Here is a 461,373-nt window from a genome sequence, read left to right on the forward strand (position 1 = left end):
TACGTCATCCTCGACCGCGCCGTTCCGCATATCGACGACGGCTTGAAGCCCGTCCAGCGCCGCGTGCTCCACACGCTCTGGGACATGGACGACGGCCGCTTCCACAAGGTCGCCAACGTCGTCGGCGCCACGATGAAGCTCCACCCGCACGGTGACGCCTCCATCGGCGCCGCGCTCGTCGGTATCGCGCAGCGCGGCTGGTTGATCGAGCCGCAGGGCAACTTCGGCAACACGATGACCGGCGACGAAGCCGCCGCCCCGCGTTACATCGAGGCGCGCCTCACGCCGTTCGCGCGCGAAGTGCTCTTCAACCCGAAGACCACCACCTGGCAGCTCAGCTACGACGGCCGCGCCAAGGAGCCCGTCACGCTCCCGGCGAAGTTCCCCATCGCGCTCCTCGAGGGCGCCGACGGCATCGCGGTCGGTCTCGCGACGAAGATACTCCCGCACAATTTCAACGACCTCTGCCGCGCCGCGATCAATCACCTCCAGGGAAAAACGTTCCGCATCCTCCCCGATTTTCCGACCGGCGGCACCGCCGACTTCACCGAATACAACGACGGCGAGCGCGGCGGCAAAGTGAAGGTCCGCGCCAAGATCGAAGCGCGCTCGAAATATCTCCTCGCGGTCACCGAGCTGCCCTTCGGCGTCACGACCGAGTCGCTCATCGAGTCGATCCTCTCGGCCAACGCCAAGGGCAAGATCAAGATCAAGCACGTCGACGACAACACCGCCGACTCCGTCGAAATCCTCATTCACCTCCCGCAAGGCTCCGAGCCCGAGAAGGTCATTCAGCAGCTCTACGTGTTCACCAGCTGCCAGGTGCAGCTCAATCCCGCCGCCTGCGTCATCGTCCGCGGCGAGAACGGCGAGGATAAACCCCAGTTCCTCGGCGTCCGCGAAATCCTCAAGCGCTCCGCCGAAGCCACCAAGGAGCTCCTGAAGCGCGAGCTCGAGATCAAGCTCGGCGAGCTCGAACAGCAATGGCACTGGGATTCCCTCGAACGCATCTTCATCGAGAACCGCATCTACCACCGCATCGAGAAATCGAAGACCTGGGAAAGCGTGCTCGAGGAAATCCGCACCGGCTTGAAGCCCTTCGTGAAGACGCTCCGCCGCGAAGTCACCGACGAGGACATCACGCGCCTGACCGAGATCCGCATCAAGCGCATCTCCGCCTACAACCGCTTCCAGGCCGACGAAGCCATCAAGAAGATCGAGGACGGCATCAAGGAGACCAAGGCCAACCTCAAGAACCTCACCGGCTACTCCGTCGCGTGGTTCGAGATGCTGCAGGAAAAATACGGCAAGGGCATCAAGCGCCGCACCAGCTACGACGAGATCGAGCAAATCGACGCCTCCGCCGTCGTCTCCGCCAACCAGCGCCTCTACGTCAACCGCGACGACGGCTTCATCGGCCTCAACTGGCGCCAGCACGAATTCGTCACCGAGTGCACGATCCTCGACAGCGTGCTCACGATCATGGGCGATGCGTCGCTCAAGGTCACCAAGGTCGCCGACAAGGTTTTCATGGGCCGCGACATCCGGCACATCTCGATCTGGCCGAAGGACGGCGACCAGAAGTTCTACACCATGGTCTACCGCGACGGCCCCGATGGGAAAACGTTCGCGAAGAAATTCCAGATCGGCGGCCTCAGCCGCGACAAGCTCTACCCGCTCGCCAAGAGCGAAGGCTCGAAACTCGTCTGGCTCCACGTCGCCGACAAGGAGAAGGACATGCCGAAGCAGATCCACGTGAGCCTCGACGGCCGCAGTGGCGCGCGCGTGCGCGAGCTCGACTTCGACCTGACCGCGATCCCTGTCTCCACCCGCACTTCCAAGGGCCTGACGATCACCAAGTGGGCCGTGAAAGAAGTGAAGCCGAACGATCTGGAGCTGAAGTAGATCGAACGGAGAGCAACGTGAACGCAGAAGAATTCTTCCGCCTCATAGTTGCGCTCGGAGCAGAGTGTGTGGCTCCAGTTTGGGCAAGTCGTGCTGGCGGTGAACCGCCCAACTTCGTCGATCACAACGGGACGATTACCTTTGTCGATACCGGCAAGCGACTCATCGGCGTCACTGCCCGCCACGTGCTGGAGCGGTATCGGGCAATTGCGGAGTTCCCGACCGCTGCATTGGCCATCAACCTCGGCCGAGGTGTGACGCCCGGTTTCATCGCCCTGGATGTGATTGATGAAAGTGCAGAAATGGACATCGCAACCATTGCGCTGCCTGACGTTCGCGAATTCAGAGGAAGCACGAAAAAATACTTTCCGGTCAGCCATTGGCCGATCCCGAAGCCGTCGCGGGGCGAACCGGTAACGATTGTCGGCTTCCCGGGAGTTGACAGAAAAGCCACCGAAGAGCGGGGCACTTTCACGTTACAGGGCATTGGCATGACGGTTTCCAACTCGCCGGGAAGGAACGTCGCTCTCGTCGACGAACAAGGCACGCTTCAAGTCACGCGCGACGGGAAAACGCGAGCCCAAGGGCTCGAGCCTGGGGGCCTGAGCGGTGCACCAGGCTTCTTTTTCCGCGATGGAAGATTCCACCTAGCCGGATTCGTTTATGAGGGAACGGATCGCATTCTTTTCTTGGCCCCCGGTGCGCTGCTTCAGCCCGATGGTCGACTCAGACTCGATACGTTTAGCGGTTAGGTTTTTTAAGGCCTACGTGAAATCCCATCTCCTTCGCCGGCACCGGCGGTGGGTTCAGCAACGGACGCATTTTCTCGTAGACGTCGCGCAGGATGACGTCGTGCGTGACGAGCTTCTTGTCGATCTCGGCCAGCCGTTTGAAAACCGTCGCGTGTGCCAGCAACTCCTCCCGCATCTGCACGAATGCACGCACGACAAACAAACTCATCTGCACTGCGCGCGGACTGTTGAGCACCGTTGCCGCCATCAACGCGCCGTGCTCCGTGAAAGCCCACGGCAAATACGCGGCGCCGCGATGTCTTCGCTTCGATGAACTCATCGCAATTTGCGATGAGTCCGACGCATCCAATGATCCATCAACATCTTCGGGATTCGATATCGCAATCTGCGATCTCAAACGCGCGTATTCTTCCCGCGTGAGCTGAAAACGAAAATCGGCCGGGAAGCGTTCGACGTTGCGCTTGACGGCTTCGTTGAACCGGAACGTCGGCACGCCATACAAGCCTGCGAGGTCGCTATCGATCATCACGCGCTGTTTGCGGATGCTGTGGATTGGCGGGAGCTGTTCTTTCATGGGCCGATAAGTCCTCGCTGCTAGCGGCAGCAACGTGGCCCGGAGCGATGCAGCCACTTGCTCACGCCCCTCACGAGTCTAAATTCTCCCCGCTTGCCTAGCCGCACGGCGTTCGCGCGGCGGCTGGTTTTCAACCGACCCGCCGTTTGCGCCGATAGAGTTTCTGTCCGCCGGCCCTTTCAGGAAACTTCTCAGGTATTCCATCCCGATCCATGCCGCTGCGACCACGCCTCAGTAGTCCACGCCCTTCGCGGAGCTTACGCGGTGACGGATGCCGGTCGCCAAGGCTCGGCCACCGAATTGGTCAACTGGCTTGAACGAACTGGCGGACACTTTTCTTTATTTCCCGTTCGCGACCGCAGTGCCGCTGGACATCGCCGATCGGTCGCCCGCCACTCGGACCGGCACTGCTCACCCGCGCCCGTATCTCCGCTCCTCCCCTAGCTTCGGATGCTCGGGCGGTTGCAGCCAGCCGCGTGCGGCGCGCACGAGCCACGGCATCAGCAACCACGTCAGCAACGCCACGACGCCCGCCGCGACCGCGCCGGCGAACAGCACCGCCGGCAACGTCGCGCCGAGCAGCGGTTGCAGGACCGCGCGCACCGCGACCGTCGCGGGCCACACCGCCGCCCACGTCAGCAGCGCCATCTTCCAGCGCGCCGGCGCGTTCTGCGGCGATCGGAACCACGCCTCCATCCCGTGCAATTGCCGCGACGTCCAATCGTCCTCCGCGAACGGCGCCACGGTCCGGTTCCACTCCTGAAACAACGGCGAGGCGTAGAACGCATCGCGATCGCGCGCGCTCGCGAACGTCCGCAGGATGCCGAACTCCGTCGAGCCAGAGCCCGGCGGCGGCACGATCATGCTGGCGCCGAGCACGCCGTCGTGCGCGAAGGAGCTTTGGAAAAACTTCCTCAACGCCTCCTGATACTGCGCCTCGCACCCGGGCCGCACCCGGCGCGTGATCACCACATGGATCGGTCCGCCATCGTCGCTCGCTGTCACTTCAGTGTTCATGGTTCATGCTTCCCCGAGGAAGAACGTCACCCTAATCCCGCGCTCCGCCCGAAGGAAAGAGCGCAACCGCCGCCCGCCACTTCGCTGTGCGCGGCACGGTGCCGAAAGTTTCACCCGCCGGGAGTAATCTCGCGGCTTGATTCGCCCTCGCACGCTGTCTTCGTGCCGCCCCACGGGCCACTGCACCTCTCGGTGCGGCGGCCCGTTTTTCTTTGTCCGCAAACCCACGCCCCATGTCCACGCCTCCCCTCCCGCCTCCGTTCCAGATTCCCGCTAATCTGATTTCCGCGCCCGCCTCGATCGTCATTCCGCTCCACGCCATCCCGCTCGGCGGCCCCGCCACCGCGCCGCAAAACTACAAGCTCGGCCTGCTGGTCCAAGCCACCGACGACCAAGGCCACGCGTCCGCAGCGCAGCTCTTCGAATTCGATACCGGCGGTCAGGGCTTCTGGATGCACCCCACCGGCTCGTTGCCCAAGCCCGCCATCGCCGACTGCACGCTGCAGATTTCCTACACCAGCGGCATTTCCTACCTCGCCCAGCCCGTCACGCTGCGCCTGACGTTTCCCGAGGCGACCGCCACGCTTGGCACCACGGTCACCGTCGGCGTGATCGGCAAGATCGAAAACGCGCAGTTCCCGATTTTCGGCGCGTTCTACGGCGATTTCGGCGCGGCCCTGCAAGCCTTCACCGGCGACGCCGCGACCCCCGGCAGCCTGCTCACCGCGCTCGCGCAGCTCCCCTCGCCCTACAACAACGGCTTCATCGTCGACGTTGGCGGCTATCCGCCCGGCTCGCGCTCCGCCGGCTCCGGCGCGCAGCCGCGCGTGATCGTCGGTCTCACCGACGCGTTGCGCGCCTGTTTCCCGCAAGCCGTGCCGATGAACGCCGCCGCGCCCTACGCGGGCCAGAGCGGTCCGGTGAACACCTTCGCCGAGACGCTCATTCAAGCGATCCTCACCGTGAACGGCGCCTCGACGCCGCCCATCGGCGTCGTGTTCGACACCGGCGCGCCACAAGCCCGCGTGCACACCGGCAACGTCGTCGGTGACCAGTTCAAGCCCAACACCGGCGACACCGTCACGCTCGTCCCGGTGCCGCCCGCCGGCGCCGCACCCGTGCCGCCGTTTGCGGTGCTGGATTTCGTCGTCGGCAATCCGCCCAACGGTGCCGGCTCCGCCAGCCAGGGCGCCCTCAACATCCCGGCCGGCTACATCAACACCGGCCTGAATCCCTTCTACTCGTTCCCCCTCATGTTCGATCTGCAGAACGGCCTCGTTCGCTTCCCCGCCCTCTCCAACTCCTGACTCTTCTCCGCCATGCCTGCCTCGTCTCCCGTCATTCGCGTTCCGCTCACCCATCCGCCCTTCCACGGTCAGGCCACGGGCAACAGCTACAACGTCACGCTCCAAGTCTCGCCCTCCGCGCCGACGCCGAGTCCGATTCATCCCTGCCAGGTCGACACCGGCTCGTGCGGCATCGTCATCCCCGCGTCGCTGCTCTACGCCAACGGCTCCGTCGGCGGCACGCTTCTCCCCGGCGTCACGCGCGGCGTGGCCGCGCCGCCGATCCGCTACCAACCCTCGAACAAGGAATTCCAAGGCTGGTATTACACCGTCGCCGAACTCGCCATCGGCGCCTCGCTCGATCACCCGCCGGCCTTCATCGCGCAAAACATCACCGTCGTGGGCATCGACGACCCCGACCCCGGCGTCGGCATGATGGGCGTCGGCTTCGGCCGCCCCACGCAATACGGCTCCAACGTCTTCCTCAGCGCGCCGGGCATCAACCCGTCCTTCCTGCTCACGACCGATGGCATCTGGCTCGGCTACACCGCGGCGACGCTGCCCAACGCCGCGGCCTTCGGCTTCCAACAGCTCACGCCCACGCTCACCGGCGACTGGAATACTCCGGCCGCGACCATCACCGTCACGACGCCCGACGCCGCGCTGCCCGCCTTCCCCGGCAACGCCCTGCTCGATACCGGCGTCACGCTGATGATGCTCGGCGTCACGCAACCGCTCACGCCCGCACTGCTCACCGGCAGCACGATCGAGATCGCCTGGCCCAATACCGACAACACCGCGACGATCCTCAGCTACAGCTTCCAGGTGACCGGCCCCGCCACCGACGCCACGATGCCCGGCCAATATCTCGTCAGCGGCGACTCCGTCATGAATCCGAAGTGCCTCATCGCGCTCGGTGCCAAGTCTCCCGCCTTCGTGAACACCGGCATCAACGTCATTCGCGGCGCGGATATCTTCTTCGACTCCGCCGCCGGCTGCATCGGCTTCCGCCCCACCGGTGCGACCTGAGCGACTCACCGCGCACCCGCGCGCTTTTCTCGTCAAGCCCCGCACCGCATGCGCCGATATACTCCATGTCCGCCGGTTCTTTCAGTAAACTCATCAGGCATACTATCCCATACATGCCGCTGCGATCACGCCCAAGTAGTCCCACTCCCATCGCGGAGCCTAAACGGTGACGAATGCCGATCGCTAGGGCTTGGCCACCGAATTGGTCATCACGCCTGAAAGTCCGGCGGACAATTTAATCTCCGCGCGCTGAAGACACGCGCAGTCGCACCGCCATCGGTCCGCTCCCGGCCCTCCGTCCTCCGACTTCAGGCGTGCCTTTCGCGGGCGTCGTGCTTCGATTGGCGGAGCCCCACCACCCCATGAGCAGCTCCGCGCCCCTGAGCTCGTTTCGTGTTCGCCCGCGTTTTTCCGAGACGGTCCCCACCCATCGCGACGAAACGAAAAAACTGATCCTCGCCTCGCTCGCCCGCGAACCGTCCGGGACCTTCGAGCTGCGGCCATTCGATGAATTCGTCGGCATCCACATCGCCGAGGGAGATCGCCGCTACTATTCGCCGCGCCTGATGCTCAGCCTCTACGACTGGCCCGAGGGCGGCACGCTGATCGAGGGCACCTTCGGCCCCGAAATCGAGGTGTGGTCGATCTTCCTCTACGGTTACATCGGCACCGGGATGCTCGGCACACTCTCGGCGATCTACGGCGGCGCGCAGCTGTTCATCGACCAGGAACCGGCCGCCTTCTACGTCACCGGCTCGATGGCCGTGGTCGCCTGCGCGCTCTACCTCGCCGCGCAGCTCGGCCAGAAATTCGCCGCGCACCAGACCTTCAAGCTCCACGACGCCTACGAACGCGCCATCGGCCCGCTGCGCGCCGGCTTCGCCTCCTGAGTGCCGCTTCGCCGCCCGGCATCGCGTTCGCTCACGCCCGCTGCGCGACGAAGAACACATGCAGCTCCGGCCACTGGTCGAATTCGAAATGCCGCAGCGTCACGCCCGCCTCGCGCAGCGCCCGCAGGATGTTCGGCACGCCCGGCGCCGCGTGATACAGCGGGACACCGTGACAGGGATTCGTGACCTCGCCCGGCTGCTCGACTCCCCCGCTGGTGAAAACCAACACGCCGCCCGGCGCCAGCGCCGCGCACAGTTTCGCGACGACGCCCAGCTGCCGGTCGAGCGGCACATGCCAGATGCTGTCCCACGCCGTGATGAAATCGTAGGCACGCGGCGGCGACCACGCGCAGATGTCTGCCTCGTGAAACACCGTGTCCGGCTCGGCCCGTCGCGCCAGCTCGAGCATCCGCTCCGAAATATCCACGCCTTCGACCGTGAAGCCGTGCCGGCGCAGCAAGGCGCGCAGCCGGCCGTTCGCCCCGCAGCCCACGTCGAGCGCGTGGCCGCCGCCCGGTCGGCGAAATACCAGCGCTCGCTCGTGCGCCGCGAGACCGTTGGCCGCGTGGAAATCCGATCCGATCCAGTGCTCGCCGATGCGATTGTAGACGGCGGCGGTTTCGCGTGGCTCCATGCGGCGACAAAAACTCCGCCGCGCCACGACGCCAAGCGTCTTCCGGCGAGATTTGCCGTGCGCCCGCGGCCCGCGCGTGTTTGGTGAGTCCCGCATGCCGAAAGGTGCCCTGCCCTCTTCCCGCCCGCCGCTCGCGCGGATGCTGCGCATCCACGAAATCCTGCAGGACGGCCGGCAGACCAACTGCACCAAGCTCGCCGAGCAGCTCGAGGTTTCCACGAAGACGATCATGCGCGACCTTGCGTTCATGCGCGACCAGCTCGACCTGCCCTGCGAATACGACGCCCAGACTTTCACCTGGCGCTACGCCTGCCCGGTGAAGAATTTCCCGACCGTGCAGATCAGCGAAGGCGAGCTGCTCGCGCTGCTCGTCGCGCGCAAGGCGCTCGAGCAATACAAGGGCACGCCCTACCACGCGCAGCTCGCCCACGCCTTCGACAAGCTCTCCGCCGGCCTCAACGATCGCATCAGCTTCTCGCCCACCGGCACGCTCGGAAACATCTCCTTCCACACAGCCGGCCTCGGCCGCTCCGACCTGAAACTCTTCGAGCGCCTCTCGCGCGCCGTGAACGAGTCGCACGAGGTCGCCTTCGACTATCGCAAACCCGCCAGTCGCGCCGTCGAACAGCGCCGCGTCCAGCCCTACCACCTCGCGAACCGCGAGAGCGCGTGGTATCTCGTCGGCCATGACCTCGAACGCGGCGCCCTGCGGACCTTCTCGCTCGCGCGCATGCAGGCGCTCACCGTGACCGAGCGGCGTTTCGAGCGCCCGGCCGATTTTTCCGCCGAGAAGTTTTTCGGCAAGGCCTTCGGCGCCTTCGTCGGCACCGGCGACTACCGCGTCGTCGTGCGCTTCGCCGCCGCCGTGGCGGACCAGATCCGTGAACGTTTCTGGCACGAATCGCAGGAAACGCGCGACCTCCCCGGCGGCGCGGTGGAATTCACGGTCCAGCTCGGCGGCCTCGACGAGATCGTGCGCTGGCTGCTGGGCTGGGGCGGCGACGCCGAGGTCGTTTCACCGCCCGAGCTCCGCGAACTTGTGCGCGCCAAAGCCGCCGCGATCGCGCAACGCTACGCGACCCCGCGCGGCAAAAGGTAATCCACAACCTCCGGGCGCGGGTCGGAAAAGCGCGACGCGCAATGGAGGGCGCGGCTACTGCCGCGCCGTTTGCCGCTCGTTCGCTTCCGCCATTTCTTCGCCTTACGCCGCCAGCGGCCGCACCAGCGCCGGCACGAGTTCCGACAACATCGACGGTTTGCGCCCCGCCGGCAGACGGCGGCGCACCGGCGCCGGCTTCGGCCCGAGCGCGACGACCAGCCGCTGCATCAGCAGCTCGATGCGTTGCGCGGAGATTTTCCAGTCCGCGCCGGCCGGGTGATACCACTCGAAGCCGAACGACACGCTGCCGTGGCCCGCGCCGTAGCTCACCACCGGGTGGCCCTCGACCGCCATCTCGTGGAACAGCTCGATGCCGCTCGTGAGCAGGCGCTCCTCGGCGAGCGAGATGAAACACTTCACTTGCTGGCCATGCGGCCGGCCACCGAGCGACAGGCGGAATTCGCCGTCTTGGCCGACGTGGATGAGTTCGTCGAAGTCTTCCTGGGTGCGAAACCCGAGGAGCGACAGGGCGGAGCGGCATTCGATGAGGGGAGTGCGAAGGGAGATCGTGTTCATGGGTGGAATTGTGGCTCCACTCTAACACCCGGGGTCGGACACGCGCCGTCCTACCCTGTGGACCCGCACGATATTTTTCGCCCTCCGCCCGCGAGCCCACCTCGCCCGAGGCGCGCGCCCCATGGCGCACATCCCCGGAGAGTGGCTGCGGCCCGATGCAGAGCCGCGTTACGACCGAAGCCGCGTCAGAACTCGAAACGCACGCCGGCCGTGACATCGCGGCCGGGCAGCGGCGCGATGTCCTTCAGGAACGACGTGGCGACGCGCGCCGTGGCATCGGTGAGGTTCGTGCCGCGGAGGAAAAGCTCCGCGTGGACACCGCCCAGTTTCACCCGCCGCGTGACCGAGGCATTGACGAGCGCGTAGCCCGCCGTGGCGGTCTCGTTCTCCGCCGTGCGATTCTGCCGAGCCGCCGTGCGCACCTCCGCCGTGAACGACCACGGCCCGGTGCTCCAGTCCGCCGCGACGCCGAAGCGCGACGGCGGGATGCGCGGCAGCGGGCGATCCGCGTCCAGGTTGTCCGCGCGCACGGTGTCGGCGGTGAAGCGCAACTCGGCGCGCGACGTCTTCGTCTCGAGCAGATGCGTCGTGAGTTCGAGTTCCGCGCCCACAAAACGCGCTGCGCCCTGCTGGAAACGATAGATCGGCAGACCCGTTGCCGTGTCGTCGGCGCCGGTCGCCTGCTCGAAGATGAATCCGTCAAAGCGGTTCGCGAACACCGTCACCGCACCGGTGAGGAAGCCCGCGCGCTTCCGCAGGCTGAGGTCCACGCCGCTCACTTTTTCGGGCCGCAGCGCCGCATCGCCGATTTCGAATGCATTCGTGCCGACGTGCGGCCCGTTGGCGAACAGCTCCTGCGCGTTCGGCGCGCGCTCGCTACGCGTGACCGAGACCGCGAGCGCGTAGTCGTGCGGCAGCCGCCAGACCGTGCCGCCGGAAAAGCCCACGAGCGTCTCGTCGCGCTCGGCGAAGCCGCTGGCGGCGTCCGGCGCGATCTTCTGTTGCTCGACGCGCGTGCCGAACTCCCAGGTGACACTGTCGCGCCGCAGTTCCTCGTAGACAAAGAGCGCACGATTGGTCGTCACCGATTGCGGCAGAAACGCCTCCTCGCCGATCGCTTGGAAATCGCTGCGCGAGGCCTGCAGGCCGATCGCACCCGTGAGCGGGCCGACCGGCGCGTGCAACAGCTCGAGGCGGCCTTCGTAGCCGCGGTTCTTGAACACCGTGCCGACGTCCGCGCCCTCGAACTCGGTGTGCTGGTAGTCGGCGACGCCGAGTTGGAAATTCGCCGCGCGCAGCCACGCCGCGGGCTGCAACAGTTCCGCATGCGCGTCCCAGCGGCGCTGGCGCAGCTCGATCCTGACATCGGGCTCGGCCACGGTGCCGTAGCGGGAATTGAGTCCGCTGTAGGACGCGCCGACGTGCCCCGCGGCACCGTTTTCGCCGAGGAAACGGGTCAGACCGAAGCCGGCGCCATCGCTCTCGGTCGCGCTGTTGATCAGCGTGCCGTGCGAAATCGGTTCGCCGGCGGCTTCCATCTCCTCGCGTCGTTCATCCGTGGGCCCGAAGCCGGGAATCTTCACGTCGTCGGTCTTGCGCGTGAAGCCGTCGAGGCGCCACGCCCAGTCGCCCGCTCCGCCGGTGAACACGCCGGCGCCCGACCGCTCATCGGCGGCGGAGCCGAACCGCGTTTCGACGCGGCCTTCGAGCGCGCGAGCGGGCTTTTCCTCGAGGATGCGCGAATCGATCACGTTCACGACGCCACCGATCGCCGAGCCGCCGTAGAGCAGCGTCGCCGGACCGCGCACGAGTTCGATGCGATCGACGAGCAAAGGATCGACGCTCACCGCGTGGTCGGGACTGACCACCGATGCGTCCATCGTGCCCACGCCGCTCGTGAGCACGCGGATGCGGTCGCTGCCCATGCCGCGGATGACCGGACGCGACGCGCCCGGTCCGAAATACGTCGACGACACGCCGGGCTCGCCCGCGAGCGTCTCGCCGAGACTGGATTGCCGCGCGACATCGAGCCGCGCGCCGCCGAGCACGGAGGCCGGCTGGGCGATTTCGTCGACCGCCCGGTCCAGCGCGCTGGAGGTGACGACGAATTCGCCGAGTTTGACTTTGTCCTGCGGCGCATCGGCCGGAGGGACGGATTGGGCCGTCGCAAGCGCGACGCTGCCCAGGAACAATGGGAAAAGGGAAAGGGATTTCATGCTGAACGAACGAACGCGTTCCGCAGCATTTCGCTGCGAAACGAAGGGAACCAGACGGAGGACGGCCAGCGGCGCGCCCGCGTGGGCGCCCGCGTTTCAGGATCGTTGGTTCAGCAGTGCGGCGGCCCGCAGGCCGGTCGCAGACGGTAGTCCGGCGCGCTCCAGTCGTGCGACAGGGGCAGCGCCACGCGCCCGATCTCGCGGGCGTCGGAAAGGGATTGCAGCACCGGCGCGCCGCCGAGCGACTCCACGCCGTGCGCGAAAAGCGTGATCGCGCACTCGTGCGAATGCGCGTCGCTGTCGTGGTGCAGCGTCGCGTGCAGTTCCGGGCTGGCGGCGAACACGCCGAGCGCCCACACCACGACCGCCAACGAAGCCGCCAGCCAGCGCGTGGCGCGCGGCAGGGGAGTTTCGTGGCGGCGATCGGACATGCCCGCGAAGGTTGCCGGCGTCCGCCGTTCGTCAAGCGTCGGCTGGCCAGCAGGCGCGGCGCAGCGACGAACGCGGCGGTAAACCGGTTGAGTTTTCCCCCGCGCACCGCACTGTGGCCGGATGCAAAGACGCCTCGTCGCGCCGGCGCTGGTGGCCGGCCTGTCCCTCGTTCTCACCAGTTGCGTCAACCCGCCCTCGCGCACGCCCGACCGCACCGCGCCGCCCCCGGCCGCCGCGACCGCTCCCGCCGAGCCCCACAACCTTTACCTGCTCAAGCAGGAACTCAAAGCCTACGTCGACAGCGGACGCTACGAAGCCGGACTCGCCGCCGTCGCCGCCGAGGCCAAGCAATGGATCGAAACGCGCGCGCCCCAAGGCGGCGGGAAACTCGCCATCGTCTTCGACCTCGACGAAACGCTGCTCTCCAACCTCACCCACATGCTCGCAATGGACTACGGCTACGTGCCGAAGAAGTGGGACGAGTGGATCGAGGAAGCGCAGGCGCCCGCCATCGCGCCCGTGCGCGAAGTCTACCTCGCCGCCCGCGCCCACAACGTCGCGGTGATCTACATCACCGGCCGCCGCACGAAGGATCAACCCGGCACGGAAAACAACCTGCGCAGCGCCGGCCTCGGCGGCTACACCCGCATCTTCTACAAGGCCGCGGACGATCGCGGCACGACCGAGGCGTTCAAGACCGCCACCCGCCGCAAACTGGTCGAAGAGGAAGGCTACACCATCATCGCCAACATCGGCGATCAGGTCAGCGACCTCGCGGGCGGCTATTCCGAGCGCACCTTCAAGCTGCCGAATCCGTTCTACCTCGCGAAGTGAGACCCCCAGCGCACTCCGCGCCGTCACCAGCGAGCGGCTGACCGCGAACGCACCGCGCCTCTTTCCCTGCTCCGAGCTCCCCGCTCCCCCGTGCCGCTTTACGCCCTCACCATCTTTCTCGGCGCGTTCCTGCTGTTCCTCGTCCAGCCGCTCATCGGCAAATACATCCTGCCGTGGTTCGGCGGCGGGCCGGGCGTGTGGACCGTCTGCCTGCTGTTTTTCCAGACGCTCCTGCTCGGCGGCTACGCCTACGCGCACTTCACGTCGACGCGCCTGAAACCCCGCACGCAGGCCCTCACGCACCTCGTGCTGCTGGCGCTCTGCCTCGTCTGGCTGCCGATCGTCCCCGACGCGGCGTGGAAACCGGGTCCGGGCGACGAGCCGACGAAACGCATCCTCCTGCTCCTCACCGCGACGCTCGGCCTGCCCTACCTCCTGCTCTCCGCCACCGGCCCGCTCCTGCAACGCTGGTTCAGCCTCTCGCATCCGGACAAATCTCCCTACCGCCTCTACGCGCTCTCGAACGTCGGCTCGCTGCTCGCGCTGCTCGGCTACCCCTTCGCGATCGAGCCGCTGCTCTCCCGCTCCGCGCAAGCCTGGGCGTGGTCCGGCGCGCTCGTGGGCTTCGTCGTGCTGTGCGGCGTGTGCGCCTGGCAAATCCACCGCGCCGATCCCGCCGCGCCGGCCACGGTTCCCGCAGACAACGGCGCGCCGGAGGACGACAAACCTACGCTCCTGCAAAAGTTCTTCTGGGTCGCGCTGCCGGCCACGGCGTCCGTCCTCCTCGTGGGCACCACGAGCAAGCTGTGCGTCGACGTCGCGGTCATTCCCTTTCTCTGGGTGCTGCCGCTCGCGATCTACCTCGTGAGCTTCATTCTGAGCTTCGACCACCCACGCTGGTATACGCGGGGATTGTTCGCCGCGCTCTTCGTCGTGGCGGGCACGGCGGTCGCCTACTTCGTGTCGCTCGGGCTGCACGCGCCGATCCTCGTGCAGGTCGTGGCCTACACCGCCTCGCTCTTCGTCGCGTGCATGATCTGCCACGGCGAGGTCTACCGTCTCCGGCCATCGCCGCGGCACCTCACGAGTTTCTACCTGCATCTCTCGTTCGGCGGCGCGCTGGGCGGCATCTTCGTCGGCCTCGTCGCGCCGGTCGTGTTCAACGACTACTACGAGCTGCATCTCGGCTACTGGGCGCTCGCTTACCTACTCGCCTCGCTCTGCCTTGTGCAACGCAGCCGCGCCATCGCACTCGGCACCGGCGCCGGCGCGCTGGCCGGCATCGCGCTGCTGCCCGCATTTTTCCTCAACCACGCAACGGAGTCCGGCTGGTTCGCGCCCGTGAAAAACTACGCGAACACCTACTACGCATTCTATCTCGAGTATCGCTGGTGGGCCGTGGCCGTGCTGCTGATGCTGCTGTGGTCGTTGCGCGGCGCGCTCCAGGCGCGCTTGCCCGAGGACTGGCGCGTGCGGTTCTCGTTCCTGCCGCTGTCGCTCACCGCCCTGCTCGGCGCGGTGTTCGTCATCCAGATCACCGGCACGAACGCGGGCATGATCGAATCCTCGCGCAACTTCTACGGCACGCTGAAGGTGCGCCCTTACGGGGAACCCGACTCCATTTCCTACAGCTACCTGCTCAGCCACGGCGTCACCACCCACGGCCTGCAACTCGCCCGCCCACCCTACGACAAGTGGGCCACGACCTACTACGGGGCCCACAGCGGCATCGGCCTCGCCCTCGCGCACGCCGAGCCCACGAAAGGCGGACGCCAGTTCGGCTTCGTCGGCCTCGGCGCGGGCACGCTCGCCGCCTACGGCCTGCCCGGCGACACGTTGCGCATCTACGAAATCAACCCCGCCGTGCTGCGGCTGGCGCGCGAGCGGTTCACCTTCCTCGCCCAAACTCCCGCCGACGTAAAAATCGTCCTCGGCGACGCGCGTCTCTCCATGGAGGACGAGCTCGCGCACGACGCGCCGCAACACTTCGACGTGCTCGCGCTCGACGCCTTCTCGAGCGATGCGATCCCCGTCCACCTGCTCACCGAGGAAGCGTTCGCCGTCTACCTGAAACACCTGAAACCCGGCGGCGTCATCGCCGTGCATATCTCGAACCGTTACCTCGACCTGCGCCCGGTCGTCGAAGGTCTCGCGAAACACTATCGCCTCCACCTCGCCACGATCTCCGACCACCCGAAGTCCGAGGATTGGTGGCTCTATCGCACCACATGGATGCTGCTCAGCGCCGACGCGACGAAGTTCGCCCACCGGGATTTCCAGGACGCGATGGACGACCCGTCGGACGCAACCGCCAGGACAATCCTCTGGACCGACGACCGCGCGAGCCTCGCCGGCATCCTGCGCTGAACGCGGCGCAGAAATCGTGGAAAATCGAAGCCGTCTGATTGCGTGGCGGAAGCCGTGAGGCTTTCGCCGAACCGCCGCGCGTGGCGAAATTCTCGCGAATTCCGCTACGGCAACAGTCCGCGAGAAAGCACGCGACTCAGGTCTTCGGCGCTTCCGCCGCGGCGGCCGGCTGCGCCGGTGCCGCGGGCGCTGGGCGATCCTGCCAGAAGTAGCGCGCGTGACCGTTCTCGTCGGCGTGCTTTGTCGCATCCCAGCGGATCCATATCGCCGCGCCCGCCGCGAGCAGGAACGCGCACCAGAAAACCGTGAGCCGCTTCCGGCGCGCCGCCGCCTTGTCCTCGTAGGGATCCTCGAGCGACACGCGCGAGCCGGCGGGCTTCTTCGCCATCTCGGTGAGGGCGGAGCCGAACGGGATGTTGATCTTCACGCGGCCGTTCACGGCCCAGCCGTTGGCCTCGAGCAGCGGCCCGAGCGTGCGCTGGCGGAGCTTCAACCACGCGATGGCCATCGACGGCAGCGAGATCACGAGCATCACGCCGACCAGCACGAGCGGCAACTGCCACGGCGCGAGCTTGGCGAGACCGGTCGCGATCGCGCCGAGAGCGCCCATGATCGCGCCGGCGGCGACGCCCAACGCGGCGACCGTGCCCACGTCGATCTTCTTCGGCGGCGCGCCGTGCGCGGGTGCGTTCTTGTCGACGTTCGCCGTCTGCTCGGCGGCGGTGGCGAGCTTGGCGCTCGAAGCGGACTCGGCGGCCGCGGCGCGCTTGGCCACCTGCTCCTCGATCATTCGGATGAATTTCTTGTAGGGCGACCAGAACGCCTGGCTGATGCTGATCGGATTATCGACGATGCTGGTGATCACCGCGTCCCAGTCGTTGCCCGCGCGATCCCAGAACACGCCGTGGCGGCCGACGAAGAGGTAATCGCTGTCGCCCTGGGTGAAACACGCCGCGATCGCCATCGTCTTCCCCTGCCGCGTGCACGTGCAGTAGGCGATGTAGGTCTTGCTCATCGCCGCGAGCGGACTCGGGCCGTCGACGCGCACGCACAGCTCCGTGCTGCGGCTGTCGAGATAGAGCGTGCCGGCCTGGAAAATCGCCCAGCGGTCGCGCGAGTAGAAATCGGCGAAGTTGACGAAATTGTGCAGCAGCGCGCGCAGGTCGCGGTGGTAGCGCGCGAGCCGGTCGACGTCGCTCAACGCCTTGAACTGCGGCTCGAGCGCCCTGTCCTTCGCCACGAGCTCGGTGAGCTTCGCGCGGCCGTCGCCGGCGAGGATTTCCTTCAGTCGTGCGAGGCCGAGCTTCTCCACGGCGCTGCCGCCCTTCGTGCCGAGCCAGGTCTCGTAGCCGGCGAACTGCGCGGTGAGCGCGCTCCACTCTTCCTCGGTGAGTGCGGTTTTCCCGGTGCCGTGCAACGGGGCGACCGCCGCGCGGTGCAGCGTCGCGAGCGCGGCGGCCCAGGCGGGGTTGACGCCGACGAGCAACGGCAGCGGCTGCGCGGGCGCGATGCGCGCGAGCGGGAAGCCCGCGACTTCCTCCGCGCCGATCTTCATATCCTTCGCGGCGACCGCGAGGTAGTCCGCCTCGGCGCGGTTCAACGCGCCGATCGCGCGCGCGTCGAACGCGGCGAGCCGACAGCGGGCGAAATAGTCCTCCACCTTGGCGCGCACGGTGCGGATCGCTCCGACGGCGGCCTCGGTATGCTCGCCGAGCACCGCGATCTCCTTGGCGGAGCTCTGGCCGATCCAATCGAGATAGGCGGCGATCGCGGCAAAGAACTCGTCGACTTTTTCGCTCGTGACGCCCTGCGCGCCGGTGCGATCGGCGGCGCCGCCGACGGTGGCGAGGATGTCCTTGATCAACGCCTGCACGGCCGCGTCGTCCGTGGCGTCGGGCGGGATGACGCCGTCGCCGTTGACCGCGCTGCTGGCGAAAATCTTCGCCGTGTCGCCGGTGTCGGCCGGGGTGATGGCCGCCGCGGCGGACTGGCCGAGGTTCGCAAGGATGCGCCGCGCCGACCCGAGCAGCGCCTGCCCGTCCGGTGTCGCGTCGTTGATGCCCGCCAACGGCAGCGCGGCCGCGCCCTGGAGGAGCGCCGCCGGGTCTTTCAGGCGAGCGGAGGCCCATTGCACCGCCGCGAGCAATTCGGGCACGCGGATGCGGCCGTCGCCATCGGTGTCGATGAGCGCGAGCGTCTTCTCGTCGAGTTCGAGTCCCTTCACCGGGCAGCTCAGCGCAACCCAGAGTTTCGGGTCGAGCTCCGCGAGGCGCTGGAGGTCGGCGGCGGTTTCGAGGGCGACTTGGTCGAGTCCGCCGGTGCGGAAGAATTTCCAGCTGTGGGGCGCGGGGGCGTTTTCCATGGGCGTCGGTGTGTGTCCGGGGAGTTTCCGCGCGGCGGCGCGGTTGGCAAACGCGAAGCGGCGCGGCGCACCCGGACGCGGCTCGGGGAATCTACCTCGTCTCCCTATCGCACATCCCACCGCAAAATCTGCGGTGCGAAAGCGCGCCGACGGGAGGATAATAGGGCATGAAAACATTCCTCGTCCCAATCGATTTCTCCGCGGTGACCGAGGAAGTGATCGACACCGCGGTGAGCTTTGCCCGGGCGTTCGAGGGCAAGGTCGCGTTGATCCACGTCGTGCAACCGCCGGTCGTGACCAGCGAGTTCGCGCTGCCGGTGGAGGTGCTGCAGGAGGCCGTCGCGTCCGGCGAGCGCGCCGCCAAGGCCAAGCTCGACACCTATGCGGAGATGTTCCGCACCGCCGGCATCGCCTGCGAGGCCAAGGTCAATCACGGCCCGCCGGTCACGATGATCCGCGAGGAGGCCGAGCGCGTGGCGGCCGACTACATCATCATGGGGTCGCACGGACACGGGAAACTCTATGACTTCCTCGTCGGCAGCACGGCCAGCGGCGTGATGAAGAAGGCCGACTGCGGCATCGTGATCGTGCCGCACAAAGAGTAACCGAGCGCGGACCGGCGTCGCGTAGCGGTGCGATCCTCACGCAGGGCGGCGAGTCCCTTCGCCGCCGCCGCGCCGTTCAGCTTGTCATCGTGAGAGGCGCGTAAACGCACCGTGGCGATCCAGCGGGATTGTTTCGTCGCCATGCTCCTCGCAATGACAGGCACGAGTCATGGTCCTTCAGGGCGGCATCTGCGCCGCGTGCGGACTTGCGCGGCGCGGTCCGGTGGGCTTGGTTGACGTGTCCGCTCGGGCCAGCGGACGCCCACCTCCCGTCACCTCGTCACCGACGCGCTCGCGCGTCGCCGCACCGCATGCATCGCGAAATTCACACCTGGCACTCGCCACGCCTCGACAAGAACATGGAAGTCGCCGTCTACGGCCACTACGGCTTCGCGCTCCTGATGTTTCCCACCGCCGCCGCGGACTTCCTCGAATACGAGCGCTTCCACGTCATCGAGTCCATCGCGCCCTGGATCGACGGCGGCAAAGTGAAGGTCTTTTCGATCAACTCGATCAACAGCGAGAGCTGGCTCAACCGCCACATGCAGCCGCGCACGAAGGCGATCCGCCACCAGCAGTTCAACGCCTACGTGGCCGAGGAAGTCGTGCCGTTCATCCACGCCCATTGCCGCAGCCGCGTGTCGATCATCACCGCGGGCGCATCGTTCGGCGCGCTCCACAGCGCGAACACCCTCTTCCGCCGCCCCGACCTCATCGACGGCTGCATCGCCATGAGTGGCGCCTACGACCTCAAGGACTACACCGACGGCTATTGGGACGAGGACGTCTACTTCAACTCGCCGCTCGATTACCTGCCGAAACTCGACGACGAGGCCATCCTCGCGCAGCTCCGCGCGAAGAAGCACATCCACTTCGTCGGCGGCCGCGGTGCCTACGAAGCCCCCGAGTCCGCCGAAGCCATCGGTCGCGTCCTCGCCAGCAAGGGCATCCCGCACGAGATCGACCTCTGGGGCCCCGACGTGAACCACGACTGGCCCTGGTGGCGGAAAATGCTGCCGCATTATCTGGGGACGAGATTTTGACGATGCGCACGATTCTACTTTTATTCGTTCTTAGTCTAGCGGCGCAGGGCAGTGAGTATTCGCGCCATATCAGGTTCGTGGTCGAGCAACTGCGTCAGATCGAAGACCTGGATCGAAAGCTACCATTTATCGGCGGCGCAGCGGTGGGCTATGCCGGCGAACCAGGAACTTTCTTTCTTCTCTATCCGTTTTTCGAACATCGTGCATCGCTCGAAGATATCCGAGCGATGCTAGCCGATAAGAGTCCTGCTGTGCGGCTCATGGGAGCAAAACTGGTTCTTCACTCAGACCGTTTCGGCGATCTCACGAAGCAAGTCGATTTACTGCTGAAGGACGAATCCATCGTGATTCTTGCCGAGTGGGGATGCGTGATTGAACGCGTCTCGGTTGCCGAGGTGGTCAGGCGCATGAAAGCGGATGTGAATTTCTTAGGGGACAATCCCAAAGACAAAGAACCGATCTCCGTTTCGCCCCCGCCTTTTGAACCGAAAAAATAGACTCGAGTGGGGCCGTCGGGACGGCGGCACCCACCTTGCGCTTCCGTGTATTCCGTGTGTTCCGTGGGCTGATCGCCTGGCCTGACCCGCCGCCTCAGTCCCCGAACTTGATCCCCTGCGCGAGCGGGAGGGCGTTGGAGTAGTTCACGGTGACCGTCTGGCGGCGCATGTAGGCTTTCCAGCTGTCGCTGCCGCTCTCGCGGCCGCCGCCGGTTTCCTTTTCGCCGCCGAACGCGCCGCCGATTTCCGCGCCGCTCGTGCCGATGTTCACGTTGGCGATGCCGCAATCGCTGCCGCGCGCGCTGAGGAATTCCTCGGCCTCGCGCAGGTCGGTCGTGAAGATCGCGGAGCTCAGGCCCTGCGGCACGCCGTTCTGCAGCTCGATCGCCTCGGCGAGCGTGCGATAGCTCGTCACGTAGAGGATCGGAGCAAACGTCTCGTGCTGCACCACCGGCCAGTCGTTGCGCGCCTCGATGATGCAGGGCGCAACGTAGTTGCCGCCGGGATACTCCTTGCCGGTCAGTCGCCCGCCGCCGCAGAGCACCTTGCCGCCGGCCTTCTTCGCCTCGGCAATCGCAGTCTGCATCGCCTGCACGGCGAGCGCGTCGACGAGCGGACCGACGAGCGTGCCGGACTTCAACGGACTGCCGATCGGCAACGATTCGTAAGCGGCGACAAGCGACGCCACGAACTCCTCTTTAATGGACTCGTGCACGATGATGCGGCGCGTCGTGGTGCAACGCTGGCCGGCCGTGCCGACCGCACCGAAGAGGATCGCGCGCTTCGCGAGCTTCAGGTCGGCGGAGGGCGCGACGATGATCGCATTGTTACCGCCGAGTTCGAGGATGGTGCGGCCGAAGCGCTTCGCGACGACTTCGCCGACGCGCTTGCCCATGCGCGTGGAGCCGGTCGCGGAGACGAGCGGCACGCGGCGGTCGTTGGTCATGAGTTCGCCGATGCTCGGGCCGTCGCCGATCACGAGCGCGAAGATCGCCGGGTCGATGCCGTTGGCGCGGCAGACTTTCTCGGCGATCTTGATGCACGCGATGGCGGTGAGCGGCGTTTTCTCGGAAGGTTTCCAGATCGTGGCATCGCCGCACGCGGCGGCGAGCGCGCTGTTCCAGCACCAGACGGCGACGGGAAAGTTGAAGGCCGAGATGATGCCGACGACGCCGAGCGGGTGCCACGTCTCGCGCATGTGGTGGCCCGGGCGCTCGGACGCGATCGTGAGGCCGAAGAGCTGGCGCGAGAGGCCGACGGCGTAGTCGCAGATGTCGATCATCTCCTGCACCTCGCCCTCGCCCTCGGCGAGGATCTTGCCGGCTTCGAGCGAAACGAGGCGGCCGAGCTCGGGCTTCAGCTCGCGCAGGGCGTTGCCGTATTGGCGGACGATCTCGCCGCGCTTCGGCGCCGGCAGGTCGCGCCACGCGAGGAAGGCCTTCTGCGCGGCGGCGACCGCGCGCTCGTAGTCGGCGGGCGTCGCCTGCTTCACGCGGCCGACGATCGTGCCGTCGATTGGCGAGCGTTTCTCAAGGATCTCACCCGCGCCGCCCCACTCGCCCCAGAACGCGCCGGAGTTGGCGGCCTTGGCGGAGAGCCCGAGCTTCGGGAAGATGGTTTTGACGGTGGTGGAAACGGAAGGTGCAGAGGCGGTGGCCATGGAAGATGCGGGACTAATTCAATTTAACACAGAGGACGCAGAGAACACAGAGAAGCGCAAATCCGAGACCTCCGTGGTCTCTGCGTCCTCTGTGTTTAAAGAACTGGAATTACTTGCCGTAGACTTTGCCACCCCACTGGGTGGCGAGGAAATCCTTCAGCGAAACGGATTCCTGCTTCACGAAGCCGGGACCGAGTTTCTTCTTCGCGAAGAGCTCGAGCACGCCGACGATGCCGGCGGCGGTGGTGAGCTGGATGGCGTTGAGCTTCCGCCCCTGCACGACGTCGCCGTAGAGTTTCTTGATGAAGCTGCGCTGCTTCAACGCGCCGTGCGCGTCGCGGCCGACGACGTTGACGTAGAACACCACGACGTCGTTCTCCGTGAGCGGCACTTCCTGGTCGAAGATCTGCGTCACGAGTTCCTGGCGCGGCGCGAGGTTCAGGTCGTGCAGGAGAAACTTCATCAGGTCGCGATGGCCGGGGTAGCGCATCGTCTTGTAGTTCAGCTCCTGCACCTTGCCGGCGAAGGTCTCGCACATCGTCGCGACGCCGCCGGAGGTGTTGAACGCCTCGTATTCCGTGCCGTCGATCGTGATGCGCTCCATGCCGTCGAGCGGCATCGTGGTGACGTGCTTGCCGCCGAAGAGCGCCTCGCCGACCTGGCAGTATTCGTTGATCAGGCCCGCGGTGCTCCAGCTGAGGTAATACTTCATCTGGTTGCTCGCGTCGCCCGGCAACGCGCCGACGCGCATCTCGCACAGACGCACCTGTTCGAGCGACGAGGCGAGCGAGCCGCCCACGATGTTGATCGCGCCGGGGGCGAGGCCGCATTGCGGCATGAAGGTCGCCTTCGATTTCTTCGCCAGCTCGCGGATGAAGTTCGTCGTCTCGACGTCTTCGGTCAGGTCGAAGTAGCTCACGCCGGCCTTCGCGCAGGCGGAAGCGATCGTCTTGTTGAGGAAATACGGCGCGGCGCTCACGACGGCGTCGACGCTCTTCACGAACGCGGCGAGTTGGACGCCGTCCTTCACGTCGACGTGCTTGAACTTCGCCTTCTTCAGGCCGCTCAGGTCGATGTTCTCGCGGGCGTCGGCGAGGACGATGCCCGAGCAGAATTTGCAGGATTCGAGGAGGGTGGCGATGGTGGCACCGACTTTGCCGGCACCGACGATTCCGATCTTCATTTGCGTGTGAGGAGGGAAAAATCCGGCACGACACGCGGGAGGCGTGCCGGGCGGAATTTCGGGGTTCGTGTTGGCGCGAGTTAACTGGCGCCGCGTGCGCTATCCAAGCCGTTTCGCCTTCGCCTTTCGGTCATTAAGGCGCGTGCGGGCGCGTTAAGACAGATTTGTCCCGGCGCGTTCTCGCCAACGCGCGCGCGCTCGTCTACGACTCGCGACCTTCATGAGCGCCGGAGTCTCTGCACCTCGAATCGATCTCACCGCCCTCGCGCCGCGCCTGCACGGCGAACTGCACCGCGACCACCTGATGCGCACGCTCTACGCGACCGACGCCTCCGAATACCAGGAGATGCCGCTCGCCGTCGCGTTCCCGCGCGACGAGCACGACGTGGGCGAACTCGTCCGCTTCGCCCACGAAAACGGCATCGGGCTCATCCCGCGCGCCGCCGGCACCTCGCTCGCCGGCCAAGTCGTCGGCCACGGCATCATCGTCGACTCCGGCCGGCACATGAACGCCATCCTCGCCACCGACGTCGCGCGCCGCCGCGTGCGCGTGCAGCCGGGCGTCGTGCGCAACAACCTCAACGTCGCCCTCGCGCCGCACCAACTTCTCTTCCCGCCCGAGACCGCCACCGCCAACCGCGCGATGATCGGCGGCATGGTCGGCAACAACTCCTGCGGCGCCAACTCCATCGTCTACGGCACCACGCGCGAGCACCTCGTCTCCGCCCGCGGCTTCCTCGCCGACGGTTCGCTGGTCACCTTCGGCCCGCTCACGCGCGCCGAGTTTGACGCCAAATGCGCCGGCCCCGAGACGTCGCTCGAAGCGACGATCTACCGCACCGTCCGCGACATCCTCAGCGACGGCAAGAACCGCCAGCTCATCCGCGACCACTACCCGAAACCCACCGTCACGCGCCGCAACACCGGCTACGCGCTCGACCGCTTGATGGATTGCAACGTCTTCGACGCCGCGAGCGACAAGTCCTTCAATCTCTGCCAGCTCATCGCCGGCTCCGAGGGCACGCTGTTCTTCGGCACGGAATTCGAGCTCAACCTCGAACCGCTCCCGCCCGCCGGTGGCCTGCTCTGCGCGCACTTCAAGACGATCGACGACTCCCTGCGCGCCACGCTGATCGCGATGCGCCACCGGCCGTTCGGCTGCGAGCTCATCGACCGCCACATCCTCGAGTGCACCAAGTCGAACCTTGAGCAGACGAAGAACCGCTTCTTCGTGCAGGGCGATCCCGGCGCCGTGCTCGTCATCGAGATCCGCCACGAAGACCGCGCGTTCATCGAGCGCGAGTTCGCCGCCATCGAGGCCGAGTGCCGCGCCGCGGGCTACGGCTACGCGTTCCCGACCGTCTGGGGTGCCGACGTGAATCGCGTCTGGGAACTCCGCCGCGCCGGCCAAGGCATCATGAACAACGTCGAGGGCGATGCGAAGCCCCGCGAGGTCGTCGAGGACACCGCCGTCGCCGTCGAGGACTTGCCGGACTACATCGCCGAGTTCGACGCGATGCTGAAATCGAAATACGGCGTCAGCACCGTCTACTACGCGCACGCCGGCGCCGGCGAACTGCACACGCGCCCGCTCTTCGACCTGAAAACGCCGGAAGGCCTGAAGATGTTCCGCGGCATCGCCACCGACGTCGCGAAGCTCGTGAAAAAATACCGCGGCTCCCTCTCCGGCGAACACGGCGACGGCCGCCTGCGCGGCGAGTTCATCGAGTTCATGGTCGGCCCCGAGTGCTACGCGATGATGCGTCGCATCAAGGAGACCTTCGACCCGCAGGGCATTTTCAATCCCGGCAAGATCATCGACACGCCGCCGATGGACAGCTCGCTGCGCCACTCGCCGGGCCACGCGCAACCGCACTACGAGACGTTCTTCGACTTCGCCTCCTCGCAGGGCGTGCTCGGCGCCGCCGAAAAATGCACCGGCGTCGGCGAGTGTCGCAAGGCGCACTTCACCGGCGGCACGATGTGCCCGAGCTACATGGCCACGCGCGACGAAAAGAGCTCCACCCGCGGCCGCGCCAACACCCTCCGCCACGCGCTCTCCCACCCCGAGGACCTGACCAACCCGTGGGACAGCCCCGAGATCGCCGACGTCATGGATCTCTGCCTCTCCTGCAAAGGCTGCAAGGCCGAGTGTCCGTCGAACGTCGACATGGCCCGCCTCAAGGCCGAGTGGGCGCAGCACTATCAGGACGCGCACGGCGTGAAACTCCGCTCGCGCCTCGTCGCGAATTTTTCGAAGAGCATGCGCCTGGCCTCGCTCTGGCCCGCCGCCTACAACTGGGTGCTCACGCAACCCGACCTCTCGCTCTGGATCAAGAAATTCGCCCGCTTCCACCCGAAGCGCAGCATGCCCGAACTCTCGCCCGTCACGCTGGCGAAGTGGCACAAGAAAAACGCGAACCGCCTATCGCCTGTGGGCAGCGCGCTCGCGCGCGCCGAATCACCCGCGAAATCCGAAGCGCGAGCAAGCTCGCTGCCTACCCCCGCCTACCCCAACGGTCGCGTCTACCTCTTCTGCGACGAGTTCACGAACTACAACGACGCCGACGTCGGCGCCGCCGCCACCGAGCTGCTCAATCGCCTCGGCTACGAAGTCGTCATCCCGCAACATGTCGACTCCGGCCGCGCGCACTTCTCGAAGGGCCTCGTCCGCGAGGCCAAGGAATTCGCCATCCGCAACGTCGAATTGCTGAAAGACGTCGTGACCACGCAGACGCCGCTGATCGGCCTCGAGCCATCCGCCATTCTTGGTTTCCGCGACGAGTATCCCGACCTCGTGCCCGCCGCGCTGAAGCCCGCCGCCAAGACGCTCGCAAAGAACGCGCTCCTCATCGACGAGTTCATCGCGCGCGAGGCCGACGCCGGCCGCATCAAGAAGTCCGCGTTCACGACGCGTGCGCAGACGATCAAGCTCCACGGTCACTGCCACCAGAAGGCCCTCTCGTCGCTCGTCCCGTCGGTGAAGATGCTCGAGTTGCCCGCGAACTACAAAGTGCAGCTCATCCCCAGCGGTTGCTGCGGCATGGCGGGCTCCTTCGGCTACGAGGAGGAACATTTCGAAGTCTCGCAGCAGATCGGCGAGCTCGTCCTGTTCCCCACGGTGCGCAAAACGCCCGACGACGTGATCATCGCCGCGCCGGGCACGAGCTGCCGTCACCAGATCAAGGACGGCACCGGCCGCAAAGCGCTGCACCCGATCGTCGTCCTGCGCGACGCGCTCGCCTGAGTCCGCACCCGCCGCGCGCGGAAAGCACGGCCCCGGTCGCCCGGTGCCGTGCCGATTTTCCGAGCCGGCCGAAGCCGGAATTCAGGAGACCGTGACCGACGGATCCCAGAAGTAGTAACCGAACAGGTTCTGCGTCTGGCCATCGGCGCTCAGCGTGTAGAGGGCGAAGAGCACGTAGAAGTTCTCCTTGCCGGAGCGCGCGACGCGCGTGTCCAGCGACGTGAAGTTGATGCTCGCCTGCACGGCCGGCAGCCCGTTCGACGTGTTCGTGTTCGGCATGACCGCGCGCTGGCGGTTCACGAGGTTGGGGACGAACTGGTTGAACACCTGGACGCCGCTCCAATACTTGATGCCGTAGATGATCACGGCGTCGTCCGAGTTCTGGTAGATCGACGTGCCGCGGAACGAGACGAAGTCGCCCGCGTTGGCGCGGAAGTTCAGATCGGCCGTGCCCTGGCCGCCGATGATGCCGCGCGGGTCGGTGCAGATCATGAACTGGCTGTTGTGGTCGATGCCGGTGGGGTTGTTCGGATCCTGGCTGGGATTTGGGTAGTGCGACTTCACGTATTCCGTGTCGATGACGATCAGGACGTCGATGGAGGCCGCGCTGGCGGCTTCGGTGGATTGCATGGTTTTCATGACGGGTATGGTTCTGGTTGGGACTGACGTGTGTGGGCCAGTTGGGGTAGCGGCCGGCCAGGCGCCGTTGCTGCCAAAGCGGTGGTGGCGGCTCCACGGGACGGATCGGATCGGACTCGGAAAATCATCGCATCTCCCCACCCGTGGCCTCCCGGGCGGGAAGCGCGCCATCGGCGTAATTCGCCGACAGCAGTCCCGGAGTTCCCGCTGGGCCGGTTTTCCGAAGAGGGAACCGGTGGCGGCAGCACTAGGATGCGCATCTACCAATGCGGAATCGGCACCCCGATTGTGTCACGGTTCCTGCGATTTCATTCCAACCGCGCCGCGGGACTTGCGCGCGCCGTGACCGCGGCGTGACTTTCGTCACATATCGCCCCAGCTTCCCATCTGGTAACCTGTCCCCATGAGGCTGCCCTGCCCCGATCCCAACAACCCGCACGCGCACCACCGCACCGATCTCTACGGCGCCTTCGCGTTCGGCTGCGTGATCCTGACGTGCTTCATGCAGTTCGTCGTGACCAATCGCATCTACGGTTCGGTCCCGCAGGTCACGCTCACGTTCGTGCTCGGCGCCCTCTACGCCGCGCTGGGCATCTTCAACGACGCGATTGCCCTGCGCTACGGCATGCAGTGGCGCGATCGGGTTTTCGCGCTGATGGCCGCGATCGTCACGACCCTCCTCTTCGTGAGCCCGCTGCGCGGCTTCTTCGCGATCATCGCGCTCCCTCTCCTGAGCCAGGCCATCTTCGACTACTCCACGCGCCGGGCGCTCGCGATCGGGCTCTATCTTTACGGCGTCACGATCGGCGTCGTCGGCTACTACTACGGCCTCCGCGCCGTGCCCGAAGCGCTCGTGAGCTACCTCGCGGCATTCGCCTTCACGACTGCCTTCACCGTCATCACGAAACAGGCGCTCAACGCGCGCGACCGCGAGCAGCAACTGCGCGCCGAGCTCGAGACCGCCAACGAAAAGCTCCGCGTCTACGCCGCCCAAGCCGAGGAACTCGCCACCACCCGCGAGCGCAACCGCCTCGCCCGCGAAATCCACGACGGCGTCGGCCACTACCTCACCGTCGTGAAAACCCAACTCGACGTCGCCTCCGCCGTCTGCGCCACCAATCCCGCGCAAGCCAAGGCCAACGTCGAGAAGGCCGCCAAGCTCACCGCTGAAGCCCTCGACGACGTCCGCCGCTCCGTCGGCACGCTCCGCGCCGACGCCACGCGCCCGCCGCTGCCCGACGCACTCAGGCAACTCGCCGCCCACGGCGAACCCGTTCCCGCCGTCGCCATCGAAGGTGCGCCGCGCCCGCTCCCGCCCGCCGTCGAGCACGCGCTCTACCGCGCCGCGCAGGAAGGCCTCACCAACATCCGCAAACACGCCCGCGCCACCTCCGCGCTCGTGCGCCTCGATTTCCGCGACGCCCAGCGCGTGCACCTCGAACTCTCCGACAACGGCGTCGGCCGCGCCGCCGCGACCGCCGGCGGCTTCGGCCTCACCGGCATCCGCGAGCGCGTCGAACTCCTCGGTGGCTCCGTCAGCGCCGCCAACCGCCTCGAAGGCGGCTTCGCCCTGCGCGTCGAAGTGCCGGCATGATCCTCCGACCGACCTGCATCTTTGGAGGGCGCGGCTACCGCCGCGCCGCGAACGTCCATGCCGGTCTCGTCGCTCTCTTCGGCTCGGCCGTAGTCGAGCCCTCCGGAGTGCATTTCCCGATTTCTCTTCCGTGACAAAGAAACTCCGCATCCTCCTCGTCGACGATCAGTCGCTCTTTCGCGAAGCGCTCCGCGCGCTGCTCGCGCTGCAACCCGATTTCGAAATCGTCGCCGAAGCGGAAAACGGCGAGCGCGCCCTCGCCCTCGCGCGCGCCCACAAACCCGACGTCGTGCTCATGGACCTCCGCATGCCCGTCATGGGCGGCGTCGAAGCCACCCGCCGCATCATGCAGGCCGTGCCATCCGCCCGCGTCGTCGTGCTTACCACCTTCGACGAAGACGAGGAAATTTTCGAAGCCATGCGCGCCGGCGCGCTCGGCTACCTGCTGAAAGCCTGCTCGGCCGACAAACTCTGCGAATCCGTCCGCGCCGCTGCGAAGGGCGCCTCCGTCCTCGAGCCGAGCGTCGCCGCCAAGATGATGGCCGAGCTCACGCGCCTCAGTGCGCGCGAAGGCAAAAAAATTTCGCAGCCGCTCGCCGAACCGCTCTCCGCCCGCGAGCTCGGCGTCCTCCGCCTGCTCGCCGCCGGCCGCAGCAACAAGGAAATCGGCTCCGAGCTCGGCATCACCGAAGGCACGGTGAAGAACCACATGACGAACGTCCTCGGCAAACTCGGCGTGCTCGATCGCACCCAAGCCGCCCTCCGCGCCCGCGAGCTGGGATTGATCTGAGTAGCGCCGGGCTCCGACCGGCGAAGGTGCCCACGGAATACACAGAACCCACGGAAGTGTCCCAATCAGAGGACCCACGAATCACACGAAAAAGAACGAACCACCCCAACCTGTCATTCTGGGCGGAGCGAAAAATCCAGAGACACGCCCGTTGCGTCCACGATTGGATTCTTCGCTCCGCCCAGAATGACAGGCAGCAGTAATCGCGTCTCTTTCGTGTGGTTCGCGGGCAATCCCTCCTCGGCCTTCTTTCCTTCCGTGTATTCCGCGTGTTCCGTGGGCATCTCCTTCGACTCCGTGCGCCGTGACCCAGGTCATGCCGCGGCATGACCACGACCCTGACCTCCGGCCCATCCGCCACGCCGCGCGCTCTGCTACGCTGCGGGCATGTCCTCCGCGATCGCCGACCTCGCCGCCGCCTTCCGCTCGCTCCGCCGCGCGCCCGGTTTCTCCGCCCTCGCCCTCGCGATGCTCGCGCTCGGCATCGGCGCCAACGTCGCGATCTTCTCCATCTTCCGCTCCATCGTCCTCAACCCGCTGCCCTATGCGAAGCCCGAGCGTCTGGTCGGCTTCACCTCGATCAACGCCGCCAAGGCCGTCACGATGCCCGCGCTGTCCGCCGCCGCCGCACGCGACTTCCGCGAACGCGCCAAGTCCTTCGAAAAACTCGGCGCGTTCCGTCCCGACTTCGCCTCCTACGCGCCCGCCGCCGGCGAGCCGATCCAGCTCGTCGCCACGCACGTCAACGAGGACTTCTTCGCCGTCTTCGGCGTGAAGCCGGCGCGCGGCCGCGCGTTCAACGCCGACGAGTTCAGCATCGGCTCCGCCCGCACCGCCGTGCTCAACCACGCCGCGTGGCGCCGCTATTTCGGCGAGCGCGCCAGCGTGATCGGCGAAACCATCACGCTCAACGACGTGCCGACCACCATCCTCGGCGTGATGCCCGAATCGTTCCGCGAACCGGAGTTCGCCGAGATCTGGCTCCCGTTCCCGCAGGAATCGCCCGAATACTTCGTCCGCGACTCGCGTTTCTGGAGCGCCGTCGGCCGGCTCGCGCCCGGCGTGTCGCCCGGCGCCGCACAAGCCGAGGTCGCCGCGATCGCCGAGGGCTTCGCGCGCGAATTCGCCGCCACGGAAAAGGGTTGGGCCGTGCAACTCCAGCCGCTGCTCACGTTGCGCATCGGCGACATGCGCCGTTCGTTGCTCCTGCTCGTCGGCGCCGTCGGGCTCGTGCTGCTCGTCGCCTGCGTCAACCTCGCCAACCTCATGCTCGCGCGCGGCGTCTCGCGCTTGCAGGAACTCGCGGTGCGCCTCGCCCTCGGCGCCACACCGCAATGCCTCGCCCGCGCCGTGCTGACGGAGAGTCTGCTTCTCGCCCTGCTCGGCGGCGCGGGCGGGGTCGCGCTCGCGTGCCTCGGCCTTCCGTTGCTCACGCACCGGCTGCCGGGCGGACTCGTGCCGCGCTCGCACACGATCGCGGTCGACGGCGGCGCGCTGCTCTTCGCCCTCGGCGCGGCCGCGCTCACGGGACTCGTGTTCGGCGCGCTGCCCGCCTGGCAAGTCCTGCGCACCAACGTCAACGAGACGCTCAAATCCGGCGGCGCCAAGGGCGGCACCAGCCGCTTCGCCGCACGCGCCCAGGCCGCACTCGTCGCCGGACAGGTTGCGCTGACGCTCGTCGTCCTCTCGGGCGCGGCGCTGTTGATGAAAAGTCTCCTCAACCTCCAGCGCACGCCACCGGGCTTCGACGCGCGCGACGTCCTCACCGTCCGGCTCGCGCCGCCGCAAACCAAGTGGGAAACCTTCGCCGAACTCGCCGCCTACTACGACCGCGCCATCGACGAGGTCCGCCGCGTCCCCGGCGTCCAATCCGCCGGCATCAGCTCCAGCGCCCCGCTCTGCGGCATCTCGCTGCGTTATCCGCTGACGGTGCAGGGCCGCGCCAAGACGGACGGCGATGCCGACGAAGCCGTCTTCAACAGCATCACGGCCGACTTCCTGCGCACGCTCCGCGTTCCCATCGTGCAGGGCCGCGGACTCGAGGAACGCGACGACGCGCGCGCGCCGAAGGTCTGCCTCATCAACCAGACGCTCGCGAAGCGCCTTTTCGGCGAAGCCAATCCGCTCGGCCAGCGCATCCAGACGCTGCCGTGGCTCGCGCGCGAGTATCGCGAGATCGTCGGCATCGTCGCCGACGTGAAGCAGGACAATCTCTCCGATCCGCCACCGGCGCAGATCTACGTGCCCTCGCCGCAAAGCCCGTGGTTTTTCACCACGCTCGTCGTGCGCGCCCAAGGCGGCACGGCGCTCACCGCCTCGATCCAGGCCGCGCTGCGCCGCGCCGATCCGACCGCGTCGATGACGATCCGTTCGCTCGAGGAAAACATCGCGCGCACCGCGTCGTTGCCGCGGTTGCGCACGGCGCTGTTCGCGCTTTTCGGCGCGGTGGCGCTCGGCCTTTCGGCCTTCGGCATCTACGCGAGCATGGCGTTCACCGTCTCGCAACGGCTCCGCGAGATCGGCGTCCGCATGGCGCTCGGCGCCAGCCCGGCGCGCGTGCTCGGCGAAACGCTCGCCCGCGCGGGACGGCTCGTGGTCGGCGGACTCGTGGCCGGACTGCTCGGCGCTGTCGCACTCGCGCAGCTGTTGCACGGTCTGCTCTACGGCGTCGAGCCCACGGATCCGTGGGTGCTCGGCGCCCTCGCCCTCTTCGTGCCGCTCGTCGCCCTCGCCGCGAGCGCGCATCCCGCCATCACCGCCGCCCGTCTCAATCCGGTCCAGGCCCTCCAACGCGAGTGAATCGTCTGAGGCAATTTGCCGTATTACGGCAAATTGCCTCCGCCTCCCTTTCCATGAAAATCCATCGTTCATTCCTCACCGCCCTCGCGGCGCTCATCCTCGCGGTCGCCGCTCCGGCTCAGACCGCTCTTGAAACCGCCACCGTCGCGCTCAAAAACGGCGACCTCGCCGCAGCGGACGCCGCCCTCGCACCGCTGGTCGCCGCCGAGAAGCCCGATCCAGCCGCGCTCCATCTGCTCAGCCAGGTGCGCCTCGCGCAGAAGAACACCAAGGAAGTGGCCACGCTCGCCGAGAAGGCCGCGCAGCTCGCCCCCACGAACGCCGACTACCACGCGCAATTCGGCGTCGCGCTCAGCGCCCGCATGCCGGAGCTCGGCTTCATGCAGCAGGCGATGGTCGCCGGCAAGATGCGCAAGGCTTTCGAGAAGGCAGTCAAGCTGGACCCGAAAAATCTCAGCGGACTCATCGGCCTCGCGCGCTACTTCGCCAACGCACCGGAGATCGCCGGCGGCAGCCTGGTCAAAGCCGCGGAATTCGCGACCCGCGTGAGGGAGATCGACGCGTTCCTCGGCGAACTCGAACTCGGCCGCATCGCCGAACGCGGCGAGAAATTCGCCGACGCCCTCGCGCACTTCCAAGCCACCGCGCAACTCAAGCCCGAAGCCGCCGGCACCCATTTCAACTGCGGCCGCATGCTCGCCAAACTCGACCGCAAGGACGAGGCGCGCACTGCCTTCGCCGCTGCGCTCAAGCTAAACCCGACTTTCGAGGCGGCGAAAAGAGCGCTCGCCGAGCTCGACGCGCCTGCCGCGAAGAACTGATGCCGCACGCGTCGCGCGTTGACCCGCGCGGCACCCACGGTCTTGCTCGGGGCGTCCGGTCGCTGTGCGCGGACGCCTCATGACTTCGCCCATCGCCCGCCTGCTCCTCGTCTTCGTCCTCGTCGTCGCCGTCCGTGCGATCGCCCAATCGCCCACAGAGCGCGCCGCCGAGTTGCTCGACCAAGGCCAATTCCTCGCCGCCGAGCGGCTCATCGAGCCGCTGGCCCTCGCCAAGAAACCCGACCCGGTCGCGGTCTGGGAACTCAGCCGCGTGCGCGTCGGCCAGCAATTGACCGAGGACGGCATGAAGCTCGCCGAAAAGGCCATCAAGCTCGACCCGAAGCAGGCGCGATTCCACGCGCAGCTCGGCTCCGCCGTCATGGCGCACATGGCCAATGCCGGCCGGCTCGACCGCAGCTCCTACGCGGGCAAGATGCGCAAGGCCTTCGAGAAGGCGCTGCAACTCGACCCGAAGAACGCGACCGCGCTCGCCGGCGTTTCGCGCTATTATTGGAATTTCGGCACCTCGAAGGAAGACCACGCCAAGGCGGTGGAATACGCCGAGGCTGCGCGGAAAATCGACGCCTATGCGGGCGAGTTCGAACTCGGATCGATCGCGGCGCGCGGCAACGACATGCCGGCCGCACTCACGCATTTCGAGGCCGCCATCGCGGCGAAACCCGACAGCGTCGAAGCGCAGACCGCATGCGGCCTCGCGTTGCTCCGTCTCGGGCGGCGCGACGAGGCGCGCGAGCGGTTTCAGACTGCCCTGAAAATTTCCCCGGCATCCGAGATGGCGCGCGATTCCCTGCAAATCCTCGACAAGGCCGAGGAACTCGACGCGAAGAAGCGTTGAGCGCCGGCGCGGCACCGCGTCGCGCCCGCATGTGCCTCGGCTCCGCGCCGCCGCGCCTCCGCGCTTTCCCTGCCGCGGGATTTGTGTCTCTTTGGACGGCAACCCCATTTTCCTCATGAGCGTCGACTACTCCGCCCGCCGTGCCCGCATCGTCTCCGCCCTCGGCCTGAAACCGGACGAGCTCCTGCTCGTCGGCGCCGGCCATCCGATCCCGAAGCCCGAATTGAGCGAGCAGCACCTGCCCTTCATCGCGCACCAGGAATACTATTACCTCGCGGGCCATGCCGACGCGCCCGGCGGCATCGTCGCCTACGACCCGCAGGCGAACGCCTGGACGTCATTCGTGCCCGAAGTGACGGAGATGGAGCGCGTGTGGGACGGCGCGGTGCAATTGCCCGGCGAATTCCTGAGCGACTTCGGCGCATGGCTGGCCGCGCGCAAAAATCGCCGCGTCGCGCTGCTCGGCATGCCGATCGATGGCGTAGCCGCCGATGAGGCGCTGACGGCGCGGGTGCGCGATGCGCTGCGCCATGTGCGGCGGCCGAAGGATGCAGCCGAGGTCGAGTTGATGCGGCGCTGCGCCGCCGCCACGGCCGAAGGCTACGCCGCCGTGCAGCCGTTCCTCCGCGCGGGCGTGAGCGAGCGCCGCATGCAGATCGAACTCGAAGCGGGATTCTTCCGCGGCGGCGCCGACAAGACTGGTTACGACAGCATCGTCGGCGTCGGCAAGCAGGCGGCGGTCTTCCACGGTTCGCCATCGCCCGATCGCATCGCGCGCGAGGGCGACTTCATCCTCATCGATGCCGGCGGCGAGTTGGATCGTTACGTGATCGACGTCACGCGCACCTACGTGGCCGGCGGCAAACCGAGCGCGTTCCAGCGCGATCTCTACGCCGCGGTGAAGAACGCGCACGCGCGCGCCTGCGCGAAATGCGTGCCCGGCGCGGAGTGGAAGGACATCCATTTCGGCGCGGCGGTCGACATGATGGGCAGCCTCGTGGACATGGGAGTGATGAAGGGCGATGCCAGCTCGCTCGTGGAGCAGGAAGCGCACATGCTGTTTTTCCCGCACGGCATCGGCCACATGCTCGGCCTCGGCGTGCGCGACGCGGGCGGACTCGAGCCCGGCCGCACGAAGGACCCGCGCCCGTGCCTGCGCAGCCTGCGCATCGATCTGCCGCTGCGCCCCGGCTACATCGTGACGGTGGAGCCCGGCCTGTATTTCATCCCGGCGCTGCTGAACGATCCCGTGCGCCGCGAGAAATACCGCGACTGCGTGAACTGGTCGCTGGCCGAGCAACACCTCGGCCTCGGCGGCGTGCGCATCGAGGACAACATGCTGGTCACCGATGGCGCGCCGGTGAATCTCACGCAGGCGATACCGCAAGCGTTCTAGGAACGACGCGCAGGCGACACCGCGAAGAAACCCGGAAAGGTTCGCTTCGGGTCGGCGCGGCGTCACGCGCACGAATGCCGCCGCGATCCGCACTGCGGCGGATCGCCCCTCAGGAGCCGTTGCCGGGCTGTTCGGGTCGGCGGGACATCAACCCCGGCGCGAAGACCGAGACCAGCAACCCCACGATCAGCACCGCCATGATGAACACGGCGGCAAGACCGGCGAGCAACGGCCAGCCGGCGAAGGCGAGCAGCAGGCTGCTGAAGAAGCGCGAGTCCTCCGCATAGCGGTCGCGCAGGTGGCGGCCCTGCTCCTGCACGAGGTCCGCGGCGTCATCGAGCGCGTTGAGGTAGGTGTCGTAGGCAGGACGCAGCGTGTCGTTGTTGTAGCGGTTCGCCTCGTCCAGTTTCTTGTCCCGGGCGAGCGCGAGGAAGGCATCGACGCGCTGATCGTAATCCTTGCTGAGGCGCTCGATCGTCGCACGCAAGGGCGAGCTGGTCAGCGATTCGGCAGTGGCGAGATCAATGGCGTGCGCTTTGGCGAGGTCGCTGGCCTCGCTCATCTGTGGCAGCAAATCGGCCCAAGCGCGCTCGTTGTCGGGGTCGACGATGCGTCGCGCCAGGCGCTGCACACCGCTCAGCTCGCGGGTGAGCGTGCGCAGGGCGTTGAGTGTCGGCACGCTGCGATCGAGCAGGTTGGCGTAACCCCGATTGACGCTGCGAAGCACATAAAGACTGAGGAGACCGACGGCGAGATTCGAGACCAACAGCCCGATCATCAGCCAGAACTTGAGACGACTAAGCATGGAGTGCCCCGAGGCGTAGGGGAAAATGCCGTCACTTGCACGAAAAAAGCCCCCGGAAAAATCCCGGGCAAACGTGCGGCAAGTGGCCGCCAAATGTCTTTTCCCGGCGCCCCGCCCGCGCTAGAGAGTATGCGCCCCCCGTGAACGCCACTGCGCCCTCCGCTCCTGTTGCGATCCTGCCGCCGCGCCTCGTGCGCCTGCGCGATGGCCGCGACTACCGGCTGCGCATGCTCGGCCCCGCGGATGCCACACGCGTCGCCGAGATGTTCGCCACCCTGTCGAGCGAGACCATCCGCGCGCGCTACGGCTACCTGATCCACGACATGACGGCGGAGCGGGCGGCGCGCCTGGTGAGCGTGGATCCGGCGCGGGAAGCGCCGCTGGGAATCTTCGAACACGGCCCCGACGGTCGCGAAGGACGCTTGTGGGCGATGGGCCGGCTCGTGCATGCGCCGGACAACTCTTCGGCCGAATGCGCCTTCCTCGTGCACGACAGCCAGCGGCGGCTGGGCATGGCGTCGACGCTGCTGAAATACCTGCGCATCCTCGGCCGGCGGCGGGGCCTGCCGCGACTGTTCGCGCAGGTGCGGCGCGAAAACAAGTCGATGCTGAACACCTTCATCCAGAACGGCGCGCGGCTGCACTTCTCGGCCGACAGCGACGTCGTGGAGATCGATATCCCGCTCCGGCTGCCGAAGATTCTATTCGACAAAGCTGCGCCCGCTCCTTCGATTTCCCGGATGTCCTCGCCGGAGAAAAAAGGTTTTTCGCTCGTCGCACTCGTGGTCGACCTCGTGCTCGTCGCCGCGTTTTTCACCTTCTTCTACTACGTGCTGCAATCGCACGTGCCGTCGAACGACCCGACGATGATCCGCTTCTGGTCGACGATGGCCGCAGCGTGCATGAGCGGCGTGTTCTGGCTGGCGTTGCAGATGCTCAAGACGGTGTTCGCGTTCCAGCGCGCCAACCGCAAGTAACGCCGACCGTCGCGGCCCGCCGCCTGTGGCCACCTCCGCTTCCCGCCCCCGCACTTCCGTCGCCGCGGAGGATTACCTCGAAAAGATCGAGCAACTGATCTCGCGCAAGGGCTACGCCCGCGTGGTCGACATCGCCGCGGAGCTGAAAATCTCGCAGGCCAGCGTCACGGCCATGGTGCAGAAGCTCGATGGCGAGGGCTTCGTGAAATATGAGAAATACCGCGGCATGGTCCTGACCAGCACCGGTCTCGAGGTCGCGCGCCGCATCGCGCACCGCCACCAGTTGCTCACCGAGTTCCTCCGCGTCATCGGCGTCGCCGACGAGAAGGTGATCTACGACGACGTCGAGGGCATGGAACACCACATCTCGCCCGAGACGTTCGCCGCCATCGAGGCGCTCACCCGCTACCTCGAGAAAAATCCGGGCGTGATGACGAAGGTCGCCGCCGCGAAGAAATAGGCCGCGGCGATTCGCGCGGAAAAGAGGTGGTAGCCGCCGTCCTGGCGGCGACAACGAACGCGGCACCGTCTGGCCACGTTCTCAGCGCCGGCAGGGACGCCAGCGCCCGTCTTGACGCACCGCTCACCCACGGATCTTCCGTCGAGCCGTGATGCGCGAAGCCACGAGGATCGCGATCTCGTAGAGGAGAATCAACGGCAGCGCGAAGAGCGTCTGGTTGAACGGATCCGGCGTCGGCGTGACGACCGCGGCGATGATGAAGATGACGACGATCGCGTGACGGCGGAATTTGCGGAGCGTCGCGACCTCGATCAGCCCCATGTAAACCGCGAGCACGACGAGCAGCGGAAACTCGAACGCCGCACCCATGCCGAGCACCATCCACATGAGCAGCGAGTAGTATTTGTCCGCCGTCCACATCACCGTGTAGCCGAGCATTTCGTTCAGCTCGAAGGCCACGCGAATGGTGTTCGGAGTGAGAAAATAATAACCGAACGCTGAGCCGCCAAGGAAGAGCGCGAACGCCGACAGCCCGGTCGGCACGATGACGCGCAGCTCCTTTTCGTTCAGGGCGGGCGAAATGAATCGGCCCAGAAAGTAGATCCAAAACGGCAGGGCCAGCACGATGCCGCCAATGAGGCACATATCGATGATGACCGTGAACACGCCCATGGGGCTGTTCGTCACGAGGTCGGTCTTCATCTTCGGGAACTCCGCCTTCACCTGTTCCAGCGGCCAGTTCAGCAGCGTCGACGCGTCCTCCATGCGGTAGGCGATCACGGTCACGAAAATCGCGAACACGATCGCGCACTTGATCAGCGTCCAGCGCAGCTCCTCGAGGTGGTCGAGAAACCCCATCGGCTTCTCGCGCGGGCTCGGCGCGGGCTCGGTGTCAGCCACGAGCTGGCCTTCGTCGTCGTAGGGGGAATTGGGTGGCGTGTCGCTCAAGGCGGGTCAAGAGAGGCTCTTTTTCGCCACGGCGCAATCCCGGCTTCGTTCCGAGGCTTGCCGAAAGCGGCGCATGGGCGGGACTTCGGCGGAAAGCCGACCGGAAACGGCATCAGCCCGCCCCCGACCACGGGCGTTTTCCCGTATCGACCGAACCACGCGCGCATTGGGTCGCCGCGCAAGAAATGACACGTATTTGGCAAGCGTGCGCCGTTGACACATTTCGCGCTTGTGACTGCGATAGCTCCCTCTGTTCCGCGGTCTGTTATCACCCGAAATTTCAACTCACATGGCCAAGAAAACTCCCGCCAAGAAGGCCGTTAAGAAAACGGCTCCTGCCAAGAAACCCGCCGCCAAAAAAGCGGCTCCGAAATCCGCCGGACGCGCCAAGGCAGCGTCCGCCAAAGGCCCGAAGTATGTCTATACTTGGGGCGCCGGCAAAGCCGACGGCGACGGCTCGATGAAGCCGCTCCTCGGCGGCAAGGGCGCCAACCTCGCCGAGATGACCCGCATCGGTCTGCCCGTTCCTCCGGGATTCACGGTCACGACCGAGGTCTGCACTTACTACTACGCGAACAAGCGCACCTATCCCGCCTCGCTGCAGGCGCAGATGGAAGCCGGCGTCGCGAACATGGAAAAGATCATGGGCACGAAGTTCGGCGCCACCGAGGGCATGCCGCTCCTCGTCGCCGTCCGTTCCGGTGCCCGCGACTCGATGCCGGGCATGATGGACACGATCCTCAATCTCGGCCTCAACGACCAGACCGTCGTCTCCCTCGAGAAGGCCACCGGCAACGCCCGCTTCGCGTGGGACTGCTACCGCCGCTTCATCCAGATGTATGGCGACGTCGTCCTCGGCGTGCAGAAGCGCCCCGACGAAGATCACGAGCCGTTCGAAACCGTGATCCACGGCTTCAAGCACGAGAAGTATCACAAGGACATCGTCGACTCCGAACTCACCGCCGAAGATCAGGCCGAGCTCGTGAAGCGCTTCAAGGCCCTCGTCCTCGAGCGCACCGGCAAGTCCTTCCCGAACAATCCGTGGGACCAGCTCCGCGGCGCCGCCGGTGCCGTGTTCGGCTCCTGGATGAACGACCGCGCGATCGTCTATCGCCGCAAATACAACATCCCCACCGAGTGGGGCACCGCCGTCAACGTGCAGGCCATGGTGTTCGGCAACACCGGCGAAAACTCCGGCTCCGGCGTCGCGTTCACCCGCAACCCGGCCAACGGCGTCAACGAATTCTACGGCGAGTTCCTGATCAACGCTCAGGGTGAAGACGTCGTCGCCGGCGTCCGCACGCCCGAGCCCGTCGCCCAGCTCAAGAACCACCTCCCGCAGGCCTACGCCGAGCTCCTCAAGGTCCGCAAGACCCTCGAGGCGCACTTCAAGGACGTGCAGGACGTCGAGTTCACCATCCAGGACGGCAAGCTGTTCATGCTCCAGACGCGCAACGGCAAGCGCACCGCCGCCGCCGCGCTGAAGTTCGCCGCCGACATGGTGAAGGAAAAGCTCATCGACTGGCAGACTGCGGTGCTCCGCAACCCGGCCGACCAGCTCGAGCAGCTCCTCGCCCCGATCTTCGACCTCGCCGAGGTCAAGAAGGCCGCCGTCATCGCCACCGGTCTCCCGGCCGGCCCCGGCGCCGCCACCGGCAAGATCTACTTCAACGCCGATCGCGCCGTCCAGGCCGCCGACAAGGGCGAAAAGGTCCTCCTCGTCCGCGTCGAGACCTCGCCGGAAGACCTCCGTGGCATGATCGCCGCCGAAGGCATCCTCACCGCTCGCGGTGGCGTCTCCTCGCACGCCGCACTCGTCGCCCGCCAGATGGGCAAGGTCTGCGTCTGCGGCGCTTCCGCCGTCAACATCAACTACGACGCGAAGACCGCCACCATCGCCGGCCAGACGTTCGCCGAAGGCGACTACCTCTCCATCGACGGCACGTCGGGCACGGTTTACGCCGGCCAGATCAAGACCGCTCCGTCGGAAATCATCGCCGGCCTCGTCAACGGTGACGCCGCCGCGATGGCCACGGAGAAGTTCAAGAACTACACCCAGCTCATGAAGTGGTGCGCGCAGGCCACCAAGCTGTCCGTCCGCACCAACGCCGATACGCCCGAACAGGCGCGCATCGCCGTCGCGTTCGGCGCGGTCGGCATCGGCCTCACCCGCACCGAGCACATGTTCTTCGAAGGCGACCGCATCGACGCCATGCGCGAGATGATCCTCGCCGACACCGTCGCCGGCCGCGAGGCCGCCCTCGCCAAGCTGCTCCCGTATCAGCGCGGCGACTTCTACGGCATCTTCAAAGCGCTGAAGGGCTTCCCCGCCACCATCCGCTTCCTCGACCCGCCGCTGCACGAGTTCCTCCCGAACTCGAAGGAGCAGCAGGCCGACCTCGCCAAGAAGCTCGGCATCGCCGCCGAGAAGATCGAGCACCGCGTGCACGAACTCCACGAGTTCAACCCGATGCTCGGCTTCCGCGGCTGCCGTCTCGGCATCAAGTATCCCGAGATCACCGCCATGCAGGCGCGCGCCGTCATCGAGGCCGCCGTGCAGGCCAAGAAGGAGGGCATCAAGACCAAGCCCGAGATCATGATCCCGCTCGTCGGCTTCAAGAAGGAGCTCGATCTGCAGGTCGCGATCGTCCACGAAGTCGCCGCCAAGGTGTTCGCCGAGCAGAAGACGAAGGTCGACTACTCCGTCGGCACCATGATCGAAGTCCCGCGCGGTGCCCTCACCGCCGACGAGATCGCGCAGACCGCCGAGTTCTTCAGCTTCGGCACGAACGACCTCACGCAGACCTGCCTCGGCATGTCGCGCGACGACTCCGGCTCGTTCCTCGGCGCCTACCAGGAAGCCGAGATCTTCAAGAAGAACCCGTTCGCCTCCGTCGACCAGAACGGCACGGGCCAGCTCATGAAGATCGCGATCGAGAAGGGCTCGAAGACCCGCCCCGGCATCAAGCTCGGCATCTGCGGCGAACACGGTGGCGATCCGGACTCGGTGAAGTTCTGCCACAAGATCGGCCTCACCTACGTCTCGTGCTCGCCCTATCGCGTGCCCGTCGCCCGCCTCGCCGCCGCCCAGGCCGCGATCGCGGACGCCAAGGCCGCGAAGAAGTAAGCCTTCGGTAGGGGCGGTTGCCCTCAATCGCCCTCGCACTCTCGAGCCCCGGCCTCACCGCCGGGGCTTTTCTTTTCGCGCCCCGAAACCTCAGGAATCCGGGCTCGTCATCGCAACACGGTTGTCGTTCTTTCGCCACATGCCAGTCAGACTCACGCTGCGTTCATTTAAAGCCGAAGCCTCGGCCTTTGCTCGCGCGCAATCGAAAAAGCTCGTGCCAGACCTGTATGCCGTGACCGACGGTAAAGCCGTTGGCACATACATCGAACACGCGTTTATCGCCCACTTACGCGAGAGATTCTCCTTCTCCGGAGGCAACTCAGCTAAAGGGATCGACATTCCCGAACTCGCGGTGGACATCAAGGTGACGAGCATTCGCCAGCCGCAATCCTCCTGTCCGTTCACGAATGCACGCCAGAAGATCTACGGGCTGGGATACTCCCTCCTCATCTTCGTCTACGACAAGACCGACCACCGGCGGCCGCGCGCGGCTCGCCTGAACATACTCCACACTATCTTCGTCTCTGCAGCCCAAACGGGTGACTTCCAGACGACGACGGGGCTGCGTCGTATTATCAAATCCCAAGCCAATCGAGATGACATCCTCGCTTTCTTCGAGGAGAGACTGCTGCCAGTAGACGACATCGAAGCATTGCGGCTCGCCAAAGAAGTTCTGCGCCGTCCGCCTGCGGTCGGATATCTGACGATTTCCAACGCTCTTCAGTGGCGGCTACAATACGGCCGCGCCATTGAGAAGGCCGGTCGAGTTGCAGGCGTCGCGCGGCTTGGCCAATGAAACCGGCCACCAAAATCGAATTCGGCGACTTCCAGACACCCGCGCCGCTCGCGGATGATGCTTGCACCTGCCTTCGACGCCTCGGCATGAAGCCCAGTAGGATCGTCGAACCGACATGCGGCATCGGCGCATTTCTCGGCGCGGCGACCAGATCCTTTCCTGGTGTCCCTCTCCACGGATTTGAGATCAACCCCGACTACGCTAGCCACGCGCAAACCCTGCACGCAAAATCCGTGGTTCGGGTGGCCGATTTTTTCGCGCACGACTGGGATGCTGAACTATCCGCTGACGCTGACCCGCTGATCCTCGGAAATCCACCTTGGGTCACGAACGCCGCCGTCGCCGCCGTTGATGGCGCGAACCTTCCCGCCAAGACCAACATCTACGGCTTGCGTGGATTGGCTGCCAAGACCGGCAAAGCCAATTTCGACATCGCCGAGTGGATGATCCTGCGATTGCTCGCCGCGCGGCGCGGGCGCCCCGCCACGCTCGCCGTGCTCTGCAAGACCGCCACCGCGCGAAAAGTCTTGCGTCACGCGTGGCGCGGACACCTCCCGATCACGCAAGCTTCCCTCCACCTGATCGACGCGGCCGCTCATTTCGGCGCGGCGGTCGATGCATGCCTGCTCGTCGCACGGCTCGGATCCTCCGGCCCTTGTGCTGCGGCTGTTTTCGCCGATCTGGAGAGCGATGTCCCCACACATCGATTTGGGCTGGCCGGAGCCGATCTGGTGGCGAATCTTGGCGCTTACGAGCGGATGCGCGCCTTCGAGGGACTGTTCCCGTTTCAGTGGCGTTCCGGACTGAAGCATGACTGTGCTTCCGTCCTTGAGCTGGAACCGGACACTGAAGATCGATGGCGCAATCAGGCAGGCGAACTCGTGTCCGTGGAGGCGGAAACGATCTACCCTTGGTGCAAAAGCACCGACCTCGCGCGACGCTCCGGCACACCAACGCGCGCCATCCTGCTTCCGCAGGCCTCGCTGCGGGAGCCTGCCGATCTGCATCTGTCCTCCGCACCCAAGGCGCTGGCCTACCTTAATCGTCACGCCGCCGCATTCGCCGCACGCAAGAGTTCCATCTATCGGCGCGGAGGGCGTTTCGCTGTGTTTGGCTTGGGTGAGTATACTTTCGCGCCATGGAAGGTTGCGGTCTCGTCCTTGCATCGTCCGGTGAAGTTCATCGTGGTCGGTCCTTGGCAGAGTCGTCCGGTGCTTTTCGACGACACTTGCTACTTCCTGCCCTTCGCCACCTCCGCTGAAGCCACGCTCGTTGCGACAGTGTTGAATTCGCGCACGGCGATGGAGTTCATGGACACGCTGATCTTCCCGGGTGCCAAGCGGGCAGTCACCGTGGAACTCCTCAGTCGGCTGAACTTCCATGCGATTGCTGAAGCGGAGCGCATCGTGCTGCCGGCAACCGCCGAAACTGCTGCGGGCAACCGCACACAACTGGAGCTACTAAAATTCGGCTGACGGTGGCGATCCGGACTCGGTGAAGTTCTGCCACAAGATCGGCCTCACCTACGTCTCGTGCTCGCCTTACCGCGTGCCGGTCGCCCGCCTCGCCGCCGCCCAGGCCGCGATCGCGGACGCCAAGGCCGCGAAGAAGTAATCAGCTCACAGCGATCAGCTGTCAGCCTTCAGCTCTCCGAGCCCCGACGCGAAAGCGCCGGGGTTTTTTCTTGCCGGTCAGTCGCCTTGGTGAAGGCCGGGCCCCTCGTCCAAATCGCGAGCGCTGACGCGTGGTGCGCACAGAATCAAACCCGTAGGCAGCGTGCTTGCGCGCGCCTCATGCCGGGATCTCGCTCCCACCTCATCGCCAAAGCTTCCTGGTGGTCGCCGCCGCCCCGGCAGCAACGAGCTGCGTGAACTCGCGCCGCACAGCTGCATCAATCGGCCAACACCTCAAGCCGCGCGTTGGTGCCACCGGCGTCGCACCAGCACCACCGCCAGCGCAGCCGCACCGGCGATCGCCGCCCAAGTCGCCGGCTCCGGCACGGCGCTCACATTCGAGAGGACGATCGCGTTGATGATCGCACCATCCTGATTGCCGGTGCCGCCGTAATCTCCGGACTGCACCGCCCGGAACGAAATCTCGCCGCTCCCATTCGCCGTCGCTTCGAAGCTCGTGTAGCTCGCCGTCGTCTGCGACACAGTGGCGAGCGTGATCAGCGTGTTGTTCGCGAGGAAAGCCTGCTCGCGCTCCGCGAACTCGCCCGAGAAGTAGAGCACCGTCAGCTGATACGTGGCGCCGGCCGTAAGGCCTGCGAACGTGTAGTTGATCGGGCTGCCGCCGCCGTCGTCCCACGCGAGCGTCTGCAGGATGCTCCGCAGCGCGTTGTCGTCGGACGAAGCTTGCCCCGCGAAGGGGTCCGCGGAGGTCTGGTCAAATGTCGGGTCCTGCACGCCAAGCGTCAGCCCGGTGAACGCCACGCCCTGCCACGTCACGCTGCCGCCGTTGATGTTGTAGGCCTGCACGACATTGCCGGGCGTAAGCGCGAGCCCATCGCCCGCGTCGCCGCCGGTGAAGGCTACGGTGGTCTGGGCCGCAGCCGAAGACCAAATGAAGAAGGCGGCAAGGCAGGCGCCGCCCAAACGAAGAACGACCGGCGTGGAAGAGGTCATCGAAGGGTGTGTTCGATCAGACTCATCGGCCGGTTTGGCAACCGCTTAAGCCAAGCCTGCCCCAAAATCGCTCGCCCGCGCAGGACACGCGAAGCGGTCCCAGACGCGCGCCGCCACGCGACTTTCGGGCTATGCCGCGCCGCGCTTTTCTTTTTGCGGCCGTCCCGAGGCGTGGATTGGTTGCTCTCACCCTATGAAAATCCGTTCGCTGCTCGCCGCGCTCGTGCTCGGTGTGTTCCCCCTCGCTTCGCTCCACGCGCAGGACGCCGCGCCCGCCGCGCCCGCCGCGGCCCCCGCTGCCTCCGCCAAGGCCGATCTCGACGCCTTGGTGGCTAAGATCAGCGGCAAGCTCCGCGCCGGCCAGCGCACGCCCGACGCGCTCAAGGCGGAGATCGCCGAGTTCGACGCGCTCCTCGCCAAATACCCGGCGAAAAACGACGAAACCGCCAACATCGCGATGATGAAGGCCGCCCTCTTCCTCCAAGTCTTCGGCGACGAGGAAACCGCCAAGAAACTCTTCTCTTCCCTGAAAGCCGACTTCCCCGGCACGCAGGCCGCCACCGCGGCCGAGCAGGCGCTTTTCTCGCTCTCCGACGAGGGCAAGAAACAAGCCGCCGCCCAGGAAGCCGCCGAGGAAGCCAAGGTCGCCGCCCTCGTCGGCCAGCCCGCGCCCGAGATCAGTTTCACGTGGTCGTCGAAGGGCGAACTCAAGAAACTCTCCGAGCTCAAAGGCCAGATCGTCGTCCTCGATTTCTGGGCCACGTGGTGCGGCCCGTGCGTCGCCTCCTTCCCGAAAGTTCGCGCGGAAGTCGCGCACTTCAAGGATTCGCCCGTGAAGTTCCTCGGCGTCACCAGCCTCCAGGGGCACGTCCACGGCATCGAGTCCAAGCCGATCGACACGCGGGGCAATCCGCAGAAGGAATACGACCTCATGCCCCAGTTCATGAAGCTCAAGGAAATGACTTGGGACGTCGCCTTCAGCGAAGCCAACGTCTTCAACCCCGACTACGCGATCCGCGGCATCCCCTACGTCGCCATCATCGACCCGAAGGGCGTCGTCCGCCACGCGGGCCTCAACCCGCTCGTGCCCGACGCCGACATCGAGGGCAAAGTCACGGCGCTGCTCCAGGAATTCAATCTGCCGGTGCCCGCTGCCAAAGCGGAGAAATCCGAATAACCCGGTCCCCATCCGTTGCCTCCCCCGCCCCGGCCGTCGCGCCGGGGCTTTTGTTTTCCCCGCGACGATTCCGCTCAAGCCCGCCGCCCGACGGGCCGATTACCCGCTGGTATCGTTTTCCCCCAAGTCTTTCCGCATGGCCGCAGCGCAGCAAATCACCGACGCCCTCATCCAAGAATCGATCGCGAACGCCATGCAGAACGTCTGCCGCACGCTGCTGCGCCACGACGCGAACCTGGTCGACCGCGTCGCCACGTCCACCTACGAGACCGACCCGATCAAGTTCCAGCTCATCGGCAACGTCGGCTTCGGCGGCGAGGCCAACGGCGTCACCTACCTCTGCATGAGCGACGACTTCGCGCTCTTCGCCGTCAGCACGATCCTCGGCATGAGCCGCTCCGAGGTCGAGTTTCACGGCCCCGACGTCCTCAAGGACGCCATCGGCGAGTTCACGAACATGACCGTCGGCGGCTTCAAGAACGCGCTCTGCGACATCGGTTTCCCCTGCAAGCTCACGCTGCCCACCATCGTCCGCGGCAACAACCTCAGCGTCTCCTCGCTGAAAGGCACCGCGCGCCACGTCTTCCGCTTCAGCTGCGCGACGCACGTCGTCGTCGCCGACATCCAGCTGAAAACCGAGTGAGCCACGCCGCGAGCGGACAACCGCGCGGTTTTTCTCCTCAGCCCGCGCGCTGCGCCGTCCACCACGCCCGCGCCTCCGCCATGCCCTCGGCATAGCTGCGCACCGGCGCGTAGCCGAGTTCGCGTCGAATGCGCTCCGCCGGACAATGCGCGATGAACCGATCCGCGCGCGTCACCTTTTCAAACGGAATCACCGGCGCCGGCAACGCATCCGGGAACCACGCACGCATCTCGCCGACGAAGTCGCGCCACATCACCTCCTCGTCGACGACGTTGTAGGCGCGTCCCAGCGCGACCGGATTGCCGAGCGCGAGTTCGGTCGCCCGCACCACGTTGGTCACATGCGTCATCGGCATCAGATCGGCCCCGTCGCCGCGCAACGGCACCTGTCCGGCCCGCACCTTCACCGGCACCTTCATCACCCACACCGAAGTCGGATGCACGCCGAGCACCGCTCCGAGCCGCAGGATCGTCGCCGGCAATCCGCGCTCCATTTCCGCGCGCAACGCCCGCTCCGCCTCCGCTTTCGCCAACCCGTAATGCGGCGACGCCGCCGGCGAGTGCGCGTAGGCGCGACCGAGTTCGCGCAACGGCGCCTCCTCGTCGAACACCTCCCGCTCCGCCTGAAAGTCGTAGACCGAAAGCGTCGAGATGTGGATGAACTGCCGGCAGCCCGCCGCGCGCGCCGCCGCCGCCAGCGTGCCGGTGCCGCTCGCGTTCACCGCCAACGCATCCGCCAGATCCTTGCCGACCGTCGCCGCCGCATGCACGACGAACCTCTGCCCCGCACAAACGCGCGCCGCCGTCGCCGCATCGACGAACTCGCCCTCGACCTGCGTGACATTCGCCGCTTCGAGACCGCGATGCGGACCGGCCTGACGCACGATCGCCGTCACCTTCGCCCCCTGCTCCGCCAGCCAGCCGGCAATCGAGCCGCCGACAAATCCGCTCCCACCCGTCACCAACACCGGCACGTCGCGTAGATTCATCGCGCGAGCTTCCACGTCGTGACACGTCGTGCAAGGCTGGGTCGTTGACTCGATGTCCGCGCGACGTGACGCTCGCGCTGCATCCCATGAAGCTGCGCCTCTCGCTTTGCGTCCTTCTCCTCGGGTTTCCCGCACTGGCGCACGCCCTCGATGCCCGTTACGCCGCCACGCTCCAAACGCTCTGCGATTCGCTCGTGGCCACCCAAATCACGGAGCGCACCTCGCCCGACTTCGGCGCGCTCGTCTGCCCGAGCCGCAACCCGCAGGAACATCCGCTCCACTCGCGCGCCGCCGAAGCGGTCTACCCTCTCGCCGTCGTCTATCGCACGACGCGCGACGCACGCTATCGCGAGGCCGCGCGCCACCTTGCCGATTGGCTCTTCGCCAAACAGCAACCCAACGGCGCGTGGGGCGAGGATTGGCCGAAACACGACGGCTGGAACGGCACCACCTACGACCAACTCATCTCGCTCGCCGGCGCCTATCCGATCCTCGCGCCCGAACTCGATACCACCGAGCGCACTCGCTGGCTTCGCGCCATCCGCTCCGCCGCCGAGTTCACCGCCGCCAATCCCGCCATCGCCAACATCAACTACCACCCGACCGGCGCCGTCGCGCTCGAACTCGCCGCCCGCGTGATCGAAAACCCGCCGCCCCGCTGGCGCGTGCGCGCCGCCGAACTCATCCGCCTCACACTCGCCTCCGTCAACGCCGACAATCTCATCGTCGGCGAAGGTCAGGGCGTCGATCTCGGCTACAACCTCGCGCAATCCATCGGCTACCTCGCGCTCTACGGCTTGCTCACCCACGACGAGCCGCTGCGCCACCGTGCGGGCGAACTGCTCCGCGCGCACGCCGCGTTCGTCTATCCCAACGGCTCGATCGACAACTCCTGGGGCACGCGTTCCTTCAAGTGGACCTACGAGAGCGGCACCAAGACCGCGCCGGGCGTCTATTTCAGTTTCGCGCTGCTCGGCGATCAGGACGCGCGCCTCGGCGAACTGGGCGACCGCTGCCTCGGCTATCTCGTGCGCGATAACCTCGCCGATGGCCTCGTCACCTACGGCCCGCACGCCGCGCGACACGCCTCGACGCAGCCGCCGTGCCTCTACTCGACGTTCGTCCGTGCGCAGAGCCTCGCCACGGTGATCGAGTTCGCACCTTTCCTGCCATCCGTCGAAATCGTCGCCCCCCGACTCGCGCCGCCACCGGTTCGGTTCTTCCCCACCGTCAACGTCGCCGTCGTGCGCACCGAGAAGATGATGGCCACCGTCTCCGCCTACGGCGGCATCGCCCGCTACGGCCGCGAGCTCGTCAGCCGCGGCGGCAGCCTCACGAATCTCTGGCTCGAAGGCTTCGGTCCGCGCGGCTTCGCGCAAACTTCCTCGGCCACCCGCTACCAACGCCCCGAACCCGCGCACATGCCGATCGAAGGCGACCTCCTTCCGCTCACGCCGCGCATCGAGTGCACGATCGATGGGGTCCGCTACACGAATCTCTTCGAGGCGAACGGCACAATGCGCATCGACCGCGTCCCCGACGGTTTCGCGGTCACGGTCGCCGGCCAGCTGCGCGACGCCACCGGCCACACGAGCGACATCGGCTACGTGCTCACGCACCGCTTCTACCGCGACCGCCTGGTGAAACACTTCGAGCTAACGAGCTCGCACGACCGAGCCGTCACGCTCGTCGAGCCGTTCGTCAACGACCCGGACACCACCTTCACCCGCCGATCAGCAACCGAATTCGAAATCCATCCGCCGGGCTCCGCGACCTGGCGGCTCACCGCGCGCGACGCCAACTTGCGCGCCGGCGAAAATCCCGAGCGCTACTGGTGCCCTTTTCCCGCCGTGGAGTGCTATCCCATCGTCGCCGACGTGCAGTTGCACGCCAACACGCCGACTGTCGTCGAACTCGAACTCGCGCCGCGCTGATCAGCCCTTGCGCGCCTCGAGTTCTTCCCAGCGGGCGAACGCCGCGGCGTGTTCGCGTTCGACGGTTTCGAGCCGCGCCTTCACCTCGGCGAACTTAGCGCCGCCGGTTTTGTAGAAATTCGCATCGCCGAGCTTGGCGGTGAGATCGGCCTGCTCCTTCTCGAGCGCCTCGATCCGCGCGGGCAACGCGTCGAGTTCGGCGCGCTCTTTGTTCGAGAGCTTCTTCAACGATGATCCCACGTTCGCTGAATCCGCTTTTGGGGAGCGAGCTTGCTCGCGACGATCCTGGTCGCGAGCAAGCTCGCTCCCACGACCACGCGTCGCCTGTTTCTTCAGCTCTGCCTGCCAATCGCTGTAGCCGCCGACGTAGTCGCCGATCTGGCCGTCGCCCTCGAACACCAGCGTGCTCGTCACGACTTCGTCGAGGAACGCGCGATCGTGCGACACGAGCAGCAGCGTGCCTTGGAACTCCACGAGCAAATCCTCCAGCAGATCAAGGGTCTCGGCGTCGAGGTCGTTCGTCGGTTCGTCGAGCACGAGCACGTTGGCCGGCTGCGTGAAGAGCTTCGCGAGCAGCAGGCGGTTACGCTCGCCACCGGAAAGCACGCGCGCCGGCGTGCGAGCGCGCGTCGGCTCGAAGAGGAAATCCTGCAGGTAACTGATCACGTTGCGCGTGCGGCCCTCGATCGTGACGGTCGGGTTGCCGTTCGCGATGTTGTCGGCGACGGTCTTGTTGTCGTCGATCTGCGCGCGGAGCTGGTCGAAGTAGACGACCTCGAGATTCGTGCCGTGCTTGATCACGCCGCTGGTCGGCTGCAGCTGACCGAGCAACAGTTTGATCAACGTCGTCTTGCCCGCGCCGTTTGGCCCGAGGATGCCGATCTTCTCGCCGCGATTGATCGTGATCGAGAAATCGCGCAGCACCGTCTTCCCTCCGGCCCACGTGTAGTCGACCTTCTCCGCCTCGACGACCTTCTGGCCGCTGCGCTCGGCTTCGGCGAGTTTCAGGGTGGCGTTGCCGACGCGCTCGCGGCGCGCCTTGGCCTCGGCCCGCATTTCCTTCAGCGCGTTGATGCGCGCGGTGGCACGCGAGCGCTGGGCCTTCACGCCGCGGCGAATCCACTCTTCCTCCTGCGCGAGCTTCTTGTCGAACGCCGCGCGCTGCTTCTCTTCCTCCTCCAGCACCTGCTGCTTGCGGACGAGATAGGTGTCGTAGTCGCACGCCCAGCCCGCGAGCCGGCCGCGATCGAGCTCGACGATGCGCGTGGCGATCTTGCGCAGGAAGGCGCGGTCGTGCGTCACGAAAAACAGCGTCGGCTTCGTTTCGAGCAGCAGTTCCTCGAGCCAGAGGATCGATTCGAGGTCGAGATGGTTCGTCGGCTCGTCGAGCAGCAGCAAATCCGGCTGCCCCGCCAGCGCTCGCGCCAGCAGCACGCGACGCTTCAAGCCGCCGGAGAGCGCCGAAAACTCCTGTGTCGGCGGCACGCCGACGTGGTTGATCAAATCCTCCACGCGCACATCGCGCTGCCAGTCCTCCTCGTGGTGATCGTCGTTCGGTCGCAATCCGCTCGCGACGATGTCGTGCACGTTGCCGGTCACGTCCGTCGGCACCTCCTGCGTCAGGCGCGCGTAGAGCGAGCCTTGCGGGCGGAACACGTCGCCGGTGTCCGGCTTCATCTCGCCCATGATGACTTTCATCAGCGTCGACTTGCCCGCGCCGTTGCGGCCGACGAGACACACGCGCTCACCCGCCTCGATCTGAAAATTGATGTGGTCGAGGATGGCGGGACCGCCGAAAGCGAGGCTGACGTCGAGGAGATTGAGGAGCGCTGGCATGCGTGAAGCCGGCCACGTTGCGTGACGGCTGCGCGCAGTTCAAGGACGGGTTTTTCTGGAGGTGACCATCGGTGCACAGTGCATCTTCGGCGCTGTGCCGCATCCCGCGCCACGCCAACCTCAAAGGAGAAACATCATGAAAGATTCGCTCACCAAAGACCAATTCGTCGCCGTGCTCGAAGCCGCCGGCATCGACGCCACTCTGCGCACCCGACTCCACCGCGAGTTCGAGCGCCAGCAACCGGCCGCCCACGAGAAATTCCTCGCGTGGCTCGGCCTGACGCCGACGGAGATCGCCCGCATCCGCGAGCATTCCCGCGCGACGAACTGAGCCTTCCCTCGCGAGCCCGGCGCCGGCAATCTGGCTTCGGGCTCGCCCCTTTCCTGCATGACGACCATTCGCCAGCTCGCCGCCGAGTTCGGCCTCACGCGCAGCACGCTGCTTTATTACGATCGCATCGGCCTGCTGCGCCCGGACTACCGCACTGCCGCCGGCTATCGGCTCTACAACGCCGCCGACCGCGCGCGCCTCGCCGCAATCTGCCGCTACCGCGCCGCCGGCCTGACGTTGGAGAAAATCGCCGCTGTGCTCGACGCGTCCGAAAAACCGAAATCAGCCGTCAACGCCGCACTGCACGCGCGTCTCACCTCCCTCAACCGCGAGATCGCTGCCTTGCGCCGCCAGCAACAGATCGTCGTCGACCTGCTCGGCCCGCAACGCGGCGCACGCCGCACGCGCATCATGAACAAGGAACGCTGGGTCGCGCTCCTGCGCGCCGCTGGCATGGACGAACCCGAGATGCACCAATGGCACATCGCCTTCGAGCGCCAGTCGCCGGAAGCGCACCGCGACTTCCTCGAGTCGCTCGGCATTCCGGCTGCGGAGATTCGCCGCATCCGCCGGGCCTCGCGCACCCCGCATCAGCCGCGCTGAAATTGCGTCGGGCGGGAAATTTCCTCCGCACTAGCACTACTCAACTAGGTCTCTCTTTTCGCTCGGAAAACGCGAGGTAGCCCGGCCTCTCCGAGGACGGGTCCAACGCACCCGCTACCTGGCAAGCGCACCTACCTAACGGAGTAGTGCCGTAGGCTATCCGAAACACGCTTTGTCGGAACGGCGGGCAGCGGCCTTGGCCGCGCCCCAGGGAGCAACGGGCGCGTGCCAGCCCGCCGCTTACGGTGGAAACCCGGTTTTCGGATCGCCGCTAGACAAACGGCGTGCGCGGCGGCGCTTGGGCTGAGTCTCGCCGCACTGCACCCCACCGCACCATGGATCTCCTCGCCTCCGCCCTGCGCGCTTTGCGCGCGCACAAGCTTTTCAGCGTTCTCATCATCGGCCTGCTCGCGCTCGGTATCGGCGCGAACACCGCGATCTTCTCCGTCGTCCACGCCGTCCTGCTGAAGCCGCTGCCCTACCCGCAGCCCGGCGAACTCGTGCTCGTGCGCAAGCCGCCGCGCGACGCCTCCCTCAATCTTCCCGGCGGCGGCGACCAGATGCCCGACAACGAATTTCTCGGCTGGACCGAGGCCGTGCCGAAAACCTTTCGCGCCCTCGCCGCCTACCGCAACAGCTCCTCGGCGCTCCAACGCGGCGACGGCGCCGTGCGCGTGCCCACCGCCGCGGTCACCGGCGAATTCTTTCCCATGCTCGGCGTGAGCGCGTGGCGCGGCCGGCTCTTCGACGCCGCCGATCTGAAACCCGGCGCGCCGCTCACCGCCGTCCTCAGCTACAGCGCGTGGCAATCCCGCTTCGAAGGCAAGGACAGCGCCCTCGGCGAAGTCGTCATGCTCGACGACGCGCCGCACACCATCGTCGGCGTGCTGCCGCCCGCGTTCGAGTTCACCGATCCCGTGCAATTCTGGCGCCCGCTCCAACTCACGCCCAGCGCGCCGGGCCAGCTCCGCATCCAGATGGTCCGCGTGTTCGGCCGTTTGATGCCGGGCACGAAGCACGAAACCGCCCAACGAGAGCTCGACGAAATCTCCGACCGGTTCTGGACGACTCTGGCGACCGGTTTCGTTGACGGCGGCCCCAACGCCGACCGCCGCGCCGCTCCGCCGACCGCCGCCGCACCGGCAAACGCCACCTCCGCTCCTGCTGCCGCAAACTCCGGTGCCGAACGAGCCGCCGCGCCCGCCAGCCCCGCGCCCGACGCGACACCTTCGCTGCCGCGCGGCGTGAGCCTGCAGCTGCCGCCCGGTGCCAACCCCAACAACCCGGCGGTGCAAAAGGCCATCGCCGACGCGCTCGCCCAGCGTCAGGCCGCCGGTGGAAGCCAGACGACGGTCGCCACGCCGCGGGCCGACATGCCGACATCCGGCGTCGTCGCCGCGCCCGCTTCCGCGCCGAGCAATTCAGCGAACCCGACACCCGCTGCCGACGAACGCCGCCTCGGCCCCGCCGGTGTTCCTCCCGCCGGTGGACCGCCGCGTCTCCAACTTCCCTTCGTCGGCTCCAAGGCGCAGCTCGTGACCTTGCAGGAACAGCTCGCCCGCCAGTCGCGCGCCACCTTGTGGCTGTTGCTGTGCGCCGTCGGCTTCGTGCTGCTCATCGCCTGCGCGAACATCGCCAACCTCCAGCTGGCGCGCGCCGCCACACGCCGACGCGACGTCGCCGTGCGCGCCGCCCTCGGTGCCTCGCCCGGGCGCCTCGCCGCCGAGGTGCTCGCGGAAAACCTCGTGTTGGCCCTGCTCGGCGGGCTGGCCGGCACGGCGCTAGCGTGGGCTTCCTCGCAGGTTCTGCAAAGATGGCTCGCCGATTACCTGCCGCGCGTGAATCCCGTGGGCGTCAACCTCACGGTGCTCGCCTTCGCCTTGCTGCTCGCATTCGTCGCGGGTTTGGCCTTCGGACTCGCCCCCGCCTGGCAAGGCGCGCGCGTGGACCTGCTCGACACACTCAAGGAAGGTTGCGCGCAAGCCTCGCGCGGCGGCTCGCGCTGGCGGCAGGCGCTCGTCGCACTGGAGTTCGCTCTCGCTCTGGTGCTGGCGATCAACACCGGCCTGCTCATCCGCAGCATCTACCAGCTCTACTCGACCGACCTCGGCTTCCGGGTGAGCGACGTGCTCACCGCGAACCTGTCCCTCCCGCGCCGCTACAGCACGCCGGCACAGCAACGCGACTTCGCGCGACGCTGGCTCGAGAACATCCGCGCGTTGCCGGGCGTAAAGTCCGCCGCGATCACCGACCTGCCGCCGCTGTCGCCCTACTCCCAGATCGTGCTCTCCGCCACCGTGCAGGGCGGCACCGGCAATGCCAACGCCTCGGTCAATTCCGCGCCGCAGCAGATGGCGATCACGTCCGTGACGCCGGACTTTTTTCCCGCCACCGGCATCGCTCTGCGCCAAGGGCGCCTTTTCACCGAGCAGGACGGCGCGGACGCCCCGCCCGTCGCCCTCGTGAACGAAGCGTTCGTGAAACAGTATTATCCCAAAGGCCTGACGCTCGGCGCCCAACTCGCCGTGCCCGGCCTCGGCGGCCCCGGCAGCGGTCCGCCCTCCCGCAATCGCCCGCCGCCGACCGCCGCGATCGTCGGTGTCGTGGCGGACGTCCGCCCGCGCGGTTTCGAGAGCGCCGCGCAACCGCTGGCGTATTTCCCCTTCGAACAGCAACCGCGCGCGCGGATCTCCGCCGTCGTGCAGTTCACCGGCGACGCCGCCACGCTCTCGCGCCTCGTCACGCAAGCCACGCACAAGATCGACGCGGGCCTCGCCCTCGATCATCCCTCCACGCTCGAGGCGCAGCTCAACCGCCAGAACGCGCCGCGCCGCATCACGCTCTTCCTCACCAGCGCGTTTGCCGCCACCGCCGTGCTGCTCGCCGCGCTCGGCATCTTCGGCGTCATGAGCTACACGGTGACGTTGCGCACCCAGGAGATCGGCGTGCGCATGGCGCTCGGAGCCGACACCGCGACCATCCTGCGCTGGATGCTGCGCTACGGCGCGGTCGCCATCGCTGGCGGCTTGGCCGCGGGCCTGGGCCTGACGGTCGCGACGAGCCGGTTGCTGAGCAGCTTCCTCGTCGGCATCACGGCGCTCGATCCGCTCGTGGTGACGTGCGGCGTGGTGGCGCTCGTCCTCGTCGGACTGATCGCCTGCTGGCTGCCCGCCCGCCGGGCGACGCAAGTCAACCCCGTCGAAGCGCTGCGCAACGAGTGAAATTCACCGCTGCGACGTGGGCTCGCGCAGCCACGCCCCCAGTTCGTGCGCGGTGAAGCGCTCGAATCCCACGTCGCCCAGCTGGGTGTGCGCGCGCTCGCGGGCCGTCGCGCGCAATTGCGCGACCGCCTGATTCTCCTGCGTCTTCGTGATGCTGCGATCCATGAGGAGTTCGTGCTTTGCCCGGCGCAGATCGCAAAAGGCGAGATAGACGCGCAGCAATTTCTCCGGACTCAGCGCGGCATCCTCGCCCAGGACCTGGCACCAGTAATCGAAATCCGCATCCGCACGCCGCACGTAGGTCGCCGTGGTTGACTCCTCGAGCACCATCAACGCCGTGCGCACCCGCGTCAGCCGCGCCGCGTCGAAGTCGACCGCCACCGGCACGCGCCGATCCGCCGCCGCCCGCGCGCGGGCATTGCACTCGATCCACTGCCGCTCGGCCTCCGCCAACCACAGGAGTTTCTCGTCAGGCACGCCCAAACCCCACGCACGTTCGCGCACCTTGGCCATGCCCGGTGCGGCGCGGAAAAGATACTCGCCCCTCTCGTCCGCCGTGAGCAACGCGCCCAGTTGCGCCGCGAAATCCGCGTCCGCCTTGGCGCGGAGCGCATCGGCTTCCGCGCGAGAAATGCGCCCGATGAGCCGGTCACGCCACCAGGAGCGGCGCGCACATTGGCGCGTCAATTCGAGCGATTTCACCGCCTCCGCCTTGGCCGGAGCGAGGTTCGTGACGTCCGGCGCGCCCTCATCCCACCAATGCAGCACATGCGCGAGCACGAGACTGACCTCGGCCGACGGCGCCCCGGCGCGTTTGAGCCGCTCGACGTTTTCGGGCAGCGTCTGCTGCGGATCGAGCAGTTGGAGCGTGTCCGCCTGCGGATATTCCGCCGCCCAGCCCGCCGCCCAACCCAGTGCAAGGCACAGCCCAAGGTGGATTTTCATGATGCGAGACGGCCCTCGATTTCCATGCGCCAAACCCCTCGCGCCGACTAGTAACTTCCCTCCGAGCGCTCGCGCGCCCACCGCCGAAATCTGCATCACGAAAAGTTGTGACCCGTCAAAATCCCGTCCCGCCAGTAGCCGGCGTGTTTCCGGACGCCGAAAACCCGGGCATAATCCCGCCAAATAATGCACACACCTCGCCAAGTCTTGGGATGACGCCGAAGCCGAGTGCGGGCATCTTTCCAGTCATCTACCTATGGTTAGCCCCAACTCGTCCACGCCGGGCGGACAACCCGGAAGCGCAGTCGCTTCGTCCGCCGATAAAACCACCATTCCGGATGTCGTCATTCGACTAGCCGGCAACTCGCAGGACGGCATCCAGTCCGTCGGCGGCTTCCTCGCCCGCCTCGCGGGCCGTAGCGACCAGGACGTCATGACCTACATGACGATCCCCGCCACCATCTCGGGCGGTCCCTCGATCTTCCAAGTCCGCATGGGCACCGGCGACATCCTGTCGTCGGGCGACCAAGCCGACTTCCTCGTGGCGTTCTACCAACACAGCTACGAATCGCACATCAGCGCGCTCCGTCCGGGCGGCGTGCTCATCTACGACACCGACCACGTCAAACCGAACCCCGAGGACCGCCGCTTCACCAACGTCGGCATCCCGATCACCTCTGCGACCGTCGAAGCCGTCGGCGGCACCGGCAAGGACAAGGGTAAGAACATTTTCGTGCTCGGCCTGATCGCCCGCATCTTCGACCTCGATGTGCCGAAGCTCTCGCAACTCATCAAGGAGCGCCTCGGCGGCCGCGGCGAAGAAGCCGTGCGCAACGCCATGATGGCCTTCGACGCCGGTTACGCCCACCCGGTCGAGAATCTCCTCGGCCACCTCTATCGCTTCGCCCGCGCCACTTCCACCGGAGCCACCACCTCGCGCCCCGCCGTCACGATGGACGGCAACACCGCGATGGTTTACGGCCTGCTCGCTGCCGGCGTCCGCTACGGCGCCGCGTATCCGATCACGCCGTGGTCCTCGATCATGGAAATGCTCCGCACGGAGCTGCCGAAATACGGCGGCCTCTTCGTGCAAGCCGAAGACGAGATCGCCGCCGTGTCGCACGCGCTCGGTTTCGCCTACTCCGGCCACCTCTCCGTCACCGGCAGCTCCGGCCCGGGTCTCTCCCTCAAGATGGAAGCCCTCGGCTGGGGCAGCATGGCGGAAATCCCGCTCATCTGCATCAACGTCCAGCGCGGCGGCCCTTCCACCGGCATGCCGACCAGCGTCGAGCAATCCGACCTCCTCCAAGCGCTCTACGGCTCCCACGGCGACACGCCGCGCGTCGTGCTCGCCCCGAAGGACGTCGAAGATTGCTTCTACATCGCCATGGAGGCCGCGCGCATCGCGAAGGAATTTTCCACGCCGGTCATCATCCTCACCGACCAGGCGCTCGCGACACGCATCGAGGCGTTCGAAGAACCCGACCTGAAGGCTCTCGTCAAAGAGCCCGTGCTCGACCTCACGCCCGCGCCCGTCGACTACAAGCCCTACCCGCTCGAAAAATGGCCGAAGCACGTGCCGCCCGGCACACGCATGCTCTCGGGCAAATACCCGACCGTCACCGGTCTCGAGCACGATGAAGCGGGCCATCCGTCCGCCAGCCCGGTCGTGCACGCGAAGATGAACGCACGCCGCCGCGAAAAGATCAAAGCCGTCGCCGCCACTCTGCCCGCGCACGAGATTTACGGCGACCAATCCGGCGACGCCCTCGTCATCGGCTGGTGCTCCACCTACGGCCCGATCCGCGAAGCGGTGAATCAGCTCCGCAGCGGCGACCAGCCGATCAAGGTCGGCCAGCTCCACCTGCGCCACCTCGCGCCGTTCGCGCCCGGCCTCGCCGAGATCTTCGCGCGCTACAAGAAGGTCGTCGTGTGCGAAATCAACGACGAGGGCCTGCACGGCTACGGTCAGCTCGCCATGCTCCTGCGCGGCGCGTTCGCCAACCCGTCGATCGTCAGCGTCACCAAGACCGACGGTCTCACGTTCAAGGTCCGCGAGATCGTCGCGGGCGTCCAAAAACATCTCTCCGCCTGAACCCACCCCACGCCATGAGTTCCGCTCCCGTTTCCGCTCCGCTCGCCGAAGCCCCCGCCATCGGCGGCCCCGGCCGCGCGCCCCTCGCCAAGAAAACCCTCGTCTCCGATCACCCGACCTGGTGCCCGGGCTGCGGCGATTTCGCCGTGCTCGCGTCGTTCTACCGCGTGCTCGAGAAGCTGAATTACCCGCAGGAAAACATCGTGACGTTCGCCGGCATCGGCTGCTCGTCGCGCTTCCCCTACTTCGTCAACAGCCACGGCGGCCACTTCATCCACGGCCGCTCGCTGCCATTCGCCGCCGCCATTTCGCTCGGCCGCGACGACCTGCACGTCTTCGCCTTCGGCGGCGACGGCGACGGCTTCTCCATCGGCGGCAACCACCTCTTCCACGCCGCCCGCAAGAACACCAAGATGACCTACGTCATCATGGACAATTCCGTCTACGGCCTGACCAAGAAACAGACCTCGCCCACCTCGCCCGTCGGCTTCAAGTCGAAGACCGATCCGTGGGGCGCGATGGAGCAGCCGGTCAACCCGATGAAGACGCTCCTCACCGCCGGCGCCACCTTCGTCGCCCGTTCGCACGCCACCCAGGTCAACCACATGACCGAGATGATGCTCCGCGCCGCGCAGCACGACGGCTTCTCCGTCGTCGAGATTCTCTCCGAGTGCGTCGAGTTCAACGAAGGCGCCTTCGACGCCGCCAATCCGCGCAAGGGCGGCAAGTGGCAGCAGATCGAACTCAAGAAGAACGACGGCACCCCCGAGGACGCCGCACGTCACGACCCGACGGACGAGTTCTCCGCCATGAAACTCGCCCTCGCCGACGCGCCCGGCTACTTCGGCGTGTTCTACGAGGTGAACCGCCCGACGAAGAACAAACTCGAACGAGACCTCATCGCCCGCACCCGCGAAAAGACCAAGGGCGCCTCCGCGCTCCAGCTCCTCGAGAGCACGTTCGTGAAGATGCGCTGAAGATTTGCTCTAGTTATACCCAGGAGCCGGCGGCTGCTTGCGAGCACCGCCGGCTCTTCCTTTTTCCGCCTGCAACCCGCGCCCAGCATTGCGCAACGCCGGCCCAGCACACCTCGCCGCACCGGCGCATAATGGGCGCGTCCCTTCGACGCCCGCCATGAACCTGCAGCACGATCGCTCGGCTTGGTTGCATGGGCCACAGCATGCGTGTCAAACCCCGCCGCCGCACGTCGATCCCCCGCGTCGGCTGCTCCTACTCGGCGCCCCCGGCGTCGGCAAAGGCACCCAAGCCGCACTCCTCTCGGCCGCACTCGGCGCGTGCCATCTCTCGACCGGCGATATCTTCCGCCTCGCCCGCACCGCGCATCACGACCAGCTCACACCCGCCATGCGGCTGGCCGTGGAGCGCATGAGCCGCGGCGAGCTCGTCTCCGACGAGACGGTGCTCCAACTCGTGCGCGAACGCATGACCTGCCTGCGCTGCCGCGGCGGGTTCATTCTCGACGGCTTCCCGCGCACCGTGCCGCAGGCTGCCGCCCTGCAAGTGCTGCTCGAAGCCGAGCGCGTCGCCGTCGACGCCGTCGTCAGCTACGATCTGAGCGAGCCCGAACTCATCGCGCGCATCGGCGGCCGCCGCACCTGCCCCGTCTGCAAGGCCGTCTACCACGCCGAGCTGCGCCCGCCCAAGGCCGAGGGCCTGTGCGATTTCTGCGGCACGACGCTCGTTCTGCGCGAGGACGATCGCCCCGAGGCCGTGCATGTGCGCCAGCAGGCCTATCTCCAAGCCACGGAGCCGCTGCTGGATTTCTACTATGAACTCGGCCAGCTCGTGCACATCAGCGCCGCCGGCTCGCCGGAGGAAGTGTTCGCGCGGACGTCCGCCGCCTTGGCGGCCCGCTGGCGCGCCTGAGCCGCGCGCCGATCATTTCTTGTCGAAGCTGAACTTGCCGGCACCCGCGATCAGCAGCGTGAAATAGCCCGCGAGATAGAGGTAGGCGACCTCGCCGCTCATCGGGCCGCTCAGCTTCATGCCGTGCGCCATGAAGAACGCCACGGCCATCGTCACGACCATGAAAAAACTCGCCAGCCGCGTCCACAGCCCGATCGCCACCAGCAGCGCGCAGGCGAATTCCGCGAACGTCACGAGGGCAAACTCCGGCCAGGCACCGAGCCCAAGGATCGGCTTTTCGAACATGTTTTTCCCCGCCACCAGCGCCGCGACTTTTCCCCAGCCATGTAGAAGCGCCATCGAAAGGCCGAGCCAGAGACGAAGCACGAGCAACGCGAGATCCGCACTGCGGGGGATGAATTCGAGCTGAAGGATTTTTTGCATGGGACGAAACGGGACGCCCCGACCGTTGGGCGCAAGGCCGGGGCTTGGCAAGCGATATAGTTGCACACACAATTATTTTGCCTTCCCCGCTCTTCCGCGCTTTGTTCGCCGGATGAAGACCTCTCCCGCCCTCGACGCCGGCGTCCGCATCGGCCACGTGCACCTGAAGGTCGCGAACCTGGAACGCGCCCTGGACTTCTACTGCGGCGTGCTCGGCTTCCAACTGATGCAGCGTTATGGCACGCAAGCAGCCTTCATTTCGGCGGGAGGCTATCATCATCACCTCGGCCTCAACACCTGGGAAAGTCTCGGCGGCTCGCCGCCCCCGCCCGGATCGACCGGTCTCTATCACACCGCCATCCTCTACCCGACTCGCCGCACATTGGCGGACGCGTTGCGCCGGCTCGTCGAGGCGGATTGGCCGCTCGACGGCGCGTCCGATCACGGTGTCAGTGAGGCGCTCTACTTGCGCGATCCGGACCAAAACGGCGTGGAGCTCTACCGCGACCGGCCCGAAGCCGACTGGCCGCGCACACCTGCGGGCGAACTCGCGATGGTCACGCGCCCGCTGGACCTGCACGGTCTGCTCGCAGAACTGAAATAGCGCTCACGCACACAAGCGTCGCGCCGCATCGGGCCAGCGCTCGGCCAGACTCGCCAATCCCGAAGCCAAGGCATCGCGCTGGCGCTCGAAGGTGACGACGTCCTGTCCGGGCGCCTGCACGAGGTGGCAGCTCACGAGCGTCGCCCCATCCGGGCGCGCCCAAATTCGCAGCGGGATCGCCGCCAGCGGCTCGGCCTCATCGCCCACCCGGATGTCGATCACTCCAGTGTGCGCGTCGGATTCCAGCTCGAGGAACAGGTCGCCGCACGCGGTAAACGCCCGCCAGCCGCGCCGCGAAATCTCCAGCCGATCGCAAAACGCCTGCGCCCAGCGCGGCAGATTCTCCACGTCGGCGAGGAAACCGAACACTTGATCGCGACTGGCGGCGACTGTCACGTGCAACGGCGCGACGAGCGCCTGGCTGGTGGGGGAATAATGTCGGCTCATGGGACGTGGCGTTGATGAATACACAACGAATTGCCATCCGGGTCGCAGACAATCGCCATGCGACAAACCCCGCTATCCATCGGATCAACGACGAATTTCACCTTGGCCGCCCGTAACGCCGCGATGGCGGCCTCGAACTCCGCCACCTCCAGCGCCACGGCGGGACCGTCGGGCGACGGCTTCCATTTGTCCGCAGACATGTTGCTGATCGCCAGTGTGCCGGGGCCGATGTCGTATTCGATCCAGTGCTTGCCCTCGTGCTCGAAGACCGCGGTCGATTGCAGCCCGAGCACCTGCTCGTAGAACGCGCGGGCGCGCGGGATGTCGGTGACCGGATACCCGGTGAAGGCGATGGCGGTGACTTGGAGCATGCGCTTCAGGCGTTGGACTTGCGTTGGTGAAGATAGATCGCGTTCCCGTCGGGGTCCTGAATCGCGAAACTGCGGCAGGGCGGGAAGTCGTTCGGGCCCCACACCAGCGGCACGCCCGCCGCGCGGAGGTTCGCCAGCGCGTCGTCGAAATTCGTGATCTCGAGCGCCACGCCGGGACTCGGCCCGCCGCTCAGGCCCGGCATCGAATAGGTCGTCAACGCGAGCGCGCTCTCGCCCGTGTCGTATTCGATCCACCACATGCCCGGCGCGAATTCCATCTCCGCGCAGAGAGCGAGGCCGAGTGTCTTGCCGTAAAACTCACGCGAGCGCGCGGGGTCCTTGATGTTGAAAACGGTGAAGGCGATTCCAGTGACTTTGAGCATGGCGATGCAGGGTTGAGGTTTGATCCCACCGCTACCGGACAGCGGCGGGATCGAAATGCGGATTGAAAATCAGGCCGAGAGTGTTGCCGAACGGATCGACGACGGACGCGACCACGATCCCGCCACCGACCTCGTTCGGGGCTTCGAGCGAAGTCGCTCCCAAGCGCACGAGTCGCTTGTGCGCCGCGGGCACGTCGTCCACTCCCCAATAGGCCACGCCGCCGCCCGGACCGGACGCGGCGCGAGCATCGGGAATCAAACCCAGCTCGAAGCCACCGACCGCGAAGCCGACGTAGAACGGCTCGTCGAAATAGGGCGCCTGACTGAGCGCGCGTGAATACCAATCCTTGGCGCCGGCCAGATCCGGCGCCGCAAGCAAGTGAGAGCGAAGTCCTTTGAGCATGGGAGTGAGGATTAATTGTTCTGCTTCGGCTCCGTCGGCAGCGGCAGCGAGGCCTGGCCGAAGACGTATTTCCATCCGGACGGCGTCCGCACGTAGGTGTCGCTAAACCAGACCTTGAAATCGAAGGACTGGCCGTGCGTCGCGCCCTTGCACCAGAGCAACGCGGTGACCACCGCCGTGTCGCCCCACACCCGCACTTTCTGCGAGCCCGGCTCCTCATCCTGCTTCTCGTAGACGCGCTCCTTCGTCCGCGCCGCGACGATATGGTCTTCGCGCGTGTAAACCCGGCCGCGACCGGTGATCAGCACCATGTCGTCCGCCAGCGTCCGCACGATCGTCTCGGCATCGTTGTTCTTCACCGCGAGTTGGAAGGCGGTGTCGAGCGCCGCGACGGCGGCGGCGTCCTCGTCGACCGACGCCGAGGCCGCGGGCACCGCAGCGAGAAACGCACCGGCGGTCAGGAGACTGAGTAGTGGGGTGGAACGGAGCACGTGGCGGGGAATCATGCCCCACTCTACCAAGGCCCCCTGACAGCCCTATGTCAGGAACGTCAACCTGCACCCCGACAGGACGAAGCCCCGTGAGGCGGGATCAACGGTGCCGCTGCGCGATGCGTTCGGCCTCGGCGCGCACCAGAGCGCGCAACTGCGGCGGCTCCAGCGCCTCCGCGCTCGTGCCGAACGACAACAGCCACCGCGCCATCCATTCGAGCGACATGGTGTAGAGCGAGAACTCCGCTCCGCCGTCGCGTTGCTTCCCCTCCACGAGCGTGGCGTAGCTTTCGCGGCGCGCTTTTTCCTGCACGAATTTCGAGAACCACACGCGCGCGGGGATCATCTCCTGCTCCGCGCCGCCGTAGGTGCGCATGTGCTCGGCGAGGTTGAAATCCGGCCGCGGCTCGAACCGATCGCTCCGCAATTCGAGCCGCTTGATGCGGTCGATGCGGAAGTGCCGCAGATCCGTCCGCAACCGGCACCACGCCACGAGATACCACGAGCCGCCGTAGAACACGACGCCGAGCGGCTCCACGTCGCGCTGCGTCTCGTCGCGCGCGTTGCCCCGATACGTCATCCGCAGCACGCGCCGCTGCACGACACCCTGCTGCACCGGCAGCAACATCGGCTGCGTCGCCGGATCCTGGTTCGGCCCGAAACCGCGCCCCACGACGAGCGTGCCGCGCACGAGCTTGTCGACGTGATCCTGCGACTCGCGCGGCAGCACCGCGCGGAGCTTGTCGAGCGCCGTCGTCATCGGCACGTGCAGCGACGGATCGGTGAACTGTTTCACGAGTTCGCCGCCGACGAACAGCGACGACGCTTCCTCGCCCGTGAACATCACCGGCGGCAGGTGATAGCCCTTCATCAACGTGTAGCCCACGCCCGCCTCGCCTGCGATCGGCACACCCGCCTCGCTGAGCGCGGAGATGTCGCGGTAGACCGTGCGCTCCGTGACCTCGAAATGTTCCGCCAGCTCGCACGCGCGCACGACGCGCCGCCCTTGCAGGTAAAGCACCATGGCGACGAGGCGGTCGGTCCGATTCATGTCCGGTCAACTTGCCGCGCCCGACGCGCCCCGGCCAGAATTTTCCCTCGCGCCGCCGCCACCGCGCATCGCTCCGCCCGGCCAACTCGATTTGGCGTAATACGCAAAATCGCCCGCACGCCACTCCGGGCAATTTGCCGTAATACGGCAAATCGGGCGCCGTGCGACCGGACGGAGACCCAGCGAGCGCGCAACCTCGGTTTACGCGGTTGCGCGCGGGCAGAACCGCGCGTTGGATCGCCGCGCATGTCGAAGGTCTATTTCTACTATTCGGCGATGAACGCCGGCAAATCCACCGTGCTGCTCCAATCGAGCTACAACTACCGCGAGCGTGGCATGCACACGCTGCTCTTCGTCCCCGCGATCGACACGCGGGCCGGCACGGGCCGCATCCAATCGCGCATCGGCCTCGCCGCCGACGCGATGGCGCTGCAGGCGGATGAAGATGTCTTCGCGCACGTGAAGGCCGCGCACGCCGCGCAGCCGGTCGCGTGCGTGCTGATCGACGAGGCGCAATTCCTCACTCGCCCGCAAGTGGAGCAACTCACCGACGTCTCCGACCGCCTCGGCATTCCCGTGCTCTGCTACGGCCTGCGCACGGATTTCCAGGGACAACTCTTCCCCGGCAGCGCCGCGCTCCTCGCGCTCGCCGACAATCTCATCGAGCTGAAAACCATCTGCCACTGCGGCCGCAAAGCCACGATGAACCTCCGCGTCGGTCCCGACGGCCGCGCGGTGAAGGAAGGCGCCCAAGTCGAGATCGGCGGCAACGAACGCTACGTCGCGATGTGCCGCCGCCACTACAAGGACGCTCTGGCGCAAGCCTGACTCCCGGCGCCGCGCAGGGCCGTTCGTCCCATTTTTTGGCCGGTGCGCAGGGATTGCTCTCATTAGCCCGGGAAATATATCCGGAAAGACCGGAGCGTGCGTCCGTGCGGGTCGTGGCACGCATCCCGTTGGGTGCGTTTGACTCCGGAATGTGCTTTGGCCGGTGCTCCACTCGACGAGCCCCAGCTGTCGGCCGCAACGATCAAGCACACCTACAGTCCTGCTCCTTCTGAACCGATACGGGGAAAAACTCCGCTTCTCGCGCTCCATTCTGTTCATGAGAAACCTCACCATTCCTCAACGGATTCTGGCCGGCTTCGCCATTCTGCTCCTCGCCGCCGTCGGTGGCGGCGTGTTCGCCTACGTGCGCCTCCTCGAAGTCCGCGACGTCACCACCGTCGTCACGCGCGACGCACTGCCGACGATCGACCTGCTCCGCCAGATCCAGAACAACGTCCAGGCCAACGTCACCAACACTTACCAGCACGCGATCACGGACAACTCCGACCAAAAGCGCTTCACCGAAATCGAAGCCGAGATGAAGCGCGGTAGCGCCGCGATCACCGAGTGCTACCAGAAACTCGACCCGCTCCTCACCAGCGAGGAGGACAAGGTCTCCCTGCAGAAGATTCTCGCCGCCCGCGGCCGCTACACCGGCACCCGCGGCGAGCTTCTCAAGAAGAGCCGCGAGCTCAACGGCGACCAGATGGGCCGCCTGCTCGACGAGCAGCTCGTCCCTCGCCGCGACGAATACCTCGCCGCCATCGACGAGCTCATGCAGCGCAAGTCCGCCCTCGGCCAGAGCGCCAGCATCACCGTCGACAACACCGTGCGCAGTTCCACCCGCCTCATCGCCATCGGCGTCTTCACCGCCATCCTCGCCGGCGGCCTGATCTCGTGGTGGATCATCCGCCTCACCTCGCGCGCTCTGCGCGAGATCGCCACGCAGCTCGCCAGCGGCTCCGCGCAAGTCGCCACGGCGGCCACGCAGGTCAGCAGCTCCGCCCAGAATCTCGCCGCCGGCTCCAGCGAACAAGCCGCCTCGATCGAGGAAACCAGCGCCTCACTCGAGGAGATTTCCTCGATGACCAAGCGCAACGCCGAGTCCGCCGCCCAAGCCAAGCAACTCGCCAACGGCACGCGCCACGCCGCGGAAACCGGCGCCACCGACGTCACCGCCATGACCGACGCCATGGGCGCGATCAAAGCCTCATCCGACAACATCGCGAAGATCATCAAGACAATCGACGAAATCGCCTTTCAGACGAACATCCTCGCCCTCAACGCCGCCGTCGAAGCCGCCCGTGCGGGCGAAGCCGGCGCCGGCTTCGCTGTGGTGGCCGAGGAAGTCCGCAACCTCGCCCAACGCTCCGCCACCGCGGCGAAGGAAACCGCCGAGAAGATCGAGGACGCCATTTCCAAGAGCGCCCACGGCGCCGGCATTTCCGAACGTCTCGCCAAGTCCCTCGACGAAATCGTCGGCAAGGCGCGCAAGGTCGACGACCTCGTCGCCGAAATCGCCCAGGCTTCGCAGGAGCAATCCCAAGGCATCGGCCAGGTGCTGACCGCCGTCACGCAGATGGACAAAGTCACGCAGTCCAACGCCGCCAGCGCCGAGGAAAGCGCCGCCGCTGCCGAGGAGCTCAACGCCCAGGCCCAGTTGCTCGACGAGGCCGTGGCCCAGCTCGAAATCCTGGTCGAGGGCGAACGCCACACCACCGCGTCCGCTCACAAGTCCGCCGCCGCGTCGGTCGCCGCCCGGTCCGCCACCGCCGCCCCGAAGCGCGAGCTGGCCGAGACGCACTGAGCGTCTGCTCTTTCCGCCCGTTGCCGCCGCCGGCTCCGGCGGCGCACCATGAAAAACGCGAGCGCCGTCACCGGTCGCTCGCGTCGCAATGGCAAATGGGTTCGCGCGTCAGCTCGACCACTTCACCTGGCGCATGTCGCCCTGCTCGAGGTAGGCGAGGTGCATCTTGAATGCGTTGTGCAGCGTCTGCGGCACGTGGCCCTTGGCGGAGATGCGCAGATACTCGCGCAGCGAGTCGCGATACTCGGGATGCACGCACTTCTCGATCATCAGCGATGCGCGCTCGCCGGGCGATTTGCCGCGGAGATCGGCCACGCCGTGCTCGGTCACCACGACCTGCACCGAGTGCTCGCTGTGGTCGAGGTGCGTGACGAGCGGCACGATCGTGCTGATCGAGCCCTTCTTCGCCACCGACGGGCAGGTGTAGATGGAGATCTGCGCGTTGCGAGTGAAGTCGCCCGAGCCGCCGATGCCGTTCATCAGGTCGCGGCCCATGACGTGCGTGCTGTTCACGTTGCCGAAGAGGTCGACCTCGATCGCGGTGTTGATCGTGATCAGGCCGAGGCGGCGGACGATCTCGGGGCTGTTCGTGATTTCCTGCGGACGCAGCACGACGCGCGAGCGGAAGAACTCGAGGTCGCCGTAGAACTGCTGGAGCTGCTGCGGGCTCACCGTGAGCGAGCAGCCGCTGGCGAAGGTGCACTTGCCGCTTTTCAGCAGATTGATGACGGAATCCTGGATGACCTCCGTATACATCATGAACGGCGGAATGCCGGGGTTGGCGCCGAGCGCGCCGATGACGGCGTTGGCGATGTTGCCCACGCCGGATTGCAGCGGGAGGAACGACGACGGCAGGCGGCCGACCTTGATCTCGCTCGCGAGGAATTGCGCGACGTTCTCGCCGATCTTGTTCGTCACTGCGTCGGGTGCGTCAAAACCACCGGACTCGTCCGGCGTATTCGTCAGCACGACGCCGGCGATTTTCTTCGGGTTGACCTTGATGAAGCTCGCGCCGACGCGGTCGGTGGGCGCGTAGATCGGAATGGCGCGGCGGAACGGCGGATCGGCCGGCTCGAAGAGATCGTGAAAGCCCATCAGGTCGCCTGGGTGGTAGGCGTTAAGCTCGATGATGATCTTGTCCGCGAGCCGCGCGAAGGTGTTCGCGCAACCCACCGAGGTCGTCAGCACGATCTCGCCCTGCGCGGTCACATGGCTCGCCTCGAGAATGGCCCAGTTCATCTTGCCGAACACGCCGCTGCGCACCGCCGGCTGCACGGCGGAAAGGTGCAAGTCGAAGAACTGCGTGCGGCCCTCGTTGATCGATTTGCGCAGCGTCGGGTCGGACTGATACGGCGTGCGCCAAGCGATGGCCTCGGCCTCGGCGAGCGCGCCGTCGAGCGACTTGCCGGTCGAGGCGCCGGTGATGACGCCGAGCTTGAAGGGACGGCCGGCCGCGTGCTCGGCCTTAGCGCGAGCCGCGATGGCGAGAGGCACGACCTTGCACGCGCCGGCGGCCGTGAAGCCGCCGAAGCCGATCGTGTCCTTGTCCTGCACCAAGGCCGCAGCTTCCTGCGGTGAGAGCGTGGGGAACGGATAGTTCATGGGAAATCGTGAGAGTGGAAAATGCGCCAATTGGGCGAGTTTTACCATGTCAGGTTTGCGCGCCAGCCGCTGTGCAACACTTGGCACGCCGCACGCGATTCTTGCGACTGACACTGAAAACTCCGCCGACCCTCTCTCGCCCCGGCCCGGGCAGAACAAAATCCGGCCAAAGCTCCCCACGGGACGCGCAGGGTGTCCCGTTGCCGGGCTTATGACAAAACCGCTACGCTCGCCGGCAAATGAAAAACCCCCGCCCCGACTACCGCACTCAGGCGATGTCCGCCGAAGACGTGGTGAAACTCATCCCCAGCGGCGCGCGCTGCTTCCTGCACGGCGGCGCCGCGACGCCCACCGCCCTCGTCGACGCGCTCGCTGCGCGCACCGACGTCGAAGGCGTGCGCGTCTACCACGTCCACACCGAAGGCCGCCTCGCCATCGTCGACAAAGCCTGCGAAGGCCGCGTCCGCTCGATCTCGCTCTTCAGCGGCGCCGCCACGCGACCGGTCATCGCCGAAGGCCGCGCGGACTTCATGCCGGTGTTCCTTTCGGACATCCCGTCGTTCTTTCGCAGCCGCCAGATTCCGCTCGATGTCGCCATCGTGCAGCTCTCGCCGCCGGACGAGCACGGCTGGTGCACGCTCGGCACCTCGGTTGACGTGGCACTCGCCGCCTTCGAGAGCGCCACGACCGTCATCGCTGAGATCAACGAGCAGATGCCGCGCACCCGCGGCGAGTCGTTCGTGCCGTTCTCGCGTGTCAACGCCTTCATCGCCACCAACCGCACGATGCACCAGCATCCGCCCGAGCCGGAGAGCCCCATCGAAGGCCGCATCGGCGAAATCATCTCCGACCTGGTCGAGGACGGTTCGACGCTGCAAATGGGCATCGGCGCCATCCCGGACGCCGTGCTCGCGCGCCTGCACCACAAACGCGACCTCGGTATCCACACCGAGATGTTCTCCGACCGCCTCGTGCCGCTCGTCGAGTCCGGCGCCGTGACGAACAAGTTCAAAGCCGTCTTCCCCGGCCGCATCGTCACCGCCTTTTGCGTCGGCACGCAGAAGACTTTCGACTTCGTGCACGACAACCCGTTCGTCACCTTCTCCGGCTCCGACCGCACGAACGACACCGCCGCCATCCGCAAGAATCCCAAGGTCGTCGCGATCAATTCCGCCATCGAGATCGACCTCACCGGCCAAGTCTGCGCCGACTCGATGGGCCACGCGATCTACTCGGGCATCGGCGGCCAAATGGATTTCATCCGCGGCGCCGCGCTCTCGCCTGGCGGCAAACCCATCATCGCCCTCCCCGCCACGGCGAAGAACGGCACCATCTCGCGCATCACCGCCGAGCTGAAACCCGGCGCCGGCGTCGTCACCACGCGCGGCCACGTGCACTGGGTCGTCACCGAATACGGCGCCGTCAACCTCTGGGGCAAGACGCTCCGCGAGCGCGCCAACGCCCTGATCTCGATCGCGCACCCGGATTTCCGCACCGAACTCCGCCGCCGCGTGAACGGCCTGCGGCACTTCAACTTCTCCGAGTAACCGCTCCGCCAAGGTGGTCGCCGCCGTCCCGGCGGCGACAAAGCGTATCCCGTCGTTGCGGCGCCACTGCCGACCACGGCACCCGCCTTCGCCATGCGTCCAAGCCGCGCGTGCGCGATTGCACCCCGCCGCCGAATCGCTTCTTTCGTGCGCGCCTTCTCCACGCCATGACCACGACCGTCGCCTTCTTCGACACCAAGCCCTACGACCGCGAGTATTTCGCGCCCGCCAGCGAGAGCGGCGACCTCACGCTGCGTTTTCTCGATCACCGCCTGACCGAAAACACCGCCGCCACCGTCATCGGCGCGGACGCCGTTTGCTGCTTCGTCAATGACCGCCTCGATCGCTCGCTCCTCACGCACTTGAAAAACGCCGGCGTGCGCCACGTCGCGCTCCGCTGCGCCGGCTTCAACAACGTCGACCTCGCCGCCGCCAAGGAACTCGGCCTCGCCGTCACGCGCGTGCCCGCCTACTCCCCGCACGCCGTCGCCGAGCACACGCTCGCACTCCTGCTCACGCTCAACCGCAAGATCCACCGCGCCCACAATCGCGTGCGCGAACAGAACTTCTCCCTCGCTGGCCTCGTCGGCTTCGACCTCCACGGCAAGACCGCCGGCATCGTCGGCACCGGCAAGATCGGCCGGATCGTCGCCGAGATTCTCCGCGGCTTCGGCATGCGCGTGCTCGCCTGCGATCCGTTTCCCGATGCCGTCTGGGCCGCGCAACACCGCGTCAGCTACGTCTCGAAGACGGACCTCTTCGCGCAGAGCGACGTCATCTCGCTCCACTCGCCGCTGACGCCCGAGACACACCACCTCGTCAACGAGCCCACGCTCGCCGCCATGAAGCGCGGCGCGTTCATCGTGAACACCAGCCGCGGCAAGCTGATCGACACCGCCGCGCTCATCGACGGTCTGAAGTCCGGCCGTGTCGGCGGCGTCGCCCTCGACGTCTACGAGGAGGAGGAAGGCGTCTTCTTTGAAGACCACTCCGACCGCGTCCTCGCGGACGACGAGCTCGCGCGCCTGCTCACGTTCCCGAACGTCCTCATCACCGCGCACCAGGCTTTCCTCACGCGCGAAGCGCTCGGTGAGATTGCCCGCGTGACCTTGGAAAATCTCCGCCGCGGCGCAGCACGCACGCCGTTCCTCGACGGCACGCAACTCGCCTGAGCGTCGCCCCGCGCGCCAACCCCTCCGCCGCCTGTTTCTCCCCGTCAACCGCACTGGAGCCTTCATTACGTAATACGTAATGTTCTCCGCCCGCCACTCCGCGCTCCGCGGCCGCCCTCGGTCGCTATCACTCAGCGTGCGCTTGCCATCCCGCCGGCGCTCGCGTCCGCTCCCAACTCCGCCTCGCAATGTCGTTTCTCGCACCCATGTCCGCCGCGCTTCTCATCTTCGTCGGAACCTACACTCCCAAAGACGGCGCGAGCCGCGGCATCTACACCGTGCGTCTCGACCCGCAGACCGGCGCGCTCAGCCCGGCCGAACTCGCCGCCGAGACCCCGAACCCGACCTTCCTCGCATGGCGCCCGGACGGCAAAATCCTCTACGCCCTCGGCCCAGGCGATGATCCTTCCGGCAAGGTCTCGGGCGGCGCCGTCGCATTCGCCTTCGATGCCGCGACGACGCGGCTCACGCCCCTCGGCGGACGCGGTGCCGGCGACCCGACGACGCACCTCGCGATCACCGCCGACGGCCGCATGCTCCTCACCGTCGCCTACGGCGGCGGCACGGTCGCGAGCTTTCCGCTCTCCGCCGACGGCCGGCTTGCAGAGCGCGCGTCGCTGTTCCGGACGGCCGGAGAACTCGGGCCCAGCCGCGCACGTCAGGACAAACCGCATCCTCATTCCGTCACGCTTTCGCCCGACGGGCGTTTCGCGTATGTCTGCGATCTCGGCCTGGACCGGATCTTCGTGTTCGCGCTCGATCCCGCGCGCGGGTCGTTCGCTCCCGCGGGAGATGTCGCCGTAGCCCCCGGTGCCGGCCCACGCCACAGCAAGATCTCCGCCGACGGCCGCTTCCTCTACGCCATCAACGAACTGAGCGGCAGCATCACCGCATTTTCGCGCGATCTGGCCAGCGGAGCGCTGCAGAGCATCCAGACGCTCCCGACGCTTCCGGCCGATTTCCACGGTGAGAACACCTGCGCCGAAATCCGGCTGCACCCGAACGGCCGTTTCGTTTACGGCTCGAACCGCGGCCACGACAGCCTCGCCGTCTTCGCGCGCGATCCGGAACACGGCACGCTCTCGCTCGTGCAGATCCTTCCCTGCGGCGGCAAGCACCCGCGCAATTTCAACCTCTCACCTGACGGCCGCTGGCTCGTCTGCGCCAACCGCGACAGCGACAACCTCGTGAGCTTCGCCGTCGATGCCGCGACCGGCCGCCTCACGCCGACCGGCCACACGACCACCGTGCCGCAAGCCGTCTGCGTGCTGTTCGCCGCGGAGTAGCACCAACCACCCTCGTTCTTCCTTTCTGTCATCGCGAGGTGCGCGAAGCGCGCCGTGGCGATCCAGCGGAATTGCTTCGTCGCTGCGCTCCCCGCAACGACAAGGGAGATGCTAAGGAGCTTAGTGAACCGAAGCGGCACCTCCGAGCCCACCGCAACTGACTCTCGGCGCACGCGGCCCTCGCGCCCTACCCTGTGCCTCAGAATACGGTCTCGCCGAGCTTCGGTGTCGGCGGACGGAGCGTCAACAGCAGGTAATACGCGGCCGTCGCGAGCACCGCGGCCACGACGAGAAACCAGTCGCCGTGCTCCGTGTAGAAACTCGGGCGGTTCACCCAGCGCGGATCGCGTGTGACGTTCACCGTCTCCGCGCCGCGGAAATAGACGCTGCCGTTCTCGTCGCGCAGATTGGCGCGGATGTTGCCGAACTCGTCGATCCAGCCCGACCAGCCAGCGTTGCCGACGCGGATCAGCGGACGCCGATTTTCCACGGCGCGCAGCACGGAGTGCGTCGCATGCTGGTAAGCCGCCCCGCCCTCGCCGAACCAGCCGTTGTTCGTCACGACCGCGAGCACCTCCGCGCCGTCGCGCACGCTCTGACGGGCGAGGCCGGGGAAAATATCCTCGTAGCAAATCAACAGGCCAAGCCGCGTGACGCTGCGTCCGGTCGTGAGCGCCAGCGGACGCGCATCCTCGCCCGGCGCAAAATCCCCCGGCCCGAGCGGCACGAACTTCGTCAGCCAGCCGAGCACGGAGCGGAACGGCACGTATTCGCCGAACGGCACGAGCTTGCGCTTCGCGTAGCCCGGCTCCTGCAGGCCCGTGACCGGATCGACCACGAAAGCGCCATTGAACCATTCTTCGGATTCGCCGCTGCCCTGCGTGAAAACGCTCCCGAGCACGATCGGTTTGCCCGTGCGCTTCGAAACATACTCCAGCCACTGTTGCACGGAAGGATCGCGGTGGACCGGCCACGGCACGACCGCCTCCGGCCAGAAGATCGCATCGGGCGCACCGCGCTCGTTGGCGTCGGTCGTGACCTTCTCGATCGTCTTCAACACTTCGCGCGCCTGCTGCGGGTCCCACTTTTCACCCTGCGGAATGTTCGGCTGCACGAGGGCGACACGCGCGAGCTTCTGCCGCTGCTGTCCCATCAGCTCTGCGAGGAACGGAAACGACGAGAGCACGAGCAGCATGAGCGCCGCCATGAATTCCGGGCTGCGCTTGCGGAGCCCAGTCGCGCCCTCGAAGAAAATGCGATGCGCGTAGGCGGCCACACCGCACGAGAAAAACACGAGCACGAACGACACGACCCATGCGCCGCCATAGGAAGCGCTCTGCAGCACCAGCGGACGCTGCCATTGCGACGCCGCCAGCGGCAGCCACGGGAAACCGCCGAACAACCAGCCGCGCAACGCCTCGTTCATCACCCACAAACTCGCGAGTCCACCGATGCCGATCAGTCGGACCATCGCGCGATGTCCGCGCAGTTTCGGCACAAACCACCACGCCGCGAGATACCACAGTGTGGCGAGCGCACCGATGAAGGGCCCGAGCAGGAACGGCGCGAGCCAGTAGGCATTGCCGAGCCACGACAGCAGCCAAGTCCACGCGACGACATTCGCCCCGAGCAGCGTGAGCGCGTAGGGTTTGAAGCGCGGCGTGCGATACGCCCACAGCAACGCGGGCGCCGCGAGCACGTAGCCCGCCTCACCGACCGCGACCGGCGGGAACGCCACGTAGGTCAGCACGACCGTGAGCGCAAAAACCCACAGCCCCCAACCGAGGTGCGGGTGCTCCTGCCAGAAGGTGGGCTTCGGGTCGTAGGGATCGGAGACGGTGCGGCTATCGGCGATCATCACAGGAGTGAATCGGCAGTGGAGGGCTCGGCTACTGCCGAGCCGCAGCGATCACGGCGAAAGGGATTCGCGGCGCGGCGGTAGCCGCACCTCCATTGAAGAAAGCGACGGAAGCGACCGGCGTCACGCGCCGTGGCAGTTCTTGAACTTCTTGCCGGAGCCGCAGGGGCACGGGTCGTTGCGACCGACCTTCGGCGTCTCGCGGCGGATTGTGACCGCCGGGAGCTTGATCTCCTGTTCCGCGGCCGGCGAGGCGGGCGTTTCGGCGGGACCGGAAGTCGTGACCGTCGTCTGCGTGGCGGCGGCGAGCGCGGTGGGCGCGGCGGCCGGGCCCTGCATGCGGGCGGAGCGTGCGAGAATGGCGAAGAGGTTTTCGAACGCCTCGCGGTTCGTGGCGGAGCGGAAGAGCGACGTGCAGATCTGCAGGCGCACGTTGTTCATCAGCTCCTCAAAGAAGCGGAACGCCTCGCTCTTGTATTCGGAGAGCGGGTCTTTCTGGCCGTAGCTGCGCAGGCCGATGGAGCGGCGGAGTTCCTCCATCTCGGTCAGGTGCTCCTGCCAGTGGTGGTCGATGGCGTTGATGACGACGTAGCGCTCGAGGCCGCCCAGCGACTCGGGATCCTCGACGGATTCCTTCAGCGCGTAGGCCTGCTTCACGCGTTCGACGAGGTCCTTGAGCAGCGCCTCGGCGTCGTTCTTGCCCTCGAATTCGGCGATCTTGGCGCTGATCGGGAAGTGCGAGTTCAGCCAGCCGACGAGGCTCTCGATGTTCGCCGTGGTCGGGCCGCCCTTCTCGCCGAAGCCGGCGGTCTCGAGGCGCGCGGCCAACTCCTCCTCGATCATCTCGAAGATGACGTCTTTCGCGCGCTCGGCATGCAGGGCGCCGTTGCGGATGCCGTAGATGACTTCGCGCTGCTTGTTGAGCACGTCGTCGTATTGGAGCAGGCGCTTGCGGATGGAGAAATTCTGCTGCTCGACCTTCTTCTGCGCGGACTCGATGGAGCGGTTGAGCCACGGGTGCTCGAGCTCTTCGCCTTCCTGCATGGAGCCTTCCATGATCTTCGAGGCGAGGTTGCCCTGAAGGAAGAGACGCATGAGGTCGTCTTCGAGCGAGAGGAAGAACTTCGTCATGCCCGGGTCGCCCTGGCGCGAGCAACGACCGCGCAACTGGCGGTCGATACGGCGCGACTCGTGGCGCTCGGTGCCGACGACGAAGAGGCCGCCGAGTTCGCGGACGCCTTCACCCAGCTTAATGTCGGTGCCGCGGCCCGCCATGTTGGTGGCGATGGTGACCGAGCCGCGCTGACCCGCGCGGGAGACGATCTCGGCTTCCTGCTGGTGGAACTTGGCGTTCAGCACTGTGTGGATGACGCCGGCGCGCTTGAGCATGCGCGAGAGAACTTCGGATTGCTCGACGGTCACGGTGCCGACGAGCACGGGCTGGCCGCGCTGGTTGGCCTCCTGGATCGTCTTCACCACCGCGTTATATTTGTCGCGGCGGGTTTTGAAGATGGAGTCGTTCTTGTCGACGCGGATGCAGGGCTTGTTGGTCGGGATCTGCGTGACGGCGAGCTTGTAGATCTCGTGGAACTCGGTCGCCTCGGTCTCGGCGGTGCCGGTCATGCCCGCGAGCTTCTCATACATGCGGAAGTAATTCTGGATCGTGACCGTCGCGTAGGTGCGGGTTTCGCGCTCGATGGTGACGCCTTCCTTGGCCTCAACCGCCTGGTGCAAACCGTCCGACCAGCGGCGACCGGGCATGACGCGACCGGTGTTCTCGTCGACGATGAGCACCTTCCCGTCCTGGATGACGTATTCGACGTCGCGCTCGTAGAGCGAGTAGGCGCGGAGGAGTTGGGAGATCGCGTGGATGTCCTCGGAAACGACTTCGTAGCGCGACTGGAGCTCGCGCTTGGCGGCTTCCTTCTCCTCGGGCGTCTTGGTGGCGTCCTTTTCGAAATCGCTGAAGTGCGTGGCGAGGTCCGGCAACACGAAGGCGTCGCGGTCGTCCGGGCGCAGCTTCAGGCGGCCGATCTCGGTGAGGTCGGCCTGGTGGTTCTTCTCGTCGATGACGTAGAGCAGCTCTTCCTTGAGCTTGTAGAGCTCCTCCTTCTGGAAATCCGAGTGCATCTCGACGTCGGTTTTGTCGAGGAGCTTGCGCCACTCCGGGTTCTCCATGAGGCGCAGCAGCTGCTTGTTCTTCGGCATGCCGAGCTTCACCTGGAGCATCTTCAGCGCGGCGGCCTGGCGGTCGTCGGGCGTGAGATCCTTTTTCTCGAGCAGGTCGGTGGCTTCCTTGACGAAGCGGTTGACCATGCGGAGCTGGTCGGCGACGAGCGAGGCGACGGGCGGCTTGAGGCGCGTGAAGGGCTGCTCGCGCTCGATCGGTGCGGGGCCGGAAATGATCAGCGGCGTGCGCGCTTCGTCGACGAGGATCGAGTCGATTTCGTCCACGATGCAATACCAGTGGTCGCGCTGGACCTGGTCCTCCTTGCGCGTGGCCATGCCGTTGTCGCGGAGGTAGTCGAAGCCGAACTCCGACGCCGTGCCGTAAGTGATGTCGCGCGTATACATCTCGCGCCGCAGGTCCGACGGCATCTGCTGCTGGATGCAGCCGACGGTGAGACCGAGGAATTGGTAGAGATGGCCCATCCACTCGGAGTCGCGGCGGGCGAGGTAGTCGTTGACCGTGACGAGCTGGGAGTTCTTGCCGACGAGGGCGTTGAGGTAGAGCGGGAGCGTGGCGACGAGGGTCTTGCCTTCGCCGGTGGCCATTTCGGAGATGCGGCCTTCGTGCAGCGTGATGCCGCCAATGAGCTGGACGTCGAAATGCACCATGTCCCACGTCAGCTCGTGGTCGCACACGATGACCTTCTGGCCGCAGAGGCGGCGGGCGGCGTTCTTCACCGCGGCGAATGCCTCCGGCAGGATCTGGTCGAGCGTCTCGCCGTTCTTCAGGCGATTGCGGAACTCGTCGGTCTTGGCGCGGAGCTGGTCGTCGGTCAGCGACTGGTAGCCCTTTTCAATCTCGTTGATGCGCGCGACGATCGGACGACACTTCTCGACGTATTTGCGATGGTGGCGGCCGGCGAAACTTTTGAAGAGGAAATCGAACATGAAAGGCGAAAACGATTAGTCCCACCCGGCGGGTTGGCAAACGACAAATCGTTTTTCCGCCACGCCCAAATCGTTGCGCCTCAAGGCCGGCTGCGTTCAGGCCGGCATCGGCTCCGGCTCGACCGTCACGCCGACGCGCGGCGGCGGCGGGGCGGCGCCGGTGAAGACGCCACGCGTCGGACTGACGTCCGCGTAGTCGCGACCTCGCGCCACGACGATGTGGCCGGCGCCAACAAGGCAGGAGTTGGTCGGATCGTAGTCGACCCAGCCGAAATCCGGCACGTGCACCGCCGCCCAAGCGTGCATCGCATCGGCGCCGCGCAAGCGCGGCTGCCCCGGCGGCGGATTCGTCAGCAGGTAACCGCTCACGTAGGCCGCCGGCAGTCCGTGCTGGCGCACGCAGCTCAGGAACAGATGCGTAAAATCCTGACAAACGCCGCGCCGCTGCGCGAGCACCTCGGTCAGCGGCGTGCTCACATCGGTCGCGGCCGCGTCGAACGTGAACGTCTCCGCAAAGCGCCGCCCCAGTCGCTCGATCCATTCGAGCAGCGGCAGCTCCGGCGGTCCGAGATCCGCCGCGAGCGCCGCCGCGGCCGGCAGGAACGGCACGTGCGCCGTCGCGTGCCGGTATTGTTCGAGCGCGTAGCCGGCGCCGCCCACGAGTTCGTCGGTGCGTTGGCGCGCAAGTGCGAGCGGCGGTGTGAGGCCCGCCAGCGGCAGCGGCGGCGCTTCACGCCGCACGACGCTGCGGCAGGTGATTGCGAGCTCGAGGTGCGGCTCGCGCACGGAGAAGAAGTGCCGGCGGTTGCCGAAAAAATCCTCGCGCTCGGCGAGGTCCGGCGCGCCGGGCTCGATCTGCAACTGGAAATCGAGGCACTCCTGCGCGGACTCGGCGCGCGGGCGCAGCTGCAGCATCTGCCACGCGGCGCCGGCGGTCGCGGCGTGCGTGTAGACGGTCTCGTGCGTGATGCGGTAGGTCGGCATCGCTCAGCGCAACGCGGTGTGCGCGAAATAGATTTCGGCGAGCCGCTCGCTTAGCGCGCCGAGGCTCGTCTGCAACTCCGCCGCGACGCCCGCCGCGCGCGCCGGATCGGCGGCGAGACCGTTGGCCTCGGCGAGCCGCGCGGCGCTTTGGAGGCGGAACGCGAGCGCGCGCAAGGCGTCGACCGCGCGCGGCGCGTGGTCCGCCGGGAGCTCGCGCAGGTGTTCGTAGATGCGCTCGGCCTGGAAGCGGAAACTGCGCGGGTTCGCCTCGGAGAGCAGCAGCCAGTCGAGCGCGCCGCTCGTATCGAGCTGGCCGTGGTAGGCGCTGCGATAGGTGAAGAGCGAGTCGGCGAGGTGCAGCGCGCTCTGCAGGCGGAACTCCGTCGTGGCCGCCTCGACCGCGGGGAACAGCAGCATGCGCACGAGTTGGACGATCTGCTGTCCGCGTTCGACGCGGCGGCCGAGGTCGAGGAAGCGCCACGCGGTGTCGCGCGGCATCGCTTCGTTGGAAAGGCTCTCCGCCGCGGAGAGCTGCTGGCGCAGAGCGGCGCACGCCGCCGCGTCGGTCGAGACGCGCCGCTGCTGGAGCTGCCGGAGCAACTGCCAGCCCTCGTGCGGCAAATGCGCTTTCAGCTGCTCGAGCAGGCGCACGAGGTTCGCGAGATTCGCCGCGAGTCCGCCGAGATGCGCGGGATCGGCGCCGGCCTCCTTCAGGCGCGCCACCTGCGCGGCGAGCGGCAGCTCGGCGGGCAACGCCAGATCCTCCGCCCAGGCGAGCAAGCGCACGGCATCGACGGACACGGCCGGGTCGAGCAGCGCGATCTCGTCGCGCAGCAGCGCGTCGAGCTTCTCGAATTTGCGCGCGAGTTGGCTACAGCGCTCGAGGTAACGGCCGAGCCAGAACAGGTCGTTGGCGCGGCGGCTCGGCGTCGCGGCGGGATTGCGCAGGCTGTCCGCCGGGCGCGACGTGACGAACGCCGGCAACGGCGTCGGCGCGCCGTCGTGCAGCACCCACGTGTCCTTGCTCACGCTGCCTTGCTGGAGCGAGACGATCATGTCCTCGCCGCGCGGGTTGCAGCGGGTGAGGCCGCCGGGCAACACGACGTAGTCGCCGTCGTGCCACGTCACGAAGAGGCGCAGCAGAAACGGCATCGGGCGCAGCCGGCCTTCATGCCAGCCGGGCGTCGTGCCGTGGAAGACGCGTTCCTGGCCGCACCATGCGGTCGGCTCGGCGCGGATGCGCTCGGCGAGCGCGGCGCGACCGGCCTTGCCCATCCACGCGCCGTAGCGCGGCGGCGCCGCATCGCGCGTGCGAAACGTGGGCTTGAGCACGAGATTTTCCAGATTCGCGAGGACGTAGTCGCGCGCGCCGGGCTGGCCGCACCACCACGTGGCGACGTTGGGCAGCAGCAGCTCCTCGCCGAGCAAGTGGCGACACAACGGCCGCAGGAACGCGAGCAGGCCGGGGGACTCGAGCGCGCGGGCGCCGGGGAGATTCGCGAGTCCGACACCACCCGCGTGCGCCGCCTGCAGCAGGCCGGGCACGCCGAGCAGTGAGCGCGCGTCGAGCTCGAGGGGATCGCAAAACTCCGAGTCGAGCCGGCGCAAGATCACGTCCGTGCGCTTGAGCCCGCCGACGGTGCGCAGGTAGGCGCGGCCGTCGCGCGTGGTGAGATCCTCGCCCTCGACCAGCGTGTAGCCGAGGTAGCGCGCGAGGTAGGCCTGCTCGTGGTAAGTCTCGTTGGCCGGCCCAGGCGAGAGCAGCACGACGCGCGGCTCCGCTTGCTTTTCCGGCGCGAGCGCCTCGAGCGAGGCGCGATAGTCTTTGAAAAATTGAAACAGCCGGTGCACCGGCGCGCGGTGGAAAACCTCCGGCAATCCCTGGCGCGTGATGATGCGATTCTGGAGCGAGTAACCGAGGCCCGACGGCGCGTCGAGGCGGTCGTCGATCACCCACCAGCGTCCGTCGGGCGAGCGCGCGAGGTCCACCGCGTAGGAATGGAGAAACACGCCGGCACGCGCGCCGAGCCCCGCGCACGCGCGGAGAAAATGCGGATTCGCCAGCGCGAGCGCGGCGGGCAGGCGGCCTTCGCGCAGCACGCGCTGCTCGCCGTAGAGATCGAGCAGCAGCTCGTTGAAGAGATGCGCACGCTGCCGCAGGCCGCGCGTGAGCGTCGCCCAATCCGCCGGGCCGAGAATCATCGGCATCGCGTCGAGCGGCCACGTCTGCGCGCCGGCGCGTTCGCCGCGGTAGACGTTCATGCTGACGTCCTGCTCGACGATCGCGCGGTGGCACGCCGCGTCGGCCGCCGCGAGCGCCTTCGCCGGATCCGGGCCGAGCAAGTCGAAGAACTGCGCCCAGCCCGCGCGCAGGTTGCCGGCGGCGTCCACACACTCGTCAAAGCGCTGCCCCTTACCGGCGTAGCCGAGCGGCGCGGGGCGAACGGGATGAGCGGGCGTGGACATCGTCGCGGTCAGAATCCTCGGCGAACGAAGGCGGCGCAAGCGGCGAGTGGGTCGCAAGCACCGCGCGCACCTGTCAGGCGTTTCACGGGTCGCGCAGGTCCAGCGTGTGCGGCGATTCCGGTTTGCCGGCGGAGGGCAGCTTGGCCGACACGCGGCCGGGCGTATGTCCGTGGGCGAAGAAGCGCGCGAGGCGGCGGCTCTCGGCTTCGTAGGAGTTCACGGGGAACGTCACGTAGTTGCGTCCGCCCTGATGCGCGACGTGATACGTGCAACCGCCGAGCGAGCGCGCGTTCCAGGTGTCGACGACGTCGAAGACGAGCGGCGTGTGCACGCCGATGGTGGGTTGAAGGCATTGCGGCGGCTGCCATGCGCGGTAACGCACGCCGCCGACGCCCTCGCCGTTCGTGCCGGTCGGATGCAGCGGCACGCGATGACCGTTGGCGGTGACGACGAAACGATCACCGGTCAGGCCGTGAACTTTCACCTGCAAGCGCTCGAGCGAGCTGTCGACGTAGCGCACGGTGCCGCCGCCGCCGGGCTCCTCGCCGAGGACGTGCCACGGCTCGAGCGCGGTGCGCAGTTCGACGTGGAGATCGCGCACGGCGAAGTCGCCGATGCGCGGGAAGCGAAACTCGAAGTGCGGCGCGAACCAGTCGTCCTCGAAGCCGTAGCCGCTCGCCTGCAAATCGCGCATGACGTCGGCAAAATCCGTCTGGCAATGGTGCGGCAGCATCCAGCGGTCGTGGATGTCGGTGCCCCAGCGCACGAGGCCGTTGCGGTAGGGCTCGCGCCAGAACTTCGCCACGAGGCCGCGCAACAGCAGGTGTTGCGCGAGGCTCATGCGGGCGTGCGGTGGCATCTCGAAGGCGCGCATCTCGAGCAGGCCGAGACGTCCCGCCGAGCCGTCGGGCGAGAAGAGTTTGTCGATGCTGAACTCCGCGCGGTGCGTGTTGCCGGTCGGATCGATGAGAAGATTGCGGAAGAGGCGATCGACGAGCCACGGCGGGCAATGACCTTGCGCGAGCTGGCGGTCCATTTCGCGGAAAGCGACGTCGAGCTCGCGCAGCGAGTCGTGGCGCGCCTCGTCGATGCGCGGCGCCTGCGAGGTCGGGCCGATGAAGAGGCCGGAGAACAACCAGGATAGCGACGGGTGGTTTTGCCAGTAGCTGACGAGCGAGCGCAGCAAATCCGGGCGGCGCAGGATCGGTGAGTCGCCGGGCGTCTCGCCGCCGAGGATGATGTGATTGCCGCCGCCGGTGCCGGTGTGGCGGCCGTCGAGCATGAACTTCTCGGTGCCCAGCCGCGTCTGGCGCGCCTCGTCGTAGAGCACGGTGGTGCGCTCGACGAGTTCGTCCCAGGTCTTGCTCGGGTGGAGGTTGACCTCGATCACGCCGGGGTCGGGCGTGACGGCGAGTTTGTGGAGGCGCGGATCCTTGGGCGGAGCCTCGCCTTCGATGATCACGGGCACGCCCATCGCGGCGACGGTGGACTCGATGCCGGCGACGAGGTCGAGGTAATCCTCGGTCGTGTTCACCGGCGGCATGAAGACGTGGAGGCGGCCGTCGCGCGGTTGCACGCAGAGCGCGGTGCGAATGATCCACGGCGCGCTCTCGCCGGTCGCGGGGCGGCGCGTGGGATCGAGTTCGGGCGGGGCGTCGAGACGTTGCGCGCGCTGGCCGGGGCCGTGACCGGCGAGTGACGGCGCGTCGCCGCCAAGGAGGAAGCGCTGGCGCGCGAGTTCGCCGGCCGTGGCCGCGGAAGCCGAAGCTCCGGCGCGGGCGCGATAAGGGAATTCCTTCGGCAACGCGCCGAGCGGACCGGACGGGTCCTGTTGCCACGACCACGGGTAATCTTTTTCCGCGGTCCACGGGATCGAGTCGAGCGGCAGGCGCAGGCCCATCGGCGAATCGCCGGGCAGCAGCCACAGCGTCTCGTCGTCGCGCAGGAACCACGCGCCGGACATCCAGCCGGCGCGGCCGTCGACAGTGGTGCGTTTCAACGGCAGCGCGTAGCCGACGATGGAGCCGAGGTCTTCCTGGAAAATCCGCGCGATGCGTTCGCGCTCCTGCTTGTCCTTCAGGTTGGTTTTCTCCGGGGTGACGTTCGATGGCAGGCGGCGCTCCTTCCACGTGTAGTAGAAGGCGTCCTCATAGCCGGCGATGAGGTGGTCGGGATTCACGCCGAGAGTGCGGGCGAGGCGCCGCGCAAGCTCCTTGGCCTCGGGCGCGCCGTGGCCGTAGTTTTTCGATTCGTCGGCGATCAGCGAGTCGTCGCGCCAAATGGGGACGCCGTCCTTGCGCCAATACGCCGCGAGCGCCCAGCGCGGGAGCGGCTCGCCGGGATACCATTTGCCCTGACCGTAATGGAGGAGCGCGCCGGGGGCGAATTGGCGACGGAGGCGCTTGATGAGCTCGCCGGAAAGGAGACGCTTTTTCGGAGAGACGGCGGTGAAGTTCCACTCGGGGCCGTCGGGGTCGTCGAGCGAGACGAACGTCGGCTCGCCGCCCATCGTGAGGCGGACGTCCTGCGCGGCGAGGTCGGCGTCGATCGCGTGGCCGAGCGTCTCGATGCGCTGCCACTGCGCGTCCGTGTAGGGCAGCGTGACGCGCGGCGACTCGTAGATGCGTTGGACCGACATCGCGAAGTCGAATTCCACCTCGCATTCGTCCACGCCGCCGCTGATCGCGGCCGCGCTCGAGGGCTCGGGCGAGCAGGCGAGCGGCAGATGCCCTTCACCGGCGAGCAGGCCGGAGGTCGGGTCGAGTCCGATCCAGCCGGCGCCGGGCAGATAGACTTCGCACCACGCGTGGAGATCGGTGAAGTCCTGCTCCGCGCCGGACGGGCCATCGAGCGACTTCTGGTCGGCCTTGAGCTGGATGAGATAGCCCGACACGAAGCGCGCCGCGAGGCCGCAGTGCCGGAGGAGGTTGACGAGCAGCCAGCCGGAGTCGCGACAGGAGCCGGAAGCTTTCTCGAGGGTCTCCTCGGGTGACTGGACGCCGGGCTCAAGGCGGATGACGTATTTGAGCTCGCGCCAGAGGCGCTGGTTCAGTCCGACGAGAAAATCGATCGTGCGCTGCGGCTGCAGGTCGAGCGCGCCGACGAGGGCCGCGAGCCGCGGCGTGAGCTCGCCTTTGCGCAAATAGGGTGCGAGGTCGGCAGCGATGGCGGGTTCGTAGGAGAAAGGAAATTTCTCGGCCGACGGTTCGAGGAAGAAGTCGAACGGGTTGTAGACGGACATCTCGGCGACAAGATCGACCTCGACGGCAAACTCGGTGACCTTTTCCGGATAGACGACGCGCGCGAGGTAGTTGCTGAAGGCGTCCTGTTGCCAGTTCAGGAAATGCCCCTCGGCCGGCGTGAGCTTCAGCGAGTAACTGAGGACGCGCGTGCGGCAATGCGGCGCCGGCCGCAAGCGGATGGTCTGCGGACCGAGACCGACGAGGCGGTCATAGCGGTAGCTCGTGCGATGGTGGAGGGCGACATGAATGGCCATGGGGCGGAGCCGCGGGCGAACGGCTGTTCTCGCCTAGCAACTGCCGCACCAAACGCGCCGCGGATTATGCCTCTCCGCAGCGGACCGGGGCACGCGCGCCGGCCCCGAACCGGGGGATTTTGCGCGCCGGCGAAGATTTTTTCGCAGTTAGCACGACCTATGCATTGAGCGCTCCATGGTCCACCCCAGTTCGACCGCGACGCCACCGCCTTCCCCCACTCTTTTCGACGGCTACGTGACCGATGATTTCTTCGACGAAATGGTCGCCAGCAGCGGCACCGTCCGCCCGCATTACCAGCGTTTCGCCCGGCGTTTCCAGGGGATCGACGCGGACACCTTCAACGCGAAGCGCCGTTCCGTCGACCTGGCGTTCCTGCGGCAGGGCATCACGTTCAACGTCTATGGCGACGCGCAGGGCACCGAGCGCGTTTTCCCATTCGATCTCGTGCCGCGCATCATCCCCTCGGACGAGTGGAAGCACCTCGAAGCCGGCCTGATCCAGCGCATCACCGCGCTGAACCTTTTCCTCCACGACATCTACCACGAACAGCGCATCATCCGCGACGGCACGATCCCCGCCCACTACGTGCTCTCCGCGAAACATTTCCGCCGCGAGTTCGTGAACACCAAGGTTCCCCGCGACATCTACATCCACATCTGCGGCACCGACCTCATCCGCGACGACAAGGGCCAGTATCTCGTCCTCGAGGACAACGCCCGCTGCCCATCCGGCGTCAGCTACGTCCTCGAAAACCGTCGTGCACTGAAGCGCACCTTTCCGGACATCTACGAAAGCTGCGGCGTGCGCCCCGTCGACCACTACCCGGCCGAGCTGTTGAAGCTCCTCCGCTACGTCGCCCCCGCCGGCGTCGCCGAGCCGACCGTCGTGCTGCTGACGCCCGGCGCCTACAACTCCGCATATTTCGAACACACCTACCTCGCCCGCCAGATGGGCATCGAGATCGTCGAGGGCCGCGACCTCATCGTGCGCGACCAGCACGTCTACATGCGCACGACGAAGGGCCTGCGCCCGGTCCACGTCATCTACCGGCGCATCGACGACGACTTCCTCGACCCGACGGTCTTCCGCCGCGACTCCGCGCTCGGCGTGCCGGGCCTCGTGAACGCCTACCGCGCCGGCACCGTCTCGCTCGCCAACTCCATCGGCACCGGTGTCGCGGACGACAAGGTCATGTATTACTTCGTCCCGCGGATCATCAAATACTACCTCGACCAGGAGCCCCTACTCCCGAATGTCCCGACCTATCTCGCCAGCGAGCCGAAGGATCGCACCTACATGGTCGAAAACCTCGACAAGCTCGTGGTCAAAGCCGCCAACGAAGCCGGCGGCTACGGCATGCTCATGGGCCCGAAAGCCACGCAAGCCGAGCGCGACGAGTTCCGCCAAAAGATCCTCGCCGACCCGCGCAACTACATCGCGCAACCGATGATTTCCCTCTCCCGCCACCCGACGTGGGTCGACGACGAGGGCTTCGGCGGCCGGCACATCGACCTGCGCCCGTTCATCCTCTACGGCGAAAAACCCGTGATCATTCCCGGCGGCCTCACCCGCGTCGCGCTCCGGAAAGGCTCCCTCGTCGTCAACTCCTCGCAAGGCGGCGGCTCAAAGGAAACCTGGGTGCTCTACGGCAACGAATAGCCGCCATGCTCTCCCGCGTCGCCAATTCCCTCTACTGGATGAGTCGTTACATCGAACGCGCCGACAACACCGCGCGCCTTGTCGACGTCAATCTCCAGCTCCTCCTCGACATCCGCCGCCTCGACGACCAGACCCTCGCCGGCCTCTGGATGCCCATCGTCCAAAGCACCGGCGACGACCAGCTCTTCCACCAGCTCCACAGCGGCGCCACCGGCGAGGACGTCACCGAGTTCCTCGTTTTCGAGACCGCGAATCCCAACTCCATTGTCTCGTCCGTGAACCAGGCCCGCGAAAACGCCCGCATGGTGCGCGATCAGCTCACGGTCGAATTTTGGGAGGAACTCAATCGCCTCTATCTTTTTCTTCACTCGCCCGCCGCGCGCCGCCTCTGGCGCAGCGGACCGCACGAATTCTTCCTCGAGGTGAAGAACAGCTCGCTCCTCCTCAGCGGCCTCGCCAACGCCACCGTCGTCCGGAACGAAGGCTGGAATTTCATGCAAGCCGGCTGCTTCCTCGAGCGCGCCGACAAGACCTCGCGGATCCTCGACGTTCGCCACGCCTCGGTCCCGGCCCGCGGCAAACCCGGCACCGTCAGCCAGGAAGACGCCCTCGGCTGGTCCGCCGTCCTCCGCTCCTGCTCCGCGTGGGACGCCTACAAGGCTCTCCATGGCGCCGAGGTCCAGCCCGCCTTCATCGCGGAGTTCCTGCTTCTCTCCGACAACTTCCCCCGCTCCGTCCGCTTCTGCGTCCGCGCGCTCGATGCCGCGCTGCGCCGCATCTCCGGCGTCGCCGGCGATCGCTTCAGCAACGACGCCGAGAAACTCGCCGGCCGCCTCCTCGCCGAACTCAGCTTCAGTTCCGCCGAAGACATCTTCGCCGTCGGCCTCCACACCTACATCGATCAGCTCCAGACGCGCCTCAACGACATCGGCGCCGCGCTCTTCCAAACCTACATTTTCCAAGCTTTCCACACGCTCGAAGATTACGAGCTCCGCCAGCAGGAAGAACAACAGCAGCAACAACGCCCGCGCGCATGAAGCTCCACACGCTGCACCGCACGCGCTACGCCTACGCCACGCCCGTGCGGGAGAGCTTCAACGAAGCGCGCCTCCGCCCCGCGTCGACCGACGGACAGGAGTGCCGACACTTCGAACTCCACGTCGCGCCCGACGCCCGCTCGTCGCACTACTTCGACTTCTACTCGAACTGCGTGCACCTCTTCGAAATCGACGCACCGCACACCGAACTCGTCGTCGAAGCCACCGCGCTCGTCTTCACTCGCGATGAGCCTGTGCTGCCGCCCGGCGCCGAGCCCGCGCCGCTCGCCCGCGTCGACGACTGCCTGCTGCAGGACCGCTGCTACGATTTTCTTCCCGACTCTACCTACGTCGCCATCACCGCGGAAACGACCGCCCTCGCCCGCGCGGCCGCCGGCGGCGCCACCGACGCCTGGCAAGCCGCGCAAGCGATCATGCGCCACATCCACGCGGAGTTCCGCTACGTGCCGGCCTCGACCAACGTCCACACGCACATGCGCGAAGTGCTGAAGGCGCGCCACGGCGTCTGCCAGGATTTCGCGCACGTGATGATCGGCTTTTGCCGCGCCCTGAAAATACCCGCACGCTACGTCAGCGGTTACCTCTACAACGGGCCGCGCGATCAGCTCAAGGGCGCCCAAGCCAGCCACGCCTGGGTCGAAGTCTTCATCAACGGCGCCGGCTGGTGCGGCCTCGATCCCACCAATGCGCAACTCGCGGCGAGCAACCACGTGAAGGTCGCCGTCGGCCGCGACCACGCCGACGTCTCGCCGCTCAAAGGCACCTACCGCGGCACCGATCGGCGCACGATGACCGTCGAGGTTCTCGTCACCGCTACCGACGACGCCCTCCACGCCGAGCCCGCCGCGCGATAGGAGCGCGTCCTCCGATCGAGCCGCCTCCAACCGGTAGCCTCGTATGGCCACCGCATGTTACTATCCGCGAAGGGATCGTGCCCGTTCTTGAGGCTCGGTGGTTCTGATTGCAGAGGCTTCACGCCCCGACGTCCGACACTTGTCGCGATCCGTTCCGCCGCAAATGCCGCTCTCGCGAGTGCTATTTACCACGGATCACGCACTCGGGAGCGCAGCAGCATCCGTGACAATCCGCGCTATCCGTGGTCAAAAAGAAGCGCTCGCGCGCGGCACCATGAGCGTTCGCAACCACGATCGCCGCGCAGGGTTGCCCGCTGATTACAGCCGAGTGGCGCGGCAAGCGCGCCACTCACGATGTTCACAGGCGGCAGCTCTTCACGTCGGCTGCTATGAAGCACGAGGCGAATCGCACGCCCTCAGACCTTGGTCTTGAAATAAGCGATCGTCTTTTTGAGGCCCTCGGCGAGCGGGATGGTGGGTTCCCACTTGAGGTGCTTCTTCGCGAGCGTGATGTCGGGGCGGCGCTGCTTCGGGTCGTCGGAGGGGAGCGGCTTGTGCACGATCTTCGATTTGCTCTGCGTGAGCTGGAGCACCTGCTCCGCGAGCTCGAGCATGGTGAACTCGCCGGGGTTGCCGATGTTCACCGGGCCGACGGTCTCGGTCTGGTTCATCAGGCGCACAAAGCCTTCGATGAGGTCGTCAACGTAGCAGAACGAGCGCGTCTGTTTGCCGTCGCCGTAGATCGTGATGTCTTCGCCTTTCAGCGCCTGCACGATGAAGTTCGAGACGACGCGGCCGTCGTTCGGATGCATGCGCGGGCCATAGGTGTTGAAGATGCGGACGATGCGGATATCGACCTTGTTCTCGCGGTGATAATCGAAGAACAGCGTCTCGGCGACGCGCTTGCCCTCGTCGTAGCACGAGCGGCGTCCGATGGGATTCACGTTGCCCCAATAGCTCTCGGGCTGCGGGTGGACACTCGGGTCGCCGTAGACTTCGGACGTGCTCGCCTGAAAGACGCGCGCCTTCACGCGCTTCGCGAGGCCGAGGCAGTTGATCGCGCCCATCACGGACGTCTTCGTCGTCTTGATGGGGTTGTATTGGTAGTGCGGCGGCGAGGCGGGGCACGCGAGGTTGTAGATCTGGTCGACCTCGAACTTGAACGGGTCGATCACGTCGTGACGGACGAGCTCGAAGTGCGGATTGCCGAGGTGATGGGCGATGTTGGCCTTCGCGCCGGTGAAGAAATTATCGAGACAGACGACCTCGTGGTCGTCCTTCAGGAGGCGATCGCAGAGGTGGGAACCGAGGAAACCGGCGCCGCCGGTGACGAGAATACGCATGGGGAAAAATGGAAAGAGGGCCGGAGCTAAACGGACCCGCCGACCGGGTTCAATGCGCATTCCATTTCCACCGCGAGCAACCGCTACTTCACTTTCTCCGCCGGACGCTCCGCCAGCACCAGCCGCCCGACCTCGGTCCCAACCTCTTCATACAGGTCACGGACGTTGCCCTTGCCGTCAGGATGAAGGCGCGAGGACAGGAAAACGTAGAACGCGTCGCTCGACGGGTCGATCCACACGGCCGTGCCGGTGAACCCCGTGTGCCCGAACGAACCGAGCGGGAAAAAACGCCCGCGCGGCCGGCTGTATTTCGTATCGATGTCCCACCCCAGCCCGCGGCGCTCCGGCACCGTCGCCGGGCTCTGCGTGCTCTGCATCAGGTGCAGCGTCTCGGGTTTCAGCAACCGCACGCCGTCCACATCACCGCGCAGCATCACCCGCGCATAGCGCGCGAGATCGGCCGCCGTCGTGAACAACCCCGCGTGCCCCGCCACGCCGCCCATGCGTCGCGATGTCGGATCGTGCACGATGCCACGCGGCATCGCTCCGCTCTCGTCACGCTCCGTCGGCGCGATGCGCGCGCGCAACTCAGGCGCAGGCCGGAATTCCGTATCCTTCATGCCGAGCGGAACGAAAATCTCCTCGCGCGCGAATACGTCCAACGTCCGTCCGCTGACCCGGCGAACAATTTCACCGAGCAGGATGAAATTCACGTCGCTGTAGCGGAAACTCGTCCCAGGCGCCGGATCGGGCATGCAGGCACAAGCGCGCCGGACGCCCTCCTCGTAGCCGCGCCAGTCCGGCGTGGCAGCGTCGCGCGGGATTTCCGCCGGCAAGCCCGACGTGTGCGTGAGCAGATGCCGCACCGTCACGTTCGCAGCCGCAAACTCCGGCAGGTATTCCCGCACCGGCGCGTCGAGTTTCACCCGCCCGCGCTCGATCAGCAGCATCACAGACGGTGCGGTCGCGACCACCTTCGTCAGCGATGCCGCATCGAAGATCGTGTCCTCCGTCATCACCTCGCGGTGCGGGACGAGCGCGCGGTCGCCCTGCGCCCAGTGCGTTCGCTCGGCGCCTTGCTCCATCCACAACACCGCACCCGGCAATTTGCCGGCCGCCATCGCCCGTCCGATCGCCTCCGCGATCGGAGCTCTACTTGTCGCCGCCACCGCGAGCACAGACGACGTGAACGCAAGCATCAGGGAAACGGCGAGGCGCATGCACGCAAGTTTCGGGAACGCCGGCGCGTTGCCAAGCCGCTTGTCGCGCTCGGCGGCTCCCGCAGGCGGATCAACCGCGTTGCGCCGCCTCGCCCGCTTCGTAGCGCGCGATCCACGCCGCGCTCCATGCGGCGAAGTCGCCGGCCTCGATGTGCGCCCGCGCCTGCGCGACGAGGTCGAGGTAGAAATGCAGGTTGTGCAGCGAGAGCAGAGTGCTCGCCAAAATCTCGTTGGCCATCACGAGGTGGCGCAAATACGCGCGCGAAAAATGGCGGCAGGTGTAGTTGTCCAAGCCCTCGACCAGCGGCGTCTTGTCGGTGCGGTAGCGCTCGTTGCGGACGTTGATGAGGCCGTCGGGCGTGAAGGCCGCGCCGTTGCGCGCCACGCGCGTCGGGTGCACGCAGTCGAACATGTCCACGCCGAGCGCGATCATCTTCAAAATCTGCGGCGGCGTGCCGAGGCCCATCGTGTAGCGCGGCTTGTCGGCAGGCAGGAACGGCGTGGTGGCGCCAACCTGTTTCAACATCTCCGGTTCCGGCTCGCCCACGCTCACGCCGCCGACGGCGTAGCCGGGCAGATCGAGCGCCGCGAGCGACTCGGCGGCCTCGCGCCGCAGGTCGTCGAAGGTCGAGCCTTGCGCGATGGCGAACACGTGGTGCCCGCGCGCGAGGAAGCCGTTGTCCGTGGCGATCTGCTTGCACTCCTTTGCCCAACGGAGGCTGCGGTCGACGGCGCGCTGGCACTCGTCGCGCGTGCACGGCCAGGGCGGACACTCGTCGATCACCATCGCGATGTCGGAGCCGAGGTCCGACTGGATTTGCATCACCTCGCGCGGCCCGAGGAAGTGCTTCGCGCCGTCGATGTGCGAGGAGAACGCGATGCCGTCCTCGCGGATGTCGCGGAGCTTCGCCAGGGAAAACGCCTGGAACCCGCCGCTGTCGGTCAGGATCGGGCCATCCCAACCCATGAACGCGTGCAACCCGCCGAGCTCGCGCACGAGTTCCGAGCCGGGGCGCAGGCTGAGATGGTAGGTGTTGCCGAGGATGATCTGCGCGCCGATCTCGTGCAGCTGCGCGGGCGTGAGCGCCTTCACCGTTCCTTGCGTGCCGACGGGCATGAAAATCGGCGTCTCAATCACGCCGTGGCGCGTCCGCAGACGCCCGCGCCGCGCCGCCGTGGCGGTGTCGGTCTTCAGAAGGTCGAAATGGGCGGGCATATGGCGGAAAAGACCCTACCCGCGCGCTTGACCCCCCTGTCAAATCCCGAGTAATCGGCTGCCGTGCTGCTCGTCATCGACAATTACGACTCGTTCACCTTCAACCTGGTCCAGTATTTCGGCCAACTCGGGGTGAGCATGCGAGTCTTCCGCAACGACGAGATCACGCCCGAGCAAGCCGCCGCGCTGAATCCCGACCGCGTCCTCATCTCGCCCGGCCCGTGCACCCCCACCGAAGCCGGCGTCAGCCTCGACATGTTCCGCGTCTTCGGCGGCAAAAAACCCATTTTCGGCGTCTGTCTCGGCCACCAAGCCATGGGCCAATACTTCGGCGGCAAAGTCATCCGCGCCGGCCGCCTCATGCACGGCAAGATGTCGCCCATCCTCCACAAAAACACCGACATCTTCGGCGGACTCCCCTCGCCTTTCCAGGCCACACGCTACCACTCGCTGCTCATCGAACGCTCCTCGTTGCCCGACTGCCTCGAAATCACGGCCGAGACCGCGGAAGGCGAAATCATGGGCCTCCGCCACAAACAAATGCCGATCTGGGGTGTCCAATTTCACCCCGAATCCATCGCGACCCAACACGGCATGAAGATGCTGACTAATTTTCTCGAACTGAAGTAGCCCGCGGCGCCGACTCCGCGTTTCCGCGCGTTTCTACTCGCTACCCGCTACTCCCTACCCGCTATTCTTCCGAAGCCCATGCGCTGCCCGAAGTGCACTTCCATCGAGGATAAGGTCATCGACTCCCGCATCGCGCGCGACGGAAACACCATCCGCCGCCGCCGCGAATGCCTCGAGTGCAGCCACCGTTTCACGACCAACGAGTCGCTCGTCCGCGATAGCCTCATCGTCGTGAAGCGCGACGGCCGCACCGAGCCGTTCATGCGCGACAAGCTCGTCGCCGCCGTGCGCGCCGCCTGCCACAAGCGCCCGATCGACGGCGAGCAGATCTACATGCTCGTCGAAGACGTGATCGACGCCGTCGAAGCCGGCTACGAAAGCCAGGTGCCGACCAAGGCCATCGGCGAACAAGTCATGCTGCGCCTGCGCAAGCTCGACCAAGTCGCCTACGTCCGCTTCGCCAGCGTCTACAAGGAATTCCGCGACGTCGGCGAGTTCGTCGACGAAATCACGAGCCTTGCCCCGTTTCCCGAAGGCACTACACCGAAGCCGAAGAAATGACGCGCCCCGCTCAACTGCGCCGCCTGCACTTTCTCAACGCGCTCTTCGCGCCGCTCACCGGGCACGACCTCTACCTCGCGCAGCAAATCGACGCCGCCATCGTTACCAGCCTCGAAGCCGAGCGCGCGTTCGCCGGCCAGCACTCCGAAGTCACGCCCGCCGACCCGGCCTTCGTGCAGGCTGCCGCGCAACTCTTCTCCCGCCTCTGCGAGAGCCGCGGTTCCCAGCACGGTTTCTTTCACTGGGACGCCGCCGCCGAGGCCAACGCCGCCACGCCGCTCTTCGCCCGCGCCAACCTGATGGAAGGCCTCAAGCGCCTCGCCGCCTGCCGCGAAGCCACTGTCCTCGTCACCAACCTCCGCCCCGCACTCTGCCCCGACAAGAAGCGCGGCGCCGCCAAGCGAGAGCGCGAATACGACGAAACCCTCGATCTGCTGCGCAACCTCACCGCCGCCCGCACCCGCCGCGGCGCCAACGTGAACCTGCTGTTTCTCTGATGGAGGGCGCGCGTCCCCGCGCGCCGCGGCCCGCGAGGACGCGGGCCCTCCGAAGCAACCTTTCCTGATTTCCTGAGTTCAAGATTCATGAGCAAAACCATCTTCCAACGCATCATCGACCGCGAGATTCCCGCCAAGATCGCGCACGAGGATGAGCACTGCATCGCCATCCACGACATCAACCCGCAGGCGCCGGTGCACGTGCTCGTTATCCCGAAGCAACTCATCGCGCGCGTCGCCGAAGCACAGCCGGCCGATCAAAACGTCCTCGGGCACCTCTTGCTCAGCGCCGCTGCCATCGCGAAGAAACTCGGCCTCGAACCGAACGGTTTCCGCATCGTGATCAACAACGGCCGCGACGGCGGCGAGACCGTCCCGCACCTGCACGTCCACGTCCTGGGCGGCCGTCCGCTCGCCTGGCCGCCGGGTTGACTGTCATCACGCGCGGAACCGCGCGGCGCGATGGAACCGCGCCCGACCGGAGTCGTCTTTATTCGAGCCGTCCCGCGCCCCATGAAAGTCGCTCCGCTCGCCTTCGCCACCCTGGCTCTGTTCGTCGGTATCTGGTCGCCCCTGCACGCCCAACCGACCCGCGGCGGCCGTGCCTCGCACGGGAGCGAACGCACCGAGCGCCGGGACGATGACGAGTCACCGCAAGACGAGTCCGCCAAGGCTGCCGCCGACCCCGTCTACGCCGCACCGGTCGCCCTGGTTTCCCGGTTTGATCGCAACGGCGACGGACGGCTCGACGCCGCGGAACGCGCGGCGGCTCGCGATTTCCTCGCCGCCCAGCCCGCAGCAACCGGCACCGGCGCCAACACCCCGCGCTCCGCCGCGCCTTCCGCGACCGCGCGCACGCTCGAGCCGGTGAAACCCGGGGCGAAAGTCGACGTCGCCGCGTTGCCCGACCTTTCCGCTCGTCCGCTCTACGATCCGGCCACGCTACGCACCATCGCCCTCGCATTCGACGACACCGATTGGGAACGCCAGCTCGCGCTCTTCGCCTCGACCGACATCTGGGTGCCCGCGCGCGTGACGATCGATGGTCGCACCTACCCCGGCGTCGGCGTGCGCTACGCGCCCTTGCCCGTGGCGGAGCCGCGGGACTCCGGCTACAAGCGCACGCTGCTCCTGCGTTTCGATTTCACGGACCCGCAGCAACGCCTCGCCGGCCAGCGCGAGTTGCGCCTGTTGGACGTTTTCGCCGACCCGACCTTCGTGCGCACTTCGCTCGGCCTCGACGTCGCGCGAGAATCCGCGCTGTCCGCGCCGCGCAGCAACTTCGTCACTGTCGCGATCAACGGTGAAAACTGGGGCGTCTACGCGAACGTCCAGCCGTTCGACGAACGCTTCCTGCTCGAAAACTTCGGCACGGCCGCCGGCGCACGTTGGACCGTGGCGGCCGGCGGCGGCCTCACCTACCTCGGCGACGATCCGCAACCGTATCGAGCGATCTATCACCTCGACACCGAGGAGTCGCCCGCCGCGTGGCAAGCGCTCATCAAACTCTGCCGGACGCTCGCGCAAACTGATCCGGAAGATCTCGAGCCAGCGCTCGCCCCGCTCCTCGACGTGAACGGCGCGCTACGCTTTCTCGCTTGGGAAAACGTGCTGATGAACCAAGGCGGCTACCGCGCTCACGGTGGCGGTTACGGCCTCTATCTGGATCCGGCGGGCCGCTTTCACCTCATACCGCTCGCCGCCGAAACCGCGTTTCGCCTCGTCGAGACCGAGACCTACGAACGCTACGGCGGCCGCGCGGGCGCGCGCTTCGGGGACGGAAACCGGGAACGGCCGTCCGGTCGCGGCGGCGCGCGGGGCAACCGCGAAGCGGCGGCAGCGACAACCTCGTCCCCGCCCGCTCCGGCCAGCAATTCTCCCGGCGGCGCCGCGCCCACCAAAACGCCGCGCCAGCAGCAAACCGACCTCGCCATGTTGCTCAGTTACAGCTTCGTCCTGAAAGCCGACCGCGACGACGACCAACGCGTCACGCGCGGCGAGTGGCTCGATTTCGCCCGCGGTTGGTTCACGGTGATGGACGAAAATTTCGCCGGCCAGCTCGGCCGCGCCCAGTTGATCGACAAGTTCCGCTGGTTCGTCACGCCGCCCTCGATGCGCGATGGCAAGAGCCGCCAGACCTACGGGCAGGACGATCCCGCCGAGGTGATCGGCGGCGAGTTCTTCGCGGAAATGGATCAGGATCACGATGGCCAGGTGACGCGAGACGAGTTCGTCGGCGCCTTCGATCGCTGGTTCACACGCTGGATGGGCGCGAAGACCCAGCAGCTCGCTCAACCGCAAATCCAAGCCGGCTTGGAGAAGATGTTGCCGGAATCCGTCTTCGTCGCCGATGCGAACACCGCCGCGAAACGCGACCGCTTCATCGTCAGCGACGAGCGCCCCGACGCCGCGAAGGAACGCGAGGGCGGACGCGGCGGCGAGCGGGGCGGCGGGCGCGGTGCAGGCGGCAGCGGCCTCAGTCTAGGCCTGCCGATTCCGGGTCTGCACGTGGGCACCGACAGCTTCCGTCGCCGCAGTGAAGGCGGCGCCGGCGGACGCACGCTCGTCATCCAACGCGAGCAACTCGACGTGCTGGCCGGCGCGGACAACCCGCGTCGCCCATTGATTCAGAAACTGCTCGCACCGATTATCCTTCGCTGGCGCTACTACGGCTATGTGCACGGGCTGGCGAGCACGCTGACTTGGGAGCGCCTCGGCGCGATGGCCAAACAGCGCTACGAGCTCATCGGCGCCGAAGTGGAGCGCGACACGCACAAACCCGACAGCTACGAGCACTTCATTCAACGGCTCGATCAAGATCTCGACTCGGCCGACGCCGAGCCGAGTCTCAAAAACATCGTCACCGAACGCCGCCGTTTCGTCCTCGATGACGAGTTCGTGCAGCGCCACCCGGACGGGAAATAGCGCGCCTCCGTCCGCCACAAAAAAAGGCGCGCCCCTCGGCGCGCCTTTGTCTTTTTCAGAGGGGAAATCGCCGTTCGCGGCTCACTTCAGGTATTTCGCCAGCCAGCCGCGGACCTCGCCATACCAGTAGCGGCTGTCCTCGCCGCGCAGGATCCAGTGGCCGGCCTCGGGGAAGACGATCAGTTTGCTCGGCGCGCCGAGGCGTTGATTGAGCGCGAACCACATCAGCGCGTTGTTCATCGGCACGCGGAAATCGAGTTCGCCGACCGTGACCAGGATCGGCGTCTTGAAGCCGGTGCCCTTCGCGTGATTGCCGGCCTGCAGCACGGGACTCTGCTCGCGCCACACCGCGCTGTCGCCCCACACCGGGCCGCCGCTGTTCACCTCACGTCCCCAGATGCTGTCGCTCGTGCCCCACTGCATGATGAGGTCTGCCTCGCCCGCGTGGGATATGATGCACTTGTAGCGCGTGGTCGTCGCCTGCAGCCAGTTGGCGAGGTGGCCGCCGTAGCTGGCGCCCGCTGCGGCCATGCGTGTGCCGTCAATGAACGCGAAACGCTTCACCGCCTCGTCGGCGGCCTCGTTCACGTGGTTGCCCGGGCCGCGCAGCGGATCGAGCTGGATCGAACGCGCGAACTCCTCGCCGTAGCCGGTCGAGCCCTTGTAGTCGGTGAGCAGGATCACGTATTCGGTGCCGGCGAGCAGGTGGTAATTCCAGCGGAGGACGAACGTGTCGTGCCACATGTTCGCCGCGCCGCCGTGGATGACGACGAGGAGCGGATACTTCTTCGCCGCATCGAAGCCGGCCGGCCGCACGATCATGTTATGGATGGTCATGCCGTCGCTCGCCTTGAACTCGAAGTGCTCCACGCCGGGCAAGTCGAGCGTGGCGGCCTTCTCGGCGTTGAATGACGTCAGGCGCTTCAGCGCGCCGTTGAAGGCGTAGATTTCCGCCGGATTCGACACGCTGTCCCATGTGCCGACGAGCGCCTTGCCGCCGGCGTTGAGGCCGCCGGTGGTTCCATAGGTCATCGACGGCTCGTCGCGCACATCGCCGCCCGCGTAGCTCACCGAGTGGAGCTGCTCGATGCCCGCGTGCTCGAAGGTGAAGTAGATGCGATCGCTGCCCTCAGGCAGCGCGTAGCGGCCGACCGAGCGGTCGAGGTTGGCGGTCAGGATCTTTTTCTTCGCTGCATCGAACGGCCACGGAAAACTCGCGAGGCGGCTCAAGTCGTAGACCTTGTCGATCGTGTTCGGGTCGGTGACGCAGAAGAGCGTCTTGCCGTCCGGCGAGAACTGGAGGTTGCCGTAGCTGCTCTGGTCGTTCGTCAGGCGCTTCGGTTCGCCGCCGGAGGTCGCGACGAAATACAACTGCGCGTAGACCGGTTCGCGCGCCGCGGCGTCGCGGTTGGTCGAGACGCTGAGCACCACGCCGCTGCTGTCCGGTGCCCATTCCGTCTCGAGGTTCTGGCCGTCGTCGCCCTGCCCGCCGCCGAAGCCGGGCAACTCGGCCAGCTTGCTGCCGGCGAGGAGATCGCGCGCTTTCGCGCCGGCTTTCGCGTCCATCACGAAGAGGTGCGCTTTCTTGTCGTCGAGCCAGGCCATCCAGAAGCGCGGCGGGAATTGCTCGTAGGCGCGCGCGTTGTATTTGCGATCCTTGCGCTCCTTCGCGGCTTTCTTGATCGCGTCCTCGTCATTTGCGCCGGGGAACACGTCGCTCACGAAGAGCAGCTGCTTGCCGTCGGGGCTGAACTTCGGCGAACGCGCGCCCAGCGTCAGGCTCGTCAGTCGCTCGGCTTCGCCGGGTTGGTTGAGATTGAGTCGATAGATTTGCGAAGCCTCGTCGCCCTCGCGGCGCGTCGTGAAGACGATGCTCGCGGAATCCGGCGACCAGTTCACGCCGCCCTCCGGCGCCTTCGTGTAGGTGATGCGGCGCGCGGGTGTGTCGTCGGTCAGCGATTTCAGCCAGAGATCGGTCGACTGCTCCTTGGCGTCGTAGGCGGGCTCCGTCACCGAAAACACCACCCATTTCCCGTCGGGGCTCGGCACCGGCGCGCCGATCCGTTTCATCAGCCACAATTCCTCGTGCGTGATCGGATGCTTTTTCGCCGCCGCCTCGGCGCCAAACACCACCGCCACCGACACGATCCAACCGGCCAACAGTGCGCGAATTTTCATCGCGCGAGTGTCCCGGCCGAGGCGGCTGAGTCAAACGCGTTGCGGCGAAACCAGCCGCACGTGCGACGTCCCGGCGACTACTTCGCGGTCTTCGGCTCGATGAAGAAGCGGAAGAGATTCTTCGGACCGAGATACCGCCCGGCCAGCACATCGAGCTCGGCCGGCGTGGCGGCGGCATAGTCGTGTTCGAGGCTGCGCAGCTCATCGAGACGACCGGGACGCGTCTGCGAATCGTCCAGGGTATCGAGCCAGAATTCATTGCGCGAGAGCTGTTGCCGCGCACCGGCGACCGCCTGGGCTTGGGCGCGGGCGAGTTCCTCAGCGGTCACGCCTTTCTTCGCGAGTTCGCTCGCGATGGCAGAGCCCTGATCGGCGATCTTCTTCGCCGATTTCGTGGCGACATCGAGCCGACAGCGCAGCGACGCCAATCCGGGAAAAGTCTCCGAATAGACCAGCGAGGCATCGAACACGTAGGTCGCGCCTTTCTCCTCGCGGATTTGCACCCGCAACCGATCACCCAGGATTCCGGCCAGCAATCGCAGACGACGGCGCTCGGTCATCGTCAGCACATCGCGCACCGGCCAATCGAGCACCAGCGTCGTCGGTCGGCCGGCGACCGCGGGATAGCTGAAGCGGCGCGTCTCCGGCGGCTGCGGGAGTTTCAGCTTCCGCGCGGCCGTCGGCGCTGGCACCGCTTCACTCCGCGTTGGCAAAGTGCCAAAGGTCTTCGCCACCTCGGCGATGGCGGCGTCGACGTCGAGATCGCCTACCAGCGTCACTTCGATCGGCGACGCTTCGAGCATGGGCTTCAGCCAAGCGGCGAGCGTCGCGAACGAATGCTTCTCGGTCATTTCGCGCGCCGGCAACCCGATCCGCGTGTCGCCGCCGGCGAGAAAAGAAAGGACAGAGGTCTGCATGGCGCCCTCCGGCTGCGAGCGATTCTTCGCATAGACTTCGCCGAGCAGCCGGCGCACGCGCGGCTCGTCGTCCGAACGCCAAGCCGGATCGACGAGATACGCCGTCGCCACCTGCAAAAACCGCCGCAAATCGTCGCCCGTGGTTGCTCCCGTCATCTGGCACGCATCGTCCTCCGCGCGCATATTGAGCGTCACCGCATGCCCGCGCATGGCTTGCCGCATTTCCTCGTTGGTGTGTTTGTTCAGGCCGCCCCCCACGAGTCCGCCAGCCCACAGACCGAGGCCCGGATGCTCGACGGGCTCCGCCGCGCGTCCTTCACCGAAGCGGAGGCGGAAATGCACGCGGCCATGCTCGAACGCGGTGCGCTTCAGGTTCAGGCGCACGCCGTTTGCGAAGCGCACCTGCCACACGTCGAGGTCGGCGACATGCTCGCGTTGGACAACCGCTCCCGCCGGGCCGAAATCCTCGTAGGCAAATTTCGTGTCAGCGAGCGCGGTCGCCGCCGTCACTGGCGCGGTTCGGCTTTGCTCGTAAGCGGCGAGAATTTTCTCGGGCGCCACCTTGATCCACTGCGGCGAAGCTGCGACGAAAATCCGGCGCACGCCGCGCGCCCACTCGTCGCGCCATGCTTTCTGGCAATCCTGCGCCGTGACCGCCTCGAGCCGGGCGAGGCGCGCAGCCAGACGCTCGTCCGGCATCACGAAGACCGTTCCCTCCTCGACCGTGGCCGCGAGCGCTTGCGCGAGCGCCGGCGTCGGCACCGAAGACGCGCGCATCGCCTCCTCGCGCAGCGTCGTGCGCAGATTGTCCTTCGCTCCGGCCAGCTCGGTGGCATCGAAGCCCAGCTCCGCCGCCGACCGCTGCGCCTGTTCGGCGATGCCGAGCAATGCGCTCCACTCCTTCGCATTGCCCGCCACGGAAAGCACCTCGGCCACAAACCGCCCACCCGTGGCGGAGCTATGCAGCCCGAAGCCGCTGATGACCCGGCCACGCGTCTCGACCAAGCGCTGCAAGCGTCGACGAACCATCGCGCGGGCCAGCTCGAGCTGCAGGGCCTGCGCGCGACGCTCCTCTTTGTCCGGCCCATCGTCCCGCAGATGCACCGCCATCAAATCCATTTGCACGCCGTCGCGCATCTCCGCGTGCAACGTCGCCCGCACCTCTGCGCCCGGCGGCAAGTCGCCCGGCACGGGCGCGGGCCGTGACGGACCGTGGACGGCGAGCGCGGCGAACTGCGCGCGCACTGCGGCTTCGACGTCGCCGCTTGCGCAATCCCCGGCGACGATCACCACCATCCGCTCCGGCCGATAGCCCGCGGCGTAGAAGCCGCGCAAGCCCGCCGGAGTCGCCTTCTTGATGGCCGACTCGGTGCCGATCGGCAGGCGGTCCGCCAGTAGTGTGCCGGGAAAAAGAAAACGTCGGACCGCAGTCATGTGTTCCAAATCCAGCGAACGCCGCGTCTGCATCTCGCTCAGCAGCACGCCGCGCTCGCGCTCGACTTCGGCCTTTTCAAAGAGGATCCCGTCGGCGAAATCCCGGAGCACGCGCAGACCGTCGGCGATCGTGGCCGGCGTCGCCTCGGGCAGGTCGATCTTGTAGAGGGTGTGCGTTTCGAAGGTCGTGGCGTTCACGTGCGGCCCGAAGGCGACGCCCTCGCGCTGGAGGAACTTGATCAGCTCGCCCGGCGCGAAACCGCGCGTGCCGTTGAACGCCATGTGCTCGACGAAATGCGCGTAACCGCGCTCGTCGTCGCGCTCGTGCAGCGAGCCGGTGAGCACGAGCAGGCGCAGGCTCACCAGCTTCGCGGGCGTTGTGTTCGGCAGGATGGCGTAGCGCAGGCCGTTCTCGAGTTTGCCCCACGTCACGCGCGGACTGGGCGCGATATCGCTGTGTTCGTGCGGCCAGGCCGGTGCCTGCGCCGCTGCGGACCAAGCCCACAGCATGGACCAAACGATCAACCCGCACACACCAGGTCTTTTCATGGGAAACTCCCTCAGCCGTTCCGGCTTTCGAAGGTGCCGTCGGCGCGCTTCACCACGAGCTTTTTCAACTCGAGCATCATCAACGCAGCGGAGACGACCGGCGAGGATAGTCCGGTCTGCGCCGTAAGCGCATCGATGCCGAGCAGCGCGCCGCCGCGAAAGCACTCGGCGACCTTGCGTTCGTCGTCACTCAGCGCGGCGGCGGTGAGTTGCTCGAGCACGCTGGGTTGATCGGGCGCAGTGGGGATCTTGCCCGGCGCGAAGCCCTGCAGGTAGTTCAGCTCGCTGAGCAGGTCGTCGACGCTCGTGAGCAGTGTCGCGCCGTCGCGGATGAGTTGATGGCAGCCCGCGCTGCTGGGCTGGTCGATGCGGCCGGGCACGGCGAACAACAAGCGTCCCTGCTCGCCGGCGAAGCGCGCCGTGATCATCGCGCCGCCGTCGACGTCGCTCTCCACGACGACGATCGCCTCGCTCATGCCGGACACGATGCGATTGCGCATGGCGAAGCTCTGCCGGTCGGCCTTGCGCCCGAAGGGGAACTCCGAGAGCACCGCGCCGCTCTCGGCGATGCGGCGATACAGATCGAGGTTCTCCGAGGGATAAATGATGTCGATGCCCGTGCCGATGACGGCGGCCGTCTTGCCGCCGACCGACAGCGCGCCCTCGTGCGCCGCCGTGTCGATGCCGCGCGCGAGGCCGCTCACGACGCAGAAGCCGAGGCGCGCGAGTTCGGCGCCGAGTTTCTTCGCCGTGGCCTGACCATAGAGCGTCGTGCGCCGGCTGCCGACGATGGCGATGCAGGGCGCATCGAACACGTAGTCGCCCTTGCGATAGAGGCCGATCGGCGGATCGCTGATTTCTTTCAACAATCGCGGATAACCGGCATCGCGCGCCGTGATGAACGTCGCGCCGGCCTGTGCGAGACGCTCCTCCTCGCGCGCGAGATCGAAGTGCGCCGTCCAGCCCACGACCGCTGCGCTCGTCTCCGGGCCGACGCCGCGCACGCGTTCGAGGCTTTTGCGGTCGGCGCGAAGAATGGCGACGGGATCCCCGCCGAATTCCGCGAGCAGGCGGTTGAGCGAGATCGGGCCGATATTCGGCAGGTCGTTCAAAATCATGAACGCCTGTCGGGGCGTGAGGTCAGGGGCAGGTGTCGTCATGGTCCGCGCAGAGGAGAGCCGGCTGGAGATAATCCAGCAGCTGCGTCGTCTGCACGGCCACCTGGCCCTTGTCGCGGGCGAGCAAATCCGCAGCGAGCCCATGCCACAGGACGCCGCGCGCGGCGGCGAGCAACAAATCGTCCGGCGTCTGCGCCATCAGCCCGCCGATCAGGCCCGCGAGCAAATCGCCGCTGCCGCCGCGTGCGAGCACCGGGCCGCCGAAGAAACTGAAGTAGCTCGCACCGCCGGAGGCCACGCGCGTCGGCGAACCTTTGGCGACGAGCACAGCGTCGCCCGGCCAGACGGACACGATGCGCGCCCACTCTCCGGCATGCGGCGTCGCCACGAGGCGCTCGCCGTCGAGCGATGCGATGATCTCCGGTCGGAGCGCGTCGGCGTCGAGGAGCACCGGGAGGGAATTTGCCGTATTACGGCAAATTGCCTCGATCGCGTCGAGCGTCTCGGGCGCGGCGCCGAGGCCGGGGCCGATGACGAGCGCGGTCGCGCGGGCTGCCTTTTCGATGATGACGTTGACAGCGGCGGCGGCGAGGCCGCCCTGGTTGCCTTCCGGAAACCCGACCCACATCGCCTCGGGGAATTTTGCGGCGTATTCCGGGACGAGCGATGCGGGCACGCAGGCGGTGAGCAGGCCGACGCCGCTGCGCAGTGCGGCTTGCACGGTCATCAGCACGGCCCCGGGATAGCTGCGCGAACCACCGACGACGAGCAGGTGACCGAACGCGCGCTTGTCGGACTGCGCGGGGCGAAGGGCGGCGAGCGGACGGAGGTGCGAGGGCAGCAACACACGCGCCGGCGAATCCGTCGACGACGTGGAGAAGAAGCCCAAGTCGAGGTAGCGCGCGCGGCCGACGAACGCGGCGTTGGCGGGCGCGACAACAGGCGCCTTTACGATGCCCGTGCAGTAGGTGAAATCGGCGCGGAAAACGGTGCCACCGTTCGCGTCTTCCCCCAGCCCACTGGGCAGATCGACCGCGGCGCGGAGGCGGAGGCGCGGGTGCGTGTTCACCCAAGCGACGAGCTCGGCGGTGGCATCGTCGATGGGCGGGTGAAACTGGAAACCGAAGACGCCATCAAGACAGACGTCGTAGGGTGCGAACTCGCGCTTCAGCGCGGCGGCATCGAGTTCGCGCGCGCGGGCGCCGGCAGCGGCGCGGAGCGTGTCGAGCGCGCGGCGCGCGAGCGGACGCAGCGCATCGATGCCGAACACGAGCACGACATCCGCGGTCGCGCCGGGGATATCGGCGAGCAGCATCGCGGCGGCGAGCAGGGCATCGCCGCCATTGTGGCCTTTGCCGGCGAGGACGAGGAGGCGCACGCTGTCGCTCAGGCCGCCGATCTCGCGGGCGTCATCGCGCAACGCGGTCGCGATGGCACGTCCGGCGCGCTGCATGGCGTCCCATTCGGCGGCATCATCGCGGAGCAGTGCCGTCTCTTGCGCCTTGGCGGCGGCGCAAGAGAGAATGGGAGGTGAGGCGCGCAGGGGCATGCTCAACCGCCGGGTCCGGGCTCAAGTGGCCGAGGAGAGCCGTCTTTGGGAGCCGGTTTCAATTTCGGTCTTTCGGGGGTGTCGCGCGGCGGTTGCACCGGATCTTCCAATCGAGCTCGGATCGGCAAGTAGAGCCGCAGCGGCGTATCGTCGGCGGCGTCGGGGTCCCATTGGAAACCGGTGTCGCGGGGCTCCGGGATTTCGCGGAAGCGATAGCCGTTGGCGGTGCGCCGCGCTTCGAAAAAGTAACTGTAAGTGCTGGTGCCGGGATTCCAGTAGGAGAAGCGTGTGCGGTCGTTCTTCCAATGTGCACGGTCGGCCCAGACCGCGAAGATTTCCGGCAAACCGTCCCAGTCGCGGTAATCGCGCAGGCCGACGGATTCGAGTTTCGTAGGCGGGTGTTTTTCTCGCGGCGCCTCGGGGAGCGTTTCGCGCTCCTTGGGCGTCGTGAGATAGAAAAAGGACAACGGCGCGCCGATGACGAGCAGGAGCACGATCCAGCCGAGCCGCACTTTCCAGACGCGCGTGCTCTCGGCAGAGGAGTTCATGGGTTCAGCCGTGTTTGACGAGGGCGGCGACGGCCATCGCGTGAGTCTCGATGTGCGAGAGCGAGAGCCAGACGTGGGTGGCGCCGACTTCGGCGAGGAGTTTGGTGGCTTTCTCGTCGAGGCGGACGAGCGGCTCCTTGCGTGAGCCGTGATAGACCGAGATCGAAGTCCAGTCGAGATGCGGACCGATGCCGGTGGTGAAGCATTTCGAGACCGCTTCCTTGGCGGCCCAGCGAGCGGCGTAGTGCTTGTGCGGGTGGCCGAGGCCGCTGCAGTAGGCGCGTTCCTCCTCCGTGAACACGCGCGAGAGGAAGCGATCGCCGTGTTTCTCGAGCACCTTGCGGATACGCTCGGTCTCGATGATGTCGCAGCCGAGGCCGATGAGGATGCCGCCAGGGGGGAGAACGATGTTCATCTAGAGTGGCCCACGGAATACACGGAACACACTGAAAGAAAACTCAGTTCTCCTTCCGTGTATTCCGTTTGTTCCGTGGGCAATCCGTCAGGGATTCATCCGCGCTTTCATTTCGCGGACGGCCTCCTCGATGCCGGTGAAGAGGGCGCGACTGATGATGCTGTGGCCGATGTTCAGTTCGTGGAGGTGCGGGATGGTGCGGACCTCGGCGATGTTGACGTAGTTGATGCCGTGACCGGCATTGACCACGAGTCCGAACGCGTGGCCTTGTGTGGCACCGACGCAGAGGCGCTTGAACTCGTCGGCGCGCGCGGGGCCGTGGTAGGCGTTGGCGTAGGCACCGGTGTGGAGTTCGATCCAGGGGGCGGAGAGCTTTTTCGCCATGTCGATCTGGTGCTCGTCGGCGTCGATGAAGAGTGAGGTCTTGATGCCGGCGGCGTTCATGGCGTCGGTGACGCGGGCGACCTTGTCGCGGAATTTCACGACATCGAGGCCGCCCTCGGTGGTGACTTCCTCGCGACTCTCGGGAACGAGGCAGACCGAATGCGGTTTGAGGCGCAGCGCGAGGGCGGTCATCTCGGGCGTGCAGGCCATCTCGAGGTTCACGCGGGTGGCGGCGGTCTCGCAGAGGCGTTCGACGTCGCGATCCTGGATGTGGCGGCGGTCTTCGCGGAGGTGAATGGTGATGCCGTCGGCGCCGGCGCGTTCGCAGAGCGCGGCGAGCGTGACGGGGTCGGGCTCGACGTTGCCGCCGACGGTGGCGCCGGCCTGGCGGTAGCGCGCCTGGCGAAGCGTGGCGCAGTGGTCGATGTTGACGCCGAGGAGGATCATGGCGGCGCGGAGCCAAACAGGAATGCGGAGCTCAGGAAATCAGGAAAAAGCTGTGCTTGCCGGTTAGGCGCCAGCCTGAGTTCCTTCGGCTTCCGCCGATGTCCACCGCCCCTGCTCCGAAGCGCGAAAACTTGCTGCTGAATCTCGTGTTCAACATCGCCGTGCCGATGCTGATCCTCTCGAAGCTGAGCACGCGACTCGGCTCGATGAATGCGCTGCTGCTGGCGCTGGCGTTTCCGCTGGGCTACGGCGCCTACGACTTCTGGCAGCGGCGGAGCGTAAACTTCGTTTCGGGGCTGGGCTTCTTCAGCACGCTGGCGACGGGCGGACTCGGGTTGCTGCATCTGCATCCGTTCTGGTTCGCGGTGAAGGAGGCGGCGGTGCCGGGGATCATCGGCGTGGCGGTCTTCGCGTCGCAGTGGAGCAAGCGACCGCTGGTGCGCCAGTTTCTGCTGAACGATCAGGTGATCAATCTGCCGCGCGTGAACGCGGCGCTCGACGAGCACGGGATGCAACCGGCATTCGAGGCGCTGTTACGAGCGTCGAGCGTGTTGCTGGCGGGGTCGTTTTTTCTGAGCGCGTTTTTGAATTTCTCGCTCGCGCGCTACCTCATCACCGCCGCGCCGGACACACCGGAATTCAACGCGCAATACGGCCGCATGCTCGGCTGGAGCTGGCCGGTGATCGTGGTGCCGAGCATGGCGATGATGATGTTCGCGCTGTGGCGGCTCGTGAAGGGCGTCGAACGCATGACCGGGCTGACGCTGGAGCAGATACTGCATTCGCCGGAAGATAAGAAGGCCACGAGTGAGACGCCGGTTCAAACGGCCAAGCCGGACGACACGGCGGTGACTGAGCCACCGCGCGAAAGCTGAGCGGGGCAAAGAAAAAGCCCGCCGGTGGGCGGGCTCGTTGGCGAGGGTGGTGCGGCGCATCAGGCGCGCTGGTCCATCGACGTGTAATCGCGCTTGGGCGTGCCGACGTAGATCTGGCGCGGGCGATAGATGCGACCCTTGGTGTTGGAGGCGACTTCCTTCCAGTTGGCGATCCAACCCGGGGCGCGGCCGATGGCGAACATGACGGTGAACATGTCCGTCGGGATGCCGAGGGCGCGCATGATGATGCCGGAGTAGAAGTCGACGTTCGGGTAGAGCTTGCGGGAGACGAAGTAGTCGTCCTTGAGCGCGGCCTGTTCGAGGTTCTTGGCGATGTCGAGGAGCGGGTCGGATTTGCCGAGACGCGTGAGGACTTCGTCGCAGGCCTTGCCGATGATGCGGGCGCGCGGGTCGAAGTTGCGGTAGACGGCGTGGCCGAAGCCCATGAGGCGGTTGCTCTTCGAGCCGCCCTTGGCGGCTTCGATGAAGCGCGTGCCGTCGTCGCCTTCGTCGTGGATCGCCTGGAGCATCTGCATGACGGCGACGTTGGCGCCGCCGTGGAGCGGGCCGGAAAGCGCGCAAACACCGGCGGCGATCGAGGTGAAGAGATTGGCGCCGCTGGAGGCGACCATGCGCACGGTCGACGTGGAGCAGTTTTGCTCGTGGTCGGCGTGGAGGAGGAGGAGGAGATTCAGCGCGCGGGTGACCTCGGGGATAGGCTGGTAGGCCACATACGGGTCCGAGAACATCATGTGCAGGAAGTTGTCCGCGAAGGGCAGGTCGCGCGGGTGGATGAACGGCAGGCCGTGGCGGTAGCGGTAGATCATCGCCACGATCGAGCGGATCTTCGAGATGGCCATCGCGGCGGACAGGTCGAAGTTCTGCAGGTCCTTCTCGAAATTGTTCGTCGCGAGCTCGGGGTAATAGGCGGCGAGCGAGCTCACGATCGAGGTGAGCATGCCCATCGGCGGCGCGGACTCGGGGAAGCCTTCGAAGATGCGGAGCATCTGGGTGCCGATGGCGGCGTTGTCGCGGAGGCGGCGGCCGAATTGGAGGCGCTGTTTGGCGTTGGGGAGCTCGCCGTAGATGATGAGGTAAGCGGTCTCGACGTAGTCGGAGTAGGTCGCGAGCTGTTCGATCGGGTAGCCACGGTGGCGGAGGATGCCGTTGTCGCCGTCGAGATACGTGATCGCGCTCTCGCAGGAGCCGGTGTTGCCGTAGCCCTGATCGTAGAAGATGTAGCCGGAATCTTTGCGGAGGTTGCGGGCGTCGATGGCCTTCTCACCTTCGGAGCCGATCATCACCGGAAGCGTGAGTTCTTTGCCGTCGACCTTGATCTGGGCGGTGGGTGCTTGCATAGGGCAAACAGCACCGTGGGGAAAACGCGATGGGACGCAAAGCAAAGCCTCGGCGGTGACACGCATCGCCCAATGAATAAGGCCCTGCGCAACTCGCGTTAGAAAAAGTGAAACGCCGGCGGGACGGCCGGCGTGCGAGGGAGCGCGCGTGAGGCGGCGCGGGAGTTACTGCGGCAGGAGCGCAGGCACCGCGAAGTCGTCGGCCGGGAACGACTCGTTCACCTTCACGCTGTCGAACGTGATCGTGGCCGTCTGGCCGTTGGGGCTCTTGTTGATCAACGTGCGGGGAAAGCGGAGGGCGCCGACGCGGAGCTCGCCGTCCTCGCGGATCTCGCCGCCGTTTTCCGTCTCGGTTTTCACGAGGCGGCCGGTGGCTTTTTCGAAGTAGCGGGTGAAGACGATATTCTCGGCGTGGGCGAAGACGAGTTTCACGCAGTCCTTGCCGTCGACGGTCGCCTCGCCGACGAAGTCCACTTTGCCGCCGCGCTTCTCGATGCCGCGGTAGAAGAAGAGATTCTCCCAAGTGTTGGCGCGCAGGCGTTTGACCTGCTGGGAGTCGAGCAGCGAGAGCTGCCATTTCTTGGTGTCGGTGGCGTCGGCGCGGCGGACCCAGGCGTCGTAGCCGTCGAGCGCGGTGGTCTCCACGACGGTGTTCGAGCGACGGATGATGCGCTGCTGGTAGGGCTTCTGGAAAACGATGTCGATCGCGAGGACGAGGGTCTCGTCCTTGGTCTTCGTCGCGTCCTTGGGGTCGGCAATCTTCTCGGTCGTGGTGAAGGTGCCGGTGAAGTGGACGCTTTGGACCGCTTCGATCGCGGACTCCGGGCCGATGGCGGAACGGGCCTTGGCGATCCATTGGTCGATCCGCGCGTCGGCGAAGGTGGATTGGGCCGCAAACAGGAGGGCGCTCAGGGCGACGAGACAGCGGAATTTCATGGGGCTAATTGACCGGAAAGGTGGGCAACGGTGCCATGCGGCGCAAGGGGATTTCCCTGGTGAGAGGTGACGAATGCCGCTGGGTCGGGTGGTCGCCCGGCGTCGCGATGGCGACTCGAACGCGGTGCCGGTAGCAAGAGTTCTCGGCGCCGCCGAGGACGTCGGCGCCCACCTCGCGGCAAGAACTGGAACGTCGGCGCCGCTTTACTCCCACTCGATCGTGGCGGGCGGTTTGGAGCTGATGTCGAGGACGACGCGGCTGACGCCGCGAACCTCATTGGTGATGCGGCTGGAGATTTTCTGAATGAGCTCGTGCGGGAGTTTGGCCCAGTCGGCGGTCATGGCGTCGGTGCTCTCGACGATGCGGAGCGCGATGACGTAGTCGTAGGTGCGCTCGTCGCCGAAGACGCCGACGGTTTTCACCGGCAGGAACACGGCGAAGGATTGCCAGACTTTCCAATAGTAGCCGGAGGCGATCATCTCCTCGTGGAGCACGGCGTCGGCGTTGCGGAGGATCTCGAGCTTATCGGCGGTGATGTCGCCCATCACACGGACGCCGAGGCCAGGGCCGGGGAACGGCTGGCGCCAGACGACTTCGCGCGGGAGACCGAGGGCAGCGCCGACCTTGCGGACCTCGTCCTTGAAGAGTTCGCGCAGCGGCTCGATGAGCTTCAGCTTCATGCGCGCAGGCAGGCCGCCGACGTTGTGGTGCGTCTTGATGAGCGAGGCGGGGTTGCCCTGGATCGAGACGGACTCGATCACGTCCGGATAGAGCGTGCCCTGGCCGAGGAATTCGGCGGTGCGTCCGATGTCCTTGAGCGTTTTCTCGAAGACCTCGACGAAGGTGCGGCCGATGATCTTGCGCTTGGTCTCAGGCTCGGTGACGCCCTTGAGGCGTTTGAGGAACAGCGCGGAGGCGTCGACGACGCGGAGGTCGATGTTGAAGTGTTTGCCGTAAAGTTCGCGGACGTAATCGCGCTCGCCCTTGCGGAGGAGGCCGTTGTCGACGAAGACGCAGGTGAGCTGCTTGCCGATGGCCTTGTGCAGGAGCGCGGCCGCGACGGACGAGTCGACGCCGCCGGAGAGACCGAGGAGGACGCGGCCCTTGCCCACTTTGGCGCGGATGTCGGCGACGGCATGGGCGATGAAATCCTTGGTGGTCCAGTCCTGCTGCGCGCCGCAAATGCCGACGAGGAAGTTGCGGATCATGTCCACGCCGCGCTCGGTGTGGAAAACTTCCGGATGGAACTGGATGCCATAGAACTTGCGCTTGGCGTCCTCGATGGCGGAGAACGGCGAGTTTTCCGAGGTGCCGATGGCGACGAAGCCCGGCGGGAGCTTGATGAGTTTGTCGCCGTGGGAATTCCAGATGCGCAGCTTGCGCGGCAAGCCGGCGAAGAGTTTGCCCGGTTTCTTGATCGTCAGTTGGCCGTGGCCGTATTCGCGAGCCTTCGAGTGCTCGACCTTGCCGTCGAGGAAGTGGCCCATGAGTTGCACGCCGTAGCAGATGCCGAGCATCGGCACACCGAGTTTGAAGATCTCCGGATCGGGGTGCGGCGCGGTCTTGGCGTAGACGCTTTGCGGGCCACCCGAGAGGATGATGCCGACGACGCCGTCTTCACGGAGTTTGGCGGCGGGCGTGGAGAAATGATAGATCTTCGAGTAGACCTCGCACTCGCGGATGCGACGGGCGATGACCTGCGTGAGTTGGGAGCCGAAATCGAGAACGGCAATTGTCTGCGCCATGCGGGAAGCTGGGAAAGTTTCCCCGCGAAAGAAACGAAAAAATCAGGGCGCGCGTGTCACGAGGTGGCGCTGTGCCGGTCGCGATGCGCGCCACCAGTCCGGCGGTCCCGCCTTGCCTCATGCACGGTGACGCACGCTCGCCGCGCAAAGGCGCGTCAGAATTTCAGGCGCACATTCTCGTGGCCGCATTTCGGGCACGGCGCGGTGTCCGTGCCGGCGGTCTGCGTGTAGAGGTGACTGCAACGGATGCAGTGGAACGAGATTTTGCGTCGCCCGGCGTCGTAGAGCGCTCGATCGCGTCGGTCGTAGTAAAACCAGAGCGCGAGGAACAGCCCGATGACGCACAGTCCGTAAAGCAGGACATCGAAGGTGAAACTCGGTGGGACGGACACCTTGGCACGATCGGTCAAACCCCATCGAACGCCAAGGGCAAAGCACGCGCAGTCTTCACTCTCGCGAAGGCCGGCAGCCGGGTGTTGTTTGACGGCGTTGCGCATGAAAATCCCCTCCCCTCTCCGTTTCCTTTTCTTGGCGGCCGGCCTCTGGGCCGTCCTGCCCGTCCGCGGCGACGTCACGCCGGCGCCGCTGTTCCGCGACCATGCGGTGCTGCAACAAGCCATGCCCGTGCCCGTCTGGGGTCTGGCGACTCCCGGCGAGGCCGTCACCGTGTCCGTCGCCGGACAAACAGCCACCGCCACCGCCGACGCGAACGGACGCTGGTTGGCCAAGCTTCCGCCACTACCCGCGGGCGGCCCCTTCGAGCTGGTAATCGCCGGCCGCAACCAAATCACGCTGCACGATATCCTCGTGGGCGAAGTCTGGCTCTGCAGCGGACAATCCAACATGGAGATGCGTCTCGGCCCGGGCAAAGGAGTCAAACCCGTCGTCGGCTGGCAGTCGGCCGTCGCCAGCGCCGATCTGCCGATGATCCGGCATTTTGGCGTGGCGCGGGCGCTCGCGCGGGACCCGGCCGACACGGTGCAAGGCGAGTGGATCGTCAGCTCCCCGGCGACCGCGCCGGATTTCACGGCGGTGGGTTTCTTCTTCGCCCGTGCACTGCATGCCGCCCGCGGCGTGCCGGTGGGCCTGATCCACAGTTCGTGGGGCGGCACTCCGGCGGAAGCCTGGATGAGCGGCGTCGCCCTCGACCAGATCCCCGAGTTTGCCGCGGCGCGCGCGGAGTTGGCGCAGCTGCCCAAAGATCCCGCCGCCGCCCAACTCGTCTACGAAAAACGGCTCGATGCCTGGTATGCGCAGAACGACGCGGGCGAGAAAGCCAGCCCAACTTGGAGCGCGCCGGGCCTGTCGCTTGCAGGCTGGGACAGCATGAATCTGCCCGCCAACTGGGAAAAAGGCGGCTTGGGCGACTTTGACGGGCTCGTGTGGTTCCGGCGCGAGTTCGATCTGCCCGCCGCATGGGAAGGCCACGCCATCGACCTCCATCTCGGAGCCATCGACGATAACGAAACGACCTACGTGAACGGCCAGCGCGTCGGCGCCACCGCCGGTTGGGATACGCCGCGCATCTACCGCATGCCGCCCGGCCTCCTGCATCATGGCAGCAACCTGATCGCCGTGCGGGTGCTCGATACAGGCGGTGGCGGTGGGTTGTGGGGCAATGGCGTGCCCATGCAGCTGACCTGCGCGGACGACGCCGCCCTGCCCCCGATCAATCTCGAGGGACCGTGGCGTTACCGCGCCGCCGGCGAGCTTTCCACGCTGACGCCGCCTCCGGTCAATCCCATCCAGTCCAGCAATGTGCCCGCGGTGCTCTACAACGGCATGATCCATCCCCTCCTGCCCTACGCCCTGCGCGGAGTGCTGTGGTATCAAGGCGAGAGCAACGCCGCCCGCGCCCACCAATACCGTTCGCTCTTTCCAACCCTCATCCGCGACTGGCGTCAGCTCTGGGGCCAAGGCTTCCTGCCCTTCCTCTTCGTCCAGATCGCACCGCACAGCGACATGCCCCCGGAGATTCGCGAAGCCCAGTTCCTCACGCTCCGGCAGGTGCCCAACACCGCCATGGCGGTCACGCTCGATGTCGGCGACGAACAGGACATCCACCCCAACCAGAAACAACCTGTCGGCGAACGGCTCGCTCTCGCCGCCCGCGCCCTGGCCTACGGCGAACAGCTGGAATACTCGGGGCCGCTCTTCGAACGCGCCGAGTTCACCGGCACCACCGCCGTGCTGCATTTCAGCCATCTCGGCGGCGGTCTGGTGGCACCGGGCGGCGAGTTGATCGGCTTCACGCTCGCCGGAGCGGATCGGGTTTTCCATCCCGCCAAGGCCGTGATCAAAGGCGACACCGTGGAGGTAAGCGCCGAAGCCGTCGCGCATCCGGTCGCGGCGCGTTACGCCTGGGCGAATTTTCCGCTGGGCAATCTCTACAATCGTTCCGGCCTGCCCGCATCGCCCTTCCGGACAGACGTGGACTGAGTCGGCTCCACGTCGATGCCGAGCCAGTATCGCAGCTCAAGCACGGCGCAGCGAAAGACAGTCTCCGCCGCCACGAGCGGAGACTGCGGGAACGAGCCGGCCCGGCCGAACGCTTCGCCGAAACGCGGTCAGTAGCTGAATTCGACGCGCACCGGCAATGCCGGCAACTTGATCCGTTTTGCCGGAGCCACGGACTGACCGTCGATGGTCACCTTTTTCGGCGTCTCGTTGCGCGCCGCGACGAGCCAGATGCCGCCGGGGGCGGCGACCTGCCCGGTCACTTGATAGGCATCGGTGTCGCCCTGTGCTGCGGCCTTCAGGCTGATGCGGCCGTAGGCCGTGGGCAGATCCTGCACTTCGATGCCGCGACCGTGCAGCCATTCCGCTGGCACGCCGGAGCAGAACACGAGTGATTTGTCCAAATCCTCCTCGTAGGTGAAGTAGTCGCGAATCTCGCGCACGAACTCGGCGGCGCACCACGTGTGCGGCATGTCGCCGATGTAGACGGGCGCACGAAGATCGTTGAAGACGACCTCCGCCCAGTGATTCCAACCCATCGGGCGCGTGTCCTTGGCGAACCAGCGCATCAGCCACATCGCGCGCTCCTTGTCGCCGTAGCGGGCGAACACGCCGATGTTGCGAAATTCATAGGGCGTGTAGCCGCTCCATTTCGTCGTGCCGTCGGCGCGCGCCACGCAACGGGCGTAGTAGGCATCGAACGTATTCTTCAAGAGATCACGCGGCATGAAGGACATCTCGTTGCACGGATTCACGAGGATCGACACGCCGCTCGGGTCGCCCTCGCCGTAATCGGGGCAGCTGGCGATCTCGTCGATCTGGTAGAACTTGGCGGTGGCCACGATCGAGGCCACGACGTCCTGGCGCAGATCGGCCGCGACCGCCCGATAGCGCGCGGCGGCGTCGGATTGCCCAACAGCCACGGCCAGGTCGGCAGCTTCCTTCAGGCCGAGAATCGCGAAGTAGTTGTCCCAATAAGAGTGGACGGGCGAGCCGTAGCCTTCGTGACTGATCGACGGCGGCAACAGGCCGAAATACAGCGCCTCCTTGCCGGCCGCGCCGCGATAGGCCTCCTGCCCTTCGCGGTGCAATTTCCCGATGTAGTCGGCGACGCGCTGGACGACTGGGAAGTAGCGTTCGGCGAACGCCGCGTCGCGGCTGAATTTCCAGTATTCGGCGACGAGGTAGATGTATTGGCCGAAGGAGTCGCACTCCAACGTGGGCAAAGGCTGGTCGTTCTCGATGATGGCCGGCACGTAGCCGTCCGCGCGGACAAACGGCGTATACCACTCGATGAATTCGCGCGCGGGCTCCATGACGCCGAAGTGCATCATCGCCGCACTCATCAACGCGCCGTCGCGTATCCATGAACGGTTGTAGTTGCGGCTGCCGGGCTGGAGCCGCACGCCGTCGCGATTGATCATGATGTAGGCGAGGTTCGAGCGGATGAGATTCACCAGCCGCTGCTCGCTCTCGGGGAGTTGAATTTTCACCGACGCCAGAGCGCTGCGCCATTCGTCGGCGATCTTGCGCTCGAGGGCGACGGCCTCGGTGGCGGTCTTCGCGCCCGCGTCGGACGGTCCATTCACGCTGTAGCGCCACCAAAAGCTCTTGGATTCGCCCGGCGCGAGGGTGACGTCGTAGGCGGCAAACCCGGACGCGAGGCCGGCGGAGTCCTCCGCGGCGGCGCTACTCGGCAGTTCGCCGAACTGCAACCGACGTCCCATCTCGCCGTCCGCAAAAGTCGTCGCGCCGACTTGATCGGCCGGAGTGAGCAGGAAAATTTTCTGCTCCGGGCCAAAGGACAGCGCGCTCGGCGTCACGGTCAGGTTCTTGATCTCAGATTGGACGCCGCTGTGCTGCCACTCCGGGTTGACCTGAATGGGACGAAGCGCGAGGACCAGCTTGGCCTGCTTCGCGATCGGCTCGTGGTTGGTCAGCGTGTAGCAGGCATACACCGTGCCGCCGGCGTCCTCGGTGGCGAAGCTGGAGACACGCAGGCCGATCGGCCCGGAGCGTTCGACCCACGGCAGCGGCAGATAGTCGTCCAACAGGCCCTGCGTCTCCTCGGTGTTCGCCCAGTGATGGACTTTGCCGTCGACCACGACGAACGGATCGATGCTCGGCTTGCCTTTGGCCAATTCGATTTGGCCGTCCTCGCAGATCAGCGCCTTTTCCTTGCCGCCGCTGTAGCCGACGAGCGTCCAATACGCCTGCTGGTTCAGCAGGTGGCGAAGGTAGTATCCGGGCGGAGACGATTGTGCGGAGGCTTTCAGCAAACCCGCACCGGTGTTGGTCAATGCGGGAGGCAGCAGCTTCGCCCGCTTGAGCCCGATCGCCGCGGAGTGGGCCTTGGCACGGAGGCGAATCACGCGCGCTTCCGCGTCGGGCGTGAACACGAAGTCGATGTTGCGATTCGGCTGCTCGACCGTCCGCGCGAGTTTCCAGGCGGCGCCGTCGATCGACGTGAGGACGTCGTAAGAGACCGGCGCCATGGACGGCTGCCACTCGATCTCGAGGCCGCCGAACTCGATGGGGTTCGCGAAGTGGAGATCCACTTCGGCCTCGTTGACGGGACCGGCCGTCCGCCACGCGTCGTGCGCGGTTGAAGGCACGTTGCTCGTGATCGCCGTGATCGGATCGCCGAATTTGCCGTAGTCGCCCAGCGGAGTGATCGTGAGGCCTGCCAACTGGAGCACGCCCTTCTTGCCGGCACCGCTGGCGGACACGACGAACTCGATCGACTTGAGTTGGCTGAGCTCGGCCGAGGATTTCGGTCCCCAGGCGAATGTGATGAGTCGCTTGCGCAGCACGATGTGCGTCCACTCCTTCGGCCAGCGGTAGGAGTCGCGGCGATACCAATACGTGTTGCCAGTGACGTCCTCCAACTTGATCTCGAGGTTGTTGTCCGGCGAATCCGCCTTGAGCCAGAAGCTGAGCTCGAAATTACCCGACACGGGCAGATCGCAATTCTGGTGGATCAGCGCGAAGTTGCCGGAGATTTGGAAATCGTAGTCGAAGCGCATGCCCGGACCGTGGGGCGTGTCCACGCGGGACAAATTGAGCTCCATGCCCGGTGCTTTCGAGATCCAGGCGTCGAGCGCAGGGAAATCGCGGAGCGATCGGGCGGAAAGTTCGCTGCCCCAAAACGCAGCAGCGATGATCAACGAAGCAAGCAAGCGGATGTGACGTCGGCTCATGACAACGAAAGATGGACCCTTCGCTCTTACGCGAGCGGTCGCCGCGTGACGAGGGAGATTGTTATTCTGACCCACTTGAGCAGGCGCACTGCTACCAGAGCCGATCTAAACGAGCGCATCGCCGCTGGGGCGTGAGCACACCGGAGCTTCCGGGAGAGCGAGGAGTGCGATCGTCGGCAGTGGTCGCCCAAAGAAAAACGCGCCGGCTCGGGAGAGCGCGGCGCGTCGAGAGTGTTTAGCTTTTCGCGAGCTTAAGCCTTGGGGGCTTCGGCGGCGGGAGCGGCGTCGGCAGCCGGAGCGGCGGCCTTGGTCTTCTTCGCCTTCTTGGCGCCCTTGGACTTCTTGTAGCCCTGGTCCTCGGCACCGACGAACTCGATCAGCGCCATCTCGGCGGCGTCGCCGACGCGGCGGGGAGCGAGCTTGTAGATGCGGGTGTAGCCGCCGGAGCGCTTCTCGAATTGGGCGACCTTCTCGTTGAAGAGCACCGTGACGGCACCTTCATCGCGAATGTCCTTCAGCGCGAGGCGGCGCAGGTGGATGGCGGAAGCGGAGAGCTTGCCGTTTTCCTTCGGGAGCGCGGCGGCCTTCTTGGCCTTCGTGATCACCTTCTCGATGAAGGGGCGCAGGGCCTTGGCCTTCGTGAGGGTGGTCTCGATGCGACCGTGCTTGATGAGGGAGGCACCCATGTTGGAGAGCATCGCGGAACGGTGCTCGCGGGTGACGCCGAGGGAGGCGTGGTGTTTATTGTGACGCATTGTCTGGTTGGGTTATCGGCTCCCGATCGGCAATCCGGTCGCAGCGTTGGGCGGCAGCGGACGGCGCGAGAGCCGGGATTAAGTTTTAGGCGCCTTCGACACAAAGACTCGCGGCGGTGGGTCGCGAGTCTTCGGCGGAAAGCGGATCGGCTTAGAGTTCCTTCTTGGTCTCGAGGAGGCGCTCGTCGAACTTCATGCCGAGCGAGAGGCCGAGGGCTTCGAGCTTCTCCTTGATTTCGTTGAGCGACTTCTTGCCGAAGTTGCGATACTTGAGCATCTCCTGCTCGGTCTTCATGGCGAGCTCGCCGACCGTGGTGATGTTCGCGTTGTTCAAGCAGTTCGCCGCACGGACCGAGAGCTCGATCTCGTTGACGGACATGTTGAGCAGCTTGCGGAGCTTGTTCTGCTCTTCGGAGACCTCGGCGGCCTGCGACTCGAACTCGTAGCTCTCCTGCGAGACGCGATCGAACACGTCGAGGTGGTGCTTGAGGATCGAGGCGGATTGCTTGAGGGCGTCGTCCGGCGTGATGCGGCCGTCCGTCCAGACTTCGAGGACGAGCTTGTCGTAATCGGTGATCTGGCCGACGCGGGTGTTTTCGACCGCGTAGCGGACGAGGCGCACGGGCGAGAAGAGCGAGTCGATCGGAATGACGCCGATGGCTTGGTCTTCCTTCTTGTTCTCTTCGCCGGGGCAGTAGCCGCGACCGGTCTTGATCTCGATCTCGGCTTCGAAGGCGCGCTTCGTGTCGAGGGTGCAGATGACCTGATCGGGGTTGATGAGCTTGACGCCAGCGTCGAGCTGGATGTCGGCGGCGGTGACGGGGCCTTCCTTGTTGACCTTGAGGAGGAGCTTCATCGGCTCGCGCTTTTCGGAGACGATGAGGATTTTCTTCAGGTTAAGGACGATGTCGGTGACGTCCTCGACGACGCCGTCGATGGACTGGAACTCGTGGTTCACGCCGTCGATCTTGATCGAGCTAATGGCGCTGCCCTCGATGGACGAGAGGAGCACGCGGCGGAGCGAATTGCCGACGGTGTGGCCATAGCCGGCTTCGAAGGGCTCGGCGATGAACTTGGCGTAAGTATTGGTGGCGCCCTCCTCGACTTTGGTAAGTTTGGAGGGGAGTTCGAATTTTCCGAGACGCTTGGGCATGTGATTTATCTCTGAGTGGAGAAGTTGAGTTGGAGCGACCGGCAAAACAATGGATTAGAAGCGCGAGTAGAACTCGACGATGAGCTGCTCGTTGATGGACGGGTCCATCTCATCGCGCGTGGGGAGGCGGTTGACAACCGCGGAAAGCGCTTCGTCGTTGCGCGTCAGCCAACCGGGAACCACGCGAGCGCGGCTCTCTTCGACGGACTTCGTGACGATTTGGCGGGAGTTGTTCGAGGCCTTGATCTCGATGGTGTCGCCGGCATTGAGCGTGTAGCTGGCGATGTCGACCTTGCGGCCGTTGACCTTCACGTGGCCGTGGTTGACGAGCTGGCGCGCCTGGGCGCGGCTCTTGGCGAAACCGAGGAGGTAAACGACGCTGTCGAGACGCGTCTCGAGGAGCTGCAGGAAGCGCTCGCCGGTAACGCCGCGTTCCTTCTTCGCGACCGCGAAGACGCGGCGGAATTGGCGCTCGAGGAGGCCGTAGATGAAGCGGAGCTTCTGCTTCTCGGCGAGGCCGACGGCGTATTCGGAGAGCTTGCGGCGGGACTTCGGGCCGTGCTGGCCGGGCGGGAAGTTGCGGCGCTCGAGAACCTTGGCAGAACCGAGGACGTAGGTGCCGAAGCGGCGGCTGACGCGAGTGGTGGGTCCGGTATAACGGGCCATGGTAGGAGTTGCTTAAAGGTTGAGGTTAGACGCGACGACGCTTGCGCGGGCGGCAGCCGTTGTGCGGCACCGGGGTGACGTCGATGATGGAGGAAATTTCCAGGCCGATGGCTTGGAGTCCGCGGATGGCGGAGTCGCGACCGAGGCCGGGACCGCTGACGCGGATCTGAACTTCCTTGAGGCCGTGCGCCATGGCGTTGCGGGCGGCGTCTTGAGCGACGACCTGCGCGGCGTAGGCGGTGGACTTGCGGGAGCCGCGGAAATTGCACTTACCGGCGGACGACCAGGAGATCACGTTGCCCTTGGCGTCGGTGATCGAGACGATCGTGTTATTGAACGTCGCGGTGACGTTGGCGACGCCGGAGGTGACGTTCTTGGAACCCTTGGCCTTGCGGACCTTGATGGTGCCGAGCTCTTCCTTGAGGAGGTCTTCGGCGGACGGGGCCTTCGGAACGCCGCCGACGAGTTCGACGGGCTTCGCGGGCTCGACCGGGGCGGCGGGCGCAGCGCCTTCGGCGGCAGCGTCGGCCTTCGGGGCCTTGGGGGCCTTGGCGGGCTTCTCAGCGGCGGGCGCGGCGGCGCCAGCAGCGGCGTCCTTCTTGGGCGCCTTTTCCTTCTTCGGAGCGGATTTCTCTTCGGACATGGAGATGTGTTTTTAGAATTAAGCTTCCTTGGCCTTGGTGACGCCAACGGTCTTGCGCGGGCCCTTGCGGGTGCGGGCGTTGGTGCTGGTGCGCTGGCCGCGGACGGGGAGGCCGCGACGATGGCGGATGCCACGGTAGCAATTGATCGCTTGGAGGCGCTTGAGATTGCCCGCGATTTCGCGGCGGAGATCGCCTTCCACCACCCACTTGTTGTCGGTGATGATGTGGAGGATCTTGTTCAGCTGCTCTTCGGTGAGATCCGAAGCGCGCATGTTGGCATCGAGACCAGCGATCTCGATGATCTGGTCAGCACGGGCAGGGCCAATGCCGTAGATGTATCGGAGGGAATATCCGATCTTCTTTTTGGCGGGGAGTTCGACGCCGAGGAGACGAGGCATGTTGTTAGGAGTTTAAGTTGAGAGTTTAGGTTTAAGTTGGGAAAAATCAGGAGGCGCGCGGGATCGTGAGGATCTCGGGGCCGGAGTCGGTCGTGAGCACGGTGTGTTCGAAGTGCGCGGAGGGCTGGCCGTCGGCGGTGACGACCGTCCAGTGATCGCTCAGCGTGCGGACCGCGTAGCGGCCCATGTTCACCATGGGTTCGATCGCGAGCGTCATGCCGGGCTTGATCTTCTCGCCGGAGTTTTTCCGGCCGAAGTTCGGGATCTGCGGCTCTTCGTGCATCGACTGCCCCACCCCGTGGCCGACCATTTCGCGAACCACGCTGAAGCCGGCGGCTTCGACGTAGGTCTGCACGGCGTGCGAGATGTCGCCGATGCGGTTGCCGACCTGGGCCTGCGCAATGCCGATCGCGAGGGCTTCCTCGGTGATCTTGAGGAGTTCGGCGACGCGCGGGGCGATCGGGCCGACGGGAACGGTGGTGGCGTTGTCGCCGATGTAGCCGTTGTATTCGACCACGACGTCGAGCGAGATGATATCGCCCTGGCGCAGGATGCGCTTGAGCGAGCCGATGCCGTGGACGACCTCTTCGTTGACCGAAAGGCAGGTGTAGGCGGGATAGCGGCTCGCGTGCAACTGGTAGCCGTAACAGGCGCTGCGGGCGCCGAACGACGCGATGATTTCGCGACCGATCTGATCCAAGTCGTAGGTGGTGATACCGGGCCGGACCTGCTCCTTCATCTTCGCCAAAACAGTGGCGGCGATGCTGCAGGCTTCGCGCATCCGACGGACGCCCTCCGCGTTTTTAATGGGGATAGACATCAGGCGGCGATGCGAGCGGCTCCCGTGAGGAGCCCTTGCGTGCGGTAGTGTGTTGCGACCTCCGCGGAAGCGGAGTCGGAGGCGAGGACGGCGGTGAGAATTTCACCGCGGGCTTCGACCCACTCGTCGAACACTTTTGCTTGGAGCAGCGTAGCCGGGAAACCTTCGAGAAGGAATCCCGCATCGGGTTTGCGCGCCCAAAACCACTTGCGGAGGACCGCGAGGGTGAGGTCGTCGCTCAGGCCGGAGCCGGAGCGAGCGAGCGATGCCGCGGCTTTTTGGCCGAGCGTCGTGCGTCGCGAAATCTCCTGTTGCACGAGAGAAGCAGGAGAGACGTGCTCAATTGAGAAAGAACGGGCCTGGTTTAGGAGGTCCGCGTGAAGCAGACCGATTGGACCAAGGAGAACTAGCTTCGCCTTCGCAGATGCGAGGGCGGAAAAGGCGCTGGAGTGTTCAGCCCTTTCCACTGAAGTAAAGCGATTAAAGAGCGAACTTGCGGATAGCCCACGCGCCGAGACCGACGAGCAGGATAACCACCATGACGGCAACGAGCTGCATGACAGTCTTGTCCGAGGCGGCCTCGCCCAGCGCCATCTGCGCGGAGGTGCTGCGGCCACGGATACGGCCCTTCTTGAGGAAGCCGTCGTAGTGACGCTGCAGGAGGAACGTCTCGATCTGGCGCATCGTGTCGAGGATGACGCCGACGGTGATGAGCATGCCGGTGCCGCCGAAGAAGTAGGCGACGCGGGGCGGGACCTTGAAGAAGTTCAGCAGGCCGTCCGGGATGATCGCGATGATCGTGAGGAAAATCGCGCCCGCGAGCGTGAGGCGGGTCATCACGAAGTCGAGGAAGCTCGCGGTCGGCTCGCCGGGGCGCACGCCGGGAATGTAGCCGCCGTATTTCTTCAGGTCATCGGCGACCTGGATCGGCTTGAACATGACCGACACCCAGAAATAGCTGAAGAACAGGATCAGCAGCGCATCGAAAACGTAGTAGCTCCAGTGGCCGCGGGTGAGCGCATTGGCCATCTCGATGAGGATCTTGATGTCGAATGCGGCGCCGAGCTGGGAGAAAATCTGCGTCGGGAAGAGCAGGATGGCGCTCGCAAAGATGACGGGCATGACGCCCGAGTAGTTGACCTTGAGCGGGAGGAACGAGCTCTGGCCGCCGTAGACCTTCTGGCCGACGACGCGCTTCGCGTATTGGACCGGAATTTTGCGCTGCCCCTGCGTGACGGCGATGATGCCCATCGTCACGATGAGGAAGAGCGCGATCATCATCACGGCCTGCGGAAGGCCGAGGCTGGCGGTGCCGACCGGCGCGAAGAAGAGCTGGTAGGTGGACATCGCGGCGCCCGGGATGTCGGCGAGAATGCCGACCGTGATGAGCAGCGAGACGCCGTTGCCGATGCCGCGCTGGGTGATCTGCTCACCGAGCCACATCATGAGGAGCGTGCCGGCGGTCATGAAGACCGTGGAGGTGACGAGGAACCAGCCCTTGTTCACGAGCACGATCGAACCGTAGTGGTTGATGTCGTAGCCTTGGAACAGGCGGGCGGGATTCTCGAGCGCGAGGATGAGCAGCACGCCTTGAACCACGCAGATTGCGACCGTGAGGTAGCGCGTGTATTGCGTGAGCTTCTGCCGACCGACGTCGCCTTCCTGCTGGAGGCGGCTGAGCTGCGGCACGACGGCAGTCATCAGCTGGAAGATGATGGACGCGCTGATGTAGGGCATGATGCCGAGCGCGCAGACGGCACCCTTGAGGAGCGCGCCGCCGGTGAACATGTTGTAGAGCCCCACGAGGGCGCCGCCACCGTTGGCGGTCTGCTCCTCGAAGAACTTGAGGAGCGGCTGCGGGTCGAGACCCGGCAGCGGGATGTGAGCGCCGACGCGTGCCACGAAGAGCAGCGACAACGTGTAGAGGATTCGCGAGCGGAGCTCGGGAATCTTCATCGAGTTCGTGAAGGCAGAAAACATGTCGGTGAGGAAAAACTGGGGCTACTGACTAGACGCAGAAAGCGGACCGGGTAACTCGGGGAGTTCCGCGGTCCGCCATCTTGAGATGCGATACAGCGCTCAGGCGACGATCGCCTGGCCGCCGGCTTTCTCGATCTTTTCCTTGGCGGAACCGGTGAACTTCGCCGCGGTGACCTTCAGCGCGCGGGTGATTTCGCCGTCGCCGAGGATCTTGAGCAGCGCGCCATCGGCGCGGATCAGGCCGGCTTTCACGAGTGCTTCGACGTTCACCTCGGTGACCGAGGCGTCGAGCTTCGCGAGATCGCCGACATTCACGACGGCGTAGCTGGTGCGGAAGTTGTAGTTGTTGAAGCCGCGGTGCGGGAGCTTGCGGTAAAGGGGCATCTGGCCGCCTTCGAAGCCGGGACGGATCGAGCCGCCCGAGCGAGCGGTCTGGCCCTTGCCGCCCTTGCCGGACGTTTTGCCGTGGCCGCCGCCTTCGCCGCAACCGACGCGCTTGCGACGGTGGGTGGCACCTTTGACGTTCTTGAGAGTGTGGAGACGCATTTTCTTGGATTCCTAAGTTTGGGTCGCCGCCCCTCGCCTACTCCGGCGAAGGGCGACTCGGATTAGTTTTTCGATCAGGCGCGAGCGGCCTTGAAGTCTTCGGCCATGCGGAGCTTGCGGAGGCCGTTGAAGGTGGCGTGCACGACGGCGATGTGGTTCTTGGAACCCATCGACTTCGTGAGGACGTTCTTCACGCCTGCGGCTTCGAGGACGGCGCGGACGCCGCCGCCGGCGATGAGGCCGGTGCCGGGGGTCGCGGGGCGAAGGAACACTTTGCCACCGTCGTATTGGCCGAGGACTTCGTGCGGGATGGTGTCACCGCGGAGCTTGACCGGGTAGAGACGCTTCTTGGCGGCTTCGGTCGACTTCTTGATGGCGTCGGGAACTTCGTTCGCCTTGCCGTAGCCGATGCCGACGTTGCCCTTGCCGTCGCCGACGACGGCGAGAGCGGAGAAGCTGAAACGACGACCACCCTTCACCACCTTGGCGCAGCGGTTGATGTAGACGACCTTCTCGATCATGCCGGACTCGGCGCTGTCAGCGGACGAGTTGGCGGAATAGGACCTGTTGTTGTTAGCCATGGGCGGTGTTTAGAATTGGAGGCCGCCTTCGCGCGCGGCGTCGGCGAAGGTTTTGACGCGGCCGTGGAAGCGGCGGCCGTTGCGGTCGAACACGACGGAAGCGATGCCGGCGGCCTTGGCCTTGGCGGCGAAGGCGCTGCCGACGAGCTTGGCGCCGGAGACGTTGCCCTTGGCGTTCTGCTTCTTCACGTCGGCGTCGAGCGTGGAGAGGAACACGAGGGTCTTGCCCGCGGCGTCGTCGATGGCCTGCGCGTAGATGTGTTTGCCGGAGAATTTGACGGAGAGGCGCGGACGGGCGGCAGTGCCGGTGACCGTCTTGCGGATGCGCCACTTGCGCTTCTGGAGGAGCGCGGCTTTGCGAATGGTATTGGACATGGTTATGCGGCCTTTCGGATGGTGGCGTTAGGCGACGGTCTTGCCTTCCTTGCGGCGGACGCGCTCGGCGAACTCGCCGACGAGGCGGACACCCTTGCCCTTGTAAGGCTCGGGCGGGTAGTAGGCGCGGATCTCGGAAGTGACCTGGCCGACGAGCTGTTTGTCAGCGCCTTCGACCTTGAGCTTCGTGCCGTCGGTGACGGTGACCTTGATGCCTTCGGGGATGTCGTGGAGGATCTGATGCGAGTAGCCGAGCGAGAGGTCGAGCTGCTTGCCCTTCAGCGCGGCTTTGAAACCGACGCCTTGGATCTCGAGTTCCTTGAGGTAGCCGACTGCGGCGCCCTTCACCATGCCGGCGATGACCGAGCGGGCGGTGCCATACATGGCCTTGGAGAAACGGGTCTCCTCGGTGGGGGAAACGACGATCGTGTTGTCCTTCTTCTCGATCTTCACGACGGGCGCGAAGGTCTTGGAGACTTTGCCCTTGGGGCCGTCGACGGACACCGTGGTGCCTTTGATGTCGATCTTGACCTTGTCGGGAATCTGAACGGGTTGTTTGCCAATTCTGCTCATGGTGCGGGTGCTCCTTACCAGACGGTGCAGACGAGCTCGCCACCGAGCTTGTTGCGGCGGGCGTCCTGGTCCTTCATGAGGCCCTTGGACGTCGAGACGATGGCCATGCCGAGGCCGTTGAGGACGCGCGGGAGGTCGGTATAGCTGAAATACACGCGACGGCCCGGGGTCGACTCACGCTTGAGGCCGGTGATGACCGGGGTGTTGTCGACGTATTTGAGAGCGACGATGAGCGTCTTGTGGCCGCGCTCGTCGGTGCCGGAAGTGACTTCGCGGACGAAGCCTTCGGCTTTGAGGATCGTCGCGAGACTCTCCTTCATCTTGGAGTGCGGGGCGACGCACTGGGACTGGCCGGCCTTCGACGCATTGCGGAGGCGGGTCAGGAAATCACTGATCGGATCGGTCATGGTTGGATGTTGTTGGACTGGGCCGCGCGGGTCATATCCGACCCCCGTGGGCCAAAGGGTTTACCAGGAGGACTTGGTGACGCCGGGGATCTTGCCGGCGAGCGCGAGCTCGCGGAAGGTCAGGCGGGACACGCCGAACTTGCGGTTGAAGCCGCGCGGACGGCCGCTCATGGAGCAGCGGTTGCGGATGCGCTCCTTGGCGGAGTTGCGGGGAAGCTTCTGGAGCTTCTTCTGGGCGGCGTAGAATTCCTCGTCGGTGGTGGCGGGATTCGAAAGGATGGCCTTCAGCTCGGCGCGCTTGGCGGCGAACTTGTCGGCGAGCTTGATGCGCTTCTTGTTGCGCTCGATGGAGGAGGTCTTCGGCATGGTGCGGGAAGGTTAGGCGGATTTGGCGGCGGCCTGCTCGGTGCGGCGGAACGGCATGCCGAGAAGCTTGAGGAGCTCGCGGGCCTCGTCGTCGGTGTGAGCGGAGGTGACGAGGGTGATGTCGAGACCCATGTGGCGCTTGGCGCTTTCGACGGTGATCTCGGGGAAGATGGTGAAGTCGGTGATGCCGATGTTGTAGTTGCCCTGGCCGTCGAGCTTGTTCGGCACGCCGCGGAAGTCGCGGATGGTGGGCAGCGCGACCGCGAGGAGGCGCATGAGGAAGTGCCACATGGCGTCGCCGCGGAGGGTGACGCTGCAGCCGACGACCTGGCCTTGCTTCAGCTTGAAGTTGGCGATGGCCTTGCGGGACTTGTTGAGGATCGGCTTCTGGCCGGCGATGAGGCCCATGTCGCGCGCGGTGTCGGCGATCTGGTTCTTATCGGCTTCGGCGCCGATGCCGGTGTTGAGGACGATCTTCTCGAGCTTGGGAACCTGGTGTTTGTTCTTGTAGCTGCGCGACGCCATGAGGGCGGGCACGACTTGATCGAAGTAGGCTTTCTTGAGAGGCGGGACGGTGTCTTTGCTCATTTTCGGGTGCCCGGTTTCCAAGCGGGCGAATTAATTAAGAGGCGTTAGGCCTTCTTGGCTTCGGTTTTCTTGGCGCGCTTCTTCGAGGCGTCGAAGCGGGATTGGAGCATGAGATTCGAGACGTGGATCGAACCTTCGCGCTCGGCGATTTTGCCCTGAGGATTTTCCTGCGACTTCTTCAGGTGCTTCTTGATCATTGCCACGCCTTCGACGACCGCGCGGTTCTTGGACGCGAGGACTTCGAGGACTTTGCCGGTCTTGCCCTTGTGGGAGCCGGAGATGACGATGACCTGGTCGTTCTTCTTGATATGGAATTTTTGCATGGTCAGAGGACCTCCGGGGCGAGGGAGATGATCTTCATGTAGTTCTTCGCGCGGAGCTCGCGGGCGACGGGGCCGAAGATGCGGGTGCCCTTCGGGTTGCCGTCATCGCCGATGATGACGATGGCGTTGCTGTCGAAGCGGAGGTAGCTGCCGTCGGCGCGACGGAGGGGCGCCTTGGTGCGGACGATGACGGCCTTGTGGACCTCACCCTTCTTAACCGTGGCGTCGGTGCTGCTCTCCTTGATGTTGACGGTGATGATGTCGCCGACGTGCGCGTAGCGGGTGTTCTGACCGATACGGCCGATCATGGACGCGCGGCGCGCGCCGGTGTTGTCGGCGATGTCGAGAATGGAACGCATCTGGATCATGGTGTTGTTCTCCTCGTGCGGTTAGGCTTTCGGGGCCGCGGCGGCGGACTCGTTGGCTTTGGTGGTCTTGGTCGGGACGACAGCGGCGACGTCCGTCTCGGTGACGGCAGCGCCGATCGGCTGGACGGCGGCTTCGACGACGCGGACGACGCGCCAGCGCTTGAGGCGGCTCATCGGGCGGGTCTCCATGACCTCGACCTTGTCACCGACCTTGGACTCGTTCTTCTCGTCGTGGACGTGGAGGACGGTCTTGCGGTTGATGACTTTGCCGTAAAGTGGGTGCGGCGTCTTGTAGGGGACGGTGACCTTGACGGATTTGTCGCCCATCTTGGAGGTGACAAAACCGATCTCGGTCTTGCGGGCGGCGTGACGTGCGTGAGTAGACATGGTCTTGAGCGGTTACGCGCGCCTTAGGCAGCGGCGGTCTTCTTGGATTTTTTCTCGGTGAGGATGGTCTCGAGGCGCGCGATGTCCTTGCGGAGGACGCGGATCGTGTGCGGCTTCTCGACCTGGCCGGTGTGCTTGCGCAGGCGGAGCTGGAGGAGCTCGTCGCGGGTGGCGCGGAGCTTGGTGGTGATCTCGGCGGGCGAGAGTTCGCGGATTTCCTTGGAAGTCATGGTGACGTTCTCCTGTGGTTAGACGGCCACGCCTTCGCGCTGGATGAAACGGCAGCGGAAGGGCAGCTTGGCGTCGGCGAGGCGGAAGGCCTCTTTCGCGATGGTAGCGGGAACGCCGGCGAGTTCGAAGAGGACGGCGCCGGGCTTGATGGTCGCGGTGTAGTATTCGACCGGGCCCTTACCTTGACCCATGCGCACTTCGGCGGGCTTCTTGGTGACGGGCTTGTGGGGGAACACGCGGATCCAGAGTTTGCCCTTGCGCTTGAGATGGCGGGCGATGGTGACGCGGGCGGCTTCGATCTGGCGACCGGTCATGGGACCGCGGGAGAGGGATTGCAGGCCAAATTCACCGAAGGCGAGCGTGTTGCCGCGCTTGGCATTGCCAGCGCGGGAGCCCTTCATCGCTTTACGGTATTTGGTGCGGGACGGTTGGAGAGCGGACATGGCTTGAGTAGCTTTAAGCGGTAGGCGTTAAGCTTTAAGCTTAGAGCTTAGAGCTTAGCGCTGTTTCGTTAGTTGGATTCGTCCTTTTTGCAGATCCAGCACTTGACGCCGATCTTGCCCCAGACGGTGCGGGCTTCGGCGAATCCGTAGTCGATGTTCTCGCGGAGGGTGTGGAGCGGGATGCGACCCTGGCGCTGCCATTCGCGGCGCGCGATGTCGGCGCCACCGAGACGGCCCGAGCACTGGATCTTGATGCCGTCGGCGCCGAGGCTCATGGCCATCTGCACGGACTTCTTGATCGCGCGGCGGAAGGCGACGCGGCGCTCGAGCTGGAGGGCGACGTTCTCGGCGACGAGCTGGGCCTCGATCTCGGGCTTCTTCACTTCCTGGATGTCGAGCAGGACTTCCTTGCCGGTAATCTTACCGAGCTGGACCTTCATGTTTTCGACTTCCTGGCCCTTCTTGCCGATGACAATGCCGGGGCGGGCGGTGAAGATCTTCACGCGGACGCGGTTGCCGGCGCGCTCGATGAAGATGCGCGGCACGGAGGCCTGCTTCAGTTTCTCCATGAGGGTGTCACGGATGATCTGGTCTTCGTGGAGGAGCTTCGCGAAGTCCTTCTTGCGGGCGAACCAGCGGGATTGCCAGTTGCGGCGGACAGCGAGGCGGAAACCGGTAGGATTGGTTTTTTGACCCATGGTGGTGAGGCGTTAGGCTTTGCTGTCCGAGAGGACGATGCGGAGGTGGGACATGCGCTTGACGCGCGGCTTGGCGGAGCCGCGGGCGCCGGCCTTGAAGCGCTTCAGGACCGGGCCGCACTCGACGAGGGCGCGGTGGACGACGAGCTTGTCGGCCGAGAGGTTGTGGTTGTTCTCCGCGTTCGCGACGGCGCTCTTGAGCGTCTTGGCGAGGAGGCGGGCGGACTTGCGCGGGATGAGGGAGAGGAGGTCGGTGGCCTCGGGCACGGAGCGGCCCTGGATTTCGTTGGCGACCTCGCGCACCTTCTTCGGCGACATGCGCGCGTTTTTGGTGAGAGCTTGAATTTCCATGTTCGGATCGGGTTCGGGTTTCGGCTATGCGCGCAGGTTAGATTTCCTTACGGGTCATGCCGCCGTGCGCCTTGAAGATACGCGTCGGGGCGAACTCGCCGAGCTTGTGGCCGACCATGTTCTCGGTGACATACACCGCGATGAAGGCCTTGCCGTTGTGAACGTTGAAGGTGTGGCCGACGAAGTCGGGCGTGATGGTCGAGCGCCGGCTCCAGGTCTGGATGGGCTTGCGCGCACCGCTGGACTTGGCCGCCTTCTCGATTTTCTCGAGCAGGTGGTAGTCGACGAAGAAACCTTTTTTGATGGAACGAGCCATGTTGGGTAGTCGTTAAGTGGTTTACTTCTTGCCGCGCGGCGGACGGCCGTTCTTGCGGGTAAGGATGAGGGAGTTGGACGGCTTGGAGCGGCGGCGCGTCGGGAAACCCTTCGCGAGCTGGCCCCACGGCGACACGAGGTGCTGGCGGCCGCCACCACCCTTGGACTTGCCCTGACCGCCACCGTTGGGGTGATCGATCGGGTTCATCGCCATACCGCGGACGCGCGGGCGCTTGCCGAGCCAGCGATTGCGGCCGGCCTTGCCGAGCTTGCGCTTGCTGTGGTCTTCGTTGCCGACCTCGCCGATGGTGGCGCGGCAGTTGGCGTTCACGAGGCGGGTCTCGCCGGAAGCCATCTTGAGCTGCGCCATGCCGTTCTCGACGGCGACGAGTTCGACGGAGGTGCCGGCCGAGCGGGCGAGCTGGGCGCCGCGTCCCGGGAGCAGTTCGACGGCGTGGACCTTCGTCGCGGCCGGGATGACGGACAGCGGGAAGCTGTTGCCCGGGCGATAGTCGTTGGTGTCGGTCTTCAGCGCGCTGTAGATCGAGTCACCGACCTTGAGACCCTTCGGAGCGATGATGTAGGCCTTGGTGCCGTCGGTGTAAGCGAGGAGCGCGAGCAGCGCGGAGCGGTTGGGATCGTATTCGATCGCCTGAACCTTCGCGGGCATGTCGAGCTTGGCGCGCTTGAAATCGATGATGCGGTAGAGCTTCTTGTGACCGCCGCCGCGACGACGCGACGTGATGCGGCCGTAGGTGTTGCGGCCGCCGGTCTTGTTCTTGTGCTCAACCAGCGAGCGCTCGGGGCGCTTGTTGGAAATCTCCTCCGGGCGGTTCAGCTCGGTGAAGCGGAGCGCGGCGGTGAGAGGACGGAAAGTTTTGATAGCCATGGCGGGTGTTTCCTCAGACGAGCTCGATCTTGTCGCCCTGCTTGAGGGTGACGATGGCGCGCTTGCTGTCGGACTTCTGCGTCGGGCGGCCCGTGCGGGAACGCTTCGGCTTGCCCTTGATGTTTTGGATGTTCACGCGCGTGACGGTGACCTTGAAGGTCGCCTCGACGGCTTCGCGCACGGTGTGCTTCGTGGCGGAGGGATAAACCTCGAACGTGTATTGGCCGTAGTTGGAGGAGAGCTTGGAGGCCTTCTCCGTCAGGCGCATGTTTTTGAGAACTTTATCGGCGCTGATCATGACTGACCTCCGTTGGCGCGGGCGAGGATGGTCTCGAGCGCTTTGGTGGAGACGACGATCTTCGAATATTGCACGAGATCGAGAGTGTTGAGCTTCGCGGCTTCCGTGGTGGAGACGCGGTCGAGGTTGCGCGCGGCGCGAGAGGCCTCGGCGGTGAACGGGGCGTCGACGAGGAGCACGGAACCCTTCGGGGCGATCGTGCGGACGACCTTGTTCATGAGCTTGGTCTTCGGCTGAGCGGGCGAGAACGCCTCGATCACGTCGACTTCGCCGGCAGAGGCGCGATCGAAGAGCGCGCGGGCGAAGGCGAGGGCCTTGACCTTATTGTTGATCTTCTTGGAGAAGTCGCGGGGCTTCGGGCCGAACACGACGCCACCACCGCTCCAGAGCGGCGAGCGGGACGAGCCGGCGCGGGCGCGGCCGGAACCCTTTTGGTTCCACGGCTTCTTGCCACCGCCGCGAACTTCGCCGCGGGTCTTAGTGGAGCGGGTGCCTTGGCGGGCGTTGGCGCGGTGGGCGACGACGACTTCCTTGACGGCTTGAACGCCCTTATTGCCTTCGAAGGTCGGGACGTTGAACTCCATTTCGGAGGTCTTGCTGGCGTCGGAGCTGTAAACTTTGAGCTTCATGTTGGTTCAGTCTCCTTAGGCTTTCTTGGCCTTCTTGCCGGCGCGGATGATGACATCGTCACCGTTGGCGCCCGGGATCGCGCCGCGAACAAGAATGAGGTTCTTGTCGGCGATGATTTTCACGACGCTGAGGTTCTGCACCGTGCGGCGCTGCGAACCCATGTGGCCGGGCATCGACTGGTTCTTCCAGGAGCGACCGGGCGTCTGGCGCATACCGATCGAGCCGATGCGGCGGTGGAACATCGAGCCGTGTGCGGCGGGACCGCCGGCGGCACCATGCTTCTTCACGACGCCTTGGAAGCCTTTGCCCTTGGAAATGCCGATGACATCGATCGTCTGACCTTCGGTGAAGGCGGTGACGGTGACGACGTCGCCGGCTTTGACCGTGGGAGCGGCGGCGAGACGGACTTCGTTGAGCACGCGGGGCGCGGTTTCGAGGCCGGCCTTCTTGGCGTGCGCGGCTTCGGCCTTGCTCGCGTTCTTCGCCTTGAGGGCGCCGAAGCCGAGCTGGACGGCGTTATAACCGTCGGTCTCGACGGTCTTGACTTGGACAACCGGGCAGGGGCCGGCTTCCACGACGGTGACCGGCACGAGCACGTTTTGTGCGTCGTAGACCTGGGTCATCCCGAGTTTTTTGCCTAATAGAGTAGTGATCATAGGCTAAGTGGTAGGTGGAGGGTTTCCGTTTGGTTTAGACCTACATTAGCAATCCGGCGATTGAAGCCACCGGTGGCTGCTAAAGTGACTGTCTGAAAGTTGAGCGTTAGACGTTGATCGTGATATCGACGCCGGACGGCAGGTTGAGTTTCTTGAGTTCGTCGACCGTCTGCGCGGTCGGCTCGAGGATGTCGATGAGGCGCTTGTGAGTGCGGCTCTCGAACTGCTCCATCGACTTCTTGTCGACGTGCGGCGAGCGGTTGACGGACAGTTTCTCGATGCGGGTGGGCAGCGGGATCGGGCCCGAGACGCGCGCGCCGGAGCGCTTGGCGGTTTCGACGATTTCCAGGGCGGACTGGTCGATCACACGGTAATCGAAACCCTGGAGTTTGATGCGAATGCGTTGGCCTTTCATGGCGGATAAAGAACGTGGGTTTAGGTGCGGGCCGGGGCCTTCGAGGAGGTCTCGACGATCTTGGCCAAAAGGTTGTTCGGGACCTGGGCGAAGTGCGACGGCGTGATCGAGGCGGACGCGCGGCCCTTTGAGAGGGAGCGGATGTCCGTCACGTAACCGAAGAGCATTTCGAGCGGAACGTGGGCGGAGATGATGCACGCGCCGTTCTTGTTTTCCATGCCTTGGATCTGACCGCGGCGGCGGTTGATGTCGCCCATCAGGTCGCCTTGGTAATCTTCCGGCGTGGTGACTTCGACGCCCATGATCGGCTCGAGGAGGATCGGCTTCGCGACCTTCATCGCTTCCTTGAAGGCGAAGATGCCGGCCATCTTGAACGCGAGTTCCGACGAGTCGACTTCGTGGAAGGAACCGTCGATGATGCGGATGATCGCATCGACGACCGGGTAGCCGGCGACGACGCCGTTGTTCGCGCCTTCCATGATGCCGTCGGTGGCGGGCTTGATGAATTCCTTCGGGATGACGCCGCCAACGATTTCGTTGATGACTTCGATGCCCTTGCCCTTTTCGTTCGGCTCGATCTTGACGACGACGTGGCCGTATTGGCCTTTGCCACCGGACTGGCGGATGAACTTGCCGACGCCGTCCGCGGAGCCGGTGACGGTCTCGCGATAAGCAATCTGCGGCTTGCCCACGGTCGCCTCGACCTTGAACTCGCGCTTCATGCGGTCGACGATGATTTCGAGGTGCAACTCGCCCATGCCGGCGAGAATCGTCTGGCCGGTGTCTTGGTCGGTCTTGACGCGGAGAGTCGGATCTTCAGCGACGAGGCGCTGCAGCGCGACGCCGAGCTTTTCCTGGTCGCCCTTCGAGTTCGGCTCGATCGACATCGCGATGACGGGCTCGGGGAAGGACGGGGGCTCGAGACGAATGTCGAAGTCCTCATCGCACAGCGTGTCGCCGGTGATGACGTCCTTGACGCCGACGAGCGCGCAGATGTCGCCCGCATAAGCCAGTTCGATTTCCTCGCGGTCCATCGCGCGCATGAGCACGAGACGGGAGACGCGCTCGGAGCGGCGGGTGCGGGGATTGTAGAGGGACATGCCGCGCTTCACCACGCCGGTGTAGACGCGGTAGAACACGAGCTTGCCGACGAACGGGTCGGTCCAGAGCTTGAACGCGAGACCGGCGAGCTTCGCCTTGTCGTCCACGACTGCTTCAACGGCGTTGCCGGAGCTGTCCTGACCCTTCATCGGCGGAACATCGATCGGGTTCGGGAGATAGTTGACGACGCAGTCGAGGAGACGCTGCACGCCCTTCTTCTTAAACGCGGAGCCCGGGATCACGCCCGTGAATTTCATCGAGACCGTGGCCTTGCGGACGGCGAGGATGAATTCCTCGGTGGTGATTTCCTGGCCTTCGAGATACTTGTTCGCGATGACGTCGTCGAAATCGGAGACGGCTTCGATGAGTTTCTCGCGGTATTCCTTCGCCTGGGCGGCGTATTCGGCGGGGATCGGGCTTGTCACCGGATTCATGCCGAGCTGATCGGTCGTGTCGTCGAACTTGTAGGCGATGTTCTGAACGAGGTCGATGAGGCCGTTGAAGTTTTCCTCCTGGCCCATCGGGATGTAGAGCGGATGCGCGTTGGCCTTGAGCTTCTCGCGCATCTCGTCGACGGCGCGGAAGAAGTTGGCACCGGTGCGGTCCATCTTGTTGACGAACGCCACGCGCGGAACGCCGTATTTGTTGGCCTGGCGCCACACGGTCTCGGACTGCGGTTGCACGCCGGCGACCGCGCAGAACACCGCGACAGCACCGTCGAGCACGCGCATGGAGCGCTCGACTTCGGCGGTGAAGTCTACGTGTCCGGGCGTGTCGATGATGTTAATGCGCTGCTTGATCCCCTTCCAGGGACCGAAGGAAGCGTTCCAGGCGCAGGAAATGGCGGCGGCGGTGATCGTGATGCCGCGCTCGCGCTCCTGCTCCATCCAGTCGGTCACCGTGGTGCCTTCGTGGACTTCGCCCATCTTGTGGACGGCGCCGGAGTAGAAAAGAATGCGCTCAGTCGTCGTGGTCTTGCCGGCGTCGATGTGCGCGGCGATGCCGATGTTGCGCGTCCACTCGAGCGGGAACGGACGGTCCTTGGCGTTGGCCGGGGAGACCTTGGCCTTGTCGGTGACGACGGTGATGTTGATCGGAGAAGACATTGCGTGGAAACCTTACCAGCGGAGGTGAGCGAAGGCGCGGTTGGCCTGGGCCATCTTGTGGGTGTCTTCCTTCTTCTTCACAACGGTGCCCGTGTTGTTGTAGGCATCGATGATCTCGGCCGCGAGCGCCTCGCGCATGGCGATACCCTTGCGGGATGTGGCGGCGTCGACGATCCAGCGGAGCGCGAGCGATTCCTGGCGCTCGAACGAAATCTCAACCGGCACCTGGTAGGTGGCGCCACCGACGCGGCGGCTCTTGACCTCGAGCTTCGGGCGGGCGTTTTCCATCGCGCCCATGAGAAGGTCGACCGGATCGCCCTTCTGAAGCTTCTCGCTCACGCGCTCAAAGGCGCCGTAAACGATGCGCTCCGCGACGGTCTTCTTGCCGCTCTTCATGATCACGTTGATCAGGTGAGTGACGAGCGCGCTGTTGTAGCGGACGTCCGGAACGGTGGGGCGGTGAGTAGCTCTGCGACGACGAGACATGTTGAAAAAGAAAGAACGTGATTACTTGGCGGCCTTCGGGCGCTTGACGCCGTATTTGGAACGGGAACGGCGGCGTTTTTCGACACCAGTGGCGTCGAGCGTGCCGCGGACGATGTGATAGCGGACGCCGGGAAGGTCCTTCACACGGCCACCGCGCACGAGGACGATCGAGTGCTCCTGCAGGGAGTGACCTTCGTCCGGAATGTAAGAGATGACTTCCGTGCCGTTCGTGAGGCGAACTTTGGCGACCTTACGGATGGCCGAGTTCGGCTTCTTCGGCGTGCGGGTCATGACCTGCACGCAGACGCCACGGCGGAAGGGGTTGCCCTGGAGAGCCGGGGCTTTGGACTTCGCGCGGACCTTGCGGCGTCCTTTTCTCACGAGTTGGTTGATGGTGGGCATTGGAGGAAGTTAGATAGGTAAAAGAGGAAAAAGAGCGCGGAACCTACCGGGACGAAAAATCCCGGCAAGCACTTTTTCGCGCTGTGCTGAAAAACGCGAGTTTCAGAGCGGAAACCCCGAAACCGCGGGCGTCAGGTGCACCCACAGTTTTGCTGCGAATGCTGTTTTTTGACGAAAATGGAGGGTGAGCGAACCACGTTCGCATGACGCACTTCAAGCGCGAAGTTTCTCTTTTCTCCCCAAGTTATTCACAGAATCAGTTTCGCTGTCGCAACGAACGTGAAATGGGGTGACGGAAAATCGACGGGGCGAGCTCGCCGGCGCCGTGATCCGTCTTCGCTCTACACCTACGGCTGAAGCCCGGCAGTCGCAGCCAGCGAGCACAAAAAAACACCCGGCCCGTGAGGGCCGGGTGTAACTCGGAAGGAGCTAGGCTCTACCTCCGAGTTTTGGCGGGAGGGATTCGCAGAGTCCCACTTTCAGAGTGAAAAACAAGGCGAAATTCGGTGCTCCCCTGCCCTCTTTTTTGTAAGCCGGGAGCACCTTTTCACGCCATGTTGAGAAAAGAAAAAGCCGCGGATTGCTCCGCGGCTTTGAGAGTGAACTGAAACGTCGAGCTTAGCTCGCTTCGACCGTGGCGGCCGCGCGCGGAGCTTCGTCCATCGGGATCTCGCCACCGAGCGGGAGCGTGACCTTCAGCTTCTTGTAAGCCGGGAGGCCTGTGCCCGCAGGGATGAGGTGACCCATGATGACGTTTTCCTTGAAGCCCTTCAGGCCGTCGACCTTGCCGAGCGTCGAAGCGTCGGTGAGGACGCGGGTCGTCTCTTGGAACGAGGCGGCGGAGATGAACGACTCGGTCTCGAGCGAGGCCTTGGTGATGCCAAGGAGGATCGGCTCAGCCTCGGCGGGTTTGCCGCCGGCGGCGTCGAGGCGCTTGTTCTCGCGAAGGAACGTCGTGCGATCGATCTGCTCGCCCCAGAAGAACTCGCTGTCACCCGGATCCGTGATGCGGACCTTGCGGAGCATCTGGCGGATGATGACCTCGATGTGCTTGTCGTTAATCGACACGCCCTGGAGGCGGTAGACTTCCTGCACCTGGCCGATGAGGAACTCGTAGAGCGCGGTCGGCCCGAGGATGTCGAGGATCTCGTGCGGATCGGCGGAGCCTTCGGTGAGGTGCTGGCCCTTGTGGACGACGTCACCGGCCTGCACAATGATGTGCTTGCCGTGCGGGATCAGGTGCTCTTCCTCGGCGCCGGCTTCCTCGTTGCGGACAACGAGCTTGCGCTTGCCGCGGATCGAGCCTTCGAACGAGACGACACCGTCGATGCGGGCCATCTCGGCGGCTTCCTTCGGACGGCGAGCCTCGAAGAGCTCGGCGACGCGCGGGAGACCGCCGGTGATGTCCTTCGTGGTCGAAGCCTGACGCGGCGTCTTCGCGAGAAGGGCGCCAGCCTGGATGATGTCGCCTTCGTTGACGACGACCTGGGCGCCGGTCGGAATCGCGTAGGCGGCCAGCGGCTTGCCGGTTTCGTCACGGATTTCGATCTGCGGATTGAGGTCTTCCTTGTGCTCGATGACCACAGTCGCGATGCGGCCGGTGGACTCGTCGAGCTCACGTTTGACCGTGACGCCCGGGATCATGTCCTTGAAGTGCAGCGTGCCGGTGCGCTCAGAGAGAACCGGGATGTTATACGGGTCCCACTGCGCGATGGTCTGGCCCTTGGTCACCTTCTCGCCGTCGGCGACGGAAAGAACGGTGCCGACCACGATCGGATAGGCTTCGAGTTCGCGATCGTTGTCGTCGATGATCTGGATGGAGCCGGTCTTGTTGAGGACGATGGCTGCACCTTCCATCTGCACGAGGCGGAGGCCGCGATACTTGAGGATACCGGTGTTACGGACCTTGATCTCGGGGTTCTTGGAACCGGCAGAGGCGACGCCACCGATGTGGAACGTGCGCATGGTGAGCTGCGTGCCGGGCTCGCCGATCGACTGCGCGGCGATGATACCGACGGAGTCGCCGATCTTCGCGACCTTGTTGGAGGCCGGGTTGATGCCGTAAGACTTGCCGTCAATGCCGTGCTCGCTCGTCGAGGTGAGCGGGGACATGACTTTGACGCGCTCGATGCCGGAGTCCTCGATCTGGCGACCGAGTTCTTCCGTGATGAGCTCGCCGGAGCCGACGAGAATCTTCGTCGGATCGAGCGGGTTGTAGATATCGTCGGCGGAGCAGCGGCCGGTGATGCGCTCGGCGAGCGTCACGAGCATCGTGTCGCCTTCGAAGATCGCCTTCTTCCAGATACCGTCACGGGAACCGCAATCTTCCTCGGTGATGACGCAGTCCATGGCGACGTCGCAAAGCTTGCGGGTCATGTAGCCGGCGTCAGCGGTCTTCAGCGCGGTGTCGGCGAGACCCTTGCGGGCGCCGTGCGTCGAGATGAAGTATTCGAGAACGGTGAGGCCTTCGCGGAACGAAGACAGAATCGGGCGTTCGATGATTTCGCCGGAGGGCTTGGCCATGAGGCCGCGGAGACCGCAGAGCTGGCGCACCTGCTGTTTGTTACCGCGGGCGCCGGAGTCCATCATGATGTAGACCGGGTTGACCTCGGGGCGGCCGTCGTTGCCCTCGAGCTTCGCGAAGACGGACTTCGCGATGCGGTCGGTGGCACCGGTCCAGATGTCGATGATCTTGTTGTAGCGCTCGCCGGAGGTGATGATGCCCTTCTTGTATTGGGACTCGACCTCGTCGACCTTCTTGCGGGCGTCGTGCACGATCTCCTTTTTGTTCTCAGGGATGATCATGTCGTCGATGCCGATCGAGATGCCGGCGTTGAAGGCGGTCGTGAAACCGAGCTCCTTCAGCTTGTCGAGCGTCTCGACGGTGACCGTCGGACCCGCCACCTTGTAGGTGTTGAGAATGAGGTCGCCCAGCTTGCCCTTCGGCACGGGGAAGTTGATGAAGCCGAGACCGGCGGGCCAGATCTGGTTGAAGATCACGCGGCCCACAGTCGTGCGGAGCGTCTTGCGCTCCTTGTTACCGAAGACGGTGTCCTTGCCGAAGTCCGGGTTGGGAACGTCGACCCAGTCGTGCACCTTGAGCGCGCCGTCGGCCTTGGCGTATTGGACTTCCTGGAGGCCCGACATGAGCGGCACGCGCTGACCCTTGGCGGGCTTCACGCGGGGCTCGATGCTCAGGTAATACGCGCCGAGGACGATGTCCTGCGACGGCGTGAGGATCGGCTTGCCGCTCGAGGGCGAGAAGATGTTGCCTGAAGACATCATGAGCAGCTTGCACTCGAGGATGGCCTCAAGGGAAAGCGGCACGTGCACGGCCATCTGGTCACCGTCGAAGTCCGCGTTGTAGGCGGTGCAGACGAGCGGGTGGACGCGGATGGCGGAGCCTTCGATGAGGACGGGTTCGAACGCCTGGATGGAGAGGCGGTGGAGCGTCGGCGCGCGGTTGAGCAACACCGGGTGGCCCTTAGTAACTTCCTCGAGGATGTCCCAGACTTCCGGCGACTTCTTCTCGATCATCTTGCGGGCACCGCGGACGGTGTGCACGAAGCCGAGTTCCTTGAGGCGGCGGATGATGAACGGCTCGAAGAGGACGAGCGCCATCTTCTTCGGCAGACCGCATTGGTTGAGCTTGAGCTCGGGACCGATAACGATGACGGAGCGGCCGGAGTAGTCGACGCGCTTGCCGAGCAAGTTCTGGCGGAAGCGGCCCTGCTTGCCCTTGAGCATGTCGGAGAGCGACTTCAACGCACGGTTGCCGGCGCCCGTGACGGGGCGGCCGTGGCGGCCGTTGTCGAAGAGCGCGTCGACGGCTTCCTGGAGCATGCGCTTTTCGTTGTGAATGATGACGTCGGGCGTCTTCAGCTGCATCAGGTTCCGCAGGCGATTATTGCGGTTGATGACGCGGCGATAGAGGTCGTTGAGGTCGGAGGTCGCGAAGCGGCCGCCTTCGAGCGGGACGAGCGGGCGCAGGTCCGGCGGGATGACGGGGAGGACTTCGAGGACCATCCACTCGGGACGGGACTTCGAGGAGATGAAGCCGCCGATCACCTTGAGGCGCTTCGAGAGCTTCTTTTTGATCTGCTTCGAGCGCGTGGCGCGCATCGTCTCGTGCAGCTCGGCGACGGTGGCTTCCATGTCGACCTGCGTGAGCACGTCGCGGACGGCCTCGGCGCCCATCTTGGCGACGAAGGCATCGGCGCCGTATTCGTCGACGGCCTGCTGGTATTCCGTCTCGGTCAGGAGCTGCTTGAGTTCAAGCGGCGTCTTGCCGGCGTTGGTGACCATGTAGTTCTCGTAGTAGATGACGCGCTCGAGCGAGCGGGCAGTCATGTCGAGCAACAGGCCGAGGCGGCTCGGCATGCTCTTGAGGAACCAGATGTGCGCCACCGGAACGGCGAGTTCGATGTGGCCCATGCGCTCGCGGCGGACGCGGGCAATGGTGACTTCGACGCCGCAACGATCGCAGATGACGTCCTTGTATTTGATGCGCTTGTATTTTCCGCAGGCGCACTCGTAGTCGCGCACCGGGCCGAAGATCTTTTGGCAGAAAAGACCACCCGGCTCGGGCTTGAAGGTGCGGTAGTTGATCGTCTCGGGATTCTTGACCTCACCCTTCGACCACGCGCGGATGGTCTCCGGCGCGGCGACGGTGATGGAAACGGAGTCGAAGGGATTCTCGTCGGATCCGAGGACCTGACGGACTTCTTCGCGGGCTTGTTCGGTGCTCATTTTGCGTGATGCTCCCAGTAGTTAAGTTTAGCGGTTGCCACCGAGGGCTTCGGAAAGCGTGGTGCGCTTGCCGAGTTTGATGTCGAGGCCGAGGGCCTGCATTTCCTTCACGAGGACGTTGAAGGATTCCGGCGTGCCGGCCTGCAGGGTGTTGTCGCCCTTGACGAGCGATTCGTAGATCTTGGTGCGGCCGTTAACGTCGTCGGACTTGACGGTGAGGATTTCCTGGAGCGTGTGCGCCGCGCCGTAGGCTTCGAGCGCCCACACTTCCATTTCGCCGAAGCGCTGGCCGCCGTATTGGGCTTTGCCGCCCAACGGCTGCTGCGTGACGAGCGAGTAAGGACCGACCGCGCGCGCGTGAATCTTGTGCGAGACAAGGTGGTTCAGCTTCATCATGTAGATGAAGCCCACGACGACTTGCTGATCGATCTTCTCACCGGTGCGACCGTCGAACAGCGTGGCCTTGCCGGCGGTGGTGACGGTGATGACGCCGCTCTGGTCCTTCTCGACGTCGTTCGCCTGCTTGAGGTATTCGCGGACTTTCTTTTCCGAGATACCGTCGAACACGGGCGTGGCGACCTTGAGTCCGAGCTTCGAGCAGGCCCAACCGAGGTGCGTCTCGAGAACCTGACCGACGTTCATGCGCGAAGGCACGCCGAGGGGGTTCAAGCAGATTTGCACCGGAGTGCCGTCCGGGAGGAACGGCATGTCTTCTTCGGGGACGATCTTCGCGACGACGCCCTTGTTGCCGTGGCGGCCGGCCATCTTGTCACCGACCTCGAGCTTTTGCTTCGTGGCGATGTAGACCTTGACCTGCTTGATGACGCCGGCGCCTTCCGCGTCGCCCTGTTCGATCGAGGCGATCTTGCGCTCACGGTCGCCCTCGAGCTCGTCGAACTTCGACTGGAACGAGCCGATGATCTCCATGATCTTGATGCGAACCGGAGACGGATCGATCTCGATGTGCTTCGCGACGGCCGCGAGCTTGCGGAGGAGGGTCTTCGTGATCTTGCGGTTGGCCGGGATGATGATTTCGCCGGTCTGGCCGTTGATGACGTCGAGCGGGATCTTTTCGCCGAGGAGGATGTTGGACAGCGCCTCGGTGAGCTGCTCGCGCAGCTTGTCCATCTGCGTCTTATAGTCTTCCTGGATCTGCTTCACCTGACGGCGGCGATCGGAAGGCGAGAGTTTCGAACCCTCGGCATCGAGGCGCGAAGTGTTGATCTTCACGTCCATGATGATGCCGTTCACGCCCGACGGGACGATGAGCGAGGTGTCCTTCACGTCCGCGGCCTTTTCACCGAAGATGGCGCGGAGGAGTTTCTCTTCCGGCGCGAGTTCGGTTTCGGACTTCGGCGTGATCTTGCCGACGAGGATGTCGCCCGGCTTGACCTCGGCACCGACGCGGATGACGCCGTTGTGATCAAGGTTCTTCAGGGCTTCTTCGCCGACGTTCGGGATGTCGCGGGTGATTTCCTCGGGCCCAAGCTTCGTGTCACGCGCGGTGACTTCGAATTCCTGGACGTGGATCGAGGTGAAGATGTCTTCCTTCAGCACCTTTTCGGAGATGAGGATGGCGTCTTCGAAGTTGTAGCCGTTCCACGGCATGAACGCGACGAGCACGTTGCGGCCGAGGGCGAGCTCGCCGTGATCGGTCGAGGGACCGTCGGCGATGCACTGGCCCTTCTTCACTTTCTGGCCCTTCTTGACGATGGGCTTCTGGGTGAAGCAGGTGCCGGCGTTCGAGCGCATGAATTTGCGCAGCTCGTAAACGTAGGTGCCGTTCTTCGGATCGGTCTTCGGGTTGCGCGGCAGTTCGCCGGACTCGGTGACGATGATCTGCTTCGCGTCGACGGAGGCGACGATGCCGTTGGCTTCCGCGACCACGACGGTCTTGGAGTCCGAGGCGAGGCGGCCTTCGAGACCGGTGCCGACGAACGGCGCTTCGGTCTGGAGCAGCGGCACACCTTGGCGTTGCATGTTCGAGCCCATCAACGCGCGGTTGGCGTCGTCGTGCTCGAGGAAGGGGATCAGACCGGCGGCGACGGAGACGACTTGCTTGGGCGAGACGTCCATCAGGTCGACTTCGTCCGCAGTGACTTCGAGGAACTCGCCGTCACGGCGCGCGGTGACCTTGCCGATGAAGTTACCCTTCTCGTCGACCTCGGCGTTGGCCTGGGCGATGACCTTGCCCTCTTCTTGGTCGGCGGTGAGGTAAACGACCTTGTCGGTGACGCGGCCCTTTTCCTTGTCGGCGACGCGATACGGGGCCTCGATGAAGCCGAACTCGTTCACGCGCGCGTAGGTCGAGAGCGAATTGATCAGACCGATGTTCGGACCTTCAGGCGTTTCGATCGGGCAGATGCGGCCGTAGTGCGACGGGTGAACGTCGCGGACTTCGAAGCCGGCGCGCTCACGGTTCAGACCGCCAGGCCCGAGCGCGGACAAGCGGCGCTTGTGCGTCAGCTCGGCGAGCGGGTTGATCTGATCCATAAACTGCGACAGCTGGCTGCGCGCGAAGAAATCGCGGATCACGGTCGTCAGCGCCTTCGGGTTGATCAGCTTCTGCGGCGTGATCGAGTCGACGGATTGGTCGTAGAGCGTCATGCGCTCGCGCACCAAACGCTCGGTGCGGCTGAGACCGACGCGGCACTGGTTGGCGAGGAGCTCACCGACGGTGCGCACGCGGCGGGAGCCGAGGTGGTCGATGTCGTCGACGACGCCGTCGTTCTTCTTGAGGCGGACGAGATACTTCGTGGCGGCGACGACGTCGGCGCTCTCGAGGATGCGGACCTCGAGGTCGACCTTCAGGTCGAGCTTCTGGTTGATCTTGTAGCGACCGACACGACCGAGGTCGTAGCGCTTGGGATCGAAGAAGAGGCGCTTGAGGAGGGCCTTGGCGTTCGCCGTGGTCGGCGGCTCGCCGGGGCGCAGCTTCTTGTAGATTTCCTTGAGCGCTTCCTCTTCGTTGCGGGTCGGGTCCTTCTTGAGCGCGCGGATGATCGCGCCTTCGTCGGCGGTGGTGTCGATGACGCGCATCGACTTGATGTCGTGCTTCTCGAAGGTGCGGACGATCTGCTTGGTGAGCGGCTCGAACGCGCGGGCGAGGACGACGCCCTTCTGGGCATCGATGACGTCTTCGACGAGGACGAGGGTCGACACGTTTTCCATGTCGAGCGCCTTGTTCACCTTCAGGTCCTGCACTTCGTAGAAGAGGTTCAGGATGTCGAGATCGTTGCTGTAGCCGATGGCGCGAAGCAGCGTCGTGATGAGGAATTTCCGGCGGCGGCGGCGGCGGTCGAGATAGACGTAGAGCAGGTCGTTATTGTCGAACTGCACTTCGAGCCAGGTGCCGCGGTCCGGGATGATGCGGAAGGAGTGGAGGAGCTTGCCGTTCGGGTGCGTGGCGACCTCGAAGCAGATGCCGGGCGAACGGTGGAGCTGAGAGACGACGACGCGCTCGGCGCCGTTGATGATGAACGAGCCGCGCTCGGTCACCATCGGGATGTCGCCCATGAAAATTTCCTCGTCCTTGATGAAGTCCTCTTCGCGGAGGCGGAGCTTCACGTAGAGCGGGACGGCGTAGGTGGTGCCTTCGCGGAGGCACTCGATCTCGGAGCTCTTGGGCTCGCCGATCGTGTAGGAGACGTATTCAAGCGTGAGGCGCTCGTCATACGAGGTGATCGGGAAGACCTCCTTGAAGACGGCCTCGAGGCCGACGGGCTTGCGCTGCTTCTCGGGCACCTCCTTTTGGAGATACTCGAGATAAGAGCTGATTTGCAGCTCGATGAGGTTCGGCGGCTGGATGACTTCGCGAAGTTTTCCGAAGTTGACGCGTTCGTGTTGAGTGCGGTCGGCCATGTTAGCTCCCGGTGGGTGGATTGAAGAAAAGGGCAGGACTCAGTTCGCGCCACTGAAGGCTGCGGAACCGGCAGTTGGGACGTGGGGATGCGAGGACCTCGTCACGTCAGGAAAGAACGGAGAAAATGCCGAAGCACAGGCCGCGACTTGCACGGCCTGTGCTCGGGAATTGGAACTGAATGCGTGGGTGCGAACCAAGTGGTTACTTGAGTTCGACCTTCGCGCCAGCGGCCTCGAGCTTCTTCTTGATCTCTTCGGCCTCGGCCTTGTTGACGCCTTCCTTGACCGGCTTCGGAGCGCCCTCGACGAGGTCCTTGGCCTCCTTGAGGCCGAGGCCCGTGATCGCACGGACTTCCTTAATGACGCCGATCTTGTTCGCGCCGGCCTCGGTGAGGACGACGTTGAACTCGGTCTTCTCTTCGGCGGCCGGGGCGGCGGCGCCACCGCCAGCGGCGGGAGCGGCAGCGACGGCAGCGGCGGCGGAAACGCCCCACTTGGCCTCGAGGTCTTTGACGAGCGCGGCGAGTTCGAGAATCGGCTGCGCGGACAGCCACTCGATGACTTGGTCTTTGGTGATGTTGCTCATGGTAATCTTCCTGGGAGTGCTAGCGGCGGCGGGAATGCCGTGCGTTTAAGAGACGTATCTCCTAGCTGAACTCCGTTGGGAGTTTTTGGATTCCGCGCGCACCGCCGAAGGAGTGGCGGCGCGACGCGAAAATGGGTTAGGCGGCGGGAGTCTCCTTCTTGACCTTCTCGTTGAGCACGCGAACGAACGCGGCGCCCTGCTGGGTGAACAGGCCGAGGAGCATCGAGCGCAGCGCCTCGAACGAGGGCAGCTCGGCGAGCTTCGACAGCTCGGCGGCGGTCATCATCTTCTTGTCGAGGATGCCGACCTTCACTTCGAGCTTTTGCTTTTCCTCGACGAACTTCTTGAGGACCTTCGCGACGCCGGCGGGATTCTTGCCGCCGACGACGACGGCCGTCTGGCCGGCGAGGGACTTGTCCACTTCGGGCAGGCCGAAGGCCTTGGCCGCGACGCGGAACGAGCTGTTCTTCACGACGTGGAACTCGGCCTTTTCCGGGGCGAGGCGCTTGCGCAGCTCGGCGGTGTCGGCGACGGTCAGTTTCGTGAAGTTGGTGAGGATGACGTAGTCAGACTTCTTCAGGTGCGTCGTGACCTCGTCGATGAGGAATTTCTTTTCGGCTCTCATGGTTACGATGCTCCTTAGAATTTGCTGAACTCGGTCGAGGCGATCTTCACGCCGGGCGACATCGAGGACGAGAGGGTGACGGACTTGATGTAGTGGCCCTTGAACGCGGCGGGCTTCGCCTTGCCGACGGCCTCGAGGACCGCGGCGACGTTCTCGGCGATCTGCGCCGGGGTGAACGAGCGCTTGCCGACGCCGACGCCGATGTTCGCGGTCTTGTCGACCTTGAACTCCACGCGGCCGGCCTTCACGGCCTTGATGCCCGCGGCGACATCGTCAGTGACGGTGCCGGACTTCGGGTTCGGCATGAGGCCCTTGGGACCGAGCACGCGAGCGAGCGTGCGGACCTGCTTCATGGCCTCGGTCGTCGCAATGGCGACGTCGAAGTCGAGCCAGCCGGAGCTGACCTTGGCCATCAGCTCGGCGAGGCCGGCGTGATCGGCACCGGCGGCGAGCGCCTTCTCGGCGTCGTCGGTGAAGACGATGACGCGGATCTTCTTGCCGGAACCGTTCGGGAGCGGCGTGGTGCCACGCACCATCTGGTCGCCTTGCGCCGGATCGACGCCGAGGCGGAAGGACAGCTCGATGGTCTCATCGAACTTGGTCTTCGGGAACTTCGAAAGAATCTCAACGGCTTCGTTGAGCGGATATTCCTTCGACAGGTCAGCGACCTTGATAGCGCTGTTGTATCGTTTGCTGTGTTTTTCCATTTGCGACTCCTTGCGGTGCGAACGCCTCGACGAATCGAAGCTCCCGCGGTGAGCGGTGGGTGGGTGAAACTTAGTCGGTGACTTCGATGCCCATGTTCTTCGCGGTGCCGGCGATCATGCGGATCGCGGCTTCCTCGGAGTTGGCATTGAGGTCGGCCTTCTTGATTTTGATGATCTCGAGGATCTGCTTCTTGGTGACCTTGCCAACCTTGTCCTGGTTGGGTTTGGCCGAGCCGGAAGCGACGCCCGCGGCCTTCTTGAGGAGGACAGAAGCCGGCGGCGACTTGCAGATGAACGTGAAGGACTTGTCCGAGAAGACGGTGATCACCACGGGGATGATCATGCCGTTCTGGTCCTTGGTCTTGGCGTTGAACTCTTTGCAGAACGCCATGATGTTGACGCCCTGGGCGCCGAGCGCGGGGCCGACCGGCGGGGCCGGGTTGGCAGCGCCAGCGGGGAGCTGGAGACGAACGTAGCCTTGAATCTTTTTGGCCATGTTAAGGGATGCTGAGTAGTGGCGGGTTTATGGTGGGCGGCGGATCAGCTTTCAGAGGCGCGCTGGACCTGCCAGTATTCGAGTTCGACGGGCGTAAACCGTCCGAAAATGGAAACGGAAATCTTGAGCTTGCCGCGGGCAGGGTCGATCTCGTCGACGCGGCCGTTGAGGTTGGCGAAGGCACCGTCGGTGATCTTCACTTCCTCGCCGACTTCGAAGGAGACCTTGGGGATTTCCTTGCCGGAGGCGGCCTCGACGCGGGCCTTGATCTCGTCGATTTCCGTCTGACGGAGCGGAGCGGGATGCTCGCCGCCGACGAAGCCGATGACGCCGGCCGCGTCTTTCACGAAGTAGAAGGGCTTGATGATGACCTTGCCCTCTTCGTAGAGCTTCATGTTCACGAAGACGTAGCCCGGATAGAGCTTGCGGGTCTTCGTGGATTTCTTGCCGCCCTTCACCTCGGAGACGACTTCCGTGGGCAGGAGAACCTCATGGACGAAGTCCTCGAGTTCTTCGGCCTTCTTGAACTTCTCGATGTAGGTTTTCACCTTCTGCTCCTGGCCGGAGAGAGTGTGAACCGCGAACCACTGGGCGGTGGGCGTTGAGGTCTGGGACATGGCGGGCGGCGCGGCGATCAGCTCACCCAGCGGGTGAACAGGTCGACGACTTGGTAAAGGGCGAAGTCGCTGATGCTGGTGAACAGACCGAGGAGCAGGCACGCGACGATGACGACGATCGTCGAGTCCTTGAGCTCTTCGCGAGTCGGCCAGCTGGCCTTTTGGAGTTCAGCGACGAGTTCGCTGAAGAAAATACGAGCGCTGCGGAACGGGTTGGCCATGTGAGTCGCTGAACGGTGCGGAAAGTGGCAGGCGCGGAGGGAATCGAACCCCCAACCAACGGTTTTGGAGACCGCTACTCTACCAATTGAGCTACACGCCTGTGGTTAATTTCTTTTAGACGACGCAGCCGGAGCCCCGCAAAGGAGCCCCGGCGCGTGAAGTCGGAATGATTGAAGCGATTATTCGACGATCTCGGTCACGCGACCGGCACCGATGGTGCGGCCACCTTCGCGGATCGCGAAGCGCTGGAACTTTTCCATCGCGATCGGAGCGATGAGCTCGATGTCGATCGTGATGTTGTCGCCCGGCATGACCATCTCGACGCCCTTCGGGAGGTGCGCGACGCCGGTCACGTCCGTCGTGCGGAAGTAGAACTGCGGGCGATAACCGTCGAAGAACGGCGTGTGGCGGCCACCTTCATCCTTCGAGAGGACGATGATTTCGGCCTTGGCCTTCTTGTGCGGGGTGACCGACTTCGGAGCAGCGATGACTTGACCGCGCTCGATGCCGTCCTTGTCGATACCGCGAAGGAGGATGCCGACGTTGTCGCCCGCCTGGCCCTGATCGAGGAGCTTGCGGAACATTTCGATGCCGGTGACGACCGTGGAAACGGTGTCACGCAGACCGACGATTTCAACGGTCTCGTTGAGCTTGACGATGCCACGCTCGATACGACCGGTGGCGACAGTGCCGCGGCCGGTGATCGAGAAGACGTCTTCCACGGACATGAGGAAGGGCTTGTCCACTTCGCGGACCGGCTCGGCGATCTCGCTGTCGATCGCATCCATCAGCTCGGCGAAGGCCTTTTCACCTTCCGGCGTGCCAGCGAGACCGGCGGTGGCGGATCCACGGACGATCTTGGTGTTCTTGCCGTCGAATTGATACTTGGTGAGGAGGTCGCGGATTTCCTCTTCGACGAGCTCGAGGAGGTCCGGGTCTTCGATGAGGTCGACCTTGTTCAGGAAGACGACAATCTTCGGCACGCCGACTTGGCGGGCAAGGAGGACGTGTTCCTTGGTCTGCGGCATCGGGCCGTCAGCGGCGCTGACGACGAGGATCGCGCCGTCCATCTGGGCGGCGCCGGTGATCATGTTCTTGACGAAGTCGGCGTGTCCCGGGCAATCGACGTGCGCGTAGTGGCGCTTGGCGGTCTCGTATTCCACGTGGGCCACGGAGATCGTGACGGTCTTGGTCGCGTCGCGGACGGTGCCGCCCTTCGCGATGTCGGAGTAAGCCTTGACCTCGGCCAGACCCTTGCGGGCCTGCACGGCCAGAATGGCGGCCGTCGTGGTCGTCTTGCCGTGGTCGATGTGGCCGATCGTGCCAACGTTGACGTGCGGCTTCTTGCGTTCGAATGTTCCTTTAGCCATGTGGAGGGATGTTTGGGTGGTTGAAGTTGTTGACCTTTATTAACGTCGGCAGTCGCCCGACGTGTGCCCTGGAGCCCAGAAACGGATTTGAACCGTCGACCTCCCCCTTACCAAGGGGGTGCTCTACCAACTGAGCTATCTGGGCGCACCAAAGCGGAGGCAAAAAACAAAGAGAACGGCTAGGGAATGATTCTCAAAATTGGCCGTCAACTAGAATCTTGCCCTTTAGCGGAAAATTCTACGGGCCGACGACGACGCGATACGCGCCGGGCGCCAATTTCTCGCCCAACCGGAAGCTCTTGGCAAGATAGTCCCGGAAGAAATTGTCGACCTCCTCCACGCCTGAGCCCGATACCAGAAGCGGGTCGCCCACCAGTCCTGCAGGGCTCAAATTTGCCAAGAATTCCATCGGGGCGAAATCCGACCGCGGGACCGGCGCAGCGTTTACAGTCGCCGCAAGTATAACACTCCCCTGCATCGACTTAATCTCGATGAACGCCGCCCTCGCCTCCACACGGTTAGTCGGCTGACTGATCTCCCCGAGCCCGGCAAAAGGGGCCTCATTCGCCCGCGCCATGACCTCCGCCAGTCCCTCCGGCGCGGAAACCACGTCGGTTCCGTAGGGCGGCAGAGTGGCCTGACCGATCCCTGGCTTCGGGGAAAAATCCCTAAACACCTGCCCCGGCTGCGCGATGAGCTTCGCCGGCAGCCCGCCCTGCCCCGCATTGCGCGGCGTCGGCAGGAACAGCGGCGTCGGGTCGAAAAACTCCGAACGCTCCTGCAAGACAAGATCGCTGGCCGCCCGGCCCGCTCCGGACAACCGCACGAACGGTTGTGCTGGCTTCGACGTCGGCTCGCCCGGCCTCACCATAGTGCGTTGCGACCAAATCGCCCACGCCGTCCCCGCCACCACGATCACCAGCGCCGCGCTCAGCACCCGACGCGCATTTGAAGTCGCGTTCATTTCAGCGCGTCGCCGGCACGAAACGCGACGCATCGCCCGCCGCCGGCTCCGCCGCCACGAGCACATTTGCGAAACCCGCCGCGCGCGCCAGGTCGCACAACGCCAGGAATCCCTGCATCGACACCTGCTTGTCCACGCGCACCAGCAGCGAGGCGCCCGGATGCTTCTTCGCGTAGGCTTCGAGCACCGTCCGGAAATTGCCGAACTCGTAGATGCCACCCTCGAACAGGATCGCCTCGTCGCGCCGGTAGCTCACCACCACCGACGCCGCGCCGACCGTCGCCGAGTTCATCTCCGGCAACTCCAGCGCCGGATCCTCCGTGCCCTGCCCCACTCCGACCGGCACGCCCGGCGCGAGCACGAATTGCGATCCCGCCAGCGAGAAAAACAACACCACCAGCGCCGCGTTCGCCCAGAAGAACACGTCGAAATCCCGCGGCGGCGGCCGCAATTTGGCAGCGAGCTCGAGCGGTTGCGTGATCATTTCTTTTCCGGTGCCGGCGCACCCTCGACCGCATCGGTCGCGCGATGTTCGCGCAGCAAATACCGCATCAGCTCGTTGCCCACCCACTCCATGTCGTGCACGAGCGCACGCACGCGTCCGCTGAGAAAATGCCGCCCGAGATGCACCGGGATCGCGATCGCCAGACCCGCCGCCGACGTCAGCAACGCCTCCATCATGCCGCCCGACAGCACCGACGGCGTCGCGTAGTTGCCGCCGTTCCGGAACAGCCAGAACGTCTTGATCATCCCGAGCAGCGTGCCGAGCAAACCGAGCAGCGGCGCCACCTGCGCGATCGCCGCCAGCGTGCCGATGCGCCGCTCGAGGATCGGGATTTCGGTCAAAGCTGCCTCCTGCACCGCAAAGCGCATCGCCTGCTCGTCATCGCCCGCATGCCGCAAACCCGCCTTCACCACCGCCGCGATCGGGCCCGGCGTTTCCTCGCACAACGTCAGCGCCTCCATCAGGCGGCCCTTTTGCAACAGATTCTTGATGCCGTTGAGAAATTCCGTGGAGCGGATCTGCCCGCGATGCAGGAACAACGCGCGCTCCAGGAAAATGACCAGCCCCGCGAGGCCGAGCAGGAGCAGCAGCCACATCACCGGGCCGCCTTGCGCAAAAATGCCGTAGCTGAATGCCGTCATGAAATTTCGCGCGCATCATGCGCCGCGCCTCCGCTCCGTCCATGCGAAACCTCGCTCATGGCTTCGTCGCCTCCGCCGGCGTGCGGAACCGCGCGAGCTTCGCCGCCGCCTGCGCCGCGCCGCCCAGTTTGTTGTCCAGGATCAGCTGATAGGCGCGCTGCGCCTCGTCGAGCTTGCCCGCATCCTCGAGCAGCTGCCCGAGCTCGAGCAATGTCTTCGCCATCCACCAGCGACCATTCGCGCCGAGCTTCGCCGCCTGCGCCGCATCGAGCAGGAACGCGTCCACCACGCCCCAGAGCACGACTTGCGCTTCCGGCACCCGGGCGCGACGCGACAGCGCGAAACCCCACTTGTAACCCGCCTCGACGCGCAGATCCGCCGACGCCGTCGGCAGGTCCCGCAACCGTTCATACAGCGCCGCCGCGCTCTCGTAGTTCGTGACGTTGTTGGCACCCTGCGCAAACAGACTGTCCGCCAGCGCCAGCTGCGCCAGCAACACATCCGGATGCTGCCCGCGATTGTTGATCAAGTCCTCGTAAACCAGCCGCGCCGAGCCGAAGTCGTTCAATTTCCGCAGCAGGTCGCCCTGCTTCAGCCGCGCGTAGAAAACCAGTTCGCTGTTCTTGTAGTCGTTCGCCAGCCGCTCCATCAGCTGATGCGATTCGCGCAGATTGCGATCGAGCCCCTGCTGCTCCGCATAGAGACCCGCCTCATAGAGCGCGAACGGCGCGAACTCGCTCGTCTTGTTCGCGTCCACCATGTCGACCAGCGTCTTCTGTGCGCGCGCCAGCTCGCCGCGCCGGGCCTGCCGCGACGCCTGCACGATATAGGAATAGAGCGCCGCCTTCGAATCGCGGAAGTCCGCGCGCAACTTGTCCAACAACGCCGCACCCTCCGTATCGCGCCCGAGATCGAGCAGCGCCTGTGCCTTCAGCAACAGCGCGGTGCTCGTCACCTCGTTCTTCAACGTCGCCTCGAGCTGCGCGGCCGCCACGGCCGCGATCAACTCGTCGACTTGCGTCGCCGCCGCCTGCGGCGCGCCGTTGTCGTAGGAAAGTTTCGCCCGCAACCACAGCAGCCGCACGCGCAGTTCGCCAGGCACGTTCGCCGTGCCGCCCGCGAGCAATTTCTCCACTCGCGCCTGCGCCGGCGCATTTTGCCCGCGCGCCTGCATCTCGCGGATGAGATTCCACTCGGCCTGCCAGCGATTCTCGACGTCGAAGTTCGGATTGCCCGCCATCTCGTCGAGCAGCACCGCCGCCGCCTCGAGCCGCTCCGCACGAATATCCGAGAGCACGCGCTGAAAAATCAGCACGCCCGTCGGCACCACCTGCGGCGCCGCGTGCACATCGCGCAACATCGCCTCGTAGGCATCGGCCGCGTTCTTGTAGTCGCCGGCCCGGAAATACGCCTCGGCCACCAGCACGCCGAGCTCCGACTTCTCGCGCCCCTCCGGCACGAGCGCGCGCAACTGCGAGGCGAGATCCGCCGCCGCGCGATACAGCCGCAAATCCCACGCCACCGACAGCCGCACACCGAGCGCCGCCGGCTTCAGCGGCGACCCCGGGAAAAACTCGAGCAACAGCCGCGCATCCTCTTCCGCCGCGTTGTATTGCCGGTCCTGCAACGCCAGCTGCGCCCGCACCAGCCGCAGATCCTCGATGATCGGGTGCAACGTCGGCGCCGCGATCAACTCGCTCAGCATCCGCCGCAACTCCTCGCGATCCGCCGGCGTGCGCGAACCGCGCGCGAGCAGATACAGCGCCGTGCGCTGCGTCTCGGGCTTCACTGCGCCGCGCACGAGCTGCGCCAGCGCGCGACGCCCCTCCGGCGTGCTCTCCCCCGCGATCAAACCGAGCATCAGGCGGAATTGATCCGCCGTCTCGCGCTCGCTCGCCGGCAGCACCGACAGCGCGCGTTGCAACGCCGCCTTAGCCTCCGCGTCACGGTTCAGCGCGTGCAGCGCCGTCGCGTAGGTCCGCACATACACGTAGCCCTGCCGCGTCCCCTGCAGTTGCTCCACATTGTTGCGCATCCCCGCGAGCCGCGCCTCGTCGGGCGGCGCGACCCGCAGCTGCGCCTGCGCCTGTCCGAGCGTGAACCGCGCCCGTTGCTGCTCCGACACCGCCGCCTGGATCGCCTGGTCGTAGAGCGAATTCGCACGCGAGATGTCGTTGTCGAGATCCGCGATCTGCGCCTGCAGGAACAACCACCACCCGCGCTCCGCCGCCGTGAGGTGATCCGCATTCACTTCCTTCAATTCGTTCCGCGCCGCATCCCGCCGCCGCGCGTGCGCCGCGAGCAGGCCGGCACGCAGGCGATACGCGCTGTCGCTCGGACCGCCGTAACTTTTCAGCTCCGCCTCCGCCGCCGTGAGATCGCCGCTGTCCAGCAACGCCGTCACGAGCGCGAGCGTGATCCGCGGCCGCGCGTCGCCCGCCAGCGCCGGATCGCGCAGGATGTCCCGGTAAATCTGCGCGGCGGTCGCAGGGAAACCCGCCTGCAACGCCCGATTCGCGCGCCCTTCCGCCACGATCCATTCGCCCGGCGCCGTGGCGGCATTCGTGCGCTCCGCCGCGAGCGGACTCGGAGCCGCCATCTGCGCACGCATCCCGCCCGTCAGCAGCACCAGCATCGCAGCGACACGCACAATTTTTCTCATGGGCGGAGCATCGTGCGTTTGGTGCCGGGCACTGGCAAGCCTCCGTCCGCGGCCTATTCGGCCCGTCCCCAACCGAGATTCCGTCCCAACCCGTGCTAGGGTGAACCTGCGTTTGCGCGCCGCGCCCTCTCCCTCTCAAATCTGCGCCCATCCCGGGTTCCACGCACCCATGGTCTCCCCCTTGCCCGCCAACGAGGCGCAACGGCTCGCCGCCCTGCGCTCCTACGCCATCCTCGACACCGCACCCGAGCGCGAATACGAGGACCTTGTCGCGCTGGCTGCCGATATCTGCGGTGCACCGCTCGCCTCCATCACCTTCGTCGACGAAGCACGGCAATGGTTCAAGGCCCGCGTCGGCTTCGCCGAAGCCGAGACGCCGCGCGAGATTTCGTTCTGCGCCCATGCCATCGTCGCCCCACGCGCTGATGACCTGTTCGTCGTCAACCACGCCGACGCCGACCCCGTTTTCCGCTCCTTCGCCAACGTCACGGGCGCCCCGCACATCCGCTTCTACGCCGGCGCCCCGCTGGTGACACCGGACGGCTTCGCCCTCGGCACGCTCTGCGTCCTCGACCGCCAGCCGCGCGTCCTGACCGAGTCGCAGGCCCGTGCGCTCCGCGTCCTGCGCCGCCACGTCGTCAACGCCCTCGAATTGCGCCGCCTGATCCACGCGCAATCCGCCAGCATCGACGAGCTCCACGTCGCCCAACGCGCGCTCGAGGCCGCCCGCACCTCCGCCCTCGCCGCGACCGAGGCGAAAAGCCGCTTCCTCGCGACCATGAGTCACGAGATCCGCACGCCGATGAACGCCGTCGTCGGCATGACCGAACTGCTCGCCCGCACACCGCTCACCACCGAGCAACACGAAGCCGTCGCCACCATCGGCGCGAGCGGGCAACTCCTCCTGCGCCTCGTCGGCGACATCCTCGACCTCGCCAAGATCGAGGCCGGCAAACTCGAACTCGAGGAAGCACCCTTCGACTTGCGCGAGTGCCTCGAACACGCCTTGCGCCTCGTCCGCCCCGGCGCGCAGGCCAAGCAACTCGCCCTCGACCTCGTCCTCGCCCCCGGCCTCCCGGCCGAAGTCAGCGGCGACGTCACGCGGCTCACGCAAATCCTCGTGAACCTCCTCGCGAACGCCGTGAAATTCACCGCCCACGGCGCCGTCACCTTGCGCGCCTCCGCGCAACAAACCGACGACGCACGCTTCCGACTCTCCTTCGCCGTCACCGACACCGGCATCGGCCTTCAACCCGACGAGATCGCGCGCCTGTTCCAGGAATTCACCCAAGCCCGCGCCTCCACCACGCGCCGCTACGGCGGCACCGGCCTCGGCCTCGCGATCAGCCAACGCCTCGCCGCCCTGCACGGCGGCCGCATCGACGTCGAAAGCACACCCGGCCGGGGCTCGACCTTCACCGCGACCGTGCTCGCACGCCCCGTCGCCGATGCCACCGCCGGCCCGCTCGACGCCTCGTTCGCCCAACGCCACCCCGCGCGCGTGCTCGTCGCCGACGACAGCCCCGTGAACCAACGCGTCGCGCTCGGCCAACTCCGCCGCCTTGGCTACGCACCCGACCTCGCCAACGACGGCTCCGAAGCCCTCGCGCGCTGGCGCGTCGGCGACCACGACCTCGTGCTCCTCGACGTCGAGATGCCCAACCTCGACGGCCGCGAAGTCTGCGCCGCCATCCGCCGCGAAGGGCACGGCCCGCGCCCCGTCATCGTCATGTTGACCGGCCACGCCGGAACCGACGCCCGCGCCGCCAGCCTCGCCTGCGGCGCCGACGAGCAACTCGTCAAACCCGTCCTGCTCAGCGCCCTCGCCCGCACGCTCGCGAGATTCCTCCCGCGGTAACCAGCCTCGCCATGCCGCCCGCGGCCTCCGGCGCGCGTTTTCCGTAGCGGAATTCGGAAAAATTTCGCCCCTCGTCACGCCACTCCTCGCGCCGCCGTTTCCAAGCGCGTCCGCGCGCGCCGCGATCCAATCAAGCCATTTTCCTATAGCGGAAATCCACTCGCGCCCACCGCCCGTTGCGACAAAGCTGCACGCGTCTGAGTTAACCCTTTTCACCATGATCATCGCCCTCCTCGTCCTTCTCGGCCTCGCCGCCGTTTTGCTCTTCTGGGTCGCGGGTTCCTACAACTCGCTCGTCACGCTCCGCAACCGCTTCAAGAACGCCTTCGCCCAAATCGACGTCCAGCTGAAGCGCCGCTACGACCTCATTCCGAACCTCGTCGAGACCGCCAAGGGCTACCTGAAACACGAGCGCGAGACGCTCGAAGCCGTCATCAAGGCCCGCAACGTCGCCTACGCCGCCGCGCAATCCGCCGCCGCGAATCCCGCCGACGCCGGCGCCATGAAAAATCTCCTCGGCGCCGAGTCCGGCCTCGCCGGCGCGATGTCGCGCCTGATGGTCGTCTCCGAGCAATACCCCGACCTCAAGGCCAACCAGAACATGATGCAGCTCACCGAGGAGCTCACCTCGACGGAAAACAAAATCTCCTTCGCGCGCCAGGCCTACAACGACGCCGTCACGAGCTACAACACGAGCCGCGAGACTTTCCCGACGAACATCCTCGCCGGCATGTTCAACTTCGCCGAAGCCCAACTCTTCCAAGTCGACAACGCCGCCGAGCGCGCCGCCCCGCAAGTGAAGTTCAGCTGAGTTCCCGCATCACCTTCACGAAAGGAATCACCATGGGCTGGGGACGCATGTTTCTGCTCGGCAATGTCGGCCAGCAGATGGACATCCACGACACACAGCGCGCGATGCGCGATCTCGCGATCGAAGCCGAGCGCGCGGCCCGCAGCAGCGATCACGCCGCGCGCTCCGTTGGTGAACTCGCGCGCGAAAACGCCGAGCTGAAGCTCTATCTCGCCGCCGTCACACGACTGCTGCTGGCGAAAGGGGTGATTTCGTCTCGCGAGCTCGCCGATATTGTTGACGCCATCGATCGCTCTGATGGCCGTGTCGACGGCGGCTACTCGGGCAGAATTACTCCACCCGGCTAGCCCAAGATGGACTTCTTCGAAGCCCAAACCCGCGCGAAACGCCGCACCAACCGGCTCGTCTTCCTGTTCGCGCTCGCCGTGCTCGGCACCATCGCCGCGAGCTACATCGCGGCCGTAGCGATCGTCCACACCGCCGGCGGCGCCAACCGGCACTCCTATTACGAGGAGCGCGCCCCGCTGGTCTATTGGGACCCGACGATCTTCACCAGTGTCGCCCTCGCCACCATCGCGATCGTCGGCCTCGCCTCGCTCTACAAATGGTCGCAGATGCGTGCGGGCGGCTCCGCCGTCGCCGAACTCGTGAGCGGCCGCCGCATCGATCCGCACACGACCGATCTCCACGAGCGCCGCCTCCTCAACGTCGTCGAGGAAATGGCCATCGCCTCCGGCACGCCCGTGCCCACCGTCTACGTCCTCGACGAGGAGCCCGCGATCAACGCCTTCGCCGCCGGCCTCACCACGTCCGACGCCGTCGTCGCCGTCACCCGCGGCACCTTGGAAAAGCTCACGCGCGACGAGCTTCAGGGCGTCATCGGCCACGAGTTCAGCCACATCCTCAACGGCGACATGCGGCTCAACGTGAAGCTCGCCGCCATCGTCTTCGGCATCCTCGTCATCGGCCTGCTCGGCCGCGGCATCCTCGAAGGCCTCGGTCGCGGCCGCGTGCGCAGCAGCGGTGACAAAAAAGGCGGCGGCATGGCCGTCATCCTCGCCATCGGCGTCGCGCTCCTGCTCATCGGCTACGTCGGCTACTTTTTCGGCCGCCTCATCCAAGCCGCCGTGTCGCGCCAGCGCGAATTCCTCGCCGACGCCTCCGCCGTGCAATTCACGCGCAACCCCGCCGGCCTCTCCGGCGCGCTGAAAAAAATCGGCGGCTACGCGCTCGGCTCCACGCTCACCGACAAGCACGCCCCCGAAATCGGTCACTTCTTTTTCGCGCAAGGCTTCACCTCCTTCTTCGGCGGACTCTGGGCCACGCACCCGCCGCTCGGCGAACGCCTCCGCGCCATCGACCCGCGTTGGGACGGCCAACTCTTCACGCCGCCCGAGGTGGTCGACGTCGCTACCGAGTCCTTCACCAGCGCCGGCCTCGCTGGCTCCGCGCGCAGCCTCGCCGGCTCGCCCCCGCCGATCACGCGCGAGATCGTCCGCGAAGGAGAACTCGCCACGCCCGACCGTGTTCCCTTCGCCCCCGCCGCCGTCACCGCAAGCATCGGCGCGCTGACCGAAGCCCACTTCCGCCACGCCCGCGCACTCCTCGAGACGCTGCCCGCCGGACTCCGCAACGCCACCCGCGCCGCCGACACCGCCCTCCCGCTGATCTACGGTCTCCTCAGCAACGGCGCCCCCGCCAACCGCGAACGCCAACTGGCCCTGATCGCGCAACACTCCGGCGCCGCGCACCGCACCGCCACGCAAACGCTGCTGCCGCTGCTGGCCGACCTCGACGAGGCGGTGAAACTCCCGCTCTTCCAGCTCTGCCTCCCCGCGCTGCGCACGCTCGACGCCGCCGCACTCGCCCGCTTCGTCGCCACGCTCGACAAGCTCGTCCACTCCGACGCGGAAGTGAGCCCCTTCGAGTTCGCGCTGCAAAAAATGCTCCTGCGCCAGCTCTCGCTCGCCCGCGCCAGCTCCCCGCGCGCGCCTGTGCAGTTCAGTTCGTTCCAACCGCTCGCGGCCGACATCGCCGTCGTTCTCTCCGCGCTCGCCCGTGCCGGCGCCACCGAGCCCGCGCGCGTCTCGCTCGCCTTCGCCGCCGGCGTGGGCCAGCTCCCGTTGATCGCCGACCGGCTCGCGCTCGTCGGTGCCGAAGCCTGCACGCTGGAAAAACTCGATGCGGCGCTCGATCGCCTGGCGGGCGCGGCGCTGCCGATCAAGCAGCGCGTCCTCGCCGGTGCCGCCCAAGTCATCGGCGCCGATCGCGTGGTCACCGAACGCGAGGCCGACCTCTTCCGCGCCATCGCCGCCGCCATCGACTGCCCGGTCCCCGTGCTCGCCGCCTGAGCGGCTCAGTGCCGGATTTGGTTGATCACGATCGCGAGCACGATCGAGCCGAACAACAGCGACCGCGCCAGCGTGCGCCGGCGCTTCTCGTCCGGCCACCACTTCGGCTCGCGCACATTCATCCAGGTGAAGAACACCACCGGCAGGATCAGCACATAGAGCCAGTGCACGCCGAGCGCGGCGAGCAGGTGCTTCACGCCGCCGCTGATCGAGAGACCGAGCACGAACGACGCGAACAGCAGCGAAAACGTCACGCTGTGCCCGCGCAACCCGCGCCAAAACCAACTCGCCACGAAGATGTTCACCGCGCCGACCAAAGCGCCGCGCCGCCGCGCTGGCAAGTCGCGCTACGCCCGCCTTGCCACGCGCACGCCCGCCGCGCACGTTGCTCGCGCCGTGACCGTCGCCGAACGCCAGCAGCAAATGATCGCCGATCTCCTCCTCATCGAGGACGCCCAGGAGCGTCTCGCCGCGATCGTCGACCGCGCCCGCCCGCGCCTCGCCGCCGCGCGCACCGAGCACATCGACGACCACCGCGTGCGCGGCTGCATCTCGGCGGTCTGGGTCGTTTGCGAAACCCGCGACGGCCGCTGCTGGTTCCGCAGCGACGCGGAGTCCCCGCTCGTGCGCGGTGTCGTGGCGCTGCTTTGCGATCTCTACAATGGCGGCGAGCCGGCCGACATCGTCGCCACGGAGCCGGCGTTGGTGGAGGAACTCGGCCTCGCCCGCACGCTTTCGCCCACGCGGCTCAACGGCCTGCGCAGCGTCCGCGCCCGCATCCGCGACTACGCCGCCGCGCAACTCGCGGGGCGCTGAGACTCACGCGCCCAGTTGGCGCGGTGCATCCCCGCCGTCCTCGAATTCCTCGAGACCGCCGAACGACGACACCGGCGTGCGGGCCTCGAGGAAGCGGCGACCATGGGCGTATTCCCACAGCCAGCACGCGCCATCCAGACGGTCGTGCAGCAGCATGAATTCCGGCGACGTGTGTTCGGACACACTCCGGATGCTGAACCGCTCGTCCGTGATCCGCTCGATCAGGTCGCGCACACGGCGCAGCAGGGGCACGTCGTCGAGCGTCACCGTCCAATGCCCCGAGACAACCACCGGGTAGGCCCCGGCGAAATAGTAACCGATGAACCGCGTCGGCTCGTAGCGCCCGTAAATGCCCAGGCGGCGCGCATGCTCCTCGACGGCATCGATGAACTTCACCCGCCACGCGAGATCGCGCGGCAGTTTGAGTTCGGGCAAATCGATGATGAGGTTGTCCATCATGGACGAGGTTCCTTCCTTGGTTGCGCTCGTAAACGGCACCAATCGCACCGCCCTTTAGCTTCACCGCTCTGATTCCGCTGTTTTCCCGGCCGACCTCCGCTATCTTCCCTCTGTGCTTCCGCTTTACGACGCCCACAATCACGCTCACGACGACTGGCTCGCACCGCACCGCGAGCGTATCGATGCCGACCTGCGCGCCGCCGGCCTGCGGCGCGCCGTGGTGAACGGCACCTGCGAAGCCGACTGGCCCGCCGTCGCCGACCTCGCGGCGCGCCACGCGTGGGTTTTCCCGAGCTACGGCCTGCATCCGTGGGACGCCGGCAATCGCGCCGAAGGCTGGTTCGACCGCCTCAAGGAGCGTCTCGCCGCCGAACCGCACGCGGCCGTCGGCGAGATCGGCCTCGACCGCTGGATCCTCGACAGCGCCAAACCCGACGACCCGCGCCTCGCCGGCTTGCGTCGCGCTCCGCTCGAGGAACAGGGCGAGGTCTTCATCAAGCAACTCAGCCTCGCCGCCGCCGAAAACCGGCCGGTCACGATCCACTGCCTGCAAGCCTTCGGCGCGCTCGAAGGCCTGCTCCGCCACGTCAACACGCCCGCCCGCGGCTTCCTGCTCCACGCCTACGGCGGCCCGGCGGAGTTGGTCGGCAAGTTCGCCGACTATGGCGCCTATTTCTCTTTCAACGGCGCGTTCCTCGACGCACGCCACTCGGCCAAACGCGAAGTGTTCCGGCGCATCCCGGCCGACCGCCTGCTGGTCGAGACGGATGCGCCGGCGATGCCGCTCCCGGCCGGCCGGGCGACCTTCCATCTGCCGCCCGCGCCCGACGGCAGCACGGTGAACCATCCCGCCAATCTCGCCGCCGCCTACGCCGGCCTAGCCGAGCTGCGTGAGGTGTCGCTCGACGCCTTGGCCGCGCAAGTGGAGACGAATTTCCGGCGATTTTTCGGCGACTGAAACCGTCGCGGCGGCGATTAGCGCCGCTACCGACGCCGAAAGCTGACGTGCTGGGGCGAGCCGCGGCATCAAGTTCCGCCGATCCCGGCCGACTAAAGGGGCAGGAGCGCGCTCTCCGCGCGCATTTTTCATGATGAAAACCATTCGAGCCCTGTCATGTTCGATCGCCTTGGCCTGCGTTGCCCTCGCGATCCCTACGTTCGCCGAAACCGTCGATAGCGTCGCGGACGTTGTCACCAAATTCGATTCGCCGCCGCAACCGGTGAAGACGAAGCCGCCGCAATACCCGCACAAATTGCGCTCGGAAGGCGTCGCCGGCATGGTCGTCGTCACGATGGTCATCGACGAGGGCGGCAAAGTGCTCGCCTGCCAGATCGCCAAATCCTCGAACGAGGCCTTCAACGATCCCGCGCTCGAAGCCGTCCGCACTTGGACGTTCGTCCCCGCCAAGGTCGCCGGCAAAGCCGTCCGCGCCAAGGTCAGCATCCCGCTGAAGTTCGAAGTCGAGGCCTGAGCGGCCCGCGCCTCGCATCCCCGGCCGGGCAACCTCATCGGTTGCTCGGCTCTTTCGCGTCCGGACGCCGGACTCAGCGTGCGTCGGTCGCGATGCGCCGCACCACCTCGCCCGCCGCGGCGAAACCAAACGCGCCCGTCACGAACACCCCCGTGCCGAAACCGCTCGCGCAATCGAGCCGCAGGCTCGTGCCGGGTTCGGGCTCGGTCGAGCACGAGCCATCCGCCCACGGGAACACCGGTTTCTCGTTCGAGGACACGCACGGGATGCCGAAAACCTGTCCCTCGCCGCGCGCGAAACCATGGTCGTTGCGCAGCTTCTTGCGCACCTGGCGCAGCAGGTCGTCACCCTGCGCCTCGCCCAAATCGCCGACGCGAAGGCGCGTCGCATCGCGCTTGCCGCCGGCGCCGCCGATCGTGAGCACCGGCTGGCCGCGCGCGACGCACGTCGCGAGGAGTAGCGCCTTGTTCGACATGCCATCGATCGCATCGACGAGCCAGGTGAACTTCGCGGCGAGCAACCGCTCCGCGCTCTGCGCTGTGAAAAACTCCACATGCGTCGTCACGCGGCAATCCGGATTGATCGCGCGCACCCGCTCGGCGAGCACCGTCACCTTCGGCCGGCCCACCGTGTCCGCGAGCGCGTGCAGCTGGCGATTCGTGTTGGTCACGCACACGTCGTCGAGATCCACCAGCGTCAGCGCCCCGATCCCCGAGCGCGCCAGCGCCTCCACCACCCACGAACCGACGCCGCCCACGCCGACGACGGCGACATGCGCCGCGTGCAAACGCGGCAGCGCCGCCACGCCGTAGAGCCGGCCCAGCGCACCGAAGCGGGAGACGTAGTCGTCGTTCATCGAAACGAACACCGGTAGCCTGCGCCGCGCCCGCCGCCACCCATTTTTTGCGCAAAACTTCGCACACACGCCCTATTAGCGTTCGGGATTTTCGCGAAACCCCCGCGTGATTCCCGCTCGCGCGGCCCGGAAACGTCTGCCCTCCGCGCGCGCCGGCGCTAACCTGCCTCAATCGGCCGAAGCTTTCCGGCCGCATGGAGGAATCCCAAATGACTACAACGCTTCACCTGCACGGCAAACGTGGCGTCGAGCTCCTGCACGACCCCCTGCTCAACAAAGGCACCGCCTTCGGCGACGCCGAACGCGATCTGCTCGGCCTGCGCGGCCTGTTGCCCCCTCGCGTCGCCACGCAGGACCAACAACTCGAGCGCGTCCTCGAAAATTACCGCCGCAAGGAAAACGACCTCGAGAAATACATCTACCTCATCTCGCTCCAGGAGCGCAACGAGGCGCTCTTCTACCGCCTCGTGATGGAAAACCTGAGCGAGATGATGCCGATCATCTACACGCCGACCGTCGGCCTCGCGTGTCAGAAATACGGCCACATCTTCCGCCGCCCGCGCGGCCTCTACATCACGAAGAACGATGCCGGCCGCGTGAAGGGCATCCTGCAAAACTGGCCGCAGTCCGACGTCCGCATCATCGTCATCACCGACGGTGAGCGCATCCTCGGCCTCGGCGATCTCGGCGCCAACGGCATGGGCATCCCCGTCGGCAAGCTCTCGCTCTACACCGCCTGCGCCGGCATCGACCCGTCGCAATGCCTGCCGATCATGCTCGATGTCGGCACCAACAACTCCGCCCTGCTCGCCGATCCGCTCTACCTCGGCTTGCCCGAGCCGCGCCTGCGCGGCCCCGAATACGACGCCCTCGTCGCCGAATTCGTCAGCGCCGCCCAGCAGGTTTTCCCCAAGGCCTGCATCCAGTTCGAGGACTTCGGCAACAGCAACGCCTTCCGCCTGCTCCACCAATACCGCGACAAAGCCTGCACGTTCAACGACGACATCCAGGGCACCGCGGGCGTCACGCTCGCCGGCCTCATCTCGTCCGAACGCCTCACCGGCGTGCCGCTCCCGCAGCAGAAAATCCTCTTCCTCGGCGCCGGCGAAGCCGGCATCGGCATCGGCGACCTCATCGTCGAGGCGCTCAAGCTCAGCGGCGTGCCGGAGCAGAAAGCCCGCGAGCAATGCTGGTTCGTCGACTCGAAGGGCCTCGTCGTCAAGAGCCGCACCGACCTCGTCGAGCACAAGCTGCGTTTCGCGCACGACCACAAGCCGGTCGCTTCGCTGCTCGAAGCCGTCGAGACGCTCAAGCCCACCGCCCTCATCGGCGTCTCCGGCATGCCGCAGACGTTCACCGAGGACGTCGTGAAGGCCATGGCCAAGCTCAACAAGCGCCCGGTCATCTTCGCGCTCTCGAATCCCACCTCGAAGGCCGAGTGCACCGCCGTGCAGGCTTACACGTGGACAGAGGGTCGCGCGATCTTCGCCAGCGGCAGTCCGTTCAGCCCGGTCAACTACCTCGGCGTCACGCACCAGCCGGGTCAGGGCAACAACAGCTACATCTTCCCGGGCGTCGGCCTCGGCGTCATCGCCAGCGAGGCGCGCCGCGTCACCGACGAGATGTTCTACGTCGCCGCCCGCAAGCTCGCGGACCTCGTCACCGAGGAGGATCTCATGGTCGGCCGCATCTACCCCGACCTGAAACGCATCCGCGAAGTCTCCGCCAAGATCGGCACCGCCGTCGCCGAAGTCGCCTTCAACCGCGGCCTCACCAACATGCTCCGCCCGACCGACCTCGCGGCGCACGTGAAGGAAGCGATGTTCGATCCGCACTATCCGAGTTACGTCTGACGCTTCGGCGTCGACGGATTCCCCCAAAACGAAGGGCGGCCGGCCGCGGCCGCCCTTTTTGTTTTCCACGCCGGCTTTCCACTGGAAATTCCGCCGCGCGCGCCTCCGCGCTCCCCGGCGTATTTTTCCTGCAACTCCGCGCCCCGCGCCGGGTCTTGCCTTAGACTATCTAGGTAAAGGCTTGCTTCGGCTGCCTTAGATTATCTAGGTAAGCGCTCATGGCCGACAAAAACGAACTCCTTCCTGGCACCCTCGACCTCCTCATCCTCCGCGTGCTGAGCCGCGGCGAGCTGCACGGCTGGGGCATCACCCAGCGCCTCGAACAGCTCTCGAAGAGCGCCCTGCAAGTCGACGAAGGCTCCCTCTACCCCTCGCTCTACCGCATGGAGGACAAGGGCTGGATCGAAGCCGAGTGGGGCCAGACCGAGAACAACCGCCGCGCCAAATACTACTCCCTCACCCGCGCCGGCCGGAAGCAGCTCGAGAAGGAACAGGAAATTTGGGCACGCATGAGCGCCATCATCACGCTCGTCCTCGAGACCGCCTGAGCGCCCGCCTTTGCCACCCCGGACCTCCAACCGCCCGCCCTTCCCTTCGCTTCGCCCATGAACTTCCGCCGCCGTCTCCGCACCCTCTTCCGCCGCCGCAATGCCGAAGCCGAAATGGCCGAGGAGATGCGTTTCCACCTCGAGCAGCGCGCCGCGGACTACGTCGCCGACGGTCTCTCGCCGACCGACGCCCACCTCGCCGCCCAACGCAAATTCGGCAACACCGCCGCGCTCCAGGAACACGCCCGCGACACCTTCGGCTGGGGCGCGCTCGAGCGCTTCGGCAAGGACGTCGTCCACGCCGCGCGCCAGCTCGTGCGCGCTCCGGGTTTCTCGCTCCTCGCCATCGTCACGCTCGGCCTCGGCATCGGCGCCAACACCTCGATGTTCAGCCTCGTCAACGGCATCCTCCTCAAGCCGCTGCCCTACCAGCGCGTCGATCAACTCGAACGCATCTACCGCAGCACCGCGCAAAACTCCGAGGGCAATCTCTCGCCCGCCGACTTCCTCGCCCTGCGCAAGGCGCAGTCCTCCTACGGCACCGTGATCGCCTACACGCCGGCCAGCGCCAGCCTCTCCGAACCCGGTCGCCCCGCCGAGCTCGCCTACTCGGCGCGCACCACCGCCGACCTGTTCTCCGTGCTCGGCGTCACTCCCCAGCTCGGCCGCACCTTCCGCCCCGAGGAAGATCAACCGGGCCGCGATCATGTCGTGATCCTCAGCCAGCGCACGTGGCGCGGGCGCTTTCTCTCCGCGCCCGACATCATCGGCCGCACCGTGCGCATCGACGGGGTGCCCCACGAAATCATCGGCGTGATGCCGGAATCCTTCAACGACTGGCGCTTCCTCGGCGTCATGGACTTCTTCCGCCCGCTCGCGCTCACGCCCGCCGAAGCCGCCGACCGCCAGGGCACGCGCCTCCGCGTGATCGGCCGGCGCGACGCCTCCCTCACGCCCGCCGAGTCGGCCGGTTTCATCGCCAGCTTCGGCGAGCGCCTCGCCCGCGAGTTCCCCGAGGCCAACCACGGCAGCTCGTGGCGCACCGTCTCGCTGCAAAAGGACGCCGCCGGTTCGAGCGGCCTCATCGTGCTGCCGATGCTCGTCAGCCTTTCCGCCGCCGTCCTACTCATCGCCTGCTCCAACCTCGCCAACTTCCTCCTCGCCCGCACCATGGCCCGCGCCCGCGAGTTCGCCGTCCGCGCCGCCCTCGGTGCCTCGCGCCTGCAACTGCTCCGCCCGCTCTTCGCCGAGGCGCTGCTGCTCTCGCTCGTCGGCGGCGGCGTGGCGATCTTCGTCGCCCACTGGTTCCGTGACTGGGCCGCGCAGCGCTCCACCCGCGACAACGGCGAACAAGTCATCTTCACCGTCGACTGGCACGTCATGGGCTGGGCCTTTGCCGCCTCGCTCTTCACCGCCCTCGTGTTTTCGGTCGGCCCCGCTCTCTTCGCGCTCCGCCTCGACCTCAACGAAACCCTCAAGAGCGGCGGCCGCGGCACCACCGGCAGTCGCGGCCACCAACGTTTCCGCCAGTTCCTCATCGTCGCGCAATTCACGCTCGCGATGGTGCTCCTCGCCGGCGCCGCCCAATTCCTCGTCGGCGTCGACGACGCGCAAAACCGCCGCGCCGGCTGGGAGTCCGCGCCGCTCGCCACCGGCTCCATGCTGCTGCCGGCGGGGCAATACGGCGACGACGCCAAACTCACCGCCTTCCACCGCCTGACCCTGGAGCGCCTCGGCGCACTGCCGGGCGTCGAGGCGGTCAGCCTCTCCGCCGCCACGCCATTCCTCGACTGGAACGACGTGCGCAAACTCATCGTCGAGGGCCAGCCGTTGCCCGCGCCCGGGCAGGAACCCGCCGCGATGTTCAACGCCGTGAGCCCGCAATACCTCGCCACCTACGGCACGCGGCTCGTCTCCGGCCGCACCTTCGATTCGCGCGATACCGCCAACTCGCCTCGCGTCTACCTCGTCAGCCAATCCACCGCGCGCGCCCTCTTCGGCGAGAGCGACCCCATCGGCCGCCGCATCGCGCTCGCGGGCCGCGGCGCGCCCGCCTGGGGCGAGATCGTCGGCGTCGTCAGCGACATCCAAAGCGCCGACCCCGAACCCAACACCGTCACGCTGCGCGTCTACCCCGCGCTCGCACAGGAGCCGACCCGCGCCGTGGTGATCGCCGTGCGCGCCGCCGGCGTCGCTCCGTCCGGCCTGCTCGACTCGATCCGCACCACCATGGCCGATCTCGACTCCGATCTGCCGATCGACCAACTCACCACCGCCGACGCCTCCATTGCCCGCACTTTCTACGAAATGCGCTTCCTCCGCGACATGCTCACGGCCTTCGGCGTGCTCGGCCTCGGCCTCGCCTCGCTCGGCGTCTACGGCGTCATCACCCGCACGACCGCTCAGCGCGCCGGCGAATTCGCCATCCGCCTCGCGCTCGGCGCGTCTCCGCGCGACATCACGCGCCTCGTCCTCGGCGCCGGCGTGCGCCAAGCCCTGCTCGGCTCTCTGCTCGGCCTCCTCGGCGCCTACGCCGTCACCTCGGCGCTCTCGTCCGCGTTCCGCGGCGTCCACGCCAACAGCCCGCTGATCCTCGCCGCCACGACACTCATCCTCATCGCCGTCGCCCTCGTCGCCTGCTGGCTCCCGTCGCGCCGCGCCAGCCGCATCGACGCCATGGCCGCGCTCCGCGCCGACTGAGCGCTCCTCTCTCGGAACCCGGGCGGACCTCCTCCGCCCGACCGCTCGGCGCGCCCACCTTTTCCCTTTCTCGCATGAGACCCGCCCAACTCCCCTTTTTCTCTCCCGCCACCACGCTTCTCGCCGCCGCCTCCGCGCGGCATCGCCAAACGCCGCAGGCCGCATGATCGCCGCGCAACTCGATCACCTGCTCACGCGGCTCACCGCCGCGCGCCGCGAACCGGCCGTCGATGGTCCGCTGCCCACCCGCCGCGTCCGCACCTTCGCCGGCAACGTGCGCGTCTTCGATTCCGGCACACCCGGCCCCTGTCTCGTGCTCACTCCCGACGGACCGAACGTCATCGAGCACTACGAGCAACTCATCGCCTTGCTCGTCCCGCGCCTGCGCGTCGTCTGTTTCGATTTACCCGGCTTCGGCCACTCGTTGCCGTCGTCCGCCTACACCCATTCGCTGGACGACGGCGCCCGCGTCGTGCTCGCGGTGCTCGATGCGCTCGGCATTCCCGCGGCCGCGCTGGCTTTCAGCTGCGCCAACGGCTTCTACGCCCTCCGCACCGCCCAACTCGCCCCGCGACGCGTCACCCGGCTGGTGCTCGCACAGACTCCCTCGGTCGTCGCCATGCACGCTTGGAAGCGCCGCATCATCCCGTGGCCGCTGACTGTGCCCCTCCTCGGCCAAGCCGCGATCTGGCTGCTGCGGGAACGCTCCGCTCGCGGCTGGTATGAGTCCGCGCTGCCCCGCCACGTCCCGCGCGGACCGTTTCGCGCCCGCGCTCAGCACGCCTTCGATCACGGCGCATGCTGGTGCCTCGCGAGCATCACCCAGGGCCTCGCCCGCGAAAACGTGGACGCGCTCCACGGCATCGCCGCGCCCTGCACGCTCGTCTGGGGCGCGAAGGATCGCACGCACCGCCACACCGCCCCCGAGTCGCTGAACGAACTCGTGCCCGGCGTCGAAATCGTCCGCTTCGCCGACTCCGGGCATTTTCCCGAGCTCGAGGCCCCGGACCGCTACGCCCGCTTGGTGATCCCGCTTCTGGAGAACACCTAGCCGCTCGCGCACTGAACCGCACCGCCCTGCCGCGCGCCCACTCGGCGCAGGCCCGGCGAACCCATTTTTCCCATGCCAAACAGAACCCATCCAGAAACCTCGTCCTCCTCAACGTGCGCCTCGCCGCGCGTCGCCCTACCGGCGCCGCCCGCGCCCAATCGCCCCGCAACGCTGCCGCCGGCCCTGCGCCGCGTCCGGTCGCTGTGGCACGATTGTCGCCGGCTGCTTGCGCCGCAGCGTGCACACCGCATGACTCCTCTCTCGATTTCCGCTTCGCTCCGCCCGATCGCGCTCGTCGCCGGCGCGCTCTCGCTCCTCTCTTTCGCCCACGGCGCCACCCTGCGCAGCTCGTTCGCCTGCTCCGGCGGCGGCGACCTCAAGGCTTTTGGTCAAACCTATCCCGAAGTCCGCACGTCGGAGGCCGAATTCTCCTACGGCGCCGACCTCTGGAAAGCGGAGGCCGACCAAGTCTCCTTCACCCTCTCCGCCCGCCGCACGGAATTTCACCGCGACTCCAAGCGCTGGACCGGCCCCGTGACGCCGCAGGTCGGCGTGAACGCGCAGGGCTTCTGGTCCTCACCCTTGCCCGATAAACTCCAGGACCTCGGCGTCGAGTTCGTCTGGCAGCATCAGTTCAGCCCTGAGTGGACGCTGATGGTCCAGGCGCGTCCCGGTTGGCGCACCGCCGGCACCACCTCGCTCACGAGCGACGGCTTCGGCGCGACCGGCGCCACCCTCGCGATGTGGCACATCAGCGATCGCCTGCAATTCGCCTTCGGCGCGGCGGGCGATAGCCTCGCCACCGGCTCGCAGCAACTGCTGCCCGTCGCCGGCCTCGACTGGGGCTTCGCCGAACACTGGCGCCTCTCGCTCGGCGTCCCGCGCACCGGCGTGTTCTGGCAAGTTTCCGAAGCGCTCGAACTCGGCCTCGCCGCCGAGGGCGGTTGGAACACCTACTACGTCCGCCAGCGCGACGCCGCGACCTATCCTTACGGCCACCCGCTCACCGAAACCAAACTGGAGCACGTCGAGGCTCGCGTCGGCCTCCAAGCCAACTGGAACGTCACCAAATTCATCCAGCTCAGCGCCGCTGTCGGCGTCGTCGGCTACCGCCGCCTCGAATATCCCGACCGCAACCTCGTGCTGAAATCCGACGGCACGCAGGCCGGCTACGGTTCGCTCGGCGTGACGGTCAGCTTCTGACCTCGGCCCGCGTGCCCGCTTCCGCCCAACCTCGCCATGCCGTGACGCAGACGCCCTACGGGGCGACTGGTCACGGCTCTCGCGGTGGGCTCGCCCCAGCGATGGCGCCGACGGAATCGCCGGCGCTGCCGCAATACAGCCTTCGCCAAATCCTCGGCATCTGGGCCGCCGCAGCGCTCCCGATGCCGGTGCTGGCCTTCGGCGTTTCGCCAAGCCTCAGCGCCGCGCTCGGGCTGCACCCCGGCGTCGTGCTCTGGGGCCTGATGATCGCAGGCATGGCGTGGCAATTCGTGCTCTCCTGCCTCCTGCTCCGCGCCGAGTCGGCCACGCTCGGCCCCGGCCGCTGGCGCACGCGCCTGTGGCTCCGCGCGCCGCGCGATCCCGACGACGGTCGCCCGCGTCTCGCGTTGCTGTGGTGGATCGTGCCCGTGGCCGCAGGCGCTTTCCTCGTCGAGCAGACACGTCTGGCGCAGTGGCTCGCCGCGCCGCTGACGTGGCTCGCGCCATCCTTGGCCGCCGTGCCGGAGCCGCGCCTCGAATCGCTCGCCGATCCACAGTTCGTCGGCGCTTGGTGGCTCGTCGCGATGGGATTGGTGTCGTGCGTGTTCAACTACGCGCTGGGCGAGGAGCTGCTCTTCCGCGGTGTGCTGCTGCCGCGCATGCGCGGCGCCTTCGGACGCTGGGACTGGCTGGCCAACGCGGTGCTCTTCGCCACCTACCATCTCATCCGCCCGCTCACGATTCCCGCGATCATCGTTTCCACGATGCTGTGGACGTATCCGACACGCCGGTTCCGCAGCGTCTGGTTTTCCGTGATCCCGCACGCCATCGAAGGCGTGGTGCTCATGACGCTGCTCGCCGGCTACGTCGGCGGATTCATTAAACTCTGACGCGAGACGAGCCCCGCGCCGCTGACACACTCCCCGTTTCCCATGCCAACCCCCGTCTCATCCGCCGTGCGCCGCTCGGCCACGGTCGGCGTCGTTGCCCGAGTCGACGCTGCTCCGGTGCCGGGGATCCATTCGCCTGTTCGCCCGCCATGCCCGCACCCATTCTCGATCCTGTTGCCCCTCTCCCGCCCCCCGGAATAAACCCTTGTGGACGGAAATCGGAGAAGTCCGAATTACGCCGCCAACTTCCACCCCTTCCCGTTCTCGCCGCTCCGTTGTCCGCCCTTGTCCATTTGCAACCGATCACCGCGGCAACGCATCCGTGGCGCCGCCGCTGGCTGGGCACGCGCCGCTATTGGTCGGCGCAAATGCTGGGTTGGGGCGGATTCATCCTCCTCGCGACGCAGAGTTTCTTCACCCCCGAGCCGTTCGACAGCCGGGCGTTCATCGAGAACCTGGCTTTGGCGGCGCTCGGAATCCTGATCACGCATACGCTGCGTGTGTTGCTTTTGTTTTTCCGCCGCCGGCCGCTCACTTCGCGCGAATTCATCGCCCGCATTTTCCCCTGCTGGATCGCGGGCAGCGTGGCGATGGGCGGCGCGATGAGCCTCCTCTACGTGCAGCTCTACCGCGCGGAGCTGGCCGCCGGGAAACTCGTCCAAGGCAGCGGGTTCACCGACTACCTCGACATGGTGACGCGCAGCCACTTTTTCATCGGCTTCTGGCTCAGCCTCTACTTCGGCTACCTCTTCTACAACCAGTCCCGCAACAACACCGAGGAACGCCTCCGACTCATCGGCCAGATCCGCGAGGCCGAGCTGCGCGCGCTGAAGGCGCAACTCAACCCGCATTTCCTCTTCAACTCCCTCAACACCATCCGCGCGCTCGTTCCGCGCCATCTGCCCCAGCCGCGCCAGGCCGTCACCTCGCTCTCCGAGCTCCTGCGCGCCGCCCTGCGCCTCGGCGACCGCCCCGTCGTCACGCTCGCCGAGGAGCTCGGCATCGTCGACCACTACCTCGCGCTGGAAACCATGCGCCATGAGCAACGCCTCCGCAGCACCCAGCAGATCGACGTCGCCACCCTCGGGTGGCTCGTGCCCCCCTTCGCGGTCCAATCCCTCGTGGAAAACGCCGTCAACCACGGCATCGCGCCCCGCCCCGAAGGCGGCACCGTCGCCATCACGTCGCGCCGCGTTGGCGACCGGCTCGAACTCACGATCGCGAATCCCGGCCCGTTGCGCACCACCACCCGCTCCACCGGTGTCGGTCTGCAAAACCTCCGCGCTCAACTCTCCCACGTCTACGGCCCGGTCGCGCAGCTGGATTTGATCGAGGAAGCCGGCCAGGTGGTCGCGCGCCTCCGACTGCCGTCCCCGCGCTCCGCCATCCTTCCCTCCCCATGAAAATCGCCCTCGTCGACGACGAACGCCTCGCCCGCGAGGAACTGCGCGGCCTGCTCTCCGATTTTCCCGACGCCCACATCGTCGGCGAGGCGGCCAATGTCCCTGAAGCGCTCCGCCTCCTCGCGGAAACGCGCCCCAACCTCGTCTTCCTCGACATCGAGATGCCCGGCGGCACCGGCTTCGAGCTGCTCGCCCGCCTCCCCGCCCCGCTCCCCGAAATCATCTTCGTCACCGCCTACGACGAGCACGCCCTGCGCGCCTTCGAAGTCAACGCGCTCGCCTACCTCCTCAAACCCATCGTCCCGGCGCGCCTCGAAGCCGCCTACCGGCGCGCCGCCGGCCTCACCGCCGATTCGCCCGCCCCCGCCGACACGACCACCTCCGCCAAGCTCCGCGAAGACGACCAGGTCCTCCTCCGCGACGAGCAGCGCTGCTGGTTCGGCCCCGTGCGGCAAATCCGCCTGCTCGAAGGCAACGACAACCACACGCGCATCGTCTGCACCGAAGGCGAGTTCACGCTCTACCGCACCCTGATCTCCCTCGAGGCGCGCCTCCCCGCCACGCTTTTCCTCCGCGCCAATCGCTCCCAGCTCGTCAATCGCCACTGCATCCGCCACATCGCGCCTTGGTTCAGTGGCAGCCTCAAGGTCACGCTCGACGACGGCACCGAAGTCGAATTTTCCCGTCGCCAAGCGCAGCTTTTCCGCGAGCGCCTTTCACTCTGAAGCCGCCGCACCGCGCGTCGCCAGCGCGCCGCACCTCGCCAGGTGGTCGCCGCCGTCCCCGCAGCGACACGCGGAAGCGATGACGTCGCCCACACCCAGCCCGACGGGCCCGACTCAACGACCGCCGCGCAAGCACTCCTCCACCGCCGCGATCGCCGCCCGCTCGCGCTCCGCCCAGTCGCCGCGAATCCACGCGTAAGGCAGGTGCCGGCGCTCCAGCGCGCCGTGCCAGACGCGCCGGCATTTCTCGCGATCCTCCGGATCGGGAAAACACCGCTGCGGATCCGGCGCGAACGGCACATCGATGTCGAGCAGCAGATAGAGTGCGTAATTGCGGCAGCGTTTCTCCGCGCCACGGCGCAACTCGTCCGGCGTCGTGCCATAGAGCAGATCGCTCCACAGCATCGTCGTCAGCGCATCCGTGTCGCAGATCACCACCCCCGGCCTTTTGTAACCTATTAGGTTACATTCCCCCGTTTCTCCCTCTCGGGGAGAACCAGAGATGTAACCTAATAGGTTACAATGCTCGGCGGCTCGCCGGACCGCTTCGTCCTCGCGGCGCCACTGCTCGCGCGCGATCGGCACCATGTCCTCGAGGCCGAGCACGCCGCCCTGCACATCGCAACGCTCGCGCGCATACTCGGCCACGACCGGTGCGCCGAAATGCGCCCCGAGTCGCGCGGCGAGTTCGGTTTTGCCCGTCGACTCCGGACCGTAGACGGCGATGCGCAACACCTCGCTCACGCCCGCACCTCCTGCGCCAGCGAACGCCACCAGGCGCGCCAGCCCCACACCGCCATGGCCCAGAAGATCACGTAAAGCCCGGCCGTCAGCCGCAGGTCCTTCGCCCAATACACGCCGACCGCAACCGTGTTGATGACGACCCAAGCGGTCCAGTTCTCCAGCACCTTCCGCGCCTGCAACCATTGCGCGATGAGGCTGAACACGAGAATGAACGCGTCCCAATACGGCAGCGCCGCGTCCGTCGTGCGATGCATGAACGCGCCCCACGCCACCGTCGCCAACGCCCCGCTCGCGCACCAGCCCGCGAGCGCGCCGGCCCCAAGCCGCGTCACCGGCAAATCGCTGTGCGCCGCGGTGTGCTTGCTCCGCAACCAATGCGCCCAGCCGTAGGCCTGGATCGCGAAGAAACACGCCTGCAGGATCACGTCGGAGTAGAGCTTGGCGTCGAAAAACACCCAACCGTAGACCGCGACCTGCACGAGCCCGACCGGCCAGCCCCAGATGTTCTCGCGGATCATCAGCCATACGCCGATGACGCCGAGCACGGTGCCGAGGATTTCCCAAACGCTCATAGCCGCGCAGTCGAGCGCAACCGCGCCGCATTGTCGAGGGTGCGCCCTCTGTGGCGCCGGCCCATGACCACCGAATTCGCACGCGCGGTGCCGCGCTCGTTCACTTCTTGGTCGCCGCCAGAAACGCCTCCATCGCCTCGCGCGTGATGACGTGCGCCGCCGCGCAACGCGGACATTGCACATGGATGGATTCCTGTTCGCCGAAAAGTTCCTCGAGCCCGCCACGCACTGCCGGCGCCAGCGCAGCCATGATCTTCTGCTGCGTGCAGCCGCAGTGCCAGCGATACGCGCGCCGCTCGATGCGCGAGACGGTCTCGGTCTGCGCGAGCGCCTTCACGCCCGCGGTGTCGACCTGCTTGAGCCACGCCTCGTCGCAATCCGGGTGCGAGACCAACAGCGCGAACTGGTCCTCGCCGAGATCGAAGTAGCGCGCGATGCGCTGCTCGCTCGTCGCGTAGTAATGCTCCGCCGCCTGGAAGAGGTCGGCGCCGTCGAAATTCACCACGCTGCGTCGCTTTTCCGCGCCGCGCCGCGGCATGAGATCGGAATAGAAAACGTTCTTCTCCGCCTCGCGGACATTCTCGGTGAAGATACGGCCGGTCACGGTGCAGTCCTCGTTGTCGCCCGCGAGAAACAGGTTCACGCGCGGATCCTGCAGGCTGATCGTCCACGCGAGATGCTCGAAGCGCGGCCGCGACGCGCAGTGCAGCGCGAAGGCCGCCATCGCCTGCTTGAGCAACCGGTCGTGCTCCGGCGCGGGCTTCAACTGGTGGTCGGCGAGGTGCAGGTAGTAATCCACGAACAACGGACTCAGGTCCCCGCGCGTGATCAGCACATTGCGGTGCCGCACGAACTCGGTGATGATCTCAGCGCCATTGATCGGCTCAGGTGTGGATTCGGACATGCCGCGGAGTGTAACCGTCGCACCAGAAAGGCAAGTGGACGAATTTTCGGCAGCTCCGTCCTCGTGCGGAGGGTAGTCAGCCGCATGTCCCGCACTCTGCACCTTCTCCTCGCCATCGCCTCATCGCTGCCCGCCGCCCCGGTGGACGCGCCCCGTTTGATGGGCGACGACGGCCCGAAACCGCTGCTTCTGCTGCTCGGCACTTTCCACTTCAAGGACGCCGGCCTCGACAGCTCCAAGCCGAAGCACCCGTTCGGTGCGCTCACGCCCGCCCGTCAGCAGGAGATCGCCGATGCGGTCGCGCGTCTCGCCGCCCTCCGCCCCACGCCCATTGCGATCGAGGTCAGCCCCGAGGACCGCGCCGTGATCGACGAACGCTACACGAAGTTCCTCGCCGGGAAATTCCCCCTGGCCGGGCGCGAGAACGAAATCTACTCGCCCGACTTCCGTCTCGGCCTCCGGCACGCCGCGCTCGCGTCACCCGAAGTCGAACTCGTCGAAGTCAGCGCCGTCCTCGGCCACCAACGCTGATTCACGCCCCTCGGCCCGCGCCACCACACGCTCCAGACAACGGCGCAACGCCGCGCGCTGCGCCGGCGCCGCCTCCAGTCGCTCCGCCGGCCGGCGCACCACCAGCGTGTCGTCCGCCCGCACGAGCAAGCCCCAGCTCGCCGGCACGTCCGCGACGGCAAAAATATCCGGCTCCACGACCAACCAGAGAAAATCCGCGCAGCGGTAGCGCGTCATCCGCGAGAACTTCGTGCCCTCGCGCACGCGGCGTTGCAATGTCGCCAGCTCGCGCCGCACGCGCGCATACGTGCGATGCTCGACGCCGCTGAAGTCGCACGTGTCGAATTCCGGCCACAGCGCATCGCCCGTCCGGCACTCCGGACGATGCACGGTGAGCATCGCTTCCAGCGCGGCCCGGCGCCCGTCGAGGGCCGCGACGGCCGTGCGCGTGTGCGTTTCGTCATGCGCATCCTTCAACAGATCCGCGCGCGACTGCTTGCACTCGAACACCGCCACCCTGCCCTCGCCCGCCGATTCCAGTGCGGCCACATCCGCGCGGAAACCGCTGCGCGGCACGCGCACCTCGCACGCCGCCAGGGCGAAGCCGTTCGCCCGCGCCCAGGCGAGCGCGAGCGTCTTCAGGCGGGCGTGGGATTCCGTTTCTCCGCGAGACACGGGGCGCTTTGTAGGAGCGCGCCGCGACCGCCGGAAGCCAAATTCCGCCACGCGGCTAGCGTGCGGGAAAGCGCTGCGCGAGAAACTCGTCCAGCGCCTGGTAGATCTTCACGCGCGCGCTCTCGTCCTCGATGCCGTGGCCTTCCCGCTCCGGCGCGTAGCGGACGAAGTCCTTTTTCGCCGCGCGCAAAGCGCGCACAAAATCGGCCGACTGCGCGTAGGGAATCAGCGGATCGTTGTCGCCGTAGACGATGAACATCGGGGCGCGAATGCGGTCGACGGCGTAGAGCGGGGAGACCGCATCGAGCGCGGCCTTGTCCTTGTCGGGATCGCCGACCCGGTGCGCCCACAACGCGAAGGCGTAGGCGAACTTAGGGTCGTCGCGAAAATGCGCGATCTGCCGCGCCATGTCGGACGGACCGAACATCGACACACCGACCTTGAACAATTCGGGCTCACGCGTCAGCGCGCGAAACACGGCGTAGCCGCCATAGCTCGCGCCCATGATTCCCAAGCGGCCGGGATCGGCGACGCCACGCGCCACGGCCCACTGCGCCGCGTCAGTCAGATCGTCCTGCATCTTGTGGCCGTATTCGCCGACGGCGAGTTCGTCGAACGCGTGGCCGTAGCCGCCCGAGCCGCGGTAGTTCACCTGTAACACCGCGTAGCCGCGCGTCGCGAGGAACTGCACCTCGGGATTGAATTCATAGTGGTCGCGGATGCCGTGCGGCCCGCCGTGCACCAGCAGGAAGAACGGGAGCTTCTTCGTGCCGTCCGCGCCGGGCGGCAGCGTCAGATAACCGGCGAGCTTCACGCCATCGCGCGCCGGGATCGTGACCGGCTGGCTTTCCGCCAGCTTCCAATCGTTCAGCCACGGACCGCGATAGAACACCGCGGTGAGATCGCCGGTTTGCTGGTCGAACAGATAATAGCGACCCGGCTCGCGGGTCGACCGGCTCTCGATCAGCAGGCGGCGACGCGAGCGATCCCACGAGCTGACGACGTTCACGAACTCGCCCAGCGCCTCGTCGAGCATCGGTTGCAGCTTGGCGAAACCGGCATCGAAGTAGTGCACCTTGGCGCGTCCGTCGGGCACGAGCACCGCGTGCAGACCTGCATCCAAGGGAGAGCCGATCGACTCGCCGAGATCGACGGAGGCGTTTTCAAACACCGGACCGGAAACCGCATGTGTCGTCCGGTCGTAGCGCCACACCGCCGCGCGATCGCCGCCCTGCCGGGCACGGAACAGAAACGACGCGCCGCCGTCCTCCACGCCGATGAGCGCGAACGCCTCGGTGAGTCGGGCGCGAATCTCCGGGATGAGCTCCGCCTTGCCGTCGTCGTCGATCCAGTAGACGTGCAGCTGCGGCATCTGCGCGCGATCCTTCCAGCGAAAGCTCTCGTCGAACGCCGCGCGATCGAGACTCAGCGCCACGCGCGGCTTGCCGCGCCGGTCGCAGAGCCAGTTGAACGTCATTTCCGGATCGGGCACCACGGTGGTCATCTTGCCCGTGCGCGTGTTCACGCGGTAAAGTCCGACCTCGCGGTGCCGGTCCTTGCGCCAATAGGACAACCGGTCGGGCGAAAAATCGAGCGCGAGCGTCTCGCCCATCAGCACTTCGTCCGGTTGATCGATCAGCGGATGCACCACCTGCGCGCCGACGAGCAGCCACGCCGGCTCGAGCCGTTCGAGACGCCCGGGCGGCGCCTGGATTTGCACGCGATCGGAGCCGTCGGCGTTGAGCGCCATCAACGCCGGCCCTCCATCCCAATAACGCACAAGCAGCCGTTCGTCCCCGACCCAGTCGAAGTTGCGCATCCACGCCGACGGGTCGTTCACGAGGACCTTGGTCTGCTTCGTCTCCAGATCGAACACGCCGAGAATCGTGCGGCGGTCGTGTTTGTCGTGCTCGTAGGGAATGATGCTGGCGAGATAGCGGCCGTTCGGGGACAGCTTCATCTCATTGTAACGGTAGAGACGGAACAGCTGCTCCGCCGGCACCGGCGCCAACTTTTTTTCGGCCGCCTGCGCGCAGCCCCACGCGCCGGCGACCGCCACCAAGGCAATCAGGATTCGCTTCATCGGAAGAATTTGGCTCCCGACAAAAGCGATCCGCCTCCCACCACGCAAGCACCCGCGCACCACCCGCGCGCTCAAGCGCACATCAGGAAATCGCGGCCTTCATGCCGGCCGGTGGCGGTCAACTGTGTGCGGATGTAGTCGCGCGCACCGCGCGTGCCGACGTAGCCGAGCACGAAATTCTGTTCGCGCGGCGGCAGATCGGCCGGCGCTATGACGGGCACGCCGCCCACCTTCTTGCCGGTCTTCTTCGCATCGATGTCGATGTAGCCGGCGATTTTCACGCCGTGCTCCGCGAGGTGCGCGGCGCGCTGGCGCGTCGGCCGGCCCGCGCCCCAAATCCAGACTGTCCGCGGCGGCTCGATCTCGCGCTTCAACCACTCCGCCAGCCAGAACGCCTTCAACTTGTAGAACGCCTCCGGCGCGTAACGCGGATCGGTGCGCGAGGCGCGGTCCGGCAAATCATGCCAGGTGAGCAGCGTGTCGGGCAGCTTCGCCATCTTCACGTTCACATCCATCCAGCGCAGCCACAGCTCGTAGTCCTCCGGGAAATCGCCGTCGCGGTAGTTGCCGTGATCGTCGACCAGATGCCGGCGGAACATCACGCTCGGATGCGCGAAGGGCGACTCGACGAAGCGATTCAGCGTGATCTCCTCGCTCGTGAGCAGCGAGTTCACCCACTCCACGTGCAGCGCGTAACCGGCCGCCTTCACCGGATCGCCGCCGAACTCGACGCACGAGCCGACGACGCCGACGTCGGGATTCGCCTGGAGAAAGGCGACCTGTTTCGCCAGCCGCTCGGGCAGCATCTCGTCGTCGGCATCCATGCGCGCGATGAACTCGCCCGCCGCCGCCGCGATGCCGGCGTTCAACGCGCCGGCGATGCCGCTTTTCGTGCGCAACACGCGGATGCGCGGGTCGATCTGCGCCATCTCGATCAGGATGAACCGCGTCGCGTCCTTCGAACCGTCGTCGAGCGCGACGAGTTCCCAGTCGCGAAAAGTCTGACCTTGGATGCTCGCCACCGCGCGCGCCACCGTGGCGGCGGCATTGCGAGCGGGCATCACGACGGAGACGAGGGGCATGGCGCGAAGTTAGATAATTTGCCGCACCGAGCGCCAGCTTTCACGCGTAAGCCGAAAGGAGGAACCGGCGGAAATCGTGGTCGAAGCCTGCTTGCGGGCGAGCCACGGCGTCCGTTTCTCCAGCGGCCAGCCAACTCCTGAGCCTGTCCTCGCGAGCCCGGCGCAGTCGGACGCGGCGATCCATCCTGCTGGATCGCTGCGCGCTGTGCGTCTCGCAATGATCGACAACCTGGCGCCTCGCCCGACCGTCAATTTCCGACCGTGCGCTCGGATGAGATGACGCCCTTCGATTGGAGCTTCTTCACCTTCGGCTTGATCACGAAGGAGCAATAGCCGGCGTGCGGGTTGTTTTTGAAATAGTCCTGGTGATAGTCCTCGGCCGCGTAGAATTTTCCGAGCGGCGTGATCTCGGTGACGATCGGGTCATCGAAATCCTTTTGCGCCGCTTTCTTTCCGGCTTCGGCCGCGGCCTTCTGCGCGTCGTTGGCGTAGAAGATCGCCGAGCGATACTGTGTGCCTTCGTCGGCCCCCTGGCGGTTGAGCGTGGTCGGGTCGTGCGATTCGAAGAAAATCTCGACCAAGTGCGCGTAGCTCACCTCCGCCGGATCGAACTCGATGCGCGTCGCCTCGGCATGTCCGGTGTCGCCTTCGCAGACCTGCTTGTAGGTCGGGTTGGCAGTATGCCCGCCCGTGTAGCCGCTGGTGACCTTCTTCACGCCCGGGACGTGCTCGAACACCGCCTCGGTGCACCAAAAGCAGCCCGAAGCGAAGACGGCGGTTTCAGTCTGGCCGCTCGGCGCGGCCGCGGAGGAGGAATTCGTGGTCATGAGAAAAGCGGCCGCGAGCGCGGCCAGAAGCAGGGGGAGGCGTTTCATGTTGGAAAGGAGAGACGCGAGCTCCTCGTCCTATTCCTTACGCGTCACTTGGCGCGCTGGATGAGTTCGACTTCGTAGCCCTCGGGCGCGTCGATGAAGGCGATCACGGAGCCGCTGCCGGTCTGCGTCGGGCCATCGCTGAGCGCATAGCCCTTTTTCTGCAGTTCCACCGCGAAGGCCGCGAGATCGTCGACCTCGAAGGCGAGATGCATGAGATCGGGCTGCACCGACACGCTCGGCGCACCGGGCGGCATCTGGCAGATTTCGATTTCCTCGTCGCTGTTCGGCGTCGCGAGGAACACCAGTTGCGCGCCGCGCGGCGACGTGTGGCGGCGGGTGGCCTTCAGGCCGAGCGCGTCTTCGTAGAATTTCACGGTGCGCTCGATGTCGTTCACGCGCATCCGGGTGTGGAGAAGCTTTTGGACTGCCATGGCCCGCGGAACGTAGGTGCGCCCCGCCCAAACGCAAACGCAGAGCCGCCCGGCGCAATCTTGCGCAATACGCAAATTTGCCGCGCCCCCACCCATTTCGCACCCGCCACGCGACCGCGCCTTCATTACGTAATACGTAATGACGCCGGAGCGCACCGACCCGCCGGAACGGGCGGCGCACCTGCGCACGAGGCGGCGGAGGAAACCTGCCCGATGGGGCGGCGCGGCGTGGTTTTTGGTGTCTCTTTGCGCCGCTTTATGGCCAACTCAGCGCCGCTCGCCATGTCTCTGGACCTCGCCGCCATCCGCGCTGCCGCCGACCGCATCGCGCCCCACGTCAAACGCACGCCGGTCCTCACCAACGACGCCCTCGACGCCACCGCCGGCGCCTCGCTGTTCTTCAAATGCGAGAACCTCCAGGCGATGGGCGCGTTCAAGGCCCGCGGCGCCGCCAACGCCGTGTTCTCACTGAGCGACGCCGCAGCCGTCCACGGTGTCGTCACGCACAGCTCCGGCAACCACGGCGCCGCCGTGGCACGCGCGGCGCAGCGGCGCGGCATCCCGGGCTTCATCGTCATGCCGCACAACGCGCCGCAGACGAAAATCCGCAACGTCGAGCGCTACGGCGGCCGCATCGTCTTCTGCGAACCGAACCTCACCGCACGCGAAGCCGCGTGCGCGCGCATCGCAGCCGAAACCGGCGCGGTGCTCGTGCATCCGTTCGACGATTACGCCGTCATGGCCGGACAAGGCACCGCGACGCTCGAGCTGCTCGAGCAAGCCGGCGCGCTCGACCTCGTGCTCTGCCCCGTCGGCGGCGGCGGCCTCCTCTGCGGCACCGCCATCGCCGCAAAAGGCGCACGCCCCGGCCTTCGCGTGATCGGTGTCGAACCCGCCGCGTCCGACGACGTCGCGCAATCCTTTCGCGCGAAAAAACCGATCAGCATCGCCCACGCCGACACGATCGCCGACGGCCTCCGCACCAACGTCACCGGCGAGCGCAACCTCCCGCTCATCCTCCAACACGTCGACGACATCGTCACCGTTTCCGAAGACGCCATCGTCACCGCGATGCGCACGCTTTGGGAAAGCCTGAAGCTCGTCGTCGAACCGTCCTGCGCCGTGCCGTTCGCCGCGATCCAGTCCGGCCGCCTCGATGTCCGTGGTCTCCGCGTCGGAGTCATTCTCACCGGCGGCAACGTCGACCTCGAAAAACTTCCCTGGCTGAAAAAATGAGCTCCGTCTTTCCGACCCGATCGTCCTCTTCGCTCGAGCAACTGGCCACGCCCTGCCTCGTCCTCGAACGCGGCAAACTCGCGCACAATCTTGCGCACCTCGCCGCGACCGCCGCCATCAAGGGCGTGCGCTTCCGTCCGCACCTCAAGACGGCGAAGAGCGCCGACATCGGCCACCTCGCCGCCCCGCCGCCCGAAGGTGCGATCACCGTTTCCACACTGCGCGAAGCGGAATACTTCGCGCATCACGGCTGGCGCGACATTTTCTACGCTGTCGGCCTCGGCCCGGGAAAACTGGCGCGCGCGGCGGCCTTGGCGCACGGCGGCGTCGACCTGGCGGTCATTGTCGACCACGTCGCTGCCGCGCACGCGCTGCGCGAATGCGCGCGCACCGAACGCGTGAGCTTCCGCGTGTTGATCGAGATCGACAGCGGGGACCGCCGCGGCGGCCTGCCACCGGAAAGCAACGAACTCGTGCTCGTCGCCCAGGAACTCGGACCACTCTTTGCCGGCGTCGCGACGCACGGCGGATTTTCCTACGCAGAACGCGATGCGGCCGGCTTCGCGCACGCCGCCGCCCTCGAAGCCGAAGCGCTGCGCGTCGCCGCCGCTCGCCTCCACGCCGCCGGTTTCCCGTGCGCGATGCTCAGCCTCGGCTCCAGCCCGACCGCTGTCGCCGTCGCCGACCTCGCCGGCATCACCGAGCTGCGCGCGGGCGTCTACATGTTTTGGGACTGCTACCAGGCCGGCATCGGCGCGTGCCGTTACGACGACATCGCGCTCAGTGTGCTCACGGAAGTGATCGGGCGTCCCGCGCATCGTCCCAACGAATTTCTGATCGATGCCGGCTCGTTCGCGCTCTCGAAGGACACCGCGACCGCCGCACTCTCGCCCGAGAAAAATGCCGGCTACGGCTTCGTCTGCGACCTCGACGGGCAGCTGCTCCCCGGCCTGCGCGTGCAGCGCACGTGGCAGGAACACGGCTTGGTCGTGAGCGATCACCCGCTCGCGCCGGAGACATTCCCGATCGGCACGCGCCTGCGCATCCTGCCGAACCACGCCTGCCCGACCGCCGCCGCACACGACCGCTATTTCGTCGTCAACGGCAGCCGCGATCTCGTCGCCGAATGGCCGCGCGTGAACGGTTGGTGAGAGAATCAGCGTTCTGCGCGCGGAGACAGGTTCCTGTCATAGCCCCAAACGCAGCGTTGACGTGCGCCGCCGTGCCCGTAGTCCTCGTGCACCTTAAATGATTCAGGTCCGCTCCAACGTCTCGCTGATGCTTACGCCGTGGTATAACACCACGTCGAAAGCTATTACGCGAACACTCCCGGGCGCCCTGTAACAGCCAATTTAGATTCCAACCTAAATCCCCTTTCCAAATCACAGGCCGCCCAATCCAGGGCGGCCTTTTTGTTTTCTCCCATGAACACCGCCACCGCTCCCGTCGTTACCCTGAACGCTGAAGCCCCGACTCCCGCCGCGCGCGTGCATCCGGGCTTCCCCCGCCTCTCCACTCGCCCGCAGGCGAACTCGGGCGGACCGAATCACCACCTCTTCAACAACAACGGGACGTGGTTCATTCACTACACGCTGTTCCCGGATCCGTTCACCAAGCAGCGCATCCGCGCCTCGCTGAAGACCGCCAATCTCAACGAGGCCAGACAGCGCCGCGACATGTTCTTCGCCCAGTTGCCGGGCGGCGACGTGATCCTGCGGATGTTCGCCGGCGCCTCGGCCGCCGCCTGAGTTTAGCCATAGGACGCCCCGCCGCGCGTTCGGTGCAGGACGCGCGGCGCGGAGCGTCGGCGCACGCGAATGTCGCGTGCGCCGCGCTTACGGATTTTCCTGCACCAACGGCGCCGGCTTCGGATACGTGCGCTGCAACAGCGCTTCCGGCACGGGCACGATGCAGATGTTCATCGCGCGCCCGTCGGCCGAGAGCATGGCCGACTCGATCTCGATGCGCGTGCCGTCCGGACTGAAGGTCGGATGCACGTGGTCGGCCGCGGTGGCCTTGTGGCCGGCCGTGAGGAGAATCATTTCGTCGTTCGTGCGGTCGATGAGGTAGAGATTGCGGCCGAAGTCGTCGCCCACCGCCCAGCGCCCGTCGGGAGAACCGTGCACATGCCAGAGGCCGCTGCCGCGCTTGGTCTGGCCCGCGATGCGCATCTCACGGGTGCGGAGGTTCACGATGCCGAGTCCGGTCGGGTGCTCGCGCGTGCCGGACGGCCCCCAGGCGTCGTTCGTGCCGGGTGCGCGATGGCCCATCAGCGCGAACGCTACTTCGTCCTTCGTGATCACCGCCTCGTGCGTGACCCAATCCCACGGCGCCTCCGGGAACAGCGGCCGCAGGCCCGAGCCGTCACCGCGCACGGTCCACGTCCGCTGCGGAGATTTGCCGCCGGTTTCCCAACAGAAAACGATTTCGCCGGACACCCACGGGTTCGTCTGCACGTGGCCGATCTGGAACGGCACCGCGACGATGAACTGCAGCGCACCGGTCTTCAGGTCCATGCGCCCGAGTCCAGTCGGACCCGCGCCCATGTTGCGCGGGCCGAAGTTCGGCTCGATCTTCGCGTCGGCCCGCAGGTGCTTCGCCGCCTCCTCCTTCGCGACGCGAAAATACGCCACGTCCTCGGCGGCGTCGATCGCGAGATCGCCACCCGCGCCCCACTCGAGCGGGATCGTGCCGCACACGCGCTCGTAGTCCGCCGCCTGCGTCCCGCGGCCGGCCTCGCTGTCGGCAAAGAGTTTCCCGAGATCGACCTCGACCAGTTGCGACGGCCGCGCCGGACCGCGCTCGCCTCGCGGGCCCGCCTCGCTACCGGCACGACGCTCGGGCGGCAGCCGCACGCCGCCCTCGGGCCGGAAAAAATACATCTTCATCGCATGCTGCGCGAGGCACAGCATGCCGATGTAGCCGCCCTCGGTCACCTGCACGATCACGCCCGACTCCTCGTTCACCGCCATCGCCTCGCCGCGCACGCGATTGGAGCGGAACACGACCCATTTGCTGTCGGCGGTCCATTGGCGGTGCGTGGGATAAATCTTCGAATCCCCGACCGGCGTGCTGGTCAGAAACGTCAGCGGCACGCCTGTGACCGGATCGATCACCACTTTCTTCTCCGAGGGAAAACGATCGCCGATTTTCGCGTGCGCCACGACAGGCATGCACAGCGACGCGGCGACACTGGCCAACAGCACGAAAACGCGAGTCGTCATGGGATAAGGGGTTGGGGTTGCGCGGAATTCTCCGCGCCTCACCGCCGCCCGCCATCGCAAATCCTCGCGAACGAACTGTCCGCCTCAGGAGCTTTTCCCAGCGGCGCCCGGCCGCGGCCGCCGCACCTCGACCTCGGGCAGGAACGCCGTGAGCAACCCGATCAACGGAAACCACGCCGCGAGATCGAACACCGTCGCGATGCTCGTGTGGTCCGCCAGGTGCCCGAGCAGCGCCGAGCCGATGCCGGCCGCGCCGAACGCGAGCCCAAAGAACAATCCGGCCACGAGGCCGACGTTGCCCGGTAACAATTCCTGCGCGTAAACGAGAATCGCCGAGAACGCCGACGCAAGGATCAGACCGATGAAGACCGTCAGCACCACCGTGCCCGCAAGCCCGACGTGCGGCAGCAGCAACGAGAACGGCGCCACGCCGAGGATCGAGATCCAGATCACGCGCTTGCGTCCGATGCGATCGCCCACCGGCCCGCCGATGATCGTGCCCGCCGCCACGGCGAACAGGAACACGAACAGGTAAACCTGCGAGAGCTGCACCGACACGCCGAATTTTCCGATGAGATAGAACGTGTAGTAGTTCGTCAGGCTGATCAGATAGAAATATTTCGAGAAGATCAGCGCCACGAGCACGACGAGCGCCCACGCGACTTTGCCGCGACTCAGCTTCACCGGCACGAAGTCGCCATGCGCCGCCGGCCGCACCTTCAGCCGGTGCATGTTCGCCCGATACCATTGGCCGATGCGCGTCAGCAGCGCGATGCCGCCGAGCGCCACCAACGTGAACCACAGGATGTGCGCCTGCCCGCGCGGGATGATGACCGCCGCCGCGAGCAACGGCCCGAGCGACGTGCCGAAATTGCCGCCGACCTGAAAGAGCGATTGCGCGAAGCCGTGCCGCCCGCCCGAGGCCATGCGCGCCACCCGCGACGCCTCCGGATGAAACACCGACGAGCCCACGCCCATCATGCCGGCCGCGAGCGCCATCAGGGAGAACGTGTGCGCCTGCGACAGCAGGGCCATGCCACCGAGCGTGAACGTCATCCCCACCGGCAGCGAAAACGGCTGCGGCCGTCGATCCGTGAAGTAGCCGACCACCGGCTGCAGCATCGAACCCGTCAGCTGGTAGGTCAGCGTGATCAAACCGATTTGCGTGAACGTCAGGTGATACGAATCCTTCAGCAGCGGGTAGATCGCCGGCAACATCGCCTGGAACGTGTCGTTCAACAGGTGCGCGACGCTGAGCGCGAACAAGACGTTCATCACCGTCGCGTGGGCAGCAGAAGAGGTCAGCGCGCTTTCCGTAGCGCGGGTCGGGCGTGGACTCATGCGCGCCCACTAGCCGCTAGGTCGGCGCCCGAGTCAAGAAACCCGCCTGTTCTAGCAGCACCGCTCCGCGCCGGATTAGCAAGGCACTCAGGGCCGCTGGTTTTCCGTCCTCAGTCTTTCATTCCGAAAAATTGCTCGGGGTGGGACTCGAACCCACACGACTTGCGTCACGGGCTTCTAAGACCCGCATGTCTGCCATTCCATCACCCGAGCGTGCGGCGATTGCGGATTGAGGATTTCGGATTGCGGAAAGACGAAGGCAAGAGCCGTTTCTTCGCCGCACGCCTCACGGCACCTTGGCTGCGGACAAAAACTCCGGCGCGCGCCGCGCGTGCGTGCGCGTCTCGAAATCGGCGGCGAGCGCGAGCAGTTTCGCGTCGTCCCACGCGCGGCCGACGAAGGACGCTCCCACCGGAAGTCCGAACATCTCCGCCGCCGGCACCGTCACGCTCGGATATCCGGCCACCGCCGCCATCGTCGAACTGCCGCCAGCGCTGCTCTCGCCCAGCACATGATCCGTCAACGCCGCCGGACCGCGCGTGAGCATGACAAGCGCGTCGAATTTTCCGGCGGCGAACGTCGCGTCAAGGCCCTCACCGCGCGCGAGGCGGCGGCATGTCGCCAGCGCGTCGAGATAGGCACGCTCGGTGAGTGGTCCGCGTTTCTCGGCCGCGACCAGATCCTGTTGCCCGAAAAACGCCATCTCCTCCGCCGCATGCGCCTCGTTGAAGGCGATCACGTCGGCGAGCATCTTCATCGGCGTCACGCGGCCCGGCTCGGCGAGGTAGCGGTTCAGGCCGTCCTTGAACTCGTAGGAAAGCACGTCGTAGGTCGCGCCGCCGAACTTGCCCAGCGTAGCGATCTTCACGTCGTCGGTCACTTCGGCCCCGGCGGCGCGCAGTTGGGCGACGAGGTGGTCGAGCGCGCCGTCGAGCCGCGCCGGAATGCCGAACGGTCCGCGCACCACGCCGATGCGTGCACCGCGCAGCGCGTGCGCCGGCAATGGCACCGTGAGCTCGGCGAGCGTTGCGCGCGGGATTTCCCGCGTCGCGTCGTCGCGTTCGTCCGGGCCGGCGATCGCGGCGAGCACAAGGGCGGCGTCCGCGACGCTGCGCGCGATCGGCCCGGCCGTGTCCTGCGAAGCCGCGATGGGAATGATGCCGCTGCGGCTCACGAGTCCGACGGTGGGCTTGAAACCGACCACGCCGCACGCCGATGCCGGCGAAACGATCGAGCCGTTCGTCTCCGTGCCGATGGCGAACGCGCACAAATTCGCGGACACCGCCGCGGCCGAGCCGGAGCTCGAGCCGGACGGATTGCGGTCGAGCGCGTAGGGATTGCGCGTCTGTCCGCCACGACCGCTCCAACCGCTGCTGGAATTGTTGCCCCGGAAATTCGCCCACTCGGTCATGTTCGCCTTCCCGAGCAAGACCGCGCCGGCGGCGCGCAGCTGCGCCACGACGTGCGCATCGCGCGGAACCCGCTGGCCGACGAGGGCGAGCGAACCGGCCGTCGTCTGCATGCGATCCGCCGTGTCGAGATTGTCCTTCACAAGAAACGGGACGCCGTGCAACGGTCCGCGCACTTTCCCCGCCCGTCGCTCGGCGTCGCGCTCACGGGCGATGGCGAGCGCGTCGGGATTCAGTTCGAGCACGGCATTGAGTTTCGGGCCGGCGCGGTCGATCTCCGCGACGCGCGCGAGGTAGTCCTGCGTGAGTTGCTCGGACGTTACGCGTCCCGCCGCCATCTCGGCCTGGAGTTCGGCGACGGATTTTTCGGCCCAGCGAAAATCGGCCCGCAACAGCGCGACCGAGGCGAGGAACACCAGCACGAGACGTTTCATGGAAAATCAGCGCGTCGCCACGCCGAGCCGCTCGCCCATCCGCGCGTAGACCTCGAGCTGGCTGGCGCTCTGCTCGACGAGATCGCGGTCGAACGTGATGCGACCCGGCTGGAAGATCGTGACGACGCACGAGCCGCCGAAACGGAACAGGCCCTTCTCCGCGCCCTTCGCGACCGCGCGGCCCGACACGTAGGATTGGAAAATCGTGCCGACCATCGTCGCACCGATCTCGCACACTGCGACGCGGCCGAACGCCGGCGATTCGACGAGCGTGACCATGCGCTTGTTTTCCCAGAGGTAGGCGAGGTTGCGGCGCAGCGCGATCGGCGAGACCGAGTAGAGCCAGCCGTTGATCAGCTGTGCTTCACCGGGCATGCCGCCCACCGGAAAATGGAAGCGATGGTAGTCGACCGGGCAGAGTCGCGAGATGAGCAGCGAGCCGCCGGCAAACTCGCGCGAAAGCACGCGTTTCTCCTCGGGCAGATGCGCTTCGCCGAGGAACGACGCGAGGTCGAACCGCTGGCCCTTCGCGTAGAAGCCTTCCGCGCCGTCGACGTTCTGGAACGCGAGATGGCGCCCGTCCGCGGGTAACACCGCCACACGTTCGTCGTCTGCCGCGGCGATCGGCCGCGCGCCCTCCTTCAGCCCGCGATAAAAGAACTCGTTGAACGATTTGAAAACGAACGGGCTCTTCGCGAACTCGTCCACGTCGAGCCCGTATTCGATGATGAACGGCAGGATGCGGCGCGTGCTGTCCGCCATCGACATCCGCCAGCCGTAGTAGCGCGAGAGCCAGGCACGACGCACGAGGGCGTTGAGCGAGGCGCGGCCGAGTGCGCTCTCGTAGGTCCAGCGCAGCCATTTTTCGCCGTAGACCGTCTCGGTCTCGACGACGCGTTTGGCGCGGTGGAAATAGCGGATGGGCTCCTCGGGCGTCGACGGCATGCGCGGCCACGTTCACCCAAACCCGGCGCGAGGCAAAGGAAGAAAACGCGCTGACGATTGGGGATTGCTTTCCGGGCCCCTTCCCCGGCTAACCTCCGCACATGAGTCTCTGCCCTTGTGGTTCCGGTCTGAACTTCGATGCCTGCTGCGGTCCGATCATCGCGGGCGCTCCTGCGCCCACGGCCGAAGCGCTGATGCGCTCGCGCTACACCGCGCACGTCAAACACGAGATCGGCCACCTCGAACGCACACTGAGCGCCGATCAGCGCAAGACCTTCGACGCTCCCGCCGCCAAGAAATGGTCCGAGGAATCCGAGTGGCTCGGCCTGACCATCTCCCGCACCGAGCAGGGCGGCGCCGACGACAAGATCGGCGCGGTCGAGTTCACCGCGAAGTTCAAGATGCAGGGCGAGGAGCACGAACATTTCGAAATCGCGCTCTTCGGTCGCGAGGACGACCGCTGGGTCTACACCGGCCAGGTCAACGGCCCCGGCACGACCTACCGTCGCGAGCAGCCGAAGGTCGGCCGCAACGACCCCTGCCCCTGCGGCAGCGGCAAGAAATACAAGAAGTGCTGCGGCGCCGCGGCCTGATTTGCCGCTGACGCGCCCGGCGCGTGCCGCTGGATTTCCGGCATGGACACCTCATTTGCCCGCCTCTGGCTGCGTGCGGAAGGCCTCGTTGCGCTCGCGCTGGCGACGGTGCTCTACCGTCACAACCAGCTCCCGTGGCTCTGGTTCGGCGTGCTCTTCCTCGCGCCCGATCTCTCGATGATCGGCTACGCCGCGGGCCCGCGGATCGGCGCACGCGCCTACAACATCGCGCACTCCTACCTGCTGCCCGGCGCCTTGGTCGCGTTGACCTTGGGCCTCGGCGACCACTTTCCTTTTGCACGCGACCTGCTGGGCGTCGCGTTGATCTGGTGCGCGCACATCGGCTTCGATCGCGCCCTCGGCTACGGCTTGAAATCGGTCGAGGGTTTCCGCTTCACGCACCTCGGCCGGATCGGCCGCGAACGCTGACCCTCACGCCGTGGCCGCCGGCGCTGCCGTCGGCGCGGTCGGCGCGCGGCTGCGCAACCGCAGCGCCTCGTAGATCGGCGTATTGCCGAGCGCCTCGGCCACGCCGTAGGCCGTGAGACACGCGACCAGCAGCGGCAGCATGAAGCCGTAGACGCCAGTCAACTCGATCATCAGCACGATGCCGGTGAGCGGCGCGCGGACGATCGCGGTGAACATCGCGCCCATGCCCAGCACGCAGAAAATCGCCGGCGTCAGCCCCGCCGCACCATGCGGCACGACGGCATGCACGCCCGCGCCGAACAACAAGCCGCCCAGCGCACCGAGCCCGAGCAGCGGCGCGAAGATGCCGCCGGCCGCCCCCGAGCTGTAACTCACCATCGTCAGGCAAAACCGCGCCACGATGAACAGCGGCAGCGCGCCCAGCGCGATCTGCCCCGCCAACGCCGCCTGGACGAGCGGGCCGCCCGAGCCGGCCAATCCCGGCACCAGCCACGCGGCCAAGCCGACAATGGCACCCACCGCGCCGCCGATCGCCCAGCCCGACCAGCGCACCGCGCGATCGCGAAAATCGAGCGTCAGCAGCAGCACGCGGTTGAAAAACACGCCGAAAGCTCCCGCCAGCACGCCGAGCAACGCCGCCCACGGCACCGTCGCGACGCCGGGTGCGATCATTCCGCTCAGGTGAAACACCGGCAGCTCGTTCGTCAGCAGGCGTGCCACCACGTCGCCCGACACCGAGGCGAGGAAGGCCGCAACGAACATCACCGGCGTGAAATTTCCGTGCAGTTCCTCCAGCACGAACACCACGCCCGACAGCGGCGCGTTGAACGCCGCGCCGAGCCCCGCGCCCGCGCCCGCGCTCATCAGCGCACGGCGCTCGCCCTCGCCTTCGCGCACCTTGAACAGCTCCGAAACCATGTGCCCGATGCCGCTGCCCATCTGCACGGTCGGACCCTCGCGTCCGAGCGCGAATCCGCTGCCGGTAGTGAGCAGGCCGCCGAAAAATTTCACCGGCAGCAACCGCCGCCACTCCGGCGTCGACTCGCGCAACAGGATCGATTTCAGCTGCGGAATGCCGCTGCCCGACGCGTGCGGCGCGAACCGGCGCACCAGCCAGACGCCGAGCGCTCCCGCCGCCGCGCTCAACGCGATCGACACCGGCAATCCCCACCCGCCCACGCTGGCGACCGCGTGCTCCCGCCAGATTTCCGCCCGCTCCAGCGCGAGGCGAAAGATCGAGGCGAGCACGCCCGCGATGACGCCCACGAGCACCGCCTTCACCACGATGTGACGGCGTTTCACTTCCCCGGCGCTCAAACCGGAACTCTCGTCGGGCGCAAGATGCATGGCGCATTTCAGCGCACCGCGACCTGCGGTTTCAAGGGACAATCGCGCCATGTCACGAAAGACCGGAAAATCTCCCACGCCGCGGCACCCGTGCGGCGCAGCTTGACGGGTTCGCCGTTTGCAACGCGCGCCGTTCGCGCCTAGCCTCCGCGCCATGGAAAATTTCGTCTACCAGAACCCCACACGCATCCTCTTCGGCCGTGGCCAGATCGCCGCACTCGCCACCGAGTTGCCCGTCGATGCCCGCGTGCTCCTGCTGGCCGGCGGCGGCAGCATCAAGGAGAACGGCGTCCATGCGCAGGTCGTGAAGGCGCTCGGCACGCGCACCGTGAAGGAATTCTGGGGCGTCGAAGCCAATCCCGACTACGACACGCTGATGCGCGCCGTGGAAATCGTGAAAGCCGAGAAGCTCGACTGGATCCTGCCGGTCGGCGGCGGCTCGGTGCTCGACGGCGCGAAGTTCGTCGCCGCCGCCGCGCTCTATCCGCACGACCCGTGGACGATTCTCACCGAGCGCGCCGCGCGCGTCACCGCGGCGCTGCCGATCGGTGCCGTCCTCACGCTGCCCGCCACCGGCTCGGAATCGAACGGCGCCTCCGTCGTCTCGCGCCGCGCGATCAAGGAGAAGCTCGCGTTCATCTCGCCGCATGTGTTCCCGCGTTTCTCCGTGCTCGATCCGGAGACGACGTTCTCGCTGCCCGCACGCCAGGTCGCGAACGGCATCGGCGACGCCTTCTGCCATGTCATCGAGCAATACCTCACCTTTCCCGCGCAGGCCGCGGTGCAGGACCGTTTCGCCGAGGGCATTCTTCGCACCCTGGTCGAGATCGGCCCGAAGACGCTGGCCAACCCCACCGACTACGACACGCGCGCGAACTTCGTCTGGGCCGCCACGACTGCGTTGAATGGCTGGATCTCCGTCGGCGTGCCGCAGGACTGGGCCACGCACATCATCGGTCACGAGCTCACCGCGTTGCACGGCATCGACCACGCCCGCACCCTCGCGGTCGTGCTGCCATCGCTGCTCCAAGTCGAACGCGCGGCCAAGCGCGGCAAACTCCTCCAATACGCCGAGCGCGTCTGGGATCTGCGCACCGGCAACGAGGACGCGCGCATCGACGCCGCGATCGAAAAGACCCGCGCCTTCTACGAATCGCTCGGCATCAAGACGCGCCTCGCCGACTACGACGTGCCGGTCGCCGTCGCCGCGGAAGTGTCGCGCCGCCTCGCCGCGCGCGGGCTGTCGGCCTTCGGTGACCGCGGGCTCATCACGCCAGCGAAGGTCGAGCAGATTCTCCGCGCCGCGGCCTAGCTTTTCCCGGAAGCCAGCGCGGCTGCGATCGCCTCGCCGAGCTGGGCGAACGCGAGCGGCTTGTGCAGCAACCGCGTGACGCGAAGCTTGCCGGCTTCGAGTTCCTCCGCGCTGGTGAAAAAGCCGCTCGCGATCAGGACCGGCTGCGTCGGCTTCCATGCACGGATGCGCGCGATCAGCTGCAAGCCGCTCATCCCCGGCATGGTCAAATCCGTGAGCACGAGCGCGAAGTCCGCCGGTCGCGCCTCGAACTCCGCCAGCGCCGCGACCGGTCGCTCGAAAGCGGTGACGCGGTAGCCGAGCTGCACGAGGATTTGCCGCACCGTGCCGACGACCGCCACGTCGTCGTCGACGAGCAGAATCTGTTCGCCCTTGCCGCGCGGGATCTCGGCCGGCGGCCGGGCCGCGGCCTCGGCGTCCGCCGGCGCGACGGGAAAGAACACGTTGAAGAGCGTGCCGCGTCCGGGCTGGCTGAAGACCGTCACCGCGCCGCCATGCTGCTGCATGATGCCGTGCACGACCGCCAGGCCGAGACCCGTGCCATGACCGGGCGCCTTGGTCGAAAAGAACGGCTCGAAGACGCGCGACACGATCTCGGGCGTCATGCCCGGACCGTCGTCCTGGATGCCGATGCGGACATAGCGTCCGGGCGCGAGCGAATCGACCCGCGAGCGCGCGGCATCCGCGATTTCGACGATCTCCGCGGTGAAAGTGACGCGCCCGCCCACGCCTTGCATCGCCTGCACCGCGTTGGTGCCGATGTTCATCAACACCTGGTGCGCCTGCGTCGGATCGGCGAGAATGGCGGGCAGCTGCGCCGCCACATTGTGTTCCAGCTCGATGCCGCCGCGTCCGAGCACGCGGAGGAAATCGATCGTCTCGGCCACCAACGGCAACACCGGCACCGGCTGGCGCGTCGCGCCCGAGCGCCGGGAGAAGGCCAGGATCTGCTGCACCAGCTGGCGCGCGCGGCGGCCGCCGTGAATGATCTGCCGCATCGACTCGATTTCCGGGCGCCCCGCCGGGAGCGACATCAGGCTCAGCTCGGCGTGGCCGAGCACGGCGGTGAGCACGTTGTTGAAATCGTGCGCTATGCCGCCGGCGAGCCGGCCGATGGCCTCGAGTTTCTGTGTCTCGAGCAGACGCTTCTCCTGTTGCGCCAGCTGCTCGCGCGCGCGCACCTGCTCCGTCACGTCCTGGACGGAGACCAACAGCGAACGCCCGAGCGGCCCCACCGACACATGCCACCAGCCGGAGCCCTGCGATTTCTCGTAATGGAAACGGCGCACCTCCGCCGGCGGCGAGGCGCGGCGCACTTCGCGTTCGAGCGCCGCCTCGGCGCCGAGCAACACCCCGAAGCGCATTCCCTCCGCCTGGCTCCCGTCGGGCACGAGCAGCGTGCGCGCCGCCGGGTTGATCTGCCGGATGCGCAACTGCTGCTCCGCATCGGGCTCCAACACCAGCAGTCCGCTGTGCGCGCCATCGAAGACGGCGCGGAATTCCTCCGCCTGACGCGCGAGCCGCGCCTGCAATCGCCGCAGATGCCACACCGTCCACAACGCGAGCGCCAGCGCCACGGTGAGACCGATCGCCACGAACATCGTCACGTCCTGCGCGGAATAGTGGGCCGGCTCGATATGCCCGAACCATTTCCGGTAGAGGCGATCGAACCGCCCCGTGCGCACGAGAATGGCGAGGCCTTCGTTCACCTGTGCCAGCAGGCGCGCGTCGCCTTTTTGCACGGCGTAGCAGTATTCGACCTCGTAGCCCGAGACGTCGTTGTCGACCGCATGCACGTCCGTCAGCCCGAGATGATACGCCAGCGCCGCGCCGCTGAGCCGGCCGACCAGCGTCGCATCGGCCTCGCCGCGCGCCACCGCCTTGAGCCCGTCCTCCACCGAATCGACAATGTAGATCGACGCCTCGAGATTCGCACGCCGCAGGATCGCCTCGCCCAAGCTGCCGCGGTGCACCGCCACTTTGCGCCCGCGACAATCGTCGAGCGTCTCGACGGCCGCGCGCCGCCCGCGCACGAAGAGCGCGCCCGTCATCCGCAAATAAGGCACCGAAAAATCGACCCGGCGCTCGCGCTCGGGAAAGCGCGCATAGGCCTGCAACAACTCGATCTCGCCCGTCTCAAAACGCTGGTGGACGTCCCGCGTGGTGCCAGTCGCGCGCTCGAGCCGCAAGGCCATGACGGACTCGATCTCCGCGGTGAGTTCGGTGGAGAAACCCGTCAACTTCCCGTCCGGCTGGGCGAACGAAAACGGATAGTTGTCCGTCAGCATGCCCACACGCGGCCGCGCGCCAGCGGCGGCGTTATCCGCACGCGCCAAGGCCACGAGGCCAACGAGCGCGCAAATCAGGCCGGCGAGACGGAGGGGAAGCCGCACCACACAAGCCAAGCGGCGCGCGCGCCCGGATTCAATGCGTCATTGCCGGAATTCAGCGGGCCGGCCCGTTCGCGCCGAAGAGCGCCGGGGCTCCGGGCAGGAGTTCGCCGTGGTCGTCGAAGAGCGCGCAGGTGCCGCCCTCCCAGGCGTAATGGCCGGGAAGTTGGATGGATTCCGGGTGCCAATACCAGACGCCGCAACCGAGGCCGTGCGGGATGTCGCGCACGGCTTGGACGACATCGCGGAGGAACTGCGCCTGGCCCGCTGGCGTGAGCGGCCAATCCATGTTCGCCTTCTCGGTCCATTTCTTCGCCGTCTTCCACGGATAACCGGCCTCGACGACTTGGATCGGCTTCTGGAACTCGTCCGCGAGCGCCGCGAGCGTGCGGCGATAATTCGCGAGCCCGCCGTGCCAGTCGGGATAGTAGCTGAGCCCGATGATGTCGTAATCGAGCCCCGCGTCGCGCGCGTGACGGAACCACCAGAGCGATTTCGCCAAGTTGCCGCCGCTCTCGATGTGCAGGATGATCTTCGGCTGACCCGGACCGCGCGGCACGGCGGCGATGCCGGCGCGGAGCAGGCGCGCGAGTCGCGTCCACGCGGCGGCATCCTCGTCGGCGGACGCACCGAAGTTCACGCGACCATCGGGCCAGAGCGTGCCGTTGGTGATCTCGTTGCCGATCTGGACGAACTCCGGCCGCAGCCCCTCGCGCTCGAAGCGCGCGAGCACGTCGCGCGTGTAGGCGCCGACCTGTGCGACGAGCTCGTCGAATGGCAACTGCGCCCACGCGGCGGGTTTGATCTGCTTCTGCGGATCGGCCCAGGTGTCGGAGTAATGCAGGTCGAGCATGAACGTCGCGCCCGACGCCTTCACGCGACGCGCGAGCGCGACCGTGTAGTCGAGCGAGTTGTCGACGATGCCCTCGGCCTTCGGATGCACGAAGAGCCGCAGGCGCACGCCGTTCAATCCCTCGCCGCGCAAGAGCGTCAGTGCATCGGCGGCGCGGCCGGCTTTCGTGAATTTCGCGCCGCGCGCCTCGTAGATCGGCAGCGCCGAAAGATCGGCGCCGACATAGAACGGTTCGGCGGCGAGCGTCGCGACAGCGAGGATAAGAAACGCGAGGCAGCGAAGCGTCTTCATGCGGCGGCGAACGTAGCGCGCCACCCGCGGGAAAACAAACGCGCAGTCGGCCGAGCGCTCAGTGCACCGCCAGCGCCGGGGGCGGCGCGATGGTCTTGCCGACGACGAACTCAGAGCGCAGCAGCAGTTTCGCGCTCAACGCGTGCGGCCGCGGCATGCGGTAGAGCAGCCGGCCGAGCGCGGACGAACCGACTTCCTCGTGCGGCACGCGGATCGACGCGACTTGCGGCATGCCGACGGGCGGCGTGATGCCGTCGTAGCCGCTAATCGAGCAATCCTCCGGCACGCGCACGCCGCGCACGTGCAGGTCGTGGATGAGCGGGTAAGCCTGGTGATCGGCGGCGCAGACCCATGCGGTGACGCCTTCCTCGCGCACGAGGTGCACGATGCGGTCGGCCATTTCCGGCGGGGAGATTTTCGGGACGTCCTTGCGGACGTTGATCGTCCAATCGGGGTTCAGCGGCAGGCCGTGATCGTAGACGCCCTCGAGGTAGGCGGAAAAGCGGCGCTTCGTCCAATGACCGCCGACCGGATAATGCCACGCGGCGAAGCCGATGCGGCGATGGCCGGCGTGCACGAGTTCGTCGACGATGCGCTCGATGCCGGCGGTCTGGTCGGTGTCGATCGAATCGACGCCGAGATCGACGTAATCCTCGAGCACGGCGACCGCGGTGGTCTTGCGCGAGAGGGCGGCGACGGCGTCGTCGGAGAACGGATAGATCAGGATGACGCCGCGCCAGCCGCCGCTGCGGACCTGGCGGAAGACTTCGTTGCGTTTCGCGCCGATGGTGAACTCATCGGGATTCGGAAAGCGGACGTCGATGGCGACGTTTTCCTGCGCGGCGCGGTCGTGAATGCCTTTGAGAATGAAGGGAAACGTCGCGGTGCCCGGCGCGGTGTCGCGCACGCCGACGAGCACGCCGACGGTGAGCGGGCGCGTGGAGGTCTTCTTCCGGCGCGGGCGCGTGAAGTTGTAGCCCATCTCCTCGGCGACCTGGAGGACGCGCGAACGGGTCTCGCCGCTGATGGCCGGATCGTTCGCGAGGGAGCGCGAGACGGTGCCGGAGGAAATCTTCAGCTTCTTGGCGATGAGTTGTTGGCTGACGAAACGCATGGGCGGCGCGAAATTCAGGCGGGAGGGAGAGCGAAGACCCGCACGTAGTCGATGCGGAATTCCTGGGGAAATTTCGTGGTGTCGTCCGGATTGCCCGGCCAGCCGCCGCCGACGGCGAGATTCAGCAGGAGAAAATAGGGACCGTCATCGAACACCCAGCGCGCCTTGCCGGGCAGGCTGGCGGGCGTGACGGTGAAGTAGGTCTGGCCATCGATCTGCCACGCGATGCGGCCGGGCGACCAGTCGACGGCGAAGACGTGATAGGCATCGGCGAACGCCGCGCCGGCGGGGAGCGTGAACATGCCTTGGATGCCCTGCGTGCCGGCGTAGCCGGGACCGTGAATCGTCGCGTAGGCGACGGACGGCTCGCGGCCGAGATTTTCCAGGATGTCGATCTCGCCGCAATCCGGCCACTCGACGGGGCCGGCATCGCGACCGAGCATCCAGAACGCGGGCCAGATGCCTTGGCCGCGCGGGAGTTTCAGGCGGGCCTCGATGCGGCCGTAACGCGCAGTGAATTTGCCCGCGGTGTGCAAGCGCGCCGAAGTGAAGCGGCCGCCGACTTCGCGCTGGGCGCGGAGGACGAGGACCTTGCCGTCGGTGGCCGCGGGATCGTCGGCGATGAAGGAGTTGGCGCGATCGGCGGTGTAGGTTTGCAGCTCCTGGTTGCCGAAGCCGTGGCTGCCGAGTTCGTGGGTCCATTTCGCAGCGTCGGGCGCGGTGCCGGCGGGTTGCGCGAATTCGTCGGACCAGACGGGACGGGCGGGCTCGGCGCGCGCGAACGTCGCGGCGGCGAGGACGGCGATCAGGGCGGCGTGGCGGAACATGAGAACGGCGGGGTGGCGAAAAAAGAGACGCGCATCAGCACCCCTGCTGATGCGCGTCGCAAACCATCATGCAATCTTCGCTCAGAACTTGTAGTCGAACTCGAGACGGTAGGTGCGCGGCGCCGAGTAGATCAGGCCGTAGAGCTTCCGGTCGTCGGTGAGGTTGTCGATGTTCAGCTGGGCGGCGGCGTCGTGGCCGGCGAGCTTGAAGGCGTAACGGGCCATGGCGTTGTAGGAGTAACGGGCCGGCGTCTTGAGGACGACGATGTTGCCGTTCTTGTCCGTGATGCGCTGGCCGCCGCCGTGCGTGATACCGGATTGGTATTCGCGGGGCGACTCGTAGTTGCCGCCGAGGCCGAAGCTCCAGCCCTTCATGGCGCCGGTGGTGAACTGGTAGTTCGCCCAGACGGAGCCCTGGTGCTCGGGCGTGTCGTCCTGCTTCTCGCCGTAGCCGAAGCCGATGCCGGACCAAGTCGAAGAATCATACGGGGCGCGATAGGCCGTGGTGAGCGGCTTGCCGGTCAGACCCCAGTCGGTGTTCGGGAAATACCAGACCGCCCACTTGTCCTGCGGGTAGCCGTATTTGGCGAAGTCGCCGGCAGAGGTGATGATCTTCTGGATGTGGGTGTAGCTCGCGATGACTTGGAAGTTGTTCGTCGGCGAGAACACGAGGTCGGCCTGCCAGCCCTTGCCCTGGTCGGCACCGATGACGTATTCGTTGCCCTGCGGGCTCGAAGCGCGGTCGTTCCACGCGTTGTTGGTCTCGGTGTCGTAGTTGTAGAGCCAGCCCGGCCAGCTCATGCCGTGGGACTTGGTGAAGTCGAACACGGCGTCGAGGAAGGCGGCGCCCGTGGTCTTGGAGGCGTTCACATACCAGTTGGTGCTGCCACCGACGGTCTTCTGGTAGATCGAACCGGCGGCGACACCGGCGTTCCACTGCGCGGCGCTCGCGTCACCGGCACCGTTGGTCCAGCTCGGGCCGCCCGCGCTCTGCGGGGCGAACTCGTTGACTTGGTAAACGATGTCCTTGTTCGGGTTGAAGTTCTTGTAGTTGGACGTCGGGGCCCACCAGTAGAAGAACGGCGTGCCGGAGCGGTTGATCTTGAACGAGCTGACGGAACCGGAAATGCGGCCCTCCCAGAGGTCGAACTTCACGCCGAACTCCTTCGAGCGCGCGATGACGGCGCCGATCGGATTGCCGTTGGTGTCGACGTAGCCGTTGAAGTTGGGCTGCACGCCTTCGGCCTTGAGGGCGAAGAGCGAGATTTGCTTCGTGACTTCGAGGCTGACGCCGCGCTGGTAGGTGCGGACCTTGGCCTTCGGGCTGCGAACCTTCGAGGTCGTGCCGGCGACGCGGTTGTTCGTGTAGACGTAGTTGTCGCTCAGGTCGTCGCGGCCGCCGAGGATGACGAGGACGCGGTCCTGAATGAACTTACCGGAATAGACGACGTAGGTGGATTGGTCCCACGCGAGGTTCTCGTTGTAGGTCTTGTTGACCATCGCCACGTCGGCGGAGCCGTCGCCTTGCTTGCCGAAGGTGATCGGGGAGGCGTCGAGCGGGCTCTTGTAGTTGCGCAGGTTGTCGTCCGTGCCGCGGTCGTCGGAGGTGTTCTTCTGCGATTCTTCGGAGTGGCCGACGAGGATCGAGTGGGTGTTGGAGAGCCACTTGTTGCCGGCGAGGAAAGTGTCCTTCCAGCTGAGCTCGGCGCGAACCTGATCGTGGGTGTTCTCGGTGCGATTGGTGCCCCAGCCGTATTGGAGGATGACGTCGTTCACTTTGCCGTTGACGACATTGGTGTTCGAGTCGCCGCCGTTCTTGTCGAGGGATGCGACGCCGAAATCGACGGTCTTACGGAGCGCGGTCGGGCCGACACCGGTGGTGAGGTTGGCGAACACGTCGCGGGTGTTGAACGTGACGTTGTTGTGGTTGTAGCCGACGAGGAGGTGGAGGCTCTCGAAGATCTGTTGGTCAGCCTGGAGGCGGATGTTGCTCGCCTTGGTCTTGATGTAGGTATCCGGGCCGCTCCAGCGGAAGGTGTAGGGGTCGGTGCCGGGGAGGGTGAAGAAATCGGCGTGCTCGCCTTGGTCGCCGCCGCTGACACCGGTCATGGCGCGAACACGGCGGAAGCCGACGCCTTCGTCGGTCTGCTTGCCGTATTCGAAATCGGCGAGGATTTCGGTCGTCTTCGTCGGGCGGAAGCTGAAGGCCGGGGAGATGAACGCGTGGTTGGACTTGTTGTATTGCGTGTAGTCGCCGCGATCTTCGAGCGCGCCGGTGACACGGTAGTTGAAGTCCCACGTCGGACTGATCGGGCCGGTGGTGTCGAGCGTCAGGCGCTTGAAGTCGTAGCTGCCGAGCGAGAGGCCGACTTCGGAGGACTGCTTGGCCTGCGGAGTCTTCGGGATGTAGTTAACGATACCGCCGAATTCGCCGATGCCGTAGAGCAACGCGGTGGGGCCGAACGCGACTTCGACGCGGCCGATGTTGATCGAGTCGGTCGAGTTCTGGCGGCGGAAACCGTCGCGCAGCACGGCGTCGGTGATGTAGCCGCGGATCTTGTAGGAGGTGGCCGTCTTGCTGGCAGTCGCGCCTTCGGGGTTGTTCACGCCGCCGGGGCCTTGGTAGGCGCCGCCGGGCGTGCCCTGGTCGTTCTGCGACTGGAGCTGGATGGCGGAGGTGAAGGAGAGGGCTTTGCGGAGGTCGTTCGCGCCGGTGTCGCGGACGAATTTTTCCGTGATGACCGCGATGGGCATCGGCAGGTCCTTGATGGACTCGTTCAGGCGCGTGCCGGTCGTGGCGTTGGTGGCCTTGTAGCCATTGTCCTTGTCCGTGGTCACCTTGAAGGGAGACAGCACGTAGGCTTCGTCTTTGTCTTTCTCGGGCGCGGCGGCGGTTTCACCGGCCGGCGCGGGTGGCGTCGATTGGGCATTGGCCAGAGGCCAGAGGCCGAGCAGCGCGATGCCGGCCGCTACGCCGGCGCGAATCGCAGAGGGGGATGCGAGGTGCATTGGGGATCGTCTTGGGTTTGGGTGCTACCCCGAAACCGAAACGTATCGAAACGGAGCCGCGCAGGGCGGCGCTGCCTGAAACGAGGGGTCTTGGGGTTTGGTAGAGTTACAGCCGACGCAGCTAGGGAGATCGCCGCGCTTGCTAGCAGAAATCTTCTTTCTGGTGCATCGCTTGTCAAACGTAGTGTGCATTGACATGTGCACAAACAAATCGAACTACTTACTAATTGCTTCTAATTACAAGACAGATGCTTCCTATTTGGTTTTTTTAAACAAAAACGCCAAATTTCCGGCTTAAATAAATTTTGGTGCACTCATTGGTTCTTGCTTCATGCACCAAATCGGACTTTGTGTGCCGGGCTGTCCCGAACCGCGCCCCGTCCCCCGCCCCATGGCTAAGATCAGTCACGCCGTCATCGCGAAAAAGCTGAACATCTCGCGCGCCACGGTCACCCGCAGCCTCGCAAATCATCCGGCGATCAGCGCGGAAACCCGCGCCCGCGTCATCGCGACCGCCGACGAGCTCGGCTACCGTCCCAGCCCCGGCCGCGCGATGCGCAACCGCGGTCGCGGCGCGCGCCGCCTCACGATCGGCGTGCTCATCGGCCTCGAGGTGCAGCCGGAAAAAGCGGTCCTCACCACCTATCCGCACATTCTCAAGGGCATTCGCGAGCGCGCGGAGATCGAGCGCGTGCATATCGACGTGCACTATCGCGCGCCCGTCGCGTTCCACCCCGAGGCTTCGCCCGTCGAATTCTCGCGGCTCATCCGCCAGGGCGACTGGCGCGGCGCCATTCTCATCTACCCATTCGAGGAGCCCGCCGTCGAAACCATCGCGAGCAAAATTTCCACCGTCGGCGTCCTCGAAAGCTACAACTGCCCCGGCGTCGACGTGATCGACACCGACGACGCGCTCGCCGTCTGCTCGCTCACCGACACCCTGCGCGCCGCCGGCCATCGGCGGATCGGCTTCCTCTCGTGGGATTATCAGGTCGGCGGACACTGGATCGCGCGACGCTTCAGCGGCTACATCGAATCGCTCTTCCTCAACGACCTCGAATTCAACGCCGACTGGGTGCTCAACGTCCGCCCGACCACCGGCCGCGTGCCGCGCGCGCAATTGGCCGACGTCGTCGCCCGCTTCGTGCGCGAGCAACAGGTCACTGCCTGGGTCTGCGCCGCGGACCACCAAGCCTACCAACTCATCCAAGACCTGCCGACGCGCGGCATCCGTGTGCCCGAGGACTGCTCCGTCACCGGCTTCGACGGCCTCGAACCGCCCAACGGCCTGCCGCGCGTCACCTCGATGCGCGTGCCGCACGAACACATCGGCGCGTCCGCGCTCTCACGCTTGATCAGCCGCATCCAGCACCCGACCTCGCCGCGGAGAAAAATCCTCGTCGAGGCGCAACTCGTCAACGGCGTCACCGTCGGCGCACCGCTGGTCGCGGCGATCCGGTGATCCGACCGGATCGACCGCGCCGCGAGTCGCCCGATCTTCCGCTCGGGCAAGCCAGCCCGCAACTCCGGTAGTTGCCGTCCACGACGACTGGCAACTCAACCGCGTGCATGTCCGCCGTTTTTTGGGTTGGCAGGCTTTCATGTATGTGCATATACACTTCTCATGCCCAAGGAGCTCGATCTTTCCCGCACCGAAAACTGCGTCTGCCTCAATCTACGCTGGGTGGCGCGAGCCGTGACGAAGTGCTACGACGCCGAGATACGGCGCCACGGCCTGCGTCCCACACAGACGTCCATCCTGCTCGCGTTGAAGTCCAGAGAGGCGTGGAGCATGGCCGATCTGAGCGACTGGCTCGGGATGGACCGGACGACGCTCGTGCGAAATCTGCAACCGCTGCAACGCGACGGCTTGGTGAACACCAATGGCGGCGGGCGCGGCGCGCGCGTAGAAGTATCGATCAGCGCCAAAGGCCGCCAAAAGGTCGAGGAAGCACTGCCGGCCTGGCGCGCCGCGCAGAAGGCGGCGATCAAGACGCTCGGCGAGCAGCGCTGGAGGGCGATTCTCTCCGACCTCGACACCGCCGCCCTCGCGCTCGGGAAATAATTTCGAAGCAAATCCAATCAAAACAACTCGGCCCTCAGTAGTGCATATGCACATCCCATCATCGAACCCTACCTGGGTTCTCATCACCGGCGCCTCGAGCGGATTCGGTGAGGAGTTCGCCCGCCAATACGCCACACAAGGCCACTCGCTGGTCCTCGTCGCCCGCCGCCTCGACCGCCTGCAAGCGCTGGCCGAAACGCTCCGTCAGGAGCACGGCATCGAAGTCGTCGTCGAGCAGGTCGACCTCTCAGACATCGCCGCGATCGGCCGCCTGCACGAACGGCTCCGCGCCCGCGGCATCGCGATCGACGTTCTGATCAACAACGCCGGCCACGGCCTGCAAGGCGCGTTTGCCGACACTCCCCTCGCCTCCGCGCTGGCGATGATCCAGTTGGACATCGCGAGCCTGACCGCCGTGACCCACGTCTTCGCGCAAGACATGCGCAAGCGGCGTCGGGGCTCGATTCTGCTCGTGGCGAGCCTCCTCGCCTATCAGGGCGTGGAGAACTTCGCCGTCTACGCGGCCGCGAAAGCCTACGTGCTCCGCCTCGGCGAAGCGCTGCACCGCGAGTTCAAGCGCGACGGCGTCACGGTCACTACGCTCTGCCCGGGCGCCTCGGAGACCGGCTTTGCTCAGGCCGCGCGGATGAAAATCACGCCGATGCTGAAGCCGATGCTGATGAAACCCGCGCCCGTCGTGCGGGCCGGCATCCGCGCGCTGCGAGCCGGGCGCATGAGCGTTGTCCCCGGTTTCGCCAACAAATTCCTCGTCGCGTTCACCTGGGCCACTCCGCGCTGGCTGCACCAAGCCGCCATGTCGCAGGCGATGAACGGATGAATCCCCGCCCTCGCTCCATGAACACCTCCTTTCCCACTCTCACCCTCGTCCTCGCCACAGGCGGGCTGGCCGGCTGCTCTCTGCCCGCGGTCGGACCTGATTACCGCCGCCCGGAGACTCCGGTCGCGGCGAGCTATCAAGACGCGTCTGCCGCGACGACCAATCCGCTCGCCAAGGACTGGTGGCGTGAATTCGGCGACGCGGAACTCGACCGCACCATCGCGAAGGCCCTAGCCGAAAACCAAAGTCTCCAAGCCGCGCTGGCTCGCGTCGAACAAGCCCGCGCACTCACCGGCGAAGCGCGCTCCGTGTTCCTCCCGACGGTCGGCGCGGTCGGAATGGCGACGCGCGAGCAAACCTCCGAGACGACGACCAACCGTTTTCCCAACGGCCTCACGACCACCTATCGCCTGCCGCTCACGCTCTCGTGGGAACTCGATCTGTTCGGTCGCGTGCGACGGCTCAACGAAGGCGCGCGCGCCAATCATCTCGCGACGCAGGAGGTCGCCGATGCCACCCGCCTTGAGGTCGCGGCGGAAACTGCTTCGACCTACTTCGCGCTCACGGCCACCGACGAAGAAACGCGAATCGTCGCGCACACGCTGGAGCTGCAAAGGGAAATGCTCTCGCTCGTCGAAGCGCGACGCGACGCCGGCCGCGCGAGCGATCTCGCGCTCGAGCAAGCGCGACTGGCCGTCTCCTCCTCGGAGGCCGATCTCGCCGCCGTCGCGAATCGCCGCGCCGCGCTGAAAAACGGCTTGGCCATTCTGCTGGGGCAAGCCGCACCCGCATTCGAGATCGACGAACGCGCGCCGCTCCGGGGCGCACTCCCCGTCATCCCTGTTGGTCTGCCGAGCGAACTGCTGCGTCGCCGTCCCGATCTCGCGGCCGCAGAGAGCGGCTTGAAAGCGGCCAACGCTCAAGTCGGCGTGGCCAAAGCCGCATTCTTCCCGTCGATCTCCCTGACCGGTTCGGCCGGCGCGGCGAGCGCCGAAATCGACAGCCTTTTCCAGCGCGACAGCCGCGCATGGTCGATCGGCCCGAGCGTCTACCTGCCGCTTTTCCAAGGCGGACGAAACCGCGCCGCCTACCGACGCAGCCAGGCCGCCTTCGAGGAGGCGGCGGCGGGTTTTCGGCAGAGCATTCTCGCCGCAATGCGCGAAGTGCAGGACGCGCTGACCGCCTCGCAGCGCCTCTCCGCGCAGGCCGATGCCGTCGCACGCGCCGTCGTCAGCGCCCGCCGCGTCCGCGAACTCGCCGAAACTCGTTATCTCGCGGGAGCGACGAGCTACCTCGAAGTGATCGATGCGCAGCGCAACGCCCTCGCCGTCGAGCGCAGTGCCACCGCGCTGGCCGGCCAACGCTGGGTCACGCACGTCACCCTCATCCGCGCCCTCGGCGGCGGATGGGAAGCGCCGGCCGCACTCTGATCCGAAATCCCACTCACCAAATCCATTCAACTTCATCCATGAATTTTCGCCTCCATTTCCAGGTCTTCGCTCTAGCCGGCGCCGTCGGCACAGCTAGCCTCGCCTTGCTCGGTTGCAGCCGCAGCGAGGTGAAACCCAATGCCAACGCGCCGCGCGTCGTGCGGGCCGTCCAAGTGGACGCCTCCCGGCAGATCGCGCACGAAACCACGAGCTACACCGGCGTCGTCCGCGCGCGCACCGAGAGCAATCTCGGCTTCCGCGTCGCCGGAAAAATCGCCGAGCGACTTGTGAACGCCGGCGACGCCGTCAAAAAAGGCCAGCCGCTGCTGAAGCTCGACCCGACCGACTACGAGCTCGCGCTGCAAGCCGCACGCGCCGTCCACCAACAGGCCGCCCTCGAACTCGAACGCGTCCGCGTGCTCGTGGAAAAGCGCGCCGAATCGCGCGACGCCCTCGAGCGAGCGAGCGCCGCCGCGGAAACCAGCGCCGCGCAGACCGCGCAAATCGCGAATCAGGCGAGCTACACAACCTTGTTCGCGGATGCGGATGGCGTCGTGATGTCCACTTTGGCCGAGCCAGGTCAAGTCGTGGCGGCCGGCCAACCCGTGCTCGTGCTCGCGAAGAACGGTCTGCGCGAAGCCGCGGTGGATATTCCCGAGAGTTCGCTGGACCGCATCAGTGGCGCAAAAGCCACCGCCCAGCTCTACCTCAACGCGGCGCTGAACGTGCCGGCGACGTTCCGCGAAATCTCCGGCGTGGCCGACCCCGTGGCCCGCACCTACCAAGCGCGCTACGTTCTGGATGGCGACGCGGCGCGCTTTCCACTTGGCGCAACGATTACGGTTCGCATCTCCACGGCCAAAGACGCTGCTCAACCTACGCTGGAGATTCCGCTGGGCAGCTTGCTTGATCGCGGTGACGGCGCGTCGGTGTGGGTCATCGACCCGAAAACGTCGGCCGTTGCGAAGCGATCCGTCACCATCGCGAAGCTGGGCGAGGAAACCGCCTCGATCAGCGGCGGACTTCAGCCAGGCGAAACGATTGTCGGACTTGGTGCCCAACTCCTGCAAGCGGGTGACGTGGTGCGGGCTGAAAAGCTTTCCGTGAAGGACGCCCGATGAACCGCTTCAATCTCTCGGCCTTAGCCGTCAAGGAGCGGGCCATCACGCTGTTTTTCCTCATCGCGATCGCTGCTGCGGGAGTGCTGGCTTTCAGCCGTCTCGGACGCGCGGAAGATCCAACCTTCGTCGTGAAAATCATGACTGTGACCGCGGTCTGGCCCGGCGCCACCGCCGAGGAAATGCAGAACCAGGTCGCAGATCGGTTGGAGAAACGACTCCAGGAGCTCGAGCACTACGACCGCACGGAGACGTCGGCTCGCCCCGGGCTGATGACGATGAAGGTCTATCTCAAGGACAGCACCCCGCCGAAGGAGGTGCCGGAGGATTTCTATCAGGTGCGCAAAAAGCTCGGCGATGAAGCGCGCTTCCTGCCACGCGGCGTGCTCGGCCCCATCTTCAACGACGAATACAACGACGTCTATTTCTCGCTCTACGCCCTCAATGCCCCCGACTTGCCGCACCGCGATCTGGTGCAAGATGCCGAGCGTCTTCGCCAGCGGCTGACCCATGTGCCCGGCGTGCAGAAGGTGAAGATCATGGGCGAGCAAAACCAGAAAATCTTCGTCGAAATCTCGTATCAACGGCTCGCGACGCTCGGGCTCGGCGCCCAGGCGTTGTTCAGCGCGATCGCGAATCACAACGACGTCACTCCTTCGGGTTTTGTGGAGGCCGACGGTCCGCGGGTTTATCTTCGGCTCGACGGCGCCATCACCGACATCGATTCGGTGCGTTCGATTCCTCTGCCGGTGCCGGGCAAAACGTTGACGGTCGGCGATGTCGCCGAGGTGCGCCGCGGCTACGAAGACCCGCCTGCGTTCCGGATCCGCGAAGCGGGCGAACCGGCGTTGCTTCTCGGCGTGGTGATGCACAAACGCTACAATGGACTCACGTTGGGCAAGGACCTCGCGGCTGAAGTTCGCCAGCTTCAGGCTGAGCTGCCGGTCGGGATCACACTCACGCAGATTTCCGATCAGGGATCGGTCATCAAGGCGGCGATCAGCGAATTCATGGTGAAATTCTTCGCGGCGCTCGGTGTCGTGATTTTGGTCAGTCTCCTCACGCTCGGTTTCCGTGTCGGCATCGTGGTGGCCGCCGCTGTGCCGCTGACATTGGGCGCTGTTTTCCTGATCATGCTCGTGACCGGACGTGATTTCGACCGGATCACGTTAGGCGCGCTCATTCTCTCGCTCGGCCTGCTCGTGGACGACGCGATCATCGCAATCGAGACCATGGTCGTGAAGATGGAGGAGGGATGGGATCGGGTGAAAGCAGCTGGCTACGCTTGGACCTCGACCGCAGCGCCGATGCTCACGGGCACCTTGGTCACGATTGCCGGATTTCTACCGGTCGGTTTCGCGCGCTCCACGGCCGGCGAATACGCCGGAAACATTTTCTGGATCGTCGCTTTCTCTCTGCTGGTGTCGTGGTTCGTGGCCGTGATCTTCACGCCCTACCTGGGCGTGAAGCTCCTGCCGAACATCCCGGCCAAGGCGCACGGGCATCAATCGATCTACGGCACGAAGAACTACGAACGATTCCGTCGGCTCATCCGGACTTGCGTGGACTACAAGTGGGTGACGCTGGGCGTTACGATCGGCCTGTTCGGGGCCTCTGTCGCCGGTATGGCAATCGTGAAGAAGCAGTTCTTCCCCAATTCGGACCGGACCGAGCTGACGCTGGAAATCAACCTCCCGGCAGGCTCCGCGTTCTCCGCGACCGAGCAGACGGTTCGCCGGATTGAGAAAGCCATGATGGCTCTGCCCGAGGCGAAGCGCGTGACGAGCTACATTGGCGAAGGCGCGCCGCGCTTTTACATGTCCCTCAATTCGGAGCTGCCGAATCCGGCTTTCGCCCAAGTGGTGGTGCAAACGGAGAACCCGAAGCAACGCGACGTCCTCAAGCGCAAGATTCGCGAATTGGTCGCCGAGGGAAGCTTCCCGGAAGCCCGCGTGCGTGTGACGCAGTTTCTGTTCGGGCCGCCGGTCCCGTATCCCGTGCTTTTTCGCGTGACGGGCGATAACCTCGACGAAATCCGCCGCATCGCGAACGACGTGAGGCTGGTGATGGAGAAAAACCCGCATCTGCGGGACGTGCATCTTGACTGGGGGGAGAAGACTCCGGTGCTGCATCTCGCTTTCGATGAGGAGCGGCTGCACCTCGTGGGGCTGAATCCGCAGAGCGCAGCCCTGCAGCTTCAGGCGATCCTGCAAGGCGCGACGGTTTCCCAGGTCCGCAGCGGCAATCGCGTCGTCGATGTCCAGGTGAGGAGTCCGAAGCTCGAGCGCGACGGTCTCGACGCGATCGGCGACGTCGTCCTTCGCAACGAACAAGGTCGCTCCATCCCGCTCCGCCAAATCGCACGGCTCGAAACCCGGATGGAGGACGCCGTGTTGAAGCGCTACAACCGCGAGCTCTATATCGCCGTGCAGGGTGACGTGATTGACGGACAGCAGCCGCCGGACGTGACCGCCGAGGTCTTGCCGCAGCTCGCGGCGATCAAGGCCTCTCTGCCGGACGGATACCGGATCGATACGGGCGGTTCGGTGGAAGAGAGCGCGAAAGCCAACAAAGCCCTCGTGCTTCTGTTTCCGATCATGATCCTCATCACGCTCGCCTTGATCATGCTTCAGGTGCGCTCGTTCTCGGCCATGTTCATGGCCTTCGCCACGGGGCCGTTGGGATTGGTCGGTGCCGTTCCGACTCTGCTGATTTTTCATCAGGCGTTCGGATTCAACGCGATCCTCGGGCTGATCGGTCTTTCAGGTATTCTGATTCGCAACACACTCATCCTGGTCGATCAGATCCAGCACGACAAAGCGGCGGGCCTGTCCGACTACGAGGCCATCATCGAATCGACCGTGAGACGCGCCCGCCCGGTCGTGCTCACGGCCGTGGCTGCCATGCTGGCCTTCATCCCGCTGACGCACTCGTCGTTCTGGGGCTCGCTGGCCTACGTGCTGATCGGCGGTGTCGGCGCTGGCACCGTGCTGACGTTGCTGTTCCTGCCCGCGCTCTATGCCGCGTGGTTCAAGGTGAAGAATCCCGCCCACTACAAATATCACAAAACGATCCCGTGAGCGGCGGCACCGATCCCGCACCGCAATCAATCGCCCCGCCACCACTGAGTCGCGTGACGCCGCATCGGAGTGACCGAACACGCTCGTCATCCCCGCTCATGAAAACGCAAGCCACCCGTCGAGTCCTGCAGACAATTGTCCGCCGGGACTACGGCGGGTCGCAGGCGGATTTCTCGACGCGCTGCGGACTCGACACCGCCGATACGTCCCGCGTCATCGGCGGCATCCGGCCGGCGACGCCGGGCTTCGTCCGCCGCGCCGCGAGCGCGCTCAGCGCGCGAGCTGCGGCCGAACTGGTCACCGCGTTCCTCGCCGACGTCGCCACGGCAACCACTGATGTGTTTTCAGTGACCGTTGAGGTCTCGGCAAAGCGTCCCAACGCGACGCTGTCGGGCGAGCGTGACGCCCAGGGAAATGGCGCCGCATGATCGATTTCAGTTCGCACTCCGCCCGCACTCTTCTCGCCCTCGCCCGGCGGCAGAGCGGGATCGACTCCGATCGCTGCGACTGCGCCTTCGCTCATCTCCTGGCGGCGGAGCAACTGCGAAGCGACCTCCGCAGCGCTCTCGCCCGCCACCGATTGAGCGATCTCCAATTCGCGATTCTCGTATCGCTGGTCGAGGCCGATCCGGAAACGATCCCGATGGCCACCTTGGCCCACCGCGCCGGTGTTTCGCGTTCCGCGGTGACCGAGGCGTTCGACGCCCTTCTGCGGTCAGGCCTGGCCAATCGCGCCCGTGATAAAAGTGATCGTCGGATCATTTACGGGGAAATCACCACGACCGGACGCGAAACAATCCATCAAGCGATCAACGACTACCTGCGGATCGTGGCCCAGGCGCCAGCACCAGCGCGTCCTTTTCGACCGTGAACGTCACCTTTGCGCCCTCCTCCACTTCGCCCGCGATCAACCCGCGCGCGAGGCGGGTTTCGAGGTGACGCTGCAGAAAACGCCTCAGCGGACGCGCGCCGAAGACCGGATCGTAGCCCTTTTCCGCGACCCAGACTTTAGCCTTCGGATCGAGCACGACGGCATACGGCTTGCGCCGCACCGCCTCGGTGAGCTGGCCGCCCTCGTCGTAGCCGACATAGCGCCGGTGACGCACCGATCACGCGCAGAAAAGCCCGGGACGATGAAACATCCACGGTGCGGCATGCTTGAGGATAGTATCACTCCGGAGCTCGATACTTACCGTGAACAGTCGGACAGGATCTGCATCGCAGCGGTTTTTGCACCACACCGGCCGCAACTGAAATTCAAATCGGTGAATCTCACCGTCCTCGCGTCGGGTCTTGAACTGGCGCCGCCGGTCGGGCATTGGACAGCGAAGTTCCATGGAAACCCACCTCGAGCGCATCGAGCACCAGGAGAATCTGCCGCTGCGGATTTTCGTGCACAGCGTGAGGAACTGCGCGAGCCACTGCCATCGCGATTCGGAATTTCTCCTCGTGTTGCGCGGCCAGGTGATGGTGCAGACGAGCGAGGGCCAGGTCGCGCTCAAACCCGACGACGTTTACTTCATCCCGAGCGGCGAAATGCATTTCACGCACGAGACAACCGGCACCAACCTGCTTGTCGCGCTCCAGATCGACACCGCCTTCGCCACGCGCCTCGATCCCGACTTTCCACGCCGGCGTTTCGCCTACAACCAAATCGGTCGCCGCTTCCCCAACGACCGCCGCTTGCAAGCGACACGTGAGATCGTCGCCGAGATTCTCTGGGAAATGCGCATGCGGCGCGAAGGCTACCGCTTCCAAGTCGAATCCCACCTGCTCCGCCTGCTCACGCTGCTCGTGCGCGACGTGCCGTCCACTCTCGCCGCCCCGCCGAAAGCCGAGCCGCAGAATATCGCCGACGACGCGCTCGGCCAGCGACTCGCGCGCCTCGTCACCTACCTCGAGGCGCACAGCAATGAGGAAATCTCTTCCGCCGAACTCGCCGCGAGCGAATCCGTATCGGTCAGCTATCTCGCGCGGCTCTTCAAGACCCGCCTTGGCTGCACCGTAAGCGAATACGTCAGTATCGTGCGCACGAAAAAATCGCTCCCGCTCCTCGCCCGCCGCGAAACCACGATCCTCGACGTGGCCATGGAATGCGGTTTCCCCAACGTGAAGAGCTACAACACGGCGTTCAAACGCCTCTTCAATCTCACGCCCTCGCAATGGCGCCAGCAGGCGGGTAGCGATATCCCTGGCATTGGCGAAAGTGCCTACAACCGCTGCGACGCCGGGTTCGCGTTCCACCTGCTGAGAAAATACCTGCCCGCTGGCAGTGCCTACGCTTAAGCCTCGCCGTAAACTTCATGGGCAAACGCTCTCCCGCGCTCGCTGCCGCTCCCTTTCACCTCGCCCCGCCCGCCATCCGTTGGGTTGAGGTCTCTCACGCCGGTCTCACGCTCGAGCACAAGCTCGCGCAACTCATCGTCGTCCAGTCGATCGACTCCAGCCGCGAAAATCTCGAGCGCTTCGCCGCGCTCGGCATCGGCGGTCTCTTCTGCCGCGCCGGCGGCCCGATCGACTCGCTGCGCACCGCCATCGAGCATCTCCAATCGCGCTCGCCTGTGCCCGCACTGATTTGCGGCGACCTCGAGCTCGGAGCCGAAGGAGCGATCGGCGGCATCGGCACCGTTTTCCCGAATCAGATGACCGTCGCCGCGACACGCGACGCGCGTTGGGCGGAGCGGATGGCGCGCATCGCCGCGCGCGAAGGCCGCGCGGGGGGCTTCAATTGCTCGTTCAGCCCCGTCGCCGATCTCCCCCTGAATCAGCGCAACGCCCTCGTGAGCACGCGCTCGTTCGGCGACGATGCCGCGCTGGTCGCGCGGTTTTGCGCTGCTTACGTCCGCACGCTGCAGCGCGGTGGTATCGCCGCGTGTGTGAAACACTGGCCGGGCGACGGCTGGGATGATCGCAACCAGCACTTCGTGACCACGCGCAACGGCCTATCGTTCGCGCAATGGGAGGCGACTTACGGTCGTGTTTATCGCAGCGCGATTCGCGCCGGCGCGCTCGCGGTCATGAGCGCGCACATCGCGCTGCCGTCGTTCCGCGACGCCGGCGATGCGCCCGCAAGCCTGTCCGCTGCGCTCAACCTCCGCCTCCTCCGCCAGCGCCTCGGTTTCCGCGGCGTGATCGTCTCTGACGCCAGCACGATGGGCGGCGTCACTTCGCTCGCGCCCCGCTCTAGGTTTGTTCCGCAAATCATCGCCAACGGCTGCGACCTGCTGCTGTTTTCCAACGATCCGGAGCTCGACCTGCATTACTTGCGCGAAGCTGTGCGCGACGGACGGCTGCCGGTTGCGCGCGTCGACGAAGCCGTCACGCGCGTTCTCGCGCTCAAGGCCGCGGTGGGGCTCTGGCGCACGCGCCGGCTGGCCGCGGTGCTTCCCGCAAGCCACCGCCAACGTCATCAGCAATGGGCGCGGGATTGCGCCCGACGAGCGGTCACGCTTGTGAAGGACGAGCAGCGCCTGCTGCCGCTCTCCCCGCGACGGCATCGGCGTGTGCTGTTGATCCAGGAGTGGTCGCGCCACATCCCGAAGCCGAACACCTATGCGCCGGAACTGGAACTCGAACGTCGGCTCGTCGCGAAAGGCTTCCGCGTCGAACGCTTCGCGCCCGACACCGATGTCCATCGCGACTACTACGACGTCGTCATCTACGCGGTCGCCGAGGAGGCCTCGAAAGTGCGCACCGCGATGGACCTGCGCTGGCTCGACCTGCAAGGCGGCTTTCCGCGTGCGATGGACCGCTACTGGCACGACGTGCCGACGGTATTCATCGCCTTCGGTTCGCCGTTCCATCTGCGCGACGTGCCGGCGTGTCCCACGTTCATCAACGCCTACTCGCTCGCCCCGGTGGTCCAGGATGCAGTCGTGCAAGCGCTCGTCGGTGCGATTCCGTTCCGGGGGCGTTCGCCGGTGCGGCTGAGCGAAACGTAGACAAAACGGCGTGGCCGAGGGCGACGCGTTGCACCTGCCGAATCATCAGGGCTGCGTGACCAACCTCAGCAGTTGCCGCGCGTCGGCGCGCGAGGGGTCGATCGCGAGCGCGCGCGCCGCCGCAGCTTGAGCGCCACGGCGGTCTCCCGTCTGCAACAACACCGTCGCGAGCGCATAAGGATAATCCGCGATCGCCGGTGCGGCCTTCTCGGCGGCGCCGAGAGCCGCGACGGCGTCAGCCGCGCGCCGCTGCTGCGCGAGCAGCAAACCGAGGTTATACCACGCCCGGTGCAGATCCGGCACGCGCGCGACCGCCAAGCGCAGGTAGCGCTCCGCATCGCCCATTCGACCGATCTCGGCGAACGCGAGGGCGGCACTCTGCGCCAGCTCACCGTCGTTCGGGGCAAGATCAGCGGCGCGCGCCAACTGCGCGGCGGCTTCGCCCGTTTTTCCGGCGCTCGCGAGCACGAGGCCGAGGGTTTGCCGTAAACCAGGCGAATTCGCATCCCATTCGATTGCCTGGGTCAATTTGCCCTCGGCCTCGTCGAATCTCCCGCGATTCGCCAAATCTTGCGCGAACAGCGCCAGGCCGCCGGGCTGATCGAGACCGAGCGCGAGATACGCATCGAGTTCGCGCCGCGCCGCCGAATCCACGGGCAATTCCCGCGAAAGCACCCACGCCACATCGAGGCGCACCGACCGCACCGGATCATTCAACAGCGGCGCCAACGCCGTGCGCTCATCCGCGCCTCGCCCGACCGTCCGCGCCGCCGCCGAGCGCACCAGCGGATCGGCATCGCGCAACGCCTCGCGCGCGACGGTCGCGACACGCGGGTCGTTGGCGGCTCCCGCCAGCAACTCCAGCATCGTCGCGCGCCACACTGCGATGTCTTCCTTCGGCCAGAGGGTCAGCAACCCGTCGACTGCTTCCGGCCGGCCGGCTTGCGCTGCAACGATGGCGCGCGTGCGGCGGCGCTGGCGGGTATCCATTCGGTCGCCATACCACTTCTCCGCGGCCTCGATCGACCACTCGACTGGCTTGTCCGTGTGACAACGCGAGCAGGCGTCGGGGATGCCGAGTTCGCGGTTCAAAAGCGGATCGGGAATCAGGAAGCCGTGATCATGCCGCGGCGCACGCTGCATGTAGGTGGTCGTCGGCATGTGGCAGGCGACGCAGGAGTTGCCGGTGCTGCCGTCCTTGTGGTGCGAATGCGCCAACGGATCGATCGGCACCGCGCGCACCCCGTTGGGCTGCTCGCGTCCCGGTGCGGCGTGACACTGCAGGCAGAGCTGATTCTGGTCGATCGGCAGGAGCGTCTTCGTCGTGTGCGGATCGTGACAGTCGAAACACGTCACGCCCCCGTGCCCGCCCATGCGGCTCAGACGAAACGAGGTCCAATTGAAATCCTCGTCGCGTTGCTGCCCATCGGGGAAATACGTGTGCGGATCGACCGGGATCACGAGCCGGTGGTGATCGGCGTAAGTATCGCCGGGTTGAAAATCACCCGTCAACGGCTCGCCGCGCGCGTGGCAGGTCGCGCACACTTGCATCATCTTCGTGCGGTCACCGAAAAACGGCCCTGGCTTCGGAGCACCGAGCGGGCGCGTGGTATTCTTCGGCAGGAAGCGGTGGTCGTCGGGCATCGCGCCGTGGCATTGGATGCAGCCGACGCCATGCTCGACCCAGCTCGAGCGGTAACTGTCGGTCGCCGGGTCGTAGTTCTTGCGATAGCCGGTCATGTGGCACGGCGCGCACATCGAGTTCCAATTCATCCCGCGCCCGGTCCAGTGGCCCCATTCGCCCGGTTGACGATTCTCGGCACCGAAGACATTGAACCACTCGCCGCGCTTCACATCGAAGGCCATGTCGGTCGGCTGCCAGCGGCCGCCGGGAGCCGGGACGAGCGGCTGCCAGAGCGGCTTCGCGCCGAGAATAAAATCCGGCGCAAGTTCGCGCGTCGTCCCGTCTGTCCGTTGCTCGATCATCACCGGCCGCCGGTTGTGCGACACGAGCGCGAAGCGCGCTCCGCCGTCCGCGATCTCCGTCGCAATGGAGAACGCCGCGGCATCCCGCACCGGGTCGAGCGGACGATTCGCCTGCGCATGGTCCGTGCCCTGCCAGGCGCGGTAAATCTCCTCGTGGCACTCGCGACACGACGCCGAGGTCTGCGCGACCGCCGCGGCAACCGGGCGCCGCACCGCCGTCGATGGCGTCCGCGAACACCCGCCGAGCGCTCCGGCGAGCATTGCGCCGGTGCCGGCGGCGACGACCAGCGCCGTCGCGAAGCGCTGCATCGGCACGCGCGACCAGCTCGACGATTTCGTTTTCACACAGACGCGACGGCTATCCGCGTTCCCAATCGCAATGCAAACTCCAACTGGTCGGTGCAGCCTCCTTCGGGACAGAATCTTGCCGTTGCGGCGATTTTTGAAGCGCGGTTCACTGCCGGCGTCGCGTGCCCCTCACGGAGTCGTTATGCTCCGGTCGTCGAGCGCGGGCTCTCCGCCGTTCGCCTCACCTCAACCCCGCTCGCCCCGCCTCCCGGCTCACCCGACGCTTCCCATGAAACGTCTCCCGCACTTCCTCACGTTCGTCCTCACGGCCGGTCTGCCTGCGCTCTTGTCCGGCGCCGAGGCTGCGAGCGCGCCGACGCCGACCAAGCGCCCGAACATCGTCTTCATATTTTCCGACGACCACGCCTGGCAGGCCATCAGCGCCTATGGCGACGACCGCAAATTGATCGAGACGCGCAACATCGATCGTCTCGCCCGCGAAGGCGTGCGCTTCGACCGCTGCCTCGTGCCCAATCCGCTGTGCGGCCCGAGTCGCGCCACAATGCTCACTGGGCTCTACAACCACGTGAACGGCTTCGTGAACAACTCGAACAGGGTCTTCGACAACACGCAGACCACGTTTCCGAAACTGCTCCACGCCGCCGGCTATCAGACCGCCGTCATCGGCAAGTGGCACCTCGAATCCGACCCGACCGGCTTCGACTTCTGGCAAATCGTTCCGGGGCAGGGCGACTACTACAACCCGCCGATGGTTCGCAACGGCGAGAGAATCACCGAGCCCGGCTACGTCACCGACATCATCACCGACCGCTCCATCGAGTGGCTCGAACACCGCGACAAGTCGAAGCCGTTCCTCCTCATGACGCACCACAAGGCACCGCATCGCGCGTGGATGCCGGCCCTGCGTCACCTCACCGCCGACGGCGATCGCCGCTACGAGGAGCCGGCGACGCTGTTCGACGACTATGCCGGCCGCGGTGCCGCCGAGCACAGCCAGGACATGATGATCGCGAACACGCTGAACGACGTGGATCTCAAGTTCGCTCCGCCCGCCCGTCTCACCGCCGAACAGCGCCGCGAGTGGGACGCCTACTACGGTCCGCGCAACGAGACGTTTCGCGCCGCCAATCTCCAGGGTCGCGACCTCGTGCGCTGGAAATACCAACGCTACATGCACGACTACCTCGCGTGCATCCGCTCGGTCGACGAGGGCGTCGGCCGCCTGCTTGATTATCTCGACCGCGAGGGCCTCGCCGGGAACACGATCGTGGTCTACTCGTCCGATCAGGGCTTTTTCCTCGGCGAACACGGCTGGTTCGACAAACGCTGGATTTTCGAGGAATCGGCGCGCACACCGCTGCTCGTGCGCTGGCCGGCGCTGGCCAAGGCCGGCGGCGTGGTGCGTGACATCGTCTCGAATGTCGATTTCGCCGAGACGTTCCTCGACGCCGCTGGTGTCGCCGTGCCGGCGGGGATGCAGGGCCGCAGCTTCGTGCCGCTCCTGCGTGGCGAGCGCCCGACGGACTGGCGCACCGCGTTTTATTTTCAGTATTTCGAATACCCGGCGTTCCACCGGGTGCGCCCGCACTACGGCGTCGTCACCGATCGCTACAAGCTCGTGCACTTCCCCGCGCCGCCCGACCGCAACGGCGAGGATTACTGGGAACTTTTCGACCTAGGCCTCGACCCGCATGAGATGACGAGCGTCTTCGGTCAGGAGCGCTACGCCGAAATGCAAAAGGAGTTGATGGCCGATCTCTCGCGTCTTCGCCGAGAACTCAAGGTGCCCGAGAAAATCCCGCACGACTGGTTCGGCATCGAAACGCAATACCCGGCGCATCTCCAGATGGGCAAACCGGTGACCGGTCCAACGGCGGAACCTTCGCACAAGCAGCCGTGAATGCGTCTGGCGCGACTCCCCACTCGGCGACCGCCGCGCTCACACTGACGCGCGCGGAGCTCTACGCCCGCGTTTGGGCGACCCCGATGCTCCGGCTCGCCGCCGAATTCGGCGTGAGCGACGTCGCTATCGCGAAACTCTGCCGGCGCCGCAACATTCCCCGCCCGGCTCCCGGCTACTGGGCCAAGCTCGGGGCCGGTCATCTCGTCGAGCAACCCGCGCTGCCACCGGCGACGCCGCAACACGACCGACCCATCGTCTTCCGCCGCGCGACCGCGCCGAGCGTTTGCGAAGCAACGGCCGTCGCTCCGTCCGTGCTCCACCCCGTCGCCGAACGCGTGCGCCGTTGCCTTTCCCGCTACAAGGCCCGGGCACACGGGCTCGTGCTCGTCAGCGAACCCGGCCTCCCGCGCGTTCTTGCCTCGCCCGCGCAAGCGGCACGCATCGCGACGTTCCTGCACGCGCTGCTCGAAGGCGCCGCCGCACGCCACATTGCGTTCAACACCGATGACGAGCGCGCACCGCTCTTTCAGCGGTCGGAACGCAGCGCGCGCATTCGCATCGAAGAAATGCTGCAGCGCGGCTCGCCCGACGGACGCCTCGTCGTCATTCTGCGCGGACCCGGCGGAGCGCGCCGGGATGTGACGCGCTGGGAGGAATCCGGCGCCCTCTCGCTGGCGCGCATCGAGCGACTCGCCCTCGAAACGCTGCACGCGAAACTCGTGCCGCGACCGGCCGCACCGGCGGTGATTTTTCCGGGCCGCATCCGTATCGAGCGTCCCGCTCCCAGGCGACTGCTGCGCGAGGCGCGGCGCTGGGAAAGCTCAGTGCTTCTCGCCCGCTATATCGCCGCGTGCGAGGCACGCTGGACTCGAGACGAGCCCGGGATGACACCCACCAGGGACGCTTGGCTCGCGTGGGCGAAGAACACCGCGAACGCGCTCTCGCCATTCGATAATCATCCCGCCGACGCGGCTCTTTCTGACGAGGTCGTCATGTCGCCTTCCGAACTGTTCGTCGCACCGGCCTCCCCGCTCCGTCGTCACTCCGGCTGATTCACTCGCCCCCACGCCATCGCATGTCCGCTCCCGCCGACTCCTTCGCTTTGTCGCCAATCGCTGCTCCGCTCCGGCGCAACAATCATCGGGCTGCGCTCTTTGATCTCGACGGCGTGCTCGTGGACACCGCGGCCTTCCACTATCGCGCGTGGCGGCGGCTCGCACAGGAACTCGGTTTCGATTTCCCCGAGTCCGCCAACGAAGCCCTGAAAGGGGTCAGCCGCCAGGAATCCCTGGAGATTCTCCTGCGTCATGGCGGCCGCACCGCCAGCACCGCGGAGAAAGCCGCGATGGCGGATCGCAAGAACCGCTGGTATCAGGAGCTGCTCGGCGAACTCGTCCCGGCGCGCGCGCTACCAGGCGCGCGCGCCTGCCTCATCGAACTTCGTCGCCGCGGTGTAAAGATCGCGCTCGGCTCCGCGAGCCGCAACGCCGCCTTCGTTCTCGAACGCCTCGGCATCGCGCACCTGTTCGACGCGATCATCGACGGCACCCGCGTCTCCGCCTCCAAACCAGACCCGGAAGTTTTCCTGCTCGGGGCGCGCGCTCTCGGAGTGGCGCCGGCGGACTGCGTGGTGTTCGAGGACGCCGCTGCCGGCATCGTTGCGGCGAAACGTGCGGGAATGCTCGCGGTCGGCATCGGCCATGCCGCAACGCTCGATGGCGCCGACATCGTCGTGCCCGGCCTCGCCCATTTTTCCATGAACGATCTGTTTCCGTCCGCCCCAGCGATCGCCGCGCCGAAGATCGATTTCGCCGCAAAACCCTTTCACCTCACGCCCGAGGACATCGACTGGGTTCGCTCCGCCCACGCGGCGATGTCGGTCGAGGAGAAACTCGGACAACTCTTCTGCCTTGTGGTGCGGGAGGACGAAACCGAAGCATCCCTCGATCGCACCTTCGAGTTGCTCAAGCCCGGCGGCTTTATGCTGCGTCCGCGGAAAGGCGCAGTCGCCCAGCGCCTGCACCGGCACTTGCAGACGCGCTCAAGCATCCCGCTGCTCCTGGCGGCCAATCTTGAACAAGGCGGCGTCGGCATCGCCGACGACGGCACACGTTTCTCCGCGCCGCTCGGTGTCGCTGCCACCGACGACGAGAAACATGCCTATCGCCTCGGCCTCGTCAGCGGGCGCGAAGGCCGCGCCGTCGGCTGCAATTGGGCTTTCGCGCCGGTCGCTGACATCGATTTCAACTGCCAAAATCCGATCACCAACATCCGCACCTTCGGCTCGGATCCCGCGCGCGTGTCGCGAATGGTGCAGACTTTTCTCCGCGGCTTGCACGAAGAAGGCCTTGCCGCCTCGGTGAAACACTGGCCGGGCGACGGCGTCGATGCGCGCGACCAGCACCTCCACTCTACCGTCAACAACCTCAGTGTCGAAGAATGGGAGCGCACCTACGGCGAAGTATACCGTGCCGCGATCGACGCCGGTGCGGCCACGATCATGGCCGCGCACATCGCGCTCCCCGCGTATTCGCGGCATTTCGCGCCCGACCTCACCGACGCGCAGATCCTCCCCTCGACGCTCTCGCCGGAGTTGATCCGTCACCTGCTGCGCGGCCAGCTCGGCTTCAACGGCCTGATCGTGACCGATGCGACCAACATGGTCGGGATGACCACCGCCATGCCCCGCCGGCGCGCGGTGCCGACCGCGATCGAGATCGGGTGCGACATGTTTCTGTTCACGGTCGATCTGCAGGAGGATCTCGCGTTCATGCGCGAGGGCCTGCGTGACGGCTTGCTGAGCGAAACCCGCCTCGACGAGGCGGTGCTCCGCATCCTCGCGCTCAAAGCCTCGCTCGGCCTGCACCGCCAGCAGCGGAACGGCACATTGGTTCCGGCGCCGGAGGCGCTGTCGGTGCTGCGCTGCGCGGAGCACGAACGCTGGGCCCGCGAATGCGCCGACCGCGCCGTCACGCTCGTAAAAGACACGCAACACCTGCTGCCGCTCTCGCCTGAGCGTCACCGCCGCGTGCTCATCCATGTGCTCGGCGACAAGGGAGGCTATCTCGATAACGGCGGCGGCAACGCCGCTCGCTTCGTCGAATTGCTCCGCGCCGCCGGATTCGTCGTCGAAGTTTTCGATCCCACGGCGCCGGCCAACGCCACGCTGAAATCCAGCGCCGCGATGCGCGCCGACCACGACCTGGTCGTCTATTTCGCCAGCCTGAAGACCGCCAGCAACCAAACCGTCGTGCGCCTGAATTGGGGGCTGCGTCTCGCCTTCGACGCGCCACGCTACGTCACCGAAGTGCCCACGCTCTTCGTCTCCATCGACAACCCCTACCACCTCCAGGACGTCCCGCAGGTGAAGACGTTCATCAACGGCTACACCAGCAATGGCTACGTCATCGAAGCCGTTGTCGAAAAACTGCTCGGCCACTCGCGCTTCACCGGCGTCAGCCCGGTCGATCCCTTCTGCGGCTATTGGGACGCCAAACTCTAACCCCAACTTCGTTCCGCGATGAAAATCCTCCTCCCGCTCGCCCTTGTCGGCGCCGCCGCCTCGTGTCTTTCCGCTTCCGCCCAACCCTCCGCGCCCTCACCGCGCGCGCCGAACGTGCTGTTCGTCATGTCGGACGACCTGAACAACAATCTCGGCGTTTACGGACACCCGCTCGTCAAGTCGCCCAACATCGATCGGCTCGCGCAACGCGGCGTGCGCTTCGACCGCGCCTACTGCCAGTTTCCGCTCTGCAACCCGAGTCGCGCGTCCATGTTCACGGGTCTTCGCCCGGATCAAATCCAGATCTACGACCTCGATACGCATTTCCGTTTCACGACCCCTGAGGTCGTGACGCTGCCGCAGTTGTTCCGTCGCCATGGCTACGAAGCCGTGCGCGTCGGGAAAATCTACCATTTCGGCGTGCCGGAGGAGATCGGTTCACCCGGCTTCGACGATCCCGTGTCGTGGAACAAAACGATCAACCCTTTCGGTCGCGACACCGCGAACAAGGACAAGCTCATCAACTTCACGCCGCAGATCCCCATCGGCGGCGCGCTCGCCTACCGCATCGACGAGGGCCCCGATGAGGAGCAAACCGATGGTTGGGTTGCCACCATGGCGATCCGCGAACTCGGGCGCCTGAAGGAGTCCGGCAAACCTTTCTTCCTCGGAGTCGGCTTCTACCGGCCGCACCTGCCGTTCGTCGCACCGAAGAAATACTTCGACCTCTACCCGCTCGAATCGATCCCCACGCCCGCAGACCCGACCGCGAGCCTGAAGAACGTGCCCGCGCCCGCGTTCGGCACACCGCTGTTCGCCGGGCTCACGCCCAAGCAGCAACGCCTCATGATTCGCGCCTACTACGCCTCGATTTCATTCATGGACGCGCAAGTGGGACGCGTCGTCGACGAGCTCGAACGCCTCGGCCTCGCGGATAACACCATCATCGTCTTTGTGAGCGATCACGGCTTTCTGCTCGGCGAACACGGCCAATGGTGGAAACAGCGGCTGTTCGAAGAATCGATCCGCACCCCGCTCATCATCGCCGCACCGGGTAGCGCACACGGCACGGCGCCGCACCCCGTCGAGTTCGTGGACATCTACCCGACCGTCGCCGAACTCGCGCACATTCCCGCCCCCGCTGGTCTCGCCGGCCGCAGTCTCGTGCCGCTGCTCAAGCAGCCCGCCACACCATGGCCACACGCCGCCTTCTCGCAGACCGCCACCGGCACCGCCATCCGCACCGACCGGTGGGCCTACCATGAATGGGGCGCGGGCGGCGCCGACGGCAAAGAGCTCTACGATCACACGGCCGATCCCGCCGAGAACCACAATCTCGCCAACGATCCTGCCTACGCCTCGGTCGTCGCCGAGTTGAGCGCACAGCTTCGCGCCGCGCTTCCGCCGCGGCCGGCCATCGGCAAACCCGAGCGCCGTCCGTGGTGGCCGAAACGCTCCCCCGGATACATTCCTGACGAAGACCGCTGAGATGCCCACCTCGCTCCCCCAATCCACGCGGGCCTTCTCCGCGCTCGCCGGCCTCGCCGCTGTCGTCGCCCTCCCGTTCCGCGTCCACGCCCAGGAATCGGCGCGACCCAACATCCTCTGGGTCGTCAGCGAGGACAATTCGCCGCGCTTCGTCGGCGCCTATGGCGATCCACTCGCGCGAACGCCCACCTTGGATCGGCTCGCAAGGAACGGCATCGTCTTCGACAAGGTCTACACCGCGCCGGTCTGCGCACCGTCGCGCAGCACGATCATCACCGGCCGCTACGCGGATGGCCTCGGCACCCAAAACATGCGCAGCACGCGCCCGCTGCCGGAGGGCGTGCGCTTTTTCCCTGAATTCCTCCGCGAAGCAGGATACTTCTGCACCAACAACGCGAAGACCGACTACAACACCTCGACGCCCTGGAAGCGCGCCTGGGACGAGGACGGCGCGCAGGCCCACTGGCGTCACCGCCGCGCAGGCCAGCCGTTCTTTGCGGTCTTCAACTTCATGGAATCGCACGAGTCGGCGCTGATCGGCCGCAAGCCGCTCACCACCGATCCCGCCCAGGTGCGCGTGCCCGCCTACCTGCCGGACACGGCGGTCGTGCGCGCCGATCTGGCGCAATACTACGACGCCGTCTCCACGGCTGATCGCGCCATCGCCCGCGTGCTCGCCAACCTCGAGGCCGACGGTCTCGCCGACGACACCATCGTGTTCTACTACTCCGACAACGGCGGCGCCGTCGCGGGCACGAAGCGCTTCCTCAATGAGGAAGGCACACACGTCGCGATGATCGCGCGTTTTCCGAGAAAATACGCGCATCTCGCTCCCGCGACCGCCGGCACCCGCCTCGACGAACTCGTGCACTTGATCGATCTCGCTCCGACGATGCTGAGTCTCTCCGGCGTGCCACCGACGGCGCAATTTCAAGGCCGCGCCTTCGCCGGGCCAGCGCGCAGCGCGGCACCGGAGTTTCTCTTCCAATTCGCCGACCGCATGGACGAGCGCTACAACCTCGTCCGCGCCGTCACGGACGGTCGCTACCGCTACGTGCGCAACTATCATCCCGATCGTCCGTGGGGCCAGCACATCGACTTCCTCTGGCAAACCGCGGCAATGCGCGAATGGGAGCTGCATTTCAAAACCGGCGCGCTCAACGCGGCCCAACGCGCGTTCTTCGAGCCCTCGCCCGCCGAGGCACTCTACGACTGCGCCTCCGATCCGGACAACGTCCGCAATCTCGCCGCCGATCCGGCGCAGACGGAGCGCGTGCAACGCATGCGCGCGGCACTGCGCGCACATCAACTCGCGATCCGCGACACCGGCTTCATGCCGGAACCGATGATGGTTGAGGCGGCCGCTGGCGGCTCGCCTGCCGTTCTGGCGGCGGACGACGCGCGCTATCCGCTCGCGCGCGTGATCGATTTGCTCGACGAGCTTCAACTCGGCGCACCGCGGGCCGATACACGCCTCGCCGACCTCGCCTGCGATCCGCTTCCGGTCGTGCGCTACTGGGCCGCGGTCGCCACGCTGCGCGGCGGTCCTTCATCCGTGACCGCGACGCTGCTGCACGACGCCGATCCGGTCGTGCGTCTCACGGCGGCCGCCGGCGCGCTGCGCCACGCCGACGCGGCTGACGCCTGGCAGGAATTCGAAAATGCCATCCGTCAAACGCAGCGGCCCGAACTGCGCCTCTTCGCGCTCGATTCGCTGGCACGCATCGAGCGTAACGCGCCGAAGTCGCTCGCCGCGCTGCTCGGGCCGCTGTCCGCTTCCGATGTCTTCGGCGGGTTCGATTACTACAACGCCCGTCTCGCCCGCCTTCTCCTCGCCGACTACGGCAGTTTCTCTTCGCGCCGCGCACCGGCGGCCAAACCCTGAGCCATGTCCATCGCGACCGAAAGTCCCGCCGCCAGCTCCGTCGTCGTCGAGCCGCGCGTCGTCGGCTGGATAGAGAAAATCAGCTACGGCTTCGGTGACACGGCGAGCAATCTCGTCTTCCACACCGTCGGCACCTACCTGCTGTTTTTCTACACGGACGTCTATGGTCTGCCCGTCGCGGCGGTCGGCACGCTGTTTCTGTTCACGCGCTTGATGGACGCGGTCTACGACATCGGCGCGGGCATTCTCATCGACAAGACGCGCACACGCTGGGGCAAATGTCGTCCGTGGTTCCTGTGGTGCGCGCTGCCCTACGCGGTGTTCGCCGTGCTGACGTTCCGCGTGCCGGCCTTAGCCGAAAACGGAAAGCTCGTCTACGCCTACATCACCTACAACGTCCTCAGCCTCCTTTACACTGCGATCAACCTGCCGATTTCCGCCATGCTGCCGAGCATGACGCGCAACAGCCAGGAACGCGCGGAGACGAGCTCGGTGCGGATGTTCCTGGCGATCGCGGGCATGTCGGTCGTCACCTACGGCACGATGCCGCTCGTCGGGTTCTTCGGCAACGGCGACAAGGCAAAGGGCTTTTTCTGGACGATGACGCTCTTCGCTTCGGTCGCTTTCGCGTTCTTTCTTCTCACGTTCCTCAACACCCGCGAGCGCTACCAATCCACCGCGCGCGAAGAGCCGTCGATCGCCGACTCGATCCGCTCGAGCCTGCGCAACTGGCCGTGGGCGATCACGCTGCTCCTGAATTTGATCTACTGGTTCGGCTACGCGATGCGCATGCAGACCGCAGTCTACTACCTGCGCTACAATCTGCACCGCGCCGACCTCGTGCCGACGGTGATGCTGACAAATCTCGCCACACTCCCGAGCGTGGTCATCGGCGCCTATCTCTCGCGCCGCATCGGCAAGCGCAACACGATGCTCGTCGGCCTCGTCGGCATGGCGCTCGGCGTCGTGCTGATCGGACTCGCCGGCCCGCGAGACACGGTGTTGCTCATCGGCGGCAACATTGTCGCCAATTTCAGCAAGGGCTTCTATGTCGGCCTGCTCTTCGCGATGATGGCCGACACGGTTGACTACGGCGAATGGAAGACCGGCGTCCGCGCCGCGGGCTTCCTCTTCGCCGCCGCCACGCTCGGTGTGAAACTCGGCCTCGGTTTCGGCGGTGCGTATTCGGCCTGGATGCTCTCGTCGGCCGGCTACGTGCCGAACGCCGAGCAAGCCGCCCCCGCGCTCGCAGCAATCCGCGCGAACTACATCGTCGCGCCCACCGTCTGCACCGGACTGATGGTCGTGCTCCTTCTGCTCTACCGCCTCGACGGCCAGCATGCGCAGATCATGCGCGACCTCGCTGCCCGCCGCGCCGAGGCTAAGACCTGATCGGCCGAGCAAAACGCGACCGCAGTCACGTTCGCCGCGTTCAAGCTTGGCCTCGTTCGGATTTCGTATCGCCTGAGTCACACGCCGCGCGCAGCGGTCGTTCGCGCCGCGCACTTGCCCCATGTTCTGGAGTTCGCTCTCGCAAATTTCTCGGAGAAAAATCGCTTGGCTGGGGCGATTTTTGAAGCGCGGTTCACTGGCGGTGTCGCGGGAGAAAGCACCCTCGGATATCCTAGCGCTACAAGAGCGGCACCCCGTGCGCTCGTCGTCTACCCAACCCAACCCCACCTCCGCCCCCATGAACTCCGTCGTGTCCTGCCGGCACTCGCGCACGCTGTCGTTTGCCTCTGCGTTGCTCTTTATCACCTCGCTTGGATTCGCCCAAACCGTCTCCTCGACCGAGGAGGCGAATCCCGGACCCGAGGCAGAAAAGAAGGCGGCCTCGGATGAGGCCACGCCCAAGAAGGAGGAAATCCTCACCCTCGACCCCTTCGTAGTCTCAAGCACGATCGCGCCGCGCCGAAAGCTCGATTCGGCGGCCGCCGTGACGACCATCGATGTCGAGCGCATGAGCGCCACCGCCCCGATCGGTCTGCCTGAGCTGCTCAAGCAACTCCCCGGCGTCTATGTGACGAGCGTGAGCGGCGAAGGACGCTCGAACATCTACGCCCGCGGACTTCCGCAAACGGGCGGCTTGGTCTTCGTCGGGCTCCAGCAAGACGGCTTGCCGGATATTTCCGAGATGCAGTTCCGCAATATCTGGCAGGACCTCATGGTCCGACCGAGCAACTTCGTGGAACGCGTCGAGAACGTCCGTGGCGGCACTTCCAGCGTGTTCATGAACAACGTCCCGGGCGGCATCATCAATCTGATCACCCGGGAAGGTTCGGATGTTGCCCGCGGTGAGGTTTTGGTCGGCACTTCCGACTATAATCAGATCAAGGTCGAAGCATGGTCCAGCGGTCCGCTCGCCGATCGCACCACGATGGCCGCGGGGGTCTCCTATCGGCGGGACGACGGCATTCGCTCGCCGGGCTACACGGCCAACAAAGGTTACACTCTGCAGGGCAATGTCACCCATCGCTTCGCCAACGGGCGCGGCTCAGTGAAACTCGCGGCCAAATGGGTGCAGGATTACACGGTCAACATCACCGCGATCCCGCTGCAAAACGCCCAAGCTCCGCAGGCCATCCCCGGCGGTTTCCCCATGGGTGCAGGTATCATCGACTCCGCCGACCTCCGCTACACCGTGCTGCCCAATACGCCGCTCGGCACGATCAACTTGGACACCGGCAAGACCGGCCCGAAGCTGGCGACGATCACAGGCACCCTCGAATATCGCCTCGCGGACACGTGGAAGCTCCAAGAGCGCCTCAAATACAGCAACCTCGTCTACAATTCCGCCACGTTGCTGACCTCGTCTGTCGCAACGCCGATTCAGACGCTGATCAATCAAATCGGTGCCGCCGGCGGCACCCAATACGCCGCAGCCAAGTCGGGAGCGAACTATTCCTATCGCCTCTACTACCCGGGCCAGAACGGTGCGTTGATCCCGGACCCGTCCACACTCAACGGCAACGGACTTGCCTGGACCATGACCAACAACGGCACCTATTCCTTCATCGAAAACTACCAGAACGAATTTCGTGTGATCAAAACGCTGCCGAACGAAGGTGCGCTCGCCCTGGGCCTCTACAATAGCTGGCTCGACATGCCGAAGGCCATCACGATCAACAACACGATGTTGGCGGAGATCCGCAACAACCCCCGCCGGCTCGATGTCGAATTCGTGAACGCCACCTCGGGCGCGTCGCTCGGCTACGCGACCTACCAAGGCATTCGGCAGGCCAGCGTGGCCACCGCCTTCCGCCATTACTCGACGAATCAGAAAACCATGGCTCCGTTCGTGAGCTACGAACAACAGTTCGGTAAATGGAGCATCGATGCCGGTGCCAGATACCAGACCAAGAAGGAAACGATGGTCGTCGGCAATCGCTCGAGCTACAATCTCAACCCGACCGGCAGCAATATTCTCGCGCTGCGCAACGCAGGATTTTCGAACGGCACTTTCACCACCGCCAGCTACGACATTTCCGCCACCGCGTGGTCGGTCGGCGCTAACTACCGCATCAATTCCCGCCTCAGCGCCTACGGGCGCGTGACCAGTGCTTATCGCATGCCGATCAGCGACGACTTCTACTCAGCCGCCGCCGCCGGCTCCTCCGACCCTGGCCCGACCAACAAGGTCTACTCCGCCGAGACAGGCGTGAAATACGCGACCCGCAAACTTTCGATCTTCGGCACGCTCATCGCCAGCAAACTGAAGGACCAGCTCTTCTCGGGCCTGGTCTCCCAATCCGACGGCAGCCTGATCGAGCGCAACGTGCTGCGCGACACCGACAGCTACGGCTTGGAACTGGAAGTTATCTACACACCCGTCAAAAGCCTGACCTTCCGCTTCGTCGGCACCGAACAACGCTCGAAGTTCGCCAACGACGCCTTTGTGGCCGACCCCAACTCCACCACCACCGCGATCAACATCAACGGCAACCGCGTGACGAACATCCCGCAACGCTACAGCACACTGAACACGACTTATCGCCTTCCCGAAACGCCCCTCGGTAAGCCGACCGTCGACTTCACCTGGAACTACACGGGAGACATCATGGTGGACGAAGCCAACCGCGCCAAGGTCGCCGGATACAGCCTCTACGACGCCGGTCTGACATTGAAGGCGAACAAATTCACCTACCGCCTTGTCGTGAAGAACCTGCTCGACAGCGACGCCATCGTGAACGGCGACGCCCGCGTCGCACGACTCTTTGCCGACCCGACCGCCTCCTACGTCAACATGCGCGTCGCGCTGCCCCGCTCGATCGTCGGCTCCGTCAGCTATTCCTTCTGATTCCGACTCATCAGCGATAGCTCTCACGGTGCGCCGGCCTCGCTCGACGCACCGTTTTTTATCCCACTTTTCCCCACGCTTCGTCTGAACCGCCTCCGCAACCTCGTCCCTGCCGCCCTAATGAAACGCGCTCTCTCCGCCGCTTCCGTTGTCGCCGCATTCGCCGCCGGATTCGTCAGTCCGGGCGTCGCTGGAGAAACGCCGCCGCGCCCGAACATCCTCTTCATCACCGTCGACGACATGAACTACGACACGCCGGGATGCTTCGGCGGCACCGTCGCAGGTATCACGCCGAACATAGATCGCCTCGCACGCGAAGGCCGCCGCTTCACGCGCGCGCATGTCGCCGTCGCCGTTTGCCAGCCCAGTCGCGAATGCATGATGACCGGCAGCTTCCCCGCCGTGAATGGTGCAACCGGCTTCTACCCGGTGAAGCCCAACGTCGTCACGCTGCAGGAACGGCTCAAAGAGCACGGTTACCAGCTCGGCATCCTCGGCAAAGTCTCCCACTTGAAACCCGCGGAGAAATTCCCGTGGGACATCCAGCACGACCTGCATGAACTCGGCGCTGGTCGCGATCCCGAGCGTTACTACGCGCTCACCGCCGAGTTTATCGCCCAAGCCAAGGTCAGCGAACGACCGTTCTTCCTGATGGCCAATTCGCATGACCCGCACCGCCCGTGGCCCGGCGCCAACCGCGAACGGGAACTCCTCGGCAAACAAGTCGCGCGCAGTGCCTCCGGCCAATCGGAAGACGCCCGCGACGCCGGCGAGGCCCCGCCCTTCGAGATTCCCACGCCGAGTCGCGTCTATTCGCCGGACGAAGTGCCGGTCTTCGGATTCCTCCCCGACCTGCCGGACGTGCGCAAGGAAGTCGCCCAATACTACACCGGCGCCCGCCGCGCCGACCTCACCGTCGGACGAATTCTCGATGCGCTCCGCGACAGCGGCCTGGAATCCAACACGATCGTCGTGTTCCTCAGCGACAACGGCGTCTCACTGCCGTTCGCGAAAAGCAATTGCTACCTCACGAGCACGCGCACGCCGCTGATCATCCGCTGGCCGGGAAGAATCGAACCCGATTCGCAAGACCCGACCAACTTCGTCTCCGCCGTGGATCTCATGCCCACGCTGCTCGAAGCGGCCGCACTTCCGCTGCCCGACGGCATGCAGGGCCGCTCGCTGTTACCGATCCTGCGCGGCGGCACCCAACCCGACCGTGACCACGTTTTCACCTGCTACAACGACACGGTGACGAAGACCTCCTACATCATGCGCTGCCGCCAGGACGCGCGCTTCGGCTACATTTTCAACGCGTGGGCCGACGGCAAAAAAGCCTACCGTTCCGAATCCATGATCGGTCTGACGTTCGAAGCCATGAAGACCGCCGCCGTCGACGATCCGGCCCTCGCCGCTCGCGTCGAGATGCTGATCCATCGCGCGCCCGAAGAACTCTACGATCTCCAGAACGATCCCGGTGCCCTCCGCAACTTGGTCAACGAACCCAAGTATCGCAGCGAAGTCGAAAGGTTCCGCCGCGAAACACTCGCTTGGATGAAAGGCCTCGCCGATCCCGCCGTGGCGAACTTCGAAGCTTTGCTCCGGCACACCTCGCCCGATAACTGAGTGCCCCGGCGAAACTTGGGCCGGCCGCTTCGACACTCTCCATACTCTCGTTGCCGCGTCCCCCCTCCGCCGACCGCCCGCGCGCCCTTTTACGTGTCCACGAAACGGATCGGCCGCTCTGCAGCCTGAGTTGCTCCTACTGACTATTTCCCTGCCGCGCCGGCATCAGCGAACGCGAGATCGTCGTCCTTAACGGTGAAGGTAAGTTCGGCCCCATCCCCAACTACGCCAGCGATGAGCGCGCGGGCGATCCGGGTCTCAAGGTGGCGTTGCAGGAAGCGCTTCAGCGGGCGGGCGCCGAACACCGGATCGTAACCCTTGTCGGCGACCCATTCCTTCGCCTTTGCATCGAGCTTCACGTTCACCCGACGTTCCGACAGACGCTTGTTCAGATCGAGCAACAGGAGGTCCACAATGCGGCCGATTTCCTCCAACGTCAGCGGCTTGAAAAGCACCGTCTCATCAATGCGGTTCAGGAACTCCGGACGGAAGCCCTGACGCAGATCGGCCATGACGGCTTCGCGCGTGCTCTCGGGGATCTCGTCGCCCTTCACACCTTCGAGCAGGTGGCGGCTGCCGATGTTGGACGTCATGATGATTACCGTGTTCTTGAAGTCCACGGTCCGGCCTTGGGAATCAGTGAGGCGACCGTCATCGAGGATCTGCAGCAGGACGTTGAACACGTCGGGGTGCGCCTTCTCGACCTCGTCGAAGAGCACGACGGCATAGGGTTTGCGCCGCACGGCCTCGGTGAGCTGGCCGCCCTCGTCGTAGCCGACGTAGCCCGGAGGCGCGCCGATCAGGCGCGCGACGCTGTGCTTCTCCATGTATTCGGACATGTCGAGGCGGATGAGGTTGGCTTCGGAATCGAAGAGTTGTTCGGCGAGCGTCTTCGCCAGCTCGGTTTTGCCGACGCCGGTCGGGCCGAGAAACAGGAAACTGCCGATCGGGCGACGCGGGTCCTTGATACCGGCGCGGGCGCGAAGGATTGCCTCGCTGACGAGGCGCACGCCTTCGTCCTGGCCGATCACGCGCGTGTGCAACTCGTCTTCGAGGCGGAGCAACTTCTCCTTCTCGCCCTCCATGAGCTTCGTCACGGGAATGTGCGTCCACTTCGAGATGATCTCGGCGATCTCCTCGGCGGAAACTTCCTCCTTCACGAGCGTGGTCTTGGCGGTCGGCGATTTCTCGGCCTTCGCGAGCTCCTTTTCGAGCTGCGGGATGCGGCCGTGTTTCAACTCGGCGATCTTGTTGAGGTCGTAGGCACGCTCGGCCTTGGCCATCTCGAGGCGCGCGGCCTCGAGCTCTTCGCGGACCTTCTGCACGCGGCCGAGGGACTCCTTCTCCTTCTGCCACGTGGCGCGGAGGGCAGTCGCCTGCTCCTTCGTGTCGGCGAGTTCCTTGCGCAGCGCGTCGAGGCGGCGCTTCGACGCGTCGTCCTTTTCCTTCTGCAACGCGGTGTCCTCGATCTCGAGCTGCATCACGCGGCGCTGGAGTTCGTCCAGCTCGGTGGGCAGCGAATCGATCTCGGTGCGGATCATCGCGCAGGCTTCGTCCACAAGGTCGATCGCCTTGTCGGGGAGGAAGCGATCCGCGATGTAGCGGTGCGAGAGAACGGCGGCGGAGACGAGCGCGTTGTCCTGGATGCGCACGCCGTGGTGCAGTTCGAAGCGCTCGCGCAGGCCGCGCAGGATCGAGATCGCGTCCTCGACTGTCGGTTCTTCGACGAGGATCGGCTGGAAACGCCGCTCGAGCGCCGGGTCCTTTTCGATGTGCTGGCGGTATTCGTCGAGCGTCGTGGCACCGATGCAGTGCAACTCGCCGCGCGCGAGCATCGGCTTGAGCAGGTTGCCGGCGTCCATCGCGCCCTCGGTCTTGCCGGCGCCGACGATGGTGTGGAGCTCGTCGATGAAGAGCACGATGCGGCCCTCGGCCTGCTTGACCTCGTTGAGCACAGCCTTCAGGCGCTCCTCGAACTCGCCGCGATATTTCGCACCGGCGATGAGCGCACCCATGTCGAGGGCGAAGACGGTCTTGTCCTTCAAGCCCTCCGGCACGTCGCCGCGCAGGATGCGTTGGGCGAGGCCCTCGACGATGGCGGTCTTGCCCACGCCGGGCTCGCCGATGAGCACGGGGTTGTTCTTGGTCTTGCGCGAAAGGATGCGGATGGCGCGGCGGATCTCGGCGTCACGACCGATCACCGGGTCGAGCTTGCCCTTGCGCGCCTGCGCCACGAGGTCGACGCCGTATTTTTCGAGGGCGTTGTAGGTCGTCTCGGGATTGTCGGACGTCACACGCTGGCTGCCGCGCAGAGTGGCGAGCTCCTTCAACACGCGGGCGCGGTCGAGGCTGAAGCTCTTGAAATACTTCTTCAGCGCCTCGGGTTTCGCGGTGTGGATGAGCGCGAGAAAGAGGTGTTCGACGCTCGTGAACTCGTCCTTGAGCGCGTCGCGTTCCTCCTCGGCGCGCGTGAGCACTTCGTTCAGCGCCTGCGTCACGTAGATTTTCGAGACGTCCACGGCGCCGCTGACTTTCGGCACACGCTCCAGCTCCCGCTCGGCCGCGAGTTGCATGGCGCTCACGGTCAACCCGAGTTTCTCGACCAGCGCGGGCACGATGCCGCCTTCCTGCGCGAGCAGCGCCACGAGCAGGTGCCAGGTGTCCACCTCGTTGTGCGCGCGGCGGCGCGCCTCGTTCTGCGCCTCTTGCACCGCTTGGCGCGACATGACGGTCATCTTTTGCGGGTCCATGATGGTTGCTCCTTCGCAGTTGGCGTTCCAACGACAACATAGCCGCGCCCGAGTGGAACGCCACCGCCGTGACGCGCTCGCTGTGCCACAACGCGCCGCCCCGCGACACGCCGCGTGACAGTTTGCGTAGCGCCGTCAGCGTTTCCGCTTCGGCCGGTTCTGCGCGTCGAGCAACACCACCGTCGGCACATGCGCTTCCGCCTCCGCGGGCTCGAATTCCGCGTAGGCCGCGATGATCACTTCATCGCCAGGCTGCACGAGCCGTGCCGCGGCGCCGTTGAGCATGACTTCGCCGCGTTTCGGACTGCCGATGACGTAGGTCGCGAACCGCTGGCCGTTGGTCACGTTGTAGATCTCCACGCGCTCGTGGAGCAGGAAGCCCGCGGCGCGCCGCAACTCCGGCCCGATCGCGATCGAGCCCTCATAGTTCAAATCCGCCGCCGTCACCCGCGCGCGATGGAGTTTCGATTTCAGCAAGGTCAGACGCATGGCAAATCACTCCACATCGGCATTCAGCCGCACTGCGTGGCGCAGGCCGAGCAACACGAGCTCCGGCACGATCTCGTCGAACAGCTGCTCGCTCTCGAACATCCGCGCAAAACCGCCCGTGCCGATCACATACGGCCGCGCGCCCGCGAAGCCCTCGGCAGTCAGCTCGCTGAGCAAGCGCTTCACTGCGCCGACGTGCCCGTGATACAAACCCGCCTGGATGCTCTCGACCGAGGTGCGCCCGAGCGCCGACTCCGGACGCTGGATTTCCACCGCCGGCAGCTTCGCCGTGCGCGCCGACAGCATCTCCGCCGAGAGGCCGACGCCCGGCATGATCGCGCCGCCGAGGTATTCGCCCTCGGCCGTCACCACATCGAACGTCGTCGCCGTGCCGCAATCCACCACGATGACATCGCGCTCCGGTTGGCGTTGCGTGGCCGCGATGGCATTGGCCACGCGGTCCGCGCCGACTTCCGCCGGGTTGCGATAGCGAATCTTCAAGCCGGTCTTCACGCCCGCCTGCAGCACGAACGGTTCCGCGCGAAAATACTTCACGCTCGCGGCACGCAGCGGGTAGGCCGCGGGCGGCACGACCGAACAGATCGCCACCTCCGTCACCTGGCTCGGATCGAGGCCGTTTTCGCGCAACACGGCGAGGAAGAACACGCCGAGCTCATCGGACGAACCGAGCGGATGCGTCGACTTGCGGAACTGGAATTTCAGCGCGTCGTCGACGAAGACGCCGCCATGAATCTGGGTGTTGCCGACATCAAGACAGAGGAGCATCGGAATTTTGGATTTCGGGTTTCGGATTTTGGACTGGGACGCGCGGCATCGGCGCATGGTCAACCAACCATTGTTCGAGTGTCGCCGCCAGCTCGGCGCGCGTGGCGCAGGCGCGCAGAACGCCGCCGGGCAGATGCAACGTCGCCGGGAAATCGCCCTCGGCCGCGCCACGTGCGGCGAGGTCGTTGTGCACCACGGCATCGGCCTGCGACCGCGCGAAGATGGTGCGCACTGCCGCGCTCGCCTCCGCGTCCGGTGCGCCGCAGGTCAGCTTGAACGCCACCACGCACAACGGCCCCACCGTGCGCGCCCGCAGCGTGTCGAGCAGCTTCGGGTGCGGACGCAGCCGCAACAGCGGGGGCGCGTCGGTGTCGAGCTTGCCGGCACCGGTCGGCTGCACCCGGCCTGCCGCATCGACAAGCTCGACACCATAATCGCTCACCGCCGCCGCGTGGATCACCGCGTCGAACGGTTCCGCCGCCAACAGCCGCGCGAGCGCAGCGTCGAGATCGGCGAACGTGAAATACGTCTCCTCGCGACAGGCCACCCCCGGCCGCACGGCACCGCGCGCCCGCAGCAGCGTGACACGGTGCCCGCAACGGACGAAATGCTCCGCGAGCAGCGCCCCCGTCGCGCCCGTGCTCGTGTTCGTGAGCACGCGCACGCCGTCGATCGGCTCCGCCGTGCCGCCGCTCGTGATGAGCACGCGCAACCGGCGCGCCGGCCGCACGAGCGCCGCCTCGGTGGCCGCCACGATTCCCGCCGGCTCGCTCATGCGCCCCTCGCCCACTTCGCCGCACGCCGTGCGCCCCTCGGCCACGGGGAGGACGCGCACGCCCCACTCGGTCAGCTGCGCGACGGCCGCGCGCGTCGCCGGATGCGCCCACATCGCGGGATTCATCGCCGGCGCCATCAGCCACGGTTTGCGGCGGTCGTGCGCGAGAAACAACGCGCCCGGCAAATCGTCCGCGAGTCCGGCCGCGAGCCGGTTCAGCGTGTTCGCCGTCGCCGGGCACACCAGCACGGCGTCCGCCCACCGCGTCAGCTCGATGTGTTCGAGCGCCGCACCCGGCGCGAACATGTCCGTCAATGGCACCGAGCCGGTCAGGCCTTCCAGCGTCGCCGGGCCCACGAAGCGCAACGCCGCTTCGGTCGCCACGCAGCGCACGCGATGTCCGCGCTGCACGAGCCGCGAGATTACGTCGCACGCCTTCGCGGCCGCGATCGATCCGGTGAGAACGACGAGGAGATTAGACGCGGACATTGTCGATCAACCTCACTCCTCCGACGTGCACCGCGCCGAGCCGCACGCCATCGCGCTCGGCAACGTAGTCGACGGCAAAACCCGCGCCGCGCAGCGCCTGCTCCGCCGCCGCGGCCGTGCCGGCGCGCAAGAGCTTCGGAAACGCCGCCGCGCGCTGCCGGTCCCCCGGTGCGAGCCGGCGATTGCGCGAGCTGAGCGCCAGACCGTCGACGTCGCGCACGGTCGGACACGCGACAATCTCGCCGGGCAGGAACAGCGCCTCCGCCATGCCGCGCACGAGCTGGAGCTGCTGCCAGTCCTTCTCGCCGAAATACGAGCGCGTCGGCTGCACGAGGTTGAGCAGCTTGAGCACCACCGTGAGCACGCCGTCGAAATGCCCCGGGCGATGCGCGCCCTCGAGCTCGCGGCTGAATTCTGTCTCCGTCACGCGATAGCGATAGCGGTCCTGATACATTGCCGCCGCGGGCGGCACGAACACGTCGGTCGCCAGCCCGCGCGCGAGCTCCACGTCCTCGGCGAGCGTGCGCGGGTATTTCGCGAGGTCGGCAGGATCGTTGAACTGCGTCGGATTGACGAAGACGCTGAGCACGACGCGATCGTTCTCCGCCCGCGCCCGCTCGAGCAGTGCGCGATGGCCCGCGTGCAGCGCGCCCATCGTCGGCACGAATCCGACCGAACAGTCCGCGAAACGCGGCCCCGCCCGCTCGGCGCGCCACGCCGCGATCGATTCGTGAAGGCGCGGCGCGCTCATGCGAGCACCTCCGCGGCCGCCGGGAATCTCGCCGCACGCACGTCGGCCGCGTAAGCCGCGAGCGCCTCCTGCGTGAGCCGCGCACCGTCGGCGTAACGGCGCACGAACTTCGGGCGGAACTCCGGATCGAGACCGAGCAGGTCCGTGATCACGAGCACTTGTCCGGCCGTCTCGACGCCGGCTCCGATGCCGATCGTCGGCACCGGCAGCTCGGTCGTGATCTCCGCCGCGAGCGCCGCAGGCACGCATTCGAGCACCAACGCAAAAATCCCGAGCTGTGCGGCGCGCCGCGCGTCGGCGCGGATGGCCTCCGCATCGTCGAGCGAGCGGCCTTGCACGCGATAGCCGCCGAGCTGATGGATCGACTGCGGCGTGAGCCCGAGATGGCCCATCACGGGAATCCCGCTGCCGACGAGGTGTGCGATCACTTCCTCGTGTCCGGCCACGCCCTCGAGTTTCACCGCCGTCGCGCCGGCTTGGACCAGCGCGCCTGCCGCCTCGACCGCCACCTGTCGCCCGCGCCGATGCGCGAGAAACGGCAAATCCGCCACCACCACGAGGTCGGGCGCGCCGCGCCGCACCGCCGCGGTGTGCGCGATCATCATCTCGAGCGTGGCATGCACCGTGGACGGGAAACCGTGCACCGTCATGGCCACGCTGTCGCCGACGAGCACGGCGTCGATGCCGGCGCGGGCGGCGTGGCGCGCCATCAGCGCGTCGTAGGCCGTCGTCATGACGATCGGCCGGTGGGCGGCGTGGGCCGCGGAAAATTCGAGGATGCTCTTCACGACGCTCCGGCGGTTTTCCGACGACGGAAAACCCGCGGGCGCGGGAGCGAGGGGGACGCGAGTGCTTGTCGCATGGCGATCAGGCCTGAAGGTCCGAGGACGGAGTGGAGGTTGAGAATGTCCGGTCGCGCACGAGTTCGCGCCAGACGCCGCGAAAGGTTGCCGCCGGCGCGGCGCGCGCAAACAAAATCTCCCGCCCTCCGCGTCACGGACACACAAGCCGCGCACAGCGTTGGCCAAGCCCGGCGCAGTCTCCGGCCCGCCCGCCGGGCATACTTGCGTGCTGTTGTCCCCGCCTCGACCGCCTCCCCCGCGCCGATGAATCTCACGACGAACTACCTCGGGCTGCAATTGAAGCATCCCATCATGCCGGGCGCGTCCCCGTTGACCAACAACCTCGCGTCCATCCGCCAGCTCGAGGACGCCGGCGCCTCCGCCATCGTGCTCGCCTCGCTCTTCGAGGAACAGGTGCGGCTCACGCAGACCGAGCGGCTGAAACTCGAAAACCGCCTCTCCGAAGCCGATCCCCTCAACGAGCCCACGCCGTTCTTCGAGGGCAGCGACGCCTACGCCTTCGGCCCCGACGAATACCTCGAGCACATCTACCGCGCCAAGGTCGCCGTCGACATCCCCATCATCGCCTCGCTCAACGCCCGCACGCCCACCACGTGGGTCGACTTCGCGCGCAGCGTGCAACAGGCCGGCGCCGACGCCATCGAGCTCAACCTCTACTTCCTGCCCACCGACACCGACACGACCGGCGCGCGCATCGAGGACCGCATGCTCGAGATCGTCACCTCCGTGCGCGAGAACTCCTCGCTGCCGCTCGCGGTGAAGCTCTCGCCATTCTTCTCGTCGCTGCCGAATTTCACCGAGCGCCTCTACGCCGCCGGCGTGAAAAGCGTCGTCCTCTTCAACCGGTTCTACCAACCCGACATCAACGTCCGCTTCCGCGAAGTTGCACCGAAGCTCGAACTCTCCGACTCCTCGGAGTTGCTCCTCCGCCTGCGCTGGCTCGCCATTCTCAGCGGACGCGTGCCCGTCGATCTCGCAGTGACCGGCGGCGTGCACACGCCAGTCGACGTCATCAAATCGATCCTCGCCGGTGCCGACACCGTGCAAGTCGTCTCCGCGCTCCTCCGCTACGGCCCGCAACACCTGCGCTCGCTCGTCAACGGCCTCAACTCCTACCTCGAGGAGCACCACTTCCGTTCCGTCGCCGATCTCCGCGGCAAACTCAGCCTCAAGAACAGCCCGAACCCCGAAGCCTACGAACGCGCGAACTACGTGCACTCGCTGCTCTTCTGGGACCGGTAGCGCGCGCCGCTCACAGAACGTCATTTGACTCGCGCGAGCCCTAGCGCACGCTCTGCCGCACATGGCAGATTTTCTCACCGACCAGAAAAAGACCACGCGCGCGCTCCTCGTCGGCGTCCAGACGCACGACATGGCCGTCGGCGAAGGCGCCGAGCTGCTCGGTGAGCTGAAGGAACTCGTCGAAAACCTCGGCATCTCCGTCGCGCGCACCGTGCTCGTCACCATGCGCGCCGGCGAGCAACCGAAATTTCTCATCGGCACCGGCAAGACCGCCGAGCTCATCGGCCTCGCCAAGGCCGACGAGTGCGACCTCATCGTCTTCGACAAGGAACTCTCGCCCGCGCAGCAGCGCAACTGGGAGGAGGAATCCGGCCTCGCCGTCATCGACCGCCAGGAAGTCATTCTCGAAATCTTCGCCGACCGCGCGCAAACGCGCGAAGCTGTTCTCCAAGTCGCGCTCGCGCGCATGGAGTATTCGTTGCCGCGCCTCACGCGCGCGTGGACGCACCTCTCGCGCCAGCGCGGCAAAGGCGCGATGGGCGGCGAAGGCGAGACGCAGCTAGAACAGGATCGCCGCCTCGTGCGCGACCGCATCGCGCACCTCAAGCGCGAGCTCGAACAGGTGCTCCAGCAGCGCGACGTCCAGCGCCGCCGCCGCATGCGCAAGCCCGTGCCCGGCGCCGCCATCGTCGGCTACACCAACGCCGGCAAATCCTCGCTCCTCAACAAACTCACCGGCGCGCAGGTCCTCGCGGCCGACAAGCTCTTCGCCACGCTCGATCCGACCACGCGCCAGCTCGCGCTGCCCGACGGCCGCACGCTGCTCATGACCGACACCGTCGGCTTCATCCGCCGCCTGCCGCACCGTCTCGTCGAAGCGTTCAAGGCCACGCTCGAGGAAGTCGTCGTCTCGGATTTCATCATCCACGTCCTCGACGTCGCCAACCCGAACGTCGAACACCACTTCGCCACCACGATGGAAGTGCTCGGCGAACTCGGCGCCGCCGACAAGCCGATGATCATCGCCTTCAACAAAGTCGACGCCACCTCGCCCGAGACGATCGCGCTCTTCCGCGCGCGCCACCCGGAAGCGCTCTTCATCAGCGTGCACACCGGCGAAGGCCTCGACCGCCTCCTCGCGCGCTGCGCCGAACTCGCGATCGACGACCAGATGTCCGCCGAGCTGCTTCTCCCGCACGACCGCTACGACCTCGTCGCCAAGCTCCACCAACTCGGCACCGTCGCCGAGCAGGACACGCGCGACGAAGGCGTCTTCATCCGCGGCCGCTTCCCGCTCAAGCAGCGCGCGCTTTTCGAGCCGTTCCTCGCACCCGCCGCTCCCGCGCCCGCCGCGGCGAAGAAAAAATCTGCGAAGCCAGCCGCCCGCGCGCGCTGAAACGCCGCGCGTTCGCACCATCGGGTGGTCGCCGCCGCCCCCGCGGCGACACGCCCCGCACGCCACCCTCGCCCGCGCGCTCCTTTCGCGAGTAACCAACCGCGGCGGCGCGCGTCTCCCGGAGCATAACGCACCTGTCCGCCATGCGCCTCGCTCCACTGCTCGTCTCCGTGCTCTTCCTCGGCTTCGCCGCCGCCATCGCCGCGCCGACCCCGCCCGCCCAGCCCGCCACCGGCCCCGGCGGCGCCGACTACGCCTACGCGAACGTCGCTTCGCACAGCACCGGCGAAGGCGGCGACGACGTCACGATTTTCTGGCCCGAGAAATCCACTGCGGAAAATCTTCCGGTCATCGTCTTCACTCACGGCTGGGGCGCGATGAAGCCGGAGCACTACCTCGCGTGGATTCACCATCTCGTGCGCCACGGCGCGTTCGTGCTCTACCCGCGCTATCAGAAAAGTCTGCGCGCCCCATCGGCGGACTTCACCCCCAACGCCGTCGCCGGCGTGAAACGCGGCCTCGAGTGGCTTGCGACGCAGAAACAGCTCCCGCGCGCCGATCTCACGCGCCTCGCCACGGTCGGCCACTCCGCCGGCGGCGTGCTCGCCGCCAATCTCGTCATCGCGCTCCCCGCCGCCGGTTTGCCCGCGCCCAAGGCCGCGATGTGCGTCGAACCCGCCGTCCTCGAACGCGACGGCAAACCCCTCGTCCCGTTATCCGACCTCGCCAAAATTCCGGCTACGACGCTGCTTCTCACACTCTCCGGCGATCGCGACACGCTGGTGGGCGACATCGGCGCGCGCCGCATCTACGAATCCGCGACCGCCGTGCCCGCCGCGAACAAGGACTGGCTCGAACTCCGTTCCGACGACCACGGAGCGCCGGCGCTCGTCGCCACGCACCGCGCCCCCGCCGCCCCGCTGCCCGGCTACACGCCACCGAAGCGCGAGGAGCCGAAGGGATTCATCCGGAAGCGCATCGCGGAAAAAGCGAAGGAGCGTCTCGCCGAGCGCGGCCTCGATCTCGACTCCTCGACGCAGGAGCCGCCGGTCACCGACGCACTCGATTACTACGGCACGTGGAAACTCTTCGATGCGCTGTGCGCCTCCGCCTTCGAAAACAAATTCCGCGACGCCGCCCTCGGCGGCGGCCCCGCGCAACTCGACATGGGCAAATGGAGCGACGGCACGCCGGTTAAGCCCCTCGCGCGCCGCAGCGCGCCTCCCGCCGCGCAGTAATCGGGCGGTTTCTTTCTCAAGGCAGGACGCCCGGCGAGTCGCCCTCGGTCCACGGCAAAAAATTCTGCCGACGTCGCGTCCGGCTCGCGCACGCTGAAACGTGCCGTTCGCGCGTCAACCTGCGTAATTTTCCGACGACCGCGTCGCGTGCCTCCGTCCTCCGCCGAACGGCCCGGGCACTCGCATCAATTTCAGATTGCGACCGCCCGAGTTCACGTCGAATTCGCCTCCCGCCCCACGCATTCGCCCCATGCCGACCTTTCGCCTGAACATCAACGGGCAGACGCACAGCGTCGACGCCCCCGCGGACACTCCGCTGCTCTGGATCCTCCGCGACAACCTCCAGCTCACGGGCACGAAATTCGGCTGCGGCCAGGGCCTGTGCGGCGCCTGCACCGTCCACCTCAACGGCGTGCCCGTCCGCTCCTGCCAGATGCCCATCTCCGTCGTCTCCGGCATGCCGATCACGACGATCGAGGGCCTCGATCCCGCCGGAGCGCACCCGCTGCAAAAAGCCTGGTGCGACCACGACGTCGCGCAGTGCGGCTACTGCCAGCCGGGCCAGATCATGACCGCCGCCGCGCTCCTGAAATCCAATCCCACGCCCACCGACACCGACATCGACGCCGCGATGGCGGGCAACCTCTGCCGCTGCGGCACCTATCTCCGCATCCGCGCCGCGATCAAGGACGCCGCGAGCCTCAACACCGCGAGCGCGCCCGCCACGACGACCGCGAACTCAGGAGGTGCAAAATGAGCACCGACACCTTCGCCGTTTCCCGCCGCGAATTTCTCCGCCTCACCGCGCTCGCCGGCGGCGGCTTCGCCCTCGGCTACGTGTTGCCGCGCGATCTCCTCGCCCAGGCCACGCCGCTCGACAACACCGCGCGCGCCTTCACGCCCAACGCATTCATCCGCATCGAGCCGAGCGGCCTTGTCACGCTCGTCGCGAAGAATCCCGAGTTCGGCCAAGGCGTGAAGACCACGCTGCCGATGATCCTCGCCGAGGAACTCGACGTTGAGTTCTCCTCCGTGCGCATCGAGCAGGCCAACCTCGATCCGCAACTCGGCTTCCAGCTCTCCGGCGGCAGCACGTCCGTGCCGACCAACTACCTGCCACTGCGGCGCGCCGGCGCGGTCGCGCGCCACCAGCTCGTCGCCGCCGCCGCGCAGACATGGAACGTCCCCGCCAGCGAGCTCACCACCGACAAAGGCCGCGTGAAGCACGCCGTCACCGGCCGCATGCTCAGCTACGGCGAACTCGCGACCAAAGCCGCGCAACTGCCGCTGCCCGACGAAAACTCCGTGCCGCTGAAACCCATCGCCGATTTCAAGCTCCTCGGCTCGCGCGTCGGCGGCGTCGATAACCCCGCCATCGTCACCGGTCGCGTGCGCTTCGGCCTCGACCAGCACGTGCCCGGCCTGCGCTACGCCGTCTTCGAAAAATGCCCCGTCTTCGGCGGCCGCGTCCGCTCCGCCAATCTCGACGACATCCGCGGCCAGCCCGGCGTGCGCCACGCCTTCGTCATCGAGGGCGGCACCGATCTCGAAACGCTCGTGTCCGGAGTCGCCATCGTCGCGGACAACACCTGGGCCGCCTTCAACGCCCGCCGCCGCTTGCACGTCGACTGGGATTTCGGCCCCGGCGCCGCACAGAGCACCGACGCCTTCGACCGCGAAGCCACCGCGCGCGCCACGCAACCCGGCGCGCCCGTGCTCGTCGCGGGCGATGCCGACGCCGCGCTCGCCACCACCGCGCGCCAGCTCACCGCGAGTTACTCCTACCCCTACATCGCCCACGCGACGATGGAGCCGATGAACTGCACCGCCATCCCGAAGCCCGATGGCGGCCTCGAACTTCTCGTGCCCACGCAAATGCCGCAGCGCGTCGTGGACCAGATCAACGAGGTGCTCAAGTTGCCGAAGGATAAGATCGTCCCGAAGGTCGTGCGCATGGGCGGCGCGTTCGGCCGGCGCTACATGCACGACTACGCGATGGAGGCCGCCGCCATCGCGCTCAAGTGCGGCGAGCCGGTGAAACTCACCTGGACGCGCGAGGACGACATGCGCCACGACTTCTACCGCCCCGCCGGCTGGCATCACCTCCGCGCCGGACTCGACGCCGCAGGCAACTTCGTCGCACTGCACGACCGCTTCGTCACCGTCGGGCTCAACACGAGCGAGAAACCCGGATTCTGCGCCGAGTTCGTCGGCGAGAATTTCCCCTTCAACGCCGTGCCGCACGTCCGCGTCGAGCAGCACATCCTCAACACCAACATCCCGCTCGGCCCGCTCCGCGCCCCCGTCTCCAACACGCACGCGTTCGTCACCGAGTCGTTCGTCGACGAGATCGCGCACGCCACCGGACGCGATCCGCTCGCGCTGCGGCTCGAACTGCTCGGCGCCGACCGCGTGCTGCCGAAAATCAACTTCGACACCGCGCGCATGAAGTCCGCGCTCCGCGGCGTCGCCGACGACGCCAAGTGGGGCCGCACGTTCCCGCGCGGCGAAGGCCTCGGTCTCGCCAGCTACTACAGCCACGGCGGCTACTTCGCCGAAGTCGTGCACGCCAGCGTCGCACCCGATGGCACGCTCAAGGTCCACGAAGTCTGGGTCGTCGCCGACGTCGGTCCGATCATGAACCTCAGCGGCGCGGAAAATCAGGTGCAGGGTTCCATTGTCGACGCGCTCGGCGCTGCGTGGCTGCAGGAGATCACCATCGAGCGCGGCGCCGTCGTGCAGGGCAACTTCAACGACTTCCCGCTCCTCCGCATCGACGCCGCACCGCCGCGCGTCAACGTGCGCTTCATTCAGAGCGACAACCCGCCCACCGGCCTTGGCGAGCCCGGCTACCCGCCGCTGCCGCCCGCGCTGGGCAACGCGATCTTCGCCGCCACCGGCAAACGCATCCGCCGCCTCCCGCTCACGCGCAGCGACCTCCGCTGGACCTGATCCGCGCGGCGCTCAGTCGCCGAACACCGCGTAGAACGCCATCCCGTAGCACTCGCGCAGCGCCAGCTCGGTTTTTGCGAGCGAGCCAGCGTTCGGAATCCAATCGAGATACGGCAGGCCGCGGTTCGGCAGCGCGCGGAAATCCACCGGGAACGGCATCAGCTCCACGCCGGCTTTCTTGAACAACCGCATCGCGCGCGGCAGATGCCAGGCGGAGGTCACGAGCACCACGCGCTTGAGACCGTGTTGCGCCGCGTAGCGCTTTAATTGCGCGGCCTCGTCGGCCGTGTTGCCCACGGCGCCGATCACCGCCGTCTGGTCGCGAGGCACGCCGCGTTCGAGCGCCTCGCGCTGCAACGCCGAGCCCTCGGAACCGCGCGGATCGCCGGTGAAGAGCACCACGCGCGCCTTGCCCCGCTGCACGATCTGCACGCCGGCCTCGAAGCGCTCCACGGCTTCGGACCATTCGGTGACGAGCCCCGGCTCCTTGCCCGGCGACATGACGCCGCCCAGCACGAGCACCGCGTCGCATTCCGGCAGACTGCCGATGCTGCGGGCCGGATAGGCGTTTTCCAGCGAGCGCAGGAGCGCGTTCGCCACCACGCCGGTCGACGAACCCAGCAACACGACCACCGCGAGCACCGCCGCCCAGCGCCACTTCTTCCACGCCGCGAGCAGGATGAGCAGGCTCACGATTCCGATCGGCAGCACGAACGCCGGCAGCAACTTGTTGAAGAAAAGCACGCCGGAGCCAAACCGCGCCGACTCGTCCAAGTCAACCGCCCCGTCTCGACACTAATCCTCAGCCGCTCCTGCCCCGATCCGATCTTGGCTCGATTCGCCCGCGCGGATCGGCCCGGCGATTGGCGGCAATCCTTTCCCCTCTCCGGCGCGGCAGTCGCACTCAGTATTTCACTCCTGTCCGCCAGCCAAATTGTCCTGCAATTTGGCTGCCCGTGGTGGGAGGCACTCCGAACTTTCTGGAGCGAATCAGGGTGTTTTCGCCGGTGTTTCCCCAGGATGTGCACCAGATCGGTCAAATCGCTGGAGCGAATGCGGCGCGGCAACCGCCATTTCGGCGCCGCGGATTCGCTCCATTCGCTTCAAGAATCTTAACCCTAACGGGCTCGTCATCTGCCCCTAACGACCCACGGAAATAGCGAACGGCCTTGTTTCCGAATTATTAGCTTGATGGAAATAAGCCGCTTGCTTGTTTCCACTCATGAAATCCACCTCCGCAGGAAGCCCGTCCGGGCGGTGGGTCAAGACGCTGGAAGGCTACCGAGCCTTTCAGCCCAGTCCGTTGCCCCCGGAGATAGTCTGGACACCCAAGCTAGTTCGGGCGCTCTCCCATGCGGATCGGTTGCTGGGCCGACTCGCGGGCGAGGGTCGGAGGTTGCCCAATCCGCACCTGCTGATTCGTCCGTTCGTGCAACGGGAGGCGGTTTATTCGAGCCGCATCGAAGGCACCCAGGCGACCCTCGGTGAACTACTCGCGGCCGACGCCGGCGTGAGCCCCGAGCGCAGCCCGGAAGACCTGCGCGAAGTAGGCAACTACGTCACGGCCCTGCAGCATGGCCTCAAACGCCTTGAATCGTTGCCGCTGTCTCTCCGGCTCGTTCGCGAACTGCACGAAAAGCTGATGACCGGCGTGCGTGGGGATCACGCGACTCCCGGTCAATTCCGCCGAACCCAGAACTGGATCGGCCGGCCGGGCTGCACCCTGGCCGATGCCTCCTATGTGCCGCCACCGCCGGCCGACCTACTTGATCACCTCGGGCGGTGGGAGGAGTTTCTGCACGACGAGTCGGTGCCGCCGTTGGTCCACGCCGCCCTGATGCACTACCAGTTCGAGGCCATCCACCCGTTCATCGACGGCAACGGACGCGTCGGACGCCTGCTCATCACCCTTTCGTTGTGCGCGCGGGGCGTCTTGACCGAGCCGTTGCTCTATCTGTCGGCCTTCTTCGAGGCGACCCGCAACGACTACTACGACGGCCTGCGTGGCATCACCGAACGCGGCGACTGGGCTGGCTGGCTGGAGTATTTCTTCAACGGCGTCGCGCGGCAGTCGGAAGACGCCTTGAGCCGAGCCGAGCGCATCAACCAACAGCTGGCCGACTGGCGCGAGGCCTTCGCCGGGGGCGGGTCGAAGGTGCCGCTGCAGCTAATCGATCTCGTCGGTTCGAACCCCTTTCTCACGCCCCGCGAGACCGAGCGCCGCCTGGGGGTCGCCTACAACACCGTCATGCGCGCCATCACCGCACTGGAAGAAGGCGGCGTCCTGACCAAGGTCGGGGAAAGCAAGCGTGACCGCGTCTTCTGCGCCCGCGCCATTCTGGACATCCTCGAAGAGCCCGCGCGTCTCGTGCCGGAACCACCCGCTCCGAAACGCCGGGCCACCCGAGACTGATGGACTCCGCGCCACCGCCACGTCAGCAGCGCCTGGGGGAGTTGCGACGCAAGCTCACCGCACTCGCGGCCGAGACGGCACAGACAGAGGATGAAATCGCCGCTTTGGAATCGGATGCTGGCCTCGCATTCGAGGCGCCAAGCTCGACGCCCACACCTCCGCGCACGCCCGCGGAGAAAGTCGCGCTATTTCTCGACCTCTTCGGAACCCGCCGGTCCGTGTATCCGAAACGCTGGGAGAACCAGAAGACGGGCCGCAACGGATATTCGCCGGCGTGTGACAACGAGTGGCGCACCGGGATTTGCGAGAAACCACGGGTAAAGTGCAGCGATTGTCCGCATCAGAAGTTTCCACCGCTCGATGAAAGGGCTATCGAGGCTCACCTGCGGGGCGCGCACACCCTCGGTGTTTACGCCATCGCCATGGATGACACCTGTAGATTTCTGGCGGCAGATTTCGACGGCAGCGACTGGCGTGCCGATGTGTTGGCGTATCGGGAGGCGGCGGAACGCATCGGGATCAAGGTTGCTGTCGAACGTTCGCGTTCCGGAAACGGCGCCCATGCCTGGATCTTCTTTGCACAACCGGTGCCGGCCACCTTGGCACGCCGTTTGGGCACGATTCTGGTGGCCAAGGCTGCAGCGCTTCGGCCCACGCTGTCGTTGGGGGCCTACGACCGGTTGTTCCCCAATCAAGACACCCTTCCCACGGGCGGATTTGGAAACTTGATTGCTTTGCCGTTGGCCCGAGCCCCGCGTGACAGCGGAAACACTCTCTTCTTGGACGCTGATGGGCAGCCCCTGAAGGACCAGTGGATGTATCTCGCGGGATTGCCTCGGTTGAGCCAAGACACTCTCGAACGAACGCTCGCCCGAATCGCGCCGGTCGCCCCGCTTCCATCGTCGCCCCAAACAGAATCCGCGCAGCTATCAGGCGGCGACTTCCTCCTTCAGAGCGACAACGCGATTTTGGACCTATCCCAGCCGCGAATTCGCCCGGGGATGGTGTCGGGTGAAGTCACGGTGCGTCTGGACGCTCAGGTGCATCTCCCACGGTCGCTGCCGGCACCGGTCTTGGCGGCACTACGACGGCTGGCGACTTTCCCGAATCCGATATTTCACGAAAAACTGCGGTTCCGTTTCGCCACCTTCGACACGCCACGTTTCTTGTTTGCTGGGGAATGGCGCCCCGACCGATTGGTGCTACCGCGCGGAGTTTTCGACCGGTGCTTGGGCGTGCTGGACGCAGCCGGCGCAACAGTTGCAGTTCAGGATGCACGTGATGCTGGTGTCCGCATCCATTGGAAATTCGAGGGAGAATTGCGCGCCAATCAAGCGAAGGCGGTTGAAGCCATGCTAGCCAATGACCAAGGCGTGCTGTGCGCTCCTCCAGGCTCTGGAAAAACAGTGATGGGATGTGCAATGATCGCCAAGGCTCGAACCTCGACCTTGGTTTTGGTGCATCGAGCCGTGCTCGTGGATCAATGGCGCGATACGGCCATCCGTTTTCTCGGCTTGAAGCGGAAGGACATAGGAATCTGGCGCGGTCAGGCTTCGAGAATCACGCATCGACTGGATATAGCAATGCTTCCGTCCTTGGCGCGGGCGGAGAAACCCGGTGCCGTGCTCGCAGGATACGGCATGGTTATCGTCGATGAGTGTCATCATGTGCCCGCAGCCTCCTTTGAGGCCATCATGAAGGGCTGCCCTAGCCGTCGCGTTTACGGCCTGACTGCCACGCCCAAGCGAAAGGATCAGCTCGAAAAGCTGATGTTCGCCCAGTGTGGTCCGATTCGGCATACCCTGAATGAAGAGCCCGCGACCAGAGCGCGCCTCGTGAAAGTCCGGGCGACGACCATCGCCCTACCGGCAGGCCCTGGTGAACGTTCACCCCTCCACGAACTATGGGACGCGCTCGTGCGTGACGAGGGGCGTTTAGATGTCATCACCACCGATCTCATGTCGTGTGTGGCTGACGGTCGATCCCCGCTGGTTTTGGCTGACCGCAAGAATTACCTTGAGCGGCTGGAGCAACGCTTCGCCAGCCAGGCGCCCGAAGTCACTCGGTTTCGTTTGGATGGCCTCGTGGGGAAGAAAGCCCGAAAGGATGTCCTGCAAAAGATCGACGGCCACTACAGCGAAGGCCGTCCATTCGTGCTGTTCGCGACGGCGTCCTTGATTGGCGAGGGTTTTGATCTCCCGCAACTGGACACGCTGGTGTTAGCGATGCCTCTCTCGTTCAAAGGAAGGCTGGTGCAATACGCCGGGCGGCTGCATCGCAGCCATGAAGCGAAGCGCGACGCGGTCATTTTCGACTACCTCGACGAGAACCACCCCATCACCCAAGCGATGTTTCGGCGCCGTCTGGCCGGCTACGGCGAAATGGGTTATCGGATCGAAATGCCAGGAACAGTAACGCCGATGGGATTCTGAGTTCCTTGGACTCTGGATCGTAATTATATACAAGCTTTTCAGGGATAGATCCAAGACAGGGTCTGGGAACCCTGAAATAATCGCTCGCGCACCCGGCGCCGCCTATCGCGCACGGCATGCAGAATGCGGTTCCATTCCTCAGCCCAGCCCAGAATTCTCGCGCCGTTGCCGTCGCGATCTATACCCGCGTCTCCACTGATGCGCAGACCGGGCGGCGTTTTGATTCTTGCGAGCACCAGACCGCGGTATGCCGCGAGCATATCGACCGGAAGCGCGCCGAGGGATGGTTCGAGTTCGGGCATTTCAGCGATGAGGCCTACTCCGGTGCGACGCTTGATCGTCCCGGGATCCGTCGACTCATGCATTGTATCGCCGCTGGACAAGTCGAGGTGCTGCTCGTTTACCGGCTCGAGCGAATCCTCCGCAGCATCAGCGAATGGACCCACCTGCAGGACTTCCTACGCGAGCATGGCTGTCGGCTCGTCAGTCCGAGCGATGACCATTCTGACCGGTCGGCATCGGGGCGGCTCAAGAGCAACATGATGATGAGTCTCGCGGAATACGAACGGAGTAACGTGGCCGAGAAAACTCGCTCCAAATTGGAGGCCCAGGCGAAAAGAGGAATGTGGGGCGGCGGCTACGTGCCATTCGGTTATGACTATGATCGCTCCCGCCAGCAGCTCATTCCCAATCCGGGTGAAGCGACCGTCCTGAAACGCATCTTCGACCGCGCCGGTGAACTCGCATCGCTCGGCCAAATCGCCGCCGAATTGACCCATGACGGCGTGCGCAGCGGTGTTCGTTGGCAAAAATGCGGTCTGCGGGAACGCCGTAGCATCGGCGGGCGGGTGTTTCGCACCGATGTTCTCCGGAAAATAATCGGCAATCCACTCTACCGCGGCGTCATTCGCTACGGAGGCAAAGAATACACAGGACAGCACGAACCCCTCGTCGGCAAAGACGCTTGGGAATTGGCCAATGCGGCGATTCTCGAACCGCGAAACAAGCGCGCAATCCGGCTGCGGGACCGCGACACGCATTCCAACCTCCTGAAGGGAATCCTTGTTTGCGAGGTCTGCCAGCAGCCGCTCTTGGGCAAGGCCAGTGGGAAGCCATCGAGATCCGGTTCGCATTATCGCTACTACCATTGCGCCGGGCGAGCCCTGCAGCGTGAAGCAAAGCCGGCGTGCCAGTTGGGCAATTTGCCGGCTCCAGTGCTCGAGGAGTTGGTCGTGACCTTCCTCGGCTTGATCCCGAAGCAGGACGCCACGGCACCGCGCATTACTCTCGACCCTGTAGCTCTCCGGCATCGTCAAGCACCCCTCGACTCAGCTCTGGCTGAAGTCGAGCGGGAGCTCAAAATCGTCCAGTCGAAATTTGATCACTGCACGGAGGTTTTGGCCTGTGGCGGGATCGAGATGTTGCGTCCCGAAATTGTGGAGCGGGCGACGCAACTCACGCGAGAGAGGCAACCGCTGTTGGTGAAACGCGCAGCGATCCGCCAGGAGCTCGAAGGTTGTCGGAATCAAGGATACGATGTAGTCCGCGTGCGCGAGGCGTTCGAGCGATTGAGTCGCGTGTTGCCATCCATGCCGCCTCCCGAATTGCGCTCACTGCTGAGCTCGATTCTCGCACGCATCGACATCCGTGCACTGGAGCGGAGCAATTGGTTCAAAGCCGGAAACCAAGGTGATCGCGTTTTTCGGCTATCGCTCAGTATCCGTGTTGCGAACCTGCTTTTCGCGATGGAGCAAGGCCACGAGGCGGGAACATCGCAACCTACTCGGTCGCCGGCGTCGGAATTCGAGTTCGAGTGCGTCATCGGTCGCCAGCGCCGAGCCATGATCGTTGCTCCTTTCCGAATTGACGTCGGAGAAGTAGTGAAACCTGCACCTGTGGTGGCAACAGGTCACGAACATCCCATTCATCGAGCCACCCGCTGGGGGCAGCGCCACACTGGCGGCACCAGTGTGCGAGCGATCGCCCGAGCGGATCGGGTATCGCCCTCGCTCGTGTCGCTGCACCTCAAGCTCATGCGATTGCCCCCGGAGGCTCAAAGATATCTGCGCGATCTGCGGTCACCCCGGGCCGTTAAACATTTCAGCCTTCGGAGGTTGGCTGCGCTTGTGGCCATGCCGCGCGAAGAACAGGCGAAGGTTTTCGCGAAGCTTCGCGCCGACCTCGTATAGGACGAACGGTCCTACACCGCAGTTGTGCAACGCCCACGGGCGTTGCACGGCACTCGGCTCGCGGAAACACCACAGCTGTGCAGCAAATACAAAAGCCCGTCCGCACCGTTGCACACCGGTCTCCACCGCCGCCTGATTCCCAGCCATTTACGCCGTGTGCAACACCGGCGGTCTGATTTGTATTACAAATCAATTTGGCTGCCCAAGCTGGACAGAATCACGAACTTTTTGGAGCGAATCAGGGCGTTTTCCGAGACATTTCCCTCTCGCGTGGGCCAGTTGTGTCAATTCGCTGGAGCGAATGGGGCGGCTTTCCGGGCATTTTAGCGCAGTGGATTCGCTCCATTCGCTTCAAAAAGCCTCACCCTAACGGAGTCGAACTATAATCCTAACGAGCATACATTCGAAGTCCATGCGGTGCGAGTGTGGACGATGTTGTGGTGGTATCCTCAAATACTTGTGCCCCAATAGGTGTGCGTAGCGCCAGACTCGTAGCGTAGCGGGATTTTGTCGCGGTGCATGTACCGCAAACGCAGCTTCTGCCGAACGATCACCCGAATTCGGATCTTCACTTTGACTCTGATGGATTCCAGCGATGCGGCCCGAGGTGACCTGCTCCCGAGCCGGGTTGGTTGTGAAGTTGGTTTACTGACACAGGATTCGGGTGCAAGTGCAGGATCGCTCCGGTCCCAGGAGCCCCCACCCGGGGGGCTCGCGCGATTTTTGCCGCAAACTCGCTGGGTGTGAGCCCGCGAGGGCTACGCTAACTATTATGGATGCGCGAGTGGTGCAAAGAGAGCGAGCACCGGCAGCCCAGCGGCGTCTGAGCGTTACCGTCGGGGTCGAGCGGGACCGGGCGTCGCGCAGGTGTGGGAGCGGAGCGAAGGCGACAGGCGGGGAGTGGAGGGAGGAGTCGGCGCCGGCGGGAGCGCGGCAAGGCCGCCGGTATCACGACCGGAGAGCCTGCGACCGGGAGCGATCCTGGCGAATGGTCGTGCTCGGACGACGAATCGCCAGAGGCGGCCGTGAGCGCGGAGGCCAAGCCGTCTCCGCCCGCAACGAGTGGTCGGAGCCGCAGTCGAAGCAGAGCACCGGCGCAGTGGCCGGTCCCGCTCGTGCTATCCAAGCCGGCCTTGGTCGGTGTCAGGACGGCGTTCTTTGCAGCGAACACACGTGAGTCGGCACACCTCCAGTTGCTCTTGTAGCAGTCGGCACTTACGCCGCGACGACGCGACCATGAGCTGTTTCCATTGTCTGATACGCAATAGCTATCAGTTCAAAAACCATAAAGTCTCAGCGGTGCAGGGGAAATCGGGTATGCTCCACGCCATGTCGGCCCTGGTAAGCGATCATCATATTAGGGATTCGTTGTTTGAGCTTTCGCGGACGCAGTCGGCTGCCGAGGAACTCAAATGTCGTGCAATTCTGCGGCTGGTGGACGTGTCTCAGGCGTTCGGTGATGAGTTGCGACGGCAGTTGGGTGCCAGCGGCCTCACCGAGGCTGGGTTTCTTGTCTTGGCGCATTTGATCCATGGCGAGCCTGCGGGCGAATCACCCACTGAAATCGGTCGGACCCTTCCTCTTTCCCGTCAGACGTTCCGCGATGTGCTCGGGCGCTTGGAGGTCTCCCGGCTGATCTCGCGCGAACACGTGGCGGGCAATTGTGAGCATTCAATCATCAGCGCCACGGACGATGGGAGGCAGGCATTCCAAGCCGCCACCGAAAGCGCCTTGAAACTCATCAATCTCATGGCCGCAGATTTGGATGACAGGGAAAGCTCCCTTTTGGACCTGACGTGCATCCGACTTAATCAGCAGCTCAGCAAACTCAAGACCACCTAGACTCCCAAGCGACCTCTATGCATCCCTTGCGCATCATCAAGAAGCTCGGTTCCGTTTCTTGGCTCGCCGCCGCCCTCGCCCTTTTTGCCGCCGGCTGCTCTCGGTCGGCTCCGACTCCGCCGCGCCCCGGACCGGTCGAGGTGGAAGCGGTCGAAGTAACCACGGCCCCCGTGGCGTTCACGCGCGAATTGCCCGGCCGGACGGCAGCACGGCGCATTGCCCAAGTGAGGGCGCGCGTCAGCGGCATCATCCTCAAGCGCCACTTCACCGAGGGGGCGGACGTGAAGGAAGGCGAATTGCTCTACGAGATCGATCCCGCTCCCTATGCGCTGAATCTGGCCCGGGCGCAGGCTGAACTCCAGCGGGCGGAATCCAATCTGGCCGCAGTCAGACTCCAGGCCGAGCGCTTCAAACCCCTCGTCGCCACCAACGCGATCAGCAAGCAGCAATACGACGACGCGGTCGCCTCAGCCGGAGTGGGCGAAGCTGCGGTGGCGGCGGCGAAAGCCGCCGTCATGGCGGCGGAGCTCGACCTGGGTTACGCCAAGGTCACCGCTCCGATCAGCGGTCGCATCGGCTTGGCCGAGGTCACCGAAGGCGCCTACGTGCAAGCGGGGCAGGCGACGTTGTTGGCAACGGTGCAGCAAATCGATCCGATCTACGTCAACCTCGTGCAACCGAGCACGGAGATCGAACGCATGCGCCGGGAATTCGAAAGCGGGCGGATGCGCAAGGACGGCGACGGCCTCCCCGAGGTCACGCTGCTGATGGAGGACGGAACGGAATACCCCGTTCGCGGCCAGTTGGAGTTTGCGGACATCACTGTGGACCGCTCGACGGGCTCAGTGACGCTGCGGGCCCTGTTCCCAAACCCCGACAAACGCATCCTGCCGGGCTCGTTTGTGCGCGCGCGCTATGAGGAGGGCGTCAACCCCGCCGCGTTGCTGGTGCCGCAGCAGGCGGTGTCGCGGAATTATCGCGGCGATCCGACCGTCTATGTGGTCGCGGCCGATGGAACGGCGGAACTCCGCCCGTTGAAAGTCAGCCGCGCCTACCGCGACAACTGGGTGGTCGATTCGGGGCTGAAAGTGGGCGAGAAGGTCATTGTCTCCAATCTCCAGCGGATTCGGCCGGGGGTTCCGGTGAAGCCGGTGCCGCTCGCCGCGACACCCGCAGCGCCGGCCGCCAAGGAACGCCAACCCTGACGAGCGCCCTCCGGCAAGCGTCATCCAAATCTGATTCTCCATGGTAAGATTCTTCATTGATCGCCCTGTCTTTGCGTGGGTGCTATCCATTCTCGTGATGGGTGCCGGCCTGCTGTCGATCCGCTCGCTGCCGGTCGCCCAGTATCCGAACATCGCTCCGCCGCAGGTCGCCATTTCCGCCACCTATCCCGGCGCCTCCGCCGAAACGGTCGAGAACACCATCGCGCAGGTGATCGAGCAGAGCCTGACCGGCATCGACAACGTGCTCTACATGCAGACCACGAGCGATTCGGACGGCAACGCGACCATCACGATCACGTTCCGCTCCGGCACCGATCCGGACATCGCCCAGGTGCAGGTGCAGAATAAGCTGCAGTTGGCGATTCCGCTCCTGCCGCGCGACGTGCAGAACCTCGGTGTCAAGGTCCAGAAGTCGGTCCGCAACTTCTTGGTCGTCTATTCGTTTTATTCGGAGTCCGGCGCCCTGACGCGCGAAGACATCTCCGACTTCCTCAATTCCACGCTCAAGGAACCGATCAGCCGCATCCCCGGCGTCGGCGAGACGGTCGTATTCGGCTCCCAATACGCGATGCGCATCTGGCTGAACGCGGACCAGATGACGAATTACGGCATCACCGTGGCCGACATCACCAATGCGCTGGCTGCGCAGAACGCGCAGGTTTCTGCGGGACAGTTCGGCGGCAGCCCGGCGATCCCCGGGCAGAAGCTTAACGCCACGATCACTGCGCGCAGCCGTCTGCAGAGCCCGGAGGAATTTGCCGAAGTGCTCCTCCGCACCAGGCCGGACGGGAGTGCCGTTCGCTTGGGGGACGTGGCAACCATCGCGTTGGGCGGCGAGAACTATGCCATCGACGCATTCTTCAACGGCCACCCATCTTCGGGCATGGCGATCCGGCCAACGGTCGGCGTCAATGCGCTTGAGACCGTCAAGCAGCTCAACGCCTATCTGGCATCGCAGGAGTCGTTTTTCCCGCCGGGGCTGAAATACACCGCGGCATTCGACACTACGCCGTTCATCCGCCTCTCGATCGAGGAGGTCGTGAAGACGCTCATCGAGGCGATCATCCTCGTGTTCCTAGTGATGTATCTGTTCCTGCAGAATTTCCGGGCGACACTCATCCCCTCGATTGCGGTTCCGGTGGTGCTGCTGGGCACCTTCGGGTGCATGGCGGCTTTCGGATTCACGATCAATACGCTGACCATGTTTGGTTTGGTGCTGGCGATCGGCCTGCTGGTCGACGACGCCATTGTCGTCGTCGAAAACGTCGAGCGCGTGATGGCGGAGGAGGGGCTGTCGCCCAAGGAGGCCACGCGCAAGTCGATGAACCAGATCACCGGGGCCTTGGTCGGCATCGGTCTCGTCCTTTCCGCCGTGTTCATTCCGATGGCGTTCTTCGGCGGAGCGACCGGCATCATCTACCGACAGTTCTCGATCACGATCGTCTCCGCGATGGCCTTGTCGGTTTTCGTGGCGCTGACGCTCACGCCGGCGCTCTGCGCCACGCTGCTCAAGCCCATCCCGAAGGGGCATCACGACGACAAGCGCGGCATCTTCGGATGGTTCAACCGGAGCTTCGGCCGGGCCACCAACGCCTATATTTTCGGTGTGGACGTTTCGCTGCGGCGCTGGGGGCGCTCGCTTGTCGTCTATGCCGGCATCCTCGTGGCGATGGGTGTGGTTTATGTTCGCATCCCGTCGTCTTTTCTCCCGGAAGAGGATCAAGGCGTCCTCATGATGCAGGTGCTGCTCCCGGCTGGCGCCACGCAGGAACAGACCAGCACCGTGCTGAAAAAGGTGACCGACCATTTTCTGACAGCTGAAAAGGACTCCGTCGAATCAGTGTTTTCGGTGGCCGGGTTCAGTTTTGGCGGGCGCGGCCAGAATGCCGGCCTCGGCTTCATCAAGCTGAAGGATTGGGAGCATCGCACTTCCGAAAGTCAGCGGGTTGCCGCAGTGGCTCGCCGGGCGATGGGTTACTTCTCGCAGTTGAAAGACGGTCTGGTCTTTGCCTTTCCGCCGCCGGCGATCATCGAGCTCGGCACAGCGAACGGCTTCGAATACCAGCTCATCGACCGGTCGGCCCAAGGGCATGAAGCGCTGATGAAAGCGCGCGGACAAATGCTCGGGATGGCGGCTTCCGACGCGAGGATCGTCAACGCCCGCCCGACGGGCTTCGATGACGTGCCGCAGTATAAGCTTAAGATTGAGGACGACAAGGCGAGCGCCCTGGGCGTTTCGCTCGGCTTGGTCAACCAGACGCTCGCCGCAACGTGGGGATCGTCTTACATCGGCGATTTCAGCCATCGCGGGCGCGTGAAGCGCATCTACATGCAGGCCGACGCGGCCTACCGTATGAACCCCGAGGATCTGAATCGCTGGCACGTTCCGAACGCGGCGGGTGATCCGGTCCCGCTCGACGCCTTCGTCGGCGGGCAGTGGTCGTTCGGTTCGCCCTTGCTCTCCCGCTTCAACGGCCTGCCGGCGATCACGATCCAAGGGCAGGCTGCACCCGGCCGAAGCTCGGGCGAGGCGATGACGGCGATGGAGGAACTCACGCGCAAATTGCCGCCGGGATTCGACTACGCCTGGACCGGTTTGTCCTACGAGGAAAAGCAGTCCGGCGCGCAGGCTCCGGCGCTCTATGCCATTTCGCTCTTCGTCGTGTTCCTGTGTCTGGCGGCTCTCTACGAAAGCTGGTCGGTGCCGTTCTCGGTGATGCTGGTGGTCCCGATCGGCATTCTCGGCGCGGTGTTGGCCGTGTTCATGCGCGGCTTGTCCAACGACGTCTATTTCCAGGTCGGTTTGCTTACGGTGGTCGGTCTCTCGGCTAAGAACGCGATCCTGATCGTTGAATTCGCCCGCGACGGCTACAACCGCGGCATGAGCCTGATCGACGCGACATTGCTCGCCTGCCGCCAGCGCCTGCGCCCGATTGTGATGACTTCACTGGCCTTCGGGCTCGGCGTCCTGCCTCTGGCCATTGCGCGGGGCGCGGGTTCCGGCAGCCAGAACTCCGTGGGCACCGGCGTGCTCGGGGGCATGGTCACCGCCACGGTTTTCGCGATCTTCCTGATTCCCGTTTTCTATGTGGTCGTGGCCCGGCTCTTCAAGGTGAAGCCCGAACCCGCTTCCGACCAAAACTGAAAATCTTCCGACCATGCGTCCATTTGCGATTCTAGCCTTCGGTTGCGCCCTGCTTGCGGGATGTTCGATGGCACCCAAATACACCCGCCCGGAGGCGCCGGTCGCCGCGCGCTTTCCCACGCACGAGCCGGAGACTGCTTCATCGGTTCCGTCGGCGGCCGAGCTGGCTTGGCAGGATTTCTTCCGCGACGAGCGACTGAAGCGCATCGTGGAGCTCGCGCTCGAAAACAACCGGGACCTGCGCGTGGCCGCTCTCAACGTCGAGCGCGTGCGGGCGGTCTATAACATCCAGCGTTCGATCCTCATCCCGAGCGTTGACGCCACCGGACGCATGAGCCGGGAACGCACACCGGCCGAGTTTAGCGCGTCCGGCCAGCCTGTCACGGGCTCGGTCTACAGCGTGGGGCTCGAGATGCCCTCCTATGAACTGGATTTCTTCGGCCGGGTCGCGAGCCTGCGCGACCAGGTGCTCAACCAATACCTCGCCACGGAAGAGGCCCGACGCAGCGCCCAAATCGCTTTGATTTCGGCCGTGGCCCGCCAGTATCTCGCCGCGTTGGCAGCGAGGGAGCAGCTTGAACTGGCGAAGGAAACACTCGCCGCGGCGGAGCATTCCTACGAGCTGAGCCGGCAGGGATTCGAGGGCGGGGTGCGGTCGGAACTGGACTTTCGCACCGCCGAGGGCCAGCGCGAAACCGTCCGCGCGGCGGTGGTGGCGCAGGAACAGCGACTCGCGCAGATCGAGAACGGCCTGGTGCTGCTGGTCGGCGCGCCGCTGCCGGCGGACTTGCCTCCGGCAGGTTCGCTGGCAACGCAGGCGCTGCTTGAAGACATCCCCGCGGGTGTGCCGGCTGACCTCCTGACCCGTCGTCCCGATGTGCGGGCGGCCGAACATGCGCTGCTTGCCGCCAACGCCAACATCGGCGTGGCGCGCGCCGCCTTTTTCCCGTCGATCAAGCTGACCGCGTTCGCGGGCTCGGCCAGCGCTGAACTCTCGGGACTGTTCGAGGACGGCTCAGGCCGTTGGAGCTTCGCCCCGTCCGTGACCCTGCCGATCTTCGCGGCCGGCCGGAACAAAGCCCGCCTCGACGTGGCTTGGATCGAGCAGCGCATCGAGATCGCCAACTACCAGAAAGCCATTCAATCCGCTTTCCGCGAGGTGGCTGACGCCCTCGCAGTGCGCGGGATCATTGGTCGCGCCATCGCCGCGCAGGAGGCGAGGGTGCAGGCGGCCCAGCGCCGGCACGATCTCACGACGCAGCGATTCGACGCCGGCATCGACCCCTATCTGAGCGTGCTGCTGGCGAAGCAGGAACTCTTCGCGGCGCAGCAGGCGCTCATCGACGCTCAACTTGCCCGCTTGTCCAACCTGACCGCGCTTTACGCTTCGCTCGGCGGCGGATGGAAGGACGAATCCTCCAACGCACCACCGAGAAAATAACCCCGTCAGCCCCCAGCAGGCTGCGCGCCCGATTGTGACCAGCCGTAACATCCCCGCTTCCCCCCGTCAGCCAGATTGGCAGACACTCCTGCCGATCTGCATCCGCAAAGCTGGAGTGGCGCAGGCATCCGATACGAGCGCGGGTGAACTGCTGGCCCGGTTTGCCGCTGCGGGCGGGGCGGTGAAGCATGGATTTCACCGCCATTTCGGTCCCTTAGGCTGGACGGACCACAAATTTATTGTGCTGGTCGTCCTGCTCGCGAACGAACCGAAAGCCTCCATCGCATCCGAGCTCGCCCATTATGCGGGGGTTACCCGCGCTTCGATGACGCAGGTGCTGAATCGGCTCGAAAGCGCCCGATGGATCAGTCGTCAACGAGACCGCCAGGACCGGCGTCTGATTCTGGTGGAATTGACCGCGAGCGGACGCCGGGCCATCTGCGCGGCCCTCGCGCAGTATCTGGAACTCGCCACGCGTATCGTCGGTGCACTTCCGCCGGGCGATTTGCCGGCTTTTAGCCGAACCATTCGGCATCTCCACGCGCTCGCAGACACGCTGGGCCACCATACCGCCGCTACACCCGCCAGACCTTCCCCATGAATACCACCGAATTCCTCCAAGACCTGCGCAGCGCCCAACGCCGTGCGGCGCAAGAACAACAGATTCTGTCGGGCCAGGATTTCATCCTGATGGCTGGTTTGGTTCAGTTGGTCAGTGCGCTCCATCCGTTGTTTCTCCTGATCAACCAGCGGGTGCTGGGCTCTGCCACGCGCCCCGGACTCGCTTCGGAGGCGCAGCTTGTTGCAGAGCTGTCCCTCGCCGGTTTGCTCGCCCTGTTGGGTTGGTGGGCACATTACGCTCCGTTCCGCGCGGCGGCTACCGCTGTGGCGGCCTTTGTCCTGGTGCATGGCGGTCTAGGTTTGCTCCAGCCGAGCAGTCTGCTTTCGGGCGCAATCGTCAAATCGCTCATGCTCGTCGGACTGCTGCACGCCGCCCGGACCGGATACCAACGCCACCGTGCACTCTAATATCCTCTCACCCCATGAAGCATCACGATCCATTCAGAACCACCCCGACCGATTCAACCGAGGATTTCGGTCCCCGTTTCCGCGGTGGCCCGTTTGCCTTGTTCATCGCCCTTTTCGGTGCTTTTTCGGCGGGCGGCATCGGCATGATTCTTTGGAATGAGGGATATCGCCTCGCGGCAGGCACGATTGCGCTTTTGCTGGGCGGCGTGGCGTTGTGGGCTTGCTGGATGGTGATTATGCGGCTTCGCGACAGAACTCCTCGCCGCAGTTCTCACGCTGTGCTGGCGGACGTATTGGGTTTCGAAATCCTTTGCACTTGTCGCGATGTCGCCGCCACGACTTTCTTGGTGCCCGACAATCTTCAGCCGGGAGCGCGCACCACTTTGCTGATCTTCGTCGAAAATTACGCGTCGCGCCGGCGGGTGGCCCATCTGGATATTGGCCCGCACCAAGCCCTCGGGCTGGGCGAACGTCAATATGTCAGCTTGGAACTGGCGGCGGGACAAGCTGCCGTCTTCAGCCTCCCCCTGACCTTCACGGCCAATGCCAGTCCCGGAGAACACGATCTTCCCATGACCCTGCAGGTGGAAAGGCCGAATGGAACGGGGTTGCGCCTGCGGGCTTCGCACCGGCATCTCCATGATATTTGGAAAATGCACTTCGCCGTGCCGTTTACACTCGTGCCGCAAACAGGAGCAGCGCCCGATGCTGTCCGATCAATGGGAGAGCCCCGCTTCATTGGCCTCGCATCGCTGAGCGGAGCAGCCCCGACTCGCGATCAGCTCGGAAAGCTGTTGCAGGAGAACCTCGCGCCGACCGTCGGTTAGAGGCTGTAGGCTATCTTTTCCCAGCCACCGCTTCGCTTGGAATCGCTTTCGCCCGATCCCTGCGCAGCCCTCTTGAATTCTTGGACGCATGCTCCTGGAGGACGCTGATAAAATTCTGCACCAGCTTGGATCGCGACCGGTTCCACCACACGGCAACAATACTGATCACCAGATCGTCGCCCTCATCCCTGATCGGCCGAAACACGAGGTGATCCGGCTTGTTCGAAGAGGCGAAGGGCAACAGCAATGAAACTCCGTGTCCGCCCGAAGCGAGCGCCACGAGCGGTTCAAATCCGTTGACCCGCTTGACCGGCCGGTGTCGAATACCTCGCGCTGCGAGGATGGATTCAGTCACTTCCACATGCTGTTGTTGGCTGCCAGGACCGCACACGCACAGGAGCGTCTCGTCAGCCAAGTCAGCCAAAGAAATATCAGTCAAGCCCGCCAGCCTGTGATCCTGCCCCAGGGCCACCACAATCCGGGATGACATGACTTGGGTCGAAGCCAAGTTTGGAGAGCGGTCCAAGCCCTGAGCGGTAGCGAATGCAATTTGAATTACGCGATCCTTCAAGGCCCTGGTTTGCTCGGAAATCGACGCCTCGTGCAGCATGACTTCGACCCGGGGGTAGCGAGCCCGATACGCCGCAAGGACGACTGGTAAGAAACTGGCGGTGACTGCGCCCAAGCTGCCGATGGTCAGGCTGCCGCTCTTACCGGACGAAGCGTCCAGCGCGGCCTTCCGGGCCATTTCCACTCGCTCCAGAATATCACGGGCCTCATCGAGAAACATCATGCCGGCGTCCGTCAGGGAAACCCCGCCTGTATTTCGATTCATCAGAAGAACGCCGAGATCGTTCTCCAGATCCTTGATCTGCTTACTCAAGGCCGGTTGCGACACCCGCAGCGAATCGGCCGCGCGCCGGAAGCTCAGGGCATCGGCAACCGCGACAAAATAGCGAAGGTGTCGCAACTCCATGCGCAAACTGATAGCTGGGAATTATCAGATTGAAAGCTAAAAACTCCCACTGAAACCATGACAATGCTGTATATTCCGCAGCCATGAATTCCACGTTCACGCGCCCCCCTTCTGTCCTCGCGCATGCCAAACTCCAGTCAAACTGTGTCGTGTGCGACGCTCAACGGGCTTCAGGGCAATGAACGCCAGACCACGGGCCTGTGGCATCATGCAGGACATCCCCGCGAATCAGCCCGGAATCCCTCAACATGATAACCGCAGTGGTGATTCTGATACTGCTGGTGATTGTTGTGTCCATGGATTCGGACGGAGGCCCCAGCGAGAACTCCTGACGCGCGCGATTGTTCTGTGGCCACGTCGAGTGCGCCTGGCCGCTTTCTTCGCGCCCTTGCTCACCCTCGCCGGCGTGGCATGGGCCGAGGATCCTCTCCCGCGTCCGCTCACGCACGACGCAGCCGTCGCCTATGCTCTCTCCCACAATCCGGAACTAAAGCGAGTGACGCAGCAGGTCGCTGAGCAGGAAGGGGTGCTGCTGGAGGCCTCCGCCCAACGTCAACCCTCTGCGACAGGTGCAGTCGCCTATGGTTACACCGAAAAGAGTCTGTTTGAGAAATTCCCGGGATTTTCGGATTTTCCATTGCCGGATCAGAATGAGTGGCAGGTCAGAATATCGCTGCGGCAGCGCGTTTATTCCGGCGGTGCCGTCGAGGGTCGTGTTCGCAGCGCCAAAGCACGATTGGAAGCGGCGCGTTCCAGCGTGAGCGCCGCCGTGAATCAAACCGTCTTCCTGGTCGAGAGGGAGTATTTCGGAGTTCTGCTGGCGCGTGAGCAGATCGAGGTCCGAAAGCAGGCGCTGCAAGTGCTGGAAGCGGAATTGGCGCAGGCCAAGGTGAGGCGTCAAGCGGGCACCGGTTCTGATTTCGACGTCCTGCGTGCGGAAGTCGCCGTGGCGAATGCGCGGCCGGCCTTGATTCGCGCTGAAAACAGCTATCGCGCGCAACAAGACGCCTTGCGTGCGGAACTCGGTGCGGAAGTGGCATCGACCGAAGGGGATCAAACCGACTTGGACGTGCAAGGAGTCCTGACGATCCCGCCCGTAACGGTGCGTCTGCCCCAAGCGATTGAAGCGGCCCGAGCGCGGAGACCGGAGCTGATGGCCGGTGCGTCGCTCATCGCGGCGGCGCACGAGGACCGGACGGTGGCGGCGGCGGGCCGCAAACCTCAAGTGAGCATCACGGGCGGTTATGAGGTGCGGAAAGCCTCCTATCCCGCGAGTTGGGGCGAAACTCTGAACGGCTTCACGATTGGCGCTCAGGTCGATTATCCGATCTTTGACGGTCACGCGACAGACGCTCGGGTGCGTCAGGCGGCGGCGCGCGAAGCACAAGCTGTCGCAGCGCGCGAGACGGTGGGGCTGCGCATCGATCTCGAAGTGCGGGATGCGCATCGCGCGCTGACCGAAGCCTCCCAATTGCTTGAATCCGCCGACAAAGTCGTCGTCGAGGCCACGGAGAGCCTCCGGCTCGCTCGGGCGCGATTGACGGCGGGCACGGCAACGCAGCTCGACGTGCTCTCGGCGCAAGCGGCACTGACCGAGGCCCGCTCCAATCTGGCCCAAGCGCAGCACGACTACGCCTTGGGTGCCGCTCGCCTGCGCCGGGCCGTCGGCACGGCTACTCCGATCGACTAACTTTTCTGCAATGGAATCCTCCCACAAGACCCACAAACCGGCCCGCAAGGGCCTCCGCCGAGTTTTGATGCTTGGCAGTCCTGTCGTCGCGATCTTTGCCGGTCTCGTGATTTACCTGCACGGCGGACGCGTCATCTCCAGCGACAATGCCTACGTCCACGCCGAGAAACTCACGCTCACGACCGAGGTGGCGGGCAGCGTCGTAGAGATCGCGGTGCGCGACAACGAAGTGGTAAAGGCCGGGCAGTTGCTGTGCCGGATCGATGATTCCGTTTACCGGAACGAAGTCGATGGCGCTCGAGCGCAACTCGAGGCCGCGCGCACCGAGATCGCGACCCTGCGAGCCAGTCACCGGCAGAAGCTGGCGCAGATCGCCGAGGCCAAGGAGCTGGTCGCCTACGCAGAGCGCGAGTTGACGCGCCAGCAGACGCTCGCTTCCGGCGATGTCGGCACCGAGGCGGAACTCGACAAGGCGCGCCACACCCTGGATGCCGCGCGCAATCGCGTGGAAGTGCTTGAGCAGGACGCCGCCACCGTATTGGCGTCTCTGGGCGGCAGCATCGATCAACCCGACGAAAAATATGCGCGGGTGGCGGCGGCCCAGGCGCGCCTTGCCACGGCGGAGCGCAACCTTGGCAAGACCGTGCTGCGCGCCCCTTTCGCGGGTATCACAACCAACGTCAGCAACATCGCCCTCGGGAAATTGCTCGCGGCCGGCCAACCCGCGTTTTCTCTTGTCGGCACGGAGCGAGCCTGGCTGGAGGCCAACCTCAAGGAGACTGAATTGACTTATGTGAAGGTTGGCGATCCGGTCAACGTCGAGCTCGACGCCTATCCCCGCCATTTTTGGCACGGGAAAGTCACCGCGATCGGCCCCGCCACGGGTGCAGAGTTCTCGCTGATCCCGGCCCAAAACGCCGCCGGCAATTGGGTCAAGGTCGTGCAGCGCGTGCCGGTGCGCATCGAACTCGACACCGTCGATGCCGAGCATCCGCTGCGCACCGGCATGAGCGCTGAGGTAGAGATCGACACGGGGCATGTCAGACACCTCCGCGATCTCCTTCCGAGCCACGTCGGAGGCTGAACGGAATGGCGGCCGTCGCGTCATCTTCCTCGGGCGCCCCGCATGCCCACCGGGGCACGATCACGGTCTGCGTGATGCTCGCCACCATCATGCAGGCGCTCGACACGACAATCGCCAACGTCGCGCTGCCCTACATGCAGAGCGCCCTCTCGGCTTCGCAGGATCAGATCAACCTGGTCCTCACCTCTTACATCGTCACGGCGGCGATCATGATGCCGGCGACGGGCTGGCTTTCCGAGCGGCTGGGCCGCAAAAACCTGTTTCTGATTTCGGTCTTCGGCTTTACCGTGACTTCTGGTCTGTGCGGCATGGCGCATTCCCTCGAAGAAATGGTGCTGTTCCGCCTGCTGCAGGGAATCTTTGGTGCGCCGCTCGTCCCGCTGTCCCAAGCGGTGCTGCTCGACGAATTTCCGCGTGAACAACACGGTTCCGCCATGGCCGTGTGGGGTATAGGCGTGATGGTCGGACCGATTCTGGGACCGACGCTTGGCGGCTGGCTGACGGATCATTACAACTGGCGCTGGGTGTTCTATATCAATTTACCCATCGGCATCCTCACGCTTTTGGGCCTCTCCGCCTACATGCACAGGACCCCGCCGCGGCACGGGCTCGCGTTCGATTGGAAAGGATTTCTGTTCCTGTCGGTCTGCATCGGGTCAATGCAGATGATGCTGGATCGCGGCGAGCAACTGGAGTGGTTCGACTCGCCTGAGATTGTCATCGAGGCCTCCCTTGCCGCGCTGGCCGGCTACTTGTTCATCGTGCATACGCTCACGACCGACCATCCCTTCCTCGATCTGCGGCTTTTCCGAGACCGGAACTTTGTCACCGGCATGATTTTTATATTCATCGTCGGCGTAATCCTTCTGGCGACGCTCGCGTTACTCACCCCATTCCTGCAACTGCTCTTGGCGTATCCCGTCCTGACCGCCGGCATGCTGCTTGCCCCGCGCGGAATCGGAACCATGGCCGCGATGTTCCTCGTCGGCCGGCTCATGCAACGCGTTGACCCTCGTGCGATGGTCGCCCTGGGGCTCGTGCTCACCTCCTACGCGCTGTGGAGCATGAGCCGATTCTCGCTCGATGTGACACCCACGATTATCGTCCACACGGGCATCATCCAAGGATTGGGCCTCGGCTTCATTTTCATTCCCATGAGCGTGATCACGTTTGCGACGCTCCCGCAAGAACTGCGCACCACGGGCACTGCACTCTTCAGCCTTTCGCGCAATCTTGGCTCCAGCATTGGGATTTCGGTGATGATTTATTTGCTGGGGCAAGGCACCACCCGGGCGCACGCAATTCTTGCAGAATACATCACCCCCTTTCGCGCGCCGATGCAGAATCTGCCGGCCCTGCTTTCTCCCGAGACACCCGCAGGCCGGGCCTTGCTGGACGGATTGGTCACGAAACAGGCCGCCCTCATCGCCTACTTGAGTGATTTCTACATCATGTTTCTCGTTACCCTTGCGGCTTTGCCGATGGTGTTCTTCATGCGGTATCGCAAACACAAGCCGACCGATAGTGAGTTGACGGCTGCGGTGGAATGAGACTCTTCCGTTACTGCTTTGAACCCCCCGCGCTGGCCCCAGTGGCCGTGCGCGCTGGGCTGATTCTCTTGGCATGCGCGGGCACGATGCTCGACCATTCTCCAGGTGATGGCATGCGACTCGGATCGGATATCTCCTCGAGTCTTACTCGTTACATTGGGCCCCGAGCCTAAGATCCTATGCTGAGCTAGTCTCCGGTCCTTGAACCCAAAGAATAAATTCTCGCGGCAGTGGAGCTGGGAGGATCTCCGGCCGGAATGGCATGGCATTATCCCGTTCCAATGGCTGTCGCGGATGCGACCGATCGCGTGTCTGGCGCTGGGGACGCTCGTTGCGACGTGCGGGGCCGGCGCGCCTACAGGAGGTGACGACGAAGTGGTTCTATCCTTCGGTGCCGCGCGGCTCCTGTCCGGCCAACCCTTGGCGGCTGGCGGCCTCGAGTATCGCTGCGCAAAGAATTGGCGCGGGGTCCATCCCTACCTCGCGGCGCACGGCGTGGAGGATGGTGCTTTCTATCTTGGCGGCGGACTGCTCTACCGGTGGGAGCTGCCGCGCCGGTGGCGACTGACACTCAGTTCCGGACCTGGCTACTATGATCGTCAGCATAGTCCACGCGATCTCGGGTCCACCCTGGAATTCTATTCGAATGTGGAATTAGCGAGGCGCCTGACGGGCGGATGCCAGATCGGCTTGAGCTTCGGGCATGTTTCCAATGGTGGTTTCGGCAACAAGAATCCGGGTTCAGAGACACTGCGGTTGGTCTTCGTGCAATCTATCGACCGGTGGCGACGGCGGTGGCGGTGACCGCCTTCGTGCCCGGAGAAAAGCAAGCGGCGGCGCCCCGGGTCGATGATCCAGTGACGCCGCCAAGGAGTTGGGTGGGTGGCCTCGCGCGCGGAGCGCGCGATCAGTGGATATTCACGCGCGTTTGCCTCCACAAATCCACCGGATCGGCGCCGAGGGTGAACTGCTGGGCTTGGTGAGAGTGGCCGAGTTTCACGTTGAAGCAGAGGCGGCCCTGGGCGTCGGCGCGCGGCCAGTTGGGCCAGACGTCGATACCCAACTCAGGCGGAGCCTTCACCCAGTGCAGGCTCCCGGGCGCGTAGACCGGCGGCGTGGTGACGGCGACGACGCCACTGCCCTGGAGCGTAAGGCCGTCGCGGGAGACGTCGGTGAGGTAGAGGAATTCCACGACGTCACGCTGCGTGGTGAAGTTCCAACCGAAAATATCGAAGCTCGATTCGATCGCCTGGTAGTCGAAGCTCGCGGGGGTGCCCACATTGGCGGCGAATGTCTGTTCCATGACCGGCAGCGCCTGCTTGAACCAATCGAGAAAATAGTAACCGGAGTGCGTCGCCAGCGCGTTCACCCGGTAGGTGTGGGGGATGCCGAGTGAGAGCATCTTGAGGTTGAACTCGTCATTGAGCGCTCCGACCGCCAATTCCATGGCGCGCGTGGTCGGGTTATCCCCCGGCATGTTGCTGCCGAGTCCGTGGCCGGTCGCATACCACACCGTCAAGGGCCGGAGGTTGTTCATCAGGGTGAATGGATTGCGCCCGTGCCAGAGGACCGCCTGCGACAGGAAGGGGCCCCAGATCTGAGCGGGGTCGATGTTCAACACGGCTGGCAAATTGGCAAACGCGAGGAGATCAGCGGGGACCGCGTCCAATGCTCCTACCAAGGACAGCGGAATATTGTTCACCGCGCCAGAGATCGAGAACACGCCGGCGAACAGATCGGGATGCCGTGAGGCGTAGGTCATGCAACCGAAGCCGCCCATCGACAGCCCGCTGATGGCCCGGCCGCCGCGATCCTGCCGGACCTTGAAGTTCGCCTCCACCCACGGGATGAGTTGCTGGATGTGATAGGTCTCCCAATTGCGCATCGTCCCGCCGGCGGTGGGCTCATACCAGTCGGAATAGAAATCGTTGTCCCCGTCCGGCATCACGAACACGATATTTGCGTTACGCGTATTGGTCTCGAGCGTATCGTTGAGATCGTTGACCGCATTCATGTTCGACCAGGTGGTCTCGCTGCCCGAGAACCCGTGCAGCAGATAGACGACCGGGTAATTCTGCCCCGCCTCATAGCCGACGGGCAGAAGCACGCGCACTTTGGTCAATCCATCGCCCACGGCGGCGTTGTTGAGCAGGTATTCGGTCGTGCGGGGGATGGTGAGGCCGGGCGCCGCCGCGTAAGTGACCGGAGTGGCGGAGACGGTCTCGAGGGCCGGCACGCTGGCTTGAACCGCGAGCGTGGCGAGGAGGCCGGCGGCGAGCGCCAGCCCGCGGCGGGCGACAGCAAGCGCGCCCGCGGAGCGGAGGGGTGCGGAGCACCCGGGGTTTTGGATTTTCATGGGATAAATGAGTTGTGCGCATCGACCGCATCCGCATGCGCAGCGGCGCCAGAGTAGGAGTGAAAAGGCTCAGGCGGCGCGGAGCGAATGCCGGCTGCCTTTCAGGCCATAAAATGCGATGTAGACGTAGCACAGCACGGGGATGAAGAAGGCGTGCTGGATGCCAATCCGGTCGGCGAAGTAGCCCTGCAACAGCGGCACGAGCGCGCCGCCGACGATCGCCATGCACAGGATGCCCGAGCCTTGGCCGGTGTGCCGGCCGAGTCCGTCGATCGCCAAGGTGAATATCGTCGGGAACATGATCGAGTTGAAGAGCCCCACCGCGAGGATAGCCCACATCGCCGCCGCGCCGCTGGACAGCATGGTGAAGACCACCAAGACGACCGCCGCGACGGCATTGAACGCTAGGCAACGGCCCGGAGGGAAGACACGCGTCAGGTAGGATCCTGCGAAGCGGCCGACCATCGCACCGCCCCAATAAAGGGCGACCATCTTTCCGGCACTGGCTTCGCTCAGACCAGCGATCTCCGGCTGGCCGAGGAAATTGACCAAGAATGAGCCGATGGAGACTTCGCCGCCCACGTAGAGGAAAATCGCGACCGCCCCAAGCACCAGATGACGGTGCGACCAGGCGCTCGGCGTCACATCGGCCGCCGAGCCGCGGCCGGCCGCGGCCTCGGCACCCTCGATACGCGGCAGCCTGATGATCGCGAAAACCGCGGCGATCAGCATGAGCACCACCGCCAGGCCGACGTAGGGAACCTGCACCGCGCTCGCCTCGGCCGAGCGGTAGGCGGCGAGTTCCGCCGACGACAGGGCGGCCAGCTCCGCCGGGCTCTTCACCGCGGCGCCGAGGATCAGCATCGAGCCGACCACGGGCGCGACCGTCGTGCCGAGGGAGTTGAAGGCCTGCGTGAGAATCAGGCGGCTCGAGGCGGTCTCCGGGGCGCCGAGAATTGCCACGTAGGGATTGGCGGCGACCTGCAGCAGCGTGATGCCGCACGCGAGGATGAACAGCGCGCCCAGGAACATCGGGTAGGATTGGTAGCCCGCCGCCGGGTAGAAGAGCAGGCAGCCGAGCCCGGCTGTGAGCAGGCCCGTGACCATGCCGCGCTGGTAGCCGACCCGTTCCACCAGCCAGCCCGACGGCAGCGAGGCGACTGCGTAGGCGGTGAAGAAGCTGAATTGGATCAGCATCACGCGCGTGTAGGTGAGCGTGAAGACCGACTTGAGGTGCGGGATGAGAATGTCGTTCAGGCAGGTGATGAATCCCCACATGAAGAACAGCAACGTAAGCACGGAGAGGGCGAACGTCTGGTGGGGAATCGGCGCACGGAGGGCAGTCCCGGAGGACGGCGCGGGGGCGGGGACGGTGGCCATGAGGGTAGCGGGGGCAGTTTTTTTTGGGGGCGTGAAATTTTTCGGCGGAAGTTCAGGCGCTCGCCACGGCCCAGTTTTGCCGTTGGTTGGGCGTGGACTCACTGTCGAACGGCGGCGTTTCCGTGCCCAAGCCGCGCGGCATCCGGGCAAGTTCGTGGCGAGCCCGAGCCAACCATGCGCGGCGGGGCGGGGTCAGCGCGCCGTCGCGCTGCCATTGTTGCTCGCAGGCTTCGAGGTAGCGTTGCACCCGGTCCCGCCGTTCCCATTCAGCAGCCGAAGCGAGCAACTGATCCATGGAAAACCCTCTTGCCTCGGGCTTCGTGCAGGCAAGCGGGGCCGGAGAGTTATCTCGAGCCGAAGAGACGGTGAACAACGCCGGCCGCCCGATCTTGCCCTCCGGCGGTGGCAGCAGCGGCCGCGGCGGCGGCCGGCCCGCCCGGCGCTTGGCCCAGTAGCCGGGAGGAGGACAGGGAATGTTGCGCCGGCGGCACATGCGGCCGAGCGCCACATCGGAAATGCCGAATTCGCGGGCAAGCTGGAGCAAGGGCACCGACCAGACTCGCGCATACAGCTCCTCGCGCGTCAGGAGGATTTTTCTGACTCCGGGGGAATTCATCCGTTCAACGGGCGAGCAACGGGCGGGCGGCTCGGGCGAGATAGTAGTCGAAGCCAGTGAAGTCGTCCGACGCGGCTAGCTGGCCCAGCTGCGGACGGAGGATTTTCGGGGTTGGCAAACCGGAGCGGTCCAGCGCGTTCAACGCGAACAAACGCAGCTCGCGTTGCTCGGTCTGGACGATGGCCTCCTCAATCACCTGCAAGGCGGTCGGATCGCTGCCGCGCCGCAGGATCGCCTCGGCGGCGGCGACGCGCACGGTGGCATCGGCGTCGTGCAGCAGCGGTGCGATGTCGGGAGCGGGAGTGTCGAGACGATCCAGCGCGGCGGTGGCGGCCCAGTAGCGGACGATCGGCAGCGGATCCTTGGCGGCTTCGGCGCGGCGCGCGAGCGCCTCGGCGCCGGTGTCGAGTTGCAGGGCGTCGACCAGGGAGATCAAGCGCGCGAGCGGGTAGCGCGAATCGTCGGCGGCCACCACGGCCGGGGACCCGGTTCCGGCCAGCGCGACCATCATCGGCTCGAGCATGAACCCGGTGTCGCGGATGGCGAGCTGATGCGCGCGGAGCGCGGCGCGGAAGCGCGCCAGACGTTCCGCCTGCGCGGGATCGGAGGCGAGGTTGTGGATGTTATCCGGATCGCGCTCCAGGTCGTAGAGTTCCTCCGCGGCCCTCGGCTCGAAGAAGCGGCGCTTCGCGGCGTCCAGATTTCCCGAGCGGTAGTGGGTTTCCCATTCCTGCATCGACGCCTGCTTCCAAAGATAATCGATGCGCTGACCCAGCGGGCGGTCGGGATAGTAGTTGCGGATGTAACGATAGCGGCCGTCGGAAACGGCGCGAATCATGTCGTAGCGCTCGTCCATGCGGTCTCGGAACATGAAGGCGAACTCAGGGGCGGGCGCGCGCGCGGGCCCGGCGAAGGCGCGGCCTTGGAATTGCGCGGGGGGCTCGACGCCGAGCAGGCTGAAGACCGTCGGGCCGAAATCGACAAAGTTGACCAGCTCCCCATTCCGCCCGCTCGTGGCGGCTGGCGCGAGGTGGGCGTATTTCCTCGGGAGGCGCACGATGAAGGGCACGCGAGTGCCGTTCTCATTGAGGAAGCGTTTGCTGCCGGCGACGACACCGCCGTTGTCCGCCGCGTAGAAGATGATCGTGTCCTCCAGCAGGCCGTCCGCCTCGAGCCGAGCGAGCACGGCGCCGGCGGCGGCATCGGCCTCTTCGACCAGATCGTAATACTGGGCCACGTCCGCCCGCACCACGGCGGTGTCGGGCAGATAGCCCGGCACAGGCACCTTGGCCGGGTCGGTTTTGAGCGGCCGGCGGGTCTGCAGATACTCCTCGTGGCTCTGCATGAAAGTGAAGATGGCGAAGAACGGCTGCCCCGGCTGGCGGCCGCGCCAATCGGCCTTGGCGCTCACTTCGTCGAGGGCGGCCGACCAGTCGCTCGAGGTGTTGTAGTCGGTCTTGACGTTGTTGGTGCAGTAGTAGCCCGCCTCGCGGAGATACTGCGTGAACATCTTCACGCCGTCCGGCAGCGGGCGCGTGCTGCGCATGTGCTGCGTGCCCATGCTCGAGGCGTAGCGACCGGTCGCGAGGGAGTTGCGCGAGGGCGCGCACACCGGCGCCGTGTAGCAGCGGTCGAACACGATACCGTCCTTCGCCAATCGGTCGGCCGTCGGCGTGCGCGCGAGCGGATCGCCGTAGGGCCCGACGAAGTTGGGCGAACTGTCCTCGATCAGCAGCCAGAGAATGTTGGGTCGCGGCGCTTTCTCCTGCGCGGAGACGATGGCGGTCACCAAGACGAACATGATGACGAGCAGGGCGAGGGAGGCGCGGGTGGAACTGGCAACGAACGGAAGACGGAAGCGGCGAAGGAGAGGAGTCATAACACGGGGGACGAAGTCAGGGTTGGCGCGCGGCGGAAATTCACCTTGCGGGCAACCCAAGGACAGATGCTCCCCAGCTCAATCGGATCCGGAGCGCAAGACAACCGCCGCCGCACTTTTACCGTAGTAGTGCCGGGCGGGGCGCCGCCCGGCGGTTGCTCCACAAGGAAGCAGACATCACTGCAGGTGCGTGCGCATCCAAGCGATGGCGTCGTCGATGTATTCCGGAGGCAGTTGATGCCCGCTCTCAAAGAACTTGAGCTGCTTGGCCGTGCCGGGGATCGTGGCGACCATCTCCTCGGCTTCCGCCTTGGTGTAATAGATGTCGGTCGTCCCCATCAGGTAAAGGATCGGCCGGTCGCCGAGCAGCGGGGCGAAATTGCCCGGGGCGACGGCATCCATCCCCGCCAGCGCCGGGCCGGCCGCGAGGCGGGCCTTCCGCGAAAACGGCGGCGCCACGCACGCGACGGCGGCCTTGAGGCGCGGCTCGACGGCCATGAGGTTGTTGAGCGTCACGCCGCCCATGCTGTAGCCGACGGCGCCGATGCGCTTCGCGTCGATCTCGGGGCGCGTCTCCAGATAGTCGAGGGCGCGGCGGTAGTCCACGGCGGCGCGCAGGATCATGTCGCGCAGGCGGACGGGCAGCATGCGAGGCGGCGCCATGAAGGTGTTCGGGTTGTCGAAGTCGCTCATCTGCGTGCGCTCGCCGGAAAACGGAGCGTCGAGCATCATGACCGCGAAGCCGGCCTCGACGAGCCGCGGCGCGAGGTTGCGCGAGAAGTTGTCCGTGCGCCACCATGCGTCCTTCGAGCCGCCCATGCCGTGCAGGAGCACCACGCAGGGCACCGGGCCGGCGGCCTGCTTCGGAAACACGAGCAGGCCCGGCACGCGGTCGCCGGACTGCGAGGTGAAGACGAACTTGTCGCGCGGGTTGCCTGCGACGGCGGATTTCTCGGCAATGCGCACGTTGAGGGGCAGCGCCTTGTCGTAGGCGTAGAACTGGGTCAGCACCTCCGTCGTCTCGGGCGAGAGAGGCGCCGGGGCGGCGGGGTCGCCGCAAACGCCGGATACCGGCAGCGCCAGCAGGAGAGCGAGGAGAGAAGCGCGACGGATAAGTGCGCGAGGAGGGGTGGAGCGGGCGAGGATTTTCATGGGGAGGATATCGGCGGATATTGGCAGCGGGAGGCGGCCGGCTTGCCAAGACGCGCGCCCTCGAACGCGTTCGAGGGGCGCCGGGTTGCGCCCGATGCGCATAACGGTAGCCGTCTGCTGTTGGCGCTCGCCCAGCTCAGCGACCCGCCCGAATCTCAACCGTTTTTGCCCTCACCCCATGCGCGCCTTCGTTCTTGGCTTCCTGTTCGCCGTTGTCGTCTCCACTGCTTGCGCCGATACCGGCGCGGCTTCCACCTTCGTCCAGGTCCGTAACCGCCAGTTCGTCGCCCCCGGCGGCGAAGTGCTGAAGTTGCGCGGCACCAGTCTCGGCACCTGGCTGCTGCCCGAGGGCTACATGCTCAAGTTCCGCGACAAGAAAACCTCCGGCCCCTGGCAGATCGAGGCGATGGTCGCCGAGCTGATCGGCGACCAGGCCGCCGCCCATTTCTGGCGCGCCTGGTGGGACAATTTCATCACGCGCGAAGACATCCAGTTTCTCAAGCGCGCCGGGTTCAACCATGTGCGCGTGCCCTTCAACTGGCGACTGTTCGTCACCGCGCGCCCGCCCTACCGCATGGAGGGCCCGGGCTGGGAACTGCTCGACCGCGCGGTCAACTGGTGCCGCGAGGCCGGGCTCTATGTGCTCCTGGACATGCACGGCGCGCCCGGCGGCCAGACCGGCACCCAAATCGACGACGGCCGCGGCTATCCCTTCCTGTTCATCGACGAGGAAAGCCAGCAGCTCACCGTGGACCTGTGGCGCGAGATCGCGCGCCGCTATCGCGACGAGACCATCGTGCTCGGCTACGAACCGCTCAACGAGCCCATCGGCCACATGTTCGACACGGAGCGGCTGAACCCGCGGCTCGCCCCGCTCTACCAGCGCATCATCGCGGCGATCCGCGAAGTGGACCCGCACCACATCATTTTCTTGGGCGGCGCCCAATGGAACACCAACTTCGAGATCCTGCCGCCCCCGACCGACCCCAACATCGCCTACACCTTCCACACGTATTGGACGCCCCAGACCGACGTGAGCGTGATCGAGCGCTATCTCCGCATCGCCTGGGAACACAAGGTCCCCCTCCACCTCGGCGAGTCCGGCGAGAACACGGACGAATGGGTTGCCGGCTTCCGTCGCACGCTCGAGGAAAACGGCATCGGCTGGTGCTTCTGGACCTACAAGCGCATGGCGGGCACGAAGCACCCGCACTCCAGCATCCTGTCGATCCCCGATCCCGCCGGCTGGGACAAGATCGTCGCCTACGCGATGGGACCGCGCCTCAACCCCGAGGAGATTCGCCAGCACCGCCCGCCGCTCGACGAAGCCGCCGCCTCGCTGCGCGGCCTGCTGGAGAACATCCGCTTCGAGAAGAACACGCTCAACCCTGGCTATCTCCGCGCTCTCGGCCTCGATCCCGCGGCGGCGACGAAAGCGGCACCGTGATTTTCTTCGCCGCACCGCGCGCGCCGACGCGCGCCGACGAATCTGCGGCGGTGGCCCGCGCGGCCCCGCCGCGTTCTTCAGCGCACGAAGGAAATGCCCGCGCGCACGGTCTCGAACTTGTCGCGATACGAGAGCAGGCTTTCGCCGTAGCCGTTGAAATACTGCACCAGCAGGTAGGTCTCCAGATCCAGCAGCGAAGTCTTGAACGGCACGGTGAGATCGACCTGATGCGTGAAACGCTCCCAACCGCGCCCGACGTGGCCCGTGTAGGTCAGGGCGGGCCCGTTCTGGTAGCGCCCGATCGCCACGCGCAATTGCCCATAGCCGCGGTAATCGGCGATGTCGGGGTTGTTTTCGCGCGAGCCCACGTAGAGGAAAATCTCCGGCGCGACGATCAGGTGCCAATTCTCCATCCGGCCGAGGACGAAGCCCGAACGCAGATAGACGGTGTTCAGACTGCGGGAGACGTCGCCCGCGCGCCCGTTCGACTCGTGCTTGAACGCCACCCGGTAACCGAGCCACCGCACGGGCTGCTCCTCATGCAGCGGCGCGAGCGACTCGACGAAAAGCTCCGGCATGTAGCTGGTGTCGTAGAAGGGGCTCGATTCGGCGTCGATGTCCCACAGCGACCGCTGCGTATAACCCGCCTGCAGGGTCATCGGCAGGCGCGTGTCGGTGCCCTCCGTCACGTTCAGCAGGCGGTATTTGAAACTGAACTGGAACTTCGCCGCGGGCGCATCCGGTCCGTAGACGAAGTAGATCGGCTCGTGCGCCGAGAGGCGGCCCTGGAAGGTGCGCTCGATCTCGTCTGCCGCCGCCTTCAAACCCGCGATGCGGCGGAACGGCTCCCGCTTCCGCTCCGGCTCCGGCGTGGTTGCACCCGGCGTCACCGGCCAGGCCGCGCGCGAGACGGGCTGCCCGGCCGCCAGCGTCTCGAGCACGATCAGGCCGCGGCAATCCTTCGGCACGAGCAGCTCGTAACGGAAGCGCCGGAAGCCGCCGGGCGCGATCTCCGTCGCGCCCGTCTCGACTCCGCGCAACGTCACTAGCCACGACCGCTCGCCGCCCGCCAAGCGGGCCTCGACCTCGGCGGGCGGAGCGAACTGCGCGGGCGTGTCGCCGGAATTCAGCGCCAGCAGTTCGACCGCCACCGTCGTCCCCGCCACGGATTCGCCGGCCGGTGCGCGCAGAGTGAGCGAGATGCCGTCGGCAGGCTTCTCTTCTGCCCGCAGCAGCGGCGGCGCGAGCAGCAGGGCGAGCGTCGCCAGGGCGGCGGAGCGCAGGAGCGCGGCGAAGCGTATCGGAGCGTGGCGGAAAGATTTCATGGGCGGGTGCGCAACGGGAAAGCAGAAGCGAACCGTTCGCAAGCGTCGCGCTGCGTCCGGTCCGACCGACGCCTGCGGGCCGCGCCAGGCCGTTTCCGTCGAGGCGCGGCGTTGACGAGCCGTCCACTCCCGGGGAAATTTCCGATATGACGACGCGGGTAAAACGCTGGGGCATTGCGATCATTCTCACGGGTGGGCTGGCTGCGGCCGGCTACTACTTCTGGCAGGAGCGTGCGCGGTCCGCTGCGACCGCCGGCTTGGTGAACGGCAATGGCCGGATCGAGGCCACGGAGATCGACGTGGCCACCAAGCTGCCCGCGCGCGTGAAGGAGATTTTTGTGCAGGAGGGCGACTTCGTCTCCGCCGGACAGCCGCTCGCCGAGATGGTCGTCGAGACACTGCTCGCGCAGCGCACCGAAGCCGAGGCGCACGCGCAGCAGGCGCACAACGCCGTCGCGACCGCGCAGGCGCAGGTGGCGGTGTGCGAGAGCAATCTCGCAGCGGCACGCGCCGCAATCGTCCAACGCGAGACCGAACTTGCCTCGGCGCAACGCCGCCTCCGCCGCACCGAGAGCCTGCAAACTTCCGGCGCCGAGCCGGAGCAGGCGCTCGACGATGCTCGCGCCGCGGTGCTCGTGACCGAGGCCGCCCGGGTCGCGGGCGTCGCGGCCGCCGCCGCTGCCGAGGCGGCGATCGACGCCGCCAAGGCGCAGGTCGTGGGCGCGCGATCGGCCGCCGCCGCCGCCGAGGCCACGATCGCCCGCATCGAGGCCGACATCCGCGACAGCCAGCTCACCTCGCCGCGCGACGGGCGCGTGCAGTTCCGCATCGCCCAACCCGGCGAAGTCCTGGGCGCCGGCGGCAAGGTGCTCAACCTCGTCGACCTCGGCGACGTTTACATGACTTTCTTCCTGCCCGAGACGGTCGCCGGACGCATCGCCATCGGTGCGGAGGCGCGCCTCGTGCTCGACGCCGCGCCCGAATACGTCATCCCCGCGCGCATTTCCTTCGTCGCGAGCACGGCGCAATTCACCCCGAAAACCGTCGAGACCGCGAGCGAGCGGCAGAAGCTGATGTTCCGCGTCAAGGCGCAGATCGACCGCGACCTCCTCCAGCGGCATGTCGCGCAGGTGAAAACCGGGCTGCCGGGCGTCGCGTGGGTGCGGCTCGATCCGGCCGCCGCCTGGCCGGCGCACCTCGCCGTCCGCCTTCCGCGATGAATGCCCGCGGCGCCACTCCCGCCGCTCCGGTGGCGCGGCTGTCCGGCGTCAGCCTGCGCTATGGCCGCACCATCGCGCTCGACGCGGTCGACCTCGATCTGCCAGCGGATGCGGTCGTGGGCCTGATCGGTCCGGACGGCGTGGGCAAGTCGAGCCTGCTTGCCGCTCTCGCCGGGGCGCGGCGCATCCGGGAAGGGGAGGTCAACGTCTTCGGCGGCGACATGCGCCGCGCGCGCCATCGCGATGCCGTCGGGCCGCGCATCGCCTACATGCCGCAGGGGCTCGGCCGGAATCTTTATCCGACGCTGTCCGTCGAGGAGAATCTCCAGTTTTTCGGCCGGCTCTTCGACCAGGACTCCGACACGCGGCGGCAGCGGATCGACGCGCTGACACAGGCGACCGGCTTGCACCCGTTTCTCGAGCGGCCGGCGGGCAACCTTTCCGGCGGCATGAAGCAGAAGCTGGGGCTGTGCTGCGCGCTCATCCACGATCCCGACTTGCTGGTGCTCGACGAACCGACGACCGGCGTCGATCCGCTGGCCCGCAGCCAGTTCTGGCAATTGCTCGCCCGCATCCGGGCCGGCCGGCCCGGCATGAGCGTCGTCGTGGCGACCGCCTACATGGAGGAGGCCGACGGATTCGACTGGATCGTGGCGATGAACGCCGGCCGCGTGCTCGCGACGGGCACGCCGGCGGAGATCCGCCGCCGCACCGGCAGCGACTCGCTGGAGACGGCGTTCATCCGGCTGTTGCCCGAGGAAATCCGTCGCGACCACCGCGTCGTCGCGAAACCGCCGCTCTCCGACCTGGGCCACGAGGAGACCGCCATCGAGGCGAGTGGATTGACGAAGCGCTTCGGCCAGTTCACCGCCGTCGAACACGTGAGTTTCCGCATCCGTCGCGGCGAGATTTTCGGCTTCCTGGGCTCGAACGGCTGCGGCAAGACCACGACCATGAAGATGCTCACCGGCCTGCTCCCGGCGAGCGACGGTCGCGCCTGGCTGTTCGGCGCCGAGGTGAATCCGCACGATTTGGCGACGCGCCGCCGCGTCGGCTACATGTCGCAGTCGTTCTCGCTCTATTCGGAGCTCACCCTCGAGCAGAATCTCGTGCTGCACGCCCAACTGTTCCAGGTGCCCGCCGCGCAGATTCCCGCGCGGGTCGAGGCGACGCTCGGACGCTTCGGGCTGACGGAGCGGCGCGGGGAACTGCCGGAGAGCCTGCCGCTCGGCCTGCGGCAGCGCCTGTCGCTGGCGGTGGCGATGGTCCACGAGCCCGAGCTGCTCATTCTCGACGAGCCCACTTCCGGCGTCGATCCGGTGGCGCGCGACGTGTTCTGGCAAATGCTGATCGACCTCGCGCGCGGGAGCGGCGTCACGGTTTTCATCTCCACGCACTACATGAGCGAGGCGGAGCGTTGCGACCGTGTGTCGTTCATGCACGCGGGCCGCGTGCTGGTGAGTGACGCGCCGGCGGAGATCGTGCGCCGGCGAGGCGTGCGCACGCTGGAGGAGGCGTTCATCGCCTACCTGCGCGAGGCCGCGCCGCCCGGCGAAACGGCCGCCCCGGCGGCGCCGGCACCGGGCCGGGCACACGCGCCGCGGACGCATTTCAGCCCGCGCCGCATGCTCGGCTACGTGATCCGCGAGACGCTCGAACTCCGGCGCGATCCCGTGCGCGCCACCCTCGCGATGGTGGGCAGCATCCTATTGATGCTCATCATCGCCTACGGCCTGAGCTTGGATGTCGAGAATCTCAGGTTCGCCGTGCTCGACCGCGACGACACGAGCCTGAGTCGGGACTACACGCTCAACCTCGCCGGTTCGCGCTACTTCGCCGAGCAGCGGCCGCTGGCGGACGAGGCCGATCTCGACCGCCGGATGCGCACAGGGGAGTTGTCCTTGGCCGTGGAAATTCCGCCGGGATTCGCCCGCCAGATCAAGCGCGGCGCGCCGGTGCAGGTGGGGGCGTGGATCGATGGCGCGATGCCCGCGCGGGCGGACACCGTGCGCGGCTACGTCGCCAGCCTGCATCAGCAGTGGCTCGCCGAGCAGCTGAAGAGTGCCGGCATCGATGTCGGGGCCGGCTACTCCACAGTCGAGACGCGCTTCCGCTACAACCCCGAGGTCACCAGCCTCCCGGCGATGGTGCCCGCCGTCATCCCGCTCCTGCTGCTGATGCTGCCGGCCATGCTCACGGCGCTCGCCGTCGTGCGCGAGAAGGAGCTGGGCTCGATCGTGAATTTCTACGTCACACCCGTCACGCGCGTAGAGTTCCTCTTCGGCAAGCAATTGCCCTACGTGGCGCTGGGGATGCTCAATTACCTGCTGATGGTGCTGCTCGCCATCACGCTGTTCGGCGTGCCCCTGAAGGGCAGTTTCGCCGCGCTGACGCTGGCCGCGCTGGTCTTCGTCGGCATCTCGACGGGGCTCGGGCTGTTCGCCTCGGTCTTCACGCGCAGCCAGATCGGCGCGATGTTCTTCACGCTCGCGGGCACGTTGCTGCCCGCGATCTCGTATGCGGGGCTGCTCGACCCTGTCTCTTCGCTGGAGGGGGCGGGGCGCATCATCGGGGAGCTGTTCCCCGCCACGCACCTGCTCACGATCAGCCGCGGGGTTTTCGCCAAGGGACTCGGTTTCGCCGAGTTGGGCGGCTCATTCTGGCCGTTGCTGCTGGCACTGCCGGCGATCTTCGGTCTGACGCTCGCGCTGCTGCCCAAACAGGAGGCCTGAACCATGCGCCGTCTGCGCAACATCTACCGGCTCGGCGTGAAGGAATTCTGGAGCTTGGGGCGCGACCCCATGATGCTCCTGCTGATCGCCTCGGTGTTCACCTTCGGGATCTACATCGCCGCCACCGCCATGCCCGGGACGCTCAACCGCGCCCAGCTCGCCATCGTGGACGAGGACGTCTCGCCGCTCTCGGCCCGGCTCGCGGCGGCGTTCTATCCGCCGCACTTTTCGGTGCCCGCGCTCGTCGGCCGGGAAGAGGTGGATGCGGGGCTCGACGCCGGGCGGTTCACCTTCGCCCTCGACATCCCGTCCGACTTCCAGCGCGACGTGCTGGCCGGCCGCGCGCCGGCGTTGCAACTGAGCGTGGACGCCACCCGGATGCTCCAGTCCTTCGCCGGCGACGCCGCCATCCAGCAAATCGTGCAGGGCGAAGTGAACGAGTTCGTGCAGCGCCACCGCGCCACGCCCGTCCCGGCGGTCGATCTGGCGCTGCGCGTGCGCTTCAACCCCAACCTGGAGCCCGCTTGGCTCGGCGCGCTGATGGAAGTGATCAACAACATCACCATGCTCTCCATCGTGCTGGCGGGTGCCGCGCTGTTGCGGGAGCGCGAGCACGGCACGGTCGAGCACCTGCTCGTCATGCCGGTGACGCCGGGCGAGATCATGGTGTCGAAGACGTGGTCGATGGGGCTCGTGGTTCTAGGGGCCTCGGCCTTTTCCCTCACCGTGGTCGTGCAGGGAGTCCTGCGGGTGCCCATCGAGGGCTCGGTGGCGCTGTTCCTCGCCGGGACCGTCCTGCACCTGTTTGCCACGACCTCGATGGGCATCTTCATGGCGACGCTCGCGCGTTCGATGCCGCAGTTCGGCCTGTTGCTGATGCTCACGCTGATCCCGCTGCAACTGCTGTCCGGCGGCTTCACACCCCGCGAGAACATGCCGGAAATCGTGCGCGGCATCATGCAGCTGGCACCCACGACGCATTTCATCATGGCCGGGCACGGCATCCTTTTCCGCGGCGCCGGGCTCGGGGTGGTCTGGCCGCAGTTCCTTGCGCTTGCCCTGATTGGCGGGGCGTTTTTCAGCCTGTCGCTCTGGCGTTTTCGCCGCGCGCTCGGCCAGCTCGCGGAATGACCACGCCGGCGGCGGACTCCGCGCCTGCACCAACGCTCTGGAAGGCCGAGGCGGCAAGGCGGATGGGTTCGCGCCATCGCACCTTATCATTTCCGGTGCCGCCAAATCACCCACCGCAGCCGATGGACGCGTCCAGTTTCCCAGATCCTGCTTCACGCGGGAGTCCCCCGGCCCGCCCTTGATGAACGTCATCAGGTTCTAGAACGCTCGCTGGGTCGCCCGTTCCTTGCTCCAAGTGGACATTGCCGTCGTCGGCATGGTGCCCCGAAGCGCCGCGCGAATTCCTAATCGAGCTCATTGAGGACGAGCTTCGCCAACAGCGGCGAGCGCGGCCCACCCAACCGCGTGCAGACACTGGCTTGTCTGGAGTAACCGGACACACCAATGGAGGCGTGTATTTGCGAGGCACTCGTCGAGTTGGCTAATGCCACCGTCGCTTTCAGACTAACCTCACGGTTGCACACCAGAGCTTTTCTATCCGGCGCTGCCCTGAGGTTGGGCGAGGGTCATCTCTTCGGCTAACCGGATGACACACGCAAAATACGGAAAGGTCGGCGCGTTGACATCAAATTTGGTTCAAGCCGCCGCGTTGAGCTGGCGGCGGCGCCACCAAACAAGGCCGAGTGCGCCGAGGCCGGCGAACGCCGCGTAGGTCGCGGGCTCCGGAACGGCAGAAACGGCGAGATTGTCGGCGTGGGCCTGTCCGCTGACCAGCGTGGGGCCGGCCGAGGAGCCGTCGCCGTAGAGCGCACCATACAACTCGAGGCCGAAGCCGGTGGTCGGGGTCACCGCCCAATTCGCCGTCGCTCCGCTGGCTAGCCCGCCGAAATGCCCCGTGCCGGTCCACGTCCCGAAGGTGTAGAATGTGGAGCCGGCATCGAAGCTGAAGCCTGAGGTGAAAGTGCTTGTCGAACCGTTGTAGGCGATCTTCAGAAGGACCTCGGTGGCGTCGAAGGTGTTGTCGAGATTGCCGGTCGAGCCGAGCGTGGTGCGGGTGTAGCCGCTGCCGTTATAGACGCCCTGTTCCGCGAAGATGCGGCCGCCGCTCGTCGCGTATTGCAGATAGAGGCCGTAGTAGCCGCTCGCGGTGCCAGCCATGAAGGTCTCGAAACCGATCAGCGACGCGCCGTTGGAAGCGACGGCCGTTTTGTCGAGAGTGAATGTCATCGTGGCCGCCCAGCTGTCGGTGTAGCTGGAGTTGCCTGACGTCGTGCTCGACCAGACGCGGAATTGCTGCGCGCGGTTCGCGGTCGTGATCGCGGTGGAAGTGGAATCGGCAGTGAACTCGAAGCGTCCGTTCGTTTCGGTCCAGAGGCCGCCGTTGGCGGTCCCGAACGACGACCAGCGGCCAGAGGCAAAGGTGTTGTCGTTGAAGTCGTCCGAGCCGTAGAGCGAGGCTTGGGCACGGAGCAGCACTGTGGCGAGAGCCCCGGCAAGTAGCGCGGTGATTGCGCGCAGAAAACGGCGGGATTTCATGGCGGCGGGCGGGGTCAAGCGTGGGTGGCCATGGTGCGCTGGCGACGACGCCACCAAGCGAGCCCGAGCGCCCCGAGGCCGGCGAATGCGGCGTAGGTCGAGGGCTCCGGCACGGCGGAGACGGCGAAGTTGTCGTAGCTCATCTGGCCCGCAGCAATCGCGCCTGCATTGTTGGTCAGGCCGAGCAGGTCGATGCCGAATCCGTTGTCTAACGGCGTCGTGTTGCCGGCTTGGGCGCCCGCGATGTCGAAGGACGCTCCCGCCGTGAACGACGCTCCGGCATCGTAGCTGTAGGAGAGCGCGAGGATCTTGCTCGTGCCGTCGTAATCCATGCGAAGCACCACATCGCTGCCGTCCAACGTGAGCGCCCTCGTCGTGGTGCGGTCGTAGTCGGTGATGCCGGCGTTCCATTTGCCCCACTCGAACTGGACGTAGTTGTTAGTCGGCGTGTTCGCGAGATAGATGCCATAGTAGGCGTTGCGCGTCGGGCCGGAACTCGACGAGTAGAGTTCGAGCCCGGCCATGGTGAAGCCGGCAACGGGAACCGTGAGATTGCTGACGCTCACCTGAGCGGTCCAACTGGAGTTGTAGGGCTCGCCGGTAGTCAGGCCCGCGCCACCGGCCGGCGTGTTGCCTTCGTTGTATTCCACCCAGCCGAGAAAGCCGCGCGACAGGCCCGTAGTCGCGGTATTCGTGTATTCGACCCGCTGGTTTGTGGCGGTCCAGGAGCCCGCACCGGAGGTGTAGCTCCAGACTCCCACCTGGGTGCCGGCCTGCGAATCGAGCGTGAGCGTGTTGGTGTCGAAATTGTCGGAGCCGACGAACGTCTGGGCCGACAACGAGAGGGCGGAGAGGCAGCATCCCGCGAGGACGCCGAGGAGGTAACGGATTTTCATAGGCGTGGTGTGTGCCGCCATAGACAATGTCGCGCGCGGCGGCGAACAAGCGCCCGCCCCTAAGGGATTCCCTCATTTTCCGCGCGCGGCGCAGCGGGCGGGATCAGCGCACGAGGCCCTGCTCGCGCGCCCACACCGCCGCGCGCGCGACCAGCGCGCTCGCGTGCGGCAGCCCGAGCTTGGCCTTGATGTTCTCGCGGTGCGTTTCGATGGTCTTGTGGCTCACGCCCAAAGCGCCCGCGATCTCCTGGGTCGAACGGCCCTGACCCAGCTGGGTGAAGACATGGAGCTCGCGCTCGGAGAGCGCGGCGAGCTCGTGCGCCGCGCCGTTGACGCGTGCCGGCCGCGGCGTCGCCTCGCGCAGGGCCGCGAGGATCGCCTCCGGCCCCGCGAGCTTGGACACGAAGGCGCTCGCGCCCACCTGTAGCGCCTTGGGGCGATAGACGGCCGCATCGAGCATCGAGAGCACGAGGATGCGCATCGCCGGCCGATCCTGCCGGAGCTCGCGCACGAGTTTCAGACCGTCGTCGTCGCGCAGCATCAGGTCGACCACCGCGGCGTCGGGGCGCCACCGCGCCGCCGCGGCGCGGGCCCCGGCGGCGGTGTCGGTCTCGGCGCAGACCTCCCACGCCGGGTCCTGGTTGAGGACGGTCACGACTCCCGCCCGGAAGAGCGGATGATCATCGACGACGATTACGCGTTGTTTCACGGAAGCGATGACGGGCACAAGAGCCATTTCTTAGGGGCTGACAAACCCGAACTCGCGGCGCGGGCCGCGCCCGCGCCGTTTCACGCCGCGCGCCAGTTCCGCAGGACCTCCCGGCAGGCGAGCCACGCCGCGCCGGCCGCCGTTCCGTCCTCGGCGAGCGCCGCCGCCTCCAGCGCGCCGACCACGGCGAAAATGTCCCGCGCGCCGACCGCCACCGCGCCGCTGCGCAGATAGTGCGCATGCCGGCGCAGCGCGGCGAAATCCCCCGCGGCGCACGCCGCCGCCACCGCCGCCTCCCACTCCGGCAGCTCGCGGCCGAACTGCTCGCGCACGATCCGGCGCGCTTCCGGCGCGGCGGCGAAATAGTCGGGCAGGACGCGGGGCACGGCGGCCGAGCGCACCACCGCCGCCCAGAGCTGGTCGAGCGACACGGGCTTGAGCAGGAACGCCTCGGCGCCGGCCGCGAGCACGCGCGCCCGGTCCGCCGCGGCCGCGTGCGCGCTCACCACGATCACCCGGCACCCCGGCGCCGCCGCCTGCAGCCGCGGCAGGAACGCCGCGCTGTCCCCGTCCGCCAGCGCCAGGTCCATCAGCACCACGTCGGGCGCCGCCGCGGCCGCCAGCGTCAGCGCCGCCGCGCCGCTGGCCGCCGCCCGGCACACCGCCCCGCGCTCGGTCAGCGCCGCCACGAACAGCTCGCGCATCGCCGGATTGTCCTCGACCACCAGCACGCGCGGGTGCGCACCGGGCGCCACCGGGGCCGCCGCCGCCGTTTCCGGCGCGGCGGCCGCGGACACGCAGACCGACGCCACGAAACGGCTGCCGCTCATGCCGTCGCTCTCGACCGTGAGCTCTCCGCCCATCGCGCGGCAGAGCGCGGCGGCGACCGCCAGGCCCAGCCCGGACCCCTCCTGCGCCGCCGTGCGCTCGAGCCGGGAAAACGCCCGGAAAATCCGCGCCTGCTGGGCGGGCGGGATGCCCGGCCCCGTGTCGCTGACCGCCAGGTCGACGCGCCAGCGCCCGTCCGGCTGCAGCCGCGCGGCACAGCCGACCCGCACCCGGCCGCGCGCGGTGAACTTCACCGCGTTGCCGAGCAGGTTGATCAGCACCTGCCGCAGCCGGGCCTCGTCGACCTCGATCCAGTCCGGCCCCCCGGCGTCGAGCCCGCACTCGAACGCGAGCCCCTTCGCCTCCGCGCGGCCCCGGAATCCCTCCGCGGTGTCGCACACGACGCGCGCCAGCGCGACCGGCCGGGGCGCGAGCTGGAACGCGCCGGCCTCGACCGCGCCGAGGTCGATCAGGTCGTTGACCAGCCGCAGCATCACCTCGCCCTGCTGGCGCAGCGCCGCGAGATGGCTGGCGCGCTCCGCCGCCGCGACGTCGCGCTCGAGCAGTTCGCCGTAGCCGAGGATATTCTGCAGCGGCGTGCGGAGTTCGTGGCTCACGATGGCGAGAAAGGCGCTCTTGATGCGGTTGTCCGTCGCCGCTGCTTCGGCGTCCCGCCGCGCGATCTCGCGCTCCCGGCCGCTCTGCCGTTGCAGCAGCAGCAGGCCCAGCAGAACAATGCCCAGCGCGGTCACTATGAACGGCGCCGCGCGCCACCGCCGCTCGACGCTCAGGTAATATTCTCGTCGCACGCAATCCAGCCAGCCGAGCATGACTCCGTCGGGCCCCACGATCGGCGCCCGACAGAAATACCGGTAGCCGATCTCGTGCACGTGCGAGGATTCGACGTAGGGTTCCTTCGCGTTCCAGCGGGCGATGTCCTCCGGCGTCGCCCGGCGGAGCAAGTCGACCTCGCCGGCGTGCGCCGGGCGGTCGGACGAGAGCACGGCGACCAGCCAGCCGTCATGGATGACGATCAGGCGCGCCGCCTCGAGGAACGGCGTCGCGAGCACGACCCGCGCCAAGCGGCGCTGCGCGCCGGCGGCCACCCCGGTGGCGAGCCACGGCGAATGGGCGGCGATCGGCTCGTTCTCCCACGTGCGGGTCTCGATCGTGAACGCCGGATCGGCGAAGGGGGCGAGGAGCGCGGGATCGAACAGGTTCGCCTGCGCCGCCGCCATGCGCAGGCGGTTCTGTTGGATCTCCCGGCGGTTGTCGCGGCCGGTCTGGAGGCTCAACGCCACGCCCGCCAGCAGCCAGAGGGCGGCGATGACCCCCGCACGGCGCACGTCGCGCCGGAGGGCCGGCACCGTCTCGGGGTGCTGGCGCGCCCACAGCCCGGCCAGCAGGCTCGCGAGCACCAGGCCGCCCAAAACCAGTTGGAACGCCGCCGCCGCCAAGCCCATCGGCGTCGGCGGCCCCGAGCGCTGCAGCGTGCCCGTGAGCGCGGCGATCGGCCCGACCGTCGACACCCACGGCAGCACCATCGCGCCCGCCAGGCCGACGCGGGCCCGCCACCGGTCCCGCGTGGCCGGCCAGAGCGCGACTCCCGCCGCCGCCGCGAGCACGCCGAGCAGCACGCCGCCGCGCACCGGCTCCGCCGCGTGCAGGACGGCGGTCGCGAGCAGCAGCGCGCCCGCGAGGCCGCGCCAGCCGCGCCGGTTCCCCGCCGCCGCCACGCCCCAGCCCGCCGCCATCGCCGCCAGGGCGGTGCCGATCAGCACGTCGCCCAGCCAGTAGGGATCGACCAGCGCCGGCCGGTAGATGCCCACCGAGCCCGGCACCAGCCGGTCCTGGAAGAAGTCGAAGGTCGGGTTGAAGATGCCGAACTGGATCAGCGCCGTGCCGATCGCCGCGGCGGCCGCGGCCGGGAACCACTGCCACTCCGCCGCGCGGCGCGGATGCCGCAGCCACGAGATCAGCGCCAGGCCCCAGCAGAGCAGCGAGAAGAACCAGAGGAAATCCTGGTGCACGCTCCAGCTGCCCAGCCAGGTCGCCGCGTCGTAGGCCTGCTGCGGATTTTCCATCGCTTCGCCGAGATTGCCGGGCTGGCCGCAGCGCTCAACCCGAAAGCGGCGCGCTTCGATTGCCACCCGGAGCTACGGAGAACAACGTGATCTAAGCATGGCTGCGCGCTGGCGAAGGACACAATAGTGCAAGATCGCACCTCCCTTGTCCTTCGCCAGCTGCTGACCGCGGGTGATCTCCTTGTCGATGCAGTCTTCGTCGAGGAGATTTCCGACATTAACCTTGAAGACGAGCTTCTGGCCACCGGAGAGTTTGCGCGCGGCAACGAGCACCACGTTCACACGGGGATAGCCAGCTCGGGACGATCATCTGGAAGCGTGCGGGGTCTTCGTCGGCCACATCTGGAATAATTTCATGCAGCTGACTTGACGAGGGAGGCGGCCGATATCGCCTCCGCTTTCTTGGCTGGCCGACCCGGCAGCGTCCGGAGCGGCGCGCTCCGGGAGCGCGCCGGAGGATCCGGTGGCTCGGTCACGGCCGGCCGGCCGCATCGGGCAGCTCGCCGCGGATCAACCGGACGGCCTGACGGGCGAGCCTTTGGCCGAAAAGGGCGTAGCCGGCCTTAGTGTAGTGCAGATCGTTGACGGGCTTCCCGTCCTCCAGCTTGTCGTTGAGATCGTCGGTATCGACCCAGGCGCCTCGCGGGGTTTCGCGCGCGACCTTCATCTGGATGGCCCGCACGGTGTCCCAGCCGGCCTGCAGGTCCGGGCCGGGGGCATGGTCGCTGAGACGGCCGATGACGACGTTCAGAGCCGGACAGCGCAGGTCGCGGCGGAGGTTGGCGATCAATTGGGTGAGAGCCCGTTCGTAGGCGGCGGCGAGTCCGGTCTTGGCGTCGCGTTCGCCTTGCATCCAGCACAGCGTGATCGAGGCGAACGCCGGATGCCGAGCCTGCAGCTGCTGGAATTCGGCGAGGATCCGCCCGTAATAAACCGGGCCCTGCTCGTTGCGCTGGTCGAGCTGCGCCTCGGCCGCGATCGCGTCCCACTCCGGCAACCAGCGGCGGATGGGTTCGCCCTCGACGGCAATTTTAATGCAGATCGCTTCGGCTCCGGGCAGCAGCGACCGCGCTTCCGGCAGAAAATCGGTCGCCGGCTCCAAGTGCGCCATGTTGGACTGCCCGGAAAGGATGAACAGATGCACCGGTTTCTCCGCCGCCGGGAGAAATCCGGCCAAAAGAAAAAAGAGCGCGCAGGGAAAGAGGGGGTGGATTTTCATGGGGCGGTTGACGGCAAGGTTGTGGGCAAAAAGGGCTTGGTCAAGATTGGTGGACCCGGTTCAGCAGCGGTCTGGCCAAAAAAAAGGGAGCCGGCAAACCGGCTCCCTGCCTTGTGTCTATCACCCCAAAATCAGAATTTCAGGCCGACGGAAGCCTTGAAGCGCCGCGGCCAGCCGCGGGTGATCTGCTTCTCGACGTAATCCTCGTCGAAGAGATTTTCGACGTTCACCTTGAAGACGAGTTTCTGGCCGCCGGAGAGGTTGTGTTCGGCGCCGAGCCCGAGATCGACGCGGGTATAGCTCGGGGCGACCAGCTGGAAGCGCGCGGCATCGTGGTCGGCCACCATGTCGCCGACGTAGATCACGCCGACGCCCACCCAGAGGTTCCTGAGCGCCCCCATGTCGGGCAGGGTCTGCTTGGCCCAAACCTTAAACTGGTCGGTAGGCGCGTCGCCGAGGCGCGTGCCGGCGGCGGCGGCGAAACGGATGTCGGGAATGACGTTTTCCGTTTCGAGGTGGGCGTAGGAGAAGATGACCTCGGTCTGCGCGGTGAGCTTGGCGTAGAGGTCGAGTTCGACGCCGGTGGCGGTCTGCTTGCCGGCGATGCTCGGGACATTGCGGGCGAGGATCGGATCGAAGGCCTGCACCTCGATGCTCTCGCGGGTGGTGTCGAACCACGCGAGCGTGCCGCTGAGCCGCTCCGAACCGAACTTCAAGCCGGCTTCCCAGGATTTGCCTTCCTCGGGCTGGCCGGGGAAGTTGCCATTGGGGCTGAAAGACTCGCCATACATCGCATAGGCGGTGAGGTCTTTGCGGATGCGGAACGAGGCGCCCATCTGGGGACTGGTGTTCCAGGAGCTGGAGCCGCTGACGGTCGGCACGGCCGGCTGGAGGTTGGTGACCTTGGGCTCAACGTGGGAGCGGCCGACGCCGCCGAGCACGGTGAGCCGGTCATTGAGCGTGGTGAGTTGGAGCATCGCGTAGTAGCGTTCGTTCTTGCCCTCGTTGAGCTGGTATTGCGTGCGATTGTAGGAAGACGAGGGGAAGGCTGGGATGTCGTAGGTGCGGGCGGACCGATCCAGCACGGCAAACGGGCTGCCGGGCGCATTCCACTGGATGGCGCGGGAGTCGTTCTCGCTGTAAATCTGGCCGAGCACGGCGGTGAGCTTGCCGAAGGGCAGCTTGAACTGGCCGGTCAGATCGGTCTGCGTGTTCGTGGCCGAGTTCTTGTTGTCGTTGTAAACCGGGGTGGCGGTGATGTGGGTGCCCGCGGCGTTCAGGCCGGCGCCGACACGGCGGAGAGCGTCGTAATAGGTTTCCGAATAGGAGGAGCCGTTGCGGAGCGTCCAGTTTTCCGAGATGTTCCAGATCAGCTCGGTGTAGGTGTTGTATTCGCGGAAGTTGGCGTAGGTGTTCGGCCCCGCAGTATTGTATTCGCGGTCCGGCATGAGGAAATAGGCGGGGGTCGCGCCGGGGCCGAGCGGCAGCAGGATGAACGCTTCTGCGTCCTCTTTCTGCCGCAGGTAGCGCTGTTCCACGCGGAAGCTGAGGCGGCGGCTGCGCCACTCGAGCTGGCCGTTGAGGAGCGTGCGCGAGGTGTGCTCGTAATCGCGGAAGCCGCCGCTGTCCTGGTAGGCGCCGATCGCGCGGTAGAGCAACTGGCCATCGCCGAGTTTCGCGAGCGGTCCGGTGAAGTCGGCGACAGTGCGGTAGAACTCGTAATCGCCCACCTCGAAATCCAAGGAACGCTTGGCCACCGCGAGCGGTTTCTTCGTGACGACGTTGATGCGGCCGCCGGGCTGGCCGTTGCCGTAGAGCAGGCCGGTCGGCCCCTTCAAGACCTCGATGCGATCGTATTCGGCGTTGTCGCCGCGAGCCTGGAGGGCGCCGGGGACATTGAAGTAGTTGCGCAGCGGCGCGCCGGCGTTGAAGCCGCGGATCGCGAATTCCTCATAGATGTTCGACGCCGAGCGCACGCTGCTGACGTAGCGCAGAGCTTCCTGGATATTGCCCGCGCCGGTGTCGCGGATCAGCTGGTCGGTGACCACCTGGGCCGAGAAGGGCGCGTCGATCAGCGGGATGTTCACGCGCGTGCCGACCATCGAATTGGCGACGACATAGGTATCCTCGCCCGACTGCACGGTGAAGGGATCCAGCACGTAAACTTCCTCTTTCCCGGGAGCGGAGGCCGGCGGCGTCTGGGCGAGGACGGAGATCGAACAAGCGAGCACGCCGAGCGCACTCAACAGGGAGCGCCGTGCGGACGGCGCGGCGGGAACAGCATGGGGTTTCATGGTGGGAATCGGGGTTGAAGGAGCGAAGCCCGGGGTGACGGGCTGAGCGAAAGAACGGGAGCGACGGGTCGCAAGGCGCGGTCGTTCGAACACGTTCGAGTCCGCGGGGTTTGACTGGACAGCGCAGGTAGCAATCCTCGCGGACTCCTCGTCCCGCCACCTTGTGAAAGCCATCGTCGTCGTCTTCGATTCCCTGAACCGCCATTGCCTGCCGCCTTACGGGGGCGACTGGGTCCATGCGCCGAATTTCACGCGGCTGGCGGCGCGCACGGCGCGCTTCGACGCGTCCTACGTCTGCTCGATGCCGTGCATTCCCGCGCGGCGGGATTTTCTCACCGGCCGCCCCAATTTTCTGCATCGCAGCTGGGGGCCGATGGAGCCGTTCGACGACGCCTTTCCCGAGATGCTCGGCCGCGCCGGCGCGCACACGCACCTCGTGACGGATCACCAGCACTACTTCGAGGACGGCGGGCTCAACTACCACACGCGTTACTCCTCGTGGGAGTTCTTCCGCGGCCAGGAGGGCGACCCGTGCGTCGGCTTCGCCGGCGATCCGCTGTGGCCGCCGCACGCCGTCGGGCAGAACGCGGCTCGCTCCGATCTGGTGCGGCAGGATCTCGTCAACCGCCAGCACCTGCTCAAGCGCGAGGCCGACTGGCCGCAGCGGAGGACCTTCGACGCGGGGCTCGACTTCATCGGCCGCAACCATGCGCGCGACGGTTGGCTGCTCCAGATCGAGACCTTCGATCCCCACGAACCGTTCTTCAGTCCGCCCGAAGCCAAGGCGGCCTACGCCGATCATTTCGCGCAGTATCGCGGCCCCGAGTTCGACTGGCCCGCCTACGATGCCGTCAAGGAAACGGCGGACGAGGTGCGGCATTGCCGGATGGAATACGCCGCGCTGGTCACCTATTGCGATCAGCAGCTCGGCCGCGTGCTCGACGCGATGGATGCGCACGACCTGTGGCGCGACACGATGCTCGTCGTCTGGACCGACCACGGTTTTCTCCTCGGCGAGCACGAGTGCTGGGCCAAGATGCACGTGCCGTGGTATGAGGAGCTGGCGCGCACACCGTTCTTCGTCTGGGATCCGCGTTGCGGCGCCGCCGGCGTCGCCCGGCAGGCGCTCGTGCAGCCGTCCATCGATCTCGCGCCCACGCTGCTCGATTTCTTCGGCGTGCCGGCCGCGCCGGACATGACCGGGTGCAACCTCCGCGCGACCATCGCGGCGGATGCACCGGTGCGCGAAGCTGCGCTCTTCGGCGCGTGGGGCGGGCAGGTCAACCTCGCCGACGGGCGCCACGTCTACATGCGCGGTACGCAAAAGCCCGGCGTGGCGCTGCACGAATACACGCTTATGCCGGCGCGCATGCGCCGCCTTTTCTCCCGGGAGGAACTCGCGCCGGACCGCCTCGAACTCCACGCCCCGCTGCCCTTCACCAAGGGCATGCCGGTGCTGCGCGTGCGCCATTCCGTCGGCCCGCACGACGGTGTCGTGCCTTCGGATAATCCCGGGACCGCGCGCACGCTGCTCTTCGACCTCGCGCGCGATCCGCGCCAGCAGGCGCCGCTCGCCGACCCCGCGCTGGAGGCGCGGCTCGCGACGCGGCTCGCCGCCGCGATGCGCGCCGTGCACGCGCCGCCCGAGCAATTCGAGCGCCTCGGTCTCGCCTGAACGGCGCGCCGCCGGTCCGTCACCGCGGCCGGCGGCGTTCGGACGTCGTCGGCCCGTCCTGCCAGCGTCCCTCGACCAGCGTCGTCTGCGGCAGCACGGGCAGGCCGCGCTCGCCGCGATAAAGCTGGCCCACCACCACGTCCGCCGCGACCCGCCCGACGACCTCGAGCCGGTGGTCGTAGCCGGTGCAGGGCAGACGCGTCATGCGATGCGCGAGGCTGACGAAGCCGACCTCGTCCGGCACCGCGACGCCGATCTCCGCGAGCCAGTGCAGCGTCTCGTCGCCCCAACCGAGGATCGCGTCCGGCCGGTGGGCGCGGAACCAGGCGAGGAATTTCTCGCGATCGTATTCGTCGATGCCGGGGAACGGCACGGCGCGCATCGCCGTGGGACAGCGATCGAAATAGTGCAGAAAGCCCGCCGTCCACAGACCGCGGCTGCGCTCCTCGTCGGCGCGGCCGATGTGCATGCCCACGCGGCGGTAGCCCAGCCGCTCCAGCCGGAGCAGCACCTCGTGCACGCAGTAGCAGTAGTCGTAGAACACGCGGGAGAGGCCGGCGTTGGCCTCGAAGTAGCCGATCGCCGCGACGGCGAACGGCGCCCAGTTCATGTTCCAGCGGAAAAACGGCGAATGCAGCGGTGCGATCACGAGCCCCTCGATGCCGCGGGCCACGAGGATCTGCCCGAGCCGCTGGTCGGTCATCGCCTCCGGCTGGAAGGAGATCGTCTCGAAATCGAAGCCGAGTTCCTCCGCGCGCTCCCGCGCGCCGGCCTGGTAGGAGCAGATCACGTTCCAGATCCCCGGCGGCTCCTGCGCGGGCGGGCCCCAGGTGTTGACGAAGCCGATGGTGGGACGATTGCGCGGCGAAGCGCGCGTGCGAACCTGCATCATGAGCGCGTTGACCAGCGGATTCGGGCGATAGCCGAGTTTCTCGGCCGCGCGCAGCACGCGCTGTCGGGTGCGGGCATCGACGTTGCCGATATTGCGCAGCGCGAGCGAGGCGGTGGATTTGGCCACGCGGGCCGCGTGGGCGATCTGGGCGAGGGTGACGGGCACAGGCGACCTCCAGGAGCGGGCCATTACGTGCTCGAACGTGTTCGAGCGCCAGTCAATTGTTTCGCCAAGCAGCGCCAACGACACTCGATTCCGGCGTTTCTTCCGCCCGGCCGCATCGCGACCGCCCCACAACCCCATTCGCCATGTCTCCGTCTCCCGCCGCCACCCCGACGTCCGAAGAACGCCTCAGCGTGGCGCAGAAAACCGCCTTCGGCCTCGGGTTCACCGGCAACACCCTCATGGGAATCGGCATCGAGACGATGCTCTTCCCGGTGTTCGCGCTTTATCTCGGCCTTTCGCCGCAGGTGATCGGTTTCGCCGTCGCCCTGCCGCGGCTGTGGGACGGCGTGATGGACACCGTGATCGGCACCTACAGCGACAATTTCCGCTCCCGCTGGGGCCGGCGCCGGCCGTTCATCGTGGCGGGCGCGGTGGCCAGCGGCCTGGCCTACGCATCGATCTGGATGGCGCCGAGCGGACTGGGCTCGAACGGCCTGACCGCGTGGCTGCTCGTCACGTTGATCCTTTTCTGGACGGCGAACGCGAGCTTCTTCGTGCCGCTGGAGGCGCTGGGCATGGCGTTGTCGAAAAACTACGACGAGCGGACCTCGCTGATGGGCTTCCGGAGTTTCTTCGCCAAGGTCGGCACGCTGGCCAGCAGCTGGAGTTTCTGGCTGGTGGAGAAAGGCTGGTTCGGCACCGGGCAGCGCGGCGCGATCGTCGTCGGCGCGATCTGGGGCGTCCTCATCATGCTGTTCGGCGCATGGCCGGGCGTGTTCCTGCGCGAGCGAGCGGACACGGCGACCGCGCCGGCGGTCAAGTTCTGGCATTCGCTGAAAACGGCGGTGAGCAACGCCTCGTTCCGGCGCATCACCCTGTATCTGCTCTTCATGGCGGCCTCGGTCTCGGTCTCGTCGGCGGTGCAGTTCTACACGACGCTGTTCTGGGTGGCGCAGGGCGACTCCAAGCTCACTTCGCTGCTGACCGGCGCGGCCAGCACGCTGAACATCGTCTGCGGCATGCTGTCGCTGCCGCTTGTGAGCTGGGGCGCGCGGCGGATCGGCAAGCACCGGATGGCGCTGGTGTCGGCCTTCGTCACCGCGCTCGGCGGGCTGCTCAGCTGGTGGTTCCTCACGCCGGCGCATCCCTGGCTGTCGCTCGCGGTCGCGCCGTTCTTCGGCATCGGCATCACGGCGGTTTACCAGCTCTACTTCGCGATGGTGGCGGACGTGGCGGAGGAGGGCGCGTTGCGCCACGGCGTCCGCAACGAGGGCATGTATTCGGCGATCTCGAACTGCATGATCAAGGCCGGGCTGGCGCTCTCCTTCGCGCTCGGCGGCGCGCTGGTCCACTGGCTGGGTTTTACCGGCAACGACATCCGCCCGACGCCGGAGATGCTCGGCGATCTGCGCGTGCTGCGCGCGCTCCTGCCGGCAGGCACGGCGGCGCTGGCGATGCTGTTCGTCATCGGTTACCCGCTCACCAAGGAGCGGCTCGAGGCGCTACGCGCAGAGGCGGCGCGGCCGGCCTGAAGCGTTCATCCTATTTCATCCTTGAAAACGAAAACGGGCGACAGGCACACCAGCGCGGATCGAAGGCTCCAGCTCGCTCCGCCCGGCCCGCCCGCGACAGGGGCGCCTAGGAACTTCGACTCATGAGAATCAAATCACTCCCCCGCACCTTTCCTCCGCGCTTCGCGTGGGGCGTCGCCACCGCGGCCCCGCAGATCGAGGGCGCCGCCTTCGCCGACGGCAAGGGCGAATCCATCTGGGACCGCTATTGCCGGGTGCCCGGCAAGGTGCACAACGGCGACACCCTCGACGTCGCCTGCGACCACTACCGGCGTTACCGGAGCGATGTGGCCCTCATGGCCCGGCTGGGCGTGAAGAACTATCGTCTCTCCCTCGCGTGGCCGCGCCTGCTGCCGCAGGGCCGCGGCCCGGTGAACCAGAAGGGGGTCGATTTCTACCACCGACTCTTCGACACGCTGCACGCGCACGGCATCACGCCCTGGGTGACGCTGTTCCACTGGGATCTGCCGCAGGCGCTGGAGGACGAGGGCGGCTGGCGGCGGCGGACCACCGCCGACGCTTTCGCCGGTTATGCCGACCTCGCCGTCCGCTCGTTCCGCAGCCAGGTGAAAAACTGGATCACGCTGAACGAGACCAACTGCTTCACGCGCCTCGCCTACGGCGGCGGCGACAAGGCGCCCGGCGCCAACGACGGCGAGGCCGTCGTCAACCAGACCTACCATCACGCCATGCTCGCCCACGGGCACGGCGTGCGCGCCGTGCGCGAACACGGCGGACGCGGCGCGCGCGTCGGCATCACCGACAACCCCGTCGTCTCCGTCCCCGTCACGGAGACGCCCGCGGACATCGCGGCGGCGCGCGACCAGTTCCGCTTCGAGAGCGATCGCGTGCTCGGCGCGATCTGCAATGGCCGCTACTCGGAGCGTTACCTGCGCGCGGCCGGCGCGGACGCGCCGCGCTTCGACCCGCGCGATTTCCAACTGATCGGCCAGCCGACGGACTTTCTCGGCCTTAACATCTACACCGGCCAGTTCGTGCGGGCGGGCCGGCGGTGCCGCCCCGAGATCCTGCCGTTTCCCGCCGGCTACCCGCGCGCCGACAGCCCCTGGCTATATCTCCTGCCGCAGGCGATGTATTGGGGCGTGCGCTTCGCCGCCGAACTGCGCGGCGTCCGCTCGATCTACATCACGGAAAACGGCGCGGGCTACGACGACGCGCCGCCGTCCGGCGGCGAGGTGCTCGACCTGCACCGCCGCGAATACGTCCGGCAGTGCCTCGGCGAACTGCATCGCGCCATCGGCGACGGTGCGCCGGTGGACGGCTATTTCCTCTGGTCGCTGATGGACAACTTCGAATGGCAGGACGGCTACGCCCGGCGCTTCGGCGTCGTCTACAACGATTTTGCCACGCAGAAGCGCACACCGAAGCTCAGCGCGCGCTGGTATGCCGAGGTGATGAAAGCCAACCGCCTGCTGTGAACTCCAACCACCGCCCCTCGAACCCGGCCCCGACGACGCCCCGCCCTGCGTTCCAGGATGGGCGGCGGCCGGTGCCAACGCCACGGGCGCGCAGAAGAGCGGCGATGCAGGAGCTGACCGGAGCCGCGGAGCTGGCCGAGCGTTCGGTGGGAGTCATCGCGCGCCGCCTTCGCGCCAACCTGCGTCCGCCGCTCGCCGCGGAGCTGCAGGGGGCGCGGAGGTTCGACTGGCGCGCGGATCTGGCGGCGGGCGCCACCGTGGCGTTGCTGACCGTCCCCCAGTGCATCGGTTTCGCGCTGATCGTGGGCCTGCCGCTCGACGTGGTGCTGGGCACCGCGGTGATCGGCGCCGTCGTCTGCACGGTGTTCTCCTCGTCGCGGCACCTGGTCTTCGGTCCGACGAACACGATCAGCATCCTGCTCGCGGGTGCGATCTTCTCCCTCGGCGACGTGCCGCTCACGCCGCTGGAGAAGGTGCTGCTGATCGGCATGCTCGTCGGCGCCTTCCAGCTCGCCGCCGGCCTGTCCGGCACCGGCCGGCTCGCGCGCTTCGTCTCGCGACCCGTGGTGGTGGCCTACACGACTGGCATAGCCGTGCTCATCGCCGCCGGCCAGCTCTCGCATCTCCTCGGCATCGGCCGCTCGCCCGACGTCACGCTGCCCGGCACGATCCGACACCTGGTCGTCAGCCTGCTGACGTGGGATCTGCACTGGGTGACGTTGCTGGTCGGACTGGGCAGCCTCGCGCTGCTGCTCGTGTTGCGTCGCTGGCGCCCGGCCTGGCCGGAAGGGCTGATCGTGATGCTGCTGGCGGCGGCGGTCTTCCGGTTCGCGCACGAGCGGTTGCCCGGCGTCCTGCTCGTCGGCGGCATGGGCGAACTGCAATTCCTGCCGCACTGGGTCGGCTTGCCGCTCAATCTCGAGGGGCTGGCGCTCGTTCCGCGCATCGTGGCCACCGCGCTCGCCATCGCCCTGCTGGGGATGCTGGAGGCGGTCTCGATCGCCAAGAGCCTGGCGGCGCGCTCGGGGCAGCGCATCGATCCCGACCAGGAGCTGATCGGCATGGGCGCGGCCAACATCCTGTGCTCCGCCTTCGGCGCGATGCCCGGCTCCGCCTCTTTCCTGCGCAGCGCCGCCAACCTGCAGAGCGGTGCGCGTTCGCGGCTCGCGACGGTTCTCAGTTGCGTCCTGATTCCCCTGCTGGTGTTCGCGCTTTCGCCGCTGCTCGCCTCGATTCCCGTGGCCACGCTGGCCGCCTATCTGGTGCTGATTGCCTTCCGCCTGCTCAACCCGCGGCAGGTGACGGTGGTGCGCCGCTCCACGCGCTCCGACGCGGCGGTGTTCTGGGTCACGCTCGGCTCGACGCTCTTCTTGCAGCCGGACACCGCCATCTACGTCGGGGTCGGGCTTTCCGTCGGGCTGTTCCTGCAAAAGGCCAGCGAGCCGTCGTTGATCGAATACGCGGTGGACGACGCCGGCGCGCTGCGGGCCGCGCCGGCCCGCGCCGACGTGCCTCCCCAAATCTCCATCGTGCACGTGGAGGGCGATCTCTTCTTCGGCGCGGCCGATCCGTTCCACGACCAGGTCCGCCAGCTCGCGGCGGAGGAGCGCATCCGGGTCGTGATCCTGCGCCTGAAGAACGCACGCCTGCTCGACGCGAGCACGGTGCTGTCCCTGCTGCAACTGCGGGAGTATCTGCACGGCGGCGGCCGGCACCTGCTGCTCAGCGGCGTGATGCCGCCGGCGATGCGCGTGCTCCGCGAAAGCGGCGCGCTCGCCGAGTTGGGCGAGGAGAACGTCTTCGTCGCCGAGGAAAATCCCACGGTGAGCACCAAGCGCGCCCTCCAGCGGGCGCAGGCCCTGCTCGGCGCGGCGCAACCCGAGGTCCGGCTCTTCTACGACACCCCGCCTGCGCCCGCCGGGGCGCATTGACCCCAAGCAGAGCCGCGCTCGCGATGCGGATTGCCGCGCGCGCGCGGACGCGCATCGTATCCTCTCACCCATGCCACCCGATCCCACCCGCGCCGATTCCCGCCCCGCTTTCGGCGTGATGACCAAGCCCATCGGGTCGCTCTGCAACCTCGATTGCGACTACTGCTACTACTTGGAGAAGGCGCGCCTCTACCCGGGCGCGTCCAACCCCCGCATGTCGCCCGCGACCCTCGAACGCTACGTGCGCGACTACATCGCCGCGCAGCCGGGGCCGACTGTCAGTTTCGCCTGGCAGGGCGGCGAGCCCACGCTGCTGGGCGTGGGCTTCTTCCGCGAGGCCGTCGCGCTCCAGCGCCGCCACGCCGGTGGCAAGCGCATCGAGAACGCCCTCCAGACCAACGGCACCTTGCTCGACGACGAATGGGGCGCCTTCCTCGCCGCCGAGGGATTTCTCGTCGGCTTGAGCATCGACGGCCCGCGCCACCTGCACGACGCCTACCGCGTGGACAAGGGCCGCCAGCCCACCTTCGACCGCGTGCTCGCCGGACTCGAGGTGCTCCGCCGCCACCGCGTCGAGTTCAACACCCTCACGACCGTCCACCGGAAGAACTCCGCGCAACCACGCGAGGTTTACCGCTTCCTCAAATCGATCGGTTCGCGCTACCTCCAGTTCATCCCCATCGTCGAGCGGCCCGCGGCAGAGACCGGGGGCGACGAGGGCCTCTGGCTCGCCCCGCCGCCCGACCACGCCGGGGCGGCCGACCTCGACGGACAGGTCACCCCGTGGAGCGTGCGGCCCGCCGATTACGGACAGTTCCTCACCACCATTTTCGACGAATGGGTGCAGCACGACGTCGGCCGCGTCTTCGTGCAGCAATTCGACGCCGCCCTCGCCAACTGGTGCGGCGAGCCCGCCGGCATCTGTGTGTTCAACGAAAACTGCGGGCACGGCCTCGCCCTCGAGCACAACGGCGACGTCTACAGTTGCGACCACTACGTCTATCCCGCCTACCGCCTCGGCAACCTGCTCAACGACCGGCTCGGCGACCTGGCCGCCTCGGCCCGCCAGCGCGAGTTCGGCCAGGCCAAGTCCGCCACGCTGCCCCGCTACTGCCGCGAGTGCCCGGTGCGCTTCGCCTGCCACGGCGAGTGCCCCAAGCACCGCTTCCTCCGCACGCCGCAGGGCGAGCCTGGGCTCAACTACCTCTGCGCCGGCTACAAAAAATTCTTCCAGCACATCGACCCCGCGATGACGACGATGGCGTCGCTGCTCCAATCGGGCCGCGCGCCGGCCGAGATCATGGCTCTGCCCCGCACGCACTGGCTGCCCGGCCGCACGCGGGCGGGCCGGGGGAAGTAAAGCGTTTCGACTATTTTCCGCTCGAGCGAGCGCGATGCCAGGGCGGTGCTCAGGGCTCGTTTGCCAGCGAGGCCGCGCGGGCGGCGGCGGCGCGGGCGCCTTCGCGGTCGCCGAGGCGCTGGAGCACGCTGGCGAGCGCGTGCGGGTAGTCCGCCGTGCGCGGCTCGGCGCGTTCCGCCTGGCGCAGCGCCTCCGCCGCGTCGAGCTGCCCGGCTTCGGCGTGGGCGAGCGCGGCTTGGAGCGCGAGAGGGGCGTCGTCGGGCGCGAGCGCGAACGCGCGGTCGAGTTCCTGCGCGGCGTCGGCGATCTTGCCGTCGGCGGCGAGCACGAGGCCGAGGGATTGGCGGATGCCCGGGGAAAACGGATCCCACTCCGTGGCGCGGCGCAGCTCGGCGGCGGCCTCGGCGAGGCGGCCGCGGTTGGCCCAATCCTGCGCGCGGCGCACGCGGCCGGCGGGCTGGTCGAGCGTGAGCGCGAGGTAGTCATCCAGCTCGCGCCGCGCGGGCGAGGCGGCGGGCAGGGTGGGCGAGAGTGCCCACGCGGCTTCGAGGCGCACGCTGCGGACCGGATCGGTCAGCAGCGGACCGAGCCGCTCGGCCGCGTCGGGGGCACCGAAGAAATAGCGCGCGGCGGCGGCGCGCTCGAGCGGATCGGCGGCGCTGAGCGAGGCGGCGGCCACGTCGCGGCCGAAGGCGGCGTCCCGCGTGCGTGGGAGCAGCGTGAGCAAGGTGGCGCGCCAGGCAGGAATGTCCTCGCGTTGCCAGGCAGCGAGCAGGAGCGCGGCGGCGCCGGGCGCGTCGCTTTGCGCGGCGGCGACGGCGCGAGCCCGGAGCCGCTGGCGCTCGCGGACGCGGGAGCCGAACCACTCATCGGCCTTGGCCACGGCCCAGTCCAGCCCGCGTTCGGCATGGCAGGAGGAGCAGGCGTTGGGGATGCCGAGTTCCCGGGTCAGGAGCGGATCGGGCGAGAGCCAGCCGTGGTCGTGCCGGGGGGCGCGCTGCATGTAGTTTTTCGTCGGCATGTGGCAGGCGACGCAGGAATTGCCCGCGCTGCCCGGCTGGTGGCGCGAGTGGGCGGACGGATCGATCGGCACGGCGCGCACGCCGCCCGGGAGCAGGCGGCCTGGCGCGGCATGGCATTGCAGGCAGAGCTGGTTGTCCGCGGCGGGAAGGATTGTGCGCGTGGTGTGCGGGTCGTGGCAGTCCAGACAGGTGACGCCCGCGTGGCCCATGCGGCTGAGCTGGACCGAGGTCCAGTTGAAATCCTCGTCGCGCTGCTGCCCGTCGGGATAAAAAGTGCCGGCGTCCACCGGCAGCGTGAGGCGAAAATGGTCGGCGTAGCGTTCGCCGGGCGTGAAATTTTCGGTCAACGGTTCGTGGCGGCCGTGACAGGTCGCGCAGGCCTCGGCCATGCGCTGGCGGTCGCCGTGGAACGGTGCGGGCGGCGTGGAGGGTTGCGGAGCTCGCGGGTCGCCGTGGGTGGCGGGCATCGCGCCATGGCACTGGATGCAGCCGACGCCGTGCTCGATCCAAGTGGAGGCGTAGCGGTCGGCCGCCGGGTCGTAGTTTTTGCGGTAGCCGGTCATGTGGCAGGGCGCGCACATTGAATTCCAATTCATGCCGCGGCCGGTCCAGTGGCCCCACTCGCCGGGGCGGCGGTGCTCCTCGCCGAAGACGTTGAACCACTCCCGGCGGTGCACATCGTAGGCGAGGTCGGTCGGCTGCCAGCGGCCGCCCGGGGCCGCGATCAGCGGCTGCCAGAGAGGCTTGGCGCCGAGGATGAACTGCGCAGTGTAAGTGACGGACGGCTCGCCGGCGCGCAGTTCGGTCAGGCGTGGACCGCTCTCGGTCCAGGCGAGCGCGAAATCGGAGCCGCCCGCGGTGGCGCGCGGGTGCGCGGCGAAGGCCTCGCGGTCGCGCGCCGGATCGACGGGGCGGTTGGCGAGCGCATGATCGGTGCCCGACCACGTTTGGAATATCTCGGCGTGGCATTCGCGGCAGGACGCGGAGGTCTGGGCCGCGGCGACCGCGGGCGGGCCGGAAGCTGACGTGCCCCGCGGGGCGCAAGCCACGGTGCCGAGCAGGAGCAGCGCACCCGGTGCCGCAAGCGCGAGGAGGGCTCGCAACAAGTGCGCGGTGCGATGTTCGGAGACTGGGACGCGCGGTCCGATCATGGGCGGAGCAGCTCACGCGTGCGCGCAATCGCCCGGCCGGGCAATCTTCTTTCTATCGCGGTTGATTGCGCGGTGACCACGCTGGCGAGTTTCCAGTTGCGGGACCGCGAGGGAAGCGGCGGTATCGCGCCGCACGCGCGGTTGCGCGGTGCGCCCTGCACCCGCCCATGACTCCTCTCGATCTTCTGTTTGCGCTCGCGCCTCTCGGGGCGATGCTCGCGGCGGGATTCATTTTTTCCCGGCGGGGGGGGCGTTCGGTGCAGGATTTCGTGCTGGGCGATCGGAAATTTTCGTGGTGGCAGGCGGGGACGGCAATGGTGGCGGGGGCGTCGAACGCGGACAGTCCGCTGCACCACTCGGGCAAAATCCGCCGCGACGGGCTGACGGGCGCGTGGTATTACTGGTCGCAGATTGTCGGGCAGTTGTTCGGCGCGCTGGTGTTTTCGCGGCTGTGGCGGCGGTCGGGACTGACGACCGTCGTCGAGTTCTACGAGTTGCGCTACGCGGGGCGGGGCGCCGCTGCCGGGCGGGGCTGCGCGATGGTGCTGGGCACGTTTGTGGAAAGCACATTCGGGATCGCGCTCGGGCTGGTGGCGGTGGTGAAGCTGTCGGAGGTATTTCTCGGGCTCCATCAGCCGGTGAGTTTGTGGGGAGTCGATTTCGCCCCGGGCCTGCTGGTCGCGCTCGCCGCGCTGGCGCTGGCGGCTTCGTATTCGGTGGTGGCGGGGTTGTTTGGCGTGGTGGCGGGCGACGTGACGGAGTTTCTGATCACGCTGGCGTGCTCGTATGCGCTGATGTTCTTTGTTTACCGCGCGACGGGCTACCACGCGGGGCTGAGCGAGGGGCTGGAACGGCTGGGGTTGGCGGCGCAGCGGGAGCTGGCACCGGCGTGGGGATTGTCGGCGCTGGTGTTCTTCGTGTTCCAGCCGCTGGCGACGGCGGCGGGGGTGAACAGTATCAACCAGCGTTTCCTCGCGGTGCGCGACGAGCGGCAGAGCGCGCTGGCCGGCGTGTGGCGGATCGTGAACCACTACTTCGTGCGCTGCTGGCCTTGGCATCTGTGCGGGCTGTGCTCGCTGGTGCTGCTCGCCGGCTCCGCGCCGGAGCATGAACTGGCGTATGCGGAGCTGATTCTGCGTTATGTGCCGGAGGGGTTGCGGGGCTTTATGTTCGGCAGCCTCGTCATGGCGTTCATGGGCACGGCGAGCACGGCCATGCACACGAGCGGAGCGGTATTCGTGAACGATTTCTACCGTCCCTACTTCCGCCCGGCGGCGCCGGATCGACATTATCTGTGGATCATCCGCGGGACGATGGTGGTGTTCGCCGCGGCCGGGGTTGCCGTGGCGATGGCAAACGACCACATTCTCAGCCTCGTGCAGCTTTACTACAAGGTCGTGAGCGCGGCGGGTCTGCTGATGCTGTTGCGGTGGTTCTGGTGGCGCGTGAACGGCTGGGCGGAGGCGGCGGCGCAACTGGCGGCGCTGCCGGTCGCGCTGCTGTTCGAGCAGGGGGATCGCATTTTCGGGGAGGGGCGCGACCCGGTGGACTGGCTGGCGGCGCGTTTCGGCGGCGGCACGGCGGACGATCACTTTGCGGTGTCTTTCATTTTGACCATCGCCGCGACGACCGTCATCTGGCTGGTGGTCATGCTGCTCACCCCGCCCGAACCGATGGAGAAGTTGGAGACGTTCTACCGGCGTATCCGGCCCTACGGGTTCTGGGGTCCGGTGGCGGCGCGATGCCCAGAGGTGCGCGTGACGGACCGCTTCGCGCGCGATATGCTGCTTTACGTGCTGGGCCTCGCGGTGTGCGGGTGCGTGCTGCTCGGCGGCGTGGCGCTCACCTGGGGGAAGGTTGCGCAGGGAGTGGGGCTGCTGGCGGCGGGCGGTTGCGGTGGCTGGCTGCTGGTGCGGCGCCTTCAACGGGCCTAGGCATCATGGCCAAGATCCTGCCTGTCACCATGTCGGATGTCGGCCGCGCCGCCGGAGTGAGTCAGGCGGCGGTTTCGTTGGCTTTCCGCCGCGACCCAAGTATCCCGGCGGCGACGCGACAACGGATCTTCACTGTGGCGCGGCGTCTCGGCTATCGCCGGCATGCGGCGATCTCGGCACTCATGGCGCAGGTCCGCGCGCGAAAGCCGATGGCGATCAAGGCGGAGCTGGGGGCGCTCACGTTCTGGTCGGATCGGGCGGCGTTCGAACAAAACCCGACGTGGCAGGAACAGTGGCGCGGCGCGCAGGCGCGGGCGCGCGAGCTGGGATATTCCCTGGAGGAATTCTGGGCCGGCAGCCCCGGCATGAGCCTGCGGCGGCTGACGTCGGTGCTGCAGGCGCGTAACATCGAAGGGGTGCTCGTCTTTCCGCTGCCCACCCCACAGGCGCTCAAGTATCCGTTCGATCGTTTTTCGGCCATCGCTATCGGCTACACGCTCGAGTCGCCGCTGGTGCACCGCGTTGTCACCGCGCATTTCGACTCGGTGCTGATCGCGCTGTCCGAGTTGCGGAGCCGCGGCTACGCCAATATCGGCCTCGTGCTGGACGAGCAGATGAGTCAGCGCGTGCGCCGGAACTGGAAGGCGGCGTTCTACGCCTACGGGCTGGAGCTGGGGCGCGTGGATTCCGCCGCGATTCTGTCGTTGCCCAGCCAAGGGGCGCGGGAACGCTTAGGCAAGTGGCTGCGGCGCTTCCGGCCCGACGCCGTGCTTTGCGGCGGCCCGCAGCCGATCCGCGCCTGGTTGCGCGAACTGGGGTTGTCCGCCCCTGCGGATATCGGCATCGTGCGCTTGGCGAACATCCAGCCGGAGGAACGCTGCGCCTGTATCGACGAAAAGTGGCGGCAGGTCGGCGCCGCGGCGGTCGATCTGCTCGTCGGCCAACTGCACCGCGGCCAGCGCGGCATTCCGGAGCGCCCGATGCTCACGCTGGTGCGGGGCGAGTGGGTGGAGGGTGATTCGGTCCGTCGACCGATAAAGCCGGCGTGACCGCCGTCTCGCGCCCGGCAGACGGCGCTTTTTCGCGACAAGTCCCGTTCCGATTGAACAGCGTGAGGCCATCCGGTTCGCTCCCGTTGTTCGCAACACCGCTCCCCACCGTGGTCGCTGCGGCTCTCAACCTCTTCTCCCATGACGCTCGCTTCGTTTTCCCGTTGGCCGATTCCGCGGTGGCTTGGCCTCTGCGTCGCGCTGTTCTTCGTTGCAACCGCGACTGGCGCTGAACGCTATTCCGCCACGACGGTGGAAGAGGCGGGGGTGACGCTGATCGTGCTCCGCGACGAAGTTGCGGGAATGGAGGCGGCGATCGCGCCGCGACAAGGGGGAGAATTATCGAGTCTGCGCGTCCAACTTCGCGGAGAATGGCTCGAACTGCTCTACCGAGCCAGGGACTATCGCGAAGCGACCGGTTGGAGGGGCAAGGCGCCTTTGCTCTGGCCCGCGGTCGGGCGCAATTTCTCGCGCACCCAGCCGCCCGACCCGAATGCGGAATTGTGTTCCTACGATTTTGCCGGGCGCCGCTACGATCTGCCGATCCACGGCTTTGCGCGGAAGCAGGCATGGCAGGTGATCGGGACACGGGCCGACGCGGACGGCGCTGCGGTCGAGGTTGAGCTGACCGACGACGCCGCGACCCGCCGGCAATACCCGTTCGGTTTCAGTTTCCGCATCGTCTACCGGCTGGCGGAAGGCCGCTTGACGCTCACGCACCGGATCGCGGCGGCACGCGAGAACGATGCGACGATGTTTTTTTCCATCGGTAACCACGTCACGTTCCGCCTGCCGCTGGTGCCTGGCTCCGCGCCAGGCGAGACGACGCTGCAGACGCCTTCGCGGTTCGAATTGCCGAAGGACGCCAATACGCTGCCGACGGGAGAGGCGCGCCCGCTGGACCTGTCGAAGCCCAGCCGGCTGGCCGAACGCTCGTTCCTGCCGCCACTCGGGCTGGCCGGCTACGAGGGCGACCCGTGGGTGCGACTCGCCGACCCGACGGGATTGGCCATCGTGGTGACGCACCAGGCGGAGCGCCTCCCCGCGGGCCAGTGCATTCTTTTCAATCTGTGGGGTTCGCCGGCGAGCGGCTATTTCAGCCCGGAACCGTGGGTCGGTCTCACCGATTCGCTGAACCGCCGCGCCGGCCTGATCGAGTTGCAGCCGGGCGAGCAGTGGGCGTGGAGGATCGATTTCGCAGTCGAGGGGCGCTGATTACTTTTCGGGATAAGTCACGAGGGGGTTGGATTCGCGCGTCGGCCGCGCAATACGTCCTGTACCGCTCTACCCCCACGCTGGCGGCCAAGCGGCAACCCTATCACCCAAACCCCGCATGAAGATGAGACACATTCGATGCATGTATCCGTTGCTGGCCGCGCTTTGCGCCGCTCGCATCGCCATGGCGCAGGATGTCCCAAGCGCCGCCGATAAACCCACGCAAGAGACCCAGGACGCAAACGACAAGGTCGTCGAGCTTTCGCCCTTCGTAGTCCAAGCATCTGCCACCAACAGCTACATGGCGACGAATTCCGCGTCCGGCACGCGCATCGCGCTGCCGCTCGAGTCCACTCCGCTGACGATCAGCGTCGTCACAGCCGACCTGCTCAAGGACAAGGGCACGCCTTCGGTGAACGAGGCTCTGCGCTTCATGCCCGGCGTGCGCCGCAACGCGAACAACTCTGATCAGTTCAAGATCCGCGGCTTCCAGGCGCGGGCTCCGCGCGTGGACGATTTCTACGATGCCGGCGACCTGAATGAGGGCCGTTCCCGCTATGAGATGGCCGAGATGGAACGCGTTGAGCTGATTAAGGGACCGACCTCGGTGCTCTTCGGCTTCGGCAATCCCGGCGGCGTGCTGAACATGATCACGAAGCGGCCTCAGTCGAAGGAGGCCTATTCGGTGACCGCCACCCTCGGTAGCTGGGACCAGAAGCGCATCGCACTCGATGCCACGGGGCCGATCGCCAAGAAGGGCGATTGGGAACTCCTCTATCGCCTGATCACCGTCAAGGAAAGCGCTGAAGGCTTTCGTGATTTTGAGGACTCCAAGAGCGAATTCGTGAGCGGCCAGCTCCAGCTGAACTATCGCAACACAACGAGCCTCCGCGTGCGTTTCCGCTATCACGACATTTGGGAGCATGAGGCGTTCACGCTCATGCCCTACGACATCGCGGACGGCACCATCATCATTCCCGAAATCAGCTACAACGTGAGCGGGCCGCTCGGCGACTTCGCCCATCTGAAGCAGCTGTCCACGAACTACGAGTTCACCCACAGCTTCTCCTCGCACCTGCACTTCCGCGCCGCCGCCACCGATCACGAGTTCTATTTCAACTCGCTGCGCCGCATCGGCGAAGCCCTGATCCCCGACCACACGGGCGTCAACGTCGTAGGGGCGATGGACGACAACAAGCGGCAGATCAAGGCCTGGCAAATGGACCTCACCGGCAACTGGGATTTCTCCGCCGCCAAGCTCAAGCTCGTGGCTGGCGCCAACGGCACCCACTCGCTCTCCCGCATCGAAGGCAAGAACAACACGAATCTGCCGGTGTTCACGCTCAACCAGGCGACGCGCAACTACACGCTCGGCAACCCGGCCGACTACATTCCCGGAGCGAACGATTTCCGCGATAACAATATGGATCGCGTCTACTACGCGCTCACGACCGTCCAAGCATTCAATGACCGCCTGACCCTGCTCGCGGCGGTCGGTCGAGGTGAAAGCGATACCAACAATACGCTCATCCGCAAGACGCCTCCCACAGTGACCGTCGGGCATTTCAAGGTCACCAAGCCGCAATTCGGCGCCTCTTATGAACTAAGGAAGGGCCTGTTCATGTTCGCGAACATGTCGGAATCCGCCGCGCCGAACGTGCGCTTCCCGGCGACCCCCGAGGAAGGCAAGAGCTACGACATCGGCTTCAAGTTCAATCAGGACAAGTTCGCCGGTAGCGTCGCCTACTTCCATACCACGCGCTCTAACATTCAGGTCCAGATCTTCAACACCACCACCGGTCTGACGAGCTTCGAACTCTCCGGCGAGGAGATGGCCGAAGGCGTCGAATCCGACTTCCAATACTTCCCCACCAAGCAGCTCCAGATTGTCGGCACCTATGCCTGGACAAACTCGCGCGTCGTGTCCGATGCGCAGCGCCCCGGCCGCGTCGGCACCACGCTGCCCGACGTGCCCCGCAACGCCGTGCGCCTGTGGAGCAAATACACGTTCAATGGCGGTGCCTTGGACAAGGTTTGGGTCGGCGCCGGCTATCTCTACACGAGCCAAATGATCGGCAACCGCAACCCCGTGCGCTATAAGGTCCACGTCGATGGCTGGCAGCGTTTCGACGCCAGCCTCGGTTATACGACGAAAATGGGTAAGGCGCGCGTCGATTACGTCCTCAACGCGGAGAATCTCCTCGATAAGGACTACATCGATTACATGTTCGTGCGCGGCCGGCCGTTCAATCTGAAGGCCTCCGCGACGTTCTCGTTCTAGCACGTAATCGGAAAAAATCGGTTCATCCTTGGGGAACGGCCATTGCCGTGGTCCGCACCGGACGGCGCATAGCGTTCGGTGCGGGCTTCCTCCACGAAGCATTGTTCCGCTGCTCTTTCGGCATGAGCCTGCTCTCCAGCGCTATTTTCGGTCTGCTTTTCGCGAGTGTGCCTCCTTCTCCGGCGATGCAGACCGCACCGCCGCCACGGCTGGAAATTTCCGAGGGCGCGGTCGAGGGATCTCTCGTCTCGGACGGCGCCGTTCGGATGTTCCTCGGCATCCCCTACGCGGAGCCGCCTACGGGGTCATGGCGCTGGCGGGAACCCCGCGCCAAGCAGCCTTGGACCGGTGTGCTCAAGGCCAATCGTTTCGGCCCACACGCGATGCAGGGCCAGCCGTATGGCGACATGGGCCTTCGCGACGAGGGGGCGAGTGAAGACTGCCTCTATCTCAATGTCTGGGCTCCGGCGCGGCCCGATGCCCCGAAATTGCCTGTGATGGTTTGGATCCACGGCGGCGGTTTCGTCGCCGGGGCCGGTTCGGAACCGCGGCAGGATGGCCGCTATCTCGCGCAGCGCGGGGTCGTGGTGGTCAGCATGAATTACCGGCTCGGCATCTTCGGGTTCTTCACCCACCCGGAGCTGGCGGCGGAGTCTCCACACGACGCCTCCGGCAACTACGGTCTGATGGATCAGATCGCCGCCCTTGAGTGGGTGCGACGCAACATCGCCGCATTCGGGGGCGACCCCGACAACGTCACGCTCTTCGGCGAATCGGCCGGCTCTTTCTCCGTCTCGGCACTCATGGCCTCGCCCCTCGCGCGCGGCCTGTTTCACAAGGCTATCGGACAAAGCGGAGCCTTTTTTGGCGAAACCTTGCGGGCGTTAAGGCGGGAGGAAGCCGAAAAGCGCGACCTTGCCTTCGCCGACGCCGCGTTCCACACGCACGCGCTCTCGGATCTGCGCACCGTGCCGGCGGACACGCTCCTCAACGCATCGCTCGGTCCGCATGCGAGGTGGTTTTCACCGACGATCGACGGCGCCGTCCTGCCGGAAGATTGTTCCGCAATTTATCGCGCCGGCTCGCAGGCCTCCGTGCCGCTGCTCGCCGGCTGGAATCGGGACGAAGGGGCGCGGCGCGCTTTGCCCGGACTGTCGGTCGCGACCCTCCCTGAACTTACGCGGTATGCCGTCGGCCGTTTCGGGGCGGCAGCACCGGAATTCCTGCGGCTTTTCGGGGCGAACGACGACGCTTCGGCGGCGCTCGCAGCCCACGAACTCTCGGGCGCCGATTTCATCGCGCTGTCCACCTGGAGGTGGATGGAGGCGCATCTGCGCACCGGGCACGCGCCGGTTTACCGCTATCGCTTCGATCAGCCCATGCCCCTGACGCCCGATGCACCCGCCGGCTCGACCGGCCTCGTCCCGCACGCCGCGGACATTCCCTTCGTGTTCGGTGCTCTGGCCGACATCAAGAATAACTGGACCGACGCGCACCGTGCCGTCTCCGCCCTGATGGTGGCTTACTGGACCAATTTCGCGCGTTGCGGTGACCCGGACGGCCCCGGCCTGCCTCACTGGCCGCAATATGTTTCCGAAAGCGGGTTTCCCGTCATGCACCTCGCGAGCCAGGCCCACGCGGAGATCGACGGGGAGCGCGAGCGCTACCAATTCCTCGATCGCGCCGCGGCGAATAGGTGAGTGAGGGCCGGGGCCCGGATACACCCGGCTCCGGTCGCTATTACGATATTAGTATCAGCGGCATTGCTTGGAACTATTTTTACCCAGTCTACTGCGTGTCGTGGTTCACCACGGCGAACTCACCCCATCTCGGCATGAGCCTCACCCCAGCCCTGCAAACTCCGTTTCGGCCGCCTAGCGGATTGGGCGGGAATTCCTCCCGAATTCCTCGCCTGAAATCCGCAATGATCGCCGGCGTGGCGAGCTTGGCCCCGGCTTTGTTCGCGACCGACCCTGCGGTTCCCGCAAAGCAGCCCAACGTCGTAGTGGTTGTCCTCGACGACGCGGGATTTTCCGACCTCGGGTGTTACGGTTCCGAAATCCGCACCCCAAACCTCGACCGGCTCGCCGCCACCGGTCTGCGTTTCACGCGCTTCGACACAAAGGCCATTTGCGCTCCTTCTCGCGCGTCCCTGCTCACAGGCGTCGAGCCCCATGCTCTCGGAATGGCAGACCTGCCTTCCAAAGCGACCACTCGGCCGGCTGGCTTCACCCGACACAGCACCTGCGGTGAACTCCCGGCCAACGTCGATCTGCTTCCGCAGGCGCTCCAGCGCGCGGGTTATTCCACTTGGCTGCTCGGCAAGTGGCATCTGATTCCCAGCTGGGAAGACGGCGCACCCGGTCGCAACTCCTCCTTCCCGCTCCAGCGCGGCTTCGACTACGCGTGCTTTTTCAAGATGGGCTGGACCGACCAATACCACCCCGAACTCTACGAGGGCAACGCCCGGCTGCCGGTCCCGGCTGATCCCGCCTATCACTTCACCACGGATATGGTCGATCGCGGCATTCGGCTCATCGATGCGCAACGTCGCGAGCGCCCCGAGAAACCTTTCTTCCTCTATCTCGGATTGGGTGTTCCCCACGCCCCGATCCAGGTGCCGGCGTCTTACATCAATCGTTATGCCGGTGTTTACGAACGGGGCTGGGATGTGCTTCGCGCCGAACGCTTCGCTCGCCTGCAACGCCTCGGCCTTGTGCCGGCGGATGCACGTCTCCCCGCGCTCGATCCCGGCGACCCCGCGTGGGACGCGCTGAACGAGCAGGAGCGCCGGGTCTATGCGCGGTTCATGGCCACCTTCGCGGGATTTCTCGAGCACGGCGACGAGCAGATCGGCCGCCTCGTCGCGCACCTTGAGCAGACCGGCCTGACGAAAGACACGCTGATCGTCGTGTTGTCCGACAATGGCGCCGCCAGCGAATCCAAACCTGGCCGCTTCCGCCATCCCTATAACGGTGGCCCGACACCGCTGGCGGAAATGGACGCCCACCTGGACGAACTCGGCACCGACAAGACCCTCGCGCTCTATCCACGCGCCTGGGCCACGCTCGGCAGCGCGCCCTATCGCCGCTACAAGCTCTGGCCGCATCTCGGTGGCGTGCGCTGCCCGTTGATCATCGTGCCACCGGGCGGAGCGCGGGACGCGGGCGGGGTGCGCGGTCAATTGGTGGATATCGTCGATCTCGCGCCGACCATCGCCGAGTTCGCCGGCGCCCATTTCGCTGCCGCCGTGGACGGAGAACCGGCCGTTCCCGTCGCCGGCAAGTCAATCGTGCCGCTGCTGGCCTCAGCCGATGCCGCCCCGGTCCGCACGGTGCAGTTCTTCGAGCTGCGCGGCAACCGCGCCATCACCGCCGGCTCCTGGCGCGCCCTCACCATGCACCGCCCGGCAACACCCTTCTCCGACGACCGCTGGGAACTCTACGATCTCGCCACCGATCCTTTCGAGACCCGTGACCTCGCCGCGGCGCGCCCGGAGAAGCTGCAGGAGTTAATTCTCCTCTGGGAAAAGGAGGCCGCCACCCACGGCGCGCTCCCGCTCCAGCAGCCGACCCCGCAGATTCTTTCCGTCAGCGGATTCGAGGACGCCTTTGTCCCAGCCGCATCCGCTCACGGCACCACCGGCACGCCACCGTGAGGCGTGCATTCAAGATCCCGCACCCCCTTTTTGCCGAACGACCCAAGTAACCTACCTCCTGCCCCCATGAAAACCTACCCAAACCGCAACACACGTCTCATCTTTCTCGTCTGCGCGACGTTGCTGACCGCCAGCGTTCGAGCACAAGAATCCGCCCCCGACACCGCAACCCCCGTCCAAGCCAAGGACGGAGGTGTCGCCAGCGACACAGTCTTCGAACTCTCTCCATTCGAGGTGAGCGCCTCGAAAGATAACAAATACATGCCGACCAATGCTGCGAGCGGCACACGTATCGCCCTGCCGCTCGAGTCCACTCCCCTAGCCATCAGCATCATGACCTCCGAGCTGATGAAGGACAAGGGCATGGAAAACATTAACGAGGCGATCCGCTTCATGCCCGGCATTCGTCGCAACGCCAACAACTCCGATCAATTCACGATCCGCGGCTTTCAGGCCCGCGCGGCCCGGCGCAATTATTTCTCCGACGCCGCCGACCTCTCCGAGGGACGCGGCCGCAACGTCTCCGCGGAAATCGAGCGCATCGAAGTCCTCAAAGGTCCGTCCACCGTCCTCTTCGGCTTCGGTAATCCCGGCGGTGTCATCAACATCATCACCAAGAAGCCGCTCAACAAACAGCGCACCTCCGTCAGCCTCGAGGCGGGCGACTTCGACCTCTTCCGCGGCACGATCGATGTCACCGGTCCGCTGGCCAAGCTCGGCGAAGCGCAGCTCCTCTACCGCGTGATCGGCTCCTACGAGGACTCCGGCGGCTTCCGCGACTTCGAATCGCGCGACCAGAAATTCGTCAACGCCCAGTTGCAGCTCAACTTCAAGCGCACCCAGTTGCGCACCGAGGTGCGCTTTCAGGACCTGAAGGAGCACGAAGCCTTCATTCTCATGCCCTTCGAGCCCAACACCGGCACGCTCGCCTTGCCTGAGCGCTCCTACAACACCGCCGGTCCCGACACCTACGCCAACCAAAAGCAGATCACCACCTCGGTCGAACTGACCCACACCTTCAACGAGCATTTTTCCATGCGCGCCGCCGCCGCCCGCGACGAACACTACTACGACGCGGTCCGCCGCGTGGGCGCGCAGATTCCCGCCAACCAGGTGCCCCTGTCCATGGCGTCCACCGTGGTCGTCACCGGCAATATCGATGACGATAAGCGCGCCATCGACTCCTGGCAGGTGGATTTCACCGGCAGCTTCGATCTGCCGTTCGGCAAGCTAAAGACGGTCGTCGGCGCCAGCAGCACGGATGCCGCCGCCCGCATCGCCACCTTCGTGAACAATAATCTTCCGCAGAGAAATTTCCCCATCTTCAACATCGCGGCCCGCAACTACAGCGTCGGCAATCTCAGCGATTACGTGCCGCAGTCCGCAGGCACCACCCGCGAAACGCGACTCGACAAGGTTTACTACGCGCTCGGCACCCTCACCGCTTGGAACGATCGCCTGACGCTGCTCGCCGGCGTCGGCCACGGCACCAGCGAAACCTATATCAAGCAGGTGCTGGCCACCACCCCCGCCGATGTCGGCGATTTCAAGGTGACCAAGCCGCAATTCGGCGCATCCCTCCGCATCCTCCCCAAGACCTTCCTATTCGCCAACACTTCCGAGTCGGCCTCCGCCAATCTGCGTTTCCCCGACACTCCCGAAAAGGGCAAGAGCTACGACGTCGGCATCAAAGTCGCCGCCGAAAAATTCTCCGGTAGCGTCACCTACTTCGACACCACTCGAGAAAATATCCAAGTGCAGGTCTTCAACGGCCTGACCGGCACGACCACATTTGAACTCTCCGGCGAAGAGCAGGCCAAGGGCGTGGAGGTGGAGTTCCAGTATTTTCCCAGCAATCAGTTCCAACTCGTCGGCTCCTATTCCTACATGGACACCGAGGTCATCTCCGACAATCAACGCCCCGCCCGCGTCGGCACCGAATTGCCGGACACCCCGCGAAATTCCTACCGTCTGTGGGCAAAATACACCTTGGACAAGGGTCCGTTCAAACGCGCTTGGATCGGCGTCGGCTACCTCTTCACCGATAAGATGCGTGGCAACCGTAACCCGGCCAATTTCCGCATCTGGACCGACTCCTGGTCGCGCATCGACGCCTCCCTCGGCTACGACATGAAGATCGGCAAGACCAACGTAAACTGGGTTCTCACCATGGAGAATCTCGAGGATAAGGACTACATCGACTATATGCTTATCCGTGGCCGTCCCTTCAACGCCCGCCTGAGCGCCACCTTCACCTTCTGACGCTCCCCGCTTCTAGGCCTGCCGCTGGCGCCACAGTCGAGCGGCAGGCTTTTTTGCCCCCATGTTTTTCTGCTGTCCCAAATTGAAAAAACCATGAAGTTGTTTCGCTCTGGCTCACTCGCTCTCCTTTGCTCCGTCCCGCTGCACGCGTCCGATGCCCCCAGCTCCGTCCCGCCGGACCAGCCATCCGCTCAACTCTTTAGCGCGGACGCCTACGCCGCCGTGAAATCGTTCTACGAATACGACAAGGGGATTCCCCTCGACGCAAAGGTGGTGGATCGAATCGAGACGCCCGCTTTCGTCCGCGAGAAGATCGCCTTTACCGCCCATTCCGGCGAGCGTATCGCCGGCTGGCTTGCCGTGCCGAAAAATACCGCGATCCCGCCCCCGTGCATTCTTGTGCTGCACGGCGTCGGCAGCACCAAGGATTCGTGGTGGCGGCCCGACAATCCCACCGGCCCGCTCGCCCCCCGCTTGATCGAGGCCGGTTATGCGGTCTTCATGCTCGATGCGCGCTTCTTCGGCGAACGCAGCCATCTCGGTGATTTCGCCAATCCTCAGAATTTTGTCGGCAAGAACGGTTGGCTCTTCCGTTTCCGAGACCTGATCGTGCACACCGTGATCGATTACCGCCGCGCGCTCGACTATCTCGCCACCCGGCCTGAGATCGATCCCAAGCGCCGGATGATTTTCGGCTACAGCATGGGCGGCGTCACGGCGATCAACCTGCTTGCGGTCGAGCCGCGCCTCGCTGGCGGCGTCATCTGCGTCGCTCCACCCATGCTCGCCGGCCCAGCCACCGGCCCGCTCGCCGCGGCCCGCCAAAGGCTCGCCTCCGTCGCCCCCGAGAACCACGCCCGCGCGCTCGCTGGCCGGCCCTTGCTGTTCCTCATGGCCAACAAGGACGAATACTACACGCCCGCCGCCGCTGAAGCTATGATTGCGTTGATTCCCGGCGACGCCAAGCAGGTGAGGTTTTTCGACAGCGGGCACATGCTGCCGCACACCTACATCGACGAGGTGATCGGTTGGATGAATACCACAGGTTGGTGAACGAGGACAGGCAGGGGCCTCCTGCTTGCGGTCTCTTACGCCAACACGAAAAGATGGAGAAACACCCTAGGAATTCAGAATTGGCAAAGCAGAGACTTTCGTTAGTTTATTCAGCCATGATGCGAAGCGTCCCTTTGGCAAGGGTGCCAGTCGGAATATAAGATGCCCCGCTATATTCTTCTTCTGCACGCTCAAGGTTCTGCTGGAGATAATTTCGGGACACGGCTCCGTCAGCTGGGTTTCGAAATCCAAGTTGCCCGATCCGCTCAGGAAGCCATTGAAATTGCGCAGTTTCAGAGGTTCGACATCTTGATCGCAGACGTCGATGATCCTGACCATATTGAGAGAAGCCTATTGCAGCGCGTGCGCGATCAACAATCTAGCCTGAAGGCAATTGCGCTTTGTGATTTCAACCGCCATGAGCAAAAAAGAGGAATCCGCAAGACGGGCTTCGATAAGTATGCTCAACGAGACAGTTTCGCTTCAGTGAAAGCGGCTATAGAGCAGCTTTTCGAAAGGCGCGCGTGTTGATCTTTTCTCAAGTAGCGGACTAATTCTAGTGCTTTTCGAGCACAATCCCTCGCATCCCGCGACCTTGCAAAATAGTGTAGCCACACCTCGACTGCCCGGCACAGCCGCTCTCCGTTCTGCCCGTCAAGCTGGACCGCAGCGAAGCGAGGAGGAGCTTGACGGGCATAGACACAATCGCGGCCCCGGGCAGTCCTCCATGTTCGCGACATCCATCTTTTGGCGACGGAGGTGGCGTCCATTGATCAAGAACTAGCGTCTACCGAAAACACGGTAGATGAGCGTGGTTGGACCGACGTGGACGTCCGCTCACATTTCACCTCAGCAAGTGCCCGGGCGTGTAGCGGAAGACCGAGAGCAATCCAGGGCAGTAGGCCCGCGGGAGCAAGGGGTTGAAGCTAAACCAAAGGGCGCGAGCGAAAGCAGCATGAGATCGACAAGGTATTCGGGAGATATGGTCAACGACGATCTGTTTTCGACAGCGACGACAATCAGACTTCGACATGTCGTTTGATTGTCGTTGGCGGATGTGCGGCCGGGGATGGAGGTGTGGAGGCAAGGGGCCAGCGCCACACGTAAGTGTGGTGCGATCAGGCCCCTTCCTCCACCTCTTGGTTTAGGACTTCAGCCCGGCGGTAACATTCTTTGGTGAGGCAACGCCCCTCATTTGGGTAACATATCGGGTGAGGCAACAGGGTGAGCTGTTGCCTCACGTAATAGGTTACCAGGCTGCCCCCACGCGGTTCACGATTTGCTCTTGGTCTTGGCGGCCTGTGAGCGGTGGCTGTCGCCGTTAAATTCGAGGATCGTGGCGTGATGCACGAGTCGGTCGATTGCCGCCATCGTGGTCATCGGGTCCTTGAAGATTTGGTCCCACTGGCTGAAGACCAGGTTCGAGGTGATGACCACGGTCTTCTTCTCCTAGCGCTCGGCGAGGAAGGTGAAGAGCACCTCCATCTCCTCGCGTGACTGCTGCACGTAGCCCCCTGCAGCGCACTGGTGAGCTTCTTGCGATTCCCCTGATAGGTTACCGAGATCGCCGTCAGGAGATGTTCCCGCAGCCATTTGGTGAGACGCAGAAGATACTCCGTCGCCTTCTTTTCATAGACCTGTTTTTTGACGCCCGAGGCAATCGAAGCGAGGTCTAGTGCGCCGGCATAGAGACGCAGCGCGTTGATAAACTCCGGCTGCTTGTCGTCGAGGCGGAAGAAAACCTCATCCGCACGCTTTTCGTCAGAATACTTCGGCGGATCAAACGGCTGGATAAAGTAGAGGTAGAAGTCCCGAGTCGGAACGGCGGTGGATCGCTCGTTGGGTGCACCAAAAAAGAGGTAACCCAAACGGCCGGCCTTATGCTCACGCCATTCGATCTCGTGCTGCCAGATTTGGTAACCCGTGACGTGCGTCGGAACGTCGGTGCATTCCAAGACCTGCCGCAGCGCATCGTAGTAGAACCGGTCTAGGGTCCCGTTATCCAGCGTCTCAGCCCGCTTCTCGACGAGAGCGTCGTAGTCGTCGGTCTTTTTCAGATCGAGGAACCACTGCCGATTGTCCGGATTCGATGAGATGAACTGACCGCTGACCGTTTTGTGAATCTCGCGCAGCGTCGTTTCGACAACGGTGAGCAAATCCTCGGCCGGCTCGCCGCCGAGTTCTGCTGCGCCGGAATGGTAGAGGCAGAGGTGGTCACGCATTTCCTCCGGGGTCAGGCCGAGTGACGAGTGAATGTCACCGGTCGTGAGCCTGTGCACGGAAAGTCCCCGCACGATGCGTAGGGCCATCGGCTTGTAGGTTTTCTTGGGGAACGCGCTCTGAATCTTGGTCTCAAGCGTCCCGCTGCACTCCATGATAGCCTTAACATCCGGGTTCGCGCGGTGGGCGGCATTGTCTGTGATCGCATCCCAATAGCTATCGTAGGCGAGAATACCCGGGCGATCATTCGGCACCGGTTGCCCCATGAGTCCCTTGATGGCTTGTGAAATGATTTGCAGGACACCGCGCTTCTCGACAATCGGGATGCGCTGGAACGTATCCACGTAGTCCGGATGGATCGGAAAAAGGGCGCAGAACTCATCCAAGCGTTCGGACATACCGCCGTAAAACTTGGCGTAGGGCTCCAAGTAGGCACGAACCTCGGCCAATTGCTTGTCCGTCTTTTTGAGGAGGCGGTTCGAAACCACGAACTTCACGTCCGTGGTGACGATTTTGACCTGCTGGAAGCGGTCCTTCACCCGGCCGAGGCTATCAGCGACATGGGCGAACCGCTGGCTGTCGAAGATTGCTTCCTGGACACCCGCAACGAAGCGCAGCCGGATGTCCTTGCAGACTTCTCCCACCTCGCGGAGGAAGCCGAGATCGAGAATGAGCGCCTGATCTTTTCGCGACCGCAGATAGTCGAGCAGTTCATCGACCACCAACAGGAGACCTTGATCCGGGAACTTCCTGTGGAAGGCGGCCATCATATCTTCCAGCGCCGTCTTGTTTTCCTTCACCTTGTCTGCGGCAGGGAAACGATAGGGCGTTCCCCATTCGGCGAACTCTTCCTCGATCGAGGTGGTGATGATGTCGCGCAAAGGCATCATCACGGCGCCGATTTCGATACGGATGACCTTGAACCTACCCGCGATGGATTTCGCGGAGTCACGGACCTTGGGGTGGGAAATCAGCGGGGCCAAGGACGCGTTTTCGGCCAGCGCCGACACCACGGACATCAAGTGAGACTTACCCGTGCCATAGTTGCCGACGATCAGAAGCCCTTTGTTGTCCTGAGGGGAGTCGAACTGAAGCTGCGGAATGACCAGGTCAACGAGACGCTGCGCCATTGGGTCCGAAATGACATACGTCGAGACCAAGTCCTGCGCCGCGGCGCTCTTGTTGGCATCGCGCAGCTGAATGACGGATTCAATGGGATGAAATTGGACGAGGTCTTGGTAGTTCATCAGGAATTGTAGAAGGTTGGTGCGCCACGCTCCAAAAAGACCGTGGGGATAGCCGGGATTTCCTCCGAAAAATATTCTGGGTGATCAGGGTAGCCACGCACGAACCGCCGGCCTTCGAGGCGGCCGTTGAGCGCGTATAGGACGACCCTATTTTGACTGACGCTATAGGCGAGGCGGATCGGGTCGCAGCGCAGGGCGGGGCTAAATAGAATATCGGTATTGTCGATACAGACACCACTCTGCCCCGGTCCGATGAATTCCTGCACCGTCGCCTCAATCGCGAGCGGGCGCTTGCGGAGGGGAACCGATAACAGTCTGGTTCCGAGCTGAGGCCCGAGGTTAAGCAGGGGGAGGGAGTGCTTCGATGAGAGTGACGACAGTAGCCCGGTCTTTCCTGCACCCGATTCCCCGATGATTAAGACGAGCTTGTGTCGGCTACTAGAAGCCTGACCGATGATTTCCGAGAAGCGGCTGAGATCAGGCGTGGTCATGTTTGCACTCCTGCGTTTTCCTGACGGAAAGAAGCTGCGTATTCGATTGCCTCAGCGACCGTCACTACACGAACAGCCGGTGCCAACGCCCTGGCCGCGTCCGCGAAGGTTCCAGAAAATGGCACCACCACCAGGACCGTCTCGCAGGCAAACGAATCAAGCAGGAGTTTCGCAATTCCCAGGCTTTTGTCGAAGTCTCGACTGACATTAAACTTACATTCCAAGACCAGATGTTTGCCTCCGGCCTCGATGAGGAAGTCGACCGATGCAATGCCCTTGCAGACGTCCTGCGTGTAGGGAATTGCGCGTTTACCGAGTTCGTGCGCCACTGCCTGCTTAAAGATGATGGCTTGGGTGCGCGCCTCTAGCCATCGCTCCACGCGCTCCCGCTCTTCCGCCGCATTCTGGGCATCGTTGTCGACGGGCTCTTCACGCGCAGGCGCAGCAGTCCCAGTGAAAGCTCGAAGCAACATTTGCTCTTCATCTGCACCTACGCACAGGCGCTTCATTAAGCGCGTCAGGGTTACCTGTTTGGGCTTGGAATGTCCTGTAAGTATCCTGCTGACCGAAGTTTGGCTAAGTCCTATCTCTTGAGCGAGTTGCGCTCCATTTAGCGCACGGCGATTCATCAAGACACGGATAGATTCGCCGAGGGGGTTCACGGGGCGATGTTTAAGTCTACTTAAAACCAGTTTGCGAGATTTAAGTAGCTGCCCGCAAGCGTGGCGAGGTCTGGCTAGATTACGCCAGCCTCCCGGAACGAATAGTAACCCCGTCCCTGCGGATCAGTCGCGGCTCGCCCCACGATGACGTGGTCGAGGAACTCAATATCCACCGCCTTCGCCCCCTCCCTCAGTTGGCGGGTCACCTGAACGTCGGCCGCCGACGGCGCCGGGTCGCCGGACGGATGATTGTGGACGCACACCACCGCGACTGCGCCTTCCCTGATCGCCGCGCGGAACACCTCACGCGGGTGCGCCAAGCAACTGGTCGCCGTGCCAGAGGTTACCTCGACTAACTTCTTTAGCCGGTTCTTTCGGTTCAGGCACATCACCCAGAATTTCTCGATCTCCAGTCCTTGAACGAAGGGCATCATGTGGTGCGCGATCAGTTCGGGACGGTTCAATACCGGTTGCTCGGTGGAGGCGGGACGGATCATCCGTCGGGCAATCTCGATGAGGGCGGCCAGTTGTCGCGCCTTCACCCGGCCGATGCCTTGATGGCGCTCGAAGTCCACCGGTTGCCAGGTTGTGATCCCTTGGAGTGAACCCGCCTCGGCGACCAGCCGTGATGCGCAGTCGATGATTTCGCGGGTGGCGGCCCCGCCTTGAAGCATCAAGGCGATTAGCTCCGTGTCGCTGAGGGCAGCGACCCCGAATGTGTCCATCCTCTGTTGTGGCTGCTCACCGCAGGCGATTTCTCGCACCGCCGTCGTCGTTTCCAGGCCCAGGTCCAACATGACTTGTTTCATGATGCAGGGCGCCGGATGCGCCCCGGCCGGGCGGCATGCCCGGTTCTCGTGGCGCGCTCCGCGCGCTGGGCCTTGCAGGCACGCCCAGCCACCGACGAGGCCGCCGAGCGAGGAGCGCCGCGCTCCTCGCGAGGGGGAAGGCCGCAGGAGGGAAAGGTGGAGCCGCGCGCAGCGCGGACTACCTTGGCGGGCGTGACAAAATCAGGCCCACGAGCGGAAGTAGCCTCACTTCATTCAACGCAGGTCACTCAGGCCCGTTTTCCCGGTGGCGAGATCCACCAGCAGCATGACCACGGCGCGCTTGCCGGTGCCGTCGAGCCGGACGAAGCAATCGCTGAAGTCGAGCGGTCGTCCATCGGTCAGGTTCTTCATGATCTCCCACGCAGCGCGCTCGCCCGATGACGCGCCGGGATGACCGCGCGCCATGCCGCGTAATGTGGACACGGCGTCCTCACCCTCGGGACTCATGGCTTCATGCCGGCCATTCGCCGGTGCACGATTCGCCGACGTTCCGCCACAGATGCATAGGCCGGAACAACCGGCCCGGCGAACGGCTGGGTGATGTGGAGTCGTGTGCCGACCCATGTCCGCGCCGTCGCCACCTCGGCCAGGGCCGCGCGCACGGCCTCGTGCGCGGGTGTGCCTCGGAGGCACTCGAAGTTTGCCGCAACCTTCAGGGCAAACTCCGCCTGACCAAGATGGTCGTCGAGATGACGACGCGTGGAGGGATCGACGCCCATGTCAGCCGCCCGCCATCGCCATGCCTGCCTTCGGGCTCGTGAGGATCTGCCGGTTCTTCCGGTTCATCTCGCGGAGCACTTCGCCGACGAAGGCCTTGTCCTTGTAGTAGGGCTGGACGCCTTCGAGCCGTTGATCGATGCGGGACTTCACCTCGGGCGATTGCGCATCGTAGAACGCTTTCGCCTGGGGCAGCTGCTTCTCGATCAGCCGCATGTCGGCTTCGTGTCGCTGCATGTCCTTGTAGAGGAGCATGTCGACCGCGCGGCCCGGCGCCTCCTGGACAACGCGGGTGTAGTAGGCCGCATCGTTGGCGTTTGCCACCTTGTAGGCGTCGAGCCGCTTCTGGACTTCGGGGTTGTTGCGGAACTGCAACGGGGACTCCTTTTCGGGCGGGAGTGACGCCGTATCGTTGGGTTTGGGTCTGATAGCCATGGTGATGTTGAGTTGTGCCGACCACTTGGTGGGTGCGGGGCGGCGATGGGCACCGTGGCGGCGAACCGCCAAAGTCGCTTACTTCAGGACCGGGTTGAACGGCGGCTCGGACGAGCCGCGCACAACGCGGAGCGCGAGGTCGAACTGCGCGCAGACGTCCTCGGCATCGTGACGCGCGAGCGCGAACGCCATGAGCGTCTTCGCGTCGATGACCGGCTTGGCTTTGCCCGACGTCGGGTTGATTTCACCGAGTCGTTGATTGAGTTCGTCGGCCGCCTGGTAGAATTCGGCCGCCACGGTCTCGGGAATTTGAATGCTGAGGGAGATCATGTTCTGAGGGGGTTGAATTGAAATGAACGGAGGTTGGAACGAACGCCGGCCGAGTGCGGAGGGTCGGGTCGGAATGCAGCGGAGACCGAGTCCGGAGCCGGAACCGGGCGGCGCAGCCATCCGGTGAAGGCGGAGGAACGGCGGAGCGAAGGGCCGAGCCCGATCTTCCGCACCGGTTCCGGCCCCGACGCCTCCGGGAGCGGCGCGCCGGCGGGCCGGCGCGTGGCTCCCGAAGTTTCCTGCACCACGATTTCGACGCGCTCGATGGTGCGTTGTCGGCGGGTGCCGGCCGATTGGATGGCCAAGGAAAAAATCGAGGTGCGTTGCTCGATCCGCTCGACCAATTGGAGGACTTCGGTCCAAGTTGGCGGTGGCCCTCCACTCCGGGTCAGCCGAACCTGCGGCGTCCTGCCGCTATCCACGGGCACCGATTCGCTGATCCATCCCGGCGGGAGTTTTCCCAGACCTTGGGCGTCGCCGCTCTGAACCTGCGATGCCGTCGCTCGGAGGCGCTGCACCGTGGCGTTGTCGAAACGCGCAAGGGCGCTTCGTTCTGATTCCAGCCTGGCCAACTCCACAGTGGGACCCTCTGAGAACTGAGGACGCACCTGCTTGAGTGCGACCATCGCGCCTACGAGCATCAGACTGAAGGCGAGAATGCCCCAACGCTGATTCGTAACTTGGTGGAGCAGCTTCATAGCCAAACCCCCTTGATGGAGAAATCAGCGGTGGGCATGGCATGCTCCGCCGCGACCAGCTTCCACGGCAGGGCCGGCGTTCGGAACTGATCAATCCATCGGCGCCAGTCGTCGCCCGAAAGTCCGGCGGTGGAGACACCGCCGGACAGGGTGAAGCCAGTCTGATCGGCGCGGATGGACGTCATCACCACTTGGCGTGGCAGAGCTTGGCTCAGCGTCTTCAGCAGCAACGCGCAGTGCGAGCGTCGCAGTCCGGCTGCGGCGATTTCCGTTTCAAGCTTTGTGACCTCCGCTTGGTTGCGCCGCAATCCCTCCACCTCCGATTGCAGCCGGCCCACAGCTACCGCTGCAATATCCGCTGCGCGACGATCTGCCCTCACGTCGAAACCGATCTGAACGGCCAGCAAAGCCGACGAAGCGAAGGCAATTGCTGTGACGCCGGTAACCAGCGGGCTGGCTCCAAGGCGCGAGGCCCGGGGCAGCATCTGGTTGGGATGGCTGAGGGAGAGGGTTTGGGCGGCACGGGCCACGCTTTCCCAGCCAAGATCAGTCCGCCCGGCTCGCTCGAGTCGAGCGACCTGGGCGGCGAGGCGTTGCCCTGCCTCATCGAATGCCGCGATGTAGAGCGCAGTATCGTCTCGCTCGAAGGCTTGCTGCACGGTGGTTGCGACCAGCTCCGCCGCCGGTTCTCCGCTTGCGGACCGGACCTCCCGCATGCCCGCCGGCGTGTGGCGGAAGATCACCGCAAGGCCGGAAGCCACCGCAACGACCGTCAACGCCCCTGTGTCGGGCCAGTCGGTGGGAACGAAGTTAAGGGCGGAGGCCAGCGGCCATGCGCCCTCCACCACAACGCCGCCCGCCCGAAGGTCCGCCGCCAGCAGCTGCAGAAACGGTTCGGTCTCATAGTGCAGCAGGGTGTTGCCGCCGAAGATCGGCTCATAGCCCCAGGCGTAGTTGCCCTGGGCCAGCAGCGGGTGCTCCTCCTGCAAGGCAGCCTGAAGGGTCGCGCGGTTCCCCTGGGGGCACTCCACCGCGACGCTGGTCAGGAATGCAGGCTGGTAGAGCACGCGCAGCCGGGAGGGCCGACCGTGTTCTTCGAAGTGCTGCAAAAGGACCGCGGCAGCTTCGGCGATCGCTCCAAAGCCAAGTGGCTCGGTGCGACCGGTGATCCACCACCGGTTGCCCCAGAGCAAGGCGATGGCGGCCTCAGATCGCGGTGATGTAGACGTAGACATCGGTGACTCCATTGGCGGGAGCTGCAAAGGCCACGACGCCGGTGTCGCAGGCGGCGCCCTCAACGGGTGCGAGCTGGGCACCGTTCATGGTCACGGCCAGTTCATAGGCATCGCGCGCCGGACATGCCGGAATCACGAGATAGGCGACAACGCTGTTCGCGTTCAGGTTCGACGTGCCGTCGAGCCGGAAGTTCGCCCCAAGGGCGACCGATGGCGCGAGCGCGGGATTGGCCGTGCGTGCCTCGATTCGGGTGACTCCCGACCAGTTGCGTTGAGGCACCGAGTCCGGCGTCATCACGAAGGCGAGCGACGCCTGATTCCAGGTGATCTCGTTACCGCTGCCGGCGGAGGCATAGGACTGGGTGCCCATGCGCAGCGAAAGCGGACGTTCAAGGCGGCCGGTGGCGAGGAGCACGGTGTCGAGCCGGGCGGCATTACCCTTCGCCGCGTCTGTGGCGCCGGTGAGCGCCGCACCGGATGTGGGCACGCCCGTGCCCTCAGTGCGCGGCAGACTGCCGTTGCCACCGGCGAGCGCGAGATAGTCGACGATGGCCGTCTTCAGGGCGTCCACCGTCTTGGCGACCTGTTGGACGCGGGCGGTGCGGAGGGCGTCGAAGCCTTTCGGCAGGAGCAGCCCGACCATCACGGCCACGATGGCGATGACGAGGACGAGTTCGAGAAGGGAGTAGCCCTTCGATTGGCGGATCTTGTTGAGATGATTCTTCATTGTGCTGTTGGTTTTGGTTGGGGGCCGCGGCCGCATAGCCCGTTGAAAATCAGAGACCCCGTGCGACCTCCTCGACGGTGGTGAGCCCGGCCGCCGCGGCGTGCAGGCCGCTGCTCCACAGGGTGGGCAATCCTTCGCGGTCGCGGAGTGCGACCAGGTCTGCCAAGGGCGCGTCGGCGGTAATCAAGGGGATGAACTTCTTCGCCGGGATCACCTCATGGACGGCCAGCCGGCCCCGGAATCCTCGGCCGTGGCACGCTGCGCAACCGGTCGGTGCGTAGAACATCGCGTCCGCCATCGCGTGGCGCTCACGCAGCAGGCCATTCTCCGGATGCGTCTGCCGACAGGCCGGACACAGCCGACGCACCAAGCGCTGCGCGGCAACCAGACGGAGGGAAGCCGCAATCAGAAAACTCTCCACGCCGAGGTCCCGCAGGCGAGGTATCGCCGACAAGGCATCGTTCGTGTGCAGCGTGGAAAGGACGAGGTGCCCGGTGAGCGCGCCACGAATGGCAAGTTGAGCCGTCTCGGCGTCGCGCGTCTCGCCGACCAGCATGACATCGGGGTTCTGCCTCAGTAGCGCGCGCAACGATGCGGCAAACGTCAGTCCGATCTTCTCTCGGATCTCGGTTTGCCGGATCGCAGTGAATTCATATTCGACCGGGTCCTCCAATGTGTGGATCACCCGGCCGCGGTGGTCCAAGGCATGCAGGGCCGCGTGCAGCGTCGTGGTCTTTCCCGAACCCGTTGGTCCGGTCAGCAGAATCAATCCCGCCGGACCAGTCAGCGCATCCCGCATGGCCTGGGCTTGGACGGACGTGAGGCCCAGCTCATCGAGTGACTGCGCGGGCATCGTCTGGTCGAGAAGCCGAACGACCAGATTTTCGCCATACACGGTGGGCACAGTGCTCAACCGCAGATGATAGCGCCGTCCTCCCTCCTTGAGCGTGGCGCGGCCATCTTGGGGAAGCCGGCGCTCCGTGATGTCCATACCCCCGTAAATTTTCCCGCGAGAAAGCAGCGCGTCCCGTTGCGCCAAGGCAACCGTGGTGTGGTCACGCATTTCGCCATCCAATCGAAACCGCACGAGCAGCCCGCCTTCCTTGGGTTCGAAATGGATGTCGCTGGCCCCCTCGTTGGCGGCGGCTCGGAGAATCGCATCAAGCATGCGGCTCGCTTCGCCCGTGGAGTCGATGTTGGGGAGAACCGGCGCGGGCCGGCCCCGAAGACTTTGGAGGAGTTCGCGCATTACTGGATGAGCCGCGGGGTCAGGAAGATCACGAGTTCCGTGCGGTTCTTGAGTGTCGCCTTCGTGCGGAAGGCATGGCCCAGGACGGGCACCGCGCCGAGAACCGGCACAGAGCGGGTCGTCTGGCCGTGGTCCTCCGAGATCAGGCCGCCGATGACGGCGGTTTCACCGTCCCGTAGGCGGACAATGGTCGACGCCTGTTTCACCTCCGTGACCGGCGCCGTTTGCTTTCCGTCAGGACTGGTGACGATGGCCTGCAGACGCGTGATCGCCGGCAGGATGTCCAAGGTGATGACGCCATCGTTATCGATCTGCGGCGTCACGGCCAGAATCGTGCCGATGGTGATCGTGGAGATGGAGAACGTCTCCTGCGTCTGGTTGTAGGGGACGGTAGTGCCCGTCTGCTGGTAGGTCGTTGCCTGTTGCAGACGGAAGAACGGCCGATCCTCCCCCACCTTAATAAAGGCGGTTTGATTGTTCAGGGCGCGGAGCCGGGGCTGAGCAACGGTGCTGACCTCGCCTTGCTGCTTAAGCGCCTGGATGACCGCCGTGGCCTTACCAAAACCCAGATTCGCACTGAAAGTATCAACAGCGAGAACCGAGCCACCGACCCCGGCGACATTGAGGGGCGCTCCGGCACTGACCCTCAGATCACCGGCAGCAGCGGTGGCCATCTCCCAATCGACGCCCAGCTTCTGCTCGTCCCGCAGCGTGACTTCAACCAGCCGAGCCTCGATCTCAACCTGCCGCGAAATCCGCCGATTGACCATCGAGATGAAGTTCCCGACTGCTTCATGGGTGGAGCGCGTCGCCGTGACCTGGGCTACTCCGCTGAAGCGATTAACGACGAGTGACTCTCCATCCTGCAGCATCGCGCGCAACTCCGCCTCCAGTCCGGTCCAGAACGTGTTCGGGTTGTCCTGTGAGATCGAGACTTGCGTGGCATCCGCAGCACTGCCGTTCGTCTGATTGAGCTGAGAAATTCCCGACGTGACCTGGTTCTGATTACCATTCCCGGTCGATCCGCCACCGGTGCCGCCGAGCGTGATCGAAGCGCTCCCCGAACCCGACCGCGACAATTGCGGGTAATCGATGGCGTAGAGGACGGTTTTGCGGCGGCGGACCACGACGCCTTCACCTTCTTCCTCGAAATAGTAACCAGTGGGACCGGTAAGCGAGGCCAGCGCGTTGCGCAGGGTGCCGCCGTGGATCTCGACGGTGACCTCCCCTTTAACGTCAGGTTCGATGAGAATGGTGGTATGCGTCGCCCGTCCAAGGGATCGCAGCGCCGCTGGCAGCGGAGCCGAATCGAATCGCAAGCGGTCGATGGGCTGATCGAGGTTCACGGCGGCGACCGCGCAGCTGCCGAGGCAGAGATAGAGAGCAAAGGATGATTTCATGATGTAACGGGTTCAGGGGCGTTCGATGACGTAGGGCGCGCTGCCTTGCGTCCCCTCGGTTTGCAGGAGCAGCCGGGCAAGCGGCCGATACTTCACGGTTGCGGCAGCTACCGCATTGAATGTTCGGCTGACTCCCGGAGCGGGAAGGTAGGTGCCATCGCCGGGTTGCTGGGCCTCCACGACAATCGCCCCGGCCCCTGTGATCATCAGTTGATTGCCTGCGATGGTGGCCGGACCGCTGACGACGGCGTAAGTAACCGGCAGACCTGAAGTCGCCGTGGCGTTCAACGTGACCGGCCCAGCCCCAAGGCTCTGATCTGGTAGCACGGGAAACGAAATCGCCTGGGCTGACTTCGGCACGAAGAGTGCCTGAACGGATCTCGCCCCGGTCATGAGCACCGCGACAGCGCCCGTGGAGCCGCTGGCATCACCGGCCCAGCCGGTGAATCGGAAGTTCGGTGCGGCCGTGGCGGAAACGGTCACCGTCGTGCCGTGCGGATAGTTGCCGCCAGCCGTCACGGAGCCACCGGTGGAGGCGGCAGTGACAAGCGGATAGGATTTGAGGGCAAAGACGGCTTGCACCGACTTGCTCCTATCCATCGTGACCGCGAAGGGATTGGCAGAACCGGAAGCGTCGCCACTCCACCCGGAAAAATCATGAATCGAATCGGGGGTGGCTGTGACCCAGGCAACGGTGCCATTCGCGTAGACGCCTCCAGCCGAGACCGTGCCACCGGCACCGGCGGAAGTGCTGAGAGTGTATTGGGTCGGAGGAGCACTTCCGACCGTGACCGTCTGCGAGATGACGGCGGAGACGGCGCCGCTGGCATCGACCGCCTGCGCGGTGAACGTGACCACCTGAGGCCCGGAGTCGTTCGAAGGGTTGCCCGAATCAGCGCTATACCCTGAGCCACCGCCCCCAAACGCGAACGGGCTGCCGTTTTTCCAGACGTTCACCTGAGTCAGGTTGCCGTCCGCATCTTCACCTCGCGCGGCAACCGAGTAGCTCGCCTGATGCGCGACGCTCCCTGGCGTCGAGATCCAGCTAATCGTTGGAGCCCGGTTCACCGGGGGTGCAGCGGTGACAGTGATCGACACCGAGCCCGAATGAACCCAGCCGCCTCCGTCGTTCGCCGCCGCACGGATCGTGTAGACGCCCACGTCGCTGAACGTGAAGGTCGCCGTGCGAGTGGAATCGGCCGTGCTGCCCACCGGGCCGCCTTGAAACGGCTCTCCGGCCGAAAATCCGCCTTGGAAGTTCCAGTCGCCTGCCGGCCGCTGGATGTCGAGGTTGTGATTGGTGAGATTACCGTCGGCGTCGGTGGCTCGGCTGCTCAGGGTAAGCGTCGTGCCTTGGGTAACCGATTGATTGCCCGGGGCAGTCAGCGCAACCGAGGGCGCCTGATTCGCCGGAGCGCCGATGTTCACGACGTGCGTGATCATCGGGGAGGTTGCCCCGGTGGCATCCACCGCTTGGGCCGTGAACACCACTGTCTGCGGGCCGTTGTCGCTGGTGGGGTTGCCTGAATCCTGGTCGCGACCGTCGCCGCCACCGGCAAATGCAAAGGGCTGCCCGTTTTTCCAGACGTTTACCTGAGTCAGGTCGCCATCGTCATCGTGGCCATGGGCCGTAACCGAGTAACCCTGACCGTGGCCCGCGGAAGCGGGTGCCACCGTCCAGCTGATGGTTGGCGGCGAACTGTTGCTCCAGCCATCGCGAAACCATGTCTCCGTCCAGACCGTGGTCGCATAGGTTCCAGTTCGGTCGGTGCGGTATTCATAAAACCGGAGCGTATATTGCCCCGCCGGAACCCCGGAGATGTTCCAATCGCCCCACAAACTACCGTCCGCAGGACTTCCGTCGACCGCGAAGATGTTGATGAAAGACGACACATTGCTGATCGAACCGACGGTAGCGCTCACACTGGCTCCACCCGTGCGGTAATGCGTCGCGGAAACGCGGCCGAGGAGATTGCCCCCGGCGTCGCGTAGTTCGATGCGGCCCGGTGCGCTGGATTGCGGGTAGTCGTCACCGAACCAATCCACCTGAAAGCTGACGGTGTAACCGCCGGCGGGGATCGTGATGGTCCGATTGGTGACGACGAATACTGTGGTATAAGGTGCGGCTTCGGCGGTCGCGAAACCGAGCCCGAGAAGGACAAAGAGAATGAGAATGAGTCTGTTCATTGGAGCGTGACGGATGCGTTTTCCCGGAGGTGAAAACGCAGGGACTCGACGCCCGGCCAGACAGCGCCGCGATTGAGGGTGATGAGGCGTCCGCCGAGTATCTCGGGCGTGACAGTAGCCCCACTATTCGCCGGTGCCGTGAAGGCAGCCGGGGTGTTGTTGAACGACACGAACGCTTGTTCGGTCGGATGGTTGTTGTTCACCGTGAGCGTGAACTTCGGCAGGACAATGCGACGCACACAGAGCCTGCTGGTCTGGGTCAGGCCACCGGGTCCCGCCGTCCACGCCGCCGCTTGGGCCACCGTCAGGCGAGCAAGCCAGTAGGCCGGCAGGCCGGCACTACGGCTCTCCCAGTCGTGATTCCAAATGGCATCGAACCATGCAGCTCCTGGCTCGTAAGCGGGCAAGGCGAGCTGTTCGGTCCGACCCGCAAGACTGATGAGCAGAAACCTCTGCCGGCCGTTCTCGGCCGGGGCCGCGAACAGCAGACGAGGGTTGCCGTTGGCATTGACTGCGATCTTCGCAATCTCCGGCTGAACCGCGGTGGTCGGGGCCAACCCGATGGACGGCGTGATTCCGCGCAGCCGAGCGACCTTGGCAAACCACGATGAAGCATCGGTGGTCGCATACGGCAACGTGGTGGAAGTCGAAAACTGGGTTGGTGAATCCGCCGCCCCGATGGTTCCCGGCAAGGCAGCGATGTTGTGTCCCGACAGGTCGGTCGCTTCGAACGAACGGGTGATCACCTCGGCGATTTCAGCGAGGGAGCGTTTCTCGGCCTCGCGTTGAGTGCGTTCGATGATGTCCCGCGCGGAGGGCAACAGGACGGCCGTGAGAACGCCCATGACAAAGAGAACGAGCACGATTTCCAGGAGCGAGAACCCTCCGGTTGCGATTCGGCGTTTGGAGTAAGAGTAAGTCATGGTCAGTGGGCGTTGACGCCGCCGAGCAGCGAGACGAGGGGGAGGAAGAACGAGAGAGCGATGGCTCCGACGGCCGCGGCGAGCAGCCCGAGCAGCACCGGTTCCAGCAGCGCGAGCGCAGCGGCAAGGCGCTCCCGCGCCCGGCTGGATGCGTAGTCCTCGACATGGCGCAGCGCCGCGCTCAACTGACCGGTGGTTTCTCCAGCTTTGAGCGCGGGCACGAGAAAGCGTGGAAAGGCACTGTCCTTCGGTAGGGCCGCGTAGAGTGGCCGGCCCAAGGCCACGGACTCCCGAGCGCGCAACAACTGCGCCTCCAGCACGGAATGCCCGGTCAGCTTTGCACCGGTCGAAAGGGCGTCCAACAACGGGATGCCAGCGTCGTGTAACAGCCGGCAGTGACCTGCAAACCGGGCTGTCGCAAGCAGGCACAAGGTCTCCCCCAGAATGGGAATCCGCAGAACGATTCGGTCACGAGCCGCGCGCAGACGCGGATGCCGGCTCGTGAACCACGCCAGCCCGGCAAAAAGGGAAACCGACAACAACAATGCATCCCAGTGATGGCGGGTCAGCTCACTGGTGCGAACGAGGAGGACGGTGATGGCGGGAAGTTCAACCCGCAGGGAGGTGAAGATTTCGGCAAACTTGGGAACGACACCGCCCAGAAGAAACGCGACCAGGCCCGCGGTGGCCGACAGCACGACGACCGGATAGATCATCGCCCGTCGCGCGGTGCGCCGAAGGTCGTCAGCGCTGGCAACGTGGTGCGCCAGCCCGCGCAACGATTCGGGGAGCTGGGCCGAAACCTCTCCCGCCTCGATGACCGCAGCAAGATGCGGCGGAAACACGCGGGGGAAGTGACGGCACGCCTGATGGATCGGATGACCATGGGAAACTTCCCGGTGGACGTGCTCCAGAACCTGCCGAATCGGCCCCGGCGGCGCATCTTCGGCCAGTTGCCGGAAGGCCTCGTCAGCCGTCACTCCGGCACGCAACTGCAGCTCGATTTGATGCAACACCGGGACCAGGTCGCGCGCGGGAATGGCAAGCCTTGCGGCTTTGCGGTCAGGCTTAGCGACCGTGATTTCAACCGGCCAGAGCGAGCGCGCCCGGAGTTCCTCGCGCAATTGGCGCGCATCGCGCGCGTTGAAGCGTCCGTGCTGGCGACGTCCCTGACGATCGATGAAGGTGGCGGCAAAGGCAGTCATGCTTAGAGCGGCAAACGCACACGGACCGGTTTTTCGGAGACGGGAACACGGAGGTATCGCCCCGCGTGCTGGAACAGCACCGCATCCGGCTCCAGGCGGACCACGGTCAATGCTTCGACGGTTTCACCCGGCTCGACCGAGCGTCCATTGATCAGAGCACAGGGAGTTGCCCCGTGAATCAGGCCGCCGACGGCGAGCGTTATTTCCCGACTGGTCTCCTGCTCGACAGCACGAACGGAAAATGGATTGGCCTCGTCGGCTGGATCGCGAGTGACAACGGAGACATCGATGACTCCGTCCGCGTTGGGTGCGATTGCCGGAATCTCGGGCAATCGTGGCACGAGCGGCAAGGCTTGTGGCGGCGCAGCCGGCTGAACTTGGGCCACGATCTGCTCCTCCTCGGTTTCCGGTGACTTGGTCGGCGCAACCGGTTTGTCGGGTTCGACGGCCACCGCAGTCGGATCGACTGCCAGGTGCGGGGTTGACGCAACCAACGGTGCTATCGGCCGAAGATCCCAGCGCGATTCCGCCTCCAGCCGCTGAATCGCATGGGCTTCATGCCGAATCAACTCGTTGTCGGGATCGACGTAAGCACCGAGGATGTAGTGACCGACAACGGCAGGGATTCGTGCATCGACTCGTTGGGCTGACTCGGCGACGGGCAGGGGCACGGGGGCCGTGACCATTGGCTGTGGGGACTGACAGCCGGCCAACAGGATAAGAATGAGCGGCGAAAGTGTTTTCATGGTTTGGAATGAATCTCCTCGTTCAAAGCCACCGGAGACGGGCCTCCGTTGATGGTTTCGGTCACGTAAAGGTAGAAGGGTTTGCCGGCGCGGATGCGGAGGTAGAACCCGTCCTTCGCGATGGCATCTCGAACCTGCTGGGCGTATTCGCGCAGCACGGCGCTCACGCCTGCCAAAGAGGCGTTGCGCATGCTCGCAACCGGCAGGTTGGACTCACCGATCAGCCCCGCCGTCGTCCGAGTTTCCTGCAGAGCGGTGGTAGCCGAGGACAGGAACGTCGCGGCAAAAAGCTTTAGTTCGCGCCAGTCGTCCGTGCGAATGACTTCGCCGCGAAGACCGGCGGAACCATCCGTCTCGGAGTTCGACGGCGCCCGCTCCAAGGCGATCCCGCTCACCCGCAGTTCGCGCGCGGACATCTCCGACTGCTTCCGGCAAATGATCGTCCAGGTGCCTTCGACCGCGAGACGTTCACGCGCGCGGTCCAAGCCGGCCCGTCCATGGACTTCAGCACCCGCCGGGACGACCAAGCGGCCGTTCTCCCAGACATCCTCGGTCACGATCCCGATCACCGGTGTCGCCAACCGGTTCGACTCCAACGTGACCACGGTCTCACAGGGAATCATCCGTCCGAACGGCGCCGCGGCGAGAGGGTCGAGCGATGCGGGGCCGCGCGAAGCCACGACTACGCTCAAAGGCAGCACTTTGGGGGCGAAGCGAGCCGGCGTCGCGGCGGGAACAGGCGAAGGTGTAGGGCTGGGAGGAGCCGGTGGTTCGAACCGCACACCGGTTCGCTGGATCACTTTGGGCAGGATCGCTTGCGCTGCCGGCGCCGCATCCGGCATAGAGGCCGAACGATGCTGGACGCGCTGCCAGCCGACGACACCAGCCACGAGAATGGCCAACACACCGATGACGACCAATTGTCCCGTCGGCGACTGGATGAACTGTGTATCCAATTTCATTCGTTCGCAGCAGCGGGCGGCAAGGCGACCGCAAAGGTATTCTTCAACGACAGGCGGGCCCGAGAGCCGTCCGGATTGCCCGCAATCAACAGGTGAAATACTGCCGCACGTCCCGCCGGAATAACTCCATCCGCATCGGTCAAGCCCACGGGGAAGACGGTCGATCCGACTCTCACGCCGAGCTGCGAGGGGACATAGCGATAGTCGCGCTGCCCGCGATTCTCGGCCCTGATCCGCAGCACCAGCGCATCTTCGTCGGCGAAGCCGATCACCTCTTCGACTATTGCCGTGAGTTCACCCTGCACGCCTGAGGTATTCGGTGTGATGCGCTCGACTCGCTGCACCACCGCCGGGTATTGCTGAGCCAGCACCACGTAGTTCTTGGCCAGATCGAGTAAGGCCAGCAGGCGATCCGGGCGCGGACGCGGACTTGTCGCCGGCTCTCCGGTCGGCTCGTAGAAAGTGACCGTGCGGTCGGGTTCGCCTTCCGACGTGAAGGCCAGCGCGTAGACCCGGTCTCCGAAAACGACATTCGCCGCCGCTGTCGCCCCGGCGCGCAGGGCGCGCACGGTGAAGAACCGTGTTCCCGATTGGTGGGATAGAAGCACCTGCGGTCGATCCTCGGGGCTCGTCGAGATGCCGGCGGCATCAAGGGCGGTCACCGGTCCCGGAAACATCACCGTGGTGGGTGCGTCCGTTCCAATGCGCACCGTGTAGGTCGCGCGATCATCGAGCGGGTAGCGGAGCACCTGGCTGAGCGCCGTTCCGGCTCCAGCCAGGCCTAAGATCAGGGTCAGAAGGACAGTTCGTAGTTCCATACGGCGAGAGGAAAGCGGGCGTTAGCCGCGAGGTTGGGATTGCGCGCGAAGGTGAACCGCGCGGTGAAAGTGGGTGCTTCAGTGAATGATTGCTGACCGACAGCTCCGGTCCGGATCAGCTGACCCTCGGCCTGAACGAGCACGACATGCTCGCGAGTTTCGAGCACGGTGAGCTTCAAAACCTCCGCCTTCTGGTGGAGGTTCTTTCTGGAGAACTCCTCGGCGGCTCGCGCCCAATCAGATCGCGCTTGTTGCAACGCCTCGGGAAGGAACAGCTTCTCCAGCAATTCCGGCTGATCGAACCCGGTGGGGTTGCGCTGCAGGAGCGCCAGACAAGCGAGCAACGCATGCTGTTCGTGGAGCCGGGTCGCGTCTTCGAAGCCGATCAGCGGACTGACGTGAAAGGAGCCGGCTCCATCAAGGATGACGACCCGTTCCTGGGTCCGATACGCGCGGATGATCAGAAATGGCTGCACGACGGTCAGACCGATGGCGCCAGCCGCGACAAGGAACCAGATGCGCGCGGCCAGGGCGGGGTTGACGAATAGATCGAGAGGATGCCAGCCCCGCGGCCGGGGCTGAGGCAGTTCGGTCCGATGGCGGGGAACGGCGGTTTCGCGTAAGGGAGATGGATTCATGGGCACGATCAGATCGTGGTTTGGGGAACAGGAAGCTGCGCCGACGGCATGACGGCGGTCGGCTCAGGTGGCGGCACGGCCGGCGGTGGTGGCGGCATCGAGGGGACGGCCGGCCCCGACGGTCCGCCGTTCGTTCCGCTCGACGGACCGCCCTTGCCGATGGCGGCAGGAAGCGCGGCCCCTCCGGTCTTCAGGGACTTGACCATCCACGCCAGTTGCTGGACGGCGTAGAGCTGCTGGAGTCCCGACTGGCCTCCACCGGACAGCGGGGACCCTGAGCAAATCAGGGCCTGCATCAGGAACGGCGTCCCGATGGTGCCGAGAATCAACCACAAGGCGGCCAGCAAGCCGCCGAGCAGGCTCGCAAACGAAGCGGCGTCGATTTCGCCGGGAGCCAACCCGTAGGCTGTCGCCAGATTCTGCTGATAGGCGGTGAGAAGATGGTAGGCCACCAGCTCGGTCACGGCGAACCCGACCGGCCACGACAACACGGCGAGGGTTTGCTGCACGTATCGTGTGCCCAAGGACGCGAGGGAGGGCACGAGCATCAGCGCCAGTGCCACGGGCAGAAACAGGTAGCACAGCAGCTTTAGCAGATACTGGAGCAGCAGAAACGGCAGTTGCAGCAGGCTCGCAATCAGCACGACCAGCTTCGCTGCCGCCCATAGTGTGGCGCGGTAAAGAGACTCGCCGACTCGGCGCAGACTGAACTCGTTGGGATTTTCCGCCACACTATCCCGGAGCAAGGTGGCGGCCTGCATCGGATGCTCCGTGTAGCGCTCATTCACCGCGTCCGCCACGTTCAGGAAGATCCGCTCCGTGAAGCCGAACCAGTGCGGCAAAGTCGCAATGAGTCCGATCAACAACACGCTGCGCACTACCGGACGAATAAGGCTTTCCATGTCCGCGCGGGCCCGCTGCACCTGCAGCATGAGCCCGACAACGGCCACGAAGAAGACGACGAAACGTAGGGCATCGGTCAGCCCGATGATCGCGTCGCGCAGGCCTGGAGCGAAGTTCTCCATCAATTTCTCCCCTCCTCAGGTCGCTGGCGTTGTTCCTCTAGGCGAAGCCGCTCCGGGATCGGCGCCTTTTCGGAACCGGCTCCCGTGTAGTCCGTGCGCGGGTCGATCTTAATGGACCGTTGCCAATCGTTGACCGGTCTCACAGGTTGATCGTAGTCCGGGGGCATGAGCGGAGCCCGACGCAATTCGCGGATCAGGAGCACGCCTCCGGCCAGCAGTCCAAGCACGACGATGATCAGGATAGGTGTCATCTTTTTCATCGGCGGGTGTAGGTGTCGGGCGTAACGCGCACGCTGCGTTGCCAGACGTTGATAACGCCCAGCGACTGGCGCTCCTCGGCGATCTGCTTTTCCAGCAGGTCCTGCCGTTCCTTTGCGGCCTGATTCTCGTTCTGGATCTGTTGCGCCAGAAGCTTGTCGGCCTCGTCGCGCCGCTGGGCGGCCATCACGGCCAACTGTCCGTTGAGCGCGGCCACCTTGGTGTTGAGCTTGTCGACCTCGGCCTGGGTCGTGGCGGATTTGAGGGCGGACAAGGTCTCCGACATATCCCGCTGAAGCGCTACCTGCCGCGTGGTCGTTTCATCGAAAACGCGGGTCGCTTGATCGGCCTGCTGCTCCACGGTGGCGTAGCGCAAGTAGCTCGAACCCTGTCGCTCAAACGACTGGCGCAAAGCTGTCCGGTCATCGAGTCGCCCATAGATTCCTTCGGCGGTTCGGCGCAGGGACGCCGTGGCGTCGGCCAGCCGTCGCATCACCTGGAGCGTCTCGCCATATGTCCGCGCCAGTTCGTCGGGAGCCAATCGATCGAGCACCACCTGCGAACCGGCGAGACTCGGATTCCCAATCACTTCGCGGATACGGCGTTGCTCGGCGAGCTGGTCCTCGAGCTGACGAATCTGGCGATTGAGCCCCTCAAGCTGGGTGGCCCATTGACGGAGCACCTCCAGGTGGCTGGCGGCCTGTGCGGATTGGATGGCGCTATTTACCGCCGTGTTGCCTGGATCATGAACGATCCATTGGGCAAACAGCGCTGGCGTGAGGAAAAGGAAGGCGAGGAAGCGAGAGATCATGGGGTGCGGGGGATACGAAGGGTCTCGGTGAAGGGTTTCCGGATGACTCCATCCTCGATGGTCTCCGGACGGGTCACGGTGATGGTTTCGAAATCGCGGTTTGCCGGCGCGGGGCGCTGGGCGTCTTGCATGGCGCGGTAGCGCTCTCGCGCCGAACGAGCCGCAGCGCGGGCAGCCTCTTCGCCGGTGGTATTAGTCGGCTGGGGCGTGGCGCAGCCGCTCACGAGTAGCCAAATCAGGCTAGGCAGCAGGCGATACGGCATGGGTGGGAGTCTCCTTTCTGGGTTCAATGTGGCGGAGCGTGCCGCACTGCGGCGGCTGCGCTGTGGGGGCGAAGTAGCAGAGGGAGGAGTAGCGCCCGGAATCGGGTAGCTGCTCCGGCAGCGGGTAGCGCTGGATCACATCCAGTGCGCTCTCCGGTAGAGCCAGGTCCGCCGCGAGATCGGCCAGATCCGCCCGGTCCGACTGCCGCATCAGGAAAAATTGCTTGGCGTTGCCGATCACCGCCGGCCGCACTCGGGATTGCCGGAACTTGGCGTATTGCTGGACGATGCTGACCGCCCAGCAGTTGAACTTGCGCAGCTGGGCGTAGCTCTCCGCTACGATCTTCTCGCCACCGGGCACGTCGAGGAAGCGGGCGACTTCCTCGAACACGATGCGTTTGCGCTGTGCCCGTGGCAGGCCGAGGATTCGTTGCCGCGCAAAGCCGGAGACGAGGAGACCGGCGGCGGCCTTGAGCTCGACCGCCTGCTCGGGCACGTGGCCGAGTTCAAAGTGCGCGACGCGACGGTGCAGGGAAACATTGGTCACACCGTCGAACATCTGCCCGTAGGCCCCGTCGGCACTCCAAGCCCGGAGGAGCGTCGCCAGCCGGTCGATCTCCTCTTTCGGGTGCTCTGGCAGTCGGGCGTAGGCGAGGAGATCAACCAGCGCGCCATGCGTCGGATGATCTGTCGGCCCGAACAGAGCGCACGCAGTTTGAGGAACGAGTCGGGAGGTCGCCGGGTCGTGGGCGAAGGCGGTGAGCGTGGCCGGCTCGATCCGTCGCATGAACTCAGCCACCTCAGGCCGCCCGGCGGATTCGCCTTCCCTCAACTCGGCGAACGCATCCAGCGGCGTCGCGCCGACGGGCATGCGTTGCCGCCAGAGATGAACCGCACAAGCAAGGCGCCTCGCTTCGTCCACCCGGTCGGGATTGCGCCGCGCCCAGTCTGCGTAGGCGTCATGGTAGAGCTGGTGTAGATATTGCGTGAGCTGCGCCCCGCGAAGGGCGAGTTTCTCCTCGCTGTCCGGAACTCCCACCATCCGCGACAGCAGTGCGACCGCGCTCGCCAGATGCAGCTGCGACAGCGGCAGCCCCTGGGTGTCGAGATAGTTGATTGTGAAAGCCGCATCCGGGTGGACGATGATGGGTTTTTCCCCGAGAGACTCCGTGAACGCCCGATAGGAAAGCCCTTCCTCAATGATGACCGTGTAGCTGAAGAGCGCGCCGGTCTGGAGCAGCAGGTCGTGCATCACGGCCGACTTCCCCGCTCCGGTCATGCCGAGCAAAACGGAATGTTGCGGCGAACCCCGGAGTTCGGTGCTGACGCCCACCAGATTGTGGTGGCTGCCGTCGTAGATCGCCTCGGCCCGATCCAACGCACCGGTGAAGGTCGCGGAGAAAGGCAGCAAATCGGCGAGGTAGTTGTCCTCGGCGTAGTGGTTCCGGTGCCGGTAGGAGGAGTGGGTCCAGCCCGGCCAGGAAGCGAAGAACAGCTTCTTCGCCGTGGTCGGGACGGAGCATTCGAAATACTGCGCGCCGTCCATAGCATGGATGGCCGCCTGCATGGCCGACACTTTCTCCCGCAGCGCCTCGTGCGTCGGTGCCCATACGCGAATGATATAGCTGGCCTCGAACGGGCGAACAAAGCCCCCTGCGAGATTCTCCACCTTTCGCTCCTTCTTCCGCATGGCCACCACCAGCGAGTGCCGGCGGCGTTCCATGTATTCACCGGCCAGTCGCTCGATGGCCTGTTCCTCGCGCTTGATCTCACCGCGTGCTTGCCCTGGCGTCAGGTTGACGGTGATGCGATAGTCTAGGAATGGCAGTCCCGTCAGGTGAGTGACGATACCGGGGTGGGTGCGCTGGGGCCAGCGATCCAGCGTGAGGATGGCATGGTAATTACCGTCGAGGTAGAACCCACCGTCGGGTTGCCCGATACCTTCACCCAACCAGCACTGCTCCTGTATAGTGGCTTGCGGATCGCAGGCCGGCAGCGGGCGGTTATCCCATGCGCCGAGCGTCGGATTGAGGAACTCCCGCAGGCAGGCGCAGTGGCCCTCGTCGTCCATCGTCCGGATGATGGCTTCGCCATGAAAGAGGGTTCTCAGCGTGTCCGCAAAATCCGTGAACTGTGCGGACATTTCGGCGAGGATGGCAGCGTAGTGGGACCGCAGTCCGCCAACCGTGCGGGTGACGCCGGAGTAGCGGGTGATTTCCACCGAAAGAAACACGGCGAGACGCTCCCGGCGCAGGCTCCGGGCGTGCATGCGGGACCAGTAGCGGGAGAACCGCTCCGTGCGCAGGGCGCGCACGGCTTCGTCGGTGACCGACTGGGTCGCCTCGCGATAGGCCAGCAACTCCCGTCGATAATCGGAATCGCACGACCACTGGAATTGAAGGCGGCGTCCAGGCGTGGCCAGTGCCAGCAAGGCCCGGATCTGGTCCTGGAGCGCGTTGAGCTTCGCAAAGCTCGCTCCGCGAACGTCGGGCGGTTCGACCCAGAAGCCCTTAGCCGCAATGGCACCGCGCTCGGGAAACCCATAAAGTATCATCCCTTCGCAGAACACACCGTTGGGGGCTTTGTCGTGGGGCCTCATTCGGTAAGCCTCCCTTGATCTGAGCCAAGACGGGTGAAATTTCCGCCCCCGAGCCACTGTTCGATCACGTCCCGGTCGTATCCGCGCGGCTTGCCCTGCTTGAGGAGGAGCACCCAGGCGATAACCGTCGCCAGCGGTGCTCCGGTTACCGCCGCCGCCAGCACGTAGGGCACGCGAAGCAGGATGCCGAGGACGGCGAAGAGAGCCAACGCTCCCAAGACAGTAAGCAGGACCGGCAGGTAGAGATTCCCATCGAGACCGAACGCCCGTCCGGACGAATCGTCTGCTGCATTGGTCTCAGTATGCCTTAGTTCCGTCATGCTCAGAACCGGGGGGTGATCACGGCATCCTGGAGGCCGAAGATCGTAAAAAGTGCCGCCATGATGGTCGCGGCCGCCGCGATAATGATTCCGGCCACGATGCCGGCCTTGCCGTCGGGATCGCCCTTGCTGATGGCGTTCGCCCCGGACCAGATTTTGATGACGCCCCAGAAAAACCCGAACATGAAGAGGACCGCTAAGGCCAAACCGAAGCCGTCCTTTAGCTGTTGGATCTGGCCTAATACCGGCTGGGGGAGGACGGCCGAAAGGAAGATGGAGTGGTTTGTCATCTACCCATAAACCCATAAGATAATTACGGCCTTGTCAAATCTTTTCCTATGGGTTTATGGGTATTCAATGACTTCCGAGGCTTCCGCACCGATCAAAGTGAGCTTTTCCTTCTACCCGGCGGACATGACGGCCCTGAATCACCAGACGGTGGAACTTAGGCGTCTGGGGGCGGCGGTGCGGCGCGGCACGGTGCTGCGCGCCTTAATCGAGCTGACGTCCGAAACCGAGATGTTCGCCGCCGCCGTTTTGCTTCACCGTGACTACAGCGCCAAGGGTGGGCCGCGCGAAACCGACAATGTCGCCGGAATACCCACCGTTGACCTGCCCTCTCGGCTGATCGCCAAACTCGACCAAGTCGTAACGGACCTTGCGGCCAAGGACATCTCGGCCAATCGCGCTTATGTGGTCAGGGCAGTGCTCCGAGCAGCTCCCAAACCGGAGGCCTGGGTAGCGGCAGTAAAGAAGTTTCTCGCGGACTTCCCGCGTCGCCCACGCACGGTGGGTAACCGCCCCAAAACGAAATGATCGCCCCGGATCGCCTTACGCACCTTCGTGACTTGGAAACGCACCTGCGTTCCCGCCTGCGTGGCCAGGACCATGTTATCGGTAAAGCCGCCGCGATCTTCACCCGCGGAGAAATGGGGCTTGTTCGACGCGATAAACCTCGGGGAACGCTTCTGGCGGTCGGTCCCACCGGCACCGGCAAAACCGAACTGGTTCTGCTGGCCGCGCAGCATCTGTTTGGTCCCGGTCATGTTTGCCGGCTCGATCTCTCCGAATTCCAGCGAGACGATGCACTGGAGCGGCTATTGGGCACGGGGGCATCCGACGATGGAGCGATTGGCCGCTACGTGCCTGTTCCCGCCCCGCGGGTGTGGCTGTTCGACGAGTTGGAAAAGGCCCACCCCAAGGTTTTCGACCTGCTCATCCAGCTCCTGGAGCCGGGACGACTGACGCTGGCGAGCGGCAAGGTCGTCTCGTTCCTGGATGACTACGTCGCGTTCACCTCCAACGTGGGAGCTGGTGAGGCCATGCGCATGGCTCGCTCCAATCCGGCCAGCATCGAACAGGCGGTTCTACGCCGTCTCGCCGAGTGTCTTCGCCCCGAGATTCTGGCGAGAATTCCCGACAAGCTCGTGTTCGGCCGCCTCACTCCCCAGATCCAGCGGGAGATTGCTGAACTACATCTCCAGTCGGAGGTCGCCCGGCTCGGGCACGCGGGTTACGATCTTCAGATTTCGCGCGATGCCTTGGAATTCCTGATACGCGAGGGATTTCATCCGCAACTGGGCGCCCGGCCGCTCCGGCAGACCATCGAACGGCATCTACAGGACGCCGTGGTCAGGTCGCTTTTCGCCCATGGCGCCGCGTCAGGACGGATCGAAGTGGACGCCTCGCAAAATTGTCTGGCGTTGCGGCCGCTCTAACCAGAGCGAGCTAGGAATCGGTCATCGTCGATAAATAAAAGCAATTCGTGGTTAAATCAAAGCCCCGCGCAGCGGCAGTCGCTATGCTTAATTAGCTCCGCTGAAACGAAGGGCCACGTAACAGCGGCGCGCCGCCGCTGCTATGGTATCTCCACGTGGCAAGACCCCACACAACTTCAACACCTTCGAATCGCTTCAGCTTCCCGCCTCGATTCTGCCGAATCGCCGCGCCCTCACCCATGGCCCGGGAATTAGCATCTATTGTGACCGGCAGCGGCCCAAGGATTGGCCGGAGCATGAGCTTGCTGCGACCAAGATCCTGATCGCGCTAGAACCTGCGCGCTGTTGCGTGACGTGGTTGGGAGCGACCGGGCAGGAGCACAGCCGGATGATCGGCCAAGGAGACCTCGTGATTCTCGCTCCAGGTATCCGCCACACGAAGAGCTGGATGAATGAGGCGGGCATCATCATGCTCTACTTGAGCGAAAGCTGGCTGCGGCAGTTCAGCCAACCAGCCATCGAGGGGGTCATGATCGAGTCCTTGAGTGAACTAAACCTTCGCGATCCGCTGATCGGTGGGCTGACCAACGAAATTAGACAGACCTGCATCCCGCTACGTGATGACAGTCGGGCGCACGCCGTGGCGCTCGGACTTTGCTTGGCTTCCAGAGTCGTGCACTCGATTGCGCGAAGCCGGGGCGTGTCGCGTTCGGTAGTCCGCCGCCTGAGCCCTGATTCGATGCAACGGGTTGCGACCTACGTTCAAGCGCATCTGGCGGACCGGATTCCCGTGGCCACCCTGGCAAAGGAGGCCCGATTGAGCCCAAGTCACTTCAACGTGCTGTTCAAGGCGACCACGGACTTGACCTGTGAACAGTATATCCTGCGAACCCGACTGGCGCGCGCCAAAGCACTGATTGAAACCGGGACCTATACGGTCGGACAGGTCGCGCACATGACCGGCTTTGCTGATCACAGTCACCTCACCGTCCGCTTCACGAAGTTCTTTGGTGCGCCGCCACGTTCCTTTCTACCCGCGGTTCGGACCGTGTGAGCGTAAAAAAGAAACGTTAATATATCAAAGACAACAGGTGCTGTCCTGTTGTAGACTTGCATCAACATAGCTGCGCGGTGCCTGCGGTGCCGCTTCAACCTAACGCGTAGTGGTTGTGCTCTGTAATCGGGCCGGACGGAGCACTTGGTTTAACGTCAGTAACCATGACTCATGAAATCTCCGTTCCCTGTTGTTCATATCGTGCTCGCCCTCCCGGTGGCTGATCTTTCGGCCTACTCCGATGCGGTGCGCTGCCTTTCCCGTAAGCTGGGAAGGCGTGCGCCGGACATCTTCGACCTCATGGCTCACACCCTGCGTTGTCGCGACAGCAAAGGCCTGGTTGAGGACTACCTCGAATCCATTGATGGCCCTGCGTGCGAGCCCAAGTCTTCTACCCCGTCGCGCGTCTCCCGCAAACCCCTGCCGAATCAAAAGCGCCTCCACGCGATCGCCGTAATCGGCGGGCCAACGATCATTCCCGGGCGGAACTAGGTCCCTGACGCGCCTTCTGGCTCGGAGCTGTATTCGTTGGCCCGGGTAAACGAAGTGAACGGCAGACTTTTCAGGAGCGGCTTTCCAATCCTCGCAGGATGCCGGACGATTGCTCGGCCCTCGGGCATCGCTTGGAGCACGGCTGTTTTGAACCAAGGTTCATCAACCATTTGCCAGCTGCGGGAGGCGCGGCCAGCGCTGACCCCGCCGCTGTATTTGCGGAGTTCCCGTCCGCCCATCTTTTCGGAGATGATCTTGGCACCCTTTTCGTCTGCGGCCCGAAAGTGAATCTGAGTGCGCAGGTTTGCCATGAACACGTCCGCCTTTCGCTCGGTCTCGAAAGCTGCGTAGAGTGACAACGGCGTCTGGGTCGCGGAAATCAGGCACACGCCGGCCTCACGAAGTTCGTCCACGGTCGTGTGGTCGGCGAAGCCATCCTCCGATACGAGGGTAGTCTTCTGACCTTCATCGAGGGCGAGAACGATCATGTTCCGCCGGCGGAGCTCCTCGGGCTCGAGATCGAACCGCCGAAACGCGTGCAGAAAGAACAGCTGCTTCACGAGCAGGTTGAGATAACGGCGTTCCACCTGATACGTCTGCGGGACCGACAAGCAGATGAGCCGTCCCGCATCGACCTCGGTCAGGGAGAAATTCGGCTCCACCGAACAAAAGACATCGGCGATGTCCGGTGGCGTGTAGGGGCGCAGGAAATTGGCGACGGTGTAGACGGTGCCGCTCTTTTGCTCCGGAGGTTGGTCGGCGAAGTCCTTGAAATACTGGAGTTCAATCTCGGCCGCGCGTCCCGGCCGCTCTGCCAGTCGGGCGAGCACTTTCGTCAGCTCGGTCGAAATGCAGATCATGTCGTGGACGTTGGCGAGGGTCACCGGCAGATCCGCCGCCTCCAGCGCATGCATGGCGTGAGTGATGACATCCCGGGCCGTCTCCTTGAAGAAAGCCTGGCCCCCGCGCTGGCCGGCCGCCGTGGCGGTATCGACAATCAGCTTTGCATAGGTGGTCCATGGAACATCCGGCATACCCAGGAGATTGAGCCGAAGTGGGGGCGTCCAATCCTCCGGGCGAATATGCGTCGGTCGGACGCGAATCAGGCGCAAGGATTCCTCCTGCCCCAGGCTCTTCGCCATCGAGGCGAGCGGCTTCCAAAGCACGCCCTTGGAATCGACGGCCAGTATCCCTGTCTCCGGCATTGAGGACCGCAGTCCATGCACGATCGGCACGACCGCCCGCGCGGTTTTGCCCGTGCCGGTAGCGCCCGTGATGAAGAAATGGCAGCAGGCTTCGTCGCGAGTCCATTTCAGCCCCCAGAGACTTAGCACAACCCGGGTTCCCTTCTGGGCGGCTTGCGCGAATCCGCGGTAGGCGACCCAGACGGCAGTGGCTACGGCAACGACCGTCAGCCAATACCCTGTGGACCCGGGCAGGCTGGTCCGAGCCAGCCATGCCAAGCCCAAACAGCCAGTCAGAGAAAGCAGACTGCGCCCGATCACGATTTGACGAGGATCATTGCCCCGAGCGCTCCCAGCGCCGCACCGGTTAGGAGCGCGGCCAGCAGTTCCCGGTGACGCACGATGCGGAACGACCGGGCCACCGGCCCAAGCGATTGCTCCATGGCCTTGAGCTGGGCCACCGCATCCGTGACGGGGTGCCTGAGTTGATTTTCGAGCTCCTTCCCCAGAACGGCGGGACGATTCGCCATTTCCTGTCGCACTTCGGTGAGCACGGCGTTCACACCCGCAATCGCATCCGCGGCATCAGCCAGCGCCTCGATGCGTGCGTCCAGAGCCGTCTTCAGCTCAACAATGGCCGCCTGGAGCGTATCCTCGGATGACTTCACCCGATGCCAGTGCCACGCGATGAGCAGATACACCGGATCGTCGGGATTCAGGCGGTGATGGGTAGCGACCCACTCCAGTTCCGGCGGCAAATTTTCTGCCTGCAACAGTTCCTCGGGCGTCATCCGATGAGCAAGGCCCGCGCCTTGGTGAATTCACCCGCCATGCGCTCGTGGAAGCGGACACAGCGCGAACGGTCGAGCAGGTGGAGACTGTCTGCGGTCCGCCCTCGGCCGACCGTCAGGTTTGCCTGTTGCAGCCGGTTCCTCGTCACTTCGAAGAGGCAGGGCACATCGATCTCGACCGCCCCCAGCTCGGCCAGCCGGCGCCGGGAGTTGCTCTGGCCAAAAAGGGGCAGCGACTCACTGTCGCGGAGATTGCGGGCGACAAGCCATTGCACGCGCCCGGCGTAACCGTCGATCAGTTCTGCGATCTGCGAGTTGGCATCCTTGTCGTCAGTCGCGATCAGGACGAACACCAGCGCGCAGTTCAATTCGGCCTGGAGGTGAGGCAGCTGCGCCTCGTCAAGATAGGCCAGCACCTTACTGCCACCGGTAGCCCGGTTGTCGACCAGCACCACGTCGGCCTCATCGAGGGCGTGGACAATTCGGTCGAGAACCCCGAGTTTGTCGATGTCCACGTCGGTGTCGATAAACTCGGCCTCCGGCACGAGTCGGTTGAACGTGGAGTTTGCGTGGTCGAGGTCGAAGGCCCTTACGCGGACCCTCTCTTCGGTGAGGTAGTCGTGCAGCAAGGCAGCGACAAAGCTCTTTCCGATACCGCCCTTGTCCTGAGGAAAGAGGATAATGCGTTTGTCTGGGGTATGCATGGTTCAGTAGTTGTCGCGCGCGATCTTCGGCCCGCGCTTGCCGTTGCCGGTTACCGCCGGTCCGGGAGCGGAAGCCCCAAGAGCTGGAGCGACCTTGGCCGGCGGAGCCGGCGGTCGCCCTTGGACAGGGCCGGTGGCCTGATTTTGGCGGGCTCGCTCGATCTCGGCCTTGGTGTAATGCCGTCGACAAAAGACCCCGACCGCGGCGGGTGAAACCTTCAGGCCGTGCCGCGCGAAGGTCGCGGAGATCTGCTCGTAGCTCATGAACTTCGCCCGTTGCAGAAGGATAACGTCGCGAAACGGCCCCAGTAGCCCACGGGTGTGGGCGGTCGGATCGTAGCGCCGGGCGTCGTCCATGAGACGGCTATGAAGCTCAGGAGCATCCATCAGACCGGACTGTGCCACCTTATGGGTTTATGTAAAACCAAAAGCTTATGGGTTATCCGTGCATTGAGTGGCAATGTAGTGGTGGTCGAGTGGTGAAGTAGTGGCGGCTCTCGCCGCCCCTCCCTAACGGACGTTAGGGGTGGCGTGTCACGCATTTCAGAGGTAATAGGGTCAAGGCGGATGCTCACCATCGAGATTCCGTCATTGCTCCTTTCGCATCCAAACTAGGTAGTAAATATGAGGCTCCCGTAGCCTCACCCAGCGCCTTCCTTATGGGTTTAGGCTCGCTTTTCTTATGGGTTTAGCTAGCGATTGAGGCATGGTGAGATTCGACAAACCCTGCATTCGGGTGGATGGTGCCGTGAACTACTTCCGGCAACATCTACGCGTCGGCGACTACCTCTCGGAGGAAGGTCAGGCCGAAATGACGTGGTTTGGTCAAGGGGCCGCTCGCTTGGGTCTTGAAGGAGGGTGTCAATTGGAAGCTTTGGCGCGGCTCTGTGCAGGCCAGCATCCGACCACGGGCGCCAAGCTGGGGGCTCGCGACAAGGGCGGTAGCCGACGGGTCTGTTTTTTTGGACAAATCTCCGCCCCGAAGGATGTCTCCATCGCCCTGTTGGTCGGCGGCGATCAGCGCATCGCCGGATGGTGGCAGGAGGCCGTCCGAGAAACCTTGCAAGAGATCGAGGCCGCGACGGCCACCCGCGTCCGCCGCAACAGCGTGAATGCCGATCGCACGACCGGCAACATGGTCGCCGCCGTCGTCACCCATGACACCAGCCGGGCACTCGATCCCCAGCTGCACACACATGTCTGTGTCCTCAACGTGACCTTCGATCCGGTCGAGAATCGCTGGAAAGGCGTCCAGCCCTACCAGTATTTCCGGCATCAGGGGTATTTTCGGGAGGTCTGCTACAACCGCCTCGCCCAGCTCATGCGCAAAGGTGGCTACACCTTGGACGCTCAACACGGGATCGGCTTTACCATCCGGGGGTTTCCGGAAGTGCTACGCGGTGAGTTTAGCGAACGGCGGGCGATGATTCTGGCGACCGCCCAGGCGCGAGGCGTTTCCGGCCAAGACGAACTGCAGAGCATCACCGGAGAAACCCGGGCCGCGAAGACTCACGCCACCGCCGCCGATCTACGCGCGAAGTGGGAAGCCCGGGCCGGCGACGAGCTGGCGGTGATCCGCAGCGTCATCGCCGCCACCCGGTCGGGTTCCCCGGTGATACAAGCCATGACTCCGGATGAATGCCTGGCAGCCGTGGAGGAGCACGTTTTTGAACGCAAATCCGTTGTAGCGTCACGGGACTTGTTGCGGGAAGCCCTGGTGTATTCACGGGGAGCACTGCCTTTGTCCGCCCTACGACAGCGCTTACGGCAACGGATCGAGGCTGGAAACCTCCGGGAATCCGGAGACGACGTGGCGTCCACCCGTGCGCTCCAAGCAGAGAACGAGTTCATCGCCTGGGCGGAAGCCGGGCGCACCGCGTGCCCAACTCTTGGTAGCACTCAGGCCGCACCCAATCTCTCGCGCGAACAACGTGAGGCGGTGAATGGACTCCTCGCTTCTACGTCCCGGATCAGCATCCTTGCCGGCGATGCCGGGACAGGAAAAACGACCTGCCTCAAAGCGGTGGTGGCAGGGATCGAAGCTGCCGGCGGTCAGGTCTTCGGCTGCGCACCGTCCTCGGGTGCAGTGGAGGTGCTCCGGCAGGAACTGACGCCCCATGCGGATACCGTGCAGCAATTGTTGGTCAACCCCGCGCTCCAGCGGGCGACACGAGACCGGGTGATTCTCGTGGACGAGGCCGGCCTCGTCTCGGTGAATCAGATGCGGGACCTGTGCCGACTGGCAGCGGCCAACGGCAATCGAGTCATTCTGATTGGGGACACGAAGCAGCATGCTTCGGTCGAAGCCGGAGATGCGCTACGCTGTCTGCACAAGTTTGCCCAGGTGCCGGTCGTGCGACTGACGCAGATCCGGCGCCAGCAATCCCCGGAATATCGCCGGGCGGTGTCACTGCTCGCGAAGGGAGACGCCTTCGGCGCGTTCAATCACTTCGCGCGGCTCGGGGCCGTGCGGGAGATTGCCCAGTCCGAGGCCTTGCTGCGCACCGCCGCCGCAGACTACGCCGAACGCCTACGCCGGGCGGAGAGCTGTCTCGCGATCTCCCCGGTATGGAAGGAAATTCACCTGTTCACCGACCGGGTTCGTTCCGAATTGCGTCGCACCGCCCACCTGAAGGGCGACGAGCGTCCAATTTCAACGGTGTTTTCGCTTCAGTGGACGAAGTCCCAGAAGCGCGATGTTCGTAACTACCAACCCGGGCAGGTAATCTTGTTTCACCGCTCCGTTGGTTCTTATGCCAAGGGCGAGCGGTTGATCGTCCAGGCCCGTGAGGGCGAGGCGCTGCGGGTTGCGTTCGAAGACGGGGGCACGGCTTGGTTCAGTCCTCGGGCCGGGGTCGGTTTCGACGTCGGTATCGCCCGAGAAATCGGCGTCGCCGTCGGGGACCGGCTGCTGATCCGCGCCAATTGCAAGTCAGCGCGGCTCCGCAACGGCGACATCGTCGAGGTCACGGGATTCGAGCCCAACGGCAGTATAAAACTGCGAGACGGCAGGACAATTCCGACACTGTTCCGGGAATTCTCTCACGGCTACGCCACCACTTCCCATGCTGCCCAGGGCAAAACAGTCGATCACGGCATTCTGATCATGGCGGAAGCCGGCATCGCCGCCGGTAATCTAAAGCAGGCTTACGTCTCGAACTCTCGCTTCCGCCTCAGCCAAACGATCTACACCACGGATCGTCGCGAAGCACGGGCCGCGATGATGGCGTCGGGCGACCGGACGCTGGCCCGTGAGCTGGGCGAGTCTGCAATGCCGCCGAAAGTGCGGACGCCAACACTGCGACCAATGGTCAGGACCGGTGCGCTCAATTCAGGAGGAGGCGCATGAGCATCGACGCCCATCCCGGTAAGGCACCGCTCGCTCCGCCTGCACCTCGTGCTTGGGGTTCACTCGTGGCGGATCGCCAAACCAGCCAGGTGCTGCGGCTGGTGCTGACCGACCGATCCGTGTCATTCCCGATTGGCGAACTGAAACGCTGGGAGCATATCGCCGGCGGACAAGAGTCTCTCGTAATTCTGACGAGTCGGGAGATTGTTACGGTTGAGGGGCAGCACCTGACGGAGGTGCGGCAGGCTCTCGATGACGTGCGGCTTTGCGAACTGCGAATCACTGCAACCAAGGCTACGGCACGCACCGGTCCGGTGGTCCGCCGGATAACCATTGAACCGGCATGAGGCATGGCGTTAAGGAACAGCCACACCAACCAGCTCGATTTTTTCTCCGAGCTTACGCATGAGCGGACTCCTGGCATACGGACGGATGGCGGAAGCGCACTGGCGGGAACATCTCCCGCGGATGGTGCGCGACCTGGAGGCACAGGGCCGACTCCAACAGGCTCTGATCGAAGCGCAGGAACAAGCGACAGCCGAAATGGATCGCCTGATCCGAGATCTGTCCCGGCAGGGTCTCAATCCTCAACAGGCGCACGATCGGGCTTGGGAGCTGGTGCGAGAGAAATATCTCCTGCTGCCGCCGGAGCAGACCTGATTCCCCTTCACAACGGCCGCAACTATCGACCGACGGACGCCGACCAAGTCGGCGAGGGGTCACTCAAAGAGAAGTTCCGGCAGAACATCACGGCCATCGAGTTGCTGCGCCAGATCGAGGCGGAGCACCGCCCCGCTACGGCGGTCGAAAAGGCCGTGCTGGTCCGCTACGTCGGCTGGGGCGGATTGCCGCAGGCCTTCGCCGAACCGAAGGAGGCCCCGACCTGGCAGGCGGAGCAAAGCGAGCTGCGGCAGCTGCTGAGGCCGGAGGAATTCTCCGCCGCGCGCGCGTCGACGCTCAACGCACACTATACGTCGCCAACCGTGATCCGAGCCATGTATGCCGGGCTTGAGCGATTGGGGTTTCGCGGCGGCCGGATCTTGGAGCCTGCGTGCGGGCTCGGCCACTTCTTCGGATTCATGCCGGCACCCATGCACGGACAGTCTCGGCTCACCGGGGTCGAACTCGATTCCCTCACGGCCCGGCTCGCTCGAACCCTTTACCCGGATGTAGACCTGCGGGCCGAAGGCTTCGAATCCGCGACCCTCGCCACAAACGCCTACGATCTCGCCGCCTCGAACATCCCTTTTGGCGACTACCGGCCGCATGATCCACGCTTCAATGCACGACGGTTTCGCATCCACGACTATTTCTTCGTCGCTGCCCTCGCGCGTGTCCGGCCAGGCGGCCTCCTCGCCTTTATTACCTCGCGCGGGACGCTCGACAAGAGGGACGGCAGCTTGCGTCAGCTCCTCGCGGCGGAAGCCGATTTGATCAGCGCGATTCGGCTCCCCAATACAGCGTTTCAGCACAACGCCAACACGCGGGTAACCACTGACATTGTGTTTCTCCGCAAGCGCCTGCCCGGCGAGAAGCCGTCCGGCAATCTCTGGGCCGAATCCCGTCCGTTGGTTGTTCCCGCGGGAGAACCGATCCTGGTGAACGAATACTTTCACGCCCACCCGGAGAATCTGTTAGGCCGGATGCAGCGGCGTGAGCATGGCATGTATGGGCGTGATGAGGTGGAGTTGGCTGACGACGGGCGGGATCTGGCCGCCGCGCTAGCCTCCGTGATGTCATCGCTCCCTCCGGGCATCTACCGGGCCGCCACCGGCGTCGTCGCACGTCAATCGCTCCCAGCGCCTACCGGCCTGAAACCCGGCGCCTACGTTGCGCTGGAGGACGGCAACCTGGGCCGCCGCGAAGGCGATGAACTGGCCCTGCTCACCGACATCCCCACCACAACGGTGCGCCGTATCCGCGGCCTGATCCGTATCCGCGATGCGGCGCGCGCCTGCCTTTCGGCCCAGGTAGAGAACCGAGACGATGCAGCGGTCAGTTCAGAACGGGCGCGGCTCAACGAAGCCTATGATCGATTTGTCGGTCAGTTCGGTCCGGTTTCCTCATCGCCCAACGTCCGCTCGTTTGCGGGCGATCCGGACTTACCCCTGCTGCTTTCCCTGGAGCACTACAACGCCGATCAGGATACCGCGACCAAGACCGCGATTTTCCGCGAACGCACGGTCGAGCAGCGGCGCCCGGTCGATCAGGTCGCGAGCGCCCGGGAAGCGCTGGTGGTCACGCTCAATGAGCGTAGTCGGGTGGATCTCGAACATATCGCGAAGCTGGTGGGACGCACTCCCGAGGAGTTTCTCCCTGAACTTCAAGGGCTCATTTTCCAGAATCCAACGACCCGGCGGTGGGAGCCGGAGGATGAGTATCTCTCGGGCAATGTGCGGGAGAAACTCACCGTGGCGGAGCAATCCGCCCGCCGCGATCCCCGCTACCGGGTCAACGTGGAGGCACTCCGTGCCGTGCAACCGGACGCCCTGGCCGCCAACGAAATTGATGCACGCCTGGGTTCGGTCTGGATTCCGCCTTCCGATATTGCCGACTTCGCCCGCGATCTGCTGAGAACAGGGCAGCGGGATAGTCGGGCCGTCCGGGTCGGCCACGCGGAACAACTCGGATTGTGGACCGTCGAGGTCGATCCGCTCTACCGGCGCAACGCCGCCAATCTGTCCGAATGGGGCACCGACCGCGCCCCGGCTCACGAACTTCTTGAGCATGCGCTCAATCTTCGCACCCCCACCGTTTATGACCGCGATGCCAACGGCAATCCGGTGATCAATGCGGTGGCTTCCGAGGCCGCGCGGGAAAAGCAGCAGAAAATCAAGGATCGGTTCGGCGAATGGATTTGGTCCGACGATGCTCGCCGGGAGCGGCTGGTCGCGCTCTACAACCGCGAGTTCAACTGCTATCGACTCCGCACCTTTAACGGCGACCACCTCACGTTGCCGGGGGCCAGTCCCGCCATCGCGCTGCACGCGCACCAGAAAGCCGCGGTATGGCGCGTGCTGCAAACGCCGAACACATTGCTCGCTCACGTGGTTGGCGCAGGCAAAACCTATACGATGGTGGCGGCGGCTATGGAGTTGAAGCGGCTGGGCCTGGCTAAGAAGCCACTTTTCGTAGTGCCCAACCACATGCTCGGGCAGTTTTCCTCTGAACTGCTGACGTTGTATCCTGCGGCTAACATCCTCGCCGCGGGAAAGACGGATTTCGAAAGCGCCAAGCGGCGCGAGTTGATGAGCCGCATCGCCACCAACAATTGGGACGCGGTCATTGTCACGCATTCGGGATTCGAGCGCCTCGCCATGTCGGCCCGTGCACAGAAACGATTCATCGAAGACCAGCTCGTGGAACTCGAAGCCTGCATTCGCGAGCAGAAGGGCAGCGATGCGGGCACACGTATCGTCAAACAGCTGGAGGCCTCCAAGAAACGGTTGGAAGCGCGATTGAAGTCGATGGCAGCGGTGCACAGGAAGGATGACACCCTGACCTTCGAGGAACTTGGCGTGGACCGGCTCTTCGTCGATGAGGCCCACGCCTACAAGAATCTGTTCTACGTCACCAAAATGACTCGCGTGGCGGGCCTGCCCCAGTCGACTTCCGAGCGCGCCTTCGACATGTTCCTGAAGGTGCAACATATCCAACGACTAAACGGCGGCGGCGGTGTAGTCTTCGCCACAGGCACCCCGGTAACGAATACGATGGCCGAGATGTTCACGCTGCAACGGTTCCTGCAGATGGACATTCTGGCTCAACGCCGGTTGCGGCACTTCGATTCGTGGGCCGCTACTTTTGGTGAATCGGTAACCGCCCTGGAGCTCGCCCCCGATGGAGCGGGTTATCGGATCAACACGCGGTTCGCACGTTTCGTGAACGTGCCAGAGCTGATGCACCTGTTCCGGCAGGTCGCGGACATTCAGACGGCGGACATGCTAAAGCTACCGGTGCCAAAAGTGGACAGCGGTAAACCACGCATTGTCCGTGCCCCGGCCACGCCACAACTCAAGGCTTTGGTCGCCTCGCTCGCGGTCCGTGCCGAGAAGCTCAAGACTAACCATGTGCCGCTTTGGGAGGACAATATGCTCAAAATCACCGGCGAGGGCCGGAAAGCGGCGCTCGATGTCCGCCTCGTCTTGGGGGACATGCCGGACAATGGCGCGTTCAAGGTCAACCAAGCCGCCCGGGAGGTATTCAGCATCTGGGAGCGGACTCGTGACGAGCGCCTGACCCAATTGGTCTTTTGCGATCTCTCTACGCCGAAAGCGGAGGGTCAGGGATTCTCCGTTTACGACGATTTGAAGGCGAAGCTCATCCGTCAGGGGGTGCCCGCCGCGGAAATCGCGTTCATCCAAGACTACGACAGCGACGCCTCGAAATTGGCGGTCTTCAAAGATGTCCGTGCCGGCAAGGTGCGGATTCTCATGGGCTCCACCCAAAAAATGGGTGCAGGAACCAATGTTCAGGCCAAACTTGTTGCACTCCATCACCTGGATGCACCTTGGCGTCCCGCGGACATCGAGCAACGGGAGGGACGCATTCTTCGGCAGGGGAATAGTAACCCAACGGTGCATATCGTTCGCTATGTCACCGAGGGCAGTTTCGACGCCTACATGTGGCAGACGCTCGAAACGAAGGCGAAGTTCATCGCCCAGATCATGACGGGGGAATGCTCGGCGCGCCGAATCGAAGACCTCGACTCCCCCGCGCTGACCTACGCCGAGGTGAAGGCCATCGCTTCCGGCAATCCGCTCGTGATCGAAAAAGCCAAGGTGGATGCTGAGGTCATGCGCCTCGGCCGACTCCGTGGTCAGCACAGCGAGGATCAGTATCACACCCGTCGTCGCATCCGCATGTTGGAGGAGGACATCGTGCGCATCGAAAAAGCGATCCTGGGACACGAATCCGATCTCGGTCGTCGCATGGATACGCACGGTGACAAGTTCAGCATCAAGCTCGTGGGCCGAACCTATGAGCAGCGCACCGATGCAGGGGCCATCCTGATTGGTTTGGTCGATCGCCATCGGCAGGCGCGGGGTCCGGTAGAACTGGGACAGTTCGCCGGCTTCCGCTTGGAATTCAGGCCAATGGTAGGCGATAAACTAACCCTGCACGGGGCGATGACCTACGACGCCAACGTCTCGGATAGTCCCGCCGGCATCATCGGTTCGCTGGAACACGCCGCACGCTCCATTGAGGAGCGGATCGGTCGGTGCCGCGAACAACTCGCCCAGTCGCGCAAGGCTTTCGCAGACTACACCGCGTTGACCGACCGTCCTTTCGAGCACGAGGCGAGGTATCACGAGGTCGTCGCCCGCCAGGCGGAGTTGGTCCAAGCGCTGGATCTCACCAAAAGCCAGAAGGCAGAAGGATTGTCGGCTGATGCTCCGGTCGTCGCTCCCACCGAAGGAGAGCCGGCCATCACGATTGAAGCTCCGTCAAGGGTATCGAATGTTGCCTCCAAGCCGGGACGCAAGTTGCGGGTCGCCGTTTGAAATGGAGGCCCCGCCGAACATGTCCGTCACGATAGACAGTCCACGGAGGCGACGCCGAATCGCGGAGCTACTCCATAAGGCGATCGTCGAAGTTGAGTCCACGCTACCGTCTCCAGGGCACGAAGCATCAACCGCAGCAGATGCGGCCGCCCCGGTCGGTATCCAGACGGATCTTCCCGACAGCGAACGCGTCCTCCGCTTCTTGCGTGTCACGGGGCAATCTTCGCCCGCGAACATTCGCGACTCACTTGGGTTGTCTCGGTCGGGGACGTTCAGGGTGTTGCAGGCGCTGACCCACGCTCGACGAATCGTGAGCCACGGTCAGACACGCACCTTGGTCTATCGCCTGAATGAGCGCGAGCCGCCACTGGGCCGTATCGATCTGAACTGACCATGCCACGTAGGGAGCAGCCCGAAAACTCTGGTTCCGCACGGGTGCCCGTCGCGATCTATGCTCGCGTCTCAACGGACAACCAAGTCGGGGGTCGCTTCGATTCCTGCGAGAGCCAAGCCGCCGTTTGTCGGGACCATATCCGCAAGCAATCTGCCGAGGGGTGGTATGAGGTCGCATCCTTCACGGACGCCGCCTACTCCGGCGGAACCATGGACCGGCCGGGGATTCAGGCACTCAAGCGAATGATCGCCGCCGGGGAGGTAAAGGTCGTGCTGATCTTCAAATTGGAGCGCGTCTCCCGCAACATGGACGAATGGGGACCATTCCGCGCGTTTCTCCAGAAGCACGGCTGCCGGCTCGAGAGCGCGACGGAAAACATCTCCGAACTGGAGCCCGAAGGACGGCTCAAGAACAACATCATGATGAGCGTCGCGGAGTTCGAGCGCTTGAACACCGCCAAGAAGACCCGTCTCAAGATGAGGGAGCAGGCCAAGCGGGGTTATTGGAACGGGGGACCAGTGCCCTACGGTTACGCCTACGACAAAAATACCCAGGCGCTGCTACCGCACCCGACAGAGGCCGCGATTCTAAAACGGATTTTCTCCGAGGCAGCGAAGCTGACGTCGCTCACAGATCTCGCCAACGCCCTGAACGCTGAGGGTCATCGAACAAAACAACGAATCATGCAACGTCGCGACGGGACGACCGAGAATGTCGGCGGGCGTCTCTTTCGCTCTGACGGGCTTCGCTTGCTCATCCGCAATCCCATCTACCGTGGTGCGGTGAAGTTCGAGGGTCAGGAATTCGGTGGTAAACATGAGCCGTTGGTGGATGCCGACCTATGGGAAAGGGCCAATGCCGCGGTTGTGGAAACCAAGGAACGGCCGGGTCAGTCCGTTGCACATCCATCCTTCCAGGCTCGTGATGTTCACAATCATTTGCTCAAAGGCATCGCGTGGTGCGCGGCCTGTAACAGGGCGCTGGTGCCGACCGACAGCGGCAAGAAGAGCGCCAACGGGATCAAGTATCGCTATTACACGTGCAGCTCGGTGCTCAAGGAATCGCAGGCACCGTGTTCGGTCGGTCGCTTGTCGGCGGATGCCCTCGAAAAGGGTGTCGTCGCCTTGCTCGGCGAAGTCAGCAAGCATGCTACCCTCATCAAGGAAATCGTTGAGGTATCACGCACCGCGAAACGTCAGGACAGCGCTTTGCTCAGGGGAGAAATGGAGAAACAAAAACAGGCAATTGTCGCACTCGACCAACAGCTCAACAATTGCGCCGATGCGGTTGCCAAGGGTGGCGTTGATGTGCTCGGCGAGGCACTCGTGCGCCGCGCCACGGATCTGCGCGAACAGCGCCGACAGCTCATCGTCGCGCAGGAACGCCTGCGCCGAGAGCTGGCTGCATCCGACGCACTGGTCATGGAAGAGCAGCGGATTCGGAGGAATCTGGAGCGCTTCAACGAATTGCTGCCGAAGCTTTCACCCGCTGAGCAGAAAGAACTGGTCGGCCTGTTCATCGAACGAATCGACGTGCAGCGCGCCATCGATCCCCCGCGCAAACGCTCCAGCATTAAGGCTCTCACAGAGACTAACGACCGCCTTATGGAAATCGGGATCAAACTTTACGACACCGAGCTTGCCGAGGGCGTGGTGAGACGAGCGACTCAGGGCAACACATTGTCGCCGACGCCTCATCTGCGCGGTCTGAGCATGGGCGCGCGGGTCGATTTCAAGAATGCCAATCGCGGCGAGATCGTGCTCGTCGCGCCGCTACGGCAGACGATTCGACTGGATCAGCGAGTGCGGACGGTTCCAGTCCCGGCGCGCAAATTGGAGCATCCCATCGTCAAGGCACAGCGTTGGCAGCGGCAGCTTGCCTGCGGCGAATTTCCCACGCGGATGGCACTGGCCAGAAGACACGGCGTGACTCCGGGGGCAATTACTCTCGTTATGCGGATGCTGACGCTGGCCCCTGAAATACAAACCTACCTGTCAGAACTGCGGACGCCCTACGCGATCTGGCATTTCGGCTATCGGCCTATGGGTGCGCTCGCGCAATTACCACACGGAGAACAGCGAGAAAAGTTTGCTAAGATGGTCGCAGATTTCGAAGCGCTCCTGTTACGCAAAGAAAAGCGGACCGGAGTAGCGTCGATCACGCCCTCGGCTAAAGCTGGCCCGGCCTCGCCCAAAATGCACCTCGGATAGTTATCTCCAGTAGTCGCCCGGACCGACTGAATTGGGTGAGAGAGATTAGCGACAGCGGAGCAGATTTCGCATCGAAATCGCCCGCCGAGAACGTCGTTCCCATTTGAGCACTTTTGCGAATCGTCGGGTCAAACGGCAAAATCGAGGGGGCGTGTCGGATGAAACCACGAACTTTCCGCCAACCGTGTCAAAATGGTCGCTTTCGCTAATCCCTGAAGCGCCACGGCATACAGCCGATTTTGACTCACCTTGAAAAGAGTTCGGATTTTGATCCGAAGTGGCTGCCCGGCATGGATTCGAACCATGACTAGGCGAGTCAAAGTCGCCTGTGCTACCATTACACCACCAGGCAGTGAGTAAGTAGAGCGGCCGAAAGAAGAGTCCGCGCCGGGGCGGGTCAAGGGCGGAATCATCAGCGCCTGCGCGGTCCGCCAGTGGGCGGTTCAACGATCCGCCTCACCGCTCCGCCCGAACTTCGCTCCTCAGGACCACGCCCCGGCCCCCCGCGACCGGCAACGGCGCAGCCACCAGCAAGATGCCCGTGTGCCCGCTCCCCGGCGCGGCTGGTCTGGGTGCGACTCTCACGCCTCGGCCCGAGCGGTCGTCTCAGAAGGTTAGCTCCAGCGCCGTGAGTCGTTCGCGCAACTCCGGAAGATAGCGAAAGCTCGCGCGCACCGGCTCTGACACCCCTTCGAGGTGCAGCAGCGTCGTCTCGTAGCTCTGCCGGTCGGCGCCGCGGTAGCGCGCGAGATTGATGATCGCCGTGCGGTGGACGCGCACGAAATGCGTCGGCGGCAGCACCTCCTCCCACGCTTTCATCGTGCGCCGCACCAACAGCCGCGTGCCATCGACCAGGTGCGCGTCGGAGTAGTTCTCGTTCGAAACGACGAGCGCCAGATCGGCCAGCGCCACAAACCGCGTCGTGCCGTTGCCGATGCGCAGGTAGACGCAATCCCGCGGGGTCAACACGGGCACCCGCATTTCCTGAGGCGGCGGCGCGGCCACGCCCGACACGCGGCGCAACGCCTGGTCCAGGCGCGGCGGGCTCACGGGCTTGATCAGATAATCGAGCGCGTTCACCTCGAAGGCCCGGACGGCGTATTGATCGGACGCCGTGATGAAGATGATCCGCGCCTCCGGTCGGACGAAGGGCGCGAGATCGAACCCCGTGCCGCCGCGCAGCTGCACATCGAGAAACACCAGGTCGTAGTCGTCGCGGCCGAGCCGGCGCACGCCCTCCTCGATCGTCTCGGCTTCGCCGACCAGCGTGATGTCCGGACGGTCGCGCAGCAACCCGCGCAGCGCGGCGCGCGCGGGGGCTTCGTCGTCGATGATCACGGCTCTCATGGATTTTTTTGCGGAGACATTGTCAGGAATCAGGCGAGCGCGGCGGGCGCCGCCAGCATCGCTCCGCGCGGCGCCGTGGCGATGGCGAGGCGCGCCGTCACCCAGCCATCGGCCGCCTCGGTCGTGAAGCTGTGCGCATCGGGATAATAGCGGCGCAAGCGCTGCCGGAGATTCTCGAGGCCGATGCCGGTCGACTCCGGGCGACTCAAGTCAGGCGCCAGCCAGCGGCCCGTGTTGGCGATTTCGATGTGCAGCGCACTGCCGGCCCGATGCGCGGCGATGCGCAGGCGCAACACATCGGACGTGGTGCGGCCGCCATACTTGATCGCGTTCTCGACGAGCGGGAGCAGCAGGAACGGCGGCAGGCGCAGCCCGGCCACGTCGGATGCCACCGCGAATTCGATCTGCAACTTCTCGCCCCAGCGCACCTTCTCCACGTCGAGGTAACTGCGCAACGCCTCGATCTCCGCCCCGAGCGTCGGCAAGTCGTCCGGCGCGCTGGTGAGCGTGGCGCGACAGAAATCCGAGAGCCGCAACACCATCTCGCCGGCGTCGCGCGCGCTCTCGAAGAGCAGGCCGTAGATCGAATTGAGCGAGTTGTAGAGGAAGTGCGGGTTGAGCTGATAGCGGAGCACCTCGAGACGCGCCTTTTCCTCGCCCAACTGGGCTGCGACCTTTTCGTCAAACTCGAGCTGTCGCAGCCGCGCCAGCTCGGCGTTGCTCGCGGCGAGGCGCGCCTCGGCCTCGTCGCGGCGCGTCACCACCGTGCCGAGCCCCAGGCCGACGCCGGCCACGGCCACTTCGAAGAGGAGAAACACATACGAGTAGCCCACCGTCGTGCCGGTGATGCGCATCGCGATCAAACCGACGATCATCACCGAGAGCGTCGCCAGCGTCGCACCCGGCAAGCCGTGATAGACGCAGATCCACACCAGCGGCAGGAAACACAGATAAAAGGCGCGGTGCTCCCGCAACGTAGGCACGAGCATCACGAGCACGAGTGTGCCGAGCAGCGTCGCGCCACGCACGAACGCCAGCGGGCCGGCAAAAGGTCCCGGCAGACGCTCGTCCGCCGACTTGCCCTCAAGCCAGGGTCCGAGGAACACCATGGCGAACGGCACGACCGTCAGCAGTCCCGTGGCGTCCCCGATCCACCAATCGAGCACCGAGCCGAGGAATCGCGGCAGCGAAAACGGATCGGGGTGCGGGCTCATGATCGTGGCGACTGCGGTGCCGACCAGGGTGGCGATCGCAGGAGGCACGACGATCGTGCCGCAAAAAATGAGTGTCGCACGTGTGCCGCCGGGGAGCAGTCGCGGTCCGAGGTAACGCCGCACCACCCACGCCGCTGCCGCATAGGTGATGGTCAGGACCGCGGGGAAGAAGACGACCGACCACAGCGCGCGCGACGAAGCACCCATCCACGCCGTCGCGAAATTGGCCAGGAAGACAACCGGCACATAGCGCGGGCCGAGGAGCACGAGCAGCGCGAGCGCCAATCCGCACGGCGGATACCAGATCGACGTCGCGATCCCCGGCTGCACCTCAAACCATCCGGCCGAGAAGTGCAGCAGCGTGTGCACGAACACATAGCCGATGCAGAGCTGCTGGGGCTTCGTGAGGGCAAGCCGGTTCATGCGGCGGTGGCGTGCGTCGGGATCACAAGGCGAAATAGTAGATGAACGAGTCGTCACTGCCACCGACCACGGCGCCACCGTTGGCCGCGATCACGATCGGCCAGCTCATGTTGCCGGTCGGACATTGCCAGCGCAGCGCGCCGGTGGCGGTGTCGAAGAGGGAAAAGCAACCCGGCGTGCCATCCGGGTGGCCATCGGCGACGGCCAGGAGCCGGCGCTCCGCATGCAACGCGGCGCTGTTCGGGTTATGCTCGAGCGCGAAATGCCGCGCGACGCCCGCACCGGCGCCCGGCCGCGGACTGACCCAGGCCGCACCGGCCGACCCGTGATTGAAGACGCCGGCAAATAGGCTCCCGTCTCCCGAGATCGCGACGCCATACACCGCGCCGCGCACGTTCGTCGTCATCGACCACGTGGGCGCCGCGCCGGCCACGAAGGCCGCGACGTCGGAGTAATAGAACGTCCCGTTCGCACCGCCGGCCACGAAGGTCTTTCCGTCCGGCGTCAACTCCAGCATGTGGCAGAAATCTGTCGATTGACCGCCGGGCACTTTCCAGCGTGCCCGCAATCCCAGTTTGCCGGCACTGTTCACGAACACGCCGATGTGCCCGCTGTAGCCGGAGTAGAGCACGGTGGAACCGTCGGCCGAGAGCGCCGCGCTCACCACCCCGTCGTTGCCCTCCGGGACGAATTCATCGGTGAGCACATACTGGCCCGCCACCGGGTCGTAGCGGAAGAGCAGCAGCGTCTCCGCCGCAGACAGCAGCCAGGTGCCGTCAGCCGAGAGCGCGACCTGATTCACGCGCTGCTGCGTCGCCCGCGAGAGCAAGAGTCGGCCGCTGGTGGCATCGTAGGCGCGCAGGAAACCCTGCGGCGCAGTGGCCGAGATGAAACCGCCCGCCGCGGCGCGCGCGCCATTGGCCGACAACGCCACCCAATAGACGCCCTGCCACCCGGCGAACTCGTCCGCCCACTCCCGCTGGCCCGCGGCATTGTAGCAATAGACGCCGAACGTGCCATCCTCGGGCGATGGCGTGCCCGGGGTCGGCGCGATGGGCGCGGACTTGCCCGGCGCGCGGCGCAACTCGTCCTGGCCGTAGGAGTGATAAAAAGTGCCACCCAGCACGCGCGATCCGTCGGCCGACACTGCCACGGAGTTGACGTAGTAGTTGCCGTTCGCGGGGGAGATTCGCCACGTGGGCGCGCGGTTGGCGACGGGGACGGCGCAGTCGGGTGCTGGTGAGCGATTCATACGTGGGAGCGGCGCCACACCGATCGCTCTGTGCACGCGACGAGCAACCGCTGCCCGAAGGGCAACCGAAAATGCGAACGCGAATCGCGCTTCCGGCTGGGCAACGGAGGTGAACGGAACGAGTGCGGAGGGGCCAGCCGATGCATTGGCAGCGATTGGCCCGCCAATCCAGCCAGGAATGCCGGCGCGATGCACTTCCACCCGGTCGCGACCATCGTTCGTCACAAAGCCTCCGTCGCTTGTCACCGGCGGTTTGCGGCCGCGCTTCGGCGCGCAACAGCCTCCGCGGCGCCTCACCTCCCCCGCATCCCGCCCGGGGCGCCGCTTGGTCACAACCGTCCACACACATGATCACCACACACTCAACCACACGCTCAGGCCTCGGCCTGCTCACCCCGTCCCGGCAAAGACTGCGGACTTCCCTCTGCGCGCTGGCTCTCGGTTCCCTGTTGGCCGTCGCCGCACACGCGCAGCCCAATCTCCTGCAAGCCGGCGATTTTGAAGGCATCAGCTCGCTTGCCACCTATTCCCCGACCACCACCGGCGTGTGGGGCGCGGAAAGCTCCGCGCTGAGCGGCGCGGCGAACGGCATCACCCCCTTCGGCAGCCAGATGCTGCAGCTGAACCACGCCGGCGGCGGCACGGCCGCGCAAACCAACCAGATCGTCGCCGGCCCGTTTGCGGCCGGATCGGTGGTCACCTTCACGGCCAAGTTCAACACGTGGCTGGCCGGCCAGTCGGTGGCGCTCGTTATCCAGACCAACACCGGCGTGGCCCTCACCGGCACTCGAACGACATCCTCCACGGTGGCGCTTGATACGGACACGTCCACCTGGCAGACCGTCACCGCGACGGTCACGCTGCCCAGCGACACCAACTATCTCTCGGCCGAGATCGTGCTCTGGCAGAGCTCCAACGGCGCGCTCTACGGCCAGCCCCGCGCCTACGTTGACGACGCCGTCCTGACCGTGGTGCCGCGCGTCTATGCCAGCGGTATCTCGCCCGTCATCGCCTACGACCCGATCTACCCGGCCACCGCCTACCCGAACTGGACCCTGCTGGCCACGCCCGTCCCCGCCGTCGGCTACAACGCCAACTGGGTGAATCCGCACCCCGCCACCGCCTTCCCGATCGGCACGCACCCGTGGGAGTTTTATCCCAACTACGATTTCGCCGCGAACTGGATCAACGCCTGGAGCGACATCAACTCGCGCGGTCCCTCGGGCCAAAGCTGGACGAAATACACCACGACCGTCTACGGCTCGGGCCAGTTCGTCCTCCAGTTCCTCGCCGACAACGCCTCGTGGATCTACATCGACGGGCAGCTCGTCGGCTATCAGGACCTCAACTGGAACACCAACGGCACCGGCCGCTTCACCATCAACCTCACCGGCTCCGGCGCGCACGAGCTCGCCTTCATCATTCTCGACGGCGGTGGCGCCGCCGGCGGCAAGTTCCGCCTCGAGACCACCCAATCCTTCATCGACAACAACCCCGGCGATCCGCTCCCGCCGCCGACGCCGGTGGACAACACTCCGCCCGTCATCGCCGCCCCGGCCAACATCGTCGCCGAAGCCACCAGTGCCGCCGGCGCGACCGTCACCTTCAGCGCCACCGCCACCGACGACAAGGACGGCAACGTCCCCGTCACCGCCTCCCCCGCCTCGGGCAGCACGTTCGCGCTCGGCACCACCGCGGTCGGTCTCGCGGCCAGCGACTCGGCCGGCAACACCGCCACGGCGGAGTTCGACGTCACGGTGCGCGACACCACCGCGCCGGTTATCGCCGCCATGTCCAACCTGACGGTCGAAGCCACCAGCGCCAACGGCGCCGCCGTCACCTACGCCTTGCCGACCGCCACCGACGCCGTGAGCACCGCCTCCATCAGCGCCTCGCCCGGCTCCGGCGACGTGTTCCCGCTCGGCAACAGCACGGTGACCGTGACCGCGACAGACGCCGCGAACAACAGCTCGCACTCCGACTTCACCATCACGGTGCAAGACACGACGCCTCCGGTCATCACCGCGCCGGCTAACATCACCGCCGAAGCCACCAGCGCCGCCGGCGCAGCCGTGAGCTACAGCGCCAGTGCGGCCGACCTCGTCGACGGCAACGTCGCCGTGACGGGCTCGCCCGCCTCGGGCAGCGTGTTCCCGCTCGGCACGACCTCCGTCTCCCTGAGCGCGGCGGACAGCCGCAACAACAGCGCGAGCGCCTCCTTCTCCGTCACGGTGCATGACACCACGGCGCCCGCCCTCACCGTGCCGGCCAGCCAGACCATCGAGGCCACCAGCGCCGCCGGTGCCGTCGCGAACTTCGCGGCCTCCGCCACCGACGCCGTCGGCGTGACCTCGCTCACCTACAGCGCGGCCTCCGGCAGCACCTTCCCGCTCGGCAACACCACCGTCACGGTCTCGGCCAGCGACGCCGCCGGCAACACCAGCTCCGGTTCGTTCACCGTCACCGTGGTCGACACGACGGCCCCCGCCCTCACGGTGCCGGCCAACCAGACGATCGAGGCCACCAGCGCCGCCGGTGCGGTCGCGAACTTCGTCCCCACCGCCACCGACGCCGTCGGCGTGACCTCGCTCACCACCAGCGTCGCCTCCGGCAGCACGTTCGCGCTCGGCACCACCACCGTCACCGTCGTCGCCAAGGACGCCGCTGGCAACACCAGCAGCGGCTCCTTCACCATCACGGTGCGCGACACCACCGCGCCCGCGATCACGAGTGTCACGCCCTCGATTCGCGCGATCTGGCCGCCGAACAAGAAGATGGTCCCGGTAACCGTCACCGTCGCGGCAACCGACGCCGTCGGCATCGCCTCCGCCAAGATCATCTCCGTCGCGACCAACCAGCCCGACCGCCGCACACAGTGGCAGATCACCGGCGCGCTCACCGTCAACCTCCTCGCCGACCGCGAGGGCGACAAGCAGGACCGCGTCTACACGATCACGATCGAAGTCCGCGACGCCGCCGGCAACGTCTCCCTCGCCACCACCACGGTCATCGTCCCGCACGACCAGCGCGACAAGGACAAGGACTGCGAGGACGACAAAGGCCGCGACGACAAGGGTCGCGACAAGGATCGCGACGAGCGCGGCGACAACAAGGGGGGCGGCAAAGGGAGAGGCTGAGCCGCTCACCTGAATCCTCATTCAGCTACGTGGGGCCCGCCAGCGACTGGCGGGCCCTTTTTATTTCGACCACCCGCGCGCGCCGGCGCGCCTTTCCCGTGGAGAACGGGATCACTCCCAAAATCACGCGGCCCTGAGATCGAGCCAGAACCGGCTGCCGCGGCCGAGCTCGGATTCCACGCCGACGGAGCCGCCGAGGCGCTCGACGACTTTCTTCACCAGCGCGAGGCCGATGCCGGTGCCTTCGTAATTCTTGCTCAACCGCTGGAACATGCCGAAGACGCGGCCGAGCATCGCCTCGGGGATGCCGATGCCGTCGTCCTCGAACCATACGCGCACCCATTCGCCGCGGCGCTCGGCGCGCACCGTGACGTGCGGCACGCGGCCGGACGCGACGAATTTCACCGCGTTGCCGAGCAGGTTGGAGAAGCATTGCGTGAGCGCCGCCTCGTTGCCGAGCACGCGCGGAAAATCGCCCGTGAGCTCCACACGCGCGAGCGGCGGCTGGAAGTTCGGATACGAATCGAGGATGCCGCGCAGCAGCGGCGCGACATCCAGCGGCTCGAGCGCAAACTCCTGCCGCACCGTGCCGCTGTAGCTCAACGCGTCGGTGATGAGCCGGTCCATGCGCGCCGCCGCGGTGCCGATGCGGCGGAGGTAGTCGCGGCCCTCGTCGCTGAGCTGCCCGGAACACTCCTCGTCCAGCACCGCGGCGAAGCCGTGCATCGCGCGCAGCGGCGCGCGCAAGTCGTGCGTGATCGTGTAGGAGAAATGCTCGAGGTCCTGCACGAGTTCGCGCAATTCCGCCGTCCGCGCGGCCACCGCGGCATCGAGCTGCCCGTTCGTGCGCTGGAGCTCGCCGCGCAGGCGGTGGCATTCGAGCAGGAGCGCGCATTGCGCCGCCACCCACTCGATCATGCGGAATTGCTCGGCGGTCCACGTCCGCGGGTGCTCGGCGTAGATCTTCACCGCACCGACTGTCGCGCCGCGCATGCGCAGGGGCGTCGCGAGCACGGAGCGGAAGCGCCGGCCGGCCGCGCCGGGCGCGATCAGGTCGGGCCGCGCGTCGAGATCGTCCACGAACGCCGTGCGGTTGTGCGCCATGACGACCGCGGCGAACGATTTCGCGAACGGCCAGCGCACGCGGTCGAGCGGGCCGACGCCGCTCTGCGCGAGCACGACGAGATCGTCGCCTGCGCACTCGACGATCGCGACAGCCGCCGCCGCGTCGTTGAACAGGCGCAGCACGGGCTCGCAGATGCGCTGCGGCAGCTCGTCGCCCTCTTCGCCGAGGCGGACCGACTCGAGCAGGGTCTGCAGCAGGCTCTCGCGGCGCGCGATCGACTGGTTGGCGATTTGCAGCTCCTCCGTCTGCGCGGCGAGTTCCTCGGTCTGGCGCTGGAGCTCCTCGGCCTGCTGCTGGATCTGCGCATTCTGGTGCGCGAGTTCCGCGCTCTGCGCCTGCACCTCCCCGTTCTGGCGCGCGATCTCCTCCTGTCGCGCGGACAATTCGCGGTTCGCCTGCTCGATCACCCGCTGCTTGCGCTCGAGCCGGTCGAAGAGATTCAGGATCAGGTGAACCGCCACGGCGACGACGACGGTGTTGAGCCACTGCATGCCCAGCTGGATCGTGACGAGCGCCGCAAGCGAGCCGGCGGGTTCGAGCACATAGAAGGCCTTGTAGGTCGCGAGCAGCAGGAACGCCGCCGTGATGCTCCACAGCAGCACGCGGTCGCGATGCCACAGACAAAGCAGGAGCGGCAGGCCGTAGCTCAACGAGATGTTGCTGTCCCGGAACCACACGAGGCGCAGCGCATACATCAGCGCGACGCTCGCCGCAAAAATCACCGCCGACAGCACCCGGTTCGGTGGGCGCGCGGCGCGGGACGGGGCGGAGGGATCGACGGAGCTCATCACTCGGGCAGACGTTGATAGAGCGCCGGACCCAGTCGCCGCAATGGCAGATCGGGCGGCGGTTTCTCGGCCTTGCCCGTCATCAGCACGCCGCCGGACGCGAGCTGATCGCAGAGATATTTCCACGCGCGCACGGCGTGCGCCTCCGTGAGATAGATCGCGACGTTGCGAAACAGGATCATGTCCCACGCTGCCGCTTCCTCGAACGAGAAAAGATCTGCCACCTGCCAGCGCATCGCCCGCGTCAGCACCGGGAGCGCCTGATAGCCGGCCCCGTCCGCCGCGAAGAATCGCATGCGCCACTTCGCCGGCACGCGCGCCAGCGCCGCCTCGGAGAAGCGTCCGGCGCGCGCGGCGGCGATCGCCTCCGCCCGGCAATCCACCCCGCACAGCTCGCTCGCACAGAGCGCGCCCGCGTCGGCCAGGAGCATGGCCACCGAGTAAAGTTCATCACCCGTCGCCGCTCCCGCCGCGTAGACGCGCAGCCCGCACCGCGTGCGCAACAGCGCCGGCAACGCCTCCCGCGCCAGCTGGTCCCACACCGCGCGGTCGCGGAAAAAATCGGTCACACCGATCAGCACCGTGCTCAACGCGCTGTCGATCAGCTCCGGCCGCGCCGCGAGAGCCGCGCGCGCCGCCGTGCGCGAGGGCGCGCCCAGGTGCCGCAGACATGCCGCCAGCCGCCGCTCCAGCGCCTCCGGCCGATAGGCGCGCGCGTTGAGCCCCGCCTGCTGCAGCAACCACGCGAGCAGCGGATCGGGGAACTCCACCGCGCCCCGCAGAGTCGCCGCGCCGGCGCTCGGCTCCGCCCCGAAGCGCACGCATCCCTCCTGACCTGGCCACGTCGCCCACGCCGGTTCGCCCGCGCATTCCGCCGGGTCTTCCCGGCCCTGGAAAAAGATGTGCGCGAGATTCGCCATGCCGGTCGCGCAAAGGCAATCGATGCGCCACGCGCCGTCAGGGGCAAAATGGCCCGCTCGACCGCTTCGGGATTTCCACCGATGACGAGGCGCGGAGGCGGCCCGGTTGCGCGGGACCCGAACGGAAAATCTCCACGGTTGACGGCTCTTTTGCGGACGCGTTTCCTGACCTCCCAAATGGGAGCGAAGACCACCGGCCACACCGAACTGAAGTTCAAGCGCATCGTCCTCAAGTTGAGCGGCGAAGTCCTCCGCGGTCGCGGCACCGAGCCGATCGACGACACCACGCTCGAGGCGATGTGCACCCAGGTGAAGGAAATCCACGACCTCGGCGTGCAGGTCTGCATCGTCATCGGCGGCGGCAACATCTTCCGCGGCCTCCACGGCGCCAAGCGCGGCATCGACCGCACCACCGGCGACTACATGGGCATGCTCGCCACCGTCATCAACGGCCTCGCGCTCATGGATCGCCTCGAGAAACTCGGCGTCAGCACGCGCGTGCAGTCGGCCATCCCGATGAACCAGATCGCCGAGCCGTTCATTCTCCGCCGCGCCATCCGCCACCTCGAGAAAGACCGCGTCGTCATCTTCGTCGCCGGCACAGGCAACCCGTATTTCTCGACCGACACCACCGCCGCGCTCCGCGCCTCCGAGCTGCACGCCGACATCATCATGAAGGCCACCAAGGTCGACGGCATCTACGACAAGGACCCGAAGAAGCACGCCGACGCGGTCAAATACGAGACGCTCACCTTCATCGACGCCCTCAAGCAGCGCCTCAACGTGATGGATTCGACCGCGTTCTCCCTCTGCATGGACAACAACGTCCCGATCCTCGTGTTCGACCTCAACGACGAGCACGCCATCCGCAAAGCCGTCCGCGGCGAAAAAGTCGGCACGCTCGTCAGCAATTGAGGGAAGCGGTAAGCAACAAGCGCTAAGCTCGAAGCTCTGCGCCGCGCTGCACTCGCCCCTTGCCGATCCCGTTTCCTACGCTTACTGCTTAAAGCCTAACGCTTACAGCCCTTCGCTCCCATGACCACCCAGACCCTCGCCGAAGCCCAAGCCCGCATGAAGAAAGCCGTCGAGCACACGCTCCACGAATTCTCCACCATCCACACCGGCAAGGCCTCGCCCGCCATGGTCGAGTCCGTGATGGTCGAAGCCTACGGCTCCATGATGCCGCTCAAAGGCTGCGCCGCCATCACCACGCCCGACCCGCGCATGATCCAGATCCAGCCGTGGGACAAGGGCCTCACCCGCGCCATCGAGAAGGCGCTCCAAATGGCCAACATCGGCGTGAACCCCGTCGTCGACGGCCAGCTCATCCGCCTCCCCTTCCCCGAACTCTCCAAGGAGCGCCGTCAGGAATTCGTGAAGACCGCGCACCGCCTCGCCGAGGAAGGCCGCGTCGCCGTCCGCCACGTCCGCCGCGACGCCATGGAAGCCGCCAAGAAACTCAAGAAGGACGGCAAAATTTCCGAAGACGACGAGAAGCGCCTCGAGAAGGACGTCCAGACCTCGACCGACAAATCCATCAAGGACATCGACACGCACCTCGCCCACAAGGAAAAGGACCTGATGACGGTGTGAGGCGCGCGACGCGCGCGCCAGCCGTCAGCTCTCAGCCATCAGCTGTCAGCTGTCAGCTCCTCCGATTCGCCCGCGCCACCCGCGCGGGCTTTTTATTTCCGGCGCCGCGCGCCCGCCTTTTTCCTTCCCTCTCCGCGCTCCGTCCTCTGTCTTCAATCCTCCGCCCTCCGTTTTTCCACTCCTTTCTCCCGCTTGAAGCTTACAGCTTAGAGCTTACCGCTTACCGCTCTTCCCGCTTGTCCGACTTCGAACTCGATTCTCCTTTCCCCTCCGCCGGCTCCGCTCCCGCGATCGATTTCCGCGCGTCCCTCAACGACGAGCAGTTCAACGCCGTCACCGCCGAGCCCGGCCCGCTCCTCGTCCTCGCCGGCGCCGGCTCCGGCAAGACCCGCACGCTCACCTACCGCGTCGCCTACCTGCTCTCCCAGGGCGTGAAGCCCGGCGAGATCCTCCTCCTCACCTTCACCAACAAGGCCGCGAAGGAGATGCTTCACCGCGTCCACGAGCTCACCGGCGTCGAGCCCGCGCGTTTCTGGGGCGGCACCTTCCACTCCATCGGCAACCGCGCCCTGCGCATGTTCGGCGATGCGATCCAGCTCCCGAAAAACTTCTCCATCCTCGACGCCGACGAATCCGAGTCCCTCCTCAAGCAGTGCGTCGAGTCCATCGACAAGCTCTTCTTCAAGGACAAGACCAACCCCCGCCCCAGCCCGCTCTTCAGCGTCCTCTCCCTCGCGCGCAACAAGCAGTGCTCCGTCGTGGACCTCGTCGAGCGCCAGTTCCCGCACTACCGCGAGATCGCGCACCTCTTCCCGAAATTCTCCGCCGCCTACGACAAGGCGAAGCGCGAGCAGTCCGTCGTCGACTACGACGACCTCCTCGAACTCTGGCTCAAGCTCCTCACCGACGCGCCCGACGTCGCCGCGTATTTCAACCAGCGCTTCCGCCACGTCCTCGTCGACGAATACCAGGACACCAACACCATCCAGGCCCAGATCGTCGACAAGCTCGCCTCGCACCACCGCGTCATGGCCGTCGGCGACGACGCGCAATGCATCTACTCGTGGCGCGGCGCCGAGTTCGAAAACATCATGACGTTCCCCGACCGCCATCCGGGCACCGTCATTCACCGCATCGAGGTCAACTACCGCTCGACGCCCGAGATCCTCAATTTCGCCAACGGCGTCCTCAACACCGCGCCCAAGGGCCAGCATTTCGAAAAGGAACTCCGCGCCGCCCGCAAACACGGCCCGAAGCCGTCCGTCATCCAGGCGATGGACGACCGCGAGCAAGCCGCCTTCGTCCTCAAGCGCATCGAGTCGCTCGTGCAGGACGACGGCGTCTCACCCAAGGAGATCGCGATCCTCTACCGCTCGCACTTCATCGCGCTCGAGATGCAGCTCGCGCTCTCCCGCGCCGGCATCCCCTACGTCATCACGTCCGGCGTGAAATTCTTCGAGCGCCAGCACGTCCGCGACCTCATCGCGCTCATCCAATTCGTCTACAACCCGAGCAACACGCTCGCCTGGCAACGTTTCGCCGTCCTGCTCCCGAAGGTCGGCGAAAAAGGCGCGCAGAAAATCTACGGCGCCGCGCTCGACCACGCGAAGCTCCTGCAGAAAAACTTCATCGACGCCCTCGCCGAGGACGACGTGAAGACCAAGGTCCCGAAGGACGCCAAGGACGACTGGGCCAACTTCTGCGCCTCGCTCCAGCAGGTCGCCGCCGCGATGGACGAGGGCAAGCCCGCCGACGCCGTGAAGGTCGCGATCGACGGCTGGTATGGCGACTACATGCGCGGCGCCTACGCTGACTACCTCGACCGCCTCGAGGAATTGAAGGGCTTCGTCGGCTTCGCGTCGCAGTTCACCGAGATGCAGGAGATGCTCACGCAAGTCGCGCTCCTCAACGGCGAGACCGCCGAGAAGGAAGTCGAGCCCACCGACGACGCCATCCGCCTGACGACAGTGCACCAAGCCAAGGGCCTCGAATACGACGTCGTCTTCGTCATCGGCGCCGCCGACAACCAGTTTCCGACCCGCCGCTCGATCGAAGACGGAGACGTCGAAGAAGAACGCCGCCTCTTCTACGTCGCCGTCACCCGCGCCAAAAACGAGCTCTACATCAGCTACCCGAAAGTCGCGACCCGCGCCGGCCCGGGAGGAATGATGCTACAACCGTCGAGATTCCTCCTAGAGTTACCGAACGACCTCTACGACGAACTGCGCATCAAGCGGAGCTGGGGCTGGTAGTCTAAGTTTCCTTAGGAGAGGAGTTGATCAAAAACCCCGTCGATGTTGAGGTGCTTCCGACGCAGCGCCGCATACAGTTCCTCAAAAACCCGTTGATCCTCGCCACGAAAGTCAGCCGAATTAAACGAAAACATTTCAGGCTCTTTCATTCCGCGATTATTCGCTTCGTGAGCGATAGCAGAAAGCGGAATTCCTACAGACTTAGGATAAAGATAAAAAGAAAACGGTCCGTATTCCGAGGTCCTGTGAGGACCATGTAGAACGGACATCGCCATACCACGGTAGCGGAAATAGAATTCCGTATCTTGGAGGTGAATATCCGAAACGGATCCGATATCCCGCAGGACACGCTTCATCACTTCAATCGCTCTTGGGTCCATGGTGTTCCTTAAGTAATGTAATTGCAGCTCCTAGCGTTTGTTCATCCAGGAGTGCGTGCAACTGCTCGGACAGTCGCCTTTTTTTGGGTTCCGAAAGTTGTTCCAAACCGTCAGCGAAACGAATGAGTTCATCGTAGCACACCTTGAACTGCGCATTTCCATCACCAAGGAGACGGATCATCCCAGCAAGCTCGCCAAGAAGTGCCAGAATCTCTCGCTTGTCCTCTTTCACCTCGAAATTGAGAGAGTCAAGTCGTGCCAACGCGCCTTTGATTTTTTTCATCCTCTCTCCAACGAGCGTATGAGCTAGAATTCGACCAAAAGCTGATATTTTTTCGCGATGGAAAATCAGCGCATAGAGGGCAATCAGCCCGAGAACGAGGCTGACGCTATCCGAGAAAAATGAGACAATAGCTGTGAGCTTCTCTAGCACGAAGATTGACGCAACCGAACTGGTGCGATTTGCGCAATCTTGAAACCTGCGGCCGAGCCGACGGGGTCAGGCCGTTGCGTGTTGCATCGGGCATCCGCTGCAATCCGGCCGGAATCAGTCCGATGCTTGTTGCAGAAACTCGCGCCGCGTCCGACGCCCCGTATTTCACCACGGATTTCACCGATCACACGGATCAGACTCCGCCAAGGCTCCGGCTGACAGGTCCGTCTTCCCTCGGTCCTCCATCCGGGTCGAGCCGATGGGGTCATGGTCGAGCCGATGGGGTCATGGCTTGACTCTTGACTGACCGAGCAGCGCGCCGCGCTCGACGCCGATTCTTCACCACGGATTTCACGGTCAACACAGATCATGCAACGGACATCCATCCGGGCCGAGCCGACGGGGTCATAGCTTGACTCTTGACTGACGTCGTCGCCGCGCCGCGCTCGACACAGTTTATTCACGCGGCAAACCGACGGGGTCAGGCCGTTGTTGGTTGATCGGCTAACCCCGGGGGAGGTGAACCACGACCGGCTGCGGATCAGCCGGTGCAGGTGCCTGGCGCCAGGCCAGCCGGCCGCGCGTGACGACGAGCAGCACGCCGGCCAACACCCAGAAGCAGACGATGATGGTGGTGAGCGGCGCGCTGCTTGGGCGCACGCCGCCTTCGCCGATAAAACCGCCGAGGATCGCGCCGGAGGCGTTGAACACGGCATGCAGCAGGATGGCTACGAGCACACTGCCACGGGAAAGGTTCCGCGCGGTCGTCATCACGAAGGCCAGCGCGGCGACGAGCGCCAGATAGTTCACAAACGACCCGCCCCCATACCCTGGGATCAGAAAAAGCGGCAAGTGCCACCCGGCCCACAGCGCACCGAGGACCAGCGTGCCCCGCCATGGCCCGAAGCATCGTTGCAGACGCGGCAGCGCGTAGCCGCGCCAGCCCGCCTCCTCGCCCAACGGGCCGGCCATCATGAGGGCCCGCCAAGTGGCCGCCGGATAGCCTGCCAGCGCGGCCCAAGAGACACTACCAGGCCCGCCCTGCGCCAGCCAGCAACCGGGCGCGACCACGAAGGCGAACACAATCAGCAGCGCTCCCGTGCCCAAGCCGACGCCAAACGGCACCGCGCCGGGCCAGAGCGTGAACGCCCGCCAGTTGCCGGTGGCGCGCCGGTGCAACCATAGAGCCACCAGCGTCGGACAAAACGTCCCCGGCAGCACCCACGGCATCGGTAGCGTTACGGGCAGCCAGCCCAGCCCCTGACCGGACAGCACCAACGGCAGCCAAAGCAGCCAGGTCGACGCCAGCGTGAATACGAAAAATCGGACGAGTTCCACCCGGTCGGCCTCCTTCGTCATGCAGGGAGAAAATGCGTGCGTTCCCAACCTGGCAAGCCCTGGCCCGAGCCGAAGGTGCCCGGGCGGAGCCGATGGGGTCATGGCTTGGCTATTGACTGACATCGGCGGCCGGAACTGCGTTCGACGCCGTCCTCGCCTCGGCAGATTCCGATCTCGCCACAGAGAGCACCGAGGCAAACCGGAGAACACGGAGCACGACGCCGCGCCCGTTGCCGCTGTCGGCCTCCCTCTGCTCTGTGTCTCCTCCGCGCTCTCTGTGTCCCAGCGTTTCGCGCCGGTTCGGGATTTGACCCGCTCCCGCCGCGAGCCGACGGGGTCATGGCTTGACTCTTGACAGTCGCACGGCGCGACGCGCCCGACGCCGTCTATTTCACCACGGATTTCACGGATCACACGGACCAGACTCCCCAGGGTTCCGGTTGACCGGTCCGCCTTCCCTCGGCCCTCCATCCGTGCCATCCGCGCAATCCGTGGTCAAAAACTCCGGCGCCGCCAACGGCCGTGCGCTTTCGGCGGCCTGCTCGTGCCGGATTTACTTCGCCGGCGATCGGACGATGATCTTGCCGTCCGGCTTCGAGCCGGGCGGCTTCTCGGTGCCGATCCTCGCCCGCAAGCCGGGAGAGAGTTTCGCCGGATCGATCTTCGTCCCGGTGATGTCGATCGTCGCCCGCATGTCGGCGAAGCCCTCGGGCAGCGTGGTCAGCGGATTATTGCGGACCCGCAGCTGGTTGACGATTTTCACCTGACCAAACTCGGTCGGCAACTCGCTGATCTGGTTGTCCGAAAGATCGCAGACCCGCAGCCGGGTCAGCCTGCCGATGGTGGCGGGCACGGTCGCGATGCGGTTGCCCGAGAGATTCAAGTGCCGCAATTCGGTGAGATGGCCGATCTCCGGGGGCAGCTCGCTCAGCTGGTTCCTGGAGAACTGGAGTTTCTTCAGTTTCCTCATCGTGTAGACGAAGGGCGGCACGGTCGTGAAGCGGTTCGACGTGAAATACATTCCCTCGAGCGCATCCATTTGCCGCAGGGCGAGCGGCAGGGTCTGCAGCCGGTTGAATTCGAGGTAGAGGAATTTGACCTGCTTCAGGCGACCGAGCTCTTCCGGCAGCGACTCGATCCGGTTGCGATTCAGGAAGAGATGAAGGTGGGCGACCTCGGTGATCGGACGCTTTTGTCCGGCGTCGTCGACGGTCAGCTCGCTCAGCCCGGTCAGGTCGGTGAGGTCCAAGCCGGAGAGCAACAGCGCGCGGTCGCCCTCCTGGAGGTTGTTCGTCTGGTCGATCGCCGTGGGCATCACCGCGCCTTTCGTTGCGATAAAAAGGGTGAGCGGATGGTCGCGGGCGTAGTCCTGGAGCGTGACGGCGAAGGCAGACGCCGACGCCACGGAAAGCACCAACAGCGCGGCGAAGGTCGAGGACAGGCGAGGGATACGACGCATTTGGTTTTTGGGGTTGGGGTCGGCCAGTCGCGGCAAGAGACGCGCACCCATCGTCCGGAGTTTCATCCGCTGGACCGAGCCGAACGGCACGCCGCGCTCGATGTCGTCTGTTTCACCACGACTCTCACGAATGAAACGGATCCGCCTTCGCCAAGGCTACGGCGGACAAGTCCGCCACGCTTCGGGCATCCATCCGTGACATCTGCGCAATCCGTGGTCAAAAACCCCGGCGCTCCTCGCGGCTAAATTTCCGCGCCCCACTCTCCACACTCCGCTCCCGCCGACCTCATGCCCCTCTCCAAATCCCCCGACGCCTTCAAACTCCGCACGCTGTTCATGGGCTCGCTCGGCGAGATCCCCGAGAGCCACGCCCGCACCGCCGGCCAGAAGCAGCTCGCCGCCTGGCTCAAGGCCGGCCTCATCGAGCATCGCCGCGCCGAAAAACTCTACGCCCTCACCCCCAAAGGCGAAGCCCGCATCAGCCTTCGCTAAAGCTTCGGCTGACAAGTCCGGTAGCTCGGTTCACCGCGCCACTTTTTCAACACAGAGGACACAGAGAGCACAGAGGGTTCGATCCCCTCCGCGTCGCCTTTCTCCGCGTCCTCCGCGATCTCTGTGTTTAGGCGGATCGGGTAACCTCTCAAACTTCGAGTCCAAGAAAATTAACCACTGATGCTTCGCCTACCGGCTCCGCTTGAAGATCCCCTCCGCCTAATCGGCTTCGAATTTGGTTCCGGGGAGCGGCTAATCGCCGCTGGCGAGCAGGCAAGTTCGGTTGTCAGTCGGCGATTAGCCGACCCCCGAAGCCACCTGGCGGAGCCGATCAGGTGTAGCCGCACACTGTAGCGCAGCCGGTAGGCGGAGCATTCGTGGTTAAACCGGTTCGGTGTTCCCTTCCGAATTTTGGCGATTCTCCACACGGCTCGCTCGGCGAGATTCCCGAGAGCCATGCCCGCACCGCGGACCCGAAGCGCACATCAGCCTACGCTGAAGCTCCGGCGAACAAGTCCGGCAGGGCCGTGAGCCGCGCGGCGCGCGGTCAGGATTTCTTGCCCTTGAGCAGGGCGAAGATCGCCATGGCGTGGCCGTGGCCGAGTTTGAAGTCGGCCTTCAGCCAGGCGACGATCTCGCCGGCCTTCACGCCGGGCGCGATCGTGCCGTCGCGTGTGAAGCCCTTTTTCGCGGCGAGCGCGCGGAAATCGGCCGGGCTCTGGCCGGTCTTCGCTTGGATGTTGTCGAGGTAGGCTTGGAAGGACATGGCGGAAAATCACCAGCGACGGAATGCGATCAACGCGCCGAGGCGCGGCTCGCGCAACACGAGCGGCACCCAGACCAGCAGGGCCGTGACGAGCGTGAACACCACGGGGAACGTGCCGCTGCCGGCGCGCACGTGGATCGCGATGGCGCCGCCGAGATAGCCGGTGAGCAGCACGGCGCCGAGGAGCGAGGTCATCGGCACGAGGTAGATGATCGTGCAGGCGAGCAACAGGGAGCCGATCGGCAGCACGAGGTGTTCGGCGACGCCGAGCGTCACGTTCGCCTTCACCACTTGCTCGACGCGGATGATCTTGGTGATCGAGTCGAACAGGAGGAACAAGGCGAGGAGCGCGGTGAGGATGTGGCTGGTCCACAGGCGGGCGGACGAGACGGTTTCGAGCGGGGCGGCGGAGGGGAGGGCCATGGCGCTGGAGGTTGGGGCGGCGAAGGGAAAGCCCACCCTATCGCATACGTTCAAGCGCGAGATCTGAACAATGAGACGATCGCCCAGATCCGCACGATTTCCATCCGGTATCGCGCGACGAGCATGAACGAGGTGCGCCTAGCCTGCGCCCGATCATGGCAAGGCGCTCAGTGAAATTGCCGCACCTCGACCGCGGTGCGACACGCGAGCACAGCCTTGCGACCCCACTCCTGCGCCTCGGCGAGGTCCTTCGCTTCGATCACCCACAACCCGCCGATGTGTTCCTGGGTCGGCAGATACGAGCGGTCACTCACGCGCACTTCGCCGCCACCGGCCGGCCGGAGCGAGCGCGCAGTGCGCGCCGGGTGCAATCCGCCGACGAAGACGCGAATGCCTTGGGCGACCATCGCTTCGTTGAGCACGTCGATCGCGTGGTCCATCGTCGCATCCTCCGTCGAGGGGTCGTAGTTGTCGGGATGAAAAATCGTGATCAGGTAGCGCGGCATGAGACCTCCAAGGATGATGGTTCGGGCGAGTCAGTTGTGCTTCGTTCCTCGAATCGACGGATGAAATGTCAGCCGGCGGACACGCGCCTCGGATTTCAGATCGCGACACGCTCCGCGGCCAGACCTCCGGCGGCGTAGCTGCCGCGCCTCGGCTCACAAATCGCAGACGAGATACGCGATCTTGAATCCGTTGGATGCGAAGCCGTCGGCGAGCTGCCGGAAGCCGAGCCGGCGGTGGAACGCGTGCGACTCGGGATTGGGCGGGTCGAGATTGACGTCGCAGCAAAGGTAACGCGCTCCTTGCGCGCGCGCCGTCTCCGCCACCGCGGCGTAGAAGGCCCGTCCGATGCCGCGCCCGCGATGCTCGGGCGCGAGCGCGACCTGGCAGATGTAATAGAACGGCTCGGCGATCAACCGACGCAGCTCGTTCATCTCGGAGTCGTCGTAACTCGACGCGCGTGGGAACGCGAGGAGGTAGCCGAGCACTTGCCCGGATGAATCGACGGCCACGAGACGATGCCCCTCGCCCGCCAGCAGCCACGGCAAGTCGCCGGCTTCCACCGCCGCGACGGCCGGCCGGTTTCCGGCATTGAGCCGCAGCAACGCTTCGTGGTCGGCCGCGGTCAGCGGACGCAGGCTCCAGGTCGGAGCCTCCGCGGAGGAGTCGGAGCGACGGGCGATGTTTTCCAAGGACATCGCCATACGAGACTGCGGCCACCGACTTATTCCCAGCCGAAGGCTCCGCGCGGCCGACAACGAGCCGGAGCAGTCGCCGCGCGGCTCAGAACTGCACGTTCGGCGCTTCCTTGACCGCTGGCGGCACGGTGAAGAAGTCCGCCGGTTCGAAACCGAAGGCCCGCGCCACGAGATTGCTGGGGAAGGTTTCGCAGCGGTTCCGGAAGTCGCGGACGTTGCCGTTGTAGAATCGCCGCGCGGCCTGGATGCGATTCTCGGTGTTGATCAGCTCGGTCTGCAACGCGCGGAAATTCTGGTCGGACTTCAGCTGCGGGTAATTCTCCACCACGACCAGCAACTGCTGCAACGCGGCCACGAGGCCCGTTTCGTCGGCAGATTGCGCGGCAACCGGACCGTGGTTGGCGGCGCAGCGGTTGCGCAGCTCGACCACGCGCTCGAGCGTGGCGCGCTCGTGGGCCGCGTAGCCTTTCACGGTCTCGACGAGGTTCGGGATGAGATCGTAGCGCCGCTTCAGCTCGGTATCGATGTTGGCCCACGCGTTGGCAACGTAGTTGCGCAGGTTGACGAGCGCGTTGTATTGCACCGCCACCCAGAGCAGCGGCGCGAGGACGAGGACCAGCAGCAGGACGATCATGGGGCAGAAGAGAAAAGATACTCGGGCAACAGGCGGCGGATTTCGAGCAACTCGCCCAGGCGCCTTTCGATCTCGTCCGGCTCGAGCCGGGAATCGAACAGCAGCGCCAGCACGTTACCCTCCAGCTCGATCGAGAGGTCGCGGTGCCGCAGCAGGTATTCCATCATCAGTCCGTGGCAGACGTCGTAAGCGAATTTCTTGTCGGGACTGCGGACGCAGAACGCCCGCGAAAACTCCGCCGACTCGAAGTCGATGTCCTCGTAGCCGACAGCCTGCGCGAGCTTCGACAGCAAACCCTCGGGCGAAATCAGCAGCTCGGGGAAAGAGCGCGGCAGGACCAGCATCACGACCGTGAAGTAGTGGTGGTGCGTTTGCCGGCCTCCCTTGGAGTGGGAATACGTCTCGTAGTGGTAGTCGAACGCCATCACCCGTTCGCCCTGATACACGCCGTCGAGGCAGTTGAAGAGGTAGCGGTTTGAGCCTTGGTCGAGCTTGTCGAGAAACTCGAGACGCGCCGCGTTCTCGGGGTCCTCGTCCGCGCGAAAGCCGAGACCGAGCCGGGCCGCGAGCGCCGCCATCGCCTTCGTGCGCTGCCGCGCCACCCAGCGCCCGAGCACGATGAGCCCGATGACGACGAGAACGATCAGGACGACGAGAGCGATTTGCACGGCGGTCCTTGTAGCGGATTTCCACCACCCGCGATATTACAAATCGCCCCCGGGTTCGGGCGCAGCAACGGCCACACCCTCCTGCCGGCGCGGAGCCGGAGCCCCAGCCCGCAGCGCCCGGGCGGACGGCGTTCACCCCGCGTCCCGCCTGGCCATCGCCACGCCGAAACAGAACGGGTTGGCGCGTTCCGAGACGGCTTAGCGCATCTCGCGAGTTTTCCGGCAGGGCATTTGCGATAGTGCCGTCGCCAGCGCGCTGCGCGGCGCGCCGGCATCCGTCGCCTATCGCCTTCCCTCCTGCCTCACCTCACCACCATGAGAAAATTCCTCTTCCGCCTCGCTCTGCTTCTCCTCGCCACCGGCACGGCCGGAGCCAGTGACACCGCCTGCGATTTCCGCAGCGTCGGTGATCCACGCAACGGTCTGCTCTTCATCGCGCAGACCCAGCGGGCCGATCTGAGCATTTCGAGCGCACTCGGCCAATTTCAGCAGATCGCGAGCGACGCCGGCTATGAACTCGGCAACGAGGTGATCACCGGCGACCACGGCCGGTTCTCGTTTCTTCAAACATCGAGCGATCCCGCCCTCGTGTTCTGGGTCGATGCGGACGGCGCCGGTAATGTCTCGCTCAGCGTCAAGCTGGCTCGCGGCCAGAAGTCCGATGCCGCCGCCGTGAAATCCGAATTCTGCGCGCTGCTCGGCCGACTGAAGTCCGGCCGCGAAGGCGAGACTCTCGCTGCCACCGCGCGCGCGCGCCACGGCATCGGCCGCGTCATCGCCGCCGACGCCGTGCGCCTCTCCGCCGATCTCGGCCGGGAAGTGAAGCGCGCGCTCAGCGGGCCGGCCGCCAAGGGCAAGCTCAGCAAATTCCTCATCGGCACCGGCACCTACGCCACCAGCGGCGAATACCAGGAAGCCTTCGCGCCCCTCCAGGCGAAATACCTCGGCCGCAAATACGAGATCGACGGCCAGCTCTACACCGTGTCCCGCAACACGATCACCGGCGAGATGCAGCTCAACTACCTCGTCACCCCCAAGCGCGGCCTGCTCGGCATCAAACAGGAGGGGCAATACAACAACTTGAATTTCCAGATCCACTGCACGCTCGCCAAGGATCAGGCCCCGCTCTTCGCGACGCTCACCGAAGGCAACTGGGTGAAACTCACCGGCACCGTCACCGAAATCCGTCCCGACGGCCTCGAACTCACTGAGTGCCGTCAGGCCAACTGAGCGCCGTCCGCGCCGGCGCACTCGCACCCCAGCGCCCGGGAAACCCTCCCGGACGCGAAATGCGCGTCCGGGCGCACGACTTCCCGTTTGCCTCCGGGCGCGCCCGCGCGTTTCGTGGCGCCCTCCTCCACGCCATGAAATCCACGAAGGCTGAGAAACTGCCGGCGAAGCAACGCGAGGAATTGCTGGAAACGCTGTCCGCGCGCTTCGCGAAAAACATGAACCGCCACGCGAAGCTCGCGTGGGCCGCCGTGCAAAAGCGCCTCGACGCCACGCCGGCCAAGCTCGCCGCACTGCACCAGATGGAGGCGACCGGCGGCGAGCCGGACGTCATCGGACAGGACGCGCAGACCGGTGAGCTCCTCTTCGTCGATTGCGCGCCGCAAAGCCCGGCCGGACGCCAGAGCCTGTGCTACGACCGCGCCGCGCTGGACGGCCGCAAGAAATTCCCGCCCAAGGGCTGCATCACCGAACTCGCCGAGTCGATGGGCGTGGAGCTGCTCGACGAGGAGCACTATTTTGCCCTCCAGAAACTGGGCGATTTCGACACCAAGACGTCGAGCTGGCTGAGGACGCCGCCGGAAATCCGCGCGCTCGGCGGCGCCATCTACGGCGACCGCCGCTACAACCGCGTCTTCATCGGCCACAACGGCGCGGATTCCTACTACAGCGGCCGCGGCTTCCGCGGCTTGCTGCGCGTGTAGCGCGCCGTTCGGCGGCGCTTTCGGCCGTCAACTTCGCGAGCGGAGCGCGTCAGCGCGGAGCCGGGCGCCGCGGCCTCACAGCAGCTTGCCGAGGAACGCGAGCGTGAAGCCGTTCGACGCCGTGCTGGAACCGATCTCCGTGAAGTCCAGCGCGTGGTGGAACGCAAAGGCGTTCCGATCCGGCGGATCGAGGTTCACGCCGCAGCAGAGGACCCGCACGCCTTCGCGCCGGGCGACGTCCGCGATCGCGGCGTAGAAGGCGCGGCCCATGCCCTGCCGGCGCCACGCGGGCGCGATCACCACTTCCCAGATATAGAAAAACGGCTCCCCCACCCGCCGGCGCAGCGCGACCATTTCGCTGCCGTTATATTCCGAGCGGCTGGAAAAGGCCATGAGGTAGCCGAGCACTTCGCCCCGTTCGTCCACGGCCACGAAGGGGCGCGCGCCTTGCGCGAGCAAGCGCGTCAGCGCCGCGGCGTCCAGCGATTGCACCGACGGATAGTTGTCCGCATCCAGTCGCAGCAAGCCGGCCCGATCCGGCGCGGTCAGAGGCCGGACGGTCCACTCGAGGGGAGGTGAAAAATTCATCGCAGGAGAATCGCGCCCGCCCGTGAAGATCGGTTCAGGCTTCGAACACGAAGCGCTCGAGATCGAGCAGATTGTGGCCGATGCCGTCCGGGACGGCGCTGAGTTCTTCGACCGGCTGCTTCAGGCGATTCACCCAAAAAGTGGGATAGCCGAACCATTTCGCCCCGCTGGCGTCCCAGCCGCCGAAAGCGGCGAAGAGGATTTCGTTGACCGGCAAGCCGAGTGCATCGACGCCGAGCTGGTAGGCGCGCGGGTCCGGCTTGAAGGTGCGCACGGCGTCCGTGCTGAGGGACTGCGTGATGAGGCCCGCCAAACCGGCGCTCTCCACGGCAGCCGAGAGCATGCGTGGGGAAAAATTGGACAGGAACACGCAGGTGATGCCGGCGGCGCGGAAGCGTTGCAGCACCGGCAGGACTTCTGGCCACGTCTTCAGCCGCAGCCACGCGTCCATCAGCCGCGCGCGCTTCTCGGCGGTCAACTCCACGCCGATCACGTGGGCCGCATAAACGAGCGCGTCTTCGGTCACCTGCCAGAAATCCACGTAGTGCCCGCCGGCGACACGCAGCCACGAGTATTCGAATTGCCGCGTTTTCCACGCGTCCGACAACGCCGCCCCGCGGCCGGGAAAAAGTTCCTCCGCGAGAGCGAAGACCGGGCGCGGATCGAGCACGGGGAAACCGTCGAAGGCGATCGCGCGAAACCGCGTGCGGCGCGGCGCCTCGGGCGACGGCGTCGCCGCTCGGGCGAGGGCGACTGCCGCTGCGGCTTGGACGGAGAGTTGGAGGAATTGACGGCGATGCATGGTGCTCATTGGACTACGGATTGCGAAGTTTGCCGGCGCTGTTCGCGCCGCCGATCGATCGACCATGGCCCGGGGCCGCTCAATACCAAGCTCACCAGCCCGGCGAGATACAGGAGGCTCATCTCGTAGCCCGGCTGGCCGAATTTAGGCCCGGCCTCGGTGACGGACTGCAATTTGATCGAACTGAAGCCGAAAGGCAGGTGCACCGCGAAAATCGAGACGAGCAGGATGATCGCCAGCGGCACGCTCACGAGGAGCGTGAAGGCGCCGAGCAGCACCGCCAGCCCTCCGAGAACTTCCACGACGATCGTCAGCCAGCCCATGAGCGGCGCGAGCGGCACGCCGAGTCCGTCGAGCGTCGCGATAAACAGTTCCGGTCCGCGCTGGAGCTTGGCGATGCCGTGGGCGAGGAAGCCGTAGCCGACGATCAACCGCAGCGGCAGCAGCGCGCAGGGGCGGTAAGGGGCAAGACTCCAGAAGGGAGCCGGCGGTGCGGCGACAGTTTTCTCACTCATGAATCGGCGGCGGGGATGACGTTGGTGGGAACGCGGACGCGCAGGCGGCAGCCGCGCTCGCCCATACGGATGCGCCGCGGAGCGAGTTTATTCCCGCTCAGAGCCGGCGCTCCATCGGATGAATCGGCAGATCGTTGATGCTCGCAAAACGGCTCGCCATCAGGCCGGAGGCGGCGAACTCCCAGTTCTCGTTGCCGTAGGAGCGATACCATTGGCCGGAGGCGTCGTGCCACTCATACTCGAAGCGCACGGCGATGCGATTGCCGCCGAAAGTCCAGAGCTCCTTCTTCAGGCGATAGTCGAGCTCGCGCGCCCACTTGCGGCGCAGGAACGCGACGATGGCGGCGCGGCCGCTGAAGAATTCCGACCGGTTGCGCCACTCGGAGTGCTCGGTGTAGGCGAGCGCCACCCGTTCCGGGTCGCGGCTGTTCCAGGCGTCTTCGGCCGCTTGCACCTTGAGGCGCGCGGAAGCTTCATCGAAGGGCGGGACGGGCGGGCGGATATTCATGCGGAGGTGCGGGCGAGTTGTTGTTCCAGTTCGGCGATGCGTTGTCGGAGAGGCGCGGTCAGCTCCGCGATCTCCTCGGTCGTGTAGCGCGGGGTGATGTATTTCGGGCAGTTCCAGTCGTGCGAGACGACGTCGATGAAAAAAAAGCGTTCGATCGTGCGATGCACCGCCGGCTCGGCGAGCTCGGCCAGCAGCTCGGGGTGCTCCCGCGCATCGACGGTGCGCGCGTGGCCGAGAATCTTCAGGCGCTGGCGGCGCGGGTAATCCATCAGGAAGAGCGCGGCGCGATCGTTCACGTCGAGGTTGCCGGTCGAGAGCAGCTGGCGGTTACCCTTGTAGTCGGCGAAGGCCAGGCGATCCGGTGCGAGCACGCGCAGAAATCCGGGACGTCCGCCGCGGTGCTGCATGTAGGGCCAGCCGGTTTCGCTCACGGTCGCGAGGTAGAAGCTGTCGCGGCGGCCGATGAACTCGATCTCGTCGGGCCCGAGCGGATCGTGCGCCGGCGCCGGCCGTTCCGCGCGCGCCGGGCCGTAGTAGCGTTCGCGCGCCGCGCGGACCGACGGCGTGCCGGTGACTTCGAGAAACTTTTCGGTCATGGGAGAAAAATGCAGGCCGGCGCTGTGCCCCTTGCGCTCCCTGCGCCGGCCTGCGACCCGTTACTTGGTCTCTCGCGCGACGAGCTCCGGCCAGTTGGCCTCGGCCTTGCGGAGATTGCCCGCCTTGTCCTCGGCGAAAGTGCGCTTGATGTCGTTGCTGAACTGGAGGACGAGCCGGCCATCGATGATCTCCCACGTCTCGATTTCGACGGGGAAGAGCTTGCCGATGGACACGCCGAAGGCGCAGTAGCCGCCGTAGGCCGGCAGATACTTCGCGGGCTGGCGCAGGAACTCGGCCTTGTGCTCCTCGGAAGCGAAAAGGTAGGTGTGGCCCGCGTGCTCCGCGGCGATGAACGGGCTGCCCTTCATCGGCTTGTGGTCGGTGAAAAACGCCACGGGATCGTAGGCCTGGAGCGCGATGTTCGAGTGGCTGTCCGCGTTCACGATCGTGGCGGCGGCGGAAGCGACGACGCTCAGCAGCGAGCCGAGGCCGAGAAGAAGGAGGGAACGACGAATGAATTTCATGTGGATTGGGATTGTGAGAGGAGGATGGAGATGAAGCGCGGCGCTCAGAACACGAGGGTCTGCCAGCCTTCGGCGAGATAGCGGCGGAGATCGGAGATGCCCGGCGTGCCGGGGAGCGCGAAGTCCTTGAGCAGTTTCGCGCCGCTCGCCTGCGCGCCTTCGGTCGCGCCGAACACGGCCGCGCAACCGCAGGAGACGCCGCGGACGCTTTCGCGCACGGCGTTGTAGAGGCCGTTGGCGGGGTGCGAAACCTTGACGAGTTCCTCCGGCCAGCGCGTGCCGGCGCCGTTGAAGACGACCTCGACGGTGTCGCCGGCCTGCAGCGCGGCGTGAGCGACCGCGAGACCGTTGAAGGCGCGGCCGAGAGCTTCCTCACCGGCTTTCGGATCGGAAAGAATGACAATGGCAGTTTTCATATCGTGATGGGTTCTTTGTTGTGTCGGCCCTGCAAAGATGCAGGGCTGCGACGTGCCACTATCTCACGGATTTTCGTTTTCCCACAGTGGGCACAAATCGCGGGGATACGCACTTTTCGGTGTGTCTTTATGAACGACAGCGACAAAAAATTTTTGACCATCATGCCCAAGCTGAAGACGCGGCGGGTGGAGAGATTGCTCGAGGAAGTCATCGGCTGCCGCTGGACGATCAGCGTGCTGCGCGCGGTGACCGACGGCGTGAATCGTCCCGGCGCGATGGAGCGGCACATCGCCGGCATCAGCACCAAAGTGCTCAGCGATCGCCTGCGGAAATTCACCAGCGCCGGACTGCTCGAACGCGTGCCTTACGCCGAGATCCCGCCGCGCGTCGAATACCGGCTCACCGAGTTCGGCCGGAAATTCGTGCGGCTGCTCCAGGAAGTGGAGAAACTGCAGCAGGAACTCGATGCCGAGCCGCGCGCGCGCCGTTGATCGTGCCCGCGCGCGCGAAAGCCGTGGTCGCGCGCCGCGCGTCAGCTCGCGGGCGCTTCGCCGACGAGCGAGTTCAGATAAATTTCCAAGTTCGTGTAGCCTGACCCTGCGCGGATGGCGGCGCCATCGGCAGCGTGCTGCGGATCGAGACCGTGCGCGGTTTCCCATGCATCGGGGATGCCATCGCCATCGGTGTCCCAACCGGCGGGACGATGCACTTCCGGATAGTTGTCCCAGCCGCCCACATCGTCCTGCGAATCTGGCAGGCCCGGCAGGCCGGTCTTGCTACCCTTGAACTGCGCGGTGCCGGAACGGACCTCGGCGATCACGCGCCGGTCGTGCGGATCGAGGGCGGGGAAATTGCAGCCGACGTTCGCGAGCACGTCCGGGTAGGCTTCGTCCGCCGTTTGCGTGCGCACGTGCGGCGGGAAAAACTCGGTATCGGACCACGGACTGTAGTTTTCCGGCAGGCGCCCGCCGCGCTCGGTGGTGGCGGTGCGCGCCTTGTCCGGCTCGTCGGCGACGAAGTGCCCGGGCATGACGTTGCCGGCGACGTGATACCGCTGCGTGCCGGGGAAGCCGCCGTATTGGGCGTTCAGCGCGAAGAAGAATTTCGTGGCCGGACCGGGCTTGTAGTAATTTGCGACGAAGTTCACTTCGTGCGCGCCGCCGTCGGTCGCGCGATTTTTCCAGTTGTAGACGACGTTGTTTCGCAGATCGAGGCGGCCGGCGTAGGTGTGGCCGTTGTTCTTGTCGAGTCCGCCGGCGAGGCTCCAGTTGCGACCCGAGCAGTGCGCGAGGAGGTTGTGGTGGAAGCTGCCGATGTCGCCCCCGATGCTCGCGGCGTAGCCGTGCTGCGTGCCGGGCGGATAGTTTTTGTGTCCGGCGGCGTTGAGCGCCTCGGAAATGAGCGTGCGCTGGAGCGTGATGTTGTGCGCGCCGCGCGAGCTGAATGCCTCATCGAGCGTCCAGCTGATCGAGCAGTGGTCGATGATGCAGTTGTCGGCGCCCGCCAGGCCCATGCCATCGAGTGTCGTGCCCGAGGTGTTGCCGGGGCGCACGCGGAGGTAGCGGATGATGACGTCGTGCGCGCCGAGGATGCCGAAGTTGTAGTTCGCGAGGCAGACGCCGAGGCCCGGCGCAGTCTGGCCAGCGACGGTGAGGTTCGAGTTCGCTGCGCGCACCACGAGTTTCGATTTCAACTGAATCAAGCCCGACACCTCGAACACGGCCGTGCGCGGACCTTCCGCCTCCACGGCGGCGCGCAGGCTGCCGGGACCGGAGTCGTCGAGGTTCGTGACCGCAATGACGCGCCCGCCGCGCCCGCCTTGGGCAAAGCGTCCGTAGCCCTCCGCGGTCGGAAACGCGAGCGACCGATCCGGCTGGTCGGCCGCTCCGGACGAAACGGCGGCGCTGGCAACAAACAGCGCGTGCCGGAGGAGAGCGGTGAACGACAGGGTCATGTCCGAAAGACGTCGTCCACTCCGGTGGGATTACGGCATCGCGCGATTAGGACACGGCGATGCACCCGCGCGTCCGTTCGCACGATTTGCCAATAAATGCGCAGGCGGCCCGCTCATCGCGTCGATTTGGAAATAACCGCTGGCAAATTCGCCCGCGGCTCCATTTCCCCATGACCGACTGGAGCGAGCGATTCGAAACCGGAGATCCGCAGATCGATGCGGATCATCGGGAATTTTTCCGCCGCATCGCGGCCCTCAAGGCGGCATTCGCCGCGGGAGCGCCGGCGAATCGCGCCGCTGAGCTGCTCCAACTGCTGCACGACCACGCACTCGCCCATTTCCAACGCGAGGAGCTCACCATGGCGCACACCGGCTGCAACGCCCACGCGGAGAACTGCGCAGCGCACCAGGAATTCGCCCGCAAGCTCGACGGCTGGACGCAGCTGCTTTGTCTGTCGGGCCCGACTCCGAGCCTGGTGGAGGACATCCACCGCGAATCGGCCGCGTGGATGAGACACCATATCCTGCGCGTCGACTGCCGCCTGCGCGGCTGCCTGGCCGCGAAGACGGACCGGAGCGCGACGGCGGCTGATGTGTGACGCACCGGCGCCGCGCGAGCGGTTCCCAGGACATTCTCCCAGACGAATTCACGCCGACTTCATCGTCGTTTCACGGTCGACCGGCAGGCTCGCTGCATGATCAAAGACCGACTTCTGCTCGCCGCGCTCTTCGTCCCTGCCCTGCTCTTGCTCGCGCCGCTGATCGCCATGCGATTCACCGACGAGGTGAGATGGACCGGCTCCGACTTCGCCGTCGCCTACGTCGTGCTGGCCAGCGCCGGACTCGCGTTCCGTTTTCTGTTTCGCCGTGCCGGCAACCCCATCGCTCGCCTCGCCGCCCTCGCCGCGGTGGGCACGACGCTTTTCATGACGTGGGTGAACCTCGCCGTCGGCCTCGTCGGCCGCGAAAACCATCCGGCCAACGCGATGTATCTCGGCGTGCTCGCCATCGGCGTCATCGGCTCCCTCGCGACCGGTTTCCGACCCGGCGGCATGGCACGCACGTTCTTCGCGATGGCTGCCGCGCAACTGCTCGTGCCGGCGATCGCGCTCCTGCTCTGGCGCGTGGAGCCGGACATCCCCATCGCGCGCGTGATCGGAGCCAACGCCTTCTTCGCCGCCCTCTTTGCCGCCACAGCGCGGTTGTTTCAGTCGGTGGCGCGCCAGCCGACCGCAACCTACAGCTGAGCAGCCACGCCCAATCGCGCCCCTGCGCCTTTCCAGAGCAACGTCTCGACGCTGGGCCGAAGCGGGCCAGTCGGCTCAAAGCGTATTCGGGCATGAGTGTTCGCATTGCGAACATTGCCGAAATGCGCGGCGCTTGGGCGGAGCATGGCCGGGAGGGAAAGGCGGTCAGTTTCGGCGTGCAGCCCAGCACCGGGCGTGCTGAAACCGGGTTGTGCTCCTCGATCGTTTGCAGGCTTTCACGCTCGCGCTGCCTCATGTGACCGTCGTCGCCCAGTGGGGCGGGCTCGTCTACAAGGTCTCGGGCAAGGTCTTCCTCGTGCTCTCGCTCGACGGGCAATTGCTGGAAGGCGTGTGCTTCAAATGTCCGCCGGAGGAGTTCGACGCGCTCACCGAGATCGACGGCATCGCGCAGGCACCCTACTTCGCCAAACGTCATTGGGTGCGGCTGTCCGACACCGCGGCGCTGCCCGAGCCGCAACTTCGAGAGCGCATCCGCCGCAGTCATCAACTGGTCGCAGCGGGCTTGCCGAAAAAGACGCGACTCGCACTCGGCTTGGACTGAGGAGCATCGACGCACGACCGCGGGCGCGGCCGAGGTTTCCGTGCGGTCGGCTCGCCCACAGGTGAAAACATCGGTGCAACCGGAACGCGCCAGACGGCGCAGCTTGGTCTTGTCGCCGCTGCGCATTTTCACGGCTCGGCGCGGGGCTCGCCCTCGTGTTGGTGGCGGTCGGGCTGCGCATCGCGGTGGCCTCGGCCGCCGTGACCCCGCCCGGGGTGTTGCTCGGCCCGCTCACGTCGCGGCAATTCATGGCGGTGTCCTTTCTCGGCATCCTGCTGTTCACCGGATTCGTGGCGCCCGGCGTCCGGCTGCGTGGCGTCGCAGGATGGCATCGACCGCTCATGTTCCTAGCCACGCTCTCCGTCTGCGCGGCGGGACTCGGGCGCATCCAGTCGCTCACCGAATTTTTCGTCCGCCACGGCTGGTATGGCGTCTTCGGCGATTTCTGCGGCGTCGTGACATTCGCCGCGCTCACGGTCGTGGCGCACGGAGTGCTGACGCACCGTCTCGATCGGCGGCTGGCGACGTCCTTTGCGGGCTTCGTCGTGGTTTGCACCGCCATCGCACAGGCGACGACGAGCGCGGGCTGGGCTGCGGTGGCAGAGCTGCTGTTGCGCTGATCGATGCGGGCCGGCTTCCGCCCAATTTTTCTTTGCCTCCCGGTCCCGTCTCTCCGCAAATGGGGCGGTGGGCTCCACGCCGAACGTCACCCGACGTGTAGCCATATCTCCCGCACCTTCGTCATGGGCCATCCTCCGACACACCTCAGTGCGCGCAACATCCTGCGCGGGCAGGCCATTGGTTTCTCGTCGCTCGTCGTCGTGATGTGGGTGGTGGAAATTTTCCACCTGCCGCACCTGCTGTTCGGCGAATCGTCGGAGTTCATCCTCGCGCGACCGGTCATTCGCACGCTGACCGTCCTCGCGGTGTGGGCGCTCGTGCACTTCACGACCAAGCGCCTGCTCCGGCGCCTGCACGAGCTCGAGGAATTCCTCCTGATCTGCGCGTGGTGCCGCAAGGTCGGCGACGGCGACCGCTGGCTTTCGGTGGAGGACTATTTCGATTCGAAATTCGCCACCGGCACGAGCCACGGCATTTGCCCCGAGTGCGCCAAGCAACAGCTCGACGCGCATCGGCAGCGCATCTGCGAAGCGGTGGAAAAATCGGCAGTCGAGACCAGCGAGTGATTCCCACCCGCGCGGTCAGCCGCCGAAGAATTCCTGCACCGTCCGGATCGCCTCCTGCTCGTCTTCTCCGGTGGCTTCGAGATCGAGGGTCGCGCCCATCGCGGCGCAGAGCGCGAGCACGCCGAGCAGGCTGCGGACGTCTGCGATCCGCTCCGCGCTGCGCAGCCGGATCTCGGCGCGAAATCGTTGCGCCGTGCGCACCAGGCGCACCGCTTGCCGCAGATGCAGACCCTCCGGCCACGGCACTCTGACTCGCGTGTTCGTCATCCCGGCTGAGACTGCCGCGCAGCGCGCGGGTTCATCGAAATTTGCTTGGGCGCATTTCGCTCCGCCGCGAGCGCATCGGATTTTTCCCGAAAAAGCAGGCGGCCCTTTCCGCCCGAACGGAGCGCGGGAAGGGCCGCGGGGAAGCGCGGAGGCGGTGGGCAGACGGCTTACCTGACCGTGCCGGCAGGCACTTGCACGGCGATCTGGTTGGGCACGGCGTAGAAGGTGCCGGCAGATAGCACATGGCTGAGCGCGATGCGGCGCGGCTGGAGGTTGGGCATGGGCGCGACGCTGGTGAACGTCTGCGGATTGTGGCAGGAGAAGCAGTTGCCGACCGTCGCGGGCGTCGTGGTGCCGGCGGCGTTCTGCACGAAAGTCTCGGCGGTGCTGTTCGCGAGATTCACGGAGCCGACGGCGTTGCTCTGGTTGCTGTTCAGGTTGTAGGTGCCGGCGTCCATCCACACGGTGCCGATGAGGTCGTAGTGGGCGAAGGTCGACTGCGGCTCCTTCTGCGTGCGGAAAAACCGCTGGGCCGACAGGTTGAGCGCGGCGATGTTCGCGGGGCCGTGGGGCGAGTGCGTCTCGCTGCCGGTGGCGTTCCAGAGCACGACGTTGGTCGACGGGGAGAATTTCTGCGTCGCGGCGTCGAAGGTGTAGCGCGGGGTCTGCGTCACCGTGCTGTTCGTCGTCACCGTGGTCGAGGGCGTGGTGAGCGAGGTGACCGAACTGGTGGTGCTGACCGTCGTCGCGGTGCTCGGGATGTCGCACTGGTTGAAGGGCGTGTTGCCGGCGTAGAGCGTGAAGTTCTCCGCCACGCTGGTGCTGGGCGCGGGCTTGTTGGTGCCGTCGGGCACGCGCGGGGAGTTGAGATGATGCTCGAACGTGGCCCAGAGGAACTCGGGGTGGTTGATCGTGTGGCCGACGACGTGCAGGCCGAGCAGCGCGACTTTCACGAGTTTGGTCTGGCCGTTGGGCGAAGCGTAGAGGGTGTCGTTGGGCGTGAGCGCGACGCCGAGGACCGGCACGCGAGCGAGCGTGACGTAGGCGCCGGGAGGCGGCATCTCGCCGTCGTCGAGGCGCAGCCATGTGGCCTTGAAGACGGCGGCGCCGACCGGGAAGTGGTCCGCGTCGGTGTTGGCTTGATAGCCGCCGTTGGAGACGAGGTTGCGCTTCGCCGTCTCGAAGTAGGCGTCGTTCATGTGGACGGAGGCATAGATCGGGTAGCCGTTGGGCGCGACGAGCAGGTTGCCGTCGGCCTCGACGATCGCGCCGGCGCCCTCGATGTGCGGGGCATCGGCCGGGTGCGCGGCGCGGAGGCCGAGGTGGAGCTCGCGCGGCGCAGCACCGGCGGGCTTGAAGAGATCCTCCGGCGTGTGGAGCGAGAGGAAGCGCGGCGTGCCTTTGCCGTCGAGCGCCGTCGCCCAGGTGAAGGCTTCCCACGACCACTCGTGGAATGCGCAATCGCGCGCGCCGATCGGCGTGTCCTGCGTGGGGAACGCGGCGTCGGGCTTGAGGTAGTTGGGCAGGTTTTCCTGCCAGCCGTTGGGCGGACAGGTTTCGGGCGCGGGAGCAGCTTCGGCCGAGGCGACATGCACGGCGCAGAGGCCGGCGAGAACAGTAGCAAAGCGCAGCAAAGAGCGCGCGTGGAGGGGGCGTTTCATGGGGATGGCGGTGGAGACCACAGGCTCCACGTTCGGAACCCGACTCGCGCGGCTGGTCGCGCGAGCTGTTCCACGGAGCCTGCGACGGGTTCCCCTTGGCCCCGGAGAATGACGTCGGCCCGAACCAAACGGGCCCGACTTCGCGGCGGCAAGACCGAAGCGCCCGCGGGCGCGCCATCGCGGAGCGCGGACCGGGCGACTCAGGCCGCGCGGTAGTGGTCCTTCACCGCGTAGCCGCGCGCGACGAGTCCGAAGATCGCCGCCGCCACGAACGCGAACGCCGCGAAGAAGAACATCTGGAACGCCGTCACGCCGAAGCCGGTCGACGCGATCGCGCCGGTCACGGCGTCGTTCTTCACCGCCGCATTGGCGACGAGCACCCAGAGATTGCCGATCGTGACGGACAGCAGCCAGAAGCTCATCAGCGCGCCCTTCATCGATTGCGGCGCCTGGCTGTAGGCGAACTCCAGCCCCGTGGCCGACACGAGCACCTCGCCGAGCGTCAGCAACACATATGGCAGCACCTGCCACGCGATGTTCACCTTCGCCCCGCCATCGAGCGAGAGTTGCAGCCAGCCGATCACGACCCACGAGGCCGCCGCGAACGCGATGCCCAGGGTCATGCGGCGCAGCGCCGTGACCTCGAAGCCGATTTTCCGCAGCGCGGGGAAGAGCATGAGGTTGTTGAACGGAATCAGCAGCATCACGAACAGCGGGTTCAGTGCCTGCATCTGCGACGGTTCGATCGTCGCGAAATGTCCGAAGATCGTCGCGAGCAGCGGACTCGATTCGCGCAGCGCCGCCGCGTCGAACAGGTGCCACGCCTCCATCGCCTTGCCCTGCAAGACCCACGTCGAGGCCTTCTGGTCGAAGAGCGACCAGAACGGCGTCACGAGCGCGAAGAGCACGAGCACGCGCAACACGCCGCGCACGCCCTCGACCGCCGCGTCCGGATGCGCGCCGCGCGCGCCCTCGAGCTGCAGCCGCACGCCGATGCCGCCGAACGCCACGATGGCGACGATCGCAACGCAGACCGCTTTCACGAAATTCTCGAAACCCGGCAGCCAGTAGAAACCCAGCGCCGCCACCAGCACGCCGAGCGCGGCGAGCACTTTGCCCGCCGGGCCGGACATGAGCGCCGTCCAGCACACGCGCAGGAACGAGTGAGGATCGGGCGGCGTCGGCGGCACCATCACGTATTTCTTCCGGCCCGCCCACAGCACCACGGTCGAGAGGAACATCAGCACGCCCGGAATGCCGAACGCGACCGCCGGCCCGAGTTGCTTCAGGAAGATCGGCATCAGCAGCGACGCGAAGAACGACCCGAAATTGATGATCCAGTAGAACGCGTCGAACACCACCTTCGCGCGGTGCTTGTTGGTCGAGTCGAACTGGTCGCCGACGAACGACGAGATGCACGGCTTGATGCCGCCCGAGCCGAGCGCGATGAGAAACAGTCCGGTGTAGAACCCGACGCGGTTGTCCACGCACAGCGCGAGCATCCCCTGCCCCACGCAGTAGACGAGACTCAGCCAGAAGATGACGTTGTATTTGCCCCAGAGCCGGTCCGCCAGCCAGCCGCCGAGCAGCGGGAAGAAATACACGCCGATCACGAAGGTGTGGAAAACCTCCTTCGCCGCGCCGGCGCGGTCGCCCTCCGGCAGATACATCAGCAGCGACGAGACGAGAAACACCGTCAGGATGTTCCGCATGCCGTAGAAGCTGAACCGTTCGCAACCCTCGTTGCCGATGATGAAGGGAATCTGGCGCGGGATCGGCACTTTCGCCGGGTCGCTCGCCGGGGTCGCAGGCGCGGTCGGGGAACTCATGGGATATCTTGCCCGCCACGCTGCGGAGAACCGCGCCGAAATTCAAGGGACGAGTCGCACGGGAAATCGGATTGCCGCCGCGCATTCGTTGCGCCGGGATGCGTCCGGAGCCCATGACCATCCGCTCTCGACTGTTGATTCTGATTGGCGCGCTCGGCGTTTTTTCAACCGCCATCTTCTTCGGCCTGGAGCTCCTGCAGCAGCGCGAATACGAGGCAATCCGGGTGCGTCGCGAGCGCGAACTCGCCGCGCGCCTGCAATCGACGCTCGCCGAGAATTCCGGCGCGCTGCGGCGCTACGTGCGCAACTACGCCGCCCGACCGGCGCTGGCGGAGTTTGTCGCGACCCGCGATGCGCGCTGGGCCGAGCGCAACCTGCAGGAGCGCCTCGACACCTACCGCGTCGATGCCGTCTGGGTGCTCGAGGCCAGCGGTGCCACCATCCATGGCTTCAAACGCCTGACCGGCGAACTCACGAGCGAGCCTCCGCTGCCGCAGGCGGAGTTGCAGCCGCTGCTCGCCGGATCGCCCGGGACTCTTGATTTCTTCTGCATGATCGGTGGCGCCCTGCATCAGGTGTTTGGCCAACGCATCAGCGCCAATCCGGAGCGGGCCCCGACGGGCGCCTGGCTCGTGGCCGCCCGCGTTTGGAACGCGCCGATCCTGGAGGAAATCGCGACAGCGGCGCAGGGCCAGATCAGGCTGACGACCAGCGTGCACACGCCTGACGCCGTCGCCCACGGGGAGATGGAAACCTGGCAACCGCTCAAGGATCACCGCGGGCGCGTGATCGCCGGCCTGGATTTTCACGTGCTCGATCCGCAGGCGAGCGACGTCGACGAGGAAAACACCGAGCTCACGCTCTTTGCGCTCAACGCCGTCGGCACCGTGCTCATCGCGGGACTCCTGCTGCATTTCTGGATCTGGCGCCCCCTCGCCACGCTCCAACACAGCATCATCCAAAGCGACACCACGCCGCTGTTGCGCCTGCTCCACCGGCGCGACGAATTCGGGCGGCTCGGCCGCATCGTGCACAGTTCCCTGCGCGATCGCGAGGCGCTCGCCCAGGCCCTCGAGGCGCAGGCCCGGGTGGGACGCGATCTGCACGACAGCATCATCCAACGCCTCTTCGGCGTGGGCATGTCGCTGACCAAGATAGAAACCCTCGCCGGAACCGATCCGGAAACGTCGAAGCAGCTGGCCGTGCAGACCCGCGCGGACCTGAACCACGTCGTCGCCGAGTTGCGCGGCTACATCGAGCGGACCGACCCGCGCCCGGGCGAGGGCGCATTCGCCGATGCCGCCCGCGCGATCGGTCAACAATTGCGGGGCAGCGCAGCCACGGAGATATCCGTCGACATCGACGAGGCGCTGGCCAGCCGCTATCCCGCGCTGATCCGCGGCCAGGTGCTCCAGTTCGCCCGCGAAGCCATGAGCAACGCGGTCCGCCACGGCGAGCCCAGCCGCGTGGAACTCAGCTGGTGCGCAGCGGAGCGCGGCTCCGTGCTGCGCTTGAGCGACGACGGCCGGGGCTTCGAGATCGCGGGCATCGACACCCGCGGCCGCGGCCTCGGCAATCTCACCGAACGCGCCATCGTGCTCGGCGGCCGCTTGAAGATCGACTCGCGACCGGGCAGCGGCACCGAGATCACGCTGCACCTCCCTCCCCCCGAACGTTCGCCGTGAGAATCCCCGCCAACACCCCGATCCGCATCCTCCTGGTCGACGACAGCGCCATCGTCCGCCACGGCATCCGCGCAGCCATCGAGTATGCGGCCGACGGGCGCCGCCTCGAGATCGTCGCGGAGGCCGCGACCGCCGCCGATGCCCTGCGCGAAGCGCAGCGCGTGCAACCGGACGTCGTGCTGCTCGACCTGCGGCTCCCCGACACCAGTGGCATCGCGATCTGCGGCGAGCTTCGCGCGGCCGCCCCCTCGGCGCGCGTCATCGTGTTCACCTCGTCCACCGACAGCCGGACGATCTACGACGTGATCGTCGCCGGCGCCGATGGTTATCTTCTGAAGGAGATCGATCCCGCCGCGCTGGTCCAAGGCATCGTCGACGGCCACGCCGGACGTTCCGTCTTTTCGCCCGATATCGCCGGGCGCATGGTCGACATCTTGCGCGACGGCCATGCCCGCCTCGACCGCGCCGCGTGCCTGCATGAGCTCTCGCCCCAAGAACGCCGGGTCCTCGCGGCCATGGCGGAGGGCCAGACGAACAAGGACATCGCCCAACTCCTCGGCCTGAGCGAGAATACCGTGAAGAACTACATCGGGCGGGTGTTCGAGAAACTCGGCGTCCAACGCCGGTCGCAGGCGATCGCGCTCTATTTCGACGACAAGACCCGAGCGACCACCTCCTAGGTAGTTTCCGGCCTAGCGCTTGCCACCCGAACGCTAGAGGCCCTTCGCCCTACCGGACCGGGCGGAATTCCGGCACATTGAGGCTGTGCAGCAACCGCCCGCCCCCTCCTCGACCGCACGACCGCGCCCGCACGCCGTTTGCGCCGCCTTCACCTTGGTGGAAGTCATGTTCGCGTCGCTCGTGATGATCTTCGCCATCACCACGTCGATCACGGTGATCCAACGTGGATTCAACGCCATCGATTCCTCGCGCAACTACGTCATCGCCTCGCAGATCATGCAAAGCGAGATCGAGCGCATCCGTGTGTGCCCGTGGACCAGCACCGTCACCGTGACCGGCATCGTCGACTACACCGACGACACTCCCGCCGTCGCCATCGACCCGGCCTTCACCGCCAACCCCGCTGTCGGTTCGCGTTTCACCCTCACCCGGAGCGTGAGCGACCTCGCGACCAACCTCCGCCAGTTCACCGTTACGGTCAGCTGGCGCAACTATGACGGCCGGCCGCTCTCGTGCTCGATGACGACCTTCTACGCGCGCTACGGCCTCTACGATTTCTTCGCCTCATGAAACCGGTCCGCCTCCGCCCCCGCTCCGCCGGCTTCACCCTGGTCGAAGTCATGGTCTCCGGTGTCCTCGGCTCGATCGTCCTGACCGGCGTGATGACCTCGTTCCTGATGATGGGACGCAGCGGCCAGCTGCTCTACAACTACAACAACATGGCCGGCGACGCCCGCACCGCGCTCGAGGAGTTCGGCCAGGATGTCCGCATGGCCAGCGCCCTCACCTACAACAGCGCCACCTCGGTCACCCTCACCGTGCCGGACAACTACGCGGCCAACTCGAACCAAGTGACCTACGCCTACGGCACGGTCACCGTCGGCACGACGACCTACGCCAACTGCTTTTACCGCCGCCCCGGCGGCAGCGCTTCCGCCGCGGCCGCCACCCCGCTCGTCCGCAACACCACCGCCTGCACTTTCACCCGCTACGACGTCCTCGGCACCGCCGTCGCGACCGACGCCGCCACCAAACGCCTTGAACTCGCCATCAGCGTCAGCACGCGCAACCAGACGATCCCCTCCGCGACCGACAACATCCTCTCCGCCACCTATGTCCTCCGGAACAAATAGCTCCCGTGAACGCGGCGCGGTGCTGATCGTCGCGATGCTCCTGGCGGCCATCATCGCGGTCGCCCTCGCCTCCTTCATCAAGCTCAGCACCAGCTCGCTCAACCTCGGTCGACGCAACTTCTACGGCACCGCCGCGCTGAACCTCGCCGAAGCCGGCCTCGAGCGCGCACTCTACTGCATCAACCGCAACCAAGTCGACGGCATCGCCCTCGCCACCGCCTGGTCATCCGCCGATGGCTGGACCACCAACAGCGGCACGCACGTCGCCACCGCGACCTTCTCCGGTTTCACCCCCGGCCCCAACGCCACCGGCAGCACCAAGGTCTACGTCCGCAACTACGACCTCACAGGCACCGTCCTCATGGTGGCGAAATCGACGATCACCGTGCCCGACGGCGGCCCGCCCTTGGAAAAATTCATCGAGGTCACGCTCGCCAGCCGCGCCGTCTACGCCGGCTTGGTCGCCAAGACCTCGCTCCGCGGCGACAGCAATCTCTACGTCGACAGCTGGATCTCCACCGACCCGTCGAGCGGCGCCTTCACCCCCTACTCCACCGCCGTGCGCCGCGGCTCCGGCCCCCTCGGCGTCGTCGCCTCCGGCAACGGTGCCCTCAACGTCGGCGACAATCCCACCATCTACGGCACCGTGAACACCGGCGGCGGCACTATCAGCAAGAGCGGATCCGCCAAACTCACCAGCACGCCCGGCGGCTCCGGCTGGAACACCGCCCTCGAGAACAGATCGTTCACCTACGCCTTCCCCACCGTCACCGTTCCGTCGCCCTCCGTCGTCAACACAATCTCCACCAACATCACCTCGAGCGTCACCTTCCCCCGCGCGGGCGACGTCGCCGCCTCGGACGGCAAATACTACTACAACTTCGCCTCGGGGAAGGTCATTTCCTACGCCGCGAACACCATGACGATCAAACAACCCGTCGTGTTCATGATGACCAACCACACCGGCGTGAACGCCATCAACACCAGCGATCACGCCACGTTCACCTACGGCACCGCCGCGGGCGACAACGGCTCGCTGACCATCTACACCAACGGCAACATCAACTTCGACTCCGGTGCCAACTGGTTCGCCAACGGCGCCCCCGCCCGCACCACGATCTACGGCACCGCCGCCAGCAGCCAGACATTCACCACACGCGGCGGCGGCACTTTCTACGGCTCCGTCATCGCCGAGAACGCCGCCATAAATTTCGACTCCGGCACCAACGTCATGGGCGCCTTTTGCTGCAATACGATGCAGCTGCTCGGCGGGGTGAACTTCCACTACGATGAGGCCCTCGGCTCCGTCGGCGGCGGCGGCTATCGCATCACGAAATGGAAGGAGCTGCAGACGGCCGCCGAGCGGAGCGTCTACGCCTCCGCCCTGAACTTCTGATCCGACTCCGTCGGTGCGCGCGCCGGCCATGGCCGGCGCTTTTTTGCGACTCTCCCTCGCCCCGCGGGTTTTGGGAGCACCAACCGCGCTATCCCTTCGCCGCGCCCACGCCCGGCGGAGCTGCGCCATTTGCCTCCCGCGTTCATGTTTCACGACCTCCGCTTCGCCCTCCGCCAGCTCGCCCGCTACCGCTGGTTTTCCCTCGCCGTCATCGTCACGCTCGCTCTCGGCATCGGCATCAACACCACCGTCTTCACGCTGGTGAACGCCGTCCTCTTCAAACCCGTGCCCGTTCCCGGCGGCGAACGCCTCGTCGCCGTCACGCAGCAATGGCCGGAAAACCGCTACAACCGCGGCCCGATCTCCTATCCCGAATTCGAGGCCTACCGGACGCAGAACCGCACGTTCGAGGGACTCGAGGCCGTCGACCGCTCCGGCGGCATCATCGCCGAACCCGCCACGCCGCCCGAGCGCTACGGCATGGGCGTCATCTCGCCCGGATTGTTTTCACTCCTGAAAACCCAACCGATCCTCGGCCGCGCGTTCACCCCCGCCGACGGCGTCGCCGGCGCGCCCACCGTGCTCATGCTCAGCCACCAAGTCTGGCAGCAGCGCTACGCCGGCGCCTCCGATGTCATCGGCCGCAACGTCCGCCTCAACGGCCAGCCCGCCACCATCATCGGCGTCATGCCGGAAGGCTTCAAATTCCCCGACAGCGAGGAACTCTGGACCGCACTGCGCCCCACGCCGGAACTCGCCGACCGCCACCACCGCAGCCTGATGCTCTTCGGCGTGCGCAAACCGGGCACGAGCGTCACCGAGGCCCAGACCGATCTCAACGTCATCGCTGCGCGCCTGACCAAGGAATTCCCCGACACCAACAAGGACGTCGTGCCGCGCGTGCAGACTTTCCACGACCTGTTCAACGGCGGCCCGATCAAGCTCATCTTCCTGCTCATGCTCGGCGCCGTCGGCTTCGTGCTGCTCATCGCCTGCGCCAACGTCGCCAACATGATGCTCAGCCGCGCCATCGTCCGCGGCCGCGAGATGGCTGTGCGCGCCGCGATGGGCGCCTCGCGCGCGCAGATCGTCCGGCAGCTGCTCGTCGAAAGCGTGCTGCTCAGCGTGCTCGGCGGCGCGGTCGGACTCGGCCTCGCGCAGTTCGGCGTGCACGCCTTCGATCTCGCGACGCAGGACGTCGGCAAGCCCTACTGGATCCAATTCACGATGGACTGGCGCGCCTTCGTCTATTTCGCCGCGATCTCCGTCGCCACCGGCATCGTCTTCGGCCTCATCCCCGCGCTGCGCGCCTCGCGCGTCGATCTCAACACCGCACTGAAGGACGGCACCGCCGGCGGCACCGCGCGCGGCGGCAAACTCACCGGCGCGCTCGTCGTGTTCCAGTTCGCCGCCACCGTCATGCTGCTCGCCGGCGCCGGCCTCATGATGAAGAGCTTCTTTGCGGTGCAGCAGATCAACCCCTTCGTGCCCGCGGAACAGATTCTCGGCATCCGCCTCGCCCTGCCCGATGGCAAGGGCGAACGCTACGAGACGCCCGAGTCCCGCAAGGCCATGCACGAACGTCTCCAGCAGCGCCTCGCCGCCCTCCCCGGCGTGAAGCAAGCCGTGCTCACGTCGGATTTCCCCGGCCTCGGCTCGTCGGACCGCACGGTTGAAATCGAAGGCAAGCCCACCGCGGACCCGAAACGCCCCAACCGCGCCGCCGTGATCTTCGCCACGCCGGATTATCTGCCCGCGATCAACCTCCCCGTCCTCGTCGGCCGCGGCCTGGACGACGCCGACGGCGCACCGGGGAAGGAATCCGCCGTCGTCACCCGCGAATTCGCCGCGCGTTACTGGGGCGACGCCTCGCCTCTCGGTCGCAAGATGCGCTTCCTCGGCGACGATCAGAAACCCGGCCCGTGGATCACGGTCGTCGGCGTGAGCGGCGACCTCGTGCAGAATTTCCAACAGCGCAACTCGCCGCCGCTCGTCTTCCTGTCCGACCGGCAGGAGCCGTGGGCCTGGATCGGCGTCATGCTGCGCGCCGAGGGCGATCCCACCGCGCTGACGCCGGCGGTCCGCGCCGCCGTGCAGGAGATCGATGCCGACCTGCCGCTGTTCCAAGTGCGCACACTCAAGGAGGCCATCGCGCACGACAGCTGGTTCCTCGCGGTGTTCGGCTCGCTCTTTTTCACCTTCGCCGTCATCGCGCTGTTGATGGCCGCCGTCGGCATCTACGCCGTCGTCGCGCAAAACACCGCGCGCCGCACCCGCGAGATCGGCATCCGCATGGCGCTCGGCGCCACCGCCGCCATCGTCGTGCGGCTGATGCTCGGGCGCGGCCTGATGCAGCTCGGCCTCGGACTCATCATCGGCTTCGGCGGCGCCTTCGCCACCACGCGCCTCATGGACAGCATCCTCGGCCAGACTTCCCCGACGGATCCGATCGTCTTCGTCACCGTCGCCGCGTTGCTTGGCAGCATCGGTCTGTTCGCCTGCTGGCTGCCCGCGCGCCGCGCCGCCCACGTCGCGCCGACCGAGGCGCTGCGCACCGAGTAAACGGCGCCGCATCCCGCCGGTCCCGCCCGGGTCGCGGAAGGAAAGCTGCAACTTGCCAGCCCGCTCGCGGGTGGTAACGGGCAGCACCACATCTGCGTCCGCCGTCCTCCCCGTTCGGCGGGCCTTGTCATTGACTCCCCCCATGCTCAACGACCTCCGTTTCGCCCTCCGTCAACTCACGCGCCACCGCTGGTTTTCCCTCGCGGTGATCGTCACCCTGGCCCTCGGCATCGGCATCAACACCACCGTCTTCACGCTGGTGAACGCCGTGCTCTTCAAACCGCTGCCCATTCCCGGCGGCGAACGGCTCGCGATCGTCACGCAGGACTGGCCGGAGGGCCGCCTCACGCGCGGCCCGCTTTCGCTGCCGGAGTTCCGCGCCTACCAAAGCCAGAATCGCACCTTCGACGGCCTCGAGGCCATCGAGACCAGTGTCGGCGTCATCGCCGAGCCCGGCGTCTCGCCCGAACGCTACAACCTGGGCGTCTCCACGACGGGATTGTTCGGACTGGTGAAAGCGCAACCGATCCTCGGCCGCGCGCTGCTGCCGAGCGACGGTGCCCCGGGCGCGCCGCTCGTCGTCCTCCTCAGCCACAAGGTCTGGCAACACCACTACGCCGGCGCGCTCGATGTCGTCGGCCGCTCGGTGCGCCTCAACACCCAGCCGGCCACCATCATCGGCGTCATGCCCGAAGGTTTCCGCTTCCCCGGCAACCAGGACCTCTGGACCGCGCTCACGCCGACCAACGCCCGCGAAGACCGCGCCAACCGCAACCTCGTGTTCTACGGCCTGCTCAAATCCGGCGTCACCGCAGCCGAGGCGCAAGCCGACTGCGTCGTCATCGCCTCGCGCCTCGCGCAGCAGTTCCCCGACACGAACAAGGACTACGTGCCGCGCGTGCAGACCTTCCACGAGCAGTTCGCCGGCGGCCCGGTCAGGCTCATTTTCCTCTTCATGCTCGGTGCGGTCGGCTTCGTGCTGCTCATCGCCTGCGCCAACGTCGCCAACCTCACGCTCAGCCGCGCCCTCGCGCGCCAGCGGGAAATTTCCGTCCGCGCCGCCCTCGGCGCCTCGCGCTCGCGCCTCATGCGCCAGCTGCTCGTCGAGAGCGTGCTGCTCAGCGTCATCGGCGGTGCATTCGGCCTCGGCCTCGCGCTGGCTGGCGCGCACGTCTTCGACCTCGCGACGCAGGACATCGGCCGGCCCTACTGGATCGACTTCGCGATGGATTGGCGCGCCTTCGCCTACATCTCCGCCCTCTCGGTTGCGGCCGGCCTCGTGTTCGGCCTCGTGCCGGCCTGGCGCGCTTCGCGCGTCGACCTCAACACCGCGATGAAGGACGGCACCGCCGGCTCCGCCACGCAGGGCGGCAAACTCACGGCCGCACTCGTCGTCTTCCAGTTCGCCGTCACCGTCATCCTGCTCGCGAGCGCCGGACTCATGGTGCGGAATTTCTTCGCTGTGCAGCAGATGAACCCGTTCATCCCCGCACGCGAGATCCTCGCCGTGCGCCTCTCCCTGCCCGACGGCCCCGGCGAACGCTACCACTCCGGCGCGGCGCGCCAAGCGATGCACGAGCGCCTGCAGCAACGCCTCGCCGCCGTTCCCGGCGTCACGCACGCCGTGCTCACGTCGGATTTTCCCGGCCTCGGCGCACAACAGCGGGCCGTCGAGATCGAAGGCAAACCCGCCGCCGACCCGAAGCAGCCGTTCCAAGCCACGGCGACCTTCTGCTCTCCCGATTACCTCCCCGCGATCAACCTGCCCGTGCTCGTCGGACGCGGGTTGAACGACACCGACGGCGTCACCGGCAAGGAAGCCGCCGTCGTCACCCGCCAGTTCGCAGCGCGTTACTGGGAAGGCGAGTCGCCCATCGGCCGCCGCTTCCGCCTCACCGGCCTCGACGGGAAGGTCGGCCCGTGGGTGACGGTCGTCGGCGTGTCCGGCGACATCGTGCAGAGCGCGCAGCAACGCAATGCGCCGCCGCTCGCCTTTCTCTCGAACCGCCAGGAGCCGTGGGCGTGGATCGGCGTGTTGCTGCGCACGCAACGCGATCCGACCTCGCTCGCCGCTTCGGTGCGCGCCGCCGTCCAGGAACTCGATCCGGATTTGCCGCTGCTGCAGGTCTACACGCTCAAATCGGCGATCGAGCAGGAGCACTGGTTCCTCGCGATCTTCGGGTCGCTCTTCTTCACCTTCGCCGCCATCGCGCTGCTCATGGCCTCCGTCGGCCTCTACGCCGTCGTCGCGCAAAACACCGCGCGCCGCACCCGCGAGATCGGCATCCGCATGGCGCTCGGCGCCACCACCGACCGCGTCGTGCGCCTCATGCTCGGCCGCGGCCTCGCGCAGCTCGGCGTGGGCCTCGCGCTGGGTTTTGCCGGCGCCCTGGCCGCCGCGAAACTCATGGCGAACATGATCGGCTCCGTCTCGCCGCGCGACCCGCTGGTTTTCCTCTCGATCGCGCTCCTGCTTTCCGTGATCGGCCTCCTCGCTTGCTGGCTGCCCGCGCGCCGCGCCGCCCGCGTCGCGCCCACCGAGGCGCTCCGTGCCGAGTGACTTCCCCCCCACGCGTCTCCGCCCAGTCCACGAAACAAACGCCGCGCGTGTAACGTCCCGCCGCTTGCACGCCCGCGCAGCGCCGTGCATCTTGCTCGCGACATGAAAACTCTCCTCATCGTTCTCGGCGTGCTCGCCGCGTTCGTCGGTGTGATCGGCATCGCCGCCGTCAGCAGCTACAACGGCCTCGTCAACCGCTCGCAGGCGGTCGACGCCCAGTGGGCGCAGGTTCAGAACGTCTACCAACGGCGCGCCGATCTCGTCCCGAACCTCGTCGCCACCGTCGCCGGCGCGGCCAACTTCGAGAAGTCCACGCTCACCGAAGTCACCGCCGCGCGCGCCTCGGTCGGCCAGGTGAAGCTCGATCCCAGCAAGGCGCCGACCGACGCCGCGCAACTCGCCGAGTTCGAGCGCGCGCAAGGCCAGCTCGCCACCGCGCTCTCACGCCTCCTCGTCGTCGCCGAGCGCTATCCCGACTTGAAGGCGACCGCCAATTTCGGCGCGCTCCAGTCGCAACTCGAAGGCACCGAGAACCGCATCGCCGTCGAGCGCGGCCGCTTCAACGACGTCGCCCGCGACTACAACTCCGCCATCCGCCGCTTCCCGAGCGTGCTCTTCGCCGGCATGCTCGGCTTCCAGCCGAAAGCCTACTTCGCCGCCAAGGCCGGCGCCGACACGCCGCCCGAAGTGAAATTCGATTTCAGCGCGAAAAAACCGTGAGCGCGCTCGCGCCATTTTTCCGGAGGCTCGTCGCGCTCGCACTCGTCGCGTGCGTCGTCGCCTCGTCACTCGCGGGCGCGGAACGCATTCCGCCGGCGCCCGCGCGCTTCGTCACCGATACGACGCACACGCTCTCAGGCGGCGCAGTGGCCCGACTCAACTCGCGCCTCGAGCAATACGAGCGCGAGTCCTCGAACCAGATTCTCGTCGCGATGTTCGCGCGCATGGAGACCGATTCGTCGGTGGAAGACTACACCGTGCGCGTCGCCGAGGCGTGGAAGGTCGGCCAGAAAGGGAAAAACAACGGCGCCGTGCTCTTCGTCTTCAAGCAGGACCGCCAGATCTATATCCAAGTCGGCTACGGCCTCGAGCCCACGCTGACCGACGCGGTCTGTCATCAGATTGTCGAAAACATCCTGAAGCCAAGGTTCCGCGCCGGAGATTTCGACGGTGGCGTGAGCGCGGCAGTCGAAGCGATGATCGCCGCGACGCGCGGGGAGTTCAAGGGCACGGGGCGCACCGTTCATCAGGCGCGTGATCACAGTCCGGATGGTTTTGGGGCGATGTTTGTGGTGACGATGCTTGTGGTGCTCGTCCTGATCTTTCGCCGCTTTCGCCGCGAGGTGGTCGTTGTTGGCGGACCGCGTCGCTACCGCAGCTCGAACGGCCCGAACATCTGGTTCGGCGGCGGCTCCGACGGTGGCTGGTCGTCCGGCGGCGGTGGAGGCTGGTCCTCGGGTGGCGGCGGCGGATTTTCCGGCGGCGGCGGCAGCTTTGGCGGCGGCGGCGCCGGAGGCAAATGGTGATGAAAACCTTCCTCGCCCAACTCGACACCGCCCGCATCGAGCGCGCCATCGCCGACGCCGAAAAACTCACTTCCGGCGAACTTCGCGTTGTTTTCCAAGCCGGCGAAGTGACCGACGTCACGCAGCTCGCCCATGACGCCTTCGCGCGGCTCGGCATGACCTCCACGCGCGAACGCAACGCCGTGCTCATCCTCATCGCGCCCGATGCGCGCCAGTTCGCCCTCTACGGCGACGCAGGCGTGCATGCGAAATGCGGCGACGATTTCTGGCGCAACGTCGCGGCCGCGATGGAGCAGAAATTTCGCACCGGCCAGCACACCGACGCCGTCATCGAAGGCATCGCGCGCGCCGGCGAATTGCTCGCGCGCGAGTTTCCGCATCGGCCGGACGATCGCGACGAACTGCCCAACACCGTCGTGCAGGACCCGCCGCCCCCGCGGGTGATCTGAAGCCTCGAAACAAGCGAAGGCCGTGTAACGGCCGCTCGCTTGAGCACCACGCGCCAAACCGCTTTGCTCCCCGCCGTGAAAACGAACTCTGTCCTTCGCCTGCTCGTCCGCGTCGCTTTGTGCGTCGCGGCCGCTGCGCTGGCTTGGGGTTGGATTGCCGCCCTCGAACAACCGCCGCGTTCCGAAGCGTCCGGTGGATCGGCCGACATGGTGATCGCAGGCATGGCGCGGGTCCCGCTCGCCGCGCCGTGGGTCGTGCAGGTGTCGTCTCTGCTGCGCGCGCGCTGAGACGCGCGGCGCCGGCGCTACTTTTTGTCGGGCAACTTGACGCCCGACTCGCGCAGGAGTTTGTCGAGGTCGGTCGGCTTTTTTGGCTTCGACGCCGCTGGTGGCGCAGCGGGCAGCGGTTTTTTCGCGCCTTTCGTTGCGGCGGCGAGACGCGCGCCGGGTTGGAAATCGGCCGCGTTCATGCCGCACGGCGTGATGTGCGGTGACGGCGTGACGTTGCGCGTGGATTTCTTTTCGTCGAGCAGACGGCGCGCGGTCTCGTCCAAGCCGAGGCGCTGCATCGTGGCGCGCAGCGCGGCTTTCATTTCGGGCTTATACCAGAAAAAGAAACTGCGCTGCTCCTGCTTCGCATCGGGTGTGCGCGCGACCTCGACCGGCTTCGCATCGTAAGGGTGCACGCCGGTCGCGTAGATTTCCGTCGCGACCGTCATCGGCGTGGGCGTGAAGTCCTGCACGGCTTCGAGGCGGTAGCCGAGATCCTTCGTCTTCAGCGCGAGGTCCGCCATGTCCTCGGGACGCGAGCCGGGATGCGAGCTGATGAAATACGGCGTCACCGGCATGTCGGGCTTGCCAGCCTTCGCGGCGGCGGCGGTGAACTTCTCCTTGAACTTGTAGAACAGATTGAAGCTCGGCTTGCGCATGATGCGCAGCACGTGGTCGCTCGTGTGCTCCGGCGCGACCTTGATGCGGCCCGGCACGTGGTGCGCGGCGAGTTCCTCGATGTATTTCTCGTGACTCGCCTTCGCCTCGGGCGTGGTGCCTTTGTCGTGCAGGAAGAGGTCGTATCGGATGCCGCTCGCGACATAGGCGTGCTTTATGCCCTCGGTGTTGCGGACGGATTCGTAGATGTCGAGGAGCGCGGTGTGGTCGGTGTCGAGGTTGCGGCACACGTCGGGCCAGATGCACGACGGGCGGACGCACTCGTCGCAGATCCACTGCTCCTTGCCCTTCATCTGATACATGTTCGCGCTCGGGCCGCCGAGGTCGCTGATCGTGCCGCGAAAATCCGGCATCTGTTTCACCGCCTCGACTTCGCGGAGGATCGAGGCCTTCGAGCGCGACGCGACGAACTTCCCTTGGTGCGCCGAAATCGTGCAGAAGCTGCAACCACCGAAGCACCCGCGATGCATGTTGATCGAGTGCTTGATCATCTCGTAGGCGGGGATCGGCCCGCGCTTGCGATACTTCGGATGCGGCAGGCGCGTGTAAGGCAGGTCGAACGACGAATCGATCTGCGCCTCGCTCATCGTCGGGTAAGGCGGATTCACAACCATCAACCGCTCGCCCGTGCGCTGCAGGAGCCGGCGCGCCTTCACGCGGTTCGACTCGGTCTCGATGTTCTTGAAATTCGCCGCGTAGAGCGCGCGGTCGGCGAGGCACGCCTCGTGCGAGTGCAGCTCGAAGTCGTCCCAGTTCTTATTCTTCGGCGCCGCCTCGCCGGCCGGGAGCAACACGGCGGTCTGCGCGATCGTCGTCAGCGACGCGAACGGCACGCCGCGTTTCAGCAGGCGCAGCACTTCCATCAGCGGCAGCTCGCCCATGCCGTAAACGAGCATGTCCGCGCCGCTGTCCGCGAGGATGCCGGGCATGAGCTGGTCCGACCAGTAATCGAAATGCGTCACGCGTCGCAGGCTCGCCTCGATGCCGCCGAGCAGCACGGGGACGTCGGGATAAATCTGTTTCAGGATCTTCGAGTAGACGATCGACGCGTAGTCGGGCCGGAAACCGTGCGCACCGCCGGGCGTGTAGGCGTCCTCGCTCCGGAGCTTCTTCGCGGCCGTGTAGCGGTTCACCATCGAGTCCATGCAACCCGCCGTGACGCCGAAAAAATAGCGCGGCCGGCCGAGCTTCTTGAAGTCGCGCAGGTCGTCGCGCCAGTTCGGCTGCGCCAGGATGGCGATGCGGAATCCTTCGCGCTCGATCAGCCGCCCTACGACCGCGGAACCGAACGCCGGATGGTCCACGTAGGCGTCGCCGGAGACGAGAATCACATCCACATAGTCCCAACCGCGCGCCTCCATCTCGTCGCGCGTCGTCGGGAGCCAGCGGGCCGGGTCCCAAGTCGGGTCCTTTTCGTGGGTGGTGGACATCTGCGCCGCGAAAGTGGCGCAGGCGGCTCGCGAGGCAAGCGGACAACTCAGGGGCGCGAGTCGGCTCGCCGCCTGCCCGACCGTGTGGGGTTTGGCCTTCCGGTAGGCAGCGAGCTTGTTCGCGCCCCGAAAACCTCCCGCCGCGCCAGGCCGCACTCCGTCATCTGCTCGTTTGACCGCGACGCACCCGTCGGCATCTTCCCTGCTACCCCACCCGCCATGGATCAGCCGCGCACGATTCTCTGCCTCGCGAGTTTCCACAAAGGTTTCGAGTTCCTCCGCGAGGCCAAGGCCCAGGGCTGGATCGTCCTGCTGCTCACTTCGCACTCTCTCCAACGCGAGGAATGGCCGCGCGAGGCGATCGACGAGATTTTCTACATGCCGGACGAGAACAAGGTCTGGAAACGCGACGACGTCATCAAGGGCGTCAGCTACCTCGCCCGCCGCCACAAGATCGACCGCCTCGCCGCGCTCGACGATTTCGACGTCGAAGTTGCCGCGATGATCCGCGAGCACCTCCGCATCCCCGGCATGGGTGAGACGACCGCCCGCTACTTCCGCGACAAGCTCGCCATGCGCCTGAAAGCACGCGAAGCCGGCATCCCCGTCCCGGAATTCACCAACGTCGCCAACTACGACGACATCCGCGCCTTCATGGCGCGCGTGCCCGGCCCGTGGCTGCTCAAACCCCGCCTCTCCGCCTCCGCGCTCGGCATCCACAAGATCGAAAAAACCGACGACCTCTGGCCGAAACTCGACGCGCTCGGCGACGAGCAGTCCTTTCATCTCCTCGAGCAATTCGTCCCGGGCCGCGTCTACCACGTCGACAGCATCGTCAACGACCGCGAGGTCGTCTTCTCCATCGCCAGCCGCTACGGCACGCCGCCGCTCGCAGTCATGCACGGTGGCGGTGTCTTCTCCACGATCATCTGCGAACACGGCTCCGCCGAGGAACGCGCGCTGATCATGGCCAACGCCGCCGTGCTGAAAGCCATGGGACACGTCCGCGGCGCTTCGCACACGGAATTCATCCGCGCCGAGGATGGCACGTTCCACTTCCTTGAAACCTCCGCCCGCGTCGGCGGCGCGAACATCATGGACCTGATCGAGACCGCCACCGGCCTCAACCTCTGGCGCGAGTGGGCGAAGGTCGAGACACAGGAAAGCGCCTACCGCGTGCCGTTGTGGCGGCGCGATTACGCCGGTTTGATCATGTCGCTCGCCCGCCAGGAATGGCCGGACCTGAGCGTCTTCGCCGACGAGGAAGTCGTCATCCGCCACCGCAAACGCCACCATGTCGGCCTGGTCTGGCGCTCCCCGAGCTTCCCGCGCGTCGAGCAATTGCAGGCCGACTACCTCGCCCGCGTGCAACGCGACTTCCAAGCCAGCGCCCCGCCGCCGGCCAAGGCCACGGAGTAACCGCCGCCCGGCGCGATCGGGTGCGTCCTCGCCGTCCCGCGCGCACGTTTCATCGCAACGCCCTTGAGAAACAGCAATGGCTGCCGCACCTTCGCGCCATGAAACACGTGGAGCTCAGCGATGAGGCCTATGCGGCCCTGCAGCGGCTCGCGGCCGCCAAAAACCTGCCTCCGGCCGAAGTGCTCGCCTCCCTCCTCGGCGCCGGCAAACCGCTCTCGGGCGACCACCTCCTCTTCTTCCTCGTGAGCGCGGAGTTCACCGCGTTGCCCAACCGCACGGAACGCTATCTCGCCCTGCTCGCCTGGGCAGCGACCCGCTACGCCTGCGACTTCGCAGACTTCATCTCGCATCAGGAAAGCGCCCGGCACTACCTCATGCTCAGCCGCGACGCCGTGAACGACGTCCGCGCCCACAACCACGCTCGCCAGATCGACGGCACGCAATTCTGGGCCGTGATGACCATCGACGACGCGACCAAGGCGCGCTTCGTGCGCCGCCTCCTCGAATTCATCGGCTGCCACGACGAGACCATCGCGCAAGCCATCCAAACCATCGGCCTGGAACACGCGCCCGGCTCCGGCTTCCGCCTGCTCGCGGGTTGAGCGTAGCGCAGGCTTCAGGCCTGCACCACCGCTCGAAACCGGCCGCAACCCGCGGCGCACCGCTCACTTTCGATTTGTCGTCGCTCGCGCCTCCGGCTGGACTGCGCCCGATGTCCGACGACGCGCCCCTTCAGCCCGAGAACAAGACGCGGAGTTTCCAGAACTTCTTCCACTCTGTCCGCTACGCCGTGGAGGGCTTCTGGGCCGCGCTGAAACACGAGCCGTCGTTCCGCGAGGACCTGCTCTTCGTTGCCTTCCTCACGCCACTCGCCGTCATCCTGCCCGTCAACGCCGTCTCGACCGCGGTGATGATCTTCTCGCTCTTCCTCATCGTCATCATGGAGCTCGTGAACTCCGCCATCGAGTGGACGATCGACGACATCTCGCTCGCCAAGCGCCCGTTCGCGAAACGCGCCAAGGACATGGGCAGCGCCGCCGTCTTCCTTTCCTACATCAACTGTTTCGTCGTCTGGGGCGTCATCCTGTTCGCCAACTGGAATCGCATCGCGACGCTCGAGTTCCTGAAATGGCCGCCGCACTTCCTCCCGTAACCCTCGTCACCGGCGCCTCGCGCGGCATCGGCCGCGCCATCGCGCAACACCTGGCGAAGCGTGGCGCGCGCGTCGCCCTGCACTACGCCAGCAACGACACCGCCGCCCGCGACACGCTCGCCTCGCTCGCCGGCGAGGGCCACGCCCTCTTCCGCGCCGATGTCTCCGACCCGGCCGCCTGCGAACGCCTCGTCGCCGACGTCGTCGCGCGCTTCGGCCGCCTCGACGTGCTGGTGAACAACGCCGGCATCTACGAGGACGACTCGATCAAAACCGCCAGCTACTCCGAGTGGCAGCGCGTCTGGCGCCGCACGCTCGACACCAATCTCCTCGGCCCCGCCAACCTCACCTTCCTCGCCGTGCAGCACTTCCGCCTGCGCGGCGGCGGCCGCATCGTCAACATCACCTCCCGCGCCGCCTTCCGGGGCGAGTTGACCGCGCAAAGCTACGCCGCCTCGAAAGCCGCGCTCAACATCACCGGCCAATCCCTCGCCCGCGCGCTCGGCGCCGACAACATCCACGTCTTCACCGTCGCGCCCGGCTGGATCGACACCGAGATGGCCACTGCCGCCCTCACCGGCCCCGGCGCCGCCGACGTGCTCGCGCAACACCCGCTCGGCCGCGTCGGCACCGCCGACGAGATGGGCACCACCGTCGCGTGGCTCGCGCTCGAAGCGCCCGCCAATCTCACCGGCTGCATCATCGACGCCAACGGCGCGTCGTATCTCCGCACCTGAACAAAGGCGGCCCGCCGCGACCGCTCACCGCATCCGCCCGAACAGGAACGCGCCGATGCCGATCATCGCGAGGTTCGGCAGGCACGCCGCCCACACCGGATCGATGTAGCCGTTCCCGCCGAGTGTTTTCGCCAGCATCGACAGCAGGTAATAGCCGAAGAACAACCCGATCGACTTGGATACGCCCACCGCCGGATTCACCCGCACGCCCGACACGGCAAACGGGATCGCGATCGCGAGGATGATCAGCGGCCCGAGCGTATCGGCCAACAGACCCCAATAACGCACGGCGTAGGCGATCACCTTCGGGTTATCCTCGGTCGTGAAGTAGTCTACGATGCGCTCGAGCTCGAAAAACGACAGCTCGCTCGGCTTCGACGAAAGCATCAGCATCAGCTTCGGGTCTTCGTTGAAATGCGGCACCGTGCGCTCCTTGAAGGCCACCGAACGCATCACCTCGCCCGCCTCGACGTCGAACCACAGCTCGCGTCCGTCGCGGAACGTCCAGTTCTGCGCCGCCGGATCGTAGGTCGCCTCGCGCGCCATGATGCGCGTCTTTTCCCGTCGCTTCAGATCCAGCTCTGAAACCGAGACGCCGTAGGCCTTCTGCGAGAAACGGCTGTAGCGGTTGATATACCACATGCGGTTGGCCCGGGAGTTGTCGAACGCCACGCTCCGCACGAGCCCGAGCGAACCGCCCGCGCCTTTGCGCTCCTCCGCGCGATACTCGAAACTTTCGAGCAGCCGCCGCGACGTCTCCACCGACCACGGCACGACGCGCGCGTTGAGCAGCAGCGAGACGCCGCAGAACACCAGCCCGGCCATCCAGAGCGAACGCGTCGTGCTGAAGATGTTCAGCCCCGCCGCCCGCATCGCCATGATCTCGTTGTTGCGGTGCAGCTTTCCCAGCACGAACAACAGCGAGAGCAGCAACGCCAGCGGCAGCACGATCGAGAAATAGCTCGGCAGCGTCACCGCATAGTAGAAGAGGATGTCGCGCGTGCTCGCCCCGACCTCGATCAAATCGCGAAAATTGTCGTAGAGCGCCTGCATCAGCAGCAGGCCCATCGTGGCGCACAGGATCAGGCCGAGGATTTTCAGCCATTCGCGCAGGATGTAGCGATCGAGGAGCGTCACGCGCGGTCAGACAAGCGCCCGCGCCTCCGGTGTCCAAGCCAATATGTCATGCGCGCGGTCTTGCCCCGCGCGCCGGTCGCGCTTCCCTCCCCGCATGCCGCCCTTTGCCCGCCTCGCCGCCCTCGCCAGCCTCCTCGCCGCGACGCTCACCGCCGCCGAGCCGATCAAGATCGGTCAATACGGCGCCTTCACCGGCAAGGACGCCGACTTCGGCCTCGCCGCGCGCAAGGGCGTGACGCTCGCCGTCGAGGAAGCCAACGCCGCCGGCGGCGTCCTCGGCCGCCCGATCGAGCTCATCGTCGAGGACAACCAGTCCAAACAGGGCGAGTCCGCGACCATCGCGAAGAAATTCGTCTCGCGCGACAAGGTCGTCGCCGTCCTCGGCGCCAACATGTCCAACCACTCGCTCGAAGCCGCCCCGGTTTTCCAGAACGCCAAGGTCCCGATGATCGCCATCACGTCCACCAATCCGCGCGTGACCGAGATCGGCGACTACATCTTCCGCGTCTGCTTCATCGATCCGTTCCAAGGCACCGCGCTGGCACAGTTCGCTGTCGGTTCACTGAAGCTCAAGCGCGTCGCCATCCTCACCTCCGTCAACAACGCCTACAGCGTCGGCCTCTCGAAGAACTTCCGCGAACAAGTCACCAAACTCGGCGGCACCATCGTCGCCGAGCAACGCCACAACGAAGGCGACAAGGATTTCCGCGCCCAGATCACCGCGATCAAATCCGCCGGCGCTGAGGGCATTCTCCACTCCGGCAACTACACCGAGGGCGCACTCATCTGCAAACAGGCGCGCGCGCTCGGCTTCACCGGCCCGATCTTCGGCGGTGACGCCTGGGAAGGCCCCGAATTCCTCGCCATCGGCGGCGCCGCGGTCGAAGGCACCTACTACTCCACGCACGCCTCGAACGAGTCCGACGCTCCCGCGATGAAAGCATTCGTCGCGCGCCACCAGAAACGCTGGGGCGAACTGCCCAACGCGACGACGACGCTTGGCTACGAGTCGGCGATCCTGCTCTTCGATGCCCTGAAACGCGCCGGCACGACCGACAGCAAGGCGCTGCGCGACGCCCTCGCCGCGACCAAGGATTTTCCCGGCGCCACCGGCCCGATCACGATCGACGAAAAACGCAACGCCGCCAAATCCGCCACGATCGTCGTGGTCAAGGACGGCAAGTTCAAGTTCCTCGAATCGGTCCAGCCCTGAGCGGTGCTGCGTGCCGCTCGTTGAAGTTGAATGTTTGAGTTTAAGAAAACTCAGCGTCCGAGCGGAGGGTGGCGCGTCTCCTCGCCCGCGACTCTTCAACTTAAACTCCAAACTTAAACTGGCGCGCAGCGCCCCCTCCGTGTCGCTGGTTGAAGTGGAAGTTTCGGTTTAAGAAAAACCCGACCTCGGGAACGAGACGTCACCGGCGGCGCGCTCCCCGCAGCCGCCTCTTCAACTTAAACTCCAAACTTAAACTGGCGCGCAGCGCCCAAGCGCGCTTGCCTCGCGCGCAACACGCATGAATCGCCTTACCCCCTTCGTCCTCGGCGGCGCTTTGCTCGCCGCCGCCTGTCTCCACGCCGCCGATCCGATCAAGGTCGGCGAATACGCCTCGCTCACCGGCAAGGAAGCCGCGTGGGGCCAGAGCTCGCACAAGGGCACGCAACTCGCCATCGAGGAAATCAACGCCACCGGCGGCGTCCTCGGCCGCCCGCTCGAACTGTTGACCGAGGACAACCAGTCCAAGCAGGGCGAGTCCGCCACCGGCGCGAAGAAACTCATCACGCGCGACCGCGTCGTCGCCATCCTCGGCGAAGTCGCCTCGATCCGCACCCTCGAGGCCGCACCCGTCATCCAGAACGCCAAGATCCCGATGATCGCGCCGGGCGCCGTGAACGCGAAGATCACCGAAGTCGGCGACTACATCTTCCGCGTCTGCTTCATCGATTCCTTCCAGGGTGTCGTGCTCGCCAAGTTCGCCCGCGAAACCTTGCAGGCGAAACGCGTCGCCGTCCTCACCTCGGTGAACAGCGCCTACAGCGTCAGCCTCGGCAAGGTTTTTAAGGAGCGCTTTGTCGCCGACGGCGGCACCGTTGCCCTCGAACAGAAATACAACGAGGGCGACAAGGACTTCCGCGCCCAACTCACCGCCATCAAGGCCGCCAAGCCCGACGCACTCATCGTGCCCGGCTACTACACCGAGGCCGCCCTCATCTGCGCCCAGGCCCGCCAACTCGGCCTCACGCTGCCCATCTTCGGCGGCGACGGCTGGGACGACCCCGCGCTCATCGCCATCGGCGGCGCCGCGGTGGAGGGCACGCACTTCTGCACCCACTACTCGCCCGACAACCCGAGCAAAGCCGTGCAGGATTTCAACCAACGCTACCGCGCCCGCTTCGGCGAGCCGCCCGGCGCCTACGCCGCGCTCGGCTACGATTCGGTCGCCGTCCTCGCCGATGCCATCAAGCGCGCCGGCAGCACGGAGCCCAAGGCCCTGCGCGACGCGCTTGCCGCCACGAAGAATTTCCCCGCCGTCACCGGCAGCATCACGATCGACGAAAAGCGCAACGCCTCGAAGCCCGCCGTCATCCTCACGGTGAAGAACGGCCAGTATCAGTTCGTCACCAGCGTCGCGCCGTAACGCAGTTCACGGTTGAAAGCCGGACGAGCGTGGTTTGGCTCCACGCGTCAATGCGCCGCCTTGCCGCCCTCGCTTTTCTCGCCCTGACCGCATGCGCCTTCGGCGCCCCCGAGCCGATCAAGCTCGGCATGTTCGCCTCGCTGACCGGCAAGCAGGCCTACTTCGGCGAAACGAACAGCCGCGGCGCCTCGTTCGCCGTCGAGGAAATCAACGCCGCCGGCGGCCTCCTCGGCCGCAAGGTCGAGCTGTTGATCGAAGACACTCGCTCGACGCCGGGCGAAGCCGCTACGTCCGCGAAGAAACTCCTGCACCGCGACCACGTCGTCGCGCTCGTGAGCGGCACCGCCTCATCGCCCGCCCTCGAAGTCGCTCCGCTGTGCCAGGCCGCCGGCGTGCCGCTGGTCGCCGCGACGGCGACGAACCCGCGCGTGACCGAGACCGGCGACTTCATCTTCCGCGCCTGCTTCGCCGATCCCTTCCAAGGCACCGTGCTCGCCCGCTTCGCCAAGGATCGCCTCCACGCCCGTCGCGTCGCCGTGGTCATTGCCAACGGCTCCGCCTACAGCGTCGGACTCGCGAAATACTTCCGCGAGCGCTTCACCGCCGACGGCGGCGAGATCGTCGCCGAGCCGAAATACAGCGAAGGCGAAAAGGACTTCCGCGCCCAACTCACCGCCATCAGGGCCGCCAAACCCGACGCCGTGTTCGCCTCCGGCGACTACCTCGAATCCGCGCTCCTCTGCGTGCAGGCCCGCGCCCTCGGCCTGACGATGCCGTTCTTCGGCGGCGACACCTGGGACGCCACCGCGCTCGTCGAACTCGGCGGCAAGGCGGTCGAAGGCGGCTACTTCACCGCCCACTTCTCCCCCGAAGCGCGCGACCCCGCCGTGCAGTCGTTCGTCGCGCGTTTCGAGAAACGCTTCGGCCTGAAGCCCGACACCGGCATGTCGCTCGGCTACGACGCCGTCATGCTGCTCGCTGACGCCATCAAGCGCGCCGGCACGACCGACGGCCGCGCCATGCGCGACGCGCTGGCCGCGACGAAGGACTTCGCCGGCGTCACCGGTCGCATCACGATCGACGCCCAGCGCAACGCCGCGAAGTCCGCCGCCATCTTCACCATCCGCGACGGCAAGTTCGTTTACCTCGAATCCGTCGATCCACGATGACGGAATTTCTCCAACAGCTCCTCAACGGCATCTCCCTCGGCGCGATCTTCGCGCTCATCGCGCTGGGCTACACGATGGTCTACGGCGTGCTGCGCTTCATCAATTTCGCGCACGCAGACGTGTTCATGGTTGGCTCCTTCGTCGGTTACTACGCCGGCAAACTCGTGCCGGAGCACTCGATCTGGGGCGGACTGTTCGTGCTCGCGCTCGCGATGATCGCGTGCGCCGTGCTCGGCGTCGTGATCGAACGCCTCGCCTACCGCCCGCTGCGCGGCGGTCCGACGCTGAACGTCCTCATCACCGCCATCGGCGTCTCGCTCCTGTTGGAAAACCTCGGGCAGTTCGTCTTCGGCGCCACGCCGCGCCCGTTCCCCGAGTTGTTTCCCGTCACAACCTACGACTTCGGCGGCGTGTTCATCTCGAGCAACCAACTCGTCGTGATTGGCGTGACGCTGCTGCTGCTCTTTGCGCTCCGGTTCATCGTCATGCGGACGAAAATCGGCACTGCGATGCGCGCGGTTTCGATGAACAAGCAGGCCGCCTCGCTCGTGGGCATCAACAACGACCTCGTCATTTCGTTCACCTTCGCGCTCGGCTCCGCGCTCGCGGCGGCCGGCGGCATTCTCTACGCGCTCAACTATCCGTCGATCGACCCGCTGATGGGCGTGCTGCCCGGCCTGAAGGCCTTCGTCGCCGCCGTCCTCGGCGGCATCGGTAACATCCCCGGCGCCGCGCTCGGCGGCATGTTGCTCGGCATCGTCGAGACGTTCGTCAACGGCAGCGAATGGTCGACCTACAAGGACGCCATCGCGTTCGCGTTGCTCATTCTGATCCTGCTGTTCCGCCCCGCCGGCCTGCTCGGCCGCTACGTGAAGGAGAAGGTCTGACATGCCGCGGCCGCTCCTCAGCCTCCTTGTCGCGATCGCCGCCGCCCTCGGCATTTCCGCGGTCTCCGATCACATTGATCCTTACCATCTCGATGTGGCCGTCGGCATCGGCATCAACATCATCCTCGCCGTCTCGCTCAACCTCGTGAACGGCTACACGGGCCAATTCTCGCTCGGCCACGCGGGCTTCATGTCGGTCGGCGCGTATCTCTCCGCCGCAGTCACGATGCTGCTCGGCCCGAAGCTTCTCGGCGAATCCGGCGGCACCGCGTGGCAGCAAGGCGGCTTGTTTTTCGGCGCGCTCGTCGCCGGCGGACTCAGCGCGGCGTTCGCCGGCCTGCTCGTCGGCATGCCCTCGTTGCGGCTGAAGGGCGACTACCTTGCCATCGTCACGCTCGGCTTCGGCGAAATCATCCGCGTGGTTTTCCAGAACTGCGAACCGCTCGGCGGTGCGCTCGGCCTCAACGGCATTCCCGCCTACACGACGATCTTCTGGGTCCTCGCGTTCGCGGCGCTCACGGTCTTCACGATCTACTGCCTCGTCCATTCGACCTACGGCCGCGGCTTCCTCGCCACGCACGACGACGAAATCGCCGCCGAGGCGGTCGGCCTCAACACCACGCGCTACAAAATCGTGGCGTTCGTCGTCGGCGCCTTTTTCGCCGGCATCGCCGGCGGACTCTACGGGCATTTCAAGCAGACGATCTCCGCCAGCGGTTTCGATTTCACCAAGTCCATCGAGATCGTCGTCATGGTCATCCTCGGCGGCATGGGCAACACCCTCGGCGTGATCCTCGCCGCCATCCTGCTCACGCTGCTGCCTGAAGTGCTGCGCGGTTTCTCCGACTACCGGATGATCATCTACTCGCTGTTGCTCGTCGTGCTCATGCTCGTGCGCCCGGAGGGTCTGTTCAACTTCCGTCGCCGGAGGCCCACGCCGTGAGCGAGCCGATCCTCCAACTCGACAAAGTGACTATCCGCTTCGGCGGCCTCACCGCCGTGAACGCGGTCGACTTCGTCATCAACGAAGGCGAGCTCGCCGGCCTCATCGGCCCCAACGGCGCGGGCAAGACCACCGTCTTCAACCTCATCACCGGCGTCTACCGGCCGACCGAAGGCACCGTGCGCTACGCCGGCCGCGATCTCGCCGGCGTGCCGGCGCACGCCCGCGCCGAGCTCGGCATCGCGCGGACTTTTCAGAACATCCGACTCTTCGGCAGCCTCAGTGTCCTCGACAACGTGCGCGTCGCCATGAACCTCCACCGCGAGAACTCGCCCGCGCAGGCGCTCGTGCGCCTCGGGAAGTTCCGCCGCGAGGAAGCCGCGCTGACGCAGCGCGCCGACGAGTTGCTCGAGCTGTTCAACCTCCGCCGCTTCCGCGACGCCCCCGCGAAGAGCCTCCCCTACGGCGAACAGCGCCGCCTCGAAATCGTCCGCTGCCTCGCGACGAAGCCTCGCCTGCTCCTCCTCGACGAGCCCGCCGCCGGCATGAATCCGAGCGAGAAAATCGCCCTCGTGGAGCTGATCCAGCGCGTGCACCGCGAGTTCCGGCTCTCGATCCTCCTCGTCGAGCATTCCATGCGCGTCGTTATGGGCTGCTGCTCGCGCATCGGCGTGCTCGACTACGGCGTGAAGATCGCCGACGGCTCGCCGGCGCAGATCCAAGCCGACCCGAAAGTCATCGAAGCCTACCTCGGCGAGGACCACGCCACGTCGCTCTCGCATCATTGAGAAAAAAGGAACCACAGATGAACACAGATAAACACAGATGCCGTCGGTCCGGGTTTCCGGATCAGCGTTCATCCGTGTCCATCTGTGGCTAGAAAAAATGCTCGTCGTCGAAAATCTCTCCGTCTCCTACGGCGCCATCAGCGCGCTGGGCGGGATTTCGTTCCGCATCGAGCAAGGCCGCATCGTCACGCTCGTCGGCGCCAACGGCGCGGGCAAGACCACCACGCTCAAGACCCTCTCCGGCCTCCTGCGCGCCAAGAGCGGCGCGGTGAAGTTCAAGGGCGAGGATATCACCCGCCTGCCGCCGCACCACATCGTCGCCCGCGGCCTGGGCCACGTGCCGGAAGGCCGCATGGTGTTCGCCAATCTCACCGTCGACGAAAACCTCGCGATGGGCGCCTACCTCCAACGCGACCGCGAGCGCATTGCCCGCAACCGCGACTACGTCTTCGGCATTTTCCCGCGCCTCAAGGAGCGTCTCGCCCAAGCCGCCGGCACGCTCTCGGGCGGCGAACAGCAGATGCTCGCCATCGGCCGCGCCCTGATGGGCGAGCCGCAGTTGCTCATGCTCGACGAGCCCTCGCTCGGCATTGCGCCGAAGCTCATCAGCACGATCTTCGAGAAGATCATCGAGATCAACCGCGAGCGCGGCGTCACGATCCTGCTCGTCGAACAGAACGCCAAGCTCGCGCTCGAAATCTCGCACGACGCCTACGTCCTCGAAACCGGCCGCGTGGTCATGCAAGGCCCCTCGGAAAAACTCCGCGCCGACCCGCAGCTCAAAGCCGCCTACCTCGGCGGCTGAGGCATCGTCCCGCAAGGTAGCCCGCGACTTCCGGGCGCGGGTCGACTCGTTCCACCTTGGGCCACACGATCGCTCCCGACAGTCCGGCACACCCGCAGTTGCGCGAGGGATGCCGCCGGCGCATCGTTCGGTTCGACCCCATGAAAGCCCGTCACGCGTTTCGCTGCTTCGCTTTGCTCGCCGCGCTTTCGTCGCTTGCGGCCGCCATCCCCGCACCGCTCGACCGCTGGCCCGAGTCCACGCGCGAAAACAAACCGTGGATCCGCTGGTGGTGGCCCGGCAACGCCGTCGACGAGCCGAACCTCACGCGCCACCTCGAATCGTTCGCTGCGGTCGGGCTCGGCGGCGTCGAGATCACGCCCATCTACGGCGCGCGCGGCTACGAGTCGCGCTACGTGGACTTCCTTTCGCCGCGCTGGATGCAGCTCGTCGAGCACACCGGCCGCGAGGCGCAGCGTCTCGGCCTCGGCGTCGACATGGCCACCGGCACCGGCTGGCCCTTCGGCGGCCCGTGGCTCCAGCCCGCCGACGGCATCCAGAAAGCCGTGCTCGTCGACGGCCAGCTGACCGGCAAACCCACCGGCATGAAAGTCAAACGCGCCGCGCCGGGCGACGAAGGCCTCGTCGTCGATCCCTACTCGCCCGCGGCACTCAGCCGCTACCTCGCGCCGTTCGGCGCGGCCTTCGAAAAGTTTCCGCGCGAACTCCTCCGCAGCCAGTTCCACGACTCGTTCGAATACTACGAATCCTCCTGGACGCCCGAGCTGCCGCGCGTCTTCCAGGAAATGCACGGCTACGACGTCCAGAAATTCGCCGCCGCGCTGGCGGCCAAGGACGGCGAGAGCACGCTCCCGCCAGAAACGCTGGCACGCATCAAGGCCGACTACCGCACCACGCTCGCCCGACTCCACCTCGACTACGTCCGCACCTGGCGCGACTGGTCGCACGCCCGCGGCTGGCTCATCCGCAACCAGGCGCACGGCGCGCCGGCCAACCTGCTCGACCTCTACGCCAACGCCGACATCCCCGAGGTCGAGGTGTTCGGCTCCACGCCCTTCGCCGTGCCCGGGCTGCGCCGCGACCGCGCCGATATCCGCGACGACCATTCGTTGCCCGAGTCGCTCCTCCTGCGTATGGCCTCCTCCGCCGCGCACGTCGCCGGCCATCCGCTCACCTCCTGCGAGACGCTCACCTGGCTGCGCGAGCACTGGAAAGAGGCGCCATCGATGATGAAGCCCGAGATCGATCGCATCTTCGCCGAGGGCATCAACCACCTCGTCTACCACGGCAACGCCTACTCGCCCGCCGACGCCCCGTGGCCCGGCTGGCTCTTCTACGCATCGACGGAGTTCAACGACCGCAACCCGCTCTGGCCCGATCTCGCCGCGCTCAACACCTACGTCACGCGCATCCAATCGATCCTCCAAGCCGGCCACCCCGACAACGACGTGCTCGTCTACTGGCCGGCCCACGACGTCTGGGACAACCCGGCCGGTCTGATGAAGATGCTCGAAGTCGCCGACACGCGCTGGATGGTCGACTCGCCCGCCGGCCAGCTCGGACGCGCGCTGCTCGCCCGCGGCTACGCGTTCGACTGGATCTCCGACGACCAACTCGCCGCCACCACGGCTGCGCCCGACGGCACCTTGAAGACCTCCGGCGGCACGCCCTACCGCGTGCTCGTCGTGCCCGCTGCACGCCGCATGCCCGTGGAGACGCTGCGCCAAATCGCCGCTCTCGCCGCGCGCGGCGTGCCCGTCGTCCTCCAATCGCTCCCCGAAGACGTGCCCGGCTACGGCCGGCTCGACGCGCGACGCACCGCTTTCAAAGCGCAACTCGCCGCCCTCGGCCAGACCGGCGCCATCGTGGTCGGGAACACCGACCCGGCCGCGCTGCTCGCCGCACCCGCCTTCGCCTCACACGCCCGCCGCGAAACCATCGTCGACTCCGGCGTGAGCTTCATCCGCCGCCGGCACACGAATGGCACGGACTATTTCTTCGCCAACCTCGGCGCGAAGCCTCTCGACGGCTGGGTCACGCTCGGCACCGGCGCAACCGACGCGTTCATCCTCCATCCACTCTCCGGCCGCGCCGGCCGCGCCGCATTGCAGCCCGACGCCACGCACGCCGCGCTCTACCTCCAACTCGCCGGCGGCGAGTCGCTCATCGTGCGCACGAGCGAGCAGCGCCAGCCGACCGACACGCCCGTCTGGACCTACGTCGCGCCGGCCGGCGAAGCGCTCGCGCTCAGCGGCACGTGGCAAATCGAGTTCGTTCGCGGTGGTCCGGTCCTGCCGGCTCCGATCCGAACCAGCGAATTGAAATCGTGGACCGAACTCGGCGACGCCGAAGCACAGCGCTTCGCCGGCACCGCGCGCTACCGTCTCGAGTTCGATCTGCCCGGCGACGTGCGCGCCGACGACTGGGAGCTCGATCTCGGCGACGTCCGCGAGACCGCCCGCGTGCGCCTGAACGGTCGCGCCGCCGGCCTCGCTTGGTCGCTGCCGTTCCGCCTCCGCGTCGGTCCGCTCCTCCGCCCCGGCCGCAACGTCCTCGAGCTCGACGTCACCAACCTCGCCGCCAACCTCATCCGCGACCTCGATCGGAGCGGCGTCACCTGGCGAATCATGCGCGAGATCAACTACGTCGACATCCGCTACAAGCCCTTCGACGCCTCGCAATGGAGCCTCGCCCCTTCCGGCCTGCTCGGCCCGGTGCGGCTGATCCCGCTCTCCAAGGCCACACCCCGCTAGACACGGCAAATTCCCCCGCTTGATTTTTTCCAGAGCCCGCTACACTAGCGGGCTCTTTTCTTTACCTACCATCCCACCATGTCGACCCACACTCCGCAAAAATTCGAGTTCCAAGCCGAGATCAAGCAGCTGCTCGATATCGTCATCCACTCGCTCTACACGGAGAAGGAGATCTTCGTCCGCGAGCTCGTGTCGAACGCCTCCGACGCGCTCGAAAAGCTCCGCCATCTCCAACTGACTGAGAAGGACATCCACGACGACGCCCAGCCGCTCGAAATCGCCATCACGACCGACGACAAGGCCAAGACCGTCACGATCCAGGACTTCGGCCTCGGCATGACGCGCGAGGAGCTCATCCAAAACCTCGGCACCATCGCCCACTCCGGCTCCAAACAGTTCCTCAAGGCCCTCGGCGAGTCCGGCGCGAAGAACAGCAACCTCATCGGCCAGTTCGGCGTCGGTTTCTACAGCGCGTTCATGGTCGCGAAGTCCGTGAAGGTCTACTCGCACTCCTGGCAAAAGGACGCGCCCGGCCACGTTTGGACGAGCGACGGCTCCGGCAGCTACGAAGTCGAGGAAGTCGCCGACCAGCGCCGCGGCGCGAAGATCGTCGTCGAGCTGAAGGACGACTGCGCCGACTTCGCCCAGGACTGGAAGCTCAAGGAAATCCTCACCCGCTACAGCGCCTTCGTCGGCTTCCCTATCACGCTCAACGGCGAGAAAATCACCACCGTCCAGGCGCTCTGGCTGCGCAGCAAGTCCGAGATCAAGGACGAGGAATACACCGAGTTCTACAAGTTCCAGGCCCACGCCCACGACGCCCCGCGCTATCGCCTGCACTTCAACGCCGACGCACCGCTCACGATCAATGCGCTCGTCTTCGTTCCGCAGGAAAACACCGAGAAACTCGGCTTCTCCCGCCTCGAGCCCGCCGTCGCGCTCTATTGCCGCAAGGTCCTCATCGACGCCCAGCCGAAGGACCTGCTCCCCGAGTGGCTCCGCTTCCTCAAAGGTGTCATCGACAGCGAGGATCTCCCGCTGAACATCTCGCGCGAGACGATGCAGGACAAGGCCCTGCTCGACAAACTCGGCAAGGTCATCACCAAGCGCTTCCTCAAGCTCCTCGAAGAAGAAGCCACCCAGCGCACCGACGCCTACAACGAGTTCTACGCCCAGTTCGGCATTTTCCTGAAGGAAGGCGCCGCGCTGGACTTCACCCACAAGGACCAGATCGTGAAGCTGCTCCGCTGGGAGTCGTCGCTCACCGAGAAGGGCAAGACCACCTCGCTCGCCGACTACGTCTCGCGTATGAAGGACGGCCAAAAGGAAATCTATTACCTCGTCGCCCCAAATCGCGAAGCGATCGAGTCCGGCCCGTATCTCGAAGGCTTCAAGGCCCGCAACCTCGAGGTGCTCTTCTGCTACGAGGCGGTCGACGAATACGTCTTCAACAACGTCCGCGAATTCGACGGCAAGAAGTTCCTCTCCGCCGACCACAGCGACGTGAAACTCGAGGACGTCCCGCAGCAAGGCGAGGCGCTCAGCGAGTCTGACGCGAAGGACCTCGCCAAGTGGCTCCAAGACACGCTCGGCGCGCAGGTCGCCGACGTGAAGACCAGCGACCGCCTCGTCGGCTCGCCGGCCCTCGCGACCAACGCCGACAAGTTCGCCTCGCCGATGATGCGCCGCATGATGAAGGCGATGAAGAAGCCCGGCGAAGCCGACGAGCCCGTGAAGGTGAACCTCGAGATCAACCCGCGCCACGCGGTCATCAAGAAACTCGCCTCCATGCGCACCGCCGATGCCGAAAAGGCCGAGCTCGTCGCCGAACAACTCCTCGACAACGCCCTCATCGCCGCCGGTCTCCTCGAAGACCCGAGCCGCATGGTCGCGCGCCTGAACAAGCTTCTCGAAAGCGTCTGATACCGGGCGCGGATTCCGCTCCGCGCCGCGCCGCCTCTCCTCAAAATAAAAAACTAGGCACCGGGTTTCTCCGGTGCCTTTGCTTTTCAGTAGGGCGAGTCGCCCCAGCAAGCCGCCCGCCTGAGCAATACCCCGAGACTGCATGCCTGGTGCCGGCCCTCGGCAGCAACCCGCGCCTAAATTTTCAGACAATATTTTTGTTGCGCGTTTTTATTTTTGCGCATCATTTCCATTGCCATGCCTCTCCGGATCAAAATCGGCCCGCCCGTATCGGAAGATGATTTCTATCCCCGCCCTGAGCTTATCGCACGATTACTCAGAGCCTTGGAAAACTCCCATGTCGCATTCTTGGGACCTCGTCGCACCGGTAAGACCTCCTGCCTTAAGCGAATCCTCTCTGCCCCACCAACAGGTTACGTTCCGATTTCCATCAATCTGGAAAAATACGACCGAGTTGAGGACTGGTTCCTTGCGATGCTTGTGCAGGTCCGAGCGGAGCTCGGCAAGCCAGGCCCGAAAGCTCCTTGGTTGGTGGAAAAGGGCGCAAGCTTCCTACAGCGGATCGAGGAACTCACCATCGCGGGCCAAGGCATTAAGCTGGCCGCAACCAAGCAGCAGTCCGCCCCGTGGCGGCCGCTAGCGGACGATCTCCTCAGTCTGCTCAAGGATGCCAATCCGCCGATCATCTTCCTCCTCGATGAGTTTCCGGTCTTCCTGAATCTCGTCGCTCGCAAGCACTCGAAGGAGGAAGTCGAAGCCCTGCTGAACTGGTTCCGCTCGGCCCGCCAAGAGTTGGTGGGCCTCGCGCCGCGCTTCCTCGTCACCGGCTCCATCGGCCTCAAGGGCGTGGTCCGCCGATTGGGACTATCCCCTACGATCAACGATTTCGACACAGTCGAAATTCCGCCTCTGGCCGAAGCCGACGCGCTGAAATTCCTCCGCGCGCTCGCCCACGACAACGGCGTCGCGCTGAACGCCACCGGCCGACGTCACATCATCACGCTCCTCGGCAGCGCTTGGCCGATTCTCCTCCAGCTTTTCATTTCCGAGATCAGAGAGTCAGCCTCGAAGAAAGCGCCGACCAACGCCGCGCTGGAAAAAATCTACCGCGAATGCCTCGTGGCCGGCCCGCGCAACGAATACTGCTCCGGCATGTTCACCCGGCTCAAGGAGGTGTTCTCCGCTAGCGAGCTTCGCCTCGCTCGCGAAATCCTGAAATCTCTCTGCTGTTCTGACCTCGGCCTGTCGCGCGCCGAGTTCGAGGCGATTCATGCCCGCCTCGTGCCAGTGACCGAAGAGCGCGCCTTGCACGCCGACGAACTCGATTACGTCCTCGATGCACTCAAGCACGACGGCTACCTGCACCAGGAATTCGAGGGCGAGATGCGCACGCGCTTCGCGTCGAATATCCTGCGCGACTTCTGGAAACGGAAAACCTCCTGACCTGCCATGTCCTCCGGCCTGCCCTTCGCGCTCTACAATCCCGCGCTGCTCACCCCAGACGCCTTGCTCGGCGAATTCATCGCCCGGCGTCCGATGCTCGACGCCCTGCTCAACACCATCCGCGAGAACACCGCCGGTCACGCTCCGCAACACGTGCTGCTGGTCGGTGCGCGCGGCATGGGTAAAACCACCACGCTCTGGGCCATCGCGCACAGCGTGAGCCGCGACGCCACGCTCGCGAGGGAGTGGCAGCCGGTCGTGTTCGACGAGGAGAGCCGGCGCGTCGGCGATCTCGCCGACTTTTGGCTCGAGGCGATTCGGCAATGGGAGCACGCCACCAAGGATCCGGGTAACCGCACCCAAGCCCTGCTCGATACGGCCGGAGCCGACATCGAGGACCGCGCCCGCGAAGTTTTCCTGAGTGCCGTTAAGACCAGCGGCCGCCGCGCCCTGCTGCTGATCGACAATTTGAACGATGTGCTCGCTTCGATCCGCGACCCCGAGCCGCTGCATCGCCTGCGGGCCTTCCTCATGGAGGACTCCCGCGTCATGCTGATTGGCGGCGCCACACGTTACTTCCCGGAGGTCACCGACGTTGACCAGCCGTTCTACGACTTCTTCCGCGCTTTCGAGCTGAAGCCGCTGTCGTTGGAGGAAATGAAGGCCTGTCTGCTGGCTCTCGCCCAAAGTCGCGGTGGAGAGACCGTGGAAAAAGCCGTGCGGGAACGCGAAGGCACCATGCGCTCGCTGCATTTGCTGACCGGCGGAAATCCACGCCTCATCAAAACCTTCTACCGCCTGCTGGCCGAGGGCCTGCGCGGCGACATCCGCGCCGACCTGGAGCGATTGCTCGACGAGTTCACGCCCTACTTCAAGTCCATCGTCGATGCGCTCCCCACGCAGCAACAGCGCATCTTCGACACCGTGGCGCTCAACTGGGACCCCGTGGACGTCGCCACCATCGCCCACGCCACCCGCGTGCCGAGCAATCAGGTCAGCTCGCAGCTCCGCATGTTGGTCAAGGCCGGCCATGTCGCCGAAGCCGCCGGCAGCCCCAAGCGCAAAACCTACCTGCTCGCCGACCGCTTTTCGAATATCCACTACCTGATGCGCCACGGTCGCGCCGCCGGCAGCCGGTTCAATTGGTTTGTCGCCATCCTGCGGTTGATCTTCCCCGACCAAGACCACGCCACAACCCTGGCGAGGCTGGCCCGACAAACCGCCGAATGCGGACCCGAGGGGATGCGCGATGCCCGCGAACTGCTGCACAGCGCGCTGAGTCGCGCCGATTCCGCCGACTCCCGCCGCGAATTGCTGCATGCCACCTTCCGGGAGACTTGGGATAAGGACACCTTTAACTCTTTCTCCCACTGGTTCGACCTGACAGAGGCAAAGCCTCACCTGCCCGAGAGCGATATCCTAGCCTTCTTCCAGCAGATGCCGACTGCTCTACGCAAGAAACTCGGCTATGAGCCCAGCTCGGCCCAGTGGTGGCATCGGCTTACGGATTTTCTGGAGGAGAAATCTGCGTGGGCGCTCGCCGAAGCCGCCTACCGCAAGGCCATCGAACTCGATCCCAAACGCGCCTACCCGTGGAACGATCTAGGCAACTTACTCCAAAATCACCTCGGCCGGCCCGCAGAAGCCGAGGTCGCCTATCGCAAGGCCATCGAACTCGGCCCCATATACGCCTACCCATGGAACGGCTTGGGCAATCTGCTCAAAAATCATCTCAGCCGGCCCGCAGAAGCCGAGGCCGCCTACCGTAAGGCCATCGAACTCGACCCCATATACGCCAACCCATGGAACGGTTTGGGCAATCTGCTCCAAGATCATCTCGGCCGGCCCGCCGAAGCCGAGGTCGCCTACCGCAAGGCCATCGAACTCGATCCCGAACTCGCCTACCCGTGGAACGGCCTGGGAAACCTACTCCAAGTTCATTTCAGCCGACCCGCCGAAGCCGAGGTCGCCTACCGCAAGGCCATCGAACTCGATCCCAAATTCACCAACCCATGGAACGGCTTGGGTAGCCTGCTCCGAGTTTACCTCGGCCGGCCCGCCGAAGCCGAAGCCGCCTATCGCAAGGCCATCGAACTCGATCCCAAACTCGCTCGCCCGCTGAGCGGTTTGGCTGAACTGCTCTCCAAGCAAGATGGCCGCATTTCAGAAGCCAGAGACTGCGCCATCCAAGCCCTCCTCCTCGAGCCGGATTCCGTTTTTGTCCGGCACGCCTTCCAGCAGTTGTGCACTGATCAAGCCAAGGCCTGGCAAGCGGTCTTGCCCTCACTCGCCGCTTGGTGCGCCAGCCACCCCAAGGCCGGCAACGTCTTCGAGTTCACCGTGGACGGCTTCATCCGCTTCGCGCGCCTGACCAGCCCCGCCGAGGCCCTCGCGCTGCTCGACAGTGCTCCCGCCGCCGCGCAGCCCTTCGAGACTCTGCGCGACGCGTTCCTCGCCCACGCCGACCGCAATCACCTCGACCGTCTCGCGCCCGAGAGAAAAGTCGTGGCCATCGAGCTGCTCAACCGCATCAAAAACCCTCCAGCCGATCAGTCACAGAGTTGATCAACTGAACCGCGTTCCGGATAGCCGAACCCTCCACTGTGGATGACCGCGCGATCGAGCGCGCCAGCACCGAAACGCGCGAGCGCGACCCAAGCCGCGTTGGTTGCCGTAGGCCTCACCCGAGATGAGGTTCTACGGCTTGGCTGAAATCCGCTCGCGGTTTCACCCTGTTGTTGGGTTGGCCGTAGAGCTCGACCTCGGGTCGGTGCCCCACACGCGAGCGCGCTACACCTAAAACGCACTCAGGCCAGCAGGTGCTGCCATTGGTCATCGCGCGCGCCGCGCGCCGCCTTGAGCGCGCCGATCGCGACGTAGCGTTTGAAATCCTGGCCGGCCAGCCGGACCTTCGGCGCTTCGTAGCCGTCCTTGGTCAGTCTTTCCTGCAGGACCGTGTCGATGCCGCGAATGCGGCTGCCACCGCCCGTGACGACGATGTTCTGCAAGAGTTGCGCGACCGAGTCGGACGGCGCGCGGGCGATGAGCGTCGCGAGCGCCGGATAGATTTTGTCGAGCAGGCGATTGCAGGCGCGACCGACGATCTCGCCCAGATCGAGCGTGTGCGCCTTGCCGCCGATCAGCACCTTCACCTCGATCGGCTTGCGAATGGGGCCGACATACGAGTGCTCCTCCTTGATCGCGCGGATCGTCCCGCGCGTGAGGCCGTTGTTCGGATAGATGCGCTCGAGTTCGTCCTCGATGATCTTGTCGATCGCGTCGCCGGCGAACGGCATGCTGATCTGATCCTCCGCCGTCGGAAAGAAACCCTGGATCAGGCAGAGGTCGCTCGTGCCGCCGCCGATGTCGACGAACAGCGAGTTCGTCACCGGATCGGGGTAGTTCGGCTGACCGAGCCGCGTATCGTCGCGGAAACCGAGCGCCGCGAGAAACGGTTCGGGGATCAGCAGGACGCGATCGAACACGCCCGCCGCGCACGCGCGGATGTCCTCGCGCGCCGGATCGCCGGCATTGGCCGGCACGCCGATCACGGCGCGGATTTCCGCACCGCCCGCTGGATCGACCACCGCGCGGATGCGCTGGACGAAATCACGTGCCGCGTCGCGATGCGCGATGATCCCGTCTTCGAGTGGCGCGACCATCCGCAGTTGCAGGCGGTGATTGAGCGCCTCCTCGCCGATCAGTGTCGTGGCATTGCCGGCGATGATGCCGTCGACCAGACCCTCGCGGGCGTAGCCCACGACGGAGGGGATCACTTTGCTGACGGTGGTGTCGCGCGTCTCGGCCGGTCCGGCGAGCACGCAGGAGGCGTTCGTGCCGAGATCGAATCCGACGAGGATGCGCCGACGCTCGCCTCCGCGGCGGGGCGCCGCGCTGTCGGCGGGACGATCGATGTTGGCGGGGATGGCGGCGGCCGGAACCTTCTTTTCAACGGGAGCAGTGGCTGTGGTCATAGGATTGGGATGGTGGGTTGAATGAAAATCAGCGGCTCGCTCCGCGCCTGACGGCGCGATCCCCCGCGAGCATCGCATCGAGAAAATCGGCAATCTCCAGCGAGCCGCCCGGAGGCGCGGTCTCGGCCGCCGGTCGGCTCCCGCCCGGCACCGCAGCGGCGCGCGGCGTCGCGTGCGCCGGAGTCGGCCAACGCCCCGCGAGTTGCTGAATCAGCAAATCCGCGATGATCACCGCCTCCGCCGCGCGCGCCGATTCGGCGGCAAAAATCCGATCGATCTCAGCCTGGCTCACGGCCGTATCGCCGTGCGCGGCGCGCATCGCCGCGATGGCGGCCGCAAGGTCGGTTCGCTCAAGGCGGTCCGCTTCCGCCACGTCGCCGCGCTCGCGCAGGACGCAAATCCGGCGAATGAGGCGCGTGAGATCGTCCCGGCCGCTGTCGCTCGAAGGAGAGAACGAGAGGTGAGGTGTGTTCAAAGCGATGACGGCCCATCGACTCGGCGAGACGAAGAAGGTTCGGGAGAAATTTTTCCGCGCGGGTGCCGTGCCTTGCCGGCAGCCGCGGCGCGCCACCCGCGCCGTCGGCGTGCTTCGCCGCCGGCCGGCCGTCTTTCACTCGGAGCGATGCGGTTATTTTCAAAACGTCGGCACATTTGCGCACGCACTGCACCTCCGGCCTGGGACATTTCCCCATGACGTTTCCGTCTGATCTCCCGCCGGACAAATACCGTGCCGCACGCGCCGCGGCTGACCGCACCCGCCCTCGACCGCCTGAGGGATTTTCGCGGGGTTCCTCGGTTGACTTCGGCGACGCGCTCCGACTTTCTCCCGCGCACACGGGCCATGGCTGTCGCTCCATCAGCGACGCTTCCACGCCACCATGCCTTCGTCAGACCCTTCCGCGCCCGGCTCGTCCGCCGGCGCGCTCCCCGACGAGATCGTGCAGAGCATTGCCATCGCCAATGCCACGACCATCGCCTCGCAGCCCGCCATCCTCGCCAACCTGGGCCTCGCCAACGAAATCCTGAACGCGAACCTGCAACAGCAGGCCCAGATCGCGCAGCAGCAAGCCGTGAATCTTCTCACGCTCGCCATCGTCGCCAAATCCGTCGCCACGATCCTGCGCGACAATCCCGCCGGTGGCGCAAGCACCGCGGAGATCCAGGAACTCCTCGCCGTCCTGAAATCGGTGCCAGCGTCCGCGCCCGCGCCCGCTTCAGCTCCCGCCTCCTAACCCCTTCAACCTCCACCCTTACTCCCTCCTCCCATGCCCGACGCCCCCATCACCGCCCCCAATCCCCTCAACGAGACCGCCCTGGTCGTCGCCATCACCAACCTCAAGAGCATCGCCGAACAGCCCGCCATGCTCTCGAACCTCGCGTATTCGAACGTGATCGCGAACACCAACCTCTCGCAGCAAAACGCCGTCGCCAATCAGCAGGCGATGAACGAACTCGGCATCTCCATCGTCGGCAAAACGGTGAACAAGGTCTCCGACCTCGGCCCGCTCGAGGCCCGCTCCGCCGTCGATATCCTCACCAACAACGAATACGCCCAGACGATCGCCGACCTCAAGGCCACCCTGCAGGCGTTCAACAGCAAGTCGTGACCTTTGCCGCGTCCAAGCGCCGACGACCGAGCGCCACTGCCGCACTCGGCTCGCCGGCCACTCTGGCGGCCAAGCAGCCGGGCGCGTGGCGGGACCGCCCGCTGCCGCCCAACGCGCCCGCGCAGCCGTATTGCGTGCGCCCGCCCGTGCAGCTGCGCGTGGTCAACGCCACACCCGCCCAGTTGCGCGCCGCACTCGCGCAAATCGCCGTCGAGGAGGCACCGGCGGGCGCGCAGGCGACAATTCCGCGACCGCCCGCCCCCGCGCGCGCGGCATTGCCCGACCTCAGCCGCGCCGTGCTCGATCGCGCGCTCGCCACGCTGCACACGCCCACCGCGCTCGCCGAGCGGGTGGAGCACTACATCGCACCGCGCAACTCCGCCCACACCGACCCCGCTCCGGTGCCCAGCGCCATCGCCGCACGCCTCGCCGAAGGCAACGGCCGCATCAGCGGCGGCGGCACCGCCACCGATCCCTGGGCGTGTTCCGACTCGCGGCCGCTCTACCTGACCGCACCCGCGACGATTTGCTTCGTCGGCCTCGCGGCGAACCAGTTGAACCTCGCCGAGATTTTCGGCCTGCCCGCAACCCCGTGACTTCCCTGGCCCCGGAGCGTCCGCTCCCGACTTGCGAGGAAATCGCCCGCGATCTCGAGCGTCGCGGACGCGCCGCCGCGGCGGCGACGGCTCAACTCTTCCGTCTGCGCGAGCATCAGCGCACATGCGCCACGGGTCCGCATCGCGTTTTTCATTTTCCCGCCACGCGCCAGCTCGTCGTCCTCCGCGACATTGCCCAAGTCGAAGGCGCCGCCTGCGTGCACGAGTGCGATTCGTTCGCCGCCGCACTCGCGTGGACCAACCACCGCCTCGCCGCCATTCTGGCCACCTCTGCTCCGCGCCCATGAACACCCCGCTCTCCCCGCATCAACGCGCCAAGCTCGCCCTCGACCTGCTGGCGCAACTGCGCCGGGCCGCTCCGCAGTCGCGCCTCGCTCCGCTGCCGGACGCTCCGGCGCTCGCCCGCGAGGTCGCGACTCACGCGAAAGACCTCAGCCACGCGCTCGCGACCGTCGTCCAAACCGGCGACGCCACCGCCCAATCCACCCACGTCATCGCGCAGGCGCTCGGCGCCCAACACGCTGCCGTCCGACAGGTGCTCGGCTTGTCCAAACCGTAGGTCATCTTGCGCCTGCGGCCGGTGTCCTTTGCCGCATTTACGTCGCGCCGAACCGCTGACGGACGAACCGCACCATCGACACACGACCTGCGACGCGACGGCAATTTTCGCACTATAATCTTCCGGCGACGTCTTCCGCGTCGCCGCTTGTTTTCGCCAACCGGCAGACGGATAGTATGGCACCGCGGGCACGTTGGCTGCCCCTCGGAGAGAATCGGCAGACAGCGCGCACCCACCCCGGGCCTGCGCCCGGGCGACTTGATGCCCCCAGTCCGTCACGCCCATGAAAACTCCGCGATTCCTCGCCCTCCTCGCGCTCGCGGCGCCGCTCCTCTGCCCCGCGGGCCAGAAAACCGCCCCCCCACGACACCGTCTCGCTTCCCGAAGTCGCGTTCCCCATTCAAATGCTGCGACGGGGAGTCACTCACGGCGAAGTGCAGGCGATCCTGAAAATCGGCCCGGACGCCCGCCTTCAGGACACGCTGGTCACCGCCTACACGAACAAAGCTTTTGCCGACGCTGTCCTCGCTGCGCTGCCGCAGGGCGTCTTCCGTCCCCGTTTGGTCGATGGCCGCCCGGTCACCACGATCGCAGCGGTGACGGTGCGGTTCGAGGTCCAAGGTCTGCTCGTGATCGAACGCTTCGCGAGCGACGACGTCGAATTCCGTCCCGGCGTCCTCGCCTACCAACCCTGCGACCCGACACGCCTCGACCAACCGCTGCAAACAATGTTCGCGCCCTCGCCTGGTTATCCGCGCGAGCTGCGCGACCAAGCCGTGCAAGGTCGCGTGGAGCTCGAATACTACGTCGACGAATCCGGCCGCGTCCGCGTGCCGATCGTCACCCAAGCCGGCAACGACACGCTGGCCAGCCTGAGCCTCGCAGCCGTCGAACGGTGGCGCTTCGTGCCGCCGTGCAGCCAGGGCCGGCCCGTGCTGGTGCGCGTTCGCCAGACGTTCCTCTTCCAGCCGGCGGCGGAGAGCTGAGCGTTCACATCCAGTCCCTCATCGCACGGACGCTGGAGTCGTCACCGGCGTCCGATGCCCACGGATTCGAGAAACGCGTCCTGCGTCGGCGCCCGGCCGAGGAACTTTTCCACCGACTCGTTCACGTCGCGCGTATGCCCCACGGCGAAAATCTCGTCGCGCAGCCGGCGACCGGCGGTCGCGTCGAAATAGCCGCCCGCGCAGCGCGGGAAAACTCCCGCCACGTCGAGCGCCAGCACCTTCGCCCAAAGATAGCCGTAGTAACCGGCGTCGTAGCCGGCAAGGTGACCGAAATACGCCACGAACGCCGTGTCGGGCGTCGGCGGTGTCACCACACGCGTGAGCGTGTCGTTGCCCATGCGCACGACGTCCACCGCCTGCGCACCTGCGGCGTCGAGCGCATGCAACCCGAGATCGATGAGGCCGAACGCGAGCTGCCGGCGCGTGGCGTATCCCTCGGTCGCCTGCCGCGCGTGTTCGAGCGCGGCGATCGTTTCGGCCGGGACCTTCTTCGTCGCATCGCGGTAATCGGCCGCGAAGGTGTCGAGCACGCCCTTGTCCCACGCCCAGCATTCGAGCGCCTGCGACGGCACCTCGACGAAATCGCGCGGCACCGCGAAAGCGCTGAAACTCGGAAAGCGCGCGCGGCTGAGCAACCCGTGCAACACGTGGCCGAATTCGTGAAACAGCGTCACGACATCATCGTGTTTCAACAACGACGGCTTGTCGGGCGCGGGCGACGGGAAATTGCACAGCAGCGCCATCACCGGCAAATCGTAGCGACCGTCAGGCAGCACGCCGCCGCTCTTTTGCGGAAAACAGGCGAAGTGGTTGAACTTCCCCTCGCGCGGAAACATGTCGAGGTAGCACGCGCCGAGCACTTCGCCGCCGCTGTCGCCGACGACCCACAGCTGCACGTCCGGCGCCCACGCGTAGGGCGGCTCGACGCGAGTGAACTGCAAAGCGAACACGCGCTCGAACGTCGCGAACATCCCGTGCAGCACCGCCTCGTAGGGGAAGTAGACGCGCAGCGCCTCGTGATCGACGGCGTAGCGCTGCTTCATGAGCTGGTTGAGAAAATAGCTCACATCCCACGGCTCGAGCGTCGCATCGGCCCGGCCGGTTTCAGCAACCTTCAATTCGCGAAGCGTCGTCAGCTCCGCCGCGAGCTTCGGCTGCAAACCCGTCACGAGCTTCTCCTCGAAGCCGATCGCGGTCGCCGCGTCCTTCACCATGCGCGTCTCCGTCTGGTAATCCGCCCAGTTCGCGTAGCCGAGGCGGCGCGCGATCTCGGCGCGCAGCGCCACGAGCTGCTGGAGCACCGCGACGTTCTTCTCGCGCGCGAGATTGCCGCGCAGATGCGAGAAACGTCGCCGCGTCTCGGGGTCGCGCGCGTTCTGCATCAGTGTCGTCGCATGCCACGTCACATGCGCAGCGACGCGATAGCGGCCATCCGGCTGCTTCACGCCCGGCGCTTCGAGAAAACTCTCCGGCACGCCCGCGAGTTCCTCGGCGGTGAAGTCGAGCGTCGCACGCGCCTCGTTGATATTCACGCCGAACTCGGTGTTCAGCGCCGCGAGTCGCTTCTGCAATTTCTCCACCTCCGCCCGCTCGTCCGGCGGCAGTGCGAGACCGGCGCGGCGGTAGTCGCGCATCGTGAAGTCCACCAGCCGCTGCTCCTCCGGCGAGAGGGCAGGGCGTGCATCGGCGACGGCTTTCAGCGCACGGTAAAGGTCTTCGCGATACGTGACGCCCACCGACCACTCCGAAAGTTTCACGTTCACCTCGTTCGCCGCGTCGCGCATGGCACGATCCGGGCTCGACTCGGCGACGGTCTGGACTTTCGCCGCTTCGTCGTTCACGCGCGCGAGCGCCGCGTCGACCGCGGCAAAGGTGTTCGCGAAGGTCCGCTGTGCACCGTCCACTGCAGCGACGGCCGCCAACGCGGCATCGGCCTCGCGGACGGCGGTCTCGGCCTGCGCACGGACTTCGTCGGCGCTCGTCGGATAAACGACGAGCTCGAGGCGAGCACGGTGTTGCGCGGCGCGGGATTGGAAATCGGCCAAAGTGACGGGAGTCGGACGTGGAGCCATTGCGAAGGAGGTTGATCGGCGAAACGACAGCTCACATCGCGCTTTTCGCCCCAGCAATCCTTTTGGGCGCGGCGCTCGTCCCGTTTAGCTTTGCGGACAGCGAGCGGAGGCATTTGCTCGTCCCCCTATGAAGTTCTTACCCCGCACGCTGCTGGCGCTGGCGCTCACGGTCACCGCCCTCTTCGCGCAAACGCCGCCGGATCAGACGCGCCTCCTGCGCTTCCCGGCCACCAACGGTTCGCAGATCGTCTTCAGTTATGCCGGCCAGCTCTACACGGTCGGCATGGAAGGCGGCGTCGCGCGCCGCCTCACCGACGCACCCGGCTGGGCCGTCTTCCCGCGCTTCTCCGCGGACGGCTCGCAACTCGCCTTCACCGCGCAATACGACGGCAACACCGAAGTCTACGTGATGCCCGCCGACGGCGGCACGCCGCGCCGGCTCTCCTACACCGCGCTCAACGGCCGCGACGACCTCAGCGATCGCATGGGACCAAACAACATCGTGCTCGCGTGGAAAAACACCACCAACGAGGTCGCCTATCGCGGTCGCTGGACCGATGCGAACGACTTCCTCGGCCAGCTCTACACCATCGGCCTCGACGGCGACGTGCCACAACAACTCCCCGTGCCGCGCGGCGGTTTCCTCAGCTTCTCGCCCGACGACACGAAGATGGCCTACAACCGCGTGTTCCGCGAATTCCGCACCTGGAAACGCTACCGCGGCGGCATGGCCGACGACGTCTGGATCATCGACCTCAAGACTGGCGCGCTCGAAAACATCACCAATAATCCCGCGCAGGACATCATCCCGATGTGGGCCCCGAACGGCCGCATCTATTTCCTCTCCGACCGCGACGGCCACCTGAACCTCTTCTCCTACGACCTCACGACGAAGAAGACCGCGCAACTCACGACGTTCAAGGACTACGACATCAAGTTCCCCTCGCTCGGCAAAGGCGGCATCGTCTTCGAGCAGGGCGGCCTCATCTGGCATTTCGATCTCAAGACCGAAAAGGCCCGCCAAGTCGCCATCACCGTGAAGGAAGACATGGCCATCGCCCGCGGCGGCGTCGTCAACGTCTCGAAATACATCGCCGGCGTGCAACCCTCGCCCGATGGCAAGCGCGCCGTCGCCGTCGCCCGCGGTGAGATTTTCACCGTCCCGGCCAAGAACGGCCCGGTGCGCAACCTCACGCAAACCTCCGGTGTGCACGAGCGCGACGCGTCGTGGTCGCCCGACGGCAAATGGATCGCCTACCTCTCCGACGCCACCGGCGAAAACGAAATCTGGATCCGCCCGCAGGATGGCCGCGGCGAGCCGCAGCAGATCACGAAAGGCGCGACCACTTATTACTACGCGCCCGTCTGGTCGCCCGATAGCAAGAAGCTCCTCTGGGGCGACCGCGAGCAACGCCTGCAATTCGTCGACGTGACCACCAAGGAAGTCACGCTCATCGAGAAGAACGACACCTTCGAGATCACCGACATCGCTTGGGCGCCCGACAGCAAGTGGGTGGGCTGGATTTCACCCACCCGTGGCAGCTACCCGAAGGTCCGCCTCTACTCGGTCGACGAAAAGAAAGCCATCGACGTCACCGACGGCTGGTGGTCCGTGAGCGATGTGAACTTCAGCGACGACGGCAAATGGCTGCTCTACGCCTCCGGTCGCGACTTCAACCCGACCTACGGCGTCACCGAGTTCAACCACATCTACCGCGACTGGGAACGCATCTATCTCGTCGCCCTCGCGCAAGGCACCGACTCGCCCTTCAAGCCGAAGAGCGACGAAGTCGAGATCGCCAAGGACGACGACGTGAAGGAAAAGCCGATCGCCGACAAAGCCGTCGCCGAAGCGAAGGAAGAAAAGAAAGACGCCAAGGACGCCGCGCCCGCCGCCGACAAGAAGGACGGCAAGGACGCGAAGAAGAAGACCGTGGTCGTGAAGGTTGACCCGATGGGCTTCAACGAGCGCACCATCGGCCTCCCGATCGCCGCGTCGAATTACGGCAATATCGAGATGGTCGGCGACAAGGTCTATTACCTGCGCGTCGCCAATCCGTTCGGTGGCGGCGGCACGATGTTCGTCTACAATCTCAAGGACCAGAAGGAGACCGAGCTCGGCACCGCCAACGGCTTCGCCGTCACCGCCGACCGCAAGAAGATGCTCGTCTCCGCCCAGCGCGAATTTGCGATCATCGATTTGCCCGCCGCGAAGTTCGAGCTGAAGGAAAAACTCAACCTCGCCGGCCTCGAGATGAAGCTCGATCGCGTCGCCGAGTGGAACCAGATCTACAACGAGGTCTCGCGCCAGATGCGCGACTTCTTCTACGCGCCGAACATGCACGGCAACGACTGGCCCGCGCTGACCAAGAAATACGGCGCGCTCGTCCCGTCCGTCCGCCACCGCAACGACCTCAACTATCTCATCGGCGAACTCATCGGCGAACTCTCCGCCGGCCACGCCTACACCGGCGGCGGCGACCGCGTGAACGAGGCCCCGCGCATCGCCACCGGCCTGCTCGGCGCCAAGGTCTCGCGCGATCCTCAATCCCGCGCCTACCGCATCGACCACATCGTGCCCGGCCAGAATTGGGAAAACGGCCTCCGCTCGCCGCTCACCGAGATGGGCGTCGATGTGAAGGAGGGCGACTACATCCTCGCCGTCGACGGCAAACCTGTCGCCGCGATGCAGTCGATCTACGCCGCGCTCGTCGGCACCGTTGGCAAACAGGTCGTGCTTCGCGTGAATTCCAAGCCCGTCGACGACGGCGCGCGCGACGTCACCATCGTCCCCATCGGCGACGAGAAACCGCTCTATTATCAGGAGTGGGTCGCGAAGAACCGCGACTACGTGGCCAAGAAAACCGACGGCAAGGTCGGCTACATCCACATCCCCGACATGGGCCGCGACGGCCTCAACGAGTTCGCCAAGCAGTTCTACCCGCAGCTCGACAAGAAAGCCTGGGTCATCGACGACCGCGGCAATGGCGGCGGCAACGTCTCCCCGCAAATCGCCGAGCGTCTCAGCCGCACCCTCGACTTCTTCTCCGTCGGCCGCAACGGCCAGCCCACCGCGAACCCCACCGCGATGGCCCTCGGACCGAAGGTTCTTTTGATGAATGAATTCTCCGCGTCCGACGGCGATATCTTCCCGTATCGCTTCCGCGAACGGAAGCTCGGCCCGCTTATCGGCAAACGCAGCTGGGGCGGCGTCGTCGGCATCCGCGGCTCACTCCCGATCGTCGATGGCGGCTCGCTCAACCGCCCGGAATTCGCCAACGGCTTCGACAAGGACGGCAAGAACTGGGTCATCGAAGGCCACGGCGTCGATCCCGACATCGTCGTCGACAACGATCCGTGGAAGGAATTCCACGGCGAGGACCAGCAGCTCGACAAGGCGATCGAGGTCATCCTCACCGACTTGAAGACCAAGGGTAAGGAAATCCCGCCCACCCCGCCCTATCCGAACAAAGCCGCCGGCTCCTGAGCCGCGCGCCAACCTCCCCGCCCTTTCACGAGAGCCGGTCACCCGACCGGCTCTTTTCTTTGGCCGCTTGGAAGGTAGCCCGCGACCTCCGGGCGCGGGTCCGCCCGCCGCGACTCTGCCGCCGCCCGCGCTACCCGACCCGCCCACCAAACAATTTGCCGAGGGTTTCCCTCCCCTCCACCGTATCACTTCGCATGACGCCTCCCGATCCACTCCGCTCCCTGCTGAAACGCTGGCAGCATGAGCCGTCGCCCGCGCCCGACTTCGCCGCCGGCGTGTGGGCGCGCATCAACGCCGCGCGAAAGGACGAACGCGTCGTGGTCGCCTTCCGTTGGGCGCTGCCCATCGCCGCCTCGCTCGCGCTCTTTCTCGGCATCGGCGCCGCTCGCCTCCAAGCCCAGCGCGCGCACGCGCAGCAGATGGCCGATTTCTACGTCCGCACGGTCGATCCGCTCCAGATGGCCGACCACGGCGACCACAAATGAAGCGCTGGCTCGCACTGCTCGCCGTCGTAGCGCTGGTCGGTGCGGGCTCGTATGCGCTCACGCGGCTCTTCTGGCCCGCTCCGCCAGCCGATGAGGATCAAGTCACCTGGATCGCGCGCGAGTTCAGTCTCACCGCCGAGCAGAAGGGTGCCGTCGAGAAACTCCACCACAACTACCTGCCCATCTGCTCCGACCACTGCGCCCTGATCGTCGACGCGCGCGAACGTCTCGCCGCCAAGCCTGGCGACGCCGCGTTGCAAGCCGAGGTCATCCGCCTCGAACGCCAGTGCCAGCAATCGACGCTCGCGCACGTCCGCCAGGTCGCGGCCTGCATGGCGCCGGATCAGGCGCGCCGCTTCCTCGCGCTCGTCGAGCCGCGCATCCTGCATCACGATCACCACGCCGCCTTCGGCCTGAAATGACGCCCGCCGCGGAGCCCAGCGACGAAGAGACGATGCTCGCTCTCCAACGGGGCGAGCAACTCGCATTGAATCGCCTCATGGCGCGCTGGGAGCGTCCGCTGCGCAGTTTTCTCTATCGTTCGACGCGCAACGAGCACGACGCGCTCGACCTCGCGCAGGAAACCTTCGTCCGCGTCTACCAACATCGCGCCCGCTATCGCGCCGGGGCGCGCTTCTCGACGTGGATGTTCCAGATCGCGCTCAACCTCGCGCGCGACCATGCCCGCCGCGCGCACCGCCGTCCGACCGATGCGCTCGAGACCGCGCCCGAACAGTTCACCGCGCAAACTCCGCGCCGAGCCGTGGCCGACGCCGAGGCCGCCGCCGCTGTGCGCGCCGCCGTCGTCGAGCTGCCCGACGACCTGCGCGAAGCCGTGCTGCTTTCCGAATTTCAGGATCTGTCGCACGCCGAAATCGCCGAGATCGTCGGCGCCACGCCGAAGGCCATCGAGACCCGCCTCTATCGCGCGCGGGAGAAATTGCGCACGCTCCTCGCCCGTTATCTCAACGACTGAGGGCGCTGTAGCGGTTGCCGAGCATTGCCGTTCGACATGGACGCCCGCTCCGCCGAACGTGCGCGCATGGCAATCGTCACCTCGGATCCGGCCACCGGCCGCCCGCTCCGGCGCTACCGCGAACACGACGCGCGCACGGTCGATCGCGCCCTCGCGCGCGCTACGGCGGCGTTTGTCGATTGGCGCGCGCTGAGCTTCGCCGCCCGCGCCCGGCACCTGCGCGCCGTCGCCCGCGCGTTGCGTCGCGATGCGCCGAAGTTCGCCACGCTAGCCACGGCCGAGATGGGCAAGCCGGTCACGCAGGCGCTCGCCGAGATCGAGAAATGCGCGGCGAATTGCGAGCATTTCGCCGCGCACGCCGCCGCCCTGCTGGCGGACGATCGACCGGCCGGCGCGCCGACGCACCGCTACGTCTCCCACCAGCCGCTCGGCGTGGTTCTCGCGATCGAACCGTGGAATTTCCCCTTCTGGCAGGTCTTCCGCGCCGCCGCGCCCGCCTTGATGGCGGGCAACACGATGGTGCTGAAGCACGCTTCAAACGTCACCGGCTGCGCGCTCGCGATCGAGCGCGTCTTCACCCGCGCCGGCGTGCCGCGCGGAGTTTTCCAGGCGCTCGTCCTGAGCGGAACTCGCGCGGAGAATTTGGTGGCGGATCCGCGCATCGCGATGGTCACGCTCACCGGCAGCACCGCCGTCGGCCAGCGGGTGGCCGCGCGCGCCGGCGCCGCGATGAAGAAAGGCGTGTTCGAACTCGGCGGCAGCGACGCCTACGTGATCCTCGCCGACGCCGATCTCTATCTGGCCGCGGAGCTCTGCGCCGAATCGCGTCTCTACAATAACGGCCAGAGCTGCGTCGCGGCGAAGCGCTTCATCGTCGTGCCGACGGTCCGCGCTGAGTTCGAGGCGAAGCTCGTCGCCGCGCTCGCGCGTCGGCAGCCCGGCGACCCGCGCAACGCGACGACGCAACTTGGCCCGCTGGCGCGCGAGGACATCCGCCGCGAACTGCACGCGCAGGTCCGCCGCAGCGTGCGCGCCGGAGCGCGATTGCTGCTCGGCGGCAAGTTGCCGCGTGGTGCCGGCTGCTTTTATCCGCCAACGGTCCTGGCGGGCGTGCGCCCGGGCATGGCAGCGTTCGACGAGGAATTATTCGGACCAGTCGCCGCGATCGTGCCGGCGCGGAACGAAGTCGAGGCGATCGCGCTCGCCAACCGCACGCCCTACGGGCTCGGTGCCGGCGTGTTCACGCGCGACCGCGCGCGCGGCGAGCGCATCGCGCGCACGCAGCTCGAGGCGGGCAATGCGTTCGTGAACGAGTTCGTGCGCTCGCATCCGACGCTGCCGTTCGGCGGCGTAAAGCAGAGTGGCCACGGCCGCGAGCTCGGCGCGTGGGGCCTGCGGGAGTTCACCAACGTAAAAACGATCAGCGTCCGCTGACGTCCGGCGAATCGACCGGCGGATGCGAGTCCGCCGTGCCCCAGGTCTCCTCCATGATCAGCCGGACGCGCTCCGCCGAAACCCGCAGGCGCAGCAGGCGATGCAACACGCCGCGACAACCGGAGGCAGTGTGATACTCGCCCGCCTCGGCATGAAAGAAGCGGCGGCTGCGCAGATCGCCGACGCTACGCAGAAATTCGCGATCAGCAGCGAAGTAGTCGGGCAGCGCCGCGAGCATGCCCCGGAAGGGGCGGGCGTGGAAATACAGCGCACGCGGGAGCAGATGCTCCTCGAATTCGGCAATGTTGATACCGTGTAACGAGCAGTAGCGCTCGCGAAAAGACAGGCCCATGTCAGTCGTGAGGGGGTAAGGTGACATTTCACGACAACTGCGCCGGCTCACCTGCGCAATACCGCCGATACCCCAGCCGTTAATCCGGCATTCCTCCCACTTTTCGCCGCAGCCGGCCGCACGGCGACCGTCGTTTTGCAATTGTCATAACCGGCGTGGCGCGGCGCGCCGTGTTGCCCGGCGATTTCCAGTCTGCATCGCGTTTGTCGAACAACGATGACTGAGCGGCCGCGCTTTTGCGCGGCTGGGACCGCGACGCGCAACGCCCGCCACGGAACCTCAAAATTCTGCTTCCGTTTTCGTTCCGGCGGTCTACGTTTTCGCGCCTTGCTTCCGGAGAGGTGGCAGAGTGGTTGAACGCGCCGCACTCGAAATGCGGTTTAGGCTTATACCCTAACGTGGGTTCGAATCCCACCCTCTCCGCCAGTTTCCAAAAATCCGCCGCGCTCGTCGCCGGCGGATTTTTCATTGGCGCGATGGGCGCGAGCGATCCGGTCAAACGTTCTCGTCCTCGTGTCCGGACAGCTCGCGACGGTTGGCGGGCAGGTGCTGCGGCAGGAAAAAATAATAGAGCATCAGCTGCCAGCTGCGCGACGAGCGGTAGAGCAAGAGCGGGACGAGCAACGCCGCGACGATGGCGGCGACCGCCGCGACCGTGCTCCCGAGCACACCGTAATACCACAGCAGTGCGATCGGAGTCAGGAAGACGATGCAGGTGACGCCGTAGTTCAGCGCCATCGCGCCGAGGAAGAAACCTTCCTCGCGCTCGAGTTTCAGTCCGCATTGCGGACACTCGCGATTGAGCTCAAGCGGCTTGGCGGGTTTGAAAAGCGTCTGGCCGCCACAATTGGGACAGCGGTTGGTGAGGCCGCGTTGGATGATCTGCTGCTGCGTGACGCGCATAAATGAAAACGCCCCACCTTACGGTGGGGCGTTCGGGAAAGCAAAGCGCGGACTTTAGGCGCCGAGCTGGAAGCGGACGAAGCGGCGGATCACCATGTTTTCGCCGATGGTGCCGACCTTCTCCTTGAGGAGGTCTTTGATCGTCTTGTCCGGGTTCTTCACGAAGGGCTGATCGATCAGGCACACTTGCGAGAAATACTTCTCGAGTTTGCCTTCGACGATCTTCTGCACGGCAGCGGCGGGCTTGCCCTCCATCTGCGCAGCAGCGATGTCGCGCTCCTTGGCGAGCTCGGTCTCCGGCACCTGCTCACGCGAAACATAGAGCGGGCTGGTGGCGGCGATCTGCAGGCAGAGGTCGCGGCAGAAGGCCTTGAAATCGTCGTTCTTGGCGACGAAGTCGGTCTCGCAACCGACCTCGACGAGAACGCCAACCTTGCCGCCGACGTGGATGTAGGACTCGATGAGACCTTCCTTCGTCGAACGGCCGGAGAGCTTGTCGATCTTGTTGCCGAGCTTCTTGCGGAGGAGCGTGATGGCGTCCTCCATGTTGCCCTTCGTTTCGTCGAGGGCCTTCTTGCATTCGAGCATACCCGCGCCGGTCTTCTCGCGGAGTTCTGCCACCATACTGGCTGTAACAGCGGACATTTGAGTAATCGGTTGGTTGAGAGCTTAGACTTCTTCCGTGGAAACAGTGGACTTCTTCGCGCCGGCGGTGCGGCTCGTGCGCTTGCGCGGGGCGACGCCGGGCTTGTCGGTGACGAGCTCCTTCACGTCCTGCGGGAGGGCGACGACCTTATCGAGCGCCTCGTCGGCGTCGGCGGGAGCAGCGGCGGCGGCGGCGTCAGCGGCGGCCTTCTCGGCGCGCTGCACGCGGCGGGTTTCGCGGTGCGCGAGGCCGGACTGGATCGCGGCGACGACCGTCTCGACGACGATGCGGATGGACTTCGCGGCGTCGTCGTTGCCCGGGATCGGGTGCGAGAGCTGCGTCGGGTCGGAGTTGGTGTCGACGAGGCCGACGCACGGGATGCCGAGGCGCTTGGCTTCGGCGACGGCGATGGCTTCGTAGCCGGCGTCGATCACGAACATCGCGCCCGGGAGGGCGGAGATGTTGGCGATGCCGTCGAAATTGCGGGTCATGCGCGCCATCTCGCGGCGGATCGCGGACTCTTCCTTGGAGGAGAACTTGGCGAGTTCGCCGGAGGCGTCTTGCGCCTGATACTTCTTAAACTTGGCGAGCGACTTCTTGATCGTCTCGAAATTGGTGAGCGTGCCACCCATCCAACGCGTGGTGACGTAGGGCATGCCGGTCGCGGTCGCGGCCTCCTTGATCATTTCCTGCGCCTGGCGCTTGGTGCCGACGAGGAGGACTTCGTCGCCCGAGGCGACGAGGTTCTCGAGGAACGCGCAGGCCTTTTCGAGGGCGCCGTGGGTCTTCTCGAGGTCGATGATGGTGATGCCCTGGCGATGACCGAACACGTAGGGCTTGGAGCGCGGGTTCCAACGCTTGGTCTGGTGACCGAGGTGGACGCCGGCATCGAGGAGGTCTTTGGGAGTGACGTTCATGGGATCTATGTATGTCGAATACACAGGTCGGCCAACTGGGCCGCCTTGCGATCAGACTGTGCCGCGAGCGCTGCCCCTGTTCAGACAGAGCGCGCGACGAGTTTCTGTTGGGTGGGTTGAAGGAACAGGAAGGGCCAAAACAGAGATGGCGCGCGAGTGGAGCAAGACCTTTCTCCAAAAAACTCAAAATCGCCGTTGACAGCGCAAAACGCGGTTCGCACGTTGACCGCTCGCTTGTTGCAGGGTGGAGCAGCCTGGTAGCTCGTCAGGCTCATAACCTGAAGGTCGTTGGTTCAAATCCAACCCCTGCACCCAATTTGAAACCCCCGGAAACTGCTCCCGGGGGTTTCTGCTTAATGACTTGCGCGATTTTCGAAAGAGCGGCTGTCCGCGTGCAACCAAGCGCAACGCGAGGCAACTTTGAGACACAGAAGCCAAAGAAAGGACCCAAGTTTTTCGAGGCAAAAATCAGGCGTGTTCTCCGACCCACAGGCGCCGCACCTGAGTTTCTCCCTCTGAACATCAACAAGAAGGCCACCCTTCACCGGGTGGCCTCAGGGCGAGACGAGCGTGCCTCTAAGCGGCCGAGGCGACGGCACCAATACCCCGGCTCCCTCTGGAGAGGGATTCGGGTGCCGTTCCAGCCTGCGCAAGTCGCGTAATTTCGTTGAGCCGATAGCGCAACGTTCCGGGCAGAATCTCCACCGGATTCAGCATGCCATCCTTGGTCATCCGCCAGATGGTGACTCGGTTCACGCTAAGCAGCTCCGCAGCCCGCTTCTGGGTCACGAGCAGGCGCTCACCATCTGCCGCTACGGTCGCAGAAACGACGCCAAGATCACCGTTGAGCAGTCGCTGCACGAACCCGCGCTCCGCCTCACTCAACGACGAATCAGAGGTCATCACCGTTTGCAGAATGGCGCGCGTGGTCGGATTCACGACAACATCATCGCCAGCGCCTTGATCGTCTCAAGCGTGCCGGCCTGCCGAAATTGCGGGGCACGGCTTACCCCGAATGCGGTAGATTCGCAGCCAATGGCTGCACCGGTCAGGTTGGACCCAACTCCGCCAGATACTGCATAAGACTGTCGTAGTTGATCAGTCGGATTCCGCGAACGGCTCCACGCTTCCGCAGCACGACGCTCTTCACCGGGGGCTTGTTTCCGTTGGCTGGTCCGGGGATCGTCAACTCGTTCAGCGTGCTGCGAGAGAGCCCGGTGTAAGGGCACCGATGGCTAGGCGCAGGCAGACGAATCCACTCGGGTTTTGGAGCCGTCCCAACCAGGGCGTCAGTCGTTTGAGTTTTCGGGTTCATGGTCCGGCTATAGACACGCCGGCGACGGTCTGTGCACTCGGGCCGCCCATTCGAATCACCCTGAGTCCCCTTCTCGGGAGCCGCATTTCCTCATGTTCACGAAAACCCGGTTGTTCACGTTTACGTGAACGCCGGCAAAAAAGTGAACGCCTGGCCTCGGAGAGCTGTAAGAAAAATACCCCTGTTTTTCTTACATATTGCCGACAACCAATCCTAGCTAAATCACTATACTATAGCCGCTAGCGATGACTAACCGGCGCTGGAGGGTTGCGCCCCGAACCCGAATGGTTTCAGCGACCCATCAAGCGCCATTACGCGCGAAACAGGGGCTCCAATTGGCCCCGAATCGCCACGACCACTTCAGCAAATTGTCCAGGCAGACCGGTGAGGCTGTTACGGCGAATGAACGCAGCCCACTGCGTCTGCTTGGTCGCGTCGTTGGCGAACGCATCGCTCAACGGGTCCGGCCACACGGGCAGCGGCGTCTGTCGGCGGGCGAAGGTCGCTTCGATTGCTCGGCGGAGCGTGGGGCCGTCGAGTTGAAAGCGTCGCGTGAGAAACCACACGTCGTGAAAGTCCTTCATCCGCGTGTTGGCGATGCCGAGCTTCGCCATCGCTTCGAATTTCTCCGCCACGACCGTGTAAACGGGATACGTGCGCACCTGCGGCGCCGGGAAATCCAGCAGCGTGGGAAAACTCGCCGTCTCCGGCGCGGGCGTGACCGCATCGCCGACACCGACATCGACTTGGACAGGCACCTCCGCCGGTCCGAGTTTGGCCATGATCCGGACGCGGACACCACCATAGGTGTTCTCCTCCCGAATATCCTCGGCGCGAACGGAAGCGGGATCGAACACCAGGCCATCATCCACAACCGGCAGCGTCACGACCTCCTGAAACAGCTTTTGGAGATCCTCCTTCTCCGAGGGGCCGAAGCCCAGCAAATCGAGGTCCCGCGTCGGGCGATGCGTCTTCTCGTCCCAGACGACGAACAGCATCGCTCCCTTCAGCAAGAAGCGGTCGGCATAAGCTGACTGGCTCAGACGAAAGAGCAGCCGCTCGATCCCGTAGCGCAGAAGCAGCAGGTTGAAATCGTCATCGCGGCGGGCGGCTTCGTTCTGCAATCGCACCTTCACCGATGCCGCCAGATTCTTCGGTGCGGCACTCATGTCAGCATCTCCAGATAAGGCTGCATGATTCGGCTGACGCGGCACACCGCCGCCGCCGCCGCGAGATCCTTCATGGAGAATTTCTTTCCCCGCCAGCCTTCCCGCAGCGCCTCGACCGCAACATCGAGGCCGTATTTCTGCCGATACTTGAAGCAGTCGGCCACCGTCTTCGCCGGCGAGTAAACCCGCACGGTTCCCCCGGTGAGGGTGTGCTCTTCGATCCCGAAGGTGTAGGCCGAACCGGAAAACTGGGCGAAGCGAAGCGGCAGGCTCACGCCACGCGGACGATTGCTGCCGCGCGGCAGCGCGAGCCACACCTGATGCGGCGATTGCGTCCCGATCCCGTGAAATTGCAGCGCGGAGACCAGGCAGACGACACCACGCGGCACCCGCTTGGCCGCTTCCACCAGAGATTGGTTTTGGTCGCCGTCGAAGCCCGCCGAGGCGTAGAGCCCACGTCCAAGCTGGCGGACTTGCTCCTGGCTCACAAGACGACGCAGATACTCGCGAGGGTAACCGGCCACGACCATGTCGCGGGCACGGAACACCCCCAGACGGCTGGCGTGGTCGCCGGCAGCCTTGAGGAGAGTCATGGTGTTACGTTCTATTTTCACTTCCTCATTTATGGTGTGAATACGTAACAATGACTCAAGGCGAAAAACCCGCCATGAGGATACGAGGATTCTCAGGGATGACTTGTCCATAAACGACTTCAGGCCAATTCGTTGAGGTAACCCATCAGGCTGTCGTAGCTGATCAGCCGGATGCCCCGGAGCGCACCCCGCTTGCGAAGGACGACGCTTTTGACGGGAGGAGTCCCGGCGTTGGCCGGGCCGGGGATCGTCAGCTCGTTGAGGGTGCTCCGGGACAGTCCCGTGAACCGGCACCGGCTACCGGGAGCCGGCAGACGGAGCCATTCCGGTTTCGGCGATTCGCGAGCAATGGCAGCGTGGGGAGAAGGAAGGGTCGCGTTCATGATTCTTCGTTTCGGTTGAGATTGAGTTGGGTTCAGACGCTCACCGTCAGGGTGGCCTCATGACGGAGTTCCATGCGCATGGCCGCGCGCGCCTGGACCTCGCCCGCGAGCTGTTCGATCATCGCGTCATGAAACCGGTTCGCGCGGTGGTGCACGGGAAACCCGAAGTCAGTCTTCTCCGTGCGCCACTCCACCGATGCGACCATGCGCTGATCACGGTGATCGAGGAGGCGAACGCCGCCGCCTTCGAAAGCTGGCGCCTGATTCAGGAACGCCTCGACCGCCTCCGGCGCCGAGTCGGTGCGATAGCCAGGAAGGAAAAGCCCGGCGCGGTTCTGCCGATAGATTTGATAATGTGCCACCGTCGCTTCCGCGTCGGGGCCGGTGATGGATGATGTCGTGTGGTTCGTTTTCATGGATGAGTTGGGTTTCGCTGCATCCATCTCTGCGACTCCCGGCGTCATCCTCAATCGAGCGGCCCTGCCGAAATCGCGGGGCGAATCCTACACCGGATTCGGTAGGCCCTGAGCATCGGGCGAAGCCTGCCGATCCATCACCTTGGAGTCATGCGACTCCCCACAAACCGAGCGGTGCCTGCGGACCCAAAGCGGCCGGCACCAGCCGACCGTCAGGCGAGGTCACTCCGGACTTCAGCACCGCGAGTCGCGCTGACCGTGTGGCTCGTCCTCGTCGGCGGGAGTCATCACCGCCGGCAGGGTCGTGAAAGGTCGTCACCCCGGACCAGGCGAGACCGTTGCGGAATTTCTCCGGTTTCACTCTCCCACGCTCCGATCCGGTGGCGGCACGGAGCACCCCGGCAGCGCTGCATGCGGTCATGGCTGCGAGCGGTCCGCGTTCTTCCGGGCAACGCCGCCAAAGCGGCACGTTCTTTTTTCCGGGATCGTTTTCGCTCTCTCTGGCGGCCCCTCCAGCCGGCCCGCCGCTGCGCGGACGGGGAACGTTTGGTTCCCCCTTGAAAGGAATCCTCCCAACCGCCCCTCGTCCCGGCCGGCACCCCCGCCTTGGGGCGAGAGAGCAACTCCGCTCCCTTACAAACAAAAAAGGAACTATATGCCCTCCAAGACCGCTCAACCCGCCTCGCCTGCCAAGGCCACCACCAGCCCCAAGCTGCCGGTGAAAACCTTCCGCCTCGGCCGGATCAAGGCCGCCGTGTGGGAGAACGAGACCGATCAGAAGAAATTCTACAACGTGACCTTCGCCCGGACCTACGTGGACGACGCCAAGAACTATCACGACACCGACAGCTTCGGCCGTGATGACCTCCCGCTCGTCGCCAAGCTGGCCGACCAAGCCCACACGTTCATCTTCGACCGCCTCGCGGAACTGAAGTCCGAACAGAGCGAGTGACGCTCGCCACCACGGCGGCCGGTAACCCCGGCCGCCTTTTTTGTGTCCTCCGGCGACGCTCCCAACCGCCGAACCGACGCTCGCTTCGCTCGAATCTTCTAGCGACTGCCAGCCGCTGGTTTCGCCATTTTACACCCGGTCAAGGTAGTATCGCTGCGCGATCTCCACCACGCGGAATCACTCCGCTTCCCCCTCGTTGGTCCTGCTGCGCAGGACACGGCCTCGGCGCTCCGTCCACCGCTTTGACTTTCGGGTGTGGGGCGAAAATCGCCAATCGGCAGTAGGCGATAAGGTCACGAGACGTGATGCACGCCCCACGGGCCGAACGGCATGAAACCATGTCCTGTGGAAATCCGTTCGGGGAAACGATCTATTCCTACTCCCGCGCCCAAGCCATCGAGGACGGCGTCCTCGTTGACCTGAGCCAGGCCGACTCCATCCGCCAACACTGGAAATACCCCTTCGCCTGCACCTCGGCGGTGTGGGCCATCATCGAGGGGGCGCTGCAACAGCCCGGCCAAGATGTTTCCGGCATCTGCCACGACATCTCCACCATGGCCAAGCTCGCCATCCGTAGCGCAACGGACCCGGAGCTTGTCCGGTTCAGCGTCATCATCACCGGGCGGACGCACGCTCTTAAACTGCATATCGGCCCGGGCGACACCGCGGCTCCGGTCCTCACCCTCATGCTTCCTTACGAGGACTGAACGAAGGGGCTTCGGCCCCTTTTTTCGGCTGACGATGCAACGTCACGACACACCTTCTTCTATGCGCGCGGCGGCGTCATTGATCTCGAGCGCCACCTGCACTGTTTGCACCGCGTTGAGAAACGGGTTGAGATTGGTCCTCTGAAAAACGAAACTGATGTGCTGTTGGCAGAACGCCCGCAGGATCTACGCGTGCCTGCGAACCGTTCAGCACAGACACGCCGCTGATCGCGACCTGGCCTGCGTGTGGGTGGATTGATTAGGCCGATGGCCGTCAGTCGGGTCAATTTGTCCGCGCCGCTGAGGCCAGACGCCGAGTAGCCGAGCAAACTCGACACGGCCGAAATCGCGGCGATCAACGCGGCGCGGGAAGCGGGGCCAGCCTCCGGGGCGATACGCGATGCCGTGTTCGAAAACAGATCAGATGAAACAAGCGCCTGCCTGAATTTCCTCAATCACCGCAAACGCACCAAGGAGAATCCGGCGCGCACGGTCTCGGTGCGTTGATCGTAAGAGCGCAGGCTTTCGCCATCGCCGCTAAAATACTGCACGGTGAAATACGTGGCGAAATCGAGCAGCTTGCTTTGCACGGGGATCGTGAAATCGATCTGGGTGCTGAAACGGTCGAACGCTTTTCCCGCCCGCCCCGTATAGGTGAGTTTCGCCCCGTTGCCCTTGCCGAGCGCGATCATCCACTCGGCGTAGCCGCGATAGTCGGTCAGATCGGGATTGTCGGACAGCCCGCCGACATAGACCGAGACCTTTGGGCTGACAATGAGGTGCCAGCTCTCGGACGATCCAATCATCACGCCACGCCGGAAGAACAGCGTGTTGAGACTGCGCGAGTCCGGGACGTTGCGACCATTCGATTCGTGCTGATAGCCGGTTTGAAAACCGAGCCACGTCACCAAGCCAGCGTTTGCGGTCGTCGCCGGGGCGAACGACTCGTAAAACAGCGACGGCATGTAGCTGGTGTCGTAGAACGGGCTGGAACGGGCGTCGATGTCCCAGAGCGAGCGCTGGGTGTAGCCGAACTGGAGCGTGCGCAGCGCGCGCTCCCGATCGCCCTCGCCGAAGCTGCGGAGGCGGTATTTGAAGCTAAGCTGAAATTTGGCCGCCGGAGCATCGGCTCCGTAGAGGAAATAAATCGCCTCATGCGCGCCGAAGTGGTTCCAAAAGGTTCGGTCGATGGAAGCAACCGCCGGGGCGACCGAGGCGGAAACGTTGGCAGGTCCCGGAGGATCGCTTGGGCGAACGGCCTCCCTGCCCTGCGCCAGAATCACCGCGCGCATCGGCGCGGAGTTGTGACCGGCGATCTCCAGGAAAACGAGACCGCTTACATCGAGCGGCAACACGAAAACATAGTTGCGACAGGCGAATGCGCCGGCCCGGACAGTTGTCGGCGCCGCAGCGTCGGCGTGCAGTTCGACCGGGATTGATCGCTCACCGGCGGTCAGCTTGCCCGCGACCAGGGGAGGCGCGTTAAATGGGGTGTCACCGGCCGTTGGATTGAAGCCCACGAGCGCGACGCGCACCGGCGCTCCGGGAGCGACCGGGTCGGCCGGCGACACCAACGTGGTGATAGCCGCGTCTTGTCCGGGCAGCAGTCGCGCGCCGGCAATAAACAGGACTGCAAGCAATGGACCTTTCATGGCGCAGGGGGACGAGTTTGGATCACGTCTGGTGTCGATGGACTGGATGCCGTGTTGGCCGCCAGAATCGCTCCGTCGCGCGACGATCCGCCTCCCATGGCTTGATAAAGTGCGGCGGTATCGGCCAGTCGCTGCGCCTGGGCCGCGATCAGGTTGATACGGGTTTGTTGCGCCTGCTGCTCCGCGCCGAGCAATTGCAGGTAGCTGGCCGCGCCCAAGGCATATTGTCGTCGCATCGATTGCAGGGACTCCTGCGCAAAGGCATCGGCGGCGGCTTGGGCGGCCAGGGTTTGGGCGTCGTTGTCCAGCGCGCGCAGCACGTCGGCGACGTTGCGCAGTGCCTGCAGCACGGTCTGCCGGTAGTTCGCAGCGGCGGCATCGAACGCCGCCAGCGCCGCTCGTTTCTCCGCAGGCAGTCCGGGATTGAGCAAGGGCTGCGTCAGTTGGGCGACGAGCCCCCAGGCCAGTGAGCCGCCGCCGAACAGGCTGGCGGTGGTGAGCGCCTGCGAACCGAGATTCCCGCTGAGCGAAATCCGTGGGTAGAGCTTGGACACCGCGACACCGTGGTCGGCGTTGGCGGCATGCAGCAGCGCCTCGGCCGCCTGGATGTCCGGACGCTGGCGCACGAGTTCCGATGGCACGACGAGCGGCAGATCGGCCGGCAGGGTGAAATCGTCCAAGGCGAAGGACGGCAGACATCCGGCTCCAGGTGCCTGGCCGGCGAGAACGGCGAGCAGATGCTGATTTTGTTCCAGCCGGTTGCGCAACGGCGGAACGCTGGCCCTTGTTTGCTCGACTTGGGTTTGCAACGCCAGCAGGTCATCCTGTGAGGCGTGGCCGAGTTCCAGGCGCCGGCGCGCGATCTCCAGTTGGGCTTCCTGTGCCCGCAGAATGGCTTGGGTGGCCTCGATCTGGCTGGCCAGTTGGGCCTGGGTGATGGCGGCGGTGGCTACATTGGCCGCCAGGGTCAGGCGAGCGCCTTCGAGCTGGAAGCGTTGATAGCCGGCTCGGGCGGCGAGGGCTTCCAGCGCGCGCCGGTCGCCACCGGCGAGATCAAGGTTGTAGCGCACGCCCACCGAAGCGTTGTAGAGATCGAACACGCGCGCCTCGCCGCTTTGTCCCAAGGCCGCGGGGTTGAAACGCTGACGCTGCCCGCCCAGACTGGCATCGACCCGGGGATACAAGGTCGAGCCGGCTTGCGCCGCGTAGGTCTCCTGGACCTGACGCAAGGTCGCCTGCGCCGCGGCCAGCGTGGGGCTGGATGCCAGCGCCCGGTCGATCAGCGCATCGAGCTTCGGCGATCCGAGCGCCCGCCACCATAGCGCATCGACCGGCGCACCGTGAACGAAACGCTGGGCACCGCCGAGTGTCGTTGGCGACGATGCAGTCTGCGCAGGCACCGGCGTCGTGGTGTAGGCGGCCACCTCAGGCGCTGCAGGCCGTTGGAAATCGGGGCCGGCGGCACAGCCGGCCAACCCCGCCGCGCCAATCGCATAACAGACCCAGCGCATGCTTGCTGGAATCCCGGAGGGCAACAGCCCACCGCGCACGAGCACGAAGAGAAGAGAGCGGGGTCCGGGAACGGGTGACACCCGAGCGGGGCGAGTCACGCGGAATCGTGGCCAACGCGGGCTCATGGTTCGACTCCCATCAGAGGGCTCCAGCCCGGATGATCGAAGTAATTTGGGTATCCGCGCAGCGCCTGGGCCAGCTTTGCAACGCCATCGTCGGATCGTGGATCCGCGGCCACCAATGCCGCGCCTTCGATGAGCCCGGCGATCAGGGCGTGCAGAGTCGCATCCGCCTTGGGCACGAGCTTACAATTCTGGATGAGGTAGGTCACATTCTCCTGAACGGAATCCGCCAGGGCCTTCGCCTGTTCCCGGGTAAGGTTGCGCCGGTTGTGGGCGACCAGCACGGGAGCGACCGCGTCGCGGATGCGTTGCATGCCAAGGCGCAACGGTTCGTCGGTCGCCCAGCGTTGGCCGTCATTGAGTGAAAGCACGGCCGCACCATGGTCGTCATGCCCGGGCGTGTGGCCATGACCTTGATGGAAATGGGTCCAAACCGCATAGCCGATGACAACCAGAACAAAGGCGAGCAGGCCGGCCACGAACGGCCGACGAAGTTTCTGGACGAATGGATTCATGGGGAGGCCTTTCTTTGTTTGGAGGGATGATAAGCGACGGGAGTCGTTTCAGATGCAGGAAGGGGATCGCGCGGCGGCGATACTATCGTCGCCGCACCCCGTAGAAATGCTCCTGGAATGGCCTGCGAAAACTCTGGTGGCAGGCGAGACAGCTGATTTGCATTCTTGCGAACGCAGAAATCACAGCCAGTCCATCCTGGCGCACAGCCGCCTGCCCCAGTTCCCGCGCGGCCAAGCGGGTATTCTTGTCGTGGCCCTTGAACTGGCCGGCGTCAGTGCCGACGAATCCTAGAATGCGCGCCTTTTCGGTCAACGGTGGCTGAGGATGATCGGCAATCAGCGGGGCGGTCTTGCCCACGAGTTCCCAGTCTTCTCGGGATATGCCGTCGGTGATGATCTGCATGTTCTGCCCCATCTCTCGCATGATCCTGCGCAGAGCCAGCGATTTTGCCGCCGGATCACTGGCTCCGGCGGCGATACTGGCGGCCATGAGGAGCGAGCCTATCGCGCCTGCGGCGGCACCGGTTGTGAAGGTAGGTCTGAATTTCACGGCATGCTCCCGGATGTTATTTGGCTGAAGGTTGGTCGAAACCACGGCCTTCGCCGGCTTCCTCGTAGGTCACGCCGTCGCGGATGTGGTAGATGCGTTTGAAGGTCGGGATGATCTTCTCGTCGTGAGTGACGACGATGATCGCGGTGTCAAAGCGGCGCGCCATGTCGTTGAGAATGCGCACGACAGCGAGCGCCCGCTGGCTGTCGAGCGGGGCCGTGGGCTCATCGGCGAGAATCACCGGTGGGCGATTGACCAGCGCTCGGGCGATGGACACGCGTTGCTGCTCGCCGCCGGAGAGTTGCGACGGCATGGCTTTGGCGCGATGCGCGACGTCGAGCGCCCCGAGCAGCTCCAGCGCGCGCTTCCGGGCTTCGCCGTTGGGCAGCCCAGCGAGCATGGGCAGCAGCGCCACGTTGTCGATGACGTCGAGAAACGGGATCAGATAGGGGGCCTGAAACACGAAACCTATCTTGTCGCGGCGCAGTTCACGTAGATCGGAAATCTTCCAGCCTTGGTCATAGATCACGTCTTCGCCCAGCGACATGCGGCCGGCGGTGGGCTCAATGACGGCGCCCAGGCATTTGAGCAGGGTGGTCTTGCCGGAGCCCGAGGGACCAACCAGCCCGACGACCTCGCCCGGAGCGACCCGCATGTCCACGCCCTTGAGCGCATCGACGGCGGTGTCGCCTGCGCCGTAGCGCTTGCGCAGCCCCTCAATCTGGATGCCTCGCGAATGCATGTCAGCCTCCGATCGCCTCCGCCGGGTCAACCTTGAGGGCGGCGCGGATGGCCAGCACGCTGGCCAGAACACAGATCACCATCAACGCGACGAAACCCCAAGCCGTATCGCCCGGTTCGAGCAGGACGAATTTCGGGAAAATGGGCGCCCAGACGGTGGCGGCAATCTTGCCTACCACGAAGCCGATCACACCGAGCCCCACGGCCTGTTGCATGATCATCCCGGCGATGGTGCGGTTCTTGGTGCCGATCAGCTTCAGCACGGCGATCTCACGGATTTTGCCCAGGGTCAGGGTGTAGATGATGAAGGCGACGATGGCCGCGCTGACGATGGCAAGAATCACCAGAAACATGCCGATCTGCTTGGCCGAGGTGGCGATCAACTTGCGAACCAAGAGGTCCTCCATCTGCGCGCGGGTGTAAACCTGCAGCCGTTTCCAGCGGCGAATGGGCTCGGCCACTTCCTCCGCGGTGTGACCCGGCAGGATTTGCACCAGCACGGCGTTGACGGACGGATTGATGCTCTGGGACGCGATCACCGCGTCGAGCAACCCGGGCGTGCCCGGGCGGTTGAAAGCCGGATTGGCGGTGGTGCGCCGGCGTTGTTGAGCGATGGCATCGTTGTCCTTGAGGAACTGCGCCTCCTGCGCGTCCTTCAGCGGGATGAAGACCATCGGATCGCCATTAGATGAGACCATGCGCCTGGTCAGCCCGACTACGGTGTAAAGGTTTCGGCGAATCTGGATGCGTTCGCCGAGCCGGAACTTGGTGGCCACATCGGCGACGGCCTCGTAGTGTCCCCGAGTGATTTGTCGGCCAGCGACCAGATACCCGGGCTGGCCGGGTTCACCGGGATCGCCGGGCACGACCCCGACGACCATGGCGCGCACATCCGTTTCTCCCTGGCGCACCTGCATGGTGAGATAGGTGACGTTGGCCGCGCGCGCCACGCCGGGCATGCCCAGAATGCCGCGATAGGCATCGTCAGGCAGGCTGGACGGCTCGGCATACGGACCAAGCGTGTCCTTCTGCACCACCCACAGGTCCGCGCCGCTGTTGTCGAGCAGCGCCTTGGCGTCGTCCACCATGCCGCGGTAAACCCCCGCCATGGTCAGCGTCACGCCGATCAACAGGCCCAGCCCCACGCCGGTGAAGACGAACTTGCCCCACGAATGCAGAATGTCCCGTCCCGCGAGGCTGATCATGGCGATACTCCCGGCAGGCGCTCGACGATCTTCACGCGGGTGTGGGCGCCGAGCGAGCGCTGGCTATGGACCACCACGCGAGCGCCCGGCTCGAGTCCATCGAGAATCTGCGCCCGGCCCTCAAGGTCGATCGCGCCCAACTTGATCGGGGCAAACCGCAGCGAATGGCCATCGACGAGCCAGACGCCAAGTTGTCCCCCGACCCGCTGCACACTCGCATTGGGCACCACCGGAGCAGCCGGCAACGGGGGCAGCGCCACCGTGACCTCGACTAATTCACCGATCGGAGGCAACAACTCGGGCATCGCATTGAACACCACCTTGGCGAGGGTCTCCTCGGTCACTGTATCGGCGACCAGCTCAATCCGCAGCACCTGCCCGGCGAGGGAGTGGCCAGCTTGCGAGCGGAGCACGACCTCGGCCGGCAACCCGGCGCGCAGGCCAGCGGTGCGCAGTTGATCGAAGCGCACATTGATCCACAGGCTCGCCGGATCGATCACTTCCACGACCGGCTGTCCGGCAACCACCGTCGTGCCCGGGTCGGCGTTGCGCAGAGTCACCAGTCCGTCAGTCGGCGCGATCAGGCGTAGATTGGCCTTCTGCTGAATCAACACGTCGCGATCGGCGCGGACCCGCGCCAACTCCTGGCGTGCGACCTCCAGACTGGCCCGAGAGGTTGCAAGGCCGGCGTCGGCCACCTGCCGTTCCTGCGCCTTGGACTCGACCGTCTCTTCGCTGACCGAACGTGCCTGCAGGAGCTTCTCGTAGCGGCGCGCTTGCGTCTCGGCATAGCCTTGGCGCGCCGAAGCCTCCTGCCTCTGTGCCTCGGCGGCCAGCACCCCGGCTTCCGCCCGCTTGAGCGCGGCCTCCTGTGCGGCGATGCGGTCGTCGAAATCCACCGGATCCATCTCACCCAGCAATTGCCCGGCCCGAACCCTGTCTCCCACCTGGACGTTCACCCGCTTGACTCGCCCGGCGATCGTCGGGCCGATCTTATACGTGTATCGCGCCTCGACCGTGCCGATGCCGAACAGAGCGGGCGTGATGGAGCGACTTTCGGCTGTGGTCACCGTCACCGGAACGGGCGCCAGCGGCCCCGAGCGCAGCGCGACATAGATGAACAAAGCCAGAAGCGGGAGGAGAAAACTAGTTAGCGCCAGGGTGCGACGATTCATGGGGAGACGTCTCATAGCGCCCTCCTGACGCCTCGGGAAAAGATGGCAAAGGCCCCGGGAGCGGAAGTGCGGATAAACTGCACATTCCCCGCCAGCAACGACTGCATGACCAATCCCTGGATCGACCCAATGAACAAGGTGGCGGCGGCGGCCGGATCAATCTCCGCCGCCAGTTCGCCCTGCGCCTTACCTTGCTCAATGACGGCGTGGAGGCGTGCGCCGTATTGGGTGACCAACGTTCGCGCCATACGCTTGGCCGACGTGTCCTCTGCCCGCTGCAATTCGCCGAACATCATGCGCGGCACACCCGGGTGCTTCGCCACGAAATCGATGTGGGCCATGAACATGGCCTCCAAGGCCGCGAGGGGCGATGCGGCCGCCTGCGCCGCCTTGTCGATTCGGGCCAGAAGGCGCTCGGCGACCCACTCCATCACCGCCTGCCAGATGGCGTCTTTGGTGGGGAAGTGCCGGAAGAGCGCGCCTTGGGTCAGGTTCATGCGATGGGCAATCGCGCTCGTGGTGATATCACCCGGGTTCTGTTCGGCGGCCAGCTCGACCACCGTCGCCGTAATGACGGACCGACGCTGATCTGCGGGAAGGTGTTTGCGTTGGGTTGGCATTCGAGGATCTTTAAGTAAGCAACTAATTACTATCTTTGTATTGCTCGCAAGATTTTTCTCTATGGCGCCGCGCATGGCTCATACGCGCCATCCTTGGGATACCGCGCGGGAGCAACTGCCAGTGGCGAAGGCCATTGCCGAAGTCACGAACCGCGCGCCCCGCTTCACGGCGCTCCGCTCTGGAGAAAATCACGCAGGGCATTTCCACCATGGCCAAGCTCGTCATCCGTAGCGCGGCGGACCCGGAGCTGGTCCGATTCAGCGTCATCCTCACCGGGCGGACGCACGCCCTGAAGCTTCACATCGGCCCGGGCGACACCGCGGCCCCGGTTTTCACCCTCATGCTTCCCTATGAGGACTGAACGAAGGGGCTTCGGCCCTTTTTTGCGCCTTCGTAAACTCACGCACTGGCGCGCTCCGTCGGTGCGACTTTCGCCGCGCCTGCGGCCGCCTGGAGACTGCGCTGGAATCCGGGATAATGAATGCGCTGTGCCGACACCCAGATATACCCATTCTGAAGCGCATACAACATGAGCTGCCCTTTATGGTGCAGTTTCAGTTTCGCCATGATCGCCTTCCGGTGAGTGTTCACGGTGTAGGGCGAAAGCCTGAGCCGTTCCGCCGCCTGATGATCATCGGAGCCGTCGCCGATGACCGAGAGCACCATTTGCTCTTTCTCGGTGAGCGCATCGAGCGTGATGTTCTTGGGGCGTTTCAGATTCGGTAGCATCGTCGGACTCACGTAGAGCCGGCGTTGGATCACCTGTTGCAGCGCGGTCGGCAGATTCTCCATGCCCTCCGCGTGTCCGTCGTAAAGCCCATCGTAGCGGATGCTCCGCAGCAGATCGAAGGTGCGGGCTTCCTTGCGCGAGGTGAGCACGAGGATCGGCAACGCCGTTTCGATGAACGGCTCAAGGTGCTCCAAGCCGTCCATGTCATCGATCTTCACGCCGGTGATAAAAAGATCCGGCACCTGCGCCTGAATGGAATCGAGGGCGTCGAACCCGAGTTGAAATACACGCACATCCGCATTCCGCCAGAGGTCTTTGATGTGGCGGCTGATCAGCTCACCGTAAAGTTTATCGCCCTTCAGAACCACGATGCGTGGCGTGGCGGTTTTGGGCAGCATGGCTATGAGGCGGCAGGGTTCAGGTGCAGTTTCATTCCATCCGAATGCGGCAGCAGACGGCCTGAGCCGTCGCCCCCGCGCAGTAATTCGCGAGCGAGCGCGTTCCGAACCAGAAGCTCGGCGGCATCACGCATCGGCCTGGCCCCAAGCCGCTCGTGATACCCGCGACTAACGACAATTCCTTGCACAGATGGTTCCGGGGAAACCCGATAACCCAGCCCGGCCAACGTCCGACACTCCTTTTCCACCAGTCCGGCGGCGATGGCGCACTGCGCCTCGTAGTCGAGTCTGTTGAACACCACGGTCAGCGTGATGCGGGCAAAGATTTCCGGCCGCAGTTCCCGCTGGGCATCCTGCCGCACGAGGCGCTCCATCGTCTCATATTTCGACTTCCGAAGCGTCATGATCCGCTGCGCCCCAATATTGCTCGTGAGCACCACATACCACGCCGAGAAATCCAGCACACGGTTCCGGCCCGTCGTCAGCCGGGCGGCATCGAGCAATTGGAGCAGGACGTCCAAGACGCGCGGATGAGCCTTTTCGATTTCATCGAAGAGCAGTGTGCCGGAGCCAGCACACGCATCGAATCCCTCTGCGATCCGGCCTGGTTCGTCCGCCGTCCCGAGCAAAAGTCCGAGACGATCT

General features: G+C 65.7%; 401 protein-coding genes, 6 tRNA genes and 1 pseudogene (2 of these 408 only partly in view). 190 read left to right on the forward strand and 218 right to left on the reverse strand.

Features of this window, described 5'->3' with window-relative positions:
- Both KF715_16555 and KF715_16560 read left to right on the forward strand, forming a co-directional pair.
- Positions 1–1,905, forward strand: partial view of a DNA gyrase/topoisomerase IV subunit A gene (locus tag KF715_16555; protein ID MBX3738308.1) — the 3' portion only. Its footprint begins 270 nt before the window's first position; 1,905 of the gene's 2,175 nt are visible here — the last part of the coding sequence; its start codon lies off the left edge, out of view; the stop codon is at positions 1,903–1,905.
- 17 nt (positions 1,906–1,922) lie between these two features.
- Positions 1,923–2,657 (forward strand): hypothetical protein, encoded by a 735-nt coding sequence (locus KF715_16560; protein ID MBX3738309.1) that lies wholly within the window; start codon positions 1,923–1,925, stop codon positions 2,655–2,657.
- Here KF715_16560 and KF715_16565 read toward each other — a convergent pair.
- Both KF715_16565 and KF715_16570 read right to left on the reverse strand, forming a co-directional pair.
- Entirely contained in the window at positions 2,647–3,231 is a 585-nt protein-coding gene (locus KF715_16565; protein ID MBX3738310.1) for an ORF6N domain-containing protein, read from the reverse strand. The genes KF715_16560 and KF715_16565 overlap by 11 nt on opposite strands.
- A 411-nt stretch (positions 3,232–3,642) precedes the next feature.
- Positions 3,643–4,248: an antibiotic biosynthesis monooxygenase gene (locus KF715_16570; GenBank protein ID MBX3738311.1), complete on the reverse strand. Its 606-nt coding sequence runs from the start codon at positions 4,246–4,248 to the stop codon at positions 3,643–3,645.
- Positions 4,249–4,481: 233 nt separating this feature from the next.
- On the opposite strand from KF715_16570, the gene KF715_16575 reads away from it, so the two are divergent.
- The 3 genes from KF715_16575 to KF715_16585 all read left to right on the forward strand — a co-directional run bounded on the left by KF715_16575 (position 4,482) and on the right by KF715_16585 (position 7,453).
- Positions 4,482–5,555, forward strand: a complete 1,074-nt coding sequence (locus tag KF715_16575) for a hypothetical protein (GenBank protein MBX3738312.1) — start codon at positions 4,482–4,484, stop codon at positions 5,553–5,555.
- Positions 5,556–5,567: 12 nt separating this feature from the next.
- Positions 5,568–6,563, forward strand: a complete 996-nt coding sequence (locus KF715_16580) for a hypothetical protein (protein MBX3738313.1) — start codon at positions 5,568–5,570, stop codon at positions 6,561–6,563.
- 362 nt (positions 6,564–6,925) lie between these two features.
- On the forward strand, positions 6,926–7,453 hold the full coding sequence (locus tag KF715_16585) for a hypothetical protein (GenBank protein MBX3738314.1): 528 nt from the start codon (positions 6,926–6,928) through the stop codon (positions 7,451–7,453).
- 31 nt (positions 7,454–7,484) lie between these two features.
- Here the strand turns inward: KF715_16585 and KF715_16590 are convergent, their stop codons facing one another.
- Positions 7,485–8,087, reverse strand: a complete 603-nt coding sequence (locus KF715_16590; protein ID MBX3738315.1) for a class I SAM-dependent methyltransferase — start codon at positions 8,085–8,087, stop codon at positions 7,485–7,487.
- 94 nt (positions 8,088–8,181) lie between these two features.
- Here KF715_16590 and KF715_16595 point away from each other — a divergent pair, with 94 nt between their 5' ends.
- Positions 8,182–9,186 carry a WYL domain-containing transcriptional regulator gene (locus KF715_16595; protein MBX3738316.1) on the forward strand — a complete coding sequence of 335 codons (1,005 nt, stop codon included), beginning with the start codon at positions 8,182–8,184 and terminating at the stop codon, positions 9,184–9,186.
- Positions 9,187–9,288: 102 nt separating this feature from the next.
- On the opposite strand, the gene KF715_16600 is transcribed toward KF715_16595, so the two are convergent.
- The 3 genes from KF715_16600 to KF715_16610 all read right to left on the reverse strand — a co-directional run bounded on the left by KF715_16600 (position 9,289) and on the right by KF715_16610 (position 12,409).
- The gene (locus KF715_16600; GenBank protein ID MBX3738317.1) at positions 9,289–9,762 is read right to left on the reverse strand and encodes a hypothetical protein; all 474 of its coding nucleotides are present in this window, start codon (positions 9,760–9,762) and stop codon (positions 9,289–9,291) included.
- 185 nt (positions 9,763–9,947) lie between these two features.
- Positions 9,948–11,978, reverse strand: a complete 2,031-nt coding sequence (locus KF715_16605) for a TonB-dependent receptor (GenBank protein ID MBX3738318.1) — start codon at positions 11,976–11,978, stop codon at positions 9,948–9,950.
- Between the two features lie 110 nt (positions 11,979–12,088).
- Positions 12,089–12,409 carry a hypothetical protein gene (locus KF715_16610; GenBank protein ID MBX3738319.1) on the reverse strand — a complete coding sequence of 107 codons (321 nt, stop codon included), beginning with the start codon at positions 12,407–12,409 and terminating at the stop codon, positions 12,089–12,091.
- 121 nt (positions 12,410–12,530) lie between these two features.
- Here KF715_16610 and KF715_16615 point away from each other — a divergent pair, with 121 nt between their 5' ends.
- Both KF715_16615 and KF715_16620 read left to right on the forward strand, forming a co-directional pair.
- Positions 12,531–13,244 carry an HAD family acid phosphatase gene (locus KF715_16615; protein ID MBX3738320.1) on the forward strand — a complete coding sequence of 238 codons (714 nt, stop codon included), beginning with the start codon at positions 12,531–12,533 and terminating at the stop codon, positions 13,242–13,244.
- A 90-nt stretch (positions 13,245–13,334) separates the two neighbouring features.
- Positions 13,335–15,611, forward strand: a complete 2,277-nt coding sequence (locus KF715_16620; GenBank protein MBX3738321.1) for a fused MFS/spermidine synthase — start codon at positions 13,335–13,337, stop codon at positions 15,609–15,611.
- A gap of 136 nt (positions 15,612–15,747) precedes the next feature.
- Here the strand turns inward: KF715_16620 and KF715_16625 are convergent, their stop codons facing one another.
- Positions 15,748–17,973, reverse strand: a complete 2,226-nt coding sequence (locus tag KF715_16625; protein ID MBX3738322.1) for a hypothetical protein — start codon at positions 17,971–17,973, stop codon at positions 15,748–15,750.
- Between the two features lie 167 nt (positions 17,974–18,140).
- Here KF715_16625 and KF715_16630 point away from each other — a divergent pair, with 167 nt between their 5' ends.
- The 3 genes from KF715_16630 (at position 18,141) to KF715_16640 (ending at position 20,118) form a co-directional block, all read left to right on the forward strand.
- The gene (locus KF715_16630; GenBank protein MBX3738323.1) at positions 18,141–18,578 is read left to right on the forward strand and encodes a universal stress protein; all 438 of its coding nucleotides are present in this window, start codon (positions 18,141–18,143) and stop codon (positions 18,576–18,578) included.
- A 311-nt stretch (positions 18,579–18,889) separates the two neighbouring features.
- The gene (locus tag KF715_16635; protein MBX3738324.1) at positions 18,890–19,621 is read left to right on the forward strand and encodes an esterase family protein; all 732 of its coding nucleotides are present in this window, start codon (positions 18,890–18,892) and stop codon (positions 19,619–19,621) included.
- Between the two features lie 2 nt (positions 19,622–19,623).
- Complete coding sequence (locus KF715_16640) at positions 19,624–20,118, forward strand: hypothetical protein (protein MBX3738325.1); 495 nt, start codon at positions 19,624–19,626, stop codon at positions 20,116–20,118.
- Between the two features lie 94 nt (positions 20,119–20,212).
- Here the strand turns inward: KF715_16640 and KF715_16645 are convergent, their stop codons facing one another.
- Both KF715_16645 and KF715_16650 read right to left on the reverse strand, forming a co-directional pair.
- Complete coding sequence (locus tag KF715_16645) at positions 20,213–21,778, reverse strand: aldehyde dehydrogenase family protein (protein ID MBX3738326.1); 1,566 nt, start codon at positions 21,776–21,778, stop codon at positions 20,213–20,215.
- 109 nt (positions 21,779–21,887) lie between these two features.
- On the reverse strand, positions 21,888–22,961 hold the full coding sequence (locus KF715_16650; protein MBX3738327.1) for a saccharopine dehydrogenase NADP-binding domain-containing protein: 1,074 nt from the start codon (positions 22,959–22,961) through the stop codon (positions 21,888–21,890).
- A 220-nt stretch (positions 22,962–23,181) separates the two neighbouring features.
- Here KF715_16650 and KF715_16655 point away from each other — a divergent pair, with 220 nt between their 5' ends.
- Positions 23,182–26,208 (forward strand): FAD-binding protein, encoded by a 3,027-nt coding sequence (locus KF715_16655; GenBank protein MBX3738328.1) that lies wholly within the window; start codon positions 23,182–23,184, stop codon positions 26,206–26,208.
- Positions 26,209–26,289: 81 nt separating this feature from the next.
- On the opposite strand, the gene KF715_16660 is transcribed toward KF715_16655, so the two are convergent.
- Positions 26,290–26,847, reverse strand: coding sequence for an inclusion body family protein (locus KF715_16660; protein ID MBX3738329.1), 558 nt, complete (start codon positions 26,845–26,847; stop codon positions 26,290–26,292).
- Positions 26,848–27,250: 403 nt separating this feature from the next.
- Here KF715_16660 and KF715_16665 point away from each other — a divergent pair, with 403 nt between their 5' ends.
- From KF715_16665 to KF715_16690, 6 genes are all read left to right on the forward strand, one after another.
- Positions 27,251–28,441, forward strand: a complete 1,191-nt coding sequence (locus tag KF715_16665; GenBank protein MBX3738330.1) for a sensor histidine kinase — start codon at positions 27,251–27,253, stop codon at positions 28,439–28,441.
- Positions 28,442–28,571: 130 nt separating this feature from the next.
- Complete coding sequence (locus tag KF715_16670) at positions 28,572–29,231, forward strand: response regulator transcription factor (GenBank protein ID MBX3738331.1); 660 nt, start codon at positions 28,572–28,574, stop codon at positions 29,229–29,231.
- A gap of 387 nt (positions 29,232–29,618) precedes the next feature.
- Positions 29,619–32,030 carry an ABC transporter permease gene (locus KF715_16675; GenBank protein MBX3738332.1) on the forward strand — a complete coding sequence of 804 codons (2,412 nt, stop codon included), beginning with the start codon at positions 29,619–29,621 and terminating at the stop codon, positions 32,028–32,030.
- Positions 32,031–32,083: 53 nt separating this feature from the next.
- Positions 32,084–32,851, forward strand: a complete 768-nt coding sequence (locus KF715_16680; GenBank protein MBX3738333.1) for a tetratricopeptide repeat protein — start codon at positions 32,084–32,086, stop codon at positions 32,849–32,851.
- Positions 32,852–32,930: 79 nt separating this feature from the next.
- Entirely contained in the window at positions 32,931–33,707 is a 777-nt protein-coding gene (locus tag KF715_16685) for a tetratricopeptide repeat protein (GenBank protein MBX3738334.1), read from the forward strand.
- Between the two features lie 115 nt (positions 33,708–33,822).
- Positions 33,823–35,103, forward strand: coding sequence for an aminopeptidase P N-terminal domain-containing protein (locus KF715_16690; GenBank protein ID MBX3738335.1), 1,281 nt, complete (start codon positions 33,823–33,825; stop codon positions 35,101–35,103).
- Between the two features lie 109 nt (positions 35,104–35,212).
- Here the strand turns inward: KF715_16690 and KF715_16695 are convergent, their stop codons facing one another.
- Complete coding sequence (locus tag KF715_16695) at positions 35,213–35,908, reverse strand: MCP four helix bundle domain-containing protein (protein MBX3738336.1); 696 nt, start codon at positions 35,906–35,908, stop codon at positions 35,213–35,215.
- A gap of 740 nt (positions 35,909–36,648) precedes the next feature.
- On the opposite strand from KF715_16695, the gene KF715_16700 reads away from it, so the two are divergent.
- Positions 36,649–36,885, forward strand: a complete 237-nt coding sequence (locus tag KF715_16700) for a hypothetical protein (GenBank protein ID MBX3738337.1) — start codon at positions 36,649–36,651, stop codon at positions 36,883–36,885.
- Positions 36,886–36,910: 25 nt separating this feature from the next.
- Positions 36,911–37,345 carry a transcriptional regulator MntR gene (mntR, locus tag KF715_16705; protein MBX3738338.1) on the forward strand — a complete coding sequence of 145 codons (435 nt, stop codon included), beginning with the start codon at positions 36,911–36,913 and terminating at the stop codon, positions 37,343–37,345.
- Positions 37,346–37,468: 123 nt separating this feature from the next.
- Here the strand turns inward: mntR and tatC are convergent, their stop codons facing one another.
- Positions 37,469–38,293 (reverse strand): twin-arginine translocase subunit TatC, encoded by an 825-nt coding sequence (gene tatC / locus KF715_16710; GenBank protein ID MBX3738339.1) that lies wholly within the window; start codon positions 38,291–38,293, stop codon positions 37,469–37,471.
- 289 nt (positions 38,294–38,582) lie between these two features.
- Between tatC and ppdK the strand changes: the two genes are divergently transcribed.
- The 4 genes from ppdK to KF715_16730 all read left to right on the forward strand — a co-directional run bounded on the left by ppdK (position 38,583) and on the right by KF715_16730 (position 43,830).
- Positions 38,583–41,420, forward strand: coding sequence for a pyruvate, phosphate dikinase (gene ppdK / locus KF715_16715; GenBank protein ID MBX3738340.1), 2,838 nt, complete (start codon positions 38,583–38,585; stop codon positions 41,418–41,420).
- 139 nt (positions 41,421–41,559) lie between these two features.
- Positions 41,560–42,216 carry a hypothetical protein gene (locus tag KF715_16720; protein ID MBX3738341.1) on the forward strand — a complete coding sequence of 219 codons (657 nt, stop codon included), beginning with the start codon at positions 41,560–41,562 and terminating at the stop codon, positions 42,214–42,216.
- A complete protein-coding gene (locus KF715_16725) occupies positions 42,213–43,691 on the forward strand; it encodes a hypothetical protein (GenBank protein ID MBX3738342.1) in 1,479 nt (492 codons plus the stop codon). The genes KF715_16720 and KF715_16725 overlap by 4 nt, the downstream gene beginning before the upstream one ends.
- A 19-nt stretch (positions 43,692–43,710) precedes the next feature.
- Positions 43,711–43,830, forward strand: coding sequence for a hypothetical protein (locus KF715_16730; GenBank protein MBX3738343.1), 120 nt, complete (start codon positions 43,711–43,713; stop codon positions 43,828–43,830).
- A gap of 293 nt (positions 43,831–44,123) precedes the next feature.
- Here the strand turns inward: KF715_16730 and KF715_16735 are convergent, their stop codons facing one another.
- Entirely contained in the window at positions 44,124–44,843 is a 720-nt protein-coding gene (locus KF715_16735) for a PEP-CTERM sorting domain-containing protein (protein ID MBX3738344.1), read from the reverse strand.
- A gap of 193 nt (positions 44,844–45,036) precedes the next feature.
- On the opposite strand from KF715_16735, the gene KF715_16740 reads away from it, so the two are divergent.
- Together KF715_16740 and KF715_16745 are read left to right on the forward strand one after the other, a co-directional pair.
- Entirely contained in the window at positions 45,037–46,020 is a 984-nt protein-coding gene (locus KF715_16740; GenBank protein MBX3738345.1) for a TlpA family protein disulfide reductase, read from the forward strand.
- 136 nt (positions 46,021–46,156) lie between these two features.
- Positions 46,157–46,663 (forward strand): chemotaxis protein CheX, encoded by a 507-nt coding sequence (locus tag KF715_16745; protein MBX3738346.1) that lies wholly within the window; start codon positions 46,157–46,159, stop codon positions 46,661–46,663.
- 37 nt (positions 46,664–46,700) lie between these two features.
- On the opposite strand, the gene KF715_16750 is transcribed toward KF715_16745, so the two are convergent.
- Positions 46,701–47,651 (reverse strand): NAD(P)-dependent oxidoreductase, encoded by a 951-nt coding sequence (locus tag KF715_16750; GenBank protein ID MBX3738347.1) that lies wholly within the window; start codon positions 47,649–47,651, stop codon positions 46,701–46,703.
- 86 nt (positions 47,652–47,737) lie between these two features.
- Here KF715_16750 and KF715_16755 point away from each other — a divergent pair, with 86 nt between their 5' ends.
- Positions 47,738–49,585 (forward strand): hypothetical protein, encoded by a 1,848-nt coding sequence (locus KF715_16755; protein ID MBX3738348.1) that lies wholly within the window; start codon positions 47,738–47,740, stop codon positions 49,583–49,585.
- Here KF715_16755 and KF715_16760 read toward each other — a convergent pair whose 3' ends face one another.
- Positions 49,586–51,421, reverse strand: a complete 1,836-nt coding sequence (locus KF715_16760) for an ATP-binding cassette domain-containing protein (GenBank protein MBX3738349.1) — start codon at positions 51,419–51,421, stop codon at positions 49,586–49,588. It abuts the gene before it with no gap.
- Positions 51,422–51,557: 136 nt separating this feature from the next.
- On the opposite strand from KF715_16760, the gene KF715_16765 reads away from it, so the two are divergent.
- The 3 genes from KF715_16765 (at position 51,558) to KF715_16775 (ending at position 55,576) form a co-directional block, all read left to right on the forward strand.
- Positions 51,558–51,752, forward strand: a complete 195-nt coding sequence (locus KF715_16765; protein ID MBX3738350.1) for a hypothetical protein — start codon at positions 51,558–51,560, stop codon at positions 51,750–51,752.
- Between the two features lie 57 nt (positions 51,753–51,809).
- Entirely contained in the window at positions 51,810–52,355 is a 546-nt protein-coding gene (locus KF715_16770; GenBank protein ID MBX3738351.1) for a MerR family transcriptional regulator, read from the forward strand.
- A gap of 335 nt (positions 52,356–52,690) precedes the next feature.
- Positions 52,691–55,576, forward strand: coding sequence for an ABC transporter permease (locus KF715_16775; protein ID MBX3738352.1), 2,886 nt, complete (start codon positions 52,691–52,693; stop codon positions 55,574–55,576).
- A 3-nt stretch (positions 55,577–55,579) separates the two neighbouring features.
- Here KF715_16775 and KF715_16780 read toward each other — a convergent pair whose 3' ends face one another.
- Complete coding sequence (locus KF715_16780; GenBank protein ID MBX3738353.1) at positions 55,580–56,521, reverse strand: hypothetical protein; 942 nt, start codon at positions 56,519–56,521, stop codon at positions 55,580–55,582.
- A 256-nt stretch (positions 56,522–56,777) separates the two neighbouring features.
- On the opposite strand from KF715_16780, the gene KF715_16785 reads away from it, so the two are divergent.
- The 3 genes from KF715_16785 (at position 56,778) to KF715_16795 (ending at position 60,503) form a co-directional block, all read left to right on the forward strand.
- On the forward strand, positions 56,778–58,616 hold the full coding sequence (locus tag KF715_16785) for a 2-oxoacid:acceptor oxidoreductase subunit alpha (protein ID MBX3738354.1): 1,839 nt from the start codon (positions 56,778–56,780) through the stop codon (positions 58,614–58,616).
- A 14-nt stretch (positions 58,617–58,630) separates the two neighbouring features.
- The gene (locus tag KF715_16790; protein ID MBX3738355.1) at positions 58,631–59,593 is read left to right on the forward strand and encodes a 2-oxoacid:ferredoxin oxidoreductase subunit beta; all 963 of its coding nucleotides are present in this window, start codon (positions 58,631–58,633) and stop codon (positions 59,591–59,593) included.
- A 157-nt stretch (positions 59,594–59,750) separates the two neighbouring features.
- Positions 59,751–60,503: a nucleoside monophosphate kinase gene (locus KF715_16795; protein MBX3738356.1), complete on the forward strand. Its 753-nt coding sequence runs from the start codon at positions 59,751–59,753 to the stop codon at positions 60,501–60,503.
- 12 nt (positions 60,504–60,515) lie between these two features.
- Here the strand turns inward: KF715_16795 and KF715_16800 are convergent, their stop codons facing one another.
- Complete coding sequence (locus KF715_16800) at positions 60,516–60,926, reverse strand: DoxX family protein (protein ID MBX3738357.1); 411 nt, start codon at positions 60,924–60,926, stop codon at positions 60,516–60,518.
- Positions 60,927–61,038: 112 nt separating this feature from the next.
- On the opposite strand from KF715_16800, the gene KF715_16805 reads away from it, so the two are divergent.
- Positions 61,039–61,530, forward strand: a complete 492-nt coding sequence (locus KF715_16805; GenBank protein ID MBX3738358.1) for a VOC family protein — start codon at positions 61,039–61,041, stop codon at positions 61,528–61,530.
- A gap of 3 nt (positions 61,531–61,533) precedes the next feature.
- Here KF715_16805 and KF715_16810 read toward each other — a convergent pair whose 3' ends face one another.
- The 6 genes from KF715_16810 to KF715_16835 form a co-directional block, all read right to left on the reverse strand.
- A complete protein-coding gene (locus KF715_16810) occupies positions 61,534–61,977 on the reverse strand; it encodes a hypothetical protein (protein ID MBX3738359.1) in 444 nt (147 codons plus the stop codon).
- Positions 61,974–62,348 (reverse strand): VOC family protein, encoded by a 375-nt coding sequence (locus KF715_16815; protein ID MBX3738360.1) that lies wholly within the window; start codon positions 62,346–62,348, stop codon positions 61,974–61,976. Before KF715_16815 ends, KF715_16810 begins: the two co-directional genes overlap by 4 nt.
- Before the next feature lie 5 nt (positions 62,349–62,353).
- The gene (locus KF715_16820; GenBank protein ID MBX3738361.1) at positions 62,354–62,731 is read right to left on the reverse strand and encodes a VOC family protein; all 378 of its coding nucleotides are present in this window, start codon (positions 62,729–62,731) and stop codon (positions 62,354–62,356) included.
- Between the two features lie 31 nt (positions 62,732–62,762).
- Positions 62,763–63,134: a hypothetical protein gene (locus KF715_16825; protein MBX3738362.1), complete on the reverse strand. Its 372-nt coding sequence runs from the start codon at positions 63,132–63,134 to the stop codon at positions 62,763–62,765.
- 11 nt (positions 63,135–63,145) lie between these two features.
- Positions 63,146–63,625 (reverse strand): nuclear transport factor 2 family protein, encoded by a 480-nt coding sequence (locus tag KF715_16830; GenBank protein MBX3738363.1) that lies wholly within the window; start codon positions 63,623–63,625, stop codon positions 63,146–63,148.
- 100 nt (positions 63,626–63,725) lie between these two features.
- A complete protein-coding gene (locus tag KF715_16835; GenBank protein MBX3738364.1) occupies positions 63,726–64,676 on the reverse strand; it encodes a YafY family transcriptional regulator in 951 nt (316 codons plus the stop codon).
- 246 nt (positions 64,677–64,922) lie between these two features.
- Between KF715_16835 and KF715_16840 the strand changes: the two genes are divergently transcribed.
- Together KF715_16840 and KF715_16845 are read left to right on the forward strand one after the other, a co-directional pair.
- Positions 64,923–65,504: a thymidine kinase gene (locus tag KF715_16840; protein MBX3738365.1), complete on the forward strand. Its 582-nt coding sequence runs from the start codon at positions 64,923–64,925 to the stop codon at positions 65,502–65,504.
- 706 nt (positions 65,505–66,210) lie between these two features.
- A complete protein-coding gene (locus KF715_16845; GenBank protein MBX3738366.1) occupies positions 66,211–67,311 on the forward strand; it encodes a hypothetical protein in 1,101 nt (366 codons plus the stop codon).
- Between the two features lie 108 nt (positions 67,312–67,419).
- Here the strand turns inward: KF715_16845 and KF715_16850 are convergent, their stop codons facing one another.
- Positions 67,420–68,913, reverse strand: a complete 1,494-nt coding sequence (locus KF715_16850; GenBank protein MBX3738367.1) for a succinate CoA transferase — start codon at positions 68,911–68,913, stop codon at positions 67,420–67,422.
- 239 nt (positions 68,914–69,152) lie between these two features.
- On the opposite strand from KF715_16850, the gene KF715_16855 reads away from it, so the two are divergent.
- From KF715_16855 to KF715_16865, 3 genes are all read left to right on the forward strand, one after another.
- The gene (locus KF715_16855) at positions 69,153–70,460 is read left to right on the forward strand and encodes an acetyl-CoA hydrolase/transferase family protein (GenBank protein MBX3738368.1); all 1,308 of its coding nucleotides are present in this window, start codon (positions 69,153–69,155) and stop codon (positions 70,458–70,460) included.
- A gap of 167 nt (positions 70,461–70,627) precedes the next feature.
- Positions 70,628–71,632 (forward strand): 2-hydroxyacid dehydrogenase, encoded by a 1,005-nt coding sequence (locus KF715_16860; protein ID MBX3738369.1) that lies wholly within the window; start codon positions 70,628–70,630, stop codon positions 71,630–71,632.
- Positions 71,633–71,838: 206 nt separating this feature from the next.
- Entirely contained in the window at positions 71,839–72,918 is a 1,080-nt protein-coding gene (locus KF715_16865) for a lactonase family protein (GenBank protein MBX3738370.1), read from the forward strand.
- 199 nt (positions 72,919–73,117) lie between these two features.
- Here the strand turns inward: KF715_16865 and lnt are convergent, their stop codons facing one another.
- The 5 genes from lnt to KF715_16890 all read right to left on the reverse strand — a co-directional run bounded on the left by lnt (position 73,118) and on the right by KF715_16890 (position 84,839).
- Complete coding sequence (gene lnt / locus KF715_16870; GenBank protein MBX3738371.1) at positions 73,118–74,776, reverse strand: apolipoprotein N-acyltransferase; 1,659 nt, start codon at positions 74,774–74,776, stop codon at positions 73,118–73,120.
- Positions 74,777–74,899: 123 nt separating this feature from the next.
- The gene (gene secA, locus KF715_16875; protein ID MBX3738372.1) at positions 74,900–77,893 is read right to left on the reverse strand and encodes a preprotein translocase subunit SecA; all 2,994 of its coding nucleotides are present in this window, start codon (positions 77,891–77,893) and stop codon (positions 74,900–74,902) included.
- Between the two features lie 96 nt (positions 77,894–77,989).
- A complete protein-coding gene (locus KF715_16880; GenBank protein MBX3738373.1) occupies positions 77,990–78,877 on the reverse strand; it encodes a transglutaminase family protein in 888 nt (295 codons plus the stop codon).
- Between the two features lie 3 nt (positions 78,878–78,880).
- Complete coding sequence (locus KF715_16885) at positions 78,881–81,343, reverse strand: circularly permuted type 2 ATP-grasp protein (GenBank protein MBX3738374.1); 2,463 nt, start codon at positions 81,341–81,343, stop codon at positions 78,881–78,883.
- 82 nt (positions 81,344–81,425) lie between these two features.
- Positions 81,426–84,839 (reverse strand): transglutaminase family protein, encoded by a 3,414-nt coding sequence (locus KF715_16890; GenBank protein ID MBX3738375.1) that lies wholly within the window; start codon positions 84,837–84,839, stop codon positions 81,426–81,428.
- 175 nt (positions 84,840–85,014) lie between these two features.
- Here KF715_16890 and KF715_16895 point away from each other — a divergent pair, with 175 nt between their 5' ends.
- Genes KF715_16895 through KF715_16905 form a run of 3 tightly spaced genes read left to right on the forward strand, consistent with a single transcriptional unit; the run spans position 85,015 to position 88,411 of the window.
- The gene (locus KF715_16895; GenBank protein ID MBX3738376.1) at positions 85,015–86,499 is read left to right on the forward strand and encodes a circularly permuted type 2 ATP-grasp protein; all 1,485 of its coding nucleotides are present in this window, start codon (positions 85,015–85,017) and stop codon (positions 86,497–86,499) included.
- A 5-nt stretch (positions 86,500–86,504) separates the two neighbouring features.
- Positions 86,505–87,536 carry an alpha-E domain-containing protein gene (locus KF715_16900; protein MBX3738377.1) on the forward strand — a complete coding sequence of 344 codons (1,032 nt, stop codon included), beginning with the start codon at positions 86,505–86,507 and terminating at the stop codon, positions 87,534–87,536.
- Positions 87,533–88,411 (forward strand): transglutaminase family protein, encoded by an 879-nt coding sequence (locus tag KF715_16905; GenBank protein MBX3738378.1) that lies wholly within the window; start codon positions 87,533–87,535, stop codon positions 88,409–88,411. Before KF715_16900 ends, KF715_16905 begins: the two co-directional genes overlap by 4 nt.
- Before the next feature lie 416 nt (positions 88,412–88,827).
- On the opposite strand, the gene KF715_16910 is transcribed toward KF715_16905, so the two are convergent.
- From KF715_16910 to tgt, 3 genes are all read right to left on the reverse strand, one after another.
- Positions 88,828–89,754 carry an SDR family oxidoreductase gene (locus KF715_16910; GenBank protein ID MBX3738379.1) on the reverse strand — a complete coding sequence of 309 codons (927 nt, stop codon included), beginning with the start codon at positions 89,752–89,754 and terminating at the stop codon, positions 88,828–88,830.
- A gap of 83 nt (positions 89,755–89,837) precedes the next feature.
- Positions 89,838–90,974, reverse strand: coding sequence for a beta-lactamase family protein (locus KF715_16915; protein MBX3738380.1), 1,137 nt, complete (start codon positions 90,972–90,974; stop codon positions 89,838–89,840).
- A gap of 70 nt (positions 90,975–91,044) precedes the next feature.
- Positions 91,045–92,190, reverse strand: coding sequence for a tRNA guanosine(34) transglycosylase Tgt (gene tgt, locus KF715_16920; GenBank protein MBX3738381.1), 1,146 nt, complete (start codon positions 92,188–92,190; stop codon positions 91,045–91,047).
- 63 nt (positions 92,191–92,253) lie between these two features.
- Between tgt and KF715_16925 the strand changes: the two genes are divergently transcribed.
- The 5 genes from KF715_16925 (at position 92,254) to KF715_16945 (ending at position 96,803) form a co-directional block, all read left to right on the forward strand.
- Positions 92,254–92,820, forward strand: a complete 567-nt coding sequence (locus KF715_16925; GenBank protein MBX3738382.1) for an aminodeoxychorismate/anthranilate synthase component II — start codon at positions 92,254–92,256, stop codon at positions 92,818–92,820.
- 78 nt (positions 92,821–92,898) lie between these two features.
- Positions 92,899–93,381, forward strand: a complete 483-nt coding sequence (gene nrdR, locus KF715_16930) for a transcriptional regulator NrdR (protein ID MBX3738383.1) — start codon at positions 92,899–92,901, stop codon at positions 93,379–93,381.
- Positions 93,378–93,878 (forward strand): hypothetical protein, encoded by a 501-nt coding sequence (locus KF715_16935; GenBank protein MBX3738384.1) that lies wholly within the window; start codon positions 93,378–93,380, stop codon positions 93,876–93,878. Before nrdR ends, KF715_16935 begins: the two co-directional genes overlap by 4 nt.
- 87 nt (positions 93,879–93,965) lie before the next feature.
- Complete coding sequence (locus KF715_16940; protein MBX3738385.1) at positions 93,966–94,310, forward strand: histidine triad nucleotide-binding protein; 345 nt, start codon at positions 93,966–93,968, stop codon at positions 94,308–94,310.
- Positions 94,311–94,391: 81 nt separating this feature from the next.
- Positions 94,392–96,803, forward strand: a complete 2,412-nt coding sequence (locus tag KF715_16945; GenBank protein MBX3738386.1) for a CotH kinase family protein — start codon at positions 94,392–94,394, stop codon at positions 96,801–96,803.
- Between the two features lie 81 nt (positions 96,804–96,884).
- Here KF715_16945 and KF715_16950 read toward each other — a convergent pair whose 3' ends face one another.
- From KF715_16950 to KF715_16980, 7 genes are all read right to left on the reverse strand, one after another.
- Positions 96,885–98,981 carry a S9 family peptidase gene (locus KF715_16950; protein ID MBX3738387.1) on the reverse strand — a complete coding sequence of 699 codons (2,097 nt, stop codon included), beginning with the start codon at positions 98,979–98,981 and terminating at the stop codon, positions 96,885–96,887.
- Between the two features lie 77 nt (positions 98,982–99,058).
- Positions 99,059–101,881 (reverse strand): insulinase family protein, encoded by a 2,823-nt coding sequence (locus KF715_16955; GenBank protein ID MBX3738388.1) that lies wholly within the window; start codon positions 101,879–101,881, stop codon positions 99,059–99,061.
- 11 nt (positions 101,882–101,892) lie between these two features.
- Positions 101,893–103,041, reverse strand: coding sequence for a DNA-processing protein DprA (gene dprA / locus KF715_16960; GenBank protein ID MBX3738389.1), 1,149 nt, complete (start codon positions 103,039–103,041; stop codon positions 101,893–101,895).
- Positions 103,022–104,542 carry an NAD(P)H-hydrate dehydratase gene (locus tag KF715_16965; protein ID MBX3738390.1) on the reverse strand — a complete coding sequence of 507 codons (1,521 nt, stop codon included), beginning with the start codon at positions 104,540–104,542 and terminating at the stop codon, positions 103,022–103,024. The genes dprA and KF715_16965 overlap by 20 nt, the downstream gene beginning before the upstream one ends.
- A gap of 8 nt (positions 104,543–104,550) precedes the next feature.
- Entirely contained in the window at positions 104,551–105,096 is a 546-nt protein-coding gene (locus tag KF715_16970; GenBank protein ID MBX3738391.1) for a hypothetical protein, read from the reverse strand.
- A 4-nt stretch (positions 105,097–105,100) separates the two neighbouring features.
- The gene (gene acpS / locus KF715_16975) at positions 105,101–105,511 is read right to left on the reverse strand and encodes a holo-ACP synthase (protein MBX3738392.1); all 411 of its coding nucleotides are present in this window, start codon (positions 105,509–105,511) and stop codon (positions 105,101–105,103) included.
- Between the two features lie 87 nt (positions 105,512–105,598).
- Positions 105,599–106,342: a pyridoxine 5'-phosphate synthase gene (locus tag KF715_16980; GenBank protein ID MBX3738393.1), complete on the reverse strand. Its 744-nt coding sequence runs from the start codon at positions 106,340–106,342 to the stop codon at positions 105,599–105,601.
- A gap of 146 nt (positions 106,343–106,488) precedes the next feature.
- Between KF715_16980 and KF715_16985 the strand changes: the two genes are divergently transcribed.
- Complete coding sequence (locus KF715_16985; protein MBX3738394.1) at positions 106,489–107,217, forward strand: MFS transporter; 729 nt, start codon at positions 106,489–106,491, stop codon at positions 107,215–107,217.
- A gap of 59 nt (positions 107,218–107,276) precedes the next feature.
- Here KF715_16985 and KF715_16990 read toward each other — a convergent pair whose 3' ends face one another.
- From KF715_16990 to KF715_17005, 4 genes are all read right to left on the reverse strand, one after another.
- Positions 107,277–108,575 carry a citrate synthase gene (locus tag KF715_16990; GenBank protein MBX3738395.1) on the reverse strand — a complete coding sequence of 433 codons (1,299 nt, stop codon included), beginning with the start codon at positions 108,573–108,575 and terminating at the stop codon, positions 107,277–107,279.
- A gap of 165 nt (positions 108,576–108,740) precedes the next feature.
- Entirely contained in the window at positions 108,741–109,511 is a 771-nt protein-coding gene (locus KF715_16995; protein ID MBX3738396.1) for a hypothetical protein, read from the reverse strand.
- A gap of 204 nt (positions 109,512–109,715) precedes the next feature.
- A complete protein-coding gene (gene guaA, locus KF715_17000; protein MBX3738397.1) occupies positions 109,716–111,257 on the reverse strand; it encodes a glutamine-hydrolyzing GMP synthase in 1,542 nt (513 codons plus the stop codon).
- 155 nt (positions 111,258–111,412) lie between these two features.
- Positions 111,413–111,616 (reverse strand): hydrogenase nickel incorporation protein HypA, encoded by a 204-nt coding sequence (locus tag KF715_17005; GenBank protein ID MBX3738398.1) that lies wholly within the window; start codon positions 111,614–111,616, stop codon positions 111,413–111,415.
- Positions 111,617–111,752: 136 nt separating this feature from the next.
- Between KF715_17005 and KF715_17010 the strand changes: the two genes are divergently transcribed.
- Positions 111,753–113,696: a hypothetical protein gene (locus KF715_17010; GenBank protein ID MBX3738399.1), complete on the forward strand. Its 1,944-nt coding sequence runs from the start codon at positions 111,753–111,755 to the stop codon at positions 113,694–113,696.
- 128 nt (positions 113,697–113,824) lie between these two features.
- On the opposite strand, the gene KF715_17015 is transcribed toward KF715_17010, so the two are convergent.
- From KF715_17015 to KF715_17245, 47 genes are all read right to left on the reverse strand, one after another.
- Positions 113,825–116,914: a hypothetical protein gene (locus KF715_17015; protein ID MBX3738400.1), complete on the reverse strand. Its 3,090-nt coding sequence runs from the start codon at positions 116,912–116,914 to the stop codon at positions 113,825–113,827.
- A 251-nt stretch (positions 116,915–117,165) separates the two neighbouring features.
- Positions 117,166–117,669, reverse strand: a complete 504-nt coding sequence (gene rplQ, locus KF715_17020) for a 50S ribosomal protein L17 (GenBank protein ID MBX3738401.1) — start codon at positions 117,667–117,669, stop codon at positions 117,166–117,168.
- A gap of 151 nt (positions 117,670–117,820) precedes the next feature.
- Positions 117,821–118,822, reverse strand: coding sequence for a DNA-directed RNA polymerase subunit alpha (locus KF715_17025; GenBank protein ID MBX3738402.1), 1,002 nt, complete (start codon positions 118,820–118,822; stop codon positions 117,821–117,823).
- Between the two features lie 54 nt (positions 118,823–118,876).
- The gene (rpsD, locus tag KF715_17030) at positions 118,877–119,488 is read right to left on the reverse strand and encodes a 30S ribosomal protein S4 (protein MBX3738403.1); all 612 of its coding nucleotides are present in this window, start codon (positions 119,486–119,488) and stop codon (positions 118,877–118,879) included.
- A 25-nt stretch (positions 119,489–119,513) separates the two neighbouring features.
- Positions 119,514–119,891, reverse strand: coding sequence for a 30S ribosomal protein S11 (gene rpsK / locus KF715_17035; GenBank protein ID MBX3738404.1), 378 nt, complete (start codon positions 119,889–119,891; stop codon positions 119,514–119,516).
- 258 nt (positions 119,892–120,149) lie between these two features.
- Positions 120,150–120,530 (reverse strand): 30S ribosomal protein S13, encoded by a 381-nt coding sequence (rpsM, locus tag KF715_17040; GenBank protein MBX3738405.1) that lies wholly within the window; start codon positions 120,528–120,530, stop codon positions 120,150–120,152.
- A gap of 46 nt (positions 120,531–120,576) precedes the next feature.
- Positions 120,577–121,350 carry a type I methionyl aminopeptidase gene (gene map, locus KF715_17045; GenBank protein ID MBX3738406.1) on the reverse strand — a complete coding sequence of 258 codons (774 nt, stop codon included), beginning with the start codon at positions 121,348–121,350 and terminating at the stop codon, positions 120,577–120,579.
- Positions 121,350–121,817, reverse strand: a complete 468-nt coding sequence (locus KF715_17050) for a nucleoside monophosphate kinase (GenBank protein ID MBX3738407.1) — start codon at positions 121,815–121,817, stop codon at positions 121,350–121,352. The genes map and KF715_17050 overlap by 1 nt, the downstream gene beginning before the upstream one ends.
- A 13-nt stretch (positions 121,818–121,830) precedes the next feature.
- Positions 121,831–123,330: a preprotein translocase subunit SecY gene (gene secY, locus KF715_17055; GenBank protein ID MBX3738408.1), complete on the reverse strand. Its 1,500-nt coding sequence runs from the start codon at positions 123,328–123,330 to the stop codon at positions 121,831–121,833.
- Positions 123,331–123,429: 99 nt separating this feature from the next.
- Entirely contained in the window at positions 123,430–123,876 is a 447-nt protein-coding gene (gene rplO / locus KF715_17060; protein MBX3738409.1) for a 50S ribosomal protein L15, read from the reverse strand.
- Positions 123,877–123,950: 74 nt separating this feature from the next.
- Positions 123,951–124,397 (reverse strand): 30S ribosomal protein S5, encoded by a 447-nt coding sequence (gene rpsE / locus KF715_17065; GenBank protein ID MBX3738410.1) that lies wholly within the window; start codon positions 124,395–124,397, stop codon positions 123,951–123,953.
- A gap of 69 nt (positions 124,398–124,466) precedes the next feature.
- Positions 124,467–124,832, reverse strand: coding sequence for a 50S ribosomal protein L18 (gene rplR, locus KF715_17070; protein MBX3738411.1), 366 nt, complete (start codon positions 124,830–124,832; stop codon positions 124,467–124,469).
- 27 nt (positions 124,833–124,859) lie between these two features.
- The gene (gene rplF, locus KF715_17075) at positions 124,860–125,405 is read right to left on the reverse strand and encodes a 50S ribosomal protein L6 (protein MBX3738412.1); all 546 of its coding nucleotides are present in this window, start codon (positions 125,403–125,405) and stop codon (positions 124,860–124,862) included.
- 14 nt (positions 125,406–125,419) lie between these two features.
- Entirely contained in the window at positions 125,420–125,812 is a 393-nt protein-coding gene (rpsH, locus tag KF715_17080) for a 30S ribosomal protein S8 (GenBank protein ID MBX3738413.1), read from the reverse strand.
- 60 nt (positions 125,813–125,872) lie between these two features.
- Positions 125,873–126,178 (reverse strand): 30S ribosomal protein S14, encoded by a 306-nt coding sequence (gene rpsN / locus KF715_17085; protein MBX3738414.1) that lies wholly within the window; start codon positions 126,176–126,178, stop codon positions 125,873–125,875.
- Positions 126,179–126,190: 12 nt separating this feature from the next.
- Positions 126,191–126,766: a 50S ribosomal protein L5 gene (gene rplE, locus KF715_17090; GenBank protein MBX3738415.1), complete on the reverse strand. Its 576-nt coding sequence runs from the start codon at positions 126,764–126,766 to the stop codon at positions 126,191–126,193.
- Between the two features lie 44 nt (positions 126,767–126,810).
- Positions 126,811–127,089: a 50S ribosomal protein L24 gene (locus tag KF715_17095; GenBank protein MBX3738416.1), complete on the reverse strand. Its 279-nt coding sequence runs from the start codon at positions 127,087–127,089 to the stop codon at positions 126,811–126,813.
- Positions 127,090–127,091: 2 nt separating this feature from the next.
- Positions 127,092–127,457 (reverse strand): 50S ribosomal protein L14, encoded by a 366-nt coding sequence (gene rplN / locus KF715_17100; protein ID MBX3738417.1) that lies wholly within the window; start codon positions 127,455–127,457, stop codon positions 127,092–127,094.
- A 21-nt stretch (positions 127,458–127,478) separates the two neighbouring features.
- Positions 127,479–127,844 (reverse strand): 30S ribosomal protein S17, encoded by a 366-nt coding sequence (gene rpsQ, locus KF715_17105; protein MBX3738418.1) that lies wholly within the window; start codon positions 127,842–127,844, stop codon positions 127,479–127,481.
- Positions 127,845–127,867: 23 nt separating this feature from the next.
- The gene (gene rpmC, locus KF715_17110; GenBank protein ID MBX3738419.1) at positions 127,868–128,074 is read right to left on the reverse strand and encodes a 50S ribosomal protein L29; all 207 of its coding nucleotides are present in this window, start codon (positions 128,072–128,074) and stop codon (positions 127,868–127,870) included.
- Between the two features lie 18 nt (positions 128,075–128,092).
- Positions 128,093–128,518: a 50S ribosomal protein L16 gene (gene rplP / locus KF715_17115; protein MBX3738420.1), complete on the reverse strand. Its 426-nt coding sequence runs from the start codon at positions 128,516–128,518 to the stop codon at positions 128,093–128,095.
- Between the two features lie 68 nt (positions 128,519–128,586).
- Positions 128,587–129,216 (reverse strand): 30S ribosomal protein S3, encoded by a 630-nt coding sequence (gene rpsC, locus KF715_17120; GenBank protein ID MBX3738421.1) that lies wholly within the window; start codon positions 129,214–129,216, stop codon positions 128,587–128,589.
- Positions 129,217–129,228: 12 nt separating this feature from the next.
- Positions 129,229–129,567, reverse strand: a complete 339-nt coding sequence (gene rplV, locus KF715_17125) for a 50S ribosomal protein L22 (protein ID MBX3738422.1) — start codon at positions 129,565–129,567, stop codon at positions 129,229–129,231.
- A gap of 37 nt (positions 129,568–129,604) precedes the next feature.
- Complete coding sequence (gene rpsS / locus KF715_17130; GenBank protein ID MBX3738423.1) at positions 129,605–129,883, reverse strand: 30S ribosomal protein S19; 279 nt, start codon at positions 129,881–129,883, stop codon at positions 129,605–129,607.
- 21 nt (positions 129,884–129,904) lie between these two features.
- On the reverse strand, positions 129,905–130,771 hold the full coding sequence (rplB, locus tag KF715_17135) for a 50S ribosomal protein L2 (protein MBX3738424.1): 867 nt from the start codon (positions 130,769–130,771) through the stop codon (positions 129,905–129,907).
- A gap of 13 nt (positions 130,772–130,784) precedes the next feature.
- Positions 130,785–131,066: a 50S ribosomal protein L23 gene (gene rplW / locus KF715_17140; protein MBX3738425.1), complete on the reverse strand. Its 282-nt coding sequence runs from the start codon at positions 131,064–131,066 to the stop codon at positions 130,785–130,787.
- On the reverse strand, positions 131,066–131,698 hold the full coding sequence (gene rplD / locus KF715_17145) for a 50S ribosomal protein L4 (protein MBX3738426.1): 633 nt from the start codon (positions 131,696–131,698) through the stop codon (positions 131,066–131,068). The genes rplW and rplD overlap by 1 nt, the downstream gene beginning before the upstream one ends.
- Positions 131,699–131,713: 15 nt before the next feature.
- Entirely contained in the window at positions 131,714–132,355 is a 642-nt protein-coding gene (gene rplC, locus KF715_17150; GenBank protein ID MBX3738427.1) for a 50S ribosomal protein L3, read from the reverse strand.
- Between the two features lie 106 nt (positions 132,356–132,461).
- Positions 132,462–132,770 (reverse strand): 30S ribosomal protein S10, encoded by a 309-nt coding sequence (rpsJ, locus tag KF715_17155; protein ID MBX3738428.1) that lies wholly within the window; start codon positions 132,768–132,770, stop codon positions 132,462–132,464.
- A 20-nt stretch (positions 132,771–132,790) separates the two neighbouring features.
- Entirely contained in the window at positions 132,791–134,977 is a 2,187-nt protein-coding gene (gene fusA, locus KF715_17160) for an elongation factor G (GenBank protein ID MBX3738429.1), read from the reverse strand.
- 12 nt (positions 134,978–134,989) lie between these two features.
- Entirely contained in the window at positions 134,990–135,463 is a 474-nt protein-coding gene (gene rpsG, locus KF715_17165; GenBank protein MBX3738430.1) for a 30S ribosomal protein S7, read from the reverse strand.
- Between the two features lie 21 nt (positions 135,464–135,484).
- Complete coding sequence (gene rpsL, locus KF715_17170; protein MBX3738431.1) at positions 135,485–135,865, reverse strand: 30S ribosomal protein S12; 381 nt, start codon at positions 135,863–135,865, stop codon at positions 135,485–135,487.
- 618 nt (positions 135,866–136,483) lie between these two features.
- The gene (rpoC, locus tag KF715_17175) at positions 136,484–140,614 is read right to left on the reverse strand and encodes a DNA-directed RNA polymerase subunit beta' (protein ID MBX3738432.1); all 4,131 of its coding nucleotides are present in this window, start codon (positions 140,612–140,614) and stop codon (positions 136,484–136,486) included.
- A 27-nt stretch (positions 140,615–140,641) separates the two neighbouring features.
- Entirely contained in the window at positions 140,642–144,475 is a 3,834-nt protein-coding gene (gene rpoB, locus KF715_17180; protein MBX3738433.1) for a DNA-directed RNA polymerase subunit beta, read from the reverse strand.
- A gap of 202 nt (positions 144,476–144,677) precedes the next feature.
- A complete protein-coding gene (gene rplL, locus KF715_17185) occupies positions 144,678–145,061 on the reverse strand; it encodes a 50S ribosomal protein L7/L12 (protein ID MBX3738434.1) in 384 nt (127 codons plus the stop codon).
- Between the two features lie 136 nt (positions 145,062–145,197).
- Positions 145,198–145,686 (reverse strand): 50S ribosomal protein L10, encoded by a 489-nt coding sequence (gene rplJ, locus KF715_17190; protein MBX3738435.1) that lies wholly within the window; start codon positions 145,684–145,686, stop codon positions 145,198–145,200.
- A gap of 14 nt (positions 145,687–145,700) precedes the next feature.
- Entirely contained in the window at positions 145,701–146,393 is a 693-nt protein-coding gene (gene rplA / locus KF715_17195; GenBank protein ID MBX3738436.1) for a 50S ribosomal protein L1, read from the reverse strand.
- A 70-nt stretch (positions 146,394–146,463) separates the two neighbouring features.
- Positions 146,464–146,889 (reverse strand): 50S ribosomal protein L11, encoded by a 426-nt coding sequence (gene rplK, locus KF715_17200; protein ID MBX3738437.1) that lies wholly within the window; start codon positions 146,887–146,889, stop codon positions 146,464–146,466.
- 44 nt (positions 146,890–146,933) lie between these two features.
- Positions 146,934–147,506, reverse strand: coding sequence for a transcription termination/antitermination factor NusG (gene nusG / locus KF715_17205; protein ID MBX3738438.1), 573 nt, complete (start codon positions 147,504–147,506; stop codon positions 146,934–146,936).
- 17 nt (positions 147,507–147,523) lie between these two features.
- On the reverse strand, positions 147,524–147,727 hold the full coding sequence (secE, locus tag KF715_17210; GenBank protein MBX3738439.1) for a preprotein translocase subunit SecE: 204 nt from the start codon (positions 147,725–147,727) through the stop codon (positions 147,524–147,526).
- Between the two features lie 25 nt (positions 147,728–147,752).
- Positions 147,753–147,828: transfer RNA gene (locus KF715_17215), tRNA-Trp, on the reverse strand.
- A gap of 79 nt (positions 147,829–147,907) precedes the next feature.
- The gene (gene tuf / locus KF715_17220) at positions 147,908–149,098 is read right to left on the reverse strand and encodes an elongation factor Tu (protein MBX3738440.1); all 1,191 of its coding nucleotides are present in this window, start codon (positions 149,096–149,098) and stop codon (positions 147,908–147,910) included.
- Between the two features lie 69 nt (positions 149,099–149,167).
- Positions 149,168–149,243: transfer RNA gene (locus tag KF715_17225), tRNA-Thr, on the reverse strand.
- A gap of 93 nt (positions 149,244–149,336) precedes the next feature.
- Positions 149,337–150,062, reverse strand: a complete 726-nt coding sequence (locus tag KF715_17230; GenBank protein ID MBX3738441.1) for a hypothetical protein — start codon at positions 150,060–150,062, stop codon at positions 149,337–149,339.
- 1 nt (position 150,063) lies between these two features.
- Entirely contained in the window at positions 150,064–150,546 is a 483-nt protein-coding gene (locus KF715_17235) for a hypothetical protein (GenBank protein MBX3738442.1), read from the reverse strand.
- Positions 150,543–151,208: a MotA/TolQ/ExbB proton channel family protein gene (locus KF715_17240; GenBank protein ID MBX3738443.1), complete on the reverse strand. Its 666-nt coding sequence runs from the start codon at positions 151,206–151,208 to the stop codon at positions 150,543–150,545. The genes KF715_17235 and KF715_17240 overlap by 4 nt, the downstream gene beginning before the upstream one ends.
- Before the next feature lie 55 nt (positions 151,209–151,263).
- The gene (locus KF715_17245; GenBank protein MBX3738444.1) at positions 151,264–153,870 is read right to left on the reverse strand and encodes a hypothetical protein; all 2,607 of its coding nucleotides are present in this window, start codon (positions 153,868–153,870) and stop codon (positions 151,264–151,266) included.
- A gap of 169 nt (positions 153,871–154,039) precedes the next feature.
- Between KF715_17245 and KF715_17250 the strand changes: the two genes are divergently transcribed.
- The 4 genes from KF715_17250 (at position 154,040) to KF715_17265 (ending at position 158,890) form a co-directional block, all read left to right on the forward strand.
- The gene (locus KF715_17250; protein MBX3738445.1) at positions 154,040–155,728 is read left to right on the forward strand and encodes a response regulator; all 1,689 of its coding nucleotides are present in this window, start codon (positions 154,040–154,042) and stop codon (positions 155,726–155,728) included.
- Between the two features lie 217 nt (positions 155,729–155,945).
- Positions 155,946–156,539, forward strand: coding sequence for a LemA family protein (locus KF715_17255; protein ID MBX3738446.1), 594 nt, complete (start codon positions 155,946–155,948; stop codon positions 156,537–156,539).
- Between the two features lie 47 nt (positions 156,540–156,586).
- Entirely contained in the window at positions 156,587–156,886 is a 300-nt protein-coding gene (locus tag KF715_17260) for a hypothetical protein (protein ID MBX3738447.1), read from the forward strand.
- Positions 156,887–156,892: 6 nt separating this feature from the next.
- Complete coding sequence (locus KF715_17265) at positions 156,893–158,890, forward strand: M48 family metallopeptidase (protein ID MBX3738448.1); 1,998 nt, start codon at positions 156,893–156,895, stop codon at positions 158,888–158,890.
- A 5-nt stretch (positions 158,891–158,895) separates the two neighbouring features.
- Here the strand turns inward: KF715_17265 and KF715_17270 are convergent, their stop codons facing one another.
- A complete protein-coding gene (locus KF715_17270; GenBank protein MBX3738449.1) occupies positions 158,896–159,195 on the reverse strand; it encodes a hypothetical protein in 300 nt (99 codons plus the stop codon).
- A 91-nt stretch (positions 159,196–159,286) separates the two neighbouring features.
- Between KF715_17270 and KF715_17275 the strand changes: the two genes are divergently transcribed.
- Entirely contained in the window at positions 159,287–159,706 is a 420-nt protein-coding gene (locus tag KF715_17275; protein MBX3738450.1) for a SufE family protein, read from the forward strand.
- 3 nt (positions 159,707–159,709) lie between these two features.
- Here KF715_17275 and KF715_17280 read toward each other — a convergent pair whose 3' ends face one another.
- Positions 159,710–160,165, reverse strand: a complete 456-nt coding sequence (locus tag KF715_17280) for a hypothetical protein (GenBank protein MBX3738451.1) — start codon at positions 160,163–160,165, stop codon at positions 159,710–159,712.
- Positions 160,166–160,277: 112 nt separating this feature from the next.
- On the opposite strand from KF715_17280, the gene KF715_17285 reads away from it, so the two are divergent.
- Both KF715_17285 and KF715_17290 read left to right on the forward strand, forming a co-directional pair.
- Positions 160,278–161,123, forward strand: a complete 846-nt coding sequence (locus KF715_17285) for a TatD family hydrolase (GenBank protein MBX3738452.1) — start codon at positions 160,278–160,280, stop codon at positions 161,121–161,123.
- 169 nt (positions 161,124–161,292) lie between these two features.
- The gene (locus KF715_17290) at positions 161,293–161,637 is read left to right on the forward strand and encodes an energy transducer TonB (GenBank protein ID MBX3738453.1); all 345 of its coding nucleotides are present in this window, start codon (positions 161,293–161,295) and stop codon (positions 161,635–161,637) included.
- Positions 161,638–161,710: 73 nt separating this feature from the next.
- Here KF715_17290 and KF715_17295 read toward each other — a convergent pair whose 3' ends face one another.
- Positions 161,711–162,493, reverse strand: a complete 783-nt coding sequence (locus KF715_17295) for a tRNA threonylcarbamoyladenosine dehydratase (protein MBX3738454.1) — start codon at positions 162,491–162,493, stop codon at positions 161,711–161,713.
- 194 nt (positions 162,494–162,687) lie between these two features.
- On the opposite strand from KF715_17295, the gene KF715_17300 reads away from it, so the two are divergent.
- The 8 genes from KF715_17300 (at position 162,688) to KF715_17335 (ending at position 172,866) form a co-directional block, all read left to right on the forward strand.
- Positions 162,688–164,346: an NAD-dependent malic enzyme gene (locus KF715_17300; protein ID MBX3738455.1), complete on the forward strand. Its 1,659-nt coding sequence runs from the start codon at positions 162,688–162,690 to the stop codon at positions 164,344–164,346.
- 218 nt (positions 164,347–164,564) lie between these two features.
- Complete coding sequence (locus KF715_17305) at positions 164,565–164,894, forward strand: PadR family transcriptional regulator (GenBank protein MBX3738456.1); 330 nt, start codon at positions 164,565–164,567, stop codon at positions 164,892–164,894.
- Between the two features lie 57 nt (positions 164,895–164,951).
- Positions 164,952–167,594, forward strand: a complete 2,643-nt coding sequence (locus KF715_17310) for an ABC transporter permease (GenBank protein MBX3738457.1) — start codon at positions 164,952–164,954, stop codon at positions 167,592–167,594.
- A 163-nt stretch (positions 167,595–167,757) separates the two neighbouring features.
- Positions 167,758–168,645 carry an alpha/beta hydrolase gene (locus KF715_17315; GenBank protein MBX3738458.1) on the forward strand — a complete coding sequence of 296 codons (888 nt, stop codon included), beginning with the start codon at positions 167,758–167,760 and terminating at the stop codon, positions 168,643–168,645.
- Between the two features lie 249 nt (positions 168,646–168,894).
- On the forward strand, positions 168,895–169,848 hold the full coding sequence (locus KF715_17320; GenBank protein MBX3738459.1) for a hypothetical protein: 954 nt from the start codon (positions 168,895–168,897) through the stop codon (positions 169,846–169,848).
- An 11-nt stretch (positions 169,849–169,859) separates the two neighbouring features.
- Complete coding sequence (locus KF715_17325; GenBank protein MBX3738460.1) at positions 169,860–170,738, forward strand: CPBP family intramembrane metalloprotease; 879 nt, start codon at positions 169,860–169,862, stop codon at positions 170,736–170,738.
- 275 nt (positions 170,739–171,013) lie between these two features.
- Positions 171,014–172,141, forward strand: coding sequence for a histidine kinase (locus KF715_17330; protein ID MBX3738461.1), 1,128 nt, complete (start codon positions 171,014–171,016; stop codon positions 172,139–172,141).
- Positions 172,138–172,866, forward strand: coding sequence for a response regulator transcription factor (locus KF715_17335; GenBank protein ID MBX3738462.1), 729 nt, complete (start codon positions 172,138–172,140; stop codon positions 172,864–172,866). The genes KF715_17330 and KF715_17335 overlap by 4 nt, the downstream gene beginning before the upstream one ends.
- A gap of 114 nt (positions 172,867–172,980) precedes the next feature.
- Here the strand turns inward: KF715_17335 and KF715_17340 are convergent, their stop codons facing one another.
- From KF715_17340 to KF715_17350, 3 genes are all read right to left on the reverse strand, one after another.
- Complete coding sequence (locus KF715_17340; protein MBX3738463.1) at positions 172,981–173,610, reverse strand: ATP-binding protein; 630 nt, start codon at positions 173,608–173,610, stop codon at positions 172,981–172,983.
- Positions 173,607–174,182 carry a nicotinamide riboside transporter PnuC gene (gene pnuC, locus KF715_17345; protein MBX3738464.1) on the reverse strand — a complete coding sequence of 192 codons (576 nt, stop codon included), beginning with the start codon at positions 174,180–174,182 and terminating at the stop codon, positions 173,607–173,609. Before pnuC ends, KF715_17340 begins: the two co-directional genes overlap by 4 nt.
- 100 nt (positions 174,183–174,282) lie before the next feature.
- On the reverse strand, positions 174,283–175,086 hold the full coding sequence (locus tag KF715_17350; GenBank protein MBX3738465.1) for an Hsp33 family molecular chaperone HslO: 804 nt from the start codon (positions 175,084–175,086) through the stop codon (positions 174,283–174,285).
- Between the two features lie 84 nt (positions 175,087–175,170).
- Here KF715_17350 and KF715_17355 point away from each other — a divergent pair, with 84 nt between their 5' ends.
- Positions 175,171–175,617, forward strand: a complete 447-nt coding sequence (locus KF715_17355) for a hypothetical protein (GenBank protein MBX3738466.1) — start codon at positions 175,171–175,173, stop codon at positions 175,615–175,617.
- Here KF715_17355 and KF715_17360 read toward each other — a convergent pair.
- From KF715_17360 to KF715_17380, 5 genes are all read right to left on the reverse strand, one after another.
- Positions 175,564–176,322, reverse strand: coding sequence for a hypothetical protein (locus KF715_17360; protein ID MBX3738467.1), 759 nt, complete (start codon positions 176,320–176,322; stop codon positions 175,564–175,566). The genes KF715_17355 and KF715_17360 overlap by 54 nt on opposite strands.
- A 4-nt stretch (positions 176,323–176,326) precedes the next feature.
- Positions 176,327–178,354: a S9 family peptidase gene (locus tag KF715_17365; GenBank protein MBX3738468.1), complete on the reverse strand. Its 2,028-nt coding sequence runs from the start codon at positions 178,352–178,354 to the stop codon at positions 176,327–176,329.
- Between the two features lie 71 nt (positions 178,355–178,425).
- Complete coding sequence (locus KF715_17370) at positions 178,426–179,436, reverse strand: glycosyltransferase (protein ID MBX3738469.1); 1,011 nt, start codon at positions 179,434–179,436, stop codon at positions 178,426–178,428.
- A gap of 248 nt (positions 179,437–179,684) precedes the next feature.
- Positions 179,685–180,311 (reverse strand): peptide-methionine (S)-S-oxide reductase MsrA, encoded by a 627-nt coding sequence (msrA, locus tag KF715_17375; GenBank protein MBX3738470.1) that lies wholly within the window; start codon positions 180,309–180,311, stop codon positions 179,685–179,687.
- Between the two features lie 44 nt (positions 180,312–180,355).
- A complete protein-coding gene (locus tag KF715_17380; GenBank protein ID MBX3738471.1) occupies positions 180,356–180,742 on the reverse strand; it encodes a VOC family protein in 387 nt (128 codons plus the stop codon).
- 282 nt (positions 180,743–181,024) lie between these two features.
- Between KF715_17380 and KF715_17385 the strand changes: the two genes are divergently transcribed.
- The 3 genes from KF715_17385 to KF715_17395 all read left to right on the forward strand — a co-directional run bounded on the left by KF715_17385 (position 181,025) and on the right by KF715_17395 (position 183,726).
- A complete protein-coding gene (locus tag KF715_17385) occupies positions 181,025–181,978 on the forward strand; it encodes a threonine/serine dehydratase (protein ID MBX3738472.1) in 954 nt (317 codons plus the stop codon).
- Positions 181,975–183,129, forward strand: coding sequence for an alanine racemase (locus tag KF715_17390; GenBank protein MBX3738473.1), 1,155 nt, complete (start codon positions 181,975–181,977; stop codon positions 183,127–183,129). Before KF715_17385 ends, KF715_17390 begins: the two co-directional genes overlap by 4 nt.
- Before the next feature lie 273 nt (positions 183,130–183,402).
- Complete coding sequence (locus KF715_17395) at positions 183,403–183,726, forward strand: hypothetical protein (GenBank protein MBX3738474.1); 324 nt, start codon at positions 183,403–183,405, stop codon at positions 183,724–183,726.
- Positions 183,727–183,813: 87 nt separating this feature from the next.
- On the opposite strand, the gene KF715_17400 is transcribed toward KF715_17395, so the two are convergent.
- The 5 genes from KF715_17400 to KF715_17420 all read right to left on the reverse strand — a co-directional run bounded on the left by KF715_17400 (position 183,814) and on the right by KF715_17420 (position 189,331).
- Entirely contained in the window at positions 183,814–185,202 is a 1,389-nt protein-coding gene (locus KF715_17400; protein MBX3738475.1) for a hypothetical protein, read from the reverse strand.
- An 84-nt stretch (positions 185,203–185,286) separates the two neighbouring features.
- Positions 185,287–186,477: an MFS transporter gene (locus KF715_17405; protein MBX3738476.1), complete on the reverse strand. Its 1,191-nt coding sequence runs from the start codon at positions 186,475–186,477 to the stop codon at positions 185,287–185,289.
- 198 nt (positions 186,478–186,675) lie between these two features.
- Positions 186,676–186,756: transfer RNA gene (locus KF715_17410), tRNA-Leu, on the reverse strand.
- A 73-nt stretch (positions 186,757–186,829) separates the two neighbouring features.
- Complete coding sequence (locus tag KF715_17415; protein MBX3738477.1) at positions 186,830–188,386, reverse strand: amidase; 1,557 nt, start codon at positions 188,384–188,386, stop codon at positions 186,830–186,832.
- A gap of 6 nt (positions 188,387–188,392) precedes the next feature.
- On the reverse strand, positions 188,393–189,331 hold the full coding sequence (locus tag KF715_17420; GenBank protein MBX3738478.1) for a phosphatidylserine decarboxylase: 939 nt from the start codon (positions 189,329–189,331) through the stop codon (positions 188,393–188,395).
- A gap of 101 nt (positions 189,332–189,432) precedes the next feature.
- Between KF715_17420 and KF715_17425 the strand changes: the two genes are divergently transcribed.
- Both KF715_17425 and KF715_17430 read left to right on the forward strand, forming a co-directional pair.
- Positions 189,433–189,924: a YchJ family protein gene (locus KF715_17425; protein MBX3738479.1), complete on the forward strand. Its 492-nt coding sequence runs from the start codon at positions 189,433–189,435 to the stop codon at positions 189,922–189,924.
- Between the two features lie 42 nt (positions 189,925–189,966).
- Positions 189,967–190,353, forward strand: a complete 387-nt coding sequence (locus KF715_17430) for a DUF4260 domain-containing protein (GenBank protein ID MBX3738480.1) — start codon at positions 189,967–189,969, stop codon at positions 190,351–190,353.
- 3 nt (positions 190,354–190,356) lie between these two features.
- Here KF715_17430 and clcA read toward each other — a convergent pair whose 3' ends face one another.
- Positions 190,357–191,655: a H(+)/Cl(-) exchange transporter ClcA gene (gene clcA / locus KF715_17435; GenBank protein ID MBX3738481.1), complete on the reverse strand. Its 1,299-nt coding sequence runs from the start codon at positions 191,653–191,655 to the stop codon at positions 190,357–190,359.
- Positions 191,656–191,854: 199 nt separating this feature from the next.
- Between clcA and KF715_17440 the strand changes: the two genes are divergently transcribed.
- Complete coding sequence (locus tag KF715_17440; GenBank protein MBX3738482.1) at positions 191,855–193,012, forward strand: iron-containing alcohol dehydrogenase; 1,158 nt, start codon at positions 191,855–191,857, stop codon at positions 193,010–193,012.
- On the opposite strand, the gene KF715_17445 is transcribed toward KF715_17440, so the two are convergent.
- The 5 genes from KF715_17445 to KF715_17465 all read right to left on the reverse strand — a co-directional run bounded on the left by KF715_17445 (position 193,009) and on the right by KF715_17465 (position 201,496).
- Positions 193,009–195,405 carry a transporter substrate-binding domain-containing protein gene (locus KF715_17445; GenBank protein ID MBX3738483.1) on the reverse strand — a complete coding sequence of 799 codons (2,397 nt, stop codon included), beginning with the start codon at positions 195,403–195,405 and terminating at the stop codon, positions 193,009–193,011. The two genes, KF715_17440 and KF715_17445, sit on opposite strands and share 4 nt — an antisense overlap.
- 52 nt (positions 195,406–195,457) lie before the next feature.
- The gene (locus tag KF715_17450; protein MBX3738484.1) at positions 195,458–196,546 is read right to left on the reverse strand and encodes a glycosyl hydrolase 53 family protein; all 1,089 of its coding nucleotides are present in this window, start codon (positions 196,544–196,546) and stop codon (positions 195,458–195,460) included.
- A 58-nt stretch (positions 196,547–196,604) separates the two neighbouring features.
- Positions 196,605–197,660 carry a LacI family DNA-binding transcriptional regulator gene (locus KF715_17455; GenBank protein MBX3738485.1) on the reverse strand — a complete coding sequence of 352 codons (1,056 nt, stop codon included), beginning with the start codon at positions 197,658–197,660 and terminating at the stop codon, positions 196,605–196,607.
- 14 nt (positions 197,661–197,674) lie between these two features.
- The gene (locus tag KF715_17460) at positions 197,675–198,487 is read right to left on the reverse strand and encodes a glycoside hydrolase family 16 protein (GenBank protein ID MBX3738486.1); all 813 of its coding nucleotides are present in this window, start codon (positions 198,485–198,487) and stop codon (positions 197,675–197,677) included.
- Positions 198,488–198,568: 81 nt separating this feature from the next.
- Positions 198,569–201,496: a TonB-dependent receptor plug domain-containing protein gene (locus tag KF715_17465; protein MBX3738487.1), complete on the reverse strand. Its 2,928-nt coding sequence runs from the start codon at positions 201,494–201,496 to the stop codon at positions 198,569–198,571.
- Positions 201,497–201,887: 391 nt separating this feature from the next.
- Between KF715_17465 and KF715_17470 the strand changes: the two genes are divergently transcribed.
- From KF715_17470 to KF715_17505, 8 genes are all read left to right on the forward strand, one after another.
- Positions 201,888–202,958: a LacI family DNA-binding transcriptional regulator gene (locus tag KF715_17470; protein ID MBX3738488.1), complete on the forward strand. Its 1,071-nt coding sequence runs from the start codon at positions 201,888–201,890 to the stop codon at positions 202,956–202,958.
- Between the two features lie 162 nt (positions 202,959–203,120).
- Complete coding sequence (locus KF715_17475; protein ID MBX3738489.1) at positions 203,121–203,561, forward strand: winged helix-turn-helix transcriptional regulator; 441 nt, start codon at positions 203,121–203,123, stop codon at positions 203,559–203,561.
- Between the two features lie 46 nt (positions 203,562–203,607).
- Positions 203,608–204,399 carry an SDR family NAD(P)-dependent oxidoreductase gene (locus KF715_17480; protein ID MBX3738490.1) on the forward strand — a complete coding sequence of 264 codons (792 nt, stop codon included), beginning with the start codon at positions 203,608–203,610 and terminating at the stop codon, positions 204,397–204,399.
- A gap of 17 nt (positions 204,400–204,416) precedes the next feature.
- Positions 204,417–205,829: an efflux transporter outer membrane subunit gene (locus tag KF715_17485; GenBank protein ID MBX3738491.1), complete on the forward strand. Its 1,413-nt coding sequence runs from the start codon at positions 204,417–204,419 to the stop codon at positions 205,827–205,829.
- 38 nt (positions 205,830–205,867) lie between these two features.
- Positions 205,868–206,950, forward strand: a complete 1,083-nt coding sequence (locus KF715_17490; GenBank protein MBX3738492.1) for an efflux RND transporter periplasmic adaptor subunit — start codon at positions 205,868–205,870, stop codon at positions 206,948–206,950.
- Entirely contained in the window at positions 206,947–210,027 is a 3,081-nt protein-coding gene (locus KF715_17495) for an efflux RND transporter permease subunit (protein ID MBX3738493.1), read from the forward strand. Before KF715_17490 ends, KF715_17495 begins: the two co-directional genes overlap by 4 nt.
- Positions 210,028–210,125: 98 nt before the next feature.
- A complete protein-coding gene (locus tag KF715_17500; GenBank protein ID MBX3738494.1) occupies positions 210,126–210,455 on the forward strand; it encodes a hypothetical protein in 330 nt (109 codons plus the stop codon).
- Positions 210,452–210,898 carry a MarR family transcriptional regulator gene (locus KF715_17505; GenBank protein ID MBX3738495.1) on the forward strand — a complete coding sequence of 149 codons (447 nt, stop codon included), beginning with the start codon at positions 210,452–210,454 and terminating at the stop codon, positions 210,896–210,898. Before KF715_17500 ends, KF715_17505 begins: the two co-directional genes overlap by 4 nt.
- Here KF715_17505 and KF715_17510 read toward each other — a convergent pair.
- A complete protein-coding gene (locus tag KF715_17510; GenBank protein MBX3738496.1) occupies positions 210,837–211,133 on the reverse strand; it encodes an ATP-dependent Clp protease ATP-binding subunit in 297 nt (98 codons plus the stop codon). The genes KF715_17505 and KF715_17510 overlap by 62 nt on opposite strands.
- Positions 211,134–211,362: 229 nt before the next feature.
- Between KF715_17510 and KF715_17515 the strand changes: the two genes are divergently transcribed.
- Positions 211,363–212,313 carry a helix-turn-helix domain-containing protein gene (locus KF715_17515; GenBank protein ID MBX3738497.1) on the forward strand — a complete coding sequence of 317 codons (951 nt, stop codon included), beginning with the start codon at positions 211,363–211,365 and terminating at the stop codon, positions 212,311–212,313.
- A 17-nt stretch (positions 212,314–212,330) separates the two neighbouring features.
- Positions 212,331–213,968, forward strand: a complete 1,638-nt coding sequence (locus KF715_17520) for a hypothetical protein (protein MBX3738498.1) — start codon at positions 212,331–212,333, stop codon at positions 213,966–213,968.
- A gap of 45 nt (positions 213,969–214,013) precedes the next feature.
- Here the strand turns inward: KF715_17520 and KF715_17525 are convergent, their stop codons facing one another.
- Entirely contained in the window at positions 214,014–216,299 is a 2,286-nt protein-coding gene (locus KF715_17525) for a hypothetical protein (protein MBX3738499.1), read from the reverse strand.
- Between the two features lie 232 nt (positions 216,300–216,531).
- Between KF715_17525 and KF715_17530 the strand changes: the two genes are divergently transcribed.
- The 8 genes from KF715_17530 to KF715_17565 all read left to right on the forward strand — a co-directional run bounded on the left by KF715_17530 (position 216,532) and on the right by KF715_17565 (position 230,964).
- The gene (locus KF715_17530; GenBank protein ID MBX3738500.1) at positions 216,532–218,163 is read left to right on the forward strand and encodes a sulfatase; all 1,632 of its coding nucleotides are present in this window, start codon (positions 216,532–216,534) and stop codon (positions 218,161–218,163) included.
- Positions 218,160–219,218 carry a hypothetical protein gene (locus tag KF715_17535; GenBank protein ID MBX3738501.1) on the forward strand — a complete coding sequence of 353 codons (1,059 nt, stop codon included), beginning with the start codon at positions 218,160–218,162 and terminating at the stop codon, positions 219,216–219,218. The genes KF715_17530 and KF715_17535 overlap by 4 nt, the downstream gene beginning before the upstream one ends.
- 23 nt (positions 219,219–219,241) lie before the next feature.
- Complete coding sequence (gene pgmB / locus KF715_17540; GenBank protein ID MBX3738502.1) at positions 219,242–221,668, forward strand: beta-phosphoglucomutase; 2,427 nt, start codon at positions 219,242–219,244, stop codon at positions 221,666–221,668.
- An 18-nt stretch (positions 221,669–221,686) separates the two neighbouring features.
- Positions 221,687–223,156, forward strand: coding sequence for a sulfatase (locus KF715_17545; protein MBX3738503.1), 1,470 nt, complete (start codon positions 221,687–221,689; stop codon positions 223,154–223,156).
- Position 223,157: 1 nt separating this feature from the next.
- On the forward strand, positions 223,158–225,041 hold the full coding sequence (locus tag KF715_17550; protein MBX3738504.1) for a sulfatase: 1,884 nt from the start codon (positions 223,158–223,160) through the stop codon (positions 225,039–225,041).
- 3 nt (positions 225,042–225,044) lie between these two features.
- On the forward strand, positions 225,045–226,433 hold the full coding sequence (locus KF715_17555; GenBank protein ID MBX3738505.1) for an MFS transporter: 1,389 nt from the start codon (positions 225,045–225,047) through the stop codon (positions 226,431–226,433).
- Positions 226,434–226,731: 298 nt separating this feature from the next.
- Entirely contained in the window at positions 226,732–229,338 is a 2,607-nt protein-coding gene (locus tag KF715_17560) for a TonB-dependent receptor (protein MBX3738506.1), read from the forward strand.
- A gap of 120 nt (positions 229,339–229,458) precedes the next feature.
- Positions 229,459–230,964 carry a sulfatase gene (locus KF715_17565; protein ID MBX3738507.1) on the forward strand — a complete coding sequence of 502 codons (1,506 nt, stop codon included), beginning with the start codon at positions 229,459–229,461 and terminating at the stop codon, positions 230,962–230,964.
- 143 nt (positions 230,965–231,107) lie between these two features.
- Here the strand turns inward: KF715_17565 and clpB are convergent, their stop codons facing one another.
- The 6 genes from clpB to panB form a co-directional block, all read right to left on the reverse strand.
- On the reverse strand, positions 231,108–233,714 hold the full coding sequence (clpB, locus tag KF715_17570; GenBank protein MBX3738508.1) for an ATP-dependent chaperone ClpB: 2,607 nt from the start codon (positions 233,712–233,714) through the stop codon (positions 231,108–231,110).
- Between the two features lie 135 nt (positions 233,715–233,849).
- Positions 233,850–234,203 carry an aspartate 1-decarboxylase gene (locus KF715_17575; protein ID MBX3738509.1) on the reverse strand — a complete coding sequence of 118 codons (354 nt, stop codon included), beginning with the start codon at positions 234,201–234,203 and terminating at the stop codon, positions 233,850–233,852.
- Positions 234,204–234,209: 6 nt separating this feature from the next.
- Positions 234,210–234,989: a type III pantothenate kinase gene (locus KF715_17580; GenBank protein ID MBX3738510.1), complete on the reverse strand. Its 780-nt coding sequence runs from the start codon at positions 234,987–234,989 to the stop codon at positions 234,210–234,212.
- Complete coding sequence (gene coaBC, locus KF715_17585; GenBank protein ID MBX3738511.1) at positions 234,973–236,253, reverse strand: bifunctional phosphopantothenoylcysteine decarboxylase/phosphopantothenate--cysteine ligase CoaBC; 1,281 nt, start codon at positions 236,251–236,253, stop codon at positions 234,973–234,975. The genes KF715_17580 and coaBC overlap by 17 nt, the downstream gene beginning before the upstream one ends.
- Complete coding sequence (panC, locus tag KF715_17590) at positions 236,240–237,004, reverse strand: pantoate--beta-alanine ligase (GenBank protein ID MBX3738512.1); 765 nt, start codon at positions 237,002–237,004, stop codon at positions 236,240–236,242. The genes coaBC and panC overlap by 14 nt, the downstream gene beginning before the upstream one ends.
- On the reverse strand, positions 237,001–237,792 hold the full coding sequence (gene panB, locus KF715_17595) for a 3-methyl-2-oxobutanoate hydroxymethyltransferase (protein MBX3738513.1): 792 nt from the start codon (positions 237,790–237,792) through the stop codon (positions 237,001–237,003). Before panB ends, panC begins: the two co-directional genes overlap by 4 nt.
- Before the next feature lie 318 nt (positions 237,793–238,110).
- Between panB and KF715_17600 the strand changes: the two genes are divergently transcribed.
- The 5 genes from KF715_17600 to KF715_17620 all read left to right on the forward strand — a co-directional run bounded on the left by KF715_17600 (position 238,111) and on the right by KF715_17620 (position 244,695).
- Positions 238,111–239,109: a dihydroorotate dehydrogenase-like protein gene (locus tag KF715_17600; protein MBX3738514.1), complete on the forward strand. Its 999-nt coding sequence runs from the start codon at positions 238,111–238,113 to the stop codon at positions 239,107–239,109.
- 61 nt (positions 239,110–239,170) lie between these two features.
- On the forward strand, positions 239,171–240,505 hold the full coding sequence (hflX, locus tag KF715_17605) for a GTPase HflX (GenBank protein MBX3738515.1): 1,335 nt from the start codon (positions 239,171–239,173) through the stop codon (positions 240,503–240,505).
- 143 nt (positions 240,506–240,648) lie between these two features.
- Positions 240,649–241,743: an alpha/beta hydrolase gene (locus KF715_17610; GenBank protein MBX3738516.1), complete on the forward strand. Its 1,095-nt coding sequence runs from the start codon at positions 240,649–240,651 to the stop codon at positions 241,741–241,743.
- A 250-nt stretch (positions 241,744–241,993) separates the two neighbouring features.
- Positions 241,994–242,500: a (2Fe-2S)-binding protein gene (locus KF715_17615; protein MBX3738517.1), complete on the forward strand. Its 507-nt coding sequence runs from the start codon at positions 241,994–241,996 to the stop codon at positions 242,498–242,500.
- Positions 242,497–244,695: a xanthine dehydrogenase family protein molybdopterin-binding subunit gene (locus KF715_17620; protein MBX3738518.1), complete on the forward strand. Its 2,199-nt coding sequence runs from the start codon at positions 242,497–242,499 to the stop codon at positions 244,693–244,695. The genes KF715_17615 and KF715_17620 overlap by 4 nt, the downstream gene beginning before the upstream one ends.
- A gap of 12 nt (positions 244,696–244,707) precedes the next feature.
- Here the strand turns inward: KF715_17620 and KF715_17625 are convergent, their stop codons facing one another.
- Positions 244,708–245,439: a YdcF family protein gene (locus KF715_17625; protein MBX3738519.1), complete on the reverse strand. Its 732-nt coding sequence runs from the start codon at positions 245,437–245,439 to the stop codon at positions 244,708–244,710.
- Between the two features lie 478 nt (positions 245,440–245,917).
- Here KF715_17625 and KF715_17630 point away from each other — a divergent pair, with 478 nt between their 5' ends.
- The 10 genes from KF715_17630 (at position 245,918) to KF715_17675 (ending at position 261,239) form a co-directional block, all read left to right on the forward strand.
- Positions 245,918–247,108 carry a Fic family protein gene (locus tag KF715_17630; GenBank protein ID MBX3738520.1) on the forward strand — a complete coding sequence of 397 codons (1,191 nt, stop codon included), beginning with the start codon at positions 245,918–245,920 and terminating at the stop codon, positions 247,106–247,108.
- Positions 247,108–249,540, forward strand: a complete 2,433-nt coding sequence (locus KF715_17635) for a DEAD/DEAH box helicase (GenBank protein MBX3738521.1) — start codon at positions 247,108–247,110, stop codon at positions 249,538–249,540. Before KF715_17630 ends, KF715_17635 begins: the two co-directional genes overlap by 1 nt.
- A gap of 116 nt (positions 249,541–249,656) precedes the next feature.
- On the forward strand, positions 249,657–251,729 hold the full coding sequence (locus KF715_17640; protein ID MBX3738522.1) for a recombinase family protein: 2,073 nt from the start codon (positions 249,657–249,659) through the stop codon (positions 251,727–251,729).
- A 1,317-nt stretch (positions 251,730–253,046) separates the two neighbouring features.
- Entirely contained in the window at positions 253,047–253,571 is a 525-nt protein-coding gene (locus tag KF715_17645; GenBank protein MBX3738523.1) for a hypothetical protein, read from the forward strand.
- 17 nt (positions 253,572–253,588) lie between these two features.
- Positions 253,589–254,776, forward strand: a complete 1,188-nt coding sequence (locus KF715_17650) for an efflux RND transporter periplasmic adaptor subunit (GenBank protein ID MBX3738524.1) — start codon at positions 253,589–253,591, stop codon at positions 254,774–254,776.
- Between the two features lie 40 nt (positions 254,777–254,816).
- The gene (locus tag KF715_17655) at positions 254,817–257,942 is read left to right on the forward strand and encodes an efflux RND transporter permease subunit (protein MBX3738525.1); all 3,126 of its coding nucleotides are present in this window, start codon (positions 254,817–254,819) and stop codon (positions 257,940–257,942) included.
- Between the two features lie 13 nt (positions 257,943–257,955).
- The gene (locus tag KF715_17660; GenBank protein MBX3738526.1) at positions 257,956–259,383 is read left to right on the forward strand and encodes an efflux transporter outer membrane subunit; all 1,428 of its coding nucleotides are present in this window, start codon (positions 257,956–257,958) and stop codon (positions 259,381–259,383) included.
- Between the two features lie 34 nt (positions 259,384–259,417).
- On the forward strand, positions 259,418–259,984 hold the full coding sequence (locus tag KF715_17665; protein MBX3738527.1) for a MarR family transcriptional regulator: 567 nt from the start codon (positions 259,418–259,420) through the stop codon (positions 259,982–259,984).
- On the forward strand, positions 259,981–260,412 hold the full coding sequence (locus KF715_17670) for a hypothetical protein (protein ID MBX3738528.1): 432 nt from the start codon (positions 259,981–259,983) through the stop codon (positions 260,410–260,412). The genes KF715_17665 and KF715_17670 overlap by 4 nt, the downstream gene beginning before the upstream one ends.
- Before the next feature lie 14 nt (positions 260,413–260,426).
- A complete protein-coding gene (locus KF715_17675; GenBank protein MBX3738529.1) occupies positions 260,427–261,239 on the forward strand; it encodes a hypothetical protein in 813 nt (270 codons plus the stop codon).
- 10 nt (positions 261,240–261,249) lie between these two features.
- Here KF715_17675 and KF715_17680 read toward each other — a convergent pair whose 3' ends face one another.
- Positions 261,250–262,215: a LysR family transcriptional regulator gene (locus tag KF715_17680; GenBank protein ID MBX3738530.1), complete on the reverse strand. Its 966-nt coding sequence runs from the start codon at positions 262,213–262,215 to the stop codon at positions 261,250–261,252.
- A 388-nt stretch (positions 262,216–262,603) separates the two neighbouring features.
- On the opposite strand from KF715_17680, the gene KF715_17685 reads away from it, so the two are divergent.
- The 4 genes from KF715_17685 (at position 262,604) to KF715_17700 (ending at position 267,343) form a co-directional block, all read left to right on the forward strand.
- Positions 262,604–263,905 carry a TolC family protein gene (locus KF715_17685; protein ID MBX3738531.1) on the forward strand — a complete coding sequence of 434 codons (1,302 nt, stop codon included), beginning with the start codon at positions 262,604–262,606 and terminating at the stop codon, positions 263,903–263,905.
- A 10-nt stretch (positions 263,906–263,915) separates the two neighbouring features.
- A complete protein-coding gene (locus KF715_17690) occupies positions 263,916–264,989 on the forward strand; it encodes an HlyD family secretion protein (GenBank protein MBX3738532.1) in 1,074 nt (357 codons plus the stop codon).
- A 5-nt stretch (positions 264,990–264,994) separates the two neighbouring features.
- Entirely contained in the window at positions 264,995–266,539 is a 1,545-nt protein-coding gene (locus KF715_17695; protein MBX3738533.1) for a DHA2 family efflux MFS transporter permease subunit, read from the forward strand.
- A gap of 201 nt (positions 266,540–266,740) precedes the next feature.
- Positions 266,741–267,343: an acyloxyacyl hydrolase gene (locus tag KF715_17700; protein MBX3738534.1), complete on the forward strand. Its 603-nt coding sequence runs from the start codon at positions 266,741–266,743 to the stop codon at positions 267,341–267,343.
- A 103-nt stretch (positions 267,344–267,446) separates the two neighbouring features.
- Here KF715_17700 and KF715_17705 read toward each other — a convergent pair whose 3' ends face one another.
- The 5 genes from KF715_17705 to KF715_17725 form a co-directional block, all read right to left on the reverse strand.
- Positions 267,447–268,895: an esterase family protein gene (locus KF715_17705; GenBank protein MBX3738535.1), complete on the reverse strand. Its 1,449-nt coding sequence runs from the start codon at positions 268,893–268,895 to the stop codon at positions 267,447–267,449.
- Positions 268,896–268,964: 69 nt separating this feature from the next.
- Entirely contained in the window at positions 268,965–270,275 is a 1,311-nt protein-coding gene (locus KF715_17710; GenBank protein ID MBX3738536.1) for a sugar MFS transporter, read from the reverse strand.
- A gap of 52 nt (positions 270,276–270,327) precedes the next feature.
- The gene (locus tag KF715_17715) at positions 270,328–270,891 is read right to left on the reverse strand and encodes a hypothetical protein (GenBank protein MBX3738537.1); all 564 of its coding nucleotides are present in this window, start codon (positions 270,889–270,891) and stop codon (positions 270,328–270,330) included.
- Positions 270,892–270,895: 4 nt separating this feature from the next.
- On the reverse strand, positions 270,896–272,770 hold the full coding sequence (locus tag KF715_17720; protein ID MBX3738538.1) for a sulfatase-like hydrolase/transferase: 1,875 nt from the start codon (positions 272,768–272,770) through the stop codon (positions 270,896–270,898).
- Between the two features lie 177 nt (positions 272,771–272,947).
- Positions 272,948–273,922 (reverse strand): alpha/beta fold hydrolase, encoded by a 975-nt coding sequence (locus KF715_17725; protein ID MBX3738539.1) that lies wholly within the window; start codon positions 273,920–273,922, stop codon positions 272,948–272,950.
- Between the two features lie 178 nt (positions 273,923–274,100).
- Between KF715_17725 and KF715_17730 the strand changes: the two genes are divergently transcribed.
- Positions 274,101–275,369 (forward strand): glycoside hydrolase family 5 protein, encoded by a 1,269-nt coding sequence (locus KF715_17730; GenBank protein MBX3738540.1) that lies wholly within the window; start codon positions 274,101–274,103, stop codon positions 275,367–275,369.
- A 77-nt stretch (positions 275,370–275,446) separates the two neighbouring features.
- Here the strand turns inward: KF715_17730 and KF715_17735 are convergent, their stop codons facing one another.
- The gene (locus KF715_17735) at positions 275,447–276,694 is read right to left on the reverse strand and encodes a phospholipase A (GenBank protein MBX3738541.1); all 1,248 of its coding nucleotides are present in this window, start codon (positions 276,692–276,694) and stop codon (positions 275,447–275,449) included.
- A gap of 146 nt (positions 276,695–276,840) precedes the next feature.
- On the opposite strand from KF715_17735, the gene KF715_17740 reads away from it, so the two are divergent.
- Genes KF715_17740 through KF715_17750 form a run of 3 tightly spaced genes read left to right on the forward strand, consistent with a single transcriptional unit; the run spans position 276,841 to position 281,777 of the window.
- Positions 276,841–277,914, forward strand: coding sequence for an HlyD family efflux transporter periplasmic adaptor subunit (locus tag KF715_17740; GenBank protein ID MBX3738542.1), 1,074 nt, complete (start codon positions 276,841–276,843; stop codon positions 277,912–277,914).
- Positions 277,911–280,646: a ribosome-associated ATPase/putative transporter RbbA gene (gene rbbA / locus KF715_17745; protein ID MBX3738543.1), complete on the forward strand. Its 2,736-nt coding sequence runs from the start codon at positions 277,911–277,913 to the stop codon at positions 280,644–280,646. The genes KF715_17740 and rbbA overlap by 4 nt, the downstream gene beginning before the upstream one ends.
- A 3-nt stretch (positions 280,647–280,649) precedes the next feature.
- Positions 280,650–281,777, forward strand: coding sequence for an ABC-2 transporter permease (locus tag KF715_17750; protein MBX3738544.1), 1,128 nt, complete (start codon positions 280,650–280,652; stop codon positions 281,775–281,777).
- A gap of 576 nt (positions 281,778–282,353) precedes the next feature.
- Here KF715_17750 and KF715_17755 read toward each other — a convergent pair.
- From KF715_17755 to KF715_17785, 7 genes are all read right to left on the reverse strand, one after another.
- Positions 282,354–283,253 (reverse strand): PEP-CTERM sorting domain-containing protein, encoded by a 900-nt coding sequence (locus KF715_17755; protein MBX3738545.1) that lies wholly within the window; start codon positions 283,251–283,253, stop codon positions 282,354–282,356.
- Between the two features lie 14 nt (positions 283,254–283,267).
- The gene (locus KF715_17760; protein MBX3738546.1) at positions 283,268–283,777 is read right to left on the reverse strand and encodes a PEP-CTERM sorting domain-containing protein; all 510 of its coding nucleotides are present in this window, start codon (positions 283,775–283,777) and stop codon (positions 283,268–283,270) included.
- A gap of 475 nt (positions 283,778–284,252) precedes the next feature.
- Positions 284,253–284,885 (reverse strand): response regulator transcription factor, encoded by a 633-nt coding sequence (locus KF715_17765; protein MBX3738547.1) that lies wholly within the window; start codon positions 284,883–284,885, stop codon positions 284,253–284,255.
- 53 nt (positions 284,886–284,938) lie between these two features.
- Positions 284,939–287,836 (reverse strand): response regulator, encoded by a 2,898-nt coding sequence (locus KF715_17770; GenBank protein MBX3738548.1) that lies wholly within the window; start codon positions 287,834–287,836, stop codon positions 284,939–284,941.
- 6 nt (positions 287,837–287,842) lie between these two features.
- The gene (locus tag KF715_17775) at positions 287,843–288,052 is read right to left on the reverse strand and encodes a hypothetical protein (GenBank protein ID MBX3738549.1); all 210 of its coding nucleotides are present in this window, start codon (positions 288,050–288,052) and stop codon (positions 287,843–287,845) included.
- Positions 288,053–288,242: 190 nt separating this feature from the next.
- Positions 288,243–288,914, reverse strand: a complete 672-nt coding sequence (locus tag KF715_17780; GenBank protein MBX3738550.1) for a hypothetical protein — start codon at positions 288,912–288,914, stop codon at positions 288,243–288,245.
- Positions 288,915–289,120: 206 nt separating this feature from the next.
- Positions 289,121–291,283, reverse strand: coding sequence for a TonB-dependent siderophore receptor (locus KF715_17785; GenBank protein ID MBX3738551.1), 2,163 nt, complete (start codon positions 291,281–291,283; stop codon positions 289,121–289,123).
- 163 nt (positions 291,284–291,446) lie between these two features.
- On the opposite strand from KF715_17785, the gene KF715_17790 reads away from it, so the two are divergent.
- On the forward strand, positions 291,447–292,958 hold the full coding sequence (locus KF715_17790; GenBank protein MBX3738552.1) for a sulfatase: 1,512 nt from the start codon (positions 291,447–291,449) through the stop codon (positions 292,956–292,958).
- A gap of 19 nt (positions 292,959–292,977) precedes the next feature.
- Here KF715_17790 and KF715_17795 read toward each other — a convergent pair whose 3' ends face one another.
- On the reverse strand, positions 292,978–294,015 hold the full coding sequence (locus KF715_17795) for a LacI family DNA-binding transcriptional regulator (GenBank protein ID MBX3738553.1): 1,038 nt from the start codon (positions 294,013–294,015) through the stop codon (positions 292,978–292,980).
- Positions 294,016–294,158: 143 nt separating this feature from the next.
- Here KF715_17795 and KF715_17800 point away from each other — a divergent pair, with 143 nt between their 5' ends.
- From KF715_17800 to KF715_17815, 4 genes are all read left to right on the forward strand, one after another.
- Positions 294,159–295,547 (forward strand): MFS transporter, encoded by a 1,389-nt coding sequence (locus KF715_17800; GenBank protein MBX3738554.1) that lies wholly within the window; start codon positions 294,159–294,161, stop codon positions 295,545–295,547.
- Between the two features lie 122 nt (positions 295,548–295,669).
- Positions 295,670–297,025 (forward strand): beta-glucosidase, encoded by a 1,356-nt coding sequence (locus tag KF715_17805; protein MBX3738555.1) that lies wholly within the window; start codon positions 295,670–295,672, stop codon positions 297,023–297,025.
- 104 nt (positions 297,026–297,129) lie between these two features.
- On the forward strand, positions 297,130–298,956 hold the full coding sequence (locus tag KF715_17810; protein MBX3738556.1) for a SulP family inorganic anion transporter: 1,827 nt from the start codon (positions 297,130–297,132) through the stop codon (positions 298,954–298,956).
- 70 nt (positions 298,957–299,026) lie between these two features.
- Entirely contained in the window at positions 299,027–300,316 is a 1,290-nt protein-coding gene (locus tag KF715_17815) for an anaerobic sulfatase maturase (GenBank protein MBX3738557.1), read from the forward strand.
- A gap of 49 nt (positions 300,317–300,365) precedes the next feature.
- Here KF715_17815 and KF715_17820 read toward each other — a convergent pair whose 3' ends face one another.
- On the reverse strand, positions 300,366–302,489 hold the full coding sequence (locus tag KF715_17820) for a hypothetical protein (GenBank protein MBX3738558.1): 2,124 nt from the start codon (positions 302,487–302,489) through the stop codon (positions 300,366–300,368).
- Between the two features lie 167 nt (positions 302,490–302,656).
- On the opposite strand from KF715_17820, the gene KF715_17825 reads away from it, so the two are divergent.
- From KF715_17825 to KF715_17865, 9 genes are all read left to right on the forward strand, one after another.
- Positions 302,657–304,423, forward strand: a complete 1,767-nt coding sequence (locus tag KF715_17825) for a hypothetical protein (protein MBX3738559.1) — start codon at positions 302,657–302,659, stop codon at positions 304,421–304,423.
- A gap of 5 nt (positions 304,424–304,428) precedes the next feature.
- Complete coding sequence (locus KF715_17830; protein MBX3738560.1) at positions 304,429–305,472, forward strand: LacI family DNA-binding transcriptional regulator; 1,044 nt, start codon at positions 304,429–304,431, stop codon at positions 305,470–305,472.
- A 141-nt stretch (positions 305,473–305,613) separates the two neighbouring features.
- Complete coding sequence (locus KF715_17835) at positions 305,614–306,687, forward strand: hypothetical protein (GenBank protein ID MBX3738561.1); 1,074 nt, start codon at positions 305,614–305,616, stop codon at positions 306,685–306,687.
- 142 nt (positions 306,688–306,829) lie between these two features.
- Complete coding sequence (locus tag KF715_17840) at positions 306,830–308,968, forward strand: TonB-dependent receptor (protein ID MBX3738562.1); 2,139 nt, start codon at positions 306,830–306,832, stop codon at positions 308,966–308,968.
- Between the two features lie 122 nt (positions 308,969–309,090).
- Positions 309,091–310,668 carry a carboxylesterase family protein gene (locus KF715_17845; GenBank protein MBX3738563.1) on the forward strand — a complete coding sequence of 526 codons (1,578 nt, stop codon included), beginning with the start codon at positions 309,091–309,093 and terminating at the stop codon, positions 310,666–310,668.
- A 224-nt stretch (positions 310,669–310,892) separates the two neighbouring features.
- Positions 310,893–312,626 carry an arylsulfatase gene (locus tag KF715_17850; protein ID MBX3738564.1) on the forward strand — a complete coding sequence of 578 codons (1,734 nt, stop codon included), beginning with the start codon at positions 310,893–310,895 and terminating at the stop codon, positions 312,624–312,626.
- A 66-nt stretch (positions 312,627–312,692) separates the two neighbouring features.
- Entirely contained in the window at positions 312,693–314,888 is a 2,196-nt protein-coding gene (locus KF715_17855; GenBank protein ID MBX3738565.1) for a TonB-dependent receptor, read from the forward strand.
- A gap of 93 nt (positions 314,889–314,981) precedes the next feature.
- Positions 314,982–315,941, forward strand: coding sequence for an alpha/beta fold hydrolase (locus KF715_17860; protein ID MBX3738566.1), 960 nt, complete (start codon positions 314,982–314,984; stop codon positions 315,939–315,941).
- 162 nt (positions 315,942–316,103) lie between these two features.
- Positions 316,104–316,472 carry a hypothetical protein gene (locus KF715_17865; protein MBX3738567.1) on the forward strand — a complete coding sequence of 123 codons (369 nt, stop codon included), beginning with the start codon at positions 316,104–316,106 and terminating at the stop codon, positions 316,470–316,472.
- A gap of 741 nt (positions 316,473–317,213) precedes the next feature.
- Here the strand turns inward: KF715_17865 and KF715_17870 are convergent.
- From KF715_17870 to KF715_17995, 26 genes and pseudogenes are all read right to left on the reverse strand, one after another.
- Positions 317,214–317,453, reverse strand: a pseudogene (locus KF715_17870) (ATP-binding protein).
- A 1,954-nt stretch (positions 317,454–319,407) separates the two neighbouring features.
- The gene (gene brxF, locus KF715_17875; GenBank protein ID MBX3738568.1) at positions 319,408–319,899 is read right to left on the reverse strand and encodes a BREX-3 system P-loop-containing protein BrxF; all 492 of its coding nucleotides are present in this window, start codon (positions 319,897–319,899) and stop codon (positions 319,408–319,410) included.
- Positions 319,896–320,561 (reverse strand): helix-turn-helix transcriptional regulator, encoded by a 666-nt coding sequence (locus tag KF715_17880; protein MBX3738569.1) that lies wholly within the window; start codon positions 320,559–320,561, stop codon positions 319,896–319,898. The genes brxF and KF715_17880 overlap by 4 nt, the downstream gene beginning before the upstream one ends.
- A 74-nt stretch (positions 320,562–320,635) precedes the next feature.
- The gene (gene radC, locus KF715_17885; GenBank protein ID MBX3738570.1) at positions 320,636–321,370 is read right to left on the reverse strand and encodes a DNA repair protein RadC; all 735 of its coding nucleotides are present in this window, start codon (positions 321,368–321,370) and stop codon (positions 320,636–320,638) included.
- 234 nt (positions 321,371–321,604) lie between these two features.
- Positions 321,605–321,838, reverse strand: a complete 234-nt coding sequence (locus KF715_17890) for a hypothetical protein (GenBank protein MBX3738571.1) — start codon at positions 321,836–321,838, stop codon at positions 321,605–321,607.
- The gene (locus KF715_17895) at positions 321,835–322,110 is read right to left on the reverse strand and encodes a hypothetical protein (GenBank protein ID MBX3738572.1); all 276 of its coding nucleotides are present in this window, start codon (positions 322,108–322,110) and stop codon (positions 321,835–321,837) included. The genes KF715_17890 and KF715_17895 overlap by 4 nt, the downstream gene beginning before the upstream one ends.
- Before the next feature lies 1 nt (position 322,111).
- Positions 322,112–322,543: a hypothetical protein gene (locus tag KF715_17900; protein ID MBX3738573.1), complete on the reverse strand. Its 432-nt coding sequence runs from the start codon at positions 322,541–322,543 to the stop codon at positions 322,112–322,114.
- 78 nt (positions 322,544–322,621) lie between these two features.
- Positions 322,622–322,873: a hypothetical protein gene (locus KF715_17905; GenBank protein ID MBX3738574.1), complete on the reverse strand. Its 252-nt coding sequence runs from the start codon at positions 322,871–322,873 to the stop codon at positions 322,622–322,624.
- The gene (locus KF715_17910) at positions 322,870–323,571 is read right to left on the reverse strand and encodes a hypothetical protein (GenBank protein MBX3738575.1); all 702 of its coding nucleotides are present in this window, start codon (positions 323,569–323,571) and stop codon (positions 322,870–322,872) included. The genes KF715_17905 and KF715_17910 overlap by 4 nt, the downstream gene beginning before the upstream one ends.
- Positions 323,568–324,764 (reverse strand): hypothetical protein, encoded by a 1,197-nt coding sequence (locus KF715_17915; GenBank protein ID MBX3738576.1) that lies wholly within the window; start codon positions 324,762–324,764, stop codon positions 323,568–323,570. Before KF715_17915 ends, KF715_17910 begins: the two co-directional genes overlap by 4 nt.
- Before the next feature lie 13 nt (positions 324,765–324,777).
- Entirely contained in the window at positions 324,778–325,533 is a 756-nt protein-coding gene (locus KF715_17920; protein ID MBX3738577.1) for a prepilin-type N-terminal cleavage/methylation domain-containing protein, read from the reverse strand.
- 49 nt (positions 325,534–325,582) lie between these two features.
- Entirely contained in the window at positions 325,583–326,782 is a 1,200-nt protein-coding gene (locus tag KF715_17925; protein MBX3738578.1) for a type II/IV secretion system protein, read from the reverse strand.
- On the reverse strand, positions 326,782–328,182 hold the full coding sequence (locus tag KF715_17930; protein MBX3738579.1) for a secretin N-terminal domain-containing protein: 1,401 nt from the start codon (positions 328,180–328,182) through the stop codon (positions 326,782–326,784). The genes KF715_17925 and KF715_17930 overlap by 1 nt, the downstream gene beginning before the upstream one ends.
- A 12-nt stretch (positions 328,183–328,194) precedes the next feature.
- Entirely contained in the window at positions 328,195–330,369 is a 2,175-nt protein-coding gene (locus KF715_17935) for a hypothetical protein (protein MBX3738580.1), read from the reverse strand.
- Complete coding sequence (locus tag KF715_17940) at positions 330,366–331,292, reverse strand: type II secretion system protein (GenBank protein ID MBX3738581.1); 927 nt, start codon at positions 331,290–331,292, stop codon at positions 330,366–330,368. Before KF715_17940 ends, KF715_17935 begins: the two co-directional genes overlap by 4 nt.
- 2 nt (positions 331,293–331,294) lie before the next feature.
- The gene (locus KF715_17945; protein MBX3738582.1) at positions 331,295–332,497 is read right to left on the reverse strand and encodes a type II secretion system F family protein; all 1,203 of its coding nucleotides are present in this window, start codon (positions 332,495–332,497) and stop codon (positions 331,295–331,297) included.
- 2 nt (positions 332,498–332,499) lie between these two features.
- Positions 332,500–333,243: a hypothetical protein gene (locus KF715_17950; protein MBX3738583.1), complete on the reverse strand. Its 744-nt coding sequence runs from the start codon at positions 333,241–333,243 to the stop codon at positions 332,500–332,502.
- Positions 333,240–334,205 (reverse strand): TrbI/VirB10 family protein, encoded by a 966-nt coding sequence (locus KF715_17955; GenBank protein MBX3738584.1) that lies wholly within the window; start codon positions 334,203–334,205, stop codon positions 333,240–333,242. Before KF715_17955 ends, KF715_17950 begins: the two co-directional genes overlap by 4 nt.
- Entirely contained in the window at positions 334,202–335,023 is an 822-nt protein-coding gene (locus KF715_17960; GenBank protein ID MBX3738585.1) for a hypothetical protein, read from the reverse strand. Before KF715_17960 ends, KF715_17955 begins: the two co-directional genes overlap by 4 nt.
- Entirely contained in the window at positions 334,999–335,667 is a 669-nt protein-coding gene (locus tag KF715_17965; GenBank protein ID MBX3738586.1) for a hypothetical protein, read from the reverse strand. The genes KF715_17960 and KF715_17965 overlap by 25 nt, the downstream gene beginning before the upstream one ends.
- A 2-nt stretch (positions 335,668–335,669) precedes the next feature.
- Positions 335,670–336,686: a hypothetical protein gene (locus KF715_17970; GenBank protein ID MBX3738587.1), complete on the reverse strand. Its 1,017-nt coding sequence runs from the start codon at positions 336,684–336,686 to the stop codon at positions 335,670–335,672.
- Positions 336,686–336,946, reverse strand: a complete 261-nt coding sequence (locus KF715_17975) for a hypothetical protein (GenBank protein ID MBX3738588.1) — start codon at positions 336,944–336,946, stop codon at positions 336,686–336,688. The genes KF715_17970 and KF715_17975 overlap by 1 nt, the downstream gene beginning before the upstream one ends.
- Entirely contained in the window at positions 336,943–337,755 is an 813-nt protein-coding gene (locus KF715_17980) for a hypothetical protein (GenBank protein MBX3738589.1), read from the reverse strand. The genes KF715_17975 and KF715_17980 overlap by 4 nt, the downstream gene beginning before the upstream one ends.
- Before the next feature lie 240 nt (positions 337,756–337,995).
- On the reverse strand, positions 337,996–340,617 hold the full coding sequence (locus KF715_17985) for a TraC family protein (protein MBX3738590.1): 2,622 nt from the start codon (positions 340,615–340,617) through the stop codon (positions 337,996–337,998).
- Positions 340,614–340,937: a hypothetical protein gene (locus tag KF715_17990; GenBank protein MBX3738591.1), complete on the reverse strand. Its 324-nt coding sequence runs from the start codon at positions 340,935–340,937 to the stop codon at positions 340,614–340,616. The genes KF715_17985 and KF715_17990 overlap by 4 nt, the downstream gene beginning before the upstream one ends.
- 2 nt (positions 340,938–340,939) lie before the next feature.
- On the reverse strand, positions 340,940–341,227 hold the full coding sequence (locus tag KF715_17995; GenBank protein MBX3738592.1) for a hypothetical protein: 288 nt from the start codon (positions 341,225–341,227) through the stop codon (positions 340,940–340,942).
- A 67-nt stretch (positions 341,228–341,294) separates the two neighbouring features.
- Here KF715_17995 and KF715_18000 point away from each other — a divergent pair, with 67 nt between their 5' ends.
- From KF715_18000 to KF715_18015, 4 genes are all read left to right on the forward strand, one after another.
- Positions 341,295–341,753, forward strand: a complete 459-nt coding sequence (locus KF715_18000; protein MBX3738593.1) for a hypothetical protein — start codon at positions 341,295–341,297, stop codon at positions 341,751–341,753.
- 32 nt (positions 341,754–341,785) lie between these two features.
- Positions 341,786–342,655: an ATP-dependent Clp protease ATP-binding subunit gene (locus tag KF715_18005; protein ID MBX3738594.1), complete on the forward strand. Its 870-nt coding sequence runs from the start codon at positions 341,786–341,788 to the stop codon at positions 342,653–342,655.
- 142 nt (positions 342,656–342,797) lie between these two features.
- On the forward strand, positions 342,798–343,709 hold the full coding sequence (locus KF715_18010) for a helix-turn-helix transcriptional regulator (protein ID MBX3738595.1): 912 nt from the start codon (positions 342,798–342,800) through the stop codon (positions 343,707–343,709).
- Between the two features lie 171 nt (positions 343,710–343,880).
- Positions 343,881–344,201 carry a hypothetical protein gene (locus KF715_18015; protein ID MBX3738596.1) on the forward strand — a complete coding sequence of 107 codons (321 nt, stop codon included), beginning with the start codon at positions 343,881–343,883 and terminating at the stop codon, positions 344,199–344,201.
- Here KF715_18015 and KF715_18020 read toward each other — a convergent pair.
- From KF715_18020 to KF715_18035, 4 genes are read right to left on the reverse strand one after another with little or no spacing between them, the layout of a single operon-like run.
- Positions 344,198–345,706 (reverse strand): type IV secretory system conjugative DNA transfer family protein, encoded by a 1,509-nt coding sequence (locus KF715_18020; GenBank protein ID MBX3738597.1) that lies wholly within the window; start codon positions 345,704–345,706, stop codon positions 344,198–344,200. The two genes, KF715_18015 and KF715_18020, sit on opposite strands and share 4 nt — an antisense overlap.
- A complete protein-coding gene (locus KF715_18025; protein ID MBX3738598.1) occupies positions 345,703–346,176 on the reverse strand; it encodes a hypothetical protein in 474 nt (157 codons plus the stop codon). The genes KF715_18020 and KF715_18025 overlap by 4 nt, the downstream gene beginning before the upstream one ends.
- Positions 346,173–346,880, reverse strand: coding sequence for a hypothetical protein (locus KF715_18030; protein MBX3738599.1), 708 nt, complete (start codon positions 346,878–346,880; stop codon positions 346,173–346,175). The genes KF715_18025 and KF715_18030 overlap by 4 nt, the downstream gene beginning before the upstream one ends.
- Before the next feature lie 3 nt (positions 346,881–346,883).
- Positions 346,884–347,237 (reverse strand): hypothetical protein, encoded by a 354-nt coding sequence (locus tag KF715_18035; GenBank protein MBX3738600.1) that lies wholly within the window; start codon positions 347,235–347,237, stop codon positions 346,884–346,886.
- Between the two features lie 391 nt (positions 347,238–347,628).
- On the opposite strand from KF715_18035, the gene KF715_18040 reads away from it, so the two are divergent.
- The 5 genes from KF715_18040 to KF715_18060 all read left to right on the forward strand — a co-directional run bounded on the left by KF715_18040 (position 347,629) and on the right by KF715_18060 (position 358,337).
- Entirely contained in the window at positions 347,629–350,229 is a 2,601-nt protein-coding gene (locus tag KF715_18040) for a relaxase domain-containing protein (GenBank protein ID MBX3738601.1), read from the forward strand.
- Entirely contained in the window at positions 350,226–350,576 is a 351-nt protein-coding gene (locus tag KF715_18045; protein ID MBX3738602.1) for a hypothetical protein, read from the forward strand. The genes KF715_18040 and KF715_18045 overlap by 4 nt, the downstream gene beginning before the upstream one ends.
- Before the next feature lie 58 nt (positions 350,577–350,634).
- Positions 350,635–350,889, forward strand: coding sequence for a hypothetical protein (locus KF715_18050; protein ID MBX3738603.1), 255 nt, complete (start codon positions 350,635–350,637; stop codon positions 350,887–350,889).
- A 101-nt stretch (positions 350,890–350,990) separates the two neighbouring features.
- Complete coding sequence (locus KF715_18055; protein MBX3738604.1) at positions 350,991–355,733, forward strand: DEAD/DEAH box helicase family protein; 4,743 nt, start codon at positions 350,991–350,993, stop codon at positions 355,731–355,733.
- Between the two features lie 435 nt (positions 355,734–356,168).
- Positions 356,169–358,337 (forward strand): recombinase family protein, encoded by a 2,169-nt coding sequence (locus KF715_18060; protein MBX3738605.1) that lies wholly within the window; start codon positions 356,169–356,171, stop codon positions 358,335–358,337.
- 278 nt (positions 358,338–358,615) lie between these two features.
- On the opposite strand, the gene KF715_18065 is transcribed toward KF715_18060, so the two are convergent.
- From KF715_18065 to KF715_18080, 4 genes are all read right to left on the reverse strand, one after another.
- Positions 358,616–358,689, reverse strand: a tRNA-Gln gene (locus tag KF715_18065).
- A 254-nt stretch (positions 358,690–358,943) separates the two neighbouring features.
- A complete protein-coding gene (locus KF715_18070; protein MBX3738606.1) occupies positions 358,944–359,684 on the reverse strand; it encodes a response regulator transcription factor in 741 nt (246 codons plus the stop codon).
- A 29-nt stretch (positions 359,685–359,713) separates the two neighbouring features.
- The gene (locus tag KF715_18075; protein ID MBX3738607.1) at positions 359,714–361,321 is read right to left on the reverse strand and encodes a histidine kinase; all 1,608 of its coding nucleotides are present in this window, start codon (positions 361,319–361,321) and stop codon (positions 359,714–359,716) included.
- A 22-nt stretch (positions 361,322–361,343) separates the two neighbouring features.
- Complete coding sequence (locus tag KF715_18080) at positions 361,344–362,573, reverse strand: WD40 repeat domain-containing protein (GenBank protein MBX3738608.1); 1,230 nt, start codon at positions 362,571–362,573, stop codon at positions 361,344–361,346.
- A gap of 347 nt (positions 362,574–362,920) precedes the next feature.
- Here KF715_18080 and KF715_18085 point away from each other — a divergent pair, with 347 nt between their 5' ends.
- Positions 362,921–365,710, forward strand: coding sequence for an HYR domain-containing protein (locus tag KF715_18085; GenBank protein MBX3738609.1), 2,790 nt, complete (start codon positions 362,921–362,923; stop codon positions 365,708–365,710).
- A 123-nt stretch (positions 365,711–365,833) separates the two neighbouring features.
- On the opposite strand, the gene KF715_18090 is transcribed toward KF715_18085, so the two are convergent.
- Positions 365,834–367,624 carry a GAF domain-containing protein gene (locus KF715_18090; protein MBX3738610.1) on the reverse strand — a complete coding sequence of 597 codons (1,791 nt, stop codon included), beginning with the start codon at positions 367,622–367,624 and terminating at the stop codon, positions 365,834–365,836.
- Entirely contained in the window at positions 367,624–368,544 is a 921-nt protein-coding gene (locus KF715_18095; GenBank protein MBX3738611.1) for a hypothetical protein, read from the reverse strand. Before KF715_18095 ends, KF715_18090 begins: the two co-directional genes overlap by 1 nt.
- A gap of 177 nt (positions 368,545–368,721) precedes the next feature.
- Here KF715_18095 and pyrH point away from each other — a divergent pair, with 177 nt between their 5' ends.
- The 3 genes from pyrH to KF715_18110 all read left to right on the forward strand — a co-directional run bounded on the left by pyrH (position 368,722) and on the right by KF715_18110 (position 372,389).
- Positions 368,722–369,459, forward strand: coding sequence for a UMP kinase (gene pyrH, locus KF715_18100; GenBank protein ID MBX3738612.1), 738 nt, complete (start codon positions 368,722–368,724; stop codon positions 369,457–369,459).
- Between the two features lie 120 nt (positions 369,460–369,579).
- Complete coding sequence (frr, locus tag KF715_18105; GenBank protein MBX3738613.1) at positions 369,580–370,137, forward strand: ribosome recycling factor; 558 nt, start codon at positions 369,580–369,582, stop codon at positions 370,135–370,137.
- 236 nt (positions 370,138–370,373) lie between these two features.
- Positions 370,374–372,389, forward strand: a complete 2,016-nt coding sequence (locus tag KF715_18110; GenBank protein MBX3738614.1) for an ATP-dependent helicase — start codon at positions 370,374–370,376, stop codon at positions 372,387–372,389.
- 11 nt (positions 372,390–372,400) lie between these two features.
- Here KF715_18110 and KF715_18115 read toward each other — a convergent pair whose 3' ends face one another.
- The 4 genes from KF715_18115 to KF715_18130 all read right to left on the reverse strand — a co-directional run bounded on the left by KF715_18115 (position 372,401) and on the right by KF715_18130 (position 375,999).
- Positions 372,401–372,745, reverse strand: coding sequence for a hypothetical protein (locus KF715_18115; GenBank protein ID MBX3738615.1), 345 nt, complete (start codon positions 372,743–372,745; stop codon positions 372,401–372,403).
- 4 nt (positions 372,746–372,749) lie between these two features.
- On the reverse strand, positions 372,750–373,202 hold the full coding sequence (locus KF715_18120; protein MBX3738616.1) for a hypothetical protein: 453 nt from the start codon (positions 373,200–373,202) through the stop codon (positions 372,750–372,752).
- Between the two features lie 504 nt (positions 373,203–373,706).
- Complete coding sequence (locus tag KF715_18125) at positions 373,707–374,561, reverse strand: CPBP family intramembrane metalloprotease (protein MBX3738617.1); 855 nt, start codon at positions 374,559–374,561, stop codon at positions 373,707–373,709.
- A 532-nt stretch (positions 374,562–375,093) separates the two neighbouring features.
- Positions 375,094–375,999, reverse strand: coding sequence for a leucine-rich repeat domain-containing protein (locus KF715_18130; protein MBX3738618.1), 906 nt, complete (start codon positions 375,997–375,999; stop codon positions 375,094–375,096).
- Positions 376,000–376,287: 288 nt separating this feature from the next.
- Between KF715_18130 and KF715_18135 the strand changes: the two genes are divergently transcribed.
- Complete coding sequence (locus KF715_18135) at positions 376,288–376,491, forward strand: hypothetical protein (GenBank protein MBX3738619.1); 204 nt, start codon at positions 376,288–376,290, stop codon at positions 376,489–376,491.
- Between the two features lie 547 nt (positions 376,492–377,038).
- Here KF715_18135 and KF715_18140 read toward each other — a convergent pair.
- From KF715_18140 to KF715_18165, 6 genes are all read right to left on the reverse strand, one after another.
- Positions 377,039–377,257 carry a DUF4287 domain-containing protein gene (locus KF715_18140; GenBank protein ID MBX3738620.1) on the reverse strand — a complete coding sequence of 73 codons (219 nt, stop codon included), beginning with the start codon at positions 377,255–377,257 and terminating at the stop codon, positions 377,039–377,041.
- 9 nt (positions 377,258–377,266) lie between these two features.
- On the reverse strand, positions 377,267–377,680 hold the full coding sequence (locus KF715_18145; GenBank protein ID MBX3738621.1) for a DoxX family protein: 414 nt from the start codon (positions 377,678–377,680) through the stop codon (positions 377,267–377,269).
- Positions 377,681–377,847: 167 nt separating this feature from the next.
- Positions 377,848–378,186 carry a hypothetical protein gene (locus KF715_18150; GenBank protein MBX3738622.1) on the reverse strand — a complete coding sequence of 113 codons (339 nt, stop codon included), beginning with the start codon at positions 378,184–378,186 and terminating at the stop codon, positions 377,848–377,850.
- Between the two features lie 153 nt (positions 378,187–378,339).
- Positions 378,340–378,882: a GNAT family N-acetyltransferase gene (locus KF715_18155; GenBank protein MBX3738623.1), complete on the reverse strand. Its 543-nt coding sequence runs from the start codon at positions 378,880–378,882 to the stop codon at positions 378,340–378,342.
- Between the two features lie 85 nt (positions 378,883–378,967).
- Positions 378,968–379,516 (reverse strand): LemA family protein, encoded by a 549-nt coding sequence (locus KF715_18160; protein ID MBX3738624.1) that lies wholly within the window; start codon positions 379,514–379,516, stop codon positions 378,968–378,970.
- Positions 379,513–380,184, reverse strand: a complete 672-nt coding sequence (locus KF715_18165) for a hypothetical protein (protein ID MBX3738625.1) — start codon at positions 380,182–380,184, stop codon at positions 379,513–379,515. The genes KF715_18160 and KF715_18165 overlap by 4 nt, the downstream gene beginning before the upstream one ends.
- Before the next feature lie 315 nt (positions 380,185–380,499).
- Here KF715_18165 and KF715_18170 point away from each other — a divergent pair, with 315 nt between their 5' ends.
- Both KF715_18170 and KF715_18175 read left to right on the forward strand, forming a co-directional pair.
- On the forward strand, positions 380,500–381,414 hold the full coding sequence (locus KF715_18170) for a hypothetical protein (GenBank protein ID MBX3738626.1): 915 nt from the start codon (positions 380,500–380,502) through the stop codon (positions 381,412–381,414).
- Positions 381,415–381,548: 134 nt separating this feature from the next.
- A complete protein-coding gene (locus tag KF715_18175) occupies positions 381,549–382,118 on the forward strand; it encodes a DUF4256 domain-containing protein (GenBank protein ID MBX3738627.1) in 570 nt (189 codons plus the stop codon).
- A gap of 75 nt (positions 382,119–382,193) precedes the next feature.
- Here the strand turns inward: KF715_18175 and KF715_18180 are convergent, their stop codons facing one another.
- The 7 genes from KF715_18180 to KF715_18210 all read right to left on the reverse strand — a co-directional run bounded on the left by KF715_18180 (position 382,194) and on the right by KF715_18210 (position 386,068).
- The gene (locus KF715_18180; protein MBX3738628.1) at positions 382,194–382,643 is read right to left on the reverse strand and encodes a GNAT family N-acetyltransferase; all 450 of its coding nucleotides are present in this window, start codon (positions 382,641–382,643) and stop codon (positions 382,194–382,196) included.
- Positions 382,644–382,740: 97 nt separating this feature from the next.
- A complete protein-coding gene (locus tag KF715_18185; GenBank protein ID MBX3738629.1) occupies positions 382,741–383,508 on the reverse strand; it encodes a haloacid dehalogenase type II in 768 nt (255 codons plus the stop codon).
- A gap of 5 nt (positions 383,509–383,513) precedes the next feature.
- A complete protein-coding gene (locus tag KF715_18190) occupies positions 383,514–384,023 on the reverse strand; it encodes a DoxX family protein (protein MBX3738630.1) in 510 nt (169 codons plus the stop codon).
- Between the two features lie 97 nt (positions 384,024–384,120).
- On the reverse strand, positions 384,121–384,531 hold the full coding sequence (locus KF715_18195) for a nuclear transport factor 2 family protein (protein MBX3738631.1): 411 nt from the start codon (positions 384,529–384,531) through the stop codon (positions 384,121–384,123).
- The gene (locus tag KF715_18200) at positions 384,528–385,127 is read right to left on the reverse strand and encodes a pyridoxamine 5'-phosphate oxidase family protein (GenBank protein MBX3738632.1); all 600 of its coding nucleotides are present in this window, start codon (positions 385,125–385,127) and stop codon (positions 384,528–384,530) included. The genes KF715_18195 and KF715_18200 overlap by 4 nt, the downstream gene beginning before the upstream one ends.
- A gap of 60 nt (positions 385,128–385,187) precedes the next feature.
- Positions 385,188–385,652 carry a hypothetical protein gene (locus tag KF715_18205; GenBank protein ID MBX3738633.1) on the reverse strand — a complete coding sequence of 155 codons (465 nt, stop codon included), beginning with the start codon at positions 385,650–385,652 and terminating at the stop codon, positions 385,188–385,190.
- A 44-nt stretch (positions 385,653–385,696) separates the two neighbouring features.
- Positions 385,697–386,068 carry a DsrE family protein gene (locus KF715_18210; protein ID MBX3738634.1) on the reverse strand — a complete coding sequence of 124 codons (372 nt, stop codon included), beginning with the start codon at positions 386,066–386,068 and terminating at the stop codon, positions 385,697–385,699.
- 162 nt (positions 386,069–386,230) lie between these two features.
- Here KF715_18210 and KF715_18215 point away from each other — a divergent pair, with 162 nt between their 5' ends.
- The gene (locus KF715_18215) at positions 386,231–386,560 is read left to right on the forward strand and encodes a winged helix-turn-helix transcriptional regulator (GenBank protein MBX3738635.1); all 330 of its coding nucleotides are present in this window, start codon (positions 386,231–386,233) and stop codon (positions 386,558–386,560) included.
- 41 nt (positions 386,561–386,601) lie between these two features.
- On the opposite strand, the gene KF715_18220 is transcribed toward KF715_18215, so the two are convergent.
- Complete coding sequence (locus tag KF715_18220; protein MBX3738636.1) at positions 386,602–388,023, reverse strand: hypothetical protein; 1,422 nt, start codon at positions 388,021–388,023, stop codon at positions 386,602–386,604.
- 170 nt (positions 388,024–388,193) lie between these two features.
- Between KF715_18220 and KF715_18225 the strand changes: the two genes are divergently transcribed.
- The 5 genes from KF715_18225 to KF715_18245 all read left to right on the forward strand — a co-directional run bounded on the left by KF715_18225 (position 388,194) and on the right by KF715_18245 (position 391,019).
- Positions 388,194–388,622: a hemerythrin family protein gene (locus KF715_18225; protein ID MBX3738637.1), complete on the forward strand. Its 429-nt coding sequence runs from the start codon at positions 388,194–388,196 to the stop codon at positions 388,620–388,622.
- Positions 388,623–388,718: 96 nt separating this feature from the next.
- On the forward strand, positions 388,719–389,270 hold the full coding sequence (locus KF715_18230; protein ID MBX3738638.1) for a hypothetical protein: 552 nt from the start codon (positions 388,719–388,721) through the stop codon (positions 389,268–389,270).
- A gap of 211 nt (positions 389,271–389,481) precedes the next feature.
- Positions 389,482–389,832: an MmcQ/YjbR family DNA-binding protein gene (locus KF715_18235; GenBank protein MBX3738639.1), complete on the forward strand. Its 351-nt coding sequence runs from the start codon at positions 389,482–389,484 to the stop codon at positions 389,830–389,832.
- Positions 389,833–390,032: 200 nt separating this feature from the next.
- Entirely contained in the window at positions 390,033–390,452 is a 420-nt protein-coding gene (locus KF715_18240; protein ID MBX3738640.1) for a hypothetical protein, read from the forward strand.
- Positions 390,453–390,575: 123 nt separating this feature from the next.
- A complete protein-coding gene (locus tag KF715_18245; protein ID MBX3738641.1) occupies positions 390,576–391,019 on the forward strand; it encodes a hypothetical protein in 444 nt (147 codons plus the stop codon).
- A 15-nt stretch (positions 391,020–391,034) separates the two neighbouring features.
- Here KF715_18245 and KF715_18250 read toward each other — a convergent pair whose 3' ends face one another.
- From KF715_18250 to KF715_18260, 3 genes are all read right to left on the reverse strand, one after another.
- Positions 391,035–391,265: an HPr family phosphocarrier protein gene (locus tag KF715_18250; GenBank protein ID MBX3738642.1), complete on the reverse strand. Its 231-nt coding sequence runs from the start codon at positions 391,263–391,265 to the stop codon at positions 391,035–391,037.
- A 188-nt stretch (positions 391,266–391,453) separates the two neighbouring features.
- Entirely contained in the window at positions 391,454–392,947 is a 1,494-nt protein-coding gene (locus KF715_18255) for a hypothetical protein (GenBank protein MBX3738643.1), read from the reverse strand.
- 200 nt (positions 392,948–393,147) lie between these two features.
- A complete protein-coding gene (locus tag KF715_18260) occupies positions 393,148–394,776 on the reverse strand; it encodes an oligopeptide:H+ symporter (GenBank protein ID MBX3738644.1) in 1,629 nt (542 codons plus the stop codon).
- A 113-nt stretch (positions 394,777–394,889) separates the two neighbouring features.
- On the opposite strand from KF715_18260, the gene KF715_18265 reads away from it, so the two are divergent.
- The 11 genes from KF715_18265 (at position 394,890) to KF715_18315 (ending at position 407,056) form a co-directional block, all read left to right on the forward strand.
- Positions 394,890–396,461, forward strand: coding sequence for a hypothetical protein (locus tag KF715_18265; GenBank protein MBX3738645.1), 1,572 nt, complete (start codon positions 394,890–394,892; stop codon positions 396,459–396,461).
- Positions 396,458–397,141 (forward strand): response regulator transcription factor, encoded by a 684-nt coding sequence (locus KF715_18270; protein MBX3738646.1) that lies wholly within the window; start codon positions 396,458–396,460, stop codon positions 397,139–397,141. The genes KF715_18265 and KF715_18270 overlap by 4 nt, the downstream gene beginning before the upstream one ends.
- 166 nt (positions 397,142–397,307) lie before the next feature.
- Complete coding sequence (locus tag KF715_18275) at positions 397,308–397,712, forward strand: hypothetical protein (GenBank protein MBX3738647.1); 405 nt, start codon at positions 397,308–397,310, stop codon at positions 397,710–397,712.
- Positions 397,709–398,275: a prepilin-type N-terminal cleavage/methylation domain-containing protein gene (locus KF715_18280; GenBank protein MBX3738648.1), complete on the forward strand. Its 567-nt coding sequence runs from the start codon at positions 397,709–397,711 to the stop codon at positions 398,273–398,275. Before KF715_18275 ends, KF715_18280 begins: the two co-directional genes overlap by 4 nt.
- Positions 398,256–399,671, forward strand: a complete 1,416-nt coding sequence (locus KF715_18285) for a hypothetical protein (protein MBX3738649.1) — start codon at positions 398,256–398,258, stop codon at positions 399,669–399,671. Before KF715_18280 ends, KF715_18285 begins: the two co-directional genes overlap by 20 nt.
- A 144-nt stretch (positions 399,672–399,815) precedes the next feature.
- Complete coding sequence (locus tag KF715_18290) at positions 399,816–402,233, forward strand: ABC transporter permease (GenBank protein MBX3738650.1); 2,418 nt, start codon at positions 399,816–399,818, stop codon at positions 402,231–402,233.
- Between the two features lie 142 nt (positions 402,234–402,375).
- Positions 402,376–404,793 (forward strand): ABC transporter permease, encoded by a 2,418-nt coding sequence (locus tag KF715_18295; protein ID MBX3738651.1) that lies wholly within the window; start codon positions 402,376–402,378, stop codon positions 404,791–404,793.
- 102 nt (positions 404,794–404,895) lie between these two features.
- Positions 404,896–405,513, forward strand: coding sequence for a LemA family protein (locus KF715_18300; GenBank protein ID MBX3738652.1), 618 nt, complete (start codon positions 404,896–404,898; stop codon positions 405,511–405,513).
- Positions 405,510–406,319, forward strand: a complete 810-nt coding sequence (locus tag KF715_18305; GenBank protein ID MBX3738653.1) for a TPM domain-containing protein — start codon at positions 405,510–405,512, stop codon at positions 406,317–406,319. Before KF715_18300 ends, KF715_18305 begins: the two co-directional genes overlap by 4 nt.
- On the forward strand, positions 406,319–406,768 hold the full coding sequence (locus KF715_18310) for a TPM domain-containing protein (GenBank protein MBX3738654.1): 450 nt from the start codon (positions 406,319–406,321) through the stop codon (positions 406,766–406,768). Before KF715_18305 ends, KF715_18310 begins: the two co-directional genes overlap by 1 nt.
- A gap of 75 nt (positions 406,769–406,843) precedes the next feature.
- Positions 406,844–407,056, forward strand: coding sequence for a hypothetical protein (locus tag KF715_18315; protein MBX3738655.1), 213 nt, complete (start codon positions 406,844–406,846; stop codon positions 407,054–407,056).
- 17 nt (positions 407,057–407,073) lie between these two features.
- Here the strand turns inward: KF715_18315 and KF715_18320 are convergent, their stop codons facing one another.
- Complete coding sequence (locus tag KF715_18320) at positions 407,074–409,146, reverse strand: YgiQ family radical SAM protein (protein MBX3738656.1); 2,073 nt, start codon at positions 409,144–409,146, stop codon at positions 407,074–407,076.
- A 219-nt stretch (positions 409,147–409,365) separates the two neighbouring features.
- On the opposite strand from KF715_18320, the gene KF715_18325 reads away from it, so the two are divergent.
- The 4 genes from KF715_18325 (at position 409,366) to KF715_18340 (ending at position 412,455) form a co-directional block, all read left to right on the forward strand.
- Positions 409,366–410,565 carry a hypothetical protein gene (locus KF715_18325; GenBank protein MBX3738657.1) on the forward strand — a complete coding sequence of 400 codons (1,200 nt, stop codon included), beginning with the start codon at positions 409,366–409,368 and terminating at the stop codon, positions 410,563–410,565.
- A 98-nt stretch (positions 410,566–410,663) separates the two neighbouring features.
- Positions 410,664–411,167, forward strand: coding sequence for a hypothetical protein (locus KF715_18330; GenBank protein MBX3738658.1), 504 nt, complete (start codon positions 410,664–410,666; stop codon positions 411,165–411,167).
- 110 nt (positions 411,168–411,277) lie between these two features.
- Positions 411,278–411,718 (forward strand): diacylglycerol kinase, encoded by a 441-nt coding sequence (locus tag KF715_18335; GenBank protein MBX3738659.1) that lies wholly within the window; start codon positions 411,278–411,280, stop codon positions 411,716–411,718.
- A complete protein-coding gene (locus KF715_18340; GenBank protein ID MBX3738660.1) occupies positions 411,694–412,455 on the forward strand; it encodes an SDR family oxidoreductase in 762 nt (253 codons plus the stop codon). The genes KF715_18335 and KF715_18340 overlap by 25 nt, the downstream gene beginning before the upstream one ends.
- 24 nt (positions 412,456–412,479) lie before the next feature.
- On the opposite strand, the gene KF715_18345 is transcribed toward KF715_18340, so the two are convergent.
- A complete protein-coding gene (locus KF715_18345; GenBank protein MBX3738661.1) occupies positions 412,480–413,592 on the reverse strand; it encodes an LptF/LptG family permease in 1,113 nt (370 codons plus the stop codon).
- Positions 413,593–413,686: 94 nt separating this feature from the next.
- Here KF715_18345 and KF715_18350 point away from each other — a divergent pair, with 94 nt between their 5' ends.
- The 11 genes from KF715_18350 to KF715_18400 all read left to right on the forward strand — a co-directional run bounded on the left by KF715_18350 (position 413,687) and on the right by KF715_18400 (position 429,501).
- Entirely contained in the window at positions 413,687–414,805 is a 1,119-nt protein-coding gene (locus KF715_18350; GenBank protein MBX3738662.1) for an ABC transporter substrate-binding protein, read from the forward strand.
- A 298-nt stretch (positions 414,806–415,103) separates the two neighbouring features.
- Positions 415,104–416,225, forward strand: a complete 1,122-nt coding sequence (locus KF715_18355) for an ABC transporter substrate-binding protein (GenBank protein ID MBX3738663.1) — start codon at positions 415,104–415,106, stop codon at positions 416,223–416,225.
- A gap of 50 nt (positions 416,226–416,275) precedes the next feature.
- The gene (locus KF715_18360) at positions 416,276–417,394 is read left to right on the forward strand and encodes an ABC transporter substrate-binding protein (GenBank protein MBX3738664.1); all 1,119 of its coding nucleotides are present in this window, start codon (positions 416,276–416,278) and stop codon (positions 417,392–417,394) included.
- Positions 417,391–418,281: a branched-chain amino acid ABC transporter permease gene (locus KF715_18365; protein ID MBX3738665.1), complete on the forward strand. Its 891-nt coding sequence runs from the start codon at positions 417,391–417,393 to the stop codon at positions 418,279–418,281. Before KF715_18360 ends, KF715_18365 begins: the two co-directional genes overlap by 4 nt.
- Before the next feature lies 1 nt (position 418,282).
- Positions 418,283–419,224: a branched-chain amino acid ABC transporter permease gene (locus KF715_18370; protein MBX3738666.1), complete on the forward strand. Its 942-nt coding sequence runs from the start codon at positions 418,283–418,285 to the stop codon at positions 419,222–419,224.
- Positions 419,221–420,012 carry an ABC transporter ATP-binding protein gene (locus KF715_18375; GenBank protein MBX3738667.1) on the forward strand — a complete coding sequence of 264 codons (792 nt, stop codon included), beginning with the start codon at positions 419,221–419,223 and terminating at the stop codon, positions 420,010–420,012. The genes KF715_18370 and KF715_18375 overlap by 4 nt, the downstream gene beginning before the upstream one ends.
- Before the next feature lie 97 nt (positions 420,013–420,109).
- The gene (locus KF715_18380) at positions 420,110–420,817 is read left to right on the forward strand and encodes an ABC transporter ATP-binding protein (protein ID MBX3738668.1); all 708 of its coding nucleotides are present in this window, start codon (positions 420,110–420,112) and stop codon (positions 420,815–420,817) included.
- 140 nt (positions 420,818–420,957) lie between these two features.
- Positions 420,958–423,570, forward strand: coding sequence for a hypothetical protein (locus KF715_18385; protein ID MBX3738669.1), 2,613 nt, complete (start codon positions 420,958–420,960; stop codon positions 423,568–423,570).
- 78 nt (positions 423,571–423,648) lie between these two features.
- A complete protein-coding gene (gene htpG, locus KF715_18390) occupies positions 423,649–425,493 on the forward strand; it encodes a molecular chaperone HtpG (GenBank protein MBX3738670.1) in 1,845 nt (614 codons plus the stop codon).
- A 237-nt stretch (positions 425,494–425,730) separates the two neighbouring features.
- Entirely contained in the window at positions 425,731–426,936 is a 1,206-nt protein-coding gene (locus tag KF715_18395) for an ATP-binding protein (protein ID MBX3738671.1), read from the forward strand.
- A gap of 6 nt (positions 426,937–426,942) precedes the next feature.
- Positions 426,943–429,501 (forward strand): tetratricopeptide repeat protein, encoded by a 2,559-nt coding sequence (locus tag KF715_18400; protein MBX3738672.1) that lies wholly within the window; start codon positions 426,943–426,945, stop codon positions 429,499–429,501.
- Positions 429,502–429,743: 242 nt separating this feature from the next.
- Here the strand turns inward: KF715_18400 and KF715_18405 are convergent, their stop codons facing one another.
- A complete protein-coding gene (locus tag KF715_18405) occupies positions 429,744–430,910 on the reverse strand; it encodes a rod shape-determining protein (protein MBX3738673.1) in 1,167 nt (388 codons plus the stop codon).
- Between the two features lie 28 nt (positions 430,911–430,938).
- Complete coding sequence (locus KF715_18410; protein MBX3738674.1) at positions 430,939–431,283, reverse strand: hypothetical protein; 345 nt, start codon at positions 431,281–431,283, stop codon at positions 430,939–430,941.
- A 505-nt stretch (positions 431,284–431,788) separates the two neighbouring features.
- Between KF715_18410 and KF715_18415 the strand changes: the two genes are divergently transcribed.
- The 6 genes from KF715_18415 (at position 431,789) to KF715_18440 (ending at position 434,679) form a co-directional block, all read left to right on the forward strand.
- Positions 431,789–432,142 carry a hypothetical protein gene (locus tag KF715_18415; GenBank protein ID MBX3738675.1) on the forward strand — a complete coding sequence of 118 codons (354 nt, stop codon included), beginning with the start codon at positions 431,789–431,791 and terminating at the stop codon, positions 432,140–432,142.
- 33 nt (positions 432,143–432,175) lie between these two features.
- Positions 432,176–432,517: a RebB family R body protein gene (locus tag KF715_18420; GenBank protein MBX3738676.1), complete on the forward strand. Its 342-nt coding sequence runs from the start codon at positions 432,176–432,178 to the stop codon at positions 432,515–432,517.
- Positions 432,514–433,113: a hypothetical protein gene (locus KF715_18425; GenBank protein MBX3738677.1), complete on the forward strand. Its 600-nt coding sequence runs from the start codon at positions 432,514–432,516 to the stop codon at positions 433,111–433,113. Before KF715_18420 ends, KF715_18425 begins: the two co-directional genes overlap by 4 nt.
- Positions 433,110–433,421 carry a hypothetical protein gene (locus KF715_18430; protein ID MBX3738678.1) on the forward strand — a complete coding sequence of 104 codons (312 nt, stop codon included), beginning with the start codon at positions 433,110–433,112 and terminating at the stop codon, positions 433,419–433,421. The genes KF715_18425 and KF715_18430 overlap by 4 nt, the downstream gene beginning before the upstream one ends.
- On the forward strand, positions 433,418–433,693 hold the full coding sequence (locus KF715_18435) for a hypothetical protein (protein MBX3738679.1): 276 nt from the start codon (positions 433,418–433,420) through the stop codon (positions 433,691–433,693). Before KF715_18430 ends, KF715_18435 begins: the two co-directional genes overlap by 4 nt.
- 404 nt (positions 433,694–434,097) lie before the next feature.
- Entirely contained in the window at positions 434,098–434,679 is a 582-nt protein-coding gene (locus tag KF715_18440) for a TonB family protein (GenBank protein MBX3738680.1), read from the forward strand.
- Positions 434,680–434,720: 41 nt separating this feature from the next.
- Here the strand turns inward: KF715_18440 and KF715_18445 are convergent, their stop codons facing one another.
- Positions 434,721–436,772, reverse strand: coding sequence for a Zn-dependent oligopeptidase (locus KF715_18445; GenBank protein ID MBX3738681.1), 2,052 nt, complete (start codon positions 436,770–436,772; stop codon positions 434,721–434,723).
- A gap of 127 nt (positions 436,773–436,899) precedes the next feature.
- On the opposite strand from KF715_18445, the gene KF715_18450 reads away from it, so the two are divergent.
- The 5 genes from KF715_18450 (at position 436,900) to KF715_18470 (ending at position 443,154) form a co-directional block, all read left to right on the forward strand.
- The gene (locus tag KF715_18450) at positions 436,900–440,259 is read left to right on the forward strand and encodes a PD40 domain-containing protein (GenBank protein ID MBX3738682.1); all 3,360 of its coding nucleotides are present in this window, start codon (positions 436,900–436,902) and stop codon (positions 440,257–440,259) included.
- A 194-nt stretch (positions 440,260–440,453) separates the two neighbouring features.
- On the forward strand, positions 440,454–440,744 hold the full coding sequence (locus KF715_18455) for a hypothetical protein (protein MBX3738683.1): 291 nt from the start codon (positions 440,454–440,456) through the stop codon (positions 440,742–440,744).
- Positions 440,741–441,166: a hypothetical protein gene (locus KF715_18460; protein MBX3738684.1), complete on the forward strand. Its 426-nt coding sequence runs from the start codon at positions 440,741–440,743 to the stop codon at positions 441,164–441,166. Before KF715_18455 ends, KF715_18460 begins: the two co-directional genes overlap by 4 nt.
- Complete coding sequence (locus KF715_18465; protein ID MBX3738685.1) at positions 441,163–441,720, forward strand: sigma-70 family RNA polymerase sigma factor; 558 nt, start codon at positions 441,163–441,165, stop codon at positions 441,718–441,720. Before KF715_18460 ends, KF715_18465 begins: the two co-directional genes overlap by 4 nt.
- Positions 441,721–441,786: 66 nt before the next feature.
- Complete coding sequence (locus KF715_18470) at positions 441,787–443,154, forward strand: NAD-dependent succinate-semialdehyde dehydrogenase (GenBank protein MBX3738686.1); 1,368 nt, start codon at positions 441,787–441,789, stop codon at positions 443,152–443,154.
- Here KF715_18470 and KF715_18475 read toward each other — a convergent pair.
- Positions 443,141–443,533: a hypothetical protein gene (locus KF715_18475; protein MBX3738687.1), complete on the reverse strand. Its 393-nt coding sequence runs from the start codon at positions 443,531–443,533 to the stop codon at positions 443,141–443,143. The genes KF715_18470 and KF715_18475 overlap by 14 nt on opposite strands.
- A gap of 308 nt (positions 443,534–443,841) precedes the next feature.
- Here KF715_18475 and KF715_18480 point away from each other — a divergent pair.
- Positions 443,842–443,932, forward strand: a tRNA-Ser gene (locus KF715_18480).
- Between the two features lie 69 nt (positions 443,933–444,001).
- On the opposite strand, the gene KF715_18485 is transcribed toward KF715_18480, so the two are convergent.
- From KF715_18485 to rpsB, 3 genes are read right to left on the reverse strand one after another with little or no spacing between them, the layout of a single operon-like run.
- Entirely contained in the window at positions 444,002–444,409 is a 408-nt protein-coding gene (locus KF715_18485; GenBank protein ID MBX3738688.1) for a DUF983 domain-containing protein, read from the reverse strand.
- Positions 444,410–444,463: 54 nt separating this feature from the next.
- Positions 444,464–445,033 carry an elongation factor Ts gene (locus KF715_18490; GenBank protein ID MBX3738689.1) on the reverse strand — a complete coding sequence of 190 codons (570 nt, stop codon included), beginning with the start codon at positions 445,031–445,033 and terminating at the stop codon, positions 444,464–444,466.
- 45 nt (positions 445,034–445,078) lie between these two features.
- Positions 445,079–445,972: a 30S ribosomal protein S2 gene (gene rpsB / locus KF715_18495; protein ID MBX3738690.1), complete on the reverse strand. Its 894-nt coding sequence runs from the start codon at positions 445,970–445,972 to the stop codon at positions 445,079–445,081.
- A gap of 238 nt (positions 445,973–446,210) precedes the next feature.
- Here rpsB and KF715_18500 point away from each other — a divergent pair.
- Positions 446,211–446,287: transfer RNA gene (locus tag KF715_18500), tRNA-Met, on the forward strand.
- A 261-nt stretch (positions 446,288–446,548) separates the two neighbouring features.
- On the opposite strand, the gene KF715_18505 is transcribed toward KF715_18500, so the two are convergent.
- The 5 genes from KF715_18505 to KF715_18525 all read right to left on the reverse strand — a co-directional run bounded on the left by KF715_18505 (position 446,549) and on the right by KF715_18525 (position 449,896).
- Entirely contained in the window at positions 446,549–446,911 is a 363-nt protein-coding gene (locus KF715_18505) for a hypothetical protein (protein ID MBX3738691.1), read from the reverse strand.
- A 687-nt stretch (positions 446,912–447,598) separates the two neighbouring features.
- Complete coding sequence (locus KF715_18510) at positions 447,599–448,456, reverse strand: nucleotidyl transferase AbiEii/AbiGii toxin family protein (GenBank protein ID MBX3738692.1); 858 nt, start codon at positions 448,454–448,456, stop codon at positions 447,599–447,601.
- Entirely contained in the window at positions 448,453–449,160 is a 708-nt protein-coding gene (locus KF715_18515) for a type IV toxin-antitoxin system AbiEi family antitoxin domain-containing protein (protein MBX3738693.1), read from the reverse strand. The genes KF715_18510 and KF715_18515 overlap by 4 nt, the downstream gene beginning before the upstream one ends.
- 8 nt (positions 449,161–449,168) lie before the next feature.
- Positions 449,169–449,435 (reverse strand): hypothetical protein, encoded by a 267-nt coding sequence (locus tag KF715_18520; GenBank protein MBX3738694.1) that lies wholly within the window; start codon positions 449,433–449,435, stop codon positions 449,169–449,171.
- A gap of 29 nt (positions 449,436–449,464) precedes the next feature.
- A complete protein-coding gene (locus KF715_18525; protein ID MBX3738695.1) occupies positions 449,465–449,896 on the reverse strand; it encodes a hypothetical protein in 432 nt (143 codons plus the stop codon).
- Positions 449,897–450,503: 607 nt separating this feature from the next.
- Here KF715_18525 and KF715_18530 point away from each other — a divergent pair.
- Positions 450,504–450,800: a hypothetical protein gene (locus KF715_18530; GenBank protein ID MBX3738696.1), complete on the forward strand. Its 297-nt coding sequence runs from the start codon at positions 450,504–450,506 to the stop codon at positions 450,798–450,800.
- A 338-nt stretch (positions 450,801–451,138) separates the two neighbouring features.
- Entirely contained in the window at positions 451,139–451,507 is a 369-nt protein-coding gene (locus KF715_18535; GenBank protein MBX3738697.1) for a hypothetical protein, read from the forward strand.
- A gap of 455 nt (positions 451,508–451,962) precedes the next feature.
- Here KF715_18535 and KF715_18540 read toward each other — a convergent pair whose 3' ends face one another.
- The 8 genes from KF715_18540 to KF715_18575 form a co-directional block, all read right to left on the reverse strand.
- Positions 451,963–453,159 (reverse strand): phospholipase A, encoded by a 1,197-nt coding sequence (locus KF715_18540; GenBank protein MBX3738698.1) that lies wholly within the window; start codon positions 453,157–453,159, stop codon positions 451,963–451,965.
- Positions 453,156–454,670 (reverse strand): efflux transporter outer membrane subunit, encoded by a 1,515-nt coding sequence (locus KF715_18545; GenBank protein MBX3738699.1) that lies wholly within the window; start codon positions 454,668–454,670, stop codon positions 453,156–453,158. Before KF715_18545 ends, KF715_18540 begins: the two co-directional genes overlap by 4 nt.
- Positions 454,671–454,792: 122 nt before the next feature.
- Positions 454,793–455,308 carry a hypothetical protein gene (locus KF715_18550; GenBank protein MBX3738700.1) on the reverse strand — a complete coding sequence of 172 codons (516 nt, stop codon included), beginning with the start codon at positions 455,306–455,308 and terminating at the stop codon, positions 454,793–454,795.
- 82 nt (positions 455,309–455,390) lie between these two features.
- Positions 455,391–455,798 (reverse strand): cytochrome c, encoded by a 408-nt coding sequence (locus tag KF715_18555; protein ID MBX3738701.1) that lies wholly within the window; start codon positions 455,796–455,798, stop codon positions 455,391–455,393.
- A 76-nt stretch (positions 455,799–455,874) separates the two neighbouring features.
- A complete protein-coding gene (locus KF715_18560; protein ID MBX3738702.1) occupies positions 455,875–456,600 on the reverse strand; it encodes an ABC transporter ATP-binding protein in 726 nt (241 codons plus the stop codon).
- A 1-nt stretch (position 456,601) separates the two neighbouring features.
- Entirely contained in the window at positions 456,602–457,804 is a 1,203-nt protein-coding gene (locus KF715_18565) for an ABC transporter permease (protein MBX3738703.1), read from the reverse strand.
- A complete protein-coding gene (locus KF715_18570; GenBank protein ID MBX3738704.1) occupies positions 457,801–458,979 on the reverse strand; it encodes an efflux RND transporter periplasmic adaptor subunit in 1,179 nt (392 codons plus the stop codon). The genes KF715_18565 and KF715_18570 overlap by 4 nt, the downstream gene beginning before the upstream one ends.
- A gap of 11 nt (positions 458,980–458,990) precedes the next feature.
- Entirely contained in the window at positions 458,991–459,599 is a 609-nt protein-coding gene (locus tag KF715_18575; protein MBX3738705.1) for a TetR/AcrR family transcriptional regulator, read from the reverse strand.
- A 209-nt stretch (positions 459,600–459,808) separates the two neighbouring features.
- On the opposite strand from KF715_18575, the gene KF715_18580 reads away from it, so the two are divergent.
- The gene (locus KF715_18580) at positions 459,809–459,961 is read left to right on the forward strand and encodes a hypothetical protein (protein ID MBX3738706.1); all 153 of its coding nucleotides are present in this window, start codon (positions 459,809–459,811) and stop codon (positions 459,959–459,961) included.
- 38 nt (positions 459,962–459,999) lie between these two features.
- Here the strand turns inward: KF715_18580 and KF715_18585 are convergent, their stop codons facing one another.
- Entirely contained in the window at positions 460,000–460,728 is a 729-nt protein-coding gene (locus KF715_18585) for a response regulator transcription factor (protein MBX3738707.1), read from the reverse strand.
- A 2-nt stretch (positions 460,729–460,730) separates the two neighbouring features.
- A protein-coding gene (locus KF715_18590) for an ATP-dependent Clp protease ATP-binding subunit (GenBank protein MBX3738708.1) crosses the window boundary here: on the reverse strand, positions 460,731–461,373 show its 3' portion. It continues 272 nt past the right edge of the window; the window shows 643 of its 915 coding nt (coding positions 273–915); its start codon lies off the right edge, out of view; its stop codon occupies positions 460,731–460,733.

Origin of the sequence: Candidatus Didemnitutus sp. (assembly GCA_019634575.1) — a bacterium.
Lineage (GTDB): Bacteria > Verrucomicrobiota > Verrucomicrobiia > Opitutales > Opitutaceae > Didemnitutus.

Excerpts from the sequence above, each read along its gene's own strand:
- KF715_18225 (MBX3738637.1), top strand. The coding sequence starts at position 388,194 with ATGACCGACTGGAGCGAGCGATTCGAAACCGGAGATCCGCAGATCGAT.
- KF715_17315 (MBX3738458.1), top strand. The coding sequence starts at position 167,758 with ATGATCGCCGCGCAACTCGATCACCTGCTCACGCGGCTCACCGCCGCG.
- rplP (MBX3738420.1), bottom strand. The coding sequence starts at position 128,518 with ATGTCCGCTCTCCAACCGTCCCGCACCAAATACCGTAAAGCGATGAAG.
- KF715_16895 (MBX3738376.1), top strand. The coding sequence starts at position 85,015 with ATGGTCCACCCCAGTTCGACCGCGACGCCACCGCCTTCCCCCACTCTT.
- KF715_17715 (MBX3738537.1), bottom strand. The coding sequence starts at position 270,891 with ATGAATTCCCCCGGAGTCAGAAAAATCCTCCTGACGCGCGAGGAGCTG.
- KF715_17900 (MBX3738573.1), bottom strand. The coding sequence starts at position 322,543 with ATGGCTATCAGACCCAAACCCAACGATACGGCGTCACTCCCGCCCGAA.
- KF715_16900 (MBX3738377.1), top strand. The coding sequence starts at position 86,505 with ATGCTCTCCCGCGTCGCCAATTCCCTCTACTGGATGAGTCGTTACATC.
- KF715_18550 (MBX3738700.1), bottom strand. The coding sequence starts at position 455,308 with ATGAATCCATTCGTCCAGAAACTTCGTCGGCCGTTCGTGGCCGGCCTG.
- KF715_17430 (MBX3738480.1), top strand. The coding sequence starts at position 189,967 with ATGGACACCTCATTTGCCCGCCTCTGGCTGCGTGCGGAAGGCCTCGTT.
- KF715_18440 (MBX3738680.1), top strand. The coding sequence starts at position 434,098 with ATGCTGCGACGGGGAGTCACTCACGGCGAAGTGCAGGCGATCCTGAAA.
- KF715_17830 (MBX3738560.1), top strand. The coding sequence starts at position 304,429 with ATGGCCAAGATCCTGCCTGTCACCATGTCGGATGTCGGCCGCGCCGCC.
- KF715_18275 (MBX3738647.1), top strand. The coding sequence starts at position 397,308 with ATGTTCGCGTCGCTCGTGATGATCTTCGCCATCACCACGTCGATCACG.
- KF715_17845 (MBX3738563.1), top strand. The coding sequence starts at position 309,091 with ATGAGCCTGCTCTCCAGCGCTATTTTCGGTCTGCTTTTCGCGAGTGTG.
- hflX (MBX3738515.1), top strand. The coding sequence starts at position 239,171 with ATGGCAGATTTTCTCACCGACCAGAAAAAGACCACGCGCGCGCTCCTC.
- KF715_17985 (MBX3738590.1), bottom strand. The coding sequence starts at position 340,617 with ATGAGGCCCCACGACAAAGCCCCCAACGGTGTGTTCTGCGAAGGGATG.
- KF715_17725 (MBX3738539.1), bottom strand. The coding sequence starts at position 273,922 with ATGAAAATCCTCGCCCGCTCCACCCCTCCTCGCGCACTTATCCGTCGC.
- KF715_18470 (MBX3738686.1), top strand. The coding sequence starts at position 441,787 with ATGGCAATCGTCACCTCGGATCCGGCCACCGGCCGCCCGCTCCGGCGC.
- panC (MBX3738512.1), bottom strand. The coding sequence starts at position 237,004 with ATGAGCGCGCCGCGCCTTCACGAATCGATCGCGGCGTGGCGCGCCGAG.
- KF715_16860 (MBX3738369.1), top strand. The coding sequence starts at position 70,628 with ATGACCACGACCGTCGCCTTCTTCGACACCAAGCCCTACGACCGCGAG.
- KF715_17675 (MBX3738529.1), top strand. The coding sequence starts at position 260,427 with ATGAAGCATCACGATCCATTCAGAACCACCCCGACCGATTCAACCGAG.
- rpsC (MBX3738421.1), bottom strand. The coding sequence starts at position 129,216 with ATGGGTCAAAAAACCAATCCTACCGGTTTCCGCCTCGCTGTCCGCCGC.
- KF715_17975 (MBX3738588.1), bottom strand. The coding sequence starts at position 336,946 with ATGAAAAAGATGACACCTATCCTGATCATCGTCGTGCTTGGACTGCTG.
- radC (MBX3738570.1), bottom strand. The coding sequence starts at position 321,370 with ATGAAACAAGTCATGTTGGACCTGGGCCTGGAAACGACGACGGCGGTG.
- KF715_17365 (MBX3738468.1), bottom strand. The coding sequence starts at position 178,354 with ATGAAGCGAATCCTGATTGCCTTGGTGGCGGTCGCCGGCGCGTGGGGC.
- KF715_17825 (MBX3738559.1), top strand. The coding sequence starts at position 302,657 with ATGACTCCTCTCGATCTTCTGTTTGCGCTCGCGCCTCTCGGGGCGATG.
- KF715_16820 (MBX3738361.1), bottom strand. The coding sequence starts at position 62,731 with ATGCTCAAAGTCACTGGAATCGCCTTCACCGTTTTCAACATCAAGGAC.
- KF715_18445 (MBX3738681.1), bottom strand. The coding sequence starts at position 436,772 with ATGGCTCCACGTCCGACTCCCGTCACTTTGGCCGATTTCCAATCCCGC.
- KF715_16615 (MBX3738320.1), top strand. The coding sequence starts at position 12,531 with ATGCAAAGACGCCTCGTCGCGCCGGCGCTGGTGGCCGGCCTGTCCCTC.
- KF715_16590 (MBX3738315.1), bottom strand. The coding sequence starts at position 8,087 with ATGGAGCCACGCGAAACCGCCGCCGTCTACAATCGCATCGGCGAGCAC.
- rplQ (MBX3738401.1), bottom strand. The coding sequence starts at position 117,669 with ATGCGTCACAATAAACACCACGCCTCCCTCGGCGTCACCCGCGAGCAC.
- KF715_17015 (MBX3738400.1), bottom strand. The coding sequence starts at position 116,914 with ATGAGCCGACGTCACATCCGCTTGCTTGCTTCGTTGATCATCGCTGCT.
- KF715_17610 (MBX3738516.1), top strand. The coding sequence starts at position 240,649 with ATGCGCCTCGCTCCACTGCTCGTCTCCGTGCTCTTCCTCGGCTTCGCC.
- KF715_16850 (MBX3738367.1), bottom strand. The coding sequence starts at position 68,913 with ATGAACTATCCGTTCCCCACGCTCTCACCGCAGGAAGCTGCGGCCTTG.
- KF715_16915 (MBX3738380.1), bottom strand. The coding sequence starts at position 90,974 with ATGCGCCTCGCCGTTTCCCTGATGCTTGCGTTCACGTCGTCTGTGCTC.
- fusA (MBX3738429.1), bottom strand. The coding sequence starts at position 134,977 with ATGTCTTCTCCGATCAACATCACCGTCGTCACCGACAAGGCCAAGGTC.
- KF715_16785 (MBX3738354.1), top strand. The coding sequence starts at position 56,778 with ATGGTTAGCCCCAACTCGTCCACGCCGGGCGGACAACCCGGAAGCGCA.
- rpmC (MBX3738419.1), bottom strand. The coding sequence starts at position 128,074 with ATGACTTCCAAGGAAATCCGCGAACTCTCGCCCGCCGAGATCACCACC.
- KF715_18330 (MBX3738658.1), top strand. The coding sequence starts at position 410,664 with ATGAAACACGTGGAGCTCAGCGATGAGGCCTATGCGGCCCTGCAGCGG.
- KF715_16630 (MBX3738323.1), top strand. The coding sequence starts at position 18,141 with ATGAAAACATTCCTCGTCCCAATCGATTTCTCCGCGGTGACCGAGGAA.
- KF715_17025 (MBX3738402.1), bottom strand. The coding sequence starts at position 118,822 with ATGCCCAAGCGTCTCGGAAAATTCGAACTCCCCTCCAAACTTACCAAA.
- KF715_17800 (MBX3738554.1), top strand. The coding sequence starts at position 294,159 with ATGTCTCCGTCTCCCGCCGCCACCCCGACGTCCGAAGAACGCCTCAGC.
- KF715_17505 (MBX3738495.1), top strand. The coding sequence starts at position 210,452 with ATGATCGATTTCAGTTCGCACTCCGCCCGCACTCTTCTCGCCCTCGCC.
- rpsH (MBX3738413.1), bottom strand. The coding sequence starts at position 125,812 with ATGACCGATCCGATCAGTGATTTCCTGACCCGCCTCCGCAATGCGTCG.
- KF715_16885 (MBX3738374.1), bottom strand. The coding sequence starts at position 81,343 with ATGTCCACGCCCGCTCATCCCGTTCGCCCCGCGCCGCTCGGCTACGCC.
- KF715_17805 (MBX3738555.1), top strand. The coding sequence starts at position 295,670 with ATGAGAATCAAATCACTCCCCCGCACCTTTCCTCCGCGCTTCGCGTGG.
- KF715_16825 (MBX3738362.1), bottom strand. The coding sequence starts at position 63,134 with ATGCTCAAAGGACTTCGCTCTCACTTGCTTGCGGCGCCGGATCTGGCC.
- KF715_16625 (MBX3738322.1), bottom strand. The coding sequence starts at position 17,973 with ATGGAAAACGCCCCCGCGCCCCACAGCTGGAAATTCTTCCGCACCGGC.
- KF715_17455 (MBX3738485.1), bottom strand. The coding sequence starts at position 197,660 with ATGCGTTTCGTCAGCCAACAACTCATCGCCAAGAAGCTGAAGATTTCC.
- KF715_16950 (MBX3738387.1), bottom strand. The coding sequence starts at position 98,981 with ATGAAAATTCGCGCACTGTTGGCCGGTTGGATCGTGTCGGTGGCGGTG.
- KF715_17785 (MBX3738551.1), bottom strand. The coding sequence starts at position 291,283 with ATGAAACCCCATGCTGTTCCCGCCGCGCCGTCCGCACGGCGCTCCCTG.
- KF715_16565 (MBX3738310.1), bottom strand. The coding sequence starts at position 3,231 with ATGAAAGAACAGCTCCCGCCAATCCACAGCATCCGCAAACAGCGCGTG.
- KF715_18475 (MBX3738687.1), bottom strand. The coding sequence starts at position 443,533 with ATGTCACCTTACCCCCTCACGACTGACATGGGCCTGTCTTTTCGCGAG.
- KF715_18210 (MBX3738634.1), bottom strand. The coding sequence starts at position 386,068 with ATGAAAACTGCCATTGTCATTCTTTCCGATCCGAAAGCCGGTGAGGAA.
- rpsE (MBX3738410.1), bottom strand. The coding sequence starts at position 124,397 with ATGATCGAGAAGGTCGTCTACATCAACCGCTGCGCCAAGGTGGTGAAG.
- KF715_18300 (MBX3738652.1), top strand. The coding sequence starts at position 404,896 with ATGAAAACTCTCCTCATCGTTCTCGGCGTGCTCGCCGCGTTCGTCGGT.
- KF715_18175 (MBX3738627.1), top strand. The coding sequence starts at position 381,549 with ATGAAATCCACGAAGGCTGAGAAACTGCCGGCGAAGCAACGCGAGGAA.
- KF715_17925 (MBX3738578.1), bottom strand. The coding sequence starts at position 326,782 with ATGCGCGAACTCCTCCAAAGTCTTCGGGGCCGGCCCGCGCCGGTTCTC.
- KF715_17310 (MBX3738457.1), top strand. The coding sequence starts at position 164,952 with ATGAACTTCCGCCGCCGTCTCCGCACCCTCTTCCGCCGCCGCAATGCC.
- rplD (MBX3738426.1), bottom strand. The coding sequence starts at position 131,698 with ATGAAGCTCAAAGTTTACAGCTCCGACGCCAGCAAGACCTCCGAAATG.
- KF715_16680 (MBX3738333.1), top strand. The coding sequence starts at position 32,084 with ATGAAAATCCATCGTTCATTCCTCACCGCCCTCGCGGCGCTCATCCTC.
- KF715_17645 (MBX3738523.1), top strand. The coding sequence starts at position 253,047 with ATGCTCCACGCCATGTCGGCCCTGGTAAGCGATCATCATATTAGGGAT.
- rplK (MBX3738437.1), bottom strand. The coding sequence starts at position 146,889 with ATGGCCAAAAAGATTCAAGGCTACGTTCGTCTCCAGCTCCCCGCTGGC.
- KF715_17865 (MBX3738567.1), top strand. The coding sequence starts at position 316,104 with ATGCCCCGCTATATTCTTCTTCTGCACGCTCAAGGTTCTGCTGGAGAT.
- KF715_18415 (MBX3738675.1), top strand. The coding sequence starts at position 431,789 with ATGCCTTCGTCAGACCCTTCCGCGCCCGGCTCGTCCGCCGGCGCGCTC.
- KF715_16700 (MBX3738337.1), top strand. The coding sequence starts at position 36,649 with ATGTCCTCGCCGGAGAAAAAAGGTTTTTCGCTCGTCGCACTCGTGGTC.
- KF715_17855 (MBX3738565.1), top strand. The coding sequence starts at position 312,693 with ATGAAAACCTACCCAAACCGCAACACACGTCTCATCTTTCTCGTCTGC.
- KF715_18140 (MBX3738620.1), bottom strand. The coding sequence starts at position 377,257 with ATGTCCTTCCAAGCCTACCTCGACAACATCCAAGCGAAGACCGGCCAG.
- KF715_17475 (MBX3738489.1), top strand. The coding sequence starts at position 203,121 with ATGCCCAAGGAGCTCGATCTTTCCCGCACCGAAAACTGCGTCTGCCTC.
- KF715_17620 (MBX3738518.1), top strand. The coding sequence starts at position 242,497 with ATGAGCACCGACACCTTCGCCGTTTCCCGCCGCGAATTTCTCCGCCTC.
- rplA (MBX3738436.1), bottom strand. The coding sequence starts at position 146,393 with ATGGAAAAACACAGCAAACGATACAACAGCGCTATCAAGGTCGCTGAC.
- KF715_18160 (MBX3738624.1), bottom strand. The coding sequence starts at position 379,516 with ATGATCGTCCTGCTGCTGGTCCTCGTCCTCGCGCCGCTGCTCTGGGTG.
- KF715_18295 (MBX3738651.1), top strand. The coding sequence starts at position 402,376 with ATGCTCAACGACCTCCGTTTCGCCCTCCGTCAACTCACGCGCCACCGC.
- KF715_18405 (MBX3738673.1), bottom strand. The coding sequence starts at position 430,910 with ATGACCACAGCCACTGCTCCCGTTGAAAAGAAGGTTCCGGCCGCCGCC.
- KF715_16585 (MBX3738314.1), top strand. The coding sequence starts at position 6,926 with ATGAGCAGCTCCGCGCCCCTGAGCTCGTTTCGTGTTCGCCCGCGTTTT.
- nrdR (MBX3738383.1), top strand. The coding sequence starts at position 92,899 with ATGCGCTGCCCGAAGTGCACTTCCATCGAGGATAAGGTCATCGACTCC.
- KF715_18045 (MBX3738602.1), top strand. The coding sequence starts at position 350,226 with ATGAGCATCGACGCCCATCCCGGTAAGGCACCGCTCGCTCCGCCTGCA.
- KF715_18170 (MBX3738626.1), top strand. The coding sequence starts at position 380,500 with ATGAGAAAATTCCTCTTCCGCCTCGCTCTGCTTCTCCTCGCCACCGGC.
- KF715_17425 (MBX3738479.1), top strand. The coding sequence starts at position 189,433 with ATGAGTCTCTGCCCTTGTGGTTCCGGTCTGAACTTCGATGCCTGCTGC.
- KF715_18280 (MBX3738648.1), top strand. The coding sequence starts at position 397,709 with ATGAAACCGGTCCGCCTCCGCCCCCGCTCCGCCGGCTTCACCCTGGTC.
- KF715_16610 (MBX3738319.1), bottom strand. The coding sequence starts at position 12,409 with ATGTCCGATCGCCGCCACGAAACTCCCCTGCCGCGCGCCACGCGCTGG.
- KF715_18155 (MBX3738623.1), bottom strand. The coding sequence starts at position 378,882 with ATGTCCTTGGAAAACATCGCCCGTCGCTCCGACTCCTCCGCGGAGGCT.
- KF715_18150 (MBX3738622.1), bottom strand. The coding sequence starts at position 378,186 with ATGCCGCGCTACCTGATCACGATTTTTCATCCCGACAACTACGACCCC.
- KF715_17545 (MBX3738503.1), top strand. The coding sequence starts at position 221,687 with ATGAAAATCCTCCTCCCGCTCGCCCTTGTCGGCGCCGCCGCCTCGTGT.
- KF715_18260 (MBX3738644.1), bottom strand. The coding sequence starts at position 394,776 with ATGAGTTCCCCGACCGCGCCTGCGACCCCGGCGAGCGACCCGGCGAAA.
- rplC (MBX3738427.1), bottom strand. The coding sequence starts at position 132,355 with ATGATCACTACTCTATTAGGCAAAAAACTCGGGATGACCCAGGTCTAC.
- KF715_16600 (MBX3738317.1), bottom strand. The coding sequence starts at position 9,762 with ATGAACACGATCTCCCTTCGCACTCCCCTCATCGAATGCCGCTCCGCC.
- rpoB (MBX3738433.1), bottom strand. The coding sequence starts at position 144,475 with ATGGCCGACCGCACTCAACACGAACGCGTCAACTTCGGAAAACTTCGC.
- KF715_17750 (MBX3738544.1), top strand. The coding sequence starts at position 280,650 with ATGCGCCGTCTGCGCAACATCTACCGGCTCGGCGTGAAGGAATTCTGG.
- KF715_18545 (MBX3738699.1), bottom strand. The coding sequence starts at position 454,670 with ATGCGCTGGGTCTGTTATGCGATTGGCGCGGCGGGGTTGGCCGGCTGT.
- KF715_17260 (MBX3738447.1), top strand. The coding sequence starts at position 156,587 with ATGTTTCTGCTCGGCAATGTCGGCCAGCAGATGGACATCCACGACACA.
- KF715_18200 (MBX3738632.1), bottom strand. The coding sequence starts at position 385,127 with ATGACCGAAAAGTTTCTCGAAGTCACCGGCACGCCGTCGGTCCGCGCG.
- KF715_16780 (MBX3738353.1), bottom strand. The coding sequence starts at position 56,521 with ATGAAAATCCACCTTGGGCTGTGCCTTGCACTGGGTTGGGCGGCGGGC.
- KF715_16575 (MBX3738312.1), top strand. The coding sequence starts at position 4,482 with ATGTCCACGCCTCCCCTCCCGCCTCCGTTCCAGATTCCCGCTAATCTG.
- KF715_16795 (MBX3738356.1), top strand. The coding sequence starts at position 59,751 with ATGAACCTGCAGCACGATCGCTCGGCTTGGTTGCATGGGCCACAGCAT.
- KF715_18510 (MBX3738692.1), bottom strand. The coding sequence starts at position 448,456 with ATGAGTGCCGCACCGAAGAATCTGGCGGCATCGGTGAAGGTGCGATTG.
- KF715_16815 (MBX3738360.1), bottom strand. The coding sequence starts at position 62,348 with ATGCTCCAAGTCACCGCCATCGCCTTCACCGGGTATCCGGTCACCGAC.
- KF715_18460 (MBX3738684.1), top strand. The coding sequence starts at position 440,741 with ATGAAGCGCTGGCTCGCACTGCTCGCCGTCGTAGCGCTGGTCGGTGCG.
- KF715_17470 (MBX3738488.1), top strand. The coding sequence starts at position 201,888 with ATGGCTAAGATCAGTCACGCCGTCATCGCGAAAAAGCTGAACATCTCG.
- KF715_17695 (MBX3738533.1), top strand. The coding sequence starts at position 264,995 with ATGGCGGCCGTCGCGTCATCTTCCTCGGGCGCCCCGCATGCCCACCGG.
- KF715_18000 (MBX3738593.1), top strand. The coding sequence starts at position 341,295 with ATGACTTCCGAGGCTTCCGCACCGATCAAAGTGAGCTTTTCCTTCTAC.
- KF715_18355 (MBX3738663.1), top strand. The coding sequence starts at position 415,104 with ATGAATCGCCTTACCCCCTTCGTCCTCGGCGGCGCTTTGCTCGCCGCC.
- KF715_17940 (MBX3738581.1), bottom strand. The coding sequence starts at position 331,292 with ATGACTTACTCTTACTCCAAACGCCGAATCGCAACCGGAGGGTTCTCG.
- rpsQ (MBX3738418.1), bottom strand. The coding sequence starts at position 127,844 with ATGTCTACTCACGCACGTCACGCCGCCCGCAAGACCGAGATCGGTTTT.
- KF715_16640 (MBX3738325.1), top strand. The coding sequence starts at position 19,624 with ATGCGCACGATTCTACTTTTATTCGTTCTTAGTCTAGCGGCGCAGGGC.
- KF715_16790 (MBX3738355.1), top strand. The coding sequence starts at position 58,631 with ATGAGTTCCGCTCCCGTTTCCGCTCCGCTCGCCGAAGCCCCCGCCATC.
- htpG (MBX3738670.1), top strand. The coding sequence starts at position 423,649 with ATGTCGACCCACACTCCGCAAAAATTCGAGTTCCAAGCCGAGATCAAG.
- KF715_16765 (MBX3738350.1), top strand. The coding sequence starts at position 51,558 with ATGAAAGATTCGCTCACCAAAGACCAATTCGTCGCCGTGCTCGAAGCC.
- KF715_17910 (MBX3738575.1), bottom strand. The coding sequence starts at position 323,571 with ATGAAGCTGCTCCACCAAGTTACGAATCAGCGTTGGGGCATTCTCGCC.
- KF715_17335 (MBX3738462.1), top strand. The coding sequence starts at position 172,138 with ATGAAAATCGCCCTCGTCGACGACGAACGCCTCGCCCGCGAGGAACTG.
- KF715_16770 (MBX3738351.1), top strand. The coding sequence starts at position 51,810 with ATGACGACCATTCGCCAGCTCGCCGCCGAGTTCGGCCTCACGCGCAGC.
- KF715_16750 (MBX3738347.1), bottom strand. The coding sequence starts at position 47,651 with ATGAATCTACGCGACGTGCCGGTGTTGGTGACGGGTGGGAGCGGATTT.
- KF715_18350 (MBX3738662.1), top strand. The coding sequence starts at position 413,687 with ATGCCGCCCTTTGCCCGCCTCGCCGCCCTCGCCAGCCTCCTCGCCGCG.
- KF715_17950 (MBX3738583.1), bottom strand. The coding sequence starts at position 333,243 with ATGAAAACACTTTCGCCGCTCATTCTTATCCTGTTGGCCGGCTGTCAG.
- KF715_16635 (MBX3738324.1), top strand. The coding sequence starts at position 18,890 with ATGCATCGCGAAATTCACACCTGGCACTCGCCACGCCTCGACAAGAAC.
- KF715_17760 (MBX3738546.1), bottom strand. The coding sequence starts at position 283,777 with ATGGCCGGGCTCGAACTCTACTCGTCGAGTTCCGGCCCGACGCGCAAC.
- KF715_17945 (MBX3738582.1), bottom strand. The coding sequence starts at position 332,497 with ATGACTGCCTTTGCCGCCACCTTCATCGATCGTCAGGGACGTCGCCAG.
- KF715_18525 (MBX3738695.1), bottom strand. The coding sequence starts at position 449,896 with ATGACGCCGGGAGTCGCAGAGATGGATGCAGCGAAACCCAACTCATCC.
- KF715_18085 (MBX3738609.1), top strand. The coding sequence starts at position 362,921 with ATGATCACCACACACTCAACCACACGCTCAGGCCTCGGCCTGCTCACC.
- KF715_18075 (MBX3738607.1), bottom strand. The coding sequence starts at position 361,321 with ATGAACCGGCTTGCCCTCACGAAGCCCCAGCAGCTCTGCATCGGCTAT.
- KF715_17835 (MBX3738561.1), top strand. The coding sequence starts at position 305,614 with ATGACGCTCGCTTCGTTTTCCCGTTGGCCGATTCCGCGGTGGCTTGGC.
- KF715_17720 (MBX3738538.1), bottom strand. The coding sequence starts at position 272,770 with ATGACTCCTCTCCTTCGCCGCTTCCGTCTTCCGTTCGTTGCCAGTTCC.
- coaBC (MBX3738511.1), bottom strand. The coding sequence starts at position 236,253 with ATGTCCGCGTCTAATCTCCTCGTCGTTCTCACCGGATCGATCGCGGCC.
- KF715_18125 (MBX3738617.1), bottom strand. The coding sequence starts at position 374,561 with ATGACGAAGGAGGCCGACCGGGTGGAACTCGTCCGATTTTTCGTATTC.
- rplV (MBX3738422.1), bottom strand. The coding sequence starts at position 129,567 with ATGGAAATTCAAGCTCTCACCAAAAACGCGCGCATGTCGCCGAAGAAG.
- KF715_18585 (MBX3738707.1), bottom strand. The coding sequence starts at position 460,728 with ATGCTGCCCAAAACCGCCACGCCACGCATCGTGGTTCTGAAGGGCGAT.
- KF715_18485 (MBX3738688.1), bottom strand. The coding sequence starts at position 444,409 with ATGCGCGTCACGCAGCAGCAGATCATCCAACGCGGCCTCACCAACCGC.
- KF715_16880 (MBX3738373.1), bottom strand. The coding sequence starts at position 78,877 with ATGCCGACCTACCGCATCACGCACGAGACCGTCTACACGCACGCCGCG.
- KF715_18560 (MBX3738702.1), bottom strand. The coding sequence starts at position 456,600 with ATGCATTCGCGAGGCATCCAGATTGAGGGGCTGCGCAAGCGCTACGGC.
- msrA (MBX3738470.1), bottom strand. The coding sequence starts at position 180,311 with ATGAAACGCCTCCCCCTGCTTCTGGCCGCGCTCGCGGCCGCTTTTCTC.
- KF715_16755 (MBX3738348.1), top strand. The coding sequence starts at position 47,738 with ATGAAGCTGCGCCTCTCGCTTTGCGTCCTTCTCCTCGGGTTTCCCGCA.
- KF715_17395 (MBX3738474.1), top strand. The coding sequence starts at position 183,403 with ATGAACACCGCCACCGCTCCCGTCGTTACCCTGAACGCTGAAGCCCCG.
- KF715_17280 (MBX3738451.1), bottom strand. The coding sequence starts at position 160,165 with ATGATGGACAACCTCATCATCGATTTGCCCGAACTCAAACTGCCGCGC.
- KF715_17860 (MBX3738566.1), top strand. The coding sequence starts at position 314,982 with ATGAAGTTGTTTCGCTCTGGCTCACTCGCTCTCCTTTGCTCCGTCCCG.
- KF715_17440 (MBX3738482.1), top strand. The coding sequence starts at position 191,855 with ATGGAAAATTTCGTCTACCAGAACCCCACACGCATCCTCTTCGGCCGT.
- KF715_18015 (MBX3738596.1), top strand. The coding sequence starts at position 343,881 with ATGAAATCTCCGTTCCCTGTTGTTCATATCGTGCTCGCCCTCCCGGTG.
- KF715_18455 (MBX3738683.1), top strand. The coding sequence starts at position 440,454 with ATGACGCCTCCCGATCCACTCCGCTCCCTGCTGAAACGCTGGCAGCAT.
- KF715_17640 (MBX3738522.1), top strand. The coding sequence starts at position 249,657 with ATGCAGAATGCGGTTCCATTCCTCAGCCCAGCCCAGAATTCTCGCGCC.
- KF715_18540 (MBX3738698.1), bottom strand. The coding sequence starts at position 453,159 with ATGAAAGGTCCATTGCTTGCAGTCCTGTTTATTGCCGGCGCGCGACTG.
- KF715_17295 (MBX3738454.1), bottom strand. The coding sequence starts at position 162,493 with ATGAACGACGACTACGTCTCCCGCTTCGGTGCGCTGGGCCGGCTCTAC.
- KF715_17305 (MBX3738456.1), top strand. The coding sequence starts at position 164,565 with ATGGCCGACAAAAACGAACTCCTTCCTGGCACCCTCGACCTCCTCATC.
- KF715_17350 (MBX3738465.1), bottom strand. The coding sequence starts at position 175,086 with ATGTCCGAATCCACACCTGAGCCGATCAATGGCGCTGAGATCATCACC.
- KF715_17240 (MBX3738443.1), bottom strand. The coding sequence starts at position 151,208 with ATGACGGCATTCAGCTACGGCATTTTTGCGCAAGGCGGCCCGGTGATG.
- KF715_17010 (MBX3738399.1), top strand. The coding sequence starts at position 111,753 with ATGAAAATCCCCTCCCCTCTCCGTTTCCTTTTCTTGGCGGCCGGCCTC.
- KF715_16645 (MBX3738326.1), bottom strand. The coding sequence starts at position 21,778 with ATGGCCACCGCCTCTGCACCTTCCGTTTCCACCACCGTCAAAACCATC.
- KF715_18435 (MBX3738679.1), top strand. The coding sequence starts at position 433,418 with ATGAACACCCCGCTCTCCCCGCATCAACGCGCCAAGCTCGCCCTCGAC.
- KF715_17955 (MBX3738584.1), bottom strand. The coding sequence starts at position 334,205 with ATGAAATTGGATACACAGTTCATCCAGTCGCCGACGGGACAATTGGTC.
- KF715_18010 (MBX3738595.1), top strand. The coding sequence starts at position 342,798 with ATGGTATCTCCACGTGGCAAGACCCCACACAACTTCAACACCTTCGAA.
- KF715_17920 (MBX3738577.1), bottom strand. The coding sequence starts at position 325,533 with ATGAAGAATCATCTCAACAAGATCCGCCAATCGAAGGGCTACTCCCTT.
- KF715_16760 (MBX3738349.1), bottom strand. The coding sequence starts at position 51,421 with ATGCCAGCGCTCCTCAATCTCCTCGACGTCAGCCTCGCTTTCGGCGGT.
- KF715_17740 (MBX3738542.1), top strand. The coding sequence starts at position 276,841 with ATGACGACGCGGGTAAAACGCTGGGGCATTGCGATCATTCTCACGGGT.
- KF715_16865 (MBX3738370.1), top strand. The coding sequence starts at position 71,839 with ATGTCCGCCGCGCTTCTCATCTTCGTCGGAACCTACACTCCCAAAGAC.
- KF715_17415 (MBX3738477.1), bottom strand. The coding sequence starts at position 188,386 with ATGAAACGTCTCGTGCTGGTGTTCCTCGCCTCGGTCGCGCTGTTGCGG.
- KF715_18450 (MBX3738682.1), top strand. The coding sequence starts at position 436,900 with ATGAAGTTCTTACCCCGCACGCTGCTGGCGCTGGCGCTCACGGTCACC.
- KF715_18395 (MBX3738671.1), top strand. The coding sequence starts at position 425,731 with ATGCCTCTCCGGATCAAAATCGGCCCGCCCGTATCGGAAGATGATTTC.
- KF715_18400 (MBX3738672.1), top strand. The coding sequence starts at position 426,943 with ATGTCCTCCGGCCTGCCCTTCGCGCTCTACAATCCCGCGCTGCTCACC.
- KF715_17840 (MBX3738562.1), top strand. The coding sequence starts at position 306,830 with ATGTATCCGTTGCTGGCCGCGCTTTGCGCCGCTCGCATCGCCATGGCG.
- KF715_18220 (MBX3738636.1), bottom strand. The coding sequence starts at position 388,023 with ATGACCCTGTCGTTCACCGCTCTCCTCCGGCACGCGCTGTTTGTTGCC.
- KF715_17480 (MBX3738490.1), top strand. The coding sequence starts at position 203,608 with ATGCACATCCCATCATCGAACCCTACCTGGGTTCTCATCACCGGCGCC.
- KF715_17600 (MBX3738514.1), top strand. The coding sequence starts at position 238,111 with ATGAATCTCACGACGAACTACCTCGGGCTGCAATTGAAGCATCCCATC.
- KF715_18245 (MBX3738641.1), top strand. The coding sequence starts at position 390,576 with ATGGGCCATCCTCCGACACACCTCAGTGCGCGCAACATCCTGCGCGGG.
- KF715_17390 (MBX3738473.1), top strand. The coding sequence starts at position 181,975 with ATGAGCTCCGTCTTTCCGACCCGATCGTCCTCTTCGCTCGAGCAACTG.
- KF715_16655 (MBX3738328.1), top strand. The coding sequence starts at position 23,182 with ATGAGCGCCGGAGTCTCTGCACCTCGAATCGATCTCACCGCCCTCGCG.
- rplN (MBX3738417.1), bottom strand. The coding sequence starts at position 127,457 with ATGATCCAGATGCGTTCCATTCTCGACATCGCCGACAACACCGGCGCG.
- rpsJ (MBX3738428.1), bottom strand. The coding sequence starts at position 132,770 with ATGAAAGGCCAACGCATTCGCATCAAACTCCAGGGTTTCGATTACCGT.
- KF715_18095 (MBX3738611.1), bottom strand. The coding sequence starts at position 368,544 with ATGGCGAATCTCGCGCACATCTTTTTCCAGGGCCGGGAAGACCCGGCG.
- KF715_18365 (MBX3738665.1), top strand. The coding sequence starts at position 417,391 with ATGACGGAATTTCTCCAACAGCTCCTCAACGGCATCTCCCTCGGCGCG.
- KF715_17735 (MBX3738541.1), bottom strand. The coding sequence starts at position 276,694 with ATGAAATCTTTCCGCCACGCTCCGATACGCTTCGCCGCGCTCCTGCGC.
- brxF (MBX3738568.1), bottom strand. The coding sequence starts at position 319,899 with ATGACCACGCCTGATCTCAGCCGCTTCTCGGAAATCATCGGTCAGGCT.
- KF715_16650 (MBX3738327.1), bottom strand. The coding sequence starts at position 22,961 with ATGAAGATCGGAATCGTCGGTGCCGGCAAAGTCGGTGCCACCATCGCC.
- KF715_16595 (MBX3738316.1), top strand. The coding sequence starts at position 8,182 with ATGCCGAAAGGTGCCCTGCCCTCTTCCCGCCCGCCGCTCGCGCGGATG.
- KF715_18570 (MBX3738704.1), bottom strand. The coding sequence starts at position 458,979 with ATGAATCGTCGCACCCTGGCGCTAACTAGTTTTCTCCTCCCGCTTCTG.
- KF715_16855 (MBX3738368.1), top strand. The coding sequence starts at position 69,153 with ATGAAAAACCCCCGCCCCGACTACCGCACTCAGGCGATGTCCGCCGAA.
- clpB (MBX3738508.1), bottom strand. The coding sequence starts at position 233,714 with ATGGACCCGCAAAAGATGACCGTCATGTCGCGCCAAGCGGTGCAAGAG.
- rpsM (MBX3738405.1), bottom strand. The coding sequence starts at position 120,530 with ATGCCTCGTCTCCTCGGCGTCGAACTCCCCGCCAAAAAGAAGATCGGA.
- KF715_16805 (MBX3738358.1), top strand. The coding sequence starts at position 61,039 with ATGAAGACCTCTCCCGCCCTCGACGCCGGCGTCCGCATCGGCCACGTG.
- KF715_18530 (MBX3738696.1), top strand. The coding sequence starts at position 450,504 with ATGCCCTCCAAGACCGCTCAACCCGCCTCGCCTGCCAAGGCCACCACC.
- KF715_17355 (MBX3738466.1), top strand. The coding sequence starts at position 175,171 with ATGTCCCGCACTCTGCACCTTCTCCTCGCCATCGCCTCATCGCTGCCC.
- rplR (MBX3738411.1), bottom strand. The coding sequence starts at position 124,832 with ATGTCCAATACCATTCGCAAAGCCGCGCTCCTCCAGAAGCGCAAGTGG.
- KF715_16910 (MBX3738379.1), bottom strand. The coding sequence starts at position 89,754 with ATGCGTATTCTCGTCACCGGCGGCGCCGGTTTCCTCGGTTCCCACCTC.
- KF715_17655 (MBX3738525.1), top strand. The coding sequence starts at position 254,817 with ATGGTAAGATTCTTCATTGATCGCCCTGTCTTTGCGTGGGTGCTATCC.
- KF715_18195 (MBX3738631.1), bottom strand. The coding sequence starts at position 384,531 with ATGAATATCCGCCCGCCCGTCCCGCCCTTCGATGAAGCTTCCGCGCGC.
- KF715_18185 (MBX3738629.1), bottom strand. The coding sequence starts at position 383,508 with ATGCATCGCCGTCAATTCCTCCAACTCTCCGTCCAAGCCGCAGCGGCA.
- KF715_18190 (MBX3738630.1), bottom strand. The coding sequence starts at position 384,023 with ATGAGTGAGAAAACTGTCGCCGCACCGCCGGCTCCCTTCTGGAGTCTT.
- KF715_18090 (MBX3738610.1), bottom strand. The coding sequence starts at position 367,624 with ATGAGCTCCGTCGATCCCTCCGCCCCGTCCCGCGCCGCGCGCCCACCG.
- KF715_18575 (MBX3738705.1), bottom strand. The coding sequence starts at position 459,599 with ATGCCAACCCAACGCAAACACCTTCCCGCAGATCAGCGTCGGTCCGTC.
- KF715_18515 (MBX3738693.1), bottom strand. The coding sequence starts at position 449,160 with ATGGACAAGTCATCCCTGAGAATCCTCGTATCCTCATGGCGGGTTTTT.
- KF715_18380 (MBX3738668.1), top strand. The coding sequence starts at position 420,110 with ATGCTCGTCGTCGAAAATCTCTCCGTCTCCTACGGCGCCATCAGCGCG.
- KF715_18025 (MBX3738598.1), bottom strand. The coding sequence starts at position 346,176 with ATGACGCCCGAGGAACTGTTGCAGGCAGAAAATTTGCCGCCGGAACTG.
- KF715_17850 (MBX3738564.1), top strand. The coding sequence starts at position 310,893 with ATGATCGCCGGCGTGGCGAGCTTGGCCCCGGCTTTGTTCGCGACCGAC.
- KF715_17650 (MBX3738524.1), top strand. The coding sequence starts at position 253,589 with ATGCATCCCTTGCGCATCATCAAGAAGCTCGGTTCCGTTTCTTGGCTC.
- KF715_16845 (MBX3738366.1), top strand. The coding sequence starts at position 66,211 with ATGGGCCGCCTGCTCGACGAGCAGCTCGTCCCTCGCCGCGACGAATAC.
- KF715_17485 (MBX3738491.1), top strand. The coding sequence starts at position 204,417 with ATGAACACCTCCTTTCCCACTCTCACCCTCGTCCTCGCCACAGGCGGG.
- KF715_18265 (MBX3738645.1), top strand. The coding sequence starts at position 394,890 with ATGACCATCCGCTCTCGACTGTTGATTCTGATTGGCGCGCTCGGCGTT.
- rbbA (MBX3738543.1), top strand. The coding sequence starts at position 277,911 with ATGAATGCCCGCGGCGCCACTCCCGCCGCTCCGGTGGCGCGGCTGTCC.
- KF715_17370 (MBX3738469.1), bottom strand. The coding sequence starts at position 179,436 with ATGCCCCTCGTCTCCGTCGTGATGCCCGCTCGCAATGCCGCCGCCACG.
- KF715_18535 (MBX3738697.1), top strand. The coding sequence starts at position 451,139 with ATGTCCTGTGGAAATCCGTTCGGGGAAACGATCTATTCCTACTCCCGC.
- KF715_17095 (MBX3738416.1), bottom strand. The coding sequence starts at position 127,089 with ATGCAAAAATTCCATATCAAGAAGAACGACCAGGTCATCGTCATCTCC.
- KF715_16810 (MBX3738359.1), bottom strand. The coding sequence starts at position 61,977 with ATGAGCCGACATTATTCCCCCACCAGCCAGGCGCTCGTCGCGCCGTTG.
- KF715_17995 (MBX3738592.1), bottom strand. The coding sequence starts at position 341,227 with ATGACAAACCACTCCATCTTCCTTTCGGCCGTCCTCCCCCAGCCGGTA.
- KF715_17970 (MBX3738587.1), bottom strand. The coding sequence starts at position 336,686 with ATGGAGAACTTCGCTCCAGGCCTGCGCGACGCGATCATCGGGCTGACC.
- KF715_17465 (MBX3738487.1), bottom strand. The coding sequence starts at position 201,496 with ATGCACCTCGCATCCCCCTCTGCGATTCGCGCCGGCGTAGCGGCCGGC.
- pgmB (MBX3738502.1), top strand. The coding sequence starts at position 219,242 with ATGTCCGCTCCCGCCGACTCCTTCGCTTTGTCGCCAATCGCTGCTCCG.
- KF715_18490 (MBX3738689.1), bottom strand. The coding sequence starts at position 445,033 with ATGGTGGCAGAACTCCGCGAGAAGACCGGCGCGGGTATGCTCGAATGC.
- KF715_17530 (MBX3738500.1), top strand. The coding sequence starts at position 216,532 with ATGAAACGTCTCCCGCACTTCCTCACGTTCGTCCTCACGGCCGGTCTG.
- KF715_17245 (MBX3738444.1), bottom strand. The coding sequence starts at position 153,870 with ATGAGAAAAATTGTGCGTGTCGCTGCGATGCTGGTGCTGCTGACGGGC.
- KF715_16685 (MBX3738334.1), top strand. The coding sequence starts at position 32,931 with ATGACTTCGCCCATCGCCCGCCTGCTCCTCGTCTTCGTCCTCGTCGTC.
- KF715_17235 (MBX3738442.1), bottom strand. The coding sequence starts at position 150,546 with ATGATCACGCAACCGCTCGAGCTCGCTGCCAAATTGCGGCCGCCGCCG.
- KF715_16660 (MBX3738329.1), bottom strand. The coding sequence starts at position 26,847 with ATGAAAACCATGCAATCCACCGAAGCCGCCAGCGCGGCCTCCATCGAC.
- KF715_17765 (MBX3738547.1), bottom strand. The coding sequence starts at position 284,885 with ATGGCTCTTGTGCCCGTCATCGCTTCCGTGAAACAACGCGTAATCGTC.
- KF715_18130 (MBX3738618.1), bottom strand. The coding sequence starts at position 375,999 with ATGCGTCGTATCCCTCGCCTGTCCTCGACCTTCGCCGCGCTGTTGGTG.
- KF715_17230 (MBX3738441.1), bottom strand. The coding sequence starts at position 150,062 with ATGAACGCGACTTCAAATGCGCGTCGGGTGCTGAGCGCGGCGCTGGTG.
- KF715_18335 (MBX3738659.1), top strand. The coding sequence starts at position 411,278 with ATGTCCGACGACGCGCCCCTTCAGCCCGAGAACAAGACGCGGAGTTTC.
- KF715_18135 (MBX3738619.1), top strand. The coding sequence starts at position 376,288 with ATGCCCCTCTCCAAATCCCCCGACGCCTTCAAACTCCGCACGCTGTTC.
- KF715_18145 (MBX3738621.1), bottom strand. The coding sequence starts at position 377,680 with ATGGCCCTCCCCTCCGCCGCCCCGCTCGAAACCGTCTCGTCCGCCCGC.
- KF715_18205 (MBX3738633.1), bottom strand. The coding sequence starts at position 385,652 with ATGAAATTCATTCGTCGTTCCCTCCTTCTTCTCGGCCTCGGCTCGCTG.
- KF715_16890 (MBX3738375.1), bottom strand. The coding sequence starts at position 84,839 with ATGGCCATTCATGTCGCCCTCCACCATCGCACGAGCTACCGCTATGAC.
- KF715_16835 (MBX3738364.1), bottom strand. The coding sequence starts at position 64,676 with ATGAATCGGACCGACCGCCTCGTCGCCATGGTGCTTTACCTGCAAGGG.
- KF715_16800 (MBX3738357.1), bottom strand. The coding sequence starts at position 60,926 with ATGCAAAAAATCCTTCAGCTCGAATTCATCCCCCGCAGTGCGGATCTC.
- rpsD (MBX3738403.1), bottom strand. The coding sequence starts at position 119,488 with ATGGCCCGTTATACCGGACCCACCACTCGCGTCAGCCGCCGCTTCGGC.
- rpsL (MBX3738431.1), bottom strand. The coding sequence starts at position 135,865 with ATGCCCACCATCAACCAACTCGTGAGAAAAGGACGCCGCAAGGTCCGC.
- secA (MBX3738372.1), bottom strand. The coding sequence starts at position 77,893 with ATGTTCGATTTCCTCTTCAAAAGTTTCGCCGGCCGCCACCATCGCAAA.
- KF715_17500 (MBX3738494.1), top strand. The coding sequence starts at position 210,126 with ATGAAAACGCAAGCCACCCGTCGAGTCCTGCAGACAATTGTCCGCCGG.
- KF715_17380 (MBX3738471.1), bottom strand. The coding sequence starts at position 180,742 with ATGGCAGTCCAAAAGCTTCTCCACACCCGGATGCGCGTGAACGACATC.
- KF715_17905 (MBX3738574.1), bottom strand. The coding sequence starts at position 322,873 with ATGATCTCCCTCAGCATTCAAATTCCCGAGACCGTGGCGGCCGAATTC.
- KF715_16605 (MBX3738318.1), bottom strand. The coding sequence starts at position 11,978 with ATGAAATCCCTTTCCCTTTTCCCATTGTTCCTGGGCAGCGTCGCGCTT.
- KF715_16945 (MBX3738386.1), top strand. The coding sequence starts at position 94,392 with ATGAAAGTCGCTCCGCTCGCCTTCGCCACCCTGGCTCTGTTCGTCGGT.
- KF715_17495 (MBX3738493.1), top strand. The coding sequence starts at position 206,947 with ATGAACCGCTTCAATCTCTCGGCCTTAGCCGTCAAGGAGCGGGCCATC.
- KF715_17520 (MBX3738498.1), top strand. The coding sequence starts at position 212,331 with ATGGGCAAACGCTCTCCCGCGCTCGCTGCCGCTCCCTTTCACCTCGCC.
- rpsN (MBX3738414.1), bottom strand. The coding sequence starts at position 126,178 with ATGCCGAAGACCTCCTCCATCGAGCGCAACAAGAAGCGCATCAAGCTC.
- KF715_17990 (MBX3738591.1), bottom strand. The coding sequence starts at position 340,937 with ATGACGGAACTAAGGCATACTGAGACCAATGCAGCAGACGATTCGTCC.
- KF715_18290 (MBX3738650.1), top strand. The coding sequence starts at position 399,816 with ATGTTTCACGACCTCCGCTTCGCCCTCCGCCAGCTCGCCCGCTACCGC.
- KF715_18285 (MBX3738649.1), top strand. The coding sequence starts at position 398,256 with ATGTCCTCCGGAACAAATAGCTCCCGTGAACGCGGCGCGGTGCTGATC.
- nusG (MBX3738438.1), bottom strand. The coding sequence starts at position 147,506 with ATGTCCCAGACCTCAACGCCCACCGCCCAGTGGTTCGCGGTTCACACT.
- KF715_18215 (MBX3738635.1), top strand. The coding sequence starts at position 386,231 with ATGCCCAAGCTGAAGACGCGGCGGGTGGAGAGATTGCTCGAGGAAGTC.
- KF715_16690 (MBX3738335.1), top strand. The coding sequence starts at position 33,823 with ATGAGCGTCGACTACTCCGCCCGCCGTGCCCGCATCGTCTCCGCCCTC.
- KF715_18385 (MBX3738669.1), top strand. The coding sequence starts at position 420,958 with ATGAAAGCCCGTCACGCGTTTCGCTGCTTCGCTTTGCTCGCCGCGCTT.
- KF715_17680 (MBX3738530.1), bottom strand. The coding sequence starts at position 262,215 with ATGGAGTTGCGACACCTTCGCTATTTTGTCGCGGTTGCCGATGCCCTG.
- KF715_17300 (MBX3738455.1), top strand. The coding sequence starts at position 162,688 with ATGGAGGAATCCCAAATGACTACAACGCTTCACCTGCACGGCAAACGT.
- map (MBX3738406.1), bottom strand. The coding sequence starts at position 121,350 with ATGTCTATCCCCATTAAAAACGCGGAGGGCGTCCGTCGGATGCGCGAA.
- KF715_17670 (MBX3738528.1), top strand. The coding sequence starts at position 259,981 with ATGAATACCACCGAATTCCTCCAAGACCTGCGCAGCGCCCAACGCCGT.
- KF715_18030 (MBX3738599.1), bottom strand. The coding sequence starts at position 346,880 with ATGCATACCCCAGACAAACGCATTATCCTCTTTCCTCAGGACAAGGGC.
- rplO (MBX3738409.1), bottom strand. The coding sequence starts at position 123,876 with ATGCGTCTCCACACTCTCAAGAACGTCAAAGGTGCCACCCACCGTCGC.
- KF715_17560 (MBX3738506.1), top strand. The coding sequence starts at position 226,732 with ATGAACTCCGTCGTGTCCTGCCGGCACTCGCGCACGCTGTCGTTTGCC.
- lnt (MBX3738371.1), bottom strand. The coding sequence starts at position 74,776 with ATGATCGCCGATAGCCGCACCGTCTCCGATCCCTACGACCCGAAGCCC.
- KF715_18320 (MBX3738656.1), bottom strand. The coding sequence starts at position 409,146 with ATGTCCACCACCCACGAAAAGGACCCGACTTGGGACCCGGCCCGCTGG.
- KF715_16745 (MBX3738346.1), top strand. The coding sequence starts at position 46,157 with ATGGCCGCAGCGCAGCAAATCACCGACGCCCTCATCCAAGAATCGATC.
- KF715_17710 (MBX3738536.1), bottom strand. The coding sequence starts at position 270,275 with ATGGCCACCGTCCCCGCCCCCGCGCCGTCCTCCGGGACTGCCCTCCGT.
- KF715_17895 (MBX3738572.1), bottom strand. The coding sequence starts at position 322,110 with ATGGGCGTCGATCCCTCCACGCGTCGTCATCTCGACGACCATCTTGGT.
- KF715_17515 (MBX3738497.1), top strand. The coding sequence starts at position 211,363 with ATGGAAACCCACCTCGAGCGCATCGAGCACCAGGAGAATCTGCCGCTG.
- KF715_17755 (MBX3738545.1), bottom strand. The coding sequence starts at position 283,253 with ATGAAATCCCGCCGTTTTCTGCGCGCAATCACCGCGCTACTTGCCGGG.
- pnuC (MBX3738464.1), bottom strand. The coding sequence starts at position 174,182 with ATGAGCGTTTGGGAAATCCTCGGCACCGTGCTCGGCGTCATCGGCGTA.
- KF715_16905 (MBX3738378.1), top strand. The coding sequence starts at position 87,533 with ATGAAGCTCCACACGCTGCACCGCACGCGCTACGCCTACGCCACGCCC.
- KF715_16840 (MBX3738365.1), top strand. The coding sequence starts at position 64,923 with ATGTCGAAGGTCTATTTCTACTATTCGGCGATGAACGCCGGCAAATCC.
- KF715_18340 (MBX3738660.1), top strand. The coding sequence starts at position 411,694 with ATGGCCGCCGCACTTCCTCCCGTAACCCTCGTCACCGGCGCCTCGCGC.
- rpsB (MBX3738690.1), bottom strand. The coding sequence starts at position 445,972 with ATGAACGTCACTCCCAAAGACCTCCTCGATGCCGGCGTCCACCTCGGT.
- KF715_18080 (MBX3738608.1), bottom strand. The coding sequence starts at position 362,573 with ATGAATCGCTCACCAGCACCCGACTGCGCCGTCCCCGTCGCCAACCGC.
- KF715_18325 (MBX3738657.1), top strand. The coding sequence starts at position 409,366 with ATGGATCAGCCGCGCACGATTCTCTGCCTCGCGAGTTTCCACAAAGGT.
- KF715_18035 (MBX3738600.1), bottom strand. The coding sequence starts at position 347,237 with ATGGACGACGCCCGGCGCTACGATCCGACCGCCCACACCCGTGGGCTA.
- rplE (MBX3738415.1), bottom strand. The coding sequence starts at position 126,766 with ATGAGCAAAGACACCGTCCCGCCTCTCAAGAAAGCCTACTTCGATCAA.
- KF715_17635 (MBX3738521.1), top strand. The coding sequence starts at position 247,108 with ATGGACTCCGCGCCACCGCCACGTCAGCAGCGCCTGGGGGAGTTGCGA.
- rpsS (MBX3738423.1), bottom strand. The coding sequence starts at position 129,883 with ATGGCTCGTTCCATCAAAAAAGGTTTCTTCGTCGACTACCACCTGCTC.
- rplJ (MBX3738435.1), bottom strand. The coding sequence starts at position 145,686 with ATGAGAGCCGAAAAGAAATTCCTCATCGACGAGGTCACGACGCACCTG.
- KF715_17320 (MBX3738459.1), top strand. The coding sequence starts at position 168,895 with ATGACTCCTCTCTCGATTTCCGCTTCGCTCCGCCCGATCGCGCTCGTC.
- KF715_18070 (MBX3738606.1), bottom strand. The coding sequence starts at position 359,684 with ATGAGAGCCGTGATCATCGACGACGAAGCCCCCGCGCGCGCCGCGCTG.
- KF715_16980 (MBX3738393.1), bottom strand. The coding sequence starts at position 106,342 with ATGATCCTCCTCGGCGTCAACATCGACCACTGCGCCACGCTTCGCCAG.
- KF715_16935 (MBX3738384.1), top strand. The coding sequence starts at position 93,378 with ATGACGCGCCCCGCTCAACTGCGCCGCCTGCACTTTCTCAACGCGCTC.
- KF715_17960 (MBX3738585.1), bottom strand. The coding sequence starts at position 335,023 with ATGGAACTACGAACTGTCCTTCTGACCCTGATCTTAGGCCTGGCTGGA.
- KF715_16970 (MBX3738391.1), bottom strand. The coding sequence starts at position 105,096 with ATGAACTCCTCTGCCGAGAGCACGCGCGTCTGGAAAGTGCGGCTCGGC.
- pyrH (MBX3738612.1), top strand. The coding sequence starts at position 368,722 with ATGGGAGCGAAGACCACCGGCCACACCGAACTGAAGTTCAAGCGCATC.
- KF715_18050 (MBX3738603.1), top strand. The coding sequence starts at position 350,635 with ATGAGCGGACTCCTGGCATACGGACGGATGGCGGAAGCGCACTGGCGG.
- KF715_17550 (MBX3738504.1), top strand. The coding sequence starts at position 223,158 with ATGCCCACCTCGCTCCCCCAATCCACGCGGGCCTTCTCCGCGCTCGCC.
- KF715_17265 (MBX3738448.1), top strand. The coding sequence starts at position 156,893 with ATGGACTTCTTCGAAGCCCAAACCCGCGCGAAACGCCGCACCAACCGG.
- KF715_17815 (MBX3738557.1), top strand. The coding sequence starts at position 299,027 with ATGCCACCCGATCCCACCCGCGCCGATTCCCGCCCCGCTTTCGGCGTG.
- KF715_16570 (MBX3738311.1), bottom strand. The coding sequence starts at position 4,248 with ATGAACACTGAAGTGACAGCGAGCGACGATGGCGGACCGATCCATGTG.
- KF715_16740 (MBX3738345.1), top strand. The coding sequence starts at position 45,037 with ATGAAAATCCGTTCGCTGCTCGCCGCGCTCGTGCTCGGTGTGTTCCCC.
- KF715_17565 (MBX3738507.1), top strand. The coding sequence starts at position 229,459 with ATGAAACGCGCTCTCTCCGCCGCTTCCGTTGTCGCCGCATTCGCCGCC.
- KF715_18565 (MBX3738703.1), bottom strand. The coding sequence starts at position 457,804 with ATGATCAGCCTCGCGGGACGGGACATTCTGCATTCGTGGGGCAAGTTC.
- tuf (MBX3738440.1), bottom strand. The coding sequence starts at position 149,098 with ATGGCTAAAGGAACATTCGAACGCAAGAAGCCGCACGTCAACGTTGGC.
- KF715_17660 (MBX3738526.1), top strand. The coding sequence starts at position 257,956 with ATGCGTCCATTTGCGATTCTAGCCTTCGGTTGCGCCCTGCTTGCGGGA.
- KF715_16675 (MBX3738332.1), top strand. The coding sequence starts at position 29,619 with ATGTCCTCCGCGATCGCCGACCTCGCCGCCGCCTTCCGCTCGCTCCGC.
- rplB (MBX3738424.1), bottom strand. The coding sequence starts at position 130,771 with ATGGCTATCAAAACTTTCCGTCCTCTCACCGCCGCGCTCCGCTTCACC.
- KF715_18370 (MBX3738666.1), top strand. The coding sequence starts at position 418,283 with ATGCCGCGGCCGCTCCTCAGCCTCCTTGTCGCGATCGCCGCCGCCCTC.
- KF715_17580 (MBX3738510.1), bottom strand. The coding sequence starts at position 234,989 with ATGCTCCTCTGTCTTGATGTCGGCAACACCCAGATTCATGGCGGCGTC.
- KF715_18115 (MBX3738615.1), bottom strand. The coding sequence starts at position 372,745 with ATGAAGCGTGTCCTGCGGGATATCGGATCCGTTTCGGATATTCACCTC.
- KF715_17450 (MBX3738484.1), bottom strand. The coding sequence starts at position 196,546 with ATGAAGACGCTTCGCTGCCTCGCGTTTCTTATCCTCGCTGTCGCGACG.
- KF715_17820 (MBX3738558.1), bottom strand. The coding sequence starts at position 302,489 with ATGATCGGACCGCGCGTCCCAGTCTCCGAACATCGCACCGCGCACTTG.
- rpoC (MBX3738432.1), bottom strand. The coding sequence starts at position 140,614 with ATGAGCACCGAACAAGCCCGCGAAGAAGTCCGTCAGGTCCTCGGATCC.
- KF715_16940 (MBX3738385.1), top strand. The coding sequence starts at position 93,966 with ATGAGCAAAACCATCTTCCAACGCATCATCGACCGCGAGATTCCCGCC.
- KF715_17405 (MBX3738476.1), bottom strand. The coding sequence starts at position 186,477 with ATGAACGTCTTGTTCGCGCTCAGCGTCGCGCACCTGTTGAACGACACG.
- ppdK (MBX3738340.1), top strand. The coding sequence starts at position 38,583 with ATGGCCAAGAAAACTCCCGCCAAGAAGGCCGTTAAGAAAACGGCTCCT.
- secY (MBX3738408.1), bottom strand. The coding sequence starts at position 123,330 with ATGTTTTCTGCCTTCACGAACTCGATGAAGATTCCCGAGCTCCGCTCG.
- KF715_17705 (MBX3738535.1), bottom strand. The coding sequence starts at position 268,895 with ATGAAAATCCAAAACCCCGGGTGCTCCGCACCCCTCCGCTCCGCGGGC.
- KF715_17400 (MBX3738475.1), bottom strand. The coding sequence starts at position 185,202 with ATGACGACTCGCGTTTTCGTGCTGTTGGCCAGTGTCGCCGCGTCGCTG.
- KF715_17575 (MBX3738509.1), bottom strand. The coding sequence starts at position 234,203 with ATGCGTCTGACCTTGCTGAAATCGAAACTCCATCGCGCGCGGGTGACG.
- KF715_16720 (MBX3738341.1), top strand. The coding sequence starts at position 41,560 with ATGCCAGTCAGACTCACGCTGCGTTCATTTAAAGCCGAAGCCTCGGCC.
- KF715_17930 (MBX3738579.1), bottom strand. The coding sequence starts at position 328,182 with ATGAAATCATCCTTTGCTCTCTATCTCTGCCTCGGCAGCTGCGCGGTC.
- KF715_17490 (MBX3738492.1), top strand. The coding sequence starts at position 205,868 with ATGAATTTTCGCCTCCATTTCCAGGTCTTCGCTCTAGCCGGCGCCGTC.
- guaA (MBX3738397.1), bottom strand. The coding sequence starts at position 111,257 with ATGGCGCAGACAATTGCCGTTCTCGATTTCGGCTCCCAACTCACGCAG.
- dprA (MBX3738389.1), bottom strand. The coding sequence starts at position 103,041 with ATGACGACACCTGCCCCTGACCTCACGCCCCGACAGGCGTTCATGATT.
- KF715_17615 (MBX3738517.1), top strand. The coding sequence starts at position 241,994 with ATGCCGACCTTTCGCCTGAACATCAACGGGCAGACGCACAGCGTCGAC.
- rplL (MBX3738434.1), bottom strand. The coding sequence starts at position 145,061 with ATGAGCAACATCACCAAAGACCAAGTCATCGAGTGGCTGTCCGCGCAG.
- KF715_17420 (MBX3738478.1), bottom strand. The coding sequence starts at position 189,331 with ATGCCGTCGACGCCCGAGGAGCCCATCCGCTATTTCCACCGCGCCAAA.
- tgt (MBX3738381.1), bottom strand. The coding sequence starts at position 92,190 with ATGCCCGCCCATTTCGACCTTCTGAAGACCGACACCGCCACGGCGGCG.
- KF715_17935 (MBX3738580.1), bottom strand. The coding sequence starts at position 330,369 with ATGAACAGACTCATTCTCATTCTCTTTGTCCTTCTCGGGCTCGGTTTC.
- KF715_17385 (MBX3738472.1), top strand. The coding sequence starts at position 181,025 with ATGTCTCTGGACCTCGCCGCCATCCGCGCTGCCGCCGACCGCATCGCG.
- KF715_16580 (MBX3738313.1), top strand. The coding sequence starts at position 5,568 with ATGCCTGCCTCGTCTCCCGTCATTCGCGTTCCGCTCACCCATCCGCCC.
- KF715_16955 (MBX3738388.1), bottom strand. The coding sequence starts at position 101,881 with ATGAAAAGACCTGGTGTGTGCGGGTTGATCGTTTGGTCCATGCTGTGG.
- KF715_16990 (MBX3738395.1), bottom strand. The coding sequence starts at position 108,575 with ATGCAAGCACCCACCGCCCAGATCAAGGTCGACGGCAAAGAACTCACG.
- KF715_17810 (MBX3738556.1), top strand. The coding sequence starts at position 297,130 with ATGCAGGAGCTGACCGGAGCCGCGGAGCTGGCCGAGCGTTCGGTGGGA.
- KF715_17460 (MBX3738486.1), bottom strand. The coding sequence starts at position 198,487 with ATGTTCCGCCACGCCGCCCTGATCGCCGTCCTCGCCGCCGCGACGTTC.
- KF715_16725 (MBX3738342.1), top strand. The coding sequence starts at position 42,213 with ATGAAACCGGCCACCAAAATCGAATTCGGCGACTTCCAGACACCCGCG.
- KF715_17630 (MBX3738520.1), top strand. The coding sequence starts at position 245,918 with ATGAAATCCACCTCCGCAGGAAGCCCGTCCGGGCGGTGGGTCAAGACG.
- KF715_17890 (MBX3738571.1), bottom strand. The coding sequence starts at position 321,838 with ATGAGTCCCGAGGGTGAGGACGCCGTGTCCACATTACGCGGCATGGCG.
- KF715_18360 (MBX3738664.1), top strand. The coding sequence starts at position 416,276 with ATGCGCCGCCTTGCCGCCCTCGCTTTTCTCGCCCTGACCGCATGCGCC.
- rplF (MBX3738412.1), bottom strand. The coding sequence starts at position 125,405 with ATGAGCAGAATTGGCAAACAACCCGTTCAGATTCCCGACAAGGTCAAG.
- KF715_17255 (MBX3738446.1), top strand. The coding sequence starts at position 155,946 with ATGATCATCGCCCTCCTCGTCCTTCTCGGCCTCGCCGCCGTTTTGCTC.
- KF715_18555 (MBX3738701.1), bottom strand. The coding sequence starts at position 455,798 with ATGGCCGCCAGTATCGCCGCCGGAGCCAGTGATCCGGCGGCAAAATCG.
- KF715_18580 (MBX3738706.1), top strand. The coding sequence starts at position 459,809 with ATGGCCAAGCTCGTCATCCGTAGCGCGGCGGACCCGGAGCTGGTCCGA.
- KF715_16665 (MBX3738330.1), top strand. The coding sequence starts at position 27,251 with ATGAGGCTGCCCTGCCCCGATCCCAACAACCCGCACGCGCACCACCGC.
- secE (MBX3738439.1), bottom strand. The coding sequence starts at position 147,727 with ATGGCCAACCCGTTCCGCAGCGCTCGTATTTTCTTCAGCGAACTCGTC.
- KF715_17730 (MBX3738540.1), top strand. The coding sequence starts at position 274,101 with ATGCGCGCCTTCGTTCTTGGCTTCCTGTTCGCCGTTGTCGTCTCCACT.
- KF715_18465 (MBX3738685.1), top strand. The coding sequence starts at position 441,163 with ATGACGCCCGCCGCGGAGCCCAGCGACGAAGAGACGATGCTCGCTCTC.
- KF715_16735 (MBX3738344.1), bottom strand. The coding sequence starts at position 44,843 with ATGACCTCTTCCACGCCGGTCGTTCTTCGTTTGGGCGGCGCCTGCCTT.
- KF715_18255 (MBX3738643.1), bottom strand. The coding sequence starts at position 392,947 with ATGAAACGCCCCCTCCACGCGCGCTCTTTGCTGCGCTTTGCTACTGTT.
- frr (MBX3738613.1), top strand. The coding sequence starts at position 369,580 with ATGACCACCCAGACCCTCGCCGAAGCCCAAGCCCGCATGAAGAAAGCC.
- KF715_16695 (MBX3738336.1), bottom strand. The coding sequence starts at position 35,908 with ATGCTTAGTCGTCTCAAGTTCTGGCTGATGATCGGGCTGTTGGTCTCG.
- KF715_18230 (MBX3738638.1), top strand. The coding sequence starts at position 388,719 with ATGATCAAAGACCGACTTCTGCTCGCCGCGCTCTTCGTCCCTGCCCTG.
- rpsG (MBX3738430.1), bottom strand. The coding sequence starts at position 135,463 with ATGTCTCGTCGTCGCAGAGCTACTCACCGCCCCACCGTTCCGGACGTC.
- KF715_17555 (MBX3738505.1), top strand. The coding sequence starts at position 225,045 with ATGTCCATCGCGACCGAAAGTCCCGCCGCCAGCTCCGTCGTCGTCGAG.
- KF715_17250 (MBX3738445.1), top strand. The coding sequence starts at position 154,040 with ATGGTCTCCCCCTTGCCCGCCAACGAGGCGCAACGGCTCGCCGCCCTG.
- KF715_17690 (MBX3738532.1), top strand. The coding sequence starts at position 263,916 with ATGGAATCCTCCCACAAGACCCACAAACCGGCCCGCAAGGGCCTCCGC.
- KF715_18310 (MBX3738654.1), top strand. The coding sequence starts at position 406,319 with ATGAAAACCTTCCTCGCCCAACTCGACACCGCCCGCATCGAGCGCGCC.
- acpS (MBX3738392.1), bottom strand. The coding sequence starts at position 105,511 with ATGAACATCGTTCTCCCCCCTGGCGGCATCCTCATCGGCCTCGGCTGC.
- KF715_18420 (MBX3738676.1), top strand. The coding sequence starts at position 432,176 with ATGCCCGACGCCCCCATCACCGCCCCCAATCCCCTCAACGAGACCGCC.
- KF715_17980 (MBX3738589.1), bottom strand. The coding sequence starts at position 337,755 with ATGATCTCTCGCTTCCTCGCCTTCCTTTTCCTCACGCCAGCGCTGTTT.
- KF715_16995 (MBX3738396.1), bottom strand. The coding sequence starts at position 109,511 with ATGAAATTCCGCTGTCTCGTCGCCCTGAGCGCCCTCCTGTTTGCGGCC.
- KF715_16775 (MBX3738352.1), top strand. The coding sequence starts at position 52,691 with ATGGATCTCCTCGCCTCCGCCCTGCGCGCTTTGCGCGCGCACAAGCTT.